We start from the raw sequence: 461373 nt of genomic DNA, 5'->3' as shown, positions 1-461373 counted from the left end.
CCAGGTAACTCAATGTGACGATTCCTAGTCCGGCATTAAAGTATCCACCATAGATACATACAATCAAAAGCAATAAAGCGGAAAAGAAGACGCCAGCGCTGGTGGCGTGTTTGTGTTTTGCTGTTGCTTGTTTCAGCCATTTATTGAGCGTGCCACCAAAGGTGAAAAGCAATGCCGCAAAAAGCAGTAACCAAGGTACGGATTGAGTAAACAATGCTTCTGGTGTGTGCAGCAGTAAGAAAGCACCTATGCCACCGCCAATCACACATAGAGCAATGGTCAGTTTAAGCTGTTTGGTACCAGATTGAATTTCGTGGCGCAGCGCATAAGCACCACTGATGTAGCCTGCACACGATGCAAAGGTATTGGTCGCGTTGGCTGCTATTGGTGGAACACCAGCAAACAATAGAGCAGGGAAAGTGATGAAGCTGCCTCCACCAGCAATAGAGTTAAGCACACCACCAATCACGCCTGACAAGAAGAGAACCAACCAATCCATAGTTTTAGAATCCAATACGTTAACTGATGAGTTACCTTACTTGAATTTGTTATGAATATCAGAGCTGTGCGTCTTGATAGCGCGAGTTTGTGAGTTTGCTACCATCTTTAACTGTTGGTTTGAATTGACTAGCTAAATCAAAAAAGGAGCCAATGGCTCCTTTCGTTTAGGTTCAGTTGATTTGGTCGAGCTTTACACTTCTACTGGTTTTGCTCTAAAGCTCTTGAACAGCTTAACCAGAATCGGGCTAGACAGAACCAATACCGCCAGAATAGTGAAGGTCATGGTGATTGGGCGTTCCCATAGGAAGCTGAGCTCTCCGTCGCTGATCATCAGTGCGCGTCTTAAGTTCTCTTCCATCAAGCCACCTAAGATAAAGCCAAGTAATAATGGAGCGAGTGGGAAGTTGGCAAGCCTTAATGCTATTGCTGCCATCGCCACTAGTAACATCACAAATACGTCCATGGTGTTGAAAGATACTAGGTACACGCCTGTGATTGAAAAGAAGATAATCATTGGCAGTAGAACCGTTCTTGGTACCGCTAATAGCTTAGAAATGTAAGGGATCAAAGGCAGGTTCAAGATAACCAGTACGATGTTGCCAAAGTACATAGAGATGATTACCGACCAGAATACATCAGGGTGCTCAACGAACAGACGAGGACCCGGTTGGATGCCATAAGCGATTAATGCACCTAGCATGATAGCTGTTGTACCAGAGCCCGGGATACCCAGCGTCAGTAGCGGAACGAATGAACCACTTGATGCTGCGTTATTTGCCGATTCTGGAGCAACAAGACCGCGAATACTGCCTTTACCAAACTTTTTCTGTTTGTCTTTCGGTGCAAGACTACGCTCCATGCCGTAACTTAAGAAAGCAGCGATAGTTGCGCCAGCACCTGGAAGTACGCCGGTAAAGAAGCCAAGAATAGAAGAACGGATCGAAACTGGCGCCACTTCTTTGAACTCTTCTTTGGTGACTTTCATGCTACCAATATCAGACATCTTTTGGCTTTCTTCTGCGCTGGTATCTTGCTCTGGCTTAAGAATACCCATCAAGGTTTCACCCAGTGCGAATGTTGCCATCGCTAATAACAGGAAGCTGAAGCCATCCATCAGATCCGTTAGGCCAAAAGTGAAACGTTCAACGCCAACCCCTTTGTCGATACCTACGGTTGATAGCATCAAACCAAGAATAGTCATCATCCACGCTTTAATTACCTGACCTGGGCCTGCAAACGCCGCTACAGCGGACAAACCTAATAGCATCAACGCAAAGTAGTCTGAAGACTGGAAGCTCAGTGACACGCTTGCTAGAGCCGGAGCGGCAATCAAAAGCATGATTGCTGAAAGCGTACCGCCAGTGAAAGAAGAGTAAGCCGCGAGAGCAAGTGCTTTACCTGCTTGACCTTTTTGAGCCATCGGGTAGCCGTCAAACGCGGTTACTACCGTTGAAGAACAACCCGGAGCATTGATTAAGATGGATGACGTTGAGCCACCAAATACAGCGCCGTAATACACACCGGCCATCAAGATTAGGCCAGAAGAAGGGTCTAGGCCGTATGTAATAGGGATCATCAACGCGATTGCTGAAATTGGACCTAACCCCGGAAGCATACCGATGAAGGTGCCAACGAAACACCCCACAATTACCATCATGATGTTCATTGGCATCACAGCGGTCGAAAGTCCTTGTAAAATTCCGTCTAACATAATGTTATCCCTACCAAAGAGTGAAGATTAAACCAGGCTCTAGGTAGATATCTAAGCCTTGAGTTAATAAAAGAAAGAACGCGATAACGAAAGGGAACGACGCGCCAAATAAAACCGCTTTACGACGCTCACCCAACAGGTAAAAGCCTGCAAGTAAGAAGAAGCTGGTTGCTAAAACAAAGCCAAGATAAGTCAGCCCAACACCGTACAGTGCCATTAACACCAAGAAGCCAATCAGCAGTTTCCAGTTCAGCGGCGTTGCGTCGCATGTGACTTTCTTATCCGGTTGTCCTGTTATTAGCAGGATCAATGAAAGGCCAATGCCGATAAACGTCAACAGGGTAGGTAAGGTTCTTGCTGTGAAGGGTTCGTACTCGTCACCGGGAAACAAAGGAATCAGCGTGGTTTGGTAGCCGTAGCACAAGCACGCCAGCATAAAGATCATGGCTCCGATGCGATCCTTCGAAAGCAAAGATTCCTTACTCAGAAATTTGGTTGGTAAGTCCGACATATCCAACTCCATTTGGGGTGGTATAAAAAGTAAAAAAGCCGTACACGAGCGAGTTAATGAAGAATGTCTGGGATCACTAACCAAAGGTGAGCGAATTACATGGCTTGGGTAAGCAACTTGCCTCTACAACGAATCAGCAAGCTTTAGCAATACACTACGAATAAACAAAGGAGTTTTAGTTAACTCATGTACGGCGAAACAGGAAAGAGTAAGAGGGCACAAAGACCCTCTCTGATTGTTGGTTACTTCAAGAAGCCAAGCTCACGCATTAGATCGCCCATCTGTTTTTCTTGGTCTTCTAGGAAGGCGTAAAAATCTTTGTCAGCTTTGTAGTTGTCGATCCAACCGTTACGGTCACGTACCACTTGCCACTCATCGGTTTTGTACATTTTGCCAAGAGCTTCGTTCCACTCGTCGATTTTCGCTTGGCTTGTACCCGGTGCCGCGAAGAAACCACGCCAGTTAGCAAACACTGTCTCGTTGCCGTACTCAGTTAATGTTGGGATGTTAGGCGCAGCGTCAAGACGTTTTGGCGCCGTCACAGCAAGCACTTTTACTTGGCCAGATTTAGACATCTCTAGCACTTCGCCAAGGCCAGTTGAAAGCAGCTGTGTTTCGCCAGAAAGCAGTGCCGCCATCGCTTTACCGCCAGCATCGTAGGCAATGTAACGCACTTTCTTCGCATCAAAACCTTCGCCTTTGAACGCTGCAGCTACCACAAGGTGGTCCATGCTGCCACGAGCTGAACCGCCAGCAATCTTCACTTTACGTGGGTTGGTTTCGAACTCTTTAACAACGTCTTCCCAAGTGTCGTACTTAGAATCCGCAGACGCGACAATTGCACCGTAATCGGCAATGGTTGCTGCTACCGGAGTTAGGTCACGGAAAGATTGAGGGAAGATACCTGTTAGTGAACGAACAACGATAGGCGTTGAGTTCACCATTAGCGTGTCTTCTTGGCGTTGTGCCGTTTCGATTAGGTGAGCAATCGCTTTACCGCCACCGCCACCAGACAGGTTTTGGAAAGAGACATTTTCTACGATGTCTGATTTCACCAATACATCACCCGTACCACGAGCTGTCATATCCCAACCGCCACCAGCGCCGCCAGGGATTAGGAAGTGGATTTTTTCTACGTCAGCAGCAAAAGTGTTGAAAGAAAAGGTTGCTGCGATGATAGAAGCCGCAAGAGTAGGTTTCAGTGCCTTGAACATGGTTCACGTTCCTTATGTAGGAGATCTCTTCAATGGAGAGAAACTTATGTTTTATTTCCAGCTACTAAACAGATGAGTAGGATATTGCTTAGCAGATGAAGCTAAAGTTAACGGTGTGTTAACGAAATGTCTGTAATGCGGCGATATTGAGAATAAAGAACATTGGATTAATACTGTTCATAAAGTTCACGGTGACGTGTTTTTGTCCATTTACTGTTGAATGATATCTGGATTCTAAAATCGTAGTTATTGTCTCAGAATGATTGAATTCATTGACAAAGGTTGGATTTAACTAGCGTTTTCTACTCGAGTGCATTGGTTGTTGGTCTATATTGTTAGATGTGACTACGATAACTATTTCTGCAAAAGAGTCAGGTGTATAGAGGTGTTAGATTTTAGATGTGGAAGAATGAGTTACTATAGTTGATATGCAACTTAATTGGTATTGATTGCGCTAGGCTGTTAACTTTTGAGTTGGCGATTATTCAAGGATGAAATAATGGCATTAAAAAAAATTTCGTTACGCTTTACCGTTGGAACAATGTTCATACTCGCGACTGTGCTAACGGCTGTGGTTGCGGTCTCTCTTCAATACTACTTTAGTAAAAAAATGGCGACGGAGAATACTCTGTCAAAGTTGACGATGGTATCCCATGACCTGAGTGATTATATCGGCGCGATTGACTCTGACGCAGCCAACACCGCGCGTTTACTTGCTACAGTGAAACGATCTATCAGTAACAAAATATCGAAAGAAGAGTCGCGTAGTATTCTTTCTGAAGCCATTAAAGATAACCCTCTCTTTTATAGTATTTACATTGGCTCATCCGATGAAAATTTCTTCCAAATTATTAACCTAGAATCTGCTCCTGTCGTTAGAGAAAAAATAGGAGCACAACAAACGGATCGTTGGGTTGTGGTTGAGATTCAAAATATAGGGCAGGAGCGAGTCCGGACAACGAAATACTTTGACCAAGAGTTTTCCCTCAGAAGCTCAACTACGGAGCAGAGCAACTACTTTCCAACGACTAGGCCTTGGTATGTTTCTGCCAATGTTCAGTCGGTCGAAAAAACTCAGCCATATCTTTTTCAGCATTTACAAATTACCGGGCAAACTTATTCTTTAGCGTTTGAGTCGAAAATCGAATCTGAAATTCAACATGTGATTGGTATTGATATTGTGCTGTCTTCTTTGGCTAACAAATTATCAGGTACGGCGCTTGGATTAGCAGAAGACAGTAAGGTTGAGTCTTTCTTATATTCGAAATCGGGTAACATTATTGCGTCTAACCTCAAGGTTAATAATCAGGAATCGGAGTTTGATGTATCAAAACTGATGCTATCATCTGAGCAAAAAGCCTTGGTTAATGATACTCCTCCGCTTTTAGTGTCTAATCAAAATGATTGGGGTCCGATGGACTTTTCAGTGGCGGGAAAACCAGACGGCTATGCGATAGACCTTCTCAAAATGATTGGTGGTATGACTGGGATCAGGTTTGAATTTGTGAATGGTTTTTCTTGGGGAGAGCTTGTTAATAAGTTTCAAGAAGGAACTATAGATGGGCTGCAATCGGTGCAAAATTATAAAAATAATGGCATAAGCGGCCTCTACACCGCTCCAATCTATGATTTACCGTTTGCTATCGTGACCAGAGAAGACGCGAAGATTATTACTAATTATGCCGAGCTTGAGGATAAAAAAGTGGCCATTTTATCTGGGTGGTCAATTATTCCTAAGTTAAGGGAAGACTTTCCGAATATTGATTTAGTTGAGTTTGAAAACCTAGAGTCCGCATTTGATTCAATTGAAAGCGGAGAGAACTTTGCATTCTTAGACGCTGAACCCGTACTCTCGTTTGCATTAGATAGGTTTTTCCAACCAGGCCTTGTTGTCAATGGGACTCTAGAAGATCTAAAACAGAACTACTCAAATCAATTCCATTTGGTGTTGCAGAGCAAGCATAAGCAATTGCTTCCAATTATTGACAAAGCTATCGGCAGGTTAAGTGATGAACAACTTGATACCTTAGCGAAAAAGTGGCTCCATGATACCGGCTTTAATACGAATACGACGGTCCCTTATATTGAACTTTATGATTTGACTAAGGAAGCAACGGTTGAAGGCAGTATGGTAAGGGTAGAGTTGAATGGCGAGATCAAGCATCTCTATTTAAAGAAAATAGACACGGGCGAACACTACTCTGAATATTTTGCGGTATTGATTCCCGAATCTGAAATCTTTAGTACAGTCAATAAACGTCTAGCAACCTCTGTTGGTATAACGATGTTACTGATGAGTTTGACGTTGCCTATTGCTTGGGGTTTTGGTGCACCGATAGTGCGTCCTATTCGTCAATTAGAGGAGGAGACTCATAAGATCAAGATGCGTGATTATGATAGTGTCGAGCTTGTTGACACTCGAATCAAAGAAGTATGGGAGCTGTCTGTGGCAGTGAAAGGCATGGCGGCAGAGATTAAGCAGCATGAACAGACACAAGAGGCGTTTGTGGAGTCGTTTATCAAGCTTATCGCCCAAGCTATCGATGATAAATCCGCTTATACGGCAGGGCACTGTAATCGTGTACCAGAACTCGGCTTGATGTTGGCTGATGCAGCTGAGAAATCACAGTCCGATCATTTCAAAGATTTTGAGTTTAAAAATGATGATGAACGTCGTGAATTCAGAATTGCGGCTTGGCTTCACGATTGTGGCAAGATCACGATACCCGAACACATCGTCGATAAAGGTACGAAGCTTGAGGCCAACTACAACCGAATTCACGAGGTGAGAACTCGATTTGAGGTATTGTGGCGTGATGCTGAAATAATAGCATTAACGAAACAGCTTGAAGGCAAGCTAGCGAACAAACAAATCCAAACAGAGTTGGCTGAAGCGCAACAGAAGCTACAAGATGATTTTGAGTTTATCGCGACGTCTAATGTTGGTGGTGAATTCATGAGTGATGACAAAGTTGCTCGTATTCGCTTGATAGCTGAAACGACTTGGACGCGTAACTTTGATGATCAACTTGGTCTATCACCGATAGAGGCGTTGAATCGAGCACCGAGTTCAGGCTTGCCAGCGACAGAGCCACTGTTAAGTGATAAACCAGAGCATATAGTGAAAAGAGATAGGCCGTTAGAATTTGACCCGAAACATCAAATTAAAATGGATGTGCCTGAGTATTTATACAACCTAGGCGAAGTCTACAATCTGAGTATTGCACGCGGCACGTTGACTGCAGAAGACAGATTCAAGATAAACGAGCACATGCTTGCTACGATTAAGATGCTAGAGAATCTGCCATTCCCGAAAGAGCTAAGCCGTGTTCCACGCTATGCTTCGACGCACCATGAAACACTCAAAGGTACAGGCTATCCAAGGAAACTGACTGGTGATGACCTTTCAACCCCAGAACGTATTCTGGTGATCTCCGATATTTTTGAGGCGTTAACCGCTGCGGATAGGCCTTATAAGAAGGCGAAGCCAATCAGTGTTGCTGTCGACATCATGTATAAGATGGCATTGGACGAGCATCTCGATATCGAACTGTTTAGATTGTTCTTAACCAGCGGTACTCACCTGCGTTATGCAGAAGAGTATCTGAAGCCAGAACAAATTGATTTCGTTGATATCAACAAATACCTCGAAGTTACCCGCCAAATTGCTTGATTAAAGGTTGGCTTGTTAGAACGGGTTCCATGAATGAAAGGCGCACATGAGTGCGCCTTTTTTACATCTGTTTATCGGTGAGCTGGTAGATAGATACTAAGGGATCTGCGTTTGACAAGTTCGGCTATAAGTTGTCGACACATCGATTCTAAATAATTTTAGAGTAGATAAGGATTTAGTAGCTCTTAATCTTCTTAAATCGCTAAATAACAGATGGTTGCGTTGTTATTAGTGTCCTTTTGGATAAGTTTTTATCGTCTATAAAAGATACTACCTTAGTCTAAATTGTCGACAATTGGCTTGATTGTCGACAATTTAATCGTGTATTTTATGTTCATGTTATGGAATTGTTGACAATTAAGGTTCAGCAATCAGAAGCGAGCAGCATGAATATGAATACTGCGATAAAAGATCTCAGCTTAAGTGCAAACACGAAAACACGTGTGAACGATAAAGAGAACACTAAATCAGAAAACCTCACTGAGTATCTTGTTGAGGCGATTGTTAACGGTGAATTACCACCGGGCAGTAAGATCTCGGAACCCGAACTGGCTAAACGCTTTGAGGTAAGCCGAGGTCCACTACGTGAAGCGATAATGCGTGTTGAAGGGCTTGGCTTGATTGAACGCATTCCTCATGTAGGGGCTCGAGTTATTACTTTTTCGGCAGACAAACTACTCGAGTTGTACGCGGTGCGAGAGGCATTGGAAGGCATGGCGGCTCGCTTAGCAGCGAGACATATCACACAAGAAGAGCTTGTCGGGCTTGAAGGATTATTGTCGACACACTCAAAACACATCGATGAAGTTGAAGGTTCTTCTTACTTTCATCAACATGGGGATTTCGATTTCCATTACCGCATTATTAAAGCGAGTCGTAACAGCAAACTCATTTCGTTGTTGTGTGACGAGCTTTATCACCTATTACGCATGTATCGCTACCAATCGCCAAGAGCACAGTCTCGACCAAAAGAGGCGCTTGATGAACATAAATACATCCTACAAGCGATTCGCAACCGTGATGAAGAGCTAGCAGAAATGTTAATGCGAAGACACATCTCGGGAAGCCGATTGCTTATAGAACAACAAATTCAATCCAAAGATCTTGAGTAACTGGCGACTGGTATTTGCCAGCGGTTCTTCGCTGGCGAGAGCTAAACATCAGTAGTCATAAAGATTAGAAATAAACAATTAACAGGGAGCGTCATTATGAAGTTATCAGCAGGAGCTAAGTTCCGACAAGCTGTGCAAGACAACGACCCATTGCAGATCGTCGGTACGGTGAATCCGTATTGCGCGATGATGGCAAAGAACTTGGGGCATCAGGCGATCTATTTGTCTGGCGGAGGCATCGCCAATGCGTCTTACGGTTTGCCTGATTTAGGTATTACGACATTGAACGATGTGTTGGTCGATGTTGAACGTATTACTAACGCATGTGATCTGCCATTGCTGGTGGATATCGATACGGGTTTTGGTGGCGCATTCAATATTGCACGTACCATTCGATCTATGGAAAAAGCGGGTGCAGCTGCAATTCACATGGAAGACCAAGTCGCGCAGAAACGCTGTGGTCATCGACCAAATAAAGCGATTGTGAGCCAACAAGAGATGGTCGATAGAGTCAAAGCGGCAACCGATGCTAGAACCGATGACAGCTTTGTGATTATGGCGCGTACCGATGCATTGGCGGTTGAAGGCATTGATAGCGCGATTGAGCGAGCGATAGCTTGTGTTGAAGCGGGCGCAGACATGATCTTCCCCGAGGCGATGAATCAACTTGATCAATACGTGAAGTTCTCGGCGGCACTGAAATCTGCAACGGGTAAGCACGTGCCTATTCTTGCAAACATCACTGAATTTGGTCAAACACCACTCTATAACTGTAACGAACTAGCGCAATCAAGTGTCGACATGGTGCTCTACCCGTTGAGTGCATTCCGCGCGATGAACAAAGCGGCGGAGAATGTTTACAAGCACTTGTTAGTTGAAGGCAATCAAGAAGCTCTGTTGGATTCAATGCAAACCCGTAAAGAGCTTTACGAACACCTGAATTACCACGACTACGAGAACAAGCTCGATCAGTTGTTTTCAAGCGAAGAGTAAACCGGTTTCAATTAATCAAAAATCAACTTAATCCAATAACGTTAAATGGTTAGTCGCCATATCCAGTACCGATGATAAAGAGCATCGGACACATAAACAGGCAGCACCAAAGAGTGCAAGCGACTAACACAGAAAAGGAGTTCACCATGTCTGTATCTTTGAGTGATAAAGCAGCTGTCGAAAAGGCTTCAACAGAAAACCAACAACAAAGTGAAAAAACAGCCAGCGCACCTGTAATCGGTGGTGCTGGTCTTCGTGGCCAGAGTGCGGGAACCACGGCGCTATGTACGGTCGGAAAATCAGGAACTGGTTTAACCTACCGTGGTTATGATATTACCGATCTTGCTAATCATGCTCAGTTCGAAGAAGTGGCGCATCTGTTACTAAGAGGTCATTTGCCCAGTGAAAAAGAGTTAGACGATTACAAAACGTTGTTGATTGGTCTGCGCGGCTTACCTCAACCTTTGAAAGCGGCCTTAGAACTGATCCCTGCAGACGCTCATCCAATGGATGTGATGAGAACGGGCTGTTCAATGCTAGGTAATCTAGAGCAAGAGTCTGACTTCTCCGAGCAACTGCCTGCGACTGAACGAATGCTCGCGCTTTTCCCTGCCATTATTTGTTATTGGTACCGCTTTAGCCATGATGGCGTGCGAATTGATACTGAAGATCAAAGTGAAGCCTGTCTGGGTGGCTACTTCTTGAAAATGCTAACGGATAAAACACCTAGTGAACTTCATAAGAAGGTGATGCACTGCTCGCTAACTCTGTATGCGGAGCATGAGTTTAATGCTTCAACCTTTGCGGCTCGTGTGTGTGCATCAACGTTGTCGGATATTCACTCGTGTGTCACCGCAGCGATTGGTACGTTGCGAGGCCCTTTACATGGTGGTGCAAACGAAGCTGCGATGGAAATGATCCAAGATTGGCAAACCGCTGATGAAGCAGAAACTAACATCATGCAGATGCTTGCTAACAAAGACAAAATCATGGGCTTCGGTCATGCCATTTATCGTGAGAGCGACCCACGAAATGCTCTAATCAAGCGGTGGTCAAAAGAGCTAGCTCAAGAGGTGGGAGATAAGCAGCTTTATGCTGTTTCAGAACGTGTTGAAGCGGTAATGAAGCGCGAGAAAGGGTTGTTTTGTAATGCGGACTTTTTCCACGCATCGGCCTACCACTTCATGGATATTCCAACCAAATTATTTACTCCGATCTTTGTGATGAGCCGCCTTACGGGTTGGACGGCGCACGTGTTCGAACAGAGAGAAAATAATCGCATCATTCGTCCAAGTGCAGACTACACCGGGCCAGAGCACCAAGACTGGCTACCTATCCATTTACGTTAGTCCTCTATATCGAGCTGACTTAAATCTCGAGGTGACTGTTATCTTCATGTGATAAGGCCTCGGGAACCAACGAATAGAATTTAACAGATAATGGTGGATGTATGTCTGATGTAAAACTTGAAAGAAACCAAGAGCTTGATGAAAACAAGTATCGAAAGGTTTTACCGGGAACGGGTTTAGAATATTTCGACGCTTGCGAAGCGGTAGAAGCACTATCCCCAGGTGCTTACAAAACCTTGCCTTATACGTCGAGAGTATTAGCAGAGCAATTAGTAAGACGCTGTGATCCTGAAACCCTTGAAGACAGCTTAAAGCAGATCATTGACCGTAAGAGCGACCTAGATTTCCCTTGGTATCCTGCGCGCGTGGTGTGTCATGACATTCTTGGTCAAACAGCCTTGGTTGATTTGGCTGGATTAAGAGACGCGATTGCCGAGCAAGGCGGAGACCCTGCCAAGGTGAACCCCGTTGTTGAAACTCAACTGATTGTTGATCACTCTCTGGCAGTGGAACACGCAGGCTTTGATAGCGAAGCCTTTGATAAAAACCGCGCGATTGAAGAGCGGAGAAACGAAGACCGTTTTCATTTTATTGAATGGTGTAAAACCGCGTTTAAAAACGTGAGTGTGATCCCTGCTGGTAACGGGATCATGCACCAGATTAACTTGGAGAAAATGTCTCCAGTTATTCAATCTAAAGAAGGCATCGCGTTTCCTGATACCTGTGTTGGTACCGATAGCCATACTCCTCACGTTGATGCTCTGGGCGTTATTGCGATTGGTGTGGGCGGCTTGGAAGCTGAAACTGTGATGCTCGGTCGTCCGTCGATGATGCGATTGCCTGATATTGTCGGCGTTAAATTGACGGGTCAACGACCGGAAGGGATAACCGCAACGGATATTGTGCTTGCGATTACTGAGTTTCTTCGCAATCAGAGAGTGGTCTCAAGCTATTTGGAATTCTTCGGTGAAGGCGCTCGTGCACTGACTATTGGTGACCGCGCAACCATCTCCAACATGACGCCAGAGTACGGTGCGACTGCGGGTATGTTCTACATTGATGAACAGACCATTCAATATTTGAAACTCACTGGCCGAGAGCCGGAGCAGGTTGAATTAGTTGAACGCTACGCTAAACAAACTGGACTATGGGCTGACGATCTAGATTCTGCTCAATATGAGCGCGTACTTGAGTTTGATCTGTCGAAGGTTGAGCGTAATCTTGCAGGGCCGTCTAACCCACATCGTCGTTTGCCAACCAGAGAGCTGGCTGAGCAAGGTATCAGTCAAACATCTTGGAAAGAGCAGCATGCTAAGCAGTACAGCGACGAGCAGATGCCTGATGGTGCGGTGATCATCGCAGCTATTACCTCTTGTACCAACACCAGTAATCCAAGAAATGTGGTCGCCGCGGCATTGGTGGCTAAGAAAGCCAATCAACTTGGATTAGTTCGTAAGCCGTGGGTGAAAACATCATTTGCTCCAGGTTCTAAAGTTGCCGAGCTCTATCTCGAGTCGGCAGGTTTGCTACCTGAGCTGGAAAAGCTAGGCTTCGGTATCGTCGGCTATGCGTGTACTACCTGTAATGGTATGAGCGGAGCCCTAGATCCTGCTATCCAACAAGAGATCATCGACCGCGACCTGTATTCAACCGCTGTGTTGTCAGGGAATCGAAACTTCGATGGTCGAATCCATCCTTATGCAAAACAAGCGTTTTTAGCCTCACCGCCATTGGTAGTTGCTTACGCCTTAGCGGGCACGATTCGCTTTGATATTGAGAAAGACAGCTTAGGCACTGACAGCAACGGCAAGCCAATCTACTTAAGTGATTTATGGCCGAGTGATGCGGAGATCGATGCTGTTGTCGGTGAACATGTTAAGCCTCAGCAATTCCAACAAATCTACGTAAAAATGTTCCAGCCAGACGAGGATCAGGTATCGACTGAACCACTTTATGACTGGCGACCTCAAAGCACCTATATTCGTAGACCACCTTATTGGGAAGGAGCTCTTGCGGGAGAACGAAGCCTATCTGGTATGAGGCCTTTGGCTATTCTGGGTGACAACATCACCACAGATCACTTATCCCCTTCAAATGCGATTCTCGCTTCGAGCGCTGCGGGGGAATACCTCACCAAAATGCAAGTGCCGGAAGAGGACTTTAACTCTTACGCGACCCATCGAGGCGATCACTTAACCGCGCAACGAGCAACATTTGCCAACCCTAAGCTGTTTAATGAAATGGTGAAGGACGCTGGAGAAGTCGTGCAAGGTTCGCTAGCAAGAGTTGAGCCCGAAGGTCAAGTTACGCGAATGTGGGAAGCGATAGAAACCTACATGAACCGTAAACAGCCTTTGATTGTCGTAGCGGGGGCCGATTATGGCCAAGGTTCATCTCGTGACTGGGCAGCCAAAGGGGTGCGCTTAGCGGGTGTTGAAGTAATTGTGGCAGAAGGGTTTGAACGAATTCACAGAACCAACTTGGTTGGCATGGGCGTGCTGCCTCTGCAATTCAAAGCGGGAACCAATCGCAACACCTTAGAGCTGGATGGCACCGAACTTTACGACGTGTATGGAGACATCCAAGCAGGTTCAGATTTGGCTCTAGTCATCACACGTAAAAACGGTGAAAAGCTTGATGTGCCAGTGACCTGTCGATTAGACACCGCAGACGAAGTGAATGTCTACAGCGCTGGTGGCGTGTTGCAACGTTTCGCCAAAGACTTTCTCGCCCAGTAGGAGCTTGTGATGAACACTAAACAGATAAAAGTACCTGCTACCTACATGCGGGGCGGAACAAGCAAAGGCGTTTTCTTCAACTTAAGTGACTTACCTGAAGCTGCGCAAGTCGCCGGAGAAGCACGAGACGCATTACTTCTGCGCGTGATTGGTAGTCCAGACCCGTATGGTAAACAAACCGATGGTATGGGGGGAGCAACATCCAGCACCAGCAAAACCGTTATTGTTTCGAAAAGCAGTAAAGCCGATCACGATGTTGACTACCTCTTTGGTCAAGTGGCAATAGATAAGCCGTTTGTTGATTGGAGCGGTAATTGCGGCAATCTGTCTGCTGCAGTAGGCCCATTTGCTATTCATAGTGGCCTCGTCGATTCGAATCGTATTCCAGAAAACGGTGTGGTCGAGGTGCGAGTATGGCAAGTAAACATAGAGAAAACCATCATTGTTCATGTGCCTATCGCTGATGGAGAAGTCCAAGAGTTAGGTGACTTTGAGCTCGATGGTGTCACTTTCCCCGCCGCGGAGATCCAAGTCGATTTCCTAGATCCAGCCGATGCGAGTGGCTCTATGTTTCCGACAGGGAATGTTGTCGATTTTTTAGATGTTCCAGATCTGGGTTGCATCAAAGCAACTTACATTAATGCAGGGATACCCACCATTTTTGTTGATGCTGAATCGGTTGGTTATCAAGGTACAGAGCTTCAATCCGATATCAATAGCGATACCAAAGCCTTGGCTCTGTTTGAATTCATCCGAGCACATGGTGCGGTTGCGATGGGGCTTATTGATTCCCTAGAACAAGCAGAATCACGCCAACATACACCTAAAGTTGCGTTTGTTGCTAAGCCTCAAGCGTACCAAGCTTCCAGTGGAAAATCGGTTGCTGCCGAAGATACTGACCTTCTGGTACGTGCTTTGTCTATGGGGCAACTTCATCACGCTATGATGGGTACGGCTGCGGTTGCTATTGCTTCAGCTGCAAGTGTACCAGGCACCTTAGTGAACTTGGCAGCCGGTGAGGGAAGTCGTGATTTTGTGACCTTTGGTCATCCATCTGGAACCTTAAAAGTGGGTGCTAAAGCTATTCAAACGGAAAGCGGTTGGAAAATTGAAAGGGCGATAATGAGTCGTAGTGCCCGAGTGATCATGGAAGGTGCCATTCGTGTGCCTTTTCCCAAGTAAAGCGATTGTCGTGAACGGTTAAATGTTCACGAACACAACGCTGAGAAAAGAGTGCAATCAAGTGCTACTGCTAAAAGCTAGTCGCTTGGACTAATGGATAAATCATGGAGGAGGCACTATGTCTGCTACGAATCGAATGAACAGAAAAACCGATTACATCACCGAGTATCAATGGGCGAGGGAAGACCCAAATTCGTTTTGGGAAACACAATCACAAGCGATTGATTGGTTTGAGTCACCAAAAACGATATTACAAACTGACGATAACGGAATTGAGCGTTGGTTTCCTGATGGAGTGATGAACACTTGCTGGCTCGCGCTGGATTATCATTGTGAAAATGGGCGAGGTGACAATACCGCACTGATTTACGACTCTCCAGTTACAGGAACTCAATCCTCGTACACTTACAATCAATTGCGTAACCAAGTGGCTAAAGTCGCTGGTATGTTAGCGACGCAAGGCGTTACCAAAGGCGATCGTGTGGTGATCTACATGCCAATGATTCCTGAAGCGGCGATGGCCATGCTGGCTTGCGCTCGACTCGGTGCGGTGCACTCGGTGGTGTTTGGTGGCTTTGCCCCTCATGAATTAGCAGTTCGGATCGAAGATGCTGAACCCAAGGTGTTGATTACAGCGTCTTGTGGTGTCGAGATAAACAAAGTCTTGCCATATAAGCCGATGGTCGACAGGGCGATTATGGACAGCCGCTGGAAGCCAGAGAAAGTGGTGGTCTTCCAAAGAGAGCAGTCTCTAGCCGAATTGAACAATGAACGCGATGTACTTTGGCAACAAGCTGTTGAGGATGCTTTGCCTCACGTGTGTGTGCCTGTTCTAGCAACTGACCCACTATATATCTTGTATACATCAGGAACGACGGGTAAGCCAAAAGGCGTGGTACGTGACAATGGTGGCCACGCGGTCGCCATGAAATACTCGATGAGCACTATCTACGATATGCCGCAAGATGGTGTGTTTTGGGCGGCTTCTGATGTCGGCTGGGTAGTGGGGCATTCCTATATTGTGTATGCGCCATTGATTCATGGTTGCACAACCATCTTGTTTGAAGGCAAGCCAGTTAGAACGCCAGATCCCGGCGCATTCTGGCGTGTGTGTGAAGAATACAAAGTCGATGTATTGTTTTCTGCTCCAACCGCATTTAGAGCCATTAAGAAAGAAGATCCTGAAGGCGAGTTACTTGCCAAGTATGATTTATCATCACTCAAATCGATTTTCATGGCGGGAGAGCGTTTGGACCCGCCAACATTGGATTGGGTTGAGTCTCATACCAATAAGCCAGTTATCGACCACTGGTGGCAAACTGAGACTGGTTGGGCTATCTCTGCTAATCCTACAGGACTTGAGTCTTTGCCTGTGAAAGCGGGTTCTTCAACTAAACCTGTGCCGGGTTATCAAGTGGAGATCCTCAATGAGTTGGGTGAGCCTGCACAAGCTAATCAACAAGGTTTTGTCGCACTTAAACGACCACTTCCACCTGGTTGCTTGCCGACGGTATGGCGCAACCACGATAGGTTTGAATCGGGTTATTTAAGCCAATTCCCAGGGTACTACGTCTCGGGAGATGGCGGTTACCTTGATGAAGATGGTTACCTATTTATTATGGGCCGTATCGACGATGTGATAAATGTGGCGGGGCACCGTTTGTCTACTGGTGAAATGGAAGAAATTGTTGGTGGCCACCCTGCCATTGCTGAATGTGCTGTGGTTGGTATTCACGATGATTTAAAAGGTCAGCTTCCTCTCGGATTAGTTGTTCTTAAAGATGGAGTGAAAGTGGATGGAGAAGACCTTCAAGCCGAGTTAGTGGGTAAGGTTCGAAATGAGATTGGTGCTGTCGCCTGCTTCAAGCAAGCCTTAGTAGTCGAGAGATTGCCTAAGACGCGTTCTGGTAAGATCTTACGCAGAACCATCCGACAAATCGCAGAAGGCGAACAATATGTGGTGCCTTCGACGATTGACGACCCTACCAGCTTAACTGAAATAGCTGAAAAGCTCGGCAAATAGACGTCGTAGTTTAGGTAATCTCACCTTCGGCTTGTTTATTAATGCATAACCCAGCGTGATGGTTTACCTAAACTCTACTTTATTCATCCGCTTATCCATTGCGTTTACTATGACCTTATTATGAATCCCACATATTGAGGTCTTTTTATGCGAGCTTACTTTTTGTTGATTGCTTTACTGGTCAGTGGTGCTGCTAGTGCCAGTATTTCAAAAGATGAAGCGAGTAGAGCGTTGTTAGAGCCATTGAGTCATCCCAAGATATTTAAATGTGTGTCCAAGACTGGCGTCGATCTCTATCAAGCAGTTTTTGATATGGGCGTGGGGTATGAAGCCGACCCGATTAACTCGAAGATGATCGTTAATTCAAGGAAAGGTAGCTACGAATATCAAATCTTAGGCGCGGTAAGGTCTGAAAGAGCCGGTGAAATTGTCGTGTTGACTCGTCATGTGGGAGACGGTGTCAAAGTAGCCGCTATGATTGATGACGAAAATGGCAAGATACTGGGGATCGGCGATAAAAATCATTATCGAGATTGCGGTGTTAGGCCACCACCTAGTGCAGAAAACATGCAAAACTTGTGGTCCAAAGGCTAAGAGCGACATGTGAAAGACAAAATTTATTGTGAAAGCGCGATTGAGGCGACCTTATTGGTCGCCTTTTTGTTGGTGAGGATAAAGCGAGCTCAAAGCTATATATCATTAATCAGTTATGTGATGGATGAATAATACATAGCTGAACATGATGTATCGTCTAAACGTGGCTTTATTTATCTCATTAACGGCTCTGCTTAAGATGGCTCTACTCCAAACGAAGAACTAAGCGAGACTCCTATGAAATTCACTAAACCTTTTCTTTTAGCAACACTGATTGTGACTCTTTCTGGTTGCGCATCACCAGCAATGGATAACGAAAATGAGAATGCAGCACGTAATCGTGGTGCTGTAGGTGGTGCTTTACTAGGAGCAACAGCAGGCGCTCTAACTGGAGATGCGAGTTTAGCGGTGAAGGGCGCTGCATTAGGTGGTGTTACTGGTGGCGTTGCGGGTTCAATGAAAGATACGGACGATGCAAGAAACGCACAACGAACCCAAGTTACTGCTGACGGTCTAGCGCAAGACAATCGCACCGATGCAGAAAAACGAGTTGCTGAAGTTGAGGCTGAAATTAAGCTTATTGAATTGGAACAACAACTTGCTGATCTCAAAGAAGAGAAAGAAGAGAAAGAAGATAACGGTGCATAAAGCTGAAGCTACAGCAAAAGCCAGATCCATAGCAAAAACCATAGCTTCGATATTCGTTTGATTCAAAATCATTCAAACAGAATGGCCACGTAATGTGGCCGTTTTTGTATCTAAAATACACACTTCAAACAATGAATTAATTCAATAACTTGTATAGATACTCACGGCAAGTAAACTAGACTCAGTTTAGATATTAATTTGGTTTGAGAAGCGCAATAGTCATGAATGTCACCTTAAGGGCCGCAAAGCACGCGGATTTGGAACAACTTAACGAGTTAATGTTCGATCTCCACCATCACCACCACCTTGCTAGCCCAGAGCACTTTAAAACGGCAGAAGAGATTGAGCAGGAAAAAAGCATTGCACGATACTTGGATGATCCTGAATGTTTGGTTTATGTGGCATTAAAAGGTGAGCTCATTGTTGGCTTTATCTCCGGACATTTTTGTGAGCTTATTTCTACCGTCAGTAAACCGGTTCAGATGGGCAGTGTCGATGAGCTTTTTGTGTTGCCGGAATATCGAAAAGCGGATGTGGCTCAAATGTTGTTTAATCGCGTTGAATCTACTTTTGAAGACTATGGTGTCGCACAAGTCTTTGTAGAAGTTTGGGACTTTAATTCACCTGCCAAGGATTTCTATCAAAAAATGGGGTTCACACCTCATATTCAATGGATGAGGAAGGCTTTGCACAAAACGTAGACAGCGATTTTGTGTGGCTTTGATTACAATACTTCAACTGCAACAGCAGTCTTAAATTTCTTCTATTTTTTTTAGGTAAACTCGTTGGTTATTCGATATTTATTAGTTTTCATACTGTCTCTTTTGAGTACTACTTCCGCTTGGGCAAATAACACTTTGCCCGATCATATCGCGGGCGCCTTGTGTGTAGTACGGGCTGATAACCAAATCGTGTTGGTTGATGAGTTGATCACAGGTCAATTGTCTCTGCCGGGAGGCACTGTGGTTTCTGGTGAGCCGCCAGCCGTTGCGGCGCAACGTGAAACGTGGGAAGAGGCGGGTTTGTCAGTAACGGTCGGTGATGTACTGGGTTATACCGACAGTGCCGTCGTGTTTGATTGTATTTCTGACTCGGAAGTGATCAGTTACAAGGCTCGAAATGAGTTAGGTGGCTTTGAGCTGCCGATTTGGTTTGCTCCTCATTACGGCGTGGAAGTCAGCCGAGCGATGTTACTTCCTCCTACTGAATTACAAGATCACCAATACCGTTATCCAGAACAGTGGTCTGAGATTAACGAGCTGTTTTTATCTGCGACAGATCAACCTGTGACGTATGTGACTGAGCTGGTGGGCGCAGCACCCAAAGTCCATCAAGTTGAATTAAATTGGATTGTGTCACTTCAAAACACGTTCGATAAGATGCCAAGCGTGTTTGCGAATACTGTGCTTTTGACTGACTTGTTGGCGAAGCCATGGGTTTTCATTGTGATATTGCCGCTAATTGCTTGGTACTTCGGCCGTAACTTCGCGTTGAAGTTTGGCTTCACTTTGATCTCGGTGACACTACTTACTTTGATCGCGCACCAAGGTTTTGGTTTTCCACGTCCACACGCTTACTTGCCAACATTGAAGCTGGTTATGAGCAGTGGGTATAGTTTTCCAAGTCTGTTGGCTGCTTTGTGGGTTAGTTTAACCTTGTTAGTCTTTTGGAAACTAAAGCGCCTCTTGGAGCAAAAAGCTATTCTGGTAGTACTCGCTGGCCTGCTGTGGATCATGCTATTTAAGTCTTATTCAGGCAGTGCGTTTTTTAGTGATGTATTAATGGGTGGCGTATTAGGCGCTTTAACGACGTGGCATATCGTGAGATTAGACGCGAAACCGGATGTTGATATTAGTGCTTTATTGAGTTCTAAAGGTGTTTGGTGGGCATTGTGCTTACTGTCAATTGTTCTCACGGTGATATGGCCACTGCCAACATTCTCATTCTGGGTGGCGATTTTGATGACGATTGCATGCCTAGTGACGTTAACAGACTCGAAACCTTTGGTTGGTCAGTTCTCATTCAAGATCGTTCTTGGAGTGATGGCGATGTTGTTAGCGGGAAATCTGCTGATTAGCTGGGCTGGAAGCTTTGTCTCTTTCAGTGGTATTGCTTCATTTATTATTGAAACATTACGTTTCCCAATCTTGATTCTGTTTGGCGTGGTGGCATTTCGTCTGCCATGGAAAAGAGAGTAAGTGACTCGACTAACACAAAATCAAAAAGGCTGTGCAGTGCACAGCCTTTGTCATTTCTGAAACAAGCAAAAAGTAATTCTTATTAGAACCTGTTGAGCATTTATGAGTTGAAGATAAACTTCTCAATCGCGACCGCTACACCATGGTCGTCGTTGCTCGCTGTGATGTGATCCGCCAGTTTCTTGGTTTCTTCCATTGCGTTTTCCATTGCAATGCCAAGGCCTGCGTATTCAAGCATATGGTGATCGTTTTCAGCATCACCCATGCAGATGACTTCTTCCGCTTTAATACCCAAATGCTTAGCTATCGCTTCAATACCGACACCCTTATTTGAATTTGGGTTTAGGAACTCTAAGAAGAATGGTGCACTTTGTACGATAGTAAACTGAGTCTTAAGCTCTTGTGGCAACTTGCCGATGATTTCAGTCAGCTTGCTTGGTTCAGCGACAATCATGGTCTTGATGATTTCGTGGTCATCTTCTAGTTGAGAAAAGTCGAACTCGGTTATATCTAAGCCATTAATACGCGCTTCAATACCAGTGTACTCATTGTTCTCAGGTGTGATTAAGCCGTGGATCTTGCTGAAAGCATGGACATAACCACCAAGCTGTTCAGCAAGGGCAGCAATCTCATTTGCGGCTTTACCGTTGCTGATCTCACTGTGAATGATCTCTTTTGTCGATACGTTCTGAACCATAGAGCCGTTGTAGAAGAGTACAAAGTCATCTTCGCCGTCGATCGAAAGCTCATCTAATTTGTTTTGCATGCCTTCTAAAGGGCGACCAGAAGCGAGAACCACTTTCACACCTGCAGCTCGTGCTTTGGCGATTGCGTCTTTGTTCTCTTGAGAAATCACTTTTTCACTGTTGAGTAGTGTGCCATCCATATCAAGAGCAATCAGTTTGTACATGTTGTTCCTTACTAAAAAATTAAAAGCTAACGAAATCTATGGGCGAAAGGATAAGGGAACTTGAAAGTTCAGGCTAGGGCTTTGATCAACTCATTTATCAGTACTCATTTGTTTGACCAAAAGGGGGAAGTGCTTTAAGGTCTGCGGTTGATTAATTTCATCAAATGATTGAGCTGAGGGAAAGTTGTACAAGATTAATGAAATGTTTGAAACCATTCAGGGTGAGGGCGTGTTTACTGGCGTTCCCGCTGTTTTTGTTCGTCTGCAAATTTGCCCAGTGGGCTGTTCTTGGTGCGATACCAAACAGACCTGGGAAGCGTTGCCAGAAGATGAAACCAGCCTTGGCGATATTATGGTTAAGACAGAAGATTCACCTACTTGGTCAGCAATCGATGCTCAAGGAATCGTGAATGAATATATCAAACAAGGTTACACTGCGAAGCACATTGTGATTACTGGTGGTGAGCCGTGCATTTATGATCTTGTTCCTCTTACTGAAGCATTTGAGCAGCACGGTTGTCGCTGTCAGATTGAGACTAGCGGAACATCAGAAGTTAAAGCCACATCTAACACTTGGGTTACGGTGTCACCGAAGGTGGCGATGAAAGCGAAACTGGAAATTTTAGATAGCGCTTTACAACGTGCTAACGAAATTAAGCATCCAGTAGGCACAAGCAAAGACATCGAACAACTTGACGGTTTATTGGAGCGAGCTGCGGTTCCTAGCGACACTGTTATCGCTCTGCAACCAATCAGCCAAAAAGACCGCGCTACTCAACTTTGTATTGATACCTGCATTGAGCGCAATTGGCGCTTATCAATACAAACTCACAAATATTTGAGCATCGCATAGGTTGTATTTTTACTGGGCAAGATAAGTCGCTAGTAGAAGGTTCTCGTAAGGATTTAAGATGAAAAAAGCAGTGGTAGTATTCAGTGGTGGTCAAGACTCAACAACGTGTCTTGTTCAGGCATTAAAAGAGTATGATGAAGTTCATGCTATTACGTTTGATTATGGTCAGCGCCATAGACTCGAGATTGAAGTTGCGGAGTCGTTGTCGAAAGAGCTTGGTGTGAAAGCGCACAAAGTGATGGATGTGACTCTGTTGAATGAACTGGCTATCAGCTCTCTGACTCGTGACGATATTCCTGTGTCTCATGAGCTGCAAGAGAATGGGCTGCCGAACTCATTCGTTCCTGGTCGTAATATTCTATTTTTAACTCTAGCGGGTATTTACGCTTACCAAATCGCTGCTGAAACCGTGATTACCGGTGTGTGTGAAACAGACTTTTCTGGTTACCCTGATTGCCGTAATGACTTTGTGAAGGCGATGAACTCTGCACTTGTACAAGGTATGGATAAGCAGCTTGATATCAAAACACCGCTAATGTGGTTAAACAAGGCTGAGACATGGGCGCTAGCAGACCAGTACTCAGCACTTGAGCTTGTTAGAAACAAAACACTGACTTGTTACAACGGCATTGTTGGTGACGGCTGTGGCGATTGCCCTGCATGTGAACTGCGTAAAGTTGGCCTTAACGATTACCTCGGTGATCGCGAAAGCATTATGGCTGAGTTGGTTCGCAAACAGGCTGAGAATAAATAATCTCAGGCAAATCAATGGGTTCGTTATATGCATCAATAATACAGTTTCGACCGTTGCTTTTGGCTTGATAGAGCGCTTGGTCAAGCACTGAATACAAGTCATCAAAGTCACTTAATGCGTTTGAGGTTGCTAGATAAGCAAAACTCGCGGTCACATTAAGTGACTTTTTGCTTTCTGATAAGAAGACAGTGCTTGAAATTGCGTAGTGCAACTCTTCAACGCGTTCTCGTACCTCTGCTGGTTGGGTATCGGTTAACATGATGACAAATTCTTCGCCCCCTAAGCGACCAAACAATTCACCATTCACTAAGTGTTTTCTAATTTGATCACTAATATGGACCAGTGCCCGATCACCAGTAGGGTGCCCATGCTGATCATTAATCTTCTTAAACTTATCTAAATCGAGCAGCACGAGCACATGCTGTTTGTCCGACCCTTTACAGCGTTTCACTCTTTTGATTCTTCGAATTATCTCAGTTCGGCTATATGCTTTCGTTAAGCCATCAATTGCTGCTTTTGCGCGAACCGTTTTGTTTATCAAGACCGTAAAGCTTGCAGCACAAAGCAACAAAACAATAACGATGTTGTACATCCATCTTTGATGTTCCATTTTTTCAATTTGAACGCGGTCGAGTTTCGTCTGATGTGTCAGGAAAGAGCTCTCAAGTTCCTGCTCATATTTGGCGTGCGTCAGGCCGAGCGCTTCGAGTGCGAGTCGATTATCAATGTCTCTAGCTTCCATTTGTATTGACGAGTATCGCTGGTAGAAATAGAAAGCTTGTTGGTAATCGCCGAGTGATTGATGAATATCAGAAAGCTGCAGAAGTGACTGCGCGATGTATTTATGCCTTGTGACTTGTTCTGCTATTTCTAGTGCTTGTTGAGCATAGTTGAGCGCTTCAGTTGGCAGTTTCTGTTCCTCGAACATATCGCTGATCGCCAAGTAAGTATTGATGCGAATGACATCATTGCTCAGTTCGCTCGAAGCTGAAAGAGACTCAATTAGGTAGGTTCTCGCCATATCATAATTTTTCGTTTGAGTGTACGCTTTTCCTAAGCCAAGACTTGTGAGTGCAATACCGTAGCTATGCGACGTTGAGCTCAGCAGTGTTCTTGCTGTCTGAAAGTGGTGAATTGCTAGTTCACTTTGCTCTTGGTTAAGGTAGAGGTCCGCAAGGCTGTGATGCACTTGTGCTTTCATTAAATCTGAAGCGTTTACTCTGAGAATGAGAGCTTGCTCTAGATACTCCGCCGATTTTTCATATTGTTTTAATTCTTTGAGCAAGTTACCCACATCGTTGTAAACCCCTGAAATATCATGCCCTTGTGGAAACACGTTTATTAGTGATAGGTAGGTGTCTAGTGCAGCTTGATAGTCACTGCGGAAATGATGATTGTTCGCGATGACTCGATAAGTCCCGAATTTTGGTAATACAGGGTCAGCGATGTCATGTAAATCTGACTCAAGGGCAGAGCAGTAATAGTTCGCTTGATGGTATTTAGCTTGCTCGTTAAGCGAGCGGCATAGCTGGTACTTTAGTAAGGCTTTACCAGTTAAATCACCGCGAGATTGCATTCTCGCCAAGAGTGTTAGAAAGCCTTGCTGTGCTTGTTCATATTGGCCTTTGCCGTCTTTCATCAGAGCAGAAATAAACGCTGTTTCCATCGCTTGGTAGTCGCTGTCGTTTGAAGCGATTCCGTAGAACGGCTGATCTCGGTGGCTCATGTATTGATACAGAAGAGATGCAAGGTAAAGCTTATCTCCATAAACCGTTGACCCGATATAGCGTGTTTGCAGCATGTTTAATGCGCGCTCAGGAGAGTGGTTTAAAGTAGAGAGATAAAGCGCGTTCCAATCAGCATTTGGAGTAGTGCTTAAATTGGAGGTATAGACTGGTGAATTGTGGTCACGATCTGACGTTGATACTTGGCTATAAGAACAAAAGCTAATGAATAGTAGAAAGGTAACAAAAACGAAGTGATTCACAAGAGACGATCAATCAGATAAAGAACGATATTCTATTATTAGTTTGATGTTGCTTCAAATTTTGAGTGGTGCGACTACGAGGTTATGCGAGGTAGGTCTCTAATTTATTGATACTAATCAGAGGTATATCGGTCGCACGATTCGCACGACCGATATCGGAAATTAGATGTATAATTTCGCTAGGTCAGAAGGCTCAAGCTCTTTGCCTTCTAATGTTGCATTCCAGTTAGTACCAACAAGAACGCCGTCTTCAGCAAGAGTCAGTAACCAATCTTCTACAAAGATATCTAGTGGAATTTCTAATACTTCGAAGTCAGCCCACTCTTCAACGTTGTGAGTTTGAGCATCTTCTTTTGAAGACCAGAATGGCATCACTTCGCTGTTTTCGAATTCACTTGAGTCACATGCTAGCCAACCTTCTTCGTTGCGAAGGCCCCATACCAGTTTAGTTTCTTGTGTTTCAGAAACGAAAAGTTCTAGATTTGCTTGAGTATCAGCTGTTAGTTTGCTCATGGATTAATTCTCTATGTTGATAACGTGGCAAGATTAACATTATAGACGGCTTAGGTATATGCTATTCAAGGAATTATCACCATACTGAAACGTTAACTTAAGATAACGTTTCAGTATGGTAAAAGCAGGGTAACGCCTACTTTTTAATTTTGGTGAAGATGTGCCATTCTTCTTTGATATTACCCTTAAATCCAACAACGGAAGCAACAACTTTTCGATGCAGTGCGTGATTGATTTGAGTGTCATCGCTGCTGAATTCAGAATCACCATGACCGACGATGTTGACTCTAGATGGCTGAATACCGTTGCTGATTAGTGCACGTCTTACATGCGATGCTCGTTCTTTCGAAAGCTTTAGGTTGTGTGCTGCGTTACCTACTTTGCTGGCATAACCTTGCAACTCAATCGATGTACCCTCGTAACGCTTCAAAAACGCAGCCATTTGGCGTATCTGCCCTAAGAAAACCGGGTTGATCTCCGTAGAGTTATTAGCAAAGAGTATGTGGAGTTCTTTCTTTTCTGAAGATTCGAAATATGAACCACAACCGTCGTTATCTATTTCTGCACCAATCTGAGTATCGACACACAGATCTCGCGCGTTGATTACACCGTCATTGTCATCATCTTGAAGGTCGTAAATTTGAGTAACAGGCGGAAGAGCGCGATATTCAAATTCGTCCACGTTGTTTTCAGCTAAAGCATTGGCAGATACAACCATGAAGCAAAGCGATAATACTGTGTTGGTAAGCTTCATTAATATTCCACCTTTTCATTCCATTCTTCTGGGATCTCAACTCGTAAACCGATGAGTAGGTTACCAGTTGCGTTCATTACGCGATATTTTGCGTATTGCTCGTCATACTTAGCGTCTAAATAGCCTTTACGAGCTTCGAATAATTCATTCTCAGTGTTCAGTAAATCGAGAAGGGTACGCTTACCTATGCGGTATTGTTTCTCATACGAGATAACCGTGTCTGATGCCGAATCTACGTGGTCAGATAGGAACTCTTTTTGCTGAACCGTTAAATCAAGTGCGCTCCATGAAAGACGCAGACTCTCCTCAACATTGCGATAAGTGCTTTCGCGAAGGTCTTTGGCTTTGTTGAGTTGGTAAGCTGCACTTTCTGCACGGTCTTGATCCGAACCACCGTTGTAAAGGTTGTATCTTAAACGAACCATGGCAGAAAACTCATCGCTGCTGCCTTCTGTACCACCGGCGTCATCACGCCAAGTTTGAGCGGCTTCAAAAGAAACAGTCGGGTAGTTGGTGCTTTTGGATTGTTTGTATTGGAATTTGGCTGAGTCAACATCGGCTTGTGCAATCTTAATGACTGGGTGCTGGTTAAACGCTTTTGCTAACGCACCATCAACGGTATAAGGAATCGCGCCCACATCTGCGCGGGGGAAGGTTAACCCTAACGGAGATTGACCAACAAGTCTTTTAAACTGTGTGTGTGTATCAAAAAGGTTGTTTTGAGCAGCTAGCAAATTCCCGTGCGCTTTCGCAATACGAGCTTCAACTTGTGACATATCTGCGGTTGAACCAATACCTGATTCCACGCGCTTACGAATGTCGTTATATATCGCTTTGTGCGTCGCTAGGTTGTTTTCAGACAGGGAAAGCACTTCGTAGGCTTTCACTGCGTCAAGATAAACCTTTGTGACTTCTAAAGCGATATCTTGCGCGTTAGATAGTAGTTGATAGCGCACAGACTCTGCATCAGCGGCAGTACGGTCGATATCATTGGATGTATTAGCACCATCCCATATTAACTGGGTCAAGGTGATCGTTGCTTCTTTTCTAGTCAGGTCGGTGGTGTCTTGATTGGTTACAAGATCAGTATGTTCATAACCAATCCCACCATCTAAGTCTATACTTGGTCGATAAGCACCACCAGAAGCGTCGTTAAGATAACGCTTACTGATATATTCGTTATAAGCACTTTTGATTTCAGGGTTGCTTTCTAAAGTAAACGCAACGGCTTGCTCTAAGGTTTGTGCTGTTGTCGGTAAGCTAATACTTATAGCTAACCCCAATGTTGTTATTTGAAGCCTATTCAATTTACGTCTCCCTAAAATGAGCGCACATCTAAGTCTTAAATCGTGCTGTTATATACGAAATTCAGATGAACCGCCAAAAAAATCACGATCACTAAGCTGGCGATCGCAAAGAGTTGACAAAATGTTAACCGATGATTGTGCGTTTTATAGTGTTTTTATACACGTCAATCTTGCGTTTTTAAATCTATTATTTTCCGCAAACACAATAACTTATATTGCTAGTGTGAGCACTAAGATTGTGATGTGATGTGATCGCCATCATTAGCTTGTTACTTAAGTTGTTAAATACTAGATTCATAACTAGGAATTATATGACTTTAAGTGTTATATTTTAACTAATATTATAAATATAATGTCACCATTTTGACGTTAATGATAAGAAATGCTTTTTTAGGGGTTTATATGGACATGACAACATTGAATTTGGGTGGTGCATTAGCACTTGGCCAGCGCATTGTTATTTCGGTAGATGGTACAATTAAAGTCCTAGAAGACGGTCAGCCATTGCAAGCGGGGGATGTCATTCTTGAATCCCTAAACACCCCTAATAGTCCGGAAGTATCAGCGAAGCGTTTTTCACCCGAAGCTGGGGAGGTCGAACTTGACCAAGATATCGCTGATATTTTTGCTGCATTAGAAGAAGGTCAAGATCCTGCTGAACTCGGTGAAGAGTTTGCGACAGCTGCCGGTCAAAATGGCTCGAGTTTAGGAACTAGCGGAACGATTGAACGTGATGGCGAAGAAACTATTCCAGTTACCGAATTCGTAACCACAGGTTTTGAAGCGTTAGGTATGTCTCGTACTCAAAGCTTGAGTCTGCTAGACGCTTTCCGCTCGATTGAGCAATCTGGTAGCCAAGGCACAGACAGCGAGACCATCGGTGACACAACAGCTCCAGATGTGCCAACACTGACCCTGGATACAGACTCTGGCTCAGCGGCGGATGACTTCTTAACAAACGACGGCAGCTTCACAGTCGGCGGCACAGAAGAGGGTGCGACAGTCGAATACCTCGTTGACGGAAACTGGACGACAACCGCACCCGTGCCAACGGAAGGTGACAACACGATCACCGTTCGTCAAACCGACGCAGCGGGTAATACATCAGGCAGCAGCGAGCTGACGTTCACTCTAGACACAACAGCTCCAGATGCGCCAACACTGACACTTGATACGGACTCTGGCTCAGCGGCGGATGACTTCTTAACCAACGACGGCAGCTTCACAGTCGGCGGCACAGAAGAGGGTGCGACAGTCGAATACCTCGTTGACGGAAACTGGACGACAACCGCACCAGTACCAACGGAAGGTGACAACACGATCACCGTTCGTCAAACCGACGCAGCGGGTAATACCTCAGGCAGCAGCGAGCTGACGTTCACTCTAGACACAACAGCTCCAGATGCGCCAACACTGACACTTGATACGGACTCTGGCTCAGCGGCGGATGACTTCTTAACCAACGACGGCAGCTTCACAGTCGGCGGCACAGAAGAGGGTGCGACAGTCGAATACCTCGTTGACGGAAACTGGACGACAACCGCACCAGTACCAACGGAAGGTGACAACACGATCACCGTTCGTCAAACCGACGCAGCGGGTAATACATCAGGCAGCAGCGAGCTGACGTTCATTCTAGACCTAACGGCTCCAGGCGAAGGCGGCAATGACGTGAACAACAGCATCGTGTTCGACGATGACTTGGTGAACGAAGACGAAGCGGACAGCGTGACCTTAAGTGGTCAGGTTGAAGTGGGCAGCACGGTCAACAGCATCACCATTACCGACAAAGACGGTACAGAGCACGAAGTGACGTCGGGCATCACGGTGAACGCAGAGACAGGCGTTGTAGAGCGTGACAGGTCAAGACTTGTCAGAGCTTGCGGATGGCACCTTGACGGTGACCATGAACGTGACCGACAAAGCGGAGCAGCAGGCGATGTCACCGACACCACAATCCCTAGATACGACGGACCCAGAGCAAAATGATGAAGCGAACAGCATCGTGTTCGACGATGACTTGGTGAACGAAGACGAAGCGGACAGCGTGACCTTAAGTAGGTCAGGTTGAAGTGGGCAGCACGGTCAGCAGCATCACCATTACCGACAAAGACGGGTACAGAGCACGAAGTGACGTCGGGCATCACGGTGAACGCAGAGACAGGCGTTGTGAGGCGTGACAGGTCAAGACTTGTCAGAGCTTGCGGATGGCACCTGACGGTGACCATGAACGTGACCGACAAAGCGGGCAACACAGGCGATCACCGACACCACAATCCTAGATACGACGGACCCAGGCAAATGATGGCGAACAGCATCGTGTTCGACGATGACGAGTGAACGAAGACAGAAGCGGACAGCGTGACCTTAAGTGGTCAGGTTGAAGTGGGCAGCACGGTCAACATCACCATTACCGACAAAGACGGTACAGGCACGAAGTGACGTCAGGCATCACGGTGAACGCAGAGACAGGCGTTGTGAGCGTGACAGGTCAAGACTTGTCAGAGCTTGCGGATGGCACCTTGACGGTGACCATGAACGTGACCGACAAAGCGGGCAACACAGGCGATGTCACCGACACCACAATCCTAGATACGACGGACCCAGAGCAAAATGATGGCGAACAGCATCGTGTTCGACGATGACTTGGTGAACGAAGACAGAAGCGGACAGCGTGACCTTAAGTGGTCAGGTTGAAGTGGGCAGCACGGTCAACAGCATCACCATTACCGACAAAGACGGTACAGAGCACGAAGTGACGTCGGGCATCACGGTGAACGCAGAGACAGGCGTTGTGAGCGTGACAGGTCAAGACTTGTCAGAGCTTGCGGATGGCACCTTGACGGTGACCATGAACGTGACCGACAAAGCGGGCAACACAGGCGATGTCACCGACACCACAATCCTAGATACGACGGACCCAGAGCAAAATGATGGCTTGAACAGCATCGTGTTCGACGATGACTTGGTGAACGAAGACAAAGAAGCGGACAGCGTGACCTTAAGTGGTCAGGTTGAAGTGGGCAGCACGGTCAACAGCATCACCATTACCGACAAAGACGGTACAGAGCACGAAGTGACGTCGGGCATCACGGTGAACGCAGAGACAGGCGTTGTGAGCGTGACAGGTCAAGACTTGTATCAGAGCTTGCGGATGGCACCTTGACGGTGACCATGAACGTGACCGACAAAGCGGGCAACACAGGCGATGTCACCGACACCACAATCCTAGATACGACGGACCCAGAGCAAAATGATGGCGAACAGCATCGTGTTCGACGATGACTTGGTGAACGAAGACAAGCGGACAGCGTGACCTTAAGTGGTCAGGTTGAAGTGGGCAGCACGGTCAACAGCATCACCATTACCGACAAAGACGGTACAGAGCACGAAGTGACGTCGGGCATCACGGTGAACGCAGAGACAGGCGTTGTGAGCGTGACAGGTCAAGACTTGTCAGAGCTTGCGGATGGCACCTTGACGGTGACCATGAACGTGACCGACAAAGCGGGCAACACAGGCGATGTCACCGACACCACAATCCTAGATACGACGGACCCAGAGCAAAATGATGGCGAACAGCATCGTGTTCGACGATGACTTGGTGAACGAAGACGAAGCGGACAGCGTGACCTTAAGTGGTCAGGTTGAAGTGGGCAGCACGGTCAACAGCATCACCATTACCGACAAAGACGGTACAGAGCACGAAGTGACGTCGGGCATCACGGTGAACGCAGAGACAGGCGTTGTGAGCGTGACAGGTCAAGACTTGTCAGAGCTTGCGGATGGCACCTTGACGGTGACCATGAACGTGACCGACAAAGCGGGCAACACAGGCGATGTCACCGACACCACAATCCTAGATACGACGGACCCAGAGCAAAATGATGAAGCGAACAGCATCGTGTTCGACGATGACTTGGTGAACGAAGACAGAAGCGGACAGCGTGACCTTAAGTGGTCAGGTTGAAGTGGGCAGCACGGTCAACAGCATCACCATTACCGACAAAGACGGTACAGAGCACGAAGTGACGTCGGGCATCACGGTGAACGCAGAGACAGGCGTTGTGAGCGTGACAGGTCAAGACTTGTCAGAGCTTGCGGATGGCACCTTGACGGTGACCATGAACGTGACCGACAAAGCGGGCAACACAGGCGATGTCACCGACACCACAATCCTAGATACGACGGACCCAGAGCAAAATGATGGCTTGAACAGCATCGTGTTCGACGATGACTTGGTGAACGAAGACGAAGCGGACAGCGTGACCTTAAGTGGTCAGGTTGAAGTGGGCAGCACGGTCAACAGCATCACCATTACCGACAAAGACGGTACAGAGCACGAAGTGACGTCGGGCATCACGGTGAACGCAGAGACAGGCGTTGTGAGCGTGACAGGTCAAGACTTGTCAGAGCTTGCGGATGGCACCTTGACGGTGACCATGAACGTGACCGACAAAGCGGGCAACACAGGCGATGTCACCGACACCACAATCCTAGATACGACGGACCCAGAGCAAAATGATGGCGAACAGCATCGTGTTCGACGATGACTTGGTGAACGAAGACGAAGCGGACAGCGTGACCTTAAGTGGTCAGGTTGAAGTGGGCAGCACGGTCAACAGCATCACCATTACCGACAAAGACGGTACAGAGCACGAAGTGACGTCGGGCATCACGGTGAACGCAGAGACAGGCGTTGTGAGCGTGACAGGTCAAGACTTGTCAGAGCTTGCGGATGGCACCTTGACGGTGACCATGAACGTGACCGACAAAGCGGGCAACACAGGCGATGTCACCGACACCACAATCCTAGATACGACGGACCCAGAGCAAAATGATGAAGCGAACAGCATCGTGTTCGACGATGACTTGGTGAACGAAGACGAAGCGGACAGCGTGACCTTAAGTGGTCAGGTTGAAGTGGGCAGCACGGTCAACAGCATCACCATTACCGACAAAGACGGTACAGAGCACGAAGTGACGTCGGGCATCACGGTGAACGCAGAGACAGGCGTTGTGAGCGTGACAGGTCAAGACTTGTCAGAGCTTGCGGATGGCACCTTGACGGTGACCATGAACGTGACCGACAAAGCGGGCAACACAGGCGATGTCACCGACACCACAATCCTAGATACGACGGACCCAGAGCAAAATGATGGCGAACAGCATCGTGTTCGACGATGACTTGGTGAACGAAGACGAAGCGGACAGCGTGACCTTAAGTGGTCAGGTTGAAGTGGGCAGCACGGTCAACAGCATCACCATTACCGACAAAGACGGTACAGAGCACGAAGTGACGTCGGGCATCACGGTGAACGCAGAGACAGGCGTTGTGAGCGTGACAGGTCAAGACTTGTCAGAGCTTGCGGATGGCACCTTGACGGTGACCATGAACGTGACCGACAAAGCGGGCAACACAGGCGATGTCACCGACACCACAATCCTAGATACGACGGACCCAGAGCAAAATGATGGCGAACAGCATCGTGTTCGACGATGACTTGGTGAACGAAGACGAAGCGGACAGCGTGACCTTAAGTGGTCAGGTTGAAGTGGGCAGCACGGTCAACAGCATCACCATTACCGACAAAGACGGTACAGAGCACGAAGTGACGTCGGGCATCACGGTGAACGCAGAGACAGGCGTTGTGAGCGTGACAGGTCAAGACTTGTCAGAGCTTGCGGATGGCACCTTGACGGTGACCATGAACGTGACCGACAAAGCGGGCAACACAGGCGATGTCACCGACACCACAATCCTAGATACGACGGACCCAGAGCAAAATGATGGCTTGAACAGCATCGTGTTCGACGATGACTTGGTGAACGAAGACGAAGCGGACAGCGTGACCTTAAGTGGTCAGGTTGAAGTGGGCAGCACGGTCAACAGCATCACCATTACCGACAAAGACGGTACAGAGCACGAAGTGACGTCGGGCATCACGGTGAACGCAGAGACAGGCGTTGTGAGCGTGACAGGTCAAGACTTGTCAGAGCTTGCGGATGGCACCTTGACGGTGACCATGAACGTGACCGACAAAGCGGGCAACACAGGCGATGTCACCGACACCACAATCCTAGATACGACGGACCCAGAGCAAAATGATGGCGAACAGCATCGTGTTCGACGATGACTTGGTGAACGAAGACGAAGCGGACAGCGTGACCTTAAGTGGTCAGGTTGAAGTGGGCAGCACGGTCAACAGCATCACCATTACCGACAAAGACGGTACAGAGCACGAAGTGACGTCGGGCATCACGGTGAACGCAGAGACAGGCGTTGTGAGCGTGACAGGTCAAGACTTGTCAGAGCTTGCGGATGGCACCTTGACGGTGACCATGAACGTGACCGACAAAGCGGGCAACACAGGCGATGTCACCGACACCACAATCCTAGATACGACGGACCCAGAGCAAAATGATGGCGAACAGCATCGTGTTCGACGATGACTTGGTGAACGAAGACGAAGCGGACAGCGTGACCTTAAGTGGTCAGGTTGAAGTGGGCAGCACGGTCAACAGCATCACCATTACCGACAAAGACGGTACAGAGCACGAAGTGACGTCGGGCATCACGGTGAACGCAGAGACAGGCGTTGTGAGCGTGACAGGTCAAGACTTGTCAGAGCTTGCGGATGGCACCTTGACGGTGACCATGAACGTGACCGACAAAGCGGGCAACACAGGCGATGTCACCGACACCACAATCCTAGATACGACGGACCCAGAGCAAAATGATGGCGAACAGCATCGTGTTCGACGATGACTTGGTGAACGAAGACGAAGCGGACAGCGTGACCTTAAGTGGTCAGGTTGAAGTGGGCAGCACGGTCAACAGCATCACCATTACCGACAAAGACGGTACAGAGCACGAAGTGACGTCGGGCATCACGGTGAACGCAGAGACAGGCGTTGTGAGCGTGACAGGTCAAGACTTGTCAGAGCTTGCGGATGGCACCTTGACGGTGACCATGAACGTGACCGACAAAGCGGGCAACACAGGCGATGTCACCGACACCACAATCCTAGATACGACGGACCCAGAGCAAAATGATGGCGGAACAGCATCGTGTTCGACGATGACTTGGTGAACGAAGACGAAGCGGACAGCGTGACCTTAAGTGGTCAGGTTGAAGTGGGCAGCACGGTCAACAGCATCACCATTACCGACAAAGACGGTACAGAGCACGAAGTGACGTCGGGCATCACGGTGAACGCAGAGACAGGCGTTGTGAGCGTGACAGGTCAAGACTTGTCAGAGCTTGCGGATGGCACCTTGACGGTGACCATGAACGTGACCGACAAAGCGGGCAACACAGGCGATGTCACCGACACCACAATCCTAGATACGACGGACCCAGAGCAAAATGATGGCGAACAGCATCGTGTTCGACGATGACTTGGTGAACGAAGACGAAGCGGACAGCGTGACCTTAAGTGGTCAGGTTGAAGTGGGCAGCACGGTCAACAGCATCACCATTACCGACAAAGACGGTACAGAGCACGAAGTGACGTCGGGCATCACGGTGAACGCAGAGACAGGCGTTGTGAGCGTGACAGGTCAAGACTTGTCAGAGCTTGCGGATGGCACCTTGACGGTGACCATGAACGTGACCGACAAAGCGGGCAACACAGGCGATGTCACCGACACCACAATCCTAGATACGACGGACCCAGAGCAAAATGATGGCTTGAACAGCATCGTGTTCGACGATGACTTGGTGAACGAAGACGAAGCGGACAGCGTGACCTTAAGTGGTCAGGTTGAAGTGGGCAGCACGGTCAACAGCATCACCATTACCGACAAAGACGGTACAGAGCACGAAGTGACGTCGGGCATCACGGTGAACGCAGAGACAGGCGTTGTGAGCGTGACAGGTCAAGACTTGTCAGAGCTTGCGGATGGCACCTTGACGGTGACCATGAACGTGACCGACAAAGCGGGCAACACAGGCGATGTCACCGACACCACAATCCTAGATACGACGGACCCAGAGCAAAATGATGGCGAACAGCATCGTGTTCGACGATGACTTGGTGAACGAAGACGAAGCGGACAGCGTGACCTTAAGTGGTCAGGTTGAAGTGGGCAGCACGGTCAACAGCATCACCATTACCGACAAAGACGGTACAGAGCACGAAGTGACGTCGGGCATCACGGTGAACGCAGAGACAGGCGTTGTGAGCGTGACAGGTCAAGACTTGTCAGAGCTTGCGGATGGCACCTTGACGGTGACCATGAACGTGACCGACAAAGCGGGCAACACAGGCGATGTCACCGACACCACAATCCTAGATACGACGGACCCAGAGCAAAATGATGGCGAACAGCATCGTGTTCGACGATGACTTGGTGAACGAAGACGAAGCGGACAGCGTGACCTTAAGTGGTCAGGTTGAAGTGGGCAGCACGGTCAACAGCATCACCATTACCGACAAAGACGGTACAGAGCACGAAGTGACGTCGGGCATCACGGTGAACGCAGAGACAGGCGTTGTGAGCGTGACAGGTCAAGACTTGTCAGAGCTTGCGGATGGCACCTTGACGGTGACCATGAACGTGACCGACAAAGCGGGCAACACAGGCGATGTCACCGACACCACAATCCTAGATACGACGGACCCAGAGCAAAATGATGGTTTGAACAGCATCGTGTTCGACGATGACTTGGTGAACGAAGACGAAGCGGACAGCGTGACCTTAAGTGGTCAGGTTGAAGTGGGCAGCACGGTCAACAGCATCACCATTACCGACAAAGACGGTACAGAGCACGAAGTGACGTCGGGCATCACGGTGAACGCAGAGACAGGCGTTGTGAGCGTGACAGGTCAAGACTTGTCAGAGCTTGCGGATGGCACCTTGACGGTGACCATGAACGTGACCGACAAAGCGGGCAACACAGGCGATGTCACCGACACCACAATCCTAGATACGACGGACCCAGAGCAAAATGATGGCAGAACAGCATCGTGTTCGACGATGACTTGGTGAACGAAGACGAAGCGGACAGCGTGACCTTAAGTGGTCAGGTTGAAGTGGGCAGCACGGTCAACAGCATCACCATTACCGACAAAGACGGTACAGAGCACGAAGTGACGTCGGGCATCACGGTGAACGCAGAGACAGGCGTTGTGAGCGTGACAGGTCAAGACTTGTCAGAGCTTGCGGATGGCACCTTGACGGTGACCATGAACGTGACCGACAAAGCGGGCAACACAGGCGATGTCACCGACACCACAATCCTAGATACGACGGACCCAGAGCAAAATGATGGCTTGAACAGCATCGTGTTCGACGATGACTTGGTGAACGAAGACGAAGCGGACAGCGTGACCTTAAGTGGTCAGGTTGAAGTGGGCAGCACGGTCAACAGCATCACCATTACCGACAAAGACGGTACAGAGCACGAAGTGACGTCGGGCATCACGGTGAACGCAGAGACAGGCGTTGTGAGCGTGACAGGTCAAGACTTGTCAGAGCTTGCGGATGGCACCTTGACGGTGACCATGAACGTGACCGACAAAGCGGGCAACACAGGCGATGTCACCGACACCACAATCCTAGATATCGATCTGAGTACCCCTACTATCGATTTACTTGCGTCGAGCGACAGCGGCGACAGCGACACAGACAACCTAACCAATGACAAGACGCCGACGTTCTCGCTGGGCAACATCGATGACGATGTAGTGGCAGCGGGCATCGTGGTGCTCAAAGACGGCGTTGCCCTAGAAGGCACGCTGACCGAAGAGCAAGACGGCACTTGGAGCTTCACGCCGAGCGCCGACCTGGCGGATGGCACTTACGACTTGAGCGTAAAAGTGACGGACGATGCGGGCAATAGCGCGACGTCGACAGAACTTGAAGTCATCATCGATACCGAAGCGGCGGCGAGCATTACGATCGACCCAATCACAGCGGACAACACCGTGAACGCGGACGAAGCAGATGGTAAAGTGGTCATTACGGGTACCGTTGGCGGCGACGTGAAAGCGGGCGAAACCGTGACCTTAACGGTGAATGGCGAAACCTACAGAGGCGATGTGTTCGCAAACGACGAAGGCGACTTAGTGTACAGCATCGAAGTTGACGGCAGCGACCTGGTTGATGATGAAGATACGCGCGTAGAAGCGAGCGTGACGACCTCAGACTACGCGGGTAACGAAGCGACGGCGGGCGCGACCGACGGCGACTACGATGTTTCTCCAATTGCAGTCGATGATAGATATAACCATACTCACGGTTTATCAGGTGCTTATTACGGACACAATAGTCAAGTGAGCAGTGTAGCGACGGCCTTCTCAGTGATTAACGCGAGTGACCCGGATGTAACCTTTTCTGCAACTGATCTCGATTACTCTCTGAGCGTGAAGAGTGGAGTTGATGATGACGCTCAATTGAGTGACTTCTTAGGTGACGACGCGGATAGTATTTCTGGTAATGTTCCTAACGGTACGACCGATGGAGTGTTCAATTTAACTGGGGCCATTTATTTAGATGAAGGGGAATTTGCGCTTAAGGTGAATGCTGACGACGGTTATTCAATCAAAATTGATGGCGTTGTCGTTGCTGAAGTAGACAGTAACCAATCACCAACAGAGCGAATTCATAATGTCTTTGAAATCACTGATGCCGGTTACCATACAATTGAAATTGTTTACTGGGATCAAGGTGGAGACGCTGTTCTTGATGTTGATATCGGTCAGTATGATAGCGATGGAGATCTAATTGGTGACTTCTCTCCTTTGTTAGATGCTCCTACATTAAACGATGAACTTTGCACTGTTGAAGGGCTATTAACCACAATTAGTGCGGCTAGCTTGTTAGCGAATGACAGTGACCCAGATGGCGATAGCCTCACAATCCAGTCAGTAACGTCTGTTAGCGGCGGTACAGTGGCCCTTAATGAAAATGGTGATATTCAATTCATACCTGATGATGGATTTAGTGGTGATGCAACCTTTACTTACACACTAGTTGACAGTGTAGGGCTAACCGATACTGCTACGGTTACGGTTCATGTCGAGCCTAAATCTAGTGGATTGTCTGTAGATGCAGAGTTGTCATTTGGAACTAATATCAACCCAGCGGAAATGATCATTAACGATGCGGCAGCTCAATTTGAAACAGGCACAGTAATCGAGGGTAGTGGTAATTCAAGCGATAACTTACTAGTTTCTACTAACGGAGCTTGGGTAGAGGGATATGGTGGTAATGACATTATCGTCGATGGTGGTGTCTCTAACGATTTTCAAGCTTCTGGCGGCCAAGGAAACGATATCCTAATTGGTGGTAACTCTGACGATTTAACTAACGTTTCACTAAATGCAGGTGCAGGTAGTGATGTATTAGTGTCACAGTCTGCAACGGCCACGACTGCTTATTATGGTGGTTCAGGTAGCGATATGGCCTATATACCAGCATCTTTGAGTCAATTAGAGTTTATACCCGGTGGCGATAACGACTTGGCGCCTCAGGCTGATTTCTCATATAAATATATCGATACTGAAAATGATAATGCAGTGACATACCATGATTTCTACGATATAGAAACGCTTGTTTTACAAGATGGAACCTATTCTGTGAATGATGATGTAGTTACTAAGGTCACTGATTTCTTTAATTTAAATATTGATGTCAGCTTGAAGGATAGCGACGGCAGCGAAATCATTACTGATATTGTCATCAATGGTGTGCCAGATGGTGCAACTCTGAATGTAGGTTCACAAAACCAAGACGGTTCATGGTCGGTACCTTCAGATGAATTAGATGCTTCCGGTAATATTTCTGTTGTTGTCGAAGCGCCTGTTGGATCGAATCCAGTGTTAACCGTCACAGCTGGTGCTCAAGAAGTTGACGAGCAAGGTGAACCCGTTGACCTACCTAAGTACGCTCAAGATGAAACAGGTTCCATTGCGACACCAGATACTGACCCTAATGGCGATAATATTGTTAGCGGTGGTTCAGGTGACGATGTAGTGTTAGGTGATAGCGGAGGCACTATTAAAACTGTAGTACCAGGGTTGGATTACAACATAGCACTAATTGTGGATACTTCGGGTAGTATGGCCGCACAAACTGCTGATGGCACTACGCGAATCGAAATGGTAGAAGCCGCACTGAAAAAATTGGTTGAATCATTTGCAAATCATGATGGGACTATAAATGTCAAGCTTATTGCCTTCGACACCAATGTTGACTTTAACTTTGAAGCGCAAAATATTACGGAAAACGCAGAGCAATACGAAGATTTGTTAAATAAGATTGATACAGAATTAGTAAATGCGCTTGGCGGTGTTACTGATTATGAAAAGGGACTGAATGTAGCAGATTCTTGGTTTAATGGTAAGACCAGTGATGGTAGTGAGAATTTAGCATTTTTCTTAACCGATGGTAAACCTTATGTCAGTAATAATAGTGAAGAGAATGACGTTGCATTAAAACGTGCTTTAGATACATTTGAATCTTTATCGGAGAAGGCTCAAGTACAAGCTATTGGTATAGGTGATGATATCAGTGCTGATATACTTCAATTCTTTGACAATACTACCGCAGGCGAGTTGACACCTGTTCCTGGATTGTATGACAAGGAAGTGTTGTTTGACTTTAATGGTAGCTTAAGTGGTACCGATTCAGGCAGCGATAACAGTCACCGCTTTGGTGTATCTATTGAAAGTAATCAATTGCAGGTTAAAGACCAAGACAATGGCTGGGATACTGTAGAGGCTGAGTGGACGAGTAATAGTTTCACGGTCGAAAACAGTGCACAGGTCGATTTTGATTTAGCATTTGATGATGGTGAGATTAGTTGGGGAATATACGATCAAAATGGTCAGCTGGTCGATTTTGGCAGTGAATACGATGCGTCTAACAATGGTTATTATGATCAAAACAATGCGGCGCAAAGAAGTATAACCAGCGAAGTATTAGATGCGGGAACTTATACTATAAAAATTGGATTCGATGCAAATAGAAATTCTACAGGCAGAGTCAAAATTGATCAGATCAATTTACTTACACCTACTTTAGCGGTTGCTGGAGTTGTGCAAAACGTGACAAGTGCAGAGCAACTGGAAGCAGCATTGCAAGGTGGCTCTATCATATACGATATTGCGAATATGGGTAATGATGAAGTTACTGGTAATGAAGGTAATGATATTCTATTTGGCGATGCGATTAATACTGATAATCTACCTTGGTCAGAGAACGGTTTGATACGCCCTGATTCGTTACCTGATGGTTCTGGTATAGACGCATTGACTTCATTTTTAACAGAAATGTCAAATGGTATCGAGCCTTCTGAATTAGAAGTATATGAATATATCCGTGATAATCATGAGATTTTTAATGTTGACGGAGACACGCGTGGTGGTGACGATACGATTGAAGGCGGTGAAGGCGACGATATTCTCTATGGTCAAGGTGGTGATGACACCTTAATTGGTGGCTTAGGAAATGATATCTTAGTCGGGGGAGAAGGTGATGATATATTCAAGTGGGTAGATGAACCGCTTGACGATTATCGAGACGTTATTACTGACTTTGAAGTGGGCAGTGACCTTATTGATTTATCTGAACTCCTTCATGATGAAAATACAATGGATGATGTTCTTGAACATTTGTCAGCTAAGATTAGCGATAACAACCAAGACCTAGAGTTAACCATTACTAATGATCAAGGTTCTCAAACTATAGTGTTGCAGGGCCAAGCAAGTAATCTTAGTGGTTTTGACGTCGATTCTTCTGGTGTTTATTCCGGTGATGAATTGACGAATTTAGTAAATTCACTAATGACTAACCTACCAAACTCTTAATTCATGAATAACAAAAAGGGCCGAAAGGCCCTTTTTTAATACATCTTGTTTGCTATAAAAGCTAGATTCTAAAGCACTAAGATTAAAGAACCTTACAAGCAAAACCTTTCAGGTAGAAACCTTCTGGGTAGGCTGTGTCTGTTAGGTGGTCGGCTGCTTGCTCGAAGCGTTCTACGAACTTAACAGTGCGGCCTGCATCTAATGCTGCATCAGCAATGATTTTTTGGAACAAATCAGTACCCATTAAGCCAGAGCAAGAGTAGGTGAGTAGGGTGCCACCTGGTTTCAGGATTTGCATCGCAAGCATGTTAACGTCTTTGTAGCCGTTAGCACCTGAAGTTAGGTTGTTCTTGCTTGAAACAAACTTTGGTGGATCCATGATCACTACGTCAAACTTAGTGCCTTGGTCACGGTATTCACGAAGCAGTTTGAAAACGTCAGCGTTTAGGAATACAGCGCGCTTTTTCGAGATATCAAACTCATTAAGTTCAGCGTTAAATTTAGCCGTATCAAGAGCAAGTTGAGATACGTCAGCGTTGATAACACGCTTCGCGTCGCCTTTAAGCGCGTAAAGGCCAAAACCACCCGTGTATGAGAAGCAGTTAAGGACATCTTTGCCTTTAACGTACTTCATAGATTCTTTGCGGCTATCACGTTGGTCCATGTAGAAGCCCGTTTTGTGGCCTTCCATAATGTTCACGCTGATCTTAACGCCGTTTTCTTCAATCACAATTGACTTAGGTGGCTCTTCACCATGAAGAACGCCAACAACCTGTTCTAAGCCTTCTTTCTTACGAACTGCCACATCTGAACGCTCGTAGATGTTGCAATCAGGGAAGCATTCAATTAACGCTTCAACCAATACGCTTTTGTTAAATTCAGCGCCAGCACTTAGCAGTTGGCAAACAAGGAAGTCTTGGTATTTGTCGATTGTGATACCTGGCAAGCCGTCAGACTCTGCGGCCGTTAGACGGTAGCCCGTTAGACCATCACGCTCAATGATGTCTTCTCGTAAAGACTGTGCGTCTTGAATTCGTTTTACGAAGAACGCCTTGTTGATCTCTTCTTTTTCAAATGTCCAAACACGAGCTCGAATTTGAGATTCTGGTGAGTAAGCCGCTTTTGCAAGCCACTGACCATTTTGAGCATATACGTCTACAGTTTCACCTTGTTTTGGTTCGCCTTCGACCTTATCGATACCGCGTGAAAATACCCAAGGGTGTTTGCGGCGTAGTGATTTATCTCGGCCTTTAGCTAGATGAATTGAAGGAGTCATAATTTACTCTGTTTGTTGAATTTGAAGGAGGGGTATTGTCGGGGAAGTACAGGTGAAAAGCAAATAAGAAAGGGCTGCAGAACCAGCCCTAGTAATGATTAATCAACACATTGTGGTTGGAGAGCAGTATTAAGCTTTAAGACCTGTCAGCAAACCTTCCATCGTATCGCTTTGTTTACGAAGTTGGTCAACATTGGAATTACTCTTACTGATCATCTCGCAGATGCTGTCTGACTGATGACGAATCTCTTCAACACTTTGTGCAATGTTGTCAGCGACTACGCCTTGTTCTTCAGCCGCGGTAGCAATTTGAGTGCTGCTATCTGAAATAGACTGGTTCTTTTCCGCTAATGAACCGATCTCGACGTTCACTTCTGACATCAGTGTTTGGCCTTCGTTAGCATTGTTCACCGTGACTTCCATCAACTTGGTCAGTGATTGGCTGTTACGTTGTAATGACTCAATCATACTTTGGATTTCAACCGTTGCTTGCTGAGTGCGGCCGGCAAGGGCACGAACTTCATCGGCAACAACAGCAAATCCACGACCTTGCTCGCCAGCACGTGCAGCTTCGATAGCGGCGTTCAACGCTAACAGGTTCGTCTGTTCAGAAATACCGTTGATTGTTGTGACTACTTCATCGATCTGCGCCGCGTTGGCATCCAGTTCTTCTACTGCTTGTGAAGCGGACTGGATCTCTTGAGATAGGCTAGAGATAGACTCCAATGTATTTGAAACCTTGACTTGACCGCTCTGAGCAACGCCGCGAGCGTCCATCGTTTGTGAACTAGACTCATGAGCGAGGGTAGCGACTTCGCGAATGGTAGCCGCCATTTGTTCCGTTGCACTTGCTAAGCTATTCAGGTGTTCTTGTTGGTTACCTGAGATGTCTGAATTTTGTTGTGTTGACTGGTTCAAGTCCGAGCTGATCTGCTGCATGAGAGCGACAGACTCTTGGATTGATAGAACCATGTTTTGTTCACGCTCCGCAACTTTATCGATTGTAATCGCGATTTCACTGAACTCGTCACGAACTAAGAAGTAGTTCATGCGGCAAGTTAAGTCGCCATTCGCAAGCGTGTTCAGAGCTTTGTTCATAGAGAACATCGCGCCGCCAATAAAGGTCATGATGTAGTAAACACCTAGTGCGATAAGCGTTAGGGTTACAGCGATGATAGAAACCTGAGTCGTCGAGAGAGCAGACCAAAGGTTTTGGTCATGGTTAGCAACTAGGCTGAATGCACCATTCATTACTGAAACAGAACCAGCACCGTAGCCCAAAGAGATGGTTTCAGAACTGCTGACAAGCTGAGCAACTTGATCTTTAGTGAGTTGACCTGCTTCGATAAGCCCTTTCATCAAGAGTATTTCTTCTTGATAAAGATGAGCAAGTAAAGAGTCCGCGGCACTATCTAAAACGAGAGTTAATATAACCAGGGCGAGAAGAGGCAATAAGAAGAGTAGATAGAACTTTTCTTGGATTTTTAGGTGAATGAGATATTTGTCAATCCAACGAAATGGGATTTCTTTCATAATCGTTATACTCGAAGTAAGTCCACCAATAAGCGGTGAATGAATAGAAGCTCGACTATATCATTCATATAATTTATGAGGCAACGTTATGGAAAGTTCACAATATATTTTTGTCGTGTCAGGCGTAGTTCAATGTGTTGGGTTTCGTTACCACACCAGTAGGCAGGCGCAAGCTATGGGTCTCTCGGGTTATGCGAAGAACTTAAATGATGGTCGAGTTGAAGTGTTAGCAGTCGGAGAGAGTCAGCAAATTGAGAAGTTACATGCTTGGCTCAATATCGGCCCTTCGAGCGCAACAGTAGACAACGTTGTGATGCATCAAGTGAAAGAGAGTGAGCGCCAGGACGTACGCATAGGGGCGTTTAAAATACTGTAGTTATAGCACTACAGTATTTATATTGAACGTAACTTAATGACCTAAAGCGGGTTAGGTTTTACAAGCACTTTGCTGGTTTAGGTAAACCGGCGAGCTTGGTTGCTTGTTTTGCAGGGCCTTTTTTGAATAACTTGAAAAGGTACTTACTGTTGCCTTTTTCTGGGCCGTGGGCTTTTTCCATTGCTTTGACGAGCATGCGAACCGCTGGTGAGGTGTTGAACTCTTCGTAAAAGCTCCTTACAAAATGTACGACCTCTAAGTGTGCATCTGTAAGTTCAATCGCCTCGTCTTGAGCAAGAATTTCAATCATACCTTCTTCCCATTGTGTGTAATCCAATAGGTAGCCTTGAGCGTCGGTTTCGATTTGCTTGCCGTTATATTCAAACATGTTTAATCCAGAATCCAATTAACTATGTGGATAGGGTACATGACCAAGTTTATCTTTCTCAACAGAAATTGTAGCTATCTAATGAAATATCGCGCTTATAGATACAAAAAAGCCCAAGAGATAGGCTCTTGGGCTAGATATTCTTCAATGATGGGAACGATTAGTCGTCGCTGCCCATGATGCCTAGGATGCTTAGTAGGCTGATGAAGATGTTGTAGATCGATACGTACAAGCTGATCGTCGCAGAGATGTAGTTTGTTTCACCGCCACGAATGATGTTTTGCGTTGTAAGCAAGATAACACCAGTCGAGAACAGGATGAACATACCGCTCATTGCCAATGATAGTAGAGGCATTTGTAGGAAGATGTTTGCAACCATACCTACAAGTAGTACTACGAAACCAGCTAATAGCATGCCATTAAGGAACGACAGGTCACGCTTAGTTGTTAGTGCGTAAGCTGATGCGCCCATAAATGCCAGTGCTGTACCGCCAAGTGCAGTTAGGATGACATCACCCATACCTGCGCCAACGTACATGTTTAAGATTGGACCGATGGTGTAGCCTAAGAAACCTGTAAATAGGAATGTGAAGACTAGACCCATGCTGTTGTCACGGTTCTTTTCTGTTAGGAAAAGTAGGCCGTAGAAGCCAACCAGCATGATAATAAGACCCGGGCGAGGAAGGTTCATCGCCATGGATACGCCTGCTACAACAGCAGACCAAAGTAGTGTCATAGACAGTAAAGCGTAGGTGTTACGCAACACTTTATTGGTTTGCAGAGCACTTTCTTGAGATGCTGTGCGTGAAAACATAGGGCTGTTCATAATCTTCCTCGTAAGGTGACTTCAATAGTTATTAGTACATTTATGGGGGTGAAAGTTCGAAAAATCAAGTCTCTCATTCCTCTTGTATACGTAAAATAATAATCAAAATAGTCGGTTAAGTGTTTCTGAAGGTGTAACAAAGTATTTCTTATGGTGCAGTTAAGGTTCGATGTTCAATTTTTATTGCACTGAGTCGCTGTTTCTAACTTGAAAAACTAATTATAACACTGAAAACAAAGAGGCGACCTAAGCCGCCTCTGTAGTTTATGCATCATAACACATTAGTGGTGTAAGATTTGGCTTAAGAAGTTCTGCGTTCTGTCTGATTGTGGGTTTTCAAAGAAATCGACAGGGTTGTTCTCTTCTATGATTTCACCGGCATCCATGAAGATAACGCGATCCGCGACCTCTTTAGCAAAGCCCATCTCGTGCGTTACACAAAGCATCGTCATGCCTTCTTCTGCAAGCTCAACCATTACGTCTAACACCTCACGAACCATTTCTGGATCGAGCGCCGACGTTGGCTCATCAAACAGCATCACTTGAGGGTTCATACACAAAGAGCGAGCGATAGCTACACGCTGCTGTTGACCACCTGAAAGCTGACCTGGGAACTTGTCCGCTTGCTCAGGGATTTTTACGCGCTCTAGGTACTTCATTGCAATCGCTTCGGCTTCTTCTTTTGGCATCTTTTTGACCCAGATAGGAGCCAGAGTACAGTTCTCTAATACCGTCAGATGTGGAAACAGATTGAAGTGTTGGAAACACATGCCGACATCTCTACGCACGGCTTCGATGTTCTTTAGGTCTTCCGTTAATTCATTACCTGAAACGAAGATATGACCTTTTTGGTGCTCTTCTAATCGGTTGATGCAGCGGATCATCGTTGATTTACCAGAGCCTGAAGGGCCACAGATAACGATTTTCTCGCCTTTTTTAACTTCTAGATTGATGTTCTTAAGTACGTGGAATTCACCGTACCACTTGTTCATGTCTTTCAACTCGATCATAAGACCTTGAGAGTTGTTTTCTGTCTGCTGCGTCATAATACGTCCTTGATCTTGTTAATTATCGTTTGTGACCGGTGTGAAGTCTGTTTTCTAGCCATATCGAATATCTCGACATGCCAAAACAAAACACCCAGAACACTAACGCGACAAATACATAACTTTCTGTTGAATACCCAAGCCATTCAGGGTCGGTATTCGCGGCTTGGCCAATCCCTAGTACATCAAACATACCAATAATCAAAACAAGACTGGTATCTTTAAACAAACCAATGAAGGTGTTCACAATTGAAGGGATCGTGATTTTAAGAGCTTGAGGTAGAATGATAAGCCCAGTCTTTTTCCAGTAGCTTAACCCCAGAGCATCAGCCGCTTCATATTGGCCTTTTGGTATTGCTTGTAAACCACCACGAATTACTTCGGCCATGTAGGCTGCACTGAATAGTACTACCCCAACAAGTGCTCGAATCAGCTTATCGGTTTCTGTCCCTTCTGATAAAAAGAGTGGCAGCATTACTGAAGCCATGAATAGAACTGTAATGAGCGGTACGCCACGCCAAATTTCGATGTATACGGTACACATACTGCGAATGATCGGCATCTCTGAGCGACGCCCAAGAGCAAGTGCAACACCAATAGGAAGTGACACTACAATACCAACAAGTGCGATAACCAGTGTAACCAGTAGGCCGCCCCATTTATGGGTATCAACAACTTCTAACCCAAAGACGCCACCGTATAGCAAGCCGGCAATGATAAATGGGTAGATGTTGACGAAGAACAACCAAATCCACGTGCGTTTAGGTGTTTTTTCATAAGCCAGTAAAGCTACAAGAATGGCCAACGTTGCGTAGAAGAGGCGAGGTCGCCACAGTTCAGCTTCTGGGTAGAAGCCATACATGAATTGGTCCCAACGAACGCTGATAAAAACCCAACAAGCGCCTTCGCTAGTGCAGGCATCGCGTGTGGTTCCTATCCAGTCGGCACTGATGAATGCCCAATCCGCTACTGCCCATAGAAGGGTAAAAGCAAAGTAAGCAAGAACCACAGTGACGACGCTGTTAACAGGTCCATTAAATAGATTTTTTCTTAACCAACCGACTGGCCCAACGGTATTCGCTGGAGGCGGAAGATCAGGTTGAAATTGATGTGTACTCATCTTATCTCTCCACCAACGCTACTTTGCGGTTGTATATGTTCATTAGAGCAGACGTTAATAGGCTCAAGGTTAGGTAGACGCCCATTGTCATCGCGATTACTTCGATAGCTTGTCCAGTTTGGTTCAGTGTTGTTCCTGCAAATACAGAGACAAGATCAGGGTAACCAATGGCCATCGCAAGTGATGAGTTTTTGGTCAGGTTTAGATACTGACTGGTTAGTGGTGGGATAATAATTCTTAATGCTTGTGGAATAATGACAAGCTTTAGAGTTCTAGAGCGTGGGATGCCTAGAGACATCGCAGCCTCAGTTTGCCCATGGTTTACCGCGTTAATACCTGAACGAACAATCTCAGCAATGAACGCTGCTGTGTAGATACTTAAAGCGAGCATCAATGCAGCAAGTTCAGGGATTATGCTAACACCACCCTTGAAGTTAAACCCTTTCAACACAGGGTAATCCGCAGAGATAGGCATGCCCATAACAAAGTAAGTTACCAACGGTAAGCCTAAAATCAACGCAGCGGCAATTCGCAACATCGGTGTTTGTTGGCCGGTCAGTTTCTGTCTGTTCTTAGCCCAGATGTTGATAATAAACGTAGCGATAATACCGACAATCAATGATGCGATGACAATGCTACTGCCTTGCTCAAAGACTGGAGCAGGGAAGTACAATCCACGTACGTTCAAGAAAATTGCTTCACCTAGACTCATACTTTGACGAGCAGAAGGCAAGGCTTGTAGAACGGCGAAATACCAGAAAAAGATTTGTAATAGAAGAGGGATATTTCGGAATATCTCAATGTAGACAGCTGCAAATCGGCTAACTAGCCAGTTTGAAGAGAGTCTAGCGATACCCATACTAAAGCCCAGCACTGTAGCTAGCATGATGCCGAGTACTGAAACTAAAGCGGTATTGAGAAGACCGATAAAGAATGTACGACCGTATGAGAAGGTCTCGTCGTATTCAATCAGTGTTAAGCCGATACCAAAACCAGCTTCTTGTGAGAGAAAATCAAAACCAGTGGTGATACCACGGGAATCTAAGTTTGTGAGTGCATTATTTACAATCGTGTAAAAGAAAGCACAAAGCGCCCCGACGGCGATAATTTGGAAAATGATGGAGCGAAAAGTGGGGTTGTAAAATAAGTTGGCACTTTTGGGCTGTGGCTTTGCCTGAGCTGGAGAAATAGTTTCATTAGGTTTCATACTACTATAACCTCAAATCCATTTAATAAATAGGGCGGAAAACTCCGCCCTAATTGATGCTTGAAAATTTATTAACGGATTGGTGGAGCGTACATAAAGCCGCCCGCATTCCATAATGCATTTACACCACGAGAGATCTGAAGTGGAGAACCTGTACCAACAGTACGCTCAAAACTCTCACCGTAGTTACCAACTTGCTTAATTACTTGGTAACCCCAGTCGTCGCGAATGCCAAGGCCTTTACCTTTAGGACCGTCTACACCAAGAATACGTTTGATGTTTGGATCTTTTGACTTAAGCATTTCGTCTGCATTTTTAGAAGAGATGCCGTATTCTTCCGCGTTAATCATTGCTGAAAGTGTCCACTTAGCAACGTTAAACCATTGATCATCATCTTGACGAACAACAGGGCCTAGAGGCTCTTTAGAGATGATTTCAGGAAGTACTTCTGCAGATTTAGGGTCAGCTAGATTTAGACGAAGTGCGTATAGACCAGATTGGTCAGTCGTTAGCACGTCACAACGACCAGCGTCGAAACCTTTAGATGTTTGTGCTGCCGTATCGAATACCACTGGCTTGTAAGACATGCCACTGTTACGGAAGTAATCGGCTAGGTTAAGTTCAGTTGTTGTACCTGATTGAACACATACAGAAGCGCCATCAAGCTCTTGAGCACTTGTTAGGCCAAGTTCTTTCTTAACCATGAAGCCTTGACCATCGTAGTAGTTAACGCCTACGAAGTTCAGACCTAGAGCAGTGTCACGATGTAATGTCCATGTTGTGTTACGAGATAGTACGTCGATTTCGCCAGATTGAAGCGCAGTAAAACGCTCTTTTGCTGTTAGAGGTACATACTTAACTTTAGTCTTGTCACCGAGTACAGCCGCTGCAAGAGCTTGACAATACTCAACATCAATTCCTTCCCATTCACCTTTTGAGTTAGGGTTAGAGAACCCTGGAAGACCGGTACTTACACCACAAGTTAGAAAACCTTGAGATGTTACTTTGTCCAGAGTGCTTTCTGCCGCTGATGCCGATGTTGCCATCATCGCAGTTGATGCAGCTACTACTGAAGCAAGAAGTGTTAGTTTATTTGTCATTTGTATCCTTCCTTGTTAACCAGGTGACACCTGATACTCGTGCTCGTTTGAGTTTCTCTTATGTGTTGCGTTTTCTATGACCTTGTTGTTCAAATTAAACGAGTTGCATTTTGCAAATGAAACTGTGTGCGATTTAAACAACTGTTTATAAGGTTAGGAAAGGATCCGTAGTTTCACAAATGTATAATTTAAAAAGAATTTTGAATGAAATCACAAATCCGAACACAATTAGAATGACCAAATGTTAAGTGAATGTAAATAGTGCAACGGTTCACACTGTTGGTGCAACAAGATTTAGGTTTTTATATTGATAATCGACTAGATAAATATTCTGAATCAGTATCACAATGATGAAATATTAAACTTAAGAAATGTTGAAATTTGGTCAATAAATATTTTTATTACACTTCGATAGTTATGAATATGCTCCAAATTTGGTAGCATGGCTGAATAGTTATTGAAGTAGTCTCAAGGAAGAACATGCGTTATTTCCCAATGTTTTTGGATGTAGAAAATAAGCCAATCTTAGTGGTTGGTGGGGGTGAGGTTGCTTGCCGTAAAGTCGATAGCTTACTACGAGCTGGGGCGGATGTGACTTTGGTGTCTCCCAAGGTAGCGCCTTACTTAAAGCAGCTTGTCGACGAGAACAAGCTTCACTGGGTTCAAAACTTTTACTCGTCACAGATCATATCGAAAAATTACTTGCAGGTTTGGGCCACAACAGACAACCCAAGCTTGAATCACCAAGTGTATAATGATGCGAAAAAACTGGGCATTTTAGTCAATGTGGTTGATGATCTGCCTTACTGCGACTTCATCACACCTTCGATGATAAATCGCGGCAGAATCCAAATTGCCATCTCTAGTGGCGGTGCATCACCTGTTTTAGTAAGAAATATCAGAGAAAAACTCGAAACGGTATTGCCACAAAACATAGGTTTGATAGCAGACTTCGGTGCATCAAAACGCAATTCAATCAAAGAGTCATTCCCAACCGTCGACGAGCGTCGTAAGTTTTGGGAGCGATTCTTGTCATCCAGCTTTATTGAGCAGGTGAATGACAGAGAGCAGTTAGAGTCTTACTACCAGCAAGCGCTAACCGAAGGCATTGATAGCGAAGGGCAGGTCACTTGGATTGAATTCGAGCAAGACGTCGAGCTATTGTCTATGAAGGCTTTACGTTTGATGCAGGAGGCAGAGCTCGTACTTTCACCGAGCGATTGTCCATTTGAATTTATCGACCTGTGCCGCCGAGATGCAGAAAGAGAGAGCTACGCCAACAGCGGAGAGCTATCAACAAAGCTTGAGCAAGCAAGAGCAGAGAAATTACGAGTGTGTGTGTTTATTCCACCAGCAAGCGTAGAATTTAACCTATTGGTCGGTAAAGACCTAAAATTGTCAGCAGCCCAAGTACTCAGTTGAGGCAGTTACTTCTAGTTGAAATGAGAGCTGTCTGGTTGTTTTAAATCGGCTAGAGGCTCGGAATAAAACTAAAACTGGATCAGATAAATAAAAAGCCACTTCCCTAGAATGAAGTGGCTTTTTGCTATTTCAAACACGGCATTGTGCTGATGATGAGCAACCCAAATAGGCGGTCGCTCAAACTCAATAATTAGTCGCGGAAGTTGTCAAACTGGAAAGGTTGACCAAGTTCACCGCTGCGAACTAGAGCCATAACAGCTTGTAGGTCATCACGCTTCTTACCCGTTACACGAACTTTGTCGCCTTGGATAGAAGCTTGAACTTTAACTTTGTTGTCTTTGATTAGCTTAACGATCTTCTTAGCGACATCAGTTTCAATACCTTGCTTAAAGATAACCGTTTGGTGCCAAGTGCGACCTGTTTGGTCTGCCGCTTTCGCTTCCATCGCGTTAGGATCAACATTACGCTTCGTTAGGTTGCTGCGAAGGATATCGCGCATTTGCTTCAGTTGAAAATCGTCTTGAGCAGTCAATTTTACTGATTCATCTTTGTAATCAAAGCTTGCGTCAACGCCGCGGAAATCGAAACGAGTCGATAGTTCACGGTTTGCGTTGTCTACCGCGTTACGTAGTTCTACTGCTTCTACTTCAGAGATAATGTCAAATGATGGCATTGTGTTGTTTCCTTAAGCTAAGTTTCTATCTTTAATTGCTGTTGCAAGCATGTCTAGCATTGTTGCAGTATCTTCCCAGCTTAGGCATGGGTCAGTAATCGACTTGCCATATTCTAGGTTGTTGATATCTGTCATTGGCTGGTTGCCTTCAATAATGAAGCTCTCTGCCATAATGCCTGCAATTTGGTTCTTATTAGATTTAATTTGCTCACAAATGTCTTGTGCAACTTCTAACTGCTTACGGTGTTGTTTCTGACAGTTAGCGTGGCTAAAGTCTACAACTAAACGTTGAGGTAGGTCGAATTCAGCCAGTTGCTTACACGCAGCATCTACAGATTCAGCGTCGAAGTTAGGGCCTTTATCACCACCACGTAGAATAACGTGACCGTATGGGTTGCCAGAAGTACGGTAAACCGTCATGCGGCCGTTCTTATCTGGAGAGTAGAAGTAGTGTGAAGCATGTGCTGCACGAATTGCATCGATAGCAATTTTGATGTTGCCGTTGGTCGCGTTTTTGAAGCCAACTGGGCAAGACAGTGCAGAAGCCATTTCACGGTGAATCTGAGATTCAGTCGTACGAGCGCCAATCGCGCCCCAAGTGATAAGGTCCGCAATGTACTGACCTGTGATCATATCAAGGAATTCGGTCGCGGTAGCTAGGCCAAGCTTGTTGATATCTAGCAGAAGTTTACGAGCTTTGTTCAAGCCTGTTTCAAGTGCGTATGAACCATCAAGGTTAGGATCGGTAATCAAACCCTTCCAACCTACAACAGTGCGAGGCTTCTCGAAGTAGGTTCTCATTACCACGAACAGTTCATCTTTGTACTGGTCTTGAATTTTGCTTAGGCGCTCAGCGTAATCAAGTGCCGCATCTGTATCGTGAACAGAGCAAGGGCCTACGATAACTAACAGGCGGTTATCACGACCAGTTAGGATATCTTCGATTTGGCGGCGAGAATTTTTAATGCGCTCAGCAACGTCGTCAGTAATAGGGTGTGCATTGCCTAGTTCGGCAGGAGTTGGCATAGGACCCAGAGCTTGGGTTCTCAACTCATCAGTTTTTAATGGCATGTGATAGCTTTTTTATTCTATTGCGAAGTGGTTAAGATAACGGAATTGAACAGAGGAATAAACTCTATTGAGTCAAAGTTATCTCAGTTATTGCTAATATTCTTATTTTTATCAGCAGGCCAGCGTCAAATAAGGGATTTTCACTTGTATTAACAGGCAGCTATCGGTATTTTCGTTTGAACACAACATAAAAATGCTGGAGCAGCAATGACTCAAGAAAATCAAAGCACTTTGCACCCAGAACTTGTTTTAGGTGATGTGCTGCCTTCTTACAACGATAATAATAATTCCAACCACTTATACGTTTCGTTATCAGAATTAGTGATGGATCGTGTCTTCTACCACCCAAGTATCGAAAGTCACTTAGATACACTGACTGATATTGAAAAAACGTCTTTAGATGCGATCCTTGGTGATAAAACAGTCGATGAGCATTTTGTGTCGACCTTAGTGATTGCCATTCAAGCTGCCGTTCAGCCAAATCACATTTCTGTTCGTATCGCATTAAGCAGTGCAGACAGCTATGGATTCCGTTCGCTGCTTGGCGGGAACTGCGAAGCTGAAGAGATTAACCCAGCACTAGGCGTTCGTGGCGTCGCTCGCTATGCGACACCAGAATACAGCAAGGCTTTCGCTTTAGAATGTCAGGTTATTAAGGCATTACGTGAGCAGGGCATCAACGTTGAAGTAGTTGTGCCTTACGTTCGTGCGTTAAGCGATGCCGCTAAGATTATTGATTTGCTTGCCGAACAAGGGTTACCACGTGGCCTTAATGGTTTGAAAGTACTGTTCTCGTGCGATGTGCCGTCTGCAGTGCTACTGAGCGAAAGATTGCTGCATTACTTCGATGGTGTAGTGGTAAACGTTGATAGCTTAGCGTCTTTCACTTTAGGCGTAGACAAACACAATGAAGCTCAGCAACACGCTTTTGATCCACAAAATGAGGCGGTTATTACTTTGTTGGATATGATTGTTAAAGCAACCCTGAACGTGAAGAAGCCAGTGCTGCTAGTAACTCAAGGCTTAGTGGATTACCCACGTCTACAAGGTTACATAGCTGATCTTGAAGGCGTAGAAACGGTCGTGACTGCATAAATCGGTTTGTTGTCTTAGTAAATCAACTTGCTATATCCGTTTATTTGAAGCGCTAAAGCTTTGAGAATGAGAGAGATATCATTATGCGATGATATCTCTTTTTTGCAACATTTTTTTGACATCCCTATCGCTAATCGATTAACTGGTCTGATGACTTATTTGACTAGGTAATCCGAATGTTGACCCCTCTACAAAAAGCAAATTTCTACTTGAGCATGTTTGGTTTTTTCAAAGTGCCTCTGATCTGGTTATGCAGACCAAAATTGCTCGCACTGGATAACCAACATGTTGAGGTCAAGATTCCTCTTAAAAGGCGAACGAAGAACCACCTTAATAGCATGTATTTTGGTGTTTTGGCTGTGGGTGCTGATGTGGCGGGTGGCTTTCTTGCGATGAGCAAATCTCAGCAGCAAGGTGAAAAGATTTCGTTGGCGTTTAAAGAGGTGACGGGCAACTTCTTAAAGCGTCCAGAAGGCGATGTACACTTCACTTGTAACGATGGTGAGTTGATCAACACTATGCTGGAAAAAACTATGTCTACCGGGGAGCGTGTAAACCAACCTGTAACCATTATCGCGACTTGCCCATCTTTGCATGGCGACGAGCCGATGGCCGAGTTCACGCTAACGCTTTCGATCAAGAAAGTCCCGTCTAGGAAATAGCTCGAAGTAGATGGAAGCTTGAATAAGTGAATAAGTGAATAACTGAAAAGAGCGGTATGTGAATTGAACACCCACATACCGTGCTGCACACCATAGCAAAGCTAAGATTCTTGAGTGATTTGCTCGAGGTCGACGATCTTTGAACGGTTCATTACGATTTTCCAACGGTAATAGGTCGGTTCGTTATCGTGATTGTTCTCTTTAATGATCAGGTTGAGCAAGTGGCGCTTTTCTACTGATTCGCGGCTCACTTGTCCTTCATTCAAACGGTAGATCTTGTTCGAACCCTTATCCATCAATCGTGTCAGCGCCCTTAGGCTGATGGATAACGTTTCACGAGTCTCTTCATAACCACTCATGAACGTCGATGTCGACATCTCAGTGTGCGAACGGTAGTGCAGGATTTGCTCTTCACGTTGGACGACACGCTTCTTACGTATCGATTGAATACGGTCTGCTAACTTAGAGAAATTCGCATAGTCCAACCATTCCAGTTTATGGCCGACAGATTTATTGGTCGTTGGGTCGAAGTAACGACGCTTCCATTTCGGTTTACCTTTACGCAGCCAGCGCCAAAGAATATCTCTCAAATCATCTTTGAAGATCTCACGTAGAGCGTAGATGAAAGACATCGCCACAATGAAAGAGGCGGTAATCTCACCAAGAAAGTCACGAGCCAAGATCACAGTAGTGGTCACGACAACCATCACCAAACCCGTTGCAATACCTTTCACGGCGCGCTTAACGTTCTTACCCATCGATGTCGTCTTTTCTTTAAGCACGATAGGGTGCTCAATCAAACGACGCAGCAAACGCATCTTGTTACTCAAGCGAGTAACGTCTTCTCGAACTCTCGCTGAGTTGTAGCGGTTCAGTTTACGGTGTGCAGTCTCTTTATCACAAAGCGTTAAGAGTCGTTCTTTAATCGTTGAATACTCACTGCCACGTGGCATATGCGAAACCAGCGATAAGAACTTTTGCTCTGTGTACCATGAAAGGTAGTTATCAATGTTTGCGTAGTAGCGTTTGAGGTTCTCTTCATAGGGAATACTACGACGAAGCTTTTTTAGAATATCTAACGCCAGTTCAATGACTTCATCTACTTCATCAGCCGTTACGTCGTCACTATCAGTTTTATTTAAGCTGCTGACTGCTTTATCTAAAGCAATAACATATTGGTAGGCAAACAGACTCAAACTGACACGATACTGTGTTGTAGATAAGCGTCCACGTTTTGCTAAGCGACTGTGTACCAAAGGTAAAAGTGTTTTGTCACTATAGTAGGCACGTTTTTGAGTGATCGAGCTGTAGAAAAAGGCACTTTCAGAAAGCACTTCAGGAGTCAGTCCAAGTTCACCGGGAATGAATAGATAAACGTCCATGTCGAGCTTTTTGGTCTTAGCCATGGCATGGTTAATTTTAAGTGTTATCGCATCTTGTTTATCAACGGTGATCAACGATGTCTCCTAGAATGTAAAAATATGAATGAAACTAGCGAAAGCATATCAGAGATCACGTATAATCTCCGCCAAATTTAAAGTAGAGACAACCTTGATGATTAATATTGGTCAAATAAACAACTTAGAAGTAGTAAAACAAGCAGACTTCGGTGTATTCCTTGACGCGAGCGACTATGGAACCGTGTTGCTGCCTAAACGATTTACTCCTGAAGGTGTTGAAATTGGTCAAAAGCTAGATGTTTTCTTATACATAGATTCTGACAACCAGATCGCTGCAACGACTGAAAAACCGATCGCTCAAGTAGGCCAGTTTGGTTTGATGACGGTTGAAGGTGTTAACAGCACTGGTGCGTTCATGAGCTGGGGCGTGAAAGGTAAAGACCTTCTTGTTCCTTTCAGCGAGCAGCGCGGCCGTTTAAACGAAGGCCAGTCAATCTTAGTATATGTATATATCGATAAAGCATCGAGCCGTATTGTTGGTACAACGAAGTTCAACAAATGGTTAGACAACACGCCTGCGACTTATAAGCAAAATGAGCAAGTTGATCTCATTATCGCTGAGCGCAGCCAACTTGGTTACAAAGCGATCGTGAACGGTGAGCACTGGGGTATGATTTTCCCATCTGATATCATCGGTAAGCTGTTCATTGGTAAAACACTAAAAGGCTACATTAAAAACGTTCGTGAAGAAGACGGTAAGATTGATCTGTCTCTTCAGAAGGTTGGTGTGGCTAAGATGGATGACCTAAGCACTAAGGTTCTCGATCTGCTTGAGAAGAAAGGTGGTTACTTACCTTTGAATGATAAATCTTCTCCGGAAGTTATTTTCTCTGCATTCAGAACCAGCAAAGGTACGTTCAAGAAGACAATTGGTGGTTTGTACAAGTCTGGCAAGATCACTATCGACAAAGAAGGCATCAGCCTAGTTAAATAAGCGATCTTGTCGGTCAAAAAAAAGCCCAAACCTTCCTGTTTGGGCTTAGGGGAAAGGGCTTCGAAGAGCCTACGCTAATCGTTTTAATTCTTTGACTGTTAGACTGAAGTCTAGTTTAAATTCCCTAATTAGCGATTTTTGTTATTGGAAATAGCGACTTGAATTGATATTTGTGTAATTAAGTGTTGATTTTTCAGTGCTTCCCTTGAAATGAACTAGCCGACAAGAATAGAAAAAGCCCAAACAATTAACGTTGTTTGGGCTTTTTGTTTATCTAGCTGTATACAGGGAGAAAGCTTTTAGAAAAGGTTCTTATCGCGCACTAGTTCGCGTGGTAAACCGTTCTTCACTCGGTTGCCAACCCACTTACCAAGGCCGATGATTGCACCATTGTACTTCACTAGTACTTCACCTTTGCCTGACAAGCCTTCAGGGCGAACATCGCGGCCCATGAACCATTCACGAGCATCTTCAATACTAAGCTCGACAACATTAGCTTCATTACCTGTTGCAAGCGTAGTCGCCACTTGGTGCTGCCAGCGGTAACCTTTTTTATGGGTTTCGGCGATCTTGATTCCCATGCGAGAGAAACGGAATTCACCGATCATAGGTTCTAGCGCTTCTGGGAATAGCCAAACGTCTTTGTCACGAATCCAAACTTGAGTATCACTTGGTAGTTCGATATCGAGAGCATTTAGCAGTTGTTCAGCGACTTCTTGCTGAGATTTATTTGAGGCTTTTTCAAATGGGAATTTACCCATACGCTTTTTAACTTCAGGTGGAGTAACAGACGCTAGTTTACGGATACGTGCAACAAAGAAACCCTCTGAGTCATAAACTTGAGGGAAGATGTGTAGAAAGCCTTCTTCTGTCGTGGTTGCTTTTGCGTTGTCGAATAGTGATTCAAGAGATTCAAACTCAACCGCATCACCAAAGGTTTCTTTTAGGTGATGACATACTTGTTGGTTTTCTTCCGTGCTAAGCGTGCACGTTGAGTAAACCAACACACCATTAGGTTTAAGAGCATGGAATGCACTTTCAATCAGATCTTTTTGCGTGTCGGCAATATCGACCACAGATTGATACGTCCAGTTCTTCATCGCATCTGCATCTTTACGAATGGTACCTTCGCCAGAGCAGGGCGCGTCTAGCAATACAGCATCAAACTGTTCTGGTAACCAACCACCGAAAACTCGACCGTCGAAGTTACTTAGAGCGGCATTACGAACGCCACAACGTTCGATGTTAGCGTGTAGGACTTTCACACGGCTTGCTGCGTACTCATTGGCAACCAACACACCGCGATTATTCATCAGCGCAGCGATTTGCGTTGTTTTAGAGCCGGGTGCTGCCGCAGTGTCTAGCACCGCTTGGTAATCAGCTTCGCCTTGGAAAAGTGCCGAGGGTGGCATCATCGAGCTGGCTTCTTGGATGTAGAAAAGACCAGACATGTGTTCTGCCGTATTACCTAGTGGCGCTTCACTTTCATCAGCTGTAATCCAAAAGCCCGTTTCACACCAAGGTACAGGTTCCAGTTCCCAGCCTTTCTCTTTTGCTCGTACTAGGAAGTCTTCAACACTGATTTTCAATGTGTTGACTCGAATGCTTTTACGAAGTGGTTTTTGGCATGACGCAACGAAAGAAGCCATATCTAGATGACTAGGCATGATTGCTTCGATGTGCGTTAGGAATTCTTCAGGAATATATACGTTAGCGTGCAAAAGAGTATCTCGATTTATTGCATTAATGCGGGGAGTTTAAAGCAAAATGAGGCCGCCCTAAACCATATTTATAGCAAACAACAAAAATGCAGCCGAATGGCTGCATTTTGATGAAGAATTAATCTTCCGGAAACGTCAGGGAATTCACTCTATGGACGAGGAATCGCGGTTCTCCATGATTTCCACTCATCTTCGGCTTGAGGATAGAGATAGAAAGACTGATCTTCGCTTGCCACTGGTTGAAGTTCATTTGTCGGTGGCGTTGAGAATGTAATACCACCTCTCAACAAGCTATCTACCGTTCCGGCTTTGATGTTTGCGCCAGACAGGCCGATAGAGACATCGACGCCCGACACGTTCCAGAACACGGTGTTTGCGCGGATTAGATACGCGTAATCAGGTTCTATTTGAATCGTAGAGATGATGCGGTCAGCAAACTCGCCTAACTGAACATCAATAACACTGCCGATTTCTAGCTCACGGAATAGGATAGGCGTGCCTTCAGATACCGAGCCTCGCGTTTCGCTTTGCAGCTTGAAGATTTTGCCTTCAGGCTGCACGGGTCCTTTGCTAAGCTCGAATTTCGTGTTTCTTTCACCTTTACCCGGATCTACGTTGATGTGCTTAGAGAGCAGCGCAGAGACGTTTTTGATGCCGTTAAGGCCAATCTCAGGCTCTGCCAACCAGAAGTGACTGTTCGCCACGGCAATCTTGTCGACGTACTCAGGTAAAATACGCGCAGTAATTTCAATACCGCCCTTGTTGAAGTTCGGAATCACCAAAGTAACCTCACCAACAGTGACACCTTGATATTTGATCGCCATGCCCTTGCTGACTTCTTGATCGCCAGAAGAGGTGATAGTAATCGCACGACCAAATTTTCGAGCAGATTTCGAATCTTTATATAGCTTCCACACATCGCCGAGTTTGTTGTCGATTCCTGGCAGAGAGTCAAAAGCAATACCGCCTTGGATAAGGGTTTTAACTGGTGCCGCTTTAATGCTGATACCCGATAGCGATGCATCAACCTCAACACCTGAACGGTTCCAGAAAACAGTGTGCTTGTTGAGTAAGTGCGTGTAACGATTTTCGATTGTGACTTTGATTCTTACGCCACCGTCGGCAAGCTGAAAATCAGAAATACTACCCACTTGTAGGTTGCGGTAGAGGAGTGGGCTGCCTTTAGATATTGAAGGTAGCTCACTGGCAAACAACGAAAGTGTCTTTGAACCAGACTGATTAAACTTAGCAATTTCTGCTAACGACTTACTTTGGAAAAGTTGGTAGTCCGTTCGAACTTCAGATTTACCTTCACTTACAAAGCTAATCGAGCCAGTAAGAAGCTGTTTTGCTGGTGGGACCGTAACACTCAAGCCTGATTCGGTTAGCTCTGCGGTCGCACTGCCTGTCACGAAGAAACGGTTGTGACTTTTGATAAGATGCGCGTACTCGTTGTCGATAAGCGCATCCATGAAGACTTCGTGTTTCTCAGAGCCCGTACCAACACCATCAACTAATCCCACATGGATGATAGAACCAACGGCAATGCCTTTGTAGAGAAGTTGTGTACCGACATCTAACCCGAACGAATTGTTCGACGTTAAGCGAATCGCAACGGATTTCTCTTGTTCCTGATTGAATTCATTTTTGCGGATCACAGTAAATCGACGCGCCTTTTCACCTTCGCCCGGTACCAAGGTTAAAAAGTTACCTGTCACTAAGTTGGCAATGTTTTTCATGCCAGTCAGCGACAGTTCGGCCTCTTCTAGAACGAATTTACTGCCACTATTTAAGAAGTCACTGAATGCCGGTTGGATAGCGGCAGATGCAACGACGTTTTCACGCCCTTCACTTAGCGATAAGTCAGTGATTTGACCGATTTCAATGCCGCGATACATGATCGGAGCACCCGTTGCACTGATTTTATTATCATCGGGAACGGCGATCTTGATAGAGATACCTCGACCCGCTGTTTTCAAATCTGGGTAGAGCTTGAACTTGGTGTTCATCTCAACCGGTTGACCTTCTCCTGGAGAGTCAACCGCAATTGAACCGCCAAGTAATGCACTTAGGCTCTCTAAGCGAACATCAACACCGGAAAAACCAATACTTGCACCTAAACCACTGACATTCCAAAAGCGGCTTTGGTCGGTAATGATATGACTGTATTCATCTTTAATTGACGCTTGAATCGTAACGGATTTAGCGTTGTCGTTTAACTGGTAGTTGTAAACCTCACCAATTGGGATTTTACGGTAAACGATTTGAGAACCCACAGACACACCGCCCAGATCTTTGGTCGTCAGTGAAATATTCAAACCTTCAGAAGCCAGTAAGTCAGAAGGGGAGGATTCTAACGCTTGGAAAACAGTTTCCGGGTCTTCTTTGGCTTCGCTCGGGTGGATAGCAATATAGTTACCTGAAACAAGTGCGTCTAACCCGGAGATACCCGACAAACTTGCTGTTGGTTTTACTAGCCAGAAACGAGTGCCTTTTGAGAGTAGCTTCTTCGCTTCTGGATAGATGTCAGCATCGACATAGATGCTCGATAGATCTTTGGATAAAGTGATGTCGCGCACCATACCCACCTCTAAGCCTTGGTAACGAATCGTTGTTCGACCTGCGACTAAACCTGCGGCATCTGAGAAGTATATTTGCACACGTTGCCCAGCATCGTGTATCGATTTCATGACCAACCAACCGGCTAAGGCGACGGTTAATATCGGCAGAATCCACAAAGGTGAGATGCCTTTGTTTTTCCTTACTTCTGGTGAATATGACGTTTGTGATTGGTTATCGTTGTTCATTCACTGACTCATCTTTAGAGGTGTAGTTATCCCAAATTAGCCTAGGATCTAAGCTTTCCGCTGCTAGCATCGTGAGAACAACTACGACACCAAAAGCGACTGCACCATAACCTGGTGTAAAGTTTAAAATTTGTCCGCGGTCGACCAAGGTCATCATGATCGAAATAACGAACAGATCCATTACCGACCATTTCCCCACCCATTTCACGATGAAATAGATGGTCATACGTTGCCTGTGGTAAACGGCGCGCTTCATCTTTATACAGATTAAGATGTACGCGAGGCCCAGTATTTTCGCGACTGGCACGACGATACTGGCAATGAAAATGATCGCTGCGATGCCATACATGTCGCTATTAATTAGCGAAGCGACACCTGAAATTATGGTGTCTTCCAGCCTTTGACCGTTGGTTATAAGGATAGAGATAGGAATAACGTTAGCGGGAACAATAGCCACGGATGCGGCAAACAGCAGAGCCCAAGTCTTCTGTATAGAGTAGGGCTTGCGGTGATATAAGTCATGGTGACAACGCACACAAGTATGACCGTCAGGCTGAGATAGATGACAGTTGTGACAGTGTACGTTCTTACTCTCAGCAAAAGAGTATTCGGATTCTTTTGTCCAAGCTTCCCAGTAGCGACGCACACTGATACGGCTTACCAGTAATACGCTGAAAAGCTGCAGAAGAATCAGGCCAATCAAACCAGGGCCAACAAAAATATCCGAGTAATCTTGCAGTTTGAAACACGAGACCGCCAAACTTACCAGAAACACATCCAACATCATCCAATGTTTGAGAGTCTGAATAATAGCTAATGCATAACGAAAGGGTGTGAAGATCTTAAAACGCAGTGAAGCATGAGTGATGAGTACCGAGGTGCACACGAGCAACGGAGCGATCGAACTGCAGAACAGGATTAGCAAACCAAGCAGAGGAAAGCCTTCGCCCATTAAGGTAAAAACACCCGATGGTAACGTCGCGGGTATCATGACGCCAATCAGGCGAATACTGATGAATTCAAAAAAGTGCGATGGGATAAATAGCAATAAGCAGGTAATTGCGATTGCTAGGTTTCCAGAGAGGCTAGGGGTACCGCCTCTATAAAGCTGAGTTCCGCATCTTGGGCAGTAAGCTGATTTCCCTAAAGGGATGTCCATTTTATCTACGGGAAGTTCGCAGCCCTGGCAAAGACGCACTGAGCTACTATCGCATTGGTGTTTTGTTGATAAAGGATTGGTTACGGATGGGGAGGTCACGCGACCTCCCAAGTTGAAACGTAAGTTAGGTTAGCAACCCGACTTAAAGACTCAGAGCCACAAACATCAGGCGTGCGATTGCACACTGCCGTAGAGTGTTTGATAGAGTCCTTGTTGTTCAACCAATTCACCATGTGTTCCCGTCTGTGTGACTTGTCCATCTTCTAAAACATAGATTAGATCGGCTTGTTTCACCGCTGATAATCGATGAGCCACTATCAAAGTTGTGCGATCTTTCAAAAACTCGCTCAACGCTTTATGCAGCGCTGACTCTGTTGCTGTATCGAGTGCAGATGTCGCTTCATCAAGAATAACAAACTTAGGATTGCTCAGCACCATACGAGCGATTGCTAAGCGTTGTCGTTGACCACCAGACAGTCGAACGCCGTTCCTACCAATTTGTGTATCTAAGCCATTACTCAGTTGCTTGATGACATCTTGCATTTGAGCGACTTCAAGTGCGCGCCACAACGACATTTCATCGTATTCAGCACCAAGGGTCAGATTATGCCTTAATGTATCGTTAAAGAGTATAGGTTGTTGTAAAACCACGGCAATTTGATTGCGTATTACATCAAAGCTAATGTCATCGGTTGTTTCACCGTTATAGCGAATGCAACCCGAGTCTGCTTGGTAAACCCCAATCAGCAACTGGATTAAGGTAGATTTACCACCGCCACTCGCGCCCACCAAAGCGACTTTCTTACCTGCAGGGATGTGCAGCGATAGCCTATTTAAAACAGTGTTTTCCAATGTGTAAGAGAATGTAACGTCTTCGATGTCGACGGTCACTTCTTGATCTTCAGTAAATGGGTTCACTTTACTAATAGGGCGCTTCTCTTCTTCTAACTGAAGAAGATCGTTGATGCGTTGCAGTGCAGCTTTCGCGCTATACCAAGAGAATTGAATCCCTAGTAGCTCTTGGACCGGGCCTAACATGAACCACAAGTAGCCAAATACTGCGAAAATCTGACCAATGGTTAAGTCACTGAATAACACCATTAGCATAGCGACGGCACGGAAAAGCTCGAAACCTAATAAGAAGAGTAGAAACGAAACACGGCCAGCAGCTTCAGATTGCCAAGCGTATTTGTCGGCATCGATTCTTACTTGGTTTGCTTGAACCTTAAGTTCATCGAGAAAGATACGTTCTTTATTCGCCGCACGCAGTTGGTAAATGCCATCTAAGGTTTCCACCAAACGGTTTTGAAAGCGCTCAAAAGATTGGTTTTCATACTTCTTAAGGTGTTTGACCCTGCTGCCTAGTTTACGGGAGAAATAAATTACAACAGGATTGACCAGTAAAATGAACAACCCTAAACGCCACTCTAGCCACAACAGCACGATCGCTGTCCCGAACACGGTCAGGAAGCTGATGATAAATTTAGAAAGGGTCGAGCCAATGAACTTATCTATTGTCTCTATGTCTGTTATTAGGTGGGCGTTGATACCGCCGCTGCCTTTGGTTTCGTATTGTCGAATACTGATGCGGCCAAGCTTATCTATCATCTTGCTGCGCATTTGATAGGTAATTGTTTTGGACACAAGCGTAAACTGACGCCCTTGCAGAATGTTCAGCGCTTGGCTAACGGAGCGCATGATAATCACTAACAACAAAGTTAGTGCTATATAGCCAGTTGGTGTTTGTAATGAAGATGGAAGTAGGTGGTTCATCATCTCTAAGCCTGAAGCGGGCTTATCAAGTAATACTTCATCAACCATTAATGGCATGAGCAACGGGATAGGGACACTAATGAGAGTTGCAAATATGGCAATAATGTTAGCAAACAGTAATTTGGACTTGTGTTTTTTTACTTGAGTTATTAACCAAGAACGGCTAATAGTGTCTTCTGAATTGTTCATTGTAATGAGAATAAGTCCTATTTAGTTTGATGGCCGCATTCTACTGCGTTCTCTTGATAATGGAAGTCTCAATTTAATTGGAAGTTAATATGAAAATAGAACATTACCAACGCTTAACCAAACAAGCCGTTGCATTAATTGAATCAGAAACCGATCTAACTGCTAATCTTGCTAATATCAGTTCATTATTATTCATGGAATTGGATGACTTGAATTGGGCGGGTTTCTATTTAATGAAGCAGGATTTAGCTAAGGAAAAAGACGAACTTGTACTGGGTCCTTTCCAAGGTCAACCTGCTTGTGTGCGAATTCCGGTCGGGCGTGGTGTGTGTGGAACTGCGGTTGCGACGAATACAGTTCAGCGCATTCATGATGTTCATGAGTTCGAAGGTCACATCGCTTGTGACGCTGCAAGTAACTCAGAAATCGTTATTCCGTTCTCGATTGGCGGAAAAATAGCGGGCGTTCTTGATATTGATAGCCCAAATGTTGGTCGTTTTTCTCAAATTGACGAGGACGGATTAACATTTTTCATGGCAGAAGTGGAAAAGCTGCTTAATTCGCACGCGAACAAGGCATAAATTATTCTCTTACTGTGGTTTTTCCCAAGCATCTCTCTATAATACGTAAAAATATTTTCTTAATGCTCGCGGAAAACCGCAAAAACCAGGAACCCACATGGAAAACACTGAAAAGTTAAAAAACAGCAAAGAAGTTATCGCATATATTGCTGAATGTTTCCCTAAATGCTTTACTCTAGAAGGTGAAGCGAAGCCACTTAAAATTGGTATTTTTCAAGATCTTGCTGAACGTCTAAATGAAGACGAAAAAGTAAGTAAGACTCAGCTTCGTGCAGCGTTAAGACAGTACACATCATCATGGCGTTACCTGCACGGCGTAAAAGCTGGCGCAGAACGTGTTGACCTAGACGGCAACGCGTGTGGCACACTAGAAGAAGAGCACGTTGAACACGCTAAAGCTACACTTGCTGAAAGCAAAGCGAAAGTTCAAGCTCGTCGTAAAGAACAAGCACAAAAAGCTCGTGAAGAAGGCAAAGCGAAACCTAAGGCGAAGAAAGCTCAACAGCCTCGTCGTCAAGCGCCTAAAGCACCAAAAGTAGAAAAGCCTGTAGAAACACGCGCTTTGAACGCTGACGAATTCATCGCTGGCAAAGAAGTAAATGTGAACATGGGTAAAGGAAACATGGCTGCGACCATTGTTGAAATCAATAAGGAAGATGTGCGTGTTCAGTTAGCAAACGGCCTACAAATGGTTGTTAAAGCGGAGCACTTGCGCGCTTAAAGGAGATACTCCTACGCATGAAATGCCGTTCAAAATTGACACTGATTGCTGCTAGCTTTTGGCTAGCAGCTTCAGCTCAGGCTCTTGAAGCCAAATTAGATCAGGACGATTTACCTCTACTCGCTCCTGAGGTCCAACACGAAACTGCTAGTAAACGTGTTACTTCTCGATTTACTCGTTCTCACTATAAACACTTCAATCTCAACGATGATTTCTCTCAAGCTATCTTTAATCGTTACTTAGAGATGCTGGATTATAATCGTAATATCTTCACTCAAGCTGATATTGACTCTTTCGCTGCGTCATCTACACAAATTGATGATCAACTGAAAGCTGGCAATAACCAGATTGCATTCGATGTTTATAATTTGTCTATGCAGAAGCGTTTTGAACGTTTTCAATATGCATTGTCTTTGCTAGATACAGAGATTAAGTTTGATACTGATGAAAGTATTGAGCTCAATCGTAGTGAAGCTGAATGGCCAAAAGATATTGCTGAAGTGAATGAGCTTTGGAGAAAACGCGTCAAATACGATGCGTTGAATCTAAAACTTACTGGTAAAGAGTGGCCAGAGATTCAAGAAGTTTTGGAAAAGCGTTACAACAATGCGATGAAGCGTATAACGCAATCGCACAACGAAGATGCTTTCCAAATCTACATGAACGCATTTGCGCGTGAAGTTGATCCGCACACCAGTTACCTTTCTCCAAGAAATGCAGAGCAATTCCAATCTGAGATGAATCTATCTCTAGAAGGTATTGGTGCTGTACTTCAGATGACAGACGACTACACCGTTATTCGATCTTTAGTTGCTGGTGGCCCCGCGTCAAATAGCAAACAATTGAGTGATGGCGACCGTATTGTTGGCGTTGGTCAAGATGGCGAAGAGATTGTTGATGTTATAGGCTGGCGTTTAGACGATGTAGTGCAATTAATTAAAGGACCGAAAGGGACTAAAGTTAAGCTACAGATCTTGGCAGACGGTAAAGATGCAAAAAGTCACGTTGTCACAATTGTACGCGATAAGATTCGTTTAGAAGACCGCGCTGTTAAGTCAGAAGTTATCGAGAAAGATGGCAAGAAGATTGGTGTACTCGAAGTACCAAGTTTCTATGTTGGTCTTTCTAAAGATACCGATAAACTGATCACCGAGCTTAAAGAGCAAGGTGTTGAAGGTATTATTGTTGATCTGCGAAACAACGGTGGTGGTGCACTAACGGAAGCAACCGAACTCTCTGGTTTGTTTATCAAAGAGGGGCCTGTTGTCCAGGTTCGTGATAGCTACGGTCGTGTCAAAGTGAACAGTGATACTGATGGTGAAATCAGTTACCAAGGTCCGTTAACGGTATTGGTGAATCGCTACAGTGCTTCAGCATCTGAAATCTTTGCAGCAGCGATGCAGGATTACGGTCGTGCAATCATCTTAGGTGAAAACTCTTTCGGTAAAGGTACGGTACAACAGCATCGTTCTTTGAATCATATTTATGATTTGTTCGACAAAGAGTTGGGCTATGTTCAATACACAATCCAGAAATTCTACCGAATCAATGGTGGCAGTACGCAAAACAAGGGTGTAGTACCTGATATTGCTTACCCAACGCCAATTGACCCAGCAGACACTGGTGAAAGTGTTGAAGACAATGCTCTACCTTGGGACAGCATTGATAAAGCAAACTACTCAGTGTTACAGCGTAACGATGAGCAAATTGCTGCTTTAACAGCTCAACACCAAGCTCGTATTGCGACAGATATGGAATTTGGCTTTATCGCGCAAGATATTGAAAAATATAAGGCAGATAAAGACGATAACGACCTTTCTTTGAATGAAAAGGTACGTCAGCAAGAGAGCGATGATGCGGATGCGCTTCGTCTAGATCGTATTAATCAACGTCAAAAAGCCGCTAAGTTAGAGGAGTTTAAAACGTTGGATGATATTCCTAAAGACTATGAAGCCCCGGATGCTTATCTTGATGAGTCTGTTGCTATCATGCTGGATATGATCAAGAAATAGAGCAAACGCCTGTTAAAAGGTGATTGTTTCAAGACGCAAAATTTAAAAAGCGAGCCTAGGCTCGCTTTTTTTGTGTCTATGATTTGACAGAAATATCTGATTGTAACCGTTTAGGTTGGCGCAAATAACAATCAATATTCAGGGTGATTTAGCTCTGTTTTGCGTTGGATAATGACATTTAAGTTACTTCGCACTTAAAATTTAGTGACTTAGATCATATTTTTTCGCTTTCTAATCATTACGTGCCTAAGCTTAAAGAAAACGAGGGGGCGCGTATGAAATGGATTCTACTAATTTTATCTTGTTTAAGTTTTGTTGCTTTTGGGAGCGAGGTCGCTTCGAACAGCCAAGAATCAAAAAGTGATAGTAATCTATCTCATTTTGACCTTCCTCTATTGCTTGGCGATTGGTATTTGATGAATCCAGATCCTGAGCAAGGCACTGAAAACTTTAGAGCAATCAAACTCACTCTCGATTCAAATTACTCATTCACTATCGATATCCAAAAGAAAGACTACAGTGTGGATCATTGGGAAGGTTTGTATAACGCCAATGAAGACACCATTATTTTGGGTTTGAATACTTCTGAGCCTCAGGTTTATGCGTACAGCAGTAATCATAATATGCTGAATCTTAACGGTGTTATGTTCACCAAAGCCTTGCCTAACGCCCTAGCTGGAATATGGTCAAGCGCCGAACTGTCTGGAAGCGATTTGCGTGCGAGTAACATTCAAAAAATGGATTTAGTACTTCAACCAGATTTTATCTTCATGTTCCGAGTGTCCGATGAAGAAGGGGGAGAAGTCATTCGTCGGGGTGTGTATTACACCGAGGGCGACCAATTAGTTCTACTTTACGAGAACGGCGAACACGGTACTCGTTACACTTTGAACAGTGATGTTTTGACGCTTCAAGGCGAAGAGGGAGACATGTTCGCGGTGCTTAATCGCATACGTTAAGGACGAGTTTTAGCCATAAAATCGGCTCGTTGAAAATATGGCACACAGTTCATTTCTTAGCCGTTCCTTTCTGATTTGATTGATAAAATAGCAAAACATGGAGGCATTTTCCTACAATGCCTCCTTTTTTTAATATTCCCCTTGTGTTCTTGGCGCTCAACCTTTAGATATATACAGTTAACAAATAATTACGTATAACGATCAAAAGGAACCCGTCATGGCACATACACCTCAAGCCAAGTATCGTAAAGATTATCAATCACCATCTCACACTATTTCTGAAATCGATCTTACTTTCGATTTGTACGATTCAGCATCCATCATTACGGCGGTGTCTAGTGTTAAGCAAGAGAAAGATAGCTCGACCTTAGTACTTGATGGTGAAGGCTTGAAGCTGGTTTCTGTTCTGGTAGAAGGTAAAGAGTGGACTCAGTATGAGCAGTCTGAAACTCAACTGACACTGAACGATCTACCACAAGAATTCACATTAACGATCGTGACTGAAGTCGATCCTGAAGGGAACAGTGCACTTGAAGGCCTGTACAAATCGGGTGGTGCTTTCTGTACTCAATGTGAAGCGGAAGGTTTCCGTCGTATCACTTACTACATGGACCGCCCAGACGTATTGGCAAAATTCACCACCACGGTTATCGCGGACAAAGCAGAAAATCCATTCTTATTAAGTAATGGTAACCGTGTTGATGAAGGTGAAGCTGAAAATGGACGTCACTGGGTGAAGTGGCAAGACCCACACCCAAAACCTGCTTACTTGTTTGCACTTGTTGCTGGTGACTTTGATGTACTTCGTGATGCTTATACTACGCAATCGGGTCGTAACGTTGACCTAGAAATCTTTGTCGACAAAGGCAACCTAGACAGAGCTAACCACGCGATGGTTTCTTTGATTAACTCAATGAAGTGGGATGAAGAGCGTTTCAACTTAGAGTACGACTTAGACATCTACATGATTGTAGCCGTTGATTTCTTCAACATGGGTGCGATGGAAAACAAAGGTCTGAACGTATTCAACTCTAAGTTTGTTCTCGCGAACGACCAAACTGCTACGGATACCGATTACCTAGGTATCGAAGCAGTAATCGGTCACGAATATTTCCATAACTGGACCGGTAACCGAGTGACGTGTCGCGATTGGTTCCAGCTGAGCTTGAAAGAAGGCTTAACTGTATTCCGCGACCAAGAGTTCTCATCTGATCTTGGCTCTCGCGCAGTAAACCGAATCAACAATGTTCGTATTATTCGCGGGCCACAATTCGCTGAAGACGCAAGTCCGATGTCTCACCCAATTCGTCCAGAAAAAGTGATAGAAATGAATAACTTCTACACATTGACTGTATACGAAAAGGGCAGTGAAGTGATCCGTATGATCCACACATTGTTAGGCGAAGACGGTTTCCAAAAAGGTATGAAGCTTTACTTTGAACGTCACGATGGTACGGCTGCAACATGTGAAGACTTCGTCGCGGCAATGGAAGATGCATCGGGTGTCGACCTATCTCAGTTCCGTTTATGGTATAGCCAGTCTGGCACGCCGACGCTGTCTGTTGAAAGTAAGTACGACGCAGAGAAGAAGCAGTACACGTTAACAACTCGCCAAGTAACAGCGCCAACTCATGAGCAAACGGAAAAGCAGGCTCTGCATATTCCTCTTGATATCGAGTTATACACGGCTGCGGGTGAAGTTGTTGAGTTACAATGTAACAGTAAGCCAGTTCATAATGTATTAGATGTGAAAGAAGCAGAGCAAACGTTCGTGTTTGAAAACGTTTCAGAGCAACCGATCCCATCATTACTTCGTGAATTTTCTGCGCCAGTGAAACTGGAGTACAACTATTCAGATGAAGAGCTGATCTTCCTAATGGTAAATGCACGCAATGAGTTCTCTCGTTGGGATGCGGGTCAAATGCTATTAGCGAAGTACATCCGCAGCAATGTTGAGAAGGTTCAACAGGGTCAAGAGTTTGAGCTTTCTGATTCTGTTGTTGATGCATTCCGTGGCGTACTGCTGAGTGATTCACTAGAGCCTGCGTTTATTGCAGAAATGCTTTCTCTACCAAGCCACAATGAAGTATCAGGTTGGTATGAGCGTGTTGATATTGATGCGGTCGCATCGGTTCTTAACTCAATGAAAGTCACACTAGCTGCAGAACTTGAAGACGAGTTAGCGGCGGTTTATCACAGCAACGCACTAACGGAATACACGATCGATCACGATTCGATTGGTAAGCGTACTCTACGTAAAGTTTGCCTAAGTTACTTAGCGCACACAGAACAGGGTAACGATTTGGTTGTTGCAATGTACCAACAAGCAAACAACATGACCGATACAATGGCAGCAATGGGTGCGGCAAACAGTGCGCAACTACCATGTCGTGAAACCTTGATGGCGGATTACAGCGACAAGTGGAAACACGATGGTCTTGTTATGGATAAGTGGTTTGCTCTACAAGGTACAAACCCAAGTTCCAATGCTCTTGAAGTGATCAAAGCATCGATGTCACATCAAGCGTTTAGTTTGAAGAACCCGAACCGAACTCGCAACTTGGTTGGTTCATTCTTAAACATGAACCCGGTTCAATTCCACGACAAGTCTGGTCAAGGCTATGCATTTGCTGGCGAGATCTTACGTGAGCTAAACAGCAGCAACCCGCAAGTGGCTTCACGTCTGATTGATCCACTACTTAAGTTCCGTAAGTTCGATGATGAACGCCAAGCTCTGATCAAAAAAGAACTAGAGACGTTAAAGAACATGGACAACCTAGCAAAAGACTTGTTTGAGAAAGTGACGAAAGCACTAGAAGCTTAAGTTAAACGCTCAATAAGATAAGCTGTTTGCTATAACGAAAGGCCATCAGTGGTAGAGAATATCTACCACTGATTTTTTGTTTCTGGTTCATCGAATTTTCGATAAGCTAGAGCAGTTTTAAGTTCAGTTTCAAGCTCAGCTTCACCGTCAGACATTCTAAAGTGCCAAAAAACACTGGCACTGTATATTTATACAGGTATCGTATGAATCGCTATATTTTCCAACTTAACATCTCATATCAGCAGTTTTTAGCCAGCTATTCTGGTGCGGCAAGTAAAGTTCAAGTGATAACAACAACAGGTTTACGTTTACAGTTACCTGCAACTCGATTCAGACCATTTCTTACACAAATAGGGGTTAGAGGACAGTTTAGGCTGACAACTGACCAAAAAAATAAGTTTATTAAGTTGGAAGCTCTGTAAACCTTGGCGTGCCTAGTGAGTTAAAAGGAATCTTAATCACATAATCAAACATTTCACCTCTTACCACCTCCAAAACAATTAACTATTTTTCAATAATGCTTTTACAATAAATGAATGCATTACCTTTGCTTAACTCGTTAGTAGAAAAGCGCTCAACGGCACGTTTCAAACACCAGATTAAGTGATCCCCCTAATAATAAAATATAATTCTAATTGTGGAGTGTGACTATGACCGCACGTGAAACTGTGGTTCCAGTTTTACTTGAAAAAGTTTACAAGCTGATTCAAGACAAACTTGACCTTGCTCATCGACCTCTCGTAACTCAACTTGCTCAACACTTGTTTAGTAACGTTTCTCACGACGATCTGACTCAGAGAAACGAATCCGATTTATATGGTGCTGTAGTTAGCTTATGGCATCACATCAATGAAAAGAAAGCCGACGAAATCTCTGTACGCGTTTTCAACCCGACGGTAAGTCGTCAAGGTTGGCAGTCTACTCACACTATCGTTGAGATAGTCGTTCCAGACAGCCCATTCCTTGTTGATTCTGTAAAAATGGCATTGACTCGCCTAGACCTTTCTTCTCACCTTATGCTTCATAACCCAACACAAATCTCTCGCTCAGATAAGGGCAGTGTTGTCGGTGTTAGCAATAACGAAGGTGCATTCCAATCGCTTTTCCATATAGAAGTTGACCGTCTTAGCAGCAAAGCTGAAATGACAGCGCTTAAAACGGAACTGCTGGATATATTTACCGACACGAGCTTAGTCGTGAACGATTGGTTGAAGATGGTTGAAAGACTTGAAGAAGTGACCAATCAAGTTGAACAGCAAAAAGAGACCATTCCAGTAGACGGCCAGCGCTTTGATGAAACGTTGGCTTTTCTTCGTTGGTTAGGTGAACACAACTTCACATTCATGGGTTATAAGGAATATGACCTAGTTTCAGTTAACGGCGACACTGAACTGCAACCGACCAAGGAGCAAGGTCTTGGTTTGTTTGCGAATTCAGATCGTGTACGTAACGTTAAGTTGTCTGAGTTTTCTGATTCGGCACGCCTTGAAGCGAAAAAGCCTTATGTACTTATTGTAACCAAGGGCAACACGGCTTCACGCATTCACCGCCCAGCTTACAACGATTACATCGGTATTAAGAAGTTCGATAAGAACGGTAAGGTCATTGGTGAGCACCGCTTTACTGGTCTTTACACGTCTGCTGTTTATAACCAAACCGTTGAAACGATTCCTCTTGTTCGTGAGAAAGTAGACCGAATCTTAGACGCGAGTGGTTACCGTGAGGGTTCATACTCTTACAAAGCACTGCACAACATTCTTGAAAACTACCCACGTGATGAATTGCTTCAAGCTCGAGAAGAAGAGTTACTTGAAGTGGGTACTGGCGTAGTACAAATGCAAGATCGCGATCTTCTGCGTCTGTTCGTTCGCAAAGACCCGTTTGGCCGTTTCTTTAGCTGCATGGTTTACGTAACAAAAGATCGTTACAACACTGAGCTTCGTCGCCAAACACAACGCATCTTGAAGCAGTACTTTGGTTGTGAAGAAGAGGTTGAATTCACAACTTACTTCTCTGAAAGCCCACTGGCGAGAACGCACTATATTGTTCGTGTTGATAACAACAACATGGATGTGGACGTGAAAACAATTGAGCAAAATTTAATGGAAGTATCGTCTACGTGGGATGACCGCCTGTCTGAATCAATCATTGCAAACTTCGGTGAGAGCAAAGGGCTTCCATTGTCGAAAGAGTACATGCGTGCATTCCCACGTTCGTACAAAGAAGACATGATGCCAGGTTCTGCAGTTGCGGATATTGAACGTTTAGAAGCACTAAGTGAAGACAACAAATTGGGTATGCTTTTCTACCGTCCTCAAGAAGAGGCGGCAGATTCTAAAGCAGTTCGTTTGAAGTTGTTCTACCACAGCGATGAGCCAATTCACCTTTCTGATGTGATGCCAATGCTTGAAAACTTCGGCCTACGCGTTATCGGTGAATCACCTTATGAAGTGCGTAAAACTAATGGTGTGACATACTGGATCCTTGATTTCTCGATGTTGCACAAGAGCGATAAGACTATCGATCTTCGCGAAGCGCGCGATCTTTTCCAACAAGCGTTCGCAGCAATTTGGGCGGGAGAGTTAGACAGCGATGGTTTCAACCGCTTGGTATTGGGCGCTGGTCTTTCTGGCCGTGAAATCTCAATCTTACGTGCTTATGCTCGCTACATGCGTCAAGTTGGTTTCCCATTCAGCCAACAATACATTGAAGACACATTGTCTCATTACCCAGAGTTAGCGAAAGGGTTAGTGAGCCTATTCGGCAAGCGTTTTGACCCGAAACTGAAGGGCAGCGTGAAAGGCCAACAAGATCTTATTAAGAAGATCACTGAACAATTAGATCATGTAGAAAGCTTGGATGATGATCGTATCATTCGTCGCTACATGGAAATGATCACTGCAACGCTTCGTACTAACTACTACCAAGTAGACGAGAACAAGCAGTCTAAACCTTGGTTGGCTCTGAAAATGAGACCAAGCGAGATTCCAGATATCCCAGCGCCGGTTCCTGCGTTTGAGATCTTCGTTTACGCACCAGATATTGAAGGTGTGCATCTACGTGGCGGTAAAGTAGCACGTGGTGGTTTACGTTGGTCAGACCGTCAAGAGGACTTCCGTACTGAGATTCTAGGCCTAGTTAAAGCGCAACAAGTTAAGAACACGGTTATCGTACCGGTTGGCGCTAAAGGTGGTTTCGTTTGTAAGCGTCAACACATGATGTCTGGCCGAGACGAGATCTTTGCTGAAGGCCAACGTTGTTACAAGCGCTTCATCCGTGCATTGCTAGACGTTTCAGACAACATCATTGAAGGTGAGGTTATCCCACCTAAGAGCGTTGTTCGTCACGATGAAGATGACCCTTACTTGGTTGTTGCTGCCGATAAAGGCACCGCGACATTCTCAGATCTAGCGAACTCAGTAGCTGAAGAGTACAACTTCTGGTTAGGTGATGCGTTTGCATCGGGTGGCTCTAACGGTTACGACCACAAAGCCATGGGTATCACGGCGAAAGGTGGCTGGGAATCGGTTAAACGTCACTTCCGCGAAATGGGTATCAACTGTCAAAGCACAGACTTCACTGCAATTGGTGTAGGTGATATGGCAGGCGACGTATTTGGTAACGGTATGTTGCTATCTAAGCACATTCGCTTACAAGCTGCGTTTAACCACATGCACATCTTCATTGACCCGAATCCAGAATCAGCATCAAGCTGGGTAGAGCGTGACCGTCTGTTTAATCTGCCTCGCTCAAGCTGGGAAGATTACAATAAAGAGCTGATTTCTCAGGGTGGTGGCATCTTCTCTCGTCGAGCGAAGTCTATCTCTCTAACACCTGAAATTCAGAAAATGCTGGGCACCAAGAAAGCATCAATGGCACCCAATGACTTGATCAAAGCGATCTTGTCTATGAAGGTTGATCTACTTTGGAACGGCGGTATTGGTACTTACGTTAAGTCTTCTAGTGAGACCCATACCGATGTGGGTGACCGTGCCAATGACGTGCTACGTATCGACGGCCGTGACCTGAAAGCTAAGGTTGTTGGTGAAGGTGGTAACTTGGGTATGACTCAGTTGGGTCGTATTGAATACGCTCTAACGGGCGGTCGAGTTAATACTGACTTTGTTGATAACGTTGGCGGTGTAGATTGCTCGGATAACGAAGTTAACATTAAGATCTTCTTGAATGGCTTGGTGTCTAATGGTGATCTAACCGTTAAGCAACGTAACCAAGTTCTTGAATCTATGGAAGACGAAGTAGGCGAAATCGTACTAGACGACGCTTACTGCCAAGCTGAGTCTATTTCTGTTACTGAGCATCAAGGTGTTGGCTTAGTGAAAGAGCAAATCCGCTTTATCCACACTATGGAAAAAGCAGGGTATTTAGACCGTGGTTTGGAATACATCCCAGATGACGAAACGCTGCTAGAGCGTGAGAAGCAAGGTCAAGCACTAACAAGACCAGAGCTATCAGTATTGATCGCTTACGGTAAAATGGTTCTAAAAGAAGATCTTGTGAGTGATGATATTGCGAATGATGAGTTCCATACTCAACAATTGATGCAATACTTCCCAACAGAGTTACGCCGTAACTACTCTCAACACATGGATAACCACCCACTGCGTGCAGAGATCATTGCGACTGCGCTTGCTAACCAAATGGTTAACGAGATGGGCTGTAACTTCGTGACTCGCTTGCAAGAAGAGACGGGCGCAAATATCGTTGATATTGCGAATGCTTACGCGGCATCACGTGAAATCTACGGTTTGGGTAAGGTATTGAAGAGCATTCGTGAACTGGACAACATCTCAAGTTCTGAAGCTCAATACGAATTGCTTTACCATGTACGTCGTACGCTTCGTCGTCTAGCTCGCTGGTTGCTAAGAAACCGTACCGGTAAACAGTCAGTGAATGCATTAATTGAGCTTTACCAAGGTGATGTGGCTGCGATTACTGAAAAACTGGACGAAAACCTAGTAGCTTCAGAAGTAGAGGAGCATCAAGCAATGGCTCAACTTTGGATTGACCAAGGTGTAAACGCTGAGTTGGCTAATTCAGTGGCTCGTTTGTCTAGCCTGTACTCAGCACTGGATATATCCACAGTAGCTCGTGAAACAGGTAAAACAGTACAACAAGCGTCTAAGCTTTACTTCAACCTTGGCGACCGTTTGTCACTGCACTGGTTCTTGAAGCAAATCAATAGCCAAGCTGTAGACAACAACTGGCAAGCACTGGCGCGTGCAGCATTCAGAGAAGATCTGGATTGGCAGCAACGTCAGTTAACTGGCCAAGTACTTAACTGTGGTTGTGCTTCAGACATCGATGTGATTAAAGCGCTTGATGACTGGATGGAAAGTAACTCTGTTTCTCTACATCGTTGGGAAAGCATCTTAAACGAATTCAAAGTGGGTTCTGTTCATGAGTTTGCTAAGTTCTCAGTAGCACTGCGTGAATTGATGCTGTTGAATCTAAACTGCATGTCGAAAGACTAGTCACTAGATAAGACAAAAACTATAAGGGCAGGCCACAAGGTCTGCCTTTTTCGTTTCGGTAAAGTGGAAACAATAGGCCTAACGACTTTTGAAGAATAAACTTCGACGCACACGTTGTTTGTTGTTAAGTGAGCTGGCGGCTGTACTAAGGTTGAGATTAGAAATAGCTTAATAACTTGAAGAAACGATAACGTTTGCTTAATAATGAACCTCATTCGTTAGTAAACTCGATTATCTTACCCTTACAGACAGTAATAGATTGAATAGTTCGGTAAATAAGTAAATAATATCGCCCCGTTTACACGGGGCTTTTTTCTATCGGAGGCACAATGCTTTACCGTCTAGCCAGAACTGGCTTTTTCCAACTTGATGCCGAAAAGGCACATGATCTTGCAATTCAAAATTTCAAGCGCTTCACAGGCACACCTATTGATCTTTTGTATCGCCAACAATTACCTCACCGACCTGTAGAGTGCATGGGTCTTACTTTTAAAAACCCAGTTGGCTTAGCTGCCGGCCTAGATAAAAACGGCGAATGTATTGATGCATTTGGCGCAATGGGTTTTGGTTTCGTAGAAGTAGGAACAGTGACTCCACGTCCACAAGCGGGTAACGACAAACCTCGTTTATTCCGTCTTATTGAAGCTGAAGGCATTATCAACCGTATGGGTTTTAACAACCTAGGCGTCGATAACCTTGTTGAGAATGTTAAGAAGTCGAACTACGATGGCATCTTAGGCATTAACATCGGTAAGAACAAAGACACACCTATTGAAAAGGGCGCTGAAGATTACTTGATCTGTATGGAGAAGGTATATCAATACGCTGGTTACATTGCTGTGAACATCTCTTCACCAAACACTCCAGGACTTCGTTCGCTACAATACGGTGAAGCTCTAGACGATCTATTGTCTGAACTTAAAACGAAACAATCTGAACTGGAAGAGAAGTATGGTAAATATGTGCCTCTTGCTCTTAAGATTGCTCCGGATCTAAGCGACGACGAAATTTGCCAAATTTGTGAATCATTGATCAAAAATAAGATCGATGGTGTGATCGCAACAAACACAACATTGGATCGTTCAATCGTTGAAGGCATGAAACATTGCGATGAAACGGGTGGCCTAAGTGGACGTCCAGTTCAATCTCGCAGCACTGAAGTAGTTCGCAAACTTCACGAAGAGCTTGGTGACAAACTGCCGATCATTGGAGTAGGTGGTGTTGACTCGTATGTTGCTGCAAAAGAGAAAATGATGGCAGGCGCGAAGCTTGTACAAGTTTACTCTGGTTTCATCTACAAAGGTCCAGGCCTAGTTGGCGACATCGTTAAAAATCTATAAGCTGAAAATTGCTTTTATTTTTGAAAAGCGACAATCTGGCATCGTCTTACTAAAAGAGACACTGTAACTCACTGAGTTGTAGAGAAAAGCGATAAGAAAGAGGAATTCATTTCCTCTTTTTTTTTGCCTATTGCTCAGTAAAATTACTGTAATTGAAGGTAATTTTGCGTTTTACCTAATGGAATGGTTCAACAGTGTGAGACGAAATGATGCTTAAACCTAGCGATACATGGAGTTGGTATTACGATGAGCAGCAATGTTCATTAATGCTAAACCTCGGAGAGGATATGATTTTCAAAACGAATCTGGTCCGCAATAAGCTGGTGGACTGCGCGTTTAGAGATAATGAATTCACCGTTGATGACGCATCTTCATACCAAACCTTCAAAGAACAAATTTCTGGCTTAGAACTGTCTGAGCCTCGCCAAGCTGAACTCGCGCTTTATTGCGTGGCAGCAAAGCGCTTCCACAAGCCTGTACAGCCTAAGAGTTGGTTCTTCGACTCACAGGGCGCTGGCCACGAATACCCTCAAGAAGGGGATATCGTACAAATGAATAACGAGCATAGCTTAGGGTATTTCATTGTATTAGAAGTGGGAGAGTGTGCGAGCCTATGTGCATTTGTCGACCTAGAAGAGTTTCTGCTTACACCTTCAAAAGGGTTACGCTTTGGCGACTCGATTAAGGTCATGCACGATAGAATGATAGACGCGAACGCTATTCTTCATCAAACGCACATCGCGATGGTCGGTTAGCCTTCAATCTAGTCCATAATCTCCCACACACATCGCAACGCATCAACCTGTCAAATCTTCCCCAAAATCGGCTCATTAGCCGATTTTTTTGTGCCTAAAAAACCTCACCCTGATAAATACATCACTGCCTAACCATTTAAATAGTGAACTTACGACTATTTTTTCACCTTAATTTCTGCCTGTTTTTATCGCCAGAAGTATAATTTACCCATCTTTATTCCCTGTTTTGGTCCTTTTGTAGCTAACTTTCACCCTTAATTTGCATTTGGTATATACCAAATTGAGGGTGAATATAAATTCACATTGTCGCTTTGGCGGGGATTTGCTCATGAATCGTGTTGGTTTGATAAGTCTTATGTTCTAAGGGGATGTGGGTAAGCGATCGCTTCAACACTGTGCGTTTGCTAGCCAGTTAGAAGAAAGATTCAATGAAAAGACGAGTTTAGTGTGATGCTCTAGTAACAAATTCAGGTATAATCGAGCTCATTTTTATCAATAAAAGAACACTATGAATCAATATCTAGCGGTTACCTCAAATGGCCTTGAGAATTTATTAGTTGAAGAACTAACCCAACTAGGGATTACAAACGCAAAACCTGTTCAAGCAGGTGTTAAATTCAAAGCCACCAATGAGCAAATTTATCGTTGTTGTTTGTGGAGCCGTTTGGCTTCTCGATTTGTACGTGTCCTTTCTGAATTCACTTGTATGGACGACATGGATTTGTACCTATCAACCACTGCGGTTAACTGGGTAAATCAATTCCATAGCTCTAAACGTTTTGTTGTTGACTTCAATGGTACGAACAACGAAATCCGCAATAGCCAATACGGTGCGATGAAAGTAAAAGATGCCGTTGTTGATTGTTTCGAGAAGAAGTCTCTACCTCGTCCTTCTATCAGCAAAGAGAACCCAGACATTCGAATTCACGTTCGTCTACACCGTGATAAAGCGATTCTTGGTGTTGATATGGTGGGCAGCGGTCTTCACCAACGTGGTTACCGTCCAGAATCAGGTCGTGCACCTCTGCGTGAAACACTTGCAGCAGCGATTCTTCTTCGTAGTGGTTGGGATGCGACTAAGCCTTTCCTAGACCCTATGTGTGGTTCAGGTACGTTAGTGATTGAAGCGGCAATGATGGCTGCAAACATGGCTCCAGGTGTTAAACGCCAGAAGTGGTGTTTCGAATCATTAGAAGATTTTGAGCCAGAGCTTTGGGCTGAAGTGAAAGCTGAAGCGAATGTTCAAGGTCGTCGTGGCGTTAAGAAAGTAGAATGTAAGTTCTATGGCTATGACAATGACGAACGCATGATCAAAACAGCGCGTGACAATGCTCGTCGTGCTGGTGTTGAAGAGTTGATTGAATTCGAAGTAGGTGATGCTGCGAAACTTAAGCGTCCTACCGAGTTTACTGATGGTGTGATTGTTTCTAACCCACCTTATGGTGAGCGTCTTGGTACAGAGCCGGGCCTTATTGCACTTTACACGGCATTCGGTGCGCAGCTCAAAGCGGAATTTGGCGGTTGTAACGCGTCTATCTTCTCTAGTTCAGACGAACTACTGAGCTGCCTACGCATGCGTGCAGACAAACAGTTCAAATTGAACAACGGTGCGTTACCGTGTCACCAAAAGAACTACTCAATTTCAGATCGTTCGATGTCAGAGCGTCCAACAGGCGAGCAAGAACAGCTGATTGCTCCTGACTTTGCAAACCGTCTTAAAAAGAACATCGGTAAAATTGGCAAGTGGGCTAAGAAAGAGCAATTAGATTGTTACCGTATCTACGATGCTGACTTACCAGAATACAATGTAGCGATTGACGTATACCCAGGTCATCTTGTGATTCAAGAATACGCAGCGCCTAAAGATGTACCGGAAGAGAAGGCTAAACGTCGCTTAACCGATATTATCCGTGCTTCTATTCAAGTTACGGGCGTTGAAGCAAACAACGTGGTTCTTAAAGTTCGTCAGAAGCAGAAAGGCCGTTCTCAATACCAGAAGATGGCTCAAGACTCATCTAACCTAGAAGTGAACGAATACGGCGTTAAGCTGATTGTTAATCTTCATGATTACCTAGATACGGGTTTATTCCTAGATCATAAGATCACTCGTCGTCGTATCGGTGAGATGGCCGCAGGTAAAGACTTCCTAAACCTGTTTGCTTACACGGGCAGTGCATCTGTTCATGCTGCAGTCGGTGGCGCACGCTCTACAACAACGGTTGATATGTCGAATACCTACCTTGAGTGGGCAAAGCAGAACATGGAGCTTAATGGCCGTGTTGGTCGTCAACATCAATTTGTTCAAGCTGACTGCTTGCAATGGCTGGTTAAAGAGCAGGGTTCTTACGACCTGATCTTTATTGATCCACCTACGTTCTCAAACTCTAAGCGTATGGATCAATCTTTCGATGTTCAACGTGATCACATTCAGTTGATGGAAAACCTTAAGCGTCTTCTTCGTGAAGAAGGCACGATTGTGTTCTCTAACAACAAACGTCACTTCAAAATGGATCTAGAAGGTCTGGAAGCGTTAGGTCTTAAAGCTCAGAATATCTCAGCTAAGACGCTTCCATTGGACTTCTCTCGCAATAAGCACATTCATAACTGCTGGTTGATTACTCATAAGTAGTTAAGAGATTGTATAAGGATATATAGTGCTGACTCTCTACAGTACAGAAGGGTGCCATCTATGTGAGATGGCATTCCAACTCACGGAACAGTTAAACATTAGCCATCACGTCAACGTTGTCGACATTGCATTTGATGATGAGCTCTTTTCCCGTTACGGGGTCACTATTCCGGTGCTCAAATTTGAAAGCTCTGACCTTTCTCAAAGCTCAGAGCTTAACTGGCCATTTGGCTTGTTAGAACTTAATGATTGGTTAAAGAAGAATGGCATTACTTACAATTAATAACGGGCAATTAGCGTTTGGCGATCACCCGTTATTAGATCGTGCAGACTTTGCACTGCAAGAAAACGAACGTGTGTGTTTAGTAGGGCGCAATGGCGCTGGTAAGTCTACATTGATGAAAATCCTGTCTGGGAACATCATCATGGACGACGGCAAGATGCAAATCACACAAGATGTGGTTGTATCTCGCCTTGAGCAAGATCCACCGCGTAATGAAGAAGGCACCGTTTATGATTACGTTGCTGGTGGCCTAGCGGAAATCGGCGAGCAATTGAAGATCTATCATGATCTTCTGGATCTCATTGGTACTGACCCTAGCGAAAAGAACTTAAATCGTCTTACTCGTGTGCAAGAGCAGTTGGATCATGCGAATGCATGGCGCTTTGAAGATCGCGTAAGTAACGTAATGGCGGCGCTTAAACTCACGGCTGAAACAAAACTGACCGATTTGTCTGGTGGTTGGCAACGTAAAGCGGCGCTTGCTCGTGCGCTTGTATGTGACCCAGACGTGCTTCTACTCGACGAACCGACTAACCACTTGGATGTTGCGACAATCGAATGGTTAGAAGGCTTCCTGAAAGACTTCCGTGGTTCAATCATCTTTATTTCGCATGACCGTGCTTTCATCAAATCGATGGCAACACGCATTGTTGATCTTGATCGTGGTAAGTTGAGCTCGTTCCCTGGCGATTACGAAAACTACCTGTTAGATAAAGAAGAAGCGTTACGTGTCGAAGAGATGCAAAACGCTGAATTCGATAAGAAGCTTGCTCAAGAAGAAGTATGGATTCGTCAGGGCATTAAAGCTCGTAGAACTCGTAACGAAGGCCGCGTACGTGCGCTTAAGAAGCTACGTGAAGAACGTTTGAATCGTCGTGAAGTGCAGGGCAAAGCGATTATCCAAATCGACGATGGTCAGCGTTCAGGCAAGATTGTATTTGAAGCTGAGAATCTTAACTTTGGCTTTGAAGGCAAAGAAATTGTTAAGGACTTTAGCTTTAACATTATGCGTGGCGATCGTATCGCTCTGATTGGTCCTAACGGTTGTGGTAAGAGTACGGTGCTTAAACTGCTTCTTGACCAGCTTAAGCCTGATTCAGGTCGTCTGCATTGTGGTACTAAGCTTGAAGTCGCTTACTTCGACCAATACCGTGAAATCCTAGACCCTGAGAAGTCTGTAATTGATAACCTAGCGGACGGTAAGCAAGAAGTGACAGTAGGCGGCCGTGAGCGTCATGCACTAAGCTACTTACAAGATTTCTTATTCTCACCAAAACGTGCTCGTACTCCTGTTAAGGCACTATCTGGTGGTGAGAAAAACCGTCTGTTATTAGCTCGTATCTTCCTTAAGTCGAACAACTTATTGATTCTCGATGAGCCAACCAACGATCTAGATATCGAAACTTTGGAACTTTTAGAAGATTTGCTTGCCAACTATCAGGGTACGCTTCTTTTAGTGAGCCACGATCGTCAGTTTGTTGATAACACGGTTATGACAAGTTGGATCTTCGAAGGTGACGGTGTGATTGAAGAATTTGTTGGTGGCTATCACGATGCTCAGCAGCAAAGAAAGCAAGCATTAGAGTACCGACAGGTTGAAAAGCCATCAAAGCCTGAGAAAGTAGTTGAGGAAACTCCCAAAACTGCGCCAGTTAAGGCTAAACCTAAGAAGTTATCGTATAAGCTACAACGAGAACTAGAAGCGCTACCAATGCGTTTAGAAGAATTGGAAACTCAAATTGAAACTCTTCAGGAAGAAGTCAACGATCCAAGCTTCTTTTCAAAATCTGTAGAGCAGACACAACCAGTATTAGATAAGCTATCTGCAGCAGAGCAGGAGCTTGAAGTTGCTTTTGAGCGCTGGGAAGAGCTCGAGGCACTACAACAGGAAAGTTAAGAAGTAATAATGACTTGTACTAAATTTAAATTAACAACAGTTGCAGCATTAGTTTTTTCTGCAACTAACGCGAACGCTGCGCTTTATAAGGTAGTGGAAGTTACTCCTTCGATTACTGGCGCTTCTGAAATCTTTGGTGTAGCTATTAAGCCGGGTTCCGCTTCAGACGGAACGAATGATCTTGCACTAGGATGTTTTGATTCTGCCGCGACCAACTGTGCTGATAATACATTTGAGCTTGCTGGTGAAACTCGCGATACACTTGAAGCTGTCAGTTATCGTGAAGAAGTTCCATTCGCGATGGACGCTCCATTTCAATACATCCAAGAGCGCGATGATTTCGAAAACTATTGTTATCGAGAGTTGCGATACTCTACGTGTGAAAGTTGGGCAGAAAATCGCTGGAATGATACTTGGAGTAAGGAACGAAACGACCTAAGTTATGTAAATGCAAAAGCGTTTGTAGAAGGTGGTGATGCTTTTGAGACTCGTAATACGGTAATCAATTCTCTAGATGATGATGCTAAACCAGTGGGAATTAAATCTGAAGGTGACATTCGCAATAATGCACTGTTTACGACAACAGCTGCGCCTGCCGGAAGTTCAGAAACTCGTGCTTGGAAAGCGATAACGGTAAGCGGTACTGTTTATAACGTAGGTAGTGTATCTACGGAAGGGCCTAAAACAGGCACATCGGATACAACATTTAGTTCAAAAGCAGCAATCTGGGATGGAACTGATACAAAGGAAATCGATTGGGTTAGAGGTGGCAACGCCCAACAAGGTGACTACTTTGCCCAAGGCAGCATGCGGTCAATTGTAATTGATACGTCAAACTCTGTTTTTTATGGTGTAGGCTATAACACAGTTGATGGCAGTGGCGATCTTCAAGACATGAATGCTAGTGTCTTTGTGAGTGACTCATTAGATATTTCAGGTTCCTGGACAACGAAAGTTATTAGTGGTGCTGAAGTCAAATCTGGGTCATCTAACGATGATGCGAAATACAGTAACTCTGTAGCGACCGATATCAACGATAACTTGTTTGCTGTTGGCTATGCCAAGCGTAACGGTTATGTGCCAGAGAGTGGCAGCGCAGGCAATAAGATCTTTGTTGTTGAAAATGCAGCAGAACCTGAAGCAGACTTTTTGACTGGTGGTATCTTCTTTGGCGGCTCTAGCGGTGAAGCTAAAGCGGTAAACAACTTCAATGAGTTTGTTGGTCAGATCGATGCGGAAACGACTCGTGAAGTAGACGGAAGTGAGCGTAGACACAGAGGCTTTATCTACCCGTACAATGTTGATTCCTCTATAGATGAGCGTCGTGTAGACATCTTTAACGGCCAAGCTTGGTGGTTAGATGATCTAACAAATGACGGCAACGTGTCTGGAGAGAACAACAAGTTTCGAATTATTGATGCTACTGACATTAATGATGCTGGTGTAATCTCAGCAACAGCTATCAAGTGTATGATTGACACAAATGGAGATGGTAGAGGAGACAAGGAACAAGCCTACGATACAACGTCTCACAACTCATATTGTGCAGGCGCGTCATCTAACGCGGTAGAAGAGGTTGTAGCGGTTAAGCTTGTACCTATTGCAGGTGCAACGCAAGCTAATATCCAAACTCGAAGTGCCGACTCAGAGAAGGTTGATCGTCAAGGTGGTAGCCTAGGTTGGTTAACTTTGACTGTGCTTGGTCTGTTAGGGTTCCGCAGAAAATTTAAATAATTTTACCTCTTGAGCCCGAGTTCACAATTCTGAACTCGGGCTTTTTTTCGCCTTGAGAAAAGTGAAAATTTGATCGATTCTTAAAGCTGGAGTCACAAAAACTCCGCAAAGTTGTAATCATTGTATGTTAGTAAATGGAACACCCGTATGAGGACTGCACTATGAAGAGACAAAAGCGTGATCGACTAGAACGAGCACAATCTCAAGGTTACAAGGCTGGTTTAAATGGACGGTCGCAAGAAGCTTGCCCATATAGCCAAATGGATTCTCGGTCTTATTGGTTAGGTGGATGGCGTGACGCCAAAGATGACAAGCAATCAGGTCTCTATAAGTAGATAGGGCACAAAGAATTAAAGGTCAGGGCTCCATTGACTGTTGATTACAACGGCTGGAGCCTTGTTAGTTTCAGAAGAGTGCTAATCCCCAGAGCTATAAAGTTATTATAATCTCGCTATTATAAGAGGGGCTTGCTGGTGGATTTAACCTATTCCAAGCTTAGTTCTGAATACCTTAATGCACTATAACTAAATTTATTGGAATGAAAATAAAGCAGCCATGGGCTGCTTTACTAAAAATCTAACTATTAGATTAGAATGCTGACGTATCTTGGAAAAGGCCAACTTTCAAATCTTTAGCAACGTAGATCTCTTTACCATCAACAAGTACGCGACCATCCGCAAGGCCCATAACTAGACGACGGTTAACAACACGCTTCATGTGGATCTCGTAAGTTACTTTTTTCGCTGTTGGCAGAATTTGACCAGTGAATTTCACTTCGCCAACCCCTAGAGCACGGCCTTTACCTTCGCCGCCAACCCAACCAAGGTAGAAACCAACTAGCTGCCACATTGCGTCAAGGCCTAGACAACCAGGCATTACTGGGTCACCCGGGAAGTGACAATCGAAGAACCATAGGTCAGGAGTAATATCCAGCTCAGCAAGAACTAAACCTTTACCGTAATCACCTTCAGTTTCAGACATCTTAGTGATGCGATCCATCATTAGCATGTTCGGTGCTGGTAGTTGAGGGCCTTGTGGCCATAGTTCGCCTTGGCTTGATGCTAGAAGCTCTTCGCGAGTGTAAGAATCACGTTTGTTTTGCATTATCAATTACTCCGATTTTTGATAGGTGCATATTAGTGAACAGGTGTACGCTAAACAAGTCCGATCAGTACTAGACAAACCAGTTTTTAATGCGTCCAACGATTCCAATAGGGTGCTCATGTCTTTCAAAGTTTTCAATACGTTCCGCGATTTTGCTCAGAACGCTTTCTTGTTCATCGTCTCTAAATGGTTTGTTCATAATGAGAGGAATTGCTTCGTCTACATTAGACACAGACCAAATATGGAATTCTTCATTCTTAATGCTTTCAATAAGGTCAGGCTTTAGTGCGAGGTGTCTTAAATTCGATCTAGGAAGGATCACGCCTTGTTCGCCAGTTAAGCCGTTGTGCTTACACACATGGTAGAAGCCTTCGATTTTCTCGTTTAGCCCGCCAACAGCCTGTACACGACCAAATTGGTCTACTGCACCAGTAACCGCTATTTGTTGATTGATAGGGTATTCAGACAAAGCACTCACCAGAGAGCAAAGTTCCGCTAGAGAAGCACTATCGCCATCGACTTCGCAGTACGATTGCTCAAACACAACAGAAGCGGCGTATGGCAAAGGGTCTTCAAGGTTTAGTGCACTGCTCACAAATGCTTGCATGATCATCATACCTTTAGCATGAAGATTACCACCCAGTTCGGCTTTACGCTCAACGTCAGCAATGTCACCATCACCAAAGTGAATAACGCAGGAAATTCGAGCAGGTTCACCATAAGAGATCGGGTGTCCGGGAACATCGATAACCGTCAGACCATTAACTTGACCAACTTGTTCGCCCTCGGTTTCGATAATGACTTGGCCATCTCGAATATCATCAAGAGCGCGTTCTGGTAGGTAAGATTCACGGTTATATTTGTGCTGTTGAGCTTGTTGGATATGGTGAATATCAATCTCACCATTGTCGGCTTCAATCAGAGCTTCGTTCAATAACGCATTGTGCCAAATAGGGCATAATGGAATATAGCTCTGATCTTCAGTCTCTCTTGCTCCGGCAGTAAGAATGCCCGTCAACGCTTGTTGCGTGATGGTTGGCAATTTATAGCGTTGTTGAAGCCACTTTAGGTAACCAAGATATTGAGTCAAAGTCTCTTCAGAGAGCTTGATGTCTTGTTCAATTTCGCTAAATAGGCAAAAACCGGTTTGAATATCGCTGTCCAGGTAATCAAGGTCACCTAGTTGAGCTCTGTCTCCAACCACAATCAACTTAATGTTGTAAGTCAAAGGCAAAGTCGGGGATTGGTTCAAGTGCTCTGGATTACTGCTGATTGGTTCTACGGCTTCACCAAGCAGTGCTGATTTAAGCAGTAACCAGCTTCCTGGGTTGGCCAAGATCAAGTTTGCTGAAACGATCAGATAGCCGTTGTTTGCTCTAGCCAGTAGGCCGGGCTTTGTCGCTACAACCTTACCGTCTTTTGACTGAACTTGGTCAAACAGAGAGACAGCATTTAAAGACTCAGTTTTTATAACCGGTAGAGTGTGATCATCTAAAGCAGTGACTAGAGATTCAACAATCATTTGACGATAGATCGAATTGTCTGGAGCGTTTACAAGTAAAACACGCGAAAGGTTAGACAAACGGACAAAGCGGGTTAACGCATCTTTGAATCTATGTTGAATATCTGAAAACGGGAAAGGCGAGATGTCAGGGAATTGCTCTAATTGAGCGCTATATTCGTCGTACTGAGGCGTAACATGTCGCCAATCTACTTGAGTCATTTAAGTTTCTGATTATGATAATGAGATAGGGAGTATATAGAAAAACCGATCTCGCTTGTAGCTCTATGTTGTAGTTACTAATCACTAAGCTAATATAAGTATGATCTTGGTCTATTCTTTCAAGATCATAATTGTTAAATAGCCTATTTTGGGTTACGCTGTCACTAGGATTAACTCTCGAGATTAGACATGAAATATCAGCAACTTGAAAACTTGGAATGTGGTTGGAAATGGAACTATCTGGTCAAAAAATGGAAAGAAGGCGAGTCGATCACCTGCCACATAGATTCAAGTGAATCTGACGTTGCTGTTAAAGCCTTATTGAAGCTTGAACACCAACCTACAGGTGTCCTTGAGTGGATATCTAACAACATGTCTCCTGAGCTCGATAACAAGCTTAAACAAGCGATCAGAGCTAAGCGAAAACGCCACTTCAATGCTGAACAAATTCATACAAAGAAGAAATCAATCGACCTTGATTACCGTGTATGGGAAAAGCTATCTCAACGTGCGAACGAGCTAGGTTGTACGCTCTCAGATGCCATCGAGTATTTGGTTAGCGAAGCGTCTCGTAGTGAGCAGGCCAGCAAGACGGTGACTAGCCTCAAAGAAGACTTAAGCAAGCTCCTTTCTGACGATAAATAACCATCAACAGTAGTGGTGACATTATGATGTACGTAATCTTAATCGGTGCGGTATTAGTTTTTTGGTTAGTAGCAGTCGACCGACCGGTATTGAAAATTAAATTTAGCGACGGGGCGATCGAACAAGTTAAAGGGCATCTTCCACCGAGCTTTAAGCACAACCTTCAAGAGATTGGTCATAACAATACCTTTAAAGGCGAGCTAAAAGTGTATGCAAAACGTTCTGGCTACAATCTCAAGTTCACTAAAGATGTTCCTAAAAACGTACAGCAACGTATTCGTAACGTGTTCCCGCATAATGGTTTTAAGTCTAAAGGCTCAAAGAAAGCGTAATCGTTGAGAGTTACGTGTTAGCTGGTCAATCCTCATACTAAGTTAATCCTTCATTTTCCTTAAATCTCCGCATACTGTTCTCACCTTCAACAAAGAGAGAGCAGTATGAGATATCTAGTATTCCTATTGTGTTTTTTATCCCCAGTCGCTTTTCCCGACGATGCATTGGTTAATCCTGTAGCTAAAAAGATAAAAGTCACCGTCATGAAAGGGCTCAACAAGAGTAATGTTGATTTCGAGGGTTATTGCGATCTGATGATTGAGATGAAGCACTCTAAAGGTTACGCAAGAATCAAAAAGGTGAGAACGTCTGGAGATCGTAAAGTTTGCAAGCAGGCGAAAAAACATCTACCGACGAAGAAAAGGTTCAAATACAGCTTTCCAGAAAAGTATATCCGGCTACATATCACACATTAGCTACTCTCTACGCACTATAACTAAATATCCTTAATTTTATTGAAACAATTTCGTGAACCAATCTCTAATTTCTATTAATATTAGTTTTGTTATAAAGGCAGGATATGCCGATACAAGAGCATTTACGGCAAAGGAAAGTCACGGTTGTTGTTAGCAAATAAAAGTTATACCCCTGAAGTAGTTGAGATCTCAAGGAAGGTCTCAATCAATGTTGAAGCTCGCTTTAATCGATGGTTAATCTCACCTGAATATAAGCTCGCACAATCTACAGTAGACACGTTACTAAGTTTGGAAAATAGGTATTGTGATAGTGTCATATTTGATGAATCTGACCGCATATCTCACAATCAACGTATTTTATTGCGCTGCGAGCAGGATAGAGTTAATGCTCATCGTGAGAAAGTCGACGCGAAGCAACAAACCTTACGATACGTTATTGATGATGTCAGCAATGCCGCTTCTGCGCTAATGCTTGAGAAGCTTCAAGGTACCTTAATAAGTTCGTTGTTTTCAGACTTACCCGATTACAATCAGTTCGCTAGTGTTGCATATTCGCCATCTTTAAACTTTTCCAAACTCCATGAAATATCCGCGAAAAGTAGGCCATTGAGCTCAAGTTTAATCGAGTTTGTTTCCAATCAAGAGTTTGCAGAGAAATATGGAAAGAAATCTAAGGTAATTCTCGATCCAAAAGTTGCAGCACGACAAATAGGAATAGAAAATTGTCGTTTATTGTTCCCATTGTTAATGAGTCAACAGCTGATTAAGTGGAATGATGGCAACATTAAACACATCACACCTAAGGTTTGGCAACACTTGGTCGTGACGTCAAATGCGACTCGAATTCGACTTCAAGAAACGTCGGTTAAAGATCCTAACGTAGGCATTTTACTTGGCGTGTTGAGAGTTCTGCCTTTGTTTTTAATTTGTAACCACTTTTCTTCAACATTTGAAGACGCATTGGTAAAAACGATGCTTGGTTATCGTGAAGCAAGTGACAAGCATGACGAATATTATGCTTGTACTGAGGTGATGCCAAACACACAGTTTCTTGAATCAATGGTCGAGCAGCTAGAGCTTAAGCTATTAAAAAATCTCGTTGAATTTATCGATTGGAGCCCTGGAAATCAGTTCATCAAGAGGGCACTTCTAGAGGAAGTGAATGACATTCCAGTACTTGAGCGAACGGTTTATGGTGCAGCTTTGGTTCAAGGTAGAAAATATTCTGTTTTCGAGGCGTTAGATAATAGTGAACTATTTAACGTTAAGCACCGACCTTATTGGTTTTCAACTGTTCAAATGTCTATCGCGACGATTGAGCAGATGCAAGATAGAGTACTGGGAAAGCTTACGGTGAACATGTAGTAAAGAGAGAGTCGCATTTATGTGGCTCTCTTTTTTGTTGCGCTGTAACTTTATGTGAATATCTGGTTCTGCCGCTAGACAGTAGGATTAGACTCTACTTAACTGACCACTTCGAAGGTAAACGACTCTTGCTTTGCTATTGCGTGTTTAACAGGGATACCAAGGCGCTGGCAAGTCATCAGAACTTTTAACTTCCTGTCGGCAGGAGCGTGCTCTGACAGAATCACCGAACTTAGGCACTCTCTATTAAGGTAGAGTTTATTTCCGATCATCTCGTCATCAGGTAATACCCAGCGGTATTCCTTTTCATAGCGCCAATTAGAATGCTTAATTTTGAATATCTCAGCTCCCAGTCTTGATGTTTGTAAACCACGTAACGATGCCGGGCGGAACATATTCGGTTCGTCTTCATACTGGACTTCAAAACAGTTGAGATTGACCTCGCCGTTATAGCAGTTGAGATCATACTCGATACACATGCCTTTAAAGTTGTCACCATACTGGGACCATAGTATTGGGTGGTCGCTCGACTGAGAGAAACACATGATCTTAAAGTTTTGTTGAAGCTCTTTGTTGAATACGTGGTTAGATTCAAAAGGGTTATTAAAAGTTTTAGCGTAATCAAACCACAACGAACACTCGGAAATAGATTGTATGTTTCTGTCGTGGAGCGATCTGAACTTATAAAGTTTAGGCAACATATCAAACACCTAGTTTACAAAATTGCCTGATGTTAACACTTTAATTTATTTTTAAGGATTGAATGCATAGCATTTGATTGCTTAATCACCAAATTTATTCATATAACTGTTTGATAGATCAAAATTTAAACACGAAATAGTAGCCTGTTAAAGTGGTTTATTTTGCGTTAGGACAAAGCTTTCAAGTTGTAACTTTTTACAGAAGATACAACGTAACTTTATTTATGGTTGAATTGAATTGAATTGAATTGTCAAAGTAGAGGTCGAGTAGGGAAATAGGTGATAAAAATTAAAGCCGAGCTTTAAAAGGACGGCTTTAGTAGTATTGAGCCTACGAGTGAATCAAGTTTAGAAGTGGTACCTTGCACCTAGGTAAGCGGTTTGAGGTGACACATCGATGGATTCAATTTCAACGTTTGCATAGCGGTAACCAATATGGATATCGATGTTGTCTGTTACCATCGCACCAAGCTCAGCACCAACTTGGTAGGCTGCTTCAGACTTAGAGTCTGATACTCCAAAAGCTTTCGCTTCCATATCCATAGAGCCAACACCGGCTAATAAAGATACATACAGATCTAATACGTCACCTTCAACAATAAACTTTGGTTTAATGTTTACGAAGAAAGCATGGCCTTCAATATCCATTAAGTCGTTATAGCTAACTTTTCCGATTTTTCGGTACTCGGCTTCTAGCCCTAGTTTAACGACATCGTGCGTATTGAATTCGTAGCCTCCAACCAAGTTATAGCTAAAGTCTGATAGATCAGATGAATCTTCAATAGCGTTGCCACGATATTCTAATTCAGTTTCATTATAAAAGCCGATATCAACACCAGCATAAAAATGACCATGCTCTCTAGGTGAGTTTTCGTTTTCACTAGCAAGCGCCTGCGAGCTGATGCCAAAAAAAGCGGTGAATAGCGATAGGGCGATTGTACTGATTTTCATGTAAAGCCTTCTAAGATAATAAGTTATTCAGTTCCAGAATATGTTAACAAACAAAAGATACTCTAACTAATTGAGAAGTAGCCTAAAGATCTGATTTTAAAGACTTGTTGGTAATAGAAGTGTCATTATCGCAGTTATAAGACAAGTTAATATAGTCCAGACAGAGGTTAATAGAATTTATGTTGCACTGTAACTTACGATTAGCCAAGTCGTTTAGAGAAGTTCGTTTTGGATGGCAACGCAGTTTGGTAACAATGACCATTGGGCATCAGAAAATTCAACGAGTACGGATGTTACTGATGACGTTGATAGTTGATTCAATTTGGTGAAGAACAAGCCAACATAGGTAAACAAGACTAGATGATTCGGGAGTTCGCTTGGTCTTTTGGGACCGTTAAATCTAGCGAACAAGAGTAACCAAGTCTTTTCAGTTTATTGGTAGTACGGACAATAGACCGAGAGTTAGTGGAAGCGTTAATCATCTAGGTTCTTTTGGTAAGCAAAATCAGGGTAATAGCTTTTAACACTCAACCAGCAGAGACTCTGGACTAACTTTGGAGAGGCATCCGTAATTAGAAGTCTTAATTAAGTTTGAGCAGACATGTGATAAAGCCATCACGATTTGATTCAATTAACGCGGAGTCAAAGCCATAAAGTAAATAGATAGATTCATGCGGCGCTGTACGTGAAATCTACTGGTAATAAGGCTACGAACACTCTCAGATTTCAATCTCCCTAAGTGCGTATTATGTATATTATGTTAAATGGCGTTTGGTATTTATAAGGCAGGTATCCTTGTTTGATGCCCTGCCTCTTGTTTATCTACCAAATCGATGTTCTATTTAACAGTAAGGCTATTTACCATAAAATACCTAATAAACATATTTCCTAATCTTCGATTAAGAATACGTTTATTAGACTTCAAGCATTAATCGATCAATTGCTTCTGTGATCTCTTTAGTTCTTACTGGCTTGGTCACAAAATCATTCATGCCGACATCCAAGCACGAACATTTGTCTTCTACTGATGTGTGTGCTGTTAGCGCAACGATTGGTGTTTTGATGTTTGCGTCTCTCATGTATTTGGTTGTGGTTAATCCATCCATGACCGGCATCGACACATCCATTAAGATAATGTCTATTGAATCGTTGCCTCTTTCAATAAAGCCAATCGCTTCTTCACCATTACTTGCGATGAAAACCTCGTGGCCTTGTCTTGTAAGGATTAACTTTATCACCATTTGATTCGTTGGATTGTCTTCGACAACTAACACTGAATAACGGCTTCTTAACTCTCGTGAAGATTCGTCTTCTTTGTTAGCCAGATTATTCGTAACTCTAGTAAGCACTGGCAACTGTACTTCGAATTTGGAGCCTTTTTCAGGCTCACTCTCTACCGATATGCGCCCGCGCATCAGTTCAACCAGCCTTTTAGTGATGGCCAAGCCTAAACCTGTGCCACCAAATCTACGTGTGATTGTGCTATCAGCTTGCACAAATGGACTGAACAGCGACGAAAGTTGTTGCGAGCTAATGCCAATCCCTGTGTCTTCCACCGTTATATAGAAAGAGCTCTGCTGGTACTTTATAGAAACATGTACATGCCCACGCTCAGTGAACTTAATCGCGTTACCGATCAAATTAAATAGGATCTGTGCCAAGCGACTTGGGTCGATGTAATGAAGTTCACCTTCAGGGATATCGCTGGATATTGTTAGCGCCAAACCTTTATCGTCTGCTGTCTTCTTTTGTTCAGACAATACAAAAGTTACAGTGTCTCTTACATTGCTCCATTGAGGTGCTAGTGAGAAACATCCAGATTCAATCTTAGAAAAATCCAATACGTCACTGATAATTGACAATAAAAGCTCAGATGATGTGCTCATATTAAGTAGTATAGACTGTTGCTCTTCGTTCAGTGATGTGGATTTTAGGGCGTCTATCAAGCCAATGATGGCATTTAGCGGTGTTCTTAATTCATGACTCATCATTGCTAAGAATTCAGACTTGGCCTTGTTGGCTCTTTCCGCGTCTTTTCTTGCTGTGACAAGCTCTGCTGTGCGCTCTCGGACGGTTGCTTCAAGCTTTTCTTTGTTCTCAATATCGAAAACAGCACGCTCTATCAACGGTCGGAAACGGTTTAGTGTGGCCTTGGTTTCAATACTAAAGTGCTTGGTATTTGAGTGGATAAAGATGATGACAGATTGTGTTAGCCCGCTATCTATACCAGTAATCAGAACGGAGTTGATTTGGTCGAGAACAATGGGATGCAGGGAGTTAAATTCCCCAAGAGACTTGGGTTCGAATAGGATGGCGCATTCACCATTGATGACTCGCGATAGCTTGCCACAATCGCTCCAATTCATCTGTTCGAAGACTTTGTTATTACTTAGCAGGGTTTTGAAACTGCCTTCGTTCCCTACCCTTGATACCACGATAAAGTCGTCAAACTTAATGTATTTTTTGAGCACGAACTCAAGACTGGAGAATATCTCAGATATGTTACTTGCCTTACTGATCGCAGAGATGGTTGATAAGATCACCCTGTTCTCTTCAGCCAGTTTTCGCTCACGGGCTTTTAGTTTTTGCAGTTCAATACGTGCTTCTTGCAGCGCTTCTTGACCTTCAGAACCCATTATTTTTTCAACCTATAAAACGTTGCAGACGATACCATTAAATTCCCGTGTGCATTCTCACCACCAGAGAGCCTGCCTTGCTCACCAAACGTGAATGGACATATGTACGGAAGCCCATTAAGTGCTTGATTTATTTGTTCGAAAACCTCATCCATATCTTGTTTAAGATTGAGCATTGGGCCGGCACAAAAGATATTGATCGCCCCTAGTTTCTCTTCAAGATCCATGTCGTTGTAGTATGAGGATTGAATGATATTAGCGGCGCGGCTAATCAACTGCTGCTTAGAACCTTGCATCAAGTAGATGGTGTCACCTTCACTGATGTCTGTGAATAGCTCAATCCCATTACACTCCGTCTCTCTGATCGAATGAGACAATTTGAAATATGGGTAATCGTAAGAAGAGCCGACTTTCCTGCCTAATGGGTAGACTGACGACTTTTCGAATATGTAGCCATCATCACTGCCACCTAAGTGGAAATCAGTCCATTCGTTGTAAACAGTGACGGCTGGCCTGTGGTCTATCTCCAACAATATTCGGTTTCTTACTTTTGTCACGGTGCCTGAATAGCGCGTAGGTGTGTGACCGGCGCTGAAAGAGGAGTAGATGGACTGAGACGCAAACACTACCGTTAAAGATACGCCATTTATCGACAGCGACTCTTCGGTGAAGATGCTCCAATTTCCGGAAACCTGATTGTCTGCAGCACTGCCACCAATAATTGGCACTTCAGTACCAAATTTCTTATCGATCGCCGCCATCACCTTTTCTTCGTTACCCGGCGTGGAATGCAGCAAGATAAGATCAGGAATTTCACCTTCTCGGTTGGCGTTCTTGAGTGCTTTGTCGATCGCGCTGAAGGTACTGCGGTCTATAGAGTCGCTGAAATGTTCGATTCCCGTACCATAGGCGTTGATCCCCGAGTCGTAAATAATGAGGACGCCAATGACTGGACCAGAATGAAAACCAGTTTCGGTCATAATGCCGTGACAAGTGGTACAGCCATGTATGGGAGTGTTAGGGAGAGCATCTACGAAATATCTCTGCACAGCGAGTGTCGAATACTCTTCTGTGCAGTAGCAAATAAGACAAGCAATATCGTCAGGTTTTTCCACCCCGCTGAGCAACTCATCTACTGCGATTTTATCGTCTAGGGAGTAAGAGACTTTTGATAGAAATTTCATAGATTCTGGGTAACTTTATTAATGCTCTCTTTATAACACTTTAATGCATTGTGTTTCACTGATTTGGTACATGTTTCTATCAAAAGAACCGAGGTGTGCCCCAGTTTTCTCTCTGTTACTCCTTAGAAAGGTTTACAGAATACGTGCTTATCTGTTGTGGAAATGTAACCGTTATTGATGAGGTCTTATCACTAGTTTGTAACAGCCAATTTGATGGTCCTTTTTCTTCCAGAATTCCGCTTTCATTATAGTTAATGATAAATTTGCCAGTTTTAGATGTTTCGATCGAATACCCTAGATTATTGCTTGAAACTGAAACATTATGATTATCAATACCAAATTTACAAGGTTTTGGAACTATACAGTTTACTGTTTCGTTATTATCGTATGTTACTGTTCTCCAAGTAAATGCAGCTATTAAAACAACCAACATGACGATAATTTGAACAAGCCTGCCTTTTGTTAGCTTTTGTGCCGCCATTATAATCTTTACTCCTTGTTACAAAGTTCAAAGTTTTTAAATAAAAATCCAATTCCAGACCAAGCGTAAGGTTACTACTCTGTCATTGATTTGTTAATTCAAGTATAGTGTCGCGTTGAAAATGCCACTTTTTTTTAAAATCAGCAAGTGGAAATAAAGCCCTGAATAGGCTGAATTTCCTTTTCTAATTTGGGTGGCATTACGACGTGAGTCGTGTTGGAAGTAAAGTGTAGTAAATAAGAAATTGGAAGCATGCAAATGAGCCAAGAAAAGCAGCTTGAACAAAACTACAACTATACGGTCGTCCGTCAATTTACCCTAGTTACAATTTTGTGGGGTATTGTCGGTATGGGCGTTGGTGTTTTGATTGCCGCTCAATTAGTTTGGCCACAGCTAAACTTTGATACGCCGTGGTTGACGTACAGTCGTTTACGTCCCCTGCATACTAATGCGGTTATTTTTGCGTTCGGTACAAGTGCGCTGTTTGCAACATCATATTATGTTGTACAACGTACCTGTCAGACGCGTCTCTTTGGTGGCCCTCTCGTAGCCTTTACCTTTTGGGGTTGGCAAGCGATTATCCTGTCCGCTGCAATTACTTTACCGTTAGGTTTAACCTCTGGTAAAGAATACGCAGAACTTGAATGGCCAATCGATATTGCTATTACTCTTGTGTGGGTAGCTTATGCGGTCGTGTTCTTCGGAACCATGATTAAACGTAAGACATCGCACATTTACGTAGCAAACTGGTTCTTCGGAGCCTTCATCATCACGGTTGCCGTGTTGCACATCGTTAACAGCCTTGCTGTTCCTGTATCTGCGTTTAAATCGTACTCGATTTATTCCGGAGCGATCGATGCAATGGTGCAATGGTGGTACGGACACAATGCGGTAGGCTTCCTATTGACAGCTGGTTTCCTAGGTATGATGTACTACTTCGTTCCTAAACAAGCTGGTCGCCCTGTTTACTCTTACCGTTTGTCGATTGTTCACTTCTGGGCTCTCGTGTCTCTGTATATCTGGGCTGGTCCTCACCACCTACACTACACTGCACTTCCTGACTGGACTCAATCTCTAGGTATGGTTATGTCTTTGGTTCTGTTTGCTCCATCTTGGGGTGGCATGATCAACGGTATTATGACTCTATCTGGTGCGTGGCATAAGCTTCGCTACGACCCAATCCTACGTTTCCTAATCGTTTCTCTATCATTCTACGGCATGTCGACTTTCGAAGGCCCAATGATGGCAATCAAAACGGTTAACGCACTATCTCACTACACGGACTGGACTATTGGTCACGTTCACTCTGGTGCGTTAGGTTGGGTTGCAATGGTTTCTATCGGTTCGGTTTACCACTTAGTTCCTAAACTATTTGGTCAAGAGCGTATGTACTCTGTATCTCTAATCAATGTTCACTTCTGGTTGGCAACGATTGGTACGGTTTTCTACATTGTTGCAATGTGGATCTCTGGCGTGATGCAAGGTCTGATGTGGCGTGCAGTTAACTCTGACGGTACATTAACTTACAGCTTCGTTGAATCTGTAGAAGCGTCTTACCCGTTCTACTTTGTACGTTTCTTAGGTGGTTTCATCTTCCTATCAGGTATGTTCTTAATGGCATACAACACGTACAAAACTGTTTCTGCACCTAAAGATAGCCTTAAAGCTATCCCTCAACCGGCTTAAGGAGATTTAGAATGAGCTCAAATTCAAATAATCGCCATGAGTTGGTAGAGAAGAACGTTGGCCTACTAGCGATTCTTATCGTTATTGCTATCAGTTTTGGTGCTTTAGTAGAAATTACCCCGCTTATTTTCCAAAAGCAGACTACTGAACCTGTAGAAAATCTACGTGTTTACTCTGCTCTGGAAATGGAAGGTCGTGATATCTACATTCGCGAAGGTTGTAACGTATGTCACAGCCAAATGATTCGTCCTTTCCGCTCTGAAACTGAACGTTACGGTCACTACTCTGTAGCTGGCGAAAGCGTTTGGGAACACCCATTCCTATGGGGTTCTAAGCGTACTGGTCCTGATCTAGCGCGTGTTGGTGATCGTTACTCTGATGAGTGGCACCGCGTTCACCTTATCGACCCTCGTGAACTTGTTCCTGAATCAAACATGCCTGGTTTCCCATGGCTTGCTGAGAATGTACTTGATGGCAAATTGACTAAACAGAAGCTTGAAATCTTCCGTAATCAATTTGGTGTTCCTTACACAGACGAACAAATTGCTAACGCTAAACAAGATGTTGAAGGAAAAACAGAGATGGATGCAATCATCGCTTACCTTCAATCGCTTGGCCACGCAATGAAATAAGGAATAATTATGGACATTATTACATTTCAAAGTGTTTGGACTGTTACTGTTTTTGCTTGTTTCATCGGCATCGTTTGGTGGGCTTTCGGTAAAAATCGTAAGTCGCGCTTCGACGAAGATGCAAACCTAGTGTTCGCTGATGAAGCACCTGCGAAAGATAAAAATCAAGGAGTGACGAAGTAATGAGTACATTCTGGAGTATTTGGGTAACAGTAATCACAATCGGTACATTGATTGGCTGTGCAGCCTTACTTCGTTGGTGTTCCAACGATAAAACAGGTGTAGAAGAAGGTCAGGATATGGGCCATGAATACGATGGTATTCGTGAGCTTAATAACCCACTACCTAAATGGTGGACATACCTTTTCGTGAGCACAATTGTGTTTGCGGCTGTTTATCTAGCTCTATACCCAGGCCTTGGCAACTTTAAAGGTCTACTAGGTTGGACGAGCTCAAACCAAACAGTTCGTAGCGTAGAAGAGTCTCGCTCTGCAATCGCTGCTGCGCAAGCAAACAAACAGTTAGACGCATACGCGAAAGAGCTTGATGATGCAGACACCTACTTTGGTGAAGCATTCAGAAAGCTAGCTCACGACGAAAATGGTCTACGTTCTGTCCCTGACATTGCATCAGATGCTGATGCAATCAAAGTGGGCCAACGCTTGTTCCTACAAAACTGTTCGCAGTGTCACGGCTCTGATGCACGTGGTCAGAAAGGTTTCCCGAACCTAACTGATGACGCATGGCTATATGGTGGTGAACCACAAGCTATCGTGACTACCATCATGCATGGTCGTGTCGGTCAAATGCCAGGTTGGAAAGACGCTCTTGGCGAAGAAGGCGTAAAAGAAGTAGTTAGCTACACGCTTAGCCTTTCTGGTCGTAGCGTAAACGCACGTGAAGCAGAGGCAGGTAAAGCTCGCTTTGTAGTGTGTGCAGCGTGTCACGGTACTGATGGTAAGGGTAACCCTGCTGTTGGCGCACCTGACTTGACTGACCGCGACTGGCTATTCGGCGATTCTCGCGCTGATGTGACGGAAACAGTCATGTACGGACGTTCTGGTGTAATGCCGGCTTGGAAGGACATCCTCGGTGAGGATAAGGTTCAGCTCGTCTCTGCCTACGTCTGGAGCCTCAGCAACTCAGATAAAGAGTAACATAATAATAACAGCCCCTTCTTAAGGGGCTGTCTTTCTTTTACAGTTATAACCTTAAGTGTTTGTAAAAATTAGTTTTATTTCATTGTATATATTGAGAATAATAATATGGAACAACCTTGGTATAAGCAGTTTTGGCCGTGGTTTTTGATCTTCCTAACCGTTGGCGTTTCTATGCTAACATTGGTTCGAGTCGCGATACTTACCAACCATTCAGTTAACGTTGTCACTGAAGATTACTATAAAAAAGGTAAAGGTATTAATGTCGACATTTCAAAAGTAAATGTTGCTAAAGAGCTTGGCCTATCAGCTTCAGTTAGCGAGAAAGGTAACTCAGTTATCATTACCCTAGACAAAGGCAAGCTAGACCACTTCCCTGCTATTAGCGCAATGTTCGTGCACCGTACGCTGCCTGACCGTGATTTTACTCAGCTACTGACCGCTGATGCGAGAGGCAACTACACGTTGACTCTGGACCAGGAAATGCAAGGTCCATGGTTTATCGAGCTTTCTCCGCATGATTCTGAATGGTTAGTGCAAGGTCGCATGAACTTCCCTATTGATACTCCTACTCAACTAACGAACTAAAGCTTATGTGTGAATCCTGTTATCACTGCGGTGAAGATGTACCAGCGGAAACGGATTTTAAAGTAGAAATCTTAGGATCGGTGCGACCTATGTGTTGTCCGGGTTGCGAAACCGTAGCCCAGACAATCGTTGATAGCGGTTTGGTCTCTTACTACCAATATCGTACCGCTCCAGCTGAAAAAGCGGATCTCGTGCCAGAGCAACTTCTGGCACTCAGTCATTACGACAACGAAGATGTTCAATTGGAGTTCGTCCGTAACTCTGAAAACACCTCTGAAGTGACATTGTCACTAGAAGGTGTCTCTTGTGCTGCTTGTGCATGGCTTATTGAGAAGCAAGTCTCTTCAAAGTTAGGGGTTGTTAGTATTCGTGTTAATACCACGACTAACCGCGCCCTGCTCAGTTGGGACAACACTCAGACAAAACTGAGCGAGCTGTTGTCTGCAATCCATACCTTAGGCTACAAAGCCGCACCATTCGAGGCTGATCAACAAGAAGCCGCCTATCATCGTTCGATGAAGAATTATCTCTATCGTCTTGGTATTGCTGGTTTAGCAACCATGCAGGTCATGATGCTGGCTGTGGCGCTTTATCTTGAAGTCTTTGGTAACCTTGAGCCCGAATTCAAAAGCTACTTCCGTTGGGTGAGCTTAATCTTTGCAACACCGGTTCTGCTCTACTCTGCATTGCCTTTCTATATCAACGCGTGGCGTAGCCTCAAAGGTCGAACATTGGGTATGGATGTGCCTGTGTCGATAGCTCTGTTGTTTGCCTATGTTGCAAGTTTGGTCGCAACGGTGACAGAGAAAGGTGAAGTCTTCTTCGAATCTATCTCGATGTTTACCTTCTTCCTACTGCTTGGTCGTTTCCTTGAAATGCGCGCTCGTCGTAAAGCAGCAGCTGCTAGTGGTAACCTGCTTAAGCTCGTTCCTGCTATGGCAACAACGTTAGATGGCGAACAAGTTCCGGTAAAAACCTTAAAAGTTGGCGACCAAATTCGCGTTCTACCGGGTGAACACATTCCTGCCGATGGCAAAGTATTGTCTGGCAGAGTTCATATCGATGAATCGATGCTGACTGGCGAATCTATCCATGTGGTCAAAAACGAAGGTGATACCGTCTTTGCTGGCACATTGAATGGTGATGAATCATTTGAATTGGAAGTGATGACGTCAAAAGCGGATTCGGTGATTTCCAACATCGTTCGCCTGCAAGACGAAGCACAACTGTCTAAACCTCGCATTGCAGAAATTGCCGATGTGGTAGCGCGATACTTTGTTGCGGTGATCTTAATCATCTCATTCGGTACTTGGTTTTACTGGCACCAAACACGACCAGAAGACGCTTTCTGGATCATGCTTTCGGTATTGGTAGCAACGTGTCCTTGTGCTCTGTCACTGGCAACACCGACGGCGATTACCTGTTCCACTTCTCGCATGGGTAACTTCGGTATTTTGCTGCGCAAAGGCCACGTATTCGAAACCTTGTGCAAAGTAAATCACTTGATCATCGATAAAACAGGCACATTGACTGAGGGTGATATTCGTATCAGCCAAGTTGAAACCTTCGCTGAGCTTGATAAAGACACCTGTCTCAAAGTAGCAGCGAGCCTGGAGCAACACGCTAACCACCCTATCGCTAAAGCGTTTAAGACTCATCTTTCTGATGAGATCGAAGTAGAGTCAGTTAATAACGTGATTGGTTCAGGCATCACTGGTGAGTGGAACGGCCAAGAAGTTGCGATTGGTAGTAGTGAATTCATTCTAGGTGAAGCTCAACCATCGGAAAGTAACGGTATTTACTTGTCATTAGCTGGCCGTCATATCGCGACATTCACTTATGAAGATCCTATTCGCAAAGAAAGCATCGAGTTTATTAAGCAATTTAAAGAAGCGGGAATCAAAACGACTCTGCTGACTGGCGATTCTTTGATTAACGCTAAGCCTGTTGCTGAAGAGATCGGGATTACTGATATTGTTGCTAACGCGAAACCTGAAGATAAACTTGCTTACCTGAACTCTCGAGATGCAAGTGATATTACCATGATGGTTGGCGATGGTATTAACGATGCCCCTATTCTTGCGGGGGCTCACCTTTCCGTTGCTATGGGCGGCGGTACGGATGTGGCGAAAGCCTCTGCAGATATGGTGTTATTGGGTGATAAGCTCGATAGATTACTTAAGTCGCGTACTTTGGCATTAAAAACGCGTAAGATAATCCGTGAAAACCTAGCTTGGTCATTAGGATATAACCTACTGATCCTTCCATTGGCCGTAGCGGGTTTGGTTGCTCCATACATTGCCGTTGTGGGCATGTCTGCCAGCTCTATTATTGTTGTGTCTAACTCGTTAAGGCTTTTAAAAGAGCAAGGTAAATAATGGAAAGTTTATACATTCTGATCCCCATTGCGATTGTACTGGTGTGCATCGCTGTTGGTATTTTTCTATGGGCGGTGAAGAGCGAACAGTTTGAAGACCTAGAACGTCAAGGTCACAACATTCTGTTTGATGAAGACGAAAAGGCTCACAACCATTCTGATAGCAAACCTGTCAATAATGAGAAAGCTAACAGCGAAAGCCAAACTAACGTAGACAAAAAGAACGATGACGCCTGATTGGATCGGAGCCTTTGTTGTTGGATTGATCGGCGCAGGCCACTGCATGGGAATGTGTGGTGGTATTGCGTCGCTTCTTTCGATTAGCAACAGTAAACCTTCCCCTGTTATTCCCCTACTTTATAACCTAGGGCGCTTGCTGAGTTATGCCGTGATTGGTGGTGTGATTGGCGGTGCAATATCTTCGATAGGTCAGCTAAGCGATTTTAACGCTCTGCTGGGTTGGCTGCGATTATTTGCTGCTGGCTTTATGATCGTCTTAGGGTTGTATATCGGTAAATGGTGGTTCGGCTTGTTGTTCTTTGAAAAAGTCGGACAGAAGCTATGGCGCTATATCTCACCTTTAGGTAAATCATTTCTACCCTTGAAGCACCCTAGTCACGCTTTGCCGTTTGGCTTTATTTGGGGTTGGCTGCCATGCGGCTTGGTTTACTCTATGCTTACGTGGGCAGCCGTATCAGGAAGTTGGTACAACGGAGCCGGTATCATGTTTGCTTTCGGTTTAGGGACGCTTCCAGCAATGCTGACAGTTGGTATGGGCGCTAATTTCCTCAAAAAACTGCAACAAGCTGACTTATTTCGCCAATTAGGCGCAATTTTAATCCTCCTTTACGGTTTCTATACCGGATATATGGCATTGCAGCTCATTATTTATACCGTATAGGCAATCTTTAAATCCGGTTTTTTTACTACCCAACTGGATAAAGGAATGCTAAAATATTGACGTATATCAAATAGTGAAAGATTGTTATGATTTCTGAAAAGCCTGTGACGAAACGTGTTCAGTCTGGTGGCTGTGCGATCCATTGCCAGGATTGTAGTATTAGCCAGCTCTGTATTCCGTTTACTTTGAATGAATCTGAACTCGATCAACTTGATCAGATCATTGAGAGAAAAAAGCCTATTCAAAAAGGCCAAGAGTTATTTAAAGCCGGTGACGAGCTTAAATCTCTATATGCTATTCGCTCTGGAACGATCAAGAGCTACACGATTACCGAGCAAGGTGATGAGCAGATTACTGCATTCCATCTAGCGGGCGATCTTGTTGGCTTCGATGCGATTACTGGTGACCAACACCCTAGTTTCGCACAAGCGCTAGAAACTTCTATGGTATGTGAAATCCCATATGAGATTCTTGATGACCTATCAGGAAAAATGCCTAAATTGCGTCAGCAAATTATGCGCCTGATGAGTAACGAGATTAAAGGTGACCAAGAAATGATTCTGCTTCTTTCTAAGAAGAACGCGGAAGAGCGTCTTGCTGCATTCCTTTACAACCTTTCTACTCGCTTCTCTCAACGTGGCTTCAGCCCGCGTGAGTTCCGCCTAACGATGACTCGTGGCGATATTGGTAACTACCTTGGTTTGACTGTTGAAACGATCAGCCGTCTTCTAGGTCGTTTCCAAAAAGCAGACATCTTGAGCGTTAAAGGCAAATATATCACTATCGAAGATCACGATGCGTTGATGGAACTTGCTGGTGTTTCAAAAGAATAGTCTAGATATCAATGATGTAGTTCAATAATGAGCTACATCATGTTTCTCTCTTAAAACCTCTTATATTTCTCTTAATCTCTCCATAACTACGCTACATTATTTATATGTTCGGTCTGAAAAGTAGGCTTAGTTATGAGTATCTATAACAAAATTTTAGTTGTCGCAGACATTAATCACGATGAGCAACCTGCTCTAGTTCGTGCTATCCAACTTGCCAAGAAAAGCACCTCAACAAGCCGCATCACTTTCTTTTTGTCGATATACGACTTCTCGTATGAAATGACATCTATGCTCTCTATTGATGAAAGAGACGCAATGCGCAAAGGCGTAATTCATCAACGCGAAATTTGGATGAATAAAGTCGCAGAACCTTACCTAGATGAATCTATTGAATTTAATGTCCAAGTGGTTTGGCATAATCGCCCGTACGAAGCGATCATTGCCGAGGTTTACAGTGGCGAGCACGACATCTTAATCAAAGGCACACGTAAGCACGATACTTTGGAATCTGTCATCTTCACTCCAACCGATTGGCACTTGTTGAGAAAGTGCCCTAGCCCAGTGCTATTGGTTAAAAACGATTTCTGGCCAGATCACGCGAAGATTTTTGCTTCAGTTCATGTAGGTTCTGAGACAGATGCTCATTTAGAGCTTAACGATACGATGGTCGACAGATTACTAGAGATCACAGGTCGTTTGGATGCTGAACCTTTCTTGGTGAATGCCTACCCAGTGACACCTGCGAATATTACCATTGAACTGCCAGAGTTTGATCCAACGTCTTATACCGACGCGGTTCGTGGCCATCACTTAACGGCGATGAAAGCATTACGCCAGAAGCATGGTATGTGTGAAGAACAAACTGTGGTTGAGCAAGGCTTGCCTGAAGATGTTATTCCTCGCGTCGCTTCTGAAAATAACGCAGCGATGGTGATTCTGGGTACAACGGGTCGTACTGGCTTGTCTGCCGTGTTTATTGGTAATACCGCGGAACATGTTATCGACAAGATTAACTGTGATGTGTTGGCTCTTAAGCCGTCTGGTTACGTGAGCCCATTAGATCCTAATCTTTCGAAAGGTTAAGTCGGCGACAAGTTTAACTTATAAAAAACGCCTCAAGCATTGCTTGAGGCGTTTCTGTTTGTCTAGAGCAACGCCATTCCAAATACAGAATGGCTAATATCATCTTTATCGACTCAAATAGTTAAACGTTCGTTACGTCGATGAACATTGACTCATCAATGTTTGAAGATGAAATTTCAGCTTCTTCGAATTCGTACGCTTTGCGGTCTTCACTACGGTCTAGTGGAAGGTTAACGAAGTCAAACAGCTCGCGGTCAGCCAGTTGGCTTGGGCTTACGTTCTGGATTGACTTGAAGATCTTCTCAACACGACCAGGCGTTTTCTTATCCCAATCAATTAGCATCGCTTTAATGTTCTGACGCTGTAGATTCTCTTGAGAGCCACATAGGTTACAAGGAATGATTGGGAACTCTTTATGTTCTGCGTATTTGATTAGGTCCGTTTCACGACAGTAAGTCAGTGGACGAATAACAACGTTACGACCATCATCTGAACGAAGCTTTGGTGGCATAGCCTTTAGGCGCGCACCGTGGAACATGTTTAGGAACATGGTCTCAACGATGTCGTCTAGGTGGTGACCCAGAGCGATCTTAGTTGCACCAATCTTCTCTGCGAATGAGTACAAAGTACCACGACGAAGACGAGAACATAGGCCACACGTTGTTTTGCCTTCTGGCACTTTCTCTTTAACCACTGAATACGTATCTTTATCTACGATGTAGTAAGGAATGTTCAGCGTTTCAAAATACTCAGGAAGAATGTGTTCAGGGAACCCAGGTTGTTTTTGATCTAGGTTTACTGCAACAACATCAAATTTGATCGGTGCTGCTTCACGTAAACGTAGCAAAATGTCTAGCATCGCAAATGAATCTTTACCGCCACTAATACATGCCATTACTACGTCATTCTCTTCGATCATGTTGTAGTCGATGATGGCATTTCCAACATTTCTTCTCAGACGTTTCTGAAGTTTGTTGAATTCAAGTGTTTCTTTTCTATTATCGTTTTGGTTCATTGCGACTCTCACACCGTCGTATTACCGACTGTAGATTGCTAGTGGGACTGTTTTAGGGCGTGGATTATACGGATTTTTATTTGATGTTGAAATAGTAACGGCAGGATAAACAAGCTGAGTAATAGAAAGATTCTGCTTTTATTGTTCGATAAGTGCCCTAAACGGTAGAGAAACGCGGCTTCACAAGCTCTCCGTTTGTTTTGCAGATAAAGAAAAGCAGCCTGCTCTTATTCGATGAGGCTGCTTTAAGATATGTCGTAAAAGCTTGGGGGAATGATTCCGCTAAGCTTTTACTTCACTAACAATGATTCCGTTAAAAATTATTGCGCGGGAATGTACGGCAATACGCGAACTGTTGGTTCTGGCAACGTGATGCTGTCACTTCCACTCAGTTCTTCTAAGGTGAATTTCGCACGCCCTTCTTTGATTGGTAGTTGTTTACCATTTGAAAGCTCAATGTTGCCTTCTAGCTTATTAGTGAATTCCAGCGTTAACCCTTGGATATCTGGTGTGAACCAACCAGAGAACATACCGCTGACGTCTTCAAGCATCGCCTGCATCTGTGGTAATAGGTTTTCTATCTGTGCAACATCAACAGTTCCAACTAAAGGCTCTTGAGTCATCACAACTAAAGAATACGCACACTCTTGTTCTTGAGTTTGTACAAAGATAAGAGGGTTTGCTGAACGAAGGTTTTGATCTACCGGTAGAAGCAGCTCATTCGCAGAAGAGACTTTTAGCTCTTCGTAGTGCTCTTCTTTTTCCATCCAAGCTTTGCTGATGTGACAGGTTTGCTGAGCTTGTTGATCAACAAAGAAGACCGCAACTTTGACATCATCATGCCCTTCTTTGGTGTTATTTTTCAGCTGAGTATAAAGTTTAGAATATGTGAACATGTATTCTTGCGCTGAAGCAGGAAGAGAAACCCCAAGGCTTAATGAGGCTAATAAAGCGAGTGCTGTCTTTTTCATTATTATAATCTTGTCGAAGTTGAGCGTTTATAAATAGAAAGAGCAGCCAATGAGCTGCTCTTTTTGTGATATTACTTGGTGTAAGCCGACTATCGAAGGCAACCAAGTTGGTATCAAAATGAGTTACTTTTTCCAGTATACCTCGTTGTGACGGATCATAGCTTGTAAATCAGTCACATAGTCGGAACCTCGCTCAGAATATTTTAACAAGCCATTGGTGAGCTCTGTCGCCGTTGTGGTTGTTAAAAGATCATCACCTTGGGCAGCAAGTTTTGCTCGAATCGCTCTTAGATCGGCGTAAGCACGATTACGATTAAGGTTCATGAAGTAACGATGTACAGATTCTTGGCTTGAAGAGAATGTTGCGACTTCATGCGAGCTACCTTCGTTACGTTGTAGCGGAACAAGGCCACAACCTTTGGTGTAACACCAGTGTCCGAAATAGTTGTTGGCTTTAGTAGCGAAACGTGACGTTCCCCAAGCTGACTCATTCGCAGCTTGTGTCAGTACAAGCGCCTCTGGCAGCACATTCACGCGGTTAAGCATCTCTGTCAGCCATGCCTGATCCAAACCTTCATTAGGTACTGGCAGGCTGTACAACTTCCCTAACCTTTTCGCATAAGACGCGTCTTCAGAATCAATATTGCTTAAACCAGACTCAGAGAGCTTAGTTAAAAACGCGCGTTCTTTGGTGATACGTTTGTTTTCAATATTGATGCTTGGACGTAGAAACGAAAAGAATGTGTCCTTTTTCTCATTCACATCTTCGATGGCCGCAAAGTTCGGTGTGCTCGAAGAAACCGTCAAGTCACCAAATTGGTCAGTGGAATTGGAGCTCTGCTCTGTCGTACGTCGACGCTCTTCTTCTTGGTAAATATAAGGACCAATCAGAGAAATAGATCCAACAAGAGCCAGTGCCGTCACTTTAAGCGCAAGTGATTTGCTTGCGCTTGCCTGTGTGTCTTTATGCATCGAACACCTGTGGGTTTTTGTTATTGTCGTCGTTATTGCTGTCGTTGTTATCGTCATCGCTCTTTGGACGATCTGAAGCAATCAGTTTCAACTTGATGCCAAACATCTCACGGTAAAGGATTCCTTTCACGTGGAAGAAGAACGGAAGAACGAAGATTAAGCCAATGCCGTACATCATTGCAGCCACGATGAACATCAACATAACCATTAAGTAGATAGACGCGACTACGAAGATCTTCTTATTTACTGCTCTTAATGAAAGCAGCAGCGATTGCATTGGCGGCACTTTCTTATCACAAATCAGCAGAATTGAGTGGCTGAACGCCAGTGAGAAGTAGATCGACAAGAACGGCAGAATCATACCTGCGATGCCTTGAAGCATTAGGCTAAACAAAGTCACTAGAATAACCGGAACCGTAAACTGCAAGCCTTTACCGATGTGGCGTACTTTGGTTTGTAGGCCAGCGGCGTGGCTCATTGCCATTAAACAGATACCGGCATAGATAGGCGCGCTGATCACTTCATAGCTAAAGTTCGCAATAAAAATCGATTCAACGATTTGTGGCGTGAACGACTCTGGGTCGATAACCGCATCCAAGATAACCGCAGGATCACCAAGCTGTAGTTTTAGTGCGATATAAAAGATAGCGAGCTGCACAAACATCAAAGCAATAATCGCTGGGGAAAACGAAAGAAAGTGACTTATCGTATGTTTCCAAGCTTCTTGGAATACAGCCGTTGCTTTGAGCTCATAATCGCCAGAAAGTGCACGGTTGATACTACCGCCCAAATTAAAATCTTTTTCGATGTCGTTGTTCATATTGATACCTAGGTGTGCCGATTAAGCGAAGCCACCTAACTTATTGATAAAAAATTACCTTCATTATACTCATATGTCGGATACAAACTAAAATATGAATCTGTAACAAGGCTTGCTTTTGCGTCTTAATGGTTAATAATTAGACACTTGTTAGGGTGTAAACCCAGTAAATAACAGTATGGTAAAGGATGTTTACTTTTACCTGCGAAATTTTTTATCTTCGAAAGGTAAAAAATGCTTTGAATTCACGTTTTTGGTGATTATGATGCGCGCCTTAAAGGTGTATAGCAACAGGTCTCAAATAGAACCAAGGTGGAGAAAAACAGACGTTGAACGCTAAAAAATCAGTAGGAAAGCCAGTAGTACAGCTAACTGGCATCAGTAAAAGTTTCGATGGTAAGGAAGTCATCGGCAATCTGGATTTAAACGTAAATCATGGTGAGTTTCTCACGATTTTAGGCCCATCAGGTTGTGGTAAAACAACCGTGCTAAGAATGATTGCGGGTTTTGAAACGGCAGATAGTGGTCAAATACTATTAGCTGAACAAAACGTAACCCAAGTTCCTGCTGAACAAAGGCATGTAAACACTGTATTCCAAAGCTATGCCCTATTCCCGCATATGACCGTTTTCGACAATGTGGCATTTGGCTTACGCATGCAGAAAGTTCCAAACAGCGAGATTGAACCTCGTGTCATGGATGCTTTGAAAATGGTGCGCCTAGAACAAATGGCACAACGAAAGCCACACCAGCTATCTGGTGGCCAACAGCAACGTATCGCAATCGCTCGTGCTGTCGTTAATAAGCCTAAAGTTCTTTTGTTGGATGAATCTCTATCTGCTCTGGATTACAAACTACGTAAACAGATGCAAATCGAGCTGAAACAATTACAACGCCAACTTGGTATCACGTTCATTTTTGTAACGCATGACCAAGAAGAAGCGCTGTCTATGTCTGACCGTATTATTGTTATGCGTGATGGTGTGATTGAACAAGACGGAACACCAAGAGAGATCTACGAAGAGCCTAAGAACCTATTTGTAGCGCGTTTCATTGGTGAAATTAACGTATTCGAAGCGACAGCGAAATCTCGTCAAGATGAAAAACGCATTGTTGCGACAATCGAAGGTGAAGAGTCCATTATCTATCACGATAAAGACGTAACACCGGGTCAAAAACTGCAAGTATTGCTTCGCCCTGAAGATCTTCGTATCGAAGAAATTAAAGAGTCTGAGCAACGCGGTATTGTTGGCCACATTGTCGAGCGAACCTATAAAGGCATGACATTAGATTCAGTCGTAGAACTTGAATCTGGTATGCGTGTCATGGTTAGCGAATTCTTCAACGAAGATGACCCTGATGTTGATCACTCACTGGGCCAAAAAGTTGCAGTAACTTGGGTTGAGAGCTGGGAAGTGGTATTAGAAGATGAGCAAGAAGTTTAATTTACAAAACGCAATTGTTGCTTTAATCACAGGTTGGTTAGTGCTGTTCGTGATGATTCCAAACATCATGATCATCGGTACTAGCTTCCTTACTCGTGATGAAGCGAACTTGATCGAGATGACCTTCACTCTCGATAACTACGTGCGTTTGGCTGACCCGCTGTATTTTAAAGTGTTGATGCACTCTTTCTATATGGCAATTGTCGCAACCCTACTTTGTTTAATCATTGGTTACCCGTTCGCTTACATCGTGGCAAAAATGCCGGCGAAGTGGCGTCCAATCATGTTGTTCTTAGTGATAGTGCCATTCTGGACTAACTCTTTGATTCGTACATATGGATTGAAAATTGTACTGGGTACGCAAGGTGTCTTGAACAAAAGCTTGTTAGCGCTCGATATCATTGATAAACCGCTACGTATCATGTACTCAGAAACCGCAGTAATGATCGGTTTAGTGTACATCCTACTTCCGTTTATGATTCTGCCGCTGTATTCAGCGATTGAAAAACTGGACGATACGTACTTAGAAGCGGCTAAAGATTTAGGTGCGAACAAACTGCAAACGCTATTGAAAGTTGTACTGCCACTAACAATGCCGGGCATTATTGGCGGCTGTTTATTAGTACTACTGCCAGCGTTAGGTATGTTCTACATCTCTGACCTATTAGGCGGAGCTAAGAACCTATTGATTGGTAACGTGATTAAGAGCCAGGTGCTCAACGCTCGAGACTGGCCGTTTGGTGCAGCAACGAGTATCGCACTGACCATGGCAATGGCTGTGATGCTGTATGCCTACTACCGAGCAGGTAAGCTATTGAACAAGAAAGTGGAGCTAGACTAATGGGTCGCACAGTTAAGTTCAGCTTTATGGCGCTGGTATACGCCTTTCTATACCTACCTATTATCGTATTGATCGCTAACTCGTTTAATGCCAATAAGTTTGGTATGAAATGGGGTGGCTTCACCACTAAATGGTATGACGCGCTTATTAACAACGACAGCCTAATGCAGGCTGCGTGGCACTCGATCAACGTAGCGGTGTTCTCTGCAACAGCCGCAACGATTGTCGGGAGCCTAACAGCAGTAGCCCTATTCCGTTACCAATTTAAAGGTAAAGGTATCGTAAATGGCATGCTGTTCATCGTAATGATGTCTCCAGATATCGTAATGGCGATTTCGCTTCTTGCGCTATTCTTGGTAATGGGTGTTCAACTTGGGTTCTTTACCCTACTTGCTGCTCACATTACCTTCTGTCTACCGTTTGTTGTAGTAACGGTATACAGTCGCTTGAATGGCTTTGATGTGAAGATGCTAGAAGCAGCAAAAGACTTAGGTGCAAGTGAATGGACGATTCTAAAGCAGATCATTCTACCTCTTGCTAAGCCAGCGGTTGCTGCGGGTTGGTTATTGAGCTTCACTCTGTCTTTGGACGATGTGATCATCAGCTCTTTCGTAACAGGCCCAACGTATGAAATATTACCACTGAAGATTTACTCAATGGTTAAAGTGGGTATCTCTCCTGAGGTAAATGCCCTAGCAACAGTGATGTTAGTGGTGTCGTTAATACTGGTGATCATTTCTCAGTTATTAGCGAGAGAAAAAATCAAGTAAGTCTCCTACTCTATATAGAGATTGGCTTGATTAAGAAGTTAAGAGACTTCAAGTTCAAAAAAGTGTTAATCATAAACAGAATGGTAAATTGCCATTCTGTTTTTCTATCTACTGCCTTCGGGCAACGTTTAGTTTGGAGCTAACGTCAATGAAAAAATGGGCTACTCTATTAGCTGGTAGTGCATGTGCGCTTTCAATGTTATCTGCACCATCATTTGCAAAAGATAACAAAGAATTGGTATTCATGAACTGGGGACCTTACATCAACAGTGAGATTCTAGAACAGTTCACTGATGAAACTGGTATCAAGGTTATCTACTCGACTTACGAGTCGAACGAAACCCTGTACGCAAAGCTAAAAACACACAACAAGGGCTACGACCTAGTTGTGCCGTCGACTTACTTCGTATCTAAGATGCGTGACGAAGGTATGCTACAAAAGATCGACAAAACTAAGCTGAACAACTTCAAGAATCTAGATACTAACTACCTAGATAAGCCGTATGACCCAAGCAACGACTACTCTATTCCACACGTCGTTGCGATCACAGGTCTTGCTGTTAACACTGACATGTATGATCCAGAAGATTTCCAAAGCTGGGCTGATCTATGGAAGCCTGAGCTTGAAGGTCAACTGATGATGATGGACGACACTCGTGAAGTGTTCCACATCGCACTACGTAAGTTAGGTTACTCTGGTAACACAACAAACGAAAAAGAGATCGACGAAGCGTACGCTGAACTACAAAAGCTGATGCCAAACGTTCTAGTATTTAACTCAGACAACCCAGGCGCGCCTTACATGTCTGGTGAAGTGGGTCTTGGTATGCTGTGGAACGGTTCTGCTGCTGCAGCGCAAAACGAAGGCCTACCAATTAAACTGGTTTTCCCTAAAGAAGGCGGTATCGGTTGGGTTGATAACTTCGCGATTAGCTCTGGTGCGGTAAACGTAGAAGCGGCTCATAAGATGATCGACTTCCTACTTCGCCCTGAAATTGCTGAGCAGATTTCTCGTGATACTGGCTACCTAACAGCCGTTAAAGCGTCTAACGAGAAGTTCAAAGACAGCCCTGCGCTATTCCCATCGCAAGAAGACCTTGATCGTGTTGAGTGGCAAGCTGCGGTTGGCGATAAGACAGTGAAGTACGAAGATTACTTCATGAAACTTAAAGCAGGTCAGTAATTTAGCCTATTATCTCACGGCGACTAAGTAACTGGTTTACTTAACAAGCCGACGTAGAGAATCAATAAGTTAAAAATAAGAATATCAATGAATAGGCAGCTTAGGCTGCCTATTTTATTATATCGCTGCTATAATGTAGCGCGATTTTTCGAAATCCTTTTACCTTGGGTTCACTACCCAGCTCCAAATCAAACAAATGAACGGAACAGTAATGAAAAAAACACTGTATACCGGCGCATTGTGTGCTGCTACTTTACTTTCTACACCCTCTTTCGCAGCTGACCAAGAACTGTATTTTTACAACTGGTCTGAATATATTCCAAATGAAGTACTAGAAGACTTCACAGAAGAGACTGGCATCAAAGTCTACTACTCAACTTATGAGTCTAACGAAAGCATGTATGCTAAGTTAAAAACTCAAGGTACGGGTTACGACTTAGTGGTTCCTTCTACTTACTTCGTTTCTAAGATGCGTAAAGAAGGCATGCTTCAAGAGCTTGATAAAACCAAGCTAAGCCACTTTGCAGATTTGGATCCAAATTACTTAGATAAGCCATTTGACCCAAACAATAACTACTCAATCCCATACATCTGGGGTGCGACGGGTATTGGTATCAACTCAGACATGCTAGACAAGTCTTCAGTTAAAAACTGGGGCGATCTGTGGGATACGCAGTGGGAAGGTCAACTGATGATGATGGATGACTCTCGTGAGGTTTTCCATATCGCTCTATCTAAACTGAGCTACTCTCCAAATACGACTAACCCTGAAGAAATCAAAGAAGCCTACGAAGAACTTCGTAAGCTAATGCCAAACGTATTAGTATTTAACTCAGATTTCCCAGCGAACCCTTACCTAGCAGGTGAAGTGTCTCTTGGTATGCTTTGGAATGGCTCTGCTTACATGGCACGCCAAGAAGGCGCAACGATTGACATTATCTGGCCAGAAAAAGGCGCTATCTTCTGGATGGACAGCCTAGCAATTCCAGCAGGTGCTAAGAATACTGAAGCGGCTCATAAGATGATCGACTTCCTTCTTCGCCCAGAGAACGCTGCGAAAATTGCTCTAGAGATCGGTTACCCGACACCAGTTAAAACCGCTTACCCTCTTCTTCCTAAAGAATTTGCTGAAGACAAGAACGTTTTCCCACCACAATCAGTGATGGATAACGGTGTTTGGCAAGACGAAGTTGGCGAAGCGAGCGTTATTTATGACGAGTACTTCCAAAAACTTAAAGTAAACAACTAAGTTATAGTTAGTTAATCAGTTAAGTAAATAAAGCGGCGTAAGCCGCTTTATTTTTTCAGATTCAGAAACTGATGTGTTGTAGGCTTAGGCCGTTAAAGAGCCCTTCGCTGAACATAATAGCTCGCCAACCAGTTTAGGCACCTCGATACTCGCCTTGCCGTAACGCTTCTCTTCAAATTCACTTTCAACCGCGCTAGGTTCGAGGTTTATCTCGATAGTATGTGCACCATGCATTTTCGCATCATGAACAAAGCCTGCCGCTGGATAAACAACACCTGAAGTTCCGATAGAGATAAACAGATCCGCTTCTTCAAGTGCTGAATAGATGTCACCCATTCTTAATGGCATCTCGCCAAACCACACAATATGAGGGCGCATCTGCGCTGGAATTTGACAGCAATGACAAAGCTCGCCGGTTTCGATGTTGTCTTTATGTTCGATAACTTGATTCGATTCACTGCAACGTGCTTTTAAAAGTTCACCGTGCATGTGAATAATGTTGTTGCTACCGCCTCTCTCGTGCAGGTTGTCGATGTTCTGAGTGATGATTGTTACTTTGCCATCAAGTTTGTCTTCGAGCTCACCTAGTGCCTTATGGGCGGAATTTGGTTGAATGCTCTCACCTTGTAAGCCATGGCGACGCTTGTTATAGAATGCTTGAACCAAGTCGGGATCTCTAGCAAACCCCTCTGGAGTTGCGACATCTTCGATTTTATGGTTTTCCCATAGCCCGTCTTGTGCTCGGAATGTTTGTATCCCCGACTCCGCAGAGATGCCAGCGCCAGTAAGAATTACGATATTTCGATATGGGAAATGCATACAACGTCCTTTTCAATATGTCACTTTGTAACAGCTTAGCACTGTTCAAATTCCAACAATAGTTTTAGGGATTAGACCATAGTCTTAGGCAACTGAATTCATTGGCTATTTGTGACATAACTCGCTTGATGGATACTGCCGTTGTTACTCAAACTCTTGGTTTAGCTTTTCACAGAACCAAAAAAAGCGACCGAAGCCGCTTAGTTCTGTTTCACTGATGTCTACTTGATTAGCTTAAACCCATCAAAGTGAACGACGTTAGTCTTCGTTGATAGACGAGATCTTATGGATAGAAAGATCCGCGCCGTTGAATTCGTCTTCTTCACTTAAACGTAGGCCTGTTAGTTTGCTCAATACACCATAAACAATCAGTGCGCCAATCAAAGCCACAGCAATGCCCGCTAGTGTACCGACAACTTGAGAAGCAAAGCTTACGCCCCCTAGCCCCCAGAATGTTTGCGAACCGAAGATACCCGCTGCAATGCCACCCCAAGCGCCACATACGCCGTGTAGAGGCCACACACCCAGTACATCATCGATCTGTGTTTTGTTTTGCATGTAAGTAAATAGGTAAACAAACAGCGCACCTGCCACACCGCCAGTCACCAAGGCGCCCAATGGGTGCATTAAATCTGAGCCCGCACAGATAGCGACGAGACCAGCCAAAGGACCATTGTGGATGAAACCTGGGTCATTTTTACCTGCAACTAGAGCCGCAAGAATACCGCCAACCATAGCCATGAGTGAGTTCATCGCCACTAGGCCGCTGATGCCGCTGATTGCTTGTGCAGACATTACGTTAAAGCCGAACCAACCGACACATAAGATCCAAGAGCCTAGTGCTAAGAATGGGATATTCGATGGTGCGAAGTTGGTGTGTTTGCCTGCACGGATTCGACCTTTACGCATCCCTAAGAAGTAAACCGCAACCAAAGCAATCCAACCACCTACGCCGTGAACCACTACAGAGCCTGCGAAGTCATGGAACCCATAACCAAACTGGCCTTCTAGCCAATCTTGGAATCCAAAGTTGCCGTTCCAAATGATGCCTTCAAAAAATGGATAGATGAAACCAACCGTAAACAGTGTCGCAATCAAAATTGGGTAGAAACGTGCACGCTCTGCGATACCGCCTGAAACGATCGCTGGTATTGCCGCAGCGAATGTCATAAGGAAGAAGAACTTCACCAGCTCATATCCGTTGCCTTGCGACAGTGTTTCTGCGTCTGCAAAAAAGTGTGCACCGTAAGCAACCCAGTAACCGATAAAGAAGTAAGCAATGGCGGAGACACCAAAATCCGACAGGATCTTAACGAGCGCGTTTACTTGGTTCTTCTTTCGAACGGTACCGACTTCTAGAAATGCAAAGCCAGCGTGCATCAAGAAAACCATGATGGCACCGAGTAATAGGAATAAAGTATCTGAACTTTGGGTAAGGGTTTGTACTGCACTATGAACTTGAGTCACCGTTTCACTCATTAAAGCATTCTCCTTCGCTTTATCTGATTTGCACTGATATCGTGCGATTCAATGTTGTAATTAATTAAAGACTCAACAGTGAACGCAAGATGCGTTCCAAGTGTGTGGTGTAATTTTCGTGCAACAGTTTTTGCTTTTAAGTTACTGATTAATAGCGCATAAATTTATCGGTGCACTTTCTTGGTTCTTAATAAGGGTGAAAATGGAAACAAGAATTGCACCAATTAAGGGAGTTGCACCATATTGAAGCGGTCAATACCATGCTTCATTAAGTTTCGTTGCTGATTAGAAACAAAAAGCCCAATGACCGAAATCATTGGGCTTTCAAAAGGATTATTGTGCTAGATAATTCGCTATCTAATGAGCCAATACTCGACTACAAGTTTGGACCTGTTGTCGGGTTTTGCGGTAGGTTTTGACTTAAACGCTGCATACCTTGATACATACGAATAAACCAAACCACAATCGCAACACCACCAAACAACATGCCTACATACGGGATGTAGTAAGCGATGTCATCGATAATATGGTTTTGATACCAGTAATCGTTCACACCAATCAACACGCCATTAGAGGTCGCTACCGTCACGATAAGCACAACAAAGAACGTCAGGTTCAAGAAGAACGAGCGAATCAAGCCGTAGTAATGGGTATCCACTACTTCGCCGTCTTCGCCTTTATCTAAACGATAGCCCGCGTAGATGATGGCAACCACACCAGAGAGAAGACAAGTAAATGGTGTAAAGCAGCTTAGGATGTAAGCAACCCAAATACCTTTATGAGGTTTGTTCATTCTTATTCACCCCTTCCGTTTTCTCTGTTGCAGCGTTTGCGCTTTGTTCAACGCCGTTTTTCTCTTGTTCCATCACTTCTTTGTACCAAAGGTCATGGTGCTCTTTTGCCCAAGTTTCATCAACTTCGCCTGTTACCATGCCTTCTAGTGCACCTTCCATACCGAACAAGCCGATGTAGATGTGGAACACAAAGCCACAGATAAGGATCAAAGCAGCCAACATGTGGACTAGGTTTGAAAGCTCCATATCACGACGCGTTTGACCGAAGATTGGGAAGTCTAAAACCAAGCCACTGATCGCAGCGACACTACCCATAACAATCAATAGCCAAAACAGCGCTTTCTCACCCGCGTTCGAAAACTCAGCAGATGGATGAGAACCTTTGTGTTTCCCTACCATGCCGCCCAGTTTCATGAACCACTGGATATCGACCATCTTGAAGATAGACTTGCGCCACCACTTGATAAGAACAGCCATCAACAGCACATAGAAAATCGGGCCGATGTAGTTGTGGTATCGCTTGGCCAGTAGAACGATGAAGCCCCATAGATCCGTTGGAATGTACGGCTTCAAGAAGTGCTTACCGTAAACCAACATCAAACCACTGAACGCCAGTGTTAAGAAGGTAAACGCCATACTCCAGTGCAAGGCACGGTCTAGTCGAGACCAACGTTTGATCTTACGACCGGTTCTTGGCGCGCTTAGCATTAGCGGGCCAATCACAACGTACATCAAAGTCACGAAAGCAATACTGCCAAAGATAGCGACCGCACCGGCTGGTGACATCCACTTCTCTTTCAATATGTACCACGTTTGACCTGGAGTACTGATTAACACACCGTGCTCAGCTGATTGAGATGTGGTGTAACCTTCCTCACCATTTCTTACTTGTCGCCAAAAATCGGCACCAGCAAGCTGTGTGATTTCTCGTTGAGCAGAGCTCGATTGAGTTTGTGATGAGTTCGTCTCAGATGCATTACTCATAGGAGAAAGCATTGTCAGTGCTGCCAACATTGGCAGCACAACAAGGAAGAGACGCTTAAACGTTGTAAGCATATGTCTCTCCTACTTAGCTCTTAGTCGCATCGTAAGAAAGGTCGTTGCCGTCTGTCCAACCTGCACCTTTCGCACCACGTTCAACAACACGCTGACGGAATACATCAGAAACTTTCTCTGCATCACCCGCTAACAGTGCTTTGGTTGAACATAAAGAAGCACACATTGGTAGTTTGCCTTCAGCAATACGGTTCGCACCGTACTTCTGACGCTCTTCAACAGAACCTGGCTCTGTTTCAGGGCCACCTGCACAGAAGGTACATTTGTCCATCTTACCGCGCTCACCAAATGCTTCCTGTTTAGGGAATTGAGGTGCGCCAAACGGACAAGCAAACAAGCAGTAGCCACAACCGATACACAGATCTTTATTGTGAAGTACGATGCCGTCTTCTGTATGTTCAAAACAGTCTGCTGGGCAAACTGCCATACAAGGTGCATCAGTACAGTGCATACACGCTACTGAGATAGAGTTTTCACCCGGTTCACCATCGTTCAGTGTTACAACACGGCGACGTTGAATACCCCATTCTAGAGCATCATCATTTTCATTCTTACATGCAGTGACACAACCGTTACATTCGATACAACGCTTGGTGTCACAAAGAAATTTCATTCTAGCCATTTTAAGACTCCTTACGCTTTACGAATATTACAAAGGGTTACTTTAGTTTCCTGCATCAACGTGACAGGGTCGTAACCGTATGTGGTTGCTGTGTTAGCAGCTTCACCAATAACGTAAGGATCAGTGCCTTCTGGATATTTAGAACGTAAATCTTCGCCTTGGAACTTACCACCGAAGTGGAATGGAATGAACGCCAGACCCGGTTTCACACGACGTGTTACCATCGCTTTCACCTTAATACGGCCTTTCTCAGCACCTTCAACCCAAACGTCATCGCCATCTTTAAAGCCAATGTCGTTCGCGTCTTTCGGGTTCACTTCTACAAACATCTCTTGTTGAAGCTCAGCTAGCCAAGGGTTAGAACGAGTTTCTTCACCACCACCTTCGTACTCAACCAGACGACCAGAAGTAAGAATAATCGGGTATTCACCAGACTTGTCTTGCTCTTGGATTGACTTGTACAACGTAGGTACACGGAAAATCGCTTCTTTGTCATCCCATGTTGGGTAGTCAGCAACTAGGTCACGACGTGGTGTGTAAAGTGGTTCACGGTGCAGTGGTACGCGGTCTGGGAATGTCCAAACGATCGCACGCGCTTTCGCGTTACCAAAAGGAATACAACCGTGCTTGATAGCCACGCGTTGAATACCGCCAGAAACGTCAGTCTTCCAGTTTTTACCTTCAGCAGAGGCTTTCTCTTCTGCTGTTAGGTCATCCCACCAACCCAGTTGTTTCAGTAGTTTGTCACTGAACTCAGGGTAGCCATCTTTGATTTCGCTGCCTTTTGAGTAGCTGTCTTCAGCCAATAGGCTTTGACCTTCAAACTCCACACCGAAACGAGTACGGAAGTTACCGCCGCCTTCAGCGACAGGTTTAGACGTATCGTAAAGGATATGCGTACCTGGGTGTTTCATCTCTGGGTTGCCCCAACATGGCCAAGGAAGACCGTAAGTCTCGCCATTCGCTGGGCCGCCTTCTGCAGCAAGTGTGGTTTTGTGGAATGTGTGCCAGTTTTGTTGGTGTTCTTTCAAACGCTCTGGGCTTTGACCTGTGTAGCCGATCGTCCACATACCCTTGTTGAATTCACGAGTGATGTCTTCAATCAATGGTTGGTTGTTCTCAACACGGATGTTTTTGAACAGTTGATCAGAGAAACCAAGCTTCTTAGAGAGAAGGTACATGATTTCGTGGTCAGGCTTAGATTCGAACAGAGGATCAACCACCTTGTCACGCCACTGTAGAGAACGGTTTGATGCCGTTACACTGCCGTAGGTTTCAAATTGAGTGGTTGCTGGAAGCAAGTAAACGCCGTCAGTACGGTCGTTCATTACTGCCGCGACTGTTGGGTATGGGTCAACGATAACCATCATATCCAGCTTCTGCATCGCCTTCTTCATCTCTGGACCACGAGTCTGAGAGTTCACTGCGTGACCCCAGTAGAACATGGCACGGATGTTTTCGCGTTGACGAATCTTGTCTTTGTCTTCAAGCACGCCATCAACCCAACGAGAGACAGGAATACCTGCACTGTTCATTGGTTTTTGACCGCCGTAAGCGTTGTCGTCGAAACGACCTTTGATCCAGTCAAAGTCTACGTCCCAAACTTTCGACCAGTGGCGCCAAGAGCCTTCAGACAAGCCGTAGTAACCTGGAAGTGTGTCTGACAGTACGCCAAGGTCAGTTGCGCCTTGTACGTTATCGTGACCACGGAAAATGTTTGCACCGCCACCTGACTTACCGATGTTACCTAGCGCAAGCTCAAGTACACAGTAAGCACGTGTGTTGTTGTTACCAGTCGTGTGCTGAGTACCACCCATACACCAAACGATACAACCCGGACGGTTTTCAGAAAGCAGTTTTGCTGTGTGGTAAACGTCTTCTTCGCTTACGCCAGTAACGCGCTCAACTTCAGCTGGGCTCCACTTCGCAACTTCTTCACGGATCTCGTCCATGCCGAATACACGTTGGCGGATGAATTCTTGGTCTTCCCATTTGTTAGCAAAGACATGCCATAACACGCCCCAGATAAACGCAACGTCTGAACCTGGGCGAAGAGAAACATAGTGATCAGATTTCGCAGCAGTACGCGTACGACGAGGATCCGCAACAACGATCTTACAGTTGTTTTTCTCTTTCGCGATTAAGATGTGTTGCATTGCTACTGGGTGAGCTTCTGCAGGGTTTGAACCAATGAACAGCATCGACTTACAGTTGTGCATGTCATTGAACGAGTTTGTCATTGCGCCGTAACCCCAAGTGTTTGCAACACCGGCTACTGTGGTTGAGTGACAAATACGCGCTTGGTGGTCAACGTTGTTGGTACCCCAAAGCGACGCCATCTTACGGAATGCGTAAGCTTGCTCGTTGCTGTGTTTTGCACTACCTAGGAAGTAAACCGAATCAGGGCCAGACTCTTTGCGAAGTTCTAGCGCTTTGTTACCGATCTCTTCAATCGCTTGTTCCCAAGAAAGCTTCTTCCACTTACCGCCTTCTAATTTCATTGGGTACTTAAGACGACGTTCACCGTGGCCGTGCTCACGAAGTGCTGCACCTTTCGCACAGTGTCCACCAGCGTTAAATGGGTGATCGAATGCAGGCTCTTGACCTGTCCAAACACCGTTTTGAACTTCAGCGTAAATACCACAACCCACAGAACAGTGAGAACAGATAGTACGTTTCACTTCTGTTTTCGCTTCAGGGTCGACTGATTTAGCCTGCGCCTTTTTCATCATGCCCGGTGCGAATAGACTTGCGCCTACTACCGCGCCACCAGCGGCTAATGAAGTGTTTTTCATGAAGGCACGTCGAGACACACCCAGTTGATTGGTTTCTTTGCTCACACTATCGGAGCGTTTGACAAGTTTCATCCGTTATCTCCTAAAGTGTGTCGTAGTAATCACGAATGTGTTGCGTTTCACGATAGCCCGTCTTCTTCATGTCTTCTTTCGGCATTTCAACCGTTTCTGAAGCAGTTGCCACTTTCGTTGTACCAGCGACAACGGCACCAGCTACGGCTGCAGTCGTTAAGCCTTTGAGTAAGTCCCTACGGCTTGTGTTTATTTCTTTATTATCTTTCATCATTGCTTCCTTACCTTACGGTAGATCTTTTGGAGGCTTAATGCCCCTCTATCGATATAATCGCGTACTGCTCGATTACTCGTAATCAGTGACGTTTTTCACATCAATCTTTAATTTATGCTTACTGCTTTTTGTATTAACGCTAAAACGCACTTGTTCTAACGTTAAAAATGCTTCACACAGCTGAGCGGCCGATTTGTAGAAGTTGGCACTTTCTGCACTTTCAAGCTGACGCGTAAAAGAGTTGAACCAAGGACCAAGGTGCTTATTGAAAACCGCTTGTTGCAGGGCTTCTTCTTCACCGGTTAGCATGGCCATTACTTCACACAATGCCGCAATATGATCTTCCGGCTCTTTTACTTGATCATCACGTTCAATGCCTAAAAGCTCTAAATCATGACGAATCTCTGCTAATGGTTTTTCCATCATGGCGCCAGTGCGATGCCAAGAACCAAATGGAACAATCTCTCCACGGCCAATGCCAATGAACAGATCTTGATATTCGTCTTCTAACGCTTCGCGATTTGATTCTGTTGCCGCTTGTTGAATAGCAATCCAAGCTTTTTGCATTGCGCTCTCAGACGCTTCAATGTCTAGCGTCTTTAGAAAATCAATCACCTCTTCAGAAGGTGCGCGACGAAACAATGCAGAAAGAACCAAATAGATTTCAGTTCTTAGTGTCTGTTCTTGATCTAAATTCGTTTCCAATGCCAACTCCTAGTATTTCAGTTGTTTCAATGGGTCTTGAGCCATCGAATCAAACATATCTATCACACGGCAGTCTTCACACATCGCAATACGGTTGATTGCTGATTCGTCTGAAAAATGAGAGTGACCGCGTAACTTGTTTTGTAACATGTCAATCATAGACTGCGGTGCGAATGGCTTATGACAACGAATACATTCCGCTGCTTTCTCTTCATGAATCACAACTGCCTTCTGACGTTCTTCTTTCACCCAGTTCATACGAGGCGTTAGAGTCAGAACATTTTCAGGACACGCCTTTTCACACAGACCACATTGAATACAGTCTTGTTCTACAAACTTAAGTGATGGAGATGCGCCGTCGGTATGAAGAGCACGCGTAGGACAAACCGCCACACAACTCATGCACAACGTACAATCTTTGCTTTCACACGAAACCGTGCCATATGGCGCATTTGATGGAAGCTCAACAATGTTCTCAACAGGAATGCGAGATGAAGACATAGCATCAAGTGCTGTGAATAGGCGTTGACGTTTATTGCCTTGAAGATCGCCAAGTGCAAGATCGAATGAATCAACACACAAAGTTGGAGGACCTTCACGTAGAGACTCTAAATACAGAATATCGATGGTATCTTTTGGAACACCGATTTGGTCGAGTAACTCTTGAGCGATCCCTACTTCGTTATTCAGAACACGAATGATGGTTTCTGGCATAAAACGAGAAGCAGCAAACAGAACTTGAGTTGCGCCATTCACTAGCGCTGCAAACCAAGTATCGATACCAATAGAAGGCAGTTCTTCAACTACGATTGGAATTACGTTATCTGGCAGTGCTTTTAGCGCCATCACATTGTAAGTCTCATGACGAGAGCTACAGATAAGTATGATTGGATCCAGACCGCCCGCTTGCTCATAGTTCGCTAGCGTACGTTCAATAAACTTTTGAGTGTCGTCAGGATTTGGAAGCGCATAGGTAATCGCTTCTATAGGACAGCTAGTTGCACAAGTACCAACGCCTTGACATAGATAAGGGTTAATCTCGATCTTATGACCGGTCTTATCCGAGCCTTCACTTGATAGTGCGCCAGCAGGACAAGCATCTACACAACGCTCACAGCCTTTTACGCCACGAGAACTGTGCGCACAAAGGTCAGTGTCTAGACGGAAGAACTTAGGCTTATCAAATGTGCCCATAAGCGTTGGAATCTCTTCCAGTGCTTCAGCCAGCTTTGGATAGCCGCGGCCTACTGGGTAATAACCCGGTACAGGTACTTCTTCTGCCATGCAGCTATTCAGACATAGGTCTAAAACAACATCGAAACAATCGTGATTAATCGCGACTTTCGCTAGGTTGCTTGATGTGCCTTTGTTTTCGATCACAACTTCAAACGTGCCAAGGAAACCGGATACTTGAACCGAATTCGCGAAGTACAGTTCTGGGTTTGTGCCCTTTTCGCCATCTGTTGACAATAAGGTTAGGCTCGTCAATTGAGGTAATTGAGCCGCAGCACTTTCAATGATCGCAGTTGGACCAATAACAAGTGTATTACCGCCGCTTTCGTAGCTAACAGTAGGTGGAATCAGATTTGTTAACTCAACTGTATTTTCAAATGCATACAGTCTTGCTTTAGCGTTATTTGAAGTTGCTTGTTCTAATAATTGTTTAAGCATTGCTCAGTTCCATCTTTGGACATGGATAATCTGTTCAACCTTCATTGTAGTAAGCGATAGAGAACTTGCTGAGTAATCCGTTAACAACTAACCCTTTAGCCAGTGTGTCGTTGGTCAGACCGTGAACTCGTCTATCTACAAAAAAGTTGATAATGAACGTTATTTAGCAAATGCCATGCCAATTTAATATGCCTTATATATCAGTAATTTAGTCCTTTATAACGTTTATTGTGCGTATAAAAAAACCGCTTGGGACATTTTGTCGCAAGCGGTTCATTGAGTGTTTAGTCAAAATGTACCTATTCTTTGTGTGGTATATTTTGTCCCATCTCTTTCAGGTCAGCTTCTTCTGACATTGTAGCGTTATTATCTGACACTGTGTTTTCATACAGTTCTTTTTCTTGTTCGGTTATTTCGGCACTTTCTGACGTTTCAAGTTCATTGTCAGATCCCTCAAGATCGCTTTCAGAATTCTCTAAAACTTCACCTTCGTCTTTATTATCAATAAGTTGCTCTTCTTCTGGCGCAGTTTCTTCTTCCGGTTTGTCTTTAACCCAATCACGCAAGGTTTCCGCCACCCCTTCAGAAAGAGACTTCAAATTACTGTAATCGTCGTCGTAATCATCTAAACCATCACGAACGTTGAACTCTTCTGAGAGAAATAATTTACGCAATGCCGCTTTTTTTACGCTCTCTGATGCTTCAGACACCAATAATTGAGCAACAGACAAGTCTTCAGTCGTTTCTGATGCTATCTCCTGAGAGTCTATAGCTTGAGAATCGACAGCGTGAGCGTCTTCATTGTGTTCTGTAGACTCATTATCTAAAGCACCATTTTCTAAAGTCTCACGCTCTAATGACTCTGATGTTTCTGCGTCTATAGATGAAGCAGCAGACGAAGTCTTTGCGGAAGTAAGCTCAGTTTCCTCAAGCGTTTGTTGCGCTTCTAATGGTTGGTCGGTCGATTCATCAAGCTTTCGTTGAGACCAACGGCTAAAAAAGTTAGTTGCCATTTGATCGACCCGCGCCTTTACGTTTCTTACGTCTTGCTTCTAATAACTCGCCATGACGACCGATGAATGCTTCCATCCAAGCTTGTACAGGCAATGGAATGTCGTATGAAAGGACTTGGTTGTCACCGTCCATGTATTGCCCTGCAACGGTTTGTGATGCTGTAAGTAACTGAATGATTGGCTTAATACCAGAATCGACATTATCCATCACTAAGAAAAGCTTAGGTTGCTGAGAGCTTAGGTTGAAACGATAGTCTGTACGCTCGTCTTTATGTAGTTGGAGCAAACAAACGTCTTGGGCATCGTCTTCTGGCGACAGTTCAAACCCCGTCAATTCCCATTGCGTCGTTACCCAGATACCTGTTTTGATCTCTTTCTCTATTCTTTGGACACCGATTGGCCAAGCTGCTTCTGTTTTTTCATATTGTTCTTTGAATTCTTTTATCTCAGACATACTTCACCCAATTGATTTTCTTTGGTCTGAATGCACTTAGGACATTTTGTACTGTGCGCAATCATATACACCCCATAAAGCAATAAACACGCCAATACGGATTGACTGTGAGAGCGTATCTATAGCGTTCGTTATCAAGTTGTCACTATAACGTTAGCCGATACTGGTTATTTCAGACAACTCCACCCAGTGAACTCTCATATTTTGCGCTATTTTAATCTAATGCTTCATGTTTCCATCAATCCCCGTTATTTTGGAATAAGATTTGCTTTAGCTAATTCGCTAATGTTATTCACAGAGCTATGTATTCTCAGAGCTATGGCATGTTCGGAACGATAATCGAAATCTAGGTTATAGCGAACCAACAAACTAGCGCATTGATGAATGAGAGCCTTATTGCTCTTGTTGACTTCTTATCTCATAAAATCGCTATCTCATTAAGTAGGAAATGACTGTGGTAAAACCAAACATAATAAAAACCAGTGAGAACCCACTTCAGACAATCGAAGTTGAAGTGTTTGATGAATATGGCGAAAAGCTAACAAAACAGATCGCGTGTGAGCGCCCTCTTACCGTAATGTTGAACTGGAAAGAGATCGTAACCTTAATGACATTGGGTTCTCGTCCTGAGTCATTAGTATTAGGCTATTTGAAAAACCAAAGCTTCCTTTCTGATCCGGAAGCGGTTGAATCTATCATCATCGATTGGGAAACCAGCTCTGCTGCGGTTATCACCAAAGAAGATACGAGCCAACTTGAGCAAGCGCTTAAGAAGAAGACAGTAACCTCTGGCTGCGGTCAGGGCACCATGTATGGCAACGTGATGAAGCAGTTGGAAGATTACCAAGTGCCTCAAAACAAGATTAAGCAATCTGAAATCTACACAGCGCTTGAAGCGTTGACTCATTACAACGATACCTACAAGAAAGCAGGCGCGGTGCACGGTTGTGCGGTTTGCAAAGACGACAAGGTTCTATCGTTTGTTGAAGATGTTGGCCGACACAATGCCGTTGATACGTTGGCTGGTGAGATGTGGCTTAACAAAGAGACAGGTGAAGATAAGATCTTCTATACCACAGGCCGTTTAACGTCTGAGATGGTGATTAAGGTTGCTCAGATGGGTATCCCTGTTTTGCTATCACGTTCTGGCGTGACGCAAATGGGCTTAGACTTGGCTCAGAAGTTCGGCATCACAACAATTGCTCGCGCTAAAGGCTTACGCTTCCAAGTGTTCACGGGTGCAGACAAGATCGACTTTGATGTAAAAGGTGAATAATCAGCAGTCGGAAAAAAGCGTAGGTTTGATTGGTGATTCACTAACCGCTTCTAATTGTAAAGTTCTGATGTAAATAGTTAGTGACCCATCAAGGATAAATACATAGAAACTTAGCTAGATACAAAAACGCCGTCATGCTTTTCAGTATGACGGCGTTTTTAATTTTTAATTTTCAATTTATAGCTTAATTTCCAACGCATAGAGTTGAAAACTAAGGCTAACTTAAAGCTTAGCCGCGTGCTTTCAAGAACTCAGCGTAAGTACCGCGGAAGTCGTTGATCTTGCCATCTTTAATTTCAAGGATACGAGTTGCAAGCGAGTCTACGAATACACGGTCGTGAGATACGAAGAACAATGTGCCTTTGTAGTTCTCAAGAGCCAAGTTAAGCGCTTCGATAGATTCCATATCCATGTGGTTTGTTGGCTCATCCATTAGAAGGATGTTTGGTTTATGCATCATGATCTTACCAAGAAGCATACGACCTTGTTCACCACCAGAGATAACCTTTACAGATTTCTTAATGTCGTCTTGACCAAATAGCATACGACCTAGGAAGCCACGAACAACTTGCTCGTCTTCGCCTTCTTGACGCCATTGGCTCATCCAATCAAACAGGTTCATGTCTGTCTCGAAATCATGTGCGTGATCTTGAGCGTAGTAACCGATGTTTGAGTTTTCAGACCACTTGTACTCACCAGTGCGAGGCTCAAGAGCGCCAGCTAGTGTGTTAAGTAGTGTTGTTTTACCCACACCGTTCTCACCGATGATAGCAACACGCTCACCTACTTCGAAGATACCGTCGAACTTGTTGTATAGGTCTTCTTCAAAACCTTGAGATAGGTTTTCAACCACAAGTGCGTTACGGAATAGCTCTTTAGACTGTTCGAAACGGATGAATGGGTTTTGACGGCTAGACGCTTTAACTTCGTCTAGTTGGATTTTATCGATCTGCTTAGCACGAGACGTTGCTTGCTTCGCTTTCGATGCGTTAGCAGAGAAACGAGATACGAACGTTTGAAGTTCAGCAATTTGCGCTTTCTTCTTAGCGTTGTCAGACAGTAGACGCTCACGAGCTTGAGTCGCAGCCGTCATGTACTCATCGTAGTTACCTGGGAATAGACGAAGTTCGCCGTAATCAAGGTCAGCCATGTGTGTACAAACAGAGTTTAGGAAGTGACGGTCGTGCGAAATGATGATCATTGTGCAGTTACGTTGGTTTAGCGTATCTTCCAACCACTTGATGGTGTCCATGTCCAGGTTGTTCGTTGGTTCGTCAAGAAGCATGATATGCGGGTCTGCAAACAGTACTTGAGACAATAGAACACGAAGTTTCCAACCCGGCGCTACTTCGCTCATCAGACCGAAGTGCATTGATTCTTCAATACCTACCGCTAGAAGAAGCTCACCAGCTTTAGCTTCTGCCATGTAGCCGTCCATCTCAGCGAACTGAACTTCAAGGTCAGCCACTTTCATGCCGTCTTCTTCGCTCATTTCTGGCAAAGAGTAAATGCGGTCACGCTCTTGCTTAATAGCCCAAAGCTCTTTGTGACCCATGATAACCGTGTCGATTACCGTGAATTCTTCGTAAGCAAATTGGTCTTGGTTTAGCTTAGCAACGCGCTCGTTTGGATCGTAGCTTACGTTACCAGCACTTGGCTCTAGTTCACCAGATAGGATCTTCATGAACGTCGATTTACCACAGCCATTCGCGCCGATTAAACCGTAGCGGTTGCCTTCGCCGAACTTAACTGAAATATTTTCGAAAAGTGGCTTAGCGCCGAATTGTTGGGTGATATTTGCTGTGGAGATCAATGCCATTACCTTTTTAATGTGAAAAACGCCGCAACGTTACTTGTTCAGGGCTTTAACTGCAAGTATTGATTGCAATTACTGGCCATTAAGTGAGTGATAACCTAGCCAAATCATAGTTTGAACTGACTCACATTTTTGATTTTCTATTTATCGCCGATAAGCCGTCGATTTTACGGAAAAACAAAATATCGAACAGCGCCCCATAATGGGCAGTATATAACGTCCTAAATCATGCCAACCATTGAATATATCGTATGCTGATTGGTCACAGTAAAAGCCAACCCGATCAACGCAACAGCAGACATAACAAAGATGCTCAAATACTAGTCTAATCCCTGACAATTTCATGACAAAATCGATCGAAACAGGAATAAAGTACTCGCCCCCGATACGGGGTTGGATTTCACAAAGTCAGATTATCTAACTATAGTAATCCTAACCTCATAATTCTAAGAGACTTTTATGCGTTCACTATCGCGCTTCTTAATCCTCACTTTGGCCATTCTCTCTTGGCCTAGTCATGCCAACTTGGAATATGACTTACAATCTCAGCCGCAGGTATCCGATTCTGCTGTTGACCTCGATGATCGAATTGATTCGTTACCCGATCCTCTCTTTATGGAGCCGTCGGACAGACGCCAAGTCAATATTCTGCTTGCCGAAGTTCTGCGAGTTCAAAAGCAGGAAATCAAAACCTTCGAGCAACAGATAAAAGCTTACAGAGATAACAGCGACGCCGATCAATGGTTTGCCGTTCAAACCAGTTACGTCACGCTGAATAGCTTGAACGTAAGTAAACAGCATCTTTTAGAGCAGACCAACTCTGCAAACAAAGAGCGTTTAACCGGTTTTGGTCCCTATGGTGTGACCCAGTTTAAGCAAGAGTGGGAATTGACCAAACTCAATATTGAGTATCTTGTTTATTTCCAAATTCGTAGCTTTAAAGCGCTTGTTAAAGACATCTTTATTTCGCCAGTGCCAGTGATTGGTGCCTCACTAAAAGTGTTATTCATCTACTTCGGTTTAGTGTGGTGGCTTGCCAACAGCACCCGCTTGATTGAACTGTTTCGAATTAACTTTCTTGAAGCGAAAACGAACCCTCCTTTTCTGGTTCGCGTGATTTGGTATATCAGCCGCGCTGATCGTGCGATTGCTTGGCTAATTGCCATCACATTGTCATTGAGAGTGCTTTCTAGTATCCCTAGTCTTCAACATTTGATTTTCCTGGAGATCTTCACTTGGTGGATTCTAGGTGGTTCGATTGCCATCAGCTTTATTTTGGAATTTGCCTACCGTTTAGGTCGGACATCAAATCAAGAAGTGATAGCACTACGCCTATCGACTATTCGCCGTTACGTGTGGAGCTTCATCGTTGCGGGTGTGATTCTCCAGATATCGAGTATTACGCTAGGCAAAGGTACGATTTACAGCTGGATTTACAGCGCTCTGTTTTTCTGGTTTGTGCTGGTCACGATCTCAGTTCTCAGACTATGGAGAGCGAAGGTCTTCGATACGTTGCAACACATCTCTGATCGTCCGGTTTGGGTGAATTGGGCAGTAAACCGCAAGGATACCTTCTTACTTAATATATTGGCGACGGCCATTGGCATCGTGTGGTTGAGTGTTTACAACTTTCAACATCGAATTATGGCCCTGCTATCCAATTACACTTTGTTTAGCCAGGCCTTAGCTTATCTATTTAGAATTGAAGTTGCTAAACAGTCTGACCTTGATAAGAATCAGCAAAACTTGGTTCGAATCAAAGGCGATCAAACCTATGAATACATTCTTCCGGGTAATATCGACAGTACGTTGATAGATTACGCGGGAGATGAAATTAAGCAGTTATCACGCTACTTAATGTCAGACAGCCCGGCTATCTGTATTGTGTCTGGCGAACGTGGTGTCGGCGCGACAACGCTGCTATATACCTTACTGCACAAAGTCTCTAACGCTGAGCCTGTATACGTGAGTTGCCCTTATGCGGGTTACCAAGAGCTTTTAGCGCATTTAGCCGTGAGCATTGGCTTGGACGAAGAAGCGACTGAAATTCAAATATTAGCGCATCTTCGTAAGAGCAATACCACTTACCTTATCGCGATTGATAACGCACAACGACTGGTGCAACCAATGGTCGGTGGCCTGTCTGATTTGATTCGTTTGACCAACCTTCTGCGTCGTTCTAAAAAGAACCACCGTGTCGTGATATCGATCGCCAAATCAAGCTGGCGATTTGTGGATAGAGCGCGTGGCGAACGTTTGCTGTTTGACTTGGTGTGTTTCCTTCCGCGTTGGACAGAGAAACAAGTGGGTGAACTTCTAAATAGCCGTATCAATACGGAGCTTGAGAAGCCGTTGTCTTTTGATGGTTTAGTAGTCCCTAAGCAATGGGACCAAGATGATATGAGTGAAGAAGAACGTGCACGCCAAGGTTTCTATCGAATTTTGTGGCACTACTCTGATGGCAACCCTACCGTTGCGCTGCGTTTCTTCCGACTCTCTTTGAACCGAAACAAAGAGACAGATCAAGCAGTGGTGCGTCTGTTCCATGTTCCTGAAGCCCAGGAGCTGGAAAATATGCCGAAACCTATGCTGGCTGTACTTCGTTCTATCGTACAACTGGAAATCGCTTCTCCGGAAGTGTTGTCTGAATGTACACAGCTGAGCACGGCAGAGATAACGGGGATTCTGCGTTACTTTGAAAGCCGTGGTTATATTGGTTGGCATGAAGAAAAGGCTCGAATTTCTGAGCACTGGTTCCGCCATATTACGAACGTTCTCGACCGTCAACATCTACTGGTGAAGTAAAATGAAGAAGTTATTTATCCTACTATTTGTTGGCTTGGCAAGTGCTGTCAGTTTCCCGACCTTTGCGACGGAAGAGTTAGCTAACGTAGAAAACATCTCTAAAATAGCGAGCCTTGTGCGATGGAGCGGCGTGTTCTTCTCCATGATCGTTATCGCTGCGATGTGGTTGCTGCTTAAGTTCATCAACTCGTTAGTGACCAGCTTTGGTAGTCAGTTCGTGCAATATCGAATGCTACTACAAAAACTGCAGTCGTTTACTCAGTTCTTCATCTATGTGAGCACCGGTCTTATCGTGTTCATGATGAGCTTTAGAATCAACGACCAAATACTGGCCTTGATTGGTGGCACCCTCGCCGTGTCGGTAGGCTTTGCGCTTAAAGACTTGGCTGCTTCATTCATCGCCGGTATCACGGTGATGATTGATAGACCCTTTCAAGTTGGTGACCGCGTCACGTTTGAGGGTAACTATGGCGACATTATCACTATCGGTTTGCGTTCGGTACGAATGAGAACATTGAATGACGACATCATTACCATTCCGAATAACAAGTTCTTAAATGAAGTGACCACCAGTGGTAACTATGGCGCATTAGACATGCAGGTGGTGATTCCGTTTTACGTTGGTATGGATGAAGACATCACCCTAGCCCGCGATCTGATTCAAGAAGCGGCGTCTTCAAGTCGTTATATCCACTTGCCGAAGCCTGTAACGGTTTTGGTTAAACAGACGATTACCGATAACTACCTTGCGATACAGCTAACCTGTAAGGCTTACGTTGTGGATACTGCGTATGAGAAGCTGTTTGAAACCGACATTACCTTGCGTGTGATGAAAGAGTTTAAGAAGCACAACATCAACCCACCGAAGATTTCAGTGGCAGCGCATTAGGCTTGATGCTTTCGACGTTTGTTTCTTATCGCAAATGACTATCCATAAATAAAAACACCTCCGAACTTATCTCAAGTGCGGAGGTGTTTTTTATGGGCTTTTTATCTTCAGCTCAGTTGTATTTAGGCTAAACCTTAAAGTATTTCAATTGCTCAGTAAGGTGCTCTGTGGTGTTCGCCATTTTCTGACTGTCTTCTGCGAGCGATTGTGAGGCCTGCAGCACTTCATTTGCAGCGAGATGAATACCAGTGACACTTTCACTCATTTCAGTGGCTACCGTGCTTTGCTGCTCTGAGGCTGCGGCGATCTGCGCGACCATGTCGTTAGCGTTATGCAGTTCATTCACAATCACATCGAGTTGCTGGCGAGTTTCGTTAGACGCGACAACGCTGTGATCAACCTTCTCGTTACTGCTTTGCATTGCCTTAAAGGTGCGTTCTGCTTGTTGAGTCAGTTTCTCAATCGTGGATTGCACTTCGTTGGTTGAATTCTGAGTGCGGCTAGCAAGATTTCGAACTTCATCAGCAACAACCGCGAATCCTCTTCCTTGCTCTCCTGCACGTGCCGCTTCTATTGCTGCGTTGAGCGCTAACAAGTTCGTTTGTTCTGATACATCACGAATCACACCAACGACTTGGCTTATTTCAGTCACGCCTGATTGCAGATCTCTGACTAAGTTGTTCGCGGTCGAAATGTTCTCTGAAACCTGAGATATAGTCTCAGACGTTACCTGCATGTTCTGGTCGTTCTGGTTTGCATGATCGACAACCTTATTGGTGCTATCCGCGGTATTTTCGGCATTCACAGCGACATCAGAAATAGTCGCGCTCATCTCTGTCATTGCAGTCGATAACAATTCAAGCTGTGCATGTTGTGAGTTGACACTGGTTGCTGCTTCTTCACTGGCTTGAGCGATGTGGCTCGCCATATTACTGGATAAATCCGCCGATTCATTGGCTGTGCGAAGCGTGCTTTGCAGTTTGTCGAGCATGGTATCTATTTGCTGACTCATATCGCCCAGTTCATCTTTACGTGTCATGTTCATGCGTACACGAAGATCGCCATCGGCAATCTTATGGGTGTTATCGATAAGCTTATTCAGTGGCACAAGGATGTTGTTGGAAATCGCGTAACCCATAGCGAACAGTAAGCCAGATAAAACAACCGCTACCATCCCTTCCTTAATAGCTAAGGCATAGAACGCCTCTTGGATATCCGCGACTAAGATTCCAGAACCGATCACCCAGTTCCATTCTGGAAACAACTGAACGTATGAGATCTTGTCTTTGAGTTCACCTTGCGGGCTCATCCATTGGTAATCAAGAAAGCCTTTCTCTTCAGGAGTGCGGGAAATGGTGACCATCTCGCGCCAGTGATGCTTACCTGCGCCATCTCTAAGGTTTCCGGCATTAGTGCCATCAAGCTCTGGTTTTAATGGATGACTAATGATGTTGAGCTGCTGGTTTAGAATCCAGAAGTAATTAGTGTTGTCATAACGAAGCGTTTTGATGGCTTGTAGCGCACGATCCTTTGCGACCTCTTCACCGAGCACATTACGTTGGTTGTAATAGTAGCTCGCTAAGCTGACTGCAGTTTCGACTTGAGCACTGAGCTTATCTTGACGCTCTTGCATGGAACTCGCACGCTGCTGCATTAGGTTAAAAGTGGACGCCATTACTAATAGAACAACCGATAAAATGACGATGGAGACGAGTTTTGATTTGATAGATAAGTTACTTAATTTCATAGCTGACTGACTTTATTATTTGTTTTGATTATGGATTTTCGGCCAAGGTATCAAAATTTCGTACAGTTCAGATGATATGCATCAAGATCAAAAGATATACACTATGTTACATAACCAAAAAGAGGTACTCGTCAAACCGGCAGAGGTTGAGATTTGGTTTGAGATAGATTAGTAGTGCGGGATTTTCGTGCTTGGGCTAAAACGTTCGTGTAATAGCCCAAGCGCGTTAGAAGTATTATCAGATGATAATGTCGGTGAATAAGTTCTTAGAACTTATAGGTTTGATACAAGTAATTGAGGTGTCGCTTTCTGTTGAAGATAGATACTAAAACAACTTCCCTTACCTACCTCCGATTCAACTCGGATCTCGCCGCCAGTTTGGCTCAAGATACTTTGAGAGACTGACAACCCTAACCCCGTACCATCACGTTTAGTGGTATAGAAAGGCGAGAAGATACGTTTCAGTTGTTCTTCCTTAATACCACAGCCTTCATCTTGAACATGAACGATAGCGCCATGAGACACACCATTTTCAACCCAGTCTTCACTCGAAATGGTTAACGTGCCCTGACCGTCCATTGCATGAATAGCGTTCATTTGTAGGTTAACCAGAATCTGCAGTAATTGGTTTCGGTTCACTTCGACTGAAGTTTTAGCGTTCAGCTGTGATACGTACACAATGCCTTTCTTCTTCGCGCCTGTTTTTACGAGCGTAATACTTTCATCGACAATTGGATTGATATGTTGCCACGTAATTTCGTCTTGTACGCCGCCGTGACGGCTGTATTGAAGCAGGCTTCGTGTGATGTTTCGAATTCGGTCAATTTGCTCCATGATCGCGTGGACTTCCTCATCTACACGGCTCACTTTATCGCCCAGTTCAAACTTCATCAGTTCAACGTTGCCAAGAATCACGGCGGTTGGGTTATTGATCTCATGAGCAATACCCGCTGTTAATTCACCTAATGCGGCCAGTTTTTCATTGACCACCAGCTTATCCCTGGCTTGATTGAGAAGCTTGATGTGCAGTTCGAGCTCTTCGGTTTTCTCTTTCAAACTCGCGGTACGAGAATGCACTTTGCACTCAAGTTCAGACGCCGCTTGTTGAATCTCTTGATTGCGCTCGTGCAGTAGATCCAACATCTTGTCGAATTGTTTAGCGAGCAGTGTAAGTTCGTGTTGATCATCCAAACCTAGCGTACCAATTCGCTTGTCTTGCCCCATCTGGACTAGTTTAACGACCTTATGAATGCGTTCAATTGGGTTGAAAAGATCACGCGCGCCACGGTGAACGATCAAACCGGATGCCAACAACAGCAACACAATGGTAATGCTAATTTCGCCAAGGTTGGTCAAGTAGGTTTCTATCAACGGCCAAATCAAATAACCGGTGTAAAGCATGCCGATCACATTATTAAACTGGTCATGGATTGGTTTGTAAGCCGTGATGTACCAAGCATCGTATACATACGCTCGATCTAGCCACTCTTTACCTTCATTCAAGACTTTTGAGTGAACCTCATGAGAAACACGCGTACCAATGGCGCGCCCTACACTGTCTTCACTGCTCAAAGGCACGTTGGTGCTAACACGAAGATCATCAAGGAAAACCGTGACCGTACCAATATGACGATTAAACCCTTCTCGTTGTGGATAGATAAGGTTACTGATCTGATCGACAAGTTGAGTGCTGTTATTCAGTAAGATCCCACCATCCAGAAAACCAATCACATGATCATGTTCATCTTTGATGGATACAACGGTTCGGCTTACCAATCCGCGAGTCTCAACTTCTTGCCCGTTGAGCATCGGAACTTCTGCTTTTTTAGCGAGGTCACGATCGAGATAATTGAGTTCGTTACGGCTTAAGACACTGAAAAAAGAAGACTTATGAGTTAAGTTTAGATACTCGAGTTTTTTCTCCATGCTCTCGACACTGCGCCAACGCAGAAAATCGAGCTCATAGCGAGATTTGTTCTCAGACACCCAGCGAGTTAGGTCTTCGTGTGAAAGCTCACTCGCGAGTTTGGTTCGAAAGTTATAAGACTCGGCAAACGCACGAACGTTGTATGCTTGCTGATTTTGGATCAGGTGAATACTGTTATCGGCAACATCCAAACGCTCATCGACATCAATCAGAGCACCCTGCCACGTGTAATGTATCGACCAATACAGTGTGATAGCCACAAGCGCACACAAGGTCAGAATGATAGGAGCAGATGTCAGGAATAATAAGCGGTAGCGAACCATGGTTTTGAATCGGAACGCCCACTTTGACCACCAACGACGTCTAATCGGCATATTCAGAGCCTTCTGTGTTCCAATCTTTGTACTTACGCTCTAGCGTTTTACGTGCGACGCCAAGATCTCTCGCAGCAGCCGATTTATTGCCATCATGGAAACTAACAAGCTGTTCTATATGAGATTTTTCCACTTCTTTAAGTGTCCAAGTATTTGGATAGCCCTCGGCAGCGTCTGTATTATTCAAGTTTGGCATTTCTGCACCATGTGACACCGTCACTGAAATGCTGGTGGGAACAGGATCACCATTAATCTCGCGCCAATAGTGTGCTGGTGGCTTGTCTAAGAGAATGCATCGTTCGACTAAGTTTTTAAGCTCACGAATATTCCCCGGCCATTCGTATTCGTTCAACGCCAAGATATCTTCATGTGCCCAATTTGGAACTGGCATGCCAAGCTCGCTCGATAAAAGACGAGTAAAGTATGGAACAAGTTCAATCAAATCTGATGGGCGCTCTCTCAATGGCACCACATCAATCTTAAGTACATTGAGTCGGTAGAACAGATCGCGACGGAAGTGTCCTTTATCGACCTCTTCTTGAAGGTTTCGGTTGGTCGCCGCCACCACTCGTACGTCAACGGCAATTTCCTTCTCGCTACCGACTGGACGAATGGTTCTTTGCTCTAACACACGTAACAAGGCAGCTTGCATTGGCAGTGGCATTTCACCGATCTCATCAAGGAACAAGGTGCCACCACTTGCGACTCGGAATAGACCTTCACGGTTTTTCTTCGCACCAGTAAATGCGCCTGATGTATGTCCAAACAGTTCACTTTCTAGAAGTTCTGGAGCAATCGCGCCACAGTTGATTGGCACAAATGGACCTGTGCGTTTACTGGCTTCATGTACACCTCTCGCAACCAACTCTTTACCTGTACCCGACTCACCTTCTATCAAAACGGACGCTCGAGACGGTGCAAATTGACTGATCAGCAATTTAAGTTGTTTGGTCTTGTCTGAATTGCCGATCAGTTCGGTCTTGATATGACGACTCACATCACGCTTCAACGCGTACTGCATCCTTTGGTCGAGTCGCTTATCCATACAACGTAGAACGGCTTGTATCATCTGTTCGAGGTTGAACGGCTTAAGAATAAAATCTGAAGCGCCAAGCTTAAGTGCGGATATGGTCATCTCTAGATCGGCATAACCCGTCATGAAAATCACATCGGCGCGTTTGTCGTTGTCGTTAAACGCTTCTTCCCACTCAATGCCAGAGCGGCCCGGTAGGTTGATATCAAGGACAATCAGGTCAAAATGTTCGCTTGAACGCAGCGTTTCAGCCTCTTCAACCGACCCTGCGCTCGACACCTTGCCAAAGAACTTACCCAGTGCTTTCTTTAAGATAGTCTGCATACCCAATTCATCATCGACGACCAAAACGGAAAACGCCTGATATTGAGTCAATGTGTTCGGGTTGAGATTGGATGCAGATGAACTAGGTAAAGACATAATGATTAGCCGGTGAGGAAAGTTGGGACAGAGTGTACCAATTAACCTTTTCTCCAACAGGGACAATGTGCGACATTTTGTCCTAGCTCATGTTTTGATTCATTTTAACGGGGTAAAAGACTCAGTTTTGTCCGAAATAACAGCAATTTAATGAGATCTGATGCATTATTTGTTGGCATTAAGATTGCTTATAAGGTGTAGATTTCTAATTACAACAATTAGCGTCTTATGCACATGCCCTCTTTGAGCCCTTTAAAACTAAAGGCATGTCATTCATTTATAACAGAATGGACATAATAATAATGAAAGCAATTCCCCTAACTATTGCAGCTCTATCGATCGTCAGTTACACGGCTAGCAGCGCGGAAGACACCACTCATATTAAGTTGGCGACAACCACAAGTACTTATCACTCTGGTCTACTGGACTACTTATTGCCTGAGTTCGAAAAGGATTCTGGTATCAAGGTTGATGTTCTTGCCGCTGGTACGGGTAAATCACTTCGCATGGGCGAAAATGGTGATGTTGATTTGGTGATGACTCACGCACCAAAAGCTGAAGCGAATTTCGTAGAAAAAGGCTACGGCGTTTTACCTCGTAAGCTGATGTATAACGACTTTGTCATCGTTGGTCCACAAAGCGACCCTGCAAAAATTGAATCTCAAAAAGCAGTGGCAGATGTGTTCAAAGCGATCGCGACTAATAACGTGACGTTTGTGTCTCGTGGCGACGACTCTGGTACTCATAAGAAAGAGATGGGCATTTGGGCGCAAACTAAAATTGAACCAAACTTTGGTGGTTACCGCAGTGTTGGTCAAGGTATGGGCCCTACTCTGAACATGGCGTCAGAGATGCAAGGCTACACCATGACAGACCGTGGTACTTGGTTGGCTTACCAAAATAAACTGGATCTAAAAATCCTTTTCCAAGGTGACAAGAACCTCTTCAACCCTTACCAAGTGATTCTGGTTAACCCTGAGCGCTACCCAAGCATTAACTACCAAGCTGCGAAAGTATTCAGTGATTGGTTGGTTAACCCTAAAGGTCAGAAACTGATTAACGACTTTAAACTGCATGGCAAACAACTGTTTGTTGCAAGCGCAGAATAGCTTGTTGTAAGTGAACCGTCGTTTTCTGTAAGTAAAAGTAGCGCTAAGGGTTCAACCCGAATCAATTAGCGCTACGCTTAACTAAACAGTTAACGAAGCACCTAAGCAATGTCGCTTTAAAAACTGTCTCACTTTAATATCGTTCACGCTTAACAACACATTCATGCTTAGAAACGCAACCATGCTTAAGAGCAATAGCTGACCAATACACACTCAAATAGTTTGGGTCAGCTATGATTAACATCAGTCATTACCGATAAAACCTATTATCGATTTACACGAGATACTTCATGACCCTATGGCAAACAACGATTGATGCAATGAATCTACTTGTGAGTTTTGACCACGAATTGTGGAAAATCGTCGCGGTATCCTTCAGCGTATCTTTGTCCGCCATTTCATTGGTGATTGTTCCTGCAATCCTTATGGCTTTCTTATTGGCTTATACCGAATTCCCCGGGAAATGGGCTTTGCTTTCAGTGATCAACACCCTGCAAGCGATCCCTACTGTGGTTATCGGTTTGTTGATGTACATGATGCTTTCTCGCTCTGGTCCGTTAGGTGATTGGCAACTACTGTTCACCCAAAAGGCGATGATTCTAGGTCAGATGGTGATCTGTTTCCCTATCCTAGTTGCGATGATGCACGGTGCCCTGCAGGCCAGTGACCGCCGTGCGGTAGAAACAGCGCGCACACTTGGCGTATCAACAACACGCGTGGCGTGTACCTTGATTTGGGAAACGCGTTTTCCTTTGTTGGCTGCAACCATTGCTGCCTTCTCTCGTATCGTGACAGAGGTAGGTTGTTCAATGATGGTAGGTGGCAACATTATGGGGATGACAAGAAACATCCCAACAGCTATTGCCATGGAAAGCCACAAAGGCGCATTTGCTCAAGGCGTCGCCCTCGGTATGGTGTTATTAGCATTGGCATTAGCCCTTAACTTTTTCCTTTCCAGTGTGAGAGGAAAAGGCTATTTAAGAACTTAGGAACGCTGTCATGAGTATAAAAATAACAACGCAGCAAATTTCAATGCGCTACAAAGAGCGTGTTTTGTTCCACATTCCCGAATTGTCGATCGGCCCCAACGATGCCATTTATCTCAAAGGAGATAATGGTGTTGGTAAAACGACCCTACTTAAAATATTGTCTGGATTAATTCAGCCGAGCTCTGCCCGTATTCAGTCTCCAACACAGAGCTGGCAGCAGAAGTTATTCCCACGGCTCAAGTTCAAAGACATCATCTACCTGCATCAAACTCCCTATCTTTTTGATGGCTCGGTGTACCAAAATGTCGCTTATGGCATTCGCTTTAACAAAGAGAGCCAAAAAGATAAGCGAGCTCAAATAATTAATGCATTGAGAATGGTAGGTTTAGAAACCCTGGCAGATGAGCACATTTCTGTGTTGTCTGGCGGTGAGCGTCAACGCGTAGCAATGGCTCGAGCTTGGATTCTTAAGCCTTCAATCTTGCTTATGGATGAACCAAGTGCTTCTTTAGACAAAGAATCTATTGAAAGATTGGTGATTATGGCCGAAGATCTTCTTCAGAGAGGCGCGAGTTTAGTCATCACCAGTCACCAAACTAACGCGTTAACCGATTTATGTAAGAAGCAGTGGTGGATCAAAGACAATACTTTGACCGAATCCCCGCTTCTGCAAGTTATTCAGAAAGATAAAGCACAAGAGAATATTTATGCTGCTTCCAACGCAAACTAGTTGGGTTATTTTGGCTGGCGGACAGGCCAGCCGTATGGGCGGAAAAGATAAAGGACTCGTTGAGCTCAACGGTTCTCCGCTTATTCAATACGTTATAAACAAGCTGTCACAACAAGATGTCAGCATCACTATCAATGCCAATCGTAACTTAGACAGTTACCAAGCATTTGCTCCGGTTGTTTCTGATTCTTTCCCTGACTACCCAGGTCCATTGGGTGGCATTCACGCTGGCCTTAAAAACGCGAACACAGACTGGGTTGGTTTCGTCCCTTGCGACAGCCCACAAATCAGTGACGACCTTGTTGAGCGTTTTTGTTCTGCAGTAAAAGAAGACAGCGACATTCTTGTCGCGCATGATGGCGAATTTAAGCAACCTGTATTCACCCTATTCCACAAGCGTGTTCTGCCAAAGTTAGAAGCGTTTTTGGAACGTGGTGATCGTAAAATCATCTTGCTATACAAAGAGTGTGTCACCGAATACGTTGATTTTAGCGATTCTCCTAACTGCTTTGTTAATCTCAACACGCCAGAAGAACTCACCCAATTCGGAACGCTTCAATAATGAAAGATTCTAAACAACGCCCTAACCTTCCTTTATTGGGCTTTGCTGCTTATAGCGGTACAGGCAAAACGACCGTACTTGAAGCCCTGCTTCCTCTGTTGACTGATGCGGGTTTAAAAGTTGGCGTGTTAAAACATGCTCACCACGATTTTGATGTCGATAAGCCGGGCAAAGACAGTTACCGTCTACGTAAAGCGGGCGCAAACCAAATGTTGATCGCATCTCGTAATCGTCACGTGATGATGACAGAAACACCAGAAGCCGAAGCAGATTTTGATTACCTGCTGACTCGATTTGATACCAACACGCTTGATCTGATTTTGGTGGAAGGTTGTAAGAACATCGCTTTCCCTAAAATTGAACTGCACCGAGATGAAGTGGGCAAACCTTGGTTGTATCCGAACGATAACAACATTATTGCTATCGCGGCAGACAGCCAAGTTGAATCAGAGCTGCCACAAATGGTGATCAGCGACTTAGAAGCGATTCGTGATTTCATCATTGGATACGCTCAATCCTTCGACTCTACTTCGAAAACAAATAAAGTCGCTTCGTGTGCATCTTCAAAAGGCGCAGCGCCAGCAGTATGTTGTGACTCGTTCTCCCCTGCAGGTTTAACCGTTACTCAAGGTCAGCAAAAGATTGTTGATAGCATTGACGCGCTCGATCTCACAGAGAGTGTTGAATTACTGCAAGGCTACGGCCGCGTGCTGGCTGAAGATGTGATTTCACCAATCAACGTTCCTCAGAATACCAACTCTGCAATGGACGGTTATGCGATTCGTAGTGAAGATCTAGAATTGGACAGCTACAACATCGTTGCTGAAGTCATGGCGGGTCACAGCTATGAAAAAACCGTTCAACAAGGTGAAGCGGTTAAGATCATGACCGGCGCACCAATGCCTGATGGTGTTGATGTTGTCGTGATGCGCGAACAAGCTGTTCAAGATGGCGATAAAGTTAGCTTCCCTGATGCTAAAATCTCGGTTGGACAAAATGTCCGTATGGCAGGTGAAGATTTAGAAATCGGCCAACCTGTCTTTACACGTGGCACACGCATCGAAGCGCCAGAAATGGGCATGATGGCGTCGTTAGGTTTTGGTACCTGCCCTGTTCTGCGTAAAGTGAAAGTGGGTGTGTTCTCTACGGGTGATGAAGTTCAAGCGCCGGGTAGCGAGCAAAAGCCAAACTCTATCTATGACTCAAATCGTTTTACTATTATCGGCATGCTTCAAAAGCTTGGCTGTGACATCGTCGATTACGGCATCGTTGAAGATGACGAACAAAAGATGATGGGCGTGCTCCACTCTGCGTCGCTTGAAACCGATATGGTGCTGACTTCTGGGGGTGTATCTGTTGGTGATGCTGACTACATTAAACTCGCGCTAGATAAACTGGGTGAAATCAACTTCTGGCGTATCAACATGCGCCCAGGTCGCCCATTGGCTTACGGTAAGATTGAGAACAAGCCGTTCTTTGGTTTACCGGGTAACCCTGTTGCTGTGATGGTGTCGTTCATTAACTTTGTTGAGCCTGCGATCCGCAAGCTTCAAGGTCAAACGAACTGGACGCCAGTGAAAGCAAATGCAGTAGCAACTGAACAACTACGTTCACGCCAAGGCCGTACTGAATTCAGTCGTGGTGTGTTCTCGATGAATGAATCCGGCGTGCTTGAAGTGAAAACAACGGGCAAGCAAGGATCAGGTATTCTGCGTTCAATGAGCGAAGCGAACTGCTTAATCGAAATCTCACCTGCGGTTGATACCGTGAAAGTTGGCGAGACAGTGACGATAATTCCTCTGCAAGGTCGTGTTTAACTCAAAGCAAATACCTAAATTGACTTGGCAGCTTTTTATTTGATTTGGAAGATCTTCGCCAAAACACAAACGAAGCCCCTATATAGATTTTTCAATGTTAAGGGGCTTTTTTGTTCTTTTCGTTTCGTGAAAAACAACCTGTTCGTTTCCTAAAAGACAAATAGCTTTAATCACGCTAAACGTTTAGAACGATAATCTTAAGATTTCTTACCATTACCTTGAGCCACGTACGGTTTTTATGTAGAGTGCGCGCAAAGTAATAATTCTATTGGAGAGCACCATGGCTCGTACCATTCTGTACACTTACAAAGACGAAGACAAAGAGTTACTGTTTTCAAAACAAGAACACCGCACGATCCAAGAAGCTGTTGCTGCAGCTGAAGGCATCGATATCTCTGAGTATCTAAAAACTGAGCAACAGCTCGAGTTGATTTCTGATACTAAAGCGGTTCGCAACTACCAAGACAACTACTTCCGCAAGCTTGGCTTTACTAAGCTTACGTTGAAGCAAAAAGACAACCTTGGTGTTGGTAAAAAGAAGAAGTAAGCCCTCTGGCTCTTTTTCCTATCTCTAGCTTTTCGTTTGCAGTCAGATATAAGAGCTAAAGAAAACACTGAACAATAAAAAATGCCGCAACCTCTTTCGAGATTGCGGCATTTTTATTTGTGCTTTTTTACTATCTAACCTTAGCGAGCTTAACTTAAGTCACGATTACTTAATGTTAAGGAATGCAGCGCCACGAACGCCGCCTGAATCACCGTGCTTCGCTTTGATGATCTTTGGACATTTCGCTACAGACAGTAGGTATTTAGGGATACGTTTTGGCATCTCTTCGTAGATAAGTTCGAAGTTTGAAAGACCGCCACCCAATGCAACTACGTGTGGATCAAGACCGGTAAACAGGTTCGCGAAACAGATAGCCAATAGCTCCATGAAACGATCAACGTGTTCAGCCGCTTTTGCTTCGCCTTCGTTGTACGCTTGAATGATCTCGATCGCTTTCTTCTTCTCACCGAAGTAGTGCTCGTAAATCAATTCAAAGCCACGACCTGATAGGTAGCTGTCTAGACAACCTTTCTTGCCACAACCACAACCGAGTAACGGTGCGTTGTCGCCAAGGTGGAACCAAGCATCAATAGGAAGACGCATATGGCCCAGTTCACCAGCAACGTGGTTACGACCAGAGAACACTTTGCCTTCGTAAACTAAACCGCCACCGAAACCAGTACCTAGAATTAAGCCAGCTACTGATGGTTCGTCTTTAAGCTCGTCATCCCACGCTTCTGAAAGCGCAAAACAGTTCGCATCATTTTCAATTTTTACACTACGACCAATAAGCGCTTCTAGGTCTTTACGTAGTGGTTTCCCCGTTGAAGCTGGCACGTTAACAACCAGCATTGTGCCGTCGTCAGCATCTTCCATACCAGGAAGACCAAGACCAATTTTACCTTCGCAAGAAAATTCGCTGTCGTACTTCTTCACCAAACCGGCAATCGTATCAAGTAGCAATTGATAATCTTCAGTAGGCGTTGGTACGCGTTCTGTTGCTACTCGCTCTAGTTTTTCATTGAACGCACCAAATTCAATTTTTGTGCCGCCAACATCGAAGCCGTAATACATGAAATCTCTCCAATTTTTCCCTAAATTCGGGCAAATAAATTTTTCAAATTAAACATCTAGGACGCATTATCCATAACACTCCCCCTACAAACCGTGATGGATAACAAACTTATCTCGTGTTCGAATCTGTTTGAACAACAAGTCAGCACAAAGCGGTTAAAGGTTAGAGTGACGTCTCATTTTTAGTGTGCTCTATGAAAGCGTTCAGGCTTGGTTTGGTTGGATCGGACTTATAACGCGTCTTACTTAGCATGTAGCTTTCGCGAAATGTCTCAAACCACAGCTGTAAAGTTTTTGCGCCCTGCTCTTCACCAGCCTGTTTTAAAACCAAGCTCGCCACTTCTGCAGTCGAAAGATGTTGTTCGTTGTCTGACTTACGCATCATGTATTGCGAAACTGATTCTGGTTCAATCGACAACACAGGTAAGTCTTGCAGATACTCTGAACGACGGAAGATACGTCGCGCTTCACGCCAACTGCCATCAATAAAGATCAGCAGCAACGTCTTGTTCGAATCTCGCATCTCACCAAGGTCTGCAACCACGCGCGATTTGTCGTCGGTATAGTCTTCAGGGAATACGATCACAGGTTGGTATTTGTCATCTTTGAGGACATCCAACATCTCTTGATTTGGCTCAGTACGATGCCAAAGGTAGGCGTAACTGTCTTTAACCGTATCAACAATCAAACGGCCAGTGTTACTTGGTTTTAAGATTTCGTTGTCTGACAAGATCAACATAGTTGCGACGTTCGTATCAACGTTAGGTTGATGCTCACAGATACAGCTGTCTTGTTTGATTTTACAGAATTCACATCGCACGACTTTACACCCGCGCGCATTAAACGGTTTGGTAGCAATGGATAAACGATGTTGATATAAACGGTGAAAAGCGTGGATTCTCATGGACAATAACGATAACTCTAGAAAAGTGGCACGATTGTACTTACAGTGTCCTTAGAATGATAGAAGGAATTCCCATGCAAGACCCATCACTGCTTCGCCTAGTTTGTTTTATTGTCGTTTTTGGATTGTGTGCGCTTTGGGAATACCGTTTTCCGCGTAAAACACTGACTCAAAGCAAATGGTTTCGTTGGGGTAATAACTTTGCGTTGGTTGCTTTGAACAGCTTTCTATTAGCCACTCTAATTCCTATCGCAGCATTCCAAGCGGCGCTTATCGCACAAGAAAACCAATGGGGTCTGTTCAATACCCTGTCACTTCCGAAAGAGCTCACCATTCTGATCTGTGTGTTGCTGTTGGATTGTGCCATTTACCTACAGCACTTGGTGTTTCACCGTGTTCCTTGGTTGTGGAAGCTACATCGAGTTCACCATGCGGACCTCGATATTGATGTCACAACCGGAACGCGCTTTCACCCTATTGAGATGATTCTTTCAATGCTCATCAAAGTGAGCTTGGTGATCGCACTTGGTGTGCCTGTCATTGCTGTCGTGATCTTTGAAATTGTTCTTAATGCGAGCGCGATGTTTAACCATAGCAATGCACGTCTTCCGCTATGGTTCGATAAGCTATTAAGAAAAGTGATTGTGACACCCGACATGCACCGCGTTCATCACTCGGTCATTGTGAAAGAAACCCATTCAAACTTTGGTTTCTTTTTATCTGTGTGGGACATCTGGTTTAAGACTTACCGCGCCCAACCCAAGCTTGGCCATGATAAGGTGCATATTGGTGTTCCCGAGATTCAAGATGGTAAAGAGCAACGGCTAGATTTAATGTTGCGTCAGCCATTTGCACGATTCCCGACAACGAAAGATTAGGTTCGAATTCGGTTGAGTCTCAAGATTATATTGAGACCAACCTTAGCTTAATCCGAAAACAAAACGCCCTTAGATTCATGTGATAATTTAAGGGCGTTTCTGTATCGATAGAATTATAAAACAGCTAGTGCTTCAACTCTTGTGCTGTTTGGCTTAACTCAGTACGCTCGTTTATTTCAGCACGCTCGTTTACTTTAAAACGTACTTATGAAGCATAGCTTGTTGGTGCCCTGCTATCTCTCCGACTTGCTCTGAACTCTCGATCATAGATTCAAGTTGCAGCTTAGTATTCTCGCCCTGCTCAGATACTCGGGTGATTGAATGGGTTACATCGACAGTCGCACGAGCTTGTTCTTCGGTAGCCACCATGATTTGCTCAACACGACCTTTGATCTGGCTCACCGCGAATTCAATTTTCTCGAAGGCCTGTCTTACATCGCCACTGGTTTGCAGTGCACTGGCCATCTCACTTCTCGATTCCGTTACAGAAGCACGTGAGCGATCGGCTGCCGCGACTAGTTCGTTCATCATGCTACGAATATTGGTGGTTTGCTGGGACGTGCCGCTCGCCAATTTACGCACTTCGTCTGCAACTACCGCAAAACCTCGACCTTGTTCACCTGCTCGCGCCGCTTCTATCGCAGCGTTCAGTGCCAATAAGTTGGTATTTTCAGCGATACCACTGATCATATCGACCATTTCACGAATCTGTTTCACTCGACCATCCAAGTCAGCCATAGACTCTTCACTCATGCTAAGAGATTGCTCAAGCGCTTGTAATCGTTGTTGGTTGAGGCCAACCACTTGGCTGCCATTCACTGACTCATCTTCTGCTATTTGTGCATCGTCGTTCGATGCGTTTGAGATACGAGCTATCTCACCAATCGATGCTTCTAGTTCAGTAATTGTGGTGATCATATTCTGAAGTGATTCGTTCTGTTCGTTCAAGCTCGAATTGGTTTGCTCTGCAGCGTCGTGGCTTACTTCAGCGGTTTGGTAAAGCGTTTCACAGTTGCGCGTGACCAAACGAACCGAATCAGCTGTGGAATCAACGACCGTATTGAGTTTTGAAGTAATAACTTGTAGCTCTAACGGCCCAAGCAATTCGCTCTGTTTAGAGAAGTCATGATCTGCCAGTGAACTCAACTGTTGAGTTATGTTTTTAAGCCCTTTATTCATCCAACGGCGTAACACGAACCATGAAATCACAATGATTACGGCAATCACTAGCCCGCTGATAAACAACACACGATCAATATTGGTGATGGTTTGATTTACAATCAGTTCACTTTCATCAATCAGGTGGGAAGCGGTAGATGACAGCTGATTCAAAGTGCTAATGACGGTGTTAGCTAAGTTAATGACTTGCGTTAAGTTCTGCTCTTGCTGCTGAACCAGTTCGAGTTTCAAGAGGATTTGTTTGATTACGCCTTCTTCGGTAAAGCCTTCTTTCACCATCTCGTAAGGCGCCGTCAAGCTCGCGAACTCAGCGATGTCTGGGTGCCAATCGGCAAAATCGCTGTAAGCCAAGTTAAGGCCTGCGATTCGGTTTCTCAATTGACGGTATTCGTCTTGTGCTTTATCAATGTCAGATTGCATCATCAGCATCAAGAAGGTGTTCGCCATAGCAGACGCGCTGGATGTAAATCGGTTCGCTGCATCGCTCGCTTCTGGGTTGTCTTCAACCAAGAATGAGCTGATTCTATTCATTTCTGGTCCGATAGACCCAACGCCATAACGGAACTCGCCCATTTTACTGTCGATCAGATTTTGCTTACTTTGAATCTCAATCTGCGCCAGCAGTACCGTGTTGGTCATAGCTTGCAGTTGCGCCATGTCATCGACAAGGTTTTGTTGTTGCTCTAAAGAGATTGCATCAGGAAAAGATTGGGAGATAAAAAGGAGTTCCTCTAGCGTGGTATTGCTCTCTGTCGCGAGTTGGTCAATTGAGCCCCTTGTGGCATTCAGTGTGTCTAAGTCGGTTGATTGGGTGCTGTAAGTGAGAAGTTTTACTTGTTCTAATACGCTTTGCGTTAATTCGGCATTATGTAGAGCAAGGGGTAATGCTTGTTCCGAGAGTGCATCAAAATGTCCCCCGACCCGTTCAACGCCCCGAATGCTAACCATTGATAAAAAACTAACAAGTAAAAGAATGGAAATAAATACAGCAGTGACGGTTTGAATGAGCGAGAATGTATAACGTGAGGGTTTTATTGATAAATTTGTGTCGGGCATGTGAAATCCAGTTTGACTACGAAAAGAGATATCCTTAAGTTAGGTCGTATACTAGAAGTCCTTGATGACGTTTTTATTTCAGTTTTTTGTCAGAAGAGTTACATATGAAAATCAGAAAAATGGCTGTAGTTACAATAACTTTAGCAACATTGGCTGCTTGTAGCTCGTCACCATCGCCTTCTCAGCTTAGTCAAACCGCACAGAAACCCTTATCAAAGTCAGAACAATTGACTACAAACGCTTATATGAGCGTGTATGAACAGTGGAAAGGTGTGCCATACCATTTCGGTGGGACATCATTTCGAGGTATAGATTGCTCTGCTTTTGTTCAAATCGCCGTGCAAAATGCGACTCAACAAGCCCTACCAAGAACCACAAAAGACCAAAGTAAAAAGGGAAAAGAAATTGCTTATGGGGAAGCGACAAGCGGTGATTTGGTGTTTTTCAAGACTTCGATGACGGTGCGACATGTAGGCGTTTACTTAGGAAATAATCAATTCCTACATGCTTCTACATCGAAAGGTGTCATTATTTCTAGGTTAGATAACCCATACTGGGCTTCCAAGTTTTGGCACTTTAGGCGTTTATAGCGATTCAAAAGATTCACCGCTGAACGACATAACATGAAACGTTACGGCTTAAACGCCTTTTACCATTTTAGAGTGATACGCGAATAGCTAGTCGTATTTAGCAACAGCCGTATCAAACAGGTTCTTCACTAACGCGATATATTCATCAAGAAATACAATTTGTTCGTTAGTCGCTTTCTTAGCCCAAACACCCGCTAATACTTCACCAAGATCCGCTACTACGGCATCGGCTTCTTTCAAAAGCTGAAAACGAACGCTCGAATGCAACTCTGGGTTTTGCTCGAAAATAGCCATGATGTTCGTTGAAATCATGTCGGTAACAATATCTTCGACACTTTCGTTTCCAGTATCACCATTACTATTAGTAAACACATCAAGGTTGAATGACAGGTGCTCGATTAAAGCCAAATAGCCATCGGTTTCTACAACCACAATAATTCTCCGTTTTAAGCTCTAGAGCAGATTAATACGTACTTGCCTAATACTATGTAAATGAAGCTATTTGTCATCACTTTATTGCCCAAAACCGCATTTAAATGATCCTAGTTAGTATTTCAGCTTAAAATTAAATCGATATAGCTTTATGTGGTATACCTGCCTATTTACGACATAAGTAAATTCACGCTAAAGAAGTGTAAGACAAACTTTGAAGCAAAGTATTGCGCCAGTTAACAATAGCCCTTTCAACTTACTCTAAAAGCTCATTTGATTTAGTCGCTAGACAATAACAAGCTCAAACCTCTTTTCCAGTTTGTGGCGTTCAAAACCGTTTCGATTGTGAGACCAGTTCCAAACTATTTCATCACGTCAGGTTTTCAATTTATGTTTGTATTTCAAAGAGCTTGAATCAGTTCGAGTTCACAATTCGGCCAATTGATTCTGCGTAAGATGAAGAAGAGCCAAGAACATTGACCAGTGCGTCTATAAATTGTTCAGATTTATCCTAAACTATTGCTATTAAACAAACAGTATTTCTAACCTTCAATCTTTTTAACTTTCAGTCTTTGAGGATTTCCTATGTGGCAGGCCATTTCTCAACAACTTTCAGATACTCTTCTATTTAACTTTCAGATTACTGAACGTACCAAGGTTTCTGGTGGCGACATTAACGATTGCTATATGATCAGCGATGGTAATGAACGTTACTTTGTGAAAGTGAATCAGCGAGAATTTTTACCTAAGTTTGAAATTGAAGCTGAGAACTTACGCTTGTTAAGAGAAACCTCCACTGTTTACGTTCCTGAGTTGGTGCTTATTGGCAAAACCAAAGAGTGCTCGTTCATTATTCTGAATTACTTGCCGACCAAACCGCTTGAGACGGGCAACAATAGCTTCGATTTCGGCGTTCAGCTTGCGCAACTACATCAATGGGGCGAGCAAAAAGAGTTTGGTTGCGACCAAGACAACTATATCGGCAGCACACTTCAACCCAACCCTTGGCATAAGAAATGGGGTCGCTTTTTCTCCGAGCAACGCATTGGTTTCCAACTGCAACTGCTCAAAGAGAAAGGCATCGAGTTTGGTGATATTGATGACATCGTTGATGTGGTGAATATGCGTCTTGCTGGCCACAACCCTCGCCCTTCTTTGCTTCATGGGGATCTTTGGAATGGCAATGTAGCAAATTCAGCCTTTGGGCCAATCTGTTATGACCCGGCTTGTTATTGGGGCGATCATGAATGCGATTTGGCATTAACGGAATTGTTTGAAGGATTTCCAAAAGAGTTTTATGAAGGTTACCAGAGCGTCAATCCACTCGACGTTGGCTATACTGATCGGAAAGACATTTACAACTTGTACCATCTTCTTAACCACTGCAATCAATTTGGCGGCGAATATTTAGCACAAACTGAAGCATGCATTCAGAAGATACAGGCCGTTTAATACCAATCATAGCGAGCTAAGTCGTTCTATAAAGCTACTGCGGTCTATAAAGCGACTACGATTGAGACAAGTTACAGTGAGGAGAATTCGCGATGCATAAATACACAGAGAAACATGTCTCCTGCCCCCACTGTGGGCATGCCATCAGCATAACGCTTGATGCTTCTAATGGGAGCCAAGATTTTTATGACGATTGCCCAGCATGTTGCAATGCCATTCACCTCGACATGCAGGTAGATGAAGTAAGAGACAGGATTAATCTCTCGATTGATGCAGACGACGAACAAGTCTTCTAACACCTACTCTCTTGTCGAGTTGGATCTACACTTCTTTTTAGAGCTACCCTCGATTTTGAGGCTAGCCTAGAAAAACGCAAATACACACAAATAGAAAAAGAGCACTCAATGTGCTCTTTTTTAATGTCTTCGACTTTTACTTAGTCATCGCTTTTTAGGCAAATGCTATTGATAAACAGCTACTACTATTTCTGGTTTGCTAGTACGCGTTCAACAGTATCAACAATCGCTTGTGTTTGAGGATCAAACTCAATGTTTACTTGGTCACCTACTTCACGTCCGCCAAACAGAGTACGATTCAGCGTTTCTGGGATCAGGTGAACAGAGAAACGGTTCTCTTCCACTTCACCAATCGTCAATGAACAACCATCAACGCCGATGTAGCCCTTGCTCAACACATACTTCATTGATTCTTGAGGCAGCTCAAACCAAAGCGTGCGGTTGTTTTCTGTCTTAATCACATCAACGAGATTAGCCATCAGAGTAATGTGGCCAGACATGCTATGCCCGCCAATTTCGTCACCAAACTTTGCTGCACGCTCAACATTCACTTTGTCACCAACATTCAGCTGGCCCAAGTTCGTCAATCGCAATGTGGCTTGCATTAAATCAAAAGCAATCTGATTGCCTGAAATTTCCGTTACCGTTAAGCAACAACCGTTATGAGCTACTGAAGCACCAATTGCTAACCCTTCAACCATTTCGTCAGTTAACTCAATGGTATGAGTTTGAAACAACTCTTTTTTGTTTATAGCAACCAGAGTTGCCATGCCTTGAACGATACCTGTAAACATAAGATTCCTATTTAGCATTCTGATAACAGTTTTTCATAGCAGTTATTGTGACATTTCTTTATGATTCGTCCAGTGGAAGCTTAAGATCATTGTCTCTGATTCCTTCAGAATGTCCTTTCCTACACTATTATTCTAATTTTCCCTCTTATTTGGAGTTGTTTGTGCATCGTTACAAAGAAGAATCCTCGAATCTAATCAAACTTGCGACCCCAGTATTGATCGCATCTGTTGCACAAACTGGGATGGGTTTTGTTGATACCGTAATGGCCGGTGGCGTAAGTGCTATCGATATGGCAGCGGTTTCTATTGCAGCAAGTATCTGGCTACCATCAATCTTATTTGGTGTCGGTCTATTGATGGCGTTGGTTCCTGTCGTTGCACAACTGAATGGTTCTGGTCGACAAGTGAAAATTCCATTTGAGATTCAACAAGGTGCGTTTTTAGCACTCGTCATTTCCCTTCCAATCATTGGCGTACTGTTCCAGACGCAATTGATATTGGAGTGGATGGACATTGAACAACTCATGGCAGAAAAGACCATCGGCTATATGAATGCGGTGATGTTTGCTGTACCCGCATTTTTATTGTTCCAAACATTGCGAAGCTTTACCGATGGTATGTCTTTAACTAAGCCTGCGATGGTGATTGGTTTTATTGGCTTACTATTAAACATCCCGCTTAACTGGATGTTCGTATACGGAAAACTTGGTGCTCCTGCTCTGGGCGGTGTTGGCTGTGGCGTTGCAACGGCTATCGTATATTGGGTGATGTTTGCACTGCTGTTCGCTTACGTTTTAACATCAAAGCGTTTGGCGAAAATCAATATTTTCGGTACGTTCCATAAGCCGCAACTTAAAGCTCAAATTCGTCTGTTTAGACTTGGTTTCCCAGTGGCGGCCGCTATCTTCTTCGAGGTAACCCTGTTCGCGGTGGTTTCTCTGTTAGTTGCACCATTAGGTTCATTGATTGTTGCCGCTCACCAAGTCGCGATCAACTTCTCTTCGCTGGTTTTCATGATTCCAATGAGTATCGGTGCAGCCGTGAGTATTCGTGTCGGGCATAAGTTGGGCGAAAACAACACCGAAGGTGCGAAGATCGCGACACACGTGGGTATCATTGTTGGTTTAGTGACAGCCTTAATGACAGCGGCGTTAACGGTCCTGTTCAGAGAACAGGTTGCATTACTTTACACAAAGAACACCGCGGTAATTACCGTTGCAATGCAGTTGCTGTTGTTCGCGGCGGTTTATCAATGTACTGACGCCATCCAAGTTATCGCGGCGGGTGCTCTGCGTGGCTACAAAGACATGCGTTCAATCTTCAACATCACCTTTGTGGCTTACTGGTTGCTTGGTCTTCCTATCGGCTACATCTTGGGTATGAAAGATTGGATTGTTGAACCTATGGGTGCGCACGGCTTCTGGATTGGTTTCATCGTCGGTCTCACATCCGCAGCGATTATGCTAGGTATGCGTCTACACTGGATGCACAAGCAGGACGATGACGTTCAGTTAGAATTTAGTTCTCGCTAGATTCGTACTCGCTAAGTCGGTCTATCTGATTTCGAATACAAAAAAGAGCTCTGATTTTCAGGGCTCTTTTTCGTTTAATGGTCAGGTAGATCGTATCTGCCTTAATATTCACTCTTCTCTCGAACAAAGCGCGCAAACTTGGGTTTTCCGTTTTGAGTAAAACCATTGTAGCGAAAGGTAATACGGCTGCCGATCTCTGGCGGCGCGAGTCTCATTTGGTCACTGAATCCGCTGCCTATATAAAATTCCACACCCTCTTCTGTGTGAACCAAGATTGAACCCATCATCCCTTTATACTTCCCTGTCCCACCCTTGTAGCCAATAACCGTGGCTTCGGCATCATGATGCCTTTTCAGTTTTAACAAATCATTACTTCGGCCTGCTTGATAACGACTGGTGATCTTTCTAAGCATCAAACCTTCGCCATTACGCTCATCGACATTATCAAGTTGATGAAATAAAGCCTCTTCACTGTGAATTGGTACATGTTCTATGTAGCTGACATGAGATTCTCCAATCACGCTTACCCAATGCAAAATGTTGTAATAGCGCTTTTGATAATCTCCTGCGGCGCCGGGCATATCAAACAGCATGAAATCGATTTTCTGCCATGCAGTGTCACTCGGCGTATGGTCGAGAACGGTAGATTGAACGAGATGGAACTTGCCCCTTCCTGCCCACAACTCCCCTTCGAGATGGACCTTAGGCAAGTTTTCAGTAAACCACTTGGGTGAGTAAATGCGATTGCCATTGCGTGTATAAAGGTGTTGTCCATCCCATAGAGCGCGAATCCCATCAAGTTTTTCACTCTTCCAGTATTCAGAAACATCTATGCCTTGCTGGTAAGAGTTTGCAAGCACCAAATGGTCGGGCGGTAAATAGGATGAATGAGATGAAAGCGAACACGCCCATAGAGTGGCTAAAGCCAGTTTGGTTAATCTCATCATCTGCTCCATATTAATATCTGTAGTGGTCAACAAATGTCTTTAATCCTAAGCGCTCTAACACCCAGTTAGACAATCTTTGCCAGAAGATGCGATCCACTCATCAACCTTATCTAACCTTTGCATTTATTCATTAAATTAATGACTTATAACTCTCATATGTTCCGCCGTTTTTAGTTCTCATATTGAGAAACGTCTTTTCTCAATATGAGATGGGAATTCGCACTAAATATAACTCATTGAAAAATAACAACATAAAAGTTGGCACATTCAGTGCAATTGTCAATACATACTTAAAAGGAGATATCGTTATGGAACTACGTAAGATTGATTTGAATACAACGACACTGACGCTTTCTATCTTCGGTGATTTGGATGCAGCAGGCAGTCGTGATGCACAAACCGACATCGATGATGTGATTTCTAACGATGGTCACCCTGAGATCGAAGTTGATTTTAGCCAAGTTGAGTTTTTAGATTCATCTGGTGTTGGCGCGATTGTTTATATGTTCAAACGTCTGACTGAGCGTGAACGTAACATGCGACTTGAAAACGTAACTGGTCAGCCTCTTGAAATTATGAACCTACTACGTATTGGTCATGCTATCCCAGTAAATTCAAAAAATCCTGCAAATTCATGAAGACCCACTAAGCTAGAAGTAACAAAAAATAATAAGAAAAATTAGAAACATAGGACGTTGGCATGAAAATACTGAAAAACTACATAGCCCTTTCTCTGTCCGCTCTCGTTCTGGGTGGTTGTACTAGCTATCCTGAACAAGGCACAGGGGGTTTGGCTGAAAGTTACGATTCTATTAACTATCAAAACTCAGACTTTTCTCCTGTCATGCCAGACGAGCCTCTTGGTCCAGAACATGGATTACGCTTTGATTGGCAGCTCGCTAAATTGCACCTTGATGCTTTGATCCAAGAAGGTGCCCGTTGGTGTTTCCCCGCTGCTGTTGTTCAAGCAATCGAAAAGCAAAATCGTATTGCTCGTGAACTTCAAGGCGGCCTACTACTGGATGCAGCCAACGACTTAGTGATCCAAAGAAAACGCCTAAATGAACTTGAGGTACAACTGGATTACGTAACTTCACAAGCCCGTTGTGAGCCACCAAAAAATGAAACTCAATTTAGAATGCAACTGTCAGTTATCGAACAGTTGTATGACCTACTTAATGTTGACAACCAATTTGCGGAAAACTCGACTGAAGTAAATCCTAAATATATGGGAAGACTGGCCGAGGCGACCACTTTACTTAAAGAACACAAATCCTTAGACCTTGTTGTTACCGGCCATGCCGATGCAACGGGTGCCGAAGAATACAACGACAAGTTAGCACTTGGACGAGCGAAACAAGTCGAACGCTACCTGACTATTTTTGGACTAGGCGCTCAACGAATCAAAGCCGTCTCTGTTGGCGAAACCGTTCCTCTTTTTGAAGGTGAATCTGACGGTACGCGTTTAACGAACCGCCGAGTAAGTATTGAAATTATCTCGCCTAAGAATGCCGAGAAAATGGGAGGTGGAATATGAGATCCTTAATCGCTTTTATCATCACCCTATCGTTATGCTTTGCGAATGTTGTCAATGCTAACGACGAGTTTTCAGACGCGGTTCAAGTCGGTGACCTTATCCAAGTTAACGTACCCGGTGAAAGTACCTTAAACACGGGGTTCCAAGTGGATAAGCGTGGCCGTATTACTCTTCCAGAAGTAGGCGCTGTGTTTGTTGCGGGTTACGACAGCGAACAGCTTAACAAAGTCGTTCTAGAGTCGCTGGCAACCGCTTATAAAGACCTTTCGAACGCGTCAGTGTATGTAAAAGAGCAGCAAATCATCATCTATGTGCAAGGTTATGTAGAACAGCCTGGCGAATACACGCTCGCATTAGGTTCTAGCATCCAAATGGCACTTTACGCTGCGGGTGGTTTACGCCCGGGCGCGCAACTGGATAAGCTGATTCTAAAGCGAGGCGCAGATAAGAAAGAGTTTAACTACAAACGATTCCTTGATTCAGGAGACGAGTCAGCATTACCTACTCTTCAATCACTGGATTCACTATTCGTTCCAGCTTCTCCATTAGTCGGTAACATTGAACAAGAGTTCGATGCAGCAAAGCTTGCTAACTCAGGCGACAGTGCAGACTCTCGTAACTCCATCAAAGTGTTTGGTGAGGTAAACGCACCGGGCTCGTTCACTTACAAAGAGAACACCGACCTTGTCGACGTACTTATGCGTTCGGGCGGCGTAACTCGTTATGCCAGTGTTGAGCAAATCCGAGTGATTTCGAACAACACCCCAACGCTATTCAACCTAAAACGTTACTTAGATTCTGGTGACGAAAGTCTGCTTCCAATTTTACGCCCGGGTGCGACCATTTTCGTTCCCAAGCAAGAAGAAGAGATCAAATCCGGTGCAAACATGGTTTACGTAATGGGCGAAGTCGCAGCCCCTGGTGCTTTTGAAGGCAAAAGAGACGCGACCTTTATGGATATCTTGGCTAATGCGGGCGGCCCAACTCGATTTGCAGAGTCACGACAAATCCGTGTCATCAAAGCAGATGGCAGAGTGCTTAAATTCGATTTAGCGGCTTACACTGAAGGCTTACCTAACTCTAACCCTCCTAGCATCAAAGCGGGTGACGCGATTTTCGTTCCCGAGAAAACCGACATGAACGAGAAGTCTTGGTTGAAAATCACGCCAGACAGAGCAGTTAACGTGATTGGTGAGGTGAATCGACCTGGTCGTATTGAATGGTCAGATGAAATGAATTTCATGGGATTATTGGCACACGTCGGTGGCCCTACGCTACGCGCTGACACATCGAAAATCGAGGTTGTTACTGGTAGAAAGCTAGTTGTGTTTAACCTTGATGATTTTATTCGAAATGGTGCGCCACGTGACCAAATGCCACAAATTCGAGCGGGCTCTATCGTGCGTGTTCACGACTTGCCACAAGATCCTTCAGACAATAAATCACAATGGGTTCGTCAAAGCTCTGATGCTTCGATCTACATCTTTGGACAAGTGAATGCGCCTGGTCGTTACCGCTTCACCAAAGACATGCACTTCCTTGATATCTTGTCAGCGGCTGATGGCCCAACAAAGGATGCCGACATCCACAATGTTCGAGTAACGCATCGTGACAAAACCTATTCGCAAGTAAGCAAACTTAACTTATCATTGTACTTCGAAACCGGTGACGAATCGTTACTGCCAAACGTAACCACTGGCGACACGATTTACATCCCAGAGAAAGGCAAAAACTGGTTAGATACACCGAAAGAAGAAACCGTTCGTGTGCTTGGTGCGATTAACAACCCAGGGCGTTATGTATTCAACGACAACATGACCATTCTAGATATTCTGGCAGAAGCTGCAGGCCCTACCGACAATGCTTACGTAGAGAAAATTACCATCGTCAATATGTCTTGTTGCCAAGGTCAGGCTCGTACTTTTGACCTTGTTGAATTCAGCAAAACGGCGAACATTTACAACCTGCCGGTGCTGCGCGCCGGTGACACGATTTACATTCCAGACCGTCGCGAAAGTTTTATTGAGAAAGCACGAGTCGGACTTGATGACATACTGCGTATCACCACGACCATCGTATTAATAGGAGCTTTATAATGACTATTTCAGCGACCCATGCCGAAGTCGAGCAACTGTATTTAGCTTCTGAACTTAACGGCCAAAAATCAATATGCGTCACCGCCTGCCATTCAGGTGACGGCGTAACATCTATTGCAACCGCATTAGCCGAGCGTTTTCTTCTTGCGGGTCATTCTACGCTTTATGTTGATCTCAACTTATTCAACCCTGCTTTCAAAGATTTGAATATGCTAGAAGATAATCAGCAAGGTCAATTGATTGAACATGTTGAATCTCAGCGTACATTTATCGGTGTCCCTGCTCCACAAGTTGCTTCAACGCAATTGGCTTATAAAGATCCGACAACGTTACAAAAAGTGGTCAACAAATGGTTAGAGAAATACGACAGAGTCATCATTGATACCTCACCGCTTCTCAACATAAACAAAGGAAACATTCCGGCGCAGTCTGTGGCGAGTGCTTGTGAAAGCACACTAATGGTTGTCGCTTATGGTGAAACGTCGAGTCACCACCTAGAACAAGCGAAAAAGCTGCTTGATGCACAAAGTATCAATCTAATGGGCTGCGTGATGAACATGAAACAAAAACCTAGCTTTGCACAAGAGTTGGTCAGACAAATCAATCGAATGAAATTCATCCCCGCTAAGTTTCGCGATAGCTTGGCAAACAAGCTGTATCAAAATGAGTTTTTGAACCTTCCGATGTAACTTTCTTTTGCTACTTTCTGGCTGTCATTAAACCATGACAGCCGCCAATCGTATTAGAATTCAAGCCCCGACAGCTCTGAATAAATAAAAACCAAATTGGGTGTTTTTGGCGAAATTATTATTAAAAATAAGATTTTAAAAACCATTCAACGCATTTCACACACGTCAATCATGGTCTTAGCACCTTTAAATCCCTTCAAAAATCAACAGCCCCACGCCTAACTTTAGCGGTAATGTGACACAGACTGTTAAAGTGCCATGTAAAACGCATCAAAGATGGAATTCGTACGATTATTCCCTAAGATTATAAATAGAGGTGGTTTTTGACGAATTTGTAATAGTTTGACAAAGTTATCCGATGGCTGTTGAAACACAGTGGATGAATTGGCAAATCACACTTCACTGACTTTGCACGTTTATCTATTCAAACTTCACCCATCCCTCCTTCTGCTCAAATGGTTCAAATACACGGAAAGGATCACCGTCGAGCAATTTAGATAATCAATTTACCTTGGTTACCTTAGTTGTATTATTAAAGAGAAAGGAAACTCAATATGAAATACAAGTTAAGCTCCGTATTTTTGTTAGTAGCAGCAGCCAGCGGTAATGCTAACGCTGGAGAATGTGGCAGCGTAACAATCGCAGATATGAACTGGAACTCTGCAACACTGATCGCCAATATCGACCAATTCATCCTTGAACATGGTTATGGGTGTGATGCTGAACTTATCCCTGGCGACACTATGCCAACAGGCACGTCTATGATCGAAAAAGGCCAGCCTGATGTTGCACCTGAACTTTGGAGCAACAGCTTAAAAGACGCATTAGATAAAGGTGTTGAAGAAAAACGTCTTCGCTACGCAGGTAAAGCACTTGTGAACGGCGGTGAAGAAGGCTTTTGGGTTCCGGCTTACCTAGTTAAACAATACCCTGAAATGGCAACCATCGAAGGCGTACGCAAGAACGCTAGCTTATTCAAACACCCTGAAGACCCAGATACATCTGCATTCTACAGCTGCCCTGCAGGCTGGAACTGTCAGATCAGCGCCGGAAACCTGTTTAATGCTCTTGAGCTAGAAAACAGTGGTTTCACGATTGTTGATCCAGGCTCGAGTGCCGGCTTATCTGGCTCTATCGCAAAAGCTTATGAACGTGAAGAAGCTTGGTTTGGTTACTACTGGGCACCGACCGCTGTGCTAGGTAAATACGACATGGTTAAAGTCGACTTTGGCAGTGGCGTTAATGAGGAAGAGTTCCTTAACTGTACCACCAAAGAAGATTGTGAATCGCCAAAAGCGACCATGTATCCGCCTTCACCTGTTCACACGATTACCACTGAAAGTTTTGCGTCACGTGCTCCTGAAGCGTACGACTACTTTACTAAACGTGGTTTCACAAACGACAAAATGAACTCGCTACTTGCTTGGATGGAAGACAACCAAGCTGATGGCGAAGAAGCGAGTCTGCATTTCTTAAGTGAATTCCCAGAAGTATGGCACCCATGGGTTTCTGAAGAAGTGGCTAAGAAAGTTGAAGCAGAGCTGTAAGATCTTGATTTAAAAACAAGTAATTACGCTTCAACAATAAAACAGAAATAACGTCGCTATACTTGATGTTATTCATGATTCGGAGCCCTTTCATTAGCGATTTTCTTATCGCATGGACAAGTGGCTCCGAACTATAAGGATATAAAATGGCTGACAGCAATTGGTTATCAAGCTTTCCAGAGATGGAACGCGGTGATTTACGAACCATAAAAAAGACGCTAGATGGCGCATACCGTGAATTTTCCCGTGAATACGGCGAAATGATTGAATCTCTCTTTGACCCCCTTCTTTCATTCCTTGTTTGGTTTGAAAAACTCCTTATCTCAACACCTTGGATTATTGTCCTTGCCGTGTGTACCAGTCTTGTCTACGCGGCAAGTCGTTCTTGGAAACTGGCTTTAGGTTGTGTTGTTTCTCTACTTCTCATTGGTTACTTTGGAATGTGGGAAGACACCATGCGGACGCTCAGTATCATTACTGTGTGTACCTTGGTTTCAATATTCTTAGGCATTCCGATTGGCATTGCGATGGCTCGTTCAAATCGAGCGCAATCTATCGTTACGCCGATGCTCGATATCATGCAAACCATGCCTGCATTCGTTTACTTGATTCCAGTGGTAATGCTACTCGGCATCGGTAAGATTCCAGGGCTAATCGCCGTGGTTATCTACGCGATTCCACCTGTGATTCGTTTAACTAACCTAGGCATACGCCTAGTCGATAAAGAAGTCCTTGAAGCCGCTACCGCTTTTGGTGCGAGCAAAAAGCAACGCTTATGGGGTGTTCAACTTCCTTTAGCAATGCCAACGATCATGGCGGGTATCAACCAAACCATCATGATGGCACTGTCTATGGTTGTTATCGCATCCATGATTGGTGTTAAAGGCCTAGGACAACCGGTTCTTAAATCGATTACTAACCAGTACTTCACATTAGGTTTGATGAATGGTTTCGCCATCGTTGCCCTCGCAATCCTTTTTGACCGCGCTTCACAAGCGTACGCAAGAAGAACTAATGCGCATTTAGGAGGACTCAAGCATGACTAAACCATTGATTGAGATTAGTGGTCTATACAAGGTGTTTGGACCGAAACCAATGTCTGTTATGAACCGAGTTCAAAACGGCGAACACAAAGATCAGATTCTTGCGGATACGGGTCATACCGTTGGTTTGAAAGAGATCAACCTTGAGATTAACCGTGGTGAAATCTTCGTTATCATGGGGCTTTCTGGCTCGGGTAAATCGACGCTAATTCGCCACTTCAACCGTTTGATTGACCCGACTCAAGGTAAAATCATGGTTGAAGGCATTGATGTGATGAGCCTCAACACTAAACAGTTAGAAGAGTTCCGTCGTCATAAAATGTCGATGGTATTCCAACGCTTTGGCTTAATGCCTCATCGCACTGTGGTTGAAAACGTTGCGTACGGGTTGGAAGTACAAGGCATCAAAAAAGAAGACCGTTTAGCGAAAGCCAACGAATGGTTAGAAACCGTGGGCTTAAAAGGTTACGGCAAGCAATACCCAGCGCAACTTTCAGGTGGTCAGCAACAACGTGTTGGCCTTTCTCGCGCTCTGTGTACTAACGCTGAAATCTTGTTAATGGATGAAGCCTTTTCGGCACTCGACCCTTTGATTCGAAGTGAAATGCAAGATCAGCTTATCGAACTTCAAGAGAAGCTTCATAAGACGATTGTTTTCATCACTCATGATCTGGACGAAGCACTCCGCCTAGGCGATAGAATCGCAATTTTGAAAGACGGCGAGTTAGTACAACAAGGCACACCACATGAGATTCTGCTAAATCCAGCCGATGATTACGTGGAAGCGTTCGTGAAAGACGTAAACCGCGCTCGTGCATTGACCGTTGAAACCGTTATGCAGCCTCCTCTCTATCGAATCACATCAGAAACGATTGAAGGTGCTCTGGCACAAATGAAGATGCTGAAAAACGATTACGCTTATCACGTAACGGATGACGGCTATCAAGGGCTAGTCACACAAGAGAGCCTACAAGACGCCGTTGAAGATTCATCGGTGCATGACTTTAGTGACGAGATATACGAAGAAGTCCCTGCCATCTTACCCGATGCGGTGATTGAAGAAGTGCTACCAGACACTATGTCTTGTGACTACTCTCTTCCAGTTGTTGATGAAGACGGTAATCTAAAAGGTGAATTAGAGAGAAGCGCTGTTGCTGATATCTTCTCAGAAAGTAGCGAGGAAGAAGTAGAAGCCGACCCAAAGCCAAAGATTGATAAAGCTTCGTAGTTCTACTTTTCGTAATTTAAAGTACGGCTGTTTAAATTATCATTGTTTGGATTCTCGCTATTTAGATTAACCTAAACTAAATAAACCGCTCTAAGACCACTGCTGTTAATTTACTGCAGTGGTCTTTTTTATTTGTATTGGCCTCGTTCTATCCTGAGATCTACCCGCATCTTAGGCTTTATAGGCACCTAAGTTTATATTTCATAAGAGAAAACAAAATTAAATCAGTCCGTTAGGTTTGTCACAAAGCCAGTAGCAAGATGAACGAGATGCAAAACAATGCGCTATTTGTACGGCAACCAGTTGAAATTATTCTAGAAAATGACTAGAACTTAATAGTACCAACAGATATTAAGCTCAACAAAAGGACTTAGTTTGATGAATTCTACTCTAGCGTCAGACGCAGCTACAAATCTAAACTCACAACAAGTGAGCGAGCTTGTCGATGAAAGCGTTCTGGAGCAAATGATTCGCGATACCAGTGCGGACATTATCCCTATCTTGATCGACCATTATGTCGAAGAATCACAAACTCGCTTGGTCGCCATAAAAGAGGCTGTCACGCAGAAAGACGCTCAAACACTTGAGTTCGAGGTCCACACTCTCGGCAGCACAGCGCTTTCATTAGGTAATCGCCCTTTGGGTGAGCTCGCTCGAGCTTTAGAAAAGCAATGCTTAGAACAGAGTCATGATGCGGCATTTCGACAAATTGATGAATTACTAGAGCTCGCAGAGCGTTCAATAAAAGCCTTGCTTGAAAGGAAAGAGGCAGGCTTCAGCTAGCTTTGCATACTCATTATCGGTAGCAGATTAAAAACTCAAAACAGTGGTTATTAATATAGTCGCCATAAGATGATGCTCCATCATGGACAGCAATGCGTGAAGTTATACCGGCCGCATCTTAAAAGATTGCATGCGGTAGATAACAAATACACAAGACTCGTATTGATGGTTGCATATCACTATGTTATTGATTGGTTAGGATAAAGTTTCAAAAGGAATACACAATGCGCCCTAAGGTATTGTTAGTTGAAGACTCCACCTCACTCGCCGTACTCTACAAGCAGTACGTAAAAGACGAGCCCTATGATATTTTCCACGTCGAAACCGGCGCGGAAGCTAAGACCTTCATTGAAAGGCACTCTCCACAGCTTGTCATTCTCGACCTTAAGCTTCCTGACATGCCAGGTGAAGAAGTCTTGGATTGGATTACTGCCAACGAAATACCGACCGCAGTTATCATCGCGACAGCGCATGGCTCAGTAAACATCGCGGTAGACCTTATCCAACGCGGTGCAGAAGACTTCTTAGAGAAACCCATTCAAGCCGATCGACTCAAGACCTCTGTTAGCTTGCATCTAAAAAGAGCGAAACTCGAAAACCTCGTCGATAATATGCAAAGCAAATTCGATCGTGACCGTTTTCATAATTTCATTGGCTCTTGTCTACCCATGCAGGCGGTTTACAAGATCATTGATTCGGTAGCACCAACCACTGCCAGCGTGTTTATTAACGGCGAAAGTGGTACGGGTAAAGAAGTGTGCGCGGAAGCGATTCACCAAGAGAGTCAGCGTAATGGTAAACCTTTCGTGGCTATTAACTGTGGTGCTATCCCTCGAGACCTAATGGAGAGTGAAATCTTCGGTCACGTTAAAGGTGCGTTTACCGGTGCGACAACCGACCGGAAAGGTGCAGCAATGCAAGCGCATGGCGGTACCCTATTTCTCGATGAGCTTTGTGAAATGGAACTGGAGATGCAGAAGAAGCTCCTCCGATTTTTGCAAACCGGCACGTTTACCCCACTCGGTGGCAACCGCGAGATTAAAGTGGACGTCAGAATTATCTGTGCGACCAACCGCGATCCACTTGTTGAGGTAGAAGAAGGACGCTTTAGAGAAGACCTTTACTATCGTGTTCACGTTGTGCCTATCGAGATGCCACCGCTTCGTGAACGAGGAAGTGACATTGTCACTCTTTGCAATCACTTCTTGAAGCTGTACGCGAAGCAAGACAAGAAGAAATTTAAATCAATAGACAAAGAAACGCAGAATCTACTTAAACGCTATGCTTGGCCAGGCAACGTGCGTCAGTTGCAAAACATCATCCGTAACATCGTGGTGTTGAACAATGAAACGAGCGTGACTAAAGACATGTTACCGCCTCCGATTAATAAAGTAGATGCAGCTCCAACCTCGAAATCAGTGACACCAATTCGAGTAACTGCGCCCCAACCTGCTGTTGTTGAAGCACCAGAAGCTAAGTTGCCACCGATTACTCCGGAAGAGTTGGAACAATCGTCAGCTGCTCAAACTCACAACGAGCCGATGACGCCTGCATTTACCACAAGCGACGGTGCTATTCGTCCAATGTGGCAAATAGAACGTGAAGCCATTCAACATGCTATCAATCATTGCGATGGGAATGTGTTAAACGCTGCTGTGCTGTTAGAACTTAGCCCTTCTACTGTTTATCGTAAGAAACAGGCTTGGGAATCGGAAGATGAGTACAATCAAGCCTAACCAAGGTGCACTCGACATAAACCTTCATGAGATTTGGCTGTTGATCGACAGCCAAACTTTTGGAGGCATAGAAACGCATGTTTTAGAATTAGCACAAGGCCTGATATCGGAAAGCGCTCGGTATTCAGAGGCTGTTCGTATCGTTCTTTTGACTAAGTTTAATCCTGAAGCGATCATCGTTGAAAAGTTGAATGCGCTAAACATCCCTTTTAGTTACCTCTCCGATTTAGCCTCATGTTCTGCAGATTCAAATGGCAATAGCGCGACACAGCTGAAACGTGCAGTTCAACATTATCAACCAAGGCTTATCCATGCTCATGGTTACAAAGCCAGTTTGGTCAGCAAGTTAATCAAGCTTCCGCCTCGTTTCAACAACACAAAGCAAATCACCACTTATCACGCAGGTGAAACCCCAACAGGCAAAGTATGGCTTTATGATTGGCTCGACCGTTACAGCAGTTTTCTTTCTGATCAGTCGCTCGTGGTCAGTGAAATGATTAAAGCGAAAGTGCCGAGTCAAACCCATCAATTGAATAACTTTGTTAAAGTCCCAACTGGGTTAACAAACTCCCGTTCATCAAGCCCATTCCATGTTGGTTTTGTGGGGCGATTGAGCCATGAAAAAGCGCCTGATCGATTTGTTGCATTAGCCAAACAGTTTCCTGATGTTCGGTTTGAGCTTTTTGGTGACGGACCAGAAATGGACATCTTAGTTAAATCGCAGCCTGATAATGTGACCTTTCATGGGCATCAGAGCAATATGGACGACGTCTGGAGCCAAATCGATCTGTTAATCATCCCTTCTCGCTTTGAAGGCTTACCTATGGCGGCATTAGAAGCCATGATTCGTGGCATTCCCGTTCTCGCCACCTCAGTTGGTAACTTGCCTCAACTCATCGAGCATCAAGTTAACGGCTACCTTGCAAATTCAGAAGCTGAGCTAGAACAATTTTTATCTTTGTGGATGTCATTGACGAGCGAGCAACGTGACTCTCTCAAGAGTCACGCGATAGAAACCGTGAAAAACCAATACTCTCCACAAGCCGTTGTCCCGCAGTTGTTGCAAATCTATCAACTCGACCGTTAATACTCGTCTTAGTAGACAACTGGTTATTTGGGCTTGATGATTTAAGTACTATAGTCAGTTTTATACTGATTCTCAAAATGACAAAACTTACCTCAAGGCTACGCCCTCACTTAATAATCCAACATTAAATCAATAAGTTAAACAAAATGCATAACTGGCACTCACTTTGCAATCTTTAACATCAGGCGTAACTACGTCTAAAAAGATTGCGAGCCGAGTCCTAAAGAGTTTATTTGCCAATAGAGGTCACAATGGTCAACCCTGAAGCCAATAGATTGCCAGTCATCATCACGATCAGCACCTTGTGTGTTGGGCTTGGTGTTGTTTGGTACTTTGTGCCTCACCCTGCTGTCATTGTGGCGCTCGCTCTTGTGCCATTAGCCGGGTTATTCGTGTTAAACAAGACATTCTGGTTAGTTCTATTGTTCGTTGTCTTTTCATTTTTCCGAATTCACGAAGCCGTACCTCAGCTCTATTCGTTAAAAATACCGCTGATGCTTTCACTAGGAGCACTGTCAGCTTTGCTCTGGCATGCATTAATTAGTAAAGAGCTTAAAATCTTCTGGCACCCTTGTTTAAATTGGCTCGCCATATTTTGGGTATTGGTTTTCATTGGTATTATCTTCGCGTCCAACAGGCCAATAGCACTAGCAGAATTCAAGGGCGTTTATTGGAAAATTATCGTGATGACGCTTGCGATTACTTGGCTAGTAAACACCACTGAAAATCTCGCAAAAACCGCGATGACGATTATCTACGCTGGCGCTTTAATCAGCTCTATTGCCGTGTACAACTCAGTAAATGGTATTGGGCTTGTCGAGGGCTCACGCGTGACAATTGGCCGCGACTTTGGCTCTATGTTAGGTGACCCGAACGACCTAGCACTGGTACTGATGTTCCCACTCGCCTTTACGATAAGCCAAGCCACAACGTCTGGCATCTCACGAACCAAACGTTTAATCAGTGCCTTAGTTTGTCTGTTACTGCTCGCCGCCATTATTGCCACTCAAAGCCGTGGCGGACTACTGGGGTGTATTGCGGTGATTGGTATTTTTGCGTGGAAGCTAGTGCGCTCTAAAGTCCTGTTAATCTCGGTAGGATCTGTCGCGGCCGTGGTGCTCTATTTAGTTGCTGGTATCTCAGACAGATCTTCTGGTGGTGCAGCTGAACAAGGTATCGATGAATCTGCAATGGGTCGAATCTATGCTTGGGAAGCGGCAGTAAAAATGGCAGTTGAAAATCCACTGACTGGTGTAGGGTTGAACAACTTCTTCTCGAATTACTTCTTTTATAGTTCGCACTGGGACGGACTGAATCACGCCGTTCACAGTACTTGGTTTGGTGTGTTAGCAGAAACAGGCTTTATTGGTCTTATCATTTTTGTCTGCCTTATCGTTTCTTTGATCAAAACCTCTCGCTCTACGCTAGCGAGATTAAAAAACTCGACCACAGAAATCGCACCCGAGCTTAATGCGGTCGCCTATGCGATCTATGCAGGTCTGATTGGAACTATCGTGTCGGGTACATTTTTGACTCAAGGCTTTAACTGGCCGATTTATATCCTAGCAGCACTCACAGTTTGCGTCTCAAACGTATCTCAAACTGCCTGTCAAAATGAGAATACCTAAAAGCTATATTTTAACCTGTTGAAAATATTAAGTTTATTAAATGGCACAGTATATGAAAGTACTTCTATATAACAAAATAGAGGATTTTCATTATGACGTCAGTATCTATACATCAATTCAAACATTGGCTTAAGTTTCATCCTAATTCTCGAATTAGAAATGTGTTTTTCATTTTGAAAGACATCAGAAGCGCAGAGCTGCCTACCCCTCAAATACTTAATCGTTGCCTATATCAAGCGCACAAGCTAGTGGTGAATTTGTTTTCTGGCTTTACGCGATTCTTCTACTGGACTCCGGCTTTCAAAGGTCGTGTGGCTCAATGTGGCAAACGCCTGTATTTGTATGGTGGTCTACCTTTCGTCAGTGGTCCGGTACAAATTTCGATTGGCGATAACTGCCGTATCTCTGGCCACACGACATTCTCTGGTTGTACTCAACCACTTGAAGGTTTGGAACACCCACTATTGTCGATTGGTAACAATGTCGACATTGGTTGGCAGTCGACTATCGCTGTTGGCGGTAAAGTCGTTATCTCTGACAACGTACGAATCGCAGGCGGTGCTTTCCTATTTGGATACTCCGGGCACCCGCTTGATGCAAAACGCCGAGCGCTAGGTGAAGGCGATGACCCTCAGCAAATCGGTGACATCATTCTTGAACCCGATGTATGGCTGGGCACGAATGTGACGGTTAAAGGTGGCGTAACCATCGGCGAAGGTGCCGTAATAGCCGCAGGCAGCGTAGTAACAAAGAATATCCCGGCCTTTTCAATCGCAGGCGGTAATCCTGCTCGAGTGGTTGGCCAAATCAAGTCTGTAGAAGTAACAGAGTCTGACGTATTCGATTCGTTAGAGACTCATGGAGGTGACCATGCGTGATTTAATCGTATTTGGTGAAGACTTTGGTGGACTACCTTCATCGACTCAACATTTAGTTCGTCACCTTGCTAAGCAACACAAAGTCTTATGGGTCAACTCTATTGGCTTAAGACAACCGAAGCTGTCCGCCAAAGATGTAAGCCGAGCGTTCAACAAATTGTTTGGCAAAACCAAAGCCGTTACTCAAAACATGCTCGACTCTGAGGGACACGACAACATTACTATCGTTAACTTAAAGACAATCCCTGCGCCTGCTTCTAAATTTTCTAGAAAGTTGGCTCAGCAAATGATGTTGCACCAACTAAAACCGGTTATTGCGGAGCTTAATCTTAACGCGCCTATCCTATGGACTTCTCTTCCGACCGCTGTTGATTTGTGCGGACACTTAGGCGAGTCATCTGTGGTTTATTACTGCGGTGATGATTTTAGCGCGCTGGCTGGTGTTGATCATGACACCGTTGCACAGCACGAATCAGAGCTAATCGAAAAATCTACGCTTATCTTCGCGGCTAGCAAAAAATTGATGGATAAATTTCCAAAGCATAAAGCGCACTTGCTACCACATGGTGTCGACGTAGACCTATTTTCAACACCCGCACCAAGAGCGAAAGATTTACCAAGCAACCACCGCCCTATTGCTGGTTTTTATGGCAGCCTTTCTAAATGGCTTGATTATGAAATGATTGGTCAAGTTGCGAATGCGATGCCGGAATGGGACTTTGTTTTCATTGGCCCAAACGAGCTTGATACGCTCATGCTGCCTAAGTTAAGTAACGTTCATTACCTTGGCCCTCGTCCACACCACACGCTACCAAGCTATTCTAAACACTGGGATGTGAGCTTGTTGCCGTTTGTTGATAACGAGCAGATCCGAGCTTGTAGCCCACTCAAACTAATGGAATACCTTGCGGCAGGCACACCCATTATCACAACACCGTTCCCTGCTTTGGTTCCATACCAAGAGCACGTAACCACGGTCGGCAGTGCCAACCAAATGATTTGGGCGCTTGATCATGCACGTCAACTGAGCAATTCACCAATCTCTGTCGTCGAACAAGAGAGCTGGCAAAACCGTGGTAACTTCGTACATTGGATGTTGGAGCTATTATGAATAATCTGAAATTGCGGTTATTAGTTATCATCAATGCGATGTGGCGCCAACGCTACGTTATCGTTCTTCCAATGCTTATTTTGCCATTTGTAGGCTTTGGTGTGAGCAAGTTGGCTCCAACTAAATATGACGCGCATACCAGTATGTTGATTCAAGAAACTGCCAAGATGAATCCATTCTTGGAAGACATCGCCGTTTCTACCATGCTCAAAGACCGACTTAACGCATTGAGAACACTGCTTCACAGTCGACATGTGCTTTACTCGGTCGCTGATGAACTGCAATTAACCACACCAGATATGCCTGAAATTGAGAAACAAGAGATCATTACTGACCTGTCTCAGCGTTTATCGGTGACTCAGCTTGGGAAAGACTTTCTAAAGATAAGCTTAACCTCCAACACACCAAATGGAATGGAAGCGACGCTGCGCTCGGTAAGTGAACATTTCATTGAACAGTTGCTCGCGCCGGAACGTTCATCGATTGAAGACTCAAGTAACTTCTTAAAAATTCATATCGACAAACGGAGTGTGGAACTTGAAGAAGCGGAAGAAGCTTTAGCCTTGTACATGAACGAAAACGTCCAGTCGACACCGGAGGTACAAAGTCAAAGTTTGAATCGCTTAGCGTCACTCAAACAAACACTGGCAGAAAAAGAGGCTGAGTTATCGGGTGTCGAAAAAAGTTTAGGGTCAATCGACCAACAACTTTCACGAACCAACCCTGTGATAGGTAAATTAGAAGACCAGATCATCGACATTCGAAGCGATCTAACCTTGTTACAAGCAAAATACACAGATAAACACAGTGCTGTGCAAGCTAAAGTGCGTGAGTTAGACAGACTAGAGAATGAACGTAAGAGTTTGCTCGAGGTAACCCAGCCAACGATGAACAGCGACCAGCTTTGGGACATCGCAAGTAGCACGACACTGAACAAACTTTCTGATACCCAACCTCTTCTGGTCACTCAATTACACAGCCTACAGCTGGTTCGTGCTCGCTTTGAGTCTTTAACCGAAGAGACCAAAAGCCTTCGTACTATGATTTTCGAATTAGAACACAAGGCGAATAACTTCGGCGAAAATGCAAAAGAGGTGTACCGCCTTAAACGTCAAGTTGAAATCAAACGTCAACTATATGATGAACTGACAGAGCGTTATGAAATGGCTCAGCTAACGGGTTCGCTTGGTGTATTCGAGCAAAACAAACGTGTGAAGATTATTGATTTGCCTTTCACACCGAGTATCAAATCTAACATGCCGACTTTTGTCTTTATTCTGGCTGGATTCGTTGCAGGTATCGGATTGGGTGTTGGCTTAGCTGTGTTGTTTGAACTGTTTGATTCTTCGATCAAACGCAAAGACGAAATCGAAGATATCCTGGGTGTCCCTGTGATAACGGTGATCCCTAAAATGAGCTAGTCAGCCTCAAAGCCATTTTTGACTTGCTAGCTTCACAGCTTTCTAGCTTCTTGCTTCCTAGAGCAAAACGCCAACACTCGCTTGGCGTTTTGTTTGTTTAAAGCCCCAAGTTCTAATGCTACTTTCGATTTACCCAAGCCCTATGATTCAAACTGCCATTCAATCGTATTTTGTTTTGACTCCCATTTTGAGAAATGAAAACTGCCCTAGAATTGAATAATCTAAGCAATTGAAAAATATAGGTTATTTAATTGGCACAACTCCTGCAATCTCATTGTGTAGCTAAACGTTTTAAAGAATTTACTTCAATAGAAACGTCAGAAAGGCGAAACAAGAATTATAAAGGCAGGGTCCAAACTATGAATACGCATTTAACGAAGCATGGCAAAAAGATCATACACGTTGTTCAGCACCTTGCACCGGGTGGATTAGAAACCTTAACTCTGGATTTACTGCGCCTTGCTAAACCAACAGACCAAGTGTTGATTGTCAGTTTAGAGGGTACAAAACAAGAGTCTATAAACAACTGGCCGAAGCTAGAGCCACACAAAGAGCAAATCGTCTTTTTGGATAAAGCACCAGGCGTACAATTCAATATCATTATTAAGCTAATTAAAGCCTTCAATGCGATTCGCCCTGATGTGGTTCATACCCATCATATTGGCCCACTATTATACGCTGGTTATGCCGCTCGCGTAACAGGGGTTCCAACTCGAATCCATACCGAACATGACGCTTGGCATCTGAACAACAACAAACGTCGTCGATTACAAGCGCTTGCTTTAAAAGCTGCTCAACCAACGTTAGTTGCCGACGCGACACGTGTTTATAACCAACTACGCACTGCTTTTTCTTATGAGAACATCATTACCATCAAAAACGGCGTGGATTGCGAGAAGTTTAAGCCAATGTCGAAAGAACATGCGAGAGCAAGTCTAAACCTGCCGACAGACAAACACATCATCGGTTGTGCAGGTCGACTAGAACATGTGAAAGGCCAAGACCAACTTATTAAAGCACTGACTCTTTTACCTGAAAACATGGTTGTCGTATTGGCTGGCGGCGGTACGAAGCGAAATCAACTAGAGCAACTGACTAGCCGGTTGAATCTGAGTGACCGAGTGATCTTTCTTGGCTTGGTTGAAGACATGACCACGTTTTACGGAGCGTTGGATATCTTCTGCCTACCTTCACGCCACGAAGGTCTGCCGCTTTCTACACTCGAAGCTCAAGCATGCAATATTCCAACCGTCGCAATGGACGTTGGTGCCGTCGATGAAACCTTGTGCCCTATAAGCGGAACACTCGTTAAAAAAGGCAGTATCACGGGATTAGCCAATGCCTTGTTAGAGAATCAAAATGAACGCTTTTTATCACCTCGACACTACGTTCTTGAGAACTTCGACATCATCAAAATGGTTTCGTCTTACAACGATATCTCAAAAGGAGCTTACGCATGATTGATTGGTTACTTGCGGGACTTTGTTTGTTTTCAGGCGCGTTGATTGTCTATCATCACGCAGCCTACCCTTTGCTACTGCGCTGGTACGCGAAAAGCCACCCCGCACGCAAAGTTGAAGAGAGTCATCGTTGCTACAAAGAGGAACAGCAAGATTGCACGTTGCCGACCATCACCGTTCTTGTTCCTGCATTTAACGAAGAACAGTGGATCGCAGACAAGATTCGTAACCTTGCTTCACTCGATTACCCAAAAAAGAAGTTGGAAGTGATTATCGCTTGCGATGGTTGTACCGATAACACAGTCGCAATTGCACAAATGACCATCCAAGAAGCGATGTGCAGTGATGTTTATTTTGAGATACATGACCATCAAGTAAACCGAGGTAAAGTCGCGGTTGTTAATGAAGAAGTGACACGTATAACCAGTGATATTACAGCGATGAGTGATGTTTCTGCTCTTGTTTCATTGGATGCGTTGCTTATAGCTGCCGCTCATTTTGAAAGTGACAAGGTTGGCGTAGTGAACGCGACCTATCAGCTTTGTCCAACAGGCAACGAAGGCGAAAACATCTACTGGCAGTACCAAACCGCCGTTAAAGAGTCAGAGGCTTCATTAGGTTCTAGCTTGGGTTCTCATGGCGCGTTCTACTTGTTTAGAACACACCTGTTTGAACTACTTCCACACAACACTATTAATGATGATTTCATCTTACCGATGCAAATCGTTAAACAAGGTTACATCGCAGAATACGAAACTCAAATGGTGGCGTTAGAGCTAGAAGAATCGAACCTAGAAACAGACTTCAAAAGAAGACTTCGTATTTCAGCGGGCAACATGCAACAAGCAATTCGATTGTTTGGTTTGTTCAGCCCGAAGTTCAAAGGCATCGCGTTTGCGTTCTTCTCAGGAAAAGGACTTCGCCTACTCACTCCATATTTAATGATTGTGTGCTTAGTGTGCTCAATCTTACTTAGCAACTACTTGGTATTTGAAGCGCTGTTATGGGCTCAAGTTGCCGTTTATACCATTGGCGTCCTTGGCTGCATCTTGCCAAAGCGTCTAGTAAACAAACCTATTTCATTAATCTCTTATTTGATAGTTGGACACTATGCCAACTTCATTGGTGGCATTCGTTACCTAATCGGACTAGAAAACTCACCTTGGACACGAGCGAATCATTAAGGACTTATTATGATGAACATTGAACAGCTATCTACCCAAAACCTATACCAATACAAAATCTCGCGTGCTAAACGTACTTTCGATTTCGTAAGCTCACTGATTGCTTTGATTTTGCTAGCGCCCGTATTTCCGTTGATTGCGATGGCGATTGCACTCACTTCTCGTGGCCCTATTTTCTACCGTCAAATGCGTGTTGGTAAATCGACACCGGAGAAAATGGAAATCTTTGAGATCATGAAATTCCGTAGCATGTACGAAGATGCAGAAACTCGCTCTGGCGCCGTTTGGGCTACCGCGAATGACCCACGAATCACGCCCGTTGGCCGCTTTTTGAGAAAGACACGTCTTGATGAGCTACCACAACTGATCAATGTATTGAAAGGTGAAATGTCTCTAATTGGCCCACGCCCTGAACGCCCTACTTTTTACACCAAACTAGAGAACGAAATCCCTTACTTCGCAGACCGTACTTACGGTGTAATGCCTGGTATTACTGGGCTTGCACAAGTGAATCAAGGTTACGACACCTGCATTGATGATGTACGTCGTAAAGTGGGTTTTGACCACAGTTATGCACTGAGCCTATGTTCTGTTAAGTCTTGGATTGCCGCTGATCTGAGCATCATTTCTAAAACCATCATCGTAATGGTAGATGGTCGAGGTCGCTAAACCAGTATGGTCTAAGGTGAAAAAACAAGCTGCTTAGTCCAAGGTGGTAAATAGAGCAGTCTTGTCCGATGTGAACACCAAGCCAGCTTTGATAATGATTTATCGGCTGGCTTTTTACTGCCTCAAAACAAGCCAACCTAAAGAACGCTTCGATTTTAAAATCCAATTGGTATACGATGCCAACATACTGTTCTAAAAACGATTAAATGCCGTTGTTATGAAAATCGAAGATCTTAAGCTGTTTACCACCGTTGTCGAACTGGGTAGTTTTACTGCCGCTGCAAATGCACTTGACCTTCCCCGCGCTAATGTTAGCCGCAGAATAAACGACCTTGAGAAATCTCTTGGCATTCAACTGTTCTTTAGAACCACGCGCAGCCTTTCCTTAACGAAATCTGGTGAGCTTTATTATAAAGAGCTCCTCAATGCGTTAAGTGCGCTCGACAAAGCGAACCATATCGCCTCCAACCTATCAGAAGTTGCACACGGGCAAGTTAAGATTGGGCTGCTGCCAGAAACCAGCGACATCATGCAATCGACGTTGTTTAAATTCCAAGATATGTACCCAAAGATCGAGCTTGATATTCGTACGGTCAGTAATGGTTTTGTCGATATGTACCGACAAGGGTTAGATCTGGCGATGCACGGTGGTACGTTGAGTGATGCTAATGTAGTGGCGCGCAAAGTTATGACTTTACAGCGTGTTTTTGTCGCCAGCCCTGAGTTTCTAGAGAAAGAAGGCACGCCTTCAAGCTTAAGAGAAATCACCAACTACCCCTTTGTGTGCTTTCGATGGCCAAGTGGTGACATCGACAAGCAATGGGACATCAAAGACCATATCATCAAGGTCGACCCTTCGGTGGTGAGTGACAGTATCGGCTTCGTAATCGGTGGCGCGGCACGTCACAGAGGCATCGCATTACTGCCTGAACTCTTGGTACGACAACAACTCAAAGACGGAACCTTGATTAACCTGTTCCCTGACCAGAACCTTCAACAAGAAGAAGCATGGCTACTCTACCCGCAACGCAAAGCGCTGAGTCATTCTGCTCAACTTTTGATTGATTTTCTATTACAAGAACTTCCAAATCTTTAGTTATTGTAACGAATATCATGACAGTGTTTCGCGAATAGACTAGATTATCTAAACAAAACAGAAAGATAGAATTGCTCCATAAATTGACAGGAGTAATCCATGAAGCCTATATCTCAACATTCATCTGTTTTGCAGCGTTCGTCTATCTTTCAACAGACACCTATCTTCAAATACACAGTCATTGCACTAAGCCTAACTGCTCTGTTTGGCTGTAATGACTCTGAGGCGACAATAGCTCAAAAACAAACGCGCCCGATTCAAGTTATTCAACTTGAGCCTCTCTCTCATCAAGTTGAAAAATCGTTCACGGGCAAATTGCAGTCATCAGAAACAGCTGGCGTCGCGTTTCGTGTACCCGGCACTATTCAAAACATGATGGTCTCTGTTGGCGATACAGTTAAGAAAGGCCAACCATTAGCACAACTCGACCCACACGATTACCAAGTGGCGTTGGAAGAGTTGCAAGCTCGTTCTCTTGAAGCAAAATCCGCACACAAGCTAGCTAAGACTGAACTTGCTCGAGTAAAACAAGCCATTGCTGACAACGCGATTGCTGATGTTAATCTGGACCGTGCAATCAGTGGTTACGAAAGAAGTGAAGCCGCGGTTAAAGTGGTTGAGCAAAACATACGCCGCGCAAAAGATTCGATTCGTTACACCCAACTGCTCGCGCCATTTGACGGCGTGGTCGCGGCGTCTAACTTCGATCAGTTTGAACAAGTCCTGCCGGGCATTTCAGTTTTCACCATCCACAACCCTGATCAGCTTGAAGTTAAAATCCAAGTCCCAGAAAACTTGATTCATGAATTCCAACCGAATCAAACCGCTGGTATCAACTGGTATGGCTCAGAGGAAAAACTGATTGGTTACGCTACTGAAATTGCCACGTCTCCTCACCCTATTAAGCAGACCTACGCGGTGACTTACCATGTAGAGTCAGCCGACAAAACGGTGTTACCAGGCAAAGCCGTCACACTGACGACTCAACTTGGCGAACCAACCAATAATTTCTGCTTACCGTATTCAGCGATCGTCAACCAATCGGGTATCGAGCAAGTATTCACCGTTCAAAACGAGCAAGCGCACGGCGTGACTGTGGACGTGGTTTCGATGCATCAAAATACCGTGTGTGTTGAATCTACGCTTAGCGATGGCGACTTCGTTGTGGTGAGTGGAGCTCAGTACGTCATGGAAGGCCAACACTTCTCTGATATTCAAGTTAAGAGCCTGTAGGTAAATCATGATGAATCTAGCTGATTTTGCGATCAAACAACGCACCTTCATCCTGTTTTTCACTGCATTGAGTGTTATCGCGGGCCTGTTTTCTTACTTTGATCTTGGCAAGCTCGAAGATCCAAGTTTCACCATTAAAACGGCCGTTGTAGTGACACTCTACCCCGGTGCTTCTGCAGAAGAAGTGGAGCAACAAGTTACGGATACCGTTGAAACTAAACTGCAAGAGATGGGGTCATTGAACCGACTGCGTTCACTGTCTCGTCCGGGCATGTCGATGGTGTTTGTTGACCTAAAAGAGTCTCTTAATTCAAAAGCACTACCACAAGAGTGGGACTTGCTGCGTCGTAAAGTGTCAGACATGAAGCTGTTACTGCCTTCGACGGCGCAGATCAGTGTCGTGCAGGATGAGTTTTCTGAAGTCTACGGCATGCTTTTCTCTATCCACAGTAAGGATGCTTCACCTGCTGAGCTAAGACGTTACGCCGAAGAACTCCAACGTAGAATTAAAACCGTCGATGGCATTAAGAAGATTGAGTTACACGGTGTTCAGCCACGTGTTGTTCATATCGATATCCCAGATCAAAGATTGGCGCAATACGGTTTATCAATCACACAAGTTTGGTCACAGCTTAATACTCAGAACATGACTTTTGATGCGGGCAAATTTTCAGCGGGCACTGAACGTATTCGTGTTCAACAGTCGAGCGAGTTTGGTTCATTAGACGACATCAAAAACCTGATGATTAAAGGCGGCTTGAGTGAATTCGGAACCAGCTTAATCCGTTTGGGCGATATCGCAGACATCACCATGGGCTACCAAGAGCCAATGATGACCGAGAACCGTTACAACGGAGTACCTGCGGTCACGCTAGCAATGAGCCCTGTGCCAGGCGTTAACGTGGTGTCGCTTGGTGATGAAATCAATCAGATCGTCAGCGATTTCCAAGCAACTCTGCCGTTAGGCGTTGATATCTCGACGGTAGCAAACCAGCCTGAAGAAGTTCAGAAATCGATCGATAACTTCGTACAAAACTTACTTGAAAGTGTCGCGATTGTGTTCATCGTCCTATCCATATTCATGGGACTAAAAAGCGCTACCATCGTCGGCTCAAGCTTACTGCTGACTATCTTGTTGACGCTTATCTACATGAACATCGCGTCAATTGATTTACACCGAGTTTCGCTAGGTACGTTCATTCTTGCGCTCGGCATGTTGGTGGATAACGCGATTGTCATCACCGATATGATGATTGTGAAAATCAACAAAGGCGTCGACCGTACTAAAGCCGCAATTGATTCTGTTAAAGAGACAGCAACACCACTCTTTGGCGCAACAGTTATCGCTATCATGGGTGCAAGCCCTGTTATCTTTTCAAAAACCGATGCCGCTGAGTTCGCAAGCTCGGTATTCCTTATCATCGCCTCTTCGTTGTTATTGTCTTGGCTCGTCGCGATGACCTTCACGGCTTTAATGTGTTGGTTCTTTATCAAGCCAAGCAAACAAGCTGACAACACCAAAGTGAGCTTATACCGTAAGAGTGTAAACTGGACGGTAGATAGTGTGCCGCAGGCACATAGGTTAGCAGCATAAGGATGTGTTTCTAGTCTTGAGCATAAGCTCATGAAGAGATGGTGGTAGGTCCACCGAAGTCTGCTGTCGGAAGCTGGCTTCAAACCACTTCAAGTGGCTGTCATTAAGAGTGATGGTCATAAGCGTTGAAGTAAAAGTACGAACTCAAGTTCGGCAGGTAGGGTACAAAGAGATGAGTTATAGCGAACCTATGTTGACGCGTCGTAATCCAGAGACTGACATCAAAATCGAGGGCGTTTCTATCTCTCGAGATAAGTTTGCAGGTTAATTCCGAATGCTGTGTAAGCGGTGTCCGGCGTATAGTGGGCATGACTTTGTATCGGGCTCTTTGTGGGAACTGCGGGAACCAGTCATCACAATGCTAAGGAAGAAGTACAAGTAACTGAATTTATGAGTATGAGAGTACCGATGTGTGATACTGGGACGGAGCAACTCGTAGTAGTGTTGAAGTGTTTGTAATGAACATGGAGCGAAGGGTTGCGTCAAGCTGCTTGCATGTTTAGCTCAACTACCAAATGGTAGGAGGAAGCTATAGATGGAAGCAAAACCATTTACCATTTCAAAGTGGGCAGTGAAGCACGCCTACGAATTAGTTAAAGCTAATAAAGGAAGTGCAGGAGTTGATAATCAATCTATTGAAGGTTTCGAAAGAAATCTAAAAGGTAATCTTTATAAGATCTGGAATCGATTATCTTCTGGCACCTATTTTCCACCTCCAGTTAAAGCGGTAAGTATACCGAAGAAAAGTGGAGGAGAACGGATTTTAGGTATACCAACGGTAAGCGATCGGATCGCACAAATGGTCGTAAAACTTGAATTTGAGCCAAAGGTTGAGCGGATCTTTTTGCCAGACTCATATGGGTATAGACCTAATAAATCAGCGCTTGATGCTATAGGTGTCACTCGTAAGCGATGTTGGAACTATAACTGGGTACTTGAGTTTGATATTAAAGGGCTGTTCGATAACATTCGGCATGATCTGTTACTTAAAGCGGTATATAAACACACCAATCTCACTTGGGTAAGGTTGTATATAGAGCGCTGGCTAGTAGCACCGATGCAAATGGAAGATGGCGACCTCAAAACTAGGCAGATGGGGACACCGCAAGGTGGCGTTATTAGCCCTGTATTAGCGAACCTATTTCTACATTATGTTTTGATAAATGGCTACAAAGCATTTCCCCAAAACATTATGGTGCCGTTATGCTGATGATGGTTTGGTTCATTGTAATACTGAAAGCGAAGCTCAGCAGATGCTTGAGGCTCTGAAAGCTCGTTTTGAGGATTGTGGACTTGAGCTCCACCCACAAAACCAAAATAGTATATTGTAAAGATGGGAGTAGAAAAGGTGATTCGGAACATACCAGTTTCGACTTTCTTGGCTATACCTTTATGCGTAGGGTTTGCAAAAACTGGAAACGCAATAGCTTATTTTTAAGCTTCTCGCCGGCAGTGAGCAAATCAGCATTAAAATCAATGAGATTGAAAATTAGAAAGTTACGAGTGCGGATGAAAACAGAACTTAGCATAGCGCAAATGGCTAAGTGGTTAAACCCAATGATAAACGGGTGGATCAACTACTATGGTCGCTACTATCGCTCGGCACTGTATGGCATGTGCAGGCACGTAAATAAAGCTCTGGTTCGTTGGGCGAGACGAAAGTTTAAGCCATTACGACGTCACAAAACACAAGCAATGAGATTCTTGGAAAGGATTTCAGAGCAGAACCCCCACTTGTTTGCCCATTGGAAGCAAGGAATGTTAGGTGCGTTTGCTTGATGGGAGCGGTATGAATTGAGAGGTTCACGTACCGTTCTGCGAGAGGCTGTGGGGGAAGCTCCCACGGTCTACTCACCACCCACTCAAAGCACTAACGGGGCTTATTCCGCTGATATTAGTGACGGCATTAGCTGTACCGAGCATCGCGGTTAACTTCATTCCACAAGCCGACAGGCCCATCCTGTTTCTAGATTACTGGCTACCGAATGGTGCCAAGGTTGAACAAACCTCAGAGGACATGAAGCGCATCGAACAGTGGTTGTTAGAACAGCCGGAAGTCGACAGTATCTCAACATACGTTGGCGCGGGTGCTCCTCGCTTCTCAGTAACCATTGAACCAGAACCGTTTGACCCTGCTTATGGTCAGATCTTGATTAACGCTACCGATTTCCCGTCACTCAGCCCGCTGATTGCGCGTGGTGACAAATGGTTAATGGAAGAGTTTCCAAACGCCGATCCTCGTTTTAGAAGCTTAAAACTGGCGACTGCTGATAAATTCAGTGTTGAAGCGCGTTTCTCCGGCCCAGATGTCGAGGTGCTTCACGGCTTATCAGAGCAAGCTAAAGCGATCTTTGCTCGTCATCCAGACACCAAATACGTGCGTGACGACTGGCGACAAAAGAGCAAGGTTCTAGAACCTGTCATCAACCAAGACAAGATGCGTCTAGCTGGTATTAACCGTGCCGACATTGCATTCGCGATGAAACGCGCGTCAGAAGGCATGCCACTGGGTCGTATGAACTTGAATGATGAGCTAGTCACGATTCAACTGCGTGGCACAGAGAGCTCAATTCAATCGCTTGAAACTCTACCGGTTCGCTCTCTGTTAGGCATTCACAGCGTTCCACTGGGTCAAGTCATTGATGGCTTTGAGCTGACCAGTGAAGAGACCATGATTTGGCGTCGCGACCGTGTAAAAACCATCACCGCACAAGCTGGCGTTGGTCGTTACACCACTCCTGCAGCGGTAAGAAACTCGGTTAAAGAACAAATTGAATCCATCCACCTTCCCGATGGTTACCACTTGGAATGGGGCGGCGAATATTACGACGAGCACAAAGCCGTCAGCGATATTCTTAAGCAGCTACCTAAAGCAATGCTGTTGATGGTGATTATCTTAGTGGCGATGTTTAACGGCTTCAAACAGCCAGTGATCATCTTCACCACCCTACCGCTTGCGGCGACGGGTGCAACATTCAGCTTATTGCTGTTGGATAAACCATTCGGCTTCATGGCGCTGATTGGCGCGGTAACCTTGACCGGTATGATCATCAAGAACGGCATCGTGTTGATGGACCAGATCGAGCTTGAACGTAAAGACGGTCGCTCACTGTCAGACGCAATTAAAGAAGCAACCGTGAACCGTACAATGGCGATCTCAATGGGCGCACTTACCACAGCACTTGGCATGATCCCGCTGCTTAGTGACCTGCTATTTGACCAAATGGCGGCGACCATTATCGGTGGCTTGGCTGCGGCAACCGTGTTGTCTCTGTTTGTAATGCCTGCGCTGTACAAGCTCTTCTATCGAACTGAAGAAAAAAAGACAGTGGCTGAAGCCATTAAAGATGCTGTAGTTGTACTCGATGCGACGCCTCAAACTACAAACATCGGTACTCCAACCTCATTCAACAAGGAGCAATAAACATGTACCCATTAACTAAGTTTAAAGTGGCTCCTATTGCTCTTGCCTTGTTGCTAACAGGTTGTGCGGTTGGCCCCGATTACGAAGAACCACAAACGACCATGGCTGAGACTTTCTTATATAGCCAAGGTGATGTGAACCAAGACGGCGTGAGCCAAAACGAACAGCACAATCATTGGTGGACACAGTTCAATGACCCGACGCTCAACCAGTTAGTAGCCGATGTTCAAAACCAAAACATCCCACTTAAATTGGCCGCCGAGCGAATCAACATGGCTAACTCATATAAGAGCGTTGTGGAATCATTCAAAGTCCCAACCATCAATGTCGGCGGTGGTTATTACAATTACCAACTGAGTGAGAACGACTCCCTACTCGGCCCGGTATTTGGCGCCTCTGATGCGGTTGAATCAGCAACGGGGATGTCGTTGCTGGAAGCGCAACACGATGGCGGGTTCTTAGGTGCAAGCATCGCATGGGAAATGGACTTGTTTGGACGTATCGATAAGCAATCCAACGCGGCGACGATTCGAGTTGAACAAGCCGAGATATTCCAATCGGGTTTGAATACCTTGATCACTGCCGATGTCATTCACAACTACCTACAATATCGTGGCGCTCAAGAGCGAAAAGCGATCGCACTAGAGAACATTTCCGACCAAAAGCAGACTTTAGAACTGGTCACCAAAGTTGTTCGCAGCGGCTATGGCTCGGAGTTAGATCTTGCTCAAGCCAAAGCCATGCTTGCCGCAACTGAATCCATTGTTCCTCAACTTGAAATCGCAGAGCAAGTTCACAAACAACGCATGGCAGTGTTGTTAGGCGAATCACTTACGAGCGTGAACCAACGTTTAGCGGGTGAATTTACGTTACCGAGAATGAAGGATGTGATTCCTACAGGCTTACCTTCTGACTTGTTAGAACAACGCCCAGACATCCGAATTGCAGAACGCGAAATGGCAGCCATTAACGAAGAACTCGGCGCAAGCATTGCCAATCGCTATCCAAAATTCTTCCTAACGGGTACGCCAGGAGTGACAACCGGGAGTTTTGATGATCTGTTCAGTAGCGACTCATTCGGTTGGGCGGCATCTGCAGGCATAAGTTGGAATGTATTCGATGGTGGCCGAGGGGAAGCCCTATCTGGCAGGGTAGTTGTCACTGTTAAAATTTAACCAGTTTGGGCGATAAAGAGTAATTGTGTCTCGTATCTCAGTAGAAAGAAAAGAAGCTATATTGAAGAAGCTGTTGCCTCCATATTCAATGTCAGTTAAAGAAGTGTCGGAAGAGGAAGGAATTAGCACTGCGACCCTGTATCATTGGCGCAAGCAACTCAGACGTTCAGGAGCCGCAGTGCCAAATAGCAACACTTCATCAGAGCAGTGGTCTGCTCAAACTAAACTCGCCATCGTCGCTGAAACCTACTCAATGACAGAAAGTGAACTCAGCCAATATTGTCGTGAAAAAGGTCTTTTTCCAGAGCAAATCCAAAGCTGGCGCAGCGATTGTATGCAAGGGTTTAAGTCGAGTAAAGAGCAGGAAGCTGAAGCAAAGAAGCAGGCTAAAGCTGACAAACTTGAAATCAAAGAGTTGAAGAAAGATTTACGACTCAAAGAAAAAGCACTCGCTGAAACGGCCGCTCTCTTGGTACTAAGAAAAAAGCTGAGAGCCTTTTACGGGGAAGAGCCAGAGGACGACTAACCTCAACCGATGAAAGGCAGACCATAGTGACTCTTATCCTTGAAGCGAAGCAATGCGGATGTCGTTTAGAGCCAGCTTGCCATGAAGTTCAAATCGACTTGAGAACGTATCGTCGCTGGTATCAGCAAGGTGAAGTTCAAGCTGACAAAAGGCCAATATGCCTCAGACCTGAGCCTGCTAACAAGCTGTCGCAGGAAGAACGTGATGCGATAATCGAGGTGTGTAACCGCTCTGAGTTCGCAAGCTTGCCTCCAACTCAAATCGTCCCGACACTGCTTGATAGAGGTGAGTATATCGCCTCTGAGTCGAGCTACTACCGAGTGTTGAGTACGCAGGGCAACTTCACAAACGAGGTCGTCAGCGGAGCAGACAGAAGCAAGCGAAGCCAACCAGTTACACAGCGACGGACTCGAACCAAGTCTATACGTGGGATATCACTTACTTACCTTCAAAAGTTCGAGGCCAACATTATTACCTGTATGTCATTGAGGACATCTACAGTCGAAAATTGTTGGTTATGAAGTGTATGAGCATGAATGCGGTGAGCTGGCGTCACAACTTCTGCAACGAACGTTGATGCGAGAGCAGTGCTTCAATCAAGCGCTGGTTCTTCACTCCGATAATGGTGCGCCGATGAAGTCGTTGACGTTCAAAGCCAAAATGGAAGAGTTAGGTATTACTTCATCGTATAGTCGCCCAAGAGTCAGTGATGATAACCCGTATGTTGAGTCATTGTTCCGCACGGTAAAGTACATGCCAAGCTGGCCAACAAAGGGCTTTGAAACAATCGATAGTAGCCGAAGTTGGGTTGAAGCCTTCGTACGCTGGTACAACACCGAGCACAAGCACAGTCAGCTAAATTACGTCACGCCTTCAGAGCGTCACAATGGAAAAGATAAAGAGATCTTGAAGCGTCGTGTAGAGGTATTGCTCGCTGCAAAACAGCGAAAGCCTGAGCGGTGGTCTGGTGATATCAGGAACTGTGCGCCTGTTGGTGACGTTCACCTAAATCCAGAAAGAGAAGCTGCTTAATAAGTAAGCAAATGATGACAACTACCTTGAAAAACACCGGAAGCCATGGTGGAAATGAACGAAGCAAGGTTCCGTTCTGCAGCGCTTAACTACCAACACTCGGTAGACAGCGCCTTTGCAGAAGTCGATTCAAGCTTGTTTGCCTATGGTCGTAGCCAAGAAAACCAAAAGCGCATCGATGAAGCCACCCTTGCCGTCGATAACGCGGTGAACAAAGCAAAGTCGCTATACAAAGCAGGCCTAGTCGATTACTTATCGGTGTTAGACGCACAAAGACAACAAAAAGCGATGCAAGATCGCCAAGTAGCCGCCAAGCTTCAAACCGCCAACACCACGATTGCGGTGTATAAAGCGTTAGGTGGCGATTGGAAAGTCGCCAATGAAACACTGAGTGTCGAATTAGCCCACGTTAACTAGGCTCTTTGTTCTCTGCTGAATGATGTTATAAGCGTAATAAAAAATACCGCCGTTGATTACGGCGGTATTTTTGTTACTGAAAGTCGCTGTGGCAATTGTGCACTTATGTTTAACGGATACGTACCTTTCCAATTGGGTTTAAACGACTAAATCGGTATTTGGGGTAATAGATCCAAAACAGTTCTTCGTTCTTAGAGTCTTGAGCTATCAATAACTCAACCTCGCCAGAGTTAATAACAATACGTACTTTACTTTTTGACAAAGGTTTCGTTCTATTCATCGTTACGTAGTTACTACTTCTCAAAGAATCTAACAATTTAGATTCTTCAAACTCCTCATGAGCCTCCACAACAAAACTCGACACGCTCAGCTCTTCAGCTAGGATATTTCGGATTTGATACTTCTGAGAGAGAAACAGAACGATACTGATTGCTGCGACTCCACTTAAGAGAATCAACGCTTTTATATTTTTACGCCAGACCCCAACAAAAAGTGCTGAAAGTAAGCTTACAATAAAAACTAAGGAGGTAACCGTAAACCAAATATCTAAATAATCGCCCATAATTACCCTATTCACCTCAACCTAGTTTAAGTACCCCTGATCATGTCTTCCATGACGAAAGTGAACTATTTTCGCGACAATCTGTGACTAGGAATTAGACGCATCGTTGCTGTCTGTATCTACGGTTTTGATCAGAGGACCTGCGCATTCGACAAAATCACCGATATCAAAAGTATCTGGCGCATCGGCTCCGCCCGTCACACCAAAACTGCCTTTCACCGTTGGATCCTTCTCAGTCTTATCTACGTCTAAAATGATCTCTACTTTATACGTGTGACCATCAGGAAGGAGTTTGGCACACTCTTCCAGTGTTGAAGCGCTAGCACTCATGCTGAAACCGAATAAACACACCGCAAGTACACTACTTTTCATTTTCAACACCATTAAACCTCTCGAAGACTATAGAAACATCATACCAACAATCGACTCATCTTCACGTGAATTGCCATAAAACGTCTAAAAACATAACCTTGGTTATCTATGAACGCTGCTTTGGCACTTCTGATGATGTAAAATTGGTTTTAAAAGTGAAGGCATACGGCGTATCACCGATTTCTCTGAGGTGTTCAAGTCGCTCTGTCGCTTCTTCGAGTGTGGGAATATGGTCTTCTTCGATCCACCAAAGAACATAAGTATCTTCAGATAAGCGATGAAACCAGTCTCCTTTTCTGCGCATGAAATCACGGTGATGTGTGCGGAACATGAAGTTCTTTAACGAATCCACAGAGTCCCACACCGACATGTTCACGATCATATTAGGATCATCGAAAGCTTGGATGTTGGTGGCATCACCAGATTCATCTTTCAGACGCCAAACGAACCCTTCACTGCTTTCTGCGATTCCATTAACCAACTCTAAGTTATCGACAAACTCTTTTATTTCCGGCGCATCTAACGGGTATTTTGCCAGAGCGATATTCAACTGAGCTAATTTCATAATGTTTCTTCCTTGATAAATTATGAGTAGAAAATTTCAAACGCACCGACTGATACTAAGACAACTAAAGAACCGTCACGCCTTCAACTTCAATTACTGAGTTAACATTAGCGCGTTCGATTATCTTGAGTAACGTCGTTTGGATTAGTTCATTATCTCGAATTTCGGTTTCACAAGAAAAACGTTCTTCTTGGACACCATCGCCCTCACCCAGCATAAATTGAACTGCGACTTCCGTTGCGAGATCTTTGGTCGCCCCGTAATACGCTAACGTGATTTTTGGGTATCCGTGGTCGCCTTTTTTAACCTGCTTCGCGATACGTTTTTTAGCTTTATCTAAATTCATACAACTTCCTTTTAAGGCTGAAACTAACATGAACAAACGTCTGATATTTCTTAGCTTTACTATAAAGCATAACCACATTCACTACATGATTTAATGGATGAAAATCCACTTTTTCTTCCGTTAGTTTTTCCACAAGAACCACAAAATTTCAAGGAGTGGACATTGTAAATAGACATTAAAGTAACAAGCGGAATCCAGACCAACAATTCTGGCCCATTACCACCTGAACAATAGATAGAACCAATCGCGAAGATACCAAACATAACAGACTCCAAAGTCCACAATGTTTGTTTGTACTTTGCATCTTTGATAATAAAAAACGTAAAAAGGCCGATTAAACTACTGATAACCCCATAAACCGCAAATCCTATAAAGGCTTCTTGTTGATTCATAACTTTCCCTGTCCACATACCACTTTACGGTCCGAGCAACGCCACTAACCTAAACCATAAGACGTTAAACACTAACCTACATTAAACGAGAAGTGCCAAGCCTTGTAAATCAGTGGCAGGCGTACTTTCTAAATTCTAACCACATTCAGTTAAGCAGCTGACAACACGTAAGAATTACGCGCCAAGAAGCGGTAGATGTTTTCGTTGTTGATAAGTTAAGGCTAGCTCTAAGCATTGCTTAATTGGTGCCTTCGGAAGTGGTTCAGTTAGGTTCAAGATGATTGCCCGATTACCTTGAAATACCAATGTGCCATCGTGCAATTCTCTGAATGTGTCGATTAGCTTTGTTTGACAGTTAAAGAACAAGTAATAGTTGTTTGGTGATTTCAACTTCCAGTCGATTCGGATTGGGCTACCCGTCTTAACGCTGTAACTAGGCTCGCCCCATTTCAGAGACTCTTCAACTTCACCTAAATCCAAATCAGAGCAAAGCTCAAAGATTAATGAACGCAACTCTTCAAGCCGAGCTCGAACATCATCGGGATACTCGTCAAAATGTGTTTTGCGTGCTTTGTCCATTGAACCTCCGATTCACTTGTTACGATATTAAGGGGCTGCTAACTCAAACTATGCTTGGCTACATACCTTTTTGAGCTTCCTGTTGAACCCAAATACCATTTTCGTTTGAAGTGGGAACCTCAAACCAAGACCAAAACAGATCTAACATTTCAGGTGTCATTTCATAAGACTTGCCATTCAGTTCCGAGTTACGGCTAAATGCTCTCTGCTTACAAGTCTCAAACGGAACCTCAAGATAATGAACTTCGCTGTCCACACCTAGGTTTGATGCCCAGCTTGTAAAAGAATCTCGGTCTGATTTACGCCAAAAACCAAAGTCAAAAATCACCGGAACACCCAAAGAAAACAGCTGCATTGCAGAGTCCTTGAATAACCCTTGTAACGTAGCCAGCCGGCTATCAAAAACCTCACGCTCCATATGCTCGCCATACAAAGGAATCATCCACTCATCAATCGAGAAACGAAAGGCGCCATGCTTTTCTGCAAGCGCTTTAGAGTAAGTCGTTTTACCCGAACCGATAAAGCCACATACGAAATAGATTTTAGTCATGATGCCTCTTTAGTCTCCTTGTTACGCATGATTCTTTCTTTTAGAAGTGTACCAATACTGCTCACTACAAACGTAAAAGCAAACGCCATCATTGGCCGATAGAAATCAAACGCACCATCCGTCATAAAAAAGTACTGATGAATGGCAACACCAAAACCAACACCTAATGCCAGCTTCAGGTTCTTGAAAAGTCGTTGTTTCATGTTCATTCCCTCGTAGAAAGCAACACTATGTATAGGTGTGAGTGACGTTATGGCCGAACCCTCTGTGACATAAACGCTTTAAAGCCAAGTAAGTCGAAACTGCAAAGCGTTGGGAATTCATCTTGAGCGCTTGTTAGGCAAATTTCGTTTCGCGCGCCATTTCCTGAAAAGTTTGCCCATTGAGAACAAAGTCTTTTGTATATTTAAAGCCTGCTTTATTGGTATGAGCAGCAAAAGAACGAGCATTGTCTTTATGCACGTACGTGTAGACGTAAGAAAATTTAGAACTTCTTACTTCACAACTAAACCGAAACAACTTCTCAAACACACCTTGACCACGACAAGCCTTACCCACACAGACAGGTCCCCAAAAGTATGAATTAGAAGAGCTTAGTTGGGTACTCCCAACTACCACTGAACCAAGCTTGTTCGCCACAGTAGTGAGTCCTTCTGAATATTCCCAGAACTTCCATGAAGCACAAGCAGCCATCGCTACTATCGTATTGTTGAGTTCAGCAACATATATAGCCTGCTCTTGCTCGATAACTTGAGTTAGAAGCTCTTCGTCCATCACTGTATTTAAGAAACCATCGCATTTATCAGACTCATGCAAGTTAGATACATGACAAGATTTCTGTAGTTCTACGATTTGACTGATGTCCTCTAGTTTTGCAGCTCTTATTTCCATGACTTCCCCTACTGAATATTTCTTCTTTTTGCCTAACGCCCATGTTAGGGGGTGAGCAACGCAATACTGATGCTTCCGCAGACCACCTTAAACACCAAACACAACGCATAGTAAAAACGCCGACTGTTAGCTGTCTGCTTGAGTATTTTCTAGCTTACCACTGTTTTTTATAGTCTCTGCTTTGTTGGAGCTTCCTATCCCTGCTATACACAACCCCATCAGAAAAACCGATAGTAAATTGAAAGCAAATCCATACCTCTCGTTTAAAGGGGTATCGATCGAACCTGTCCAGTATGTGAAATTCACGCTCAACCCTGTAGTAAAATCATACCTATAGGTGGGGCTATATATCACGATGACTTGAGCCAGAAAAAACACGAACAATAACCAATTAGCTATTTGCATTTTGGCGTAAAGTAGGAAGCAGAGTAGCAATCCAATCAATACATAGACCGTGTATGTGATGTTAATTAATCCATAGTTGAAATAGTATCCAACCACCTTGGAGGCTCCCATGAGAATCATAGCGAGAGCTAGAATTAACAGTAATTTATTCGTTTTCTTCATTTTAATCTTCCTTGATACATAACGAATGACATGGATTCCCCCTCCCGAGGATCTGCCACACTTATGTGGTACTTAAATGCATCTGAGGCACCATGTCTGATTATTCTTATTTCTGCGGTATCGACCTAACTAAAAGCCACTCTATTCTTCTTGCCGTAGATCAAAATGGTAACGTCATACTTCACAAGTCAGTAACCCGCTCTAAACTACTGACTACAATAGAAAAGCTGCCACGCGCTGCGAATCACTCTTAAACGGTTTGTATGTGTGTGGTTAACCTTTAGTAAAAGTAATGTAAGCTTGAATAAGTCCTACGAATATGAGTGCAAATGTCAGCTTAGTCATTGCTTTCGATTGACTTAGAGTTTCCTTATGCTTTCTATCATCTTGCTCGTGTTGTGACAATGAAACCAACGCATGTCTAGATAACCGATAGACGTCATTGTCCTTTTCCAGATCGCCACTTTCTACAAGAGACTCCAAAAGTAACTCGTTGTAGTTTGTGTTTCGTTTTCGGTCTGGATGATAATACCAACGCTGACTATGCAAGAGGCTGGATAGACCATAGACAGTGACGCCAAATTCTCTATCATCAATAGTTTTCTCTAGTATCAGTTCTAAAGTAGTCATTCGCTCTGAGCGAGTTAATTCCTTTCTATTGTAGAAAACTTGCGCTGTTTTATTGAACTGTATTGTAAGTTGGTAATACGGGAGAACACCTTTTAAAAGGTAATCATTTAAACTGAAATATTGAATATCATAGGTTTTATAGAAATGAGTAATTTCAATGTTAGCTTTGTTAATATCCTCAAAGTCTACGTGGGACTCTTCAGTGTAACTATCGTAGCTCCACTGGCGACCTTTTACACCGGTACTATCAATGCTTTCGGCTAAAATATTCCAAGAGTCATCTTTTGCTCTGATATACATGACATAGCAATCAACTTCAACCGCTTTCTCGCCTGTGCGTGGTACTCTTTCTGGAGCAGGTTTAGATAAAACGCTCCCAATAGCCCATCGATAGAGTTTATTCACTTTACAGCCCCTTTATTTCGCAAAAGCACATCAACGCCGCGTTAAGTGGTGAGCAACGCTACCACCCTACCTAAATTATTGTGCCGTAAACACTAAAACTGAATCAAGCCGAAAATGCCGAGCGTTGGGAATCCGTCTTAAACGCTTTGTTGAACGAAGCCGCTACGCGGCAGAGTAAAACGAGCGCAAGCCATACTCTTGTAACACCATCACTATGATGGTCATCTACAGGAGTAACCCCATGAAACCCGCCGACTTAAAACGCTACAACACCCTTTATGAACAACACCTTACCAATCTAAAGCTGCAAGGTAAACGACCCGCGACCATTGATGCCTATTCTCGTGCTGTTCGTCGGATCACCGCTCATTTTGATCGAGTGCCTGATACGTTAACCACCAGTGACCTTAAACAGTTCTTCGCCTCTCTCATCCAAACCCACTCGTGGAGCACCATTAAACTCGATCGTAATGGCTTGCAGTTTTTCTACCGATACACGCTGGGCAAACAGTGGGAATGGCTTAATATCGTCAAACCGCCACAAGTCAAACGACTGCCTGACATACTCACACCGCAACAAGTCAGTTCGCTCATCACTCACACGCGACAAGCGCGTTACCAAGTCTTCTTCTTAACACTTTATAGTATGGGGTTGCGCCTTGGTGAAGGGCTGAATCTTATGGTTCACGATATCGACAGCCAAACGATGCGCGTCCATATACGAGAAGGAAAAGGCGGAAAAGACCGAATGGTGCCGCTTCCGATGCGAACGCTCAGTGCCCTTCGCGCACATTGGCTCACTCATAAGCACCCTCAATTACTGTTCCCTGGCCTTGGGCAAGGTTGCGATGCGCCCATGGATAGAGGCGGTATTCAAAAAACCATGAAGCTTGTGATCAAAGAGTGTGGCATCCAAAAGCACGCGAGCCCTCATTCACTGAGACACTGCTTTGCAACGCATTTACTTGAGCAAGGGCTTGACCTTCGTTCACTGCAAATGCTGTTGGGTCACGCAAGCCTTAATACCACGGCGCGTTACACCCGAATGACTCATATAAAGCAACGTGATGCGGCGATTGCCATCAACCAATTGACCGATGCATTGGATTTAAAGTGGAGCATAAAATGAGCACTTTTATTGAACTGCTCCGCCAACACCACCACGCACTTAAACATCACCATCGTGCGCAAATGAATGGTGACATGCACCGTGCTATGGGAGCAATGCTGCGCTGTAAAACGGAGCAACAAGGTCGGTCACAATGGTTTTGTCACCACTGCCATCATGATGACCGATTACCCCTTTCTTGTGGCCATCGGCATTGCCCTCAATGCCAACAACGCACCACCGCTGATTGGCTTCAGCGTCAGCAACAAAAACGGTTACCTGTTCACTACTTCATGGTGACGTTCACGTTACCGCATCAATTAAGAGTGTTGGCAAGGCATCAACCGAAAGCGATATATAACGGTATGTTTAAGGTGGCAGCGGGGGTTTTAAAGGATTTTGCCAACAGGCAGCAGCAAGGTGAAATGGGGTTCACTGCCGTGCTTCATACTCATAGTCGACAACGAAACTTGCACCCACATCTACACATCATTGTGGCAGCAGGCCAATACAATGCGTCAAGGCAAGAGTGGCACAAAGGCAACAAGCATTATCTTTTTAACGCGTTTGCTTTAGCCCAAGTATGGCGGGCAAGAATGCTAGAAACCATCAAGCAACATCCGATGTTATGGCTGCCTAATGGCATACCAAAGCAATGGGTGGTCGATTGCAGACAAGTAGGATACGGCCAGTCTGCCCTGAACTATTTGTCGCGCTATCTCTATCGCGGTGTACTGCCTGATGAAGATATCATCAAAGTCACCGATAATGCGGTTACCTTCCGTTATAAAGAGAGCAAGACCAACGCATGGCGAATGCGCACCTTACCCACCCTCAAGTTCCTTCTGCTCATTTTGCAACACGTACTGCCCAAAGGGTTACAACGAGTACGAGACTACGGTTTTCTGCGTGGTCAGGCACACGCCTTACGAGTTCGTATTCAGTTGCTACTGTTGAATTTACTCTACCTCATGCCATCAGTAACGGCGCGGATAAGAACCAAAGCGATACGAGTATGCCCTTGCTGTCAGCATGATATGGCGTGTGTTGGAGTGAGCCGACCCACGTAGCCGAAAGGCACGAATAATAAGGATAATGGCAAAAGTGAAATAAGAGGAGAATTGACGACAGACAGCAACAAAATAGCTAACTGATTGATAAGATTACTGTCGCAACCTTATCTTGACCTCGATCGCCTTGAGAAAAGTATCAAGACGATGTGCCCTTCAAATCCAACCGTACAATTTACTTAATAAAGTGGCTTCGGGCTTGTTCAACACTCGGGATTTAACGTTGGCTACGCAACGCTTAATCCTTATTTGTTATACGAGTGTTGCCTTCAGTGCCGCAGCTTGTTGTTCAAATAACACATTGTCAGATTCAGAGTAAGACTTAGCTACATTTACCCATTGAACTCCTGTTTCATCAATATGGCGAAACTCAATTTGTAATGCATATTTTGAACAACGAAGTAGACCAAATACAAGCCCTACAATCGTTAAAGTAACAACTAAAGCTTGCAACCAAAAAGGTGTACTTTCAAGAGTGGTTATTGCGAGCCAAACTGCTCCTGAAAAAACAAATAGCCAAAATATTATTTGCCCCAGATTATCAAGCAAACCAAGTTTCTTAACTCTCGCATTATTAATTTTTGATAAAGGGTATGAATCTTTTTTGATGCTAAACTCTACTTGGCTTAGTCTAAAATCTGTTTCCTTGTACATTATTCACTCCATTCGTATAACAGCTATTAGACCGAAAAATTCTGCATTTAAATACAGAATCATCCTATCTAGTTTCATATGCACGGTAATCTATCACGATTAATCACAGCAATTCAGTGACTTAAAACATAGATAAACTCATTGAATGACAAATTGCAGAATATTTCTATATAGTATGATTTTAGCGAAAACCCGCCCATGCTGTATATAATCACAGTACCCTACACATACCCAAACACAAAAAAACCTGCCATCAATGCGAACATAAATGGCAGGCTTTATAAGTTAGTTACGCTTGTGAATTGCTAGCTTATGCCGCTTCGAATGCGAGGGCCTTCTTCTCTACCTGACGGAAGATCAGCGTTAATACACCGTTCACTGCTAGGTAGAATGCGCCAGCAATGCCGAACACTGTGAGCGTGTCGTAGGTTTGGCCGTTGATACGCTGAGCGTAGCCCATCAAATCCATGATGGTGATGGTGCTTGCCAGTGACGTGCCTTTGAACACTAGAATCACTTCGTTCGAGTAAGCTGGAACGGCGCGGCGTAGTGCGTATGGCAGTAACACTTTAAGCGTTGCGATTTTGTCCATGCCGAGTGCGCGACATGCTTCCCACTGCCCTGCTGGAATGGCGTTGAATGCGCCTCTGAACAGTAGCGTGCTGTATGCCGCGGTGTTCAAAGCTAATGCTAACATCGCACAGAACCAAGGTTGGCTTAACCAAGTCCACATGAAGCTTTCACGAATCCAATCGAATTGACCCGGGCCGTAATACACCAAGAAGATCTGCACCAATAATGGTGTGCCGGTGAACAGCGTGATGATGCCACGAGTGAACCAGTGAATCGCCGGTATTCTTAGGATTAGCGTTACCGTCATCAGCAGTGACAAGATACAGCCAACAAGTAATGAAGCACCTGTGAGTTGCAGACTGGTCACTAAGCCTTCAAGCATTTGAGAGAGGTATTGTTGATTCATGCCATTGCCCCTTTATTACCCAAACCTTGAATAGAGAACTTACCATCAATCACTTTTACCAATCTTTGTGTGATTAAAGTGATGACCAAGTAGATTGCTGCTGCTGTCGCGTACCAAGTAAATGCTTCGTGCGTTGCAGCGGATGTTAGTTGTGCTTGTTTCAGCAAATCTGTTACGCCAATCAGCGAAACTAGCGCTGTGTCTTTCAATAACACTAACCATTGGTTGGTTAACCCTGGTAGTGCGTGTCTTACCGCTTGAGGCAATACGATACGAAAGAATGCACGAGACTGAGAAATACCAAGCGCGCTTGCTGCTTCTCTCTGCCCTTTGCTTACTGCTTTTAATGCACCACGCAAGGTTTGCGAAGCGTAAGAAGCAAAGATAAGTGACAGTGCAACAACACCAGATAAGAACGGGCTCACTTCTATGAAGTCGCCAGTGATCATGAACAGAACTTGTGTCGAACCAAAGTAGATAAACAGTACGACCAGAATTTCTGGTAAACCACGAACAATCGTCACAAATGCAGTCGTTGGCCATTTGATTGCAATACGACGAGACATCTCACCACTTGCAAACAAAACTGCTAGAACCAATCCAACCAATAGGCTTACGAACGCAAGCTGAACAGTCATCCAGCTTGCTTCGACGAGCCCTAAAGAGTAACCCGTTAATTCCATAAATTACTTACCGAAGTACTTGTTGAAGATCTTGTCGTATTCGCCGTTTGCTTTTACTGCTGCAAGTGCAACGTTGAGCTGGTCTACAAGTTCTTGGTTGCTCTTGTTTACTGCGATGCCAAAGCCGTTACCGAAGTACTCTTGGTTCGTTACTTGGTCGCCAACGTACGTTAGGTTGTCTTCTTTCTTGAACCATTCTGCTACTACGGCTGTGTCACCGAATACAGAATCGATACGACCGTTTTTCATGTCGATGAATGCATCTTGGTAGCTTGAGTAAGGTACCGCTGTTACGCCAGTCATTTGCTCAAGTAGGAAGCTCTGGTGAGTAGAACCGTTTTGAACACCAACACGCTTACCTTCTAGTGCTGCTTGGTCTGCTACTTTGCCTTCAAAAGAGATGAATGCTGCAGAGTTATCGTAGTAAGCGTTAGAGAAGTTCACTTGTTGAAGACGCGCTTCAGTGATGTCCATTGCCGAGATAGCGGCATCGTAACGTTTGAATTTAAGTGCAGGGATCAAGCTATCGAATGCTTGGTTGTGGAAAGTACATGTCGCTTTCATCTCTTCACAAAGTGCGTTTGCTAGGTCTACGTCAAAACCTTGGATTTGGTTGTTCTCATCCATGTATTCGAATGGTGCGTAAGTTGCTTCCATTGCGAATTTGATTTCTTCTTGAGCTGCTGCGTTAAAAGAAGCAAGGCCGATAAGTGAAGCTAATAGAATCTTTTTCATTTTGTTACTCCGAATACTGTGTAGTAGCGGCCTGTGGCCATTCTTATAATTTGATTGTTTTAATTGATGTTGTGTTTAGCTAAATCTAGTGAGTCAACTTTCTTTTAATAAGAGACTTACTCAATGAGTCAAATACTCGGCAAACTCAGGTGTCTGCGGATTAACGAATGAATCACTGGTGCCGTGTTCAACGATGTACCCTTTCTCTAGGTACAGAACGTGGCTAGCAATCTTCTTCGCGAAGTCGACTTCGTGCGTCACGACCACTTGGGTAATTCCCGTTCCGTTCAATTCTTTAATAATGCTCACGACTTGGTTGGTGATCTCAGGATCAAGCGCCGCTGTTGGCTCATCAAACAACAACACATCCGGTTTCATCATCAGCGCACGTGCAATCGCAACACGCTGTTGTTGACCGCCAGACAGTTGAAGTGGCCAAGCGTCAGCTTTGTCGGCAAGTTGAAGTGTCTTTAGTACTTCTTGAGCTTGCTTGATCGCCTCTTGCTTGTCCAAACCCGCAACTTTGGTTGGTGCTTCAATCAAGTTTTCCATCACCGTCATGTGTGGCCATAAGTTGTATTGCTGGAACACCATGCCGACTTTACGACGAAGTTTAAGCCCTTGCTTCTCTTGGATCTGACCAGCAAAGTCGAATTGCTCGTTAGCAATGTCTAATTCGCCGTTATCCGCAATTTCTAGCAGGTTCAAAACACGCAGTAGTGAACTCTTGCCTGCGCCGCTTGGGCCAAGCAATACCAAGGTTTCGCCACTCTCACAGTCGAAACTGATGTCGTGAAGAACTTGGGTATCACCGTATGATTTGTTGATGCTCTTTACTTGAATACTCATGCCACAATACTGCATTAATTGTCATTTGTTGGTTATTCTATTCAATCCGAGGTTTTATGCAAGAAAAATGTATAAAAAACTACTTTGTTGAATTTTTGTAACAAATATCGCACAAAAAACAGTCGCTATAACTGGTCTTACAACCAAAAATTGCAAGCCATTGATAAGGTTAGTATCGAGATAAAAAGCAAACGTTTTTCTATCAATTTATAAATCATAACTCGATTACTAGTTTATGAACGCACTCCCCTATTAACGCTAATTTACTTGCATAAAAATTAGGGTTAAACCCCCTACTTTCCTATCGAACTGACTGGATCAGAATGCTTAGTTTTCCTTTAATGTCGTTTCGAACTATGCACTTGGTGATGATCAAATATTGGAAATTGAGTTTCCTAAGGAGCGTCACGGAGCAATAAATGCTTTAATGGGTTCTATTCTCAACAACAAGTACTTCCCAGCGAACAACACGCAGTACAGGCAATAAGTCATAAACCATAAGCAATTAGCCATAAGCAACAAGCAACAAGTAACAAGCCATCTATTTTTAAAGCGACAACACATTAAGGCAGTCATATGCAAAACGATGTCTCTTCTACGCTCGACTCAAACCAACGACAGACTCAAAAGAATCCCGATGCCAAACCTGAGAAAAAAAGCCTCAGTATTTTGTTTGAGCTGAGTAAATTCATTCAGCCTTATAAAGGTCGTGTTATTGCTGCGTTGATCGCGTTGATCTTCACGGCGAGCTTAACCCTTTCAGTCGGTCATGGTATTCGCCTTCTCATCGACCAAGGTTTTAGCCAACAATCACTCTCAGATTTAGGCAGCGCGATTCAATTCATCATGGTCGTGGTCGTATTGATCTCGATTGGTACTTTCTTCCGCTTCTATTTGGTTTCTTCTGTTGGGGAGCGCGTGAGTGCGGACATTCGCTTATCGGTTTTCAATCATGTCGTGACGCTGCACCCGAGTTACTTCGAAACCAATGGCAGTGGCGACATCATGTCGCGCATCACAACGGACACCACTCTGCTTCAAAGCATCATTGGTTCGTCGTTCTCTATGGCTATGCGCAGCGCGTTGATGTGTATTGGTGCGATCATCATGCTGTTTGCGACCAATATTAAGCTGACGTTGATTGTATTGGCCTCGGTGCCGTTTATCCTGATTCCGATTCTTGTGTACGGGCGTCGTGTAAGAGCCCTATCTCGCCAAAGCCAAGATTCGATGTCTGATGTGGGTTCTTATGCAGGTGAAGCGATTGAGCACATTAAAACCGTGCAAAGCTACAGCCGCGAAGAGCAAGAGAAAGCGTCATTCGCGGTAAAAGTTGAAAAGGCGTATGAGATTGGTCGCCAGCGTGTAAAACAGCGCGCGATTCTTATCTCTGGCGTTATCGTGATTGTATTCAGTGCTATCGCAGGCATGCTTTGGGTTGGCGGCAGTGATGTCATCAACGGCACCATGTCGGCGGGTGATTTAGCGGCGTTTGTGTTCTACGCAATCATGGTTGCTTCATCATTAGGTACGATTTCAGAAGTGATGGGCGAACTGCAACGCGCGGCAGGTGCGACCGAGCGCTTAATCGAGATCCTACAAGTTGAAAGCCATATTGTTGCGCCAGTTGCGAATCCAACTTCGCTTGCTAACGTAACGCCAGAAGTCGCATTTGATGATGTGACCTTCTGTTACCCATCAAGACCGGACCAGCCCGCAACAAGCAACCTCACGCTCACTGCCCATGAAGGTAAAGTATTGGCACTGGTTGGCCCATCTGGCGCGGGTAAAACTACCCTGTTTGAACTGTTGCAACGTTTCTACGACCCGCAAGTGGGTAAAGTCACCTTAGGCGGTGTTGAACTGAATCAGTTTGATCCTAACGAGCTAAGAAAGCAGATGGCATTGGTGCCGCAGCAACCTGCTCTGTTTAGTAACGATGTGTTCCATAACATTCGCTACGGCAACCCGCAGGCAACAGACGAACAAGTTATCGAAGCGGCGAAGAAAGCACACGCGCATGAGTTTATTCAAAACCTACCTGATGGCTACAACAGCTTTCTTGGTGAGCGTGGTGTAAGGCTTTCTGGTGGACAGAGACAACGTATTGCGATTGCACGTGCCATCTTGAAAGATCCAAATATTCTATTGTTGGATGAAGCAACCAGCGCACTAGACAGCGAAAGTGAGCATCACGTACAACAAGCGTTAGAAGAGTTAATGCGTGGCAGAACGACGATCATTATCGCCCATCGATTATCAACAATTAAACACGCCGACCAAATTGCGGTGCTCGATAAAGGACAGCTAGTAGACATCGGCGACCACCAGTCTCTCATCAACAGCTGCGAATTGTACCAACGCTTGGTTGAGCTGCAATTCAAACACCTTAGTGCGTAATCATTGAGTGGATGTGCAACTAAGTCACTGACATTGTGTGGTTTCAAGCTTCAAAAACTTAAATCACACGTGTTGCAGTTTTGTTAATTTAGCGGTAGGGTTTTTATTCCAATAACAACTTATCCCTACGAAGGATAAGTCGATAACGTTAATTACACAGATAAGAATAAGAGAGTTCGCATGGAAGCACTATTATCTGACTACCCGGTAGTAACAGAAATCCCTGTCGCTTGGGGAGAAATGGATGCACTCAATCACGTTAACAACGCTGTATATTTTCGCTATTTCGAAACCGCTCGCTTAGATTTTTTCAAGCACGTTGAGTTGATGGAAGAGATGGCGATTACCAAAGTTGGCCCTGTTCTAGGTGACACTTACTGTAAGTATTTCCGCCCAGTTACGTATCCAGATACCCTGATGGTTGGCTCACGTGTTACCGACATTCAAGATGACCGGTTCACCATGGAATACGCGATTGTCAGTAAGGCTCAGCAAAAACTGACTACCATCGGCACCGCAACTATCGTGATGTTTGATTTTGCTTCAAACCAAAAAGCCCTGCTCTCGCTGCGCTTAACCAATGAAATCGAAAAGATGAACACGTTGAAAAGCCCATGCTTCAAACAAGAAACAGTGATGGAATAACGTATTCGCTGATTGATAAAGACTCAGAAAGTCTCAGACATTAAAAAGGCCACTCGATTGAGTGGCCTTTTGTTTATTGGTTTAGAGTGCTTTGAGCGGTTAAGACTTATAGACCTTGAATGCTCTCGACCTTGGAAGCTATAAACCTTGAACGTATTGAGCATTAGTTCGAACTTCAACCATCTGCTCTAGGTTCTGTTGTGAACCTTCAACGCCGTTCAGTAGTGCTTCGAAATGCTTGATAAGCTCAACTTTGTCTTTCACTTCTTTAGAACCCGCACCGATGTTGGTTAGGTCAATGAAGAACTCGTCGAACAAACCAGAGAAGTCAGTTACTGCATCATGGTTCAAGAACTGCTCGTGGTTGTAAATGCTTGGGTAACCACCCTTCTGTTTATCAACCGCAAAAGAGATGCCTTTCACGTTGGTAATCGTGGTCGCTTTCTCACACTTCAACATACAACCTGCTTCAATGCTTGGCTTGTTACAACCCACGGTTCTTTGGAAGAAACACTGACGGCTGGTCATCATCAAGATTGGGTGGTAAATGCTGTAGAACAGCTTGAAGTTCTCTGGGCGACGAATATGACGAATCTGACCTTTGTTAATCTCGTTCGAAATGAATGCGCCAGCACAGTTTAGCTCTTCTTTTAGAGTAACCAGTGCGTGAGAGTTGGTTGTGTTCATGAACGGGCCTGCAACCCACTCAATTCCCATCTCATAAGCTTTGTAAGCAATACCCGTGTTGTTAGTCACGATGCGAGCTGGCTTGATCTCTTCTAGAATACGAACCGCTTCGTCGTAATCTTTACCGATCAATACCGCTGGGAACCAAGGAATCAAACGTGGGTTTGCTGCCAAGATGTCGATGTATTTGTTACAACGCTTCTTGAAGCTTTCTGGCAGTTTGAAGTAAACATCCGCGTCAGTCACATCACATAGGTGTAAGTCTTCTACATCGGCGATAAGCATCGACATAGTCGGCTTCTCGTTCACTTTAGGGTGTTGAGGCAGTGCAGGCACTTCAACGTGCTTAATCACTTCCACAGAGCCGTTCAGAATGAAGTCGATCTCGTCTTTGAGGTCTGAAACTTCTTTAAGAGGAATCAGCAAGCCTGCCTCTACTTCACTGAAGTCGTGGCTTTCTAGCGTGTGAACCGCGCTCTTCACGTTTTTGAATCGCTTCTCAAGTAGCTCTTGAGTGATCGCCTTCTCTTCAACTGCTTTCAATAGCGATTTAGATTGAAGGGTAAAGTTCTCTTTAGGCGTGTTCACTGTCACCGTAAATGGTTGACCCACTTTTGCGCTGAACGACAGGGCTACTGGTGTCTTACGAATATCAAGGAACTCGATCTTGTCACGCATTTCGTTACCAAGAACGTCTTTCGCTTGGTGAAGTTCGTTGGTCACTTCTTGAATCTGTACGACTGAGATTTCGTTGTTCTGCTCCGTCGCTTTCTCAACAGCGTAGTTCATGCTGTTGTCGCGTGGGTTATCGATGAACATGTCTTTCGTTAGGTTGCCCTTAAGGAAAGAGTTGGTGAAATCACGGTTGAATACTTTGTGCAGGTTCGAATCGTCTTCGATCAACAAACCACTTTCTACAAAGCTATCAATCTGTTTACGCCATGTGTCTACCACAGTGTAAACGTAGTGTGCGCCTTTAATACGGCCTTCTACTTTCAGTGAGTCGACTTTCGCGTCAACCAATTCAGGTAGGTCGTAGTAAGCTGAGTTATCTTTCAGGTTGAGTGGGAACTTGTTGCCCGCGTTGGTGATTTCGTATTCATCACGACACGCTTGGCTACAACGACCACGGTTACCTGAGTTACCCACACTTACTGAGCTTGAGTAACATTGACCTGAGAATGCGATACACAGAGCGCCGTGTACGAACACTTCGGTTAATACATCGTGATCGTGTGCCACTTCCGTCAGCATCTTAATTTCAGGCAGGTTCAACTCACGAGACAAGTTAACGCGTGTCGCGCCAATCTTAGACAAGAACTTAATCTGGCCTTCGTTGTGCGTGGTTAACTGAGTCGACGCGTGAACGTCTAACGATGGGAAATGCTTCTTAACCAGGTTGAATAAACCCAAGTCTTGAACAATGATGCCATCCACTTTGGTGTTCACAAGCTGGTTCAGCAGTTTGGTGATGCTCTTAGTCTCATGCTCCAGTAGCACAACGTTAAGAGTCAGGAACACTTCACAGCCGTATTCATGAGCAAGGCGAATCACACCATTCAATTCGTCTAACGATAGGTTAGAGGCCCTGTTACGAGCGTTGAATGTGTCTAAACCACAATAAACTGCATTAGCACCCGCTACGATGGCGGCTTTTATCGCTTCTACATCGCCACCTGGGGCTAATAACTCAATTTTTCTGCTCATTTTTGAAGTCGCTCACTTACTTATAATTTTTAAGCCGCGTATTCTACCCACATCACGATCTCTTTACCACCGTACAACACTTTTCAAACTAAATGACCTCAATAATGCCGAACGAATCCGATCTACCTATCCTTTATTCTTTGCGCCGTTGCCCTTATGCAATGCGCGGACGAATGGGCATCGCACTATCACAACAAAAAGTGTTACTTCGAGAAATCGTTACCAAAGACAAGCCTAGCGAACTATTGGCCAGTTCGCCAAAAGGAACAGTCCCTGTATTGGTGTTACCCAATGGACAAGTCATTGAACAAAGCTTGGATGTGATGAACTGGGCACTTCAACAAAACGATCCTCAAGATCTTCTACGTTCAAGCAATCCAGAGCTTAGCAAACAAGTTCAGCAGCTCATTAAAACCAACGACGAAGAATTTATTGGTCACTTAGAAAAGTATCGTGCCTCGGTTCGTTACCGAAACATCGATGTTGAACAACGCCGACAAGCCTGCGAAACCTTCATTAGTCAGTTAGAAGCACTACTCACCGATCAGCCCTACTTTTTTGGAGAAACCCCAAGCTTGGCCGATTTTGCGGTAATGCCTTTTGTCAGCCAGTTTGTACGAGTCGAAAAGAAGTGGTTTGTGAAATCGGAATACCAAAACGTTGGACGTTGGTTAAGAGCGCACCTTGAAAGTAAGCTCTACACCCAAGTAATGAAGCAATACCCTCTGTGGAATGAAACCAAGCAAGATTGTCTTTTTGGGTGACTTGAGGGTATCTGGGGTGATCTAGGGGAATTCTGGAATAGATAAAGCGTGGGTATTAAGGTGATTACGTGACACTGTATCTTCTTTGTAATGATCAGATATTCAAAGGCTTAACTGGGTTTCCGTTGTCTCTTTACCGGTAACTACTGTCTCTTAACTGGAAGACAGAGTCTAAGTTAAGCCTTTTGTTCATTTCAAACTGATCACTGAATCGCAATCGAAATCTCGACTTCAGTTTCACCTTTGTAGAATTCAAAGTCTGTCGTGTAAGTTCTCACATGTGGGCAGTCTGCAGCGCTGAAATACGCCCACACTTCCCCCCACAGATCGATCACAGCTTGTGGTAATTCACCTTCAGCAGAAAACGTTAAGTACTTGCCTGCTTCTATTTCGGTTTCTACAAGCGAATCTAAATTCTGATCCGTAAGTGCGCTAGTACACGCGATAACATCAAACTCGCCCGTAAAGTCAGACTCGTAGTTGGTGTAGACACCATACACTTTTGAATCCGGGGTTAATTTTGGAAACGCCTGGTCAAAAAAAACCTGCCACAATTGCCCGATCTTGGCTGTTGCTGGGTCAATCTCATCGGTATTAGTGGTTCTTACTGAAAAACCATACGCCTTTACGGCTTCAATCGTTTCTACTTTCATTCGTTTTATTCCTAAGCCAATTGACGATCTAACTGTATTGAATCCAATGTTATTGTAAAATAACGCGACTAATCTTGTATCTCTTTATGGCCACACTTTTCACAGACAAGGTGACGAGAAAACTCATCCATTGACGCGATAAACGGGCCAAGGAACCAACCTTTTATCATGCCTGCCCAAAACTCGCTTCGCTTTTGGTTAGGTTTGTCTGCAAACGCACTTGTCTTTCTGACCAACACAACAACATGTTGTGTGTCTTCTCTACACGCGGTGCAATAGCATTGTTCTATGGTGTTATTCATTTGAAAGCCTATGACGTTTTGAATGAAATCTGCTGAAAATGAGGATTGTCGACACCGACTTCTAGTGTGGAAAGATCAGTGAGTACGACAAGTTGTTCTGCACCTTGAATACTGACCTTAATGCACTCTTCACGGCTATCATTGCGTTGAGTATCTAATCCGACACATTCAATCTGCTCGCCAGACTTCAGCGTTAATTTGATTGGGTATCGGTGCATACACACAATCTCAATATAATCGTAATCGTTGCAACTAATCATAATACCCCTCCAATTCATCCACCACGCTAATGCGACACGCCATACTATGCAATATGCATATAATCAATCATTTACCTAAATCACATTGACACTTTAATCGTAAAGCTACTGAGTTATCTATTAATTTTAGCCTGATTCCTCGCTCTTCACGTTTCTTCTGTGTTCTACAATTTAAGGCTTAGAAAATTCTTTCCAGTACTGATAAAGCCCATCGATATCTGAAGAACACATCAACGACATTGCGCCTTTGATCTGTTCTTCGCTCCACTCCCACCATTTCATTTCTAGCAACTGAGCGATTTCAGTCTCATTGAAACGAAAACGGATGTGACGCGCAGGGTTTGAACCAACAATAGAGTATGGTGCGACGTCTTTAGTCACAACTGCTCGACTTGCGATGATGGCTCCGTCACCGACCTTAACACCACTCATGATCATGGCTTCTGTGCCAATCCACACATCGTTACCAATCACGGTATCACCCGAGCGTTCGAAGCCGTCTATCGCATCTTCAAACTTCTCGTCGTCTTGGTAGAAGAACGGGAAGGTACTCACCCATTGATTTTGGTGGCCTTGGTTGCCCGCCATCATAAATACGGCGCCAGAACCAATCGAGCAGTAACTGCCAATGATCAGCTTATCGATGTCGGTTCTATCCGGTAATAGGTAACGCGCACAGTCATCAAAGCTGTGGTTATGGTAGTAACCCGAGTAATAGCTGTGCTCGCCCACAATTATGTTTGGGTTGGTCACTTGCTCTTTAAGTGACTTTCCAACAAACGGGCTTTCAAAATAGTTTTTCATGTTTGTACTCTTAGTTTCGTTCTTTTAGTTAGGTACTTGTGTTGCGTGTTTATGGTTTAAACTGGTTTATCTGAGTGTAAAGGGCAACGCGCCCTATCGACCACCCGCAATATCAATAAACGAGCCGGTGACATACGAAGCTTCGTCTGACAATAACCATGCGATAGAGTTAGCGACTTCTTCTGGTGTGCCACCTCGTTGTAACGGTAACTGCGAAGCTAGTCTGTCTACGCGATCTGGCTCTCCGCCGTCTGCGTGCATCTCAGTATAAATACAACCTGGCCTTACGCCATTCACTCGGATATTGCGTGAAGCTAATTCAAGCGATAAGCCTTTGGTGAGTGAATCCATCGCACCTTTCGATGCTGCGTAGTCCACATATTCAAACGGTGCGCCGGTGCGAGAAGCGGCAGACGATACATTCACAATCGAACCCGCGCCATCAGCTTGTTTGATAAAGGCTTTACTGCACAGAAAGCAGCTTGATACGTTGGATTTCATCACCTTTTCAAAGCGATCCAATTCAATATCAACCAATGGTGACTGGGTAAACAAAATCCCGGCATTATTGACCAAGTGCGTCACTGGACCTAGCTTATTACGAGCAATCTCAAATAAAGATTTCACGTCCGATTCAACAGACACATCCGCACGCACACTAATCGCGGTTCTGCCTTGTTCGCGAATCTCATTCACTAGATCTTCAGCTCGCGACTCATTGTGTATGAAGTTAACGCATACAGCATAGCCTTGACTGGCCAACAATTTAGACGTCGCTGCGCCAATGCCTCGGCTTCCGCCGGTTACAATCACTACCTTGCTCAATGAAACCTCCTAATGTTTACTTATTCTGTGTAACCTGGTTTTTCGTGACAAAATGATCGTGTCGATACAAACTAATTGTTCGATACGATCTGAACCCACTGCGATCGCCACGCCGGCGCTTCGAACGGGTCTGGCCAAAACTCAGTTTGCTTTTGAATTAAACCATCAACAACCGTGTGAAAGGTAATCACTCGGTCTTTCAATACACTGTCAGTAACCGAAACGTCCGTCACTACGGAATCTCCTTCACAGACAATCGAATTGAGGGTGAATTCCCAAACACCATTGGCTGGGTATTCAGAGTTGATTGCCGTAAAGTTATCGCGCCCTAATGTGAGTTCAGATGACTGAGGCCAATAGCCTTCAAAATCTGCGGCTAGCCATTCGCTTGCCTTGGCAAAATCATTACTGCGCATTGCATCCCAAAAACCTAATACCACTTGTTTTGGTGTCATTATTCTTCCTTAAAATTGTTCAGTTATAACGAATTTTCATACATAGCTATTTAGGGACGTGAAGACATCGCTTTAAGCGTACTTAAACTATATACCTCTACGTATACTTGCCGATGATCGTTAAAAGATCATCGACATGGTTGGCAATATAATCAGGCTTGGTTTGCCAATTTTCAGGCTCCGATCGGCTATAACCTGCGGCTACGGCAATCACTTTTGCATTGTTATCCAGCGCGGCTTCAATATTGCGAGCAAACTGTGTGTCCGCTTCATGGTCACCGATGTACATCAAACAAAGCTCATTAGTCGGATCGGCGCCAAATATGTTCTCGACACATTTCACACCACCAAATGGATGGGGTTTTTGGTTGCCGTTCGAGACATCGTCATAACCCACGACCGATTTAAACAAATCGCCGATGCCATAACTGTCGAGTACACCACGAATATTCAATTGAGAGTTTTGAGAGCAGATCCCATGTGGAAGATGAGCAAACTGATTAACCACGGTTTCCATTCCTTCAAACAAGGCAACGGCTGTTTGGTTTTTCTCTTGATGCTCTGCCCACATTCCACCAGCGATCAACATTTCATCGTGTGATAAACCGTAATAGTCGACATATAAGGCTTGCCAGTTTTTAGCCCCGTGGTTGGCTTCATGATAAAGCGCTTCGCTAAGCAAATACTTAGGTAAGTTGTCACCTGACAAGTGTGGCGCGACTAAAGAGATAATGTCTTTTGTGATTGCGATATTCTTTGGTACGGAATTGACTAAGGTTCCATCGTAATCCCACAGTATGGCATCTAACTTCATGGTGTATCTCGTTGTTTAAATTGACGATTTCAATTTATCACTTGAAGCCCTGTTGAGGGAAACCTTATTGTCTTGAATGTGAAAATTAGTCCAATCCGAACAAAGCTAGAGAGCAAACCGTTACTAGCAAACAAAAACCAAACTGCGTTTGCTCACATCACTGCTTTATCAATTGCAATATATGCGTATAATCCCCGCTCCATTGCGCTATCGCCATTAAAAATAGCGCCATTCAACATTTTTAATGAGTACCCAATGTCGAAACTATTTTTCAAAGGCCGTATCGAAACAAGACAGAACCACGTTCTTGCTGGCTACAACGTAAACCGCGATGTAAAAGCGGGTACTGAAGAATCTCCAATCGCTGTAATGGTTCAAACTGAAGCGCGCAAAGCAGAAGTTGAAGCACTAGCCGCTGAAAATACTATCTTCGTTACTGTTACAGTCGACGCAGACAAAGAAGAGAACACCATCGAGCTTGATACTCTACTGAACAAGCCAAAAACGATGACGTTTGAAAAGACCCCTAACCGTAACGATCCATGTTCTTGCGGCAGCGGTAAGAAATACAAGAAGTGCTGTGCATAAGGCTTCTCACTCAAAACTGCCAATAGCACGATGAGTTAAGTAATATCTAACGGGAAGATCATCGAGGTCTTCCCGTTTTTATTTGCCTAAGCCAAACTCACAAACTCAGTCGAGGTTATCTGGTGTATTCAGATATGTTCCACATTGGGTACATTTGTAATCACCTGTCGCGCCCGAACCTGTAACACCAAAAGATAGAAACTCCGATAAAATTCGTTGGAGTAAGCTCGGTTCTTTATCTTCAGCTTGTGGTGCCTTTTGCACTTGGCTACTGAACATCGTGTACCTATGCAGTGTAAGTTCCTTACAGTTACAGCAGAACGCTCTCGTCTTCTCACTTCCATACATAATATCTATCGCCTTAACTCAAAGCACAAATTCAACACATGGCAAATATGCCATATGTTGCGTTAAATCTATATATTTTCATAAAGTTATGAGCAAATTAAAGCGTTTCAAAGAAAGGTAAGCTCTCGACTGTTAAGTGACGTGTTGATGAACAAAGTTATTCAATTCAGTCACGCTTCTGATGATGTAAACCTCTTTCTCTTTAGCGCGCAATTCTAACTGCGCTTTAAAGTCGTCATTCCAAAATTTAGGACACAGTTTTAGTGTCTTATAACTTTGTATCGTGCCTTTTATAACTGAACTTCCATCAGGCCAGCCTTCAGGTTTAACGAACAACCCTTTGAGCATTCGCTTGGTAACAAACCAGTAGCTAATTGGATAAGGAAGGTCGATATAAACCAAAGTATCTGCAGCTTCTAAACGTGTGTTGAATGAGCCTAGAGGACCAAAACCATCGATGATCCAGCTTTCTGACTTAAGTATGCTCTCATGAGCCTCCTCAAATACTTCACGTTCAACAAACTCTCCGTTGGCCTTATAAACAATCGAGTCCAACTGGTGAAGCTCTATCCCTGTAGCTAGTGCTAACGCCTTGCTGATTGTGGATTTTCCACTCCCAGGCTTGCCAAAAACCGCAATCTTTTTCATATGACTTCCTCTATTCAGATAAAACCCATAAGACAGCGACAAAAAACCCACCTTACGGGTGGGTTCGATAAACAAAGCGCATCAACAATCCCACCATTCCTATGGAATGATGATAATTCGTTGGTTAGATTGCGCTAAATTCAGTTTCATAAAACTACTTTTATATACTGTTGCTTAGTTGTCAACACAATGACTAATGGGCGATATCATCGTCATATCGCACTCACTAATAGTCTTAATGAGTGCTTATTGGTCTTGGTTATTTAGCTTTCTTTTTCGCCACTGCCGCTTCCGATAGCTTGCTTAATACGCCCGATATTTTCTTAACTAACTCGTCACAGCCATTGATCGCGTGACGTTCTACCAAGTAATTAGGATCGTTGTAAGATAACCATACTTTCTTACTAGAATCTTCAGTGACTAACACCTTCTGCGGTAAATCTATCGCGACTTCTTGAGCACATTGCATTAATGGTGTCCCTACTTTCGGGTTACCAAAGATGATGACTTCCGTTGGTCTCAATTCAAGATCGACCTTACTCGCGTTTTTCTGATGGTCGATTCTCGCAAACAAGGTCAATCCTTTGCTTTTGGCTATTTCTTCAAAGCGGTCAGCGGTCTCTTTCACTGAGTAATTACTTTGATATTTAATCAAACCATCAGAAGCCGTAGCTGAAAATGATGCCGAGAGTAAAATGGCGCATAGTGGTAGTAATTTTTTCATCGTCACCTCTGAGATTTAACCTAATCAAACTTACATTCATAGCGCCACTTCTAAAATCAGCGACGTAGCCCATGTCAGTATAGACGCGATTCCATTATCAGTTTGCAGAGAGGATCACTTTTCTAATGCGTCTTATTATCATCAGTTTAGGTAGGAATTTTTTCAAAAGTTAAACACACGATCAGTGCCACGATTTGGTTCCACATTTCTCACATTGGTATTCGTAATCACTGTCGACATAAAAACCGGGAACATTATGGTCACCTCTAAACAATAACGTCATCAGGTACTCCATCAACACGCCTAACTTCCATTGTTTCTTTTCAGATTCAGCGTCCGCTTTAGATTCAGCATCAGAAGTGTTAACAGCAAGGTGCGGGGTAAGTGCGTTACACTGTTCACAGTGATAAGGGTGTTTAATATACTTATTATCAAGCATTTATATAATCCAACCAATATTTATAAAGTTGATGCATACTAACAACTTATCAGTCGGTTCTCTAACTTATTGTTGTCCGTGCGACCTGAGGTCGTATGAAGCGTTGTTCACCGCTTTATGAGTGAACCATCTGTATCACCAGATGAACCTACGAGCCTGAATAAAGCAGCGGCTCGGACAATGTAACGAAACTTGGCCGTTGGGCTGAGTGGGAAAAGAATCGTGAGAGGACGTTCCTCCTGAAAACCACAATTCGGGTAAGTGCTAGGTAGTCAGTATGATGAACGTATGTGAATCCATTCAAGGTGCGTTATATGATGAAGCAGCGGAAGTGGTTAATACGCTGTGGCCAAAGGCAATGAGAGTTGGAAAGAGGTTGGACAGTACTTTTCGTGGTCGCCGTACTCTCCGCACTATAGTGGGCATCTAAGCTGACATTTTACGTAACATACGGAACAGGGTAAGCCTGTATCACTCCCTTTGGGAAAGCCTTTGTGGCCGATAGTGATGCAGGTATAGGAGGTCGGAAAAAGCGAAAGCTACATTGTAATGATGCAGATACAGACTTATGTCTGATCACGAAAGTGAGCCCACTTCCGACTGGTCTCCCATTGCGAGAGAATTTGAAGAACTTTATTCAAGGAGAAAAGCAAATGGTGATCTCGAAAGAGATTAGTGCATCTTCTGACGGCGCTAAATGGCAGTCCATCGACTGGAAATCCGTTGAAGCGCACGTATTGAAGCTTCAAATGCGTATCGCAAAAGCAACGAGAGAAAGAAATACGGTAAGGTGAAGTCCTTACAGTGGCTCTTGACTCATTCTCGCTCAGCCAAGCTTCTTGCGGTTAAGCGAGTCTCTCAGAATAAAGGCAGTAAAACGTCTGGAATAGACGGTGTCACCTGGAACACAGATGTACGCCGTATGAAAGCAGTCAATCAACTGAGCCGCAAGGCTTACTCTGCAAAACCACTCAAACGTATCTACATCCCCAAAAAGAACGGTAAGCTCAGGCCATTGGGTATTCCATGCATGATTGATAGAGCGCAACAAGTCCTCCACCTTCTAGCATTAGAACCAGTGTCCGAAACGCTCGCCGACCTCAATAGCTATGGGTTTAGGCCAAATCGCAGTACGGCTGACGCCGTCAGTCAGTGTTTCAAATGTTTGGCTCTAAAGCGATCAGCGAAATGGATTCTTGAGGGAGATATTAAGGCTTGCTTCGACAAAATCGGGCATCAATGGCTTATCGACAATATCACGGTTGATAAACGTATGTTAGAGCAATGGTTAAAGTCTGGCTATGTGGATAAGGGTCTGTTCTATGATACCGATGAGGGCACACCTCAAGGTGGGATAATATCTCCAACCTTGATGCTAATGACTCTCGTGGGAATAGAGCAACGAATAAAATCTACAGCTCTGAAAATGGGTGCTAGGGCCAACTTTATTGGTTATGCGGATGATTTCGTGGTCACCTGCTCTTCAAAGGAAGTGCTAGTGAACGATATCAAACCGTTGATTGCTGACTTTCTGGCAGAAAGAGGGTTAACCCTCTCCGAAGAGAAAACGAAGGTCACTCATATTGATGATGGCTTTGACTTTCTGGGTTTCAATCACAGGAAGTACAAAGGGAAATTGCTCATTAAACCGAGCAAATCTAACACGCTGTTATTTCTTAGAAATCTACGTGAACTTATTAAAAAGCACGCAACCATCCCTGTTAACGATCTTATCAAGTTGATAAATCCGAAACTTAGAGGGTGGGCGAATTACTATCGCCACTGTGTTGCTAAACAAGTATTCGGGTATGTCGGCCACAAACTATTCCAAGCGTTATGGCACTGGGCAGTTAGACGTCATCCAACCAAGTCCAAAGACTGGGTTGTTCATAAGTATTTTCTCAATCGTAAAGGCCAGTGGCAATTTCACGGTTGGCAGAAAATCATGGACATGGACTGTCACTTCAATCTGTTCCAAATAGCTAAAGTGCCCATCGAGCGACACGTAAAATCAGGAATGCAGCGACCCCTTTTGACCCTCAATACCAAGAATATTTGGTGAAGAGAAAATCTAAAAGGCTAGCTCGTAACTCTTGGAAAGAGCCTGTCCCGACTGCGTTATAAGTTGCTGGGTATCAATGATGCCTTAGTGGAGGCTTGAGCCGTATGCAGTGAAAGTTGCACGTACGGTTCTTAGAGGGGCGGCACTTGGTAACAAGTGTCGTCTACTCGACACTAGAGTTTTATTAGAAAGAAATGAGACACAAGATTAGTGCCATGCATCTTGAATCATTTTCCATCGAGATATCCCTCAATGAACCGCTAAAGCTATTGTTACGCTAAGGTATGAAATTAACTTTTACTTTAATAACCCTTTGCCCGCAGCCCCTTCAAGTTGCACTTCTAGCTCTTTCCATAGAGCACGACTGCCTTTAGAAATACGCTCGCCATTGAAGGTGAGTACTTTGTCTTTGGATATGTTGTGCTTCTTCCAGCTGTGACCACCACCATGGATGTTATGAAGCAAAGGCGGCACTCTATCGATCGCCTTACCAAATCTAGCTTCCGGTGACTCGCCCGCTTCGAACTCAAGCCATAAATCCAAATACTCGCTTCTTGAATGGCTCGGTAATGATTTCAGTAAGCGCTCAACGCAGTTTCTCTCTTTGAGCTTGTTTTCTGCGGTTTCACTGGCATAAATGATGGTATCTCCGGCATCGATTTCCCCAAGATCATGAATCAACAACATCTTCATCACTCGCGTAATATCGATCTCTTCATTGGCATAGTCTTTCAACATGAGTGCGCTCAAACAAACGTGCCAACTGTGCTCGGCCGAGTTTTCATATCGCTCCAATCCAACTGGTTTTGTTTGTCGATGAACATCCTTTAATTGTTCAATTTCTACCATAAATTGGAGAATGCCTTTGATTTCTTCCACGATGAGCTTCCTTAACTTAAGTTGATGATTCAGCGGTGCGGAGGGTTAACTTAGCGACAAAGAAGCGTTACTCCCAATGAACCGATATTTTGTAATACGCAACGCCCGATGGTTGTGGGCTAAGCTTTTCTACCTGTTAGCCATAGGGTGTTCAGGGTTTAGCTGAAGCAGATCCCACAAGTTACCGTAAAGATCTTCAAACACAGCAACGGTACCGTAACCTTGCTCTTTAGGCTCTCGGACAAAGTTAATGCCCAAAGACGTCATGCGTTCGTAATCACGCCAGAAGTCATCGGTGTTTAAGAATAGGAATACGCGTCCACCAGCTTGGTTGCCGATGAAATCAAGTTGCTCTGGCTTGGAAGCTCTAGCAAGTAACAGGCTCACACCAGTTGAATTTGGTGGAGCAACAACAACCCAGCGCTTATCTTCTTCTGGCAGATACGTGTCTTCGATGAGATCAAAATTAAGCTTATTTACATAGAAATCAAGCGCTTCATCGTAGTCTTTTACCACGAGTGCAATATGGACAATATTCTGTTTCATAACATACCTTGTTGGGATTTTAGCTGCGTGGAATGATGCCATGAAGCTGGGAAAGACACTAGGCGTCGTATCATAAATCGTAGTATCTCGTCCTTCACAATCTAAAGGCTATTCATCACCTATAACTCCCAGAATCCGAGCTCGACGCCACCTTGAATAACAATGGCACACATGCCGTGACGTGGTAACTCCATTGGCGGCACCGCGACTTCGGCGCCTAGTTTCTCGGCAGCAGTTACTGCAGACTGAATATCATCAACCAGCGTGTAGTGTCGAACAGTTGGTTCTTCAGTTTCGCGAAGCGGTGCTCGAATGCCTATTACCCCACCATTAGATAGCTTTGCAGTGCGCGCCCCACCAAGATTCACATCTGCACCACTGAATTTCACGTTGTAGAGCTGAGCGTATGTTGCACAAACAGCATCGACTTCTGGGGTAACCACTTCAAGATATTGAACCTTCATCAAATTTCCTTCTCGTGTTCTTTAAGACTCTCAATCTGCATACAGCTGTGCAGGTGTTTCTCATCAAATAATTAGTCGGTTTCATATTACTAAGCAATTTGACCGCGCATGATAAATTGCGGGCCTGCTGCGCTACCTAAATACTGCTCAATGGTATCTTCGAAGCCGCCTTTCTTATAACAGTTGAATGCTGCCGGATTTTTGCAATTCACAGTTAAGTAAATCGACTCATATGCTGAGTAATTCGCTTTTAAATATGGAAACAAAACTTTGACCGTGCCAGTTCCTAAACCTTTACCTTGCTGGTTTTTATCAAGCACAAAAGCTCTTAAGCCAATGCTTCCTTCTGGGCAGAATTCGTAGTGCTCTGCGTAAGCGATATCCAGCTTAAAGAAACCCACAACTTCGTTATCAGACTGAATCACGTGCAAGTGCGTCGTTTCACTGCCGTCTAATAAAAACTCCGCAGCTGTGCCAGCGAACTTAACCTGTTCATCGGCGAGTTGGATGGCCTGAACTAACGCCACATGTGATTCTTCAAGCCTTTCGATAGTTATCATTGTTGTTCCTTCTGTATAACACGCACGAAAAACCGACTAGAGCTCATCGCTAGTGTCTCGAGAACCGTAGTTTGGGAAGTTGATATTAAGAACGTTATCGTCCTCAAGAGTGAATAGAACACTTCCATTCTCTACACCGGTTTCGTTCCTATCTGAACAACCTAGAAACAACTCCCAATCAAACGAATATTGAAGTCGGTATTGATTCGCATTGATGTGTAGAACGTCTTTGATTTTGATACCGTTCACCACATGTGCCATATCATCGATGTATGACAGGTCTGGGATTAACTTTTCTTCGAAATCACTCTTATGCTCGGTGAAGAAATTGAGCAGCTCAGAACATAACTCGGAGCCATGAACCGATGGTTTAGACAGACTAGAAAACAACATTTCTAAATACTCCAAGGATTGTTTTGATATTGGAAAGATGGGCGCGAATCTGTTACAAATTCAAGCTCAGCCAGCGCGAACCTTTAAGGCTAAACGTTACTATTATCCGAGCTATTAAACGAGTACATTCGAACTTCATCTCGAGGAAACCAGCCCAACTTTTCGTAAAACTGTTGAGCGTTGATGTTGTCGTTATAGACAAACAAGTGAGTTTTAGGGATACCTAACCCTGCAAGTGCGTTGACCGCCTCTGCGACAAGCTTACAACCTAGCTTTTGCCTTCTGAAGTTGCCCGAGACAGCTAAATGTTGTAAATACCCACGACGTCCATCCGTTCCGACCAACACAGCGCCAATGATCTCGTTGTTACTTTCAGCCACAAAACTCAGACCGGGGTTACGCTCTAAATAGCTCGCAATGCTTTCTTTCGAATCGGCATCGCGAATACTCATGCCTTCTGTCTGGGACCACAGCGCGATCACTGAGTCGTAGTCTGAAATTGCCATTTCCCGAATTTTGACCACTCTTCTCTCCTTGTATATACGGGGTCTTTATTTGCTACTTTTTGACGAGCGACTTGGTGAGAAACGATAGCGTGGAATCTACAGGGTAATTTTCTAACACCATCTGGCATTCATACCCTCGTTTCTCATAGAAAGGCTTAGCTTGGAAACTTAATGTATCGACCAATGACGACGTACAACCTTGAGACTGCGCATACTCTTCAATAAGTTCAAGCAGCGCACTACCTACTTGCTTTCCTCTCATCGAATCATCGACCCAGAGAAACTTAATCAGTAACCAGTTTCCCCAAAGATCAGCAATAATGCCACCGACTTTGTTGCCTTCCTCCATCGCGTAGTACGCAACTTGAGACTTGGGGATCCCTTCCAGAAACGGTGTGTTGTGTTTGATTAACCCGCCTCGGACTTCATTGATGTCTTCATCGGAAGGCTCAATATCTAATTGGTATTCCATTGACTTCCTATCTCTGGATTAACGGCTTATGTAACATGTTCGGTGTACTTACTAGCAGATAGCTAGACCACTAAAGTGAGTTACTTATACAAGCTAAACTTCTTTGTAAACTCACGTAGAATATCCGTGTCACCAAACAGGCATACACCAAGATACTCAAGATCTTCTTCTTTGATTTCTTTGGTTCGTTGCTGCTGTTCAGCAGAACCACCTTCGATCATTGAGCTCGTAAAATCAGTAAATTTAATACCGCGACTGAACGCTTCTTCGCGCACTTTTCTAAGCTTATTTGAGTTGTCTGCTTTCAGCACGATGAAAGGATAGTGAGATAGGTTTGGGTGAACATTGCCATCCAAGTCTTCATAGTCAACGTAGCAAGTCTCGTCACTTTCTAATTGATTAGATAGGCCAACGCTCAAGTGCCCTAGCACGTTCAATGTTCTTCCTAAATCCATCTTTTTGCTTAAAACCGCTATGAATCGTTTTTGGCTTTCGTCTGGTAAATGGCTCACTACATATCCTCATTCATTCTTAATTACCGTATTTGTATAACGCATTACTGGGGCGTGAGCAATGCAACCTTAGTACTCAGTTAATACGTTTGGTCCATCCAATAATGCAGAACAGAGACCAGTATTTGGTATTCAACCACAAGGTCATGATTTAATGAATATCTTGGCAGAACCTAAAGAGATAACCGTCTGGAGTTTGAACGATGAACTGCTTCTGAGTCGCGATCGAATCACCACATTGATAAGACTTCGACTCTAACGCTAAGTAAATAGAATCAGCGGCGCTTTCGTTAACTCTCTGATATAGAGGTTCGATGTCGATAACATCCCATTGGAAGTTAACACCACGCCCTAACGGAAACTCCAGATCACCTGAAAGCCATTTTCGACTTTTGCCCGCAATCCCTTCAAGCATCACATCAACACCATCAAGCGTTAGATAAACAAACTCTTCATCTGGGCGCTCGTATTTCACTTCAAATCCCAACACATCGACAAAGAAGGATTTGCTCACATTAATATCGAAACAATAAAGCTCTGGAACTACTCGTAATGTCATGATTTACCTATTCACTAAATAGCGAGAGATTAGTAAGAATCTAATCAGGATTTCCACTCTAATATAGAGTTAATTAATCTGTGTACTTTAGCTAGCTTTGTAAAGCCTTTCGTCAATCTCCCAAAGCGCGTTTCTGTTCGAGTCATATGTTAGAAGTTCAATAGCTTCTTGGTAGTCGCACCAACGGTAATCTGTGTGTTCACTTGATAGTTCAGGATCTTCTGTGACTTTAACTGAGAAGGAATGCTCAGGAATGACGAATGGATGCTCAGTCCAATTGTGATTCCCTGCATAAAAGACTTTTGGAAGCATGCACATTGAATCAAGCTGCTGCCAGTTATCACCGACTAACTGAGTTTCTTCAGAAAGCTCTCGTTTTGCTGCTTCAAGAATTGATTCATCATTTTCGCCACCACCGGATATTGCCTGCCATACACTATTGTCACTTCTGCGTACGATTAAAAACCGAGGTTTGGTGTCGACTATTTGATAGGGAAAGACTAAAACTTGAAAAGGTGCTCTCATTGATATGCCCTCCAATCGTTCACGTTTACGGCGCTAGCTTCCCAAGGGTAACCGGATCGCTCAACAGATTCGTCAGAGGAAGAAACAATGGCTCAGGTAACTCATCTAGCTTAAACCATTTCCATTGCTTACATTTATCAGGCTCTGTCACCTGTGGTTCACCGCTAACGTCAGAAGCAACAACAAACAGCGTTATATAGTGCTTGTTCTCTTTCTCAAAAATATCATTGGTAAAAGAGAGCTTTTCAAATCCACTAACAACTAGGCCAGTCTCTTCAAGTGTTTCACGTTTGGCACACTCTTCAATGCTCTCACCCCATTCAAGGTGTCCGCCCGGCGTTGCCCACGTATGAGCTCCGTGAGAACCAATTCGTTCTCCAAGTAACACTCGCCCTTCACGTAGAATAACCGCAGCGATACCTACTCTTACTTCCTGACTCACTTAAAACTCCTTAATTCTTACCAAGTGACAAACGAACAGCTAAGTGACTAACAATGCCGAGATTGCGCTCAAACTTACCACTAACGTCAAGCCGAGTTAAATACCAAATGTTGAGAATCACATTTGGATACTTCGTTTTATGTAGTCTTCAACTAACTCGACAGGCTCAAACGAAGAACTAATTGGTAGTTTTAGATTCAGTTGTTCAATACCAACGGCCATAGAGCCATTTTCTGACTCAAACTCTTCCCAACTGATCTTTCTCACTTTTGTTACAGCTTTGGCGGCCAATAAGAGTTGAGCGAATTCTGCAGGACTATAACCTTGAATCTCTGCAATAAAATGCTGCTTTTCTAAGGTTCGGCCTTGCGCCAAAAGTAAATAGAACCGTGCAATGTCATAGACATGAACATATTGGTTAAATCCTATAGACGGCATACCTACTTGGATCGTTTGGCTAGCGAAAGATTCGACAATTCGCTTTAACTGACAGTTCTCACCGCCATAAACCAAACTAGGACAGTAAACGACGTGCCACCTGTTTCTAATAGCGCTCTGTATTGTTTCTACATCTAATCTAACGGCTTCCAAGGGTTTCAACCTAAATTGACTCAAATCAGCGCTAGAGGCGTTTCCAAAGAGCCAAACACCCGATGTATGTATCTTTGTTGCATTTCTAGCGGCAAGTAGGTCTAACTCAGATAGCAACCTTTGCTCCACATCTGCAATTTCATCTGCTGAGAATTGTGACCAATGTGGACGCGCGCAATTCACAACCACATCAAAGTAGCCTTCAAAATCGGACCTATTTTCTATCAACCCGACTGTAAGAGGTGTGACGATTTTGTCTCTACCGTATGTAAAGACTTCAAAGTCACTTTTTGCGAATAGCGATGTAACGTGACGGCCAATGTACCCGCTAGCCCCTGCAATCAATACTTTCATTCTTTCCCTGAACTTTGCATACATGAAGCCCTAGCTTTACTTCTAAGCCAGAACATCGCGCTCAAAGGTTAAGTCTGTCCCGTTATCCAGTCGAGAGTTATCAACCAGTGTCGTTATTTTCATAGTTCTCTTTTTATCTAATCACGAATCGTACATTGCCCAACAGAAATAAGTTCACGCTGAGCAACGACGAACCACCAAAACTAAACCGTCGCACCGTAAACCAAGTGATTACTCTCCACTTTCAAAGTGGGCAAATACTTCTGCACCAGTCATATTGTGCGTTTCATTTTTAAATTCATAGTATTCGGGCTTCTCATCGATGAATATCTGATGAGTTAATTTGTAGTCATTCCCAGACATCAATAATCCGATAGGAAGATGATACTGATTATTTGGCACTAAAAAGTAAAACAAGTGAGTACCACATTTACCGCAGAACCCCCTCTCAGCCCAATCTGATGACTTATATCTCACTACATTTGATTCACCTGATATTTTGACGGAATCAGAGCAATCAATGACTAACATCGGACCGCCAGACCAATTTCTACACATACTACAATGACAAGCCCCCAATTCATTACTGGCGTACTCTACTTCCAACTCAACCGAGCCACATAGGCACTTTCCTTTACCTTTCATGAATCCTCCAATCTTTGCAATGTGTGTAAAATGAATAGCAGATAACGTTTTTTATACCGATGACTTAATAAGAAAAGGCTAGTTTTTGTTTCCCTTACCTGACAGATACGCGGCATACTTTTTAGAGATCCATTTATGAATATGAAGCCCTGTTTTACGAAAAAGATACCAATCTATAGCAGCTAAAATCACCAAGCCGATTACAGTTCCCATTACAAAACCTCCATGCTCATTGAAATGTCACTCTAGCAAATAGTTAAGAAAGGCACCGTGAACCTAAACAAACTATTAAGAGTAGATATGGATAGTTACTTTAACTCAGGAAGTATGACGAGGCATAACGCTTAGCTACGCTGTAAGTTGATGTGTGCCATGTTTGAGCGAAGCGAGTTCGGCACGCATTTACGAATCAGATTTAGTCGCCTCGTTATATGTTTTACTTACTTATATGCCAAGCCATTACACCACTAGCAATAAGTAAAAATATACCTATCAATCCGACATTAACTGCAAAACTTACTTTATTAGTTTCGTCTTGAAAGTCATTGGTTCGGGACACAAGTTCACGATGAATCATTAACGACAAAAAGTCTTGATTAGCTGGATTGTTACCATCAAATGTAATGCCTGCCAATACAACAAGTAAAACCCCGCTATATGCAATGTAGTCAACCAAGTCTATTGTGGATAGGTAATCAAAAAAATTGCGAGAAATTAGCAGAGCTACCGAGATCACAACAAGATAAGCTAAAATCCCTTTGAGAAAACCCTTCATTAAAACTCCCTGTACATATAACAGCTATCGAACAGAAAAATTCGGCACTTAAACCCAGAATAATTCTGTCTAGTTTCTAAGATACATAAGCAATATGCAACTAAGCCATTGCATAACAATGGCTTATGTCACAGCTAATTTAAGGCATGTGAAAAGTCACTTACTTTAATTCATCGGGAATGCGGCGATCTTTGTGGTAATACTCTCGGTCGCGTTCGTTGATTTCGCGTATCACTTTGCATGGGTTGCCGACTGCAACGACATTGGCTGGGATGTCTTTGGTGACGATGCTGCCTGCGCCTATTACTGAGTTTTCACCAATGGTGACACCGGGAAGTACGACGGTGTGTGCGCCAAGCCATACGTTGTTGCCAATACGAACGGGGATATTGAACTGCGCTGCTTTTAGCCTGAGTTCTGGGCTGATGGGATGTGTGCCAGTGGCGATGGTCACGTTAGGCGCAATCATCACGTTGTCGCCGATGAATACGTCTGTGTCGTCAACCAGAGTTAGATTGAAGTTCACGTATACGTTGTTGCCTAGGTGCGTGTGACGCCCCCAGTTCGCATGTAATGGTGGTTCAATGTAGCAGCCCTCACCGACTTCGGCGAACAACTGCTTCATGATCTGCTGTCGTTTATCACCTTCGCTCGGGCGAGTGTGGTTGAAATCGTATAGCACTTCTAAGCATTGAGTTTGCTCAGCAACCAAATCAACGTCGTCACAGTAGTAAACGTCTTGGCTGTGCATTTTAGCCTTTATATCCATGTTTGAACCTATTTGATCATTGCCTCATGTCGGCATAAATAAAGAAACAGATGGATAATTTGAAGTTTTCACTGGCCTTAATGCAAGTTGGATGAATTAACTCGGCCTAATGTTTTCAGCCACACGCCACAGCACACCACTTGGGTCAGTGATACAAAACTCAAGCATTCCCCAAGGCTGTTCAACAACCTCGGAAATGGTAACTTCAAATTCCGACACTACATTAGAGTTTTGGATGTGTTGATACCAACTTTTTACGTCTTCAACCAGCAAGTGCATCATGTAATTGTGACAGTGCGCAGGTTCATAAAAGTTTTGCAGAAGGAACGCACAACTGCCGTGTCGTAGATAGGCGATATCGTGAAATTCAGACATCAGCTCGAAGCCGATTGACTGGTAAAAACGCTTGGATAAATCGAAGTCTTTCGCGGGTACGAAAGACTTAATTTCTGAGACTTTTAGGTTTTCCATTCTACATCCTTATAGTACTGATATTCCGGTGCTGACACGCTTAACGCTTTTAGTGGTTACAGTGTTTATTCAGAGCTCTTATTCAGAGCCTTGTTGAAATGAGTCGACTTCGGCTTTAGTTAGATAACGCCACTGGCCTGCTTCAACATCTAAACGAACATCACCTATCTGTTCACGGTGTAGGCCAACAACTCGATTCCCTACCGCAGCAAACATTCGTTTTACTTGATGAAACTTGCCTTCTGTAATGGTCAACAGCACTTCTTTACTGGTAATCACTTTGAGCTCTGCCGGACGCGTCGGTTTTTGTTCGCCCTGTAATTGAATACCCGCTTTGAACTTATCAGAGACATCGTCTTTGATATCTCGTGACAATGTCACGCGGTACACCTTCTTACATGACTTGGTTGGCAGCGTGATGTTGAATGACCAGCGCCCATCATCGGTAATTAAGACTAAACCTGTGGTGTCGGCATCTAAGCGCCCTGCGATGTGCAGTTCTGATGCTTTGTCTATCTCGATGTAGTTGAACAGTGAAGGATAAACTTCATCGATATTGGAGCAAATAGTACCCGCAGGCTTGTGCATTAAAAGGTAACGAAATTCACGTAACTTAAGCGGCATGCCATTTAATAAGATGGTGTTGCTTTCATGAACCTGAGTCGATTCATCGGTGACAATCTCACAGTTTACGTTCACCTCGCCATTATGGATGCGTTCAATCGCTTCAGGCTTGGTTAGGTCAGTGCTTTTACATAGGTATTTATCAAGGCGCATTAATCGTCGGCACCACATTTAGCACAAGGCTTGTAAGTTCGTTCACCTTGCTCGATAACCACGTAATCACCAACGCACTTGTCACATAAAGCGAGCTTTGGGTAAGCCTCTTTTTGTTTCTTTGCGTTGATGTTGCCTTCAGTGGTGTATACGGTTCTCATTTTGATGCCTTTGCTTGAATAACGTGAGAGACGCAAATTGTATCACTGTTTACATCTTTGGTTGGAGTGGTGGTGCATAGATAAGTTGATTTTAAGTGCCGCTATTCCATGTTCCCACCCCGTGACGGCTTAACCATGAACAACAAAGTCAACGTGCCACGCCTATCAGTGGTAAAATGATAAAAGCTCACCAACTTATGAAGTCGATAATGAAAGATTGTAATCAATGCGGAAAATGCTGTATCAAATACGGAGATGGCGACCTTGCCGCGACTCAAGAAGAGATCGATTTGTGGGAGCTGTTCAACCCAGACATCTTTGAATATGTTCGAGGAAGCGAGATATGGTTTGACCCTGAATCTGGCGAACGTTTAACTCGCTGCCCTTTTCTGGAACTGGTTCCGACGAAAGACACCAAGGCTCAAGCCAAGTACACATGCAGTATTTACTTAGATCGACCAGAAGATTGCCGACACTACCCAAGCCTAATTAATGAGATGGTACGAGATGAGTGTGAAATGATTGAGGTGGTGGATTTACAAGACACGAAGAAAGCTCAAAGGAAACTCGACTTGTTGATGAAAGACAGCCGCCCTTCAAGCTATTCGTAAACGATGATCTTTTGAAGATCAATTTTCAGCATTCGCTGATAGCCGCTAAAACCTTAAGCCAAATACTGGTTCGCTTCTAACCAATCAAGCGCAACCAGTGCCGCCAATGAGCATACCGCTCTATCGTTGCCATCAACAAACTTAAGCTCTTCGATTTCAGCATCTGGAGACAGTTCGCCAGTATAATCGGCAAGATAACAAGTCAATTTCACCGATACGCCTTCCGCTTTGCCATCAGCTTGGCCTGTAAACGTCTCGACGTATTTGATGGAATCAGGCACTAAATCAACTGAGATCTCTTCTTTGATTTCGCGAACCAGTGCTTGCTCATCACTTTCGCCAGCTTCACGCTTACCACCCGGTAGATAGAACAGTTCTTTGCCTTTTGATCTCACCATCAACAACTTGCCGTCTTTGATGAATATCCAAGCCAGCTTATCAATTACCTTATGCATGTCGTTAGACCTTATTTCTGTTTTAGTTCTCGTTATTACTGAATCTGGCCGCGCTATTAGCCACGACCAAACAAAGCCTGGGTATGTTACACGCTGCAATGAATATACTCTATTGAATCGAATCGGAAATATCATAACCAAAACGAAAAATAACAGCGTTCGAGACAATGCCCGTCAACTGTCATAGGTGTTGTTTACGGATTGCTCGCTAGCTGTCCGCAGATAGAATCAATCGATTAGCCACTTAAGCGCAGAGTCATGGTCTTCGAATGACTTAATCTCACCCGACACAAACCAACTGCCGACTTTTGAAGCGAACTCTTGCCAGCTTTTATCGCCGAAAATAGCAATCTTGTCTATCTTAGAATTGAGCTCTAATCCCAGTTTAAAATCATCCCAAGCTGCACGTAACTCCCATCCTGTTAAGGTTGAGATATCGACCAGCATCTTAAGTTTAGATGAATCGAGTTCTTCTAGCGTGGTATTTAGAATTGGCATCATTGCCTGATAGTCATCGTGTGTGAGTTTGCCTTTCGCTTTGAACACAACGATGGTTTCACCGCTAACACGTTCAATTCCAACCGATATTCCGTGACGTTCGATACTCATAACCTAGCCCTCATAGTGGAAACTAGAGTTAGCTTAAAGGATTAGACAGCAAAGAGATGAGAGATTGGCGTCAGAACAGACAAGCGCTTTATCTGAACTTAATATCAGAGAATTAATCGCGCTTCTCCAACAGTTCGCTTAGGCTTTTAACTTGCACGATACGTGGATGCTGTGACTTAACCTCAACTCCTTCCGTGTTCAACCACACCGCTTGCAAACCCGCTTCAAGTGCTGGGTAAATGTCTTTTTCTAAGGTGTCGCCAACCATGGTGATGTCTTGTGGTGCAACACCGAGATTAGAAATAATGGCAGGATAGAACCCCGACTCGAACTTAGAAAAGCCAATGCTCGCCTTACAAAAGTAACCCAATATATATTGGGACAGGCCAACACGCTCAAAGGCACGAATGATGTCGTCTTTACTGGAATCACCAGCATTGGTGGCAACGTAGACTTGGTGAGTTTTCGATAGTTCAGCCAGTAATGCGCGAGCACCACTCACTTCTTGCACCGTTTCCCAGTCACACATCTTCCCTTGTGCGTCTGGGAAATCGACCATCAGCGTATTGCCCCAGTCGAATAAGACTACTTCTGTTAATTCGATTAGCTTTGTCATCTTGCCTCCTGCATACGATGAATTATCTAATGTTTAAGCGAGCCTATAAAAACTTCTCGAACAGTTAGACTCATTATGGTCAACCTTGTTACTGTTTATGGAGCACGATCTTCTAAATACAAAATACCCTTTATTGATAAACCACTTTGAAACGCTCCAACATAAGTAACATGTCTTCACTTGGTGAGATCTTGAGCTCTTCACATTCACGTGAGAAGAAATTCCAATGCGCTTCTCTCCACCATTCAAGTGATTTATCGCCCTCACCTTCGGCGGCAGCAAATTCAGCGGTCACTTCGTTGTATTGGCACGACGACACCGACGTGATCTTTACAATGCAAACTGGCTTGCCATCCCAGTCAGTGACGACTTGCAAGTGACCAACTACTGGTCTCATCTCGCCTTCATGGCTGTACCAATATTCAAGGCTGCAAGACGCTTGTTTTTCACCCTTGAGAATTAACTGAGCACATAGGTTGGCGTTGTATTCATCAGCACAGTAATAATCAGCACTAAAGGAGGTGTATTGCGAAGCAACGTCTGCTGGCAATGTGTTGAGGTAGCTATCAAGATAAGCTTTGCTTCTTTCTTCCATGATCTTTCCAAATTCAATATCAGGTTGAGCCGATAAATACTTATAGATTAAGCATCTGGCTGCATTGGGAGTAACCTATCAAGTCAGGTTATTGCTGTAAACCGAGTGAATATCAAAATGTGTGCTAAGAAAGAAGAATCTCGGTAGGATTTCGAGGCCAATACAAGAAGATCAAAAAAGTGAAAGAAGAGCCAAAAGCACCTTTAGTCTGTGCTTTTGGCTCTTCGTATCTCGTTACTAATAGCTCGTAAATGACGGGTATTAACGGTTTAAGAAGTCGACCGCTTTGTCTGGGAAGTCAGTAAACACGCCATCGACTTTGACTTGGTTGTAGAAGACATCCAACATGCCATCAAAGTTATCAGCATAAGCTGGGATTCTTCCTGGGTCAGCACGGAACGTGTACGGGTGAACATCCAAGCCCGCGTCTTTTGCTGACTTCATTAACGGTTTAATAATGATGTTATCTTTGGTCGATGCATCGTCCACCAACATTGGCTTCCAAGGGCCTATTCCTTCCGCATAAGTCGCCACTTTTTCCATGCCACCAGCTTCAAACATCCAGTCGTAACTGTACGGCGTTGCTTTGTCGCCCTTGTAAGTCATGGTTTCATTCCAATCTGTATAGGCCATCAACTGAACGAGCTTAAGATCCATTTCCATCGCAGGCATGAGTTCATCATTGATGCGTTGAAGTTCATTGGCGTCAAAACACTGCAAATACACTTTGTCGTCTTTTGATAGGTAACCATATTGATGCAAGGTCGCAAGTACCGCTTTGGATATGTCTTTGCCTTCGTGACGATGGAACCAAGGTGCTTTTATCTCTGGATAGATGCCCACGTCATAACCTAAGGTCTTATTTAAGCCTTGGATCAGCTCAATCTCTTCTGCAAAGGTAGCGACACGGAAATCAGACTGCCACATTGGGAAGCGTGCTGGGAACCCAGCCACTCGATTACCTTGGTCATCTAGGTTAAAGCCTTCAGTCACCTTTAATGATTTAATCTCAGCGAGCGTAAAATCAATCGCGTAGTAGCGGCCATCTGCTCGTGCACGGTCTGGAAAGCGATCCGCGACATCGGTGACGCGGTCTAGATAATGATCATGCAAAACCACCAATTGGTCGTCTTTCGTCATCACGACATCTTGTTCTATGTAGTCGGGTTTCATTGCGTAAGCGAGCGCTTTAGCGGGTAATGTGTGTTCAGGTAAATAACCAGAAGCGCCGCGATGTGCAATCACTAAAGGATCGGCGAACGCATTTGCAGATAAACTTAGTGCTAATAAGGTCAGAGACAGTGACGTTGTTTTCATTATTGTTTCCCTTGATAAAACAGAAGCAGGATATACCTGCCTCTGTTGTTATTTATAGATGTGATTCAGTAAATACACTACTGAGCTAGCGCTTCTTTCTCTCGTTCAAGATCTTTTTGTTTATGGTGCGCACGCTCACCTAAAAAGGCGTACAGCAGACAGATTATTGAAGCCACACAAGCGCCGACCAAAATAATGAAGCCGCCATCCCAGCCGTAATGGTCAACCATAAAGCCGAGTATTGCGTTCGCAGCAACCGCGCCACCTAAGTAACCAAATAAACCCGTTAGACCAGCCGCTGTACCCGCTGCTTTTTTAGGCGCAAGTTCCAGTGCATACAAACCGATCAGCATTACAGGACCATAGATAAGGAAACCAATCGCAACCAGTGCCAACATATCAACCGTCGGGTTACCTGCTGGGTTCAGCCAATATACCAACACAGCTACTGTCACTAGAACCATGAACAAGATACCTGCAGGTGCTCGTCGACCTTTGAATAGCTTATCTGAAATCCAACCACACAATAAGGTGCCCGGGATACCTGCCCACTCATACAGGAAGTAAGCCCAAGAGGATTTATCGACAGAGAAGTCTTTTGCTTCTTTTAAGTAAACCGGAGCCCAGTCGAGTACGCCATAACGGATAAGGTAAACAAACGCGTTAGCAATCGCGATTGACCACAACAGTTTGTTTGAGAAAACGTACTTAAAGAAGATCTCTTTCGCCGTCATTTCTTTCTCATGAGACGTATCGTAGTCGTCTGGGTAATCGTCTTTATGTTCTTCAATCGGTGGTAAGCCGCAAGATTGAGGTGTATCTCTTACCGTAAACCAAACAAAGACAGCAACGAGAGTGGCAAAAAATGCAGGAACATAAAAAGCGGTTCGCCAATCGTCGTTAAAAGCCCACAGCCCCAACAAGAACATCGGGCCAATCAAACCGCCACCCACGTTGTGAGCAACGTTCCATACCGATACGATCTCACCACGTTCTTTGCGAGACCACCAGTGAACCATGGTTCGTCCACAAGCCGGCCAACCCATACCTTGGAACCAACCATTCAAGAACAGCAGAATAAACATCGCAGTGATGCTGCCTGTTGCCCAAGGCATAAAGCCAAAGCAGAACATCACCAGTGCCGACATTAACAAGCCACCGCTGAGGAAGTAACGAGGGTTAGAACGGTCAGAAACACTGCCCATTAAGAACTTAGATAAGCCGTAAGCGATAGATACCGCCGCTAATGCAACCCCTAGTTCTCCGCGGCTAAAACCTTGTTCAATGAGATAAGGCATCGCCAAACTAAAGTTTTTACGGACTAAGTAGTACCCTGCATAGCCAACGAAGATGCCGAGAAACAGCTGCCATCGTAGTCGTGTGTAGGTGCTATCGATCTTATCCGATGACAAGCGATCGATATGCGCCATAGGTTTGAATATTCCAAACATAGGAACCTCATAATTATTGGGCGAAGGAAGAATCAAAATGCTCGAACGAAAAAATTTAGCGCTCATTCGAAATCAAGGGAATTGTATGTGCTTCAGGATTAATTTCTGTGATAGAGGTAGTTATTAACAAAAAATAACTTTAAATACAGCATATTAGTTTCATTTAATTAGACTGCGCTTCATATTTTTGTTTGTATCTGTTCAATTAAACATCAGAACTTTCGAGGGTAAATAAATCCAAAAAGAGCGAGCGAACATAAAACAACCAACAACAACTTTGTTATTGCTGCAAATGCATAGTGAATAACAACAATTTTGGTTGAATCTGTGGAGTTATGAAGGTGGTTTGGGTTATCGGTTAAAGAAGTTCGCCAAAATCAATGCAAACAAAAAGGGTCTAGATTTCTCTAGGCCCTTTTAGGTAATAACTCTTGGTGGCTTTATGTTGGCTAATTAAGCAAACATTAGCTAATTACTCGAAGTATTAGCTAGCCATACAACGTGATTATGCGTCGATGTAAAAAGCTTCTACAGTGCCTTTTAGAGTAATAAGCATTGGCTGACCAAAACGATCTAGCGCTTTTGGAGAAGGGATCTTAACCCAACCTTCGCTGATGCAGTATTCTTCAACATCAGTACGCTCTTTACCATTTAGACGAATGCCGATTGGGTATTCGAAACACTCAGCAACGTGGTGTGGGCTGCGTGGGTTACCTGCAAGATGATCTGGTAAAGCTGGTCTTGAATTAGTATCGCTCATGTTCATTACCTGTATGTACGTAAATAAAAAAAGTGCGTCATTCTAGTCAATATAGGCTTTGTGCTCAACAACTGCTGCAATAAATCGTCTTGATCGTTTTAATCAACAGCTAGTTGTTTGATTTAAAGGCGATATCGGCATGAGTTTCAACGAAAATTTAACAGGTTTATGCGTTATGGATGAAAGAGGTGAGTTCATTACTCGAACGTTAGATAACCTAATATCAGGCTTTTATTCCGAGCTTATCGATTAAGTTCAATACTCATCACTTTATGGTTCGGTTCTGATTCGATATCAACAACTGACCAACCTAGCCCTTGATAGAGTCCCATGATATTGGTGTACGCGTAGAGTTGAGTTTGCGCTGTAGAAGATACTTGTTCAACACCACGATTAATCAATTCACTGGCAATACCTTGACCGCGCCATTGAGGGTCGACGAACACGGCGTTGATCCACACTACATCGCGAACTTGGTGAGGTTCTTGAAAATAGGAATACGCCAAGCCACCAATGACCACATTATCGCGAAGTACTGTTATTACTGGAGGGAGTTGTACGTTTTCTTTATAGGTATCTTTAAACTTAAAATCCGACCATTCACTTTGAAACAAGCCCTCTAATTCACTCCAATATGGCGAACTTTCATCGCAATTTCTAAAGATTAGTTTCTGCATGTCTTTCCATCCTTTGAAGGGCTAATACGGCCATCCTAGCCTTGGTTTATATCAGTGTAGGTAAAGTTACTCTTCTTCGTCGTAATCGTCTGCAGGGTCTTGATTGATCTCTTCGCCACACCCTAAGCATTCGGCTTGCAAATCTGTTGGCATGACAATAATCAAACCACAATGCGGGCATAAATCTCCTTGTTGATACATCCTGCTATCCCTTCTACTTCATGGTTATTGCTTAGGGTACTTTTGCTTACTCGCTTCTAACCAGTCGTGAATCACTTGGCGAGCGGATTCCGACGGCGGTGCATTCCGCTTTCCGCAAATTTGGTCTATTTCAAAAGGAAATGCTTTGCTCGGGACGCGGCGTAAACCTATAGTTAAACGCTGAGGTTTGAGCATGCGGAACACCACATAACGATCGCTCATGATTCGGTTATGATACACACCAATACAGTGCTTCTGCTCTATGCCTTCGTGTTCAAGGTCGTAATAATCAGTGAGCGGATGAATATTGTCGTTACCGAGCAAAGGAACGGGATAAGGGATGTCTTTATCCATTGGACGATTACCCTCCAAGCGGCGTAATTGGCGTTGCTCCGTCCAACGGTCATGAAGTTGTTCAAACATCGCGAATGAGTTCTGGCTGGTAATGGCGCGTAATGGATCATCCATCTCCAAATCCAGTCCTAACAATATCGCATCTTGGAACATCGCCATCTTCGACGGCGCATTAAGCCTGCCCTCTTCCACCATCGCAATGCCCAATCGACTGCCGGTTAAAAATGGATGAACTTGGTCCAAACGTAGGGCTGTGTATCCAACTTTTGAGTAATGCTTAAACTTAAGAACTCGTCTTTGCAGCGGTTCGTGAATACGAACAATGTGGTCCAGCTCATCACCAACATTGTAATGCAATTCTAGCTTGTCGATGAATTTGAGTGTCGCTTTACTGCTGTCTAAGCCCAACTTAGCAAGGATCTTCTTTTGCCCTAAGCGACTTAGTGCCAATGCTTTCTGATTATCGACGCTGTATTTCATACAGATCAAAGCCAAAATAACTGGCCTTAATTCAAGCAATTGCGCGGCTTCATAGGTATTTGCTGCAAGCCAAAGCATCTGGTATTGATACTCTGGAAAGTCGTCGGTGATTTCACGATAACGCGCAGGCAATGAGTCTAACCAACGACCATTCACGTCAAACTGCTCAACAAGGTTGAGGCTCAGCCCAATGCCCCCATCAAGCGGTCGTCTACCATCGTCAAACACATGAAAGCCGACGAGCTTTTGAGACCAGTCTCGGATCTCAATGTCGTAATCGAAACCTAATGTTCGAGTGGGAATGGTTAGTAGTGCTGTCATTAATGCCTCTTCGTTATTGGCGCATTGAACTATTAAGCCTATCTAACAGCATAAGCTAGCGCTTCAACCACTATATCAACCTATTGTAAATTTCTTATCAATCAAAGCGATATAAATACGATAGTGCTTAGAAGAACATTGAATGATGATTTTACGCAATATGAGATCTCTTCGATATCATTTGTGCCAACAGAAACTATGCTTATTACATAACTCACAATAAGAGGCTTTAATTATGGATTACCGACATATTCTGGTCGCACTTGAACTGTCTGACGACACCAAGATTCTCATTGATAGAGCGACCTTCTTCGCTGATAAACTAGAAGCTGGCATTTCATTTGTTTATATCGATGGTACGCATGGGGAAATTTACCCAGAACTCGTTGATATTCAAGGAAATGACGGTGATTTACCCATCAGTGAAGATGCCATTAAGCATTTGAAAGAGTTTGAAGCCTACGCCAAACACCCAATCAAGCACATTTTCGTGGGAACGGGTGATTTGAACGATAAGCTCAAAAATGCCATCGAAGCCAACGGCGTTGACCTATTGCTATGCGGCCATCACCATGATTTTTGGCATAAGCTCATCTCCCATTCTAAACAGATCATCGATACTTCCCCTATCGATATTCTCGTTGTTCCTATGGAATAGAAGCTGCAGTTCGACACTCAAAAATAGCCTGCATTGCCAACCTCTATCGGTATTATTGGTTGGCTTGATATCCTCTTCAACACACTCAACCTGACCGAAATCTCCTATTTCCCACTTAGAGTAATCATTTGTGATCTTGTCAGCCTATCAACTCGTAAGCGTCTAATAATTAACAAATCGCCGAGTGGAAGTAATGAAAACGATTGGCCTGTATCTTTTTACAAACGACTTAAGAATCAACGACAATGCGCTACTTTACCAAGCAAGCCAAATCGTCGATGAGCTCGTTTGTGTGGTTGTCGAACCGGTTCTGTCTCACTACTCTGCACAGTTCGCCCAAGAACACCAATATGGCGCTCACCGCACAGCTTTCATTTCACAATCGATAAGCGATCTTAAGGCTAACCTGAGCGACCTAGAACAAACACTCATCGTCCTTACACAAGACCAAGATAAAAGCGGTAACATTAAATACTCGCTCAACGAGATTATCTCTGCTCTAAACGTCACTCACTTGTTTGCAAATGTTCATTGTGGCTACAACGAGCAACAGCTAGTGCAATCAACATTGGCTAACTGCCCGAACTTAATTGCGATTCAATCTCATAACTCGACTCTGTTGGAGCTCGATGACTTCCCTTTTACGTTAGACAAATTACCCCGCTCGTTTACCAAATTCAGAAAACTCATCGAACACTTAGCCGTCGATACACAAACTTTGACCATAACGACATTACCACCAGCACCAGACCTAACGAAAACGTCACACTGTCACTCAAAAGCCTCCATTTTTACGAAGAGTGATTTGGCGAGCGAGCAAAGCTTCAAAGGCGGTGAAACATCGGGATTAATGCATCTCGAACGCTACTTCTCACACGATTACGCGAGCCGCTATAAACAAACTAGGAATGCGTTGGATGGGATCGAGAACTCGACCAAGTTTTCACCGTGGCTCGCATTAGGTTGTGTCTCATCGAAAACAATCTGCAGACACCTCTCGCGATTTGAGTCGCATCATGGTTCCAACGATTCAACCTACTGGATCTATTTCGAGCTGTTGTGGCGAGAGTATTTTTATTGGAAGTGCATGTCGTTGAAGGCATCGTTATTTACAGGCTCATACACAAACCCCGTTATAGCAGAGAGTAGCACTCAATCGGCAAGCCTTAATTTTTCCAAATGGAAGAGCGGTAACACCAACTACCCGATTGTCGATGCATGTATGCGCCAACTTAATGCGACTGGCTACATGTCCAATCGCGGAAGGCAGTTAGCCGCAAGCTGTTTGATTTATGAGTTGGGCGTCGACTGGCGACACGGCGCGGCCTATTTCGAAAGCCAACTTGTCGACTATGACGTGGCATCTAATTGGGGAAATTGGGCGTATATCGCCGGGGCTCTCAATCAACCCGCCCGCAACAACCAGGCGAAAAACCAATCACAACCTAAATCACGCCATTTTGATTTGGCCAAGCAGACTGAAATGTACGACCCAGACCATGCCTTCATCAATCAATGGACAGGCGGTAACGCAGTCTCAACAAACCTCACAAACCAGGACGCATTATGAAATTTAAAACGGTACGACTTGTATTAGGAGACCAGCTAAACATAGAGCACTCATGGTTTCGACAGGTTAACGATGACGTTATTTACATCATTGCTGAGCTCAAACAAGAAACGGATTATGTAGCGTCTCATATTCAAAAAGTGGCCGCTTTTTTCTGTGCGATGGGTTACTTCGCTGACGGATTAAAAGAACAAGGCCATCAAGTACTGCACCTAACTCTTGACGACACAACGCAATTTGAAAACCTAGATACACTTCTAAAGCACTATGTACACGAATTCGGCGCAGAGAAATTCGAATATCAAAGGCCAGATGAATATCGCCTTTTAGAGCAGATGAACAAGCTCAAGCTGACCAATGCAACCAAAGGTTGTTGTGATACAGAACACTTTCTCTTTCCATTCGAAGAGATCGAACAACAATTTCCCAAAGACAAACACATCATGATGGAACACTTCTATCGCCGAATGAGAAAGCGTTTCGACATTTTGCTAGAAGACGGAAAGCCCGTTGGTGGCAAATGGAATTACGACGCGAACAATCGAAAGAAACTCAAGAAACAAGACATCGAAAACCTGCCTCAGCCTCTGATGTTTACCAATGATATAACAGACATTTTGCATCGTATCGAACGCCACCAAGTGCAAACCATTGGTCAAGTCGGTAGCCAGTTATTATGGCCGGTGAACCGAGCACAAAGTTTGTCTCTGCTCGCTCATTTCTGCCAAGTTTGCTTACCGTTATTTGGGCAGTTTCAAGATGCGATGACTACAGAGCACGACTCTAAATGGAGCTTGTATCATAGCCGTATCTCGTTCTCGCTGAACAGTAAACTGCTGAGCCCTAAGGAAGTGATTGATGCAGCACTGTCGGCCCACCAAGCATCCTGTCTTCGAGACAGTTCACCAGATAAACCAAGCATCGACATTGCACAGATCGAAGGGTTTGTACGCCAAATACTGGGGTGGCGTGAATACATACGCGCCGTCTATTGGGCGAACATGCCTGCTTACTCCAACAAAAACCATTACTCAGCAAACAACAACCTGCCCCATTACTTTTGGGACGGACAAACCAAGATGAACTGCATGAAGCATGCGATCGACCAGTCTCTTGAGTTTGCTTACGCGCACCATATCCAAAGGTTAATGATCACTGGCAACTTCTGTTTAATCACAGGCATAGACCCTGACCAAGTCGACAGTTGGTACCTCGGTATTTACGTCGACGCGATTGAGTGGGTTGAAATGCCAAATACGCGAGGTATGGCACTGTTTGCTGATGGCGGGATCGTCGGAACCAAACCATACTCTGCCAGCGGTTCCTATATCAACCGCATGAGCGACTACTGCAAAGGCTGTCACTACAAGATAAAAGAACGCAGCGGCGAACAATCTTGCCCTTTCAATAGCTTGTATTGGCGCTTTATGAACCAGCACCGCGATGCGTTAAACCGTAACCCACGCATGGGTATGCTATATCGCTCTTGGGACAACATGGACGAGCAATCACAACAAGCGATTCTCGATACCGCTGAAAAACGAATCACAAACTTGGAGGACTTATAATGGTGGAGCAACTCAGATTACACATATTGGTGGTCGGTGGGAGCGGCGGCATTGGTTTCGCTGTGGTTAAACACCTATTATCTGAGCTCTCTCGGTTTGATTTTCTTGATGTGCATGTAGACGCGACTTACCACTCTCAACAGCCGGAACTAGAAAACAATCGCTTGAGCTGGCACAAAGTCGACGCCACCGACGAAGCTGATATCAAGCGTTTGAGTTCTGAGTTTGAACAACTTGATTGGTTGATCAACTGCGTGGGTATGCTTCATACACCAGATCTGGGGCCGGAAAAGAACCTATCTTCTATCGACCCAGAATTCTTTCTGAAAAACATCTCGGTAAACACCCTACCTAGCTTATTACTGGCCAAGCACTTCACGCCTATCCTCAAATCCAGTGACAATCCCAAATTTGCAGTCGTATCAGCTAAAGTAGGCAGCATTTCAGACAACCAATTAGGTGGATGGTATAGCTATCGCTCATCGAAAGCGGCGCTCAATATGTTCATCAAAACCATGTCGATTGAATGGCAACGCACCATTAAGAATGGCACCGTATTAGCGCTACACCCGGGCACAACAGACACAGCTCTATCGAAGCCTTTTCAGGCCAATGTCCCTGAAGGTAACTTGTTTGAGTCGAGCTATGTCGCCCATCAATTGGTGGACATCATTCGCACTGCTACACCTGATAACAGTGGGCACTTCTACGCTTACGATGGTGAGCAGTTAAGTTGGTAATTAATACCAGTGGCCGTCTTTCATGAGTGCTAAAAAAGAAAACCCAACAGAGTTGAGGCTCTATTGGGTTATTTTTTTGAAAGAGCGCCTTAGTTTTTTAAGGCGTTATGACTGACATTTTACGAAAGATCAAAACAGATCATTACGATTACTCAGCCCAATTGAACTTGCTGTCGTCAACACCTTCTTTTTCTTCTTTAACACGCTCGCGTCGGTGTTGCTCTTCAATTCGCGCAGCGTCTATCTCTTGCATGATGGCTTCGATATCAGCCAAGTCGTCGGTTTCCGTAAACTCACCCGTCAGTTTGCTGTCTGGCTTCAAGTCGCCTTTCTCGTACAGCGCCCACATTTCCTTGGCATACTCGGTTTTCGCCAATTCAGGAGCAAACTGAGCGTAGTAGTCACGGATGTTATTGATGTCACGAGCCAGCATCCACTCAGCGTTGTTGTTCGCAGAAGCGTCAACCGCTTGTGGTAAATCGATAATCACCGGGCCATATTCATCCACCAATACGTTGAACTCAGACAAGTCACCATGGATCAAACCGACACACAACATTTTAACTACGTAAGTCATCATCACAGCGTGGTCTTCGATCGCCTGCTCTGCTGACATGACGACATCGTTCAAACGTGGTGCAACATAACCATCATCGTCAGTGACCAGTTCCATAAGCAGCACGCCATCAAAGCAACCATAAGGCACAGGTACACGAACGCCCGCTTCTGCCAGTTTATACAAGGCATCCACTTCAGCGCTTTGCCAAACCTTTTCTTGTTGCTCACGGCCAAAACCAGAACCTTTTTCCATCGCTCTAGCACGGCGGCTGTTTCGTACTTTTCGGCCTTCACGATACGCAGTCGCTTTTTTGAAACTACGTTGGCTAATTTCCTTATATACCTTGGCACAACGGATCGTATCGCCGCAGCGCACAATGTACACCGATGCTTCTTTGCCACTCATGAGTTGGCTTGTCACCTCGTCGACCAAACCATCGTCAACTAAAGGCTGTATTCTTTTAGGTATCTTCATGCCGCCTTTATACATCACTTATCTTACAGATAGAAATATTAACTTAAGAAATGAATGACCAAACGATTAAAGGAACATCAAAATGATAACAAAGGAAGGAAATATCGGTTTACCGGACTTGGCTGATAGAGAGTAGAGTGTATGAAGACTAAGACTTGTTGCGACGACAACGTTCTGAACAGTAAATAACACCGTCCCAACAACGCTGCCACTTTTTACGCCATGCAAAAGGCTTTTGGCAAACGGGACATGTCTTGGTCGGTAAATGAGGCTTCTTGTGCATGGTCGTTTCCTTTTGGATGAGTCCACTTCCTGCGTTTACTGGAGATTCCCTATTACGCTCGTTTCTCATTTTAGGGAGTGACGGCTACTTTTTGAACGCTCCTGACTTTAAGGAGTGGCGGCGGAATGATTGATAACAGCCCCCGACTCCGTCATCCTCGAGAAGGAGGAAAGACTGAGTCGAGGGATCTGCTTCATCTAGCTATGTTTCTATTTCTGCACTGATGAATATAGCAAGAACCTAAGCGACAACTTTGTACTGCTTCTCCATCTCACTCACACCTAAGCCAGAGTGTTTTGTCACTTTAAGCTGAACGGGCACTCGCTCCTTCAGTGCTTCAACGTGGCTAATAACACCAATCATCTTTCCAGACGCATTCAGGTTATCGAGAGCGTTTAGGGCAATGTCCAATGTGTCACTATCAAGGGTGCCGAAACCTTCATCCAAGAACAAAGAATCAATACTGGTTTTGTAGCTGACAAGATCAGAAAGCGCTAATGCCAACGCTAAACTCACCAAGAAGCTTTCGCCACCTGATAACGTCTTCGTGTCACGCATCACATCGCCCTGCCATGTGTCCAGCACTTGCAGTTCTAACCCATCGTCGGCTTTACGTTTAAGTTCGTAACGACCATGCAAACGCTGCAACTGCTTATTCGCAAGGTACACCAAATTTTCCAGCGTTAGACCTTGGGCAAACTTACGGAATTTGTCGCCGTTCTTAGAACCAATAAGCGAGTTAAGACGTGAGATATCATCAAACTCGACTTGTTGCTCATCGATTTGCTTGAACAGATCTTGCTGATTGCTGCGGTTCTGGCTATCCGTTTCAAGATTGGCAGAAATCGCGCCGATCTTTGTTGCATGACTTTGTTGTGCGTTTTGGCATTCAGTCGTCGCAAGTTCAACTTGTTGTTGGTCTTGCTCTTGCCATGTTTTAGCATTTTCGTGGTTTTGTAGCTCCACCTCCGTCGCCTTGACAGTGTTCAACCTAGCTTGTGCACTGACAATCGCTTCATCTATAGACTTCTTCAGGCTTTGAAGCTGAGTTCTAACCTCTTCGTCTAATAATGCTGCTTCAAAATCAGCCTCTCCTTCAAATGGGCTAGTTTTCAGCGCTTCTAGCCAAGCATTCGACACTTGTGTGTGATTTGACTGCTTGCTGGTCAGCTCTTCAGAGAAGCTGGTATGTTTAGTTTGCTCGGTTCGATGTTCAAGTTCGCAACGGTTAAGCACCAACTGAGCGGCATCAAATACACTAACCGCTTCAGTGACTTTTTGCTTCATCGCATTACTGGTGGTTTGAATGTCTTTGTCACCAAATAACTTTGTTCTTTCGGCAGTTACACGAGTGAGCTCTGACATTAGAGACTCACTCTCTTGCGTCAGTGTCGCGAGCTCTTTCTCTGCGCTACTTAGCTTGTCATCTAAGGTTTTCAATTCGGCATTTTGAGTAATCAGTTGCTTCTCAATATCGGCCTGTTGCTGTTTGGTTTGCTGCCATGTGCTTGATGCTTGTGATTTCGCAGTAAACCAATCATCAATATGTTCAAGTTCAGGTGCTTCGATAGCGGTTTGAACAATGCTCTCTTTCAACGAATGCCATTGCTGATCTTTCGCTTGAGCTGTCTTAGCTACTTGTTCGTTTGTAATGTGGTTTTGTTTATTCAGATCAGCTAAGCGTTGCTCGGCCAACTCAAGGTTAGATTGCGCCTTGTCAGCCATAACACTTACAGACAAGCGTTGTTTCTCAGCTTCCGCATAGTGCGCTTTGGCATCACCCAATGCTTTCAGTTGCTGCGAGATCTGACTTAGTTGAAGTTCACACTGCTGAGCAAAGGTCGCGACCGTAGCTTCATTGCCTAAATCGTTAATCGTTAGCAGAGCTAGCTCTGGAGCCGTGCCAGCGAAATCTGATAAGCCCTGTTGAAGCTTACCAACAATGCCTTGCCAATTCAGTTGGGCTTGTTGAATATCCGCTTGTGCACGCAGGATGTCATCGTTAAGCGCTGCAATCATAGGGGCAAGAGAATCTAATTGCTGACGATGCTCTTGGCCTTCTTTCTTAATGGCTGCCAACTCTAGGTTTTCCCGATCTTTTTGCGAGACCAGATTTGCAATATCTTGCGACTGCTCGACCGAATGGTCTGTTGAACCACACAGTGGGCACTCAGATCCAGATTCTAAAGCTGCACGGTATTTCGCTAATTCGCCTTCTTGATCAATCAAACGCGTTAATCGCTCAAGAGACGTCTCTTTCTCTTTATATCGATCCACCAGCACTTCACGTTCTTTCGAAAGTTTGTCGACCAACTGATTGTTAGTTTGATGTGCCTGTGTTTTCGCGTGCAACTGTTGTTGAGCATTTAGGAAGCCACGATTAATTTCCAATAACGAGTGCGTATTGCGATTCCAGAACTCCAGCAGGTCTTTTTGCGCATTCAACACTTGTTCGCTAGTGTTGCCTTGTAAGGCTTCCCATTGCTGCTTGGTATTATTTTCTGTCACAACCGATTCTGCTAATGCTTTGTCTTGCGTTACTTTTACTTCTTGAGCAGTTTTGATAGTCGCTTGCTGAGCATCCACAGCGGACAAAGCTTGCTTCGCTGAGTTTAGTAGTTCTGAATGCTGACGCTCTAGGATACGAACTTGTTCAACTTTGGCTTGCCACTGACCTAAGTATTTTTCTAAATATTGGTCAGCTTGATGTGTATTTAGGTACTCAGTGCTGAGTTGGTCCTGTTGCTTCAGTACCTCTGTTTTTTGGACTATAACAGCCTGTTGATTGCGCTGCTGAGTATGTTGCTCGTTCAGCGTATTCGCTGCATTAACGGCCACAGTTTGTTTATCTTTGAGCACGGCAATTTGGTTATCTAGCGGACGCACGAGATCAATGATCTTCTCTTGGTCTTGTTGCTCGCTTTTAACCTGTTCGACAATCACACCGCTTTGCGTCAGTTTCGTTTGCGCGGATTGCTTTTCTTCATCACGAACAGCGAGTAACTTGGTGCTGTTATCTAAGTGAGCTTGAGTAGTGCTCACCTCTTGTTCGCAACGCTTTAAATCTTTGTGTATTGGGCGCAGCTTTTCAGCCGGTTCACTGCTTGCTAAACGCTTGAGTGAAGGTTGATTACGGTCAAGTTCATCTTGAGCTGTTTTAAGATCGTGCTCACTGGTCGCAATAGTTTGCTCAGCTTTGGTCATATCTTTCCACCAGCTTAGATGCGCTTGCCACTCTTTTAACTGCTCAGACAAACGCTTCTGCTCGGCTTCTAACGTTTCTCGATCTGCGGTTAGCTCTTGGATTTGCTCTTCAGACAGCAAACTCACACCCTCAGCTTTTGCTTTGAGGTGATTAAGCGACTCCTCGCTAGACTTGAAATGATCGTAGATACGCTCGGAAATCAGGCTATAGACTTCTGTTCCCGTCAGCTCTTCAAGTAGCTCTGCACGGTCGTTAGCATTGGCATTTAAGAACGCCGCAAACTCACCCTGAGACAACATGATAGATTTGGTGAAGCGTGAGAAATCAAGCCCTGTAACCTGCTCCACCAACTTGGTTTTCTTGGTCAGCATGGTCTCTAAAACTTTGTCGGTGTCAGCATCGGCAAACTCACACGTTGGCGTTTGTAATGCGCCATCGTGTTTTCCGCGAGCACGCTTTTGGTGGAAGTTCGAGCGGTAGGTTTTGCCCTGTACTTCAAACTCCAGTTCAGCAAAACACTCTCCCGTGCCACGCGTCATTAATTCGTTGTTGCCTTTAGCGATGCTCTTTAAACGCGGTGTGCGGTGGAACAATGCCAAACAAATCGCGTCAAGAATGGTGGTTTTACCCGCCCCTGTTGGGCCAGTAATCGCGAACAGGCCATTTTCCGCAAACGGTGATTGGGTAAAATCGAGTTTCCAACGTCCTTTCAAAGAGTTCAGGTTTTCAAATTCTAGGCTTAAAATCTTCATACTGGTTACTCTTCTATTTTGTTCGGCGCTTGAGCGCTCTCGGATACTTCAACCATCACTTGTTTAAACTTCACCGTCATGCGCTCTAAACGCGCTTTTTCAGAATCGGTTTCAAACTCTTCTAAGGCAATACGCTTCGTAAACACGTCCATCGGGCTCAGTTCGGATAAGGTTTCTGCCGACTCTTGCTCTAATGCTTGATTACGACGCTCTCTTGCTCGGCGCAGTTGAAGTACTTCCACATTCAAACCGTCAGTTAATGAACGCATGCGCTCTTGGAGATCTGAAAGGTAATCTTGCGCTTGCACTTCTATCGATAACCAAACGCTTTGTTCGCTATCTAAACCTATGTATTGGTTCAGCTGAGATTCGATCTCGCTCAAGTCGCCTTTGATTTCAGCTAGAGGTTGGAATGTAGGGACAGGCAATTGAGAAATAGTGCGCTCGCCCTCAACAAATTCAACAACACACACTTGTTTCTGAGATTTAAGTTCATCAAAGCTTAGTGGGATTGGAGAGCCTGAATAACGAATGTATTGACGCTTTGCCACCACTTGTGGGCGGTGGATATGACCAAGTGCAATATAATCTGCATCTGGGAAGCCATCAGCGGCAAAACCATCAAGGTTGCCGACATAGATGTCGCGTACCGAATCGGATTGTTGGACACCCATAGCCGTTAAATGACCGGTAGCGATAATCGGCATGTGCTCGCTGTTTTCAAACGTCGCGCGCTTAGCAACCGCCGCATCATAAACATTTTGGTAGTGCTGTTTAATCGCATCACCAAGTTGCTTCTGACGCTCAACGCCTGTGACACCTGCCTGACTGGTCAACACATCGCGAGGGCGAATAAAAGGAATGGCACAAACCAGCGCTTCTACATCGCCGCTCTTGCCTTTTAGTTCGACAACCTGAGTCGCATGATCTTCATTGGTGTTTGGAATCACGTCTGCACCCATGTATTTGAGCAGCTGTTGGGTCTCTTTAAGCACAGAGACTGAATCGTGATTTCCACCTAATAACACCAATTGGCAGCCGATCTTGTTCGAATCGACCACAAACTTGTTATACATCTCACGAGCGTAACTCGGCGGTGTACTGGTATCGAAAATGTCGCCAGCAACAATGATCGCGTCGATGTCGTGCTCTGTAACTTGCTCAAGTAACCATTGTAAAAACCGTTCATGTTCATTCTTGCGGCTTTTATTGTAGAAGTTTTGGCCAAGGTGCCAATCGGACGTGTGAAGAATCTTCATTGCTGCTCACTGGAAGTCTGTAATACCTTTAATCTACCAAAATAGTCGAGATAATTCCCTTTTATAAGCTTGTGAAAACCAACTAATTTCAGGCTTTGGACCAACTCTGCCGATAGCGTGATCAATTGTTATTTTTGACATAAAAAAACCGCTCAACGTTAGAGCGGTTTTAGGTGTCCATGAGATTAGCCGTAAGTTATTTCACAGAGGTCATTAAAAATTGTACGAAGCACCCAGAGTTACTGTGCTAAACGCTACATCACGGCTTGCCAATCTATTACCATTCGGGCCGAAGAATTCGATATTTACTGCATCTGCTTGTGAGATTAAACGTAAGGTTAGGTTTTCTACTGGCGTGTATTCAACACCTATACCAAAATGGAAGCCTAATTACGCGCAGCTAGACGATCAAAGATATTGCAATAGATGCCATGATCACGCCAACGACAAATTCCAACACCTTCCACGCTCTCGGGTTCTTAAACATTGGAGCCAAGAAGCGAGCGCCATATCCAAGTGAAAAGAAGAACACGAATGACGCCGATACCGCCCCAGCGCCAAACAACATTTGATTCGGTTGATATTGGGTTGAGATAGAACCTAGCAGTACCACAGTATCCAAATACACATGCGGATTAAGCCAAGTGAACGCCAAACACATCGCAATCGCTTTGGTAAACGAGTCTTTGGTTTCAGCAGTGGCTTCTAAGGCGTGGTTTTCAGTAAATGATGAACGGAAGCTTAAGAATGAATAGACACCCAAAAAGATAGCGCCACCATAACGGGCGAACTGCTCAATTTGTGGGAACTGCTTAACAATTGCGCCAAAGCCCGTCACGCCAAAGCTAATCAGTAAGGCGTCAGAAATGGCACATACAGCACAAACTGCCAATACGTGTTGGTTCTTAAGCCCTTGCTTTAAAACAAACGCATTTTGAGAGCCAATCGCAAGAATCAACGAAAGGCCAAGGGAGAAACCTGCAAAGTAAGTCGACATCTAAAGCTAGCCTCTTAACGCAATTCAATACGCATAAACTGGCTGTGCGGGTCCAACACATAATCAGCAAAGGGTTCACAGTAGCCGAAGCCAAACTTTTCATACAGGTTACGCGCAGCCTTAAAGTAGTCTTCTGAGCCGGTCTCTAAACTGATTGTTTGATACTGGCGGGCGGTTGCTGTGTCCAATACGTGCTGTAAAAGTTGGCTCGCAACACCTGACTTTCGAGCAAACTGTGAGGTTCTCATCGATTTGAGTTCAGCGTGTTGGGTATTCAGCTCTTTAATGGCGACACACCCGAGCAGTTGGCTGTCTTTCCAAGCACTGAAAAAGGTAATTTCTGGTGACTTGAGCCCATCTAGATCCAGTGCATGGACACTTTCGGCTGGCGAAGTTGCGTACATATCAGCAAGATGCTCTTCAAGCAATTCAATGACTTCCCCACCCGACAAGTCATCCAGCTTAATTTCTATTGAAGCACTGCTTTCCAATGTTGTTCCATTTTCCATTGAATCCTGTGCATTTGTTTCTGGCTTCATTGTCTCAACTCTCCTTGTTTAGTTCGCTTATTTTGCTTGAGTGATTTGGCTTTAATTACTGGCCTACTTTCCTGAGTTTTTTCCTTTTCTAGAACTCGGTTTGAATCAGTAAAATTACTGATTAATCATAAAATTATAAATGTCACACTGGGTTTACCTAGATACCATATTTTTCCTATCTCGTCTCGTGATAAAAGCGTTCCGCAAAGCCCGTAGGTCGCTGCATTGAGGGAGCAACACCTGTTTTAGTTAACGAATAAGTAGTCAGGGCAAAGTGAATAGCGATGACACGCGTACTGATGTTGTTGGCAGCTTAAACATCCCTTTAAACGGTCTCATTTAAAACGACCATAAGTTAGAAAATAAAACGCTTTCATTGATCGAATATTTGATTGCGATTTTCCAATTTCGGTATATGATGCGCCACCCTAATTTTTCAGCTTATGCTGCAGGCAAATATGTCCGCCAACGCACTCTATACCGACCTATCCGGTTACTATGATTTAATGTGTGTAGATATTGACTACCAAACGCAAAGCAACTGCGTACGTAGACTCCATCAAATCTTTGGAAATGAAGGAAAAACACACCTCGATTTAGCTTGTGGCACTGGCCCACACGTTCGTCATTTTATTGATTTCGGTTACCAAAGCGGTGGCCTAGATCTTAACAAGCCGATGTTAGATATCGCAGAAGTTCGCTGCCCGGAAGCCAAGTTCTCAGTACAAAACATGAGTAACTTTGAGGTCACGGAACCACTCGATCTTATTACTTGCTTCCTGTATTCCATCCATTACAACGATGGCCTAGAGAAGCTTAAAGAGTGTATTGAAAGTGTGCATCGCGCGTTGAAGCCAGAAGGTATTTTCTGTTTTAACGTGGTTGATAAAGACAAGATCAGCAACGACCTGTTTGTTAGACACACAAAAAACTAAGACAAAGACGATTTCACGTTCCGTTCTGGTTGGTATTACTCTGGTCAGGGTGATAAGCAAGCGCTAAAGCTTAGTATCGAGAAGACGACTGCTGGTGAAACTCAAGTATGGAATGATGAACACCCAATGGTGGCATTCTCGTTTAAAGAGTTAATCGAGATATTGAAGCCCTACTTCGAGGTTAATATCTTCGAGCACGATTACGACAAGCTGATTCCTTGGGATACTCAGTCCGGTAATGCGCTGATCACATGTGTCAAAATCTAGATAAATAGATAAGTAGCGAGTTAAGCTAAACCTATAGATCAAAAAAGAACCCACACTCGCCGCTCTCCTTTTAGAGCATCAGCCAGTGTGGGTTCTTTTGTATCAAGCTATGAGTTACTCAACTCTCGATTAGAAGTCCGCAGTCATACCTACGTAGTAAGTACGTGGCTCTTCAACATAACCTAGATATTCTAGTTCTTCAGATACAGACTCATCCGTTAGGTTCGAAATACCTGCACGCAGTCTTACTGAATCATTCACGTTGTACACTGTGCCAATGTTCAATGTTGTGTATGCGTCTTGAGTTAGGTCGCTTTCGATCTGACGCTCACCACGGTAACGAGCACTAACAAAGGTGTTCAGGTCGAAAGTCGGGCTCCAGTTTAGTTTAACTAAACCCGAGTGCTTGTAACGCTCAAGTAGCTGTTCGCCTGTCGACTTATCTTCAGTATCTAAGTAGGTGTAGTTCCCAGAAAACGCCCACTTATCAGAGATTTGATACATACCACCTAGCTCAACACCTTGAATGATTGCTTCAGAGACGTTTTGGTAAGTTTTCGCACCTAGCTCTCCCGTTGGTGAACCGTCTGGGTTTTCACATTGACGAGCACTTTCGTTCCAATCACCGCCTTCAGGACAGTAACCGTCTGTTCTTTCAATAAGGTCATTAATCTCATTTCGGAACAATGCCGCTTCGATATTCCAACGAGGTTGAGTGTAAACCGCCGCCAACTCGTAGTTTAAGCTTGTTTCTGGGCTTAGATCCTCATTACCGATTAACGCACAGCCACCTTTACAGCTTGATACTTGGTAGTCAGATTGGTTTTGAGTCAATGTTGGTGCTTTAAATGCTTTACCCACACCACCCTTGATGATTAAGTCATTCGTTGTTTGGTGTACCAAGTACACACGTGGGCTGAACTCTTCACCATACAGTTCATGCTTATCTAAACGACCACCAATAGTTGCCGTTAGTTGATCCGTCATTAACCATTGGTCCTGAACAAATAGTGCACCTTGGTATGCCTCAGATGAACCACTCACTAGGTTCTCTTTGTTCGTCAGCTCGCTCAGTTGGTAATCCATACCAAACGTTAGCGTATGGCTTTCACCAAGATAAGTGGTCGCAGACGCTTCAACAATCTGAGTTAATTCTTCGATATCGCTGCTGAAGTTATTACCCAGATCAGCCGCATCATTGTCAGTCACATTTTCGCGTGAGTAACGTACTTGCGTGTCACCCCAGCTCCAAAAACCACTGTGTGTAATCGCTTGGCTATTACGTACAACACGCGTGTCAGACTCAATAACTGAGCTTGAGCTTTCAGCCGCTGAATTACGTTCGTCGTCGCTGTAACCAAAATCGAAATCTATGGTTTGGTTATCTGTTGCATGCCATGTCAGGCTAGCAAGCATGCTTAGCGTGTCACGGTCTTCTAAAGCTGTAATATCTTCACGATCGTAGCCAGAGCTGTGTGTACCAGAATATGGTTGCCATGCGTTACGGCTTGTTTGGTTAACAGAAACTCGCGCGAACAACTCATCTTCAATCAACGCACCAGATGTCGTGAAGCCCATCGAGTACTCTTCCCCTCCATTACCATCAAGTGGAGATGAAGTGTCCATGCTCAGTGTAGAGCTCCAATCATTTTCTGGAGCCTTAGTGATGATGTTGATCGTACCGCCCATACCATCTGAACCGTAAAGTGCTGACATTGGGCCACGGATAATTTCAACACGTTCAATTGAATCAGCAGGAATAGTTGATAGGTCGAAGTCGTTACCACGGATGATAGCGCTCGCCGAACTTAGACGACGGCCGTTTACCATGATAAGCGTGTAATCAGAATCCATACCACGAATAGAGATCATCTGACGGCCAGCACGTGTACTATCAAAATCAGATTCAACACTCGTTGATTCAGCAACGATGTCAGCCAAGGTAATACCAGGGCTGTCTTCAATGTCTTGCGCGGTGATAACCGACATTGAAGCTGGCGCTTGTTTTAGTGCCATCTCGGTACGAGTTGCCGTAACAACCATTTGTTCATCTGTTGCTTGCGCTAACACGTTAGCTGAAAGTGAGGTACAAATAACAGCGACTGCGATCGAAAGGGGTTTACGAACCAAAAGAGGTTTGCGAATCAAAAGAGATCTCTCAGACATGATATTCATTCTTATATGTGATTAGTAATGATAATGGTTTGCATTAAACAACCAGCTACCATTCTTATCAACGAAAGTTTCATACCAAAAATTGATTCTCGTTATTCACCATTCAAATAACTAAAGAGATCTATATTCAACTCGATTGGTATTTGTAATTTTCATTCACCCTGCAGATGAATCATGTATAGAGCTCTTTGAATATATTGCGAACCCAGCGACACATCGGGTCGTTATGAAAGCGCTTATGCCAGTATAAGTAGACGTCTTCTGATGGGTGGCGCAACGCTTTAGGCACACGTTTACAAACAAGATCTCTTTGCTTAGCGGCTTGATGTGCAAAAGGTGTCGGTAAATGAAAGATGATGTCGGTTGCTTCTGCCATATCCGGCGCGACGTTAAAATTGGAAAGCTGAATTGGAATGGACAACTGGCGCTGCTTATCAATCAAGCCAAGATCTTTAAATCGACTTTCGATCGAGAGCTTCTTATCCCCTTGCAGTGAGATTTGACCAAGTTGGCTATTCAACAAGTCATCAACGGTGAGCTCTTTATCTGCCAGAGGATGGTTTTTACTCATCAACAAACGGTAATCGCGGCTAATCACGAACATTCGATACAAATTTTGCTCTGAACTTAATGGCTCGTGGGTCGACAACACAAAGTGCGCATCACCGGATAACAGAGGCTCAAAGTGTCGTTTAGGAATCGAGTCGATATCAACAATCATGTTCGGCGCTTGTTGGCGTATCTCCGCAACGACCTTCGGCAACAAGTGCGCGACATTAGGCACTAAACCAAAGAAGCGAACCGTACTGTCGCTGCTTTTCGGTTCGAATACATCGCCGTGTACCAACTTTTCTAAACGTGTCAGAACCGAGTTGAGATCTTGCTTAATGGCTTCTGCTTTTGGCGTTAACTCATAGCCATAAGCCGCTCGCACTAGTAGGTCATCATTGAAAACGGTACGCAGTTTTTGCAGAGAACGGCTCACCGTAGGTTGGCTCATACCCAGCGCCAATGCCGTGTTGGAAACGTGCTTCTCTTCAAGAAGGTGTTTCAGAATAACGAGTAGATTGAGGTCGACTTGAGCAAGATTCATTATGCAAATATTAACAATATAGAAAATTCAATGAGCGCATAGTGCTATTTATTAACAAGTAATACAATTGATAATCACTCCTATTTTGATCTAGAGCAATATGCAGAGCAGAGCAGAGTTTAATGTTAAGTGGGTTTTAAAGCTCTAAGTCATAACTGTTTAAACATAAAAAAGAGAGGCACAATGGCCTCTCTTTGATCGTCTACTTTATATTGTTAGCGTTGAGCTATCAGACTACAGCTTTGTCCAAGCATCTTGCCAGTATTGGCTATCTGCTGGAGCGTAAGACGCGCTTGCACACCATGCCGTGTATGGCCAAGGTTTACATTCGTACAAGCCATTATCGCTGCCGACCACAATATCACCCGCTGCGTAGTTTGTACCCGCTTCATATGGAGGGTAATCACCTGGAGGAGGTGTTGTACCGCCGCCGTCTTTAACAGCGAAAGAATCGTTTACCATCACCATTTCACCGTCAGACGCTTTGCCGACCACTTCAAGTCCATATTGCCCTTCCGCTACATCGTATAAATCGATGGTAATAGCGCGGCTGTCCGTTACGTTAACCTTAGTTTACTCAACCACAGTACCTGCACTGTTGGTCACCATAGCGGTAACATCTAACGCTTCATTTGATGTCAGTGTTAGATCTAAACGAACATTACCGTTATCTGGCGCATATTCTGATTGAAGCCCTGAAACTGCAAGCTCTAAGTCATCGCCCGGATCTGGGTTACCACCACAAGAAGAATCTGAAACTTTTCTCCAAACGCCCCACTCACCTGTCGTTCCAGGTTCTTCACCGCGAGTGTACCACCCTGCTCCCCACGTTGAACCGTCATGAGATACTTGGTCGCCTTCCACATAAACGGTGTCGGCATCCCATGGGGCAGCACAGTTAGAACCATCAGTCACAGACACTTTACGGTCAGCGGTTACAGTTTGGTTTGCGCTGTCTCTTACGCTATACACAAGTGTGTAGTTGCCGATTTCATTTACATCGACACTGCCAGTGTGTGTGATAGTGCTTGTCAGGTCGCCATCTTCAGCATCATTCGCCGTCACGCCTGCCATAGCATCAAACGCAGTTCCCAACAAAACAGTCGTGTCAGACACACCATTAAATACCGGCTTCTGGCTGTAAACCTCTACCGTTCTCGCTTTAGTAGTTTCGTTGTTATCGCTGTCTTTCACTCGGTAAGTTAGAACGTAAGTGCCAATAACACTGGTTTCAACGTAACCTTCAACATCGATTGATGACGTTAGATCGCCGTCTTCTTTGTCTGTTGCCGTTACGCCATCCATAGGATCAAATGTTGTTCCGTGGAGAACACGGGTATTTTCGACACCTTTAAGAACGGGCTCACCCTCGACTGGTGGTGGCGTTACTTGACCGTGTACAAACGGGCCGTAGTCTTTAATAAACTGCTCGTTGTATTGTTGACCGTTTTTGTTAGTGCCCATGTCCCAGTTGATAGACCAAGTCATCACACCACGTAGCGGTTGGCCTTGCGCCGTTAGGCTATCAAATGCGTCGTATAAATCTTGTGGCTTTTGCACAAAACCTGTCGCTGCGGCATCGATACTTGAAGGAATACCAAACACGAGCTTGTCATGTGGGATTTTGTGGAAGCCACGCGTTCCGTTGATAAGAGAATCAGAAATGTAGTAGATAAACTCTTCTTTTAACGCATCGTTGTTTTGAGCAATCCAACCCACGCCTTCAACCCAAATACCATCGCCACCTTGGTTGTAAAATTGTGGGTTAATCCAGTCGTAGTAGCCTTCTAGATTATCGATATAAGGAACGTACTTACCGCCTGTCGTTAGATACGGGAACTCAGGCGCCATAGTAATAAGGAAGTTTTTACCTTCTGCGCGGTAGTGATCTTTCACTAGCTTAAGTGCATCTGGAATCACGGTTTGGTTGTTTGCTGCGGTTACGGCTGCTTGTTCAAGGTCGATATCTAGACCATCGAAACCGTAACGCTCGGTAAGACGGATAATCTCATCAGCAAAGGCTCTTTCATCACCGGTTTCTAGCTCTACGTGTGCATCAGCACCACCCAAAGCCAACAGTACAGAGCGACCTTGCTTATTGAGCTCCGAGATTTGGTCAATAAATTGTTCTTCTGAAAGCCCAATGGTAGGGTCCAGTTTAAAAGTTGGGATTCGACCATCAGCCACATCGTAAACCTTCATGAATGACACATTCACGATGTTGTACATTGGATTCACTTCATCCAGCGTCACACATGGCGCATTACCACCTTGGTAGCCGCCACCGTCACACCAGTTATGCCAATAGCCAACCACGACGCCAGAGTCTGGATTCGTCATATCTGAACCATTCGCATAAACAGCGCCAGACATAGCCGCCATGCCGACCGATACTGCTAGTTGTAGAGCTTTACGTTTCAACATTAGTCCCACTTCCTTACTTAACAGCTGTGCCAATCACAACCGAACCAATTCATTGTAATCATGAATATTTATAGAGAAGTAATGGAATTTATAGGAAAAGATGACCTTTGATTTAACTTGTGATTTTAAGTCATAGATTGAATATCAGAATCAATATGACTTTGACTTTTCATTCAAATTGAAATGCTAAAAACTGTTATTTTCGGTCGAATGCATTGACCATACAAATGTTTAATCAAACTTAATTCACTAAGATAATTAACCAAAAATATAAAAAATCACCGACAGGAAAAAATGAACTTTAAATAGGCAAAAATCACCCCAAACACGCCGTAATTACTGACCTCAGACCAGATGCCATTGCGAGTGATATCACTAAAATAGCCTGGATATAGCCATAATACATGTGCTAGCAATGCACACGTATAACGGAATATAGGAGCAAGAATTTGTGGAATTTTGGATGTATACCTCAGGAATCTTTCAGTTAACCCTCGGCACCAGATGAATAATATGCATCCAATAGTGAAATAAAATTCACCTTATCAAGTTCATTAAGTTGATTAATACCAGCCGCTGCTTTTCTTCCTCCACCCGTTTCAAAGCTTGAGCAAATTTCGTCTGCACCCGTTCTGTTTGATAATGGCGCCCGTAAGCTCACCGTGTAAGACTCGCCGTCTTGGTTTTTCGTTAATACTGCTTGCGCTCGGTTTGGATCTTGATTAACGATTTCATTACCAAATACGCCACTGATGCGCCTTGCCCACGTCTCACCTGGCAGTTCAAACACACGTGCGACTTCACTTTCATAAATAGGAGCAAGGTTTGATAACTGCTGGCGATCATTTTGATAAGCATCTCGTAGTCGATAAAACACCGAGTCTTTATCATCCAAAAGATCAAACGGATTCGGGTATTGATAAAGGGTTTGGTAGAGCTCAATTGGCGTGAAATGCAAATCGCTTAGTGACGAACCGTAACCGTTGTAGTTAACCAAGGTACCTAGCTCTTCTAAAAACTCTGTTTGAGATGGATCGAATCCATTTTCATCCGCTAGCCGCACGGCCACGGTTTTTAGATTATCGCCAAAGGCAGCCGCGATTGTCCAAGCCAGATGCGCACCATTCAGCTTCTGGTTTATCAGCAAGCTCGTGCAGCTCTCTGGCGCAGTATCAATCAGAGTATCTAAATGCTCAGAAGTTGGGACATCCCCTGTACGGTGGTGATCGCAATAAAATACCTTGATGTTGGCGTCTAGCAGTGAGTGTAATGCAGACAGGTTTTTCTCCATCGACACATCTAAAACGGTAACGGAAGAAATGTCACCTTGCTTACCCAGCTCCATAATTTGAGTAACAACTTGAGAGACCAACTTAATATCACGCTTTACACCTGTAATGAGCACGCTCTCCCGTGGATCACTTAATCGCAGCTGTAACAACGCGATTATGCCATCTGCGTCTCCGTTGAATACGTCGTAGTGCATGTTGTTCCTCTTCCTATAGATTTAACCGTTTGCCAAAAACGCGCCAATTCGTTCGTGTGTTCGATAGTCTGTCATTATTTTAGTTATATTTCACAGATACTTAAGTCTATTTTGGAATGCCTTATTCTCATTAGACTCAAAAGATAAACACATTGATAATATTGTATGATTTATATCACAGTAAACGAACCTGAAAAGATTATAAAATAAGCGCCTCCCACTTAATGATAAAGAGACGAATGAACACTACCACCACTCTTGTTTATGACACTTTGAAAAGCCTTGCTGCTCACGCTCCTGAGCAACATGCCGAGATTCGCCAGCGTTTATATGAGCAGTTGAGCCTGCCATTTAACAAGCAGCTCTCGTTATACGCTAATGTGCTTGGTCCTATCAGCTCAGGTAAGTTAGCGGGATGCGACAATATTGATAAAGCGGTTGAACTGGCATTGGATGTGCTGGAAGGCCGAAATAAGTAATACCCCCTTTAATACGTAATATAACGGCCCAGATCTTCCCCCAGATCGGGCCGTTTTTTATTCTTGTCTTTTATCTATGTGAATTTCAGGCACAAAAAAGGCGCAGATGATCCACGCCTTTGGTTTAGTTTCTTCTGAATGTTTACGAAGTCTTGAACTGCGCGACCGCTTGGTCCATGTCGTTCGCTTGTTCTGCTACCTTGTCCACTTCAACTAAACAATGCTGCGCCGAAGCGTTATTGTCGTTCGATATAGTGTTCAGCTCATTGATTGAGTCGCTCACTTGCGCCATTACTGCACCCTGCTCTTCAATCGCTGAGGCAATACGTTCTGAATTACCTTGAATGCTTTCCATATCGCTCAAGATAAGTTGCAAGCTTGCATCGAGCTCTTCTGAATCTTTAAGCGTTAGTTGGCCTTGTTGATTACACTCACCAATCTCTGTCATCGACGCCTGCATCTGGCTTTGAATCGCACTCACCACTGAGGTTATTTCTGTGGTCGATTGATGCGTTCTGCTTGCAAGAGCACGTACTTCATCGGCAACTACCGCGAAGCCACGGCCTTGTTCACCCGCACGTGCTGCTTCAATCGCTGCGTTCAATGCCAATAGGTTAGTTTGTTCTGCAATGCCTTGGATGATGTTTACTGCATCGCCGATTTGATCAACATGATGGTTCAATGAGCTGATCGAATCTTGGCTGCTAGAAAGGCGTTCAGACAACTGAGTAATGTTGCTGATGGTTTCAACCACCACTTCACGGCCTTTATCGGCATTCACTTTTGCTTGATGAACACCTTCAGCCGCAACTGACGTGCTTTCTGAGATTTCACCTATTGTGAGTACCATCTCTTGCACTGACGATGTCATTGTAGAGGTGTGATTTGCTTGAACTTCAAACTGTTTGATGACTGACTCTAGCTCGTCATGCATGTTCGACGTGCTTTGTGTCAGTTGCAGTGACTTAGATTGAGATGCCGCGATTAAGCCTTCCAACTGATCAAGCAATTGGTTGAAGTATTGGCCTAAAGTGCTGAGTTCGTCTTTGCCATCAAGGTGCGAACGAATAGACACGTCGTTAGAATCAACGATGTTGCGAATCACCGAAAGCAGTGACTCAATCTTGCCGATAATAGAACGGACAATTAACCAACTGAACAGAATGATCGACACGAGTAGCGTGACGCAAAGGATGTTGTTGATCAGCGATAGCTTGTCCATCTCTTCTTGGGTTTCTTGGTCTAATACCGCTGAGAACTCTTTAAATTGAGTTTCAATAGCATGAGAACCCGAGCGAGCTTGCCCAAGCAGACCTTCGTTGTGCTTCAAGCCAATCACTCGCTTCTGTTCAACCACTTGACGCGCAGCATCTATCAAAGCAGTTGAGCTTCCAGCACTAGAAGTAATAGAAAGAACACTCGGATCGAACTCACCCTTTTCAATTAAGTCATTGAACAGGTAAAGCTCGATTTTTTGTTCAGCACTGGCTGTCGCGCTGATGTTATCGAGCAAAGCATGAAACTCGCCTAGCAAGCCTTTGTCACGTGCTAATCCATACACTTCACTCGCTTTTACTAAGTTAACAAAGCTTGTGTGGTAGGTTTCGATATCTTCACGTAGGTGTGTGCTGTTGGCTAAACCTAAATCACTGAGCACCGCATTGAGCTCAGATTCAGACGCTAAGAATTTGTTGTAGTTTACGTCAAACTTGTCGAGGTATTTCATATCACTACGCAGCAAGAAATCTTTCTCGTTACGGCGAAGATTAAGTAGTCGCACTTCAAGTTCTTTGGTGATTTGTTTGGCTTCGCTCATTTGAGCTGTGGTGTCTGCAAATTGCGATGTGGTAAACAACAATGAAATCATGCCGAAGATGGAGAACATCCCCAACGAATAGAGCTTTTTCTTTATATTCATATACGTGGCTCGTCTTTACTAAATTAACTATGAGTATCTAATTGATCGCATCGAAGCATGGAATACAACTCGTGCAACTTGGTTATTGTTATGGTTTTTGTATCAGTAATGAGCACTAAATCTAGCGACTGTTCAGCCCACCAGCAGTGACATTCTCAATGGTATTCAAACAGAGAATGAATCTTTTCACTAAAGATAAAAGCATCAATAACACAAATTGAATACATGTACATTAGTTGAATGATAAAAGTGAGAGACAGCTATTTGACGGAGCGTAAAGGCTTGAACACCTTGCTATGTAAGGCTTTGAATTAAAACACTTTGGATATTTATTGACCTTAGGGTTAGAAATGACACTTTTTTGGCTCATCAGAGGAGCAAGAACGAAGACCAATATTGGAGATTTTGACTCATTTTTTAAACAGTGAACCCATCGATGAGTGATTGTACTGTCGAGCGTAAACGGCGAAAAAAATGGACCTACTCAATTAGAGTCAGGTCCATTTTTGGATTTATTAATCAATCGCTTTGCAGCTAATAAGTTAGAGTGCGAACTTAAGGCTGACTAAAACGCTTTCACCATCTTGGTTAGGCACTTCAATAACACCGCTTTCTCATCTTCTTCGATGTCTTGTGTTAGTCCATTAACCAAATTCAAGTGAAGCTGGTTGTGGTGAACGTGTATCTTCTGCCCTTCATCAGTCAAAGCAACCACAATCGCACGACGATCTGTTGGGTGTTCATGGCGCTCAATCAATTCAGCTTTAACCAACTTTTCGATTTGAACGGTAAGCGTACCCGTGGTGATACCAAGCTTTTCAGCGAGCTCTTTCATTCTTAACGCGCCATGCATACCAAGCACTTCAATGGTGTGAACTTGAGCAAGGGAATAACCTGTCTCTTTGACAACAGACTGCTCCCACGAAGACATTTTATCGTAGAACTCAGTCAGTATTTGGTTAAGCTGTTCTATATTTCGCATGGTCGTTTGAATGCACTTCAAGAGTAAGATGATTAATCTTATCAAACTTGGCGAGCATTTGTTTATATTCAGAGACGGTTTTGTCACTGTTTGATTCAAGAGTAATCGCTGCTGAATAGTGATGTCCACTCACCTTCCACATATGGAAATCGGTTACCGACGCATAAGGCGTTAAGGTTTCGGTCACTGAGTCACGATAATCTTGGTCGATATTCTCATCCAGCAGGATTGGGCTGGTTTGTTTCATAAGGTTCATCGTCCACTTGGCAATCACGAATGCGCCAACCATTCCCATTGCTGCATCTAACCAGTTCCAACCGTAAAACTTACCAAATAGCAGCGCAACAATCGCAAGCAGAGACGTCAAAGTATCCGCCAACACATGCATGTAGGCTGCGCGTAGGTTGTGATCATGATGGTGTCCGTGATGCTCGCCATGTTTGTGACCATGGTCGCTATCATGATCATGACTATGTGAATGACCGTGATTCTTACTATGACTGTGGCCGTGTCCGTGATCATGATGGTGATCGCCAAGTAAAAACATACTCACCACGTTCACAGTTAAACCAATACAAGCAACGATGATCGCTTCATTGAACTGAATCGCTTGTGGGTTAAACAAACGATGCACCGATTCCACCAGCATCAACAATGCCACAATCCCCAATGCAATCGCGCTGGTGTAGCCCCCTAACACGCTGACTTTACCGGTACCGAAAGAGAAACGTTCGCTCTCGGCATGTTTCTTCGCATATCGGTATGCAAATAAGGTGATGCCAAATGCCGCAGCATGCGTCCCCATGTGCCAACCATCAGCAAGTAACGCCATAGAGCCGTAAATAGTACCGGCAACGATCTCGACAACCATGGTGATGATAGTTAACAAGAGAACGTAGAAAGTACGCTTTTCACCTTGGCTGTTATGTGAAGAAAAGTTGTGTTGGTGACGTGTTGGAAAACTCAAAATGGCGTCCTTAGCTGGTGTTTGTGGTTAGGGCTGTCTGTCATTAGGAAATGGTGCTTACAAATTCCCTTTGACTTTCAAGTAATTTGATAACCAAAGCAGTTGGTTGGAATTTAGTTTGATTATCAAACTTTGTCAACGGCGAATTTGGTTTTCGAAATGGGACGAAAATGAATAAGGCTCACTTAATCAAGAAATAAACTCTGGGGCAGGTCTCTGATTTTGAGTAAAACACTAGCCCTGATCACGGCTCCACTATTCCTCTAAGTAACTAGAATTCATACCCAGTAGTCCTCTGAGTTAATACAAAATTGGTATTTTCTTTCTAAACAAATAGAAACTAAAGAAAGGACATTACCTTGACTAAATTAACCAAAACCGTGTTAGCAATGAGCGCACTCAGCGTTGCTCAAGGCGTCGCTGCTGCAGACCAACCGAACATTCTTGCTATCTGGGCAGATGATCTTGGTTACTACAACACTAGCGCATACAACCGTGGAATGATGCGCTACGAAACGCCTAACATCGACCGTATTGCTAACGAGGGTGCTATTTTTACGGATATGTACGCACAACAATCTTGTACAGCTGGCCGTGCTTCGTTCGTGACAGGGCAACACCCATTCCGTACCGGCCTACTTACTATCGGTATGCCAGGTTCAGCACACGGTATTCCTGACTGGGCTCCTACCATTGGTGATGCTCTTAAAGAAGAAGGTTACGCGACCGCACAATTCGGTAAAAATCACTTAGGCGATCAAGACAAACACCTTCCTACAAACCATGGTTTTGATGAGTTCTTTGGTAACCTTTACCACTTAAACGCGGAAGAAGAGCCTGAAACTTACTTTTACCCTAAAGACCCAGAATTCAGAAAGAACTACGGGCCTCGTGGCGTTATCAAAGCAACCTCTGATGGCAAAATCGAAGATACAGGTCCACTGACTCGTGCTCGTATGGAAAACATCGATGAGGACTTTACCGAAGCGGCTATCACGTTCATGGAGAAATCTGTAAAAGAAGATAAGCCTTTCTTTATCTGGTACAACTCGACTCGCATGCACGTTTGGACTCGTCTGAACGAACATTACAGCGGCATTTCTGGTCAAGGTATCTACGCTGATGGTATGGCTCAATTAGACGACAACGTCGGCGCGTTGCTTGATACTCTTGAACGCTTAGAAGTCGCAGACAACACTATTGTTATCCTTTCTACCGATAACGGTGCAGAGAAGTTCACATGGCCTGACGGCGGTACATCTCCTTTCCACGGTGAAAAAGGCACAACTTACGAAGGCGGTATGCGCGTTCCACAAATCGTGAAATGGCCAGGTGTTATCAAACCTGGCTCTGCGGTTAACGCGCTAATGTCCCAAGAAGACTGGTTACCGACACTAGCTGCCGCTGCCGGCAATGACTCTATCGTTGAAGACCTTAAAGAAGGTGTTTCTCTAAATAATAAAGATTGGCGTGTTCACTTAGATGGCTCGAACTTTATGCCATATTTTGAAGGAAAGGCTGAAAAGTCACCCCGTGAAACTATCTTCTACTTCTCTGCAAACGGTGACTTCAATGCGCTTCGTTGGAACGATTGGAAAGCAAGCTTCGCTATGATGGAAGGCACAATGCAATCGGCTATCCGTCAAGCTCCTGCTTGGGCTTCAATTACAAACCTACGTATGGACCCGTTTGAAACCGCAGCGAAAGAATCTGGCATGTACACTCGTTGGATGGTAGATAACATGTGGCTATTCGTACCAATGTCTCAAGAAGTGATTAAGTTCATGGGCTCTCTAAACGATTACCCAATGCAACAAGGCCAAGGCTTCAGTGCTGCAGAGATCAATTACAACACGCTAAAAATGCAAAAGCTAATTCAGCAGATGCAAGCACAAAACGCGAAATAGCGGAGCAAGGGTTAAACAGCGGAGCAACAGCTAGATAACCCGGCTACCGACCATTAAAGATAACTGACTAATTAAAGCCCCACTGGGGCTTTTTTTGTGAGGCATCAACAATCTTTTTTCTAAACCATGAATGCGCCATATCTGCATTACGACTCTTGTGCCACACCAGATATTCAGTACCAAGATCCGATTCAAACGGTAAAGGCGACAGCTTAAAATCATCCAACAGGCCATACCTTTCAAGTATTGATTTCTGACTAATACAAAGCCAATCCGTCCCTCTTACCATATCAAGCATTTCAAATGGGCCAGGCGCCTTTCGTGCAACCTTTCTACTCTTCGCGTATTTGCTAGTTTTAGTTAATGGCGACTCTTTGGTGTCCCACATACTATGAAGAACATGCTTCTCTTCAAGGTATTCTTCCAACGTAATCTCGTTCCCTAATCTAGGGTGGTTTTTATCATAAGCAACCACCATAGGTTCGTTAGAGAGCTGAACACACTCCATTGCCGGATCGTTGATAGGCGTATGGACTATACACAAATCATATCGGTGTTGGCGAAGATCTAGAATGATGTCTGCAGTATAGTAAGGGTCAATATGAAGACCTATATCTGGCGTTTCCGCATAGAGGATATCGGATACACGCTTCATCAATGAATAAGTTGCACCACTAATACAAGCGACATTAAACGACCTTTCAATTTTTGTTGGGTCGAACTTTCGCTTACTCGGGAAAGTCGATTCAAAGGCATCGTAGGCCTGTTTTATCTGAGGGTAGATGTCATAACAAAAACTGCTCGGTCTATAGCCTTCCTTTGTTTTCACAAACAACGGATCATCATAGGTTTCTTTTAGTCGGTTAAGCGCCTTACTAATCGCGGGCTGAGTAACGCCAAAACGTTTCGCGGTATTCGAGATAGAGAGCTCTTCCATCATGACAACAAAATACGGGATCAGACTAAAATCTGTGTTTTTCATGTTCTATTTACCAAACTAGCGTACCAAATTAACTTTCATATCATTGAATTATACCGTATCAACCAAGCACTTCATTAGCGACCCTTTTATTTTGGGAAGTCACCTACGAATTATCATGCTAGAAAACGATGATTAACAGAACACAAAAAGCCCACACTTGGCAGGCTCAGGTAACTCAAAGTCAGTGATGGCGTTTATTTGCTTTGTAACAGAGTAATCTCATCATTCACCCAGCCTAATAACTGCTTGGTCGCTTTAGACAAGACTTGGTTCTGCCTCACGATATAACCAAGGCTTGTGCTTGAGAAGTTGGTTAATGGAGTCACTTTTGATTTCAAGTGCTGCTTAGTGAATATTGCAAACTCAGGAACAATCGCCACACCAAATCCCGCTTCCGCCCAATCGATTTGAGCGTCTACGCTCCCTACTTCCATCACCCTATAACTAGGTAGGTTCAAACTTGGTAAACCTTCATCAATGAAGTCACGGGTTCTCGTATCGTGGCCAAGTAGAATCAAGGTGAGTTCTTCGTCAGAGTCTTGGATATCAAACCCATCGCCTAACGCACACCATGAAAGCTCTTGAAGCTTAGTAAAATACAGTGACTCGTTGTGCTGTTCTTTAGCTATAACAAAACCAATATCCGCCTGAGCATTCTTAACTAGGCTCGATGCTTGAGATGACGTGGTATTCAACAACGTGAGATCGATACCCGGATACTGCGCTTTGAACTTCTGAAACGGGCGAATCAACAAGAATCGAGAAATGATGTCACTCACGGCGATGGTTAACGTCCCTATTTTGAGATCGTTAATCGCATTGAGATCGGCCTGACAAATCTGCAGTTCGAGTAACGTTCTTAGGCTTGTCTCTAATAGCCTTTCACCTGCTTGAGTCAATTGAAATGGGCTTCGTTCTATCAACTTAATGCGTGTTTGTTGTTCCAGTTGTTTTAGGTGCAAACTCACATTGGGTTGTGTCATGTGCAGTGCATTGGCCGCTTTCCCAAAATGCTTGTACTCCGCAAGCGTCACAAACGTCTTCAACAAATTAATATCGAGCATCATATCCCCTCTCTCGTGTTACTTACATCATTCCCTAAAGTAAAGAATGCCCCATCGTCATTCCCTACAGTGAGGAACGAACATGATAGGGAATCTCACTTGTGGTTTGAGATTCCTGATACCTCGTTCCTCGGTTCTGGAATGACGCCACGAAATCGAGTCGACGTTAGGTTCGTCACTTCCAGTCGTAAGGAACTGCAATCGCGTCACTCTCTACTACGATTTACACCCCACCCCGTCATTCCCTACAGTGAGAAACGAACGCGATAGGGAATCTCGTTTGTAGCTTAAGACTTTAAGGATATATGGAATCCTTATCAAGATAATAAAGATAATTAATTTCTCTTATCCACTTTGTAGGCCTAACATGATTTCTCAATCAGTTAGGAGAAAAATTATGCCATCTATCGTTGTTGTGGGCGCAAACTGGGGTGATGAAGGCAAAGGCCGCATCGTCGATTTTTTAGCAGACCAAGCTTCTGCTAGCATTCGTTTTCAAGGCGGAAACAATGCAGGCCATACCGTAGTAAACGACTTCGGTACATTCAAACTGCACCAACTACCTAGTGGTATTTTTAATTCTGATTGTACGGCGGTTCTGGGCCCAGGCATGGTGATCAGCCCTGCTGCGCTAACTCAAGAGATTGCAGAGGTTCAAGAAGCTGGCATCAAAGTTAAAATGGCGATCTCAGATCGTGCGACACTGTGCCTTCCTTTACACGCCCTTGAAGATACGCTTGAAGAAGAACGTTTAGGTGACGGCGCTTATGGTTCAACACGTCAAGGTATTGCGCCAGCGTACGGCGATCGCGTGATGAAGAAAGGCATTCTTGTCGGTTGGTTGAATCAACCTGAGATTTTAGAGCAACGCATTCAATTCCTGCTTGATTGGAAGATGCCTCAACTGAAGGCTCTATACCCTCAATGTGATTTCACTCAGACAGCTTCTGAAATGACAGAATGGCTACTTGAAGTAACTAAAGCGTGGCGCCCGTTCATCTGCAACGTAACTGAGCCGCTAAAAGCACTACAATCGCAAGACGCGAACCTACTGTTTGAAGCTCAGCTAGGTGCAGGTCGTGACCTTGTCTATGGTGAATACCCTTGGACAACGTCTTCGAATGTAACCGCAGCTTATGCAGGCATTGGTAGCGGTTTACCTGCCCTTCGCCCTGAGCGTATTATTGCCGTTGCTAAATCGTTCAGTTCGTCTGTGGGTACTGGCACGCTCGTTACAGCAATGGAAGAGCAAGACAGCTTCCGAGAAAGCTCTAACGAATACGGTGCAACAACAGGCCGCCCACGTGATATGGGTTACTTCGACGCGGTAGCAACTCGCAACGGTGTTGACCTGCAAGCCGCAACGGAAATCGCACTGACTAAGATTGATTGCCTGTCTGGTTTGTCTGAACTTAAGATCTGTACTGCTTACTCTGGTGAACACACTGAGAACCCGATTTGGCCACAAACGGCTGAGCTAAAACCTGTATATGAAGATATGGCAGGTTGGGATGAAGATATCACTGGCTGTCGCACGTTTGAGAGCCTTCCTCAAGCGGCACAAGATTACGTTACTCGTATCGAAGAGCTGATGGGTGTGCCAATCGTGATGGTATCGGTAGGTCCAGAGCGCGAGCAAATGATCATTCGAGGTTAGATCTCTATTCGAGTATTTCAGCTAAAGTGATTGTTTTAGCTGAAATACTCATTGATAAAATCAAATGTCATCAAATTTAAAGCGACTACACATTCTTCTTATAATTCTCAGCCTGCTCTAGCACGCCTTTGTAAACATCATCGTTGGCTACTGGTGGGAAGCCGAATTTGTGTAGCAGTAAGATTAAATCCACTTTCAACTTGGCTTTGATGTCATCGCGCCCTGCCCAGTCTGGATATTGGGCGACATTGTCTACTGTGGTTTTCATTTCCTTCGCCAGTTCGAGCATCTTGTCATCGTCGTAAGTGAAATCGTACTTCTTGCGCATGTGGTTCAAGATATCGAGGAACGCTTTCTCTTCTAGGTCGATACCTAGGTCTTCAAACGAGCCCATTTCTTTCACGATATCAAAGATAATGTCGGTCATTTCTTGAGAGAAGGTATCGAACTCCTCACCATTCAACACATCATTTTCACGACGTTCGTTGTATTGCTCCACCAGCGATTGGAAGCGCTTAGAGAAGTTCATCCCTTGTAACTGGTTAACCTTTTTAAAATCGCTTATCGCCTTCTCTAGTAGCTTTTGAAGCAACTGAATCTTGGTGTTAGGCAACTTAATCTTGTTGATGCGAGCTAGGTAATCTTCGTCAAAAATATCGATAGCTTCGGCGTGCTCATCACCAATGGTAAAGATCTCTTCTACCCCATCGGCACGAAGTGCTTCTGCTACTAACTCACGAACACGCTTATTCATTTGTGCCGTGTCTGGTGCATCACCTTTGGTTAGCTTAAAGATGATAGAGCGTACTGCGATATAGAAGTGAATTTGGTCACGCTCTTGCTGAGATAACAATTCACTACCACAGCAAACATCATAAGCCGCCTTCATACGACCGACTAAAGCCATGAATCGGGTTTCGCCTTTCTTGGTTTGAAGAATGTATTCTGCCGACTGATTAAGGCACTCTAACTGCTTACACGGCTCTCCTGTGTAATAACCTGACGTATCGAACTTGTGGAACATCTGTCTTAACAGATCGAGATGGTTCTTCACCTCAATAACGGAAAAGCGAATATCTTCAAAGTTAGTCTCATCAGCCTTTGAATACATCGCTAAGGCTTGATTCATTCGCGACTTGATACCAATGTAATCGACAACTAGCCCTTTCGCCTTGCCTTCAAACTTACGGTTAACACGTGAGATAGTTTGAATCAGGTTGTGTTTCTGCAACGGCTTATCGATGTAGATAATATCCAATTCAGGAACGTCAAAACCTGTTAGCCACATATCGACCACAATGGCTATTTTGAAATTCGACTTAGGACTCTTAAACTGCTGGTCGAGCGATTTTCGATATTCCTTTGTCCCTAGCAGGCTGTACTGATCAGGATCATCGTCTTTACCGCGCGTCATCACCATTTGCACCATCGCAAGTGGTTTTAACTCTTCTTTCTCTTTTTCTGTCAGCTCGACGCCATCAATTGATAGCTTTTCCTCGAACCATTCTGGCTTTAAGATTTTGACTTGCTTATAAAAATCAAACGCGATTTCACGACTCGCACAGACAAACATCGCCTTGCCCTTTATCGTGGAACCTTCTTTAACTCGCCCCTCATAATGTTCAACAAAGTCTTTCGCCAAAGCGTCAATACGGTCAGGGTCGCCAAGAATCGCGTTCATATTGGCAGAAGCTTTCTTGCTCTCTTCTATCTGATGTTCATTAGTGCCAGCTTCTGTACACGCTTGGTAGTATTTCTCTACCTCTTCAAGCTTGCTGTTATCAAGAATGACTTTAGCGGCTCGGCCTTCATAAACAATACGCACCGTAATTTCATCATTAACAGATTCTGTCATGGTGTAGCTGTCTACTGCATCACCGAATACATCAAGGGTGGCATCTATTGGTGTTCCAGTGAAACCAACGTAAGTCGCGCTTGGTAGAGAATCATGTAGATACTTAGCAAAACCGTATGTCTCTTTCACATCGACGGCTACACCATCTTGATATTTGATCACCACTTTCTTATCGAGGTTGACCTGTGAACGGTGCGCTTCATCAGAAATACAGATGATGTTTGTACGCTCTGAAAGCAATTCGATGTCTTCGGTGAACTTATGAATGGTAGTCAGGAACACACCACCACTCTTGATGCCTTGCAGCTTGTCTCTTAAATCTTGACGGCTTTTAACTGGCACCACCATCTCATCACCAATGTAATCAGACGCATTACAAAACTGTTTAGAAAGCTGGTCATCGAGATCGTTGCGGTCGGTAATAAGTACAATGGTCGGGCTTTCAAAATCGATGCTTTTCATCAGTAGGCGCGATAGAAATTGCATGGTAAAGCTCTTACCACACCCTGTTGCACCAAAGTAAGTACCGCCTTTACCACTACCGTATGGCTTACGTTCTTTGTCAATGTTGTAGTAAAGCTTACGCGCCGCGTAGTACTGCGGATAACGGCAACAGATTTTGATCTCTTTCTTCGAGGTGTCAGGGAAGAAGACAAAGTTCTTCACCACATCAAGTAATCTGGTTTGGTTAAACAACCCGGCAATCATGGTGTAGAGGGAGTTAATACCCTCTTTTTCGGTAGACTCGTTACCCGTTACTTTGCGCCACGCATAGAAAAACTCATACGGCGCAAACAGGTTACCCATTTTATTATTCACGCCATCACTGATGATACACATCGCGTTGTAGACGAACAGCTTAGGAATATCACGGCGATAACGAACGCAAATTTGCTTCCAAGCATCAAAAATGGTCGCGTCTTTCTCTCGCACGGCACTTTTGAATTCAAACACCACCAGCGGTAAGCCGTTCACATAAAGGATGCCATCAGGGATTCGAACTTGTTCATCGACACCCTCAATCTCTAACTGGTTTACGATCTTATAGATATTAGTGTCGGTCGCTTCTAATCGATTTGTTTCTAGGTACGTAACCTTACCTTCAGCAACTTCTCTATCAGAGTTGTCTGGCTTAGATTTATTCTCTAGCAACGGCACAAACATCAAGCGTAAGGCTTGTGCCAAATGTCTTGTATCGATTAACTCAATATAGAGGTCTTTCTTTGAGCGATCTTCACGCTTAAATAAAAAGCCATTGGTTAGCCATTGGCAGAAGGTTTTATTGCTATGGTACAAATCACTGGCAGGCAACGTTGAGATCATACGAACAATGGTGTCGATTTCGCTCTCGGTGATACCATCGCCTCGGTACTGCTTGGCAAGGTAGCGGCGTAAGTCATCTAAGATGAGTACTTGTTCTTTGTCTTCACGCGCTATTTGTTCACCCACTACGTGTGGGTAGCCTTGCTCACCCAATAGCTCAATAATGGCCTGTTCGAGTTTGGCTTCAGTAAATTTTAAGCTCATCGCCTTTTCCTACTGCTGTTTGACGTTGTTTGTTGTTTTCTAAATTGAGTTATTTAAATTTGTTTTGTAGTAACTCGGTTTCGGGCTTTGTTCCATTTTCTCAACACCGCAGATCTTGTCACCTCCGCTGAATCAGATATATTTTGAATAATATTTCTGAATTAAAGCGAACATATTACGCTTACGCTTGTACGTGGTAGCGAGTTGCGCCACCTGACTATAAAATGTCGCCAATTGAGTAGGATGCGATTTCAGCATATTCTCTAAACGTCGAAGTAACTCTAAAGCTTGATCGTAAGCCGTATTATTGGTCTGTTCGATATAAGATGAGACTGCTCGCAGATAATAATCCAGCGTATTTTCAGGTTTATCATCCACAATATGATCGGCAAGCGAAATAAGTCCTTGTATTGATATTTTATGTTCGGCAACCCATTCGCACGCTTTGTCTAATTGCTGGTTATCGATATAGAACAGAACCAAGGCATCCGTACGATCAGAAGCTTGATTATAGCGGTCTGGTTGTTGATAGGCATTGGCAAGTAGCAGTTCAGTGCGGGAGAAAAATTCAACATCATCAATTTGGTAATTGGCTTTAAACTTCGCTAACTGTTGATAATATTGAAAGCTTGGTGATTGTTCTAACAAACGGTTAGCTAATACCCATGCAGAATGGATTTCACCTAGTTCAACATAAAGACGGAATTGAGCTTGTTCGCACGCACGAAGTTCATAATCACTCGCCATTTTTTTCGCCTTAGCTAACCAAAACTCAGCTTCTAACGGCTCTTGCTCATCAATGAACATATCAACAACTTCAAGATAATCTCGACACGTTCGTGCTATTTTTTGTTTAATTCCCGCCACTTCACGCCAATCGGAGTTGTGTTTCATTAACGGAACTGCCCATGAGCGTAAGTTCCAGCTACTCTCATCTTGCGATGCTTGATCTATCGCTTGGCGGCATAAGGTTAGAAAGTGGGTGTTAGATTGCCAAATCGCTCCAAAACTCTCTTCAATCGAAGGAAATACGTCAAATTCGTAATGGGTCAAACGCTCAAACATCCACTGCGCTTTCTCTTGCTCACTCCAATTAAGCTTTGCCAGCGTCTTTGGCATGTGTTCGTTAATCATGCTTTCAATGCCATAACGATCGCCATTGGAGTCATCAATTTGCTCTAGCACCTTATTCAACCGTTCAACAAGGTAGTTGATTAATTTCCATTGATGATCGGCGTTAAGGCTTTCCATTGATTCAATGATCATGTTCAATTGAATTTCTGCTGAGTTGAAATAACCATGGCTTTCTCGCCAATCCCAGAGCTGTTCTCGCGGTAAGGCTTGGGTAACCAACTTTTTCAGCTCGCCATATACGGCTGGCTTTTCGCGTATTTCAATTTTTGTCAGCAGTGCATTCCATGTGTACTCATCTTCTTCTAGGTATTCGAGTAGCATCTCTACCATGGCCTCTTCACCAAGGCTTTGCAGGTGATTTTTTATGGTATCTCGTTCACTACTTTGGTTTAAAGCTTGGTCTTGTAGGCAAAGGGCAACCGCCACGCCGTGCTTGCACAACATTTGATATTGCGCCGCAGGGCAAGTACAAGTGCCAACCAGATCGCCAGTGAAATCGAGGCTCACTTGATAATTGAGGCTGCCTTTGACCTGTGCGGTCGCGGTGTTGCCAACAAGGTTAAGCTTGCGTACTGCACCACTGCGTGAAAGCAAGATGCCTTTTTGCAAAGTGCTTGTTTCACACAGTGTCGTCAATTCAGAAATGTCGATTTCACGAGTATTAGTTGCGTTCATTATATTATGGTTCCACCTACGCTTTGCTTTGTATATTTCGGATTCATCTAATTCCCACCTTCGTTATCTCAGAACCGAAGGACGAGGTATCTGAGATGGCGAAAGGTTACTCTGCAATTGCTATAGCTTGTTCTACTTGCAGGTTTTCTAAGTCGATTTCGCCGGAAAGCAATTTAGGAAGTAGCGTGTCACGGAGTGCTTCTAGGTTCTGATTTTCCATCTGATTCGACTTAATTTTATCGAACAGTGGTTTCACTAGAGTATCAAAGCTATCAAGGATCTCTTTCGATGGCACGATGACTGGCAGTGCTTTGATAATCCTAGAGTTAACAGCTTTTGCTATTGATGAAGTGCTCCCTAATGACTCAAAATTGAACTGCTTCATGTAAGAATACAAAAAGTTAGTTGATACACGAGCATCATCAGTCAATTTGTAATGAGCAATAGCTTCATTTGTGGTCATCTCACCATGAGTGATAGCTACACGTCCTACAGTCAGTTTAAAACTCAAAATCAATGTGTTATCGGGAATAACCTTGACGTTAAACTTATCTACAGCCTCTGGTGTCAGGTACTCTGATGAGTCCAGAGCATAAGTACCAGCGTTCCCCATATCCTTGATAGAAACCCAAGTGACATTACTCGGATTTTCAGAAAACCATTGAGGCTCCTTCCTAGGTGGAGTCTTACCAATGGCAACAGTCGCGACTTTTTGCGATTCCAACACTTCCCACCCCTCAGGAATCAAACCTAACTCAGACTCAACGAGCTTTTCTGGGAAAAGCGAGGCAACTTCTTTTGAAAGAAAAGGCGCATCCATCCCTTTTGGCTGTTCGCCATTCATTTTGGCTTTTACTGGGTCAAAATCGACAAGCCAAGATTTGAAAAGCGTTTGTGCCATTTGCTCTAGGGTTTGGTTTATTTGGTTGTTAAGAGTAATTTTCTGATCTAATGCTGCTCCAACAGATACTATTTGGTCTTGAACCTCTCTCCTAGGCCACTCAACTTGCAATGGATGGACATGATTGCGGTTAAGAGCAGGGTTTGCTGCACCTACATCCATTTTTTTTAATTCCGCAGACATACCTTTGAAAAAGTAGTACACAAACTGTGGATTATTCCCTTTGAAATCTTTAACCCATAGGGATGTGTCATGAGGCCAAAAGTCTTTCTCCACAAAAAACACTGTTCCTAGAGTACCTTTTCGACCGAGAACGACTCCGGGCGCTTCTACTTTAGACACATTGTGATAACTTGATATTCCTCCTGAAGAAACTACAGGCACATTACCCTCTTGCTGCTCCTTCTTGGTTATATCAAACCCTCTTTGAAGAGTAATCTGCTCACCAATTGTGGTTGAGAAAAAGTTACTCCCCATAACCCAACGCCTCCAAGTTACGGCGAATCGCTTTATCCAACTCTTGCGATCGATTCATTTGGTTGTATAAGGTTTGTGAAAGCTCGCTCATCTTGGTTTCAAACGGAATGCCGTCATCTTCCACATCAGCTGCGCCAACATAGCGGCCCGGAGTCAGTACAAAGTCATTGGCTTTAATGTCTGCAATGGTCGCTGATTTGCTAAAGCCTGCTTTGTCTTCGTACTTCTCTACTTTGCCATCACCACGTTCAATACGCGCTTTAAGTTCCGCTTCATCACAGCGCCAAGCATGGTAAGTGTCGGCAATTAGAGCGATGTCGTCTTTAGTCAGCTCTTTATTGGTGCGGCTAATCATGGTGCCCATTTCACGAGCATCAATGAACAGCGTCTCTCTTTGGCGGTTACGGAAACCTTTGGTTGTGTTCTCGGTTTTGTCTTTCGTGATAAACCAAATACACACTGGAATTTGCGTAGTAAAGAACAGCTGCCCCGGCAAAGCGATCATACATTCAACGCGATCGTTCTCGATAAGCTGCTGGCGGATCTCACCTTCACCGGAAGTATTTGAACTCATTGAGCCATTCGCCAATACAAAGCCTGCGGTGCCTGTTTCGCTTAGCTTAGAGAGCATGTGCAAAATCCAACCGTAGTTGGCGTTGCCTGTTGGTGGTGTACGATAGCCAGCAAAGCGCGCATCATCGGTTAGCTCTGCTTCATTACGCCAACCTTTAAGGTTAAACGGTGGGTTGGCCATGATGTAATCGGCTTTTAAGTCTTTATGCTGGTCAGCAAAAAAGGTATCGGCTGCACGCTCACCCAAATTGCCTGATAAGCCGCGAATGGCTAAGTTCATCTTCGCCAGTTTATAAGTGGTCGAGGTAAGCTCTTGACCATAGATAGCGATGTCTTTGGTGCGCCCTTCGTGCTCTTTAATGAACTTTAAAGACTGAACAAACATACCGCCGGAGCCACAAGCTGGATCGTAGATCTTACCTTGGAAGGGTTCTAGCATTTCAGCTAATAGTGTTACCACTGACTTAGGCGTATAGAACTCGCCACCACCTTTGCCTTCGGTTGCTGCAAACTTACCTAGAAAGTATTCGTAAACACGACCGACTAAGTCTTCTTCGCTCATGTCACATTCGTTAGCTAACGTATCGATGTTTTCAATACTGTCGATAAGTGACGCCAGCTTTTTCACTTCCAGACCTTGGCGCGAGAAGTAGTTATCTGGCAAAGCGTCTTTTAAGCTTGGGTTGTTTTTTTCGATAGTCGATAAAGCGGTATCAATGATGATAGCGATATCATCTTGCTTCGCTCGCGCTTTAACAAATGACCAACGCGCATCTTCTGGCAAAAAGAAGATGTTGTCTTGTTGGTAGAACTCTTTCATCTCAACAAAGGCTTCTTGCCCGTCGTCTATCATCTTCTGACGGCGTGCTTCAAACTTGTCGCTGATGAACTTTAAGAACACAAGACTTAATACCACGTGTTTGTATTCAGATGACTCAACACTGCCACGCAACTGATTAGCGGTATCCCAAAGGGTCTCTTCAAAGCCTTTGGTCGCTTTTTTAGCTTTTGAAGCGGGCTTAGCTTTTGAGGCGGGTTTCTTGTTAGCGGGTGCTTTTGCCATGTTGTTAATTACTCGAATAATGTAGGACTCTGCTTTCAAGCGCAGACTATTGAGGGCGATTATATATGAAATTGAATGAGTTGAATTGATAAAGCTCCGATTTTAGGCGCTTTTTACGTGCCTTAAGATAAGGAAATATCCAAATGATCGAGCATTTTAAAAAAGCCACAAAATTCGTTTAATCTTTATAAATAATTCAGTGGCTAGATTAGCAGCACTTAACAGTCTTGTAGGCACTCTGCATGAGCTTCACAACATTTGATTGATTACCCCAAGGTAAACATGCCTATCTCCGCACTTACAGGGGAGCTCAACATTTACGTGACTAAATTTGATGTAACCTTACGGCTATCTGATTTGCCATGATTGACTCTTGTGTTATCCCTTTTTCCAATTCAGATATTATGGACTCTAACTTAGGGGGGATAAGTTTTGAGACACGATCCCAGTTTTGGTATTGGTCTGCAAACAAGTCTGAACGACCATGTTTTTTGAGAGAACCCATAGATAAATTTGGTAGCAGCATATAAGTCGCTCCCGATGATAAAGCTAAAGAAATACCTTTAGGATCGCTGTCAAACCAAGCTATAAGCTCGACCTCTGGAAAAGCCAACGCAATTTCTTTTGATATTACTCCCGTGTCCTTGTCTCCTCGGTAAACAATAAGAGGATTAGAACCTATGTCGGTTTGTACTAATCTAAACTTAGAGAATGCTTCATAGTTTTCAACGACCACAACTTGGCTGTGCTCAATGCTCGTCAAATGACTTAGAGCTACCTCAATGTTCATGCCCTCTTGTAAGTCATATGATTTGCCATTTATGTTCGTGGACAAAATCCCATAAATTTTAATGACTTTGTCTTTGACAGGCCTTGAGCTTAGCTTCTCGTTTGGAAAGAACTGAGCCATATCCGTTCGAGAATCCGGGATAGAGTCAGTTAGAAGATCAAAGCCTGATTGCTCTTTGATCACCTTCCTAATTTGACGTATATCTCTAGGCGTCAGCTGCAAATTTTCTCCTCTGGCGCTCCCAACACTAAAGTCGCGATGAAAAGTATCAAACACGCCACTCAGCGCTACACTGGCACCTTCATTAACCTTCGCAGGAGAGAACAATTGCTTTAACCTATTTAAATCACTACCCGTTATATCATCAATAATTCTACTCACAGTTTCCTCGCTATAGACACATCTTCTAAGTGAAGGTTGCCGTAACCTATATTGCTACCTTTTGCTAAATAGGTATAAGACCCGATAGGCTCAACGGTAAAGCCTTTGCTATCTTCGGGAAGCATTGAACTATGGAAATTAAGCACGCTAAATAGCCACACGTCTTTAGCGCAAGTGAGCTGATCAAGGTCTTCCGGTAAGTCACTATTGATTTGCTCGTAATACTCCAAAGCGGAAATGCTGGTTTTTCCCTTACCAATAAAGGCTTCAGCAAAAAAGGTATCGCAATGTGAATCAATGTCCGCTTCAATCAGCTCTTGTATTTCAACATCAAGAGTCAATTCTCGGCGCTCAGCTTCTTCAACAACCGGAAGCTCTTCTTGTTCGGCGGGCTGTGCCGTAATTTTTTCAACAATATCGGCCAATTCCGGCTCTTGGTCCATATCATCAGGATTTGGGTGATGCGCAAATTGAATAGGTTCTGAAAGCCAAAACACCGGTATACCATGTTGCTTTGCTATCTCATCAGGCAAAATCAAATCGTCACTTGGTGTCCAGTGCGGCTCTTGATCAATAAACCGATCAAAGGCATTGATCAGGTCCTTATCGCGTTCGCGGTTACGATACTTCAGCATCAAAGCTCGAAGTTGAATTAGGATAGACCCGAGCTCTTGTTGGCAACTACGAATCGCACTGTGCATTTCAGAACAAAACAAGGTGTTGAGCTCGGAGTTATCTCCAGCCATTTCACTCAACAACTTAAAAGAGAAAGCTTTCATGCCAGTAACAAGCTTTTCAGCTTGCTCTATAGCAACTTGGTTCTCTTTTTGTTTCTGAGTGAGCGTATGGCCATAGCCAAAGTCATAACTGATACGGTTTCTTAAGCGACGACAAGACTCTTGCAAGTCCATTGTGATTTCATAAACGACACCCTCAAGGCTATTAAATCTATCCGCCTCTTGTTCTCTTTTGCCATTTAATTTAGCTTCCAGGTATTCTTGCGCTAAGCTCTGAATTTCTGGAATGCGCTCAGCATGTTGAGTCCCGAGAAATGAACTTGCCTCCGTTTCAAGGAAGTAGTTCATCAATGCTTCCATCTTAGGGTGCACGCGGTAGCCGCGGCTTGTCACGATAACAACACGGGCTTCTTTTAGTTTACGTAGGTCATTGGCGTTTTCATGAGTTTCACGTATCGTGCCATTTTCAAAAACATGCGTTAATGTGTCCTTTGCTTGGCTGATTAAGCGAAGCATGTGGTTAACACCACCATGTTTCCCATTGTTTTGAGGGCTCATCAAAAGTTGAACTCCCCTTGGTTCTCGTTTGCTTTGTTAACTGTCTCAACGATCTTTTCATGCGTATCGATGAAATCGAGCACCTCGTAAACAAAGTCTAATTTTCCCGTCATCACATAGAGTTGGCGCTCTTTGTTTACTAAATGAGCCACCCCTTCTTTAACCAGAAATTCAACAACCACATTTAGTTTATCAGCGGCACTGTCACGCACTTTTTTTCGACTCACTTTTGGAAGTCGATAAATACTATCGAGTTTCTCCATCAAGCTAGGAGACGATTGGATTTGCGCACTCAGCACAGGCACATTTAACTCATCACCACCAACCATCACTGCTTCAACTTGAGCAGCCTCACTGACTGTCGCCACGAACTTAACCACAGGTCGAATGATACCGTGTACATTACTCATCAACGCGGTCACCTGACGACGATTGTGGTCGTCGATATTTTTATAGGTGACATAATAAGCGCTGGTTCTGCTCGTACATTGGAGCTCGCGCCCCATAAGAGTCAACGCTTGATTGATTTCTCGGCGTGTACGATCCTCTTTAAGCGTCTTGTAAGCTTCACGATCCGTTGCTGGGCAGATAAAGCTACCACTAAGTAGAGATTCTAAGACTTGTGATACTGGCTTCATGCTTCTACTCCTGTGCTAGTTTCAGCGGCTTTAGCTAACGCAAGTTTGCTTACTTTAGGTTTGTTGAAAATGTTCTTGTAAGGCGTTAAGTGGTACAGGTACTTGAATAAATTGGCTGTACGGTTATTGCCATCTGGTTGAGCCGCAATAACATTGAAGTTGTGTGCCCCCATCATTTTAAGTAATTTAGCTTGGTTTTCTGCCGTCAGCTTACCAATCTCATCGGTTGGGTAAGTTATGGATAGTCGACTTGCTCCACGTTGTTGCGTCAGTAGTGCTAAATACAACATGGATTGAATGAGCAAGTTCGTACCATTACTGGCCAAATCACGCATATCTTTATCTGTTTTGGCCGTTTTACGTTGGTTGTTCTCGATGACTTCAAATTTGATGTCAAACAGCTCAGTAGGCTTTTTAACTTTCTCGGCACTAATATGGTATGTCAGTGTACTTAAAGCGTTGAAAAACTCTTTGGTTGGTAGCTCAGCAGATCCCGTTTTATCCCACTCTTCGTAAATCTCAGAGAAGTTAATAATATCTTGCCAACCTTGTAGTTTGGAAAGTGAACTCTCAACGTTAATGTCAATAGAACCAACCACCGAGAACGTGTTATTGAGCTTTACTTGTTCAGAGATATTACGACCAAGTTTTTTAATATCACGGTCGAAACCAAGTAGCCGATGCTTGAAGTCAACAAGCATACGCCCCATGTTGACCGCGCTTTCAATTGTTATGCTGGTCACCTGAGGAATAATGTCATTCATGATGATTTCTAGAATATCTATTCGCTTAGAGTCACTAGCAACAATATCCTCTGTAATGGTATTTCGACTGCTTTCATTCCAGAAGCGGTACAGCTCCCCGTCACCAAGATTAAGAGTGATAGTTTCCATCTGTTGTATATCTTTTTTGCGTAGCTTAGTAAGCCTCTCTAACTCCGGGAGTTTGCTCTCTACATCACTCAAGAGTGAATTTAAATCGCCATTATAATCGAGTGCTTCTTGGCTCCCTTCCTCTCCCTCGAACATCACATAGTTAGTTAGGCGAGAGATTGCACTGTCAGCTCGCTGTTTGTGGTTTCTCAAGATAGAGAGCTTCTCATCAAACTCTTTTTTGGTTCGATGAGCTTTGGCTCTCAACTCTTTCAGTTTAATTTCAAAAGATTTAATATCTTGATGCACCGTTTCAAGTTCTTTGACCTTAGTATTGCGATCGTCACGTCTCTTAGGATCATCCATTTCATAAACAGCAAGCCATGTCTCATATTCTTTGATTTTATGAGACTTCACTTTTAAGTTTTTGATCTCATTATCAAGAAATTCAATATCTTCTGTGTAGCGTTGATAGATTTCACCGCTAATACCTTGGTCACTCAACCGCTGTTCATATTCCGTTTTGATGCGCTGTTTGTTCTCGCCTAACGTCAGAGTACTTTTTTCCAGTAATTCATCTATAGCTCCGATCGTGAGATCAAGTGATGATTCAACATTGCTAATTTGAGTAAGCCTGTCGTTGTTTAGCTCTAATTTTGCTTCTTCAAAACGTTCAAGCGTCACTGAGATTTCCCTATCAATCAGGGCTATAGCTTTCTCAATCGATTTGATGTTTATATTAATTTTTTCGACTAAGCCCTCTTTTGCACGGGCAATCTCTATTTTCTTGTTTTTAAGGTTAACCTTAGTTTGTGATAGGTCACCCTCAGCGTTTCGCAGTTCATTGCGTAATCGTGATAACTCAAGCGTTGACTGCTTAACAGCAAAATCATTTTTCAAAATTTGCTTATTGAAATCAGCCTCTGCGTCTTCAAGCTCAACGATACGGTCCATCAAGTGAGCCTGCTCTTCCACATCAGCTTTGTTGGTGACACTACAATCTGCTAGGTTGCTCGTATCGATATATAAATCGTACATTGAACCTGAATCTTCAGTCATTGATGGTGTGAGTGTCGTGTCCATCAAAAGCTCATCGGTAAGAACACGACCAAGTGGAGAGCTTTGCCACCCCTGTCGATTAGCCTCCAGGAACGAGAACAAGGTTCCTGAATCTGGGTCTAATCGGTTACTGACTACTTTTAGCCTGGTTTCGGCATCGCGCATATTTCGACGAGTGGCCTCTAATCTTTCGAGTAGCTTTTCACGTTTAGTTTGTAAGTTGACTCCTTCCTTCTCACTCAAAGTTGTCGTGTGTTTTAACGTGTCTACTTGTTCTTGTAATCTGTCCTTCTCAGACTCCAACTGCTCTCTCTGCTCAATGAGAAGCTCATCAATATCTGGGTTCTTTAGTCGCTGCTTTTGAGTAGCGAGTTCAGCCCTATGCTCCATAAGAGCCTGAGATTTATCCGCTGTAAAAATCGTATGGGTTTGGGTCAGTTCCTTTAACTGTGGCTGATATACATCGTCTATCTTGTCTTTTTTAACCTTGCACTCTTTCTCGGCATCAAGTTTTTGCTCTGTTAGGTCAGACTTTTCTTTATTGAACTTACTAACAAGGCTTTGTTTGTCTTTCTCATACTTTGCTTTGGCATCATTTACCTTAGTTTCAAGATCGGAGTAACTTTGTCTTTGTTGTGCCACCCTGTCTTCCATTTCTGGCAATTGTTTTAGCTTAACGGACAGCTCTGGATAACCACTATTTTCGTATGTTATAAGCTTGCTGTGATGTACTTCGATCTCAGAGTTAATACTTGTGATAGAGCGTTGAAGAGCGCTCTTTTGAACCTCTTTGTCAAGCTTATCTTGATTAATTTCGCCAATCTGCTTGTCACTGTTTTCAAGAAAATCTGAGCGTTGTTGTTCGGTTTTCTTAAGAGAGCCATCAAGGCTTTCAGACGCATCACGAATGGTTATTAAGGCACTTGCGAGCTGAGTGGTTAGATAGGCAATCTGCTTATTGTTCGCAATAGCTTCAATGAACGCTTCTTTTTTGTCTAGGAACGCTGTTAGGCCGTTGTAGTCATCACACCATTGTTCAATTCTGTTTGCATCCACACCAAACTCTAATGTGCTATTCCCTTGCTCGAGGATATCCAGGAAAAGCGCCTTTGTGTCGGCCATATTGAATTCACCTTGAATCAACGCCGCTGTAATTTTTTCAATGTGACGAACATCATGACGACCAGAGCACAAAGAGTAGCTTAGGAACTGATTACTCAAATTCCCTGCATTAATATTTTGGATAATTTCGCGGTACTCTTTGACGCTAGTAATACGCGACTCGTATTCTAAGCCGTTAGCGTTCAGCTCCGCGGCCAGCTTTGTACAGCCGATAGCGTAAGGCTTGTCTTCGCTGTCTTGTTTAATGATCACTGACTGCTCAAACTGACCTTTAACGAAAAGGTAAACAATGCCACCTTTAGTACTAAGGTTTCGATAACAAATGACATGAGCAACTTGACCACGAGCAGTAATGTACTCGAAAACAATATAACTGTTGTTGTGTGGTAAATACCATTCTGCAAAGGGCTTATTGACATTCGATTTCCTGACGATCTGCGTGCCAGTCGCGCCATAAAAGAACGGAATGAGCCTTAAAAGTGATGTTTTGCCTTCTCCGTTACCGCCAGTGATCTGAGTGGGAGCGTCAAAAGAATACTCAGAAAACATCTTGTTTTTCTGATAAGAATTTATTGCGATAACTTTGGTCAATCCGGCATACATCATCGTATCTATCTCGAGTTATGTTGTTTTTCTTGACTGAAAATCAAACAGTTTGAATTTGTGGCCACTAAATCAGGTTACAGCTTTCAATACCATCGACTCTCTCACAGTAAAGATTCCTGACTTTTCCTGCCCTTCTCAATATCCATAATAAATATATGTACTTTTTTGCTACATGTATATACTGTATACATCAACATGTAACATTTATGAGCACGAGCATGAGCCAAGCAGATATCAAATGGGACCAACAGGTACGATTTCGACTAATTGAGATCATTGTTCTTTGGGAGGGCCGACTGACGACAAATCACCTATGTGATGCTTTTCACATAGGGCGGCAACAAGCTTCTAGGGATATCAACAAGTACATTAGCTTAACTGAGCAAGGTCAATTGATACTCGATAGGACAATTAAAGGCTACAGGCCAGCACACAACTTTAAGCCTTTGTTTACTCAAGGGACTGCTCATGAGTATCTACTTATGCTTCATCAGCAATATAACCAAGAAGAGACCTTTGAGTTCTTTAATTGGGGGGAAGCTCAATCGACCGTGTTGAACGTCCCAGAAAGGGCTATATCACCAAGCATTGTTCGAGGGTTAATCGCGGCAGCAAGAGCTAACCTGCGCGTCGATATTGATTATGTGTCACTCTCTACACCTGAGGTTCGAGGTCGAATTATCGCGCCTCACAGCTTGGTTTATGATGGGATCAGGTGGCATGTAAGAGCATATTGTGAAGAGAAAAATGAATTTCGAGATTTCGTTTTAAGTCGCTTTAGGAACGAGCCTGACTTAATGGATAAGTCACCAAAGATGCGAGAACATGATCATAACTGGAACCATCAAGTTAAGTTAACGATTACACCTAATCCTTACTTGTCTGAACAACAGCAAGTTGTTGTAGCAGACGACTACGGTATGAAAAGTAACAAGATGGAAATAGTAACTCGTGGAGCTTTAGTCAATTATTACTTGAGACGTATGGGCGTCATACAAGACCAAAAGCTGCTAAAAGAACAACCAGAAGCCTATCAATTGACAGCTCACTTTGACAAAAGTCTACCTAGATAAATCAAGGTTCATTCGAGACAGCCCGTTAAGATTGGAGATGTTCGAGATGGAACATCACCTGTCTGTGCTAGCAATTAGAACCCGACTTTTTGGTATCACTTTCAATAAGAACACACTAACTCACTCACCCTTCTCCCGGTCGCCCTCGCTGATGTCATAAAACCTGTCATTTTCTAAGCTAATGAGGACAAGCATACTAACCTCTATATAGACCCAAATGAGTATCTCAAATGGCTCTACAGGCCATGTTGATAAGTCATCCAATTTAGGGGGGGGGGCATTGACCATGATATCGATAGCGAATAAAACAAAGAGGTCGACCATGACACACAACTCAACAAAAATTGCACAAGCGCTTAAGGAGCTTTCTACAAGCTCCTCAAAAAAAATACAGAACGGTATTAAAATGCTGAAGGCAAACTATCGAGCCGAAGACAGGAAAATAACAGCTATTCAATTAGCTAAAGCAGCAGGGTACGAAAATTACATGACGGGTAATGAGCAGTACGGCAGCTTTGCTCATGAGCTAAGCCTTATCCTCCAGCACACACCCGAACAGCAAAAAAATGGAGTACCTATTTGGACATATACCATTTGTACAGCGGCTGATGAAACAAATATAAATGGTCACTTCACGTGGGTATTAAAAGATCAGGTGGCAGAAGCTCTAGAAGAGTTAAAATGGGTCACTCCTATCGCTCCAAACAACGTAATAACAGATTTAGAAATGATGCAGGCTCAGCTCGATACTTTGTCAGAAAAAGATAGAGAGATAACCATTCAAGCGCGTATCGGGCAAGGACTATTTAGATCTCGGCTCATTCATCATTGGACAAGTTGTTCGGTGACAGGATTCGATAACACAGATTTTCTTGTTGCATCCCACATCAAACCTTGGCGTGACTGCTCCGCATCCGAAGCGATAGATATGACAAATGGATTATTGCTTACCCCAAACTTAGATACTGCTTTTGATAAAGGCTACATATCTTTTGATCGTGATGGTCTGATTATGTTATCACCACAATTAACATCAAATGACGTCGAAAAACTGAATATTTCACCCACTATGAAGCTTCGTTGGTGCTTCCCCCAGCATGATCATTTTTTGCAGTATCATCGAAAACACATCTTTAGGAAAGACTCCTAATAGTGGTTAGTACTTTTTGAATCACCCTTATGACGGCCAATGCTCAAGCCATAACTAGCATTTAGTGAAATGCGCCGCAATTTATATCATTACACTTTCTTTCAAAGACAGGCCAAACAATAAATAGATATCTTAGAATTGGAAAAGTAGAACTATGGCTAGTAATAGAAAGATAACCAACAATCTGATCCGAGGTTTTTCACTGTTCTTTTTCGTTTCAGTGGTAGCTGTTTTATTTACTCTTTATATTAGTAGTTCCTATTCGACTGCAACAATAGAGGAGAAGTTATCCAGCATAACTGGACTGTGGAACCTCCTACTTGGGCTTCCAATTACAGCGGCAGGAGCAATCATTGCCATTATGCTGGCGCAAAAATCTATCGACATCAGTAAAACACAAGAGCACTTAGAAGAACAAAGTCTTCAACTCAACTCGAAGCTAGCAGAATACGAATTTAAACAAAGCCTGTCCTTGAAATGGGAAGAGTCCGTACACCATTACGTGGAGTTGAACGAAGGGATTCAAGCGTTAACCGATAGCTTGAGTAAGCTAAAATATTGGCACCAGAAACCTAAGAATCACTTATCCATATATGGAGCCGAGCTATCTTCTTCTACAACAAAAAATATTCAATTAGCATTCGATAATTATCAGACCGACGAAGCTTCGGCAGAGAAATTACAAACAAAGATAACAGTTGGCTTTAATTGCTTTGACTGCCCTTCTCTCTCAATATCCAACAACAAGCTAGTGTTCGACGAAGATAAAAACAAAGAGCTTGCATTTGAGCACAACAAGTCCTTCTATGAGGAAGTCGAAGAGCAAGTGATAACATCGCTGCATAAGGTAGAACTCGCACTCATAGCTATTAATAAATGTGGTTTTACTGCAGAGCTATGGAAAGAAAAATACCGTCAGCACTTGGCTAACAATAGTTTTATGCTCAACAATGCCCTCAAACATTATGACGCCTTGAATTGCCAGTTATCGAATTCTTCTGATCGTCTAAAGTTTAATAGCGAAGTTTATCAAACCCCATTAAAAGCACTCGAAAAGGTTAGAGAATACAAACGAAACCTACAAACGCCTTCTTACTCAATGAAGATTTTTCTCTTAACTTCAAACATTCACCCAGAAGCCAACTACCATAATAATTACTTATCTCTACTAGATTTTATCCCCATCAAGAAGAAAAATCGTACATCATCTCACTTTCCCTATCTGGCAGGGTAGTTGTCACTGTTAAAATTTAACCAGTTTGGGCGATAAAGAGTAATTGTGTCTCGTATCTCAGTAGAAAGAAAAGAAGCTATATTGAAGAAGCTGTTGCCTCCCTATTCAATGTCAGTTAAAGAAGTGTCGGAAGAGGAAGGAATTAGCACTGCGACCCTGTATCATTGGCGCAAGCAACTCAGACGTTCAGGAGCCGCAGTGCCAAATAGCAACACTTCATCAGAGCAGTGGTCTGCTCAAACTAAACTCGCCATCGTCGCTGAAACCTATTCTATGACTGAAAATGAACTCAGCCAATATTGTCGAGAGAAGGGCTTGTACCCTGAGCAAGTACAGACTTGGCGCAGCGAGTTTGTTCAAGGAGTCATGTCGAACAAAGAGAGTGAAGCACAAGCCAAAAAACAGGCTAAAGCTGACAAACTTGAAATCAAAGAGTTGAAGAAAGATTTACGACTCAAAGAAAAAGCGCTCGCTGAAACGGCCGCCCTCTTGGTACTAAGAAAAAAGCTGCGAGCCTTTTACGGGGAAGAGCCAGAGGACGACTAACCTCCACCGATGAAAGGCAGAGCATAGTGGCTCTTATCTTGGAGGCGAAGCAACGCGGATGCCGCTTAGAGCCAGCTTGCCATGAAGTTCAAATCGACTTGAGAACGTATCGTCGCTGGTATCAGCAAGGTGAAGTTCAAGCTGACAAAAGGCCGATATGCGTCAGACCTGAGCCTGCTAACAAGCTGTCGCAGGAAGAGCGAGATGCGATAATCGAGGTGTGTAACCGCCCTGAATTCGCAAGCTTACCTCCGACTCAAGTCGTCCCAACACTGCTTGATAAAGGTGAGTATATCGCCTCTGAGTCGAGTTACTATCGGGTGCTGACTGCACGAGGGCAACTTCACAAACGAGGTCGTCAGCGGAGTAGACAGAAGCAAGCGAAGCCAACAAGTTACACAGCTACGGACTCGAACCAAGTCTACACATGGGATATCACTTACTTACCTTCAAAGGTTCGAGGCCACCACTATTACCTGTATGTCATCGAGGACATCTACAGCCGAAAAGTCGTTGGTTATGAAGTGTATGAGCGTGAGTGCGGTGAGCTGGCGTCACAACTTCTGCAACGGACGTTGATGCGAGAGCAGTGCTTCAATCAAGCGCTGGTTCTTCACTCAGATAACGGTGCGCCTATGAAGTCGCTGACGTTCAAAGCTAAAATGGAAGAGTTAGGTATTACCTCATCGTATAGCCGCCCGAGAGTCAGTGATGATAACCCGTATGTCGAGTCATTGTTCCGCACGGTAAAGTACATACCAAGCTGGCCAACAAAGGGCTTTGAAACTCGACAGTAGTCGAAGTTGGGTTGAAGACTTCGTACGCTGGTACAACACCGAGCACAAGCACAGTAAGCTAAATTACGTCACGCCTTCAGAGCGTCACAATGGAAAAGATAAAGAGATCTTGAAGCAGCGTGCTGAGGTATTGCTCGCTGCAAAACGCCGAAAACCTGAGCGATGGCCTGGTGATATCAGGAACTGTGAGCCTGTCGGTGACGTTCACCTAAATCCAGAAAGAGAAGCTGCTTAATAAGTAAGCAAATGATGACAACTACCTTGAAAAACACCGCTTTTGCGGGTTGCCTGTTTCTGAAGATATCTGTACATCTTCAACACCTAGTCTATTTTGGGACGAGTTAGAAACAAACACTATAGTTCGAGTTGAACATTGGCACTCTACGGGGCTTTTTTTTTTCAAAGATATAGTACGAATGATGCCAAACGAAGATGATGTATTAAATTGGTCAAAACAACAATTTACGCTATCACCCCGCACTCAGGCTTGGATTAAGCAGGACTTATCTTTTGATATAAAAAACATTTTTCTTACCAATCAGGTTTTCGTACCCGTTCTACAAGATGAGCTTCTAGACGATATAGATTTAGGAAATGAGGAACATCAAATTGAACTCAACACCTCAGCTGAGGGGCTATTTTCACAATTTATAGCTTCTGCTGAATACGGTCGCTTCCTAACCGATTCATTTTCATCATATAGTTGTAAAAATATATCGTATAAAACTCATCAATATCGTAATCAATTAATGAAAAAGAGTTATGTCAAAAACTGGGAAGTTCGTCAGCCTAAGTCTACTGAAGACGAAATGATAATTGCTGGGTTTAAATCCCGTATTGATTTGATGTCAGAAGAAAAGAGCCAAGACAGTCCAAGCAGCCCTCCCAGTGGATTAAGGCACCGTCTTCGTAGCAATAGAAGAGTTGAAAAAGCGGTGTTTTTCAAGGTAGTTGTCATCATTTGCTTACTTATTAAGCAGCTTCTCTTTCTGGATTTAGGTGAACGTCACCAACAGGCGCACAGTTCCTGATATCACCAGACCACCGCTCAGGCTTTCGCTGTTTTGCAGCGAGCAATACCTCTACACGACGCTTCAAGATCTCTTTATCTTTTCCATTGTGACGCTCTGAAGGCGTGACGTAATTTAGCTGACTGTGCTTGTGCTCGGTGTTGTACCAGCGTACGAAGGCTTCAACCCAACTTCGGCTACTATCGATTGTTTCAAAGCCCTTTGTTGGCCAGCTTGGCATGTACTTTACCGTGCGGAACAATGACTCAACATACGGGTTATCATCACTGACTCTTGGGCGACTATACGATGAAGTAATACCTAACTCTTCCATTTTGGCTTTGAACGTCAACGACTTCATCGGCGCACCATTATCGGAGTGAAGAACCAGCGCTTGATTGAAGCACTGCTCTCGCATCAACGTTCGTTGCAGAAGTTGTGACGCCAGCTCACCGCATTCATGCTCATACACTTCATAACCAACAATTTTTCGACTGTAGATGTCCTCAATGACATACAGGTAATAATGTTGGCCTCGAACTTTTGAAGGTAAGTAAGTGATATCCCACGTATAGACTTGGTTCGAGTCCGTCGCTGTGTAACTGGTTGGCTTCGCTTGCTTCTGTCTGCTCCGCTGACGACCTCGTTTGTGAAGTTGCCCCTGCGTACTCAACACTCGGTAGTAGCTCGACTCAGAGGCGATATACTCACCTCTATCAAGCAGTGTCGGGACGATTTGAGTTGGAGGCAAGCTTGCGAACTCAGAGCGGTTACACACCTCGATTATCGCATCACGCTCTTCCTGCGACAGCTTGTTAGCAGGCTCAGGTCTGAGGCATATTGGCCTTTTGTCAGCTTGAACTTCACCTTGCTGATACCAGCGACGATACGTTCTCAAGTCGATTTGAACTTCATGGCAAGCTGGCTCTAAACGACATCCGCATTGCTTCGCTTCAAGGATAAGAGTCACTATGGTCTGCCTTTCATCGGTTGAGGTTAGTCGTCCTCTGGCTCTTCCCCGTAAAAGGCTCTCAGCTTTTTCTTAGTACCAAGAGAGCGGCCGTTTCAGCGAGTGCTTTTTCTTTGAGTCGTAAATCTTTCTTCAACTCTTTGATTTCAAGTTTGTCAGCTTTAGCCTGCTTCTTTGCTTCAGCTTCCTGCTCTTTACTCGACTTAAACCCTTGCATACAATCGCTGCGCCAGCTTTGATTTGCTCTGAAAAGACCTTTTCACGACAATATTGGCTGAGTTCACTTTCTGTCATTGAGTAGGTTTCAGCGACGATGGCGAGTTTAGTTTGAGCAGACCACTGCTCTGATGAAGTGTTGCTATTTGGCACTGCGGCTCCTGAACGTCTGAGTTGCTTGCGCCAATGATACAGGGTCGCAGTGCTAATTCCTTCCTCTTCCGACACTTCTTTAACTGACATTGAATATGGAGGCAACAGCTTCTTCAATATAGCTTCTTTTCTTTCTACTGAGATACGAGACACAATTACTCTTTATCGCCCAAACTGGTTAAATTTTAACAGTGACAACTACCCTGCCAGATAGGGCTAATGCCGCTATCCAAATTGGTATCAAGTACAGCCGTCCAAAGTCCTTAGAACAACAATCTATGCATTCTTTAGAAACCAGCCGTAGGTTCTTATCTCGTAGTGTGGTTTCCCTAGCGCTTCACATTCGAGGAACGATTTTGGGCTACGGCATAGCAAACCCTAGAGGTGAAAAAGGTTTAAAAGCATCGGTTCAAACTGTACTAGATGGAGATACATCAATACCAGCAAATGTTGTATCCGTTCTGTCCATGTTGTGGGAGCAATATAAAGAACTGAAAGCAAAACTCATCGCGTTCGAAAAAGAGAAAAATGCTTTAACCCGTCAGATAGAACCATGCCAACGATTAATGGAAATTGAAGGGGTTGGTGAAACAACAGCTGCGATGCTTTATACAACTCTTGGTGATGGAAAGCAGTTCAAGAATGGAAGGCAAGCTTCAGCGTTTGTTGGTCTTACGCCCAAACAACACAGCTCAGGTGCTAAGGTCTTTATGGTTGGGATCGATAAATGCGGTGGTGTGAAAGAGCTACGCTCTCTTCTCTATCTTGGTGCAATGTCTTATGTTGGACGACTACCCGAAAAACCGAAGACTCAAAAGGATGCTTGGTTGAGGAGTATCATAGATCGTATCGGATTCAAGAAGGCCTGCATTGCACTAGCTAACAAAGTGGTACGGACTGCATGGGCAATGTTACGGTATGAGTCTGAATATAAACCTGTTTTACTCACTAATTAATTATTAATAAACTCTTAAATTTTACAAAATGATGATGCATAAAAGGTAAGACCAACCTACTGAAAACCTGGCCATTCTGTCATGCTAAGCAAGCTGCTAACTCGATAAGGACAGTAGGTGCGCAAAACATCAAAGGCTAGAAGGTAGCGCCTTCAATTAGAAGCCGAATATACGACCGCATCTTAACTTTTATTGCCAAAATCACTTTGTAAATACGTGGATTCCATATACAAAATGGGGCAGCAATTGGTTAGAGTAAATGATCTAAATTGGTTTTGGAGAAACGATTTAGATAAATAGCTCTAAATCGTTTCTAAAAGATGAGAAAAAGTAACTTGAAAACTCAGATGCTACTACCATCGTCCATCTAGCGAGCGCAAAATAACGACCTGTTTAGATCAAAGCATTGAACTTTCTTGCTGCTGTTTCTTTTTCTCCTCTTGTTCACTCTGGACATTAAAAGCTTTTCATAGACTGAACCTTAAGCATTAAGACCAGCATAAATCCCGTCTAACGTGATGTTTTTCTTTGACTTCCTCTGGGCGGACTTTTGTGCGTTCTTAAATATATAGCTAGAGGCCCATTCCAGTTTATTACCTATTTCTGACCATGCCTTGTGGCTGATACATTCAAATATGGGCAACAGCCACACATCCACATTTTTTGCCGCCTTAAACAGCGAGACCGATGGCATTATCTGAAGCGCAGTACTGCGCCTGATGATCAGCGAGAGTAAACTGGCCCAGATAAGCCCATCAACGATGGCCTTTTGTGCGGTGACAAATCGTTGCCAGTTTGTGTGAGATTTTAATTCTTTAAAAAGCAACTCCACCTGCCATCGACAGCGGTAGATCGCCATTATGTCATCAGCAGTATAGGTACCTGAAGGCAAGTTAGTTAACCAAATACAGAATCGCTTTTCTTCGGCAAACCAACGTCTTACCACTCTAAATTCTTGCTTACCACTACGAACTTTAAGGTCGAGTACCTGTGAGCGATTAGTACCTCGAGTGATGTCTTTGAGCTTCTTTCCTTCTAGTTTAGATAAATGCCGGCCCTGACCGTTTCTCGCTTCTATAACATGAGGATTCAGGGACTTTGCTCCTCGAAAATATAGAAACCACCATACAGTTCAAGCTCAGTAAAGAATTGGAAGTCAGGGTACCCTGCGTCAGCCAACAACAATTTGTTACTCATTGTTTTGGGGCGGGCAAAAGTCTCTTTCTGATGCTGTATCAGCGCTGATGCTCATTGCGACTGGAGAAAAGCTTTTTAAAGACATTGTCATATGGCATTCAACTGCGGCTGGATTGCGTTTAAATCGGCTCGGGTAAACGTTCGAAAGGTCACGATGAATGTGGAAAGAGCTACCATCTTGAAGCAGCACATCATCAAAGGTGGCGAGTTTATCTGGTAGGTTGGCACTCTGCTGGCGAGCAAACTGAGCTATCGCTCGCATGGCCAATTGGCGCATGAATATCGGAAATTCTTCTTTTCTTAACTGGTTATGGTAGGGCTTATAAGCCACAGTATTTTTAGCGCTTAAGCACATCCCATTGAATTGCCTTAGTAAATCGGCAATAGATGAGCAGTTTCCTTTGCTCAAAGCGGCCACTAGGCTTACTACTAGCTGGTCGGGTAAGATAGCCCGACATCGCTTCATAAGTCCTGTACTTTTCGCCATTTTTTGAAGGCTATCAGCATTAAAGAATTGCTTAAACTGCTTTTGTAGGGAGATAATCGTCATCGGCTTCACGGTTGATATGGGTGGTTTGTTTGGCGACGATTATCTGATCATAAATGAAGCCTTTTTTCTATCTAAATAAATAGCTTAGAGCTTAAGATCCTGTCTATGAAAAGCTTTTAAAAGGTCTGAGTGGATATAATTCATAGATAGCTGAAAGTTCATATGTGGAGCTTCCAATGTAATCTCAGTCTCACCATCTTTGTATGTCGCAGATTTATTCCCAACGAAAGGGATTTTTTGGTTTACTAGTTGATATTTTTTTCCAAGAGTGCCATTCAAATAATCAAACTTATTTTTTGGTAATTCAGTTAAAACCGCAATCAGTTTGTTGGAGCGACTAAAGATCACCGTCACATCATTGATGCCTTCGAATTGTATTTGATTTCGAGGGATCTGATACATATCACCTTGACTATACTTATTGGTACCTTGGTGGGATACATTGTATTTGCTTTTAAGTTGTTCAACAGTAGTTTCACCAATCGTTAGCCCAAATACAGTAGGGTTTGCGAATACTGATTGGCATACAAAGAATAGTGTAAAGATTAATTTCTTCATTTTTAATTCCATTTTAGTAAAGGTGAGTATTGTTTAAGTAACCAATGGTGTGGTTTTTAGGGATATATACCTCTGTCCATTTACTTCCAGAGGACAACACATAAACACGCTGGCCTTGTGGCAATACCAGCAGTTCTTTACTGTCAAAATTACCTTCTTTATAAACTGAAGCTTTTTTGATCTGAACGGTTTTGGTTCTAAGTTTATTCAATATTTCATTTAAATTTGATTGCGCTTTTTTATAATTTTTTTGTGCTGATTTTGCATACCAAAAAGTAGCTAATTGATTACTTTTCCTTACACCTTTACCGCTTTCATATCTTATACCTAAGTTATTCTGAGCAACTTCATCATCTTGCCTAGCTGCTTTTTCGTACCACTTAAATGCTTGATAATCATCCTTTTCTACCCCATTACCCTCTGCATACATAACACCTAGGTTGTTCTGAGCTGCAACTGAACCTTGTTCGGCTGCTTTCTGATACCATTTAAATGCCTTTCTTGAGTTTGCCGTAACCCCTTCACCCTGACTTAGCATCCAACCTAGCCTAAACTCAGCGTCAACAACCCCTGCATTTGCAGCTTTTTCAAACCAATTGTAGGCTTGTGTATAGCTCTTCTCTTTACCATAACCATAATAGTAATGATTTCCAATGAAGTAGTCAGACCAAGAATAATTTTGTTTGCTTGTTTTTGAGAAATATTCGAAAGACTTTTTGTAGTCTTGTTTTATACCATCACCGTAGTAGTACATATGTGCTAAAAAATAGAGCGCAGACTTCGCATGTGGCGCAGCTTCGGTTAGAAGGGAAAATGCTTTACCCGTATCCTTTTCGGTTCCTATACCATACAAGTAATATCTACCTAGTTGCGCTTGACCACCCCAATTGGTTTTAGCGGATTCATTCATCCAATAAAAAGCTTTCTTTTTGTCTATGCGTACTCCCTTTCCTTCTTCATAGATCCAAGATAGGTTTCTTGCTGATGAACCATTCCCCAACTCAGCGGACTTGGTGTACCAGTAGACAGCTTTTTCATAATCTTGAGAAACACCATACCCATTGTCAAAAGCTAAACCTATATAAAAAGAACAACTGTTATAGCTATCAACACATCGTTTATACCATTTTAAGGACTTATCATAATCTTTAGTTGACCAATAATGTTCACCTAGGTTTTTGATTGATTTAGCGTCATCATTTTCAGCTTTTAACCACAATGGGAACAGTTTGTTATTCAGCTCTAGAACTTTGGATGCTCGATCTAATTCGCTATCTGATGCTTTAGTTAAGTATGTTTGTGCATCTTGATATTTTTCTTCTTCAAGCGCATACATACCATAATCATATTGAGCATCTACCAAACCAGAATCTGCCGCTTTTTTAAGCCAATCAATATCTTTATCTGATGGACGATTCGTTGAAGTATAGAGACGATACATTGAACGATTATCGCCTTCTAAAGCCAATTTTTGCCAAGATTCTCTTGCTTTAGCATAATCACCATCTTGGTAGGCTTCTTCTGCCGATTCATATGTAGCTGCACAACCTGACAACATCAACGTGACTATAACACTAGCCAACCACTTGCGTTTTAACATTATCTTTTTCCTTAAAGCGTTGTAATAATTTGTAAATATCATCACATATGCTACAAAGGTCAACTTTATCTTTCAATCAGTTGCAAGTGTAAAATCGTCAGTTATCACTAAATTTAGTTTTACATGTTGAATATAATTGCAGCAAAAATGGTTTCCTTTTGAACTAGTAGGCGTAGTAAGCGTGCTGACAAAGAGAGTGACTACTGAAAATAACTTTTACTAAGGAAAATTTACTTAAAGTAAAGGTGGTTAAGTTTTCACTCTAGCTTGAAAAGGGGCACTTTTGAGCTAGATTGTGCCATAGGTAAAGTGTGCCATAGGTAAAGCTTCAGAACGATGGATCCCATGGACAGACACGAGTTAAGCCTTGCTGTTATAAATCAACAAGGCTCAACCTTTCAAGAGTAAACTAACTCAACCTTCCTCCTTTTAATCTTTTTGTTGACGAAGTATTTATGTACGGTCACCTATCATCGACTTTTTTTAAAATAATAATAACTTCAATATCTTAAACGCTCCGCAAACTAACAGATTAGCTATTATTTTCTATTACTTTTTGAAGAAGATCACACAACCAAATAGTCAACCAAGTGCTTATGAGCTAGATTTGATATTAAATACATCATCGATGGCGTTCGCTCTCAATGCAAAATAAATATAAAGCCAAATTTTATGGAGAAGAACAGTCAATGGCTCGATATATCTCTGACATAGTCGAACACGACTTATTGACTGCTGAAGAAGAATTTTTCCTGTTTGAAAAATATAAAACAGGATGTCGTTCTGCTAGGGATAGGCTCATAATTTGCAACCTCAAACTTGTCGTAAAAACGGCTCGATCCTATTCGCAGAGACTTTGTGTCTCACTTAATCTTTTAGACTTAATCAATGAGGGCAACATCGGCTTGATGAAAGCCATCGACAAATTCGATCATACTTCTGGTGATCGCCTTTCAACTTACGCTACATGGTGGATAAAAGAATCTATCGAATCGTCATTGTTTAATGTGAGCCGAACTGTTCGCATACCTGTCTACAAGTTAAGACTTGCTTACAGAATCTCTCGCATTATGCGCAACAAACATGAGAAGAAATTCATTAGTTTATGTACGGTTCAGAGCATTGCTGATGAGCTGAAGGTTTCTATCTCAGATATTCATGAAGCCATATACATCGTTGGAATAGGATTCGATAGTACAGCTAACGCAGAACCACAACCCCGTTCCATTAAAGAAATGCACTCTGAGTCTATCGTTTGCCCACTTGATTCTCTGTGCAAAACCGAGCTTGAGAGTGACGTAAGAAAACTTATTGAAAACTTGCCAGAGCGAGAGCGTATAGCGGTATCAACTCGTTTCTCAGTCACATCCAGCTCCGACTCTATGGTTAATTTCAAAGATGTAGGGGATGAACTAGGAGTATGTTTTGAACGAGCACGCCAGATCAATAAGCTAGGTATTGAGCGGTTAAGGTTGAGATTAAGGGAGAGAGGGTGGGATCTCTTAACTACCGAAGATTGAAACATTAGCGTGGCTGATTGTACTCTACCGAGTCAAGCTCTAAATGATCAAGGAAAAGGTCGAAGAACTGTATTTTAAATTGTGATAGCTGTTATTAGAGAGACTGAGACTCATTGAATTAGCTTTTTACTCGATGTCTCGCTTGTTATGTTTATTTAGTTCATTTAAGTCGTTTGCTCTCATTCGTAGATATTTAAATGTCAAATAGCCACCAAGAGCAATAGATATAACTAGTAGAGATGATAATACGATTGTCACTTCTGAGTTCATATAGTTGGTTCCAATAATGTACCTCTAATTACTATAGAGGGTATCATACAGTTTGTCGCGATTTTGCCCCTGCCTGTGAAGATAAAGTGACTAAATGGTTGATATGATACATAGCAATTGTTCACAACTAACAGCCCATAAGGATAGATAACTTTTAGTAGGGAAAATGTCCGCATCCTAAACAATGTAGAGTATTCAATCTAAGTGATTTTGGGGCAGAAATGAGTTTGGCAACCTCTCCATTGGTCGATTCTAATCAGAAAAAAACACAACTCCCACAAAGAGCTACGTTTTCTTTCAGTTTACACTCACAATCTTAGATATTAACCATTAAAATTTAGCGTTACACTTTCAGGGAAACATAACATCGTATTTTCCCCAAAACTATCTGATTGATTCATCTCACCTCGCCAATAAAAGCCAATTTATAGGCTATCGCCAACCAACTTAAACGCCTCTTCAGTTTTATGCCCATCAAGGATCAAGTTGATGATGTCGTCTCTATGTTGGGAAGTAGCTGCTGGAAGACTTGCTTTGTTGGCTTTAAAAAAGGTTCATCGCGGCTTTCCGGGGAAAGCCGCTTTTATCTTCATAAAAAAGTAATCCGTATCTCGGTACCCATAGCCCATTCTTTTAATTAACTTAATCTTGTTATTAACCCCTTCCAAGGTGCATGTATTTAAGTGATATAAAGCCGAAGACACTATCCCATGAAGGTACGGTTTCAGTTTTCTAGCAAAGTTTATTAGTGGCTTTACTCCGCTTTCATGAACTTGTTGCCACCATATTTCCCAAAGGTCTTGGGCTTGTTTTTCCGATTCGCAGTACCAGAGTTCCTTGAGCTGAGCACCAAGTAAATGGGTCACCATTAAGTCACGGTTAACCGCAAGTATTTCATCCAGATAGCTTTGCTGCTTGGTATTTAAATTCTCTCTATTTTTCAGTAGTACCCAGCGTGAGCGCTTGACCCAACGCCGTGCACTTTTGTCATCTTTAAGTTGGTTAGCTTGATCTACTCGAACTCTATCCATAACCTCTCGACCAAACTTAGCGACGACATGAAAGAGATCATAGACGATACGGGCATTTGGACAATGAGCTTGAACCTCTAGATCAAAAGCGGTGTTCATATCCATTGCCACAACTTCGATATTTTGAGCATGCTCTCCAAGCATCTCAAAGAAGGGGCGTATGTCTTTACGACTTCTACCTAGACCAATCCAAAGTACTTGATGCGTTTGTGCATCTGCGATAACAGTGGCGTAACGATGGCCCTTGAATATGGCAAACTCATCCATGACCAGTTGACGCAAACGCCCCCAAGGAACCTCAGGTACGACACGCTTGAGACGTTGCTTGTCTATTTCTTTGATGGTGTGCCAGTGCACTCCAGTAAGCTCTGAAATGTGTTTGATGGGTAGCAATGGTAATAGATTACCAATGTAATCAATCAGCTGCGTATTTCGGTGATTGCGATCGCTCGTTTCGGTTTATTCCGATCACCTGATCCTACCGTTTTTCCCTCTTCTTATTTTTACTCTAAGTGATCGGATTGCGCCAGTTTTCTCATTGACTCACCTCCCAGTTCTATTCTATGACTATTGTGTACTAGCCGATCCATTAGCGCGTCCGCGACGGTGGCGTTGCCGATCATGTTGTACCACTCCCTTACAGGTAACTGGCTGATGACGATTGTGCTGCTGTTTTGATAACGCTCTTCCAGCACTTCTAATAAGTGACCCGCATGCTCTTGAGTGAGTTTTTCCATCCCCCAGTCGTCGAGGATCAGTAAGGCTTTCTTAGCCAGCGATTGGAGTTGCTTTTGATAGCTACCATCCAGACGACCAGCGGTCAGGTCGTCAAGCAAGCGAGTTAATCGGTAGTACTTAACCGTTTGTTGTTGGTCACAGGCGCTGGTTGCCAGTGCGCAGGCAAGATACGTTTTGCCTGCGCCTGTTGGGCCTGTAACCAAGATGTTCTGGTGTTTGTATAGATAACTGCCCGTCAGAAGTTCGCTCATCTGTTTACGATTGAGGTTTCGTCCCTCCTTATAGATAAGTTGGCTCGGCTGCGCATCTACTCTCAGCTTGGCTTGTCGTTTTAAGCGTTGGATTTTGCTCTGATTGCGATTCAAGATCTCGCTTTCCAGAAGTAGGCTTAGCCTTTCCTCGAAGTCCAGTTCTGCGTAGGTGGTCAGTTGCTCTTGCTGCTGCTCTAATGCTTTCGCTGCATGGCTCAAGCGTAGGGTTTTGAGTTGGTCGTTCAGTGCATTCATATCCTTTCTCCTAGTGATAACTGTTCGGGCCACGAACATTGCTATGAACAAGATTTGGCGTACTCGTGTTGTCTTTACTCAGTTGTCCTTCACGATTGTTTTCAACAAATTGCTGATGAAGGTGTAATTGGATTTTGTCAGCATCAGCGCATCTTTACAGGCTTGCTCTAGGCGCGATTCGCCATAGGTTTTACTGAGGCTGAGCAAGCCAAGGCAGGAACGATAAGACTGCTCTGGATGAGGCTTGGAGTTCAGCATCTTATTGACGACTTCTCGTGTGGCTGGGCCGATATTGGCTCCCCAGCTAAGCAAGCGCCCTGGCGACCACTTCTGATGTTGATGGTTGCTTGGCATGTGCTCTGGTTGGGTGCTGTTTCCTCGCTCTCTTTGGCTACGTGGATGCTGGGCCACCAAGTTACCTTGATGGTAGATCTGCACCAGGCGATTAGAGGCTTCCAACTCGACATGGTGACCAACAAGTTGATGGGGAACCGAGTAGTAATGACGGCGATATTCGATGTGATAGTCAGGGCCAACTTTGGCTCGTTTAGTTTCGGTATACAGGTAACGCTGCCTAGGCAGTGGCTTTAATGCAGGTTTGTCGAGTTTATCGAACAGCGCTTGGCGGCTGGCGCCATACTGTTTCATCTCACGCTGATTTAACTCATTCATGAGTTCACGGATGGCGAGATTCAACTCTTTAAAAGTGTGGAAGGCTTGGTGTCGCAACCGCATCATGATCCAGCGTTCTACTAGGAGCACGGCATTCTCTGCCTTGGCTTTGTCTTTCGGTTTGTAGGGGCGAGCAGGCATCACGGCTGTTTGATAGTGATTAGCCAGCTTTTGATAGCTGTCGTTCAGTCTCGGCTCATAACGATTGGCTTTGGTGACTGCGCTGCGTAGGTTATCGGGAACTAAGAGTTGTGGTACGCCACCGAAGTGTTCGAACGCATTCGCATGCGCCTCTAACCAGTAGGGCTTCCCTTGGCTGGGAAGGCTTCAACATAAGTAATTGGACGCGCCTAAAGTCGCGACGAACACCTCCGCTTCGCGCACTTCGCCTGTGTCAGGGTTGACCACCTGAAGCCGAGGCCCACAGTAATCGATAAACAGTTTATCACCTGCAACATGAAGCTGGCGCATGCTGCGTTTTTGGGTTTTGAACCAACGAGTGAAGTGCTCGCAGAACTGAGTGTAAGCGTAAGCTTGCTCTTGATATTGCTCATGATACTCCTGCCAGAGCAGCATCTTTGTCATACCTTTACGCCTGAGTTCGACTGCGTATTGAGTGAAGTCTGGCATAACTTTATCTCGACTGACTTTCTTGCCGTGATACAGCGCCTGTGTGAGATCTGCATCGCTGCAACTGTCGGGTAGAGGCCAACCAAGTTGGCTTTGTTTAAAGCGAGTAAGGAGTTCTGATACGGTGGACGGGCCGAGTTTAAGGCAAGAAGCGATACCACGATTTGAGAGACCGCAGTCGTATTTAAGGCGTAATACCTCTTTGATTTTGTTCATTGGAGTTCTCTTTTTGGCCATTGTCGCTTCCTTTCCTTCTTGTTTAAGAAGTAAAGAATAGCGAGCTATTGATTTAAAAGAGAAAAAGGAAGGATTTCGGCCATTACGATCGCGGTTTTCGCTATTCCGATCACCGATTTCGGAGTTTGACTAAAAGTGATCGGATAATCGCGGAATCAGTGATCGGTTTAAACCGAAATGGGTGATCGGATAATCCCGAAATGACTGATCGGAATGCTCCGAAATATGCAATCAGCCGATTAGTGAGGCGAGAATATGGCTTAACCCAAGAAATAGATTCAGTCTTGATACCACAATTTGAACACTTGATGCGCCGAGTCTGGACGAGTAACTCAACGGGTATGCCTAGCATCATCGCATCTTTAAGCGTTCTCCATTGAGTGTCATGGATCGAGTCAGAAGCTTGGCCACAAGAGCAGTATGCCGCGGTATCAGGAATTAAGGTGATAGAGATTAATGAGTCAGTTTTATAAGACTTTACGATCTGAAAGCCTTCCCAGAATGATGATAGGAAAGTATTATTCGGCATGAAAACGGTAGTTTGTGAAAGGTTGTGTTTGGCGATGTAACCTTACCACTAACTACCGTTTTTGTTTTCAGTTCCCGCTAATCTGCAAAGAACCAACTTAAATCCTATAGAGCGGCTTTGGAAAGTAATGAATGAGCATGTGAGGAACAATGTCTATTTTCCCTCCAAAACAGCATTCACCTCTGCTATCAAAAAATTTTTCGATGTGACGTTACCAGAAGTTGCAGGCTCACTTGTATCCAGAATTACAGATAATTTTCAGGTACTGATACCTGCATCTTCAAGTTGAAAGGGTATATTATGCATTTAACATGAAATTGGGTCTAAACATCAAGTGTAAAAACGTGCAAGCACACATTGCCGCCTATGAGACGCTCGTTATCATTCTTAGCTACCCATCAATATACCAATCAATCAATCAATAACTTAGAACCAACTTCTCGTCAAATTCGTGCTCAACCATAGTTAAAAACCACTCTTTTTTAAGCCATTATTTTTTCAACAAGCAATAAACTGTATATATGCACATGGTTTGAAAGGGGAATATATGGCGAGTCAATTCATGCAGGCAATTTGCGAACATATGACGATGCGGGGCTATAGTCGCAGGACAATCAAGGCCTACTGTTATTGGATTAAGTACTACATTCATTTTCATAGGCTTAAACACCCTGAACAGATGCATGCAACTGAGGTTGTGTCCTTTCTTTCTCATTTAGCTAATCAACAAAAAGTAGCCATCAATACTCAAAAGGTTGCCCTCAATGCTCTAGCCTATCTGTATAACCAATTTATTCAGCAACCTCTAGGAGACTTAGGGTTCAGCTACGCCACTCGATCTCGAAAAACTCCTAGCGTACTCAATCATGCGGAAGCTATCTCAGTGATCAATGAAATAGACCCTAAATATCAACTGTTTTTTCGCTTGTTGTATGGTTCAGGTTTGAGAGTATCGGAATGCCTGAGGCTTAGAGTACAAGATATAGACCTAAAACAAGGGTCTCTCACTGTTCATGACGGGAAAGGAAATAAAGACAGAGTGACGATTTTAAGTTTATCACTCACTGAAGCTATACAAGACAAAATTTCACAAGTTGCAGATCTGCTCGCTAAAGATAACTTGAAGGGGTTTGGGCCATCATTGCCTCACCGATTGGGCAAAAAATATCCGAGCGCCTATCGACAACTTGCTTGGATGTACTTATTCCCATCAAAATCCGTCACTCAACATCCAGAGTCGGGAATCGTATGCCGACACCACCTACATGACTCGGTGCTTCGAAAGACGTTGAAAAAAACGACGAACTCTAGCAATTTGCACCATAAGAGGGTTAATTGTCATACCTTTAGGCACAGTTTTGCTACATAACTGCTGGTGTCAGGCACCGATATCAGAACGGTTCAAGAGCTACTGGGACACAATGATGTTAAGACAACTCAAATATACACACATGTTATTGGGCAACACTTTGCTGGCACTCGCAGTCCGTTGGACTCTCTATAGCAAACGAGTTTTCTCATACCAAATAAGCTCTGATACATCACAGTCAAAGTATTCACACAAAGCATCAATTGTCTTTGTCGTCGTCGTATACCCTTCATCTCTAATCATTTTTGCCATAGCGGAGCGCTGAATCCCTATTTCAGCAGCAATTTGAGCTCCAGAGATCTTCCGTCCCTCTTCCTTGGATTTTTTCTCTATAAGTTCCTTTAAGTTATATCTGATCACACATTAATTCCTAAAAGATATATAATGTGTCTTGATAAAACACAAAAGTATGATTAAGCTGAGTTTGTGTCTTGTTAGAATACAAACATGGAGGTCAAATGGACCAATCATTGCTAACAGCAAAAGAACTCGCAGGTCGTATCAAATTTAGCGCCAACTATATCAATTCAACACTGCGAGATTCCATTTTCATCGAAGGTAAACACTATATTCGACCATTCAATGGTAGAAAAATTCTCTACATTTGGGAAGAGGTAGAAGCAGAATTATACCAATCTGCATCACGTAACCTTCAGTATATTCCAATGGCTGGTGGGAGAGTATGTCATGGGTAGTATCAATACACGTAGCGGTAAGCTTTATCTCGACTTCCGTTATGAAGGCGTGCGTTGCCGTGAACAAACAGCTCTCCCTGCAACACAAGTCAACCAGCGTAAGCTACAAAAACTATTACACCAGATTGAGGCCGACATTCGTCTGAGCTGTTTTGTCTATAGTGAATATTTCCCTGAGTCTAAGAAAGCTCAAACATTTTTGAAACAAGACATTCAGGCTCGAAAACGAAAACAAGATTTACTAGGCAATTACAAAACGGCAGTGCAAGAACTTCAAGGGGTTGAAACTATCTTGTTCGAGGACTTCGCGCAGGAATGGTACGACGAAAACGAAGTGCGATGGAAAGAGAGTTATAAAGACAGTATGAAAATCTACTTGTGGTCGTACCTTGTCCCCCACTTCGGGCATGTAGATACAGCGAAAATTACGCGTCCAGATATATTGAAGTATCGAGCCTCATTGGTGAAACCACGACCAAATGGAAAGCAATTGTCCGCTGAGTTCATTAATCATGTCATGACACCACTGCGTATGATCTTGAATGAAGCCGCAGACCGCTACGATTTTCGTTCTACATTTGAAAACATCAAACCACTTCGTGTTGAACGCACCAATGTAAACCCATTTGATTTTAACGAGGTGAACCTGTTTTTATCATCGGTGCGCAGCGATTTTAAAGATTACTTCACCGTCCGTTTCTTTACAGGGATGCGCACCTCAGAAATTGATGGCCTGAAATGGAAATACGTAGATTTTGAACGTGGTTTGATTTCGGTTCGGGAAACTTTTGTACATGGCCGATCTGACACAACGAAAACCTTAAGTTCAACAAGAGATATTCAAATGTCATCCGTTGTTCTTAAGGCCATAAAATCTCAATACAAAGTGACAGGTGATAAGGAGTACGTGTTTTGCAATGCGGCAGGTAACCCTTTAGATAAAGGTAACGTCAGGGACCGAATCTGGAAACCGACACTTAAAAAGTTAGAGATGGAATACCGTCGTCCTTATGAGACTCGACACACGGCTGCGACGCTATGGTTAGCAGCAGGAGAGGCCCCTGAGTGGATTGCTCGCCAAATGGGACATACCACAACAAAAATGCTGTTTACGGTATACAGTCGATATATACCCAATCTCACTAGACAAGACGGCAGTGCTTTTGAAAAATTGTTAAATGCCAATTTAAATGGAGGAAAGTAAAATGGCTTATTCACCACTGGCTATTCATTGCACGAGTTTATGCTGTGACATCCTTCAGGCTCGACATTTTCAACAAATCTCGCATCAAGATATTGATTGGCTTTATGATGAAGTTTACGAACTCATCAAGCAACGCACAGAACTGTGGCCAGATAAGTTTCACCATGAACACACCTTCATTGATTCTGTCGCTCGCGGAGTATTAAAAGCACTGCATATTTGTAAGAACAAACCAAATGCTAGAGATCCCGACTGGTTGCTAATTGCGATGCAATCGCGGATCAACTTTTCATTGAAGAAAACCCATTAATTAAAAGGATTCGGACCAAAATGCCGAGTGAACAAACGTTCATTTGGCTTTTTCTCGTAAAAGTTCATGAACGTTTGAGAAATACATTAAGCCTTTCGTCTGTTAATCTCCATTTTTGTTAAGTTTAAGGTCTATCGCGGTTTTGAGTTCGCCGTGATACCAATGCCTTCCCATTCAAATACCCACCAAGTTCAGGTGACTACTACCCTGCTTGGTCAAAATATTCTGACAACTATTTTTTGAATTTTATGAGTCATAAACAGATTGTGATGCTTAACAGGCTGTCACTACATGGTCACCGTGCGGTCACAAATAGAGTTTGGAATACATGGGTCAATTAAATCACCCAATAATTATTCAAAGTGGTGGGCAAAGGGAAATCGACAAGAATGAAGTTATTTGAGGGGATTTCACACAAACAGACACAAAAAAGCCCACGCTAGGTGGGCTTTTTTGCTTGTTCATAAAGAACGAATTTGGTGCCGCTACTGGACTCGACTATCCAACCTATCAGAATGATTAATATAGAAATTATGAAAATAGAATTTAAAAGTGTTACTTCTAGTGTTACTTAAGCAAAAATTAACCTAAGTTACTCCAGCCACACACTTACCCTATGAGTTTTCAGATCAAGATACATGATAGTTCATTGGGCTTAAACATGATACGAGTGAGAAAGTCGAGTTACCAACCTATCCAATTGAAAATTAATGATTTATAGCAAGTCGACTTTCGGGAATATACACTCTGTCATACATGTCAATTTTGAGACCGAGTTCACATTAAAAGTACAATTAAAAACCACTATCACCCAGCATAGTTAATAGTTCTTAGATGCTCTTCCGCCTTAGTTCCTAAATAGCTTCTAATACTCGTAAAAAAAGCAGGCCAGTGTTGATTACCGTCTTTCCTCAGATATATCTGAGATAAGCGTGATTGAGCTTGGGGTAACGTCAACCCACTTTGTGTCAAGCTCTGCAATTCTAAATTAAGCTTGTTTAAAACTTCTCGTCGAAAACGATTCAACCGCTCTGCATCAAGCCTTAACTCGTCGATCGTCTGTTGCACTATGGCATCTGAGATATTTGCGGATATACAGTTTTCAGAGTGGGCGGTTAATTTCCCCGAAGTTCTATCACACTTGAATATAGATGGGTATGCAGGAACATCAGTTAACGGATTTAATATGATTCCATCAAGATTCTTGTCTTCCTTTGGGACATCACAAGAATGATCAGGACTTGTGAATCTTATAGTGGAAGAAGTAACTTTACTCTGACTTCCTCCATGGCAGCACCCAAGCAAATTTTGCCAATCTAGGTGCCAATTGTGTCCCGTACTCGTATCTGACTTAGGGTGAAAATGCTCAACACGAAAGTCTGCATCACCAGCAGAGTCTTTCTCTAGCAAGTTTATTTCACAGTATGCACATAAGCCACTTTGGTCAGACTTCAAACGGTCTTGAACGAGAACCTTCCTGTTTTTCTTTTTTGTGTACTGCTCCCAAGAATTTTGAGGGGTGGCTACTTTATATGCTGTTAACAGCTGTGGTTCAGCACCTTTTATTACCTTCTTCACTGTTGAGCACGCTCCCATTCTTTCATACGTATATCCATATCCAGCCTTGTTAACTCAGGTTCGAATTCTCCTCCCCAACTCTGAAGTTCAGAGCGTATTTTGATGCCCTCTTCTGTATCCCAAAGATCTTTTGCTACTAATTCTTGATACTTATGGAGCAATTGAACTATCTCTAGTTGCTCTACTCGCGTACTACTTACGCCTAAAACATCTAGTAGCACCTGCTGCGCTTCAGCTCCCTCTGAAAATCTCACATCTGGAAGATCAAGCTTCTCTCCCTCCCATTTCATAACACGCAAAGACTCCGGTTTCACAGAAGAAACCACTTGGGGACTATGTGAAGAAACTATGAACTGCACATTTGGGAATGTTCGCATTAAATCCAATAGAATTGTCTGCTGCCAGCCTGGATGCAAGTGAAGTTCAACCTCATCAATTAGTACTATACCCTCAGTCATTAAGGGATCTGGCATTTCTGGATTAGCTTCTGCCATTCTCGCAGCTATATCCATAACCATGGCCAATGTCGTACGGTAGCCGTCACTTAACTGCTCTATACGAAGCTTTTTCGTGATTTCTCCATCGTTCCAATCAACAGAAATTCCAGCAGGTTCAGCCCCTCTAGGGTTACTAAACTCTGGGAGCATTTTGTTTACGGCTTTTCGAATAGCTTTTAATTCTGGGATTTCAAATTCCCATGAGCGCTCTTCTTTCTGTCTTTTTAGCTCAATATCTTCGAGAGAATAAAAATATTCAACAAAACTCTTAAAGTTCGTTCTACTTTCTAACGCCCCTTTAAGCGCATCAAATCGACTAAAAACTTTTTTAAATCCTCGCTTTCTCTGAGGAATATCAAAAACCCCCCTTCCTGTACCATAGTGAATGAAGATTGGAAGTTCGAACTCTCTACCTTCATTAAAGGCGTCGATTATTGAATCAACATAATCATGTAATTCTTTTAATCCTTTAGCATGAGGTATCTGAGCAGCCGTCTTTTTTGTTTTATCTCGTTTCTCACTTCTATCCCAACTAATCCCTTCAAAAGACGAACACTCTATGCGCATGTATGGTGGCTTTGTTTGGTCAGGGAAAACTCTGAAATCAGTATCTCTTGGGCTCATCCCTGCCACTTTAGGTAAACGAGTAAGGAAAGAACCAAGGTTTGTTGCAATTGCATCGAGAACACTGGACTTACCTGCACCATTTCTCGCAACCAAAACCGTAAGTTTCTCGTGCAACTCAAGTTCCAAATTCTCAAACCTTCTGAAGTTTGTTAGCTTGAGGCTTTTGATTTTCACTGTCTCTCTCCAAAAAAATTTACTTTGTAATATCTTAACGTTTCACCACTTTAAGAAAAAGCAGCTTGAAACGACTCTAACTATAAATCGGTAATTTCTTTCACATCACCACGTGTGCAGTCTTATATTAGACTACACACGTCCATACAGAGCTTCCAAAAACACAGATGGATACTTACGTAGTTCCGGTTCGATAACTTGTCGATAAGCTATTATCATATCCTTACCACTCCCTACCAACTCGATCCCAGAACTTGCAAGACTATCTGACATTCCAGATGCAACGACTCTGTCGGCTAATCCTAACGCAAAAAGTTCTTTCGCTAGATTGTCATTCAATCCTATACGGAGAGACAGCTGTAAATCACGCAAGGAATCAGCAAGTGGTTGGTTACCAAATAGGCTTTCTATTAAGTCAGCACACGCACCAACTATCAACATCACTTCGTAGCCCAAAGCACCGTCACAAATGTCAGTAATGTTTTCTATTTTCAAATTCCATTGCTGACTACCGGCCCTAAATTTGAAATTCTCTCTCTTCGCTTTCAATAAAATTTCATTGTACGAAACACCAGAGCACCATTGCCTAGCAACAAGCAGTGGCGCATTTTCACCGATAAGCTTACCCAAGCTATTATTCATGCCTAAGTTTTCTATAGCAGGCCAGAGAGACTCTAACGTACCTAAAACATCCGTGCCTTCATCTAAAGCCTCTATGTTATCCACTAACCAACCTTCAAGAAACTGTAGTTCATCGATACCCAAAAGAGCTTTACCAAAACATGGACGCTTTTCGACTTCAATTTGCTTTACTCGCTCCGCTACCACCTTGAAAACTTGTACTAGCTTTTCTTTTTCAGTATCAGAAGCAAGGTTATAAGCAAATGTTCCATAGCAAAGTTCAATCAAAGCCTCACCGTCAAGCATCTCATCGCTAACGAGGTTGGCAAGCAGATAGCTTTCAAGACTTTCTATGTAGCCTACCCGTTGCTGCATTTGTCTCAGTAGGCTTGTGATATCAATCCCCTGGCGATCAGCAGCCTGAATACTAAGTCTTTCATATTTTTCAGGTGACTGTATCTGCTTGATAGGATCAATGTTGAACGGATCATCAACAAAAGGCTGAACCAAAGTTAAGAGGCTACTTAAACAACTCTCTGATTGAGATGGGTCTAGCAAATTATTCATTTGTACCCACTGCCTCCACTTTGAAGTACGGCGATTATCAAATAACTCGGTATCTGCGAAGATAATACTACCTTCTGTATGCTTCCCTGATCTGCCAGCTCTACCCAACAGATTGTGGAAATCTCGAGTGGATATTAACTTCTCACCTTGAAATACACCTGAAACAACTAGGTATTTAATCGGTAGGTTCACACCTTGAGCTAAGGTTGATGTGCAGACAACGCAACGGCCGAGCCCATTTTCCATTGCATACTCAACAGATACCCTCAAGCCATTGGGAATGTTTGCGCTATGAGGCAGAACTCCTCGTTTTATCGCTTTCGTAACAACCGAGCTACTCCCTAAGTGCAGTTCCGACAACTTCCCAATTTTCTGGATTTCATCTTGATCACTGTAACGTATTGGATCATCGAGTTGCTCAATTCTCTCCAACGGTTTAAGAACTTCTCGACAAATCTTTATAACTGAACTTTTTTGACCACAAAATACAGCTACAGGACCGTGCTCAGACAGTTTGATACCCAAATATGCTGCAACTAGTGACTTGTCATCCTTGGGAGGGAAATGCCGCTGAACTGTTTCATTGCCTCGCTTAGGAAGCTCTAGCGATTCCATTACTCTAGGAACGAAAAATTGTTCTTCATCTATATTAAAAGGTTCAACATAGTGGAACTGCCCTCTACCTCTTCGCCAGCTAGCAAAAGCTATACTTCGCTCTGTAGATAAGCACTCTGCACCATTAACGACACTACCTTCTCCAGCATAAAGCCAGTCGCCTATAGACTCCGCATTTGATAACACGGCGGAAATCAATACGTGCTGGGTCTGCTCTCTCAACTCTCTTTTTAAACTCGTTAGAAGTAGCTCGTAAGTCACCCCTCGAGCACCAGTATCAAATTGGTGTCCTTCGTCGTATATAACTAACGAAATAGCCCCAGCTAATTCTGGTTTATGTCGTAGCAGGTAAACTAGCTTTTCGGGTGTAGCAACCACAATAGTTTGTGTCTCACTCAGCGTTTCTTCTGCCCTACCAAAGAGCTGTGAGAATAATTCCACATCAAAATCATCAATCTGGGGAACATCGTTAAGTTGATTAACTAACACGTCTTCACCAGCGAACGCCAAAGAAAGTGAGGAACTAATCTCCCTACATAACGAACGAAAAGGAGCAATAATTACCGCAACAGTCGCCCTACCAGACAAAAAAGATGAACGAATTATTAGCTCTGCTGATTTTGTTTTTCCCGCGCTGGTGGGGAGCTGAACTACTGCAGACTGTCCGCTCAAGACCCCTGCCTCTCCTAGTAACCTTTGAGCAGGCCAAAACTCACTAACAAACGTCTTCTTAACCAAGGATGGAAGCCAAGCCTCAACTGGTAAACCTGTATAAGCAGGAAGTAGGTTGATTGAAGCATTATTCATCTTACGTTCGACAACCGAAGCAACTATATCTGCTATCAGTATTTCTCGATCACTGCCATTTTCGTGACAGAATTTACGAATACTCTTAGACGTGTTGAGAGTGTTAGACCGAGCACTTATGTCTGAACCAATATAAGCACTAATCGACTCAGATAGTTCTAACATCAAAGGGGCTAATGTGGTTTCTTCATCCAAGCGTAGAGGCTCTACAAAGCTTCCTTTTAACAACCACTCCAACAATTTCTCAATTCTTGAGGCAGTTAAGTCAACTCTCAATTTATCAAGCTGGTTGGACAAAACAACGGCGCTGCCAGGCATATCCGCAAGATAGTATGATGCAGCACCTAACAGACAAAGGTAATATTCATATTCAGTTTGTAGTTTTGAACTAATCAGAGCATCGAAATACCTTGCTACATTTCGGATTTCGCCCTTTCTCAATTCGTAAGTAGCGGCGTCTTTTTCAGCAGAAAGTTCTTCTTGACATAAATCGCCTAAAATACCAATTGTCATTAATAGTAATTTGGTTGGCGATTCAGTTAAACGAATATGGTGCTCTTCATCTAAACCAAACTCGTGCATCTTTGCCTTAGATTTAGTAATAGAGAGTAGCTTTGCAGATTGATTCTCAAATCTCATGAGCAGCCCTCTCGTAAAGTGCGTGAGCAAGTGCCATTAACTCACTTCCTTGAATAGCTAATAACTCCAAATCTTGTGCATGCGGATGCGCTGTGGTATCAGCTTCAGCGAGCAAAGTTGCATCATACGCGCTATCAGAACAGACCGCAGCAGCACCGAACCTCAATTGATAAGGCTGATTTACAGAATCCTGAAACCTATTGATCATGCCAACACTAGTCAGCTCATTTCGATCAATCATCCTTTGCTTTATCCCATGCAGAGATTCTGCCAAGCGTAAGTGGTCTTTCGCTGAGTGTTCTATAGCTTCTTGAAGCATTGGTTTAGATCCCGCACTTAACTTAGCTTTAACTTCATAGACTAACAGCTCATCATCGACAGGGCTGGCTTGGTTATACTTAAAAGCCAACACATCAGAGCCCTTGGTAGATTCATTCGGCACACCTTTTCGGTCATAACGCGTTCTAGGAACCGTGTAGTCATGTAAATACGTCAAATAATCTGCGACCAGTATTTCAGCAAAATCTCCTGCTCGAATACTTGGGCCTGGTGCGGTCGTGCTACTAGGAAATCTCATCGATAGTAAATAATCAGCTCGGGATTGCCCTGGAGCCTTGAATAAATCTATTTGATTGTCATCACAATAGTGATTCCTAAAATGCTTAGCCCACGCAGCCATTTTAGTTTGATCATTTACATCGTGATGAAAACGATAAACAGGCGCTTGCTTACCACATGCTAGTTTTAAAGCACTACCTGTATCTTGTAGCCACTGAATATGCGCATTAGTCCACGGCATTTTTTATTTCCTAATAATGCTCTTCAATATAACCGTACGCCTTGGCGAACAGCTCTTTGTCTTTTCCTAAACCAAACTGAGCAAGCGTCAGTAACAATGCCTTTTGAATCTCTCTTGGGCCACTGTTCGAGCTCTGCCAGCCCTTAAAGCGTTTGGCTTTTACAATCTTGTCTATTTGTTCCACGACATCACCGATAAGCTTTGGTGTGCTTTCTGGGCGAGTTTCTAAGAACAGTTTGGTTAGTGCTTGTTTATTGTCTTCTTGGGTCACTGGTGAATCACCCGTTTCACGTTCGGCTTGAACGGTATCCTTAGCTGTATCAAGTAGCCCTTTTAGCCAGTCGATTGCTTTAATTACACCTGCTTCATAATCCTGGCGAAGCTTTTCTAGTCTCTCACCAAGTGCTACGAACTGTGGATTTCCGCTCCCACGTAAACGGCCCATTAGATCAATTTCAAGCTGGCTTGCGCGCTTCTCTTGTTCTTTCTCAGTCAACGTGAATATAGCGTGCTCATCCATAACCAATTCATCAATATCATCACGAATGCGATTGATATCAGTATGCTCGTGGATCATCTTAATTGTTTCTGGACCTAGCGCAGCCCACACGAGAGAGCCCGTCTGCCCTACAGGGCGGACAGATTCATATATTTGAACCAACCATTTATAATCAGCTCGATAAGGCGTTAAGAACGCGTCTGGGTTAATCGCCGACCACAACTTAGCTAACACTCCGAAAGAGGCTGCAAATTCATCACGCTTTTCATTGGTAGGCAAACAAGCTTGCGCAGCCATAATACCTTCAAAGCCGTCGATGGTTCTGTCGACGTTAGGGAAGAAGCTTAAACACTTATCTAGTTGAGCTGGCAGGAGCTCTTTAAAGGCCTCGATACCTTCTACCACGCCGTCGATCTCTTCAGGATCGTAAGCGAGTGCGGTACGCAGATTCTCGAATACGCCTAGGTAATCAATGATGAGGCCCATTTGCTTACTGACGTTATCTGTCTCGTACAGACGGTTAGTACGACACATTGCCTGCAACAAGGTATGGTCACGTAATGGCTTATCTAAGTACATGCAGTAACAGATAGGCGCATCAAATCCGGTCAACAGTTTTGCGGTCACAATCAGCAGTTGAAGTGGTTGTTTTGGATCTTTGTAATCCTCAATCAGGCTCTTCTGCTTTTGGTCATTACCATCAATCTCTTGCCAACGTTCAAAATCGGACTCTTTGATAGGCAGCTCAAGGTCTTGCTTCCATTTACGCCAGTCCTTGTTAACCTTGCCTTTCTTACTTGCGTCTTCATCTTTGATTGGAGCTTGGTCGACATTCATGACCACTTCTACCGCATCAAAGCCCAGTTTCTTACCGAGTAAATAATACATCTGAACACAGGCATCTCGGTCATAGACCACAACCATGCCTTTCATCTGCTTCGGCTTTACATGGCTTACAAAGTGATTGGCAATATCTTCGCTTACTGCCGCCATGCGTTTTGGCGCCTTCAACATAATCGCTAAGCGGCCAGCACGTTTAGACAATGCCATTTTCTCATCATCGTCCAGGTCGTTGTCTTTGACCATTTGTTCAAAGGCTTCATCAATTGCGGCACGATCCACACGAAGCTCAGCCAAACGAGGCTCAAACTTCACTGCATTTGTCGCTTTATCTCGTATGGACTGCTTATAGCTGTAGCGGTTCATGTAGCGACCTTCATCCTCTTCGGCACCAAAGAGTTTAAAGGTATTGCGATCGATACCAGAAATTGGTGTACCAGTTAAACCATAGAAGTGAGCATGAGGCAGCGCCCAACGCATCTTGTCGCCAAGAGAGCCTTCTTGAGTACGGTGCGCTTCATCCACCAGCACGATAATATTGTCACGACTGTTTAGACCGTTTTCATTGCTCTCATCGATTTCAACGTCTTTAAACTTAAAAACTGTTGTTATCAAAATGCCGCGACTATCTTGTTCTATATGCTCGCCAAGCTTTTTACAGCTTTGTACTTTGGTGAGGTTTTTAACATCGGCCCCACCGAAGGTTTCATTAATTTGGCTATCGAGGTCTCGACGGTCTACCACAATCAAGACGGTTGGATTTTTCAATTTGTTATCAGCACGAAGCATGCGAGCCGCATAGAGCATAAGCAAGGACTTACCTGAACCTTGGAAGTGCCAGATAAGTCCTTTTTTCGGATAACCATTTTTTACACGCTCAACAATTTGCTTTGCGGCTTCAAATTGCGGATAACGCGGTAAGATTTTAATGCGTTTAGGTGGCGTGTCTTTACCTGTCTTCACCGTTGAAAACAGCGCAAAAGACTCTAGCATTTGCAGCAAGGTTTCTGGGTTCAATAAGCCTTCACAGCTATCAAGCACGGTAGCTAAACTTGCAGGAATCTCATCTCGCTGATCGGTTTTATGCCATGGCCCCCAATCTTTAACTCGGGCATTAATCGCACCATAAGCAAAAGTGCGACCTTCAGAAGCAAAGCATAAAAGATTTGGTACGAAGAACGGCTCAACATTTTTCCAATAGTGCTTTTGGCCACCCATAAAATCAGCAGCACCATCTTGCCAAGTGACACTTGGACGAGTGGCAGATTTTACTTCCCCCACCACCAACGGAATACCGTTTACATACAGAACGATATCGAAGAACACCTCTGTCGCGGCAATGAAGTGAACCTGTTGAGAAACAACAAAGTGGTTGTTTTCAGGGGTATCAAAATCAATCAACTTGATAGTGATATGGTCGCCGTTCTCACCAAACGGTAGGCTTTTTTCTGCCATTAACCATTCATGGAAATTCTCATTGGCTTTGACTAAGCCCGTGTGCTTAGCTTCCAACATCAAGCCACGAAGTTTGTAAATCACTTCATCAGCGTAATCGGGATTGTTACCAATATCGGGATTTAACGAACAAAGCGCATCTTTAAGCCAGGTATCAACGAAGATATCGTGAGTTTGCTTAGGTAAGCTCTCACCATGGCAATAATTCCACTTTACTTCGTTTAAGCCTTTTAAACGGTCAATGATTCCATTTTCTGTGACGGTTTGTTCGTTAAAATTTGACATATTACTCGCTCAACAAGTGCGTTTTTATCTCTTCGAGATGATCTATTTTTCCGAATTGCAATCGTCTAAATGCATCAAGTTCATTTAGTGACTTTGCAATTGTCCTTTGTATGGCAATAGGTGGCAAGATAATAGGCATATTGAGCCAATGCTCTGTTTTGAATAACATTTTCTCAATATGTATCCCAACACTATTAATAAAAAAGTAGTTCCTTAATCTTGGGGTTTTAACTAACCAAGCAAAGAAACTCATATCTAAACCATCTTTCGCATTGAACACATCATATTCATTCGATACAACGCTGCCAGTGAGGGACTTTGGTACTACACCACAACCGCCATGAACGATTTGTCGTTTGGATATGAGAAAGTCACCTTCTCTTATCTCAAACTGACTTTTTACTTTAATATTTTTGCCAAGAATAACTTCCCGCGCTTCCACACCACCAAAAGCTCTCCTCGCAACTACAGTTCCATATTCTGTATCATCCGATAACTTTACAGGCCTACTAACCTTGACAAGGATGTCCTTTAGTCTCACAACCACAGAGCCTTTCGAACAACGATCATCAAGGTTATCCGTAGGACTGTACTTCCCTAGAGAGCCACATGTTTTCTGAAGCAGTGATGATATCAGTTGAGAAGTCGCTTCAATTTGCTGCTCCACAGAGATTCTATTCCTCTGAATATTCAGCAAATCATTAGCAAGCATTTTTTGTCCTGCAAGGTCTGGTAGCGAAAACTCAACCTGCCCTAAATCTTTGAATTTCGTTCTAGGAGATAAAGAACCTGATGAAGTTTTTATCGCATGAGACCAGACTGTATTGGAATGGATCAAAAATGGAAAAAGTTCTGGGTCAACCACTGACTCATTGGCCTCCAAGACAATAATGTCTCCAGAACATATTCCGTCAAAACTCGCTATTGCCGCTTTTCTTAGATAAGGGCGCCTCTTGCCAAGCAGTATGTGGCCCTTTTTGAACACTCGAGTAAAACTAGGTTTATCTTGAGCTACACTACCCCAACGAGAAAGCGTTAGAGAATTCGAATCTATGTGTTCTAAACCTATATAGTTGTCATAACCATCTTTTAAAGGCTCCGAGCTAGTAAGTTTTGGCTCTCGACATATGTCCTTTAGTTTAATAACTTGCTTATTCATTGCAGCCCCAATTGATATCTAAATCCCCTAGCAAACTCTTAATTTCTTTTACATGGCTATGAGACTTCGCTTGATCGGCCTTCCAATCCTCTATTGAGGTTCCGATGTTTTGATTCGGCATGCCAGAATCTTGGTGAAGGTACAATGGTAATGACAGATTAAAGTTGTACCTTTCTATTTCATCGATACTAACCAAAGTGCACTCTCTTGATTCGCCCGAAGTATAATTAAAGTCGCTGCATATATTCTTGATATTTTTCTCTGACAAGAAATAATTTGATTTTATGCTAGTTATTTCATTTTTAGCATCAATAAAAAGTACCTTATTCTTTCTAGTCAATGGCTTATTCTTGTTAAGAACAACAATGCAGGATTCCATCGAAGAGTTATAAAACAGGTTTGGTCCAAGACCTATCACCGCTTCAATAATGTCAGATTCAATCACCTGCTTACGAATTGCTTGCTCAGAATCACGGAACAGCACACCGTGAGGCCAAAGCATGGCTGCACGACCAGTATCCGGCTTTAAGCTTTTGATGATATGGGTATAGAAACCGTAATCCGCACAACCTTGTGGTGGCACACCGTACATATTGCGCCCATACGGGTCAGCGGCGAACTTTTCACGGTTCCACTTTTTAATGGAATACGGAGGGTTAGCGAAAATAACATCAAACTGTTTGAGCTGGTCGTTCTCGATAAACTTAGGATCGCCTAAAGTATCGCCACGCATAACATCGAACTCTTCAATGTCATGCAGGAACATGTTCATACGTGCAATAGCAGAGGTTAACAGGTTTACTTCTTGGCCATACAAATGCACGCCACGCCACTCTTCACCTTGAGAACGCAAATCCATCACTGCATTAAGCAACATACCGCCCGTACCACAGGTTGGATCGTACGCACTCTCACCCGGCTTAAGCTTCATGATACGAGTCATCAAATGCACAACGGTACGGTTGGTATAGAACTCGGCAGCCGTATGGCCTGAGTCATCCGCAAACTTTTTTATCAGGTATTCGTAAGCTTCACCCAAATCATCTTGAGCAACCGACTTAATCCCTAATGGGATTTTGCTGAAATGCTGAATAAGGTCAGAGAGTAGATGATCCGGAAGACGATCTTTATTGGTCCATTGCGCATCACCAAATACACCATGCAAACGCTCATTCTTTGCTTCAATCAAACGCAGTGCATTCTGAATGGCTTCACCAATGTCTTTGCTCGTGTTGCGAACTTTCTCCCAGCTTGCCTCTTCTGGAATATCAAAACGGTGGTACATCGACATCGCTGCATATTCCGCGTCACCTTCGTGCAACTCTAGCGCCTCGTTATACTCTTCTAGATATACATCCGATAGACGCTTAAAGAACAACAGTGGGAATACGTACTGCTTGTAATCAGACGCATCAATTTGGCCACGCAGGAACTCGGCAGCGCCCCACAGTAGATCTTCTAATTTGTTTTTATTCATAGCTCAAAGCCCTCTTTGATTAACAAGGCTTCTAACTCTTGCTCAGCGGCCTCTAAGGCTGCTAATTTTTGCTGGAAATCTTTCAATGCTTCTTCAACGGTAATGGTTTCTTCTTCTAGCGGCTTTTGTACATAACGAGCAATGTTCAAATTGAAGTCGTTCTCTTCAATCTCGCTATGTGGCACCCAACGTGCAACACCTTCAATGTCGTCTGCCTTAGGGCCTTTGGTACGCATGTTCTGATAGATGTCGTAAATCTCATCAGCTTGAGGCTCTGACAAGGTGTTTTGCGCTCGGCCTTTAGTAAAGATCTCTTCCGCATTCACAATCAGAACATGGCCTTTATGCTCTTCTGGTCTTGCTTTACGCAATACGAGAATACAAGCAGGGATGCCTGTACCGTAGAACAGGTTTGAAGCAACGCCGATTACCGCCACGATGCGATTCTCTTTTAATAGTTTGGTTCTGATTTTACCTTCTGCACCACCACGGAAAAGCACACCATGTGGCAGCACTACCGCCATGCGCCCTTCATCGTTCAATGAAGTGAACATATGCTGAACCCAAGCAAAATCTCCGTTCGTTTTTGGTGCTAGACCAAAGCTTGCACGGCCATAAGGATCACTTGTCCAATAATCATGTCCCCACTCTTTTAAGCTAAATGGTGGGTTTGCGATTACGCAGTCAAAATCTTCTAGTCGGTCATTTTTCAGAAACTTAGGATCACGAAGTGTATCACCACGAACAATCTCAAAATCTTCTTGTCCATGTAGGAACAGGTTCATTCGAGCAATCGCTTCGGTAGTCAGGTTCTTCTCTTGACCTTTGATTTTTAGAAGACGTGGGTCGCCGCCACTCTCTTTAACATGGTGAATGGTTTCAAGCAGCATACCGCCTGTACCACAAGCCGGGTCATATACACTTTCATTAGCTTGTGGATCTAGAATATTGACCATAAGACGAACAATGGTACGTGGCGTATAGAACTCACCTGCTTTCTTGTTTGCTTTATCAGCAAAGCGCTTGATGAGATATTCGTAAGCACGGCCCATATCATCATTACGCACACTCGATACACCAAGGTTAACCTTGTTGAAATGGTTGAGTAGTGTCGATAGCAGTTCGTCTGATAGTCGCTCTTTGTTGGTCCAGCTCGCATCACCAAAAATGCCATGTAACTGTGGGTTTTCTAGCTCAATACCACGGAATGAATCTTTTAGGGCTTGGCCGATATCCTTGGTTTCTGCAAACACATCTTTCCAATGACAGTTGGCTGGAATTTGAATGCGGTGAAACATATCGCCTTTCGCAAGCTCTTCATCACCCACTTGCTCCATCGCCTCTTCGAATTCTTCATCGTATACATCACAGATGCGCTTAAAGAATAGGATTGGGAAGATGTAAGTTTTGTAGTCTGAAGCGTCAATAGGCCCCGTAATGATGTGAGCCGCATGCCAAAGGTGCGCTTCTAAGTCTTTGAGATTTATTAATGTCATTGCTTGCTCTTATTCTCTTCTATCCACGCTTCAAGGTCTTCACGTTTGAAGCGCCATGAACCGCCGACTTTGAAACCAGGAAGCTTTCCTTCGCTTGCTAATCTATATGCTGTTTTTTCGGCCAACTTTAAATAAGCAGCCACCTCTTTCAAGGTTAAAATTTGGTCTACCATTCAGAGTGTTATCTCATGTTGGTTTAATTCATCAGAATTGATAGTGAGAGAATATGGGAAAATTGGGGAATGGACAATGATCTTTGTCGAGATAAGTATACAGTTGCGTATTTTTTACACATTACGTGACCACCCACTCAGTTTACAGTTTTGATAAGTAGGATTAGGCTAAAGGGCTTTAAATTCAGCTAACTAGCACCAAGGTAAAGATTACAATCATATTTCCGACGGAGAAATTCCTTTGCCTTACCACAACGCACCAGATAAACAAACTACTATCACTCGATGGATCCAAAATGGTATGTCCCTAAGTGATGCTGAACAACTACACTCAGATATGGTTAACGACCCTGCTTACCCAGATCCTGATGCAATCACATATGAAGACCCATCCATAAATGACAGACTGAAACAAGCTGAGTCCAAGAAGCGATAACGCTATGAATATGGAGAAGCCCCAAACCCTTCTCCTACTTTTCAATTATTCAATCCAATAAATTTCACACACATATTACTCCTATGTATCAACCAGCATAGGAGTTCATTATGCCCGCCTCGATTATTCAATTAATTTCAATTGTACGCTTTCATCCGACACCAGATGCCCAAGCGACTCATACAATCAACTCACCTTAAAGCCTAGCGTGTCGAGCTTCGTCTCTTGCTATCAATAGAGTGAGAGTGACTTGTTCCAAGATCGTTATACCGTCACCTCTATTTTGATCCGCTTCGCTAAAGGTGCGCATGATGAGTAAACCTACTCATGTGAGCACTCGCCAGCATATGGTGCTAGCGCTTGAGCTATACAAGCGCATACCGTATTGGCATAAAGTCACGGCTTCTGATCTCAAAGCACAGCTTCAGGAGATAGGTATTGATAGAGATATTCGAACGATTCAACGTAACCTTGATGTGTTACTTGAATATTTTGATATTGACCGAGATGCTCGTGACAAACCTTATGGATACCAACGAAAGCAAACTAAATCTCTTGTTGGCTCCGGTACTCAAGAAGCACTATTGTTGTGTCTGGTTGAGTCTCACATTCATTTTTTAATCCCGTCCAATGTAACCCATACTTTCCATAGCTTATTTGAAGACGCCAATTACCATTTGAAATCTCTCGGTCAGGAATCGAAAGAATCCCAATGGCTGAGAAAGGTTATATTTCAAAATGCTTACCAACTAAGTGAAAATATCAACCCAGACATTTACTCTACGATCAGTCAAGGGCTCTATCTCAATCGTTGGTTAAGCTTGCACTATTACTCTGAAGGAGGGCAACACAGAAAAGATGTCATGCCATTAGGCCTTTCACAGCAAAGCAATACATTGATATTGGTGTACCGCCAGAAGGGAGATAAAGACACTACTTTTGTTGATGTCAGCCAGATTCACAAAGTCACATTATCAACCTTCACGTTTGCTTACCCACAAGACTTTGACTTGCAGCACTCAGTATCGGGATACACCAATACAGAGCATGAGCGTTATACACTCGAATTCACTATTACTAAACAAGCTGGTGAACATCTCTACCGGACACCACTTTCCAACGATCAACGCATTTCCGAATACGATACGTATCTACACGTTACTGCTACGGTTTCTAATACACCTCCATTAGTCGCGTGGGTAGAAGCACATAAAAACCACCTCACCTTTGTAGAACAACAACCTACACAGCCATCAGCTAAAAACACACGATTTCAAAGCGCTTCTCTAAATAGCGATAGCGGTCTCACTTAGTGCTGCCCCATGCGACACCAGATGCCCAACCTATTGATAACCTGACAACAAACACGGATGTCACATAGGGTTGCCGTCTTTCTATGTGATCCACTACGACATAGACGGGGAGACAAGTTCATGACAATTAAAGCGATTCGACCATTACTTAACAAGCACCGTTGCCTAGCTTCATTCAGCTGTGAATATTGCGGAGGTAGCCACAGTTCAACTTGTGACATTTGCGATATGCCTCCATGCCGATGTGCTTGCTAGTACCACACGTTTAATACCCACCATTAGCGGTTTACGAAAGTAAGCCGCTTTTGTTTTCTATGCATTTATCCCTGCAAACCAATCGATTAATAAAAAGGAATTTCCTATGAAAAAGACGTTAGTTTCTGCGCTTATTGCTAGTGCAACCCTTGCTGGTTGCGGCGGTGGTGGCTCATCTGAGCCTTCACAACCATCCAACTCTATATTGTTATCCGGTCGTGCTATTGACGGCTATATCGTTGGTGCCACGGTTCATTATGATTTTAATTCAAATGGTGTTGTCGATCCTGATGAGCCATCAGCTATCACCGAGGCTGGTGGCGTGTTCACTATTGAAGGTGACATAACCGAAGAGCAGCAAGCCTGTCTTGAATACGTCCCAGTGATCGTAGATGTGCCTGTCGGAGCTATTGATGAAGACTTAGGGGAAGTGACTCAAGCATATGTACTTAACCTACCACCAGCATTCACGTTACCTGAAGAGGTAGCGAATGGCTCCGTTAACATTACGCCACTCACCACAATGTTGTGGGAGTCAGCTAAACAGACGGTTGAAAGAGAGCAAGGAGCAGCGTATAGCTGTGAATTAGTGAAAGACAATGAACCAGTCCGCAATGCCATAAAAGACGCCATGCGTAACGTAGCGGGTGATTTAGTTTGGCATTTCAATATCTCAGAGGAAGAGCTGTGGAGTGATTACATAGCGGATGGTAACAGTGCGGTCTACGATATTGCTGAGCAGCTTATGGCATCCATTCAACTTTCATTTGAAGAGACTTATGAATTGTCGCTTCAGTACCCATATGCACATATCAACGTGGCTCACTACCTTAACGATCCAACGGACTGGCAACGCCAAGATGATGAACAGTTATGGTACAAATCGATTTCTATACGTCAAGGTAGCTTCTGGTCTGAATCCATCTATGCGGTAGATGACAACTGGCTACCTGAGCGTTTGATTAGAAACTACCTACAAGAAGACAGTGTTACTGATTTTGGTACGGTGGGTTATGTGAATGAATACCGTAACATGAGCTCAGATCCAAGCTTTGACGATTACATGTGCAGTAAGTCAGAAACCTTACTTTCAAAGGTGGCTGACACTGACAACCAATACGGTATGGAGAACAAGTCATCGTTCTACGATCTTAGTGAACTGGAGTGTAATGAGGTTGGTTTGAGTGATGCTGCTGATAGCCAAAACATGACGCTTTCGACTGCGAGAATGAGTGGTGTGTACGATGAAGAAGGAAGCCGTTATAAGTGGAATACAGTACCAAGTGAGTACGCGCATTGGTTAGGCTTCATTACAGATGTAGAGAGTATCGACATTGATGCATTAAATGCTGATATCGCGGCGCTACCGCAAACCTATGGTACTCAAGATTCTGTTGGGGCTGATTGGTGGGAGCACACAAAACGCTATAAGGAAGGTGTGAACAACGTATCTGAGCATCGGACTAATACGGCAGCTGAAATGCCCAATGGCGATATGGTGTTACATCACCGATTCATATCTTACCCTAATGGGACATTCAAGTATGAGTGTGACCGTGGTGATGGATGGTACGACTGTACGAAGTAGTAACGTTTAAGCTGGCGGCATAGAAGGGAGCTGTTGCTCCCTTTTCTTAATTTCAAGCTGACCTAATGATAAACCCACTCCGAAATCTTACAAAAAAAGTGATCACGAATAAATATTATTCTGTTACTACAATTTCAACCCGATCAGCGTCAACCATTTGTTTTTTGATCAGAGAAATAAAGCGTTTGTCATTGATTAGTTTTAGAAATAAATCGATATTGTTTTCATCTACGACAAACTTACCATCATCATCAACATCTATGCTCCACTGATGTTCCGCAATAATTGTTTTCATATCTTCGATAAACTGTTGGTCTTCAAAGTAACGAGTTTCTTCAGCAGAAACTAAACGGCGAAGTAGTGTTTTATTTGTGCCTATTGCAACTTTTAAATCATCAACTGAGGTAATAATCCCATTATCTGCAAGGGCATCCACTAACAAATCTCGTTTGGCCTCTAAGCCTTCACGGATGTTCAAGCCCAGTTCATAGTTTGCTTTATCTCGGATAAAAACATCATCACCATATGAGACAAAGTCGAAATAATCTCTAAATGAGAACGTATTTCCTACTTCTACTTTCTTAAAATCACCATCTGCGAATATCCAACTTGAAACAGTGGATGCTCTCCTAAGGTTCCAGCCCCCCTTTACCTTAGAAAACGCAAAAAACTTATGCTCACCGAGACCAAATTCCACCACTAATGCCCATGCATTGTGGAACTCGTTGATGTTTGTTACCGGGTCATTATCTGCACCTAAACGTATTTTTTCAATTACGCATGCAAAGTCAGTAGCTTGAACAGAGTGAACTAAAGCTCTATCTTCATCTGTATCCACAGTAAGTGCAGAGTAAGTTGATAGTTCTCGTATTGGTTCTACATGGTTTTCCACCCCCAAAAAGAACTTACGTAAAGTTGCGACTAAATCTGTATCCAAGCCATCAATGGATACGCTAAGAGCCCTGTAAGAGTGCTGACCCGCATTTGTGCTTTTTTTAACAACCCACAATCGAACATTAAGAGCATCAAAATCAATGCCTTGAATATCATTTAATACTTGCAACTTATCTTGCATCTAACCACCTTTATTAGAAACTATACCCATATAGTTGTTGAGCTTCACGTAACTTTCCCTATTGCCTGACAATAAGTCATGCTTAGATAGCATTACACATTCTTTTTCATTCCCGGCTTCACTGTACTTACAGTCATACAAGCCATAACCAAGAGCGGCCAAAATCGGATTGATAAACACACTCTGACTCCGTACAGATAGCAAACACAAAACAGCCAAAAATAAGAATAGTGATGTAATGTCTTGCCACTTACTGAGGTCAAAAGCAACAAAGGAAATCATGTATGGAATTGTATAATTGACTACTTCACTAGACCTGCTTTTAGCCGCAATCACCTCTATATCGAATGGCATCTTGGTGATATTACGTAATATGTAAGCAAGAAAAACTAAACTTGCTGTGGACAATAAGAAAAGTGAAATGACGACCTCAATGTTCCCAAATTCTATTGAGCAAGGCACTTTTATGTAATTAAATATAAGAAATGGCGTTTCTAGTTCATGTTCAAACCAAGCTATGCTCTTGACATCCTTGATGATCATGATGAGAAACAAAGGCATGTAACCACTAATAAAGATAGCTACAGAAGAAAACAGCCTAGTTTTACTTTTTCGATTCATAACATCCTCATTCTTATCAATATCATTGTATTTAAGAGGGTTTTTATATGCAATAGAGCTTTACTTTTAATCAAGTATCCACACATAATTAACCTTCTAATAAGTGAACAAAAGATATTCTGACCTTCTTTACGGCATAGAAGGAAGCTGTAATAGCTTCCATCCATTATCTGTCAATCAACGCTATCACGCTCACCAATACGCTCCAATACCCAATCTGTCACCTCTTCTTCTACCCATGCCACTGAACGACAACCTAATGACACTGCTTTGGGAAATTGGCCTTCACTCATGTACTTGTAGATGGTAGATCGTGCAAGACTGGTTAAGGACATGACTTCTTTTAGTTTGATTAATCTCATGATGAATTCCGGTTAGTTCAACTCATGAGATAACGAGAATGTGCATTTAATTACTCCACTGCGTAAATCACCACACTCCAACTTTTTTTAGCCACACATTACCTTTCTGGAGCCAGTGAATCGCAGGCTTCCATTTATGCACTTTTCTTAAATCAAACTAATCAGGAGGCACTTATGCCATTTGTTTTCATTGCTGGCTTTATCGTTGGCGCTGGCTTGTACCACATCAACAAGGAGGCGAATGGTGAATCCCCACCAACCAACTAAGACGCTAATCGAATTGTTCATCTATGGCGTTGTGAGTGGTTACAACTGGGCTAAACGACAAGATAAACAGCGACCATAACATACAGCGGCCCAGCGTTGTTGGGCTGCTTCTATGGGGAAGGATTCCATTATTTTTTAACCACATATTACTTGGATGCACATACCTTTAACGCACAAGAAGGAAAGTACATGCATTCAAATCATTACACGCCAAACGAGCCTACAGAGCTTCGTCAAATCCTAGAGACCGCAGCGACTCTGCTCGCGGCCAAGTATTCTCGGGCTGGCTCATTCACCAGCCCAGAAAACACTAAGCAATACCTACAGATGAAACTTGCGCATTACGACAGAGAAGTGTTTGCCGTGATGTTTCTTGATAATCAAAACCAACTGATTGAATACAAGGAGATGTTCTTTGGCACCATTGATGCCGCTAGCGTCTATCCAAGGGAAGTCGTCAAGGAAGGATTAATGCTGAACTCGGCAGCGGTTATCTTTGGTCATAATCATCCATCTGGCTTGCCTGAGCCATCACAAGCTGACCGTAGAATTACTCAACGTCTTTCTGATGCATTAGCACTAATTGATATTCGAGTATTAGATCACGTTGTGGTCGGTGAGCAATGCGTGTCCTTTGCTGAGCGAGGTTTGTTATGAGCCAAACCACACCGCATCGACTGCTGGTGGAATACCTCAATGCCCTTACTGACCGATTAGATATCCCTGCCTTTGCTACACGTATCGCCCTTAACTTTCGAGTGTCGAGCTACTACCAAGATCGTAGTGGTTTTCATCCTGTAGAGATCCAACTCAATAGATCGACAAACCAATCAGACAACACTCATTGGAGCATCGTCTTTGTGACTAGCTTTGCTTACCCAGATGAGCAAACCGAAAAGCTGGAGGTTGAACTCTACTTCAATTTTCTGCGTGGATGGTTCTATCAACCAGACATTGAACGTTGCGATCTCCACCAGCCACAAGTAACCAGTCTATATCAAAGCTATGAACGGTCTTTCCTCAAACAAATTCAACAAGGCTCCTTTGACGGTATCCAAGCAACACTCGTCAATGTCGACACTCCTACTAAATCATCGATTGCATAACCACTAACCAAGGAGGCATACCATGCCAGCCGCAACCAAAATTCAAACAATGCAGTTTCACCCTTGTGTGCTGCCTATCTCTACTCGCTTTCATAACGCAATCACTAAGCAGGTTCAGGAAGCGAGTCTGGATTACTATTCAGATACCTTAACCATTAACTTTCGTGACACGAGCTATAACGCTGAAGCTGGTGGATATCATCCAGTAGAAATCATGATCCGCAATGAGGGTGATAAGTGGCGACTCTGTTACATCACCGACTTTGCCTATTCTGGAGGTGTCTATCCAGAGCTAGCCATCGAGCTTGATTTCAATATTGAGAGCAACATATTCAGGCAGATGTTTTTAGCACCTTGCGCTTTAGCACATCGAGAAGTGAAATCTTTCTATCGAACGTGGGAAGGTAACTTTTTGGAGTATTTATCTGATGGTGTGTTTGACCAAATCAAAGTCACCAAGATCTGAAAAGAATCCAAGTTCCCATTTTAGCAATTTGGGAACTTGCCAACCCTTATGGAACAAGGCTTTTCGTTTGTGGACTGCTTTGAAGTTCCTCTAATCATCATTTTCATCGAAAAAAGGAAGCTGCGTTATGGCAGAAGTTCAAGCGGTGAAAAACCGTGACACAATCCAGCTCATCGGCCACTTATTAGAAATACGGCATAGTAAGCAAATGTCAGACATCTGGAATGTAGGTATCAATCTCGCTTTACGGATTTCTGATTTGTTGGCGATTAAGTTCAGCGACATCGAAGAAGACCGTTTAACCATCCGTGAATCTAAAACGGGCAAAGTAGCGCAGATAGCACTAAATCCAAGAAGCTTAGAAATCATCCACCGCATTAAAAAGGAAAATCCACACCACATCTACTTATTCCAATCTTACCGAAACCAACAAGCGATAAACAAAGCTGCCAGCCCATTGAGCCGTCGGGCTGTTAGCCAAGCGTTTTCATCGATTGGTGAAGAGATTAGTTTTCCGTTGGGGACTCATTCGATGCGAAAGACCAGAGGCTATCACTTATACAAAAGCACCAAAGATATTGCACGAGTAATGCGGATGCTTCGCCATAGCTCAGAAGGCGTGACTCTGCGATATATCGGTGTGACACAAGACGATATTGATAATGACTTTAGGGAGTTAGTATTATGAACAACGAAATGAATAATATTAAAGAGTTACCAACTTCCAGTCGCCTATTGCGATTGAAAGAGGTGATTCAGGTTACAGGTATATCACGCTCATCACTTTACAAGTATCTCAACGAAGGACAATTTCCGCCTCCCATATCACTAGGCGCTCGCTCTGTCGCTTGGATAGATCATGAAATTCAAGCATGGATAACAACAAAAATGAAACAGAGAAGCAATAAAGCAATCCAAAATTTATAGATTGACTTTCCAAAGAGGTTATTTGACACCTCTTTTTTTGCACTGACTCATATATATACCATAAATACTCTACAGAAAATTAACTCTTACTCGTCCCGTAAAAACGCACCCTAGTATTACCACCATAAGGCTTTGTTTTAAGCTTCGCAAAATAACTTAGCCTGAACATTACATCATTAAATGTTTCATGAAATGAGGGAGAACTCTTATTTAATTGATATGTTGAATTCTTATTGGGAATATGCACCAACCCCTTCACATCATTCACTGAACATTTTATTGCACTCGCCCAAGCCTCTGAAATTCGATTAAAGGTATTATTCCTACGGCTATCAACCTTGCCAAACGCTCTGTACACATTGTAGTTCAAAACTAGAGCAACATGGTAATGCCAACCTTCGTTACCACTCAACTCTTTCACCCATACGTAGTTGATACAGCAATTAATACTACGATTCCTGTTTTTACTTTTCCTTTTTAAATCATATTGAATCTTAAAACGCAGAGAATCAAAAAACTTCGATATTATATCAGTAGGTCCTGAATAACCTGTAGGAAACTTCAGCTCAAAACGCATAACAAGAAGACGGTTATGGTCAGACAAAGATTTAACTATCATTAGTTCATTCGCCATTAATATTCTATGTATTAATGGACCATATTTACGTATAACACGATATCCATTAAAAAAATTAGATTCAATTAACTTCATTAAAAATACCTTTATTTTTAACAATCAACAACATTCACTTCCTTCTTAAGGAATGAAGAAATAAACAACTATTAATAATTACAAGATCTATATATATTACTATAACCGACAAAATATCAAACTCAACTAACAGCTAAACTAGGGGATAGATAGATACCACTTTATTATTTTGATGTTTACCCCCCTAGTTCATTCTTACTTATTACTCTGGACTTATGCACAAACTACCCTATCTATATTTATTGTGAATCTAACTTATTATCTATAAATTGTTACCTCTATGGCTAATCGATTTAATGTAAATCAAATAGAAATATTCAATCCCAAATCAATCATGATTTTCGCATCATTACGTGGACAAAGAGGACAGAGATCGACGACCCTTGTCTTTGGTTTGATCATAATTTCACTTAATATATAATTGGGTTTTAGGTACTCTAATGCTTGCTCTAGGTTTTTTTTGTTTCTTGTCCCATATGGCCCAAATTGAAAAATATCATTTCGCTTAATATATCTAATGCCTGAATTTGAAAGCGTTAGAAACCATTGTATTAAATTCTGGGCATCTACTGCACACTTCGGAGGGGCAGAAAACACTTTCACAAACTGACCAGAAAAATAGCTCATCAAATTAATTGACTCTATAAGTGTTTTCGCAGAAATTTCATCATTTAAGTCACCATCAAAGCAATGAATTAAAGCCGCTAACCTAGCGATATTTTCTGGTAACTTTGAAGCATGATCTGCAACTTGCTGAAAGATACCGTTAGGTCCCATCTTTACTTCAATATCGTTGTAAACATCCTGCCATATTTTTTTAGCTTCATTGGAGAATCTAACAATTTTTCTATTGGTGTAATTAGACATATCTAGGGATTCCGATAACCAATGATATAGCTTACCGTTAAATTCCTGTATACCATCTCGTGAGTAATTTATCCCTGAGGACTGCCTAAAGCCAATATTGGATGATGGCGCACAAACAAGAAGACGAGCCAAGAATCCGTTACCACGCACACTATCCTTTGATTTTTTAATATAGCGATCTAGCGCACTTGATTGCGTCATTATATGGACGGTTAACCGAGCGCTTTCCACTGTGTATGAACCTGCCACTTTCCTATTAACAGTAATATCATCACCACTCCACATTGCATTTAGGCTAGCTGTTTTCGCCATCGCTCGGCTGTTAAGTAACACTCCCCCTTCACTAGACCCAAGAAAAGCATTTGGCACATTCTCACTGAGACCACTCAGCAATGCTTCAATAGTACTATCTTCATATGTGAGCAAATTGAGTTTTGGTTTAATTGGTTTTTTTTCTTCGAGTTCGAGTAACTGGTTTGCCATTGACTCACATTCAAGTTCATCATCCAAATTGACTAACTTTTTTATACGAGCGACTTTTTTTTCATGTAACTCAAGTTGAATCTGGTATCTATCTAATTGTGTTTGGTAACATTCAATATTTTCTTTTTGAAACGATTTGATTCCTTTTGTGAATAAATTCTCTACTGATGATTTACGCTCTCCTGATTCTGCAATCGTTAACCCCATTAGTGAGACAGGGCTTACTTTTCCCGTGGGTATTTCTACATCAATAACGCCTTGTAATGCGAGTGAAACGGAACTAATAGCGGTCATATAGATCATCGAATCAGGCGCTTGCGTGATGAATTTAGCCTCCATATAGGCTTTAGTGATTAGTGATGACGGTGAGACAATGGGAAAGGCCTCCGACGAAATTGGAAATTGATATAACATGTGCACTCCTATCGATAACGACATAAAATGATTAAATTTTGATAACCACCTCTCTAATCACACCCTGCGATAGAGTTATTTCTCATCAAATTTAACCAAGTTTGCATATCTCCCATCAACCAACCTACCGCTCTTGCGCCTAGTTTGATTTTCTGAGGAAATGAAGGGTCAAAACGTTTTGATGAAGGGTTTTGTTTGTCATAGATAGTCGACCGAGAAAGGCCCGTCATTAACATGACATCCTTAAGTCGAAGAATTTGGTTTGAACGAAGTTCTGAGTGAGTAGATAACATTTAAAGCTCCTTAGTTGATTTAAGGTGCCATTAAACATTAAAGGACAAAGTTACAAAAAGGAGTGGAGTTGATTTTTCGGCATAAAAACCCACCCCAGCCCTTTATACAAAAGGGCTACGACTCTTTTACTATTTTAATTTTTTGTACTTATCTGGCCTGATAATTAATTCTATTGCATGAATATATGTGTCATTTGTATCAAGAACTTCATGTAGTTCATCTAAAACATTCCTGGCTATTTCTTGTACATTTTTCTTGCTCAGCTTAGTATCTGATAGCCAGTGGTGGCTATAAACTTCTTTGACAAGATTGAAGTTTTCACCTGTTTTGTCTTTAATCAGAAAAGCTCCCGCTTCACGCTCTCCCTTTTTTTTAAAGCTCTTAAAATTGCGAAATAGGTAGCCTGAACAGCCACCGGAGACAACGGATGCGTTTTTAACATACAGAGCATACCCACAATTCGATAGCTCCCGTAATGCAGTAGATGCATGGTACTCCGGTTCCAGGTAATATGCGCTCTGTTGGTAATCTTTGTCGTTGAACACTAGCTTTGAAACATCACTCTCTCTAATAACGACTTCTAACAAGCTCACTGATAAATTGAGTTCACTTCCTATTGGAAAGTTAAAATCACTGTTACTGCGTGTCGCTTTATCACAAAGTACAAAACGCGAATTACTCATCCCATTTTTAATTTTCTGCATTATGGGATGACCATTATCGGTATTACTCCCAAGCTTAAAATCATAAGGAGAAACAGGTATTGACTCATTTAAGGCAAAGTGTTGCTCTTTGTCATCGAAAGTAACCACACCTTTGAATGTATCAGTCGTGATATTTTCAGAAGCTAAAAGCTTTTTCGTATCACTTTCTGTTACTTGTAGATATTCAACACCAGCAACTAATGTAGATGCTCCTAAAAAAAGAGTGTTAATTTTGGGTGGATTAACACGAGAGAGATATTCTCCTTCCAAAAGATGATGCATGAGCATGATTTTTTTTGAATAATCGCTTTCACTTAAAACAACATCTTGCCTTGTCAGTTCATCCAGTTGCTTATCAATGCCCCATACGCTGTAACCATTGGGTACATCAACTAACAGCGGTATATCGAGCTCAAGACACGTTTTCAGCTTATCCTTCATTGACACTTTCGTATCAATGTCACTCAACTTATAAAAAACCTTGTTGATAAATCTCAAACCATCATCCTTGCAAGCTACCGATAAAGAGGGCTATTCATGCTATTAATAGCATAAATAGCAGAGTATCGGACTCAATAAAAACTGGAAAATGATGTCGATGTCAACGTTCTTCTCATGCACGAGATAACATCATGGGAAATTTTTAAAATATTAATGGTATTGACACTCAGTTATGCTTAGAGCTAATCAACCTAACTCACAACCTTAAGACTCTTCTTACCACTCATCGACAAGCTCCCCGAAGCCGCTTCTTCAATGTGATCACTCCACCACGCCATTAGAACTTTACGACGTTCAAGGTAGTCTGTGCGGTTGTATGCGCTTCTTACCTTATCTCTATCCACATGAGAAAGTGCGGCTTCTATAATATCTGGATCGAAGTTTTGCTCATTTAAGGTGGTACTGGCTAATGCGCGCAAACCGTGGGAAGTTTGCCTACCCTTCATGCCCATTCGTACCAATGCTTTATTTGCTGTCTCTTTGTTGATGTGATTTTTGTTACTTTTGTCAGCAGGGAAAAGGTATTCACTATCACCCGTGATGAAATCAATCGTCTCTAATAGGTCTAAAGTTTGTTTTGTTAAAGGAACAGTATGCACTCTTCCCTTTTTCATTCGCTCAGCAGGAATGATCCAAAGCATCTTATCTCTATCAATCTCATCCCAGCGTGCCCCAGCCGTTTCAGCTGGTCTTGTCATGGTATGAAGTTGCCATTCTAGCAAGCAGCGAGTAATAGGTTTAATGGATGCGTAGTTGATTGTTTTGAGGAGCTCTGGAAGTTTATCTGGGGCTAAAGAAGCTTGGTTGGTTACCTTGGCAGTTTCAAAGGCTTTACCAATGCCTGCGAGCTTGTTGTGCTCAATCACACCCGTGTTTACTGCAAAGGTCATTATCTCATTGAGGTTACGACACAAACGCCCCACTGTTTCTAATTTACCTTGGTTCGCAATGGGTTTAATCGTTTTGATCGCTTGAGGCGCTGTAATATCGCCAAGTGGAAACTTACCTAAGTCAGGTAAGAGGTACTTCTCAATGCGTTGCTTTAATTTCTTAGCCGTTTGCTCTTTGACGCTTGTTTTCTTCACTTCAATCCAGTCATCAAATACCGACTGTAACGTATTCGACAATTCTAACTGTTTTTCTCTGAGTGTCGTATCACGGTGCTCTTTCGGGTCAATACCATCAGCGAGTAGTTCTCTTGCCTCAATCGCTTTGGTTCTTGCTTTGGCTAATGAGACGTCAGGGTATTTACCTAAGGCTAGGTTCAAGCGCTTTCGTGAAATGGGATGATAATAAGAGAAACGCCATAGTTTTGTTCCTATAGGCTTAATCTTCAATGATAATCCATCACCATCACCTAAATTATATTCTTTCTCTTTAGGCTTTGCTTGTTTGATTTGAGTTGCCGTTAAAGGCTGTACTTTTTTCGCCATCGTAACCCCCTGAAGTAACCTCAAAATTGCTTAGATCTTAAAAGACTACTTCAGAGATTACTTTAAACGGTGGATTTTACAACACATCACGGGACCTCTTGGGACCAAAAAATGGCTAAGAGCCTGATAAAACAAGGAATTACAGGCACAAAAAAGCCCACACTAGGTGGGCTCTTTCGTATAATGTGGTGCCCGCTACTGGACTCGAACCAGTGACACCTTGCATGTCATGCAAGTACTCTAACCAACTGAGCTAAGCGGGCGGTGTTCTAATTTCTTATTACTACCATTGTGACAAACTCAATAGTTATGCAATAAAAACAAGTAAGGAATGGTGCGTCCGAGTGAACTCGAATCACCGACCCCCGCCATGTCAAGGCGGTACTCTAACCAACTGAGCTACGGACGCATTCCTTTAGAACGAGGAAGATATTAACGACTGATTTATTGCGGCGCAAGTAGAAATTACACTTGAATCAACCGTTTGCTCTTATTCGCACCAATACGTTGAATTTTTAGACGTGAAACGTAAATAAAGTTGAGTTACATCACACTAAGTATTGAGTGTTGCTTTACGTTATTCCTCATCCACATCGAACACAACATTGTAGTTCTCGGTGTAAGTACAATTAGGTTGACGGCTACATGTAAAGAAGCGTCGGCCTTTGTAATCGCCTTGGCTTGCCAGTTTGATGATCATCGGGCTACCACATTTCTTACAAAATCGAACTTCTTTGGATGGTTCGATTAAATCAATGTGCGCTGCCAGTAACCTCTTCAAACGGCTTACTTGGTAGCTGTGTTTAATCGAAGCACCAATCAAAGGTAAACCTGCCGATTTACAGACGTGAATCAGTAGCTTTTCGCGGTCGACCTTCCCTTTATTGAGCTCTTTACCGTTATCGAGTTCGATGATCACACGGGGTTCTAACGTTCGTGGGTCGCAGACGACAAAATCAAAGTAACTACGAGAGATCTTGTTGTTGGCGATAAACCAATTCTTCTTGTTGTTCGTCTTCGCAGGAACAAGTACGTTCGACATGCTGACTTTGGCAAACACTTCCCCATGGTTACCCACAGCGGATTTAAGCGCATTATAGAATGTCGCCTGTTGCGCCGACATCAACGCCCCTTTCTTCTGATAAGCATGGTCTTTGGTGTCATCATGTTTCACCACATACTTTTGAATAAAGTAAAAGAATACAACCAGAACAATTACAACGATAAAGATATTAGTCATTTTCCAACACAATCAAGTCTGTATAGGGATTAAGAGAGTGGCTAGCGTATGTAGAAAAGCATCACCTGGCAAGCAAAAGAGCGAGAGTTACCAACCAGAATCACGACCTTTGAGCGCTGCAATCACCGAGAGCTCGCTCCCACGCTAGACACATCTCTCCTATTTGATATCCAAACCATCAATTACACTCTAGATTGATTTAGATCAATTTACCTTAACTTGTGATCAACTAGTCTGAAAAACGTTAGGCAAATATTAATAAGGAAATTGATATGGAACTCAAACAAGACCCAAGATGTTATACCGATGTATGTGTAGACGGTAAGTGGTTCCACTATGACCACTGCGGAACTCGAGCTTACATGTTAAAAGGTGGCGCTTCCGCTGTTATTGAACTAGCAAGAGAACCTTCTACAGAGGGCGAACTGGTTGAAATGCTGCAAGGCGTCGCTAAATAACTCATATAGATAAACTCGATATACCGCTAAGTAAACCACACCTTTAACTCAAACTTTGATATTAGCGTTTTCAGAGTATCCCAGAAGCCATTCTTATCTCTCGAAGATCAGAATGGTTTTTTGTTTCCTGATGAGCGATTAATTTTCAACGATGATAACTTGGTTCCTACCCGACTCCTTCGCTTGATATAATGCATCATCCGCGGCTTTGAGGTACTTCTTGCAAGTATCATGGTTGAGTTGCTCTTGAGTAATACCAATCGACGCCCCTATCGATGTGGTGAGGTTTAAAAAGCCGGAGTGTGTATCAATTGGCGTTTCAGAAATAGCTAAACGGATAACGTTCAACTGTTGCTCTGGCTCAATGGAACCAGACAACAGCATTACAAATTCTTCACCACCCCAGCGAGCCACGACGTCATTCGGGGATAAATGTTGTTTTACTCGCCTTGCTACTTCCACTAAAACCTCATCACCAATATCATGGCCAAAAGTGTCATTAACGCGTTTAAAATGGTCAAGATCTAGAATAACCAGACTGATTCCAAACTGTGAACTATTAAATGACATTGGTTGTGTTAGAAGTTGTTCCAAGTAACGTCGGTTATATAAGCTTGTCAGTTCGCATCTTGTAGATTGCTTGAGTAACTCTTTGTTGGTCTTCTGGATCGAGCGCAACCTTATCAAAAGTAATGTGGCACTTATCATCACCATGATACCCAAGGCGACAACAATTCGATTCCGTAGCTGCTGCTTATCTAATGTCAGCTCACCAAGCTCCTTCTCTGCATTTAGCAGTTCATTCTCTTTAGCTAAAGATGCCGTTGCAAAATCTTGTTCGAGCAAGAAAATATCGCTCTGTCGCTTGTCAAACAACAGTGCCTTGTTACCCTTGTAGTAGAGCTTAAAGTAGCGAAGCGCGTTCTCGCTGTCGCCTCTCGAGTCATAATATTCTGCGAGTGTTCTTAAACCGAGGACTTTCCAGCTGCGAGAGCCAACAATATCGAACATTGCATGCGACCGCTTAAGATCAGCAAAGACAAAATTGTCTCGATTCAAACCAATGTTAGCTAAGGCTCTGTTTAAATAACACTGACCCAGTTGAAGTGTGTATTTGTCCACTCCCGGATATCTAAGGCACAGGTTTGCGACTTGCCGTGCTGACTCAAAGTTCTTTTCCGCCAACAACACATCACTCTCTGCTTTTAACAAGATGATTTTGTATCGCTCGCTGACGTTATCGCCATTGAGTTTGGCGGCACTTTGATACGCCTCTCGGCCTTTCACTAACTCACCACTTCGCAGATAGGCAAAAGACTCATTCACATGTAACACACCGATGGTAGAAGCTTCGAGGAGCCCGCTGTTGTAATAGAGTTTTTTGGCTTTTTGAATCAGCTCGAGCGCTTTAGGCCAATCTTCCAAATAGATATAAAGTAATGCCATGTTAGACACTAACTTGCTGTTGTAGATGTGATGAGGGTACTTCTTGCCCAGATCTAAGCCTTTATGGAAAAAGTATTGAGCCTCAGGAAAGTCATTGCGGATATTGTTGATGACACCAGCCGTATTATAGGCCTTAATCAACAACTCTTCATAGTGGAGCGATTCCGCGATATCTATCGCTGCTCTGATTTGGATTTCAGATTCCGCTAGCTCCCCTTTACTGATGTATTCGATCGCCAATTCAACCAATGATTGGGCCTTTAGCCAACCCATGTGTTCGTGTTGTGCGAGTGCTTTAATCTGTCTGACGTATTCTGAAACCGCTTCGGTATCCAACTTATGTTGCGCGAGGTTTGACAGAATCATCAATTCGTAAGCACGATAGATGGCTTTATCTTGGTCTGGAAACTTGGCTTGGAGAGCCTCAAGTTGTTGGGAAGCTAAATTAGGGTCACCACGAGATACATCGAGAATATCAATCAATGTAGATCCATACTGAGAGAGTAATAACTCTTTCTCGGGACTATACACACTCGGATTTTCAGGGCGAATATGCTTTAAATCGTCATCATAAGTTGGGTAGAGCAAATACAGCCCCAGCACAACACTCATCAGCACCACTAAAAGGAATGAACCTAACACATTGTTTCTATTCATTTATCAGTGCCATTATTGATTACATTCCAATTTCATCGACGTATGTTTAAATGCGGTCAAACATTATACCCGACAGATATACAGATTAAAATCCTGCGCATCGGTGGATCTGAGTTGGGTTTTTCTCATTAATTAGAATAATCAGGCGACTTTCTTGATTTAACTCAGACAATCATCTACCTCATTGGCGTTATAGTGATTTTCCTGTTCCTACCTCCGCGGCTTCTTTTCGAACAAGCGGAAGCATAATGAGAATTAACAATGACCCAAATTAATGAACAACGTCTAGTCGACCATTTCTGTGATCTTGTGAAAATCGATAGTGAATCACGCAACGAAAAAGCCATCGCTGAAGCGCTGGCTGAGCAGCTAGGCGAACTAGGCTTTGACGTACACAAACTGGCAGTTCCGGAAGAAGTATCGAACGGTTTCAACATCTACGCACGTTTAGATGGCACACTTCCAGGTAGCACAGTATTCAGCTGCCACATGGACACAGTAACGCCAGGTATCGGCATTGAGCCAATCATCGAAGACGGTATCATCCGTTCAAAAGGCAACACGATCCTAGGCGGTGACGATAAGTCTGGTATTGCGGCTATCATGGAGGCGGTTCGCGTAATCCAAGCTGAAGGCCAAGCACACAAAACGATTGAAATCGCATTCACCGTATTCGAAGAAGGCGGTCTATTCGGTTCTCTGAACTTCGATATGTCTTACATCCAATCTGAGCACGCTATTGTGCTAGATACAGGCGGTCCGATCGGTACTATCGTAAATGCAGCACCTGGCCAACAAAAAATCGTTGCGAAGATCAAAGGTCGCCCTGCTCACGCTGGTTTAGCACCAGAAGAAGGCATCAGTGCGATTCAAGTGGCAGCAGACGCTATCACTAAGATGAACCTGCTTCGTATCGATGAAGAAACAACAGCAAACGTGGGTATTGTTGAAGGCGGTCAAGCAACTAACATCGTAATGCCAGAGCTTAAAGTCGTGGCTGAGGCTCGCTCTCTAAACGGTGAAAAACTAACAGCACAAGTTGAACACATGATCTCGACATTCGAAGAAAGCGCGAAGCAATTCGGCGCTGAAGTAGAAATCGAATCAACTCGTGCTTACGATGCATTCGTTATTGCAGACGATCACCCGCATATTCTTTCGATCAAATCAGCATTTGAGAAGCTTGGCGTAACAGCGAACACTAAACGCACTGGCGGCGGTAGTGATGCAAACAACTTCAACGCGAAAGGCCTAACAACAGTTAACCTTTCTACTGGTATGGCGAAAGTTCACACCACTGAAGAGTACATTGCAGTGAAAGACATGGTCGCTATCACTGAGTTTGTTGTAGCTTATGTAACGCAATAATCGAATCCATTAGTTAGGTAGTCACTTCTATCTAGCACAATGAAAAAAGCCGAGACATCATCACGATGCTCGGCTTTTTGCTGTTTAGGTGAACATAGAAGGTCGAACCTAAAACCCCCTACGCTTCCAGAATTGGCCTTCGTCTTTTGCTACTAGGTCGAATGTCTTGTCGGCGATGATGTTGCCTTTTAGCTCAACCGTCATACGCCATTTTCCTAGTTTGTTCGAGACAGGTGCCCAGATAGTGTCACCTAAGTAAAAATCCCAATCATTGTTGCCGACATACTCTTCACCATCGAACGGTTCGAGCACTTCACCTTTGTCTGTGGTGATGTTCGGGTGATAAATGCAGTAACGGATCTTCTCACCTTTGGCTTTTTTGATATTCAAGATATAGCCAAATTCTACGTCGATTTCAGCATCAACGATGGTGGTGAACTCTTGGATTTTTGGAAGATCTTTAGATTTGGAATCCCATGTGGAATAGATACCATAAGAAGTCATGTCGACCACAACAGAGCGCTTTGCCATTTCAATCGTTACCTTGGAGTTGTTCTATTAATTTAATTCTATTTACCATACAGCCATGCAAGCAGAGGAAGAACGAGGCTATTCTTGCCAGTCTTTCGCCATACGTTTAATCACCGACGGCTCAATGTCGTGAATGCTACCAAACTGCTCTCGACATACTTCGATGATCAAGTCAGCTTTGTATTTTCTTGCAAGTTGACGGTAAGCCTTCATTTCCCAATGCTTAATAAAGGTATTCGAAACAACAACATCCAACCCTTGCTTCAAGCCATTCTCTGCAGTGTTCTGACACCACTCATGAGCTTGCTGTAACTGCCTAGGATCAAAATGGTAGTCACCTTGCTCATTCACGTAATACATATCCGCTTCGACATGCAATGCATCGTAGGTTTTTGCTTTTGTTGACTTGCCAGAACCGGGCAACCCTCGAATGAGTATTAACTTCATCTGTCACTTTACAGGCTAATTCGAAAACATGAGTTTATCGTAAATGCTAACCGCTTGCTCTGATAACTGCCTAGTTCTACATAACAGAACCAAGCACTTATGCCTTACTCGGGTAGTCGTTAAACATTATAAGACTTCGTCGAAGCCGGTAGATGGCTTCTGATAGAAAACACAAATAATTTACATCTATCCATTTTGGATATCGACAAGCGTATCAAACTACTATAGATTTAGATGTATAGACGTCTACATATCTAGCTTAGGGAGAAAGCTTTGCCTATTCGCATTCCAGACCAATTGCCAGCATCTGATGTTCTTCGTCAAGAAAACATCTTCGTTATGCCGTTATCAAGAGCATCGACACAGGAAATTCGTCCACTTCGAGTCTTGATCCTCAACCTAATGCCGAAGAAGATTGAAACTGAAACTCAATTTTTACGCCTACTATCGAACAGCCCATTGCAAGTTGATGTAGAGCTGCTGCGCATTGATGATCGACCAAGTAAAAACACACCGACTGAACACCTTGATAACTTCTATCGCCAATTTGAAATGGTCAAAGGAAGAAACTTTGATGGATTGATCATCACTGGTGCGCCGCTTGGCTTGGTTCAATTTGAAGATGTTATCTACTGGGACCATCTGAAAACCATCATGGAATGGGCAAACAAGCACGTTACTTCAACTCTATACGTGTGTTGGGCGGCTCAGGCTGGTTTGAAATTACTGTATGATTTGCCAAAACGCACGCGTAAAGAGAAGTTGTCTGGTGTTTATAATCACGAGATTCATAACCCTTACCACCCTATTTTACGTGGCTTCGACGATACATTCTTGGCTCCGCACTCTCGCTATGCGGACTTCTCTCAAGAGTACTTAGCAGAGCATACCGACCTTGATGTTCTTGCGACTTCTGATGTTGCGGGCGTATACCTAGCGGCGACCAAAGATAAGCGAAACGTGTTTGTAACGGGCCACCCTGAATACGACTCCCATACACTTCACAATGAATACATTCGTGATTTAGGTGAAGGCATGGAGCCTGTTATTCCAATCAATTACTACCCGAACAACAATCCAGACAACAAACCGGTTGCAAGCTGGCGTAGCCACGGACACTTGTTGTTCTCAAACTGGCTAAACTACTGCGTTTACCAACAAACGCCTTACGATCTGGATCACTTCAGCGAAGACAACTTTACCAAAGACGATTAAGTTCTTTCTTCCGATTCAAAAACACATAAAGCCGTGTTCAGTATGTTGTTGATAAAACGACGAATTGGAAGCGGGTTTTTTATGGTGTGTGGGTCGCATTCCATAATAGATTTACCACTTCAACGGGTTTGATTTCATATGATGGGTTGGTGTTCATAAGGAGCTTCACATGCCTGCCAAGCCGTCATTCTCAAATCCGATTTCGTTATCCCACCCCCTTTCGTTATCAAATCTGGTACTACTCGCCTCGCTTTCGTTGGCCGGTTGTGTCTCTGTCACAGAAGGACCACCAAAGATTGAAAGTGACCCTATCGCGATGTCTGAATCTCGAATCGAATTAGGTTTGGGCTATATGGGACAAGGCAATATGGTGAGAGCGCGTGAAAACCTAGAACTCGCGATTAAACACGCACCTAGCTACTACCGTGCTCGACTTTCAATGGCGCATTACTACGAACAAGTGGGTGAAGTAGACGAAGCGAGAACCACTTACCGCAAAGCACTCAGTCTCGATTCAAGAAACGGCAATGTATTGAACAACTACGGTACCTTCTTGTGTAAACAGGGCGAATACGAGCAAGCCGATAAATACTTTAATCGCGCTATCGATCAACCTTACTACTACTTGGTGTCTGCAAGTTATGAAAATGCCGCGTTTTGCGCATTTAAGGCTGGCAATACAGACCAAGCGAAGTACTACTTCAGCAGAGCGATTGACCACGATCCAAACCGCGTAAAATCGATACTACAGTTATCAAAAATTGAAGTGAGTGACGCCGATTACAATGACGCTCGACTCCGTTTATTTAAATTCCACCAGCGTTATGGCTATCAAATTCCATCGCTTAAAATCTTGGTCGATCTCGAAAACAAAGCAGGTAACAGAGCTCTAGAGCAGAAATATCAGAGTAAGTTAGATGAGTTGCTTTCTGCTTAACAAGTATGCAAAGCACAAAAAACGGGCTTGTTGCGTTAACAACAAGCCCGTCCGTATTTCTGCTTAGTATCTTAACTAAGTACAGCCACTATTTAAGAGCAATCCACTCTTGTCTTTGTTCGTCATCCATAAAGGTCCATGCGATAAATCGACTCACCTTCTGGCCTTGCGACATCTCGACGACTTTCACTTGTTTAGCTCTAAGCTTGCCAAGCTCTGAACGAACCATATCGACGTTGTCTTTCTTAGAAATCAATGTCGTAAACCACAAGACTTGAGTAGCAAAAAGTTGACTCTCTCTTGCCATCTTCATAATGAAAGCGGCTTCACCACCAGGGCACCAAAGCTCGGCTTTTTGACCACCAAAGTTTAGGGTTGGTTTATCGTGCTTAGTGGATTTATCTAACTTAACTGGCTTCTTATTCGTTTCTGGCTTGAACGACTGACCGGCTTTCTTAGCACGGTTTGCCGCTAGATTATCCAGTTTACGTTGTGAGCCCTTTTCCGCCTCTTCAAGAGAGCTGTGGAATGGCGGGTTACAAATAGTGACATCATAACGTTCATTATCCTTAATCACACCCTTAAAGATAGATTCAGAGTCGGCTTGCAGGCGAGCTCGGATCTTACCTTTTAGATTAGGGTTACTTTCCGCAATGAAGTTCGCTGTTTTGATGGAGATTGAATCAACATCAGTTCCCGTGCAGCGCCACTTATACTCTGTCGCACCAATGATTGGGTAAATACAGTTTGCACCAACACCAATATCTAATGCTTTCACAGACGCGTGGTTATAGGGTTCACCTTGGCCATCGCTATTAAGGATGTCGGCCACTCTGTGAATATAGTCTGCACGACCAGGAATTGGCGGACACAAGTAACCAGCAGGAATATCCCAATGTTTAACGCCATAATGATGTGCCAACAAAGCTTTGTTGAGTAGCTTAACAGCTAATGGATCAGAGAAATTAATGGTGTCTTCGCCCACTGGGTTCTTGATCAGATGTTCTTTTAACTCAGGCAAGGCTGCAACCAACAACTCGAAGTTATAACGACCAGTGTGCTGGTTTCTTGGGTGTAATCCACCTTGAGGTTTTTCAGCCGAGCGTCTTTTCTGAGCTGCGTTCTTGTTAAAAGCCGTTTTATTGAAAGAACCCTTATTCGATGATCCTTTATTTGCACCCGGTTTGCCTTTGCTGTCTTTTGCAAAAGGTCGCTTTGCTTTGTTATTGCCCGCGCCTTTAGGTGCACTATTCTTGCGACTTTTATCAGATGTTTTCTTGGTAGAAATACGCTTGTCGCTGCTTGGCTTAGCTGTACTTGGCTTAACATCAGCTTGGTTGTCTTTTGTTTTTGCTGATGAAGTACTGTTTTTCGACAGGCTTAGCGTCGTTCTATTTTGTGATTGGCTCATTGGGCTACTTCTTTAAATCTAAATACATCATGAATAAACGGGCATCCAACTCAAGTTGATGATATTCCGGTTCCATGTGACAGCATAGTTGGTAAAAGGCTTTGTCGTGCTCTTTCTCTTTGATATGCGCCAGTTCGTGTACCACCAGCATTCTTAGCAAAGGTTCTGGTGCATTTTTAAAAACACTGGCGATACGAATTTCATTCTTTGATTTGATCTTTCCACCGTGATTCTTAGCAACGTAAGAATGCAGACCTAACGCATTATTGATTAAGTGTATCTTGCCGTCGTAAATCACTTTGCTGATCGGTGGTGTTTTTTTCATGTAGCGATTTTTTATCTCAATCGCATAGTCAAACAGGGCTTTCTCGCTTTTGATTTCATGATTCTTTGGGTAGCGAACTTCAAACCAAGGCACCAATTTACCCGACTCTACAAGTTGAGTAACAGGATCAAGAATGTGCTTAGGATAGCCTTGAATATAGCGTAAAGAAGGGTGCATGCTGAAAGACCGTACAAGTTACACCACGACAATACGTTGTGGTCTTGAAAATTGAGCCGCATAGTGTAACTGATCACACTTTTCTAATCACCTAGGATTCGTTACACTTTAGCGAGATTCACCAAGAGCTAGACTCAAAAAGAGATTGTAAAAATGAAACGTGTTGTATTGTACGTCGCAGACAAATGCCCGCACTGTAAAGATGCCCAAAGGTATTTAGACTCTAAGAAAATTGTTTACCGCCTGACGAATGCAAAGATGCAGCGTGGCCGTAAAGAATTGCAAGCGATGGGTGCTCGTTCTATCCCCGTGCTTAAGATCGGCGATCAAGTGATGGTCGGTTGGAATCAGAAGAACTTCGATAAGATGTATAACTCAAAGAACACTTAACGTGATCTAAGAGACTTATATTTCTACAAACAAAGCCCGAATGTCCAACCTAGGATGTTCGGGCTTTGTGTTATGAGTATCGGCAACCAAGGGCTTTTTCAGCGCTACCCTTTCACTTTAAGAAGACCGCCGCAAGAAGCGCATCTGTACTTCTCTTTTATACCAAGGACTTTATCGACGGATGTTCTGCGGACTCTAATGAGTCTGCGTTCTTTGCACTTACACTTCATGGGGCTAGGGTTACCGAATTGATTAACTTAGAGACAGTTAATATCTCTTAGCTCCTCTTCGTTAACCATATTGGAGAGCACACATTTTTCACAGAATAATATAATCTCCCCACTTACTTCCCGAGCAAGTTAACGCTTTAAATAACCTGATTACCCCTCACTTTCAGCTAAATAAGGAACACTATGAGATACAAGTTTAAAGGCTCTGTTGGAAAGCAAGAGTTATTGGAGAAATTAGCGGAAGTTTTAAACTCTCTAGAAGATGCAGGAGTTAATGAATTTCAAGGAGTTAACCTTTACTTCAATCCATGTATATCGGGAGTTAAAGTTATTCCCCACCTTAACGGAATTCAGTGTGATCTAACTAGTGATAGCACCCGACAGCATATGGAAACAACAACTGATGTCAAAGGCAAGAAGACCATTTCATATATAGCTGGAGTTAAGGGCTACGACATGAACCTTGATGGACGCATCCCTTATAAACCTGTAATAACACTTCCTACAGCGCAAGAGCTAAAAGAAAGAGAAGAGGCGCAGCGTAAACTAGAAAGAGAAGCTATGGAAAGAAGCTTCGCAGAGGCTGCTGAGAAACGGAAGTTAAAGCAAGAAGCAGAGTTAGCCGAAAAAAAACTTGCTCAAGGCTGCATAACCGTATTGAGGGAAAAACTGGGGCTATCCGAGGATGAATTTAAGCACGAAAGATCTAGTGATGGATGGATTAAGACTGAAAAAGGCATCGCCAAATATGACGATGAGATATGCGAGAGCAAGGTGTATCGTATATCGATGAAAATCAAGGATAGTAAGTCCAAGAAAGTTTATCTATTCTCAGAAGCATCAATACTACTATACGAAGGTGTGCATTAACTTCAGTTAGATTCTGCAAGTTTCAGCAATCGATATGGCATTGGTGGCGTTGTCATCGATGAGCCAAGAAGCTCATCTAACACTTCCTCAAGTCTAAATCGATAGTTAAATCTAAAACAGAACTCTCCGAGATATCTTGGGAGGTGTTTCTTACTGATTGCATGGTAAGTACCTCTCAATGAGTTTTTGATATTGCCTATCATTGTATCAACCCAATGAAAATATTGATCTTGAATCTCATCTAGGTCGGGAGCGCCATCTTTAATTACTTGGTCGTGGTAAACGTTGGCATTGGATAGGGCTTCAAAGCAGGAAAGACCATCTGATATAGCAAGGGTCGAGGGAGCTAAGTGCTTCTTTGCCCACTTTTCCACCTCTCCCTTACGGAAGCCCTCCACAACGGTCATTCGCATGTAAACAGGATTGTATTCCTCATTCAGAGCTACGGCTGCTATGAAAGGCACTTTATTTTCAGAGCCTCGCCCACGCTTACCACCTTTGCTCTTACCACCCCAATAGGCATCGTCAAGTTGTACGATGTAATCGAGCTGTCGTTTATCATCACTCTCTTTCATTGCTTGCATGAGTTTGTGCTTCATGCGCCATGCTGTGTTGTACGAAACTTCAATCAACCTAGATAACTCTAATGCTGATATGCCGTTTTTGACTTGAGTAAGCAAAAATATGGCGAGAAACCACTTGGTCAACGGTAGCTTGGTATTATCGAGGATAGTTCCAGCAGTAAGGGAAGTCTGTTGATGACAGGTGTTACATTGGTATAGGGAATGGCGTTTTAACTGACAATACTCTTTGCCACCACAAGTGGGGCAAACAAAGCCATTGCGCCATCTGAGGCTAAAAAGCCTATCGTAGCACTGAGCTTCCGTTCCATAGAGGTTATTGAAGCGAAATAATGACACTCCTTTCTGAAACTGGATCTCATTTCTAGGGCGTGTTGATCTTTCGTGAGTGTTTTTTGAACAGCATGGTAAAGAGTTATAATTTGCTTCGCCAAAAGTAAAACCATAACCAATACCATGCCAAGAACAATGCTAACTGATATTCGCTGGGAACTGCTACTCCAAGTTATGAAAAGTACAGGTCGTATTTACGATAAAACTGAACATCGAATGACATTTGAAGGAATACTTTATCGAATGAGAACAGGTATTCCTTGGCGAGATCTACCCTCTGAGTTCGGAGAGTGGAGTACCGTTTACAGACGATTTAATCTTTGGTCAAAGAAAGGGATTTTAGATAATCTTTTCAAAAGCTTATCTAACATGGCTGATTTTGAATGGGTATTTCTTGATGGCTCTATAGTTAGAGCACATCAGCATAGTACAGGTGCAGCTACTGAAAGTTCAGAGCAAATAGGAAAAAGTCGCGGGGGCAACTCAACCAAAATTCACTTAGCCGTAGATAGTGGTGGCCTGCCGATTTGCTTTGATTTATCAGAGGGACAACGCCACGATATAGTGCATGCCGAAAGCTTAGTTGAGCAACTCGATGAAGTTAATACCATCGTTTGTGATAAAGGATATGACAGCGAACCTTTCCGTATTTTTGTTAAGGAACGTGGCGGAGAAACGGTAATTGCTAAACGCAATTACGGACAAGATATAGACAAAGACAGTATGGATTGGTGTTTATACAAGTATCGTCACTTGGTCGAAAATGCCTTTGGGAGAATTAAGCATTATCGAGCTATTTCAAGTAGATATGACAAGCTAGAAAGGAATTATGCCAGCATGTTATCGCTGGCATTCATGTTAATGTGGCTACCGATGTATTGTTGAACGCGAAATGTACAGCAAAGATCAACACGCCCTAGCCATAAACACCCCTCAAACCAATGATCTGAGTATAGTGATGACTAGAAAATGATCAAGCTGAAACTAGTACGTAATCAGGTTAAATAAAGGCGGCTATCCTCTAATTTTAAATACGGTGTTGCACTTGTTGCACTTGTATCTACCTTTGACTCCCAACACTCTATCGAAAAACGTTCGACGAATTCGTATTAACATTGGCTCCTTGCATGCACACTTCATAGTCCCTCACTATCTACTCAAAAAGTACTAGTATTATTTAACAGGCATGCATACCAAGTAAATTAGAAACCGTTAATTCTGATGCCATTAACCGTGATTGATATCGCAAATCGCGATGAAAAACGTGACTTCCATACCAATTATTTAGAGGGGAAATATGTCACTAGTTACACATATTGTTTAACGAAGTCGATAAAGGTTCGGTCTGCTTTTGACAGATACCCTTCCTTTCTCCACGCCAAAGATAGGTTCAGCTTCACACGGTCTTTGAATGGCACTCCTACTACGTCTTTCTCGTATTCTGTAACCAAGCTAAGCAGCGCAGTAATGGCAAACTCTCGCTTCACGATAGAAAGAATCATCGGCAATAAATTGGTTTCGAAGGCGATGGTCATATCGAGGTTGTACTTCTTACAAGTCGCATCGATAAAATCACGGTGGAAGTAGCCTGATTTGAACATGATCAGCTCTTGAGCAAAAAATTCTTCAAAGGTGATGGATGGTTGCGTTGCGAGTGGGTGATCTTTGCCAACGACCGCTAACATTTCTGAGCTTAACAGGTGGTCAGTTTCCAAATCATCAGGCACGTTTTCATGGTTGATTACGCCAATATCGAGTTCGCCGTTTAACAACATTTCACGAATCGAAGCGGTGCCAGCATCAATCAAGGTCAACTTTAGGTTTGGGTATTGGCTTTTAAATGCCATCACGACTTGGGGGAAAAAGTAGCTCCCCATCATGCTTGGAGCGCCTAAACGAACCTCTCCTTTCTCTAACCCCTTTAGTTCATTCATCGCGAGCTGAGCATCATCAAACTGCTGGGCGATTCGCTTTGCATGCTCAAACAACACCTTGCCCTCCTCGGTTAAGGTGACGGATTTATCTCCTCGACGAAACAGAATCAACTCAAGCGTCTGTTCGAGTTTTTTAATAGAAATACTCAATGCAGGCTGAGCGATATGCAGCGCTTTGGCGGCCTGAGTGAAGTTACCAAACTGCGCAACAGCCAGAAAATGTCGAAGAGGTTTTGATTCAAGCATGTTGATATATTTTATATATAGAGGTGATATTTTTAATATATTTCTTTAATCACGATTGTGCTGATAACTTGTTCACAAATAGCTTATTAACTCGTGCAGGCACAACGTAAATGTTTGATAAAGGCAGCCCTCAATACAAACGCATCACCCAATCATTGGCGATTGGCTCGTTTATCATTTTCTGTAACCTTTACCTCTTTCAGCCTATCTTGCCGTACATGGCCGAGCACTTCCAAGTATCGGAAACTCAGATCAACTGGCTGTTTGCCGCGACAACGTTGGGGCTTTCCATCAGTTTGGTACCTTGGGCAATCGCTTCTGAAACCTTTGGTCGAAAACCTATTATCCTATTCAGTTTGTTCGCTATTCCTTTGATTGGGTTGAGCATGGTGTTCACGACGACACTGCTACAACTCGTTATTGCAAGAGCATTCATGGGAATCGCTGTCGCAGCTTTTGCTGGCGTGGCGGTTGCCTACATGGTGGAAGAATTATCACCCAAAGCATTCGCAGTCGCGATTGGTGGTTATATTGCGGCTAACTCACTAGGCGGTATCTTCGGGCGTGTATTGGGTGGCTTGATTACGGATTATTTCGACTGGCATGCGACAGTTTTGTTTTTCGTGGTCGGCTCTTTGCTTGGCGCACTCTATATTGCATATAGCTTACCTGACCAACAAAACTTTAAGCCACAGAAAGGCCTGTTCTTTCACCATAACCGCTCGGTTGTGATGCACTTAAAAAACCGTACACTGTGGTTAGCTATGCTGATTGGGGGTGCTAACTTTGCTTTGTTCGTTAACCTGTATTCTGTAATGGGCTTTAGGCTAGTATCCGCACCTCACTCGGTGCCCGTTGGTTTAGCTTCACTGATATTCCTATGTTACTTGGCCGGCACAGTGAGCTCTAAACTCTCCAACAAATGGACACTTCGTTTTGATCCGCTAAACGGTATATTGATGGGCGTGTGCATTAGCTTAATCGGAATGTTAGTTTCAGCCGTCGATAAAGTCCCGTTCATGTTAGCGGGCTTGTTATTGATTAGTGGCGGTGCGTTCTTTGCCCACACTCTAGCCTACTCTTGGGTGAGTCAAAAAGCACCGAGCGCCAAAGCGACAGCAACGGCACTTTACTTAGTCCACTACTACATCGGCGGCAGTTTAGGTGGCTTCTTACTCCTATATTGCTGGCAACTATTCGGTTGGAATGGCGTGATTGCAGGCGGCTCGATCTTCTATGTCGCGATATTTGCTTGGGTCTACCAGTTGAAACAGCTACAAGTATCGACTTCCAAACTCGCACAAGCATAACTAAGACTGAATTTGTAACTCAATTATTGCTTTTGATTAACGTCCGTTCTGATATCCTACGCAAAATTTCATTTCGGAACCTGTTATGTCGAACACTCAAAGCACAGATCTTCAAACCATCCACGACCAAGTAAAACAGTGGTTAGACGATGTCGTTATTGGCCTAAACCTGTGTCCATTCGCAGCCAAGCCACAACGTAACAAGCAAATTAAGATCTTTGTGAGTGAAGCGAATACGGAAGAAGCGTTATTGGAAGACATCATGACGCATTTTGTAGAGTTAGATAACACGCCAGTCGCGGAATTAGAGACGACGTTGGTGGTTGTACCTAACATGCTGCAAGATTTCTTCGACTACAACATGTTCATTGATTGGATTGAAGCATTGATCAAGCAAGAAGATTGGGAAGGCGTTTACCAAGTGGCAACCTTCCACCCAGACTATTGCTTTGGTGGTGCGGATCCAGAAGACGATGAAAACCTAACAAACCGCTCTCCGTACCCGGTTTACCATTTGATTCGTGAAGCGAGTATGGAAAAGGTGTTAAAGCACTACCCTAATCCTGAAGCGATTCCTGATACCAACATCGCGAGAGTTGAATCCTTAACGCCGGAAGAACGTCGTCAACTGTTCCCTTACCTGTTCAGTTAATCGTTCAGTTAATCGCTAACAAGATGGCTCATATTCCTGAGCGTTCTTGATGATATGGACGAGAAATGAACTGATCTCGTCCATTTTGTTTCGCAATGTACAGGCATTCATCGGCAACTTTGATGAGCTTATCTAACGCCGACATCCTTTCCCCTTTGGTATCCCCTGTACTCAACTCAAAATGACACGCACCGATTGATATAGTGACTGGCTTTCTATCAAGCGTGATTTTCTTCATCTCTTGTAAAAGAGTCATGAACTTATCTTCAACACAACTTGGTGTTTTATTTGGGTACCAAAGAATGAACTCCTCACCACCAAAACGCGCGACAAATTCACCTTCTTGAGTGTTATTGCTCAGCACGTTCGCCACTTTCTTTAAGACAACATCACCCATTTGGTGGCCATAAGTGTCATTGACCTGTTTAAAGAAATCGATGTCGACAACGGCCAAGGTTCCCTTTCCTAAAGACCCTTTTAACTGCTCCACTTCTGCATTCAATGTTTTGAACAAGCAACGTCTATTTGGCAAATGGGTCAGAGGATCATACAGAGCTTGATACTCCAATTTCTCATTCAGTTCTTTGAGTTTTCGTTCTTGCTGCCTTCTAACCAACTCCACTTCGATCCATGATGCCATTAGTCTCATCACGTCGACATCGAACTCTTTAAACTCACGATGATAGGGGGCTGGGCTTGAAAAGTTTAAGGTGCCATAAAGCTCATCATTAACAAAAATGGGAACCCCAATATAAGACTCCAAACCAAAAGACTGGTAAGCGGGATGCTTCGCATATTTATCGTGTTTGCCACAATGCTCAATGCAGATAGGGCCAATCGATTTACAGGTAATTTCGCAATAGGTTGAACGATAATCGAAGATATCGCCACTATTGAGCTCTACCCCTTCAGGTGTGACAGAGTGTTCAACTAAGTAAGTATTACCCTCGACTTTAGATAAAATACCGATATCAAGGTTGAAGCGTTCAAGCCCCATGATAAGCAGCTGAGCGATCTGAATATCGAAGCCCTTCCGGTAATCATTGGTGATTTGATACAAGCGACGTATAACAATTTCGCTTTCACTGGCTTGGTTCATAAATGAGGCCCCACTGCAGCCGAAGTTAATGGCAACATTAATATTTGGTATATTAAGAAGAGTAAAGTGTAAAAAAACATAATAATCAATTGGTTTGTATGCAAAATACCTCATTGGTCCAATGAATAAAAGTCGACTTCTTCGACTTTGCGTTAGCACCCTATTCCTAGCTTTGGTAAAATAATCCATTAACGAAACAGAATGGATAGGAAAATGAACCTTTCTCAACTAAGCCAAGAAATCTACGATCACCTTTACCGCGATATTGAAGAGTTCCGCAGTACTTTTGATCTGCCTGTTGCTGCTCCTGAAACAATGGACGAAAAAGGCGATACGCTACATACCTCTCTAGCGATCGAAGAACTAACAGAACTTGCAGAAGCTGACTCAAAAATCGAACAAGCGGACGCTATTGTAGACAGCGTTTATGTTTTGATGGGACGCTTGGTTCACCTTGGCCAAGCTAAGGTTGAAGACAACCTAGCAATCAGCTACCTGATCGACCTGCTATTGAATGTTTCTAAAAACCGCTCAATTGACTTCTTACCTTGCTGGGACGAAGTACACTCAAGCAACATGAGCAAAGTATGTCGCAACGAAACTGAATACGCTGAAACAGAAGCTTTCTATGCTGAGCAGAACATCAAGCTGATGGCGGTTCAAAAAGGCGAATACATCATCGCGAAGTGTGCGGAAGATTTCGTATCGGAAGGCAAGACAGTTCGCCAAGGTAAAGTACTAAAATCTGTACACTACCGTCCTGCGAACCTTGAGCCACTAACGGCTTAAATAAGATTAAGACTGAAGCAGTTAAAAGCTTCAGCTAACTTAAATAGCAAACGCCACGTTTAAATAACGTGGCGTTTTATTATCTGTCAGTCAATTCTAACTGTGTAAATTGCAGCTGTGTGTCAGTTGTGCCTGTATGTTAATTGTAGCTAAACGCTATACCAGTCGCGCCATATGATAAGCCGCCACATATTCGCCATTTCTAAAAGCGAACCCTGCTGACTCACCTTCAATCACAAAACCAAACTTCTTATATAGGCTGATCGCTCTTTCGTTATCGGTATAGACAGTGAGCTCCAATCGCTTGATGTTAATCCAGTTATCACACAAGTCGATCGCGGTCGCGAGCAGTTGGCTACCGACACCTTTGCCTAATACATCATCTTTAACACCCATACCGAATGAAGCAACATGACGCCTTCTCGGGTTTACACACACTTCCATTCCCAAATTACCAACAATCTCATCGTCGATCATCGCGACATACGAGTACACGTTATCAGGTATATTGGAGATTCGTTTCTGCCAGCTTTCCAGAGATGGATTTGGGAGTTGCAGCGTACCGGTATAAGCATTAGTGCATTCGTAAACTTCTTTTATTCCCTTTGCATCTGACGGTTCAGACCGTCTCACTATAATACTCATCGCAACTCCTACTATTTTCATCGCTAAATATGAAACACATCCTTAATGTGCACCTAGACACACTATCAAATAGTAAATATTTAACAATAGGTTAGATGGACTTATTTTATTGGGCTTAGTTGATACTGAGTAAACGCCCTCTCTCAATATCTTGCTCAAGCACCTCTGGCGTTAAATCGCCATGTCCATGGTGGTCATGATTATGGTGATGTCCATGATCGTGTCCGTGGGAATGACCTTTGTGTTCATTTGCTCTTTGAGCTAACTTGTCTGAGTCCAAATAGGTATCAGTCAAATCAGCACAATAATCTTCAGTCCATAAACGTCGAGCCTCATCGTCACTCATGATTTGCTCGGCTTTAGAGCCCAATTTGTCCATGTAGAACATCCCTAACTCCTCTCCTTCAACATTGGCGTGATTAATAAGGTTCATAAAAGCAGGTTCTTGGTTTTCATCAGAGAGATGACCATTTTTGTAACACACGGTTAGACCAATAATGTCGTCGCCAAGTTGTTCTAGTGCAGGGTTGAAATGATTGTGACTGTGATTATGTTCAGCAGCGGCTACAAGCATTGGAGTAAGTAAAACACATGCGATAGCCAGTAATTTAATAGTGTTATTCATGGATAGACCTTCTAAATTTGAGAGAACAATTTGACTGGTTGCTTGCCTTAACTTCTGGTGAGATAAGCGGATGGGAGCGTCAGGAATATTTCAGCCTGAGCCCCCTCTTCATCTCACTACAAATAATCAATATGATTGGATAACGAGGCTCGATATAACGAGCGTTCTGTAGACAAAAATCACTTATCAACTACGATTCTTGCTGGTGCGATGGTGTAAGTCATTGGCTTCACCTCCCATTCACCTTTTGCTTCCAATGCAACCGCTAGTGCTTGCGCCTCTTCACACACCTTCGCTGGTTTTCCGTCAGCCCAGTATGATGGGCCCGAAGTGTAGCCGCACATCACTGAAAACGTGTGTTGGCCATTCTTTGTGGTGTATTCCGTCATAATGACACCACCTTCTCCGTGCGTTATTTTTAGTGAGCCTTCATCGGCGACATGCATTGCATCGGAAGGATTCGGTTTAACATACGTTGTGTAGGTCCCGCCATCTGACATGGATTGATTGTCATACATGGTGTAGCCTTCTTTTTCTGAAGGTAAGGTCAGTTCGTAGTTAGGATCAATATCCGCTAAACGTTCTGAGTTATTCGTCGCACCAGGTTGATAGTTGTGAGCATTTGATTGTCCGTTAGCGAAAACAGAACCTGCCACTAAAGATAGAATGACGACCGCTAAGATTGATTTTTTCATAATGAACTCCAGATATTCTAAGCAAAGATGTTGCTAGCAATGATTTTTATGGTTGAGTAATAGAATGGGTTTGTTTCGTAAGTTCTTAGGATGTGAGGGCACATCAACCCTTACTACAAATGCCCTATTTGTTATCGGTTCCTGCTCCTTCACCAGGCTCAGTTGGACGACTTACCGACTTGCGCTCAAGGTTGTGGTGAGCACGTACTCTATCCATGTATTCTTGCTTGGTGTTCATACCTTGCTTCATTGCTTCTGGTACTTGTTCAGCTGGGATCACGATGTCACGGTCGACTGGCCACTCAGTTAACAGCTCTGGATGGTAGCCTTCTGGGTAGTACAGTTTCGGATCCAGCTCTAAATCACGAATCTCTTGTTCTTGTATGTCTTCACGGCTATTTTTCGGTAATGGAATTCTAAAATCAGACCCATCTGCCATATCAAATTGTGGCGCTCTCGCATTCGGGAAATCAGGTAAAATACCTTCACGAACCCACGCATTATCTTTAGTCATGTTAACGACAATGCCATCTGGCGCACCGAAGTGGTAAGGCCCTTGCCAATGGTGGCGAACCTCTGCAACGGTTTCCTCATTGAGATATGGGTCGAATGTCATGTGCGTTGTCATGAACAAGCGCGGTTGTACTTCATTCGCCACATAACCCGCCGCGTACGCTGGTGTATGGTGAGTATCAACGGTGTAACGTGCTAAGAATGGCGGCACACCTTGAATAATCGAAGACACGCCAAACGTTTCGGTTTGCAGCTCAGTAATGAACAAGTCTGCACCTTTCGCATATTTCAAATCCAACTCGGTTGGGCGACCGTCTCCTGTCCAAACAAACGAAAGCACTCGACCGTCATCTTGAGTCCAATTCAAGCGGTAACCAGACGCGCCATCTTTTGCGTGACTGCGTCGCCAGTGAATGACTTCGACATTGTCTTGGTCATAGATAACGCCACCGTCGTCGCGGAAATCAAACTCGTGTACCACAATGTCGTTGCCTGATGGGAACACATCAAATGCATCGGTGTGCCAGTTCAACATTTGCTGCATGCCTTCAATCATATGACGAGTGCCATATTCTGGAGTCGCACCACTCGGACCATAAATGTTAAGCGGCTTTTCCCAGCGACCATTCCAACCACCAAATTGATACAGGTAAGGTAACGAGCCGTAATGGTCTACGTGTAAGTGAGTAATGAAGATATGGTCGAGTTCATTCATCGCGACACCCGCCGCTACGTAGTTCGCAATTGACCCTTCACCTAAATCAAAGACAAAGTTAGAGCCGTTACCCAATTCGACGTATATCGAGGTGTTTGCTTGCCCCGGGCGAATCATTGGTGATGTCCCCATGAACGTGACACGCATTTCATCCGGTTGAACTTCTTCAGTGCGTGGGAACCAGTTTGCGCCCGACACCATGTGATCGCCATAAGGTGCAATACCCTCAAACATCAGGCCTTCTTTCCAACCTGAATTGGTTTCTTTGCGATAGTCACCATTGTTTACACCACCCATTAACACAGAAAGCACTTCTTCTTCTGAAGAGTACAAGTTCCCCTTAGGTTGAGTGCTCAGATACTCTTCAAGGGTTTCACCCTCGTGATATTCAAATTTCTCGAGTTTTTGAATATCAGAGTTAGTCTGCTTGGTGTTGTATTGCATCATTGGGTCAGCAGCAAAAGCGGTTGTCGTGATGATCATTGCTGTAGAGATGATTGATAATTTTGCGAAAGTTCTCATAGTTTCACCTATCGGTCTGAGTATTTAGTAAATGAATGAAGTTCCTTCCTCACTCCGATGCAAACAAGTTTATTAATAAACAGAGCCTTGATATATAGTGTAAACTTTACTTAAAACCTCCATTTCATTTATGAGTTAATAACGACTCCACCATGATTTGGATGAGTGGCAATAAGAATAGAGGGAACTGAATTTGGACCTTAATCTACTGACGACATTTTTGGCCGTTTACAAACACAGCTCTATCACCGTGGCATCAGAGCAGCTCGATATTTCTCAACCCGCGGTAAGCGCGGCGATTAAGAGACTCGAAGGGGTCGTGGGCAAGGCTTTATTTGTGAGAGAAGGACGAGGTATCGCGCCCACTGGAGCAGCGGTATCACTCGCTAATAAGATAGAAGACCCATTGAACATCATTGGAACGGTTGAGCAGCAAAAGAATGACCTTAAAGTCTATTGCACAGAGAGCTTGCTTCATTTCGTTAGCCAGGTTGAAGGCGTAAGCTTTACGGAAGCGCCGCTTGAAGAGGAAGAACTGTTTGATGCGCTTACTGCACAAAAAGTGGATATCGTCATTGATGTACTTTCGAGTAAGAAACACTCATTGATTGAAGAAACCATCGTCGATGAGGAACCCGTGTGTTTGACTCGAATCAACCACCCTCGAATTGGTGAGACACTAAGTAAAGAAGAGTATTTCCAAGAGGAGCATATTGCGCTCAAGATCAAACGTGCCAACATGAACACAGTCGAGTTTTTATCAGAGAGCGATATCGAGCCGAGAAAAGTCAGAATTGAAACCAGCTCAATTTCAAGCATGCTGATTTTGGCAAGCACGACGGATTATATCGCCGCATCTACTCGTTCTTTTGCAGAAATGCTCGCACCTGCGCTTGGCTTACGCGTTCACCCTATCCCCATCAAATTAAAACCGCTCACGTTTCGAATGCTCTATCACCGCCGTTATGCTAACGACGAGCAACACATCAAAACTCGCGAAGCAATCAAATCGGCATTAAGAAAACATAAATGAAACTGAGGTTTTAACTAAAGTTAACCCTATTAATATAAATTCAGTTTAATCACATACTCTCCAGCAAGTTAATTCAATAGAACGACACTGGAGAATCCATGAACAAACTTAGCCTTATTGCACTACCACTTTCATTACTCAGCAGCGCAGCGTTTGCGACTTCGACTCAAGTTTACATCGAACAAAACGTTGCCTCTAATGCTGCTGATAACGGTGTCTACACCACAGAAGCTGGCGCATTAATCGATACCTCAGAAAATGGACAAGTCTATATAGGTTTTGATGACCAGGGTTGGCTGGCAGCGGGTTACGGCCACGACTTTCACATCAGCGAGTCTTTCACGTTCAACCTATACGGTGAACTCGGTAAATGGGACAACGGTGAAGAGTTATTAATCGAAGGTATTATTGATTATCAAGTGAACGACAACTTCAATGTATTCAGTGGATTGGGATATAAACAGTCAGGGCAAGTACTCGAAAATGTAAGCGACACCGCGATTAACACCAATAAGTTCATCGCCGGTGCGGGGTACTCACTCGCCGGTTGGGATTTAGCTTACCAATACACTCACGAAAACAGTGATGGATCCAATGGCGGGTTTACCCATGACGGTGACAATATCTATTTTCATCAAGGTGACTACCGTACCAATGAGCACGAAGTCGTTCTCTCTAAAAGCATCGACGACTGGACGCCCTACGTGAAATACACCTACTTCAACACCAACGAGGGTAACCTACAAGTTGGCGACAATCTAATTGGCTCAATCGACAACGACAGCATCATCACACTTGGTTTGTCTTACGACTTCTAAATATCTCAGATTCAATTCTCATAGGCAGATGGATTTGCCCACCTTTCGAGGGCACTACTATGAAAATTACTTCTCAACGTAACAAAGTGATTAATATCGCTGCAGCGATCAGTATCGTTTTGTTTTCTGCGATTCCCACCTACGCTAACAACGACGAAGCCTATTTTACCGCTCCGGATCAATACGAGTGTTGTTTTGATGATAAAAGCGAAGAGCTCCATATCTAAGAGGTAACAAAGACAGACCTAAAACCTGTGCCCCACCTCATAGCAAACTGACTTAAGCATAATCAAACCTATTTCATTAGAGGGATTACTTCCTTTAACAAAAAAAACACCACACTCATATGTAAGCGTGGTGTCATGATTATTAATTCCATTGGTTAGTCAAAACGAACAAACGAGTTCAAGCGTTGCGACTAGTTCACTGGACGCCAAACGCCCCATTGATCATTTTCGTAGGTCGCTTTAGGGTTTGTACCACCTTGAACCCACCATTGCGCTTTCCATGACTGGTTCGAGTAAGTCACGACTTCGCCACCAAGGTAAGTCGCTGATGAGTCCCACGTGCCATTGTCTGGGTCTGGAGTCGGATCAGGATCCGGCGTTGGATCTGGGTCTGGTGTTACACCACCGTCATCGGCAATTACTTCAAAAGTGAAGGTTTCAACACTGTCACTTTCAATAGAACTAGCCATGAATGACAAAGTTTCATTAGCTACAATACCAGCCGTATCTACGACAACTGACGCAGTGCCGTTATTTTGGATGCTTACAGCAGAACCTTGAGTTTGAGTTAATGTCGCCGCTTCATTTGTTGCAATCACAACCTTGTCGCCAGCATTCACTACGTTGTCACTCTTCACTAGCTCGTAGATGTCGCCTTTCAATGGCTCAACACCACCGTCGCCACCATCAATCAACGTCAACTGACCAGAAGCACGGCTATCCTTTGAGTTGAAGAAGTTACGTGAAGGATCGTTTTGGAAATACATGTAGTGCTGCATTTCAGCGTGCCAGTCACCAATGAAGATCGCGCCATCTTTGAACTCTTCATGCCAACCGTTAATTTCTGAAGCCAACAAACGAGCCCAATCGTTAACGTTTGAAGCGTCGATAACGATGTCGAAGCTACGCGCTACTTCACCGTACTTGTTGATGATGTCGTATTTAACCGTATCACCAACTTCTGGCGTACCAAACTGGTCAGAAACAAACAAGTCGCCACGGACTAGATCAGGCTCAGGACCCGGCTCTGGTGGAGGAGTTGTACCACCCGCGATTGTGATGTCTGAACAGTTGTAGAAGCCTTCTCCTGCTGCATCGTCACGTTGCCAACGTACGTATAAGATTGCGTCGCCAGAGCGGTCTGAAGGAATCGTTACGTTGATACGGTATTTGCCACCACTTACCGGAACATTCCCAACTTCTTGGATAAGATCTAAATCACCCCACGCTAGGCCTTTGCTCAGGTCTGCGTTTGGTTTTGTTAGATAGAACTCCCAGAATGACGGGTTGTGTGGTGCAGTCGCGTTGAATACATATTCAAATGTACCAGTGCTTAGCTCGGTGCGAGTCCAACCAGTATGAGGTGCACCCATGCCACGTTTTTGCGAATCATTGGCATAACACAATGTGCCATCAGGAATCGCCGCTTTCACAGCATTGATGTTGTTGAAATCTTGAATATTTCTCGCGTACTCGTTACGTTGAACGAACGGGTAAGAGCCAGAAATATCTTTCGCTTGAGCACATGCAGCGTTAGGTGGTGTACCTGACCAAACCCCGCCTTGCTCGTAACACGTGTTCTGACGTGCACTTGGAAATTCAGACCAACCATGAGCATTTGCCACTGACGGCACACTCGATAGCATAGCCATACCTACTGCTACTTTTAGTATATTATTATTTATTGTTGTCACTTTCCCACTCTCTATTATTTTACTCTGCGCACAACATTAACTGGTCACTTACCAATCAATATTGCAGTTCGAGGGTTTATAGTTTTTGTTTGAAGAACAACGAAAAATATATACGTCAATTTTATCAATAACAGCGGGTTTTATATTGATAGGAATCAGCATCACACAACTCAAACAAATGCATTGTAGATAGATGATGTTGCTTCGAATTATTGGATCTCAGTATTCTGTGTTGATTGAGGAAACAATATTCAAAGTGAATAAAAAAGCGGCCTAATGATTAAGCCGATTTTTTGAAGATGTACTTAGTAAAATAATGAGAAGACCTTAATAGCGGCTATGCATGCCCATGCGATGTGACATGTCGTCGTCCATACGACCGCCCTTCCAACCGCCGCCACCCAATAAATTAAGTACATCTCGCGCTGTGTAGTCTTCTCCGCCGAAGAAGTCATTGGACACATCATTACGCAGCAACTGAATAGATGGAGCTAATTCAACAGCAAGATCTTGTGGATCCGCAAACAAGGCTAAAGCAATCTGTTGTTGGCGTTTACTCAACTCACGAGAACTTGTTTCAACCTGTCCAATCGAAAAGAAATCACGGCTTCCGTAACTCTTCACCATCTTTGCAGACAATGACTTAATCACCTTTTTGATTCTTCGTCTTTGGATGTATCTAAACATATTTGCGTCCTTTACTAACTCGCCTTAAACCCAATGAGCAGCTTAACCAATTAGTCTTTTAACCAAACAACAAATAAGTTTGATTGTCGACTGAGATACTTTTGACTTGGGTGTTAAACACGGACTCTAGCTGCTCAGGGGTAAGCACTTCTGCAGCTGTGCCTGATGCTTGAAGTACGCCTTTATCAAGCAGCAACACTTGGTCTGCATGTCTTAGTGTTCTGTTCAAATCATGGTTAGCCATGATCACAGCGATGCCCTTCTCTGCCACTCGTTCAATGAGCTTGTACAACAAGGCTTCTTGAGCAATATCCAGCGGAGCGGCAGGTTCATCAAGGATCAGCAGCTTCGCGTAGGGGTTAAGTGTCGGCCAAATTTGCAGACACATGCCCGCCAAACGAACGCGTTGCCATTCACCACCAGACAGTGTCTGAATTGAACGATGAAGTTTGTCTGCAATGTCTAGCATCTGGCTGATTTCTTCCAAAGCTGCGTTGATTTCAGCCTCAAGGCCATGCGATGAACTTGGCAATGACAACGCAAGGTATTGGAATACTTCCAAGTTGAAGGCTGGCCTTGCGCTTTGGCATAAATAAGCACGATGTAATGATAAATCTTGTAGCGACAGTTGTGACAAATCCTGCCCGTCGAACTTTATATCACCTTTATAGCCATCACCAATGCCAGATATCGCTTCGAGTAAGGTACTTTTACCGCTGCCATTCGGGCCGATAACATGAGTCACCTGCCCTTGCTTGAGCTCGAATGAGAGTGGTAATAAACGAGCACCGACGCTCAGGCTCTTAATTTGAATCATGATTTTTAATTAACATCCAAATGAAGATAGGCGCACCGATACTTGTGGTCATCACACCCAAAGGTAATTCTGCAGAATCGAGTAATGTACGCGCGCAAATATCAGCAAACACCAACAACGCAGCGCCAGCAACGGCAGACAAAGGAAGAAGGTATTTGTTATCAGTACCAATCGCTAAACGCAATAAGTGTGGCACAACCAAGCCAACAAAGCTGATCACGCCACCTAAAGCTACCGCGCAGCCGACTAAAATAGACACAGCGAAAATTAGACGCCAACGTAATCTCGGAACGTTCACACCCAGTTGCGCGGCATGCGTTTCGCCAATCATCAGCTTGTCTAGCTTGCTACCTTGTAGACACAGCCAAATAATCACGGGGATCATCACTAACGTGAGCGAGTGTTGATACCAAGTCACGCCACCTAAGCTGCCCATCAGCCAATACATCAACAAGCGTAGGCTTAAGTCATCACTAAAATAGAACGCCCATGTCACCATCGCACCAGAAAGAATACCTAACGCGACACCCACCAGCAGTAATTTAGCCGTGGTGAGTCGCATCGTTTTTACCATGCTCACTAGAATCACGGTAAAACAGAGTGAGCCTAAAACGGCGGCAATCATGAACAGTTCTGGTGTAGGAGCAAACGGTAAGAAGAACAGTACGATAACCATCGCCAAACTTGCGCCACCAGAAATGCCGAGCACACCTGGCTCTGCTAATACGTTGCCCAATAAGACTTGTAAGCTTGCGCCAGATACGGCTAACCCTGCCCCGATCGCGATCGCTGCTAATAATCGAGGTAAGCGTAAATCAATTAGTAGTTTTTGTTCTAGCGTGGACAATGTGTCCAGAGGGGAAATGAAAAGATCGCCAACCATTAGGTAAATCGCACTCAGCGCGACAAGCAGTGCTGCCATCAGATAAATGGCTCGGGTCCATTTGCGCTGTTTTTGGTGAAGAAGTTGTTGGAAATCCATATCAAGCTACTTTGAAATTGTTCGCGTAACCTTACCTGTATCCCTAAATAAACTCAAGGCTCACACCGTAATGTGAACCTTGATATTTCAACCAGTTGAGCGGTTGTTTTGGTCGTTCTAGTTCGACTAGGTATTAATCGTACACAAGCTGGCCGTGGTCGAATCGTGTTTCAACTTCGCACACCATTAAGGCCGCTCGTTGACCGATAGCCACGTTACGATTTGGGAATACCACCGCTTCGTTTTCATTCTTCGCCATCAATGGCTTATCACCATCATGACCAAACACTTCACCGTGCTTAAATGCCGTAAAGTTCTCAACGTCATCAGAGAACATGAAATCAAAGTCATCGTGCAAACGAACAATGGTTCGGCTTACGCGATATGTTATGGTTTTCTTCGGCAAATGCTCTGGTTCTATTTCAGCAATCAGATTGCGCATTGCCAAATCGAAAGCAGTTAGCTTATCAAGTTGGTTCTCACCAATTCTTGCTACCTGCCCTAGCTCCATTGTCAGTGCTTGGGCTTCGAAGTTTTCAGCGCTGTACCAACTGAAAGTGCTCGTTGGCGCATTCGATAACAACACAGCTTCAACGTGAGCACTGTTGATGAAGTCGAACAAAGCTTTGCTGCGAACTTCGTGGCGAACCTTAGGGCTTACGGCGAAAGAGTAATGCTTAGACAAACGGATCGCACAGTGCAGATCTAAGTGCCAACGAGTGGCAGGTACCGTTTCTTTGTAAAACTCAGTCACCAAGTACTTAAGGTTCTTCGCGATATCCACTTCTCGGTTGCTTTCGTGCTGTTTTTCATCAAACAGACGGTTCATATTCACATCAAGAAAACGAGTATGCGCGTTGGTTGCTTCCGGGTGAGCAATGATGAATAAACATCTTGCTGTCACTACTTGGAAGCCTGTTTCAATATCCTCAATGAGCTTATCAATCAGCTCCATTGGTGAAGTTTCGTCGCCATGAACACCTGTTGAAAAGATGATATTCTTGGTTTCAGAATTGTACTCTGCGGGAATCACTTCCAATACACCGCGTTGATGAAGCTTAATTTGAACACCGTTACTCAGTACGGTCTGTCCTGCAACCACTTCTTGCTCAAGATCTAGGCTGTCAAAAAGAAATGATTGGCGAAAGAGGGTCTTCGTCATGCGCTACTCCTTAATTGCACGGCCGTATGTTAATAAATTGTACATAGAAATTGTGTTGCTAGGATCGCACTTATCAATAGAAACTCCGTTATCACTCACAAATACTACCCATATATTTTTGTATTACCTGCTGATTTTACTAACCGACATCTGTTCCAAATAACTTTCTCTATTTAAAGCAGCTTTTGGTTGTCTCAGGTCATCTCAGCAAGATAAGAGCCACGTAAGCTAACACAGCTCTTACCTGCCATGAACAGATTGAGATCAATTAATCTTCCTGATCGAGCAATCTTTCAAATTCATCGATTTGAACTTTGACCATGTCGATGCTTTGTTGCCAAAAATCAGCTTGAGTCAGATCCATACCAAGGTGCTTTTGAACGACTTCTTCCGCCATCATGCTGCCTGTATCACGAAGCAACGACACGTAATCGCCGTAAAATTGCTCGCCTTTCGCATCTCGCTGAGCATAAACACCTTTGCTGAATAGGTAACCAAACAAGTATGGGTAGTTGTAGAAGCTTACTTGAGAGATACTGAAGTGCAGCTTGCTCGCCCAGAAGTAAGGGTCGGCTTCTGTCATTGCATCGCCGTACCACTCTTTCCAAGTCGTTTCCATCAAGTCACACAGCTGCTGAGCCGTTAGCTCGCCTTTTTCACGCTGCTCGTAGAAGGCTTTTTCAAACTCAAAACGAACGGGAATGTTCACCATTAATGCCAAAGAAGAAGAAAGCTCTTCCCACAGCATTTCAAGTTTCTCATTACGTGTTTGTGCTTGTTTTAACAAATGGTCTCGAACGATGTTCTCTGCAAAAATTGAAGCGGTTTCTGCTAGCGTCATTGGGTAGCGTGTTTGACACAACGGCATGTCTTTCATCACCCAGTTGTGGAACGCGTGGCCTAGCTCGTGTGCCAATGTCATTAAATCTGAGCGGCTACCGCTCCATGTCATGAACACAAGCGGTGTGCGTGTCGCAGCAAACTTGGTGCAGTACGCGCCTAAACGTTTGTTGGCAGCTGGTGCGGCATCAATCCAACCGTTCTCAACCATCAAAGTGACGAAATCAGCCATCTCTGGATTTACTTCTGCGAACGCAGTTTTGATCACTTCGATCGCTTCATCAAATGGGTAAACCTTAGATTCAGCGTCACCCAGCGGTGGCATCGCAGCTAAATGATTCCAAGGCTTCATTTCATCGAGACCGTGAACTCTTGCCATCAACAAACCCGCTTTCTGACCAACAGCTCGATTTGCTTTTGCTACCGACATCATGGTGTCTAGCGTTTCTGGCACAATGCGGCTGCCGTGTAGGCTTGGATCTAGGAAATGCACATCGCTAATCTTCGAGCGCTTTTTGTTTTCAGTCAGTCGCCAACCCGCCAATGCATTTAGAATCGAAGCAAAAGACTCTTGATGCGTTTTCATTGCGCCTTGAACCGCGCGCCATGCTGGTTCTTGTTTGTCGAATTCGCTACCGTACAACAGGCTCGCGGCTTGTGAAAAGCCTAGGGCTTCCTCTTCACCGTCCAGCTTTAGCGACAGTTTTAAAGAACCGGTTAGGTTATCGTATAAACGACCCCATCCGTCACGGCCATCAACCTTCATCGCCGCTAACAATTGCTCTTCGGCAACACTGAGTCGGCTGCTTGATAACTTGCGAGAGCTTTCAATCGCAAAACGTTGGCCTGCTACGTCCGCACTCTCATGCTCTAATACTGCATCAATAAATTCTGGTTCTGCGTGAATTAACGTGTCTTCGTAAGGGCTGAACGCTTGAGACATTTCAGAGTTCAGCTTCGCAACTCGACCAAGCAGTGCTTTAGCTTCTGTGTGTGTCGCATCGACCGATGCGTGACAATTCGCGAAAGTGTTGATCGTGCTTAGTAGCGTGCCTGCCGCTTCTGAAGTCTGAATCGCGTTTTGCATCGCTAGAATGATATGACGCTTTTCAACGTGTAGGTTCAACAGCTCAATGCACTGCTGAATGAGTTCAATGTCCTGTTCGATTTTTGCATCATTAAGATCGCTATAAGCAATACTTAGATCCCAACTTGGTGTTGTCATGACTAAATTCCTTTCACGTAGGTAGTAATACCAATCAGGTATAGCGGCTGTGAACGCCGCTTTATACTTCTATTTATATTTCTGTTTCTATTTACAGTTCTAATAGATTGTTAATTCTTAAAACCGTGTATTTTTAACACTCAGAGAACAGGTAGCCCTATTGATTTAACGCTGATAAAACTCTGCGCAAACTGAGTGATTTGAATATGCGTTATCGATGCGTTTTCTATCGATAACTTCGAGTACAAACTCGGATTTTTCCAATCAATATCAAGGCAGTGCGCTAACAATATGCGAATCACACCACCATGAGTAACCAACAATATATTGTCACTTGGATCATTCAAAAGTTGCGACCAAGCTTGAGTTACTCTGTCGTGGAAGCCCTTTAAACTTTCTGCGCCAGTTAATTGATGATTAGCAGGATCTTGCCAAAAGGTTTCTAACATTCCCCACTTGTCTTCAAGTTCATCAAATGGGACACCATCAACTTCACCGAAGTTCATTTCCTGAAAGTCTGGTGCAACTGATAAAGGCACTGACATACGCTCTGCATACAAGTTTGCTAGATCACCGCATCGTTTTAATGGCGAGGTAACCACGCTATCAAAGGTAATGCCTTGTGTCGCAAGCGCCTCACATATCTGTTCTTGAAGCTCAGGGTTGACCAGCACATCAGATAAACCATTGAGTGCCGATTTTCCGTCGACTTTGCCATGTCTTAGTAGATAGATGTTTTTGGTTGTTCCATTGACCATATGTGCGACCTAGCCTTGATTATCAAGCAAGTGATTAGATGGTTTTAAGTGCAGCGGCAATCCGGCAGCGACCAGCGTGACGCGTTCAACGACGCGAGCTAGCGCTTGGTTCATTCGCCCTGCATTGTCTACAAACAAACGCGATACTTTACCCAAAGGCACTACACCTAAACCGACTTCGTTAGACACCATGATAATTTGCGCCGGGCTTTGCTCGACGCTTTTGACCAATACTTCAACCACGGCTTCAACCTGTTCATTGGTTGCATCGTCACCCAGTTCAAATATCATGTTGTTCAGCCACAAGGTTAGGCAGTCAATCAATACCACATCTTCTTTCTCAAAAGACTGCAGTGCTTCAGCTAATTCGACAGGCACTTCATGCTCAATCCACTGCTCACCACGACGTTGTTGATGGTGCGCGATTCGTTCTCGCATTTCGTCGTCCAAATAAGTGGCCGTTGCAATATAGTTAAGGCGTCCATTTGAACATGCTTCAAGCGCACATAATGCTTGTTGCTCTGCAAAACTCGACTTGCCAGAACGAGCTCCACCCAATACCAAATGGCTGTTTCGCTGACTTGCTTGATTAATTTGATTAGCTTGAAAAGTTTGATTCGTGTTGGTCATAGGAAGCCGTTATAGAAAGCCATTGTAAAATGCAGTAATGAATACAAGGTAAGTCAGCAGCTCCATTAACTGTTGAGCCGCCCCCAAGCAGTCACCAGTAAAGCCACCAATACGAGCCGTTAACCACTTTTTGAAACCTGTTCTGAACAAATAGGCGACGACAGATAAAACCAAAGCGAATTCAAGACCAAACCACAGGCTAGGCAGCACGCCTACCAGCAATAAGAAGGTAAGTTCACCTTTGGTTTGCTTGTTGGCCAATGGTTTACTTTTACTGGTATCTAAATCGCTGACATAAGGCATGTCGTAAATTAGCGATGCAGCAATCGCGCGGCTAAAGGTATAACTGGTCACGATAACCATAAACAGAGCCGTCATGTTGACCAGCTCATTCAACAACACCCACTTGCCAAGCAAAGCCATAACCAGTGCAGACGCGCCATAAGTACCGATTCGACTGTCTTTCATGATGGTCAAGCGGCGTTCTAGAGTCATGCCGCCACCAATGCCATCCGCCATATCAGTCAAACCATCTTCATGGAATGCACCTGTGAGCATCAGGCTAAAACTCATCATCAAGAAAATCGCCACTGCACTCGGCAGTACCGTATCAAGTAGCAAAAACACACCGCCACATAGAACACCAATTAACAAACCAACCGATGAAAAGTAGCGACCAGAACGGTTCATTCGCTCCGATGAATAGGGCGTGTTCTTTGGCATTGGCAAGCGAGAAAAGAAGCCCATCGCCAGTGCAAACAGCTGCCACTGATGGGTGACTCGATCTTTCAACGATATTTCTGGTAAATCACTCATTAAACCGTGACTCCGGCACTTTCGAAGCTCGCCATGTTGTTATAAAACTCGGCTGCCGCACGAATAATTGGCATAGCTAGCGCAGCACCTGTGCCCTCGCCTAATCTCAATCCAAGATCGAGCAGTGGCTCAGCGTCGAGCAGTTCTAACAGAATTTTGTGCCCCGACTCTTCAGAGCGATGTGCGAAGATCATATAGTCTCGGCAGTTTGGTTCAATTAAAGTCGCGACATACGCCGCAACCGACACGATAAAGCCATCGACTAATACTGGTGTTTTGTTCTGGTAAGCACCAAGGAAGCCTCCCACCATTTGAACGATTTCATAGCCGCCTACTTGTGCGAGTACCTCTTTGATCCCTTTAACTTCTTTAAGCTCCAAGCCTTTGCAACGCGCGACACCTTGCTCAACCACAGCCACTTTACGTGCAAGCTGTTCATTGTTGATGCCAGTGCCTAGGCCAACACACTCCGCTGCAGCACGATTCGCTAATGCACTTAAGATCGCTGATGCGCTGCTGGTATTTCCGATACCCATTTCACCAAACATGATGATATTGGTGCCATTCGAAATGGTTCTAGATACAAGCTCTGTACCCAGTTCAATCCCACGTTCAACCGTTTCTAAACTCATTGCCGCCTCATTGGCAAAGTTATTGGTTCGCGTACCCAAACGCTGAGAGATCAACATGTCACTGTCTGATTCAACAGGCAACAATATCCCCGTGTCGACTACCGTGATATCGATGTTATTCACCGCACAGAAACAATTGATCGCCGCGCCACCGCTTAAGAAATTCAACACCATCTGTTGTGTGACGGCACTTGGGGCAATACTCACGCCTTCGTCAGCAATGCCATGGTCGCCAGCAAAAATGATGATACTTGGCTTGTTCAATTCAATGTGTTCGACCGCAGCTTCTTTGCCTTGGCTCTGAATCAATGCCAGTTGATGTGCGACTTTTTCGAGTAAACCAAGGGCACCGAGTGGCTTGGTTTTTTGGTCAATTCGGTGTTGGATATACTGCGAGTATTGGGTATCTAACATAGTTTTTAAAAACGCTTATTCTGGGTACGTTGATTTAGGGACTGCTACTTAGGGCGTGCGACAGAGAACACATTGGAAAGCGTCGCGTATTCACCGCCACCAAGTCGAGACAGTGGGTCCAAGGCCAACGCATCAACCTTAAGACGTTCACTCTCTTTGTCGATCACGTCTTCGGAAATGTACACGGTTTCGACTTGAGCAAAGATAAGGCTTTGTGGCACTTCTCCAACCTCTTTTACTTCGTACAAGGTGCATCCAAAAGCGACCGCGCACTCTTTCAATCTCGGTAAAGAGAAGCCTTCAAATTCAACCAGGTCAATGTTATTCGCGGTGACTTCCGAATCACCATGTTCAAGGGTAGCTGCTGTCGCCGTCATGGTTTCGGCAGAACTTGAAGAAGCAATGTGAATCACTAGCTTACCCGTTTCTAGGGCATTACGAGTGGTATCTTTGATTTCGCCGGACGGCTTCTTCCCAACCGATAACATCAGTAACGGCGGATTACTAGAAACAGGCGTGAAATAAGAGAAAGGCGCGAGGTTGTACTCTTGGTCAGAAGATTCCGTCAATGCCCACGCAATCGGGCGAGGAACAACGGTTTGTGTCATCAGGTGATAAATCTGAGTGGGAGCAAGAGTATCAAGCTTGAGGTTCATAGCACGTCCTTGGTCTATGTGAATTACGACTCAGTTTACGTGTTAAGCAAGGCTGTATCCATGGCTATGTGGCAGAAACCGCAGAGAGTGTTCTTAATTTAAACAGATCACACTGGTTTTTTCTCAAATTGACAGTCAAATTGACGAACCCTAAAACACAAATAATACTGATAATAGATTTATCAATAACTTACATTTTGGCATCGTTTATGCTTTATCTAAATTACTTATTAATCTCTCCATTGATAAGTACCCATACAGTGAATGCCCACAACACTGACGCTACACGAAGAAAGACAATCGATTGAAAGACAAAACAGAACAACGATTTAGGAGGTGTAATGATTCCAAATTCAAGTAAAAGAAAACCAAATAAATCAAGTAAGAAAGCTAGCAAAAAGGTAAGGAAAACCCCACTGTCCTTTACCTAGTAAGAAGCAAGAAAAGTAACAAAGCCCGTCGCCCAGCGGGCTTTGTTATGTTTAACGCCTAACTTAAGTTTCAAACCGCATTTATCTTTCCCACCGCCATTATGTTTCATATCGTACTTATGCGTCGAGCCAAACTAAATCATCTCTTTTTCCATAAACAGGCGACTCCCCACATACTACTGACCACTCGTTTAACAAACTTTTATTCGCTTAAAATTCAAGCACTGTTTATATTAAACAAGCACTTGTGGAGTGAAGAAGGGATTAAAATGAGCATTTCTGGAGACAAAACATCGGTCGTGGTGGCTGGTGCAACAGGGTTAATTGGTCATCATGTGATGAAGTTGCTCATCGATGAACCCGCCGTTGATCATATCTATGCCCTATCTCGCCGAGCGTTAGATTCACAGTTTGATTCCAACAAGCTCTATACTCTTATTCACAGCGACCTGCAAGTTACCAGTTGGGATGACACGAATGCGACGCCTAATCTTGGCGTTATCTGCTTAGGTACAACTAAGAAAAAGGCAGGATCAAAAGAAGCGCTTCGCAAAATCGATGTGGAACTGGTTAGCCAAGTCGCACAGTCGATAAAGTTTCTTGGGGTTCAACGCGTAGCGGTCGTTTCTAGCTATGGCGCTTCACCAGATTCCTATTCGCACTACCTTCGTTGCAAAGGGCAAATGGAGCAAAACTTAAAACGTATTGGCTTCAAGCAGCTATTCATCGCACGTCCTGGGCCGCTGGTTGGTGAGCGTGATGAACCAAGATCTGATGAAAAACTCCTGCAAAGTGTCTTTCCTCTGCTGTCTCCGTTTATGTTTGGTAAGTTCAAAAACCTACGCCCTATTCAGTCGGAAGACGTAGCCAAAGCAATGTTGTTCCGGTTATTCGAAAATAATTTCCAAAATATCGAAATTTACTCGTCAAGTGACATGCTCAATTTATTGGCAAAATATCGCTAAAAAGCTCACCTATTCATCACAATGTTGAATATCCACCCATCCTATTGAGTGGATATTACTAATCGTTCTAATAAATTACTTTTCCTTATTTTACGTTTTGTTACAGGTCGCTACTGTAGCTAACAGTATTCGCGCCCATATATCTAAGTGCCCTATCGATCTAAAGAAATTCATAAGGAAAACAAATGTCATTTTCAGCTATCGCTGCCTTAGCGGTATTCACTGGTATCCTCTTTTTTCTCTACGGACAGCAGAAAAAAGAAAACACACTTTCTCGCCTCGTTTTACTCGGTTTAGTATTTGGTAGCGCATTTGGTCTTGGTCTACAGCTGTTATTTGGTGAAGGCAACCCGGTCATCAACGAAACACTAGACTGGGTAAACATTGTTGGCCGTGGTTATGTTGGCCTACTAAAAATGGTGATCATGCCATTAGTATTGGTTTCAATGATTGCCGCAGTAGTGAAGCTTGAAAAAGGCGGTTCACTGGGCAAGATTTCTGGCATCACCATTTCTGTACTGCTAGCAACAACCGCGATTTCTGCGATTGTTGGTATTGTTGTGACTCAAGCATTCGGCTTATCTGCTGAAGGTTTAACAGAGGGCGCGCGTGAAACAGCTCGTATCGCAACACTAGAAAGCCGCATGGGAAACGTGTCTGACCTAACTATTCCACAAATGCTGATTAGCTTCATTCCAACTAACCCGTTTGCTGATCTAACCGGCGCTCGCTCTACGTCTATCATCGCGGTGGTTATCTTCGGTGTGCTTACAGGCATTGCTGCTCGTAAAGTAATGGCAGAGAAAGAAGAACTAGAATCTCCAATCCGTACTTTCGTTGAAGCGGCACAATCTATCGTTATGCGCTTAGTTAAGATGATCATGGCACTCACGCCATACGGCATCGCAGCGTTAATGGCGAAGGTAGTGGCAACATCAAGTGCTTCTGACATCCTAAGCCTACTGGGTTTCATCGTTGCATCTTACGTTGCGATTCTACTGATGTTCGTTGTACACGGTGTGTTGGTTTCTTTTGTTGGTGTAAACCCGAAAGAGTACTTCCAAAAGATCTGGCCTGTCCTAACGTTCGCTTTCACGTCTCGTAGTTCTGCCGCAACGATTCCACTGAACGTTGAAGCTCAAATCACTAAGCTTAACGTGCCACCAGCGATTGCTAACCTGTCTGCCTCTTTCGGTGCGACGATTGGTCAAAACGGTTGTGCGGGTATCTACCCTGCAATGCTAGCAGTAATGGTTGCACCTACGGTTGGCATTGACCCAATGGACATCAACTTCATTCTGTCTCTGATTGCTATTATCACAGTGAGCTCATTCGGTATTGCTGGCGTAGGTGGCGGTGCAACGTTCGCGGCACTTATCGTACTTCCTGCTATGGGCCTTCCTGTAACGATTGCAGCACTGCTTATCTCTATCGAGCCCCTTATCGATATGGCACGTACAGCGCTTAACGTATCTGGTGCAATGACAGCCGGTACGATCACAAGCCGCCTATTGGGTAAGAAAGACAAGCAACAAGATCTGGAACAAGCGAACGCTTAATGGGTTCGATTGATTCAAGCACTTGAGTCTCGTTAAACAAAAAACCGATGCACATGCATCGGTTTTTTATTATCTGTTACTTCTAACTTCCATTACTTCACAAGCAACAGCACTTAGAGCACACGTTGAATCACTTTTTCGGCAAGTGCTTCATCGTCATCTTCACTCAACCCGCTGATACCAATAGCACCAATCACCTGCCCCTTTAACTCAATAGGAACACCACCTTTAAAGCCAGTGATCTTTGAGTTGGTCCAGTAACTTAAGTCTTTACCAGTTTCTCTCGCCCAAGCACCTAAGTTACCACTTGGCTGTCTATCTCTTGCAGATGTATAAGCTTTGTTCTGTGCTAACAATCCGGCTTGAACACTCACATTATCCATGCGAATAAACGCCAGTAACTCACCGTGCGTATCACACACGCTCACCGCAATTGCTTGTTGATTACGCTCAGCAATGTCGAGAGCGTTAGACACCAGTTGTTGCGCGATCTTTTGATTCAACATATTCATTCCTTATGGCAGTGCTTGACCACGTGAGTACACATATAAGTTGTACCACTCTTCACGAGACAGGTTTATCTGAGTCGCGACTGCCGAAGCTTTGATTCGCTCTAGATTTGTGGTGCCAATTACAGGTTGGATACGAGCAGGGTGACGAAGCAAAAATGCCAACACGATCGCTTCACTTTCTACGCCATATTGGTTCGCTAACTGAGCCACGTAGTGCGCTGTCTTTTTCACGTTTTCATGTTCTGAATACAAACCTTGCTCAGCAAATCGGCCTTGTGCCAAACAACCCCAAGCTTGCAGTTGGATGTTATTCATTTGGCAATGCTCTAGCGTGCCTGCGGCGAAGTCTGATTGATGGTACCCTTGTGAGTTAATCATCACCCCATCATTCAACCAATCCAACTTGGCTAAGCTCATCTCAACCTGATTCGCGACAATGGGTTGCCCGAGCGCAGATTGCAGGTACTGAATTTGCTGGCTGTTCATGTTCGACACACCAAAGAAATCGACCTTACCTTGCGCTTTTAAGTTCTCTAACGTTCTTGCTAGCTCATCAAGTTCCATCAATGGATCAGGACGATGCAATAACAGCACATCGAGCTTTTCAGTATTCAAACGGTCGAGAATACCGTCTACCGATTGGCTTACCCAATCAGCCGAAAAATCATAGCGACCAACATTGCCCCCGCCTTCAAAACGAATCCCACACTTAGATTGAATGAACACCTGCTCTCGCAGTTCAGGCGCTTGTTGTAATGCTTGACCAAAGGCTTGCTCAGCTTTGCTGAAGGTATAGATATCAGCATGGTCAAACAGGTTAATTCCCGACTCTAGTGCTGTGTCAATTACGCTACGTGTTTGAGCCACATCCGCACTCGTCACTGGATTATCATTCCAGCCACCACCTAACCCCATGCAGCCATAGGCAACTTGCCCAACATTCGGCAGATAATTTGATAATGGAATACTCTTTTGGGCATTCGTTTTATTTGTAGATTCAATGCTGTTCGTCATATCGATTCTCACTTAGAAGATTTGCTGACCAGAAATATGCCTCTATCATATTGTTCTTTTTAAAAAACAGAATATGCTAGTTACGAAATGATTGTTTGATATGACGAACAATAGATTGGTAGGAATGCGCGAATGAACGAACACAAAAGAATAGAACGACTGATCCTGTTTGTAGAACTTGCTCAGCAACTCAACTTTACCAAGGCAGCCGAAAAGCTCGGTATCTCTAAGAGCTACCTTTCTGAGCAGATCAAACGTTTAGAGAACGATTTACAGTGCCCGCTTTTGGTCAGAACCACGCGCAGTGTTCGTTTAACCCAAGAAGGCGAACGCGCCTTACAACAAGGCTTAACGATTCGCTCTCAAGTCTTACAGCTTGAACGCAGCGTTTCAGAGCAACATGACATCGTAAAAGGTCTATTACGCCTCACCGCGCCAAAGATGTTTACTGAGGTATATCTATTCGATATCTGCCAACAGTTTAGGCAACACTATCCAGAAATCCGCTTCGTGATAAACAGTAGCTACACCAACTTTAATCTCAACCAAGATGATATCGATATTGCGTTTCGTGCCACTAATACGCCACCTGACAACATGGTGGCGAAACACTTGATTAGCTATCAGCATGATTTAGTCGCGACTCCTGGTTATCTTGATCAATTTGGTCGCCCTACCAATGTGAGTGACTTGAGTGATCATCAATGCTTAGCAACGCTGCACCAAACCGAGTGGCCTTTAAAATCGGCAAATATTGATGTGTCCGGTTGGCTTTCAAGCAATGACAACCACTTGCTCAAACAACAAGCTATGGCAGGCAGTGGCATCATCCGTATCGCAAGTTATTACGTCGCGAAAGAGGTCGAGCTTGGAGAATTAGAGCGAGTGCTGCCTGATGAATGTCTGCAACAAGGCAACAGTATTTACCTTTTCTATCCGCAAGTTATTTATCCGGCAAAGAAACACCAAGTGTTCGTTAAATTTGTTCAGCATTACTTCGAAAACTTGAGAGCTTGATAATTTAAGAGCTTGAAGATTTGGTAGTTTAAGAATATGAAAGCTGAGTTAACGAGTTGAAGAAACGGAAACCGATGAACAGATAAATCAAATAACACGAAATAAGGTTTAAATAACCCTCTTGATTTATATACCTATATTTAGAATGGTATTATCGAACAATAATAAAGCGATTTTTTCGAATGCTCTCATCGATGATTGTTCTTGATAGAAAGAAATCGTGCATTTGTTCAATAATACAATGAGTTATCTATGAATGATTAACATAACTGATATATGATGCACCGCTTCAGTATGTCACATCATCTTGGCACCAGTTCGATAACAGGATCCTCATGAGCTTTATTATATTATTACTTCTTCTGCTATTCGTAGGCTTTACACGTTTACTTCAGTGGCGAAAAACCTCTCTGTTTTTATCTCTTGTTCTTATATCGTCATTTGTGTTGATTGGTTCAGGCTTAATTCCTCGTTACTTACTGAACGACCTACAAGCCGATTACGAAAGTAAGCCTGATATCCAATGGTCTGACAATAACGCTATTGTTCTTCTGGGTGCGGGAACGCAGTTAATTAAAAGCACGCAAGAGTTCGAGCCAGCCTTTTTCTCTTTCGGCAGAATCAACGAAGCCGCAAGCCGATATAAAGATTGCGCCATAGCCCAAACCACATGCAAAGTGATCATCAGTGGTGGCGATGCACAAAATAACGGTGTTACCGAAGCAGAAGTTTATCAACAACAATTGCTGAGACTTGGCGTTCCGATGGGTGACATCATTCAAGAGCCAAATAGTGTCAACACTTGGAAGAATGCACAGCTCACTAGTGACCTAATGAAGCATCATAAATTCGACAACATTGTGTTGGTTTCATCTGGCCTGCATATTCGTCGTAGCGAGCTCTACTTCAACCACTTCGGCTTGAATGTTATTCCAGTGAGAGCCGACTATATGGCCGCTCAAATTTCATGGTTGCCACTATGGTACAACTTTGCGGTTACAGATTTTGCTTTGCATGAACAGATTGGCTTTGCTCGTTACAATATCTACAACTTTATGGGTTGGAACAGCAAACGCGAAAAGCCAGGTGATGCTTAATCACGTTCAATTGAGTTAACTAGAGCCATATAAAACAAAGATGCAGCAATAATCGAACGGTTGTTGGCTGCATTTTTTGATCCTGCCTATCACAACACCGTTTCTTATTCTCATTTACGTCTTTTCTTACCATTCGGCAACCATTCCTGCTAGCTAATCACTCAGCCAATTTCCCAAATAGCAAGGCTACGAAAATATAAATGTCCAACAATCAACCACCTAATATTTTGATAGTTGAAACTAATTGAAAACAATCGAGATAAACCTTTATCAAACAACAAGCCAGTCAACATAACCAACTGATAATTATAAGTATTTATTTTCAATTCATTTCAGTATTTTTGGCATTGTTTTATATGACAAAGTACACCCCGCTAGAGTCCCTCGGCTTTAAATAATATCAATAAAATCTAATAACTCGATTCTAATAACTCGATTCTAATAACTCGATTCTAATAAAAATAGCCAAATAATGGCATTTAGGAACTTATTAATGATTAACGTCAGTAAAACCATTCTATTTAGCACTGCCCTATCGGTAATATCCTTTACTGCTCATGCGAAGATATACTCAGACCAAATCGTCTTAGACAAACTTGGAGAAGATATCTGTCGTTTCGACTATCGCGCTCTCAACAATTCAGAAGCTCAAGAACACAAAACAGCCCTGATATCCCGCATGAATGTTTGGGACATTGTTGGCCTTCAGCATGATTGGGTGATCATGGGCTCCGGCTATCATGGCCTCATTAAACCAGGTCAACCAAGCGACAAAACCTGGTGCTACCCTAATACACCAGAAGCGGGCTTGCCATACTACGAAGCACAAGCTATTCAAGAGAACCGGTGTTTTTCAAGGTAGTTGTCATCATTTGCTTGCTTATTAAGCAGCTTCTCTTTCTGGATTTAGGTGAACGTCACCAACAGGCGCACAGTTCCTGATATCACCAGACCACCGCTCAGGCTTTCGCTGTTTTGCAGCGAGCAATACCTCTACACGACGCTTCAAGATCTCTTTATCTTTTCCATTGTGACGCTCTGAAGGCGTGACGTAATTTAGCTGACTGTGCTTGTGCTCGGTGTTGTACCAGCGTACGAAGGCTTCAACCCAACTTCGGCTACTATCGATTGTTTCAAAGCCCTTTGTTGGCCAGCTTGGCATGTACTTTACCGTGCGGAACAATGACTCAACATACGGGTTATCATCACTGACTCTTGGGCGACTATACGATGAAGTAATACCTAACTCTTCCATTTTGGCTTTGAACGTCAACGACTTCATCGGCGCACCATTATCGGAGTGAAGAACCAGCGCTTGATTGAAGCACTGCTCTCGCATCAACGTTCGTTGCAGAAGTTGTGACGCCAGCTCACCGCATTCATGCTCATACACTTCATAACCAACAATTTTTCGACTGTAGATGTCCTCAATGACATACAGGTAATAATGTTGGCCTCGAACTTTTGAAGGTAAGTAAGTGATATCCCACGTATAGACTTGGTTCGAGTCCGTCGCTGTGTAACTGGTTGGCTTCGCTTGCTTCTGTCTGCTCCGCTGACGACCTCGTTTGTGAAGTTGCCCTGCGTACTCAACACTCGGTAGTAGCTCGACTCAGAGGCGATATACTCACCTCTATCAAGCAGTGTCGGGACGATTTGAGTTGGAGGCAAGCTTGCGAACTCAGAGCGGTTACACACCTCGATTATCGCATCACGCTCTTCCTGCGACAGCTTGTTAGCAGGCTCAGGTCTGAGGCATATTGGCCTTTTGTCAGCTTGAACTTCACCTTGCTGATACCAGCGACGATACGTTCTCAAGTCGATTTGAACTTCATGGCAAGCTGGCTCTAAACGACATCCGCATTGCTTCGCTTCAAGGATAAGAGTCACTATGGTCTGCCTTTCATCGGTTGAGGTTAGTCGTCCTCTGGCTCTTCCCCGGGCTCTCAGCTTTTTCTTAGTACCAAGAGAGCCGTTTCAGCGAGTGCTTTTCTTTGAGTCGTAAATCTTTCTTCAACTCTTTGATTTCAAGTTTGTCAGCTTTAGCCTGCTTCTTTGCTTCAGCTTCCTGCTCTTTACTCGACTTAAACCCTTGCATACAATCGCTGCGCCAGCTTTGGATTTGCTCTGGAAAAAGACCTTTTTCACGACAATATTGGCTGAGTTCACTTTCTGTCATTGAGTAGGTTTCAGCGACGATGGCGAGTTTAGTTTGAGCAGACCACTGCTCTGATGAAGTGTTGCTATTTGGCACTGCGGCTCCTGAACGTCTGAGTTGCTTGCGCCAATGATACAGGGTCGCAGTGCTAATTCCTTCCTCTTCCGACACTTCTTTAACTGACATTGAATATGGAGGCAACAGCTTCTTCAATATAGCTTCTTTTCTTTCTACTGAGATACGAGACACAATTACTCTTTATCGCCCAAACTGGTTAAATTTTAACAGTGACAACTACCCTGCCAGATAGGGGAACAGTAACCTTGAAGTTCAACGAGCTTTAGTCAATGACGACACGAACTTTATCAGGCCGCTAAGTTACTTGGCTCATAGTCTTGGTTACGCTTGGGTTAGCGGCAATAACGGGCGTTACGTCGGTCAAGATATGGCAATAGAGCAACTTAACCATGGTTGGGAGATCAAAGGGAATAACAATGGAAGCTGTACCGGTGAGCGTTGTAATGAGAAGACAAGCATCACTGTTGATAACTTCGCTTACATGCTCGATAACACATCGTTTTTACACGGCTCTATAACAGAGACCGACCAAGAGCTGATTGAAACCGTCTCGGCTTATGCAATCAATGATGGCAATCTGCCTAAACAAATCGTCGTTGACCTTCATTTTGAGCAATCCACACAATGGAGTAAAACACAGCGCTTCGACCTTGCTGATTCAGTCGTCATTGATGAGACCTTTCAGTGGCCACAAGTTGGCAAAACAGAGGTAAGAGTCGCGCTAGAAGATGGCCAACGTTTCTCCGATACCAACAGTGGTGCTCGTTTTGAACCAACAGAACTGCAAGCCATCATCACCGTGCCTGCTCACTCAGTACTTCCTTTTCAAGTCGAGTTCTTACGCTCTACCATCACTTACCCATACCGTATCAAAACCAACATGAGTTACGACGTGAACTTCACAGGTTTCCTTCGTTATAGCGGCAATGCACTAAACTCACATCCAACAAACCGCCCGACTGTCTCACACACCTTTACTATGGGAACCACCAGCGAAGATCAAGCCAATATCCGCTACCAATGGGATCACCGTTATATTCCTGGAGAGATGAAATGGTGGGATTGGAGCTGGGCAATCAACACCCATGGCTTGAGTAGCATGCAGTACGCCGCAGGTGCCAGTGTACGTCCTTTCAACACCTATGTTTCAGGCCAGTTTAGTTCGAAGTCACAATACTCTGGAATGATAGACATTGGTACAGAGCACTCTATTGACCCATTTAACGCCATGACACCTTCTGGCGATTACACAACCTACTACGCGGGTGACATCGAAGTTCTGACTGACTTCGATCCTGCGGCTCTAGCGCAACTGGGTTATAACAGCGCTCAGCTAACACTTACCCCAATACAGCAATAACGTCATAGAAAGTGTCATCTGTCATACCAAGCCCTTTGCGTCTGCTCTGGGCTTGATTCATCTTACATTCTCTCAGTCATTCATCTGCATTAGTCTCTAAGCATTCACTTTCTGAATCGTTTTTCATTGACTTAAAAATGAAATCATAACGACACACTAATTTGCGTAACTTAGGGTGCAAATAGGCAATCAGATTACAGTGCCTATCAGGAGGATGTATGAAACCAAATCGATCTACGGTACTCACTGGACATGTAAAACACTGCCCATGTTGCTCTACCGAACTGGTCATCAAAGACCACATTCACGTTTGCCCGCGCAATGAAATTGGCGACTGTTACTTCGATGGCTACGACCAACACGAACAGCGCGCGAATACCGATTTTATCGATCATGCAAGTGCCAATGATAGCCTTGTTTACGGCATGTCAGAACACTGAACGTTAGATAAGATTTGCAGAAGTCATTTCGCGCCAAAAAAAATGCAGCGCCAATCGAGTGATTGTTCGCTGCATTCTTAGATCCTGTAAACTTAGCTAGCCATTAAAATGGAGCTAGGTAAAACGGATTACCACATTAGATCATCTGGGATCACGAAGTCTTTGTACGGGTCATCTTCGTCTACTTCGTCTGTGCTACCTGCCTGCGTATCAACGATAGATTCTTCGTCGCGCATCGCGATCTTGTTCGCTACCGCAGTAGGAATAACAACATAGCTTTCGCCTTGACGCGCGATACTTAGAATACCTTTACTTAGTTGCTTTTGAGTCAGATCTTCTACGTAAAGGTATTTAACTAGCGTACCGTCGGTGAAGTTGTATTTGATCTCACCATTCTTCTGTTCGATCTTGTTCATCTCAATCAGTTGCTTCACTTGAGCTTTAATTTCTTTGCTCAACTGTTGTTCTTTCAACTGTTGGTTTAACTCTTTGTCTTTCGCTTGCTGCGCCAGTTTAGTTTCTTCTGCTGCCGCTTTTGCTTCACGAGACTGAACGCGAGACTTTTTAGAACCCTTCTTCGCCTTCTTTAATTTTTTCTCATTTACCAAGCCAGCTTTAAGCATTTGCTCTTGGAGTGTTAACTTTGCCATGACTTTCCCAGTTCAGGATTAAAAACGGCACTATCATACCTGTTTTTAAGGTTTCTGTTTACTGAACAAGAGTAAATTACAGAACAATCGCAAAATTTGTGCTGATAGATCTAAGCTGTCGCCATAATCCCTTCTAGCTGCTCACAATCTCTACTCTCCCCGAACAAACATTTTTCATTGAAGCATGCCAACATTGGCTGTTCTACCGACTCGAAACCATTATCTGACTCTATTATGCGCGCGCGTACCATTTATCATTCCAACAAGACAATATGTTAATTTTCAATGGTTAATCAACTTTATAAAACCTTGGCATATATCTCATATTTGAATAAATGCCATAGAGTTATAACTCCAATGTCATAACTCTTGACTACGTTATTCTAGACATCAATCAATAAGGATAACGTAAACGATGAAAACTCAATGGACTTGGTTAGCTGCACTTGTGGCATCCACATCAATCGCTTCGACCTCTGCGATCGCAGATACCGACGTGTATCTTACCAATAACACTAATCAAGTGATGACCATTCAAGCCAACCACACTGGGACAGATCTGCTTCAACTTGGGGATGAGTGGCAACAGCATGTTGAACAGATTGGTCCTTGGGAGACGAAGAAGCTGATCAGTTTCAACCGCTGGACTGGTGTGAAATCTGGGAAGACCTATGAGTTTGACACTGTGGTATCGAACGCTGTGGGCGAAAGTGTCACGCTCAACCAAACCATGAAGGGACATTGGTATAACTCGACACTGCAACATGGTTTGAGTGCCGCAGACGTCAACCTAACGTTGCATGACGACCGCAATATTCATCGCAGCACGACCGATGCATTCGGGGTCAATGCCAGGGCGGGATCGCACTTTGTTAACTAATGTGATCTAATAGTGGCAAATCCTCAGATACACAGCAATTTTGAACCTTATTGAATACTTATCTGTCGTCGAAGACACTCGCTCGGACATCAATCAGAAACACAACCTCATCGATGTCATGTTTCTAGTGATTAGCGCTATCGCATCGGGATGTGAAGGTTGGCAAGACATTGAATTTTATGGAGAAGAAAAGCTCGATTGGTTAAGGAAATATAGACCTTTCGAACATGGTATCCCTCGTAGACACACAATAGCTCGCATCTTGCGTTCCGTTGTTGCTGAGTCACTGCTCGAAGCTTTAGCCCTTTGGATAAACGAGCAGCGAACTAGCCATAACAAGCCCATTATCGCATTTGACGGTAAGGTTTGGGGCCCTATCGTAACGACAGAAAACTGCGTTGCAGTTGGTCACCGCTTACGATACCGAGCGTGGTCTAGTTCTGAGCCAGAAGCCGACTGAGAACAAGAATGGTGAGATAAACATTGTACGCCAAATGCTTGATGTTATTAATGTAAAGGGTAGCGTTGTCACGGTTGACGCCTTACATTGCCAGCGTGAAACACTAGAGAAAATCAAAGACAAACAGGCACATGTCGTCGTCCAGGTTAAGAATAATCAGCCCAAGCTTCGAGCGGCTGTTGTGGAGCAGTTCCAAACAGTTTTTGATGCTGGCAAAGAGAAAATAGTCACCGAAATCAAAGAGAAAAAACATGGTCGCAGTGAAGAGCGATACGTGTTTCAGCTCAAGGCTAAATTGCCCGATGACTTAGCTAAGAAGTGGCCAACGGTAAGAAGCATCATAGCAGTGGAGCGCCATCGAGTGATCAACGGTAAAGGCACTGTAGATACGTCCTACTACATTAGTTCTTTGTCGCCGAACAACAAACTCCTGGGTCATTATATTCGCCAGCATTGGCGGATCGAGAACAGTCAGCATTACGTGTTAGATGTTGTTTTTAAAGAGGATAGTTCACGCATCACTTTAGATGGTGCAGTGGAAAACATAGCGTTGTTCAGGCGCTTTGTGATGAATATGCTCAAGCAATGTGACTGTGGTGCGCCAAGCCAAAAAGTGAAATTGAAAAAAGCGGCATGGAACGACGATTATCGGGCTAGAGTATTCTTTGGGTTATAAATCCATCAAAGTATGCTCCCGCCCTGGGGTCAATGCAGAGCTAGCCCTCAAAGCCGATTCTACGGCGCGTTATGATGATATTTATTACACCATCACCCCGCCCAAAGTGGATGAGCAGCCAGAGCCGGATGCCAATACACTGAAAGTCATGACTTACAACATCTGGGCGCTGCCTGCTATCGCGTCGCATATTGGTGACCGCTACGACCTTCTCCCTCAATACGTAAAGGGCTACGATGTATTGGCGCTTCAAGAGGTGTTTGCTAACGGCAGAGATGAGTTCTTGCGTGAGCTTGCAAAAGAGTATCCTTATCAAACCAAAATGCTCGATAAAGACGGGATTAACATCTATGACGGCGGCGTAATCATTGTCAGCCGCTACCCTATCGTTAACGAAGCTCAGTATGTTTTCCCGGATTGCACAGGCACAGATTGCTTTGCTGATAAAGGCGTTAACTACGCAGAAATTATCAAGAATGGTCAGGCTTACCATGTATTCGGCACCCACACGGCATCATTCGATACGGAGACCGCTCGTGATTACCGACAACGTCAATTCAAGCAGATGCGTGCCCTTGCGCAATCTCTGAATATCCCGGCATCAGAAGCTGTAGTTTACAGCGGTGACTTCAACGTGAACAAGCTGAAGTTCCCAGACGACTACCAACAGATGTTCGCTAACCTGCAGGCTGATGAACCAACATACTCTGGTTACACCGCTTCTACCTTTGACCCACGCATCAACAACTTTGCGGGCGAACCTATGTCGGGTGGCGAGAACGTTGAGTATCTCGATTATGTGGTAGTAAGCTCGGAATATGCAGCTAAAGCGCATAACGACAATCGTGTGGATGTCCCAAGATCAACAAGCAGTGAGTTATGGAAGCACTACAACCTTTCAGACCACTTCCCTGTTAGCGCCGTGATCAAGTAGCTCGGTGAACCCATAATGTATCGAGTTATCTTAATCCTCATGCTCGTCGCTGTGGCGAGCATTATTGGCTATTCGTGGTCATCAAAACTAACTGAAACACCGTTATCTTCTGCTCAACACACAGAACCTAAGCCGCGTGTTTCTACGACAACTGCTGACGATAATTTCACACCAACTACAACCGCCAGTTCGGGAAATGCAGCATCACAGAACAAACAAGCCGAAGCTGAATCATCGGGCGGGGAAACGTATGCTGAAAACTTGACTGAGCTTGAAGGTAAGGCTTTGTTCGATGAACTCGATGGGTTCTGGACGCTTTGCCAACAACGTGATGACTGCACTGAGCAACTCACACGATTGAAAGCAGAATTGCCGGGCATATGGTTTGAGTTACTGAGCGACTATCCGCAGCTATCAGTCGACTGGCAATTAACCCAAAGCACTATCCCACTAGAATCCATAGAGACTCTTGAAGAGCGTGTTGCCCTATTCAAACAATCTGCCCAGCAAGTATGGGGAGAGTTGACCCACCAGCTATTTGCAGACCAGTTTGCTCATCTGGATTTCACGCTTGACGCAAACACCCTTGAAGAGAACGAAGCGAGCCAGTTTTTGGCCAACTATCAAGATTTGCTTAGTGAATGGCAAAACAATACGGGCACGTTAAACGCCGAAACACAGCTTCAAAAATATGAACTGGCAGTCTCTTTGATACCCAGCAGTTATAGCCCTGCTGAAATAGCATCAGTCAAAGCCGACCTTCAAGATGCTTACTTAGATGAAGCGCAGGCCAGCAACATTGCCGCGCGAGAACAACAAGTCGCACAACAGCAACAAACCGTGATGAGTTATCACGAGCAACTGGATCAGCTCAAAGCGACCTTAGGCTCTCAGCGCTCATCAAGTTATGCCACTTGGACTCAACAAGATTGGGACAGTTACTATCAACAACAAGTCACCGATTTCAGGGAGCAGTTTTTTAGCAAGTAACGCTTTAACTTAAACCATCACGAAACTGCGCGGGCGTTTTATTGAGCCAACCTTTAAACGCCCTTCTGAAGTTTGCAGGGTCGCTATAACCGAGCCTTTCACCGATGTCATCAATGCTCATGGTTGTACCGAGTAACAGCTCTTTGGCCAGTTCCACTCGAACTTCGGTAAGCAAGACTTGATAACTGGAATCATGGGTCACTAGCTCTCGCCTGAGCGTACGAGAGCTACAACCAAACTCATCCGCAAGTTGTTCAATATTCGGGAAACTGCCTGCGGTTTGATAAAAGATCGTTTTGATCTGGTTAGTCAGCAGATGCTCAGAGTCCAGCGTTTCGACTATCGACTGGCAAGACGCAAGATAGCGCTTCAGTGTTGCGGCATCATGAGTCAATAAGGTTTGCGACAAAACCGAGGCATCAAAACGCAGTTCACAATGGTTTTGTTCAAAAATCACCGGACACTGGAAACGGTCGTCATAGAGCTTGGCGTAATTGGGGCGAGCATAAGGCAAAGCCAAAGTGTGAATATCCAACTCATGACCAGTCAGTTCTTTGAATAAAGAGACGATTGAACTCAAGAAATATTCACTGCAGAAAGGAAGCAGATCGCCCACTTCCAATGTGTTCTCAATCTGAATCACTGCTTGCTCGGAATCTAGAAACAATTTAACCGAGAAGATAGGACCGTTCAGGCGCAAATACTTGAAGCCCGACTTGATGGCCTCCCCGACATTTTGACTGGTTGATAGCGCATAACCCAACACACCAAAGTGGCTCAAGCTAGCGTGTTCTCCCAACCAAAGCCCCAAGCCATCGTGAGGAAAGCTCTGATTGGCCGCGCTAAACAACGAAAGCTTGTCAGCGTAAGTCAGTTTTCCATTCGGATCTCGCCAATCCATGTTCGGTAAACCCACATCATTGAGTAGCCTTTCAATAACAACGCCTCGTTGCTCTAACGTATTCAACAGCAGCGCGATATCTAATGTACCCAACTGATGCCGATGTTCGGTCGGCTTATACTCCGCGATAATCTCCAATCGTCTCTCCTTATATCGAGCCCATTCCCATAAACATGACTACTCACCTTCAACAGCACATGCTGACAAAATCGTGATTGGCAACGCGCTCCTGTCCGAATATGACCTCCCAATTCTACGCGACTCATCGCACAATGGCTTTAGTTGTTAAATTTATGTGAACCATCGCAATGATAAAAACCAACCCAGCCCCACACAGTTTGATTGATTCTAATGGTCAGCCGACCATCGGACATTTCGATGGCATCCCTAAACACCTGAACATCGAGAGCTTTTACTATCGAAACTCGATGGATGCAAAAGCAAACTCTTGGCAGAAGCACTTCCACTACAAACAATTCCAGTTTGTCAGCATCGTCACCGACACACACATTATCGGCGTCGCTATCGCGGATATTCGCTACTTAGGCTCGGCATTTTGTTATCTGTACGATATTGAAAACAACCATCTAGAAGAGTCATCTTGGTTGAGGCCATTAGGGTTTGATAAACAAGTTACCGCTTCGCCATTTGACGGCACGACAAACATTGCAGGCCAAAGTATCACCTTTAATATTGAAGGCGGGCAATGGCGAGTTCGCTTGAATACCAAACTCATCAAGGCCGATATCGCTTTAGAGCCTAAAGCCGACAGCTTGCCCTTGGCGATGTGCAGCCCAACGGGTTATTCAGGTTGGACTTACACTCAAAAGCACAATGCTTTGCGCATCAGCGGTGAAATCCAAATCAAAGGAGAATCACTCGTTCTCCAACAAGCTCGTGCCGGTTATGACTTTTCAGCGGGTTACATGAGGCGTGAGACCAGTTGGCGCTGGGCAAGTATCAACACGCAACCCAATGGCACAGATATTGGCCTAAACCTCGCGGCGGGCGTGAATGAGACTGGAGGCTGCGAAAACGTATTGTGGGTCAGTGGAACCAGACACTTACTTAACCCGGTACAGTTTACGTTCAGTCGCCAAGACACGAACTTGCCTTGGCAGATAACATCACAAGATGGACGTATAAACCTGACCTTTACGCCCTTAAATAACCGCAACGAAAAGCTCAATTTATGGCTGTTAAAGAGTAACTTTCGTCAGTTCATTGGTCACTTTTCTGGCTCGATTGAAGACAACAAGGGAATGACACATCAACTCGATGGTGTTCTTGGCCTAACAGAAGATCACTTTGCTCGCTGGTAGCGTAATTCTGCTGATTGAATCTCAGGCGAGCAAGTCTAAGTAAACTTGATACTAAGAACGCGTATGGCGTCTCAACAAGGATAAAACATGAATATCGACGCATTAATCAATCACCCAGAATGGCTACTGCTGGTATTAGCGCCCTTGTTCGTGGTGTGCATGTTGGCTGAGTATTTTATCGGTCAGAAGCAAGGTCGACTGCCTGATAACTCGAGCTATAAACTTTCAGAAGTAATGTGTAACTTCACGCTGGCAGGAATGCATCAACTCTCCGATTTACTCACCGGGTTATTGGTCGTGCAGCTGTATCTTTGGCTGTTTGGTTGGCGCTTAATGGACGTTGAAATGGGCGTGCTGAGTTTTGTTGTATTGATGGTGTTACAAGACTTTTGCTATTACTGGTTCCATAGAGCAAGCCATCGTGTTCGCTGGATGTGGGCAGCACACGTGGCACACCATAGTTCAGAAAGCATGAACTTCAGTACGGCTTTCCGTCAAAGCTTAATGTATCCACTTGCTGGGATGTGGTTGTTCTGGTTGCCGCTGGTCATCATAGGCTTCGACCCTAATTGGGTGATCTTTGTGGTGCTTCTCAATTTAGGGTTGCAGTTCTTCGTCCATACACAATGGATACGAAACTTGGGGCCACTTGAATACATCTTTAACACCCCTTCGCATCATCGAGTGCATCACGGCAAAAACCCGCAATACATCGATAAGAACTACGCCGGCGTTTTGATCATTTGGGATAAATTGTTTGGTACGTTCGAACCGGAAGTTGAAACTGTACGTTACGGCGTCACTAAACCAGTAAACAGTTTTAACCCTATAATCGTCACCTTTCAAGAATGGAAGGCTATATTCAAAGATTTGAGAAACCGAGAGCTAACCATTAAACAGAAAGTCCAGTTGATACTCTCACCCCCATCGGATTAAACGAACGATAGACAGATTGTATTAACTAAGATACCGCCTCAACTGGATTCAAAGACATCCCCACCGACTCGATTGAATAGTAAAGCACCGTTTTCCGACAATTTATTTGTGATCTGGGTTGCACGCGTACCGCATACTATCAGATACTGAACAAAACTAACCTTCAGCCACAGTAAACGTTCTGCGCTTGCTGTTCAGGAATTTCAATGAGTTCAGATAATCAGCCGACCTACTTCTTTTTCGATTACGAAACGTGGGGCGTTAGCCCAGCAAAAGACCGTCCGAGTCAGTTTGCGGGTGTTCGTACCGACCAAGATTTCAATGTTATTGGAGAGCCTCTGGTTATCTATTGCCAACCTCCTGCTGATTACCTCCCTGCGCCTGAAGCTGCGTTGATCACCCGTATCACACCACAGAAAGCGGCTTCACAAGGTCTCCCTGAGCCAGAGTTTATCGCTAAGATCCATGCTGAGTTGGCGAAACCAAACACCACAAGCCTTGGCTACAACAGTATCCGATTCGATGATGAAGTAACGCGTTACACCTGTTACCGAAATTTCATTGACCCATATGCGTGGAACTGGCAGAACGGCAACTCACGTTGGGATCTATTAGATGTAATGCGCGCTGTTCACGCACTGCGCCCTGAAGGCATTGTTTGGCCAGAGAACGAAGAAGGTTATCCAAGTTTCAAACTGGAACACCTATCTGTGGCAAACGGCATTGAACACGAGAACGCGCACGATGCGATGGCCGATGTTATTGCGACCATCGAGTTAGCAAAGAAGCTTAAAGCTGCACAACCTAAGATGTTCGATTACCTTTACAACATGCGTCATAAGCGTAAGCTAAATGACCTAGTTGATATCGTAAACATGACACCATTGATGCACGTTTCGGGCATGTTTGGCCGTGACTGCAACTACACAAGCTGGATTGTGCCTATGGCTTGGCACCCAACTAATCAAAATGCGGTTATCGTGGTTGATTTAGCTAAAGATCCAAGCCCACTACTAGAACTGGACGCTGATGAACTCAGAGACAGACTCTACACCAAACGCAGTGAACTGAGTGAAGACGAGCTACCCGTACCCATCAAATTGGTTCAACTGAACAAGTGCCCTATTCTTGCTCCAGCCAAAACGCTGACGGCTGAAAATGCCGAAACCATCGGTATCGATCGCCAACAATGCTTGAAGAACTTGGCACTGCTGCGCGAACATCCAGAGATCCGCGAAAAACTCATTGGCCTGTACTCTCAAGAGCGCGAGTACGAAAAGAGTGATGATGTTGATACCCACCTTTACGACGGTTTCTTTTCACCTGCTGATAAAACAGCGATGAACATCATTCGTGAAACTGACCCGAACAACTTGGCAGCTTTGGATATCACCTTCAGTGACGAACGTATTAAACCGTTACTGTTCCGTTACCGTGCACGTAACTTCCCATGGACGCTCGACGAAGCTGAGCAATTGAAATGGGCAAACCATTGTCGTGAGTTTTATGAGTGCCGTTTAGAAGAGTACATGCTCAACCTTGAAAACCTCGCGCACGAACATGAAAGTGACGAGAAGAAAATGGCTATCTTGAAGGCGGTTTATCAATACGTAGAAAAGTTAGCTAGTTAATTCCATTATCAAGAGACGTAACACTTTGAAAGAAAGATTGATCCAACTGGTTTACTGCTTAATCTCCTTCACCTTAATCATAGGTGCACTTACAGTAGGTAACGCGTTACAGCACTTTTTGGATACCTCAATCCCAGGCAGTATTTTTGGCATGTTGATTCTGTTTGCTGCCATGGTGATTGGTATTGTTCCTTCGCACTGGGTACAACCCGGTGCAAGCTTGATTATCCGCCTAATGATCTTACTGTTTGTTCCGATCAGTGTTGGGTTAATGGATCACTTCGACATGCTCATCACGAACGCATTGCCAATTATGGCCAGCGCCGTTGGTGGCACGTTGCTGGTGTTGGTGTCCTTATCATGGTTTTTAGACCGCTTGCTTTCGAGAGGTAACTGATCATGTGGATTCTACTCACCATCGTGGTATTCCTGTTTGCTCGCTGGGTAAGTCAAAAAGTAAACTCACCGCTGTGTAACCCCCTGCTGATCAGCATTGGTATCATCATTCCGATACTCACGTTCTTCAAAGTACCGTTTGAGACTTACTATGCGGACAACACCTGGATTACCTACATGCTGCAGCCCGCGGTAGTTGCCCTTGCTTATCCGCTTTATGAACAGCTACCTCAAATCAGAGCCAACTGGCGCATCATCACCTTTGCTTGCACACTAGGCAGTGTAATGTCGATGACAACGACAGCATTGATCGCTGTGGCTTTTAAAGCAGACTTAAGTTTGATTGCGAGTTTATTAGGTAAATCAGTCACCACGCCAATTGCGATGGAAGTATCGAGCCATTTAGGTGGTGAAGCAGCGATTGCGGCAATACTGGTATTGATTGTTGGTCTGTTTGGGGCGATTTTTGCTTACCCAATCTACAATCTCATTGGTATTAAGAGCCCTATTGCCCGAGGTTTAACCATGGGTACCGTATCTCACGCTTTAGGCACTGCAACCTGTGCTGAAAAGAATCAGGAAGATGCAGCATTCAGTTCTTTGGCTCTTGTGCTTTGCGGCGTCATTACCTCAATCATCGCACCGAGTATATTTTCGCTCGTGGTTTGGTTCTATTCTTAACCTAAACGATCACTACGCGATTCAGCCCAACCAGAATGCTGTTTATTACAGTGTCTGTTTGGGCTTTTTATTCGCATTTATTTAGCAATAGCAGCCAAATCGCGCCCTGTTTAGGCCAATAAATGGGATATCAATGGTAGTTTTTACTCTTGCAATCGATTTCATCTGTGACCTCACTCTAATTATGCAAACCAATGTAACAACAACAACGCAGTGGTGATCAGTGTCACAGAAAATTCCTGAGCATTACATAGAATTAAAGTCTAAGGTCAATTAAGGATTCAACATGAACAGTCGTATTACCCTGGCGCTGGAAAGTGCTCCAACAGCAATCAAAGCACTTTTGAGTGACATCGTATTAGCAGACAACTTTGACGCGACATTGTCTCCAGAACAATTTGCTAGCCTACTGCAAGCAAGTGGTTTAGCGGATGACGAGCTACGTATTGCGCTACTTCCTTTTGCCGCAGCCTATTCTTACGCTCCGTTATCTGACTTTTATGTTGGTGCAATCGTGCGTGGTTTGTCTGGCACTCTGTATTTTGGTGCAAACCTTGAAATCGCTGGTGCTCAACTTGGCCAAACAGTACACGCTGAACAATCTGCAATCAGCCACGCTTGGATGAAAGGCGAACAAGGTATTTCTGATATCACCATCAACTTCAGCCCTTGTGGTCACTGTCGTCAATTCATGAACGAACTGACAACAGCAAAAGAACTTAAAGTTCAGCTGCCACAACGTGATGAAATGTCTCTGCAAGAGTACCTACCAGACTCGTTCGGCCCTGCTGATTTAGGTGTGACAACTGGCCTAATGACAAAACTTGATCATAAGTACACGACCGAAGAAACAACGCCTATTGTTGTAGAAGCGCTAGCAGCACTAAACCGCAGCCATGCTCCTTACACCAAAAACCTAAGTGGTGTTTCATTACAACTCACGTCAGGTGAGATTTTCACGGGTGCTTACGCAGAAAATGCAGCGTTCAACCCGAGCCTACCTCCTCTGCAAGTCGCGTTAATTCAACTTAAACTGGCTGGCTTCGATTTCGAACAAATTGAAAGTGCTGCTTTGGTTGAAATCGCCGAAGGTAGCATCAGTCACCTAGCGGATACGCAATCTACATTAGAAGCGATTAACCCCGACATTCCAGTGACTTACTTAGCAATCTAAGTACATCTGATTAACAAAAATTTAAATAAGCAGCCCTATTTAACAGGGCTGCTTTTTTTATGCCTGTAATTAACGCAACAACTTGCGCAAACGTTTGCTTTTGTCATTGAAATAAGTATGATCACCCCGTTTTCAATCAATCGTTCAAAAGATCGGAAGGAATTTCTATGTTTGGTACTGCTACTCGTGAAAATGCTACTCGTGTACTTCTATTAGGTTCAGGTGAACTCGGCAAAGAAGTTGCTATCGAGTGCCAACGTTTAGGTTTGGAAGTTATTGCTTGTGACCGTTATGCAGACGCACCAGCAATGCAAGTTGCGCATCGTAGCCATGTATTAGACATGTTAGACGGCGATGCACTTCAAGCGATCATTGAACTAGAAAAGCCAGATTATGTGGTTCCTGAAATTGAAGCTATTGCCACCAGCAAGTTGGTAGAGCTAGAAGCGCAAGGCTTAAATGTCGTTCCAACTGCGAATGCGACCAAGCTAACGATGAACCGCGAAGGTATCCGTCGTCTAGCTGCAGAAGAGTTGAAACTGAGCACTTCTCCTTACCGCTTTGCAGACACCTTTGAAGATTTCTCTGCCGCTGTTGAATTCGTGGGCATGCCTTGCGTTGTTAAGCCAGTAATGAGCTCTTCAGGTAAAGGTCAAAGCGTTATCAAAACAGAAGAAGACATTCAGAAGTCTTGGGACTACGCACAAGAAGGCGGTCGTACTGGCGCGGGTCGTGTAATCGTTGAAGGCTTCATCGACTTTGATTACGAAATTACGCTTCTTACCGTTCGCGCAGTCGACGGTGTTCACTTCTGTGCGCCTATCGGTCACCGCCAAGAAGACGGTGATTACCGTGAATCATGGCAGCCACAAGTGATGTCAGACAATGCACTTAAAGCCGCGCAATACACGGCTGAACAAGTGGTTAACGCACTAGGTGGTCACGGCATCTTTGGTGTCGAGCTGTTTGTTAAAGGCGATCACGTGATCTTCAACGAAGTATCCCCTCGCCCACACGATACTGGCTTAGTGACATTGATGTCTCAAGACTCATCTGAATTCACACTGCACGTACGTGCCTTCACTGGTATGCCGATCAAATCCATCACGCAATACGGCCCTTGTGCATCAGCGGTTATCCTTGGCCAAGGCACTTCAACCAACATTCGTTTTGAAGGTCTTACAGAGGCGCTAGACGCACCACAAACACAAGTTCGCCTGTTTGGTAAGCCTGATATCGATGGCCGCCGTCGTCTAGGTGTGGCGCTTACTCGTCGCAACAGCACTGAGACAGCGATTGAAGATGCAATTGAGAGCGCGTCAAAAGTAAAAGTGATTTACTAACCTGCTATTCAATTCTGAACAATCACGAGTTCAAATCTGAACAATAAAAAAGACGGGCTATCGAGCCCGTCTTTTTATTGGTGTTTTCTTTTATATCGAAGTCATCTGTTTGCTTGAGTTCAAAGCGATTAAGCTTCTGACTCAATCAAATACACTTCTTCACTGAATCGAGACAAGCCTTTCTTAGCAATCTTCGGATGTTCATCGTCCGCTATATCTTGATTCAACAATGTGATTTTGTATCCAGTGAACAACTGAGTGATCTCTAGTTTAGGTACGCTAAACGGAGGCCCCGCCATCTCGCTTTGGTCATAATCTAGAGTCACCAGAAGGATCTTACCACCCGGTTTCAGCAGTTGTTTCAAACGCTCTACATACTGCACTCGCATCTCTTCAGGCAATGCGACTAAAGACGCGCGATCATAAATGGTATCGACAGGCTGGATTGGTGCTGTGAAGTAATCGCCCGTGTAGATGTTCAGTTCATCGAATTGGTAGAGCTCGTGCTGACCGCTAATTTGAGTCACAGTCGGGGTATAAAGGTGCTCTGCAAAAAATGCGCGAACCGCAATCTGGCTTAACTCGACACCTTGAACATCTTCATGCTTTGAAGCTAGCCAAATCAGATCTTCACTTTTACCACAAAGTGGAACAAACACACTCTTCTCGTAGCTAGGCTCAGTCTTTTCCCAAAATTTAATCAGAAGTGGGTTTACATCTTCGAGGTGGAAACCAATTTGGTTGGCTGCCCATTTATTGTGCCAAAATTCAGGATTATTCATCTTTCGTTCATGTTAAACAGTCATAATGCAAGGGTACAGTATAGAGAGGTAAGAGCAACCTTAGCTTGGTTTAAAGTACCAAATTGGTTTCGATAAAATCAGAAACTGGCTAAGTTCAAAGTTCTGATAATTGCGGAACTAACGGTTGGATTATTTGTCTATATCTTCACATTTTAAAGCAATATTAAACGTTAGAGTTGATTTCTGTCTTAGCTAGCCCCATTTAATATTTAGTGAGTTTGGTTAAGCTGTTTTTACTCTTGTGCGTTACTGGTTACCCCTTTTGACTACCCGTTTTTTGTAACCTTGTATTTTGGAGTTTGAATGAGTGTATTTCTCCGTACGACGGCCCTAATGCTTTTGGTATTGAGCCGAGCGCCTGCATTCGCAGCAGCACCTGTTTCAGCAAGTTCAACAGATCAAACGCGCACTCCTGCGCAAAACCAAGTATCTTCAAACGTATTCCGTCATAGTTTGAGCGGCCTTTACGGCATCAAAGCCTTCGATTCACGCCCGACTCAGCCTTACACCGACTTCGATATTCTGTACAGCAAAGCGCATCAAGGCCAAGCTGAATTAGAAACTATCTGTAAAAGTACTGCCCTACTCACCAATTCTGAAGCGCTATTTGCTGGCGTTAAATCTCAAGCTCGTGCAGAAGAAAAAATCGCCCTCGAGCTTGATGGTGATGTGACAAAAATTACCGACTTAGCCCGTGCAACTATCATCGCGAACGATGTAGAGAGCTTGGTTGAAGTTTACGAAGCGTTAAGCCGTGAAGCAGACGTTGTTAAGCTGAAAAACAAGTTTAAATCACCAGCTGACTCTGGCTACCGTGACCTTAACTTGTTGGTTCGTTTGCCTAAAACCAACATCATTGCAGAGGTTCAACTTCACTTAAAAGCGATTGCTGATGTGAAAAGTGGCCCTGAGCACGAGCTGTACGAAATTATCCAAGGTATTGAGCGTCACGCAATTGCAGAACATCGCCCAATCAACGATATCGAAGCGGCGCAAATCAATAGCCTACGACGCCAATCTTTAGAGCTTTACCAACAAGCATGGCAACCGTACATTACAACGCACATTAAAGCGGCTTAACACATAGATAGGCTATTCCAATAAACATCACAAGGGCTGCACTCGCAGCCCTTTTTAGTACTTGTTGAGTAGCCTCTCCACTTCCTATCCCAAATAATCAGATCGTTTAAATTTAGATCTCAGTCTCTTTTCTCCGTCGAACATTTCTGTTTCTATAGCGAATAAGCTTCTGACAAGAAAAGGAATTACGTCAATGCAGAATAACAAATCCATGCTTTCCATCGCGCTACTTGCTGCGTTTTCTGTACACGCTAGTGCTGACGAATGCGGAAAGATCACCATTGCAGACATGAACTGGAACTCGGCAAGCCTAATAGCACACGTAGACCAATTTATTCTTAATGAAGGCTATGGCTGCGACGCACAACTTATCCCCGGAGATAGCGTTCCAACGGGTACCTCTATGATCGAAAAAGGTCAGCCAGATGTCGCACCCGAACTTTGGACAAACGGAATCAAAGAAGCACTCGACAAAGGCGTAGCGGATAAACGGTTACGTTATGCAGGTAAGTCGCTGGTTAATGGGGGTGAAGAAGGGTTTTGGGTCCCGAACTACCTTGTTGAACAGTACCCAGAGCTTACAACCATTGAAGGTGTGATTAAAAACGCAAAGCTGTTTGAACACCCAGAAGATGATGAGAAGTTTGCGTTTTATAGCTGCCCTGCGGGTTGGACTTGTCAGATAACTTCCGAACACTTGTTTAATGCGATGGGTTTAGATCAACATGGATTTGAAATGGTTGACCCAGGTTCAGGTGCTGCACTTGCAGGAACCATTGCGAAAGCTTATGAGCGTGAGAAGCCATGGTTTGGTTACTATTGGTCACCAACACCTGTGCTAGGTAAATATGATATGGTCAAGGTTGATTTCGGAAGCGGCATCGACATCGAAGAATTCCGTAACTGTACGACGCAACCCGATTGTGAATCTCCTAAAGTGACCATGTATCCACCAGCACCGGTTCACACAATCACCACAGAAGCCTTTGCTAATAACGAACCTCTTGCCTACCAATACTTTGAAAAGCGTGGTTTTACCAATAAACAAATGAGTGAGTTGCTGGCCTGGATGGAAGACAACCAAGCCGACGCCGAAGAAGCCATGTATTACTTTCTAGAAAGCTCACCACAGGTATGGAAGCCTTGGGTGTCTGAAGACATCGCAAGTAAGGTTCAACAAGCCCTTTAGAGTGAAGATTCAAAGTCAGAGGCCTAGCCTCTGTTTTCGCATCTAAAGCAAGTTCTTACAGGACAGTAAATAGATGGAGTTTGAGAAAGGTTACTAAAAGTTAAAGAAATGCGTTTAGCTTAAACTCTTTGCAGATACAAAAAGACCACGCTAGGCGTGGTCTATTGCTTGGCTACTTCTCGATTTTAATATTTTCGACACGGGCCTTTAGTTTTTGTCCCGGTCTAAAAGTAACAACACGTCGAGCAGAAATTGGAATGTCTTCACCAGTTTTCGGGTTACGACCAGGTCGCTCGTTTTTCTCGCGAAGATCAAAATTACCAAAACCAGACAGTTTTACCTGTTCGCCATTTTCGAGCGCTTTACGAACTTCTTCGAAAAACACTTCCACCGTTTCCTTGGCATCCCGCTTGCTGTATCCGAGTGTCTCAAACAGGTTCTCAGCCAAATCGGCCTTCGTGAGTGCCATAAAACTTTCCTCAAAGCTATGTTAAACATTGCTACCATCGCCAGTAGCGCCAAAGCATTTACCCTATTCAATCAATGAGATAAGGTCATTTACAAGGAAAGTGTATGCCAAGCTTCTGATTTTCGCCAACTTTTTTATCTTAACTATTTAATTATTCTTTCAAATCAGAAAGATAACTCGCTTCAAATTTCACATATATAGCTAAAAACCATCTACTCAACAGTAACTAAATGGAGTTATATTCTATACAAATAACCCTTAATAGAATTTAAAACTTTAGCGAACTAAATAATAATTTTTGAGACTTTTGTCCGATACCCAATAAAATCAGCCACTTGATTTGATATGGGACTCAACAGAGGTTACTAAACAAGCGTTATTAAATATAAGATTTGTATCATTTCAGAATTTAATTCGAATTCACTTATAAAAGCCTATGTTCTTTTGGGGTTTTCGGTTACAACTTAACAGAGGATGGCTTGACGGAATCAGAACTCGATGAGTGTATCGAAACCAGAATAGAAATGATCGGTCTAGAAATAGACGATTATCTTGAGAGCCAGTTACTTGCGTGTATGGTTAGTTGATTGCTTAGTAAGTTGGTTATTTAAATAACTTCACTTCTTCGACATAGAATAAGACCTCACAAGTGCGAGGTCTTATTTGTCATTCAAAGCTGCTCATGCAATATCAGCTTTCTTCAATCATTTTTGTTCAGCAAGTGTTTGTGTCGCTTTGGTATTCGTTACATTCGCAGGTTTCACAATCAAACCAATCCCGACAAGAAACAGTATTGATGCAACAACCTGAGCCACAGACAGCACCTCATCATACATAAAGTAACCGCTAATCAATGCGAAGATAGGCACTAACAAGGTTAACGGCGCGGTCGTGCTTAAAGGGTATTGGATTAGCAGCTTATTCCATACCCAATAACCAAATAGCGTGGTTGGGTAAGCCTGAAACAGCACCGCAATCGTCGTGTTCCAATCCCATTGTTCGATGCCCTGCCAGATAATTTGGTCACCATGTAACATCACAGCAAACAACACCAACGGCACTGGCGCAAACAGCATTCCCCACACATTGAATGCAAAAGCCTGTTTAGTTTTAGACGCCTTAACAATCACGCCCATCAAGGTCCAACTGCACGCCGCAATCATAATCAAGATCACGCCATTAACGGTGACATTGCCCGTTGCTGCAGATACCAATACCGCCAACGCACACATGGCTAGCATCGCACCCAATAATTTACGAACGGAAGCACTCTCCTTGAACACCCACACGCCAACCGCCATGCCGATTAATACGTTGGTTGAAAGCAAGACCGATGAAAGCCCAGACGATAAACCAGCTGTGATCGACCATGAAGCCATACCCCAGATACCCACACCGAACACAAAGCCATAACTGACTAAGTAGCGCCAAGCGACATTAGGTCTCGCTACAAAAAATATCACCGGAATCACCGCTAGCGAGAAACGCGCGGCGGTTGCTAACAACGGATGAACATTAGTCACACCCATTTTGATCATCGAGAAGTTGAATCCCCAAATCGCCATGACGAATACCGCTAACAACAAATCATTTCTTTTCATACTGACCCCTCCTTTGTTTCGAATGAGTATCCCTTGAACAATAAAACCAGTACAGATACAATTTTTACAATAAAAACCAGCACAGTTAATAACGGTCGTGACAATGAGTATCTACAGAAAGCTAGCCAATCAGTTTATCGATGAGATAGAAACAGGCAAAAGACCGGAAGGCGGACGCATGCCTTCGCTACGTCAATTGGCCAAGCAACAAGCTATCAGCATGTCGACCGTGGTGAGCTGTTACCAAGAATTGGAATCACAAGGCTGGATACATTCTCGACCGCAAGCAGGGTATTTTGTCTCGCCTCACAAGCCGTCTCACTCAACGCCTGAGTGGGCACAGTTTGAAAGTAAGATATCGAGTGTTAAGCAAACCTCTTCGACCCACAACTCAATCAACGGGCCGTTAGGGGTTTCGAGCACCACCAATGATGAGCAGTCGATCGTAGAATTGGAACGAAGTTTTCGTCGCACTATCAAACGGATGGGAAGTAGGCTCAACCATTACCCAGATACACAAGGTGAGCCGATCTTGCGACAGGCATTATCCACTCACTTTGCCAAGCTCGATGTGCACTTTTCACCTGAAGAGATGGTGATCACCGCTGGATGTATGTCGGCGATTAAAGCTGCACTTGAATCGTGTACCAAAGAAGGCGACACCATTGCGATTAGCTCTCCTTGTTTCAATGGAATTCTGGAGTTACTCGGAAAGATGTCACGCCAGATCATAGAAATCCCATCGCTCGATGATGGTGTCGACTTGCAACAACTGGAAGCGCATTTGAAAAATAAACAAGTCGATGCCGCTATCTTTTGTACCTCTCACATGAACCCTCAAGGGATCAATATGTCGGCAAGTCAAAAACAGAAGCTTGCCGAATTAGCGAATCACTATCGAGTTCCGATCATTGAAGATGATGTGTATCTTGAACTGTCCTACTCCTCACACACACCACTCCCCGCGAAATACTACGACAAAGGCGGTTTTGTCTTATGGTGTGGATCAGTATCGAAAAGTTTGTCACCGAGTTACCGTTTGGGATGGTGCTTGCCGGGCAGGTTTATCAACGAATACAAGGCTCAGTTCTCAGCTGCGAGCTACGGCGTTGCCCTGCCCACTCAGCTTGCGGTTGCTGACTTTATTGGATCTGGCCAATACGCTAAGCACGTGAGGAGAAGATGCTCTCAGATCTTGTCTTTGCGCCAGCAATACCTAAGTTATTTGTCTCAGCACCTTCCTCAAGATGTGAAGATAAGTAACCCACAAGGTGGCATGGTGCTTTGGCTGCAAATCCCAAGCTTGAACCAGTCAGCCTTTGCTCAGGGCATTACCGAGAAGAACATTGATATTAGGCTTGGACACCTGTTCAGCACTCTCGACCTTTACAGCAATTGCTTACGCATCAATATTGGGTATTCGTTAGAGGGTGAAGCCAAGCAGCAATTGGATGCCTTAATCGAGCTTATCCATATTCACAGCTAACGCCCCGGTGCCTTCAAAATCCACTTTTTTTAAAGCCTTTCGAACACCGAATTTTAATAGCCTTTTGTCATAAAAAAGAAGGCTATTATTCCTATCTTAATTCGGGTAAAGCCCCGAACCGTAAGGAAACCCACTCGCCTCAAAACCCTTAAATGCTGAGTTTGCAAGCACCCACAAAATTATGCAACTTGGCTAATGACACATCACTTTTTATCGTCAATATACAGCCGTCAGCGCTGGCGTTTTCCTGTATTTGAAGAGAACTATTATGAGTGATAAAACAAAAAACAAACCACTACCTTCCTTTATCGAAGAACGCTTGAACTTCTATATTCAAGACCTGATTACCCAGAACCAAAGCCAGAAGCATTTAGTATTGGGTAAACGCCCCCAGCGTAATTCCGTTGTGATGCAGAGCAATGATTACTTAGCGCTGTCACACAACAAACAGATCCAACAAGCCCATCAAGCGGCGATCTGTGAGCACGATGACAACGTGGTGATGTCTGCCATTTTCTTACAAGATGATCAGTCTAAACCTGCGTTCGAAACTGAGCTTGCGAACTATGTTGGAATGGAGAGCTGTTTGCTTTCTCAATCGGGCTGGGCGGCCAATATTGGGCTATTGCAAACCATCTGCCCACCGGGCACACCTGTTTATATTGATTTCCTTGCACACATGTCGCTATGGGAAGGGATTCGCGCTGCCGGCGCCCTCGCCCACCCGTTTATGCATAACAATATGAATCACCTACGCAAACAGTTAGAGCGCCACGGCTCAGGCGTCATTGTTGTCGACTCGGTATACAGCACAATCGGCACCATTGCCCCACTGCGCGACATCTACGAAATGGCGCAAGAGTTTGATTGTGCGGTCGTCGTTGATGAATCCCATTCACTGGGTACACATGGAGAAAATGGTGCAGGCTTAGTGCAAGCATTGGGGCTCACCAACCAAGTCGACTTCATCACCGTTAGCTTGGCAAAAACCTTTGCTTACCGCGCTGGGGCAATCCTTGGCCCTAAACAACTCTCTAAAACCTTGCCGTTTGTGGCGTACCCTGCGATTTTTAGCTCGACAGTGTTACCACAAGAAGTGGTTCGTTTAGAAAAAACGTTAGAGGTGATCAAAGGTGCGGAAGACAAACGAGAAGCCTTATTCAATCGGGCAAAATCGCTGACTACGGGGCTAAAGCGAATTGGCTTTAATATCCGCAGTGAGTCTCAAATTGTAGCGCTAGAGTGCGGCAATGAAAGAAACACGGAGCGTGTGCGTGACTTCTTAGAAGAACGTGTTGTGTTCGGTGCGGTTTTCTGCCGCCCTGCCACTGGCAAGAACAAAAACATCATCCGTTTTTCAGTGAATGCCGACATGACGCCAAGAGACATTGACCATGTGCTCACGGTTTGTCACGAAGCGTACCATCACCCCGAGTTAGAGTTCGTGTAACCTTTTTCGAACCATATTTATAACCAACACCAACGGCAGGACTGAATGGAAGCTATCATGTCGCGATACAAAAAGAGCCCAGCAATTCGCTGAGCTCTTTCTTGTATCTATGTCTACCCAATCCCCGTGAACTTCTGACGATTACATCCACTAAATCCAATGAGCAATTTTATCGAACAGTCGGTTTTTATCGGCAGGTTTAACAATAAAGTCCGACATGCCTGACGATTCCATCTTTTCCAAGGTAACGGGAGAACTGTCACCCGTGTGAGCAATAATCGGCACCGAAGAGTATTCTTTGTCGGCACTTCGAATTCGGCGAGAAGCTTCAACACCGTCCATGATTGGCATTTCAATATCCATTAAGATCAAGTCGATATCGTCAGTATCAAGCGCATCTAAGGCTTGTTGGCCGTCTTCTTTCTGCACAACATCAAAGCCCTGTTTTTCCAATAACATTGCCGTAAATCGGCGTAGAGACTCGTTGTCATCGACCACCATGATCGTACGTTTAGTGGTGGCCTCTAGCGGTTTTACAGCAATCGATGGCATCACATAGTTGGAGTCAAACAGTAAACGATCAATGGTCGCTTTGGTATTCAGTAGCCAAACTTGCGTTTCCACCCAAATAGGCTCGAAAGAGATGTTACGCACACGCTTGATAGGATGACGTTCATACAAGTAAATAATTCGCGCCTCAGTAAACGAAAGTAACGATTCAATCTTATCGAGGCAATTGGCTCTTAAATCCAAGCTCTCCATATCAACGAAAATCAAGTCGAACTCAAACTGATATTCCTTATTCTGTAGCGCTGACGCCACATCCAAAATCTCGAGGTCAAAACCCATAAAGCGAGAGATTTCAGTCATTTTACTGGAAAGCACTGTCTGATCACTGATCATCTGCACCGCCTTGAGTTTAGTCAGTTCGCTCTTGATTTCCTCTACCGAATTGGAAGTCAAAGATGGGAAAATCATCGTGAACTGTGTCCATTGATCCACTTCAGACTGGCATTTAATCTCACCACCAAACGAGCGCATGACCTTCTGACAAAATGGCAAACCTAAACCGTAATTACCCGACTGGCCTGTGGTGTAAAAGTCTTGGAAAATACGACGAATGATATCGCTCGAAATACCAGAGCCGTTATCCGTCACCATTATCTGGTTCGTCACTTCATCACTGAACATGGTGACATGAATATGAAAATCTTCAGGGCTACGATGATGGAACGCATTCTTGAACAGATTATACATGACGTATTTCAACAAGGTGTCGCTACCCAAGAACTCAAAGTTACTCTGCACATCCAAGGAGATTGCTGACTTATCAGCAGAGCGCTTGTAATTGAAACTGTCTATCGCATCTTCAACCACCGCTTGCGCTGAATGCTTCTTAAACGTAGATCGAGAGACTCGGTTTTCATCAATTGAAGTCAGTAACAGATCTATCGTTTCGTTACCGGAATGAATGATCTCCATCGCTTCATCGCCCACTTCACGTAGCTGAATCACTTCCTCATTGCTTAACGCATATTGCCCTTTTTGATCGCCACTTTTAGGGTTCGGCAATATGGACTGCATGACATCAATAGAGGTAAGTAAACCGCTTAGAGGGTTTCGCATCTCATGGGCGATACCTGCACCAAAAGACTTTGCCAATGACACCTTGTTTTCATGTTCCACCTGATTGCGGAAGTAGAACAAGTTGCCGAATAAGTAGATAAACAAAAAGATTGGCACATGCGTCCAATCCATTGTGAGTTCGAGGTAGAAGCCTTGTGCAATCCAAGCGCACAAGGTAGCAATCCCAATACCTGCAAAGGTTTGTGCAAACATCACTCTCGTCACGTGCACTAATAAAATATGGAGGAAAATAGCCGACATGAATGACATAACCCAAACGTTGGACCAATTATTCATTAACAGCATGTAGAAGAAGAAACCGGGCAAACAGATAGTTACAGCAACTTGATAATAAGCCGGAAGGTATTTTCGCCATTCAAATGGGACGCGATTGCGAAATATAATGCCAAAGAACAATACCGAGCAAAACAGGCGGAGTGCCAAGTTTTCGTAGGGTTGCGGAAACAAAAACTCCCACACAATGTAGTAAATTGGAAAACCGACAAAGCCCATCCAACCCACGAGGGTTAGATTCGGTTCTGCGTACTGGTAAACTTTACGAATCGCGTTCATACGAAATACTTTGTTCTCTAAGCCATGACGTTTATTAATTCTATGATTTGGTTTTTATACTTATATTTTTGCGCCGATTATATTACACATCACGTCCGAGCAGTGAGGTTTCAATCAAATATGTACCAACGCATTTGTTTTTATTATTAAGCGTAGATGAATGATTCACCCTGCTGACGCTTAAATTTAAGTACGAGTGCTTGGTTCAGGGATGGGCATGCGCGGTGTTCTTTTGATAACTGTGTTCAGCTTACCGCTATGTCACTGTTACTCGATGCATTTTTCTTGGAGTATCGCCGTAATCTATCACTGCGTAATGTTGCGTTACCCTGTTATCCCAGATCGCCATTGAGCCGTTGTCCCATTTGAAACGAACTTGAAACTCAGGGCGTCTCGCAATTTCAAACAGTTGACTGAGTAAAACATCACTTTCTTTGCGGTCGAGCTCATTGATATGACGCGTAAACTGTTCATTGATATAGAGCGTTTCTTTACCCGTTTCAGGATGAACTTGAACAACAGAGTGAACCACTGGCGGATTCTCCTGTGCTGTTTTAATCAAGGATTTGTGCCAATCAAGCTCAATGTCTTCTGACTTTATACCTTCAAAGACCACCAGTGAGTGAGTCGCCGACAACCCTCTCAACTTAGCTTTTATACCTTCATTTAGAGATTCAAAAACCGCCGTCATAGAACACCAGATCGTGTCACCACCGACGCTTGGAATGTGTTGAGCATGCAACAGGGAAGCTTTCGACGGCAACCTGCGCCACGTTAAGTCGGTATGCCAATAACTTTCCATTGGCGCATTGCCACGGGTTGTTTCAATCACACTCACCTGAGGCGCACTTTCCACGCGAGGGAAGAAAGGATGTACAGGTTCTAACGTTCCAAAGCGCTGTGCAATCATCAAGTGTTGTTCTGGAGACAAAGTCTGCCCGTCGAGAAAAATCACTTGATGGGTAATAAGCGCTTGATACACCTTATCGAGTTCATCAGCACTGCATGTAGAAAGGTCTAATTCGTGGATGCGAGCTCCGATGTGAGGAGTAATGGGTTCTATTTTCAACATACTTTCGCTTATTGGTGGTATTGAGTTGCGGGGCTGATTTGGCTACTAGGCTAATCTGACTACTAACAGTAAACCGGGTAAATGCAGATTTTCTTTCCCACTTGAAATAGAAAATTGCCTCTCCGAAACAAAAAAAGAGCCCCTAAGCTGGAGCTCTTTTCGTTTTTTGATACTTCCTGTATCCATAGACAAGTCCAATCTGTAGTACTTTCACTGAAAGCCAGATCATCGATATCTCCAGTTGTGTATCACTAATAAATCTAGCATACAATCTTCAGACTGTTCTGCGACACAACCGAGATAATCAACTCTAGTGCCAAACCATCTCGCCACTCAGCACTTTCGCGCCAAGTTCTAAATCACCTTCCGTAGCCTCAAATTTCGGGTAGGCTTTCTTCATATAATCACTGATCTCGACCGATGTTGGATTACTTTTGCTCGCCAATGCTTTTTCAATATCAGCCACATAATCCTGCGTGAAGTGAACTGCATTTATCCCTGTTGGCATTTCACCTAAATAGTGACCCGGAATTACAACCTCTGGCTCTAGTGCTTTCATACGCTCCAACGATTGTGACCACTGGCTACGAATCTCTTTCGATGCAGTATCTGCCATCCATACATGCACACCGCTATACACCGACACGCCACCAAACACCGTTTTTTCAGACGGAACCCATAGGTAAGCTTGGTGTGTATTTATCTCTTTCACTTCGATAGTTTCACCTTCGATGCTTAATGTTGTGTCGTTCATCACCATTGGAACAATCACCTTATAGGGCGCGTTGTCTTCTAATATAGGCCCCCAGTATTCAAGCTTTGCATCTTTGGTGCGTTTGATATGCGCGACAACGGCTTCACTGGCAACGACTTTAACGTTAGGAAATGCCGAAACTATCGGTTCCAAACCAAAGTAGTAATCAGGGTCACCGCTGCTGATGTAAATCATCGATAATTTTTTGCCTGTAGCTTTGATTTGCTCCACCAGATTTTGTCCATCAGCCACACTAAATTGCGCATCAAACAGAATCACTTCTTTCTCACCCGAAACCAATACCGAGCTTGCAGGGAATATCGCGTTCTCGCCGGGGTTATAGTGAGTGATATTCAGATCCGCAGCTAAAGCAACACTTGATGCCAGCACCGTTCCTAGGCTTATGGTTCCTAAAAGCATGCTTTTTGATAACAGGTTTTTCGATAATGTATTCATGGCTTTATTCCGGTATTTGGAGTTGAACACCTGCCAACTCGCTGAATGTCCAAATATCTTATTTGATTGAATTTAGATGAAATAGACATAAAATTGACTTTAACTATTGCAGTTTTCGGACATATACTGAAGTCGGTTTAATTCTCTAGGCAATAAAACAATGGATAAACTCGAGGCAATGAATGTCTTTGTCACCATAGTGGAACGTGGCAGTTTGAGCGCAGCTGCAGAGCACCTTGATCTCTCTCGAACCAAGGTCACTCGCTATTTGGGTGAGTTAGAAACATGGATGGACACACGCTTGCTTCACAGAACAACACGAAGATTGAGTTTAACCAGCGCAGGTAAAGAAACACTTGAGGTCGCCAGAGAACTTTTGGCACTGGAAACATCCCTAGCTGGAATCAGAAACCAAAACCGAGAGCATTTAAAAGGTCAGCTGCGTATTACTGCGAGCTACTCGATTGTCGATAGCTTCTTGATGGACGTGATCAGTCGCTTCATCGCCAAATGGCCAGAGGTTTCTATCGACATTATCTCGACTGATCAGACCGTCAATCTGGTTGAGTCACGCATCGATTTAGCAATTCGCATAACCAACGAACTCACGCCCAATATTGTCGCCAAGCAGATCGGTGAATGCCGCTCCGTGATTTGCGCATCGCCTCAATATCTAAAAGAGAAAGGCACACCCACAGAAGCCCAAGATCTAGCGCACCACAACTGTTTATCGTTCAGTTACTTTGGCAAAACCGCCTGGACGTTCAATGGCCCCAATGGGCTGGAATCAGTTCCGATTAAAGGGAATATCAGTGCAAACACCTCAGAGGTTCTGCTTTCTGCCACACTCAAAGGCAACGGTATCTGCTTACTGCCCTTCCCTTCAGTGGAAACCTTGATGCGTGATGGTCTATTAGTGCCACTGCTTTCTGAATGGCAACCTAAAACGCTCGGTGTTCATGCTATTTATGGAACGCGTAAACAAGTCACACCGCTGTTAAGAGCCTTTATCGACCATTTATCTGACGAGATGGAACAATCGACAAGTTGGTAGAAGTACGATGCCATCACTAAGGAGGAAAACTTGCCATTAGTAAAACTGATACAGAATTAAAATCATTAATTTTACTTAACTGCCAGTTGCTTCTATCGTGACTGCATACATCATCAATTAGCTTATTCACGCAGGGAAACTGACTATGGCTGCCATTACCGACCTAGACCTTCTACTGAAATCCATGTCACCAGAATTAATCGACGGGAGCTATGTTTTTTGCACTGTCGACGGAGCGTTAGCAGACTATGTTGAGCTCAATCCAATCTCGACTTTTCGTGAAAAAGAAGGTTTAACGCTGGTTCTTGAAGAAGATGTTGCGACCAAAGCTCAGTTAGACTTCGACGGCGTATTTAGCCTGATCACTTTATCAGTACATTCGAGCCTTGAAGCGGTTGGATTAACGGCTGCGTTTGCGACTAAGCTAGGCTCGTACGGCATTAGCGCTAACGTTGTTGCAGGCTACTATCACGACCACATCTTCGTTCAAAAAGACAAAGCAGAAACTGCAATGAGTGCGCTGAAAGAGTTTTCAGAAGCGGATGAGTAAAGAGTTCTATTGTTCACAGACACAAAAAAAGCGACGTAATCTACGTCGCTTTGGCTTATTGCTTACTGTTCATTCACTGATCAGGCATCAGCTAATGAAACAGTTAAGCAAGCTTAAAAATCGCCACTTTATCACTTAAACCAGCGGCTTGGCTCTTAAGTTCGTTCGACTCAGTTAAGCTGTCCTGTGCGCCCACAACTAGATGGTCAGTAACATCTTTAATGGTCGTAATGTTTTGGGTAATTTCACCCGTCACGTGTGTTTGCTCTTCAGCAGCCGTCGCGATTTGAGTCGCCATATCACTGATCAAAGCCACCGCCGAGTTGATCTCTTCAAGCGCATGAGAAGCTCTGTCGGCATCTTCTACTGAATGTATCGCCAGTTTAGAACTGCTTTCCATCAGCTCAACCGCTTGAGCTGTCGTGCGCTGTAGGATATCAATCGTTGATTTGATCTCTTCTGTTGAAGAGTGAGTGCGCTGCGAAAGCACACGTACTTCATCCGCTACCACAGCAAAGCCACGACCTTGTTCGCCAGCACGAGCCGCTTCAATCGCAGCATTCAAAGCAAGTAAGTTGGTTTGCTCTGCAATGCCTTGAATCGTTGCGAGTACAGTCGAGATCTCTTGAGCATGCTTGTTGAGCTCGCTGATCACGTTACCCGCTTCGTTCACTTCATTAGCTAGGTTATTGATTGAACCTTTGGTATCCACAACCAGAGCGTGACCGCTGTTAGTGCTTGTCGCTGAATCTTGCGCCGCTTTTGCTGTTTGCTCGGCATGCGATGCAATCTCTTGCGTGGCGCTCGCCATTTCAGTTACGGCCGTCGCGACCATAGTGATTTCTTGCTGCTGATGATTAAGCTCATCCACCGAACGGTTCGCACGCTGAGCACTTTGCTCTGACTGACTGTTTAGCTGTTCTGACTGACCACGGATATGGCCAATCAACTGCTGTAAACTTCCAACAAAGGTATTGAAGTTATGAGCCAACTCACCCACTTCATCTTGGTTTTCAACATGAATGCGTTGAGTTAAATCACCGCTACCATTCGCGATTTGCGCCAGTGCTTGAGATACGTGGTTCAACGGACGGAATAGAATCGTACACAGCAGGTTAAACAGTATGGTACATACGATCACCACAAGTAGCGTCACCAACACTTGACCAATCACTGCATCAAATAGTGGCGCAACCAATGAATCATGGTTAACAACACTCACAGTAATCAGGCTCGTTCCATCAATCGCACGTGCGTACAAAACATAGTCGCTGCCGTTCAACTCGATAGAAGTGTCTTTACCGCTAGTCAGCGCCTTTTGTACATCCGCAAAATCTAACCCAAGTGAGCTGATATTTTTGTTCAGTAACTTGGTGTCAGGGTGCGTATAAACCGTGCCTTTATTGGTCGCGATGAACATGTAACCTTCACCTGGAAGAATCACTTGCTCTAGGCTATTAAGAATGTCGGTAATTTCAACATCCGCACCTAACACAACCTGTTGACCATGTAATTGCATGGCAGTACCCAGCGACACAACATTCGCTCCAGTTGCAGCTGCAACCGTTGGGTTATCCATGAACACCTTACTTGGGTTCGCAACCGCATTGGTGTACCAACCCCACAAACGAGGATCATCATTGCCCGGCGGAAGAACAACTCCATTCGCGTTCTTTTGCGAACCGTCAGGAAACGCCAAGAAGACATTATCAAAAGAGGCTGAATCACGAACCTGTTTTAGGTGAGTCACCAAGCTTTCTTGTTTGGATTCTTTCGAAAGAGAAGTAAGCGCACGCTCTTTGGATAAGATCCAATCCGATACATATTGATTGTAAGAAGCCGATGCACCTTCTAAGCGCTGTTCAACTTCTGTATCCAACCGTTGCAGTGAAGCACGAAAAGACAATGCCTCGACCAAAATCCCCCCCAGGATAATGGCCATACTGGCTGAAATCGCCAGTTTATTTTTAAGCGAGAGTTTCTTGAACATAGGAAACCTATAATGTGGAAGTAAAAAACCGTGGCGAACAAATTGGTTGCCAAAGAGGTTTGCAAGCGGGATATATTTTACGCTTTAAAATAAATTAAGAAACCGATGAGGAACTGAAATATTGATATATGTGAGTAAGTGCACGCATCGTAACCCATTGATTTAGAGTATGGTAAACTCTAAATTTTGAATTAATGTGCTAAACATGATCAGCTGATGAGTGTCTCTGTTTGAGAGTAATAACAGCATAGATCGCGCCATGCCGTTAGCTCATTAGGAAGGTATTTAAATGTGTTGAAGGTTTGAAAAAAATAGGTCGCGGGCTAAATAGTCAAAAGTTGATCAACCAAAGTCCAACGTTAACAGCAATCGTGTTTCGTCAGATGAAGTGACTGGTGAACGATGCACAAGGCCTGCATTTTCATTGCCACTCCAGCGCACCCCTTTTAGTAATGCCACATCACCACTTGCAAGTTGTTGGATATCTGACTCATGATTGTACAAGCCCGACTCTGAATCTGGCTGTCCGTTAGCCCCTCGCCCTAGCTTAGAACGGTCGACTAAGTCGTTTGGCAACCATTGAGTCGCAACGCCATGATAAGTTGTCACCAAGCGGCAAGGCACTTGATCAAAATGGAAACGTGGGCACATCGCTTTATTCAGAACGGCTAAACGCAACCCGACTTCTTCAAGCTCAAACAAACAACAGAACATATCCACCAGCTCTGCCATGTTTTCTAATAGCGCTTTAGAGGCGGTGCCATCGGTAGCAAATTCCAACTTATCGAAAGCATTTTCAGGTGACACGCTAACAGACTTACTAAAGTTTGGATTCAATGCGATAAATTCACTGATTGCCGTCGTTAAGCCTTCATCAAACTGTCGCTGCCATACCGCTATATTAATATCGCTTTGGTATATATCCGCTAATACCGTTGGCTGATCAGAAGCACTCAAGCTTGGCTTGTTATTTGCCTGATCCTGGATACTCACAACTGAACTAATGTTGAGTGGCTGGCTGCTATTGGTAGCCAAAGGCTTGGTTAACACGGCATTCATTACGTCGCCTCCTTGATACATGCTCATCGCTTCCCTTTTACCAACAAAATAATTATTCTTGGCAAGAGTGATTTTTAGTTATGTTATAACATAACTAAAAATAAACAAATCACTTCGTCGATCATGATTACAGTAATACAGCAACGCCCTTCTTTGCCTGCGGTAATTTTTCGAATGCTGAACTAAGCTTCTATCAATTACTCTTTCCAAAAAGTCATTTTAAAAACGTACGACTCAACAACGTTAACCTGTGAATTCATCAATCTGGTGACAACTTATGAAAAAACTAATCTCTACATTCGGCCTCTTATGCGCCGTTATCTCCGCTCAATCTTTCGCGGAGTCGGGCTACACATTAGATCCGAAGTTATCGAACATCACATTCGCGACCATTAAAAAGCAGTTTGTTGTCGAGCCTGCATCCATCAAGCCAATGTCTGGAGGGCTTACCGAAGAGGGTCAGTTTTCAATAGTATTGGACTTGAAAAGCGTGAGCACCGGAGTCGCTATTCGTGACCAGAGACTCAATGAACTCTACTTTGAATCGATGACTTTTCCTGAAGTGAAGATCTCTGGGAAGGTTGAACCGTCGATGCTATCTGGTGATCCAAAAAGAACAACAGTAGCAGCGGAAGTTACTTTACACGGCGTAACCAAAACGATCGATTTCCCAGTTGTGGTGGTTCCATCAGAAGGATTTGTCATGGTTAGCTCAGCCTCGACAATCATCGTCAACGGCGCTGATTTCGGGATATCGACAGAGAATCTAAACAAACTTTCAGCGACCGTGGGTGGATTAGCGATTTCCGACCAAATCCCTTTGAGCTTTAACCTACTTTTCGACCAATAATGGGCTTATAACTCTTCCTTTCTGTTCTGCCTCATTTCACATTCATCAATCGTTTAAGAGCGGTGAATGTGAGTGAGAGTAACTGGGCATCAATCTTTTCTAAATAACCTAATCATTTAGCTCCAACTTTAGTCTAACCATTGATCACTCAATTCTACGATGATTAAAACAATCGCTTATAGCCTTCCCCTTGGCATAGCAACAGATCCACCAAGTGTTTAAACATACTGGCTATTTTCCTACCTCGAAACCACTTTTAGATATGCAACCTATATGACTAACAGCCTAGTGATATTGATGGTGAATGATGTCAGTATGCAAAATCGAACAAAGATTTTGCACTATTGCCAGAGTATCTAATCAAACCGAAAAGAGCCCCTTTTATGCTGAATACACACATCGTTAATCGAGACAGCTTGGCTGGAATGGGGGCAACTCTAATTGGCAACGGGATCGGTAGGTTTGCCTATATAGCATTAATGCCGGCTCTCATTCAAAGTGGTTGGTTTAGCGAAAGTGATGCATCTTATCTTGGTGTAGCAACCCTTCTTGGATACATATTGGGTGCACCAGCTGCCAATATACTACTGCGTTATTTCAGCGCCGGTCAGTTGATTCGTTTCGCGATGTTGGTGAGCAGCTCTAGCTACTTGGGCTGTGCTCTGCAGGATGCGCCCTTGGCATGGTTCTATGTTTGGCGAACTTTGGCTGGAGTTTCGGGTGCTTTGCTAATGGTCGTCGCCCCTCCGGTAATTGTTCGAAAATTTAACCCAGATGTGAAGGCTCGTGTAAGCGGGGTTGTATTTTCAGGCATTGGGCTTGGTGCAATGTTATCTGGCACCCTAATTCCTGTGCTCATTTATTTTAGTGTGGTTTCGGCTTGGATTGGCATGGGTGTCATCGCATTGGCCACCACTATGCTCACCTGGAATACATGGCAAACCCAACCTAATACGTCAAAAGCGCCCTATATAAAATCTTCCTTCTCTCAGCTATCAAAACCTAAGTTAATCAGCGTAACGCTTATTCTTGTAGCTTATACCTTCGACGCTATCGGTTACCTACCACACACCTTATTTTGGGTTGATTACATCGTGCGTGAACTGGGCATGTCGTTCACTAGCGGTGGGTTGTTCTGGGCAACCTTTGGTATTGGTGCCGCCATTGGCCCATTAATAACAGGCATATTGGGAGACAAGCTAGGGCTAAAGAAATCACTCTGCATTGCATTTAGCTTCAAGGCTCTAGGCGTCGCATTACCCCTTCTTAGCACTCACCCCATCGCGCTATTTATCTCTTCTTTATTGGTCGGTATTTTCACGCCGGGGACGGTCACTCTGGTGTCGACTTACACATTGGAGATTGTCGGTTATGAACTGCACACCAAAGCGTGGGCTGGGATGACACTTTCCTTTGCTATATCACAAGGAGTCGTCGGACTTGTGATGGCGTACTACTTAAATCATATGGCGTCATATGATTTGTTGTTCAGCATGAGTGCTGCTGCTTTGATTTTATCTGCGGTGTGCACCTTAATGACCGCGACTCGACCTAAGCGTGAACACTCAATCTAAATCTAAATCTAAACGCGCTTTTTGGACTCAGTTATCGAATAAAATAAGGGATTAACATGCAACTCTACTTAAATGAAACCTCTCCGTTTTCACGCGTAGTCGCAGCAACAGCACTTCTGTCTCATTGCTCGCCTTTGTCTTTTGTTTGGGTCGACCCTTGGAGTACGCCGACCAACCTGAAAAACGTCAATCCATTTTGCTTAATTCCGGTATTGGAACTGGAAGATGGAGCTTCACTAACAGAAAGCTTATGTATCTGCCAATACCTAATTGAAACGTATCAACCTCAAACGCTACGCCAAGTGACGTTAAGTGATGCCCATCAAATGAAGCATCTAGGAACAGCAAAGACATTAATGGAGATAGCTTTTCGAACCGCAGCACTAACACGCTATACCGATAGTGATAATGTGCTAATCAAGAGAGGACAAGACGGTATCGCTGCCGCGCTAAAGCAACTTGACCAAGAGATAAACACACAAGGGTTAGATTCCCTTCTTACTGATAACTTGGCCACGTTGTATCTCCATGTCGCTTTAGATTACGTCCAATTCCGACATACTGCGCTGTTTGATGAAGCGAACAGCCGAAACATCACCGATTTTTTACACCGTTCTCCATTCGCAGACGTACTGGCACACATAAGCATTGAGAGATTGGCAAGCAAGCCTGACTATGAAATGTTATTAAACTCGTTCGGTCATGGGGCTTAAAAATGGCATGAAACAAAGGCGTGCAAAGTTTAGAATTGAGCATTAGATAGGCTCAGAGATGTCGTTGATGTCACATGTCGTTACACAGCATGGCGCCTTAAGGCTTTACATCTTGGGCGAGGTAAACAACAATCCCTGAGAATAAATCCATAACATAATGTATTTAGAAATTATGAGTAGTACAGAAAACAAAAAATCGAGTCCTCTTTTCGAAGTTGTATTTAACGTCCTTCTTCCTTCATTCATTTTAATGAAGTTCAGTGGAGAGGAGCACCTTGGAACAGGCTTAGCATTACTTGTCGCACTAGCCTTCCCTATTGCTTACGGTAGCATGGAGTTAATCCGTAATAAGAAGTTCAACTTCATCGCGGCGCTTGGCTTCGTCAGCGTGCTATTAACGGGCGGTATTGGTTTCTTTGAGCTAGACACTCGTTGGTTAGCACTAAAAGAAGCATTAATCCCTGGTCTAATTGGTTTAGCGGTTCTTGGCTCAACCTTCACCCGCTACCCGTTTATCCAGAAAGTTATCTTCACACCGGCCCTGTTAAATATCTCTCTTATTGAAGAGCGCCTAAAGCAGTTCGGTAACCAAGCAAAGTTTGATCGTTGTCTAATGACATCGAACTACCTATTCGCAAGTACCTTCGCTTTCTCTTCTGCGATGAACTATTTCCTAGCGACTTGGATTGTGACAAGCCCTGCCGGCACTGCAGCCTTTAATGAAGAGTTGGGTAAACTCACGCTATACAGCTACCCAGCCATAGCTATCCCTAGCATGCTGATGATGTTAGGTATTTTCTACTACATTTGGCGCCAAGTTCGCGCTATGACTTCGCTAGAAACAGAACAAATCTTTATTACTAAGTAGTTCTCGTTACGTTAGCTTTGAATACAGAACCGCTTCAAATACTAGATTTTTTAAACGCCATAAAGCCCAGCCCTGTCGCTGGGCTTTATAGTTTTTGCTATCTAAATTCATGAACTCAATCGGCGCACGTTTGATTGATACTCTCAATCAACCAAGACATTCACCGCCACTTATCCGTCGTGAACTCAACTAACTCGCTTTAAATCTATAATAATCAATGAATTCCATTGATTGAGCCGACAGATGCTTTTATAGTCAATTCTGTTGGTTACTTTACAAAGCTCTACCCAACCACTGACAATATTTCAGTTGCCGTTGATAAGATCGCATAAGCTAGGTGCTAAAGGTAGACGCCAGCCGTACTCAATAAGGAATATAGATTATGAACAAATCTCAATTAGTTGAACACATCGCGACTTCTGCAGACATTTCAAAAGACCAAGCAGGCACGGCGCTCAATGCGCTTGTTGAAGGTATCTCTACTTCGCTTGCTAACGGTGATGACGTATCGATCCTTGGGTTTGGTAGCTTTAAAGTTAACTCTCGTGCCGCTCGAACTGGTCGCAACCCGCGTACCGGAGAAGAGATTCAAATTGCAGCGTCAAAAACGCCAGCATTTAAAGCAGGCAAAGCACTGAAAGAGACGTGCAACCTGTAATACAAAACATACAAGGAAGGTTACGATGACGACTAAGGAAAAAGCGAAAACGAGCCGAAGCAAAAAAGCAGGTAAGTCGACTAAAGCACAAGCCGAAACACCTAAGACTCGTCAACGCATTGAAGAGCTTCTCGAAGAGCGTGAATTGGCCAAACTGTTAGAGCTATAGTTTATATAAGAACTAAAGTTTAGGTTTGAGCAAAGTGATAGTTTGTTATCGTTCTAATGCCACTGCAGATTTGTAGTGGCATTTTTGGTTTTAGAAACAGATTCCTAAAGTAAATACCAATCGCGACCTACGCCTTCTCTCTACTAAGACACAAACACATCTGCCCAAAATCTGAGCGCTAAGTAACTGATTAAGTTACATAGCTATACATATCCATACTTACCTAAATCGCCTTTTTCACTATCATCATTTTCTTGTTATTGGTGAGATTATTGGAAGGGTTCGTGACACGACTGTGTTCGAGCAATCCTTCTTCTTTGAGGTGATTATGAATGTCGTTCGCATGGGGATTGAAGCAAATACCCATAAAACTAAGGGTAAGTACAAAGCGATACTTAAGTTTACTATTCGAGCCCTGTTTTATTATTCAGCCACTCGAAAAATGAGTGATAATTTCAACTCTGAAGAGAGAAAGTTGTTATTTATCAAGCAACCCAACTTCCTTTCTAAATTTGTCACTCCCTACTTATGCACTGGCTTTAGCAATAAAGAAAAGATTGATATCTTATCCAAACACTACGACTGGTTTGAAAACACCTTCGCAACAGAAGCTAGACACCAAATCTATAATGAAAGGCTCAATCTTTTAAAACTAGAGATAGATGACAACGTTTATCTGGTTAATCTCAGCTTTGAAAGAAACGCGAGAAAAGAAGGTGAACTGACAATTTCATTGACCAATTCTCTACTCGAAAAAATGTATAGCATCTCGTTCACTGTTTTCGACAACAGCATCTACATCGGTGGTATTCAAGGTGGGGCCAATGACAATGGATTTAGCCGCACATTCACAAAAGCTTTCTACGGTTTAAGACCTAAATCCTTCATGGTAGAAACACTAAGACTGTTAGCCATTAACTTAGGTATCAACAATATCTATGCGGTAAAAGAGTCTGGTCATGTGTCGAACTCATTACGCTACGGCAAGAAAAACAAAGACATCAGCCTTAAGTACGATAGTTTGTGGGAGGAGCACGATGGACAGGTGCATAACGACTATTTTTATCGTCTACCGACAAATCCAAACAAAAAAGATCTTGAAGCCCTAAAACGTCAAAAGCGTAAGTTGTATCGCGAGCGCTATGCCTGGCTAGATCTTTATGAACAAGATCTGAAGAACGTAATCAGTCAGCACATCCATGATCCTATTCATTATGCTCATGACAGTTAATTTGGCTAACCTGTACTCGACTCGCTAACGCGTATTACCTTTACTAGCGTGCTTTAGTCTAATCACAACCCTTGGACCAAACGCTCAATCCCGAGGTGATAGCTTCAAAATTAATATTAGACAATGCTAATTTACATCTTTATAGTATCTAGGTATTTCGAAAACTACTCAATCGCCGGCGACCAGCCAGTACTGATCATTAAGAAGATACAAGCTCTATGCTCGGCAATTTGTATAGTTAAACTTAGAGACAGTAATAGGTAAACGTATGACTAAAATTGTAATCATCGGTGGCGTAGCTGGAGGTGCTTCAGCTGCTGCACGCGCTCGTCGTCTTAGTGAAGAAGCCGAAATCATAATGTTTGAACGAGGACCATTCGTCTCTTTTGCAAACTGTGGATTGCCATACCACATAGGTGGCGATATCGAGGATAGAAGCAAGCTTCTGTTACAAACACCTGAAAGCTTCTTAGCTCGCTTCAACGTTGACGCACGAGTGATGAACGAAGTTACCTCTATTGATCGCACCAATAAAACCGTTACAGTCAAAAATCTTGTTGATGGTAATCACTACAGCGAGAGTTACGACTTCTTATTACTCAGCCCTGGAGCCGGTGCCGTCGTTCCTCCCATCTCAGGAATCGATAACCCCCTCACCCATTCACTACGCAATATTCCAGATATGGACCGCATCATCGAAACAATCCAAATGAATAAACCTGAGCACGCGACAGTTGTTGGCGGTGGCTTTATCGGCTTGGAAATGATGGAAGCGTTTCATCAGCTTGGGATCAAGACTTCGTTGATTGAGATGGCTGACCAAGTAATGACGCCTGTAGACCGGGAAATGGCCGGCTTTGCCCATGCGGAGATTCGTGACAAAGGCATCGACCTAAAACTCGGCGTCGCGCTTGAGTCTGTGAAATATATACCTAACGAACACATCGCCAGTTTTGATTCAGGCGAGAGCGAGAAGCACCAACACATAGAGGGTGAATTAGAATTAACACTTAATAATGGCGAGTCATTAACTACTGATATCTTAATCATGGCTATCGGTGTGCGTCCTGAGACTAAGTTAGCAAAAGAAGCAGGACTTCAAATTGGCGAACTAGGTGGTATCTACACAAATGAAATGATGCAGACTAGCGATCCTAGCATCTACGCTGTGGGTGATGTGGTCGAAGAAAAAGACTTTGTCACAGGTGCACAAACTCTAGTTCCGCTTGCTGGCCCTGCTAACCGTCAAGGTCGTATGGCTGCCGACAACATGCTCGGACGCAATGAAATCTATCAAGGTACACAGGGCACAGCTATCTGTAAGATTTTTGACCTAGCCGTTGCCTCAACAGGGAAAAACGAAAAACAGTTGAAGCGTGAAGGCGTCGACTATGAAAAAGTCTATGTGCATACCGCAAGCCACGCTAGCTACTATCCTGGCGCTGAGATTGTCTCGTTCAAGATGTTATTCGCCCCTAAGACAGGGAAAATACTAGGTGCGCAAGCCGTCGGTAAAGATGGCGTTGATAAACGCATTGATGTTATGGCAGTAGCTCAACGTGCAGGTATGACCGTTGATCAGCTTCAACACCTTGAATTAACCTATGCACCACCTTACGGGAGTGCCAAGGACGTGATTAACCAAGCCGCATTTGTTGCCAACAATATTATTAAAGGTGACGCGACACCTATTCATTTCGATGAGATTGCAACATTAAGCGACAACCAACTCCTACTCGATGTTCGTAACCCTAGCGAACTAGAAAATGGTGGCTTTATTGAAGGCGCAATCAACATTCCTGTCGACCAACTGCGTGATCGAATGAGTGAGCTCCCAGCAGACAAAGAGATTGTAATCTACTGCCAAGTCGGGTTACGTGGTAACGTGGCTTATCGCCAACTCGTCAACAACGGCTTTAAAGCACGCAACTTAATCGGTGGTTATAGAACGCTCATGTATGCAAAAGCTTAAGGATTAATACTTAGTCGCCGGTAATGGTGCGCGGACACTTACGGGCTAGTTGCTAGTTGCTAGTTGCTGAGAGAAAGTCGCTCATAAATAGATGCGAGTAGTTAATAGTAAACATTGAAAAACCGAGCTTGGCATTTAAGTAAGTGCCAAGCTCTTTTATTATTCGTAGGAGTCAATAAAAGCTTGCAGTGCTCGCTGATCGACAATTTCTAACCCTTGATCTCCTTTTCTGATGAACCCCTTGTCCAATAGGTCTTTAACCGCTCTTCGATATACTCTGCTCGATGTACCAAATCGTTCTGCTTCTTGATTCACTTTATCGAAACCGCCTAACACAGTGTTAGTCTCGCTTTGAACCAACAAATCATAGGCAATATTATAGGTAATTGAGTGTAAAAGACGGTTAGTGTAAATACCCATAGAGTCTTGATAATCTTCCGCCAATGCAGAGGCAAAGAAGAACATCATCTCCGGATTTTCATGTAGTGCTTCTGCTAATCTCTGAATGCAAATAACATCAACTTGCATGTGTTCATCAGCCACTACGTTCCACTGACAAGGGGTCTGCGTGAAAAACTCCATCTCACCGAAGATATGGTAATCACAATTCACTTCGCCCAATTGAAAGCGTCGCCCATTAGCTGCAGAAATACTCATAGAAACTCTTCCAGCGGGCACGACATAAAGATACTGAAGCTGCTCACCTTGACGTAGGATTTCATCATTTTGATTGAAGTAACGAGAGTTAACTTGGTGTTGGTAGATGAGATCTCTAAATTCAGAGCTTTTTTGTTCTAAGTAGTTTTTAAAGCGTCCGCTTGAGTATGGTGCAATCTTCATACTTACTCTCTCATTACATTACTGCTGTTTATATTCAAACGATTGTAACCACTTAAACCACAGGAGAGAACACAATAAAAAAGCGACGGTCTCCCATCGCTTTTATTGTTGTTTTTCGCCAGAACCTTATTGTGCAATTAATGCTTCCAGTGCCGCTAAAGATGCTAGCCGCTCTCCTTGCATCATAGCCTCAGCCTCATCGACATATTGCCCAACGCCCTCTTTTACATCTTGTTCATACAAGACAACATTGTTCAAGATAGAAGCTACATTAAGCCCTCTCAAGCGTCCAACGGTAAACAGCGCGGATGTTTCCATGTCTGCACCTAAAATGCCTTTGCCATTCCAGTACTGACAAAGCGCCTGTTCATCATCGGTATAAAAGCTATCGTGTGAGCGCACTGTTCCTAAATAGTAAGGTGTTGACTGCTGCTGCAAGAACCCATCTAGCTCTTTGAGCAGGGAGAAGCTTGCATAAGCGGGATACGACGGTTTAACGTAAGCCGCAGACCCCCCCTCATCACGAACCGCGCCCTCTGCAATAATTAGCTCACCAAGCCCGATATGTGACTGCATTGCGCCTGCAGACCCTACTCGGACAATATGAGTCACACCACAAAACTTAAGCTCTTCTACCGCAATGATCATTGAAGGTGCGCCAATGCCAGTGCTACAAACCGATATCGCTCTCCCTTGATAGACACCCGAGAAGATTCGATACTCTCGGTTCTCAGAAACCAACTCTGCCTCTTCAAGTAAGCTCGCGATACGATTCGCTCTATCAGGCTCACCACAAACAATGACCAACGAAGCAATTTGCGTTTCATCAACGCCGATATGAGGTTGCTTTGCCATCTTCACTCCTAAGAAGCCGTTGCTTGAGTGAGTGATTTATCACTGTTTCGTTTAGCTGTGCGTGCCCACTCACGAGTACCATTTGCCGCAATAAACATTAAGATTGCGTATTGAACAGACATTGCGTAAACGCCCTGCGTTGCATAAATACCAACGCTGATAATGTTAATCACAATCCACAGTATCCAGTTTTCAACATACTTACGTGTCATAAGAACTTGAGCAACAATAGATAGAATAGTCATCGTTGCATCCCAGAATGGGAACGCATCAGGTTCAAGCACTGGCTCCGCTAAATCCGCACCAAATAGATTCAGGCTATCAACCGCGATGTTTGCTAGCGCAAAGAAGAATGGGTCGATGTACATAGTTAACAAAGCAATAGAAATCGCACACGCTACGGCCGTTGCTACTAGTTTATTTTGGCTCAACCAACGAACTTCTAGCGTTTCACCTTGCTCATTAGGACGTGTCCATGCGTACCAACCGTAAATGTTGGCGCAAAAGAAAAAGAGTTGTAGAAGTAACAGTCCGTACAACTGAATTTGGAAAAAGATAACCGCGAATAAGGTGACATTCAGCAATCCGAACAGATAGTTAATGGTTTTTTCTTGGCTTGCAAACCAAATACACAACAAACCAAACACGGTGCCGAATGCTTCAATCCAGCTCATTGCGTAGCCATCCCCTATTGGGATATTGACTAAAGTATTGTTGATATCAAGTAGGGCGAATAGGTCCATAGATGTGTCCTTTATTATTTGTTTTAGTGGCACCTATTTTATTGCGCCTCTCCAAATAAAAAGGAGGACATTTGTCCCCTCTAGGTTGCATGCGATCATAAATCAGAATATTAAATCCGGAAAATCAATTTCACGGGAAGATGTCATAGCCCTCCCACAGTCTCGAACTCGAAATTCCAGCACCAGAACAGCCCCCTTCCAAAAACGGAATTTTAGCTTACTGGCTTAACGCCGATAACGCGTTGACGATGCCATTTGAGAAGCGCATGATTTTATTTCGAGCAGAATCGTTGTCTGGCGTGTTAACCGTTTACTCACGCCATAACCCGTTCTGTGTAACGTACTCAATTGGATGGCAGGTCACATGAATAAAGTAATTATGTTAGTAATGGGGCTGCTTTTTACCAGTCGATTGTTTGCCAGTATTGTTCCTCATGTTGGTCAACTTGAGCATGATGCGCCTATTCTCCTTCGCTCGGCATTGATTGTGGGTGTTGCGGCTTACGCGGTTTGGAGTGCATTCAAATACTTCAAAAAGACCAAGGCCTCAGGTTCAGATCAACTGTAACGGCGACAGTCCAAAAGCTTTTGAATATGCCTCTAATTTCGATTACTGATCTGCGAAATAATCGACCAAGATTTTACGCCACTTTCGTGACTCACGAATCTTCAACAGGGCGCGGTTAATCTCTTCTTCGTACACGTTATTTTCAGTGATTATGAAACCGTAGTTGGACTTTTATAACTGATAAAACAACACCGCTATACCAAGCTTAAGTTTGATAGCTAGAAACTGACATAAACTGGCTTTGTGCCGACGAACATAACTTTCCGCACTGAGTAATTTGGCTTTCTAGGAAGTAGATATTACGTCTACTTTTCACCCACTGGGCACGAACTTCCAGTTCTTGACCAATCAAAATCGGATGGTGAAAACGAGACGTTAAACTCACCGTCATCGCCTTGATATCATTCTGAAATAGACAATGCAACATCGCGCTGTCATGCAGTGTGGTGACAATGCCGCCCTGCATGATGCCATCGTAGCCCTCAGCTTTATCTGTTGGTACAATCTTGGCCTTGGTTTTATATTTAACTACTGCCTCATGCTTAGTTAAAGTCTCATGCTCGCCAATAGCTTCAAAACAAATGGCGCTGTCGTTGAAAAAACCTTGGCTGCACACTTGGCAACGCCGATGATTGTGTGGAATGAAAACCTTCATACTTACCTTTACCCATAGATTGCTAGAGATTGATATGGCTCGACCAAAAAAACATCGCCAGTTGTGTACCCGTACGGCTTACTCTTGTTTTAAGCCCAATGGTGTTCCTATGGACGAGCTTCATAAAGAAGAATTGCTATTAGAAGAGTTAGAAGCCTTGCGCTTGGCTGATCAAGAAGGCCTTAGCCAGCTTGAAGCCGCTGAACAAATGCAGGTGTCTCGCCAAACGTTCGGCAACATTATCAAGCGTGCACGAGCTAAAGTCGCCAAGTGCATCGTCAATGGTCACGCGTTGGTGATTCAAAGTAGTTAATTAACGTGTTAGCCAGAAGTTATTTAACTCAGCGAGCGAGAACTCTTGATACTTAGCTTGATGGCTCAGTAATCTGATATAACTTTCGGCTTTGCCCTTCACACACATCCTTGCAATTGCATTCGCGCTCAATGTCTAACTGTGCGAGTCCTCCACAACTGCCTTTGATTGGCTTGCGCGAAAAAATCACGCCTATCGCCATCAGTATAACGACTCCGACAAACCCCAATAGCGCCTAACTGATTAGGCTGTGCCATTAAAATCGAAGCTTGTTTTTTGTGCCCGTTTTCGCCGCACGTTTTATTGCCACACCCGCCATTTCGCGACTCGCGACCATAATCGAGGTCGGTTACTTCTGGTAGATTGCTAAAATCCAGAGTGGTAACTTCGGCTTTTCCTTTAGATGTAAAAACGCGAACATCATGATCGAACAAGTGCGACAGCATTTTCTTCCCGATGTGACGAACCACAACAGCTTTCACATCATAAGATTTAACGACGGACATCCATTGCTTCTTCTTATTGCACGGGCTGTCTGACTCAACCAAAGGAATAAGATGCTTTATTTGTTGTTGCTCATCGACAATCGCGATCTGTGGAGAACGGGCAAAATGGTTGCCGACATGAAGGTCACGACAAGGTATTGCGTATAACATAGTAACTTCCTGTTATTGATGATCAGGAGTTCAGCATACGCCCCATTATTGGCATATGCCAACAACTATCATGTGAAAAATAAGATTTACTGGATCGATAACTAAGATCACAAGCACCCAAACTTACCGTCATCTTCAGCCTATCTCGACTATCTTTCAAATAAACACATATACTAGGGGGGTAGTTTTTAGCGCCGTTAACGCCTGTAATCACGGGCTAAGCTCAAACCCATTACAAAAAGGCCTCGCACAACCGAGTAGCAATTAAACTCAGGTTCTTTTCACTCGTACCGCATACATCAAGGCCTCGCAAACGCGAGGCCTTAGTTTTATCTTATGAATGTAAATGGTCTTCTAGAATCACCCACGTCACCAGTAACGCCTTCATGGGATAATTCTCCGGACAGTTCAGCTGGCACTTCAGCAAGGCTTTCTTCTTCAACCGCCACAATTTGTGCAGTTAGCGCATCAACTTCGATCTCATAAGCTTTACCATCACGCGTAACAAACACATCCCATTGATTGTCAGGCTCGTCATGACGAATCCCAAGTCCCTCGGCATCCAAAGATAACAGTGCCGCTTTAATCGCTTGTTCTTTACTGACTATCTCTGAGCCTTGAGCCGCATAGGTTGAAACACCAAATGTACTAACAGCGGCCAAAACACCGCATAAAATTAACTGTTTCATGGTTTTCTCCTCAGCTTTTATGGCTATTTTCACCACCTTGATAATGTGGTGTAGCGCGTAAAAAAAATGTTAGTCATTGTGTAGGTGCCTTCCATTTCCGCTCTTCTCCACTTTCTCGCCTTAGCCTCTTTTCCTGTTCTCAACACGTCTGTGCAGATTCCGCATAAGTCCTATTCCATTCCGCTGGTTTTTCAAATTTCATTGCTCTCTATAATCCCCTTCATCCGCTGCGGCGAACCAAATTGATAAGTGAGAAAGTTGAATATGACTAAGAAATATCAGAATGCAGTGCTGGATGATCAAGCACTGATTGAAGGCCTCAAATCAATCAACCCAGTATGGGGCGACATGACAGTACGTGTTGCTGGTGAAGCATGGGGCATGCCGTTAATTGACCAGAAAACCAAAGCGCTCATTAGCCTTGCGATTGACCAAATGGCGCTCAACGTAACGGGCGAAGGTAATCCATTTGGCGCTCACGTTGATATGGCACTTAAACAAGGTGCGACCTATGCAGAGCTTGAAGAGTTAATCGTATTTGCATCGGCATACACTGGCTTTAACAAAGGGGCGACGACGATGGGCGCACTCAACAAAATTCGTCATGAACGAGGAGATTTCTAATGGCTATTCCAGGGCTACAAAAACCAGACCATATCGGTTTCACGGTACCGAATTTAGATGAAGCTATCGCTTTCTTCCGGGAGCATTTTGACTTTGAACTGGCGTATGAGTTTGGACCATTCGCGTCCGATGATGACTGGATGAAAGATCATTTAAACGTTAATCCACGTGCAGAAATCACCAAGATCGTAGTGATGAACGCGAAAGGGATTAACTTAGAGCTCTTTGAATACTCAGACGCAGTAGAAAGAAACAAAACAGCACCAAATAACGCCGACATTGGAGGTCACCACCTTGCTTTCTACGTTGAGGATATGGATGCCGCGGTAGCGTATCTAAAAGACCAAGGCATCACAGTCCTCGGAGAAGCAACCACCATGACTGAAGGCCCTACGGCAGGAGAATCTTGGGTTTACTTCATGGCACCTTGGGGGATGCAATTAGAACTTGTGTCTTATCCAAACGGCAAAGCTTATGCAAATAAAGCTAATGCAAACCGTGCTTCTGTTGCGTTGTTTGACCCACGATGAACATTATTTTTATCGTGATGATTGTGATCGCGGGTATGGGCTTGTCTTTCGAAGCAGGCTTACTTGGCCCTTTAGGTAAACAAGTTGGCCATTTATGGGCCACCTTGAGCATCTTTGGCGTTGGTACTGCGTTGCTTTGGATGATTCGTCACTTCACACCGAATGGACAATTCAAAGCTTGGAACACCATTCCAAAATGGCAGCTTATCGGTGGTTTACTGGGGCCTATCTACGTGGTCGTTCTTACATTAGCGACGCCAATTTTAGGGGTTGCAATGACGATGGTTTGCGTCCTGTTTGGTCAAATCACTAAGAGTTTTGCGATTGATTACTTCGGCTGGTTTGCAATGCCAAAGCAAGCGACTAACCCACTGCGTTTGCTTGGTTTGGGGTTCATATTCCTCGCTCTCTGTTTTGTCTATTTAGGAGGACAATCATGACGCTGATTATTTTACTCGCCATTGCATCAGGCATGGCATTGAGTGCTCAAGCAGCGATTAATGGTCAACTGGGGGCAAAAGTTGGTGTGATTGAAAGCTCCCTGCTGACCTTTAGCATGGGAACCGTTATCACGGGTTTACTGATTTTCTTCTTTGAACCAAGTTATGACGCAACTCTGTTATCGGTGCCTAAATGGCAACTCGCAGGCGCACTATTTGGCATCTTTTACATGATAGTCATGGTAGCGGCAGTGCCAAACGTGGGTGTCGCGATTGCCACAGTGGCTACCATTTTAGGCCAGATGATCATGAGCCTGATAATCGATACTCAAGGCTGGCTTGGGAATACGCCCATTGAACTGAATTATTGGCGTATTGCTGCCATGGTCTGCATTGCGTGCGCCTTGGTCTGTATTTATATCGCCAATCGCCAATCGCCAAATACAAACCGAATTAGAAGCACCGTTAGCAAAAGACAATATGACGACTCACCTTACCAAGGAAACATTGCATGTCAGCTAAAACCATCATCGTGTTCTTTAACCTAAAATCAACAACGGATGAAACTCAATATCTTCAATGGGCCAAAGAGTCAGATCTACCGACGGTAAACAAACTCAGTAGTGTTTCATCGTTCGAGGTCTTCAAAGGCATCAGCATGTTTGGTCAAGATAAGCCGTTATCATGGGATTACTTTGAGATTATTCAGATTGATTCTGAAGAGGCATTTCTTAACGATATTCAAACTCAAGAGATGCAGAAGATTGTCGAGCAGTTCCAATCTTTCAGCGAGGATGCACACTTTGTTGTTACTGAGAACATTCTCACCGCATAATAAATGAACCTTCAGGCAAGCTAACTATTAGCTTGCCTTTTTTTATGTTTAGAACGTAATCTTTGACTAATAAAAGTAGGAGAAAGCTTGTGAATTACGATGTCTCTTTATTGGAAATAAAACTGTTCTTGATGACCACCCAATTTGGCAACTTTTCTGAGGTGGCACGTCGCCAAGACATGACACCATCGTCGGTGTCTCGCAAAATGGCGCAGCTCGAGGAGAAAGTCGGAACCAAACTTTTACATCGTCATACACGCTCAATTTCTCTTACTGATGAAGGTGTGGCATTTAACAAGCATTGCACCGAAATCATCAATCAGTATGAATCGGTTGTCGAACGCATTGAACAGCGTGCAGATACGCCTCGTGGCACCGTCAGAATAAGCGCGCCGGTTGCCTTTGGTCGACTCCACATCGCGCCATATCTCGCGGAACTGTTAGAAAGGTATCCACTTCTCAAGGTGGAAGTCCAGCAGACGGATGCATTTGTAAACCCCGCTGCTGAATCTATCGATTTACTGATCCGCATTGGTGTACCGCAAGATTCTTCTTTAAGGATTAAACGTTTTGCTAAGCAGCGCTATGTCATGGCTGCAAGTCCAAACTACCTCAAATCTTATGGCACCTTAACTACGCCAGAAGAACTCAAACAACATAACTGTTTAGTGTTTAAGGGACCAAATGGTCTTCAACGCTGGTTTATTGGTGAAGATAAATTAGAGCCGTATGAAGTTTCAGGATCACTCTACAGCAACAATGCAGAAACGTTGGTCGCGAGTGCGGTCGGTGGAAGTGGAATTGTCGTCTTTCCTACTTGGTTAATTGGGAAAGAATTGAAGAGTGGTTTACTTGTCCCTTTACTAGACGGTTACCAAGTTTCGACCAGTTTAGAGCAACAATCGATCAGCGCCCTTTATCTTGATACTGTTAATCTGGCGGCAAAAGTCAGGGTCGTAATTGATTTTCTAGCGGACAAATTCCGCAGCACAAGCGACAAGAACTCATGCTACTGGGATGCTATTTAATCGAGTTTTATCCAATCAATAGCCACCAGCTGCTTGGGTTTTCTCTGCCAATCCGAGAGCATCAAGATATTGTACTAACAAGAGCAAACCTTGACGGTATTATTGATTTACAAAAGAGACATAAAACCGCTAAAGAAAAGTGCTGAGAAGCGATACAATGCTGGAGTTGCTCGATCGCAGCATGAAATACCAATTCAAAGAAAGCCCATTAACAAGAAGCATTAAAGTAGCCTCACATGTCTAAAGAACCCGGTTTCACTACAGAATACAAACTCGACAAGACGTTTTTCGCGGAGTGTTATGATCAAACTAGCCTTCCGACTCAATTTCCAAAAGCCTACTTAAAAGGAATACTGTTTCTTATTTTTGGTGTGGTTCTACTGGAGTTTGAACTATTACCTAACGGTTATGTTGGTTGGTTCTTTATTGTTTTGAGTGTGATTGAAGCATTCAGTGTGTACTGCAAAAGAACCTGGTGGTTATGGCGACAAAAAATCAGCTCAGGCGCAGGCAGCAAAATTGTCTTTCAAGGTGATGCTAACGGAGTGAGTTACAAAAACCACAAAGCGACCAACACCATCGCGTGGAGTGACATCGACCAACTTGAGCAGACCGATCTTGGTTTTATCCTGCATATCGGTAAACAGCGCCAATATGTGAGTAAATCTTGTTTAAGCAATGAAGCCATTGCCTTCATGATTGAACACCACGCCGCATCCAAAGCGAAATAACACCAATAAATGCCTGCTGACTTAGCAGGCATTTTTCTATCACCTTTAACTCTATATATCGAATGACCGGACAATAACAATGAATACCGTGTACCAAATCAGTGATTGTCACCTTTCCGATGAATCCAGCTATGAGAACCTGCGTAGAGCTCTGGAATACATCAACAAAGACACAGCATGCAAGACAATTTTTCTGACTGGTGATATTTGTTGTAATCCAAAATCTGGCGACTACGTTCGATTAGAGGCGTTCATTAGGCAACACATTAACGACCAATCTATTTACGCGATTGCAGGGAATCATGATGACTCTCGCTTAATGCGCAAAGAGCTAAAGGGCTCGACGATTTGTGTCACCGACAAAGCCACCATCTGTGAACGAGAGTTTGTGTTCCTAGACTCAAGCTTCAAGCCTCTCGGTAAACAACACCCACTTGGTTCAGGGCGTATTGATAACCGCGGCATGGCTCAGCTAAAACAACAATTAAGAAAGGCCAATGATCCTATCGTGGTTGTTCACCACCCTGTCATTCCAGTCGGTGCAGATTGGATGAAAGCCATCCTTCTAGAAAACGATACCGATGTGATGAACGTGCTTAGAAAATACCGCGTACGTGACGTGATCTGTGGTCACGGCCATGATGGGATAACGGCTACACAACAGGGCATAACGCAATATATGGCTCCTTCAACAGCCTATGGGTTTAACCACTCTATCAATGAATACAATCGCAGTGAGAAGGTCGGATTAAGTAGAATTTCATTCTCGGTTCATTCTATCGACTACCAAGCTATCTATTTTAAAATTATCTCGCTTTAATCTTGTTGCTACTCTTACCCTTGCGTTCCCCCATGCTTGTTAGAAAACAAATACCTAGCGTCATAAAGCTTCAAAATTTACTTTTTTAAGTTTCCTACCACCTCGGTGTTTTTCAAGGTAGTTGTCATCATTTGCTTGCTTATTAAGCAGCTTCTCTTTCTGGATTTAAGTGAACGTCACCAACAGGTTCACAGTTTCTGATATCACCTGGCCAGCGTTCAGGGTTTAGCTCTTTTGCACTAAACCACTCCAGTCTCTGGTGTATTTTACGCCAATATATTTGATAGGGATTAGCGTGTGTATGAACAAAGATAAGGTCACTGATTGCTTAAATAGTAAGACACTACTTCTGTTGCTATTTATCGTTGTCATGCTGTCTATTTATCAAAATCACACTGGTATCAATGGCAATTCACACAAGCCATTTTTTGAATACGATGCGATAGATGTTGTTTTTATTCAAAAGGTTGCCCTCATCTTTTTACTGTATGGGACTCTTGAAAAATTGAGTTTTAAATCCAAATATTTAGACACCATTTCAGATACAAGCTTTGCGATTTTTTTCATCCCCCCGTGGTTGCTACTGATCCTCGAAATCGCAGACGCTAAATATTTTGGTGGCACCTTAAAAAGCGACTTTAACATTACTCTCTACATAGGAATCTGCAGTGGAATTGTAGTCACATCCGTTTTCTGTGCGAAAATAATGAAGATGGTATTTCGAGGTAGCAAAAAAACAAGATACTTAATCGGGTATTAAATAAGCACAAAATAGGCACCATATACTTCTAGGCGATGCCTTTGAATTTATTCATTTTTACTAGCTTGTTGTGGTTAAAATGCCGTATGGTACAAACGATAAAATGATAAATACTTACGGACTTGCCACAGAGGCTCTCCATTTTACACGAAAAGACTTACTATGAATTTTGATATCAATACACTGAAACACCACCAGCTAGTCGAAGATGGTCAATTAGAAGGGTGTTACATTCATCAGCCAGTGCAAGGCAGTCAACCAGATGACAAAGCCGTTTTAGAAGAGCGCCAAGCGCTTGAAAGCCTCGGGTACAAAGTTGTTCAGGTTAAAGCGAAAGGCGGAACAACAACGTTTGCCGAGGCTATGCAAGAGCTTGCGAAAAAGACAGGCCACCAGCCTAAATAGTAAGCGACTTGGTAAACCAATATGGTCCCTAGGTTCTATATCGAGAAAGCACCCTACCGACTATTGAGTCAGCAGGGTGCTTTTTTATTTACGGCCTTTTAACTAACTGATCTTGCAAACTTTCCTTACTGACCTAAGTTACTGACTCAGCTGCCCAAACTTCGGCAAGCTTTTCACAAACCTCTGGTGTACATCCATATAAGTTTGCATATAGATTTCATCGATATTGTCACTACTCGGGAAGCTGGATGAGAAGTCTGCGTGTTTTCGGTCAATCGACAATTTAGCCGCCTCAACAATATGAGCAATGAACATTCGAGGATCTTCCAAGCCGATAGAGATACGCATTGTGGTCGGTTTGATACCGGCTTCATTTAACGCTTCATCGCTGAGCTCTGAGTGCGTGGTCAGTGCTGGGCACAAGGCCACGGTGTTGGTTTGCCCTAAGCTCACTTGCATGCCGATTGCTGGCTCAAGCATGTCGAAGAACTGTTTAAACCCATCTCGATTGATTGGTGCACGGTCGCCGTTGCCTTCCATATCGATAGTGAAAAGCGCGGCTGGCAAACCCAAGTACATGTTGTTCTGGCAGTGCTCATAGTTATCACTATCTGGCAAAGCTGGACACGACACATTGATGTCTGGGTGGGCATCGAAGATCTTCGCGAGAGTCAGTGTATTAATCGTTTTCTGCACCACACGCATCTCATACGTTTTCATACCATTGAGCACTTCAAACGCTTTGTCTGCATCTAGGAATGCGCCCTTAATGTAGTACACATTCCAAAATAGGGTTTCGTTCCATGGGATTTTGGCCTCATCACCGTTGGGCTTGGTGAAAATAACCTCCTCTCCTTTTGGCACAAACATAGTCTCATTGCGGCCAATCACAACTCCAGCAGTTGTGGTGCCAGAACCCGCCAGTTCTTTAGTGTAAGAGTGAATCACATAATCAGGTCTTTCCATCGCATCATCACGTTTGAGTACTGGATGTAATAAAGGCGTGCCCACTGTCGAGTCAACAATCACATCCCAACCACGAGAGTGACCAGCTTTACTGATGCTCGCAACATCCAACACGTATCCATGCGGGTTACATGGTGACTCTAGGTAGACGTAGATTTTCTTACCCGCAGCGATGCGATCTGCGTATTTATCAGCAACCTCATCAAGGCGCGTCGCAAACTCATCACCGGAGTAACCATCCACCCACTCTACCGCGACATTCAGATTAGAAGGTTTTCCAAACCAATCTTCCAACAGCTGGTAAGAACCACCGTAGATATTGCGTGAAGCTAAGACTATATCTTCATGTCCAAGTAAATGGCTCAATAGCCCATCAATAGCCGCCATGCCAGAGTTGAAGTTCCATGCTAGGTATTCGTTGGCTCTAGAGCCTGCCTCTAGGTCAACCATGTGGTTTGCCAGTGAGATCGATGTCGGGTTAAGCAGTCGAGAATAGATATCGTGCAGCGGCTCTTTACCGTTGAACGCATCTTCAATCCATTCTGTACACGCAAACAAATAGGTCGCAGTGCGCGTAATAACAGGGCTGGCAGAGAAAATAGCGGCAACATTATCGAAGATAGGATACGCGCCTTTAGACGCAAAATTGCCATTATTGGTGGCAATAGATTGGTAAGTAGCACGCATTGGGTTTTGCAGATTATCGAGGATCTTAGCGATCTGGAATGACAAGAAACGTTTGGCGTTAAACCAAGCGATTCGGTCACTCTTGTCGAGTTCTGAAAGCCCATCAACCGTCAATGCCCACAGATCGTGTGTCTTGGTATTGGCTTTGTACAGTGTCGTCGCCAGTTCGATAAGCGTGACGCCGTAATCACTGTTTGGGTCGATACCAAAATGCTTTGCCTGCTCAATGGCAAGGGCTTCTGCTTGTTCATGTTTGGTGGTTTTACGCAGCGGGCTAAGTTGAGTTGAAGTATTCATAATTCCTAAGTCATTCCATGCTTGTTGTTCCTCCTTTAATTTTAGTTTTGGGCAGATGTTAAAAATTGCTATTTGCGAAGCAAGACATACACTTTGAGCAATAATATTGCCAAATAAAATTGAATATTGATGGAATATGTCAATGGATGAGATCGACAAGAAAATACTGGCTGAACTGCAAAGCAACGCCCGCCTGACTAACCAAGAGTTGGCCGATCGCGTGGCACTGTCGCCCTCTCCTTGCTTACGTCGAGTTCGAGCACTGGAGAAACAAGGGATTATTCGCGGCTATCACGCCAGTGTCGACCAAGAAGCATGCGGCTTGCCTGTGAATGTGTTTGTGTTGGTGAAACTTGAAAAGCCAACTGAAGAGAATATGCGAGACTTTGAGCAGCACATTGAAGCGATTGATGAAGTGTTAGAGTGCTTTTTGATGACAGGCAATCACGACTACCTGTTGCATGTAGTCAGTGAATCACTCAAAAGCTACGAGCAATTTATCCGTAAACAACTAACCCGCCTGCCCAATATTGCTTCTATTGAATCGAGCTTCGCCTTTGGTCAGGTAAAAACAAAGACCAAGCTGCCAGTGAGATAATTAGCGACGGCATAGTTGGACTGTTCAGAAGGCATTGGATAGTCATCTCCAATCATACAGATAAGAGCGCCACCAAAAGCTTTTTCGTAACGTATTTTTCCTGTCGCATCAGAGCTTTCTATACTCGAACTATCATCTACAATCTGATTAATTTCTTGGGCGACTTTTGCTGGTACCCACCAGATACAAGCTGCAACAGAGCAAGTGGATGACCGATGTACTGATCACCACCTAACCATGTATTGGAAGTGATTGGGAATGGATCTAACTAAAGCCTTAAGTGGCCAATACAGAAACGCAAAGTGCAACATCAGTCCCCGGACAATTACAAAGCCATAAAGACAGTGGCAAGTTGTCCAGAAACACTTTCAGCTAAAAACAACTGTACGACTGAGGAACGCGTTTTTCTTCATCCCAGCCTAATAGCTCAATATTGATCAATGACTTGCGCTTCTCATTACACAGTGAAGCGATATTGATGATAGGCAGCTGGCTACGAAACTGCGCGGTGAGTATCACCTTTTTACTTTCGCTAAGGCTGCTTCTGCATTGCGACAAAATCGCTTCAGTATCTAGTTGGTGTGCGTTCTCGATAATTTGGATATCAGCATTCTCTTGATAGCAATCTATCAACCAAGATACAGCAGGCTCTTCTATGCTGGTGAGCACGATGACATCTTTTGTTGTGACCAATTCTTTGAGTTCAGATAGTTTGAGTTCAGTTTCCATAGTTACCCTCATTCAGTGCAAATACATTAAAGCCGATTGCCCAGTTTAGCCTGTGCTAAGTGGTAGCCTCTGTCGATCATCTCTTGTGAGCGATCAAACTCTAAGGTGCCACAGGCATTACGTGGAATTTCAAGCGTAATATCGGCGGGGTAAGCGGCTAGTTTTTGACGAGCAATGGTCGATTGCATCGCATCAAATGCTTGGTTGGCAATATCGTAAAAAGCAAAGTTGAAGCTCATTTTGCTTTTTACACTGCTACCGAGGTTATCGATAAAATGCACAACCTTCTCATGCAGGTTGCTCTCTTTTGTTGGCAGGGAAACCGGTATCACTTCCTGTTTAACCATTTCAGGTTCACCACCTAAATTCACAGCCAGTGTAAAGTCTGTATTATCACCAAAGGTAGGCGCAATCGGTACGGGATTAAGAACGCCGCCATCAATCAGCACTTCTCCATTGATAACGTGAGGGGTCAAGAACAGTGGCAAAGAGATAGAGGCGCGAATGGCATCAAACAGAGAACCTGATTGCAGCCAAACCTCTTTTTCATCGGCGACGTTAGCGGCAACTGCGGTATAAGGGATGGGCAGATCTTCAATTGAAATCTCGCCGATCAGTCCACGCAGAGTGTCGATGATCTTGTCCCCTTTAAACATACCACTCGACTGCCATGAAAAGTCCAACAACATCGCCATATCACCTTGGTCGATACTGGTGACCCACTCTTCAAATTCATCCAACTTGCCCGCAGCGTAGACACCACCGATAAGTGCGCCAATTGAACAGCCAGAAATGGATTTTATCTGATAGCCATGCTCAATTAACCAGCGGATGACTCCAACGTGAACCAAGCCTCTTGCGCCACCACTGCCAAGTACCAATGAGATCGTTTTTGCCATCATATTAATCCTTTAGTTTTAAATTCTAGGTGGGCTAACTCGCCGATTTACCAATTCGCCGATCTCAACTGACTGAATCACTCTCAGTCCATACGGGTAATGAAGGTTTGCTCGTCATCGACAAAAGCCACGTAGTCACCGTGATAGATAAAAACCCGACCACGCCCTTCAACGATACACGCAAGCTGTGGGTTCAAATCTTCTTCAAGATCTCTACTTTGAAAAGTGCCGGTATCGGTGATCACACCGCGGAGTTTAGGCAAAAATCCATAGCTGCGTTTGGCTTGATCAATCAGGCTCAACTCGCTGGCGGTAGAAAAGCAAGCTGGGATTGGGCCTGCATCTTCGATAAACATAGTTTTCAGTTCTTCAAAGGCTGTAATTACCAGCCAGTCGATGCCATTTACGTGATGGATAAACATTGTTTATAAATACCTAGTTTCTCGATAACTCTAATGCGGAGATTCTATCACTATCAAGTGCAGAACGTGGGAGAAAATAAGGGACTACAAATAACCAGACACATACTATCTACAGGGTCTAATACTAGTCGGCTTGCTCTACGACTAATGTCTAACCGACTGAGTCTATTTGTTTTTTTTGGTTTGGTATAAGGTACTAACAACTAAATGTTAATGAATTTTTAATTATAAGTTGACGCATTGTTTACGCTTCATGCCGTGAGTCAACAACGTTTGTTGGAATAACACACCTTAGAGTGTGAACGAAAGGAATCAAAATGAGCACTACTTTAGAGTCCGCACATATACAAACAGAGAAGCCTCAAGCCAATGAGGACGAACTCACCTATGAACAACAACATAAACCAAGCTCAGAGTTTGAATCCCGAGAACAGTATCTAGAACACGAATTGCAAATCATGTCGCCTAAGCGCTGGCGTCCAAATTTGCCGTTTAAAGATTATCGATTTGAGATAGAAGACACCATCCCAGCGATGGCGGCGACCATTGGTAAAGTGGTTATGGTGGGCGCTATTGCAGCCACCTTTGCTGGGGCTCTCGGATTAAATGAAGACTTCATTCTAGAAAACGTTCGTTATGAACTCCTCATCGCCTCTGTTTTCATTATTATTTTCTCTGGCTTCCTATTGCCGACCGCAAACCTCGCAGGTACACACGGTCCACTCATCCCGTTAATTCCAATTGTCGTTGCAGCAGGCGGACATCCTATGGCGTTTGGGTTGCTGATTGGCGCTTTCGGATTAATCTTAGCCATCAGTAAAGGTGGTAGCATGTTGGCCAACCTGACCAGTAAAGGCGTGTGTGGCGGCTTATTACTCTACCTCGGCTTTGTTGGAACCGCCTCTCAAGTTAAAAAGCTGTTCGCTTGGGCTGAGGGAATTGGCATGAGCCACATCGCTTTTGTGGTGATCTTTTGCACCATCATTTTGTACGCGCTACTGGAACACTTCCGTAAGCGTTGGCTAGCCGTCCCTCTTAGCTGCTTGCTAGGTGGTACGATTGCATTTGCCATGGGCGCCCCATTTGCTTTCCACACTGAGCCAGGCTTACCTAACATGAACCCTATGTATTGGTGGGGAGAAGATACAGGTTGGATGCTTGGCCTACCGACGATTGAACATTTCATGGTGGTATTGCCGTTTGCGATTCTTGCCGTAGCGATGTGGTCACCAGATTTCTTAGGACATCAAGTATTCCAAAAGATCAGCTACCCAGAGCGCACTGAAAAAGTACACATGAACATTGATGACACCATGACCACTGCGTCTATTCGTCAAACGTTTGGTTCTCTGCTTGGTGGTACTAACTTTACGTCTTCATGGGGTACTTACATCGTACCGGCTGCGATTGCTAAACGCCCTATTCCTGCTGGTGCTTTGCTAACGGCTCTGTTCTGTATTATCGCCGCGGTTTGGGGTTACCCGATGGATTTAGCTATCTGGCAACCGGTACTTTGTGTGGCGCTGATTGTTGGGGTATTTGTTCCATTGCTAGAAGCTGGAATGGAAATGACGCGTGAAGGGAAAACCACCCAATCGGCAGCGATTGTTGTATTTTCTTCAGCGCTCGTTAACCCTGCATTTGGTTGGGCTCTCACCATGCTGTTGGACAACTTAGGCTTAGTCGGTTGTAAAGAACGTAGTAGTGAACTGAGTAAAATGAGCCGCTGGGTGTTGCCTGGAACTATGTTCATTGTGCTAAGTGGTGTGATGGCGTTGGTTGGTCTTCTACCGGGTATTCCGGCGATTATCCCAAGCTTCCGTTAAACTCGATTAATATTGAGTTTTAGCCGGAACACAAAAAGGCCTCGCACACGCGAGGCCTTGTTTTATCTTCGTTCCAACGAACAAACAGAGAAGCAATTTACGATGGTAAACCAAATTAACTCGAGAGCCATTCGTCCAGTACTGTGATAAATTTAGGGTTGATGAGATAGCCGATGGAAGCATGTGGATTGCTTTTTCCGTTACGAATATTGAGATTATAAATTGGGTGGATATCTTTCATTCCGCCGGGTATCAGACCCAGTTTGAGCATATCCTTGAAGTCATTTTTAATTTTGCTGTCATGAGAGATAAAATCGTCTTCTGCCGATATGTTTATCCATTGCTGAATGTTTAAAGGGTACTTCTTCTCATCTTTCAAGCGACTCCCTTTTAGCCTATCTTTTACGTTTTCATCTCCTAACGGTGACCCGAGCGTAAGCAATAAGTTGACCTTCTTATCCGCACCATAGTCGTGTCTATACTCTCCGTAATGAGACAACTTCCATAACACGTCATAACTGATCATTGACCCGAGACTGTGTGATACAATCATCACATCATCTTGATTATCAAGCGCTTGCTTCAATTCAACCATTAGCCTATGCCTGACATCGCTCCCGAAATAGGTATCTTCATACCAATAAAGCGCCATATCCGGCGCGACCTTCGTGATGAGTGTCTCAGCCACACCCAGCTTTCCAAATAGCGATGAAAAAGTATCTGCTAACGCCTCTTTTAGAAAACCAATTTTAGATACCTTGTTATACGTTGTTTTATTGAACTGGCTTGTCTTGTACTTTTTGAGTTCAGACAGCGCTTGCTGTCGACTTGCAGGGTCTTCCGTTGGTTTCTCTAACAATGTGTTTGATAGTTCACCGTAATAGACAAACCGTTTATCGACATCTTTAAAAGCTTGCAATGAACTTGAGTCTCCACAATCTCGCTGTAAGCCATGTTCTATTGCCTCGTACCAGAGTGCTTGAAGGTGAACTTTATCGGGCTTTTGAGCGCGACCATGAATGAATATTATTTTCTTAGCCATAGCAGGACGTCCTAAATTACATAATTAAAGTTATTATTATCAATAGTAAGCATCTATTAGATTAGGTCAGCCCCTACAAATAAGTGTGATTACGATTGCATATCTAAATAATGATTGATAAATAATTTATATAACTATGAGGTACTCGTTTAAGGACCATAAACGAGTGACAGGTGCGAACATTACTCGCAAATTGGGAATGAATGTCGCTAGCAAAACCTCCAACTACCAAAAAGCCCCGCAATCGCGAGGCCTTAGTTCTTCTATCAACGGTTACCACTATCCTTTAACAACTAAAGCGCCCTACTTCACTGACTTCACCGCTTTCATCAAGGTTGCGTTGAACTGCTGTGGTTGCTCAAGCATTGGGAAATGGCCAGAGTCTTCAATGTAGTAAATGCTGTAATCCTTGATGTGTTGCTTGTTCGCTTCTGAATCCGTTGGCCATAGGCGAGCGTTGACCAATATTACCGGTACGTTCACGTTCTCATACACGCGGTGTGCTTCGCCTGTCACGTATTGACCTAGATAATGACGGAACTGGTTTATTGCGATAGCTGGCGGTGCTGAAGCCATGTCTTGCGTTACCCAGTAAAGTAAATCTGCGTCTACGTCTTTTGGTAGCGAGTCTTTCACGAACATAGTAATGCCCGCTTGAAAGTCTGCTTCAAACGGTTTGGTCATTGCATCTAAGTCGCTTTGTGAAACCGCGAGTGCGACGTTTTGCGATGTGTCGACACCAATAATGCCCTTCACTCTTTTCGGCATCAGTTTAGCGGCTTCTGCAATCACACCACCCGCCATGGAATGCCCGACTAAGAGTTGTTCTTTGTCGATGACCGCTTTGATGTCTTCAGCGAACGCAACCATGGTGTACTCTTGGCGATTAAACGATGAGTTACCATGCCCGGCTAAGTCCATGGTGATAACTTGATAGTGCTTTGAAAACTCACTCACTTGGTTTTGCCACAGCCTACTGTCTAAGCTCCAGCCATGAATGAAGATCAGCGCCGTATCCCCGCTTCCACTTTTGCCATACGCAATTTGCTCACCATCGTGAGATATCGCAATACCGTACTTAACCGTTGAATCATGAGCCATGGCACTCATGCTACCAAGTGCCATGAATACCAAGAGTGTGATGTTTAGAATTAAACGTTTCATAGTGTCTCTCTAGTTACTTTGGAGGGAACACAGAAAGCGCCCCTCTTAATCAATATGGTCACTATAAAGTGTGAAGTTGTAGTGGGGTCAAGAGTGATTTTGAAGAGAGATAGGGTTGATATTGAAAAAAAACAAACCAAACAGGTGTATTGAAGTAATAGTAAATAAATCACATAAAAAATAGAGCGACTATGAATATAGAAGCTCTATTTGTAAATTAGAATTTTTTACTCAGAAGGAAGTATAACGCTTACCATGCCTCTGACCAGCTATTGATAACACTTTATGCAGATTTCTAGCTAATGGTTGCTCTTCGATATTAGATAGTGGAAGGAGATAGTCATTCACAAAACTTTTACTACATGTATTCCCCAACAAGTTATCTCCAAATCTATTCATATGATTGTCTTTACTTAACCTTGACATCAGATAAGAAATTGAATCTTCTGAAAAATCATCGGTAGATATTCCATCGAATTTAATCAATATTAAGTCAGACAATAACCCTCTATATTTCGAGTCTCGCGAATTAAACTCTTCAACAAATAACTTTATTTTATCTTGGGTCAAGCAATTTCCTAATAAATCAGAGAAAAGATACGCATACCAATATGTATCAGAGTCTTTATTATAATCACGAAACATTTCGAGCCATATACCTAGCTCTTCAATTGGAAGATCCCCTAAACTCTCGTTTCTAGTCTGATCAAAGACAGTCATTGAAAGTTCTCTGTTCCCACGGGCTAAAACTTGTAACAGTTCACTTTCATAACCTTTCCAATCAACATCTATACCCTTTAATAAGCATAGAGATTCGTTAGATAACTCTTCATTTGTTTTTTTGCTCAGTTCTTTAATTTTTTCAATTATTTTCCTAGAGTCATTAGAGACTACTGATTCGAGCGCTATCTTAATCAGAGGATTCTCGAATTGCTCGATTTTTTCCCTGACCAAAACCTCAAATTCACTATTATATTTACATATCAGCTTAATGGTATTAATTGACCAGGAATCCGGTACAAGTGCATGATTTACTATCTGCTCAAGATGTTCACCTTTAATGACATCCAAATTTATTTTATCTTTATCAGCGCGAGAACAAATAAAGTATATAGATACTACAGCCTTAGGGGTATACTTTAGTAACTCTAAAGCAAAATCTAGCTTTTCATTACTACTTTTTTCATATAACATCCTTGACAAAATCAAGCCATTTAATTTGGGGAGTTTATCTTTCTTAGAGGTAAACAAAGCTTTCTTTACTTCCGTTAAATTAATTGAACCTAATAAATTAGCAATACCTGTCAAAAACCCTTCTAAATTATTCTCGATAATTTCGCTGCCTTCAAGGACTCCAACTCTATCAATTAATTCTTCTATTCTATCAAGATCTTTACTGGTTATATATTCCTTTAAGGCAACCGACACTCCATTTGCTATAAAGTTATAATCATTTCGGTCAGTAAACATTAATTCAAAATAATAATCTTTAAATTTCTCACCTTTTATTGTGTCTAACAACATAATTGCATCAGCTCCAAGAGAGTTTTTGAAGCTAACGATTTTTTCTAATAATTCACAATGTGATTCATCTACAACCAAGCTGTTTCTAATAGCAAATCCAATTCTAAAATCGTCAATATCAATTCCATTATTTTGATATAGGATGGCAACTTTTTCCAAAAGCTTGGTTACTATTTCCGTTCTTCCTATTTCGATATATTTTGACGCAGTAATAGCAAGCTGGAGGTCGACATCCATAACATGGTTCAGAAACTTTTCAGATTCCTCAATAGATAATAAAGGAAGAGTGAAAAACAAAGCCTGATCCCAACGAGTATGACTCAAAACATTTCTCAGAACTTCAGGGTTGTTTTGATATTTACATGCCAACTCTGTGGCTGCTAAATACTCTGTTATAGATTGATGGAAGAATGCAACTTTATTATTTACGTAAGGGATAAGTAAGTCTCTTGAAACTAACCAGTTCGCAACTTCTGACTCATCAACTACCTTTATTTCTTGATTCTTTAATTGGCTTTTAATAATCTGAAGGACTATCTGAAGTGGTTGTGCCTCCGTTCCATTATTCAGAGCCTCATATGCGATTTTTGAAAGACACAATCGTAAATCCAAACGGATACCGTAACTTTCAATAAAAGCGATCTCAATATTTTCAAAGTAGGAATTGTATAAATCTATTGGGTTGAATTTATCAGGTAAATTAACTTTACCACTGATAAACAAGTTAAAGAAAAATGGTTTTCGAAGCATGGAGATAATTTCATTTTCGAATCTAATATCAAAAGACAAACCCATATTAGCAACTTCATTAGCAACATAATAGTAGTCAATATGTTCCAAATGATAAGTTGGTAAATTTAGTTTTGTTAGCCCATCATTTGTTCTAGATCCAATAATCACATCACTATTTTTAAGGCTATCTATAAATTTATATATATCTTTTTCATATTCTCCATTTTCGATAAAATTACGAGGTATTTCATTAAATGAATCTAAGAATATCCTAACTCTGAATTTAGTATCCAACTCATAGATATCTAAAGATGATGCCAATGATTTTGATATTAGATCTATAATATCTCCATCATAAAGCTTTAAATCTACATATATTGGAACTACTACATTTTCCGGACAAAACTCTTCAGATAAACATAGATCATTTAGTTTAGAAGCCATAGCCGAAGCTGATTTCTTCATTGAGTAGGATTTTCCTGCGCCAGGCAGACCGGTAACGATTGCCTTTTTGGGCCCATTCTCTCCTAAAATCTTTTCAATGGAATGTTCTTTATAATCTACATACCTATTTCGTATATTTGGCCTGCCACTTTCGACTCCAGGACATGTAAGCTTGGCTTTTATTTTTAACTCAGGTGAAACTTGTGTGAAAGCTAACAACCTCCCTGCATGTCTAGCTAACGAAAGAACGTTTTGTGGCGTAACTACCTGAATGTCATTCGATTCTGGTAAATTAGCTCCTGAACATTCTTGCAATTGACCTAACAGCGTTAATAGATTGTCATGTTTCTTATATCCATTCTCATCTTCATATGTATCATAGTTGACTAGATGAATCCCGTAATTATTTCTCCAGTAACTAACTTCATTGGCCGTCACATCTGCCATTATTGCATAGTGATCTCTTACGCCACCTTTATAAGTGTTTGCCAATAAATCTCTTAAATAAAGAAAATCAGGATCTCTCAATCCAAAACCAATGTACACTAATGGACGACTAGCAAGTAATAGTTTAACTGTTTCTAATGCTGCATGTCTTTCTCCCCCAGGGAGAAGCATTCTATATTGTTCCCTTGTTAGAATTATACTTTCAGTATCCCCTGCATCACCATGAGGTTTGAATATGAAGTCATGAGATCGAGCATGCGCAATGCTCGCAGTCTCAGTAAGGTGTCGGTTAGTCACCGGTGGGCGAAAAAACTTGTCAGGCAACCATTTTCTAACGCTTTCTTCAATCAGGTTATCGTAATTTGTAGTGACGAAGCTTGTAGGCCCTAAAGAAACAATTTTCTCGTGAATACTCGATGGTTTAGCAACGCCATACTTACAGCTTGTTCTAATGAAGTCGCCAATTTGTAAGTTAGTTAGTTGATCAAAGCCATAACTTGCAGCCTGTAAAAGATCCCCATTTTCAGCCTCCGATCGAACTAAATTCGCGCACGCACCGTTTTTTTCAACAAAATCGCACAGCTGAGAAATCATATTTCCCCAAGAGGGTAAACCCGACCACATTGATACTCCAGAACCTATAAACAGAACGGTATCATCTTGCTTTAGGATATCCTTCAATACATCCATAAATTTTTACTCAATACTAAAAGTTCGAAATTTAATCTTTAATTTTTCAAAACAATAACAGGGAGTTATATGAAAGTACATGATCTGACTGCATGGATAGACTTTAAGTCACGATACCCAATTTCACGAATTAATATCCATTCGTTATTCATCACAAAACAAAAAGGCCTCGCAATTGCGAGGCCTTTGGTTTTTCTATCTATCAGAAGAGATTAGTCGCGAAGTGCTGCGCCGAATTTCTCTGAGATTGAAGCTACGATAGCATCTACTGAACCAGCGATGTCTGCATCTTCAAGTGTGCGCTCTACAGACTGTAGGCTAAGTGCGATTGCTAGGCTCTTCTTACCTTCTTCAACGCCTTGACCAACGTATACGTCGAACAGTTTAGCGCCTGTTAGGAATTCGCCACCAGCAGCGATACACGCTTCAACGATGTCGCCAGAAGCTACTGCTTCGTCAACAACAACTGCGATATCACGACGGTTTGCAGGGAACTTAGATACGGCTACTGCTTCTGGAAGCACGCGAGTGTTGATAGCTGCCCATTCGATTTCGAATACGATAGTGCGACCGTTAAGACCAAACTTACGCTCTAGTTCTGGGTGAACAGTACCAATGATACCCACTTCTTTGCCGTCTACTACGATAGCCGCAGTTTGACCTGGGTGAAGTGCTGGGTGCTTCGCTGCTTTGAAGCTGTATGCGATTTCGTTTGCAGAAAGCTCTAGAACTGCTTCTAGGTCGCCTTTCAGGTCGAAGAAGTCAACAGTGTTTGTTGCAATGTCCCAGTGCTCTTCGCCACGAGTACCAGAGATAACGCCCGCAAGCATCATTTCTTGGCGCATGCCGTTTTCAGCAGTTGCTTCAGGGATGAAACGTAGGCCTGATTCGAATAGACGAACGCGAGACTGTTGACGCTTCTGGTTGTGAACAACTGTGTTTAGAAGACCTTGGATTAGGCCAAGACGCATTGCTGACATGTCCGCAGAGATTGGGAATGGCAGGATTAGCGGCTCAACACCAGGTACAACAAGTTTTTGCTGTTCTGGTTCTACGAAGCTGTATGTGATTGCTTCGTGGTAGCCACGGTCTACAAGAAGGTCACGAACGCGCTTAAGCGGTTGGTCAGCTTCTTTGTGGTCATTCATTTTAAGTGCCGCTTTAGGCGCTTGGTTTGGAATGTTATCGTAACCGTAGATACGACCTACTTCTTCAATTAGGTCTTGCTCGATTGCGATATCAAAACGCCAAGATGGAGACGTTGCCGTCCAACCTGCGTCCGTAGTCTCAACTTGACAACCTAGGCGAGTAAGAATTTCCACTACGTCTGTAGATGGGATTTCGTGACCTAGTAGGCTGTCTAGCTTAGCGCGACGTAGAGCAACTACGTTTGCTTTAGGAAGATCAGCTTCAGATTCGCTGCCGTTTACTGGCGCAACTTCACCACCACAGATTTCAACTAGAAGCTGTGTTGCACGCTCCATTGCTGCTGCTTGAAGTGTTGAGTCAACACCACGTTCGAAACGTAGAGAAGAATCTGTATGAAGGCCGTAAGCACGTGCGCGACCACGGATGTGATCCGGTGCGAAGAATGCAGCTTCAAGAAGTACGTCTGTTGTTTCAGTAGTAACACCTGAATCTTGACCGCCAAAGATACCAGCGATTGCTAGTGCTTTGTTGTGGTCAGCGATAACAAGCGTGTTGCTGTTTAGTTCAGCTTCGTTGCCATCTAGAAGTGTTAGTTTTTCGCCCTGCTCTGCTAGACGAACCACGATACCGCCTTCGATCTTAGCTAGATCAAATGCGTGCATTGGTTGGCCTTGCTCTAGCATCACGTAGTTTGTGATGTCTACAACTGGGTCGATTGAACGGATACCACAACGGCGCAGTTTTTCTTGCATCCAGATTGGTGATTCCGCTTTCACGTTTACGTTCTTAACCACACGGCCAAGGTAACGTGGACAAGCATCAGTTGCTTTGATTTCAACAGATACTGTGTCTTCAATGCTTGTTGCAACAGCGTCAACTGTTGGCTCTGTAACGTCTGCGCGGTTTAGTACGCCAACTTCACGAGCAAGGCCACGGATGCTGAAGCAGTCTGCTCGGTTTGCTGTTAGGTCTACGTCGATAGTTACGTCGTTAAGCTCAAGAAGCTCACGTACGTCCATACCTAGCGTTGTGCCTTCTGGTAGCTCAAGGATGCCGTCAGACTCTACGTCGATACCTAGCTCAGAGAAAGAACAAAGCATGCCGTGCGATGGAACGCCACGTAGTTTTGCTTTCTTGATTTTGAAGTCACCAGGAAGTACTGCGCCAACTGTTGCTACTGCTACAGTTAGGCCAAGACGACAGTTAGATGCACCACAAACGATATCTAGCAGCTCTTCTTCGCCGATATCAATTTTAGTTACTTGTAGTTTGTCTGCGTCTGGGTGCTGACCGCACTCAACCACTTTACCTACTTTAACGCCGGTGAATTCACCAGCAACAGGTTCTACATCGTCAACTTCCAAACCAGCCATAGTGATTTGGTGAGCTAGCTCTTCGCTGTTAATTGCAGGTTTAACCCACTCGCGTAGCCAAGATTCACTGAATTTCATAGTTTTGACTGCCCCGGATTACTTGAATTGTTTAAGGAAACGAAGGTCGTTCTCGAAGAACGCACGAAGGTCATTTACGCCGTAACGAAGCATCGTTAGACGCTCTACACCCATACCGAATGCAAAACCAGAGTATTTCTCAGGGTCGATGCCAACAGAGCGAAGTACGTTAGGGTGAACCATGCCACAGCCTAGAACTTCTAGCCATTTGCCATCTTTACGTTTCACGTCAACTTCAGCTGAAGGCTCTGTGAACGGGAAGAATGAAGGACGGAAACGCACTTCAACTTCTTCTTCAAAGAAGTTACAAAGGAAATCGTTAAGAATGCCTTTAAGTTGTGCGAAGTTTACGTTCTCATCAACTAACATACCTTCCACTTGGTGGAACATTGGCGTGTGAGTTTGATCGTAGTCGTTACGGTAAACACGACCCGGAGCAATGAAGCGGAATGGCGGTTTGCCGTTTTCCATCGTACGGATTTGAACACCAGAAGTGTGCGTACGTAGCATTAGATCAGGGTTGAAGAAGAAAGTATCGTGATCAGTACGAGCTGGGTGATCGTCTGCGATGTTTAGTGCATCAAAGTTGTGGAATGCATCTTCGATCTCAGGGCCAGACTCAGTGCTAAAGCCAAGCTCACCAAAGAACTGTTCGATACGCTCAACTGTGCGAGTTACTGGGTGAAGACCACCGTTCTCAATGCGACGACCTGGTAGGCTCACATCGATAGTTTCTTCAGCTAGTTTCGCTTCAAGCTCTGCACGTTGAAGTGCGTCTTTGCGAGCTACGATCGCTTGTTGAACAGCACCTTTCGCTTTGTTGATCTCTTGACCAGCAGTGCGACGCTCTTCAGGTGGAAGTTTACCTAGGCTTTGTAGTTGAAGAGTGAGTTCACCCTTCTTACCTAAATACTGAACTCGCACTTCATCAAGTGCGACTAACGAATCTGCTGTATCAATAGCAGTCGTTGCATTAGCAATGATCTCTTCTAGATGTTGCATCATTTCCTCATCTACCAGTTGGTAGTGTCCGTATCGGATGATTAGTTTTTTTAGATAGCTACACATAGTAATCAAACACGCTACCAATGCCAAATTGAATCGCTAAAAGAGCAAGTTATTGACTAAAAACACGGCAAATTTAACAGGATATTAATGAGGAGTAGGAAGAAGTGGAACAATTACTGGTACCACTCCTTGATTTGGAGGCGAATCACGCTCAAAAAATTAAGCGAGCTAGGTTTTAGATTTAAAGTGGCCTGAGCGCTAAAACTGACGAGAGCTATGGTTCTAAATCTTAAGTAAATCGAGATCTAAATCTGAATCGAACAAACGCTGTTCTTCCCCGCGTTTTTCGCTAAATAAACGGATTCATCGGCGGCTTTAATCAAATCGTTCATTGAGCCGAATTCTTCGGTTATCTCAGCGACACCGACACTAATACTGCCAATCCAAACTTGATGACTGGTTTCAACCTCTAATTCAGACACTTTCTGTCGAGCGGTTTCCGCGATGTACATCCCACCTTTAAGGTCGGTGTTTGGGCAAATAACCAAGAACTCATCGCCACCTAACCGGCAAACAATATCATCATTACGGAACGTGTTTTTCAGTTCACGCGAGAGGGTTTGTAGCACCAAGTCGCCTGCATCATGGCCGCTGGTGTCATTAATGCGCTTGAAGTGGTCGGCATCAATCATAATACACACTAAAGGCATGCCTAGTTCTTTGGAGTCTTGCCAATGCAGCGCTAACTGTTTAAAAGCACTACGACGGTTATGCAAATTAGTAAGAGAGTCGGTTAATGACAATTCTTCAAGTCTCTTGTTCGCTCGTTTTAATTCTGCCGTACGTTCCTCAACTTTATCTTCGAGTAACTGGTTGAAGCGTAACAACTGTTTGTTTCGTTCAGAGACTTGTTCAAACAGGCCGTTAAGCGCAGCCAACAGCGGGACAGTCGCAGAATCTTGCTGCTTTTCTTCCGCTACAAAGGCTTGCAGAGGTGTCGCGCCCTCTTCTATGGCGGTCATTTGTCGCGCCATGTTTTGGTCGATACCGAGGATGTGGTAAGCAAGCCAGTGGATCAAGAAATTAAGTAACTGCCGTGCTGACGTCTGATCTTCTTCTATGATGAAAGCTTGCATACTGTAGATATCTTGCATAAATACACGATGCACTTTGATATGCTCTTCAATGTGTAACTCATGTACACCGCAATCTCTCATCAAAGATTCTTCTTCTTTAAAGTGAAATTCGGCATAGCGTGTGAGATCAAGTAAAGCGATGTTAATGTCGTCGATAGAGATAGTGTTCTCTGACAGCAGGTTTCCGTAGTGGTTGATAAAACCAACAAGGTATTGATGCTGTTCATCTACAACACCAATGCCTGTTTCAAAGTTTTTATCCCAATTAAATGAATTCATAAATCCCTTAAGGCCGATACCACCAGCACGATTTACATGCATATTCGGAGGTTATAGATATTCGAAAAAATATAACCATCTTACCTGTAGGTTTATTCGATTGTTTGATCCACTTTATAAAAAGACGACTTTGAACATTCTAAATATGGCTCATCTTAAATTTGAGACGTTCTCCCTTAAGAAGAACGCCCATCGAACTCCATCAACTGTTATTTAGCCCTGCCTTTCTACTGTTATGTGTAAAGTGGTTGTCTAAATCTACTTTCTGGCACGGTAAGTTGCGATGGGTAGTTACCCGACGATTCCAAACACGAACCGTGAGAATGAATGACTGTAGGCTTACTTTATGGGGCAGACGTCTCCTTATGGTCAATATTTGGCTTACTAATGTCGTTTTCTGTTAAGTTGCTATAAATTCGGTAAGGGGTGACTTACAATAGTGACAACGACTTACCTTTTTTGAGAACACGATATTGAGCGCCAAATATTCTTATTTAGCTTGGCAAGTGAATACTTCTAGCCCTGCAGAAAAGCTGGTTTTATTGATGCTTGCAGACGGTGCTGACGAATTCGGCTACACCAATGTGTGCCTACAAACAGCAGGTCAACTTTGTGCTCTCTCTACGTTTGGTTTAGCCGACTGTCTTAAGTGTTTAGTCGACCAAGGTTTTCTCGATAAGGTGAAAGTAGATTATCGAGATAAAAAAGAGATTCACGTTTTCAAAATGCTCATTGAGCAAGAGCAAGCTGCGGCGCACGTTGAGGTTCAACCGGCCAATAGTATTCCGGTCTACTCTACTGCACCTGCACCTGCACCTGCACCTGTACCTGTACCTAAGTTTCAGCCTGCTCCGGCGCCAATGCAACACATGCAACATGCCCCTCGCCCACAAGGCAGAGGCTCAATGAACAGTAACACCGTTTCAACGCATGATTTGGATGAAGAGATCATTCCAACATGGGCGGAACGTGCGTTTAAATTCTCCGGCCTTGCTGGTGACCATAGTTTAGTATGGAAAAAATTTGTCCTCTGGTATAAAGCCAAAGCCAATGAACTAATGCCAATATCACGCATCGAATCCAAGTTGCAGTACTGGTTAGTTAACGAGAAGCAAAATGAAAGACAACAACAGCAGAAGACCTCTCAATATTCAGGAAATGCAGGACAAGCTCAAGGAAATGGGTATCGACAAAAGCTTAGCCCATCTGAACGCTTCAGGCAGCAGCTCATTCAAAAAGGCAAAAAGCCAACCTTCTGAGCCAGCTCAACCTGTTGTACCTGACGCTACAGTTCTGCCTAAAGATCCAGTAGTACCTGAAGTTATTGAAGCACAAAGTACCGATGTGAAAGTAGCGGCGGCACAAGCTGCAGGTTCTGGTGCGTCTCAACAAGTGCCTGTTGTTGATCAAGATGCCGCAGAATTAGAGCTGACAGATTGGTGTATCCATGTGTTCGGTTCTTTTTTGAGCGTATACGAAACACAGTGGGAATATCAGTACGGTAGTGAACCAAGCGGTAAGTTCATCGAATTTGCCAACTCTGTTGATTCAGACGGCCTAAACCGTGTGCTAATGCACTGTCATGAGCGTATTCAACTAGGCAACAGTTGGCCACCGCAAATGGGTGAACTGTGGATCCTGAAAGATTCTTTGACGGAAGAAGAGTTGCTGGATAGCCGTATCCGTGTATTGTCTCGCACCGCGGTGAACAAGATTGAGAAGTGGTTAATCCAAAACAAACTGTACGACTTGAAGCGTACGGCTGAAAACAAGCTTGATGGTCTGTTTAAGAAGTACTACTTGGAAGCGAAGCGTTTAGATGAGAAAGGCATGCTAGAAACGGAGTTGCCACAATTCCTGCTTGCCGCTAACTCAGTGAAGAACCTAAACGATTTAAAACGTGAAGAGTACGAAAGCCAACACGGCAAAGCGATTAACCCAAGAATCCAGCGTATTCTGAACAGTAAAAAGTAACCACCTGCCCTCTACCTGTTAGAAGAAAACAAAGTTGCGATTACCCGGTTAACAGATACAAAAATGCCAGCTATTAAGCTGGCATTTTTTATGAATTCTAACGAACTCTTTAACGACTATCCGACCGTTATTTACGATCAGTTTTACTGATTAATTACAGTAGGTGAATAGTTGCGTTTAGAGAGAAAACGCCCGCGTCGTCATCTTTCATTTTGAAGTTTTGGTAGCTAGCACCTACAGATAGTGGACCGAAGATGAAGTATTCAGCGCCTACAGCGTACATGATATCAACGTCGTCTTGCTTGAAGTTATCGCCTTTCACTTCGTATGAGTGAAGACCACCCTTCGCGTATACGTGAAGAGGACCGAAGTCGATGCTTGGTTTGATCGCTAGGTAAGCTGTGCTTACGTCAACACCTTGTTTAGCACGGTTGCCGTAGCTAACGTTGTCGAAAGAACCTAGGTCCCAGTAACCCGCTTCAACACCAATTAGTGGAAGGATACCTGTACCTACGTGGATGCCCACTGCATTTTCATCTTCACCAGCGAATGAGTTTTGACCACCCATTACACCGCCGTACAACCAAGAATCAGCCATTGCTGTTGAAGATGCACCTAGTAGTGCTAGTGCCAATAACGTTTTTTTCATATTCGACCTTTTTCGTCCTAGTGGCAGGCCTTGAGTGGTAATAAATTGCCACCAAGTCGCCCTGTATGTAATAACTATTCAATTAGTAATGCAATAAGCAAGATTTATACCCAAACCTTGCCATTGCGTCTAGCTTTATTCCTTTAGCAAGCATCAATCGCGTTTTTAACACGCTTATCTGATACTGGGTAAGGCGTACCGAGCTGCTGTGCGAAGAAGCTTACACGAAGCTCTTCTATCATCCAACGCACCTCTTTTACATTTTCTGGAACCGCGATCCCTTTTGGAATTTTATTCAACAGTTCTTTGTAATCATTCATTACTGACTCAACTTTGATCATATGAAGACGATCTTTGTTCGGGTCAATTGGCAGTTTTTCCATGCGGCGTTCAATCGCTCTCATATAGCGTAGAATATCCGGCAGGCGTTTCCACCCACATTCTGTGGCAAAACCCTTAAAAATCAAACCTTCTACTTGAGCTTTTATGTCAGAAAGTGCGAATGCCATTGAAAGATCCACGCGTCCTTTCAGCTTTTTACTGATGCTGAATGCCGTGGTTAGGATGGTTTCAACCTGTTGAGCAATCTCAACTACGGTATCACCCAGCTCTGCACGTACGTGTTCTTTCAGTGCTTCAAACTGCTCTGGTTCCCAAACCAAACCGCCCTTCTCTTCAATCAGCTTATCAATACCACAAGCGATACAGTCATCGATAAGATCGAGTACCTGTCCGTATGGGTTGAAGTACAAGCCAAGTTTCGATTTGTTCGGCAGGTTAGAGTGCAAGTATTTGATCGGTGATGGCACGTTCAACAGGATTAAACGACGCTGACCCGATTTCATTGCCGAGATCTGCTCTTGCTCGGTTTCGAACAGTTTGATCTCTACGCTGTCTTTGGTATCCACCAACGCAGGGAAGGCTTTAACATCGTAGCCGCCGCGTTTCTGTTGGTAGACTTTTGGCAATTCACCAAAGCTCCACGTGTGCAGGTTCTGCTGCTCGATATCGTCGTCTGCTACTTTAGAAAGCGTTTCTTGAACCTTATCTTTCAGGCTCTCTTTCAGCTCATGCAGATCTTTCTGTTCTTTCAGCTTACGCTTGCGATGATCGACAGCGCGGAATGTTACCTTTAAGTGCTCTGGAATCTGGTCTAACTTCCAGTCATCACGTACCACTTCCACACCCGTCATGCGGCGTAGCTCTTTCTCAAGAGAATCCAGTAACGGTGCTTCAAGTGGTGTCACGCGAGCCAAGAATGCATCAGCGTAGTTTGGTGCAGGTACAAAGTTACGGCGTAGCGTTTTAGGTAACGACTTAATCAAGCTAATCACTAGCTCTTGGCGTAGACCTGGGATCTGCCAATCAAAACCGTTCTGGTCGATCTGGTTCAAGATAGGCAGCGGAATGTGTACCGTTACACCATCGTTGTCGTCGCCCGGCTCAAATTGGTAGCTCAGCTTGAGCTTAATACCGTTTTGATGCCAGAAGTTCGGGTAATCCAAATCGGTAACGTGGCTAGCATCGCCTCGGAACAGCATCGACTTTTCAAAGTTCAGCAGCTCAGGGGTTTTCTGACTGGTCTTCTTCCACCATGTATCAAAGTGACGGCCAGAAACCGCCTCTTCACCCACACGTTGGTCATAGAAATCGAACAGTTCATCATCATCGATCAAGATGTCACGACGACGTGATTTATGCTCTAGCTCTTCGACTTCCTGTAGAAGCTTACGGTTCTGCTTGAAGAAAGCATGTTTGGTTTCCCACTCACCTTCTACTAATGCACTGCGTACAAACAACTCACGGCTGACGGTTGCGTCAATCGCGCCGTAGTTCACAAGGCGCTTAGGTACGATTGGGATTCCGTAAAGCATCACTTTTTCGTGTGCCATTACCGCTGCTTGTTTCTTCGACCAATGTGGTTCGCTGTAGCTACGTTTAATCAAGTGTTTCGCTAGTGGTTCAATCCATTCAGGTTGAATCTTCGCGATAACACGGCCCCAAAGTTTCGAGGTTTCCACCAGCTCAGCAGACATGATCCACTTCGGTTGTTTCTTAAATAAGCCAGACGCAGGGAAGATATGGAAGCGCGCATTACGTGCACCTTGATACTCATTCTTCTCTTGGTCTTTCATACCGATGTGCGAAAGCAGACCTGATAGCAGTGACATGTGAATGCCATCATAGCTGCCCGGTTCTGTATTCAACTTAGTATCCAGTTCACGCATTGCTTGGTGAATTTGGAAGTACACATCTTGCCATTCACGGATACGTAAATAGTTGAGGTAATCTTGCTTACACTGTTTGCGGAACTGGTTACTCGACAGCGCTTTTTGCTGCTGCTTGATGTAATCCCACAAGTTCACAAACGTGATGAAGTCAGACTCTTTATCGAAGAAGCGCTTGTGCTTGTCATCAGACGATTGTTGCTTATCTGATGGACGCTCACGCGGATCTTGAATCGACAACGCAGACGCGATCACCATCACTTCGTGTAGGCATCGGTTACGTGGTGCTTCGATAACCATACGCGCTAAACGTGGATCGATAGGCAGCTTCGCCAGCTTACGACCAATTGCGGTTAGCTTCTTCTTGTCGTCGCCGTGGTTCTTGTTTTTGTTTGCAGCTGGTTCAGCTGTTGCGATCGCACCCAACTCTTCAAGCAGTCTTACACCATCTTGAATGTTGCGCTTATCGGGCGCTTCAACAAATGGGAACGCTTGAATGTCGCCGAGGCCTAGCGCTGTCATCTGAAGGATAACCGATGCTAGGTTAGTACGAAGGATCTCTGGGTCAGTAAACTCTGGGCGTGATTCGAAATCTTCCTCCGAATACAAGCGAATACAGATACCTTCCGCAACACGACCACAACGACCTTTACGCTGATTTGCACTCGCTTGAGACACGGGCTCAATCGGTAGACGCTGTACTTTGGTGCGGTAGCTGTAACGGCTAATACGCGCCGTACCCGGGTCGATAACATACTTGATGCCCGGAACGGTTAACGAGGTTTCTGCCACGTTGGTTGCCAGAACGATGCGTCGTCCCGTGTGAGACTGGAAGATTCGGTTCTGTTCACCCGCCGATAGACGCGCGTAAAGCGGAACAATTTCAGTATCGCGAAGGTTACGTTTACTTAATGCATCTGCGGTATCACGAATTTCTCGCTCACCGTTCATGAAGATCAATATATCGCCAAGGCCTTCATCACACAGCTCATCAACCGCTTCAAAGATGCCTTCGATTTGGTCGCGGTCTGAATCACTTTCATCACCACCTAATGGGCGGTAACGCGTATCAACTGGGTAAGTACGGCCAGACACTTCAATGATTGGTGCATTGTTAAAGTGCTTAGAGAAACGCTCTGGATCGATGGTTGCCGACGTGATGATCACTTTCAGATCAGGACGCTTTGGCAGCAACTCTTTCAGGTAACCCATGATGAAATCGATGTTCAGGCTACGTTCGTGCGCTTCATCGATGATGATGGTGTCGTACTGATTTAAGAATCGGTCGTGTTGAATTTCCGCCAGTAGAATACCATCGGTCATCAATTTGATTTGGGTGTTGTCAGAAATCTGATCGTTAAATCGAACCTTATAACCAACGAACTCACCAAGCTGTGTTTCCATCTCTTCAGCAATACGGTTCGCAACCGAACGCGCCGCAAGACGACGAGGCTGAGTGTGACCAATTAAGCCAAAGCGGCCGCGGCCAAGCTCAGAACAGATTTTTGGTAACTGAGTGGTTTTACCCGAACCCGTTTCACCCGCCACGATAACCACTTGGTTTTCGGCGATGGCTTTCGCGATGTCTTCGCGTTTTTGGCTAACCGGTAGAATTTCTGGGTATTCAATCGTTGGTTTTTGTGCCGCACGCTGAGTTGCCGTCATCATCGACTTAGCAATGTCTAACGCAATCTCATCAAAGACAGCGTGCTTAGCTTGTTCGTTCTTAATTTTGCTCGCACCAGCAATTCGCTTACTCAAACGGAAGCGATCGCGCATCATACATTCGTTGAGCGCTTTACGAAGAGAGGCTGGGCTATTCTGAGATGATTTGTTGTTTGTCGCTGATTGTTCAGCTTTTTTGGTATTTGATTGTTCAGCAGATTTCTTCGATGCAGCTTGGTTTGGTTTCGCTTTGCTCTGTGAAGAACTTGGCTGTGCTGCATTCTTGTTGTTATCTGCTTTTTCCGGAGACGAAGTCAAAGCGTGTCCTATTCTTGTACTTATTAAACTCGCGCGATTATATCACAAGTCTCAAACAAAAAAGCCTGACAGCAAAGGGAAAACCTTTTGCTATCAGGCTGATTAATCTCACTAACACTCGCAGGATCTATGAAAGCGAGGTCAAATGTAAGTCGTACTTAGTAAACTCTGGTTTAAAGCTAACGTTAAAAACTGCGCTTAAAACTCATATTGGAAGTAGACCGTGTTGTAGTTACTGCCGCCTTTGATACGACCATACTGAGAGGATTTTTCAAAGATTGCAGAACGGTGATGCAATGAATAACCGAACCATAAGTTGTTCAAGTCATTCTTGCCAATCAAGTCGCCAACGTTGACATCGAATGAGAAGTCTAAGTAGTTCAACAGATGGCTGGCTGTGTAGCCTTTACGGTCCATCTCAGAGCCTTCGATGTAGGTAATCGAATCGATGTAAGACATACCTTCTGCCACACCAAAACGCCACTGAGTTGGCCAATCAAAGGTGTAGTACGCCTTGATTGCGATAATGTATTCGGTGCTGCTTGATTGAACGTCTGAACTCCAGTGGTGCGCAATACCTGGGGTCAAATAGATATCTAATGGCAAGCCGAAGATCTCATCGGTTAACGGGTGTCCATAGAAGAACGAAGTCAACTGGTTGTTGTATTCGTCTTTCTCTCGATTGAACTTCATGATATCGCCAATATTGGATGGCGTAGCCCAGCCGTGGGCGACACGTAAATACGGCGCATTGCTCAGCTTCGGTTTTGGTGCTTTCTCTTTGTCGTTAAAGAAACCAAAGCCAAGGTACAATTCACCTTGATAACGGTCTTCGACTATCGACGAATCGTAGGCATTATCGTCTAATCGAGTCACACTGGTTGAACCCAATAAGTACAAATTTGAAACCACATGGTAACGCGTTTCAATACCAACATTTAAGTCAACACCGGCACCAATGGTTTCATTAGACGCGGAGTAATACTCACTGTTGAAATCAGCACTTTTATAACGAAGTGTCGCGCTCGGGTAAAACTCCCAATCTCCAGTTTCATACTTGGCTTTCGCACGTAAGTTACCGTGGAAGTTGTACTCACTGTCGCTCATTAATTCCGTCTCGACAGACCAAGAATCATCAAGTTGGTAGGTCAGTTGAGCACCAAAATCCGCCGTATCGCCTTCAATCTCGTTCTGCTCAGATGCTGGAATATCAATAAAGCGCATGCGAGAGATAGCATTAAAAGACCACTTCTCATCGTCAGTTTGATAGAGGTATGCCCCCATCTCAGTACCGTCAATAAACACATAATCGTTCTTGAAAAACAGCATCGGTACGAATGAGCTAACCGATTGGTCGCCACCAGACGTGTCATAAGGGATGCTTGCTGTACGGAACATTGCAGCGATGCCCCACTCTTGCTCTTCAGCGGCCCACGCATTAGTACTTACGAAAATGCCACTTAGGAAAGCGCTACCTAGTAAAACCAATCCAGATGAAGGAAGAGTCGGTAAATAATTGAGCTTCATTCTTGTGTAATTACTCTTTGAAAAAAATATTGTGTTACTGAATAGACATTTATTAACCATGACGGCTAACTATTTTTAGGTTTGCTTGGCATTGACCGTTACAATGTAGAATATTCTCGGTTAAATGAAAGTATTGTGAAAGTCTCCGAATTACAAAACATTATAGATCACTTACCCAAAGATTCCGATCCAGATATTGTTATGGGTGAGGCGTGGTTGCCCGAGCGTTTGGTGGATACCAACCTAGACGGTGACATGCTATTTCTTGAATTCGATAATGCCCCCGAAGAAAACCAAGGGGACGACGAAGGCCGTGGCTTTGTTGAGCACGAGATTGCTATGATTCGCGAAAAGCTCGAACTGTTGTTAGACGAGCCTTCTGATACCAAGACCAAAGCCGATGCTCTATTGGCAATATTTCTAATGGGTCATGAACTTTCTAGCTCGGAAGTTATCGAAATACTTGAATCAACAGAGCTTGAATCAACAGAATCTGACTCAGTAGAACTTGAAGCATCAAAGCTTGAAACCACAAAGCCAGACACGAACAAGCTCGAAACAAAAGAACTCCACGACGACTAACCACCAACGATTTTAGGTACCGTATTGAAACCCTCTACGACATCATCTCTTCCCCTGTTACTCGCCGGACCCATTTTAAGAAAAACAACCGCGACTGAAGTGGTACTTTGGTTAGCCACCAGCTCGCCTCTTACAGGCAGAGCCGAGCTTCATACTCAAAAAATAGACGATTCTGAAGCAGCACAAGATCAGCCGTTTTATACCTCATCGCTTGAAGAAAATGATTCGATTCAAATCGGTACACATGCGTGGGTAACGCTGATCCGCTTGCAAGGCGAGTTTCCAACCAATACGCCACTTGAATATGATCTTCACACAGAGTCAGGTTCACTAAAAGAGCTCGCCCCTCACCTTGTTTACAACGGTAAATCTCGCGTTGAGTTTAAGATCTCGACCTCGGCTGATTACATCCTTCATGGCTCTTGCCGTAATCCGCATCATCCAAGCAAAGACAGTCTAGTCGCAGCCGATAACAAGATTGCCGAGCAAACCGTTGCAGAAAGACCCGATATGCTGATGATGAGCGGCGATCAGATCTACGCCGACCATGTAGCAGGCCCAACACTTGATTCTATTCAGCAAGTGATTCAACTGCTTGGCCTTGTTGGTGAGAGCCTACCGACCGACTCGCAAATTAAGCAAATCAACAACAGTGACGCTCTGTATAACAGTGAATACCACTTATACCAGCGTCATCACTATTTACCGCATCACACCGCTTCAGAATCCATGCTCGATAAGTTCTTCCCGAACCGTGGCGTGCCGATTTTTAGCTCTACCGATTGTGAAAACCACTTGGTCACGCTGTCTGAGTTTATCGCGATGTACCTATTGGTTTGGTCTCCAACACTGTGGCAATGCGTCAATCGAGAGCGTTTAATTGAGAGTAACTTCACTCAAGGTGGACGCCAATTAACACCGACTGAGCAGCAACAATGGCGTGATGAAAGTGTCATCATCGATGATTTCATTGCTGGTTTACCGCAAGTGCAACGTCTGTTCGCGCATATTCCAACGTACATGATCTTCGACGATCACGATGTGACGGATGATTGGAACCTTACCGTGGGTTGGGAGCATGCCGTCGACCAAAATCAGTTCGCGACCCAAGTCATTGGTAACGGCCTTGCGGCTTACTGGATGTGTCAGGGTTGGGGTAACAAACCGGAGAGCTTCGACGAAACGTTTATCGAGCAAGTAAAGCAGCTTTTTGTTCATAAAAATCATAATGAAACTGTCGATGCCAATACTACTCACTCTGTTAGCAATATCGAGCCAGACAAGCATCAAGCCTTTATTGAGGTGCTGGGTCGTTTTGAAGAGTGGCATTACACAATAGATACCTCACCCAAAGTCATTGTGTTGGATACTCGAACGCGTCGTTGGCGTTCAGAATCACGCATGAATAAGCCTTCAGGTTTAATGGACTGGGAAGCCTTGATTGAGTTTCAACATCAGTTAATGAATCAAGATAAAGTGGTGATCGTTTCTGCTGCGCCGATGTTTGGCGTGAAGTTTATTGAAACACTGCAAAAAATGGCGACCACAATCGGCAAGCCATTAGTGATTGACGCTGAAAACTGGATGGCACATCCGGGCAGTGCGAATACGCTGATTAGTATCTTTACACATACCAAAACACCAACCAACTTTGTGGTACTTTCTGGTGACGTTCACTACTCATTCGCTTATGACATCAAGCTTAGATATCGCCGCAACAGCCCGAACATCTATCAAATCACCTGTAGTGGCATTAAAAATCAGTTCCCTGCTCCGCTGCTTAAATTCTGCGATGTGTGGGACCGCCTGTTATACAGCCCTCGCTCAGTTTTGAACTATTTCACGAAGCGTAAGCGCTTAAAAATCGAGAAGCGAAGCCCTGATAACCAGACCTTCTATCGCCTTTCAAACCGCAGTGCGATTGGGGAGTTGAGGCTAGACACTGATGGGAAACCGCAATCGATCACGACACTCAGTGGCGACGGAAAAATTACACGCTTCCCTGAACCTGACTAAGAAAGTGCGCCTTATCGTTCACCTATCCGTAGTGTCAGTTTTTAGTAAAGACGCTTGCGATCACACTCTGTAGACCCAATAGTTATAATTATAGTTAATAACTATCAGCGTTACGGAACCCGATACAAATTTTAACTGGAGCTCGTTATGTTCAATTCTCTCACATCAATGTTTAAACAATTGATTGAAGGCCAGGATCTAAGCAAAAACCAAGGCACATCACCTAATGTCGCCATTGCGAGTTTATTGTGTGAAGTCGCGGGAGCCGACCATCAGATCAATGAATCAGAAAGAGTTGCTAAGCTACAGCTTCTGCAACGTTTGCTGGATTTAGATGAAGAGCAAGCAAAGGTGCTGCTAGAGCAAGCAGAACCGAAAGTAGAGCAATCAGTCTCGCTGTATGACTTTACATCGCAACTCAGAGACCTGTCTCAGCCAGTGCGAATCGACTTAATCAAAGCGATGTGGGAAGTGGCGCATGCCGACGGAGAAATTGACCCTATCGAAGACTCTGTGATCCGTAAAACAGCGGAACTGCTCTACGTTGACCACAGTGACTTTATCAAGACTAAGCTGAACGTACTCGGTAAAAGCTAACCAAAGGCTCTCTACTAGCATTAAGCCTCTGTATTAGCGTAAGCGGTCGCCATGCATGATGCCTTTAAGTTCTAATGGCGTGCCCTTCTTAGTGACATAAAGGCCGCGCTGATTCGATACCAACACACTGCGCTTACCTTGGGTTTGTTGAATGTATAAGTGCTTGATATTGAATGTCTGCTTATCTTGGGCCTGATCCTGGTCCAATTGATAAAGGTAGTAGTGATTCCCCCAGCGCAAGAATACACCAAACATCTGCTTAGTTTGAGCGACATTCCCATCCATGTCATAACCAATGTACTGCATTTTGACTCGACCATTTTCCAATCGGAGCGAGATTCTCTCCCACCCGACCATCGGGTATTCCGCAGAAAATCGATAGGTACTTTTGGTTGCGAGCCCAGAGATTAAGCCTACATTTAGAATTACAAACAGCGTCAATAAGATAGGCATCCAAAACTTACGATTCATACTTATTGCCCTCGCTCATTGTTATTGTCGACTTCGCAAGAGACAGTTTTAAACTGATGGCTTATCTCTTTCCAATGTCCATTTATCAAGGCGACGGCTTGGATATTCTGACACCCAACGCCAATGCGATGCAGATAGAGCGAATCAACACCGAGCTCTGACACGGCATCCAGCTCTTTTATAACGGCTTCATCAAAATTCAAACTGTCGTGATAAACATCCATACCTCGGTAGGCACTCTTATCTATAAAAAAAGCAAACTGATAAAACAGCATGAGAAGAAGCGCGCTGACTACAATTCCGGCAATACGAGATTGATGACGAGCGATAAAGTGCTTCGCCTTGAACTGACGTGATTGTGGATCCTGTTGCTTTGATTGCCCAGCTTGTTGGTTCATGCTTGAAGGCTTAAATGGTGGCGCTGATGTTAACTCATCGACGATGGTGGTTTTCTCTGAAACGATGTCAGCTTTCTCTGAAAACGCAGCTTCAACATGTATGTCAGTCGTAGGCGTTGGCATAGATAAATAACTACCGACCTGTTTCAAACCATTGAAGCTGTACCCTTCCTTTTGAACCGTTAAGATTTTGCAATCACACTCAAACGAATTTAATGCCGTGCGAATGTTCTTAACCGCGACATTAAGTGAACTGCCCGTCACAACCCTGCCCGGCCAGCAATGCTCAAGTAAAAAGTCTCGACCAACGGCTTTTGGGCTGTTCTTCACTAGATGCTCAAGGATCAGACCTTCTGAGGGGGATAAGGTGACCCGCTTACCAGATTCCGAATCAATGAGTGTGTTATTAATCAATTCGATGCCCGAAGCGTCTAAGGTGATTTTTTCATGGCTATTGGCGTTCATTTCGGCGAGGTGTTCATAAATAAAAAGGTCATCAAAAAGGTGTTTGTTTGGTCGAATTAATAGCAAACCATACATAGAAAAGAATAGTGATAAGTTTAGCCAATAATTAAGCCAAATATAAGCTCAGCAAGTAACAAGAATAAAATAACAATAAGGTGAGTGAGTCACTCTGACTCACTCACCTTAGTACAAAGCCTAGCCATTAGAACAACTAATGAGGTCTATAGAAAGAAAGCTATATCGATTGATTTTGATAATTCTTGTTTTCGATAGCTTTCATTTTCTTTAGTTCTTATTGTCTATAGATCTCATTTATTTATAGGTCTAGTTTAAAGCCCAGTTCACTGACCATGACTTCAGCAAAGCCTAGCTTTACTGCATTCAACTGACTGGCAACTTCGCGAGCTTGTTGTTCGTTTTTAGCCAATATTGCCATTGAGTAGATTGGTCTGATCATCGCTTTTTGGTTTGGCTTCTCTTGGGCTATTTCTTGATGCTTTAAGTAAGCAGAAGTAATCACGCCTTGAGCGCTCCAATCGACAACCATTTGTAAATCTTGACTGATAATCTCATCGACAATGAATTGATTCTCAGGCTCTGTCCAAGCGAGTTCGACTGCGTAGTTTTTAAAAGCGACTTCGGTGTTTAACCACTTATTACCGATGTCTCTGATTTCAGTCACCTCGACAAGCTCTTTAAATTGGAATGGTAAGTTACCAATCAACTCTCGAACGTGCTGTTCACTGTCCGCTTCAATCACAAACTTGATGATCGGAAACTTCTTATCTCCGACAAAGCTTTCTGATACGAACATGTCGTGGACCAAGCCTGCATCAACTAAGTTAGCAAAGGCTTTTTGCTGATGAGGCATTGCCTCAAATACCGCTTGAGCGTCATCGGTTTTCCAAGCCACTGACACGCCGTATGCCGCAGCATGGCTATAGCTAGAAAATAGAATCGCTGAAAATAGAAAGCTAAAAATAGCTAAAAAGGTTCCTCGAATTGTTTTCATTATGTGGTTTCCTAATTAGTCGCGAATAATTTCATACAAGTTAGGGTCAGCAGAAACCCCTTCGATTTTTAGAGGTGGTAGCTCTTTTCTCATCACTTGTATTGCATCATGGAATTGCTTCTTACTCTCCCATTCAGCAACATTGATAAAGCGGTATGTCGCGTCCGAGCTTAAAGAGCGATGCAATTTGGTAGAGATATATCCGGGTTGCTTCACCAATACATCTCGCGCATCTTCCCAATACGTTAATGTCGCGGCTTCATGGGCTGGCTCGACTGAAAAAGTGTTTATCAATACAACGGGTTGTGCCGAAACCAACGCACTTACGCTTAGTGCCCCCAGTGCCAATCCATACTTAATTATGTTCTTCATCCTAATCTCCTTGTTTGGGTGAGCTAACGCTATCATCTAGCTCTGCCCAATCAAGGCTGCAACCTGCGATTTAATATTAATTAAAAAGCTAAATTTCAAACCAATATTATTCACTCGTAAAATAAGCGATGTAGCCATTCACTATTGATAAACCACTCGCTGACATGAGTTTTCTTTTGAACGGAATTTTCCCTGAATTACAGGCACAAAAAAACCACCTAATAAGTAGGTGGCTTTGATTTGGATAACTCACAACAATCTGGCTGATTTCAGTTTTTAACCGAGCGCCGTTTAATGCAAACGACTACAGCATCGTCAGCGTTAGCTTAGCCAAGTTATAAGCATCGACATAACCCGAGTGCTGACGACCTTCCCACTCAATGTTTTTCGCTTCTTGAGCAGCTCGGTGACCAATGCGTTTGTCTTTCAATCGATTCTGAACTCGATAAAGCGTGGCGATATTCAAGAACTCGCTAAACGGAGGTTCGATGCCTTTTTCAATACACTCTTTGTGTAAAATGAGGTCGTCACGTCCCCACGCTGCATAGATTTTTTTTGGACCACCGAAGTTTTTAATCATCGACTTGATGACAGACTCTAATGGGCGACCCTGCTTTTCGATTTTACGAGGTGTAATGCCCGTTAATTCGGCACAGAATAGAGAGACTTCGTCTTTCTCTGGCTTAACGTAGTATTGCGCTCGCTTCACGATAGTGCCGGATGCCAGATCAATCTCAGCAAGACCAACTTCAATGATCTCCCCTGTTGTTCCCACACCGTCTTCGCTCCAACAGCACATTTCCAAATCGAAACACACCACTCGATTGTGATTCATACGTCGCCTAATTCTCTCGTCAAAAATTTCGTGAAATTGTACATGAGCCCAACACAGAACTCGACCCTAGTTGTATCAAGTGCTCATTTAGCCTGCAATTGTCACTCGATTTCGGCCATTCGACTTACTTTGATAGAGCATACTGTCTGTTTTTTGCAGAATCTCTTCCGTGTTTTCGTTGGCACGAATGGCAGCACCAATACTCAAAGTGCAACTGAGCTGCCGACCTTTATGCTCACAATGAGAGTGACTCACTGTACTTAAAATGCATTGTAAATATCGGTCTAGCGCTTCATGGTTTGTAATGCTAGAAATGATACAGAACTCGTCTCCGCCTATACGAAATAGGTTATCCCCCTCTTTCAGACTCACTGCAATCAACTTGATGACATGAATGAGTAACGCATCCCCTGCTGGGTGACCGAATTCGTCGTTAATGCCTTTGAACATATCAACATCAAATCCGATAAGACTAAAGGGTTCATTTCGCTGTATCGCTTTATCTAACATCTTATTGAAAGCACGTCGGTTATAAACTTCCGTAAGACTGTCATGGTTGGCTAAAAAGCGAAGTTCTTCTGTTCTTTTATCAAGCATTTGATACAAACGTTCTTTCTCTCGGATTTGCATGTTAACGATGTACGCCAACAACAAAGAGATGGTTGTCCCCACTAAGACAATTCCAGTTAATACCAAATAGCCATAAAAAGAGATGCATGAATCTATTTTGTAATCAACCTTCCAATCACGGTTAGTCAATTCAATCGTCTTTGTTATGTGGTGGCCAGAAACGGCTTCATAACCCTCGGTTTCAAACAAAATTGGAGAGTCTTCTGCTTCGAAGCCCGTATCGGTAACACGGATATAGACATCCATGTCGCCCACTGCCGAAGCCAGTAGATTTTCAAAGTAATAAGTCGTGCGAACCACACCAATCACAACACCGAGCAGGTTGTCGCTTTCACCCTCAAATACAGGGTGATAAACCAGCATACCTGTCTTTGGTGTGTCTTGATCTAAGCCGTCTTGAAGCAAGCGAACTTTGTCTGAAATATTCGCTTTACGCGTCTGTCTGATGTTATCTAAAACCAGCTTGAAGCGCTCACGAGAAGAGTAAAAACCAAGAACGTTGTCGTTTGCTTGTGTATTGGGATACAGGTCACTAGCAATGAACGCCGGCTCGCCATCTAAGATGTAACCAAAGGTTTTTGCTTCATGTTTTGGAATCGTGAACAGTTCGTAAGACGGGTATTTTTCTTTCATCTTAGCGGTATGCTCGGCAATCTCGTCTGCCGGCACTTTTTGCATCCACTGCAAACCAATCAGGCTCTTTGATTCGTTAATGGTTTGCTGAGCAAAACGATCAAACTTATCCCAGTTTTCAGGATCATTTGCGTAGAAAAAATTAGCACCGGAGCCAATGTAAGCCACGTCATTAGCGATAAACGCTTCCAAACTTAGTGTCTGGTGAGTAGCAAAGCTATCCAAGTTCATATTTAGCGCGCGGTTTTGGTTTAACGCGACTAACATAAAACACAACACAGTAATCAAAAAACTGACCAAAAATACGACCAATGGGAGAGTTCGTCTCTTCAACCCTGTTAGTGGGTCAGTAGTGTGCGGCATGTGGCTTCCAAATAGGCTCTAATGAGTTAAAAGTATATAACGGAAGGGAATGATGCTCCATTTAAGTTTGGTTTTAAAAATGACATAAAATGGGCATTGTTTACCTCGCCCTTACATCGACGACCAATATTCGAACGAATCTCGACTAAATTTCAAGCTAACACACCAAAAACCCACGTGATTAAAAACATTAAATACCACTCTTAAGCCTTGAATATGCTAGTATCCATCCATATTTATAGCTTGAAAGTGACCGTTTCGGCTTAATGCCAATGAGTTTCTTTCCAACCTGTATATTCCTTTGAACCGACGAATATACCGTTAAATCAATTTTAAAGAGAAATCACTATGATCGTTGATTTGAACCTAATCCCACAAACGTTTGATATGCTTCACGCAGGCCTAACTGCATCAAGCGTTTTACTACTGCTAATTGCCGTTTCTCGTAAAACCAAAGTGGTTGAGAAAGTCGTAGAAAAACCAGTAGAAAAGATCGTTGAAGTTGAAAAGCCAGTTGAGAAAATTGTCGAAGTAGAAAAAGTTGTTGAAGTAGAGAAAGTCATCGAAAAAGTAGTAGAAGTTGAATCTAAGCTGGCAACAGCACCGACTGACTCAGCAATGCAGCTACTGTCTATCATGCAGCAAGAAGCACGTTTGATTGACTTCTTAAAAGAAGACCTGACGTCATTCTCTGATGAAGAAGTTGGCGCAGCAGCTCGTGTTATTCACACGGGCGGTCAAAAAGTATTAGCCGATTACGTAACGCTGTCACACATCCGCACTGAAGATGAAGAAACACGTATCACTATCGCTGAAGGTTTCAACCCTCAAGAAATTCGCCTAACTGGCAACGTAACGGGCAGTGCACCATTCAACGGCACACTGGTTCACAAAGGTTGGAAAGCAACTGACATGAACCTGCCTAAGCTTGCTGAAAACTACGATGCATCTGTAATTGCACCGGCAGAGGTGGAGCTATAATGGAACATCAAAGTCATTCAGCTCAAGAGCTATCTTCTCAAGACCGAGAGCATTCACAAGAGCAACAAGCACCTAAGTTCAGTGTTGGTATCGATTTAGGTACTACACACTGCGTTTTGTCTTACATCGACACAAGCAATGAAGACGCTCGCGTAGAGGTGATGCAAATCCCTCAACTGACGGCGCCAGGTACAGTAGAAACTCGCAGCCAACTTGGCTCGTTCCTATACCAACCACACGAACATGAAATGAATGCGGGCTCTCGCGTTCTTCCTTGGTCTTCAGAGCCAAAAGCGCTAGTGGGTGCAATTGCTCGTAACCTTGGTTCTAAAACCCCTATCCGTTTGGTAGCAAGTGCAAAATCTTGGTTGTGCCACGGTGGTGTTAACCGTCGCGATGCTTTCCTTCCTGCAGGCAGCCCTGAAGAAGTGGAAAAAGTATCTCCGCTTAAGACAACTGAACTGTAC

414 protein-coding genes, 2 tRNA genes and 28 pseudogenes (2 of these 444 running past the window's edge) are annotated in these 461373 nt (G+C 43.9%); 215 read left to right on the top strand and 229 right to left on the bottom strand.

Going from position 1 to position 461373, the window contains the following annotated elements:
• The 4 genes from OCV19_RS08840 to OCV19_RS08825 all read right to left on the bottom strand — a co-directional run.
• On the bottom strand, positions 1 to 499 hold the 5' portion of the coding sequence (locus OCV19_RS08840) for a sulfite exporter TauE/SafE family protein (protein WP_065677030.1). It extends 260 nt beyond the left edge of the window; 499 of the gene's 759 nt are visible here — the first part of the coding sequence; it begins with the start codon at positions 497 to 499; its stop codon lies beyond the left edge, outside the window.
• Between the two features lie 192 nt (positions 500 to 691).
• Positions 692 to 2212 (bottom strand): tripartite tricarboxylate transporter permease, encoded by a 1521-nt coding sequence (locus OCV19_RS08835; RefSeq protein ID WP_065677029.1) that lies wholly within the window; start codon positions 2210 to 2212, stop codon positions 692 to 694.
• A gap of 10 nt (positions 2213 to 2222) precedes the next feature.
• Positions 2223 to 2723 (bottom strand): tripartite tricarboxylate transporter TctB family protein, encoded by a 501-nt coding sequence (locus OCV19_RS08830; protein ID WP_065677028.1) that lies wholly within the window; start codon positions 2721 to 2723, stop codon positions 2223 to 2225.
• A 242-nt stretch (positions 2724 to 2965) separates the two neighbouring features.
• Positions 2966 to 3937: a tripartite tricarboxylate transporter substrate binding protein gene (locus OCV19_RS08825; protein ID WP_048615086.1), complete on the bottom strand. Its 972-nt coding sequence runs from the start codon at positions 3935 to 3937 to the stop codon at positions 2966 to 2968.
• 499 nt (positions 3938 to 4436) lie between these two features.
• On the opposite strand from OCV19_RS08825, the gene OCV19_RS08820 reads away from it, so the two are divergent.
• From OCV19_RS08820 to OCV19_RS08770, 11 genes are all read left to right on the top strand, one after another.
• Positions 4437 to 7610 carry an HD domain-containing phosphohydrolase gene (locus tag OCV19_RS08820; RefSeq protein ID WP_065677027.1) on the top strand — a complete coding sequence of 1058 codons (3174 nt, stop codon included), beginning with the start codon at positions 4437 to 4439 and terminating at the stop codon, positions 7608 to 7610.
• Positions 7611 to 8002: 392 nt separating this feature from the next.
• On the top strand, positions 8003 to 8722 hold the full coding sequence (locus OCV19_RS08815) for a GntR family transcriptional regulator (RefSeq protein ID WP_083994357.1): 720 nt from the start codon (positions 8003 to 8005) through the stop codon (positions 8720 to 8722).
• A 96-nt stretch (positions 8723 to 8818) separates the two neighbouring features.
• Positions 8819 to 9715 carry a methylisocitrate lyase gene (gene prpB, locus OCV19_RS08810; protein WP_050650593.1) on the top strand — a complete coding sequence of 299 codons (897 nt, stop codon included), beginning with the start codon at positions 8819 to 8821 and terminating at the stop codon, positions 9713 to 9715.
• Between the two features lie 146 nt (positions 9716 to 9861).
• Positions 9862 to 11064 (top strand): bifunctional 2-methylcitrate synthase/citrate synthase, encoded by a 1203-nt coding sequence (prpC, locus tag OCV19_RS08805; protein WP_065677026.1) that lies wholly within the window; start codon positions 9862 to 9864, stop codon positions 11062 to 11064.
• A gap of 101 nt (positions 11065 to 11165) precedes the next feature.
• The gene (gene acnD, locus OCV19_RS08800; protein ID WP_065677025.1) at positions 11166 to 13802 is read left to right on the top strand and encodes a Fe/S-dependent 2-methylisocitrate dehydratase AcnD; all 2637 of its coding nucleotides are present in this window, start codon (positions 11166 to 11168) and stop codon (positions 13800 to 13802) included.
• Positions 13803 to 13811: 9 nt separating this feature from the next.
• Positions 13812 to 14984: a 2-methylaconitate cis-trans isomerase PrpF gene (prpF, locus tag OCV19_RS08795; RefSeq protein ID WP_065677024.1), complete on the top strand. Its 1173-nt coding sequence runs from the start codon at positions 13812 to 13814 to the stop codon at positions 14982 to 14984.
• 118 nt (positions 14985 to 15102) lie between these two features.
• The gene (locus OCV19_RS08790; RefSeq protein ID WP_065677023.1) at positions 15103 to 17007 is read left to right on the top strand and encodes a propionyl-CoA synthetase; all 1905 of its coding nucleotides are present in this window, start codon (positions 15103 to 15105) and stop codon (positions 17005 to 17007) included.
• Between the two features lie 147 nt (positions 17008 to 17154).
• Positions 17155 to 17601 (top strand): hypothetical protein, encoded by a 447-nt coding sequence (locus OCV19_RS08785; protein WP_065677022.1) that lies wholly within the window; start codon positions 17155 to 17157, stop codon positions 17599 to 17601.
• A gap of 237 nt (positions 17602 to 17838) precedes the next feature.
• Positions 17839 to 18249: a glycine zipper domain-containing protein gene (locus OCV19_RS08780; protein ID WP_065677021.1), complete on the top strand. Its 411-nt coding sequence runs from the start codon at positions 17839 to 17841 to the stop codon at positions 18247 to 18249.
• A gap of 221 nt (positions 18250 to 18470) precedes the next feature.
• Positions 18471 to 18950 (top strand): GNAT family N-acetyltransferase, encoded by a 480-nt coding sequence (locus tag OCV19_RS08775; protein ID WP_048615102.1) that lies wholly within the window; start codon positions 18471 to 18473, stop codon positions 18948 to 18950.
• A gap of 84 nt (positions 18951 to 19034) precedes the next feature.
• Entirely contained in the window at positions 19035 to 20447 is a 1413-nt protein-coding gene (locus OCV19_RS08770; protein ID WP_065677020.1) for a bifunctional NUDIX hydrolase/phosphatase PAP2 family protein, read from the top strand.
• Between the two features lie 100 nt (positions 20448 to 20547).
• Here OCV19_RS08770 and OCV19_RS08765 read toward each other — a convergent pair whose 3' ends face one another.
• Entirely contained in the window at positions 20548 to 21357 is an 810-nt protein-coding gene (locus tag OCV19_RS08765) for a Cof-type HAD-IIB family hydrolase (RefSeq protein WP_065677019.1), read from the bottom strand.
• 184 nt (positions 21358 to 21541) lie between these two features.
• Between OCV19_RS08765 and queE the strand changes: the two genes are divergently transcribed.
• Both queE and queC read left to right on the top strand, forming a co-directional pair.
• Positions 21542 to 22210, top strand: coding sequence for a 7-carboxy-7-deazaguanine synthase QueE (queE, locus tag OCV19_RS08760; RefSeq protein ID WP_306345542.1), 669 nt, complete (start codon positions 21542 to 21544; stop codon positions 22208 to 22210).
• Positions 22211 to 22268: 58 nt separating this feature from the next.
• Positions 22269 to 22964 carry a 7-cyano-7-deazaguanine synthase QueC gene (queC, locus tag OCV19_RS08755; protein WP_065677017.1) on the top strand — a complete coding sequence of 232 codons (696 nt, stop codon included), beginning with the start codon at positions 22269 to 22271 and terminating at the stop codon, positions 22962 to 22964.
• Here queC and OCV19_RS08750 read toward each other — a convergent pair.
• From OCV19_RS08750 to OCV19_RS08735, 4 genes are all read right to left on the bottom strand, one after another.
• Positions 22924 to 24951, bottom strand: coding sequence for a diguanylate cyclase (locus tag OCV19_RS08750; protein ID WP_065677016.1), 2028 nt, complete (start codon positions 24949 to 24951; stop codon positions 22924 to 22926). The two genes, queC and OCV19_RS08750, sit on opposite strands and share 41 nt — an antisense overlap.
• A gap of 162 nt (positions 24952 to 25113) precedes the next feature.
• Positions 25114 to 25464 carry a DUF2750 domain-containing protein gene (locus tag OCV19_RS08745; protein ID WP_017062305.1) on the bottom strand — a complete coding sequence of 117 codons (351 nt, stop codon included), beginning with the start codon at positions 25462 to 25464 and terminating at the stop codon, positions 25114 to 25116.
• A gap of 136 nt (positions 25465 to 25600) precedes the next feature.
• Positions 25601 to 26218 (bottom strand): OmpA family protein, encoded by a 618-nt coding sequence (locus OCV19_RS08740; protein ID WP_065677015.1) that lies wholly within the window; start codon positions 26216 to 26218, stop codon positions 25601 to 25603.
• Positions 26218 to 27525 (bottom strand): TolC family outer membrane protein, encoded by a 1308-nt coding sequence (locus tag OCV19_RS08735; protein ID WP_370736625.1) that lies wholly within the window; start codon positions 27523 to 27525, stop codon positions 26218 to 26220. The genes OCV19_RS08740 and OCV19_RS08735 overlap by 1 nt, the downstream gene beginning before the upstream one ends.
• 402 nt (positions 27526 to 27927) lie before the next feature.
• Here OCV19_RS08735 and OCV19_RS08730 point away from each other — a divergent pair, with 402 nt between their 5' ends.
• From OCV19_RS08730 to OCV19_RS08640, 19 genes are all read left to right on the top strand, one after another.
• Positions 27928 to 29514, top strand: a complete 1587-nt coding sequence (locus tag OCV19_RS08730) for an Ig-like domain-containing protein (RefSeq protein ID WP_261875659.1) — start codon at positions 27928 to 27930, stop codon at positions 29512 to 29514.
• Positions 29465 to 29596: a hypothetical protein gene (locus OCV19_RS08725; protein WP_261875658.1), complete on the top strand. Its 132-nt coding sequence runs from the start codon at positions 29465 to 29467 to the stop codon at positions 29594 to 29596. The genes OCV19_RS08730 and OCV19_RS08725 overlap by 50 nt, the downstream gene beginning before the upstream one ends.
• 367 nt (positions 29597 to 29963) lie before the next feature.
• Positions 29964 to 30170 (top strand): hypothetical protein, encoded by a 207-nt coding sequence (locus tag OCV19_RS08720; protein ID WP_261875657.1) that lies wholly within the window; start codon positions 29964 to 29966, stop codon positions 30168 to 30170.
• Between the two features lie 29 nt (positions 30171 to 30199).
• On the top strand, positions 30200 to 30691 hold the full coding sequence (locus OCV19_RS08715) for a hypothetical protein (RefSeq protein WP_261875656.1): 492 nt from the start codon (positions 30200 to 30202) through the stop codon (positions 30689 to 30691).
• Positions 30688 to 30810, top strand: coding sequence for a hypothetical protein (locus tag OCV19_RS08710; RefSeq protein ID WP_261875655.1), 123 nt, complete (start codon positions 30688 to 30690; stop codon positions 30808 to 30810). The genes OCV19_RS08715 and OCV19_RS08710 overlap by 4 nt, the downstream gene beginning before the upstream one ends.
• A 27-nt stretch (positions 30811 to 30837) precedes the next feature.
• The gene (locus OCV19_RS08705) at positions 30838 to 31125 is read left to right on the top strand and encodes a hypothetical protein (protein ID WP_261875654.1); all 288 of its coding nucleotides are present in this window, start codon (positions 30838 to 30840) and stop codon (positions 31123 to 31125) included.
• Positions 31094 to 31495 carry a hypothetical protein gene (locus OCV19_RS08700; RefSeq protein ID WP_261875653.1) on the top strand — a complete coding sequence of 134 codons (402 nt, stop codon included), beginning with the start codon at positions 31094 to 31096 and terminating at the stop codon, positions 31493 to 31495. Before OCV19_RS08705 ends, OCV19_RS08700 begins: the two co-directional genes overlap by 32 nt.
• Complete coding sequence (locus tag OCV19_RS08695; protein ID WP_261875652.1) at positions 31473 to 32078, top strand: Ig-like domain repeat protein; 606 nt, start codon at positions 31473 to 31475, stop codon at positions 32076 to 32078. The genes OCV19_RS08700 and OCV19_RS08695 overlap by 23 nt, the downstream gene beginning before the upstream one ends.
• Positions 32047 to 32712, top strand: coding sequence for an Ig-like domain repeat protein (locus tag OCV19_RS08690; protein ID WP_261875651.1), 666 nt, complete (start codon positions 32047 to 32049; stop codon positions 32710 to 32712). Before OCV19_RS08695 ends, OCV19_RS08690 begins: the two co-directional genes overlap by 32 nt.
• Positions 32681 to 33028 carry a hypothetical protein gene (locus tag OCV19_RS08685; RefSeq protein ID WP_261875647.1) on the top strand — a complete coding sequence of 116 codons (348 nt, stop codon included), beginning with the start codon at positions 32681 to 32683 and terminating at the stop codon, positions 33026 to 33028. The genes OCV19_RS08690 and OCV19_RS08685 overlap by 32 nt, the downstream gene beginning before the upstream one ends.
• Complete coding sequence (locus tag OCV19_RS08680; RefSeq protein WP_261875648.1) at positions 32997 to 33662, top strand: Ig-like domain repeat protein; 666 nt, start codon at positions 32997 to 32999, stop codon at positions 33660 to 33662. The genes OCV19_RS08685 and OCV19_RS08680 overlap by 32 nt, the downstream gene beginning before the upstream one ends.
• Positions 33631 to 33978, top strand: a complete 348-nt coding sequence (locus tag OCV19_RS08675; RefSeq protein ID WP_261875647.1) for a hypothetical protein — start codon at positions 33631 to 33633, stop codon at positions 33976 to 33978. Before OCV19_RS08680 ends, OCV19_RS08675 begins: the two co-directional genes overlap by 32 nt.
• A complete protein-coding gene (locus OCV19_RS08670) occupies positions 33947 to 34294 on the top strand; it encodes a hypothetical protein (protein ID WP_261875647.1) in 348 nt (115 codons plus the stop codon). The genes OCV19_RS08675 and OCV19_RS08670 overlap by 32 nt, the downstream gene beginning before the upstream one ends.
• Complete coding sequence (locus tag OCV19_RS08665) at positions 34263 to 34619, top strand: hypothetical protein (RefSeq protein WP_261875650.1); 357 nt, start codon at positions 34263 to 34265, stop codon at positions 34617 to 34619. The genes OCV19_RS08670 and OCV19_RS08665 overlap by 32 nt, the downstream gene beginning before the upstream one ends.
• Positions 34598 to 34927, top strand: a complete 330-nt coding sequence (locus OCV19_RS08660; RefSeq protein WP_261875649.1) for a hypothetical protein — start codon at positions 34598 to 34600, stop codon at positions 34925 to 34927. The genes OCV19_RS08665 and OCV19_RS08660 overlap by 22 nt, the downstream gene beginning before the upstream one ends.
• The gene (locus tag OCV19_RS08655) at positions 34896 to 35561 is read left to right on the top strand and encodes an Ig-like domain repeat protein (RefSeq protein WP_261875648.1); all 666 of its coding nucleotides are present in this window, start codon (positions 34896 to 34898) and stop codon (positions 35559 to 35561) included. Before OCV19_RS08660 ends, OCV19_RS08655 begins: the two co-directional genes overlap by 32 nt.
• The gene (locus OCV19_RS08650; RefSeq protein ID WP_261875647.1) at positions 35530 to 35877 is read left to right on the top strand and encodes a hypothetical protein; all 348 of its coding nucleotides are present in this window, start codon (positions 35530 to 35532) and stop codon (positions 35875 to 35877) included. The genes OCV19_RS08655 and OCV19_RS08650 overlap by 32 nt, the downstream gene beginning before the upstream one ends.
• Positions 35846 to 36520: an Ig-like domain repeat protein gene (locus OCV19_RS08645; RefSeq protein WP_261875646.1), complete on the top strand. Its 675-nt coding sequence runs from the start codon at positions 35846 to 35848 to the stop codon at positions 36518 to 36520. The genes OCV19_RS08650 and OCV19_RS08645 overlap by 32 nt, the downstream gene beginning before the upstream one ends.
• A complete protein-coding gene (locus OCV19_RS08640; protein ID WP_261875645.1) occupies positions 36499 to 41343 on the top strand; it encodes an Ig-like domain-containing protein in 4845 nt (1614 codons plus the stop codon). Before OCV19_RS08645 ends, OCV19_RS08640 begins: the two co-directional genes overlap by 22 nt.
• 82 nt (positions 41344 to 41425) lie before the next feature.
• On the opposite strand, the gene OCV19_RS08635 is transcribed toward OCV19_RS08640, so the two are convergent.
• Entirely contained in the window at positions 41426 to 42619 is a 1194-nt protein-coding gene (locus tag OCV19_RS08635) for a class I SAM-dependent methyltransferase (RefSeq protein WP_017059708.1), read from the bottom strand.
• Between the two features lie 129 nt (positions 42620 to 42748).
• Positions 42749 to 44152: a methyl-accepting chemotaxis protein gene (locus OCV19_RS08630; RefSeq protein ID WP_065677518.1), complete on the bottom strand. Its 1404-nt coding sequence runs from the start codon at positions 44150 to 44152 to the stop codon at positions 42749 to 42751.
• Positions 44153 to 44240: 88 nt separating this feature from the next.
• On the opposite strand from OCV19_RS08630, the gene yccX reads away from it, so the two are divergent.
• Positions 44241 to 44528 carry an acylphosphatase gene (yccX, locus tag OCV19_RS08625; protein ID WP_065677517.1) on the top strand — a complete coding sequence of 96 codons (288 nt, stop codon included), beginning with the start codon at positions 44241 to 44243 and terminating at the stop codon, positions 44526 to 44528.
• 58 nt (positions 44529 to 44586) lie between these two features.
• Here yccX and OCV19_RS08620 read toward each other — a convergent pair whose 3' ends face one another.
• The 6 genes from OCV19_RS08620 to OCV19_RS08595 form a co-directional block, all read right to left on the bottom strand.
• Positions 44587 to 44916 carry a TusE/DsrC/DsvC family sulfur relay protein gene (locus tag OCV19_RS08620; protein ID WP_017057205.1) on the bottom strand — a complete coding sequence of 110 codons (330 nt, stop codon included), beginning with the start codon at positions 44914 to 44916 and terminating at the stop codon, positions 44587 to 44589.
• Between the two features lie 160 nt (positions 44917 to 45076).
• Positions 45077 to 45742 carry a Bax inhibitor-1/YccA family protein gene (locus tag OCV19_RS08615; RefSeq protein ID WP_017057206.1) on the bottom strand — a complete coding sequence of 222 codons (666 nt, stop codon included), beginning with the start codon at positions 45740 to 45742 and terminating at the stop codon, positions 45077 to 45079.
• 281 nt (positions 45743 to 46023) lie between these two features.
• The gene (locus tag OCV19_RS08610) at positions 46024 to 46788 is read right to left on the bottom strand and encodes an amino acid ABC transporter ATP-binding protein (RefSeq protein ID WP_017059704.1); all 765 of its coding nucleotides are present in this window, start codon (positions 46786 to 46788) and stop codon (positions 46024 to 46026) included.
• Between the two features lie 22 nt (positions 46789 to 46810).
• Positions 46811 to 47908, bottom strand: coding sequence for an amino acid ABC transporter permease (locus tag OCV19_RS08605; RefSeq protein WP_065677516.1), 1098 nt, complete (start codon positions 47906 to 47908; stop codon positions 46811 to 46813).
• A 1-nt stretch (position 47909) separates the two neighbouring features.
• Complete coding sequence (locus OCV19_RS08600; RefSeq protein WP_065677515.1) at positions 47910 to 49115, bottom strand: amino acid ABC transporter permease; 1206 nt, start codon at positions 49113 to 49115, stop codon at positions 47910 to 47912.
• A 71-nt stretch (positions 49116 to 49186) separates the two neighbouring features.
• A complete protein-coding gene (locus OCV19_RS08595) occupies positions 49187 to 50215 on the bottom strand; it encodes an amino acid ABC transporter substrate-binding protein (protein WP_017059701.1) in 1029 nt (342 codons plus the stop codon).
• A gap of 480 nt (positions 50216 to 50695) precedes the next feature.
• Here OCV19_RS08595 and OCV19_RS08590 point away from each other — a divergent pair, with 480 nt between their 5' ends.
• Positions 50696 to 51637, top strand: coding sequence for a precorrin-2 dehydrogenase/sirohydrochlorin ferrochelatase family protein (locus OCV19_RS08590; RefSeq protein WP_017059700.1), 942 nt, complete (start codon positions 50696 to 50698; stop codon positions 51635 to 51637).
• Between the two features lie 190 nt (positions 51638 to 51827).
• Here the strand turns inward: OCV19_RS08590 and OCV19_RS08585 are convergent, their stop codons facing one another.
• Positions 51828 to 52310: a YajQ family cyclic di-GMP-binding protein gene (locus OCV19_RS08585; RefSeq protein ID WP_017059699.1), complete on the bottom strand. Its 483-nt coding sequence runs from the start codon at positions 52308 to 52310 to the stop codon at positions 51828 to 51830.
• 12 nt (positions 52311 to 52322) lie between these two features.
• A complete protein-coding gene (locus OCV19_RS08580; protein ID WP_048615990.1) occupies positions 52323 to 53381 on the bottom strand; it encodes a 3-deoxy-7-phosphoheptulonate synthase in 1059 nt (352 codons plus the stop codon).
• 207 nt (positions 53382 to 53588) lie between these two features.
• Here OCV19_RS08580 and OCV19_RS08575 point away from each other — a divergent pair, with 207 nt between their 5' ends.
• Positions 53589 to 54476: a putative PEP-binding protein gene (locus OCV19_RS08575; protein WP_086738323.1), complete on the top strand. Its 888-nt coding sequence runs from the start codon at positions 53589 to 53591 to the stop codon at positions 54474 to 54476.
• Positions 54477 to 54652: 176 nt separating this feature from the next.
• A complete protein-coding gene (locus OCV19_RS08570; RefSeq protein WP_065677514.1) occupies positions 54653 to 55138 on the top strand; it encodes a PaaI family thioesterase in 486 nt (161 codons plus the stop codon).
• A 101-nt stretch (positions 55139 to 55239) separates the two neighbouring features.
• Here the strand turns inward: OCV19_RS08570 and OCV19_RS08565 are convergent, their stop codons facing one another.
• Positions 55240 to 56595 (bottom strand): hypothetical protein, encoded by a 1356-nt coding sequence (locus OCV19_RS08565; RefSeq protein WP_065677513.1) that lies wholly within the window; start codon positions 56593 to 56595, stop codon positions 55240 to 55242.
• Positions 56596 to 56623: 28 nt separating this feature from the next.
• Between OCV19_RS08565 and OCV19_RS08560 the strand changes: the two genes are divergently transcribed.
• Positions 56624 to 57532, top strand: coding sequence for a CvfB family protein (locus OCV19_RS08560; protein WP_017059694.1), 909 nt, complete (start codon positions 56624 to 56626; stop codon positions 57530 to 57532).
• 299 nt (positions 57533 to 57831) lie between these two features.
• Here OCV19_RS08560 and rsmF read toward each other — a convergent pair whose 3' ends face one another.
• From rsmF to OCV19_RS08540, 4 genes are all read right to left on the bottom strand, one after another.
• Positions 57832 to 59253, bottom strand: coding sequence for a 16S rRNA (cytosine(1407)-C(5))-methyltransferase RsmF (gene rsmF, locus OCV19_RS08555; protein WP_065677512.1), 1422 nt, complete (start codon positions 59251 to 59253; stop codon positions 57832 to 57834).
• A 149-nt stretch (positions 59254 to 59402) separates the two neighbouring features.
• Positions 59403 to 62060, bottom strand: a complete 2658-nt coding sequence (locus tag OCV19_RS08550) for an MlaD family protein (protein WP_065677511.1) — start codon at positions 62058 to 62060, stop codon at positions 59403 to 59405.
• Positions 62047 to 63330, bottom strand: coding sequence for a paraquat-inducible protein A (locus OCV19_RS08545; RefSeq protein ID WP_065677510.1), 1284 nt, complete (start codon positions 63328 to 63330; stop codon positions 62047 to 62049). The genes OCV19_RS08550 and OCV19_RS08545 overlap by 14 nt, the downstream gene beginning before the upstream one ends.
• A 54-nt stretch (positions 63331 to 63384) precedes the next feature.
• Positions 63385 to 65181, bottom strand: a complete 1797-nt coding sequence (locus OCV19_RS08540; RefSeq protein ID WP_017059690.1) for an ABC transporter ATP-binding protein — start codon at positions 65179 to 65181, stop codon at positions 63385 to 63387.
• Between the two features lie 89 nt (positions 65182 to 65270).
• On the opposite strand from OCV19_RS08540, the gene OCV19_RS08535 reads away from it, so the two are divergent.
• The 14 genes from OCV19_RS08535 (at position 65271) to rmf (ending at position 86743) form a co-directional block, all read left to right on the top strand.
• Entirely contained in the window at positions 65271 to 65762 is a 492-nt protein-coding gene (locus OCV19_RS08535) for a GAF domain-containing protein (RefSeq protein ID WP_017059689.1), read from the top strand.
• Positions 65763 to 65859: 97 nt separating this feature from the next.
• Positions 65860 to 66483: an RNA chaperone ProQ gene (proQ, locus tag OCV19_RS08530; RefSeq protein ID WP_017057223.1), complete on the top strand. Its 624-nt coding sequence runs from the start codon at positions 65860 to 65862 to the stop codon at positions 66481 to 66483.
• Between the two features lie 17 nt (positions 66484 to 66500).
• Entirely contained in the window at positions 66501 to 68495 is a 1995-nt protein-coding gene (gene prc, locus OCV19_RS08525; RefSeq protein WP_065677509.1) for a carboxy terminal-processing peptidase, read from the top strand.
• A gap of 275 nt (positions 68496 to 68770) precedes the next feature.
• Positions 68771 to 69454, top strand: coding sequence for a hypothetical protein (locus OCV19_RS08520; RefSeq protein WP_050649895.1), 684 nt, complete (start codon positions 68771 to 68773; stop codon positions 69452 to 69454).
• 217 nt (positions 69455 to 69671) lie between these two features.
• Complete coding sequence (gene pepN / locus OCV19_RS08515) at positions 69672 to 72278, top strand: aminopeptidase N (RefSeq protein ID WP_065677508.1); 2607 nt, start codon at positions 69672 to 69674, stop codon at positions 72276 to 72278.
• Between the two features lie 203 nt (positions 72279 to 72481).
• On the top strand, positions 72482 to 72700 hold the full coding sequence (locus tag OCV19_RS08510; protein ID WP_004733645.1) for a DUF2835 domain-containing protein: 219 nt from the start codon (positions 72482 to 72484) through the stop codon (positions 72698 to 72700).
• 228 nt (positions 72701 to 72928) lie between these two features.
• Positions 72929 to 77770, top strand: a complete 4842-nt coding sequence (locus OCV19_RS08505) for an NAD-glutamate dehydrogenase (RefSeq protein WP_065677507.1) — start codon at positions 72929 to 72931, stop codon at positions 77768 to 77770.
• Between the two features lie 329 nt (positions 77771 to 78099).
• Positions 78100 to 79110 (top strand): quinone-dependent dihydroorotate dehydrogenase, encoded by a 1011-nt coding sequence (gene pyrD, locus OCV19_RS08500; protein WP_065677506.1) that lies wholly within the window; start codon positions 78100 to 78102, stop codon positions 79108 to 79110.
• 206 nt (positions 79111 to 79316) lie between these two features.
• Positions 79317 to 79865, top strand: a complete 549-nt coding sequence (locus OCV19_RS08495; RefSeq protein WP_017059680.1) for a cell division protein ZapC — start codon at positions 79317 to 79319, stop codon at positions 79863 to 79865.
• 508 nt (positions 79866 to 80373) lie between these two features.
• Positions 80374 to 82494 carry a bifunctional 23S rRNA (guanine(2069)-N(7))-methyltransferase RlmK/23S rRNA (guanine(2445)-N(2))-methyltransferase RlmL gene (rlmKL, locus tag OCV19_RS08490; RefSeq protein ID WP_065677505.1) on the top strand — a complete coding sequence of 707 codons (2121 nt, stop codon included), beginning with the start codon at positions 80374 to 80376 and terminating at the stop codon, positions 82492 to 82494.
• 25 nt (positions 82495 to 82519) lie between these two features.
• Positions 82520 to 82777, top strand: coding sequence for a glutaredoxin family protein (locus OCV19_RS08485; RefSeq protein WP_083994395.1), 258 nt, complete (start codon positions 82520 to 82522; stop codon positions 82775 to 82777).
• Complete coding sequence (locus OCV19_RS08480) at positions 82758 to 84674, top strand: ABC transporter ATP-binding protein (RefSeq protein WP_065677503.1); 1917 nt, start codon at positions 82758 to 82760, stop codon at positions 84672 to 84674. The genes OCV19_RS08485 and OCV19_RS08480 overlap by 20 nt, the downstream gene beginning before the upstream one ends.
• 9 nt (positions 84675 to 84683) lie before the next feature.
• A complete protein-coding gene (locus OCV19_RS08475) occupies positions 84684 to 86408 on the top strand; it encodes a DUF3466 family protein (RefSeq protein WP_065677502.1) in 1725 nt (574 codons plus the stop codon).
• Between the two features lie 161 nt (positions 86409 to 86569).
• Positions 86570 to 86743: a ribosome modulation factor gene (rmf, locus tag OCV19_RS08470; protein WP_017059676.1), complete on the top strand. Its 174-nt coding sequence runs from the start codon at positions 86570 to 86572 to the stop codon at positions 86741 to 86743.
• A gap of 253 nt (positions 86744 to 86996) precedes the next feature.
• On the opposite strand, the gene fabA is transcribed toward rmf, so the two are convergent.
• A complete protein-coding gene (gene fabA / locus OCV19_RS08465) occupies positions 86997 to 87512 on the bottom strand; it encodes a bifunctional 3-hydroxydecanoyl-ACP dehydratase/trans-2-decenoyl-ACP isomerase (protein ID WP_017059675.1) in 516 nt (171 codons plus the stop codon).
• Positions 87513 to 87582: 70 nt separating this feature from the next.
• Positions 87583 to 89235: an AAA family ATPase gene (locus OCV19_RS08460; protein ID WP_050649901.1), complete on the bottom strand. Its 1653-nt coding sequence runs from the start codon at positions 89233 to 89235 to the stop codon at positions 87583 to 87585.
• A gap of 189 nt (positions 89236 to 89424) precedes the next feature.
• Here OCV19_RS08460 and matP point away from each other — a divergent pair, with 189 nt between their 5' ends.
• The 4 genes from matP (at position 89425) to OCV19_RS08440 (ending at position 91994) form a co-directional block, all read left to right on the top strand.
• On the top strand, positions 89425 to 89880 hold the full coding sequence (matP, locus tag OCV19_RS08455) for a macrodomain Ter protein MatP (protein ID WP_065677501.1): 456 nt from the start codon (positions 89425 to 89427) through the stop codon (positions 89878 to 89880).
• Positions 89881 to 89903: 23 nt separating this feature from the next.
• Positions 89904 to 90212 carry a DUF3634 family protein gene (locus OCV19_RS08450; protein ID WP_017059672.1) on the top strand — a complete coding sequence of 103 codons (309 nt, stop codon included), beginning with the start codon at positions 89904 to 89906 and terminating at the stop codon, positions 90210 to 90212.
• A gap of 105 nt (positions 90213 to 90317) precedes the next feature.
• Positions 90318 to 90629 carry a hypothetical protein gene (locus tag OCV19_RS08445; RefSeq protein WP_065677500.1) on the top strand — a complete coding sequence of 104 codons (312 nt, stop codon included), beginning with the start codon at positions 90318 to 90320 and terminating at the stop codon, positions 90627 to 90629.
• Between the two features lie 144 nt (positions 90630 to 90773).
• Positions 90774 to 91994 carry a hypothetical protein gene (locus OCV19_RS08440; protein ID WP_065677499.1) on the top strand — a complete coding sequence of 407 codons (1221 nt, stop codon included), beginning with the start codon at positions 90774 to 90776 and terminating at the stop codon, positions 91992 to 91994.
• Positions 91995 to 92092: 98 nt separating this feature from the next.
• Here OCV19_RS08440 and OCV19_RS08435 read toward each other — a convergent pair whose 3' ends face one another.
• The 5 genes from OCV19_RS08435 to OCV19_RS08415 all read right to left on the bottom strand — a co-directional run bounded on the left by OCV19_RS08435 (position 92093) and on the right by OCV19_RS08415 (position 97947).
• Positions 92093 to 92695, bottom strand: coding sequence for a DUF2971 domain-containing protein (locus OCV19_RS08435; RefSeq protein WP_065677498.1), 603 nt, complete (start codon positions 92693 to 92695; stop codon positions 92093 to 92095).
• Between the two features lie 348 nt (positions 92696 to 93043).
• Positions 93044 to 93646 carry a porin family protein gene (locus OCV19_RS08430; RefSeq protein WP_065677497.1) on the bottom strand — a complete coding sequence of 201 codons (603 nt, stop codon included), beginning with the start codon at positions 93644 to 93646 and terminating at the stop codon, positions 93044 to 93046.
• Positions 93647 to 94560: 914 nt separating this feature from the next.
• On the bottom strand, positions 94561 to 96282 hold the full coding sequence (locus OCV19_RS08425; protein ID WP_065677496.1) for an ATP-binding protein: 1722 nt from the start codon (positions 96280 to 96282) through the stop codon (positions 94561 to 94563).
• A complete protein-coding gene (locus OCV19_RS08420) occupies positions 96282 to 97466 on the bottom strand; it encodes an FIST signal transduction protein (protein ID WP_065677495.1) in 1185 nt (394 codons plus the stop codon). Before OCV19_RS08420 ends, OCV19_RS08425 begins: the two co-directional genes overlap by 1 nt.
• Positions 97467 to 97581: 115 nt before the next feature.
• On the bottom strand, positions 97582 to 97947 hold the full coding sequence (locus OCV19_RS08415) for a hypothetical protein (RefSeq protein ID WP_065677494.1): 366 nt from the start codon (positions 97945 to 97947) through the stop codon (positions 97582 to 97584).
• Between the two features lie 252 nt (positions 97948 to 98199).
• Here OCV19_RS08415 and ccoN point away from each other — a divergent pair, with 252 nt between their 5' ends.
• The 10 genes from ccoN (at position 98200) to uspE (ending at position 107204) form a co-directional block, all read left to right on the top strand.
• Complete coding sequence (gene ccoN, locus OCV19_RS08410) at positions 98200 to 99633, top strand: cytochrome-c oxidase, cbb3-type subunit I (RefSeq protein WP_009846707.1); 1434 nt, start codon at positions 98200 to 98202, stop codon at positions 99631 to 99633.
• 11 nt (positions 99634 to 99644) lie between these two features.
• Complete coding sequence (gene ccoO / locus OCV19_RS08405; RefSeq protein WP_017059643.1) at positions 99645 to 100265, top strand: cytochrome-c oxidase, cbb3-type subunit II; 621 nt, start codon at positions 99645 to 99647, stop codon at positions 100263 to 100265.
• Positions 100266 to 100274: 9 nt separating this feature from the next.
• A complete protein-coding gene (locus OCV19_RS08400) occupies positions 100275 to 100448 on the top strand; it encodes a CcoQ/FixQ family Cbb3-type cytochrome c oxidase assembly chaperone (RefSeq protein ID WP_004733679.1) in 174 nt (57 codons plus the stop codon).
• The gene (gene ccoP, locus OCV19_RS08395; RefSeq protein WP_017063857.1) at positions 100448 to 101422 is read left to right on the top strand and encodes a cytochrome-c oxidase, cbb3-type subunit III; all 975 of its coding nucleotides are present in this window, start codon (positions 100448 to 100450) and stop codon (positions 101420 to 101422) included. Before OCV19_RS08400 ends, ccoP begins: the two co-directional genes overlap by 1 nt.
• Positions 101423 to 101530: 108 nt before the next feature.
• Complete coding sequence (locus tag OCV19_RS08390) at positions 101531 to 102010, top strand: FixH family protein (RefSeq protein ID WP_065677493.1); 480 nt, start codon at positions 101531 to 101533, stop codon at positions 102008 to 102010.
• Between the two features lie 5 nt (positions 102011 to 102015).
• Complete coding sequence (locus OCV19_RS08385; RefSeq protein ID WP_065677492.1) at positions 102016 to 104388, top strand: heavy metal translocating P-type ATPase; 2373 nt, start codon at positions 102016 to 102018, stop codon at positions 104386 to 104388.
• A complete protein-coding gene (ccoS, locus tag OCV19_RS08380; protein ID WP_050653496.1) occupies positions 104388 to 104624 on the top strand; it encodes a cbb3-type cytochrome oxidase assembly protein CcoS in 237 nt (78 codons plus the stop codon). The genes OCV19_RS08385 and ccoS overlap by 1 nt, the downstream gene beginning before the upstream one ends.
• Positions 104614 to 105288, top strand: coding sequence for a sulfite exporter TauE/SafE family protein (locus OCV19_RS08375; protein ID WP_065677491.1), 675 nt, complete (start codon positions 104614 to 104616; stop codon positions 105286 to 105288). The genes ccoS and OCV19_RS08375 overlap by 11 nt, the downstream gene beginning before the upstream one ends.
• An 86-nt stretch (positions 105289 to 105374) precedes the next feature.
• The gene (locus OCV19_RS08370; RefSeq protein WP_017059637.1) at positions 105375 to 106121 is read left to right on the top strand and encodes an FNR family transcription factor; all 747 of its coding nucleotides are present in this window, start codon (positions 105375 to 105377) and stop codon (positions 106119 to 106121) included.
• Positions 106122 to 106253: 132 nt separating this feature from the next.
• Entirely contained in the window at positions 106254 to 107204 is a 951-nt protein-coding gene (gene uspE / locus OCV19_RS08365) for a universal stress protein UspE (protein ID WP_065677490.1), read from the top strand.
• A 121-nt stretch (positions 107205 to 107325) separates the two neighbouring features.
• On the opposite strand, the gene ttcA is transcribed toward uspE, so the two are convergent.
• The 4 genes from ttcA to OCV19_RS08345 form a co-directional block, all read right to left on the bottom strand.
• A complete protein-coding gene (gene ttcA, locus OCV19_RS08360; RefSeq protein WP_017059635.1) occupies positions 107326 to 108219 on the bottom strand; it encodes a tRNA 2-thiocytidine(32) synthetase TtcA in 894 nt (297 codons plus the stop codon).
• Between the two features lie 320 nt (positions 108220 to 108539).
• Entirely contained in the window at positions 108540 to 109190 is a 651-nt protein-coding gene (locus tag OCV19_RS08355) for a DUF2987 domain-containing protein (protein ID WP_065677489.1), read from the bottom strand.
• Between the two features lie 123 nt (positions 109191 to 109313).
• Entirely contained in the window at positions 109314 to 110162 is an 849-nt protein-coding gene (locus OCV19_RS08350; protein WP_065677488.1) for a glucosaminidase domain-containing protein, read from the bottom strand.
• Positions 110155 to 110982, bottom strand: coding sequence for a DUF2189 domain-containing protein (locus tag OCV19_RS08345; protein WP_048612081.1), 828 nt, complete (start codon positions 110980 to 110982; stop codon positions 110155 to 110157). The genes OCV19_RS08350 and OCV19_RS08345 overlap by 8 nt, the downstream gene beginning before the upstream one ends.
• 329 nt (positions 110983 to 111311) lie before the next feature.
• Between OCV19_RS08345 and potA the strand changes: the two genes are divergently transcribed.
• The 5 genes from potA (at position 111312) to OCV19_RS08320 (ending at position 116470) form a co-directional block, all read left to right on the top strand.
• A complete protein-coding gene (potA, locus tag OCV19_RS08340; RefSeq protein WP_017059631.1) occupies positions 111312 to 112427 on the top strand; it encodes a spermidine/putrescine ABC transporter ATP-binding protein PotA in 1116 nt (371 codons plus the stop codon).
• Entirely contained in the window at positions 112411 to 113268 is an 858-nt protein-coding gene (potB, locus tag OCV19_RS08335; protein WP_017059630.1) for a spermidine/putrescine ABC transporter permease PotB, read from the top strand. Before potA ends, potB begins: the two co-directional genes overlap by 17 nt.
• Positions 113268 to 114038, top strand: a complete 771-nt coding sequence (potC, locus tag OCV19_RS08330) for a spermidine/putrescine ABC transporter permease PotC (RefSeq protein WP_004733706.1) — start codon at positions 113268 to 113270, stop codon at positions 114036 to 114038. Before potB ends, potC begins: the two co-directional genes overlap by 1 nt.
• A gap of 148 nt (positions 114039 to 114186) precedes the next feature.
• On the top strand, positions 114187 to 115221 hold the full coding sequence (locus OCV19_RS08325) for an extracellular solute-binding protein (RefSeq protein WP_017059628.1): 1035 nt from the start codon (positions 114187 to 114189) through the stop codon (positions 115219 to 115221).
• A 211-nt stretch (positions 115222 to 115432) separates the two neighbouring features.
• Positions 115433 to 116470: an extracellular solute-binding protein gene (locus tag OCV19_RS08320; protein WP_065677487.1), complete on the top strand. Its 1038-nt coding sequence runs from the start codon at positions 115433 to 115435 to the stop codon at positions 116468 to 116470.
• A gap of 84 nt (positions 116471 to 116554) precedes the next feature.
• On the opposite strand, the gene cobB is transcribed toward OCV19_RS08320, so the two are convergent.
• From cobB to OCV19_RS08265, 11 genes are all read right to left on the bottom strand, one after another.
• Positions 116555 to 117289 carry a Sir2 family NAD+-dependent deacetylase gene (cobB, locus tag OCV19_RS08315; RefSeq protein ID WP_065677486.1) on the bottom strand — a complete coding sequence of 245 codons (735 nt, stop codon included), beginning with the start codon at positions 117287 to 117289 and terminating at the stop codon, positions 116555 to 116557.
• Between the two features lie 258 nt (positions 117290 to 117547).
• Entirely contained in the window at positions 117548 to 118768 is a 1221-nt protein-coding gene (locus tag OCV19_RS08310) for an ammonium transporter (RefSeq protein WP_065677485.1), read from the bottom strand.
• Between the two features lie 376 nt (positions 118769 to 119144).
• Complete coding sequence (locus tag OCV19_RS08305; RefSeq protein ID WP_017059624.1) at positions 119145 to 119561, bottom strand: hypothetical protein; 417 nt, start codon at positions 119559 to 119561, stop codon at positions 119145 to 119147.
• Positions 119545 to 120618, bottom strand: coding sequence for a formate dehydrogenase subunit gamma (locus tag OCV19_RS08300; protein ID WP_065677484.1), 1074 nt, complete (start codon positions 120616 to 120618; stop codon positions 119545 to 119547). The genes OCV19_RS08305 and OCV19_RS08300 overlap by 17 nt, the downstream gene beginning before the upstream one ends.
• A gap of 13 nt (positions 120619 to 120631) precedes the next feature.
• Complete coding sequence (fdh3B, locus tag OCV19_RS08295) at positions 120632 to 121240, bottom strand: formate dehydrogenase FDH3 subunit beta (RefSeq protein ID WP_004742271.1); 609 nt, start codon at positions 121238 to 121240, stop codon at positions 120632 to 120634.
• Between the two features lie 11 nt (positions 121241 to 121251).
• Positions 121252 to 124107, bottom strand: coding sequence for a formate dehydrogenase subunit alpha (locus tag OCV19_RS08290; RefSeq protein ID WP_065677483.1), 2856 nt, complete (start codon positions 124105 to 124107; stop codon positions 121252 to 121254).
• 10 nt (positions 124108 to 124117) lie between these two features.
• A complete protein-coding gene (locus tag OCV19_RS08285; RefSeq protein ID WP_004733728.1) occupies positions 124118 to 124318 on the bottom strand; it encodes a twin-arginine translocation signal domain-containing protein in 201 nt (66 codons plus the stop codon).
• Positions 124319 to 124393: 75 nt separating this feature from the next.
• The gene (locus tag OCV19_RS08280; RefSeq protein ID WP_065677482.1) at positions 124394 to 125026 is read right to left on the bottom strand and encodes a TorD/DmsD family molecular chaperone; all 633 of its coding nucleotides are present in this window, start codon (positions 125024 to 125026) and stop codon (positions 124394 to 124396) included.
• 9 nt (positions 125027 to 125035) lie between these two features.
• Positions 125036 to 126697, bottom strand: coding sequence for a 4Fe-4S dicluster domain-containing protein (locus OCV19_RS08275; protein WP_065677481.1), 1662 nt, complete (start codon positions 126695 to 126697; stop codon positions 125036 to 125038).
• A gap of 299 nt (positions 126698 to 126996) precedes the next feature.
• Positions 126997 to 127710 carry a DUF3306 domain-containing protein gene (locus OCV19_RS08270; RefSeq protein WP_065677480.1) on the bottom strand — a complete coding sequence of 238 codons (714 nt, stop codon included), beginning with the start codon at positions 127708 to 127710 and terminating at the stop codon, positions 126997 to 126999.
• Entirely contained in the window at positions 127700 to 128164 is a 465-nt protein-coding gene (locus OCV19_RS08265; RefSeq protein ID WP_065677479.1) for a DUF3305 domain-containing protein, read from the bottom strand. Before OCV19_RS08265 ends, OCV19_RS08270 begins: the two co-directional genes overlap by 11 nt.
• 454 nt (positions 128165 to 128618) lie before the next feature.
• Here OCV19_RS08265 and OCV19_RS08260 point away from each other — a divergent pair, with 454 nt between their 5' ends.
• Positions 128619 to 129440 (top strand): formate dehydrogenase accessory sulfurtransferase FdhD, encoded by an 822-nt coding sequence (locus OCV19_RS08260; protein WP_065677521.1) that lies wholly within the window; start codon positions 128619 to 128621, stop codon positions 129438 to 129440.
• Positions 129441 to 129669: 229 nt separating this feature from the next.
• Here the strand turns inward: OCV19_RS08260 and OCV19_RS08255 are convergent, their stop codons facing one another.
• Positions 129670 to 131253 carry an ABC-F family ATPase gene (locus OCV19_RS08255; protein WP_009846736.1) on the bottom strand — a complete coding sequence of 528 codons (1584 nt, stop codon included), beginning with the start codon at positions 131251 to 131253 and terminating at the stop codon, positions 129670 to 129672.
• Positions 131254 to 131715: 462 nt separating this feature from the next.
• Between OCV19_RS08255 and OCV19_RS08250 the strand changes: the two genes are divergently transcribed.
• Together OCV19_RS08250 and OCV19_RS08245 are read left to right on the top strand one after the other, a co-directional pair.
• The gene (locus OCV19_RS08250; protein ID WP_048658729.1) at positions 131716 to 134061 is read left to right on the top strand and encodes an ATP-binding protein; all 2346 of its coding nucleotides are present in this window, start codon (positions 131716 to 131718) and stop codon (positions 134059 to 134061) included.
• A gap of 1 nt (position 134062) precedes the next feature.
• Positions 134063 to 134950 carry a mechanosensitive ion channel family protein gene (locus OCV19_RS08245; protein ID WP_017063876.1) on the top strand — a complete coding sequence of 296 codons (888 nt, stop codon included), beginning with the start codon at positions 134063 to 134065 and terminating at the stop codon, positions 134948 to 134950.
• Between the two features lie 127 nt (positions 134951 to 135077).
• On the opposite strand, the gene OCV19_RS08240 is transcribed toward OCV19_RS08245, so the two are convergent.
• The 3 genes from OCV19_RS08240 to OCV19_RS08230 all read right to left on the bottom strand — a co-directional run bounded on the left by OCV19_RS08240 (position 135078) and on the right by OCV19_RS08230 (position 140451).
• A complete protein-coding gene (locus OCV19_RS08240; RefSeq protein ID WP_065677478.1) occupies positions 135078 to 136697 on the bottom strand; it encodes a methyl-accepting chemotaxis protein in 1620 nt (539 codons plus the stop codon).
• Between the two features lie 273 nt (positions 136698 to 136970).
• Positions 136971 to 138998 (bottom strand): sensor histidine kinase, encoded by a 2028-nt coding sequence (locus OCV19_RS08235; protein ID WP_065677477.1) that lies wholly within the window; start codon positions 138996 to 138998, stop codon positions 136971 to 136973.
• A complete protein-coding gene (locus OCV19_RS08230) occupies positions 138988 to 140451 on the bottom strand; it encodes a sigma-54-dependent transcriptional regulator (protein WP_065677476.1) in 1464 nt (487 codons plus the stop codon). Before OCV19_RS08230 ends, OCV19_RS08235 begins: the two co-directional genes overlap by 11 nt.
• A gap of 302 nt (positions 140452 to 140753) precedes the next feature.
• Between OCV19_RS08230 and OCV19_RS08225 the strand changes: the two genes are divergently transcribed.
• The 6 genes from OCV19_RS08225 (at position 140754) to OCV19_RS08200 (ending at position 146205) form a co-directional block, all read left to right on the top strand.
• On the top strand, positions 140754 to 141560 hold the full coding sequence (locus OCV19_RS08225) for a substrate-binding domain-containing protein (protein ID WP_017059611.1): 807 nt from the start codon (positions 140754 to 140756) through the stop codon (positions 141558 to 141560).
• 290 nt (positions 141561 to 141850) lie between these two features.
• Entirely contained in the window at positions 141851 to 142549 is a 699-nt protein-coding gene (locus tag OCV19_RS08220) for an ABC transporter permease (RefSeq protein WP_017067174.1), read from the top strand.
• A gap of 10 nt (positions 142550 to 142559) precedes the next feature.
• Positions 142560 to 143279: an energy-coupling factor ABC transporter ATP-binding protein gene (locus OCV19_RS08215; RefSeq protein WP_065677475.1), complete on the top strand. Its 720-nt coding sequence runs from the start codon at positions 142560 to 142562 to the stop codon at positions 143277 to 143279.
• Positions 143257 to 143841 (top strand): molybdenum cofactor guanylyltransferase MobA, encoded by a 585-nt coding sequence (mobA, locus tag OCV19_RS08210; RefSeq protein ID WP_017067176.1) that lies wholly within the window; start codon positions 143257 to 143259, stop codon positions 143839 to 143841. Before OCV19_RS08215 ends, mobA begins: the two co-directional genes overlap by 23 nt.
• Complete coding sequence (locus OCV19_RS08205; protein ID WP_065677474.1) at positions 143841 to 145658, top strand: bifunctional molybdopterin-guanine dinucleotide biosynthesis adaptor protein MobB/molybdopterin molybdotransferase MoeA; 1818 nt, start codon at positions 143841 to 143843, stop codon at positions 145656 to 145658. The genes mobA and OCV19_RS08205 overlap by 1 nt, the downstream gene beginning before the upstream one ends.
• A gap of 280 nt (positions 145659 to 145938) precedes the next feature.
• Entirely contained in the window at positions 145939 to 146205 is a 267-nt protein-coding gene (locus OCV19_RS08200; RefSeq protein ID WP_017063882.1) for a DUF2960 family protein, read from the top strand.
• Positions 146206 to 146370: 165 nt separating this feature from the next.
• On the opposite strand, the gene nagK is transcribed toward OCV19_RS08200, so the two are convergent.
• Positions 146371 to 147279 carry an N-acetylglucosamine kinase gene (nagK, locus tag OCV19_RS08195; protein WP_017068179.1) on the bottom strand — a complete coding sequence of 303 codons (909 nt, stop codon included), beginning with the start codon at positions 147277 to 147279 and terminating at the stop codon, positions 146371 to 146373.
• Between the two features lie 163 nt (positions 147280 to 147442).
• The gene (locus OCV19_RS08190) at positions 147443 to 148189 is read right to left on the bottom strand and encodes a tRNA-uridine aminocarboxypropyltransferase (protein WP_083994393.1); all 747 of its coding nucleotides are present in this window, start codon (positions 148187 to 148189) and stop codon (positions 147443 to 147445) included.
• 68 nt (positions 148190 to 148257) lie between these two features.
• On the opposite strand from OCV19_RS08190, the gene OCV19_RS08185 reads away from it, so the two are divergent.
• Positions 148258 to 149061: a sterol desaturase family protein gene (locus tag OCV19_RS08185; RefSeq protein WP_065677473.1), complete on the top strand. Its 804-nt coding sequence runs from the start codon at positions 148258 to 148260 to the stop codon at positions 149059 to 149061.
• Positions 149062 to 149250: 189 nt separating this feature from the next.
• Here OCV19_RS08185 and OCV19_RS08180 read toward each other — a convergent pair whose 3' ends face one another.
• Positions 149251 to 151296 carry a methyl-accepting chemotaxis protein gene (locus OCV19_RS08180; RefSeq protein WP_065677472.1) on the bottom strand — a complete coding sequence of 682 codons (2046 nt, stop codon included), beginning with the start codon at positions 151294 to 151296 and terminating at the stop codon, positions 149251 to 149253.
• A gap of 104 nt (positions 151297 to 151400) precedes the next feature.
• On the opposite strand from OCV19_RS08180, the gene OCV19_RS08175 reads away from it, so the two are divergent.
• A complete protein-coding gene (locus OCV19_RS08175) occupies positions 151401 to 151886 on the top strand; it encodes a C40 family peptidase (RefSeq protein ID WP_050634347.1) in 486 nt (161 codons plus the stop codon).
• A gap of 87 nt (positions 151887 to 151973) precedes the next feature.
• Here the strand turns inward: OCV19_RS08175 and OCV19_RS08170 are convergent, their stop codons facing one another.
• Positions 151974 to 152318, bottom strand: a complete 345-nt coding sequence (locus OCV19_RS08170) for a DUF3802 family protein (protein WP_010440912.1) — start codon at positions 152316 to 152318, stop codon at positions 151974 to 151976.
• Between the two features lie 585 nt (positions 152319 to 152903).
• On the opposite strand from OCV19_RS08170, the gene OCV19_RS08165 reads away from it, so the two are divergent.
• Together OCV19_RS08165 and OCV19_RS08160 are read left to right on the top strand one after the other, a co-directional pair.
• Positions 152904 to 153770 (top strand): fructosamine kinase family protein, encoded by an 867-nt coding sequence (locus OCV19_RS08165; protein ID WP_019823083.1) that lies wholly within the window; start codon positions 152904 to 152906, stop codon positions 153768 to 153770.
• Between the two features lie 92 nt (positions 153771 to 153862).
• Positions 153863 to 154066, top strand: coding sequence for a CPXCG motif-containing cysteine-rich protein (locus OCV19_RS08160; RefSeq protein ID WP_004733789.1), 204 nt, complete (start codon positions 153863 to 153865; stop codon positions 154064 to 154066).
• Positions 154067 to 154251: 185 nt separating this feature from the next.
• Here OCV19_RS08160 and OCV19_RS08155 read toward each other — a convergent pair whose 3' ends face one another.
• Positions 154252 to 154860 carry a riboflavin synthase gene (locus OCV19_RS08155; RefSeq protein ID WP_050634348.1) on the bottom strand — a complete coding sequence of 203 codons (609 nt, stop codon included), beginning with the start codon at positions 154858 to 154860 and terminating at the stop codon, positions 154252 to 154254.
• A 161-nt stretch (positions 154861 to 155021) separates the two neighbouring features.
• Here OCV19_RS08155 and OCV19_RS08150 point away from each other — a divergent pair, with 161 nt between their 5' ends.
• Positions 155022 to 156392: an MATE family efflux transporter gene (locus tag OCV19_RS08150; protein WP_065677471.1), complete on the top strand. Its 1371-nt coding sequence runs from the start codon at positions 155022 to 155024 to the stop codon at positions 156390 to 156392.
• A gap of 101 nt (positions 156393 to 156493) precedes the next feature.
• Here OCV19_RS08150 and OCV19_RS08145 read toward each other — a convergent pair whose 3' ends face one another.
• Positions 156494 to 157372: a DNA ligase gene (locus tag OCV19_RS08145; protein WP_442478167.1), complete on the bottom strand. Its 879-nt coding sequence runs from the start codon at positions 157370 to 157372 to the stop codon at positions 156494 to 156496.
• A gap of 275 nt (positions 157373 to 157647) precedes the next feature.
• Between OCV19_RS08145 and OCV19_RS08140 the strand changes: the two genes are divergently transcribed.
• The 27 genes and pseudogenes from OCV19_RS08140 to OCV19_RS08010 all read left to right on the top strand — a co-directional run.
• Positions 157648 to 157977, top strand: a complete 330-nt coding sequence (locus OCV19_RS08140; protein ID WP_050621341.1) for an STAS domain-containing protein — start codon at positions 157648 to 157650, stop codon at positions 157975 to 157977.
• A gap of 62 nt (positions 157978 to 158039) precedes the next feature.
• Complete coding sequence (locus OCV19_RS08135) at positions 158040 to 158876, top strand: OmpA family protein (protein WP_065677469.1); 837 nt, start codon at positions 158040 to 158042, stop codon at positions 158874 to 158876.
• Complete coding sequence (locus OCV19_RS08130) at positions 158873 to 160972, top strand: SLBB domain-containing protein (protein ID WP_086738320.1); 2100 nt, start codon at positions 158873 to 158875, stop codon at positions 160970 to 160972. The genes OCV19_RS08135 and OCV19_RS08130 overlap by 4 nt, the downstream gene beginning before the upstream one ends.
• Positions 160972 to 161661, top strand: a complete 690-nt coding sequence (locus OCV19_RS08125) for a P-loop NTPase family protein (protein ID WP_065677467.1) — start codon at positions 160972 to 160974, stop codon at positions 161659 to 161661. The genes OCV19_RS08130 and OCV19_RS08125 overlap by 1 nt, the downstream gene beginning before the upstream one ends.
• A 554-nt stretch (positions 161662 to 162215) precedes the next feature.
• The gene (locus OCV19_RS08120; protein WP_017063893.1) at positions 162216 to 163208 is read left to right on the top strand and encodes an ABC transporter substrate-binding protein; all 993 of its coding nucleotides are present in this window, start codon (positions 162216 to 162218) and stop codon (positions 163206 to 163208) included.
• A gap of 146 nt (positions 163209 to 163354) precedes the next feature.
• Positions 163355 to 164254: an ABC transporter permease gene (locus OCV19_RS08115; RefSeq protein ID WP_050645132.1), complete on the top strand. Its 900-nt coding sequence runs from the start codon at positions 163355 to 163357 to the stop codon at positions 164252 to 164254.
• Positions 164247 to 165479, top strand: coding sequence for a quaternary amine ABC transporter ATP-binding protein (locus OCV19_RS08110; RefSeq protein ID WP_017059590.1), 1233 nt, complete (start codon positions 164247 to 164249; stop codon positions 165477 to 165479). The genes OCV19_RS08115 and OCV19_RS08110 overlap by 8 nt, the downstream gene beginning before the upstream one ends.
• 378 nt (positions 165480 to 165857) lie before the next feature.
• Positions 165858 to 166262, top strand: coding sequence for an Hpt domain-containing protein (locus tag OCV19_RS08105; protein WP_065677466.1), 405 nt, complete (start codon positions 165858 to 165860; stop codon positions 166260 to 166262).
• A gap of 224 nt (positions 166263 to 166486) precedes the next feature.
• Entirely contained in the window at positions 166487 to 167998 is a 1512-nt protein-coding gene (locus tag OCV19_RS08100) for a sigma-54-dependent transcriptional regulator (protein WP_065677465.1), read from the top strand.
• Complete coding sequence (locus OCV19_RS08095; RefSeq protein ID WP_065677464.1) at positions 167979 to 169085, top strand: glycosyltransferase family 4 protein; 1107 nt, start codon at positions 167979 to 167981, stop codon at positions 169083 to 169085. The genes OCV19_RS08100 and OCV19_RS08095 overlap by 20 nt, the downstream gene beginning before the upstream one ends.
• Before the next feature lie 251 nt (positions 169086 to 169336).
• Positions 169337 to 170713, top strand: coding sequence for an O-antigen ligase family protein (locus OCV19_RS08090; RefSeq protein WP_065677463.1), 1377 nt, complete (start codon positions 169337 to 169339; stop codon positions 170711 to 170713).
• A 92-nt stretch (positions 170714 to 170805) separates the two neighbouring features.
• Positions 170806 to 171591, top strand: coding sequence for an acyltransferase (locus OCV19_RS08085; RefSeq protein ID WP_065677462.1), 786 nt, complete (start codon positions 170806 to 170808; stop codon positions 171589 to 171591).
• Complete coding sequence (locus tag OCV19_RS08080; RefSeq protein WP_065677461.1) at positions 171584 to 172702, top strand: glycosyltransferase; 1119 nt, start codon at positions 171584 to 171586, stop codon at positions 172700 to 172702. The genes OCV19_RS08085 and OCV19_RS08080 overlap by 8 nt, the downstream gene beginning before the upstream one ends.
• The gene (locus tag OCV19_RS08075; RefSeq protein WP_065677460.1) at positions 172699 to 174123 is read left to right on the top strand and encodes a GumC family protein; all 1425 of its coding nucleotides are present in this window, start codon (positions 172699 to 172701) and stop codon (positions 174121 to 174123) included. The genes OCV19_RS08080 and OCV19_RS08075 overlap by 4 nt, the downstream gene beginning before the upstream one ends.
• A 359-nt stretch (positions 174124 to 174482) precedes the next feature.
• Positions 174483 to 175583, top strand: coding sequence for a glycosyltransferase (locus OCV19_RS08070; protein ID WP_065677459.1), 1101 nt, complete (start codon positions 174483 to 174485; stop codon positions 175581 to 175583).
• Positions 175580 to 176767, top strand: coding sequence for a glycosyltransferase family 2 protein (locus tag OCV19_RS08065; RefSeq protein WP_065677458.1), 1188 nt, complete (start codon positions 175580 to 175582; stop codon positions 176765 to 176767). The genes OCV19_RS08070 and OCV19_RS08065 overlap by 4 nt, the downstream gene beginning before the upstream one ends.
• 9 nt (positions 176768 to 176776) lie before the next feature.
• Entirely contained in the window at positions 176777 to 177436 is a 660-nt protein-coding gene (locus OCV19_RS08060; protein ID WP_048611091.1) for a sugar transferase, read from the top strand.
• A gap of 217 nt (positions 177437 to 177653) precedes the next feature.
• Complete coding sequence (locus OCV19_RS08055; protein WP_065677457.1) at positions 177654 to 178532, top strand: LysR family transcriptional regulator; 879 nt, start codon at positions 177654 to 177656, stop codon at positions 178530 to 178532.
• A 99-nt stretch (positions 178533 to 178631) separates the two neighbouring features.
• On the top strand, positions 178632 to 179765 hold the full coding sequence (locus OCV19_RS08050; protein ID WP_065677456.1) for an efflux RND transporter periplasmic adaptor subunit: 1134 nt from the start codon (positions 178632 to 178634) through the stop codon (positions 179763 to 179765).
• Between the two features lie 7 nt (positions 179766 to 179772).
• Positions 179773 to 181329, top strand: a pseudogene (locus tag OCV19_RS08045) (efflux RND transporter permease subunit); the annotation flags it as partial.
• Between the two features lie 565 nt (positions 181330 to 181894).
• Positions 181895 to 182569, top strand: coding sequence for a reverse transcriptase domain-containing protein (locus OCV19_RS08040; RefSeq protein ID WP_261875695.1), 675 nt, complete (start codon positions 181895 to 181897; stop codon positions 182567 to 182569).
• A complete protein-coding gene (locus OCV19_RS08035) occupies positions 182523 to 182690 on the top strand; it encodes a reverse transcriptase domain-containing protein (protein WP_261875694.1) in 168 nt (55 codons plus the stop codon). Before OCV19_RS08040 ends, OCV19_RS08035 begins: the two co-directional genes overlap by 47 nt.
• 178 nt (positions 182691 to 182868) lie before the next feature.
• Positions 182869 to 183138 carry a group II intron maturase-specific domain-containing protein gene (locus tag OCV19_RS08030; RefSeq protein WP_261875685.1) on the top strand — a complete coding sequence of 90 codons (270 nt, stop codon included), beginning with the start codon at positions 182869 to 182871 and terminating at the stop codon, positions 183136 to 183138.
• 76 nt (positions 183139 to 183214) lie between these two features.
• Positions 183215 to 184783: pseudogene (locus tag OCV19_RS08025) on the top strand (efflux RND transporter permease subunit); the annotation flags it as partial.
• Between the two features lie 2 nt (positions 184784 to 184785).
• Positions 184786 to 185925 (top strand): annotated as a pseudogene (locus OCV19_RS08020) (efflux transporter outer membrane subunit); the annotation flags it as partial.
• Between the two features lie 58 nt (positions 185926 to 185983).
• Positions 185984 to 187516: pseudogene (locus OCV19_RS08015) on the top strand (IS3 family transposase).
• Between the two features lie 39 nt (positions 187517 to 187555).
• A pseudogene (locus OCV19_RS08010) lies at positions 187556 to 187933 on the top strand (TolC family protein); the annotation flags it as partial.
• A 109-nt stretch (positions 187934 to 188042) separates the two neighbouring features.
• Here OCV19_RS08010 and OCV19_RS08005 read toward each other — a convergent pair.
• From OCV19_RS08005 to OCV19_RS07955, 10 genes are all read right to left on the bottom strand, one after another.
• Complete coding sequence (locus tag OCV19_RS08005) at positions 188043 to 188495, bottom strand: hypothetical protein (protein ID WP_065675541.1); 453 nt, start codon at positions 188493 to 188495, stop codon at positions 188043 to 188045.
• A gap of 87 nt (positions 188496 to 188582) precedes the next feature.
• The gene (locus tag OCV19_RS08000) at positions 188583 to 188879 is read right to left on the bottom strand and encodes a hypothetical protein (RefSeq protein WP_065675540.1); all 297 of its coding nucleotides are present in this window, start codon (positions 188877 to 188879) and stop codon (positions 188583 to 188585) included.
• A gap of 94 nt (positions 188880 to 188973) precedes the next feature.
• On the bottom strand, positions 188974 to 189432 hold the full coding sequence (locus OCV19_RS07995) for a DUF3291 domain-containing protein (RefSeq protein WP_065675539.1): 459 nt from the start codon (positions 189430 to 189432) through the stop codon (positions 188974 to 188976).
• Positions 189433 to 189496: 64 nt separating this feature from the next.
• The gene (locus tag OCV19_RS07990; protein ID WP_050621360.1) at positions 189497 to 189778 is read right to left on the bottom strand and encodes a hypothetical protein; all 282 of its coding nucleotides are present in this window, start codon (positions 189776 to 189778) and stop codon (positions 189497 to 189499) included.
• 59 nt (positions 189779 to 189837) lie between these two features.
• Positions 189838 to 190170, bottom strand: a complete 333-nt coding sequence (locus OCV19_RS07985) for a hypothetical protein (protein ID WP_065675538.1) — start codon at positions 190168 to 190170, stop codon at positions 189838 to 189840.
• 174 nt (positions 190171 to 190344) lie between these two features.
• Positions 190345 to 190749, bottom strand: coding sequence for a DUF1801 domain-containing protein (locus OCV19_RS07980; RefSeq protein ID WP_065675537.1), 405 nt, complete (start codon positions 190747 to 190749; stop codon positions 190345 to 190347).
• 58 nt (positions 190750 to 190807) lie between these two features.
• Positions 190808 to 191299, bottom strand: coding sequence for an AAA family ATPase (locus tag OCV19_RS07975; RefSeq protein ID WP_065675536.1), 492 nt, complete (start codon positions 191297 to 191299; stop codon positions 190808 to 190810).
• Positions 191296 to 191502: a hypothetical protein gene (locus tag OCV19_RS07970; protein WP_065675535.1), complete on the bottom strand. Its 207-nt coding sequence runs from the start codon at positions 191500 to 191502 to the stop codon at positions 191296 to 191298. Before OCV19_RS07970 ends, OCV19_RS07975 begins: the two co-directional genes overlap by 4 nt.
• A gap of 133 nt (positions 191503 to 191635) precedes the next feature.
• On the bottom strand, positions 191636 to 192190 hold the full coding sequence (locus OCV19_RS07965; RefSeq protein WP_065675534.1) for a GNAT family N-acetyltransferase: 555 nt from the start codon (positions 192188 to 192190) through the stop codon (positions 191636 to 191638).
• Between the two features lie 126 nt (positions 192191 to 192316).
• Positions 192317 to 192757, bottom strand: coding sequence for a hypothetical protein (locus OCV19_RS07955; RefSeq protein ID WP_065675533.1), 441 nt, complete (start codon positions 192755 to 192757; stop codon positions 192317 to 192319).
• Between the two features lie 92 nt (positions 192758 to 192849).
• On the opposite strand from OCV19_RS07955, the pseudogene OCV19_RS07950 reads away from it, so the two are divergent.
• Positions 192850 to 192990: pseudogene (locus OCV19_RS07950) on the top strand (IS110 family transposase); the annotation flags it as partial.
• A gap of 40 nt (positions 192991 to 193030) precedes the next feature.
• Here the strand turns inward: OCV19_RS07950 and OCV19_RS07945 are convergent.
• Positions 193031 to 193792 carry a hypothetical protein gene (locus OCV19_RS07945; protein WP_065675532.1) on the bottom strand — a complete coding sequence of 254 codons (762 nt, stop codon included), beginning with the start codon at positions 193790 to 193792 and terminating at the stop codon, positions 193031 to 193033.
• 241 nt (positions 193793 to 194033) lie between these two features.
• Between OCV19_RS07945 and OCV19_RS07940 the strand changes: the two genes are divergently transcribed.
• Positions 194034 to 194921: a site-specific integrase gene (locus OCV19_RS07940; protein ID WP_065675531.1), complete on the top strand. Its 888-nt coding sequence runs from the start codon at positions 194034 to 194036 to the stop codon at positions 194919 to 194921.
• Entirely contained in the window at positions 194918 to 195970 is a 1053-nt protein-coding gene (locus OCV19_RS07935) for an IS91 family transposase (RefSeq protein ID WP_065675530.1), read from the top strand. The genes OCV19_RS07940 and OCV19_RS07935 overlap by 4 nt, the downstream gene beginning before the upstream one ends.
• A gap of 252 nt (positions 195971 to 196222) precedes the next feature.
• Here OCV19_RS07935 and OCV19_RS07930 read toward each other — a convergent pair whose 3' ends face one another.
• The 5 genes from OCV19_RS07930 to artP form a co-directional block, all read right to left on the bottom strand.
• Complete coding sequence (locus OCV19_RS07930; RefSeq protein ID WP_065675529.1) at positions 196223 to 196624, bottom strand: hypothetical protein; 402 nt, start codon at positions 196622 to 196624, stop codon at positions 196223 to 196225.
• A 310-nt stretch (positions 196625 to 196934) separates the two neighbouring features.
• The gene (artM, locus tag OCV19_RS07925) at positions 196935 to 197603 is read right to left on the bottom strand and encodes an arginine ABC transporter permease ArtM (protein ID WP_050645159.1); all 669 of its coding nucleotides are present in this window, start codon (positions 197601 to 197603) and stop codon (positions 196935 to 196937) included.
• The gene (artQ, locus tag OCV19_RS07920; RefSeq protein ID WP_017061822.1) at positions 197600 to 198286 is read right to left on the bottom strand and encodes an arginine ABC transporter permease ArtQ; all 687 of its coding nucleotides are present in this window, start codon (positions 198284 to 198286) and stop codon (positions 197600 to 197602) included. Before artQ ends, artM begins: the two co-directional genes overlap by 4 nt.
• A gap of 3 nt (positions 198287 to 198289) precedes the next feature.
• Positions 198290 to 199021 carry a lysine/arginine/ornithine ABC transporter substrate-binding protein gene (locus OCV19_RS07915; protein ID WP_016795731.1) on the bottom strand — a complete coding sequence of 244 codons (732 nt, stop codon included), beginning with the start codon at positions 199019 to 199021 and terminating at the stop codon, positions 198290 to 198292.
• Positions 199022 to 199141: 120 nt separating this feature from the next.
• The gene (gene artP / locus OCV19_RS07910; RefSeq protein ID WP_065675543.1) at positions 199142 to 199870 is read right to left on the bottom strand and encodes an arginine ABC transporter ATP-binding protein ArtP; all 729 of its coding nucleotides are present in this window, start codon (positions 199868 to 199870) and stop codon (positions 199142 to 199144) included.
• 576 nt (positions 199871 to 200446) lie between these two features.
• Here artP and OCV19_RS07905 point away from each other — a divergent pair.
• Both OCV19_RS07905 and OCV19_RS07900 read left to right on the top strand, forming a co-directional pair.
• Positions 200447 to 202270 (top strand): ABC transporter ATP-binding protein/permease, encoded by a 1824-nt coding sequence (locus OCV19_RS07905; protein ID WP_065675528.1) that lies wholly within the window; start codon positions 200447 to 200449, stop codon positions 202268 to 202270.
• A 180-nt stretch (positions 202271 to 202450) separates the two neighbouring features.
• Complete coding sequence (locus OCV19_RS07900) at positions 202451 to 202915, top strand: acyl-CoA thioesterase (protein ID WP_065675527.1); 465 nt, start codon at positions 202451 to 202453, stop codon at positions 202913 to 202915.
• 138 nt (positions 202916 to 203053) lie between these two features.
• Here the strand turns inward: OCV19_RS07900 and OCV19_RS07895 are convergent, their stop codons facing one another.
• Positions 203054 to 205309 (bottom strand): peptidase U32 family protein, encoded by a 2256-nt coding sequence (locus OCV19_RS07895; protein WP_065675526.1) that lies wholly within the window; start codon positions 205307 to 205309, stop codon positions 203054 to 203056.
• A 104-nt stretch (positions 205310 to 205413) separates the two neighbouring features.
• Between OCV19_RS07895 and OCV19_RS07890 the strand changes: the two genes are divergently transcribed.
• The gene (locus OCV19_RS07890) at positions 205414 to 206073 is read left to right on the top strand and encodes a glutathione S-transferase (RefSeq protein ID WP_083994261.1); all 660 of its coding nucleotides are present in this window, start codon (positions 205414 to 205416) and stop codon (positions 206071 to 206073) included.
• A gap of 203 nt (positions 206074 to 206276) precedes the next feature.
• On the opposite strand, the gene OCV19_RS07885 is transcribed toward OCV19_RS07890, so the two are convergent.
• From OCV19_RS07885 to OCV19_RS07855, 7 genes are all read right to left on the bottom strand, one after another.
• Complete coding sequence (locus tag OCV19_RS07885; RefSeq protein ID WP_065675524.1) at positions 206277 to 206726, bottom strand: GyrI-like domain-containing protein; 450 nt, start codon at positions 206724 to 206726, stop codon at positions 206277 to 206279.
• A 68-nt stretch (positions 206727 to 206794) separates the two neighbouring features.
• Complete coding sequence (locus OCV19_RS07880) at positions 206795 to 207028, bottom strand: hypothetical protein (protein WP_004733848.1); 234 nt, start codon at positions 207026 to 207028, stop codon at positions 206795 to 206797.
• Between the two features lie 8 nt (positions 207029 to 207036).
• On the bottom strand, positions 207037 to 207288 hold the full coding sequence (locus tag OCV19_RS07875) for a Rho-binding antiterminator (RefSeq protein WP_065675523.1): 252 nt from the start codon (positions 207286 to 207288) through the stop codon (positions 207037 to 207039).
• Between the two features lie 171 nt (positions 207289 to 207459).
• On the bottom strand, positions 207460 to 208092 hold the full coding sequence (gene catB / locus OCV19_RS07870; RefSeq protein ID WP_065675522.1) for a type B chloramphenicol O-acetyltransferase: 633 nt from the start codon (positions 208090 to 208092) through the stop codon (positions 207460 to 207462).
• Positions 208093 to 208185: 93 nt separating this feature from the next.
• A complete protein-coding gene (locus tag OCV19_RS07865) occupies positions 208186 to 208917 on the bottom strand; it encodes a glucose 1-dehydrogenase (protein WP_065675521.1) in 732 nt (243 codons plus the stop codon).
• A gap of 71 nt (positions 208918 to 208988) precedes the next feature.
• Complete coding sequence (locus OCV19_RS07860; RefSeq protein WP_065675520.1) at positions 208989 to 209372, bottom strand: nuclear transport factor 2 family protein; 384 nt, start codon at positions 209370 to 209372, stop codon at positions 208989 to 208991.
• Between the two features lie 97 nt (positions 209373 to 209469).
• On the bottom strand, positions 209470 to 210186 hold the full coding sequence (locus OCV19_RS07855; protein WP_065675519.1) for an HAD family hydrolase: 717 nt from the start codon (positions 210184 to 210186) through the stop codon (positions 209470 to 209472).
• Between the two features lie 255 nt (positions 210187 to 210441).
• On the opposite strand from OCV19_RS07855, the gene OCV19_RS07850 reads away from it, so the two are divergent.
• Positions 210442 to 210774 (top strand): PBPRA1643 family SWIM/SEC-C metal-binding motif protein, encoded by a 333-nt coding sequence (locus OCV19_RS07850; protein ID WP_017068336.1) that lies wholly within the window; start codon positions 210442 to 210444, stop codon positions 210772 to 210774.
• A 105-nt stretch (positions 210775 to 210879) separates the two neighbouring features.
• On the opposite strand, the gene OCV19_RS24885 is transcribed toward OCV19_RS07850, so the two are convergent.
• The 4 genes from OCV19_RS24885 to OCV19_RS07835 form a co-directional block, all read right to left on the bottom strand.
• Positions 210880 to 211122: a hypothetical protein gene (locus tag OCV19_RS24885; RefSeq protein WP_029235167.1), complete on the bottom strand. Its 243-nt coding sequence runs from the start codon at positions 211120 to 211122 to the stop codon at positions 210880 to 210882.
• 132 nt (positions 211123 to 211254) lie between these two features.
• Positions 211255 to 211770 (bottom strand): P-loop NTPase family protein, encoded by a 516-nt coding sequence (locus OCV19_RS07845; protein WP_065675518.1) that lies wholly within the window; start codon positions 211768 to 211770, stop codon positions 211255 to 211257.
• Between the two features lie 259 nt (positions 211771 to 212029).
• Positions 212030 to 212494, bottom strand: a complete 465-nt coding sequence (locus OCV19_RS07840) for a DUF302 domain-containing protein (RefSeq protein ID WP_065675517.1) — start codon at positions 212492 to 212494, stop codon at positions 212030 to 212032.
• A gap of 181 nt (positions 212495 to 212675) precedes the next feature.
• On the bottom strand, positions 212676 to 212933 hold the full coding sequence (locus OCV19_RS07835) for a hypothetical protein (RefSeq protein ID WP_065675516.1): 258 nt from the start codon (positions 212931 to 212933) through the stop codon (positions 212676 to 212678).
• Positions 212934 to 213586: 653 nt separating this feature from the next.
• Between OCV19_RS07835 and ltrA the strand changes: the two are divergent.
• Positions 213587 to 215057 (top strand): annotated as a pseudogene (gene ltrA, locus OCV19_RS07830) (group II intron reverse transcriptase/maturase).
• A 235-nt stretch (positions 215058 to 215292) separates the two neighbouring features.
• Here the strand turns inward: ltrA and OCV19_RS07825 are convergent.
• The 18 genes from OCV19_RS07825 to OCV19_RS07740 all read right to left on the bottom strand — a co-directional run bounded on the left by OCV19_RS07825 (position 215293) and on the right by OCV19_RS07740 (position 225396).
• The gene (locus tag OCV19_RS07825; protein ID WP_065675220.1) at positions 215293 to 215874 is read right to left on the bottom strand and encodes an HD domain-containing protein; all 582 of its coding nucleotides are present in this window, start codon (positions 215872 to 215874) and stop codon (positions 215293 to 215295) included.
• 129 nt (positions 215875 to 216003) lie between these two features.
• On the bottom strand, positions 216004 to 216420 hold the full coding sequence (locus OCV19_RS07820) for a VOC family protein (RefSeq protein ID WP_065675219.1): 417 nt from the start codon (positions 216418 to 216420) through the stop codon (positions 216004 to 216006).
• 119 nt (positions 216421 to 216539) lie between these two features.
• Entirely contained in the window at positions 216540 to 216884 is a 345-nt protein-coding gene (locus OCV19_RS07815; RefSeq protein ID WP_065675218.1) for a VOC family protein, read from the bottom strand.
• Between the two features lie 89 nt (positions 216885 to 216973).
• Positions 216974 to 217444, bottom strand: a complete 471-nt coding sequence (locus OCV19_RS07810; protein ID WP_065675217.1) for a GNAT family N-acetyltransferase — start codon at positions 217442 to 217444, stop codon at positions 216974 to 216976.
• A gap of 36 nt (positions 217445 to 217480) precedes the next feature.
• A complete protein-coding gene (locus tag OCV19_RS07805) occupies positions 217481 to 217837 on the bottom strand; it encodes a hypothetical protein (protein WP_065675216.1) in 357 nt (118 codons plus the stop codon).
• 89 nt (positions 217838 to 217926) lie between these two features.
• Positions 217927 to 218361, bottom strand: coding sequence for a GNAT family N-acetyltransferase (locus OCV19_RS07800; RefSeq protein ID WP_065675215.1), 435 nt, complete (start codon positions 218359 to 218361; stop codon positions 217927 to 217929).
• A gap of 34 nt (positions 218362 to 218395) precedes the next feature.
• Positions 218396 to 218815 (bottom strand): GNAT family N-acetyltransferase, encoded by a 420-nt coding sequence (locus OCV19_RS07795; RefSeq protein ID WP_065675214.1) that lies wholly within the window; start codon positions 218813 to 218815, stop codon positions 218396 to 218398.
• An 80-nt stretch (positions 218816 to 218895) separates the two neighbouring features.
• Positions 218896 to 219327 carry a DUF2000 domain-containing protein gene (locus tag OCV19_RS07790; protein ID WP_065675213.1) on the bottom strand — a complete coding sequence of 144 codons (432 nt, stop codon included), beginning with the start codon at positions 219325 to 219327 and terminating at the stop codon, positions 218896 to 218898.
• 151 nt (positions 219328 to 219478) lie between these two features.
• Positions 219479 to 219886, bottom strand: a complete 408-nt coding sequence (locus OCV19_RS07785; RefSeq protein ID WP_017087131.1) for a bleomycin resistance protein — start codon at positions 219884 to 219886, stop codon at positions 219479 to 219481.
• 87 nt (positions 219887 to 219973) lie between these two features.
• Positions 219974 to 220411 (bottom strand): NUDIX hydrolase, encoded by a 438-nt coding sequence (locus OCV19_RS07780; RefSeq protein ID WP_065675212.1) that lies wholly within the window; start codon positions 220409 to 220411, stop codon positions 219974 to 219976.
• 25 nt (positions 220412 to 220436) lie between these two features.
• Positions 220437 to 220853 carry a nucleotide triphosphate diphosphatase NUDT15 gene (locus OCV19_RS07775; RefSeq protein WP_065675211.1) on the bottom strand — a complete coding sequence of 139 codons (417 nt, stop codon included), beginning with the start codon at positions 220851 to 220853 and terminating at the stop codon, positions 220437 to 220439.
• 117 nt (positions 220854 to 220970) lie between these two features.
• Positions 220971 to 221798 (bottom strand): NAD-dependent epimerase/dehydratase family protein, encoded by an 828-nt coding sequence (locus tag OCV19_RS07770; protein ID WP_065675223.1) that lies wholly within the window; start codon positions 221796 to 221798, stop codon positions 220971 to 220973.
• 231 nt (positions 221799 to 222029) lie between these two features.
• Positions 222030 to 222443: a GFA family protein gene (locus tag OCV19_RS07765; protein WP_065675210.1), complete on the bottom strand. Its 414-nt coding sequence runs from the start codon at positions 222441 to 222443 to the stop codon at positions 222030 to 222032.
• A gap of 436 nt (positions 222444 to 222879) precedes the next feature.
• Positions 222880 to 223218: a hypothetical protein gene (locus tag OCV19_RS07760; protein WP_017083582.1), complete on the bottom strand. Its 339-nt coding sequence runs from the start codon at positions 223216 to 223218 to the stop codon at positions 222880 to 222882.
• A gap of 160 nt (positions 223219 to 223378) precedes the next feature.
• Positions 223379 to 223987 (bottom strand): sugar O-acetyltransferase, encoded by a 609-nt coding sequence (locus OCV19_RS07755; protein ID WP_065675209.1) that lies wholly within the window; start codon positions 223985 to 223987, stop codon positions 223379 to 223381.
• 96 nt (positions 223988 to 224083) lie between these two features.
• Positions 224084 to 224458, bottom strand: coding sequence for a VOC family protein (locus tag OCV19_RS07750; RefSeq protein WP_065675208.1), 375 nt, complete (start codon positions 224456 to 224458; stop codon positions 224084 to 224086).
• A 78-nt stretch (positions 224459 to 224536) separates the two neighbouring features.
• A complete protein-coding gene (locus OCV19_RS07745) occupies positions 224537 to 225235 on the bottom strand; it encodes a pseudouridine synthase (RefSeq protein WP_065675207.1) in 699 nt (232 codons plus the stop codon).
• Entirely contained in the window at positions 225235 to 225396 is a 162-nt protein-coding gene (locus tag OCV19_RS07740; protein WP_017059212.1) for a hypothetical protein, read from the bottom strand. The genes OCV19_RS07745 and OCV19_RS07740 overlap by 1 nt, the downstream gene beginning before the upstream one ends.
• Positions 225397 to 225605: 209 nt before the next feature.
• On the opposite strand from OCV19_RS07740, the gene OCV19_RS07735 reads away from it, so the two are divergent.
• Positions 225606 to 226007: a YkgJ family cysteine cluster protein gene (locus OCV19_RS07735; RefSeq protein WP_017065706.1), complete on the top strand. Its 402-nt coding sequence runs from the start codon at positions 225606 to 225608 to the stop codon at positions 226005 to 226007.
• A 53-nt stretch (positions 226008 to 226060) separates the two neighbouring features.
• On the opposite strand, the gene OCV19_RS07730 is transcribed toward OCV19_RS07735, so the two are convergent.
• The 10 genes from OCV19_RS07730 to OCV19_RS07685 all read right to left on the bottom strand — a co-directional run bounded on the left by OCV19_RS07730 (position 226061) and on the right by OCV19_RS07685 (position 233843).
• Positions 226061 to 226462, bottom strand: a complete 402-nt coding sequence (locus OCV19_RS07730) for an NUDIX hydrolase (RefSeq protein WP_065675206.1) — start codon at positions 226460 to 226462, stop codon at positions 226061 to 226063.
• A 228-nt stretch (positions 226463 to 226690) separates the two neighbouring features.
• The gene (locus OCV19_RS07725; RefSeq protein ID WP_065675205.1) at positions 226691 to 227071 is read right to left on the bottom strand and encodes a SpoIIAA family protein; all 381 of its coding nucleotides are present in this window, start codon (positions 227069 to 227071) and stop codon (positions 226691 to 226693) included.
• A gap of 112 nt (positions 227072 to 227183) precedes the next feature.
• Entirely contained in the window at positions 227184 to 227687 is a 504-nt protein-coding gene (locus OCV19_RS07720; RefSeq protein WP_065675204.1) for an HAD family hydrolase, read from the bottom strand.
• A 130-nt stretch (positions 227688 to 227817) separates the two neighbouring features.
• Entirely contained in the window at positions 227818 to 228282 is a 465-nt protein-coding gene (locus OCV19_RS07715; protein WP_065675203.1) for an ASCH domain-containing protein, read from the bottom strand.
• Positions 228283 to 228543: 261 nt separating this feature from the next.
• The gene (gene glpQ, locus OCV19_RS07710) at positions 228544 to 229599 is read right to left on the bottom strand and encodes a glycerophosphodiester phosphodiesterase (protein WP_065675202.1); all 1056 of its coding nucleotides are present in this window, start codon (positions 229597 to 229599) and stop codon (positions 228544 to 228546) included.
• 77 nt (positions 229600 to 229676) lie between these two features.
• Entirely contained in the window at positions 229677 to 231050 is a 1374-nt protein-coding gene (gene glpT, locus OCV19_RS07705) for a glycerol-3-phosphate transporter (protein ID WP_029235560.1), read from the bottom strand.
• Between the two features lie 505 nt (positions 231051 to 231555).
• The gene (locus tag OCV19_RS07700; protein ID WP_017059204.1) at positions 231556 to 231810 is read right to left on the bottom strand and encodes a DUF3297 family protein; all 255 of its coding nucleotides are present in this window, start codon (positions 231808 to 231810) and stop codon (positions 231556 to 231558) included.
• 242 nt (positions 231811 to 232052) lie between these two features.
• Positions 232053 to 232487, bottom strand: coding sequence for a GNAT family N-acetyltransferase (locus OCV19_RS07695; protein WP_065675201.1), 435 nt, complete (start codon positions 232485 to 232487; stop codon positions 232053 to 232055).
• 66 nt (positions 232488 to 232553) lie between these two features.
• A complete protein-coding gene (locus OCV19_RS07690) occupies positions 232554 to 232688 on the bottom strand; it encodes a hypothetical protein (protein WP_261875693.1) in 135 nt (44 codons plus the stop codon).
• Positions 232689 to 232712: 24 nt separating this feature from the next.
• A complete protein-coding gene (locus OCV19_RS07685) occupies positions 232713 to 233843 on the bottom strand; it encodes a PcfJ domain-containing protein (protein WP_065675200.1) in 1131 nt (376 codons plus the stop codon).
• Positions 233844 to 234078: 235 nt separating this feature from the next.
• Here OCV19_RS07685 and OCV19_RS07680 point away from each other — a divergent pair, with 235 nt between their 5' ends.
• From OCV19_RS07680 to OCV19_RS07665, 4 genes are all read left to right on the top strand, one after another.
• The gene (locus OCV19_RS07680; RefSeq protein WP_065675199.1) at positions 234079 to 234501 is read left to right on the top strand and encodes a universal stress protein; all 423 of its coding nucleotides are present in this window, start codon (positions 234079 to 234081) and stop codon (positions 234499 to 234501) included.
• Between the two features lie 193 nt (positions 234502 to 234694).
• Complete coding sequence (locus tag OCV19_RS07675) at positions 234695 to 236071, top strand: DASH family cryptochrome (RefSeq protein ID WP_065675198.1); 1377 nt, start codon at positions 234695 to 234697, stop codon at positions 236069 to 236071.
• The gene (locus tag OCV19_RS07670; protein ID WP_065675197.1) at positions 236068 to 237639 is read left to right on the top strand and encodes a cryptochrome/photolyase family protein; all 1572 of its coding nucleotides are present in this window, start codon (positions 236068 to 236070) and stop codon (positions 237637 to 237639) included. The genes OCV19_RS07675 and OCV19_RS07670 overlap by 4 nt, the downstream gene beginning before the upstream one ends.
• Complete coding sequence (locus OCV19_RS07665; protein ID WP_065675196.1) at positions 237639 to 238379, top strand: SDR family oxidoreductase; 741 nt, start codon at positions 237639 to 237641, stop codon at positions 238377 to 238379. The genes OCV19_RS07670 and OCV19_RS07665 overlap by 1 nt, the downstream gene beginning before the upstream one ends.
• Before the next feature lie 148 nt (positions 238380 to 238527).
• Here the strand turns inward: OCV19_RS07665 and OCV19_RS07660 are convergent, their stop codons facing one another.
• The 7 genes and pseudogenes from OCV19_RS07660 to OCV19_RS07630 form a co-directional block, all read right to left on the bottom strand.
• The gene (locus OCV19_RS07660) at positions 238528 to 239412 is read right to left on the bottom strand and encodes a PA4780 family RIO1-like protein kinase (RefSeq protein WP_083994248.1); all 885 of its coding nucleotides are present in this window, start codon (positions 239410 to 239412) and stop codon (positions 238528 to 238530) included.
• Positions 239413 to 239560: 148 nt separating this feature from the next.
• On the bottom strand, positions 239561 to 239695 hold the full coding sequence (locus OCV19_RS07655; RefSeq protein ID WP_080967357.1) for a DUF2256 domain-containing protein: 135 nt from the start codon (positions 239693 to 239695) through the stop codon (positions 239561 to 239563).
• Positions 239696 to 239935: 240 nt separating this feature from the next.
• A complete protein-coding gene (locus OCV19_RS07650; RefSeq protein ID WP_065675195.1) occupies positions 239936 to 243652 on the bottom strand; it encodes an AAA family ATPase in 3717 nt (1238 codons plus the stop codon).
• Between the two features lie 5 nt (positions 243653 to 243657).
• Positions 243658 to 244911, bottom strand: coding sequence for an exonuclease subunit SbcD (sbcD, locus tag OCV19_RS07645; protein WP_065675194.1), 1254 nt, complete (start codon positions 244909 to 244911; stop codon positions 243658 to 243660).
• Positions 244912 to 245124: 213 nt separating this feature from the next.
• Positions 245125 to 245298 (bottom strand): annotated as a pseudogene (locus tag OCV19_RS07640) (porin family protein); the annotation flags it as partial.
• Positions 245299 to 245311: 13 nt separating this feature from the next.
• Positions 245312 to 245908, bottom strand: a complete 597-nt coding sequence (locus OCV19_RS07635) for a LysE/ArgO family amino acid transporter (protein WP_065675193.1) — start codon at positions 245906 to 245908, stop codon at positions 245312 to 245314.
• A 14-nt stretch (positions 245909 to 245922) separates the two neighbouring features.
• Positions 245923 to 246447 carry a GNAT family N-acetyltransferase gene (locus OCV19_RS07630; protein WP_065675192.1) on the bottom strand — a complete coding sequence of 175 codons (525 nt, stop codon included), beginning with the start codon at positions 246445 to 246447 and terminating at the stop codon, positions 245923 to 245925.
• 458 nt (positions 246448 to 246905) lie between these two features.
• On the opposite strand from OCV19_RS07630, the pseudogene OCV19_RS07625 reads away from it, so the two are divergent.
• Positions 246906 to 247649, top strand: a pseudogene (locus OCV19_RS07625) (class I SAM-dependent DNA methyltransferase).
• A gap of 129 nt (positions 247650 to 247778) precedes the next feature.
• Here OCV19_RS07625 and OCV19_RS07620 read toward each other — a convergent pair.
• The 4 genes and pseudogenes from OCV19_RS07620 to OCV19_RS07605 all read right to left on the bottom strand — a co-directional run bounded on the left by OCV19_RS07620 (position 247779) and on the right by OCV19_RS07605 (position 254827).
• Positions 247779 to 249815 (bottom strand): TonB-dependent receptor domain-containing protein, encoded by a 2037-nt coding sequence (locus OCV19_RS07620; RefSeq protein WP_065675191.1) that lies wholly within the window; start codon positions 249813 to 249815, stop codon positions 247779 to 247781.
• Positions 249816 to 249996: 181 nt separating this feature from the next.
• Positions 249997 to 250917 (bottom strand): LysR family transcriptional regulator, encoded by a 921-nt coding sequence (locus tag OCV19_RS07615; protein ID WP_065675190.1) that lies wholly within the window; start codon positions 250915 to 250917, stop codon positions 249997 to 249999.
• A 234-nt stretch (positions 250918 to 251151) separates the two neighbouring features.
• Positions 251152 to 253341 (bottom strand): annotated as a pseudogene (locus OCV19_RS07610) (immunoglobulin-like domain-containing protein).
• 487 nt (positions 253342 to 253828) lie between these two features.
• Positions 253829 to 254827 (bottom strand): acetyltransferase, encoded by a 999-nt coding sequence (locus OCV19_RS07605; RefSeq protein ID WP_065675189.1) that lies wholly within the window; start codon positions 254825 to 254827, stop codon positions 253829 to 253831.
• A 239-nt stretch (positions 254828 to 255066) separates the two neighbouring features.
• Here OCV19_RS07605 and OCV19_RS07600 point away from each other — a divergent pair, with 239 nt between their 5' ends.
• Positions 255067 to 255306 (top strand): PAS factor family protein, encoded by a 240-nt coding sequence (locus tag OCV19_RS07600; protein WP_004733935.1) that lies wholly within the window; start codon positions 255067 to 255069, stop codon positions 255304 to 255306.
• 142 nt (positions 255307 to 255448) lie between these two features.
• Here OCV19_RS07600 and OCV19_RS07595 read toward each other — a convergent pair whose 3' ends face one another.
• From OCV19_RS07595 to dmeF, 3 genes are all read right to left on the bottom strand, one after another.
• Entirely contained in the window at positions 255449 to 257173 is a 1725-nt protein-coding gene (locus tag OCV19_RS07595) for a methyl-accepting chemotaxis protein (RefSeq protein WP_065675221.1), read from the bottom strand.
• Positions 257174 to 257789: 616 nt separating this feature from the next.
• On the bottom strand, positions 257790 to 258206 hold the full coding sequence (locus OCV19_RS07590; protein ID WP_017070724.1) for a MarR family winged helix-turn-helix transcriptional regulator: 417 nt from the start codon (positions 258204 to 258206) through the stop codon (positions 257790 to 257792).
• The gene (gene dmeF / locus OCV19_RS07585) at positions 258184 to 259173 is read right to left on the bottom strand and encodes a CDF family Co(II)/Ni(II) efflux transporter DmeF (RefSeq protein WP_065675188.1); all 990 of its coding nucleotides are present in this window, start codon (positions 259171 to 259173) and stop codon (positions 258184 to 258186) included. The genes OCV19_RS07590 and dmeF overlap by 23 nt, the downstream gene beginning before the upstream one ends.
• Positions 259174 to 259562: 389 nt before the next feature.
• On the opposite strand from dmeF, the gene OCV19_RS07580 reads away from it, so the two are divergent.
• Positions 259563 to 261080: an arylsulfatase gene (locus OCV19_RS07580; protein ID WP_240508209.1), complete on the top strand. Its 1518-nt coding sequence runs from the start codon at positions 259563 to 259565 to the stop codon at positions 261078 to 261080.
• A 67-nt stretch (positions 261081 to 261147) separates the two neighbouring features.
• Here the strand turns inward: OCV19_RS07580 and OCV19_RS07575 are convergent, their stop codons facing one another.
• Both OCV19_RS07575 and OCV19_RS07570 read right to left on the bottom strand, forming a co-directional pair.
• Positions 261148 to 262062, bottom strand: a complete 915-nt coding sequence (locus OCV19_RS07575; RefSeq protein WP_065675186.1) for a LysR family transcriptional regulator — start codon at positions 262060 to 262062, stop codon at positions 261148 to 261150.
• Positions 262063 to 262256: 194 nt separating this feature from the next.
• A complete protein-coding gene (locus OCV19_RS07570; RefSeq protein ID WP_065675185.1) occupies positions 262257 to 263129 on the bottom strand; it encodes a LysR family transcriptional regulator in 873 nt (290 codons plus the stop codon).
• A 394-nt stretch (positions 263130 to 263523) separates the two neighbouring features.
• Between OCV19_RS07570 and OCV19_RS07565 the strand changes: the two genes are divergently transcribed.
• Positions 263524 to 264783, top strand: a complete 1260-nt coding sequence (locus OCV19_RS07565; protein WP_065675184.1) for an adenylosuccinate synthase — start codon at positions 263524 to 263526, stop codon at positions 264781 to 264783.
• 85 nt (positions 264784 to 264868) lie between these two features.
• Here the strand turns inward: OCV19_RS07565 and OCV19_RS07560 are convergent, their stop codons facing one another.
• The 8 genes from OCV19_RS07560 to OCV19_RS07525 all read right to left on the bottom strand — a co-directional run bounded on the left by OCV19_RS07560 (position 264869) and on the right by OCV19_RS07525 (position 279748).
• Positions 264869 to 268165, bottom strand: coding sequence for a type I restriction endonuclease subunit R (locus tag OCV19_RS07560; protein ID WP_065675183.1), 3297 nt, complete (start codon positions 268163 to 268165; stop codon positions 264869 to 264871).
• 132 nt (positions 268166 to 268297) lie between these two features.
• A complete protein-coding gene (locus OCV19_RS07555; RefSeq protein ID WP_065675182.1) occupies positions 268298 to 269974 on the bottom strand; it encodes an SWIM zinc finger family protein in 1677 nt (558 codons plus the stop codon).
• A 106-nt stretch (positions 269975 to 270080) separates the two neighbouring features.
• Complete coding sequence (locus OCV19_RS07550) at positions 270081 to 271352, bottom strand: restriction endonuclease subunit S (protein WP_065675181.1); 1272 nt, start codon at positions 271350 to 271352, stop codon at positions 270081 to 270083.
• Positions 271342 to 272988, bottom strand: a complete 1647-nt coding sequence (locus OCV19_RS07545) for a type I restriction-modification system subunit M (protein WP_065675180.1) — start codon at positions 272986 to 272988, stop codon at positions 271342 to 271344. The genes OCV19_RS07550 and OCV19_RS07545 overlap by 11 nt, the downstream gene beginning before the upstream one ends.
• Before the next feature lie 325 nt (positions 272989 to 273313).
• A complete protein-coding gene (locus OCV19_RS07540; protein WP_065100350.1) occupies positions 273314 to 274159 on the bottom strand; it encodes a DUF7281 domain-containing protein in 846 nt (281 codons plus the stop codon).
• Positions 274156 to 275454, bottom strand: a complete 1299-nt coding sequence (locus tag OCV19_RS07535) for a hypothetical protein (RefSeq protein ID WP_065675179.1) — start codon at positions 275452 to 275454, stop codon at positions 274156 to 274158. The genes OCV19_RS07540 and OCV19_RS07535 overlap by 4 nt, the downstream gene beginning before the upstream one ends.
• Positions 275454 to 276092: a hypothetical protein gene (locus OCV19_RS07530; RefSeq protein ID WP_065675178.1), complete on the bottom strand. Its 639-nt coding sequence runs from the start codon at positions 276090 to 276092 to the stop codon at positions 275454 to 275456. Before OCV19_RS07530 ends, OCV19_RS07535 begins: the two co-directional genes overlap by 1 nt.
• Positions 276089 to 279748, bottom strand: coding sequence for an ATP-binding protein (locus tag OCV19_RS07525; protein ID WP_261875697.1), 3660 nt, complete (start codon positions 279746 to 279748; stop codon positions 276089 to 276091). Before OCV19_RS07525 ends, OCV19_RS07530 begins: the two co-directional genes overlap by 4 nt.
• Before the next feature lie 221 nt (positions 279749 to 279969).
• Between OCV19_RS07525 and OCV19_RS07520 the strand changes: the two genes are divergently transcribed.
• The 5 genes and pseudogenes from OCV19_RS07520 to OCV19_RS07500 all read left to right on the top strand — a co-directional run bounded on the left by OCV19_RS07520 (position 279970) and on the right by OCV19_RS07500 (position 285582).
• Complete coding sequence (locus OCV19_RS07520; protein WP_065675176.1) at positions 279970 to 280824, top strand: WYL domain-containing protein; 855 nt, start codon at positions 279970 to 279972, stop codon at positions 280822 to 280824.
• A gap of 322 nt (positions 280825 to 281146) precedes the next feature.
• Positions 281147 to 281974, top strand: a complete 828-nt coding sequence (locus OCV19_RS07515) for an HNH endonuclease (RefSeq protein WP_065100345.1) — start codon at positions 281147 to 281149, stop codon at positions 281972 to 281974.
• Positions 281975 to 282128: 154 nt separating this feature from the next.
• A complete protein-coding gene (locus OCV19_RS07510; RefSeq protein ID WP_065675174.1) occupies positions 282129 to 283208 on the top strand; it encodes a hypothetical protein in 1080 nt (359 codons plus the stop codon).
• 45 nt (positions 283209 to 283253) lie between these two features.
• Positions 283254 to 284786 (top strand): annotated as a pseudogene (locus tag OCV19_RS07505) (IS3 family transposase).
• Positions 284787 to 284967: 181 nt separating this feature from the next.
• Complete coding sequence (locus OCV19_RS07500) at positions 284968 to 285582, top strand: hypothetical protein (RefSeq protein WP_065677686.1); 615 nt, start codon at positions 284968 to 284970, stop codon at positions 285580 to 285582.
• Here the strand turns inward: OCV19_RS07500 and OCV19_RS07495 are convergent.
• A pseudogene (locus OCV19_RS07495) lies at positions 285524 to 287053 on the bottom strand (IS3 family transposase). The gene OCV19_RS07500 and the pseudogene OCV19_RS07495 sit on opposite strands and share 59 nt — an antisense overlap.
• Before the next feature lie 62 nt (positions 287054 to 287115).
• On the opposite strand from OCV19_RS07495, the pseudogene OCV19_RS07490 reads away from it, so the two are divergent.
• Positions 287116 to 287856: pseudogene (locus OCV19_RS07490) on the top strand (IS110 family RNA-guided transposase); the annotation flags it as partial.
• 481 nt (positions 287857 to 288337) lie between these two features.
• On the opposite strand, the pseudogene OCV19_RS07485 reads toward OCV19_RS07490, so the two are convergent.
• From OCV19_RS07485 to OCV19_RS07475, 3 genes and pseudogenes are all read right to left on the bottom strand, one after another.
• Positions 288338 to 289603: pseudogene (locus tag OCV19_RS07485) on the bottom strand (IS4 family transposase).
• An 84-nt stretch (positions 289604 to 289687) separates the two neighbouring features.
• Positions 289688 to 290161 carry a hypothetical protein gene (locus tag OCV19_RS07480; RefSeq protein ID WP_065677588.1) on the bottom strand — a complete coding sequence of 158 codons (474 nt, stop codon included), beginning with the start codon at positions 290159 to 290161 and terminating at the stop codon, positions 289688 to 289690.
• A gap of 13 nt (positions 290162 to 290174) precedes the next feature.
• Positions 290175 to 291761 carry a tetratricopeptide repeat protein gene (locus tag OCV19_RS07475; RefSeq protein WP_065677587.1) on the bottom strand — a complete coding sequence of 529 codons (1587 nt, stop codon included), beginning with the start codon at positions 291759 to 291761 and terminating at the stop codon, positions 290175 to 290177.
• A 644-nt stretch (positions 291762 to 292405) separates the two neighbouring features.
• On the opposite strand from OCV19_RS07475, the gene OCV19_RS07470 reads away from it, so the two are divergent.
• On the top strand, positions 292406 to 293281 hold the full coding sequence (locus OCV19_RS07470) for a sigma-70 family RNA polymerase sigma factor (RefSeq protein WP_065677586.1): 876 nt from the start codon (positions 292406 to 292408) through the stop codon (positions 293279 to 293281).
• 824 nt (positions 293282 to 294105) lie between these two features.
• On the opposite strand, the pseudogene OCV19_RS07465 reads toward OCV19_RS07470, so the two are convergent.
• The 4 genes and pseudogenes from OCV19_RS07465 to OCV19_RS25080 all read right to left on the bottom strand — a co-directional run.
• A pseudogene (locus OCV19_RS07465) lies at positions 294106 to 294996 on the bottom strand (ISL3 family transposase); the annotation flags it as partial.
• 89 nt (positions 294997 to 295085) lie between these two features.
• On the bottom strand, positions 295086 to 295826 hold the full coding sequence (gene istB, locus OCV19_RS07460; protein WP_065677598.1) for an IS21-like element ISVch3 family helper ATPase IstB: 741 nt from the start codon (positions 295824 to 295826) through the stop codon (positions 295086 to 295088).
• 10 nt (positions 295827 to 295836) lie between these two features.
• Positions 295837 to 297365 (bottom strand): annotated as a pseudogene (gene istA, locus OCV19_RS07455) (IS21 family transposase).
• Positions 297366 to 297474: 109 nt separating this feature from the next.
• The gene (locus OCV19_RS25080) at positions 297475 to 297894 is read right to left on the bottom strand and encodes a transposase family protein (RefSeq protein ID WP_306345536.1); all 420 of its coding nucleotides are present in this window, start codon (positions 297892 to 297894) and stop codon (positions 297475 to 297477) included.
• Positions 297895 to 297988: 94 nt separating this feature from the next.
• On the opposite strand from OCV19_RS25080, the pseudogene OCV19_RS07445 reads away from it, so the two are divergent.
• Both OCV19_RS07445 and OCV19_RS07440 read left to right on the top strand, forming a co-directional pair.
• Positions 297989 to 298183: pseudogene (locus tag OCV19_RS07445) on the top strand (IS630 family transposase); the annotation flags it as partial.
• A gap of 258 nt (positions 298184 to 298441) precedes the next feature.
• Positions 298442 to 299398 (top strand): annotated as a pseudogene (locus tag OCV19_RS07440) (integron integrase).
• Here the strand turns inward: OCV19_RS07440 and OCV19_RS07435 are convergent.
• Entirely contained in the window at positions 299393 to 299623 is a 231-nt protein-coding gene (locus OCV19_RS07435; protein WP_065675545.1) for a helix-turn-helix domain-containing protein, read from the bottom strand. The pseudogene OCV19_RS07440 and the gene OCV19_RS07435 sit on opposite strands and share 6 nt — an antisense overlap.
• A 98-nt stretch (positions 299624 to 299721) precedes the next feature.
• Between OCV19_RS07435 and OCV19_RS07430 the strand changes: the two genes are divergently transcribed.
• The 3 genes from OCV19_RS07430 to OCV19_RS07420 are packed head-to-tail and all read left to right on the top strand — an operon-like array spanning position 299722 to position 301472.
• Positions 299722 to 299958: a hypothetical protein gene (locus OCV19_RS07430; protein WP_065675546.1), complete on the top strand. Its 237-nt coding sequence runs from the start codon at positions 299722 to 299724 to the stop codon at positions 299956 to 299958.
• Entirely contained in the window at positions 299951 to 301162 is a 1212-nt protein-coding gene (locus tag OCV19_RS07425; RefSeq protein WP_065675547.1) for an Arm DNA-binding domain-containing protein, read from the top strand. Before OCV19_RS07430 ends, OCV19_RS07425 begins: the two co-directional genes overlap by 8 nt.
• 1 nt (position 301163) lies before the next feature.
• A complete protein-coding gene (locus OCV19_RS07420; protein ID WP_065675548.1) occupies positions 301164 to 301472 on the top strand; it encodes a hypothetical protein in 309 nt (102 codons plus the stop codon).
• Between the two features lie 807 nt (positions 301473 to 302279).
• On the opposite strand, the gene ptuB is transcribed toward OCV19_RS07420, so the two are convergent.
• The 9 genes from ptuB to mads1 form a co-directional block, all read right to left on the bottom strand.
• Positions 302280 to 303050 (bottom strand): retron Ec78 anti-phage system effector HNH endonuclease PtuB, encoded by a 771-nt coding sequence (gene ptuB, locus OCV19_RS07415; protein WP_065675549.1) that lies wholly within the window; start codon positions 303048 to 303050, stop codon positions 302280 to 302282.
• Positions 303047 to 304348 (bottom strand): AAA family ATPase, encoded by a 1302-nt coding sequence (locus OCV19_RS07410; RefSeq protein WP_065675550.1) that lies wholly within the window; start codon positions 304346 to 304348, stop codon positions 303047 to 303049. The genes ptuB and OCV19_RS07410 overlap by 4 nt, the downstream gene beginning before the upstream one ends.
• 132 nt (positions 304349 to 304480) lie before the next feature.
• Positions 304481 to 307597, bottom strand: coding sequence for a DEAD/DEAH box helicase (locus OCV19_RS07405; protein ID WP_065675551.1), 3117 nt, complete (start codon positions 307595 to 307597; stop codon positions 304481 to 304483).
• Positions 307587 to 308396, bottom strand: coding sequence for a Hachiman antiphage defense system protein HamA (locus tag OCV19_RS07400; protein WP_065675552.1), 810 nt, complete (start codon positions 308394 to 308396; stop codon positions 307587 to 307589). The genes OCV19_RS07405 and OCV19_RS07400 overlap by 11 nt, the downstream gene beginning before the upstream one ends.
• Positions 308397 to 308406: 10 nt before the next feature.
• Entirely contained in the window at positions 308407 to 311475 is a 3069-nt protein-coding gene (locus OCV19_RS07395; protein ID WP_065675553.1) for a type I restriction endonuclease subunit R, read from the bottom strand.
• A 1-nt stretch (position 311476) separates the two neighbouring features.
• Positions 311477 to 312634 (bottom strand): restriction endonuclease subunit S, encoded by a 1158-nt coding sequence (locus OCV19_RS07390; RefSeq protein ID WP_065675554.1) that lies wholly within the window; start codon positions 312632 to 312634, stop codon positions 311477 to 311479.
• A complete protein-coding gene (locus OCV19_RS07385) occupies positions 312627 to 314111 on the bottom strand; it encodes a type I restriction-modification system subunit M (RefSeq protein WP_065675555.1) in 1485 nt (494 codons plus the stop codon). Before OCV19_RS07385 ends, OCV19_RS07390 begins: the two co-directional genes overlap by 8 nt.
• Positions 314108 to 315607 carry a type I restriction-modification system subunit M gene (locus OCV19_RS07380; RefSeq protein WP_065675556.1) on the bottom strand — a complete coding sequence of 500 codons (1500 nt, stop codon included), beginning with the start codon at positions 315605 to 315607 and terminating at the stop codon, positions 314108 to 314110. Before OCV19_RS07380 ends, OCV19_RS07385 begins: the two co-directional genes overlap by 4 nt.
• The gene (mads1, locus tag OCV19_RS07375; protein WP_009842282.1) at positions 315604 to 315780 is read right to left on the bottom strand and encodes a methylation-associated defense system helix-turn-helix domain-containing protein MAD1; all 177 of its coding nucleotides are present in this window, start codon (positions 315778 to 315780) and stop codon (positions 315604 to 315606) included. The genes OCV19_RS07380 and mads1 overlap by 4 nt, the downstream gene beginning before the upstream one ends.
• Positions 315781 to 316021: 241 nt before the next feature.
• Here mads1 and OCV19_RS07370 point away from each other — a divergent pair, with 241 nt between their 5' ends.
• The 3 genes from OCV19_RS07370 to OCV19_RS07360 all read left to right on the top strand — a co-directional run bounded on the left by OCV19_RS07370 (position 316022) and on the right by OCV19_RS07360 (position 319372).
• Entirely contained in the window at positions 316022 to 316216 is a 195-nt protein-coding gene (locus OCV19_RS07370) for a hypothetical protein (protein ID WP_065675557.1), read from the top strand.
• Between the two features lie 311 nt (positions 316217 to 316527).
• Complete coding sequence (locus OCV19_RS07365) at positions 316528 to 317529, top strand: helix-turn-helix transcriptional regulator (RefSeq protein ID WP_065675558.1); 1002 nt, start codon at positions 316528 to 316530, stop codon at positions 317527 to 317529.
• 361 nt (positions 317530 to 317890) lie between these two features.
• Positions 317891 to 319372 carry a hypothetical protein gene (locus OCV19_RS07360; protein ID WP_065675559.1) on the top strand — a complete coding sequence of 494 codons (1482 nt, stop codon included), beginning with the start codon at positions 317891 to 317893 and terminating at the stop codon, positions 319370 to 319372.
• A gap of 115 nt (positions 319373 to 319487) precedes the next feature.
• Here OCV19_RS07360 and OCV19_RS07355 read toward each other — a convergent pair whose 3' ends face one another.
• The 3 genes from OCV19_RS07355 to OCV19_RS07345 form a co-directional block, all read right to left on the bottom strand.
• On the bottom strand, positions 319488 to 320447 hold the full coding sequence (locus OCV19_RS07355; RefSeq protein ID WP_065675560.1) for a Kiwa anti-phage protein KwaB-like domain-containing protein: 960 nt from the start codon (positions 320445 to 320447) through the stop codon (positions 319488 to 319490).
• On the bottom strand, positions 320448 to 321068 hold the full coding sequence (locus OCV19_RS07350; RefSeq protein ID WP_083994265.1) for a hypothetical protein: 621 nt from the start codon (positions 321066 to 321068) through the stop codon (positions 320448 to 320450).
• A gap of 173 nt (positions 321069 to 321241) precedes the next feature.
• Positions 321242 to 321430, bottom strand: a complete 189-nt coding sequence (locus OCV19_RS07345) for an AlpA family transcriptional regulator (protein ID WP_065675561.1) — start codon at positions 321428 to 321430, stop codon at positions 321242 to 321244.
• Positions 321431 to 321886: 456 nt separating this feature from the next.
• Here OCV19_RS07345 and radC point away from each other — a divergent pair, with 456 nt between their 5' ends.
• The 5 genes from radC (at position 321887) to OCV19_RS07320 (ending at position 324196) form a co-directional block, all read left to right on the top strand.
• Positions 321887 to 322354, top strand: a complete 468-nt coding sequence (gene radC, locus OCV19_RS07340) for a RadC family protein (RefSeq protein WP_065675562.1) — start codon at positions 321887 to 321889, stop codon at positions 322352 to 322354.
• Positions 322351 to 322803 carry a DUF2787 domain-containing protein gene (locus OCV19_RS07335; protein WP_065675563.1) on the top strand — a complete coding sequence of 151 codons (453 nt, stop codon included), beginning with the start codon at positions 322351 to 322353 and terminating at the stop codon, positions 322801 to 322803. The genes radC and OCV19_RS07335 overlap by 4 nt, the downstream gene beginning before the upstream one ends.
• Before the next feature lie 22 nt (positions 322804 to 322825).
• A complete protein-coding gene (locus OCV19_RS07330) occupies positions 322826 to 323269 on the top strand; it encodes a DUF2787 family protein (RefSeq protein ID WP_065675564.1) in 444 nt (147 codons plus the stop codon).
• Between the two features lie 127 nt (positions 323270 to 323396).
• Positions 323397 to 323957: a tyrosine-type recombinase/integrase gene (locus tag OCV19_RS07325; protein ID WP_065675565.1), complete on the top strand. Its 561-nt coding sequence runs from the start codon at positions 323397 to 323399 to the stop codon at positions 323955 to 323957.
• Positions 323954 to 324196, top strand: coding sequence for an AlpA family transcriptional regulator (locus OCV19_RS07320; protein WP_065675566.1), 243 nt, complete (start codon positions 323954 to 323956; stop codon positions 324194 to 324196). Before OCV19_RS07325 ends, OCV19_RS07320 begins: the two co-directional genes overlap by 4 nt.
• Positions 324197 to 324275: 79 nt before the next feature.
• Here OCV19_RS07320 and OCV19_RS07315 read toward each other — a convergent pair whose 3' ends face one another.
• The 8 genes from OCV19_RS07315 to OCV19_RS07280 form a co-directional block, all read right to left on the bottom strand.
• Entirely contained in the window at positions 324276 to 324908 is a 633-nt protein-coding gene (locus OCV19_RS07315; RefSeq protein WP_240508229.1) for an inovirus Gp2 family protein, read from the bottom strand.
• Positions 324909 to 325211: 303 nt separating this feature from the next.
• Positions 325212 to 326672, bottom strand: a complete 1461-nt coding sequence (locus OCV19_RS07310) for a YfjI family protein (protein ID WP_065675567.1) — start codon at positions 326670 to 326672, stop codon at positions 325212 to 325214.
• 53 nt (positions 326673 to 326725) lie between these two features.
• A complete protein-coding gene (locus OCV19_RS07305; RefSeq protein ID WP_065675568.1) occupies positions 326726 to 326965 on the bottom strand; it encodes an AlpA family phage regulatory protein in 240 nt (79 codons plus the stop codon).
• 129 nt (positions 326966 to 327094) lie between these two features.
• A complete protein-coding gene (locus OCV19_RS07300) occupies positions 327095 to 328168 on the bottom strand; it encodes a hypothetical protein (protein WP_065675569.1) in 1074 nt (357 codons plus the stop codon).
• A 194-nt stretch (positions 328169 to 328362) separates the two neighbouring features.
• Complete coding sequence (locus OCV19_RS07295) at positions 328363 to 329604, bottom strand: integrase domain-containing protein (RefSeq protein ID WP_065675570.1); 1242 nt, start codon at positions 329602 to 329604, stop codon at positions 328363 to 328365.
• Between the two features lie 186 nt (positions 329605 to 329790).
• Positions 329791 to 329867 (bottom strand) — tRNA-Val (locus OCV19_RS07290).
• Positions 329868 to 329936: 69 nt separating this feature from the next.
• Positions 329937 to 330013: transfer RNA gene (locus OCV19_RS07285), tRNA-Val, on the bottom strand.
• 168 nt (positions 330014 to 330181) lie between these two features.
• Positions 330182 to 330844, bottom strand: a complete 663-nt coding sequence (locus OCV19_RS07280; protein WP_048658548.1) for a DUF2726 domain-containing protein — start codon at positions 330842 to 330844, stop codon at positions 330182 to 330184.
• A gap of 272 nt (positions 330845 to 331116) precedes the next feature.
• Between OCV19_RS07280 and OCV19_RS07275 the strand changes: the two genes are divergently transcribed.
• On the top strand, positions 331117 to 331302 hold the full coding sequence (locus OCV19_RS07275; RefSeq protein ID WP_048658547.1) for a hypothetical protein: 186 nt from the start codon (positions 331117 to 331119) through the stop codon (positions 331300 to 331302).
• 138 nt (positions 331303 to 331440) lie between these two features.
• Here the strand turns inward: OCV19_RS07275 and OCV19_RS07270 are convergent, their stop codons facing one another.
• Positions 331441 to 333405, bottom strand: coding sequence for a tetratricopeptide repeat-containing diguanylate cyclase (locus OCV19_RS07270; RefSeq protein ID WP_065675571.1), 1965 nt, complete (start codon positions 333403 to 333405; stop codon positions 331441 to 331443).
• A 261-nt stretch (positions 333406 to 333666) separates the two neighbouring features.
• Here OCV19_RS07270 and OCV19_RS07265 point away from each other — a divergent pair, with 261 nt between their 5' ends.
• Positions 333667 to 334773 carry a M20/M25/M40 family metallo-hydrolase gene (locus OCV19_RS07265; protein ID WP_019824125.1) on the top strand — a complete coding sequence of 369 codons (1107 nt, stop codon included), beginning with the start codon at positions 333667 to 333669 and terminating at the stop codon, positions 334771 to 334773.
• A 108-nt stretch (positions 334774 to 334881) separates the two neighbouring features.
• Here the strand turns inward: OCV19_RS07265 and OCV19_RS07260 are convergent, their stop codons facing one another.
• Positions 334882 to 335304, bottom strand: a complete 423-nt coding sequence (locus OCV19_RS07260; protein WP_048611912.1) for a DUF3859 domain-containing protein — start codon at positions 335302 to 335304, stop codon at positions 334882 to 334884.
• 78 nt (positions 335305 to 335382) lie between these two features.
• Positions 335383 to 335751, bottom strand: a complete 369-nt coding sequence (locus OCV19_RS07255) for an ATP-binding protein (protein WP_065675572.1) — start codon at positions 335749 to 335751, stop codon at positions 335383 to 335385.
• Positions 335752 to 336024: 273 nt separating this feature from the next.
• Here OCV19_RS07255 and metA point away from each other — a divergent pair, with 273 nt between their 5' ends.
• Positions 336025 to 336966, top strand: coding sequence for a homoserine O-acetyltransferase MetA (gene metA / locus OCV19_RS07250; RefSeq protein ID WP_065675573.1), 942 nt, complete (start codon positions 336025 to 336027; stop codon positions 336964 to 336966).
• Positions 336967 to 337135: 169 nt separating this feature from the next.
• The gene (gene pilW / locus OCV19_RS07245; protein WP_065675574.1) at positions 337136 to 337903 is read left to right on the top strand and encodes a type IV pilus biogenesis/stability protein PilW; all 768 of its coding nucleotides are present in this window, start codon (positions 337136 to 337138) and stop codon (positions 337901 to 337903) included.
• Positions 337904 to 337991: 88 nt separating this feature from the next.
• Here the strand turns inward: pilW and rlmF are convergent, their stop codons facing one another.
• Positions 337992 to 339314: a 23S rRNA (adenine(1618)-N(6))-methyltransferase RlmF gene (gene rlmF / locus OCV19_RS07240; protein ID WP_065675575.1), complete on the bottom strand. Its 1323-nt coding sequence runs from the start codon at positions 339312 to 339314 to the stop codon at positions 337992 to 337994.
• Positions 339315 to 339318: 4 nt separating this feature from the next.
• Positions 339319 to 339816, bottom strand: a complete 498-nt coding sequence (locus OCV19_RS07235) for a YgjP-like metallopeptidase domain-containing protein (protein ID WP_065675576.1) — start codon at positions 339814 to 339816, stop codon at positions 339319 to 339321.
• A 153-nt stretch (positions 339817 to 339969) separates the two neighbouring features.
• Here OCV19_RS07235 and OCV19_RS07230 point away from each other — a divergent pair, with 153 nt between their 5' ends.
• Together OCV19_RS07230 and OCV19_RS07225 are read left to right on the top strand one after the other, a co-directional pair.
• A complete protein-coding gene (locus OCV19_RS07230) occupies positions 339970 to 340206 on the top strand; it encodes a glutaredoxin family protein (RefSeq protein ID WP_016786183.1) in 237 nt (78 codons plus the stop codon).
• Positions 340207 to 340619: 413 nt separating this feature from the next.
• Complete coding sequence (locus OCV19_RS07225) at positions 340620 to 341306, top strand: hypothetical protein (RefSeq protein WP_065675577.1); 687 nt, start codon at positions 340620 to 340622, stop codon at positions 341304 to 341306.
• A 2-nt stretch (positions 341307 to 341308) separates the two neighbouring features.
• Here the strand turns inward: OCV19_RS07225 and OCV19_RS07220 are convergent, their stop codons facing one another.
• Positions 341309 to 342244, bottom strand: coding sequence for an IS1595 family transposase (locus tag OCV19_RS07220; protein WP_065675578.1), 936 nt, complete (start codon positions 342242 to 342244; stop codon positions 341309 to 341311).
• Positions 342245 to 342343: 99 nt separating this feature from the next.
• Here OCV19_RS07220 and OCV19_RS07215 point away from each other — a divergent pair, with 99 nt between their 5' ends.
• Positions 342344 to 343105 (top strand): IS5 family transposase, encoded by a 762-nt coding sequence (locus OCV19_RS07215; protein ID WP_086738309.1) that lies wholly within the window; start codon positions 342344 to 342346, stop codon positions 343103 to 343105.
• 422 nt (positions 343106 to 343527) lie between these two features.
• Here the strand turns inward: OCV19_RS07215 and OCV19_RS07210 are convergent, their stop codons facing one another.
• Entirely contained in the window at positions 343528 to 344400 is an 873-nt protein-coding gene (locus tag OCV19_RS07210) for a LysR family transcriptional regulator (protein WP_065677155.1), read from the bottom strand.
• Positions 344401 to 344510: 110 nt separating this feature from the next.
• Between OCV19_RS07210 and OCV19_RS07205 the strand changes: the two genes are divergently transcribed.
• Positions 344511 to 345710: an MFS transporter gene (locus OCV19_RS07205; RefSeq protein ID WP_065677154.1), complete on the top strand. Its 1200-nt coding sequence runs from the start codon at positions 344511 to 344513 to the stop codon at positions 345708 to 345710.
• 85 nt (positions 345711 to 345795) lie between these two features.
• Positions 345796 to 346362, top strand: a complete 567-nt coding sequence (locus OCV19_RS07200) for a DUF1415 domain-containing protein (RefSeq protein WP_009846920.1) — start codon at positions 345796 to 345798, stop codon at positions 346360 to 346362.
• A gap of 28 nt (positions 346363 to 346390) precedes the next feature.
• Here OCV19_RS07200 and OCV19_RS07195 read toward each other — a convergent pair whose 3' ends face one another.
• On the bottom strand, positions 346391 to 347461 hold the full coding sequence (locus tag OCV19_RS07195; protein ID WP_065677153.1) for a sensor domain-containing diguanylate cyclase: 1071 nt from the start codon (positions 347459 to 347461) through the stop codon (positions 346391 to 346393).
• Between the two features lie 213 nt (positions 347462 to 347674).
• On the opposite strand from OCV19_RS07195, the gene OCV19_RS07190 reads away from it, so the two are divergent.
• On the top strand, positions 347675 to 348250 hold the full coding sequence (locus OCV19_RS07190; RefSeq protein WP_017059167.1) for a nucleoside triphosphate pyrophosphohydrolase family protein: 576 nt from the start codon (positions 347675 to 347677) through the stop codon (positions 348248 to 348250).
• 156 nt (positions 348251 to 348406) lie between these two features.
• On the opposite strand, the gene OCV19_RS07185 is transcribed toward OCV19_RS07190, so the two are convergent.
• The 4 genes from OCV19_RS07185 to gntH form a co-directional block, all read right to left on the bottom strand.
• The gene (locus OCV19_RS07185) at positions 348407 to 348895 is read right to left on the bottom strand and encodes a GNAT family N-acetyltransferase (protein ID WP_065103620.1); all 489 of its coding nucleotides are present in this window, start codon (positions 348893 to 348895) and stop codon (positions 348407 to 348409) included.
• A 115-nt stretch (positions 348896 to 349010) separates the two neighbouring features.
• On the bottom strand, positions 349011 to 349520 hold the full coding sequence (locus OCV19_RS07180) for a hypothetical protein (protein ID WP_065677152.1): 510 nt from the start codon (positions 349518 to 349520) through the stop codon (positions 349011 to 349013).
• Positions 349521 to 349699: 179 nt separating this feature from the next.
• Entirely contained in the window at positions 349700 to 350215 is a 516-nt protein-coding gene (locus OCV19_RS07175; protein ID WP_017083485.1) for a hypothetical protein, read from the bottom strand.
• A 124-nt stretch (positions 350216 to 350339) separates the two neighbouring features.
• A complete protein-coding gene (gntH, locus tag OCV19_RS07170) occupies positions 350340 to 351965 on the bottom strand; it encodes a guanitoxin biosynthesis MBL fold metallo-hydrolase GntH (RefSeq protein WP_017068281.1) in 1626 nt (541 codons plus the stop codon).
• 193 nt (positions 351966 to 352158) lie between these two features.
• Between gntH and OCV19_RS07165 the strand changes: the two genes are divergently transcribed.
• From OCV19_RS07165 to OCV19_RS07155, 3 genes are all read left to right on the top strand, one after another.
• Positions 352159 to 352998 (top strand): LysR family transcriptional regulator, encoded by an 840-nt coding sequence (locus OCV19_RS07165; RefSeq protein WP_017078016.1) that lies wholly within the window; start codon positions 352159 to 352161, stop codon positions 352996 to 352998.
• Positions 352999 to 353096: 98 nt separating this feature from the next.
• Positions 353097 to 353816 carry a hypothetical protein gene (locus OCV19_RS07160; RefSeq protein WP_065677151.1) on the top strand — a complete coding sequence of 240 codons (720 nt, stop codon included), beginning with the start codon at positions 353097 to 353099 and terminating at the stop codon, positions 353814 to 353816.
• A 59-nt stretch (positions 353817 to 353875) separates the two neighbouring features.
• Positions 353876 to 354043: a hypothetical protein gene (locus tag OCV19_RS07155; RefSeq protein WP_167352290.1), complete on the top strand. Its 168-nt coding sequence runs from the start codon at positions 353876 to 353878 to the stop codon at positions 354041 to 354043.
• A gap of 191 nt (positions 354044 to 354234) precedes the next feature.
• Here the strand turns inward: OCV19_RS07155 and OCV19_RS07150 are convergent, their stop codons facing one another.
• The 11 genes from OCV19_RS07150 to OCV19_RS07100 all read right to left on the bottom strand — a co-directional run bounded on the left by OCV19_RS07150 (position 354235) and on the right by OCV19_RS07100 (position 365356).
• Positions 354235 to 355695: a lytic polysaccharide monooxygenase gene (locus OCV19_RS07150; RefSeq protein WP_065677150.1), complete on the bottom strand. Its 1461-nt coding sequence runs from the start codon at positions 355693 to 355695 to the stop codon at positions 354235 to 354237.
• 369 nt (positions 355696 to 356064) lie between these two features.
• Positions 356065 to 356424, bottom strand: coding sequence for a DUF6559 family protein (locus OCV19_RS07145; RefSeq protein ID WP_065677149.1), 360 nt, complete (start codon positions 356422 to 356424; stop codon positions 356065 to 356067).
• A 58-nt stretch (positions 356425 to 356482) separates the two neighbouring features.
• On the bottom strand, positions 356483 to 357241 hold the full coding sequence (gene btuD / locus OCV19_RS07140; RefSeq protein ID WP_065677148.1) for a vitamin B12 ABC transporter ATP-binding protein BtuD: 759 nt from the start codon (positions 357239 to 357241) through the stop codon (positions 356483 to 356485).
• On the bottom strand, positions 357228 to 358223 hold the full coding sequence (btuC, locus tag OCV19_RS07135; protein ID WP_017070911.1) for a vitamin B12 ABC transporter permease BtuC: 996 nt from the start codon (positions 358221 to 358223) through the stop codon (positions 357228 to 357230). Before btuC ends, btuD begins: the two co-directional genes overlap by 14 nt.
• Positions 358224 to 358356: 133 nt before the next feature.
• The gene (locus tag OCV19_RS07130; protein ID WP_017057427.1) at positions 358357 to 359385 is read right to left on the bottom strand and encodes a succinylglutamate desuccinylase; all 1029 of its coding nucleotides are present in this window, start codon (positions 359383 to 359385) and stop codon (positions 358357 to 358359) included.
• A gap of 268 nt (positions 359386 to 359653) precedes the next feature.
• Complete coding sequence (locus tag OCV19_RS07125; RefSeq protein ID WP_065677147.1) at positions 359654 to 361450, bottom strand: M3 family oligoendopeptidase; 1797 nt, start codon at positions 361448 to 361450, stop codon at positions 359654 to 359656.
• Between the two features lie 140 nt (positions 361451 to 361590).
• Positions 361591 to 362208 (bottom strand): alpha-ribazole phosphatase family protein, encoded by a 618-nt coding sequence (gene cobC, locus OCV19_RS07120; protein ID WP_065677146.1) that lies wholly within the window; start codon positions 362206 to 362208, stop codon positions 361591 to 361593.
• A 9-nt stretch (positions 362209 to 362217) separates the two neighbouring features.
• Positions 362218 to 362838, bottom strand: a complete 621-nt coding sequence (cobU, locus tag OCV19_RS07115; RefSeq protein ID WP_065677145.1) for a bifunctional adenosylcobinamide kinase/adenosylcobinamide-phosphate guanylyltransferase — start codon at positions 362836 to 362838, stop codon at positions 362218 to 362220.
• 9 nt (positions 362839 to 362847) lie between these two features.
• Entirely contained in the window at positions 362848 to 363654 is an 807-nt protein-coding gene (locus tag OCV19_RS07110; protein ID WP_065677144.1) for an adenosylcobinamide-GDP ribazoletransferase, read from the bottom strand.
• Complete coding sequence (cobT, locus tag OCV19_RS07105; protein WP_065677143.1) at positions 363654 to 364700, bottom strand: nicotinate-nucleotide--dimethylbenzimidazole phosphoribosyltransferase; 1047 nt, start codon at positions 364698 to 364700, stop codon at positions 363654 to 363656. Before cobT ends, OCV19_RS07110 begins: the two co-directional genes overlap by 1 nt.
• Before the next feature lie 44 nt (positions 364701 to 364744).
• The gene (locus OCV19_RS07100) at positions 364745 to 365356 is read right to left on the bottom strand and encodes a flavin reductase family protein (protein ID WP_052878273.1); all 612 of its coding nucleotides are present in this window, start codon (positions 365354 to 365356) and stop codon (positions 364745 to 364747) included.
• Between the two features lie 700 nt (positions 365357 to 366056).
• Between OCV19_RS07100 and OCV19_RS07095 the strand changes: the two genes are divergently transcribed.
• Together OCV19_RS07095 and OCV19_RS07090 are read left to right on the top strand one after the other, a co-directional pair.
• Positions 366057 to 366752, top strand: a complete 696-nt coding sequence (locus OCV19_RS07095; protein WP_065677142.1) for an NAD-dependent epimerase/dehydratase family protein — start codon at positions 366057 to 366059, stop codon at positions 366750 to 366752.
• Between the two features lie 185 nt (positions 366753 to 366937).
• Positions 366938 to 368311 (top strand): L-cystine transporter, encoded by a 1374-nt coding sequence (locus tag OCV19_RS07090; RefSeq protein ID WP_065677141.1) that lies wholly within the window; start codon positions 366938 to 366940, stop codon positions 368309 to 368311.
• Positions 368312 to 368424: 113 nt separating this feature from the next.
• Here OCV19_RS07090 and OCV19_RS07085 read toward each other — a convergent pair whose 3' ends face one another.
• On the bottom strand, positions 368425 to 368817 hold the full coding sequence (locus OCV19_RS07085; protein ID WP_065677140.1) for a GlcG/HbpS family heme-binding protein: 393 nt from the start codon (positions 368815 to 368817) through the stop codon (positions 368425 to 368427).
• A gap of 9 nt (positions 368818 to 368826) precedes the next feature.
• The gene (locus OCV19_RS07080; protein WP_065677139.1) at positions 368827 to 369837 is read right to left on the bottom strand and encodes an aldo/keto reductase; all 1011 of its coding nucleotides are present in this window, start codon (positions 369835 to 369837) and stop codon (positions 368827 to 368829) included.
• A gap of 132 nt (positions 369838 to 369969) precedes the next feature.
• On the opposite strand from OCV19_RS07080, the gene OCV19_RS07075 reads away from it, so the two are divergent.
• From OCV19_RS07075 to OCV19_RS07065, 3 genes and pseudogenes are all read left to right on the top strand, one after another.
• Positions 369970 to 370854 carry a LysR family transcriptional regulator gene (locus tag OCV19_RS07075; RefSeq protein ID WP_065677138.1) on the top strand — a complete coding sequence of 295 codons (885 nt, stop codon included), beginning with the start codon at positions 369970 to 369972 and terminating at the stop codon, positions 370852 to 370854.
• 335 nt (positions 370855 to 371189) lie between these two features.
• Complete coding sequence (locus tag OCV19_RS07070; RefSeq protein WP_065677137.1) at positions 371190 to 371951, top strand: YdcF family protein; 762 nt, start codon at positions 371190 to 371192, stop codon at positions 371949 to 371951.
• A 493-nt stretch (positions 371952 to 372444) separates the two neighbouring features.
• Positions 372445 to 372795: pseudogene (locus tag OCV19_RS07065) on the top strand (aerolysin family beta-barrel pore-forming toxin); the annotation flags it as partial.
• A gap of 39 nt (positions 372796 to 372834) precedes the next feature.
• On the opposite strand, the pseudogene OCV19_RS07060 reads toward OCV19_RS07065, so the two are convergent.
• Positions 372835 to 374358 (bottom strand): annotated as a pseudogene (locus tag OCV19_RS07060) (IS3 family transposase).
• Positions 374359 to 374422: 64 nt separating this feature from the next.
• Here OCV19_RS07060 and OCV19_RS07055 point away from each other — a divergent pair.
• A pseudogene (locus tag OCV19_RS07055) lies at positions 374423 to 375547 on the top strand (aerolysin family beta-barrel pore-forming toxin); the annotation flags it as partial.
• Between the two features lie 218 nt (positions 375548 to 375765).
• Complete coding sequence (locus OCV19_RS07050) at positions 375766 to 375987, top strand: hypothetical protein (protein WP_017059142.1); 222 nt, start codon at positions 375766 to 375768, stop codon at positions 375985 to 375987.
• A gap of 128 nt (positions 375988 to 376115) precedes the next feature.
• On the opposite strand, the gene OCV19_RS07045 is transcribed toward OCV19_RS07050, so the two are convergent.
• A complete protein-coding gene (locus OCV19_RS07045) occupies positions 376116 to 376637 on the bottom strand; it encodes a DUF2058 domain-containing protein (RefSeq protein ID WP_016786196.1) in 522 nt (173 codons plus the stop codon).
• Between the two features lie 415 nt (positions 376638 to 377052).
• Here OCV19_RS07045 and OCV19_RS07040 point away from each other — a divergent pair.
• From OCV19_RS07040 to OCV19_RS07025, 4 genes and pseudogenes are all read left to right on the top strand, one after another.
• A pseudogene (locus OCV19_RS07040) lies at positions 377053 to 377490 on the top strand (phospholipase); the annotation flags it as partial.
• Positions 377491 to 377557: 67 nt separating this feature from the next.
• A pseudogene (locus OCV19_RS07035) lies at positions 377558 to 378653 on the top strand (ISAs1 family transposase).
• Positions 378654 to 378678: 25 nt separating this feature from the next.
• Positions 378679 to 379587, top strand: a pseudogene (locus OCV19_RS07030) (sphingomyelin phosphodiesterase); the annotation flags it as partial.
• A 39-nt stretch (positions 379588 to 379626) separates the two neighbouring features.
• Positions 379627 to 380577: a chromosome partitioning protein ParA gene (locus OCV19_RS07025; RefSeq protein WP_065676972.1), complete on the top strand. Its 951-nt coding sequence runs from the start codon at positions 379627 to 379629 to the stop codon at positions 380575 to 380577.
• 4 nt (positions 380578 to 380581) lie between these two features.
• Here the strand turns inward: OCV19_RS07025 and OCV19_RS07020 are convergent, their stop codons facing one another.
• Positions 380582 to 381616, bottom strand: a complete 1035-nt coding sequence (locus tag OCV19_RS07020) for an AraC family transcriptional regulator (protein WP_065676918.1) — start codon at positions 381614 to 381616, stop codon at positions 380582 to 380584.
• Positions 381617 to 381786: 170 nt separating this feature from the next.
• Between OCV19_RS07020 and OCV19_RS07015 the strand changes: the two genes are divergently transcribed.
• From OCV19_RS07015 to purT, 7 genes are all read left to right on the top strand, one after another.
• A complete protein-coding gene (locus tag OCV19_RS07015) occupies positions 381787 to 382800 on the top strand; it encodes a DUF2804 domain-containing protein (RefSeq protein ID WP_065676919.1) in 1014 nt (337 codons plus the stop codon).
• An 87-nt stretch (positions 382801 to 382887) separates the two neighbouring features.
• Positions 382888 to 383736 (top strand): sterol desaturase family protein, encoded by an 849-nt coding sequence (locus OCV19_RS07010; RefSeq protein ID WP_065676920.1) that lies wholly within the window; start codon positions 382888 to 382890, stop codon positions 383734 to 383736.
• Between the two features lie 206 nt (positions 383737 to 383942).
• Positions 383943 to 385367: an exodeoxyribonuclease I gene (sbcB, locus tag OCV19_RS07005; protein WP_065676921.1), complete on the top strand. Its 1425-nt coding sequence runs from the start codon at positions 383943 to 383945 to the stop codon at positions 385365 to 385367.
• Positions 385368 to 385392: 25 nt separating this feature from the next.
• Positions 385393 to 385764, top strand: a complete 372-nt coding sequence (locus tag OCV19_RS07000; protein WP_041472826.1) for a CidA/LrgA family protein — start codon at positions 385393 to 385395, stop codon at positions 385762 to 385764.
• Between the two features lie 2 nt (positions 385765 to 385766).
• A complete protein-coding gene (locus tag OCV19_RS06995) occupies positions 385767 to 386444 on the top strand; it encodes an LrgB family protein (protein WP_012604141.1) in 678 nt (225 codons plus the stop codon).
• Between the two features lie 286 nt (positions 386445 to 386730).
• Positions 386731 to 387618 (top strand): cytidine deaminase, encoded by an 888-nt coding sequence (gene cdd / locus OCV19_RS06990; RefSeq protein ID WP_065676922.1) that lies wholly within the window; start codon positions 386731 to 386733, stop codon positions 387616 to 387618.
• A gap of 167 nt (positions 387619 to 387785) precedes the next feature.
• A complete protein-coding gene (gene purT / locus OCV19_RS06985; RefSeq protein WP_065676923.1) occupies positions 387786 to 388961 on the top strand; it encodes a formate-dependent phosphoribosylglycinamide formyltransferase in 1176 nt (391 codons plus the stop codon).
• A 128-nt stretch (positions 388962 to 389089) separates the two neighbouring features.
• Here the strand turns inward: purT and OCV19_RS06980 are convergent, their stop codons facing one another.
• On the bottom strand, positions 389090 to 389743 hold the full coding sequence (locus OCV19_RS06980; RefSeq protein WP_065676924.1) for a thiopurine S-methyltransferase: 654 nt from the start codon (positions 389741 to 389743) through the stop codon (positions 389090 to 389092).
• A 324-nt stretch (positions 389744 to 390067) separates the two neighbouring features.
• Here OCV19_RS06980 and OCV19_RS06975 point away from each other — a divergent pair, with 324 nt between their 5' ends.
• Together OCV19_RS06975 and OCV19_RS06970 are read left to right on the top strand one after the other, a co-directional pair.
• Positions 390068 to 390844 (top strand): RelA/SpoT domain-containing protein, encoded by a 777-nt coding sequence (locus tag OCV19_RS06975; protein ID WP_065676925.1) that lies wholly within the window; start codon positions 390068 to 390070, stop codon positions 390842 to 390844.
• Between the two features lie 193 nt (positions 390845 to 391037).
• Positions 391038 to 392033: an ABC transporter substrate-binding protein gene (locus OCV19_RS06970; RefSeq protein WP_065676926.1), complete on the top strand. Its 996-nt coding sequence runs from the start codon at positions 391038 to 391040 to the stop codon at positions 392031 to 392033.
• A gap of 172 nt (positions 392034 to 392205) precedes the next feature.
• On the opposite strand, the gene ihfA is transcribed toward OCV19_RS06970, so the two are convergent.
• Positions 392206 to 392502 (bottom strand): integration host factor subunit alpha, encoded by a 297-nt coding sequence (ihfA, locus tag OCV19_RS06965; RefSeq protein ID WP_004734853.1) that lies wholly within the window; start codon positions 392500 to 392502, stop codon positions 392206 to 392208.
• A gap of 446 nt (positions 392503 to 392948) precedes the next feature.
• On the opposite strand from ihfA, the pseudogene OCV19_RS06960 reads away from it, so the two are divergent.
• A pseudogene (locus tag OCV19_RS06960) lies at positions 392949 to 393089 on the top strand (GTP-binding protein); the annotation flags it as partial.
• A gap of 117 nt (positions 393090 to 393206) precedes the next feature.
• Here OCV19_RS06960 and OCV19_RS06955 read toward each other — a convergent pair.
• A complete protein-coding gene (locus OCV19_RS06955) occupies positions 393207 to 394103 on the bottom strand; it encodes an EamA family transporter (protein WP_065676927.1) in 897 nt (298 codons plus the stop codon).
• Positions 394104 to 394206: 103 nt separating this feature from the next.
• Between OCV19_RS06955 and OCV19_RS06950 the strand changes: the two genes are divergently transcribed.
• Both OCV19_RS06950 and cqsA read left to right on the top strand, forming a co-directional pair.
• Complete coding sequence (locus tag OCV19_RS06950; protein WP_065676928.1) at positions 394207 to 395589, top strand: aminotransferase-like domain-containing protein; 1383 nt, start codon at positions 394207 to 394209, stop codon at positions 395587 to 395589.
• Positions 395590 to 395857: 268 nt separating this feature from the next.
• Complete coding sequence (gene cqsA / locus OCV19_RS06945) at positions 395858 to 397039, top strand: alpha-hydroxyketone-type quorum-sensing autoinducer synthase (RefSeq protein ID WP_065676929.1); 1182 nt, start codon at positions 395858 to 395860, stop codon at positions 397037 to 397039.
• A gap of 150 nt (positions 397040 to 397189) precedes the next feature.
• On the opposite strand, the gene OCV19_RS06940 is transcribed toward cqsA, so the two are convergent.
• The 3 genes from OCV19_RS06940 to OCV19_RS06930 all read right to left on the bottom strand — a co-directional run bounded on the left by OCV19_RS06940 (position 397190) and on the right by OCV19_RS06930 (position 401520).
• Positions 397190 to 399238, bottom strand: coding sequence for an ATP-binding response regulator (locus tag OCV19_RS06940; protein ID WP_065676930.1), 2049 nt, complete (start codon positions 399236 to 399238; stop codon positions 397190 to 397192).
• 256 nt (positions 399239 to 399494) lie between these two features.
• The gene (locus OCV19_RS06935; protein WP_065676931.1) at positions 399495 to 400310 is read right to left on the bottom strand and encodes a TauD/TfdA dioxygenase family protein; all 816 of its coding nucleotides are present in this window, start codon (positions 400308 to 400310) and stop codon (positions 399495 to 399497) included.
• A 310-nt stretch (positions 400311 to 400620) separates the two neighbouring features.
• The gene (locus OCV19_RS06930) at positions 400621 to 401520 is read right to left on the bottom strand and encodes a Vmh family MBL fold metallo-hydrolase (protein WP_065676932.1); all 900 of its coding nucleotides are present in this window, start codon (positions 401518 to 401520) and stop codon (positions 400621 to 400623) included.
• A gap of 160 nt (positions 401521 to 401680) precedes the next feature.
• Between OCV19_RS06930 and OCV19_RS06925 the strand changes: the two genes are divergently transcribed.
• Positions 401681 to 402574 (top strand): LysR family transcriptional regulator, encoded by an 894-nt coding sequence (locus OCV19_RS06925; RefSeq protein WP_065676933.1) that lies wholly within the window; start codon positions 401681 to 401683, stop codon positions 402572 to 402574.
• A 145-nt stretch (positions 402575 to 402719) separates the two neighbouring features.
• Positions 402720 to 403124 (top strand): ACT domain-containing protein, encoded by a 405-nt coding sequence (locus OCV19_RS06920; protein ID WP_065676934.1) that lies wholly within the window; start codon positions 402720 to 402722, stop codon positions 403122 to 403124.
• A 103-nt stretch (positions 403125 to 403227) separates the two neighbouring features.
• On the opposite strand, the gene OCV19_RS06915 is transcribed toward OCV19_RS06920, so the two are convergent.
• Together OCV19_RS06915 and OCV19_RS06910 are read right to left on the bottom strand one after the other, a co-directional pair.
• Entirely contained in the window at positions 403228 to 405114 is a 1887-nt protein-coding gene (locus tag OCV19_RS06915) for a methyl-accepting chemotaxis protein (RefSeq protein WP_065676935.1), read from the bottom strand.
• 342 nt (positions 405115 to 405456) lie between these two features.
• Positions 405457 to 406173 (bottom strand): DUF1826 domain-containing protein, encoded by a 717-nt coding sequence (locus OCV19_RS06910; protein WP_065676936.1) that lies wholly within the window; start codon positions 406171 to 406173, stop codon positions 405457 to 405459.
• A gap of 277 nt (positions 406174 to 406450) precedes the next feature.
• Between OCV19_RS06910 and OCV19_RS06905 the strand changes: the two genes are divergently transcribed.
• From OCV19_RS06905 to OCV19_RS06870, 8 genes are all read left to right on the top strand, one after another.
• Positions 406451 to 407023: a YceI family protein gene (locus tag OCV19_RS06905; RefSeq protein ID WP_065676937.1), complete on the top strand. Its 573-nt coding sequence runs from the start codon at positions 406451 to 406453 to the stop codon at positions 407021 to 407023.
• Between the two features lie 383 nt (positions 407024 to 407406).
• Complete coding sequence (locus OCV19_RS06900) at positions 407407 to 408597, top strand: YbfB/YjiJ family MFS transporter (protein ID WP_065676938.1); 1191 nt, start codon at positions 407407 to 407409, stop codon at positions 408595 to 408597.
• Between the two features lie 56 nt (positions 408598 to 408653).
• Positions 408654 to 409310 carry a glutathione S-transferase N-terminal domain-containing protein gene (locus OCV19_RS06895; protein WP_065676939.1) on the top strand — a complete coding sequence of 219 codons (657 nt, stop codon included), beginning with the start codon at positions 408654 to 408656 and terminating at the stop codon, positions 409308 to 409310.
• A 172-nt stretch (positions 409311 to 409482) separates the two neighbouring features.
• Positions 409483 to 410178 carry a VC0807 family protein gene (locus OCV19_RS06890; RefSeq protein ID WP_065676940.1) on the top strand — a complete coding sequence of 232 codons (696 nt, stop codon included), beginning with the start codon at positions 409483 to 409485 and terminating at the stop codon, positions 410176 to 410178.
• Positions 410179 to 410560: 382 nt separating this feature from the next.
• On the top strand, positions 410561 to 410836 hold the full coding sequence (locus OCV19_RS06885; RefSeq protein ID WP_017059113.1) for an HU family DNA-binding protein: 276 nt from the start codon (positions 410561 to 410563) through the stop codon (positions 410834 to 410836).
• 25 nt (positions 410837 to 410861) lie between these two features.
• Positions 410862 to 411005 (top strand): hypothetical protein, encoded by a 144-nt coding sequence (locus tag OCV19_RS06880; protein WP_017059112.1) that lies wholly within the window; start codon positions 410862 to 410864, stop codon positions 411003 to 411005.
• Between the two features lie 328 nt (positions 411006 to 411333).
• The gene (locus OCV19_RS06875; protein ID WP_139093570.1) at positions 411334 to 412236 is read left to right on the top strand and encodes a VirK/YbjX family protein; all 903 of its coding nucleotides are present in this window, start codon (positions 411334 to 411336) and stop codon (positions 412234 to 412236) included.
• 268 nt (positions 412237 to 412504) lie between these two features.
• Complete coding sequence (locus tag OCV19_RS06870) at positions 412505 to 414208, top strand: FAD-dependent oxidoreductase (RefSeq protein WP_017067877.1); 1704 nt, start codon at positions 412505 to 412507, stop codon at positions 414206 to 414208.
• A gap of 159 nt (positions 414209 to 414367) precedes the next feature.
• Here the strand turns inward: OCV19_RS06870 and OCV19_RS06865 are convergent, their stop codons facing one another.
• From OCV19_RS06865 to pnuC, 3 genes are all read right to left on the bottom strand, one after another.
• A complete protein-coding gene (locus OCV19_RS06865; RefSeq protein WP_019826041.1) occupies positions 414368 to 415048 on the bottom strand; it encodes a Crp/Fnr family transcriptional regulator in 681 nt (226 codons plus the stop codon).
• Positions 415049 to 415174: 126 nt separating this feature from the next.
• Positions 415175 to 415903 carry a nucleoside phosphorylase gene (locus OCV19_RS06860; RefSeq protein ID WP_065676942.1) on the bottom strand — a complete coding sequence of 243 codons (729 nt, stop codon included), beginning with the start codon at positions 415901 to 415903 and terminating at the stop codon, positions 415175 to 415177.
• Between the two features lie 8 nt (positions 415904 to 415911).
• Positions 415912 to 416646, bottom strand: coding sequence for a nicotinamide riboside transporter PnuC (pnuC, locus tag OCV19_RS06855; protein ID WP_017069647.1), 735 nt, complete (start codon positions 416644 to 416646; stop codon positions 415912 to 415914).
• Positions 416647 to 417010: 364 nt separating this feature from the next.
• Here pnuC and OCV19_RS06850 point away from each other — a divergent pair, with 364 nt between their 5' ends.
• Positions 417011 to 417214 carry a hypothetical protein gene (locus tag OCV19_RS06850; protein ID WP_050645367.1) on the top strand — a complete coding sequence of 68 codons (204 nt, stop codon included), beginning with the start codon at positions 417011 to 417013 and terminating at the stop codon, positions 417212 to 417214.
• Positions 417215 to 417256: 42 nt separating this feature from the next.
• Here OCV19_RS06850 and OCV19_RS06845 read toward each other — a convergent pair.
• Positions 417257 to 417385: pseudogene (locus OCV19_RS06845) on the bottom strand (ABC transporter substrate-binding protein); the annotation flags it as partial.
• A gap of 34 nt (positions 417386 to 417419) precedes the next feature.
• Positions 417420 to 417869 (bottom strand): PaaI family thioesterase, encoded by a 450-nt coding sequence (locus tag OCV19_RS06840; RefSeq protein ID WP_065676943.1) that lies wholly within the window; start codon positions 417867 to 417869, stop codon positions 417420 to 417422.
• Between the two features lie 34 nt (positions 417870 to 417903).
• On the opposite strand from OCV19_RS06840, the gene OCV19_RS06835 reads away from it, so the two are divergent.
• Positions 417904 to 418182: a DUF134 domain-containing protein gene (locus OCV19_RS06835; RefSeq protein ID WP_029235478.1), complete on the top strand. Its 279-nt coding sequence runs from the start codon at positions 417904 to 417906 to the stop codon at positions 418180 to 418182.
• A gap of 52 nt (positions 418183 to 418234) precedes the next feature.
• On the opposite strand, the gene nqrM is transcribed toward OCV19_RS06835, so the two are convergent.
• From nqrM to OCV19_RS06820, 3 genes and pseudogenes are all read right to left on the bottom strand, one after another.
• Positions 418235 to 418384 (bottom strand): (Na+)-NQR maturation NqrM, encoded by a 150-nt coding sequence (gene nqrM, locus OCV19_RS06830; RefSeq protein ID WP_083994341.1) that lies wholly within the window; start codon positions 418382 to 418384, stop codon positions 418235 to 418237.
• Positions 418385 to 418409: 25 nt separating this feature from the next.
• Positions 418410 to 418838: pseudogene (locus OCV19_RS06825) on the bottom strand (NifB/NifX family molybdenum-iron cluster-binding protein); the annotation flags it as partial.
• 329 nt (positions 418839 to 419167) lie between these two features.
• Complete coding sequence (locus OCV19_RS06820) at positions 419168 to 419527, bottom strand: PepSY domain-containing protein (protein ID WP_065676944.1); 360 nt, start codon at positions 419525 to 419527, stop codon at positions 419168 to 419170.
• Positions 419528 to 419791: 264 nt separating this feature from the next.
• On the opposite strand from OCV19_RS06820, the gene OCV19_RS06815 reads away from it, so the two are divergent.
• From OCV19_RS06815 to OCV19_RS06770, 10 genes are all read left to right on the top strand, one after another.
• The gene (locus OCV19_RS06815; protein WP_017072037.1) at positions 419792 to 420151 is read left to right on the top strand and encodes a carboxymuconolactone decarboxylase family protein; all 360 of its coding nucleotides are present in this window, start codon (positions 419792 to 419794) and stop codon (positions 420149 to 420151) included.
• Positions 420151 to 420681, top strand: a complete 531-nt coding sequence (locus tag OCV19_RS06810; protein WP_065676945.1) for a VOC family protein — start codon at positions 420151 to 420153, stop codon at positions 420679 to 420681. Before OCV19_RS06815 ends, OCV19_RS06810 begins: the two co-directional genes overlap by 1 nt.
• A complete protein-coding gene (locus tag OCV19_RS06805) occupies positions 420678 to 421121 on the top strand; it encodes a DMT family transporter (RefSeq protein WP_065676946.1) in 444 nt (147 codons plus the stop codon). Before OCV19_RS06810 ends, OCV19_RS06805 begins: the two co-directional genes overlap by 4 nt.
• Entirely contained in the window at positions 421118 to 421669 is a 552-nt protein-coding gene (locus OCV19_RS06800; RefSeq protein ID WP_206377649.1) for a DMT family transporter, read from the top strand. Before OCV19_RS06805 ends, OCV19_RS06800 begins: the two co-directional genes overlap by 4 nt.
• The gene (locus tag OCV19_RS06795) at positions 421633 to 421956 is read left to right on the top strand and encodes a hypothetical protein (protein WP_065676947.1); all 324 of its coding nucleotides are present in this window, start codon (positions 421633 to 421635) and stop codon (positions 421954 to 421956) included. Before OCV19_RS06800 ends, OCV19_RS06795 begins: the two co-directional genes overlap by 37 nt.
• A gap of 89 nt (positions 421957 to 422045) precedes the next feature.
• A complete protein-coding gene (locus tag OCV19_RS06790) occupies positions 422046 to 422984 on the top strand; it encodes a LysR family transcriptional regulator (protein ID WP_083994343.1) in 939 nt (312 codons plus the stop codon).
• 236 nt (positions 422985 to 423220) lie between these two features.
• Entirely contained in the window at positions 423221 to 423715 is a 495-nt protein-coding gene (locus OCV19_RS06785) for a YcxB family protein (RefSeq protein WP_065676948.1), read from the top strand.
• 79 nt (positions 423716 to 423794) lie between these two features.
• On the top strand, positions 423795 to 424535 hold the full coding sequence (locus tag OCV19_RS06780) for a metallophosphoesterase family protein (RefSeq protein ID WP_065676949.1): 741 nt from the start codon (positions 423795 to 423797) through the stop codon (positions 424533 to 424535).
• Between the two features lie 301 nt (positions 424536 to 424836).
• Positions 424837 to 425295 (top strand): hypothetical protein, encoded by a 459-nt coding sequence (locus OCV19_RS06775; protein WP_065676950.1) that lies wholly within the window; start codon positions 424837 to 424839, stop codon positions 425293 to 425295.
• Between the two features lie 162 nt (positions 425296 to 425457).
• On the top strand, positions 425458 to 425700 hold the full coding sequence (locus tag OCV19_RS06770) for a hypothetical protein (protein WP_046224055.1): 243 nt from the start codon (positions 425458 to 425460) through the stop codon (positions 425698 to 425700).
• 138 nt (positions 425701 to 425838) lie between these two features.
• Here the strand turns inward: OCV19_RS06770 and OCV19_RS06765 are convergent, their stop codons facing one another.
• Positions 425839 to 427650: a trans-sulfuration enzyme family protein gene (locus OCV19_RS06765; protein WP_065676951.1), complete on the bottom strand. Its 1812-nt coding sequence runs from the start codon at positions 427648 to 427650 to the stop codon at positions 425839 to 425841.
• Positions 427651 to 427792: 142 nt separating this feature from the next.
• Between OCV19_RS06765 and OCV19_RS06760 the strand changes: the two genes are divergently transcribed.
• Positions 427793 to 428248 carry an Lrp/AsnC family transcriptional regulator gene (locus tag OCV19_RS06760; RefSeq protein ID WP_032548816.1) on the top strand — a complete coding sequence of 152 codons (456 nt, stop codon included), beginning with the start codon at positions 427793 to 427795 and terminating at the stop codon, positions 428246 to 428248.
• Here the strand turns inward: OCV19_RS06760 and OCV19_RS24880 are convergent.
• The 4 genes and pseudogenes from OCV19_RS24880 to OCV19_RS06745 form a co-directional block, all read right to left on the bottom strand.
• Positions 428212 to 428460 (bottom strand): annotated as a pseudogene (locus OCV19_RS24880) (hypothetical protein); the annotation flags it as partial. The gene OCV19_RS06760 and the pseudogene OCV19_RS24880 overlap by 37 nt on opposite strands.
• Before the next feature lie 160 nt (positions 428461 to 428620).
• The gene (locus OCV19_RS06755) at positions 428621 to 428989 is read right to left on the bottom strand and encodes a hypothetical protein (protein WP_065676952.1); all 369 of its coding nucleotides are present in this window, start codon (positions 428987 to 428989) and stop codon (positions 428621 to 428623) included.
• Between the two features lie 14 nt (positions 428990 to 429003).
• Positions 429004 to 429876 carry a patatin-like phospholipase family protein gene (locus OCV19_RS06750; RefSeq protein WP_017070388.1) on the bottom strand — a complete coding sequence of 291 codons (873 nt, stop codon included), beginning with the start codon at positions 429874 to 429876 and terminating at the stop codon, positions 429004 to 429006.
• A gap of 83 nt (positions 429877 to 429959) precedes the next feature.
• The gene (locus OCV19_RS06745) at positions 429960 to 430298 is read right to left on the bottom strand and encodes a cytosolic protein (protein ID WP_065676953.1); all 339 of its coding nucleotides are present in this window, start codon (positions 430296 to 430298) and stop codon (positions 429960 to 429962) included.
• A 317-nt stretch (positions 430299 to 430615) separates the two neighbouring features.
• On the opposite strand from OCV19_RS06745, the gene OCV19_RS06740 reads away from it, so the two are divergent.
• Positions 430616 to 432124: a DUF3360 domain-containing protein gene (locus tag OCV19_RS06740; protein ID WP_017059070.1), complete on the top strand. Its 1509-nt coding sequence runs from the start codon at positions 430616 to 430618 to the stop codon at positions 432122 to 432124.
• Between the two features lie 115 nt (positions 432125 to 432239).
• On the opposite strand, the gene OCV19_RS06735 is transcribed toward OCV19_RS06740, so the two are convergent.
• The 6 genes from OCV19_RS06735 to OCV19_RS06710 form a co-directional block, all read right to left on the bottom strand.
• Complete coding sequence (locus OCV19_RS06735) at positions 432240 to 433166, bottom strand: hypothetical protein (RefSeq protein ID WP_065676954.1); 927 nt, start codon at positions 433164 to 433166, stop codon at positions 432240 to 432242.
• A gap of 303 nt (positions 433167 to 433469) precedes the next feature.
• Positions 433470 to 434330 (bottom strand): alpha/beta fold hydrolase, encoded by an 861-nt coding sequence (locus tag OCV19_RS06730; RefSeq protein ID WP_065676955.1) that lies wholly within the window; start codon positions 434328 to 434330, stop codon positions 433470 to 433472.
• 231 nt (positions 434331 to 434561) lie between these two features.
• Complete coding sequence (locus OCV19_RS06725) at positions 434562 to 438167, bottom strand: SIR2 family NAD-dependent protein deacylase (RefSeq protein WP_065676956.1); 3606 nt, start codon at positions 438165 to 438167, stop codon at positions 434562 to 434564.
• A gap of 212 nt (positions 438168 to 438379) precedes the next feature.
• Entirely contained in the window at positions 438380 to 440767 is a 2388-nt protein-coding gene (pheT, locus tag OCV19_RS06720) for a phenylalanine--tRNA ligase subunit beta (protein ID WP_065676957.1), read from the bottom strand.
• Between the two features lie 18 nt (positions 440768 to 440785).
• On the bottom strand, positions 440786 to 441769 hold the full coding sequence (pheS, locus tag OCV19_RS06715) for a phenylalanine--tRNA ligase subunit alpha (RefSeq protein WP_065676958.1): 984 nt from the start codon (positions 441767 to 441769) through the stop codon (positions 440786 to 440788).
• A 311-nt stretch (positions 441770 to 442080) separates the two neighbouring features.
• Positions 442081 to 443190: a GGDEF domain-containing protein gene (locus tag OCV19_RS06710; protein WP_065676974.1), complete on the bottom strand. Its 1110-nt coding sequence runs from the start codon at positions 443188 to 443190 to the stop codon at positions 442081 to 442083.
• Positions 443191 to 443663: 473 nt separating this feature from the next.
• Here OCV19_RS06710 and OCV19_RS06705 point away from each other — a divergent pair, with 473 nt between their 5' ends.
• Both OCV19_RS06705 and OCV19_RS06700 read left to right on the top strand, forming a co-directional pair.
• Positions 443664 to 444449 carry a hypothetical protein gene (locus OCV19_RS06705; protein WP_065676959.1) on the top strand — a complete coding sequence of 262 codons (786 nt, stop codon included), beginning with the start codon at positions 443664 to 443666 and terminating at the stop codon, positions 444447 to 444449.
• Positions 444370 to 445164: a hypothetical protein gene (locus tag OCV19_RS06700; protein WP_065676960.1), complete on the top strand. Its 795-nt coding sequence runs from the start codon at positions 444370 to 444372 to the stop codon at positions 445162 to 445164. Before OCV19_RS06705 ends, OCV19_RS06700 begins: the two co-directional genes overlap by 80 nt.
• Positions 445165 to 445318: 154 nt before the next feature.
• Here the strand turns inward: OCV19_RS06700 and OCV19_RS06695 are convergent, their stop codons facing one another.
• The 3 genes from OCV19_RS06695 to OCV19_RS06685 all read right to left on the bottom strand — a co-directional run bounded on the left by OCV19_RS06695 (position 445319) and on the right by OCV19_RS06685 (position 451551).
• Positions 445319 to 445813 (bottom strand): outer membrane beta-barrel protein, encoded by a 495-nt coding sequence (locus OCV19_RS06695; RefSeq protein ID WP_017107497.1) that lies wholly within the window; start codon positions 445811 to 445813, stop codon positions 445319 to 445321.
• A 143-nt stretch (positions 445814 to 445956) separates the two neighbouring features.
• Positions 445957 to 450024: an ATP-dependent RNA helicase HrpA gene (gene hrpA / locus OCV19_RS06690; protein ID WP_048609165.1), complete on the bottom strand. Its 4068-nt coding sequence runs from the start codon at positions 450022 to 450024 to the stop codon at positions 445957 to 445959.
• Between the two features lie 198 nt (positions 450025 to 450222).
• Positions 450223 to 451551, bottom strand: a complete 1329-nt coding sequence (locus tag OCV19_RS06685) for a MipA/OmpV family protein (RefSeq protein ID WP_065676961.1) — start codon at positions 451549 to 451551, stop codon at positions 450223 to 450225.
• Between the two features lie 81 nt (positions 451552 to 451632).
• On the opposite strand from OCV19_RS06685, the gene OCV19_RS06680 reads away from it, so the two are divergent.
• The 3 genes from OCV19_RS06680 to OCV19_RS06670 all read left to right on the top strand — a co-directional run bounded on the left by OCV19_RS06680 (position 451633) and on the right by OCV19_RS06670 (position 454746).
• A complete protein-coding gene (locus OCV19_RS06680; protein WP_065676962.1) occupies positions 451633 to 452133 on the top strand; it encodes a VC1380 family protein in 501 nt (166 codons plus the stop codon).
• Positions 452134 to 452157: 24 nt separating this feature from the next.
• Positions 452158 to 454149, top strand: a complete 1992-nt coding sequence (locus tag OCV19_RS06675) for a metallophosphoesterase family protein (protein ID WP_065676963.1) — start codon at positions 452158 to 452160, stop codon at positions 454147 to 454149.
• 147 nt (positions 454150 to 454296) lie between these two features.
• On the top strand, positions 454297 to 454746 hold the full coding sequence (locus OCV19_RS06670) for a tellurite resistance TerB family protein (protein WP_004734748.1): 450 nt from the start codon (positions 454297 to 454299) through the stop codon (positions 454744 to 454746).
• 33 nt (positions 454747 to 454779) lie between these two features.
• Here the strand turns inward: OCV19_RS06670 and OCV19_RS06665 are convergent, their stop codons facing one another.
• The 6 genes from OCV19_RS06665 to OCV19_RS06640 all read right to left on the bottom strand — a co-directional run bounded on the left by OCV19_RS06665 (position 454780) and on the right by OCV19_RS06640 (position 459925).
• Positions 454780 to 455217, bottom strand: coding sequence for a hypothetical protein (locus tag OCV19_RS06665; protein WP_017077881.1), 438 nt, complete (start codon positions 455215 to 455217; stop codon positions 454780 to 454782).
• A 2-nt stretch (positions 455218 to 455219) separates the two neighbouring features.
• Positions 455220 to 455945: a winged helix-turn-helix domain-containing protein gene (locus OCV19_RS06660; protein ID WP_065676975.1), complete on the bottom strand. Its 726-nt coding sequence runs from the start codon at positions 455943 to 455945 to the stop codon at positions 455220 to 455222.
• Positions 455946 to 456396: 451 nt separating this feature from the next.
• Positions 456397 to 457092: a hypothetical protein gene (locus OCV19_RS06655; RefSeq protein ID WP_019822538.1), complete on the bottom strand. Its 696-nt coding sequence runs from the start codon at positions 457090 to 457092 to the stop codon at positions 456397 to 456399.
• Between the two features lie 15 nt (positions 457093 to 457107).
• Positions 457108 to 457464, bottom strand: coding sequence for an antibiotic biosynthesis monooxygenase family protein (locus OCV19_RS06650; protein ID WP_048609176.1), 357 nt, complete (start codon positions 457462 to 457464; stop codon positions 457108 to 457110).
• Between the two features lie 304 nt (positions 457465 to 457768).
• Positions 457769 to 458299 carry a 3'-5' exonuclease gene (locus OCV19_RS06645; protein WP_017068784.1) on the bottom strand — a complete coding sequence of 177 codons (531 nt, stop codon included), beginning with the start codon at positions 458297 to 458299 and terminating at the stop codon, positions 457769 to 457771.
• Between the two features lie 87 nt (positions 458300 to 458386).
• Entirely contained in the window at positions 458387 to 459925 is a 1539-nt protein-coding gene (locus OCV19_RS06640) for a sensor domain-containing diguanylate cyclase (protein ID WP_065676964.1), read from the bottom strand.
• Positions 459926 to 460273: 348 nt separating this feature from the next.
• Between OCV19_RS06640 and OCV19_RS06635 the strand changes: the two genes are divergently transcribed.
• Together OCV19_RS06635 and OCV19_RS06630 are read left to right on the top strand one after the other, a co-directional pair.
• Positions 460274 to 460906, top strand: a complete 633-nt coding sequence (locus tag OCV19_RS06635) for a DUF2760 domain-containing protein (RefSeq protein ID WP_065676965.1) — start codon at positions 460274 to 460276, stop codon at positions 460904 to 460906.
• Positions 460906 to 461373: the beginning of an Hsp70 family protein gene (locus OCV19_RS06630; protein ID WP_065676966.1), read on the top strand. It continues 1497 nt past the right edge of the window; the window shows 468 of its 1965 coding nt (coding positions 1-468); it begins with the start codon at positions 460906 to 460908; its stop codon lies off the right edge, out of view. Before OCV19_RS06635 ends, OCV19_RS06630 begins: the two co-directional genes overlap by 1 nt.

Source organism: Vibrio celticus (assembly GCF_024347335.1).
GTDB classification, from domain to species: Bacteria; Pseudomonadota; Gammaproteobacteria; order Enterobacterales; family Vibrionaceae; genus Vibrio; species Vibrio celticus.
This window is presented reverse-complemented; position numbering and strand designations above follow the sequence as displayed.

Coding starts and splice junctions, on each gene's coding strand:
- OCV19_RS07530 (WP_065675178.1), bottom strand. CDS start 276,092: ATGAAGCCAGTATCACAAGTCTTAGAATCTCTACTTAGTGGTAGCTTT.
- OCV19_RS06880 (WP_017059112.1), top strand. CDS start 410,862: ATGACGACTAAGGAAAAAGCGAAAACGAGCCGAAGCAAAAAAGCAGGT.
- OCV19_RS08595 (WP_017059701.1), bottom strand. CDS start 50,215: ATGACAAATAAACTAACACTTCTTGCTTCAGTAGTAGCTGCATCAACT.
- OCV19_RS07385 (WP_065675555.1), bottom strand. CDS start 314,111: ATGAATAAAAACAAATTAGAAGATCTACTGTGGGGCGCTGCCGAGTTC.
- OCV19_RS07750 (WP_065675208.1), bottom strand. CDS start 224,458: ATGGAAAACCTAAAAGTCTCAGAAATTAAGTCTTTCGTACCCGCGAAA.
- OCV19_RS08540 (WP_017059690.1), bottom strand. CDS start 65,181: ATGAACAATTCAGAAGACACTATTAGCCGTTCTTGGTTAATAACTCAA.
- pilW (WP_065675574.1), top strand. CDS start 337,136: ATGCCTGCCAAGCCGTCATTCTCAAATCCGATTTCGTTATCCCACCCC.
- OCV19_RS08100 (WP_065677465.1), top strand. CDS start 166,487: ATGCGCCCTAAGGTATTGTTAGTTGAAGACTCCACCTCACTCGCCGTA.
- sbcB (WP_065676921.1), top strand. CDS start 383,943: ATGAGTTCAGATAATCAGCCGACCTACTTCTTTTTCGATTACGAAACG.
- OCV19_RS06975 (WP_065676925.1), top strand. CDS start 390,068: ATGAGTGTATTTCTCCGTACGACGGCCCTAATGCTTTTGGTATTGAGC.
- OCV19_RS08620 (WP_017057205.1), bottom strand. CDS start 44,916: ATGTTTGAATATAACGGCAAGCAAATCGAAACCGACGCTCAAGGCTAC.
- OCV19_RS06740 (WP_017059070.1), top strand. CDS start 430,616: ATGAGCACTACTTTAGAGTCCGCACATATACAAACAGAGAAGCCTCAA.
- purT (WP_065676923.1), top strand. CDS start 387,786: ATGTTTGGTACTGCTACTCGTGAAAATGCTACTCGTGTACTTCTATTA.
- OCV19_RS08320 (WP_065677487.1), top strand. CDS start 115,433: ATGAAAAAAACACTGTATACCGGCGCATTGTGTGCTGCTACTTTACTT.
- OCV19_RS08200 (WP_017063882.1), top strand. CDS start 145,939: ATGGCTCGTACCATTCTGTACACTTACAAAGACGAAGACAAAGAGTTA.
- OCV19_RS08140 (WP_050621341.1), top strand. CDS start 157,648: ATGGAACTACGTAAGATTGATTTGAATACAACGACACTGACGCTTTCT.
- OCV19_RS06820 (WP_065676944.1), bottom strand. CDS start 419,527: ATGAAACAGTTAATTTTATGCGGTGTTTTGGCCGCTGTTAGTACATTT.
- OCV19_RS06850 (WP_050645367.1), top strand. CDS start 417,011: ATGAATAAAGTAATTATGTTAGTAATGGGGCTGCTTTTTACCAGTCGA.
- cdd (WP_065676922.1), top strand. CDS start 386,731: ATGAACAGTCGTATTACCCTGGCGCTGGAAAGTGCTCCAACAGCAATC.
- OCV19_RS08480 (WP_065677503.1), top strand. CDS start 82,758: ATGGCATTACTTACAATTAATAACGGGCAATTAGCGTTTGGCGATCAC.
- OCV19_RS07160 (WP_065677151.1), top strand. CDS start 353,097: ATGAACAAACTTAGCCTTATTGCACTACCACTTTCATTACTCAGCAGC.
- ihfA (WP_004734853.1), bottom strand. CDS start 392,502: ATGGCACTCACGAAGGCCGATTTGGCTGAGAACCTGTTTGAGACACTC.
- OCV19_RS08275 (WP_065677481.1), bottom strand. CDS start 126,697: ATGCTTAAACAATTATTAGAACAAGCAACTTCAAATAACGCTAAAGCA.
- OCV19_RS08835 (WP_065677029.1), bottom strand. CDS start 2,212: ATGTTAGACGGAATTTTACAAGGACTTTCGACCGCTGTGATGCCAATG.
- btuD (WP_065677148.1), bottom strand. CDS start 357,241: ATGATTCAAATTAAGAGCCTGAGCGTCGGTGCTCGTTTATTACCACTC.
- prpB (WP_050650593.1), top strand. CDS start 8,819: ATGAAGTTATCAGCAGGAGCTAAGTTCCGACAAGCTGTGCAAGACAAC.
- OCV19_RS07900 (WP_065675527.1), top strand. CDS start 202,451: ATGGAAGCACTATTATCTGACTACCCGGTAGTAACAGAAATCCCTGTC.
- pyrD (WP_065677506.1), top strand. CDS start 78,100: ATGCTTTACCGTCTAGCCAGAACTGGCTTTTTCCAACTTGATGCCGAA.
- OCV19_RS08245 (WP_017063876.1), top strand. CDS start 134,063: ATGAAGAAGTTATTTATCCTACTATTTGTTGGCTTGGCAAGTGCTGTC.
- OCV19_RS06695 (WP_017107497.1), bottom strand. CDS start 445,813: ATGAAAAAAACGTTATTGGCACTAGCACTACTAGGTGCATCTTCAACA.
- OCV19_RS06940 (WP_065676930.1), bottom strand. CDS start 399,238: ATGAACGCGATTCGTAAAGTTTACCAGTACGCAGAACCGAATCTAACC.
- OCV19_RS06815 (WP_017072037.1), top strand. CDS start 419,792: ATGACTAAGAAATATCAGAATGCAGTGCTGGATGATCAAGCACTGATT.
- OCV19_RS06865 (WP_019826041.1), bottom strand. CDS start 415,048: ATGAAGATTGCACCATACTCAAGCGGACGCTTTAAAAACTACTTAGAA.
- OCV19_RS07050 (WP_017059142.1), top strand. CDS start 375,766: ATGAAACCAAATCGATCTACGGTACTCACTGGACATGTAAAACACTGC.
- OCV19_RS06710 (WP_065676974.1), bottom strand. CDS start 443,190: ATGAATTCATTTAATTGGGATAAAAACTTTGAAACAGGCATTGGTGTT.
- cqsA (WP_065676929.1), top strand. CDS start 395,858: ATGAGTGATAAAACAAAAAACAAACCACTACCTTCCTTTATCGAAGAA.
- OCV19_RS07580 (WP_240508209.1), top strand. CDS start 259,563: ATGAGCGCACTCAGCGTTGCTCAAGGCGTCGCTGCTGCAGACCAACCG.
- OCV19_RS08590 (WP_017059700.1), top strand. CDS start 50,696: ATGCGTTATTTCCCAATGTTTTTGGATGTAGAAAATAAGCCAATCTTA.
- OCV19_RS08115 (WP_050645132.1), top strand. CDS start 163,355: ATGGCTGACAGCAATTGGTTATCAAGCTTTCCAGAGATGGAACGCGGT.
- ccoN (WP_009846707.1), top strand. CDS start 98,200: ATGCAAATGAGCCAAGAAAAGCAGCTTGAACAAAACTACAACTATACG.
- OCV19_RS07965 (WP_065675534.1), bottom strand. CDS start 192,190: ATGGAAATAAGAGCTGCAAAACTAGAGGACATCAGTCAAATCGTAGAA.
- OCV19_RS08450 (WP_017059672.1), top strand. CDS start 89,904: ATGATGTACGTAATCTTAATCGGTGCGGTATTAGTTTTTTGGTTAGTA.
- OCV19_RS08080 (WP_065677461.1), top strand. CDS start 171,584: ATGCGTGATTTAATCGTATTTGGTGAAGACTTTGGTGGACTACCTTCA.
- OCV19_RS08780 (WP_065677021.1), top strand. CDS start 17,839: ATGAAATTCACTAAACCTTTTCTTTTAGCAACACTGATTGTGACTCTT.
- OCV19_RS07655 (WP_080967357.1), bottom strand. CDS start 239,695: ATGCACAAGAAGCCTCATTTACCGACCAAGACATGTCCCGTTTGCCAA.
- OCV19_RS07940 (WP_065675531.1), top strand. CDS start 194,034: ATGAAACCCGCCGACTTAAAACGCTACAACACCCTTTATGAACAACAC.
- glpQ (WP_065675202.1), bottom strand. CDS start 229,599: ATGAAAACAACGTCACTGTCTCTGACCTTATTAGCACTAAGTTTATCT.
- OCV19_RS07895 (WP_065675526.1), bottom strand. CDS start 205,309: ATGAGCAGAAAAATTGAGTTATTAGCCCCAGGTGGCGATGTAGAAGCG.
- OCV19_RS06750 (WP_017070388.1), bottom strand. CDS start 429,876: ATGGCAAAAACGATCTCATTGGTACTTGGCAGTGGTGGCGCAAGAGGC.
- OCV19_RS08520 (WP_050649895.1), top strand. CDS start 68,771: ATGAAATGGATTCTACTAATTTTATCTTGTTTAAGTTTTGTTGCTTTT.
- OCV19_RS06640 (WP_065676964.1), bottom strand. CDS start 459,925: ATGCCGCACACTACTGACCCACTAACAGGGTTGAAGAGACGAACTCTC.
- OCV19_RS08265 (WP_065677479.1), bottom strand. CDS start 128,164: ATGTCTGAGATAAAAGAATTCAAAGAACAATATGAAAAAACAGAAGCA.
- OCV19_RS07955 (WP_065675533.1), bottom strand. CDS start 192,757: ATGAAGAAAACGAATAAATTACTGTTAATTCTAGCTCTCGCTATGATT.
- OCV19_RS08040 (WP_261875695.1), top strand. CDS start 181,895: ATGGAAGCAAAACCATTTACCATTTCAAAGTGGGCAGTGAAGCACGCC.
- OCV19_RS07320 (WP_065675566.1), top strand. CDS start 323,954: ATGAACAACGAAATGAATAATATTAAAGAGTTACCAACTTCCAGTCGC.
- OCV19_RS07010 (WP_065676920.1), top strand. CDS start 382,888: ATGAATATCGACGCATTAATCAATCACCCAGAATGGCTACTGCTGGTA.
- OCV19_RS07930 (WP_065675529.1), bottom strand. CDS start 196,624: ATGTACAAGGAAACAGATTTTAGACTAAGCCAAGTAGAGTTTAGCATC.
- OCV19_RS08635 (WP_017059708.1), bottom strand. CDS start 42,619: ATGACTCCTTCAATTCATCTAGCTAAAGGCCGAGATAAATCACTACGC.
- OCV19_RS07855 (WP_065675519.1), bottom strand. CDS start 210,186: ATGAAGTTAGATGCCATACTGTGGGATTACGATGGAACCTTAGTCAAT.
- prpC (WP_065677026.1), top strand. CDS start 9,862: ATGTCTGTATCTTTGAGTGATAAAGCAGCTGTCGAAAAGGCTTCAACA.
- OCV19_RS06775 (WP_065676950.1), top strand. CDS start 424,837: ATGAACAAAGATAAGGTCACTGATTGCTTAAATAGTAAGACACTACTT.
- OCV19_RS08675 (WP_261875647.1), top strand. CDS start 33,631: ATGATGGCGAACAGCATCGTGTTCGACGATGACTTGGTGAACGAAGAC.
- glpT (WP_029235560.1), bottom strand. CDS start 231,050: ATGTTTGGAATATTCAAACCTATGGCGCATATCGATCGCTTGTCATCG.
- OCV19_RS07845 (WP_065675518.1), bottom strand. CDS start 211,770: ATGAAAAAGATTGCGGTTTTTGGCAAGCCTGGGAGTGGAAAATCCACA.
- OCV19_RS08445 (WP_065677500.1), top strand. CDS start 90,318: ATGAGATATCTAGTATTCCTATTGTGTTTTTTATCCCCAGTCGCTTTT.
- OCV19_RS07785 (WP_017087131.1), bottom strand. CDS start 219,886: ATGACATTACGAGTAGTTCCAGAGCTTTATTGTTTCGATATTAATGTG.
- OCV19_RS07360 (WP_065675559.1), top strand. CDS start 317,891: ATGAAAAAGACGTTAGTTTCTGCGCTTATTGCTAGTGCAACCCTTGCT.
- OCV19_RS08050 (WP_065677456.1), top strand. CDS start 178,632: ATGAAGCCTATATCTCAACATTCATCTGTTTTGCAGCGTTCGTCTATC.
- OCV19_RS07090 (WP_065677141.1), top strand. CDS start 366,938: ATGTCATTTTCAGCTATCGCTGCCTTAGCGGTATTCACTGGTATCCTC.
- OCV19_RS07205 (WP_065677154.1), top strand. CDS start 344,511: ATGTTTGATAAAGGCAGCCCTCAATACAAACGCATCACCCAATCATTG.
- OCV19_RS07025 (WP_065676972.1), top strand. CDS start 379,627: ATGCTCGTCGCTGTGGCGAGCATTATTGGCTATTCGTGGTCATCAAAA.
- OCV19_RS07995 (WP_065675539.1), bottom strand. CDS start 189,432: ATGAAATTAGCTCAGTTGAATATCGCTCTGGCAAAATACCCGTTAGAT.
- OCV19_RS07970 (WP_065675535.1), bottom strand. CDS start 191,502: ATGAAACAACGACTTTTCAAGAACCTGAAGCTGGCATTAGGTGTTGGT.
- OCV19_RS07180 (WP_065677152.1), bottom strand. CDS start 349,520: ATGAATAACACTATTAAATTACTGGCTATCGCATGTGTTTTACTTACT.
- OCV19_RS07885 (WP_065675524.1), bottom strand. CDS start 206,726: ATGAAAGTAGAAACGATTGAAGCCGTAAAGGCGTATGGTTTTTCAGTA.
- OCV19_RS08355 (WP_065677489.1), bottom strand. CDS start 109,190: ATGAAAAAGACAGCACTCGCTTTATTAGCCTCATTAAGCCTTGGGGTT.
- OCV19_RS07430 (WP_065675546.1), top strand. CDS start 299,722: ATGGACCAATCATTGCTAACAGCAAAAGAACTCGCAGGTCGTATCAAA.
- OCV19_RS08535 (WP_017059689.1), top strand. CDS start 65,271: ATGAAAATAGAACATTACCAACGCTTAACCAAACAAGCCGTTGCATTA.
- OCV19_RS06900 (WP_065676938.1), top strand. CDS start 407,407: ATGCTGAATACACACATCGTTAATCGAGACAGCTTGGCTGGAATGGGG.
- OCV19_RS06785 (WP_065676948.1), top strand. CDS start 423,221: ATGTCTAAAGAACCCGGTTTCACTACAGAATACAAACTCGACAAGACG.
- OCV19_RS08250 (WP_048658729.1), top strand. CDS start 131,716: ATGCGTTCACTATCGCGCTTCTTAATCCTCACTTTGGCCATTCTCTCT.
- OCV19_RS08220 (WP_017067174.1), top strand. CDS start 141,851: ATGACCCTATGGCAAACAACGATTGATGCAATGAATCTACTTGTGAGT.
- OCV19_RS07770 (WP_065675223.1), bottom strand. CDS start 221,798: ATGAAAGTATTGATTGCAGGGGCTAGCGGGTACATTGGCCGTCACGTT.
- OCV19_RS07270 (WP_065675571.1), bottom strand. CDS start 333,405: ATGAATAGAAACAATGTGTTAGGTTCATTCCTTTTAGTGGTGCTGATG.
- pepN (WP_065677508.1), top strand. CDS start 69,672: ATGGCACATACACCTCAAGCCAAGTATCGTAAAGATTATCAATCACCA.
- OCV19_RS08090 (WP_065677463.1), top strand. CDS start 169,337: ATGGTCAACCCTGAAGCCAATAGATTGCCAGTCATCATCACGATCAGC.
- OCV19_RS08125 (WP_065677467.1), top strand. CDS start 160,972: ATGACTATTTCAGCGACCCATGCCGAAGTCGAGCAACTGTATTTAGCT.
- fabA (WP_017059675.1), bottom strand. CDS start 87,512: ATGCAAAACAAACGTGATTCTTACACTCGCGAAGAGCTTCTAGCATCA.
- OCV19_RS07840 (WP_065675517.1), bottom strand. CDS start 212,494: ATGAAAAAATTACTACCACTATGCGCCATTTTACTCTCGGCATCATTT.
- OCV19_RS07500 (WP_065677686.1), top strand. CDS start 284,968: ATGATGCCAAACGAAGATGATGTATTAAATTGGTCAAAACAACAATTT.
- nagK (WP_017068179.1), bottom strand. CDS start 147,279: ATGTATTACGGCTTCGATGTTGGCGGCACAAAAATTGAATTTGGTGCG.
- OCV19_RS06745 (WP_065676953.1), bottom strand. CDS start 430,298: ATGTTTATCCATCACGTAAATGGCATCGACTGGCTGGTAATTACAGCC.
- OCV19_RS07190 (WP_017059167.1), top strand. CDS start 347,675: ATGAACCTTTCTCAACTAAGCCAAGAAATCTACGATCACCTTTACCGC.
- OCV19_RS07875 (WP_065675523.1), bottom strand. CDS start 207,288: ATGATTAGTTGCAACGATTACGATTATATTGAGATTGTGTGTATGCAC.
- OCV19_RS07390 (WP_065675554.1), bottom strand. CDS start 312,634: ATGAATAAGCAAGTTATTAAACTAAAGGACATATGTCGAGAGCCAAAA.
- pnuC (WP_017069647.1), bottom strand. CDS start 416,646: ATGGACCTATTCGCCCTACTTGATATCAACAATACTTTAGTCAATATC.
- OCV19_RS06650 (WP_048609176.1), bottom strand. CDS start 457,464: ATGAAGAACATAATTAAGTATGGATTGGCACTGGGGGCACTAAGCGTA.
- OCV19_RS08460 (WP_050649901.1), bottom strand. CDS start 89,235: ATGACTCAAGTAGATTGGCGACATGTTACGCCTCAGTACGACGAATAT.
- OCV19_RS07095 (WP_065677142.1), top strand. CDS start 366,057: ATGAGCATTTCTGGAGACAAAACATCGGTCGTGGTGGCTGGTGCAACA.
- OCV19_RS07480 (WP_065677588.1), bottom strand. CDS start 290,161: ATGAAGAAATTAATCTTTACACTATTCTTTGTATGCCAATCAGTATTC.
- OCV19_RS07745 (WP_065675207.1), bottom strand. CDS start 225,235: ATGCGCCTTGATAAATACCTATGTAAAAGCACTGACCTAACCAAGCCT.
- pheT (WP_065676957.1), bottom strand. CDS start 440,767: ATGAAATTCAGTGAATCTTGGCTACGCGAGTGGGTTAAACCTGCAATT.
- OCV19_RS06875 (WP_139093570.1), top strand. CDS start 411,334: ATGAATGTCGTTCGCATGGGGATTGAAGCAAATACCCATAAAACTAAG.
- OCV19_RS07470 (WP_065677586.1), top strand. CDS start 292,406: ATGCAAAATAAATATAAAGCCAAATTTTATGGAGAAGAACAGTCAATG.
- OCV19_RS08095 (WP_065677464.1), top strand. CDS start 167,979: ATGAGTACAATCAAGCCTAACCAAGGTGCACTCGACATAAACCTTCAT.
- OCV19_RS07560 (WP_065675183.1), bottom strand. CDS start 268,165: ATGAGCTTAAAATTTACTGAAGCCAAACTCGAACAGGCCATTATTGAG.
- OCV19_RS08065 (WP_065677458.1), top strand. CDS start 175,580: ATGATTGATTGGTTACTTGCGGGACTTTGTTTGTTTTCAGGCGCGTTG.
- OCV19_RS08700 (WP_261875653.1), top strand. CDS start 31,094: ATGATGGCGAACAGCATCGTGTTCGACGATGACTTGGTGAACGAAGAC.
- OCV19_RS08175 (WP_050634347.1), top strand. CDS start 151,401: ATGAAAATCAGAAAAATGGCTGTAGTTACAATAACTTTAGCAACATTG.
- OCV19_RS07795 (WP_065675214.1), bottom strand. CDS start 218,815: ATGGAATACCAATTAGATATTGAGCCTTCCGATGAAGACATCAATGAA.
- OCV19_RS08680 (WP_261875648.1), top strand. CDS start 32,997: ATGATGGCGAACAGCATCGTGTTCGACGATGACTTGGTGAACGAAGAC.
- sbcD (WP_065675194.1), bottom strand. CDS start 244,911: ATGAAGATTCTTCACACGTCCGATTGGCACCTTGGCCAAAACTTCTAC.
- OCV19_RS08085 (WP_065677462.1), top strand. CDS start 170,806: ATGACGTCAGTATCTATACATCAATTCAAACATTGGCTTAAGTTTCAT.
- OCV19_RS08685 (WP_261875647.1), top strand. CDS start 32,681: ATGATGGCGAACAGCATCGTGTTCGACGATGACTTGGTGAACGAAGAC.
- OCV19_RS08075 (WP_065677460.1), top strand. CDS start 172,699: ATGAATAATCTGAAATTGCGGTTATTAGTTATCATCAATGCGATGTGG.
- OCV19_RS07145 (WP_065677149.1), bottom strand. CDS start 356,424: ATGTTTAGATACATCCAAAGACGAAGAATCAAAAAGGTGATTAAGTCA.
- OCV19_RS07990 (WP_050621360.1), bottom strand. CDS start 189,778: ATGAATTTAGATAAAGCTAAAAAACGTATCGCGAAGCAGGTTAAAAAA.
- mobA (WP_017067176.1), top strand. CDS start 143,257: ATGCTGCTTCCAACGCAAACTAGTTGGGTTATTTTGGCTGGCGGACAG.
- OCV19_RS08400 (WP_004733679.1), top strand. CDS start 100,275: ATGGACATTATTACATTTCAAAGTGTTTGGACTGTTACTGTTTTTGCT.
- OCV19_RS08820 (WP_065677027.1), top strand. CDS start 4,437: ATGGCATTAAAAAAAATTTCGTTACGCTTTACCGTTGGAACAATGTTC.
- radC (WP_065675562.1), top strand. CDS start 321,887: ATGCATTCAAATCATTACACGCCAAACGAGCCTACAGAGCTTCGTCAA.
- OCV19_RS07980 (WP_065675537.1), bottom strand. CDS start 190,749: ATGGACAAAGCACGCAAAACACATTTTGACGAGTATCCCGATGATGTT.
- OCV19_RS08505 (WP_065677507.1), top strand. CDS start 72,929: ATGACCGCACGTGAAACTGTGGTTCCAGTTTTACTTGAAAAAGTTTAC.
- OCV19_RS07265 (WP_019824125.1), top strand. CDS start 333,667: ATGACCCAAATTAATGAACAACGTCTAGTCGACCATTTCTGTGATCTT.
- OCV19_RS07850 (WP_017068336.1), top strand. CDS start 210,442: ATGTCGAAACTATTTTTCAAAGGCCGTATCGAAACAAGACAGAACCAC.
- OCV19_RS07660 (WP_083994248.1), bottom strand. CDS start 239,412: ATGAAGATACCTAAAAGAATACAGCCTTTAGTTGACGATGGTTTGGTC.
- OCV19_RS07805 (WP_065675216.1), bottom strand. CDS start 217,837: ATGTTGTTTTCTAGTCTGTCTAAACCATCGGTTCATGGCTCCGAGTTA.
- OCV19_RS07685 (WP_065675200.1), bottom strand. CDS start 233,843: ATGACAGCACTACTAACCATTCCCACTCGAACATTAGGTTTCGATTAC.
- OCV19_RS07860 (WP_065675520.1), bottom strand. CDS start 209,372: ATGACACCAAAACAAGTGGTATTAGGTTTTTGGGATGCAATGCGCAGT.
- OCV19_RS07720 (WP_065675204.1), bottom strand. CDS start 227,687: ATGACAAAGCTAATCGAATTAACAGAAGTAGTCTTATTCGACTGGGGC.
- OCV19_RS06635 (WP_065676965.1), top strand. CDS start 460,274: ATGATCGTTGATTTGAACCTAATCCCACAAACGTTTGATATGCTTCAC.
- OCV19_RS07175 (WP_017083485.1), bottom strand. CDS start 350,215: ATGAAAAAATCAATCTTAGCGGTCGTCATTCTATCTTTAGTGGCAGGT.
- OCV19_RS07670 (WP_065675197.1), top strand. CDS start 236,068: ATGAAATTTAAAACGGTACGACTTGTATTAGGAGACCAGCTAAACATA.
- rlmKL (WP_065677505.1), top strand. CDS start 80,374: ATGAATCAATATCTAGCGGTTACCTCAAATGGCCTTGAGAATTTATTA.
- istB (WP_065677598.1), bottom strand. CDS start 295,826: ATGAATGCACTGAACGACCAACTCAAAACCCTACGCTTGAGCCATGCA.
- OCV19_RS07200 (WP_009846920.1), top strand. CDS start 345,796: ATGTCGAACACTCAAAGCACAGATCTTCAAACCATCCACGACCAAGTA.
- OCV19_RS08060 (WP_048611091.1), top strand. CDS start 176,777: ATGATGAACATTGAACAGCTATCTACCCAAAACCTATACCAATACAAA.
- OCV19_RS07680 (WP_065675199.1), top strand. CDS start 234,079: ATGGATTACCGACATATTCTGGTCGCACTTGAACTGTCTGACGACACC.
- queC (WP_065677017.1), top strand. CDS start 22,269: ATGAAAAAAGCAGTGGTAGTATTCAGTGGTGGTCAAGACTCAACAACG.
- OCV19_RS07125 (WP_065677147.1), bottom strand. CDS start 361,450: ATGACAACACCAAGTTGGGATCTAAGTATTGCTTATAGCGATCTTAAT.
- OCV19_RS08585 (WP_017059699.1), bottom strand. CDS start 52,310: ATGCCATCATTTGACATTATCTCTGAAGTAGAAGCAGTAGAACTACGT.
- OCV19_RS08600 (WP_065677515.1), bottom strand. CDS start 49,115: ATGAAACCTAATGAAACTATTTCTCCAGCTCAGGCAAAGCCACAGCCC.
- cobU (WP_065677145.1), bottom strand. CDS start 362,838: ATGACCAACACGAATCAAACTTTTCAAGCTAATCAAATTAATCAAGCA.
- OCV19_RS08055 (WP_065677457.1), top strand. CDS start 177,654: ATGAAAATCGAAGATCTTAAGCTGTTTACCACCGTTGTCGAACTGGGT.
- OCV19_RS08510 (WP_004733645.1), top strand. CDS start 72,482: ATGAATCGCTATATTTTCCAACTTAACATCTCATATCAGCAGTTTTTA.
- OCV19_RS08290 (WP_065677483.1), bottom strand. CDS start 124,107: ATGAAACTTGTCAAACGCTCCGATAGTGTGAGCAAAGAAACCAATCAA.
- cobC (WP_065677146.1), bottom strand. CDS start 362,208: ATGGTCAATGGAACAACCAAAAACATCTATCTACTAAGACATGGCAAA.
- OCV19_RS08785 (WP_065677022.1), top strand. CDS start 17,155: ATGCGAGCTTACTTTTTGTTGATTGCTTTACTGGTCAGTGGTGCTGCT.
- OCV19_RS07365 (WP_065675558.1), top strand. CDS start 316,528: ATGAGTAAACCTACTCATGTGAGCACTCGCCAGCATATGGTGCTAGCG.
- OCV19_RS08305 (WP_017059624.1), bottom strand. CDS start 119,561: ATGAACAAACCTCATAAAGGTATTTGGGTTGCTTACATCCTAAGCTGC.
- OCV19_RS07325 (WP_065675565.1), top strand. CDS start 323,397: ATGGCAGAAGTTCAAGCGGTGAAAAACCGTGACACAATCCAGCTCATC.
- OCV19_RS08765 (WP_065677019.1), bottom strand. CDS start 21,357: ATGTACAAACTGATTGCTCTTGATATGGATGGCACACTACTCAACAGT.
- OCV19_RS07810 (WP_065675217.1), bottom strand. CDS start 217,444: ATGATAACTATCGAAAGGCTTGAAGAATCACATGTGGCGTTAGTTCAG.
- OCV19_RS07820 (WP_065675219.1), bottom strand. CDS start 216,420: ATGAAACAGAATATTGTCCATATTGCACTCGTGGTAAAAGACTACGAT.
- OCV19_RS07675 (WP_065675198.1), top strand. CDS start 234,695: ATGAAAACGATTGGCCTGTATCTTTTTACAAACGACTTAAGAATCAAC.
- OCV19_RS08730 (WP_261875659.1), top strand. CDS start 27,928: ATGGACATGACAACATTGAATTTGGGTGGTGCATTAGCACTTGGCCAG.
- OCV19_RS08670 (WP_261875647.1), top strand. CDS start 33,947: ATGATGGCGAACAGCATCGTGTTCGACGATGACTTGGTGAACGAAGAC.
- OCV19_RS08035 (WP_261875694.1), top strand. CDS start 182,523: ATGGCTACAAAGCATTTCCCCAAAACATTATGGTGCCGTTATGCTGAT.
- OCV19_RS07695 (WP_065675201.1), bottom strand. CDS start 232,487: ATGCAGAAACTAATCTTTAGAAATTGCGATGAAAGTTCGCCATATTGG.
- OCV19_RS07915 (WP_016795731.1), bottom strand. CDS start 199,021: ATGAAAAAGATTCTATTAGCTTCACTTATCGGCCTTGCTTCTTTTAAC.
- OCV19_RS07425 (WP_065675547.1), top strand. CDS start 299,951: ATGGGTAGTATCAATACACGTAGCGGTAAGCTTTATCTCGACTTCCGT.
- OCV19_RS08430 (WP_065677497.1), bottom strand. CDS start 93,646: ATGAAAATCAGTACAATCGCCCTATCGCTATTCACCGCTTTTTTTGGC.
- rmf (WP_017059676.1), top strand. CDS start 86,570: ATGAAGAGACAAAAGCGTGATCGACTAGAACGAGCACAATCTCAAGGT.
- OCV19_RS08830 (WP_065677028.1), bottom strand. CDS start 2,723: ATGTCGGACTTACCAACCAAATTTCTGAGTAAGGAATCTTTGCTTTCG.
- OCV19_RS08815 (WP_083994357.1), top strand. CDS start 8,003: ATGAATACTGCGATAAAAGATCTCAGCTTAAGTGCAAACACGAAAACA.
- OCV19_RS24885 (WP_029235167.1), bottom strand. CDS start 211,122: ATGTATGGAAGTGAGAAGACGAGAGCGTTCTGCTGTAACTGTAAGGAA.
- OCV19_RS07275 (WP_048658547.1), top strand. CDS start 331,117: ATGGAACTCAAACAAGACCCAAGATGTTATACCGATGTATGTGTAGAC.
- OCV19_RS06780 (WP_065676949.1), top strand. CDS start 423,795: ATGAATACCGTGTACCAAATCAGTGATTGTCACCTTTCCGATGAATCC.
- OCV19_RS07570 (WP_065675185.1), bottom strand. CDS start 263,129: ATGATGCTCGATATTAATTTGTTGAAGACGTTTGTGACGCTTGCGGAG.
- ttcA (WP_017059635.1), bottom strand. CDS start 108,219: ATGAACCAAAACGATAATAGAAAAGAAACACTTGAATTCAACAAACTT.
- OCV19_RS07730 (WP_065675206.1), bottom strand. CDS start 226,462: ATGCATAAGGTAATTGATAAGCTGGCTTGGATATTCATCAAAGACGGC.
- OCV19_RS07755 (WP_065675209.1), bottom strand. CDS start 223,987: ATGGATATAAAGGCTAAAATGCACAGCCAAGACGTTTACTACTGTGAC.
- OCV19_RS06915 (WP_065676935.1), bottom strand. CDS start 405,114: ATGTTCAAGAAACTCTCGCTTAAAAATAAACTGGCGATTTCAGCCAGT.
- OCV19_RS06905 (WP_065676937.1), top strand. CDS start 406,451: ATGAAAAAACTAATCTCTACATTCGGCCTCTTATGCGCCGTTATCTCC.
- OCV19_RS08825 (WP_048615086.1), bottom strand. CDS start 3,937: ATGTTCAAGGCACTGAAACCTACTCTTGCGGCTTCTATCATCGCAGCA.
- OCV19_RS08630 (WP_065677518.1), bottom strand. CDS start 44,152: ATGAAAGAAATCCCATTTCGTTGGATTGACAAATATCTCATTCACCTA.
- OCV19_RS08325 (WP_017059628.1), top strand. CDS start 114,187: ATGAAAAAATGGGCTACTCTATTAGCTGGTAGTGCATGTGCGCTTTCA.
- OCV19_RS07545 (WP_065675180.1), bottom strand. CDS start 272,988: ATGGCAAAAGCACCCGCTAACAAGAAACCCGCCTCAAAAGCTAAGCCC.
- OCV19_RS07280 (WP_048658548.1), bottom strand. CDS start 330,844: ATGACTAATATCTTTATCGTTGTAATTGTTCTGGTTGTATTCTTTTAC.
- OCV19_RS08105 (WP_065677466.1), top strand. CDS start 165,858: ATGAATTCTACTCTAGCGTCAGACGCAGCTACAAATCTAAACTCACAA.
- OCV19_RS08580 (WP_048615990.1), bottom strand. CDS start 53,381: ATGCCATTAAAAACTGATGAGTTGAGAACCCAAGCTCTGGGTCCTATG.
- OCV19_RS08560 (WP_017059694.1), top strand. CDS start 56,624: ATGAAACTAGCGAAAGCATATCAGAGATCACGTATAATCTCCGCCAAA.
- OCV19_RS07380 (WP_065675556.1), bottom strand. CDS start 315,607: ATGACATTAATAAATCTCAAAGACTTAGAAGCGCACCTTTGGCATGCG.
- OCV19_RS06730 (WP_065676955.1), bottom strand. CDS start 434,330: ATGAAACGTTTAATTCTAAACATCACACTCTTGGTATTCATGGCACTT.
- OCV19_RS06645 (WP_017068784.1), bottom strand. CDS start 458,299: ATGAATCACAATCGAGTGGTGTGTTTCGATTTGGAAATGTGCTGTTGG.
- OCV19_RS07760 (WP_017083582.1), bottom strand. CDS start 223,218: ATGAAGGGTTTTCTCAAAGGGATTTTAGCTTATCTTGTTGTGATCTCG.
- OCV19_RS08740 (WP_065677015.1), bottom strand. CDS start 26,218: ATGAAGCTTACCAACACAGTATTATCGCTTTGCTTCATGGTTGTATCT.
- OCV19_RS08775 (WP_048615102.1), top strand. CDS start 18,471: ATGAATGTCACCTTAAGGGCCGCAAAGCACGCGGATTTGGAACAACTT.
- OCV19_RS07255 (WP_065675572.1), bottom strand. CDS start 335,751: ATGAAGTTAATACTCATTCGAGGGTTGCCCGGTTCTGGCAAGTCAACA.
- OCV19_RS07315 (WP_240508229.1), bottom strand. CDS start 324,908: ATGAAGTTAATTGAATCTAATTTTTTTAATGGATATCGTGTTATACGT.
- OCV19_RS07725 (WP_065675205.1), bottom strand. CDS start 227,071: ATGAGTATCGAACGTCACGGAATATCGGTTGGAATTGAACGTGTTAGC.
- OCV19_RS06770 (WP_046224055.1), top strand. CDS start 425,458: ATGAATTTTGATATCAATACACTGAAACACCACCAGCTAGTCGAAGAT.
- potB (WP_017059630.1), top strand. CDS start 112,411: ATGAGCAAGAAGTTTAATTTACAAAACGCAATTGTTGCTTTAATCACA.
- OCV19_RS07575 (WP_065675186.1), bottom strand. CDS start 262,062: ATGAAAAACACAGATTTTAGTCTGATCCCGTATTTTGTTGTCATGATG.
- OCV19_RS08605 (WP_065677516.1), bottom strand. CDS start 47,908: ATGAGTACACATCAATTTCAACCTGATCTTCCGCCTCCAGCGAATACC.
- OCV19_RS06995 (WP_012604141.1), top strand. CDS start 385,767: ATGTGGATTCTACTCACCATCGTGGTATTCCTGTTTGCTCGCTGGGTA.
- OCV19_RS07510 (WP_065675174.1), top strand. CDS start 282,129: ATGGCTAGTAATAGAAAGATAACCAACAATCTGATCCGAGGTTTTTCA.
- OCV19_RS08645 (WP_261875646.1), top strand. CDS start 35,846: ATGATGGCGAACAGCATCGTGTTCGACGATGACTTGGTGAACGAAGAC.
- OCV19_RS07475 (WP_065677587.1), bottom strand. CDS start 291,761: ATGTTAAAACGCAAGTGGTTGGCTAGTGTTATAGTCACGTTGATGTTG.
- OCV19_RS07080 (WP_065677139.1), bottom strand. CDS start 369,837: ATGACGAACAGCATTGAATCTACAAATAAAACGAATGCCCAAAAGAGT.
- OCV19_RS07880 (WP_004733848.1), bottom strand. CDS start 207,028: ATGAATAACACCATAGAACAATGCTATTGCACCGCGTGTAGAGAAGAC.
- OCV19_RS07615 (WP_065675190.1), bottom strand. CDS start 250,917: ATGAATCTTGCTCAAGTCGACCTCAATCTACTCGTTATTCTGAAACAC.
- OCV19_RS06755 (WP_065676952.1), bottom strand. CDS start 428,989: ATGAGGGTAACTATGGAAACTGAACTCAAACTATCTGAACTCAAAGAA.
- OCV19_RS06910 (WP_065676936.1), bottom strand. CDS start 406,173: ATGAATGCCGTGTTAACCAAGCCTTTGGCTACCAATAGCAGCCAGCCA.
- OCV19_RS07740 (WP_017059212.1), bottom strand. CDS start 225,396: ATGAGAACCGTATACACCACTGAAGGCAACATCAACGCAAAGAAACAA.
- OCV19_RS06665 (WP_017077881.1), bottom strand. CDS start 455,217: ATGAATCGTAAGTTTTGGATGCCTATCTTATTGACGCTGTTTGTAATT.
- OCV19_RS07400 (WP_065675552.1), bottom strand. CDS start 308,396: ATGCCGTGGACTAATGCGCATATTCAGTGGCTACAAGATACAGGTAGT.
- OCV19_RS06950 (WP_065676928.1), top strand. CDS start 394,207: ATGAGTATCTACAGAAAGCTAGCCAATCAGTTTATCGATGAGATAGAA.
- OCV19_RS06935 (WP_065676931.1), bottom strand. CDS start 400,310: ATGTTGAAAATAGAACCCATTACTCCTCACATCGGAGCTCGCATCCAC.
- OCV19_RS07085 (WP_065677140.1), bottom strand. CDS start 368,817: ATGTTGAATCAAAAGATCGCGCAACAACTGGTGTCTAACGCTCTCGAC.
- OCV19_RS06795 (WP_065676947.1), top strand. CDS start 421,633: ATGTCAGCTAAAACCATCATCGTGTTCTTTAACCTAAAATCAACAACG.
- OCV19_RS07665 (WP_065675196.1), top strand. CDS start 237,639: ATGGTGGAGCAACTCAGATTACACATATTGGTGGTCGGTGGGAGCGGC.
- btuC (WP_017070911.1), bottom strand. CDS start 358,223: ATGGATTTCCAACAACTTCTTCACCAAAAACAGCGCAAATGGACCCGA.
- OCV19_RS08435 (WP_065677498.1), bottom strand. CDS start 92,695: ATGTTGCCTAAACTTTATAAGTTCAGATCGCTCCACGACAGAAACATA.
- fdh3B (WP_004742271.1), bottom strand. CDS start 121,240: ATGGCTAGAATGAAATTTCTTTGTGACACCAAGCGTTGTATCGAATGT.
- OCV19_RS08230 (WP_065677476.1), bottom strand. CDS start 140,451: ATGTCTTTACCTAGTTCATCTGCATCCAATCTCAACCCGAACACATTG.
- uspE (WP_065677490.1), top strand. CDS start 106,254: ATGAGTATCTATAACAAAATTTTAGTTGTCGCAGACATTAATCACGAT.
- OCV19_RS08345 (WP_048612081.1), bottom strand. CDS start 110,982: ATGAACAACGACATCGAAAAAGATTTTAATTTGGGCGGTAGTATCAAC.
- OCV19_RS06700 (WP_065676960.1), top strand. CDS start 444,370: ATGGGTATCGACAAAAGCTTAGCCCATCTGAACGCTTCAGGCAGCAGC.
- potC (WP_004733706.1), top strand. CDS start 113,268: ATGGGTCGCACAGTTAAGTTCAGCTTTATGGCGCTGGTATACGCCTTT.
- OCV19_RS08160 (WP_004733789.1), top strand. CDS start 153,863: ATGCATAAATACACAGAGAAACATGTCTCCTGCCCCCACTGTGGGCAT.
- OCV19_RS08690 (WP_261875651.1), top strand. CDS start 32,047: ATGATGGCGAACAGCATCGTGTTCGACGATGACTTGGTGAACGAAGAC.
- OCV19_RS07700 (WP_017059204.1), bottom strand. CDS start 231,810: ATGAGCGATACTAATTCAAGACCAGCTTTACCAGATCATCTTGCAGGT.
- OCV19_RS08215 (WP_065677475.1), top strand. CDS start 142,560: ATGAGTATAAAAATAACAACGCAGCAAATTTCAATGCGCTACAAAGAG.
- catB (WP_065675522.1), bottom strand. CDS start 208,092: ATGAAAAACTATTTTGAAAGCCCGTTTGTTGGAAAGTCACTTAAAGAG.
- OCV19_RS06980 (WP_065676924.1), bottom strand. CDS start 389,743: ATGAATAATCCTGAATTTTGGCACAATAAATGGGCAGCCAACCAAATT.
- OCV19_RS08110 (WP_017059590.1), top strand. CDS start 164,247: ATGACTAAACCATTGATTGAGATTAGTGGTCTATACAAGGTGTTTGGA.
- OCV19_RS07565 (WP_065675184.1), top strand. CDS start 263,524: ATGCCATCTATCGTTGTTGTGGGCGCAAACTGGGGTGATGAAGGCAAA.
- OCV19_RS06860 (WP_065676942.1), bottom strand. CDS start 415,903: ATGGCAAAGCAACCTCATATCGGCGTTGATGAAACGCAAATTGCTTCG.
- OCV19_RS07735 (WP_017065706.1), top strand. CDS start 225,606: ATGAAAGATTGTAATCAATGCGGAAAATGCTGTATCAAATACGGAGAT.
- OCV19_RS06655 (WP_019822538.1), bottom strand. CDS start 457,092: ATGAAAACAATTCGAGGAACCTTTTTAGCTATTTTTAGCTTTCTATTT.
- OCV19_RS06765 (WP_065676951.1), bottom strand. CDS start 427,650: ATGAATACTTCAACTCAACTTAGCCCGCTGCGTAAAACCACCAAACAT.
- OCV19_RS06810 (WP_065676945.1), top strand. CDS start 420,151: ATGGCTATTCCAGGGCTACAAAAACCAGACCATATCGGTTTCACGGTA.
- OCV19_RS06840 (WP_065676943.1), bottom strand. CDS start 417,869: ATGAAGGTTTTCATTCCACACAATCATCGGCGTTGCCAAGTGTGCAGC.
- OCV19_RS07295 (WP_065675570.1), bottom strand. CDS start 329,604: ATGGCGAAAAAAGTACAGCCTTTAACGGCAACTCAAATCAAACAAGCA.
- ccoS (WP_050653496.1), top strand. CDS start 104,388: ATGGAAAGTTTATACATTCTGATCCCCATTGCGATTGTACTGGTGTGC.
- OCV19_RS07595 (WP_065675221.1), bottom strand. CDS start 257,173: ATGATTTCATTGTTGTTTACCACATCGCAATTTGCAGACACCACAGCT.
- OCV19_RS07630 (WP_065675192.1), bottom strand. CDS start 246,447: ATGAAGCCAGAAACAAATGCACAGGATTCAATGGAAAATGGAACAACA.
- OCV19_RS08385 (WP_065677492.1), top strand. CDS start 102,016: ATGTGTGAATCCTGTTATCACTGCGGTGAAGATGTACCAGCGGAAACG.
- OCV19_RS08155 (WP_050634348.1), bottom strand. CDS start 154,860: ATGTTTACAGGTATCGTTCAAGGCATGGCAACTCTGGTTGCTATAAAC.
- OCV19_RS08350 (WP_065677488.1), bottom strand. CDS start 110,162: ATGCATAAAGACACACAGGCAAGCGCAAGCAAATCACTTGCGCTTAAA.
- OCV19_RS07195 (WP_065677153.1), bottom strand. CDS start 347,461: ATGAACCAAGCCAGTGAAAGCGAAATTGTTATACGTCGCTTGTATCAA.
- OCV19_RS07650 (WP_065675195.1), bottom strand. CDS start 243,652: ATGAAGATTTTAAGCCTAGAATTTGAAAACCTGAACTCTTTGAAAGGA.
- OCV19_RS07690 (WP_261875693.1), bottom strand. CDS start 232,688: ATGTATCAACAAGGAGATTTATGCCCGCATTGTGGTTTGATTATTGTC.
- OCV19_RS08415 (WP_065677494.1), bottom strand. CDS start 97,947: ATGGCGGCACAAAAGCTAACAAAAGGCAGGCTTGTTCAAATTATCGTC.
- OCV19_RS08495 (WP_017059680.1), top strand. CDS start 79,317: ATGATGCTTAAACCTAGCGATACATGGAGTTGGTATTACGATGAGCAG.
- OCV19_RS06805 (WP_065676946.1), top strand. CDS start 420,678: ATGAACATTATTTTTATCGTGATGATTGTGATCGCGGGTATGGGCTTG.
- OCV19_RS08180 (WP_065677472.1), bottom strand. CDS start 151,296: ATGCCCGACACAAATTTATCAATAAAACCCTCACGTTATACATTCTCG.
- artM (WP_050645159.1), bottom strand. CDS start 197,603: ATGAATCAACAATACCTCTCTCAAATGCTTGAAGGCTTAGTGACCAGT.
- OCV19_RS06725 (WP_065676956.1), bottom strand. CDS start 438,167: ATGGATGTATTGAAGGATATCCTAAAGCAAGATGATACCGTTCTGTTT.
- OCV19_RS07405 (WP_065675551.1), bottom strand. CDS start 307,597: ATGAGATTTGAGAATCAATCTGCAAAGCTACTCTCTATTACTAAATCT.
- OCV19_RS08725 (WP_261875658.1), top strand. CDS start 29,465: ATGTCACCGACACCACAATCCCTAGATACGACGGACCCAGAGCAAAAT.
- OCV19_RS08225 (WP_017059611.1), top strand. CDS start 140,754: ATGAAAGCAATTCCCCTAACTATTGCAGCTCTATCGATCGTCAGTTAC.
- OCV19_RS07235 (WP_065675576.1), bottom strand. CDS start 339,816: ATGCACCCTTCTTTACGCTATATTCAAGGCTATCCTAAGCACATTCTT.
- OCV19_RS07515 (WP_065100345.1), top strand. CDS start 281,147: ATGACACACAACTCAACAAAAATTGCACAAGCGCTTAAGGAGCTTTCT.
- OCV19_RS06895 (WP_065676939.1), top strand. CDS start 408,654: ATGCAACTCTACTTAAATGAAACCTCTCCGTTTTCACGCGTAGTCGCA.
- OCV19_RS07155 (WP_167352290.1), top strand. CDS start 353,876: ATGAAAATTACTTCTCAACGTAACAAAGTGATTAATATCGCTGCAGCG.
- acnD (WP_065677025.1), top strand. CDS start 11,166: ATGTCTGATGTAAAACTTGAAAGAAACCAAGAGCTTGATGAAAACAAG.
- OCV19_RS07345 (WP_065675561.1), bottom strand. CDS start 321,430: ATGAGATTAATCAAACTAAAAGAAGTCATGTCCTTAACCAGTCTTGCA.
- OCV19_RS07330 (WP_065675564.1), top strand. CDS start 322,826: ATGCCAGCCGCAACCAAAATTCAAACAATGCAGTTTCACCCTTGTGTG.
- OCV19_RS08165 (WP_019823083.1), top strand. CDS start 152,904: ATGTGGCAGGCCATTTCTCAACAACTTTCAGATACTCTTCTATTTAAC.
- OCV19_RS07765 (WP_065675210.1), bottom strand. CDS start 222,443: ATGAAAGGTAAAGGAAAGTGCCTATGTGGCTCGGTTGAGTTGGAAGTA.
- prpF (WP_065677024.1), top strand. CDS start 13,812: ATGAACACTAAACAGATAAAAGTACCTGCTACCTACATGCGGGGCGGA.
- OCV19_RS07215 (WP_086738309.1), top strand. CDS start 342,344: ATGCCAAGAACAATGCTAACTGATATTCGCTGGGAACTGCTACTCCAA.
- OCV19_RS07110 (WP_065677144.1), bottom strand. CDS start 363,654: ATGAGTGATTTACCAGAAATATCGTTGAAAGATCGAGTCACCCATCAG.
- OCV19_RS07150 (WP_065677150.1), bottom strand. CDS start 355,695: ATGGCTATGCTATCGAGTGTGCCGTCAGTGGCAAATGCTCATGGTTGG.
- artP (WP_065675543.1), bottom strand. CDS start 199,870: ATGAGTATTCAAGTAAAGAGCATCAACAAATCATACGGTGATACCCAA.
- OCV19_RS06890 (WP_065676940.1), top strand. CDS start 409,483: ATGAGTAGTACAGAAAACAAAAAATCGAGTCCTCTTTTCGAAGTTGTA.
- OCV19_RS07780 (WP_065675212.1), bottom strand. CDS start 220,411: ATGAGAGCACCTTTTCAAGTTTTAGTCTTTCCCTATCAAATAGTCGAC.
- OCV19_RS06970 (WP_065676926.1), top strand. CDS start 391,038: ATGCAGAATAACAAATCCATGCTTTCCATCGCGCTACTTGCTGCGTTT.
- OCV19_RS08550 (WP_065677511.1), bottom strand. CDS start 62,060: ATGAACAACGATAACCAATCACAAACGTCATATTCACCAGAAGTAAGG.
- OCV19_RS07335 (WP_065675563.1), top strand. CDS start 322,351: ATGAGCCAAACCACACCGCATCGACTGCTGGTGGAATACCTCAATGCC.
- OCV19_RS08310 (WP_065677485.1), bottom strand. CDS start 118,768: ATGAGTGAAACGGTGACTCAAGTTCATAGTGCAGTACAAACCCTTACC.
- OCV19_RS07225 (WP_065675577.1), top strand. CDS start 340,620: ATGAGATACAAGTTTAAAGGCTCTGTTGGAAAGCAAGAGTTATTGGAG.
- OCV19_RS08235 (WP_065677477.1), bottom strand. CDS start 138,998: ATGCCGATTAGACGTCGTTGGTGGTCAAAGTGGGCGTTCCGATTCAAA.
- OCV19_RS07210 (WP_065677155.1), bottom strand. CDS start 344,400: ATGCTTGAATCAAAACCTCTTCGACATTTTCTGGCTGTTGCGCAGTTT.
- yccX (WP_065677517.1), top strand. CDS start 44,241: ATGGAAAGTTCACAATATATTTTTGTCGTGTCAGGCGTAGTTCAATGT.
- OCV19_RS06870 (WP_017067877.1), top strand. CDS start 412,505: ATGACTAAAATTGTAATCATCGGTGGCGTAGCTGGAGGTGCTTCAGCT.
- OCV19_RS07100 (WP_052878273.1), bottom strand. CDS start 365,356: ATGAACCTCAAGCTTGATACTCTTGCTCCCACTCAGATTTATCACCTG.
- OCV19_RS08240 (WP_065677478.1), bottom strand. CDS start 136,697: ATGAAATTAAGTAACTTATCTATCAAATCAAAACTCGTCTCCATCGTC.
- OCV19_RS08570 (WP_065677514.1), top strand. CDS start 54,653: ATGTTGACCCCTCTACAAAAAGCAAATTTCTACTTGAGCATGTTTGGT.
- OCV19_RS07310 (WP_065675567.1), bottom strand. CDS start 326,672: ATGTTATATCAATTTCCAATTTCGTCGGAGGCCTTTCCCATTGTCTCA.
- matP (WP_065677501.1), top strand. CDS start 89,425: ATGAAATATCAGCAACTTGAAAACTTGGAATGTGGTTGGAAATGGAAC.
- pheS (WP_065676958.1), bottom strand. CDS start 441,769: ATGCAACATCTAGAAGAGATCATTGCTAATGCAACGACTGCTATTGAT.
- prc (WP_065677509.1), top strand. CDS start 66,501: ATGAAATGCCGTTCAAAATTGACACTGATTGCTGCTAGCTTTTGGCTA.
- OCV19_RS08575 (WP_086738323.1), top strand. CDS start 53,589: ATGACTCAAGAAAATCAAAGCACTTTGCACCCAGAACTTGTTTTAGGT.
- OCV19_RS08745 (WP_017062305.1), bottom strand. CDS start 25,464: ATGAGCAAACTAACAGCTGATACTCAAGCAAATCTAGAACTTTTCGTT.
- OCV19_RS07350 (WP_083994265.1), bottom strand. CDS start 321,068: ATGAATCGAAAAAGTAAAACTAGGCTGTTTTCTTCTGTAGCTATCTTT.
- OCV19_RS06800 (WP_206377649.1), top strand. CDS start 421,118: ATGACGCTGATTATTTTACTCGCCATTGCATCAGGCATGGCATTGAGT.
- OCV19_RS06670 (WP_004734748.1), top strand. CDS start 454,297: ATGTTCAATTCTCTCACATCAATGTTTAAACAATTGATTGAAGGCCAG.
- OCV19_RS07590 (WP_017070724.1), bottom strand. CDS start 258,206: ATGCGAAATATAGAACAGCTTAACCAAATACTGACTGAGTTCTACGAT.
- OCV19_RS07715 (WP_065675203.1), bottom strand. CDS start 228,282: ATGGAAGAAAGAAGCAAAGCTTATCTTGATAGCTACCTCAACACATTG.
- OCV19_RS07070 (WP_065677137.1), top strand. CDS start 371,190: ATGAGCTTTATTATATTATTACTTCTTCTGCTATTCGTAGGCTTTACA.
- OCV19_RS07550 (WP_065675181.1), bottom strand. CDS start 271,352: ATGGGGAGTAACTTTTTCTCAACCACAATTGGTGAGCAGATTACTCTT.
- OCV19_RS07975 (WP_065675536.1), bottom strand. CDS start 191,299: ATGACTAAAATCTATTTCGTATGTGGCTTTATCGGTTCGGGTAAAACG.
- OCV19_RS08135 (WP_065677469.1), top strand. CDS start 158,040: ATGAAAATACTGAAAAACTACATAGCCCTTTCTCTGTCCGCTCTCGTT.
- OCV19_RS06685 (WP_065676961.1), bottom strand. CDS start 451,551: ATGAAGCTCAATTATTTACCGACTCTTCCTTCATCTGGATTGGTTTTA.
- ccoO (WP_017059643.1), top strand. CDS start 99,645: ATGAGCTCAAATTCAAATAATCGCCATGAGTTGGTAGAGAAGAACGTT.
- OCV19_RS07230 (WP_016786183.1), top strand. CDS start 339,970: ATGAAACGTGTTGTATTGTACGTCGCAGACAAATGCCCGCACTGTAAA.
- OCV19_RS08130 (WP_086738320.1), top strand. CDS start 158,873: ATGAGATCCTTAATCGCTTTTATCATCACCCTATCGTTATGCTTTGCG.
- OCV19_RS08030 (WP_261875685.1), top strand. CDS start 182,869: ATGAAAACAGAACTTAGCATAGCGCAAATGGCTAAGTGGTTAAACCCA.
- OCV19_RS06955 (WP_065676927.1), bottom strand. CDS start 394,103: ATGAAAAGAAATGATTTGTTGTTAGCGGTATTCGTCATGGCGATTTGG.
- OCV19_RS08665 (WP_261875650.1), top strand. CDS start 34,263: ATGATGGCGAACAGCATCGTGTTCGACGATGACTTGGTGAACGAAGAC.
- OCV19_RS07525 (WP_261875697.1), bottom strand. CDS start 279,748: ATGTATGCCGGATTGACCAAAGTTATCGCAATAAATTCTTATCAGAAA.
- OCV19_RS08270 (WP_065677480.1), bottom strand. CDS start 127,710: ATGGCAACTAACTTTTTTAGCCGTTGGTCTCAACGAAAGCTTGATGAA.
- OCV19_RS07185 (WP_065103620.1), bottom strand. CDS start 348,895: ATGAGTATTATAGTGAGACGGTCTGAACCGTCAGATGCAAAGGGAATA.
- OCV19_RS08425 (WP_065677496.1), bottom strand. CDS start 96,282: ATGGGTTCTGAAGGTCAAGAAGCGCTGCAAGAAGCACGTATTGAACTG.
- OCV19_RS06835 (WP_029235478.1), top strand. CDS start 417,904: ATGGCTCGACCAAAAAAACATCGCCAGTTGTGTACCCGTACGGCTTAC.
- OCV19_RS07520 (WP_065675176.1), top strand. CDS start 279,970: ATGAGCCAAGCAGATATCAAATGGGACCAACAGGTACGATTTCGACTA.
- OCV19_RS06735 (WP_065676954.1), bottom strand. CDS start 433,166: ATGGCTAAGAAAATAATATTCATTCATGGTCGCGCTCAAAAGCCCGAT.
- OCV19_RS06925 (WP_065676933.1), top strand. CDS start 401,681: ATGGATAAACTCGAGGCAATGAATGTCTTTGTCACCATAGTGGAACGT.
- OCV19_RS07130 (WP_017057427.1), bottom strand. CDS start 359,385: ATGACGAAGACCCTCTTTCGCCAATCATTTCTTTTTGACAGCCTAGAT.
- OCV19_RS08475 (WP_065677502.1), top strand. CDS start 84,684: ATGACTTGTACTAAATTTAAATTAACAACAGTTGCAGCATTAGTTTTT.
- mads1 (WP_009842282.1), bottom strand. CDS start 315,780: ATGGTAGACCAAATTTTAACCTTGAAAGAGGTGGCTGCTTATTTAAAG.
- OCV19_RS07420 (WP_065675548.1), top strand. CDS start 301,164: ATGGCTTATTCACCACTGGCTATTCATTGCACGAGTTTATGCTGTGAC.
- artQ (WP_017061822.1), bottom strand. CDS start 198,286: ATGGAATTAACGGGTTACTCTTTAGGGCTCGTCGAAGCAAGCTGGATG.
- OCV19_RS08650 (WP_261875647.1), top strand. CDS start 35,530: ATGATGGCGAACAGCATCGTGTTCGACGATGACTTGGTGAACGAAGAC.
- OCV19_RS06885 (WP_017059113.1), top strand. CDS start 410,561: ATGAACAAATCTCAATTAGTTGAACACATCGCGACTTCTGCAGACATT.
- OCV19_RS08375 (WP_065677491.1), top strand. CDS start 104,614: ATGACGCCTGATTGGATCGGAGCCTTTGTTGTTGGATTGATCGGCGCA.
- OCV19_RS07815 (WP_065675218.1), bottom strand. CDS start 216,884: ATGAAGGTTCAATATCTTGAAGTGGTTACCCCAGAAGTCGATGCTGTT.
- OCV19_RS07045 (WP_016786196.1), bottom strand. CDS start 376,637: ATGGCAAAGTTAACACTCCAAGAGCAAATGCTTAAAGCTGGCTTGGTA.
- OCV19_RS06920 (WP_065676934.1), top strand. CDS start 402,720: ATGGCTGCCATTACCGACCTAGACCTTCTACTGAAATCCATGTCACCA.
- OCV19_RS07260 (WP_048611912.1), bottom strand. CDS start 335,304: ATGGCAAAGCGCTCTGTTGTGGTCGACATGACTTCTTATGGTATCTAT.
- OCV19_RS08300 (WP_065677484.1), bottom strand. CDS start 120,618: ATGCTTACAACGTTTAAGCGTCTCTTCCTTGTTGTGCTGCCAATGTTG.
- OCV19_RS06760 (WP_032548816.1), top strand. CDS start 427,793: ATGGATGAGATCGACAAGAAAATACTGGCTGAACTGCAAAGCAACGCC.
- OCV19_RS07535 (WP_065675179.1), bottom strand. CDS start 275,454: ATGAGCCCTCAAAACAATGGGAAACATGGTGGTGTTAACCACATGCTT.
- OCV19_RS07935 (WP_065675530.1), top strand. CDS start 194,918: ATGAGCACTTTTATTGAACTGCTCCGCCAACACCACCACGCACTTAAA.
- OCV19_RS08655 (WP_261875648.1), top strand. CDS start 34,896: ATGATGGCGAACAGCATCGTGTTCGACGATGACTTGGTGAACGAAGAC.
- OCV19_RS07600 (WP_004733935.1), top strand. CDS start 255,067: ATGAACACTACCACCACTCTTGTTTATGACACTTTGAAAAGCCTTGCT.
- OCV19_RS07075 (WP_065677138.1), top strand. CDS start 369,970: ATGAACGAACACAAAAGAATAGAACGACTGATCCTGTTTGTAGAACTT.
- OCV19_RS07355 (WP_065675560.1), bottom strand. CDS start 320,447: ATGCAAGATAAGTTGCAAGTATTAAATGATATTCAAGGCATTGATTTT.
- OCV19_RS08790 (WP_065677023.1), top strand. CDS start 15,103: ATGTCTGCTACGAATCGAATGAACAGAAAAACCGATTACATCACCGAG.
- OCV19_RS07835 (WP_065675516.1), bottom strand. CDS start 212,933: ATGCTTGATAATAAGTATATTAAACACCCTTATCACTGTGAACAGTGT.
- cobT (WP_065677143.1), bottom strand. CDS start 364,700: ATGTTAGATACCCAATACTCGCAGTATATCCAACACCGAATTGACCAA.
- OCV19_RS08005 (WP_065675541.1), bottom strand. CDS start 188,495: ATGGGCGATTATTTAGATATTTGGTTTACGGTTACCTCCTTAGTTTTT.
- nqrM (WP_083994341.1), bottom strand. CDS start 418,384: ATGGCGATAGGCGTGATTTTTTCGCGCAAGCCAATCAAAGGCAGTTGT.
- OCV19_RS07305 (WP_065675568.1), bottom strand. CDS start 326,965: ATGTTATCTACTCACTCAGAACTTCGTTCAAACCAAATTCTTCGACTT.
- OCV19_RS07635 (WP_065675193.1), bottom strand. CDS start 245,908: ATGTCGACTTACTTTGCAGGTTTCTCCCTTGGCCTTTCGTTGATTCTT.
- OCV19_RS07395 (WP_065675553.1), bottom strand. CDS start 311,475: ATGTCAAATTTTAACGAACAAACCGTCACAGAAAATGGAATCATTGAC.
- rlmF (WP_065675575.1), bottom strand. CDS start 339,314: ATGAGCCAATCACAAAATAGAACGACGCTAAGCCTGTCGAAAAACAGT.
- OCV19_RS08420 (WP_065677495.1), bottom strand. CDS start 97,466: ATGAAATTTCTATCAAAAGTCTCTTACTCCCTAGACGATAAAATCGCA.
- ccoP (WP_017063857.1), top strand. CDS start 100,448: ATGAGTACATTCTGGAGTATTTGGGTAACAGTAATCACAATCGGTACA.
- OCV19_RS07555 (WP_065675182.1), bottom strand. CDS start 269,974: ATGAACGCAACTAATACTCGTGAAATCGACATTTCTGAATTGACGACA.
- OCV19_RS08370 (WP_017059637.1), top strand. CDS start 105,375: ATGATTTCTGAAAAGCCTGTGACGAAACGTGTTCAGTCTGGTGGCTGT.
- OCV19_RS25080 (WP_306345536.1), bottom strand. CDS start 297,894: ATGCCGAATAATACTTTCCTATCATCATTCTGGGAAGGCTTTCAGATC.
- OCV19_RS08615 (WP_017057206.1), bottom strand. CDS start 45,742: ATGAACAGCCCTATGTTTTCACGCACAGCATCTCAAGAAAGTGCTCTG.
- OCV19_RS08285 (WP_004733728.1), bottom strand. CDS start 124,318: ATGAAAGATAATAAAGAAATAAACACAAGCCGTAGGGACTTACTCAAA.
- OCV19_RS07890 (WP_083994261.1), top strand. CDS start 205,414: ATGCCGAACGAATCCGATCTACCTATCCTTTATTCTTTGCGCCGTTGC.
- proQ (WP_017057223.1), top strand. CDS start 65,860: ATGGAAAACACTGAAAAGTTAAAAAACAGCAAAGAAGTTATCGCATAT.
- OCV19_RS07015 (WP_065676919.1), top strand. CDS start 381,787: ATGATAAAAACCAACCCAGCCCCACACAGTTTGATTGATTCTAATGGT.
- cobB (WP_065677486.1), bottom strand. CDS start 117,289: ATGCATTTCCCATATCGAAATATCGTAATTCTTACTGGCGCTGGCATC.
- OCV19_RS07985 (WP_065675538.1), bottom strand. CDS start 190,170: ATGAATCAACAAGAAGCCTTTATAGGATTTGCGGTTTATGGGGTTATC.
- OCV19_RS08610 (WP_017059704.1), bottom strand. CDS start 46,788: ATGACGCAGCAGACAGAAAACAACTCTCAAGGTCTTATGATCGAGTTG.
- OCV19_RS08120 (WP_017063893.1), top strand. CDS start 162,216: ATGAAATACAAGTTAAGCTCCGTATTTTTGTTAGTAGCAGCAGCCAGC.
- OCV19_RS07605 (WP_065675189.1), bottom strand. CDS start 254,827: ATGCACTACGACGTATTCAACGGAGACGCAGATGGCATAATCGCGTTG.
- OCV19_RS07620 (WP_065675191.1), bottom strand. CDS start 249,815: ATGTCTGAGAGATCTCTTTTGATTCGCAAACCTCTTTTGGTTCGTAAA.
- OCV19_RS06930 (WP_065676932.1), bottom strand. CDS start 401,520: ATGAATACATTATCGAAAAACCTGTTATCAAAAAGCATGCTTTTAGGA.
- OCV19_RS08000 (WP_065675540.1), bottom strand. CDS start 188,879: ATGGTGTTGAAAATGAAAAGTAGTGTACTTGCGGTGTGTTTATTCGGT.
- OCV19_RS08390 (WP_065677493.1), top strand. CDS start 101,531: ATGGAACAACCTTGGTATAAGCAGTTTTGGCCGTGGTTTTTGATCTTC.
- gntH (WP_017068281.1), bottom strand. CDS start 351,965: ATGAGAACTTTCGCAAAATTATCAATCATCTCTACAGCAATGATCATC.
- OCV19_RS07905 (WP_065675528.1), top strand. CDS start 200,447: ATGCAAAACGATGTCTCTTCTACGCTCGACTCAAACCAACGACAGACT.
- OCV19_RS08070 (WP_065677459.1), top strand. CDS start 174,483: ATGAATACGCATTTAACGAAGCATGGCAAAAAGATCATACACGTTGTT.
- OCV19_RS08185 (WP_065677473.1), top strand. CDS start 148,258: ATGCAAGACCCATCACTGCTTCGCCTAGTTTGTTTTATTGTCGTTTTT.
- OCV19_RS08205 (WP_065677474.1), top strand. CDS start 143,841: ATGAAAGATTCTAAACAACGCCCTAACCTTCCTTTATTGGGCTTTGCT.